The organism is Mycobacterium sp. NGS35 (genome assembly GCF_059812855.1).
This window is the reverse complement of sequence record NZ_JCALDL010000002.1, coordinates 111,502-503,804: the sequence shown is the minus strand read 5'-3', so window position 1 is coordinate 503,804 and position 392,303 is coordinate 111,502. Positions and strand designations below refer to the sequence as shown.

368 protein-coding genes, 4 tRNA genes and 5 pseudogenes (1 of these 377 running past the window's edge) are annotated in these 392,303 nt (G+C 67.4%); 117 read left to right on the top strand and 260 right to left on the bottom strand.

The features are described from left to right. The 7 genes from AC5Y4C_RS07350 to AC5Y4C_RS07320 all read right to left on the bottom strand — a co-directional run. Positions 1 to 7,725: amino acid adenylation domain-containing protein (locus tag AC5Y4C_RS07350; RefSeq protein ID WP_500008151.1), on the bottom strand; the 7,725-nt coding region annotated here is incomplete at its 3' end. Between the two features lie 23 nt (positions 7,726 to 7,748). Beyond that, positions 7,749 to 27,524 carry a non-ribosomal peptide synthase/polyketide synthase gene (locus AC5Y4C_RS07345; protein WP_499964621.1) on the bottom strand — a complete coding sequence of 6,592 codons (19,776 nt, stop codon included), beginning with the start codon at positions 27,522 to 27,524 and terminating at the stop codon, positions 7,749 to 7,751. 27 nt (positions 27,525 to 27,551) lie between these two features. Further along, complete coding sequence (locus AC5Y4C_RS07340) at positions 27,552 to 27,776, bottom strand: MbtH family protein (RefSeq protein ID WP_499909885.1); 225 nt, start codon at positions 27,774 to 27,776, stop codon at positions 27,552 to 27,554. 1,129 nt (positions 27,777 to 28,905) lie between these two features. Beyond that, positions 28,906 to 29,229: a hemophore-related protein gene (locus AC5Y4C_RS07335; RefSeq protein ID WP_499909884.1), complete on the bottom strand. Its 324-nt coding sequence runs from the start codon at positions 29,227 to 29,229 to the stop codon at positions 28,906 to 28,908. Positions 29,230 to 29,465: 236 nt separating this feature from the next. Further along, positions 29,466 to 32,411 carry an MMPL/RND family transporter gene (locus AC5Y4C_RS07330; protein ID WP_499909882.1) on the bottom strand — a complete coding sequence of 982 codons (2,946 nt, stop codon included), beginning with the start codon at positions 32,409 to 32,411 and terminating at the stop codon, positions 29,466 to 29,468. Between the two features lie 10 nt (positions 32,412 to 32,421). Further along, positions 32,422 to 35,298 (bottom strand): MMPL/RND family transporter, encoded by a 2,877-nt coding sequence (locus AC5Y4C_RS07325; RefSeq protein WP_499964620.1) that lies wholly within the window; start codon positions 35,296 to 35,298, stop codon positions 32,422 to 32,424. Next, positions 35,295 to 35,714, bottom strand: a complete 420-nt coding sequence (locus AC5Y4C_RS07320; RefSeq protein WP_499910101.1) for an MmpS family transport accessory protein — start codon at positions 35,712 to 35,714, stop codon at positions 35,295 to 35,297. Before AC5Y4C_RS07320 ends, AC5Y4C_RS07325 begins: the two co-directional genes overlap by 4 nt. A gap of 712 nt (positions 35,715 to 36,426) precedes the next feature. Between AC5Y4C_RS07320 and AC5Y4C_RS07315 the strand changes: the two genes are divergently transcribed. Next, on the top strand, positions 36,427 to 36,765 hold the full coding sequence (locus AC5Y4C_RS07315) for a hemophore-related protein (protein WP_499909878.1): 339 nt from the start codon (positions 36,427 to 36,429) through the stop codon (positions 36,763 to 36,765). Positions 36,766 to 36,838: 73 nt separating this feature from the next. On the opposite strand, the gene lipL is transcribed toward AC5Y4C_RS07315, so the two are convergent. From lipL to mutA, 4 genes are read right to left on the bottom strand one after another with little or no spacing between them, the layout of a single operon-like run. Then, positions 36,839 to 38,107, bottom strand: coding sequence for an esterase/beta-lactamase LipL (lipL, locus tag AC5Y4C_RS07310; RefSeq protein WP_499964618.1), 1,269 nt, complete (start codon positions 38,105 to 38,107; stop codon positions 36,839 to 36,841). A gap of 57 nt (positions 38,108 to 38,164) precedes the next feature. After that, the gene (gene meaB, locus AC5Y4C_RS07305) at positions 38,165 to 39,145 is read right to left on the bottom strand and encodes a methylmalonyl Co-A mutase-associated GTPase MeaB (protein ID WP_499964617.1); all 981 of its coding nucleotides are present in this window, start codon (positions 39,143 to 39,145) and stop codon (positions 38,165 to 38,167) included. Further along, on the bottom strand, positions 39,145 to 41,376 hold the full coding sequence (gene scpA, locus AC5Y4C_RS07300) for a methylmalonyl-CoA mutase (RefSeq protein ID WP_499964615.1): 2,232 nt from the start codon (positions 41,374 to 41,376) through the stop codon (positions 39,145 to 39,147). The genes meaB and scpA overlap by 1 nt, the downstream gene beginning before the upstream one ends. 6 nt (positions 41,377 to 41,382) lie before the next feature. Then, positions 41,383 to 43,239 carry a methylmalonyl-CoA mutase small subunit gene (mutA, locus tag AC5Y4C_RS07295; RefSeq protein WP_499964613.1) on the bottom strand — a complete coding sequence of 619 codons (1,857 nt, stop codon included), beginning with the start codon at positions 43,237 to 43,239 and terminating at the stop codon, positions 41,383 to 41,385. A 60-nt stretch (positions 43,240 to 43,299) separates the two neighbouring features. On the opposite strand from mutA, the gene AC5Y4C_RS07290 reads away from it, so the two are divergent. Further along, positions 43,300 to 44,016, top strand: a complete 717-nt coding sequence (locus tag AC5Y4C_RS07290; RefSeq protein WP_499964611.1) for a TVP38/TMEM64 family protein — start codon at positions 43,300 to 43,302, stop codon at positions 44,014 to 44,016. Here the strand turns inward: AC5Y4C_RS07290 and AC5Y4C_RS07285 are convergent. Genes AC5Y4C_RS07285 through AC5Y4C_RS07275 form a run of 3 tightly spaced genes read right to left on the bottom strand, consistent with a single transcriptional unit; the run spans position 44,013 to position 45,972 of the window. Beyond that, positions 44,013 to 44,369 (bottom strand): DoxX family protein, encoded by a 357-nt coding sequence (locus AC5Y4C_RS07285; RefSeq protein ID WP_499913869.1) that lies wholly within the window; start codon positions 44,367 to 44,369, stop codon positions 44,013 to 44,015. The two genes, AC5Y4C_RS07290 and AC5Y4C_RS07285, sit on opposite strands and share 4 nt — an antisense overlap. Further along, entirely contained in the window at positions 44,369 to 45,511 is a 1,143-nt protein-coding gene (locus AC5Y4C_RS07280) for an SPFH domain-containing protein (protein ID WP_499964609.1), read from the bottom strand. Before AC5Y4C_RS07280 ends, AC5Y4C_RS07285 begins: the two co-directional genes overlap by 1 nt. 26 nt (positions 45,512 to 45,537) lie before the next feature. Beyond that, complete coding sequence (locus AC5Y4C_RS07275) at positions 45,538 to 45,972, bottom strand: NfeD family protein (protein ID WP_499911978.1); 435 nt, start codon at positions 45,970 to 45,972, stop codon at positions 45,538 to 45,540. Between the two features lie 58 nt (positions 45,973 to 46,030). Here AC5Y4C_RS07275 and AC5Y4C_RS07270 point away from each other — a divergent pair, with 58 nt between their 5' ends. After that, complete coding sequence (locus AC5Y4C_RS07270) at positions 46,031 to 46,840, top strand: Rv1486c family protein (protein WP_499964607.1); 810 nt, start codon at positions 46,031 to 46,033, stop codon at positions 46,838 to 46,840. A 120-nt stretch (positions 46,841 to 46,960) separates the two neighbouring features. On the opposite strand, the gene AC5Y4C_RS07265 is transcribed toward AC5Y4C_RS07270, so the two are convergent. From AC5Y4C_RS07265 to AC5Y4C_RS07225, 9 genes are all read right to left on the bottom strand, one after another. Further along, a complete protein-coding gene (locus tag AC5Y4C_RS07265; protein ID WP_499964605.1) occupies positions 46,961 to 47,977 on the bottom strand; it encodes a ferrochelatase in 1,017 nt (338 codons plus the stop codon). A gap of 1 nt (position 47,978) precedes the next feature. After that, positions 47,979 to 48,785 carry an NADH-dependent enoyl-ACP reductase InhA gene (inhA, locus tag AC5Y4C_RS07260; RefSeq protein ID WP_499911969.1) on the bottom strand — a complete coding sequence of 269 codons (807 nt, stop codon included), beginning with the start codon at positions 48,783 to 48,785 and terminating at the stop codon, positions 47,979 to 47,981. Positions 48,786 to 48,795: 10 nt separating this feature from the next. Continuing rightward, positions 48,796 to 49,563: a 3-oxoacyl-ACP reductase FabG1 gene (gene fabG1, locus AC5Y4C_RS07255; RefSeq protein ID WP_499964603.1), complete on the bottom strand. Its 768-nt coding sequence runs from the start codon at positions 49,561 to 49,563 to the stop codon at positions 48,796 to 48,798. 160 nt (positions 49,564 to 49,723) lie between these two features. Further along, positions 49,724 to 50,731 (bottom strand): VWA domain-containing protein, encoded by a 1,008-nt coding sequence (locus AC5Y4C_RS07250; protein WP_499911965.1) that lies wholly within the window; start codon positions 50,729 to 50,731, stop codon positions 49,724 to 49,726. 113 nt (positions 50,732 to 50,844) lie between these two features. Next, the gene (locus AC5Y4C_RS07245) at positions 50,845 to 51,795 is read right to left on the bottom strand and encodes a DUF58 domain-containing protein (RefSeq protein WP_499911963.1); all 951 of its coding nucleotides are present in this window, start codon (positions 51,793 to 51,795) and stop codon (positions 50,845 to 50,847) included. After that, a complete protein-coding gene (gene moxR1 / locus AC5Y4C_RS07240) occupies positions 51,792 to 52,949 on the bottom strand; it encodes a chaperone MoxR1 (RefSeq protein ID WP_499964602.1) in 1,158 nt (385 codons plus the stop codon). The genes AC5Y4C_RS07245 and moxR1 overlap by 4 nt, the downstream gene beginning before the upstream one ends. Before the next feature lie 105 nt (positions 52,950 to 53,054). Further along, positions 53,055 to 53,726: an NlpC/P60 family peptidoglycan endopeptidase RipB gene (ripB, locus tag AC5Y4C_RS07235; RefSeq protein ID WP_499912010.1), complete on the bottom strand. Its 672-nt coding sequence runs from the start codon at positions 53,724 to 53,726 to the stop codon at positions 53,055 to 53,057. 35 nt (positions 53,727 to 53,761) lie between these two features. Beyond that, the gene (gene ripA, locus AC5Y4C_RS07230) at positions 53,762 to 55,192 is read right to left on the bottom strand and encodes an NlpC/P60 family peptidoglycan endopeptidase RipA (protein ID WP_499964600.1); all 1,431 of its coding nucleotides are present in this window, start codon (positions 55,190 to 55,192) and stop codon (positions 53,762 to 53,764) included. A 223-nt stretch (positions 55,193 to 55,415) separates the two neighbouring features. Next, complete coding sequence (locus AC5Y4C_RS07225; RefSeq protein WP_499964630.1) at positions 55,416 to 55,979, bottom strand: Rv1476 family membrane protein; 564 nt, start codon at positions 55,977 to 55,979, stop codon at positions 55,416 to 55,418. A gap of 238 nt (positions 55,980 to 56,217) precedes the next feature. Between AC5Y4C_RS07225 and AC5Y4C_RS07220 the strand changes: the two genes are divergently transcribed. After that, entirely contained in the window at positions 56,218 to 59,028 is a 2,811-nt protein-coding gene (locus AC5Y4C_RS07220) for an aconitate hydratase (protein ID WP_499911956.1), read from the top strand. 11 nt (positions 59,029 to 59,039) lie between these two features. Then, positions 59,040 to 59,603 carry a TetR/AcrR family transcriptional regulator gene (locus AC5Y4C_RS07215; protein ID WP_499911954.1) on the top strand — a complete coding sequence of 188 codons (564 nt, stop codon included), beginning with the start codon at positions 59,040 to 59,042 and terminating at the stop codon, positions 59,601 to 59,603. Here AC5Y4C_RS07215 and AC5Y4C_RS07210 read toward each other — a convergent pair. From AC5Y4C_RS07210 to AC5Y4C_RS07150, 13 genes and pseudogenes are all read right to left on the bottom strand, one after another. Further along, a complete protein-coding gene (locus AC5Y4C_RS07210) occupies positions 59,600 to 59,794 on the bottom strand; it encodes a helix-turn-helix domain-containing protein (RefSeq protein WP_499964599.1) in 195 nt (64 codons plus the stop codon). The genes AC5Y4C_RS07215 and AC5Y4C_RS07210 overlap by 4 nt on opposite strands. 91 nt (positions 59,795 to 59,885) lie before the next feature. Further along, entirely contained in the window at positions 59,886 to 61,514 is a 1,629-nt protein-coding gene (locus AC5Y4C_RS07205) for an ABC-F family ATP-binding cassette domain-containing protein (RefSeq protein WP_499964597.1), read from the bottom strand. Between the two features lie 12 nt (positions 61,515 to 61,526). Further along, entirely contained in the window at positions 61,527 to 62,351 is an 825-nt protein-coding gene (locus AC5Y4C_RS07200) for an enoyl-CoA hydratase (RefSeq protein ID WP_499964596.1), read from the bottom strand. Between the two features lie 18 nt (positions 62,352 to 62,369). Continuing rightward, positions 62,370 to 62,744 (bottom strand): thioredoxin, encoded by a 375-nt coding sequence (gene trxA, locus AC5Y4C_RS07195; RefSeq protein ID WP_499964595.1) that lies wholly within the window; start codon positions 62,742 to 62,744, stop codon positions 62,370 to 62,372. A gap of 39 nt (positions 62,745 to 62,783) precedes the next feature. Next, the gene (locus AC5Y4C_RS07190; protein WP_499911938.1) at positions 62,784 to 62,915 is read right to left on the bottom strand and encodes a hypothetical protein; all 132 of its coding nucleotides are present in this window, start codon (positions 62,913 to 62,915) and stop codon (positions 62,784 to 62,786) included. 129 nt (positions 62,916 to 63,044) lie between these two features. Next, a pseudogene (locus AC5Y4C_RS07185) lies at positions 63,045 to 63,185 on the bottom strand (PIN domain-containing protein); the annotation flags it as partial. A gap of 467 nt (positions 63,186 to 63,652) precedes the next feature. After that, on the bottom strand, positions 63,653 to 64,006 hold the full coding sequence (locus AC5Y4C_RS07180) for a metal-sulfur cluster assembly factor (protein ID WP_499911935.1): 354 nt from the start codon (positions 64,004 to 64,006) through the stop codon (positions 63,653 to 63,655). Next, positions 63,975 to 64,514, bottom strand: a complete 540-nt coding sequence (sufU, locus tag AC5Y4C_RS07175) for a Fe-S cluster assembly sulfur transfer protein SufU (RefSeq protein WP_499964593.1) — start codon at positions 64,512 to 64,514, stop codon at positions 63,975 to 63,977. Before sufU ends, AC5Y4C_RS07180 begins: the two co-directional genes overlap by 32 nt. A gap of 1 nt (position 64,515) precedes the next feature. Beyond that, complete coding sequence (locus AC5Y4C_RS07170) at positions 64,516 to 65,760, bottom strand: cysteine desulfurase (protein ID WP_499964591.1); 1,245 nt, start codon at positions 65,758 to 65,760, stop codon at positions 64,516 to 64,518. Positions 65,761 to 65,762: 2 nt separating this feature from the next. Next, positions 65,763 to 66,533 carry a Fe-S cluster assembly ATPase SufC gene (sufC, locus tag AC5Y4C_RS07165; RefSeq protein WP_499964589.1) on the bottom strand — a complete coding sequence of 257 codons (771 nt, stop codon included), beginning with the start codon at positions 66,531 to 66,533 and terminating at the stop codon, positions 65,763 to 65,765. Continuing rightward, positions 66,530 to 67,717, bottom strand: coding sequence for a Fe-S cluster assembly protein SufD (gene sufD / locus AC5Y4C_RS07160; RefSeq protein WP_499964588.1), 1,188 nt, complete (start codon positions 67,715 to 67,717; stop codon positions 66,530 to 66,532). Before sufD ends, sufC begins: the two co-directional genes overlap by 4 nt. Then, the gene (gene sufB, locus AC5Y4C_RS07155) at positions 67,718 to 71,380 is read right to left on the bottom strand and encodes a Fe-S cluster assembly protein SufB (RefSeq protein ID WP_499964586.1); all 3,663 of its coding nucleotides are present in this window, start codon (positions 71,378 to 71,380) and stop codon (positions 67,718 to 67,720) included. Then, positions 71,377 to 72,081 carry a helix-turn-helix transcriptional regulator gene (locus tag AC5Y4C_RS07150; RefSeq protein WP_499911921.1) on the bottom strand — a complete coding sequence of 235 codons (705 nt, stop codon included), beginning with the start codon at positions 72,079 to 72,081 and terminating at the stop codon, positions 71,377 to 71,379. Before AC5Y4C_RS07150 ends, sufB begins: the two co-directional genes overlap by 4 nt. A gap of 97 nt (positions 72,082 to 72,178) precedes the next feature. Between AC5Y4C_RS07150 and mptB the strand changes: the two genes are divergently transcribed. The 4 genes from mptB to AC5Y4C_RS07130 all read left to right on the top strand — a co-directional run bounded on the left by mptB (position 72,179) and on the right by AC5Y4C_RS07130 (position 76,621). Beyond that, positions 72,179 to 73,897: a polyprenol phosphomannose-dependent alpha 1,6 mannosyltransferase MptB gene (gene mptB, locus AC5Y4C_RS07145; protein ID WP_499911919.1), complete on the top strand. Its 1,719-nt coding sequence runs from the start codon at positions 72,179 to 72,181 to the stop codon at positions 73,895 to 73,897. 26 nt (positions 73,898 to 73,923) lie between these two features. Beyond that, positions 73,924 to 74,826, top strand: coding sequence for an ABC transporter ATP-binding protein (locus AC5Y4C_RS07140; RefSeq protein WP_499912006.1), 903 nt, complete (start codon positions 73,924 to 73,926; stop codon positions 74,824 to 74,826). After that, positions 74,823 to 75,599 carry an ABC transporter permease gene (locus AC5Y4C_RS07135; protein ID WP_499964584.1) on the top strand — a complete coding sequence of 259 codons (777 nt, stop codon included), beginning with the start codon at positions 74,823 to 74,825 and terminating at the stop codon, positions 75,597 to 75,599. Before AC5Y4C_RS07140 ends, AC5Y4C_RS07135 begins: the two co-directional genes overlap by 4 nt. Before the next feature lie 110 nt (positions 75,600 to 75,709). Continuing rightward, positions 75,710 to 76,621 (top strand): COX15/CtaA family protein, encoded by a 912-nt coding sequence (locus AC5Y4C_RS07130; protein ID WP_499912004.1) that lies wholly within the window; start codon positions 75,710 to 75,712, stop codon positions 76,619 to 76,621. On the opposite strand, the gene AC5Y4C_RS07125 is transcribed toward AC5Y4C_RS07130, so the two are convergent. Further along, complete coding sequence (locus AC5Y4C_RS07125) at positions 76,571 to 77,515, bottom strand: ATP-grasp domain-containing protein (protein ID WP_499911915.1); 945 nt, start codon at positions 77,513 to 77,515, stop codon at positions 76,571 to 76,573. The genes AC5Y4C_RS07130 and AC5Y4C_RS07125 overlap by 51 nt on opposite strands. 19 nt (positions 77,516 to 77,534) lie before the next feature. Between AC5Y4C_RS07125 and AC5Y4C_RS07120 the strand changes: the two genes are divergently transcribed. Continuing rightward, entirely contained in the window at positions 77,535 to 78,509 is a 975-nt protein-coding gene (locus AC5Y4C_RS07120) for a quinone oxidoreductase family protein (RefSeq protein ID WP_499964582.1), read from the top strand. Between the two features lie 10 nt (positions 78,510 to 78,519). On the opposite strand, the gene AC5Y4C_RS07115 is transcribed toward AC5Y4C_RS07120, so the two are convergent. Then, positions 78,520 to 79,443, bottom strand: a complete 924-nt coding sequence (locus AC5Y4C_RS07115) for a heme o synthase (protein WP_499964580.1) — start codon at positions 79,441 to 79,443, stop codon at positions 78,520 to 78,522. Between the two features lie 173 nt (positions 79,444 to 79,616). Between AC5Y4C_RS07115 and tkt the strand changes: the two genes are divergently transcribed. Genes tkt through AC5Y4C_RS07085 form a run of 6 tightly spaced genes read left to right on the top strand, consistent with a single transcriptional unit; the run spans position 79,617 to position 86,408 of the window. Then, positions 79,617 to 81,710: a transketolase gene (tkt, locus tag AC5Y4C_RS07110; RefSeq protein ID WP_499964578.1), complete on the top strand. Its 2,094-nt coding sequence runs from the start codon at positions 79,617 to 79,619 to the stop codon at positions 81,708 to 81,710. 16 nt (positions 81,711 to 81,726) lie between these two features. Then, positions 81,727 to 82,845, top strand: coding sequence for a transaldolase (gene tal / locus AC5Y4C_RS07105; protein ID WP_499964577.1), 1,119 nt, complete (start codon positions 81,727 to 81,729; stop codon positions 82,843 to 82,845). Then, positions 82,842 to 84,401 (top strand): glucose-6-phosphate dehydrogenase, encoded by a 1,560-nt coding sequence (gene zwf / locus AC5Y4C_RS07100; protein ID WP_499911908.1) that lies wholly within the window; start codon positions 82,842 to 82,844, stop codon positions 84,399 to 84,401. The genes tal and zwf overlap by 4 nt, the downstream gene beginning before the upstream one ends. Continuing rightward, positions 84,398 to 85,309: a glucose-6-phosphate dehydrogenase assembly protein OpcA gene (gene opcA / locus AC5Y4C_RS07095; protein ID WP_499912002.1), complete on the top strand. Its 912-nt coding sequence runs from the start codon at positions 84,398 to 84,400 to the stop codon at positions 85,307 to 85,309. The genes zwf and opcA overlap by 4 nt, the downstream gene beginning before the upstream one ends. Next, the gene (gene pgl / locus AC5Y4C_RS07090) at positions 85,306 to 86,055 is read left to right on the top strand and encodes a 6-phosphogluconolactonase (RefSeq protein WP_499911906.1); all 750 of its coding nucleotides are present in this window, start codon (positions 85,306 to 85,308) and stop codon (positions 86,053 to 86,055) included. Before opcA ends, pgl begins: the two co-directional genes overlap by 4 nt. Before the next feature lie 8 nt (positions 86,056 to 86,063). Further along, entirely contained in the window at positions 86,064 to 86,408 is a 345-nt protein-coding gene (locus AC5Y4C_RS07085) for an ATPase (RefSeq protein WP_499964575.1), read from the top strand. Between the two features lie 4 nt (positions 86,409 to 86,412). Here AC5Y4C_RS07085 and AC5Y4C_RS07080 read toward each other — a convergent pair whose 3' ends face one another. Genes AC5Y4C_RS07080 through gap form a run of 7 tightly spaced genes read right to left on the bottom strand, consistent with a single transcriptional unit; the run spans position 86,413 to position 93,862 of the window. Beyond that, positions 86,413 to 87,369 carry a hypothetical protein gene (locus tag AC5Y4C_RS07080; RefSeq protein ID WP_499964573.1) on the bottom strand — a complete coding sequence of 319 codons (957 nt, stop codon included), beginning with the start codon at positions 87,367 to 87,369 and terminating at the stop codon, positions 86,413 to 86,415. Continuing rightward, entirely contained in the window at positions 87,360 to 87,677 is a 318-nt protein-coding gene (locus tag AC5Y4C_RS07075) for a hypothetical protein (RefSeq protein ID WP_499964572.1), read from the bottom strand. Before AC5Y4C_RS07075 ends, AC5Y4C_RS07080 begins: the two co-directional genes overlap by 10 nt. Positions 87,678 to 87,713: 36 nt before the next feature. Further along, positions 87,714 to 90,506 (bottom strand): phosphoenolpyruvate carboxylase, encoded by a 2,793-nt coding sequence (gene ppc, locus AC5Y4C_RS07070; protein ID WP_499911899.1) that lies wholly within the window; start codon positions 90,504 to 90,506, stop codon positions 87,714 to 87,716. 48 nt (positions 90,507 to 90,554) lie between these two features. After that, the gene (gene secG / locus AC5Y4C_RS07065) at positions 90,555 to 90,788 is read right to left on the bottom strand and encodes a preprotein translocase subunit SecG (RefSeq protein ID WP_499911897.1); all 234 of its coding nucleotides are present in this window, start codon (positions 90,786 to 90,788) and stop codon (positions 90,555 to 90,557) included. A gap of 19 nt (positions 90,789 to 90,807) precedes the next feature. Further along, positions 90,808 to 91,605: a triose-phosphate isomerase gene (gene tpiA / locus AC5Y4C_RS07060; RefSeq protein ID WP_499964570.1), complete on the bottom strand. Its 798-nt coding sequence runs from the start codon at positions 91,603 to 91,605 to the stop codon at positions 90,808 to 90,810. A 14-nt stretch (positions 91,606 to 91,619) separates the two neighbouring features. Next, positions 91,620 to 92,837, bottom strand: a complete 1,218-nt coding sequence (locus AC5Y4C_RS07055; RefSeq protein WP_499948849.1) for a phosphoglycerate kinase — start codon at positions 92,835 to 92,837, stop codon at positions 91,620 to 91,622. Between the two features lie 2 nt (positions 92,838 to 92,839). Beyond that, positions 92,840 to 93,862, bottom strand: coding sequence for a type I glyceraldehyde-3-phosphate dehydrogenase (gene gap, locus AC5Y4C_RS07050; RefSeq protein ID WP_499911886.1), 1,023 nt, complete (start codon positions 93,860 to 93,862; stop codon positions 92,840 to 92,842). A 103-nt stretch (positions 93,863 to 93,965) separates the two neighbouring features. On the opposite strand from gap, the gene AC5Y4C_RS07045 reads away from it, so the two are divergent. Beyond that, positions 93,966 to 94,319 carry a thioesterase family protein gene (locus AC5Y4C_RS07045; RefSeq protein ID WP_499911883.1) on the top strand — a complete coding sequence of 118 codons (354 nt, stop codon included), beginning with the start codon at positions 93,966 to 93,968 and terminating at the stop codon, positions 94,317 to 94,319. Between the two features lie 19 nt (positions 94,320 to 94,338). Here AC5Y4C_RS07045 and AC5Y4C_RS07040 read toward each other — a convergent pair whose 3' ends face one another. The 9 genes from AC5Y4C_RS07040 to AC5Y4C_RS07000 all read right to left on the bottom strand — a co-directional run bounded on the left by AC5Y4C_RS07040 (position 94,339) and on the right by AC5Y4C_RS07000 (position 103,053). Then, positions 94,339 to 95,184 (bottom strand): alpha/beta fold hydrolase, encoded by an 846-nt coding sequence (locus tag AC5Y4C_RS07040; RefSeq protein ID WP_499911879.1) that lies wholly within the window; start codon positions 95,182 to 95,184, stop codon positions 94,339 to 94,341. Then, positions 95,184 to 96,161, bottom strand: coding sequence for a DNA-binding protein WhiA (gene whiA / locus AC5Y4C_RS07035; protein WP_499912000.1), 978 nt, complete (start codon positions 96,159 to 96,161; stop codon positions 95,184 to 95,186). Before whiA ends, AC5Y4C_RS07040 begins: the two co-directional genes overlap by 1 nt. After that, a complete protein-coding gene (locus AC5Y4C_RS07030) occupies positions 96,158 to 97,183 on the bottom strand; it encodes a gluconeogenesis factor YvcK family protein (protein ID WP_499911876.1) in 1,026 nt (341 codons plus the stop codon). Before AC5Y4C_RS07030 ends, whiA begins: the two co-directional genes overlap by 4 nt. Next, complete coding sequence (rapZ, locus tag AC5Y4C_RS07025; protein ID WP_499964569.1) at positions 97,180 to 98,106, bottom strand: RNase adapter RapZ; 927 nt, start codon at positions 98,104 to 98,106, stop codon at positions 97,180 to 97,182. Before rapZ ends, AC5Y4C_RS07030 begins: the two co-directional genes overlap by 4 nt. Beyond that, positions 98,103 to 100,100, bottom strand: coding sequence for an excinuclease ABC subunit UvrC (gene uvrC, locus AC5Y4C_RS07020; protein ID WP_499964567.1), 1,998 nt, complete (start codon positions 100,098 to 100,100; stop codon positions 98,103 to 98,105). Before uvrC ends, rapZ begins: the two co-directional genes overlap by 4 nt. Positions 100,101 to 100,183: 83 nt before the next feature. Continuing rightward, positions 100,184 to 100,630, bottom strand: a complete 447-nt coding sequence (locus AC5Y4C_RS07015) for a PH domain-containing protein (RefSeq protein WP_499911870.1) — start codon at positions 100,628 to 100,630, stop codon at positions 100,184 to 100,186. A 13-nt stretch (positions 100,631 to 100,643) separates the two neighbouring features. Then, entirely contained in the window at positions 100,644 to 101,093 is a 450-nt protein-coding gene (ribH, locus tag AC5Y4C_RS07010; RefSeq protein ID WP_500008148.1) for a 6,7-dimethyl-8-ribityllumazine synthase, read from the bottom strand. 34 nt (positions 101,094 to 101,127) lie between these two features. Further along, positions 101,128 to 102,384, bottom strand: coding sequence for a bifunctional 3,4-dihydroxy-2-butanone-4-phosphate synthase/GTP cyclohydrolase II (locus AC5Y4C_RS07005; RefSeq protein WP_499911868.1), 1,257 nt, complete (start codon positions 102,382 to 102,384; stop codon positions 101,128 to 101,130). Positions 102,385 to 102,444: 60 nt separating this feature from the next. After that, positions 102,445 to 103,053: a riboflavin synthase gene (locus tag AC5Y4C_RS07000; RefSeq protein WP_499964565.1), complete on the bottom strand. Its 609-nt coding sequence runs from the start codon at positions 103,051 to 103,053 to the stop codon at positions 102,445 to 102,447. Between the two features lie 48 nt (positions 103,054 to 103,101). Here AC5Y4C_RS07000 and AC5Y4C_RS06995 point away from each other — a divergent pair, with 48 nt between their 5' ends. From AC5Y4C_RS06995 to AC5Y4C_RS06970, 6 genes are all read left to right on the top strand, one after another. Next, a complete protein-coding gene (locus tag AC5Y4C_RS06995) occupies positions 103,102 to 103,815 on the top strand; it encodes an LppX_LprAFG lipoprotein (protein WP_499911863.1) in 714 nt (237 codons plus the stop codon). After that, positions 103,815 to 105,422, top strand: a complete 1,608-nt coding sequence (locus AC5Y4C_RS06990) for an MFS transporter (RefSeq protein ID WP_499964627.1) — start codon at positions 103,815 to 103,817, stop codon at positions 105,420 to 105,422. Before AC5Y4C_RS06995 ends, AC5Y4C_RS06990 begins: the two co-directional genes overlap by 1 nt. Before the next feature lie 87 nt (positions 105,423 to 105,509). Further along, positions 105,510 to 106,286: a methanethiol S-methyltransferase gene (gene mddA / locus AC5Y4C_RS06985; protein ID WP_499964563.1), complete on the top strand. Its 777-nt coding sequence runs from the start codon at positions 105,510 to 105,512 to the stop codon at positions 106,284 to 106,286. Between the two features lie 81 nt (positions 106,287 to 106,367). Continuing rightward, on the top strand, positions 106,368 to 106,916 hold the full coding sequence (locus AC5Y4C_RS06980) for a type 1 glutamine amidotransferase domain-containing protein (protein WP_499964561.1): 549 nt from the start codon (positions 106,368 to 106,370) through the stop codon (positions 106,914 to 106,916). 52 nt (positions 106,917 to 106,968) lie between these two features. Next, positions 106,969 to 108,018, top strand: coding sequence for an ABC transporter permease (locus AC5Y4C_RS06975; protein ID WP_499964560.1), 1,050 nt, complete (start codon positions 106,969 to 106,971; stop codon positions 108,016 to 108,018). A 3-nt stretch (positions 108,019 to 108,021) separates the two neighbouring features. After that, positions 108,022 to 109,011: an ABC transporter ATP-binding protein gene (locus AC5Y4C_RS06970; protein ID WP_499964558.1), complete on the top strand. Its 990-nt coding sequence runs from the start codon at positions 108,022 to 108,024 to the stop codon at positions 109,009 to 109,011. A 6-nt stretch (positions 109,012 to 109,017) separates the two neighbouring features. On the opposite strand, the gene ribD is transcribed toward AC5Y4C_RS06970, so the two are convergent. From ribD to AC5Y4C_RS06930, 8 genes are all read right to left on the bottom strand, one after another. Continuing rightward, positions 109,018 to 110,001: a bifunctional diaminohydroxyphosphoribosylaminopyrimidine deaminase/5-amino-6-(5-phosphoribosylamino)uracil reductase RibD gene (gene ribD, locus AC5Y4C_RS06965; RefSeq protein ID WP_499964625.1), complete on the bottom strand. Its 984-nt coding sequence runs from the start codon at positions 109,999 to 110,001 to the stop codon at positions 109,018 to 109,020. A gap of 17 nt (positions 110,002 to 110,018) precedes the next feature. Beyond that, positions 110,019 to 110,696, bottom strand: coding sequence for a ribulose-phosphate 3-epimerase (gene rpe, locus AC5Y4C_RS06960; RefSeq protein ID WP_499964556.1), 678 nt, complete (start codon positions 110,694 to 110,696; stop codon positions 110,019 to 110,021). Positions 110,697 to 110,700: 4 nt separating this feature from the next. Continuing rightward, positions 110,701 to 112,104, bottom strand: coding sequence for an RsmB/NOP family class I SAM-dependent RNA methyltransferase (locus tag AC5Y4C_RS06955; RefSeq protein ID WP_499964555.1), 1,404 nt, complete (start codon positions 112,102 to 112,104; stop codon positions 110,701 to 110,703). Continuing rightward, positions 112,101 to 113,030: a methionyl-tRNA formyltransferase gene (gene fmt / locus AC5Y4C_RS06950; RefSeq protein WP_499964553.1), complete on the bottom strand. Its 930-nt coding sequence runs from the start codon at positions 113,028 to 113,030 to the stop codon at positions 112,101 to 112,103. The genes AC5Y4C_RS06955 and fmt overlap by 4 nt, the downstream gene beginning before the upstream one ends. 31 nt (positions 113,031 to 113,061) lie before the next feature. Then, complete coding sequence (locus AC5Y4C_RS06945; RefSeq protein WP_499964623.1) at positions 113,062 to 113,598, bottom strand: LemA family protein; 537 nt, start codon at positions 113,596 to 113,598, stop codon at positions 113,062 to 113,064. Beyond that, the gene (locus AC5Y4C_RS06940) at positions 113,592 to 115,415 is read right to left on the bottom strand and encodes a DUF2207 domain-containing protein (RefSeq protein ID WP_499964552.1); all 1,824 of its coding nucleotides are present in this window, start codon (positions 115,413 to 115,415) and stop codon (positions 113,592 to 113,594) included. The genes AC5Y4C_RS06945 and AC5Y4C_RS06940 overlap by 7 nt, the downstream gene beginning before the upstream one ends. A gap of 38 nt (positions 115,416 to 115,453) precedes the next feature. Continuing rightward, positions 115,454 to 117,400 (bottom strand): primosomal protein N', encoded by a 1,947-nt coding sequence (locus AC5Y4C_RS06935; protein WP_499911992.1) that lies wholly within the window; start codon positions 117,398 to 117,400, stop codon positions 115,454 to 115,456. A gap of 136 nt (positions 117,401 to 117,536) precedes the next feature. Beyond that, positions 117,537 to 118,301 (bottom strand): lysoplasmalogenase, encoded by a 765-nt coding sequence (locus AC5Y4C_RS06930; protein WP_499948837.1) that lies wholly within the window; start codon positions 118,299 to 118,301, stop codon positions 117,537 to 117,539. Positions 118,302 to 118,349: 48 nt separating this feature from the next. On the opposite strand from AC5Y4C_RS06930, the gene AC5Y4C_RS06925 reads away from it, so the two are divergent. After that, on the top strand, positions 118,350 to 119,837 hold the full coding sequence (locus AC5Y4C_RS06925; RefSeq protein WP_499964401.1) for a flavin-containing monooxygenase: 1,488 nt from the start codon (positions 118,350 to 118,352) through the stop codon (positions 119,835 to 119,837). Between the two features lie 102 nt (positions 119,838 to 119,939). Here AC5Y4C_RS06925 and metK read toward each other — a convergent pair whose 3' ends face one another. From metK to AC5Y4C_RS06860, 13 genes are all read right to left on the bottom strand, one after another. After that, positions 119,940 to 121,151 (bottom strand): methionine adenosyltransferase, encoded by a 1,212-nt coding sequence (metK, locus tag AC5Y4C_RS06920; protein WP_499964399.1) that lies wholly within the window; start codon positions 121,149 to 121,151, stop codon positions 119,940 to 119,942. 114 nt (positions 121,152 to 121,265) lie between these two features. Beyond that, positions 121,266 to 122,516, bottom strand: a complete 1,251-nt coding sequence (gene coaBC, locus AC5Y4C_RS06915; RefSeq protein WP_499911833.1) for a bifunctional phosphopantothenoylcysteine decarboxylase/phosphopantothenate--cysteine ligase CoaBC — start codon at positions 122,514 to 122,516, stop codon at positions 121,266 to 121,268. 11 nt (positions 122,517 to 122,527) lie between these two features. After that, positions 122,528 to 122,839 carry a DNA-directed RNA polymerase subunit omega gene (gene rpoZ / locus AC5Y4C_RS06910; protein WP_499911831.1) on the bottom strand — a complete coding sequence of 104 codons (312 nt, stop codon included), beginning with the start codon at positions 122,837 to 122,839 and terminating at the stop codon, positions 122,528 to 122,530. A 46-nt stretch (positions 122,840 to 122,885) separates the two neighbouring features. Then, the gene (gene gmk / locus AC5Y4C_RS06905) at positions 122,886 to 123,440 is read right to left on the bottom strand and encodes a guanylate kinase (protein WP_499964419.1); all 555 of its coding nucleotides are present in this window, start codon (positions 123,438 to 123,440) and stop codon (positions 122,886 to 122,888) included. A gap of 71 nt (positions 123,441 to 123,511) precedes the next feature. Further along, positions 123,512 to 123,829, bottom strand: a complete 318-nt coding sequence (mihF, locus tag AC5Y4C_RS06900; protein ID WP_324936028.1) for an integration host factor, actinobacterial type — start codon at positions 123,827 to 123,829, stop codon at positions 123,512 to 123,514. 364 nt (positions 123,830 to 124,193) lie between these two features. Then, positions 124,194 to 125,012, bottom strand: coding sequence for an orotidine-5'-phosphate decarboxylase (gene pyrF / locus AC5Y4C_RS06895; RefSeq protein ID WP_499964397.1), 819 nt, complete (start codon positions 125,010 to 125,012; stop codon positions 124,194 to 124,196). Position 125,013: 1 nt separating this feature from the next. Next, positions 125,014 to 128,358: a carbamoyl-phosphate synthase large subunit gene (carB, locus tag AC5Y4C_RS06890; RefSeq protein WP_499911823.1), complete on the bottom strand. Its 3,345-nt coding sequence runs from the start codon at positions 128,356 to 128,358 to the stop codon at positions 125,014 to 125,016. Between the two features lie 96 nt (positions 128,359 to 128,454). After that, on the bottom strand, positions 128,455 to 129,576 hold the full coding sequence (gene carA / locus AC5Y4C_RS06885; RefSeq protein WP_499911820.1) for a glutamine-hydrolyzing carbamoyl-phosphate synthase small subunit: 1,122 nt from the start codon (positions 129,574 to 129,576) through the stop codon (positions 128,455 to 128,457). Continuing rightward, entirely contained in the window at positions 129,573 to 130,073 is a 501-nt protein-coding gene (locus tag AC5Y4C_RS06880; RefSeq protein WP_499911817.1) for a PH-like domain-containing protein, read from the bottom strand. The genes carA and AC5Y4C_RS06880 overlap by 4 nt, the downstream gene beginning before the upstream one ends. Next, the gene (locus AC5Y4C_RS06875) at positions 130,070 to 131,362 is read right to left on the bottom strand and encodes a dihydroorotase (protein WP_499964395.1); all 1,293 of its coding nucleotides are present in this window, start codon (positions 131,360 to 131,362) and stop codon (positions 130,070 to 130,072) included. Before AC5Y4C_RS06875 ends, AC5Y4C_RS06880 begins: the two co-directional genes overlap by 4 nt. Beyond that, positions 131,359 to 132,312, bottom strand: coding sequence for an aspartate carbamoyltransferase catalytic subunit (locus tag AC5Y4C_RS06870; protein ID WP_499911814.1), 954 nt, complete (start codon positions 132,310 to 132,312; stop codon positions 131,359 to 131,361). The genes AC5Y4C_RS06875 and AC5Y4C_RS06870 overlap by 4 nt, the downstream gene beginning before the upstream one ends. Beyond that, on the bottom strand, positions 132,309 to 132,872 hold the full coding sequence (pyrR, locus tag AC5Y4C_RS06865; protein WP_499964394.1) for a bifunctional pyr operon transcriptional regulator/uracil phosphoribosyltransferase PyrR: 564 nt from the start codon (positions 132,870 to 132,872) through the stop codon (positions 132,309 to 132,311). The genes AC5Y4C_RS06870 and pyrR overlap by 4 nt, the downstream gene beginning before the upstream one ends. Before the next feature lie 67 nt (positions 132,873 to 132,939). After that, on the bottom strand, positions 132,940 to 133,101 hold the full coding sequence (locus AC5Y4C_RS06860; protein ID WP_499964393.1) for a hypothetical protein: 162 nt from the start codon (positions 133,099 to 133,101) through the stop codon (positions 132,940 to 132,942). A 46-nt stretch (positions 133,102 to 133,147) separates the two neighbouring features. Between AC5Y4C_RS06860 and AC5Y4C_RS06855 the strand changes: the two genes are divergently transcribed. After that, on the top strand, positions 133,148 to 134,347 hold the full coding sequence (locus AC5Y4C_RS06855) for a serine hydrolase domain-containing protein (protein WP_499964391.1): 1,200 nt from the start codon (positions 133,148 to 133,150) through the stop codon (positions 134,345 to 134,347). 40 nt (positions 134,348 to 134,387) lie between these two features. On the opposite strand, the gene AC5Y4C_RS06850 is transcribed toward AC5Y4C_RS06855, so the two are convergent. The 9 genes from AC5Y4C_RS06850 to AC5Y4C_RS06810 form a co-directional block, all read right to left on the bottom strand. Further along, positions 134,388 to 135,731: an HNH endonuclease signature motif containing protein gene (locus AC5Y4C_RS06850; RefSeq protein WP_499964390.1), complete on the bottom strand. Its 1,344-nt coding sequence runs from the start codon at positions 135,729 to 135,731 to the stop codon at positions 134,388 to 134,390. 104 nt (positions 135,732 to 135,835) lie between these two features. After that, on the bottom strand, positions 135,836 to 138,511 hold the full coding sequence (locus AC5Y4C_RS06845; protein WP_499964389.1) for a fumarate reductase/succinate dehydrogenase flavoprotein subunit: 2,676 nt from the start codon (positions 138,509 to 138,511) through the stop codon (positions 135,836 to 135,838). Further along, positions 138,511 to 139,257, bottom strand: coding sequence for an ABC transporter ATP-binding protein (locus tag AC5Y4C_RS06840; RefSeq protein ID WP_499964387.1), 747 nt, complete (start codon positions 139,255 to 139,257; stop codon positions 138,511 to 138,513). Before AC5Y4C_RS06840 ends, AC5Y4C_RS06845 begins: the two co-directional genes overlap by 1 nt. Next, positions 139,254 to 140,114, bottom strand: coding sequence for an ABC transporter permease (locus tag AC5Y4C_RS06835; protein ID WP_499964385.1), 861 nt, complete (start codon positions 140,112 to 140,114; stop codon positions 139,254 to 139,256). The genes AC5Y4C_RS06840 and AC5Y4C_RS06835 overlap by 4 nt, the downstream gene beginning before the upstream one ends. Continuing rightward, positions 140,111 to 141,541, bottom strand: coding sequence for an ABC transporter substrate-binding protein (locus AC5Y4C_RS06830; RefSeq protein WP_499964384.1), 1,431 nt, complete (start codon positions 141,539 to 141,541; stop codon positions 140,111 to 140,113). Before AC5Y4C_RS06830 ends, AC5Y4C_RS06835 begins: the two co-directional genes overlap by 4 nt. Positions 141,542 to 141,568: 27 nt before the next feature. Next, a complete protein-coding gene (locus tag AC5Y4C_RS06825; RefSeq protein WP_499911797.1) occupies positions 141,569 to 141,796 on the bottom strand; it encodes a 4Fe-4S dicluster domain-containing protein in 228 nt (75 codons plus the stop codon). Between the two features lie 8 nt (positions 141,797 to 141,804). Further along, on the bottom strand, positions 141,805 to 142,551 hold the full coding sequence (locus AC5Y4C_RS06820) for a GntR family transcriptional regulator (RefSeq protein ID WP_499964382.1): 747 nt from the start codon (positions 142,549 to 142,551) through the stop codon (positions 141,805 to 141,807). Positions 142,552 to 142,796: 245 nt separating this feature from the next. After that, a complete protein-coding gene (locus AC5Y4C_RS06815; protein WP_499964380.1) occupies positions 142,797 to 143,504 on the bottom strand; it encodes an acetoacetate decarboxylase family protein in 708 nt (235 codons plus the stop codon). A gap of 1 nt (position 143,505) precedes the next feature. Then, positions 143,506 to 143,799 (bottom strand): hypothetical protein, encoded by a 294-nt coding sequence (locus tag AC5Y4C_RS06810; protein WP_499964379.1) that lies wholly within the window; start codon positions 143,797 to 143,799, stop codon positions 143,506 to 143,508. Positions 143,800 to 143,833: 34 nt separating this feature from the next. Between AC5Y4C_RS06810 and AC5Y4C_RS06805 the strand changes: the two are divergent. Continuing rightward, positions 143,834 to 144,631 (top strand): annotated as a pseudogene (locus AC5Y4C_RS06805) (ERCC4 domain-containing protein); the annotation flags it as partial. A gap of 23 nt (positions 144,632 to 144,654) precedes the next feature. Here AC5Y4C_RS06805 and nusB read toward each other — a convergent pair. From nusB to AC5Y4C_RS06790, 3 genes are all read right to left on the bottom strand, one after another. After that, positions 144,655 to 145,128, bottom strand: a complete 474-nt coding sequence (nusB, locus tag AC5Y4C_RS06800; RefSeq protein WP_499948822.1) for a transcription antitermination factor NusB — start codon at positions 145,126 to 145,128, stop codon at positions 144,655 to 144,657. After that, entirely contained in the window at positions 145,121 to 145,684 is a 564-nt protein-coding gene (gene efp, locus AC5Y4C_RS06795; protein WP_499911787.1) for an elongation factor P, read from the bottom strand. Before efp ends, nusB begins: the two co-directional genes overlap by 8 nt. Before the next feature lie 164 nt (positions 145,685 to 145,848). Continuing rightward, the gene (locus AC5Y4C_RS06790; RefSeq protein ID WP_499911785.1) at positions 145,849 to 146,934 is read right to left on the bottom strand and encodes a M24 family metallopeptidase; all 1,086 of its coding nucleotides are present in this window, start codon (positions 146,932 to 146,934) and stop codon (positions 145,849 to 145,851) included. A 33-nt stretch (positions 146,935 to 146,967) separates the two neighbouring features. Here AC5Y4C_RS06790 and AC5Y4C_RS06785 point away from each other — a divergent pair, with 33 nt between their 5' ends. Further along, complete coding sequence (locus AC5Y4C_RS06785) at positions 146,968 to 147,615, top strand: B-4DMT family transporter (RefSeq protein ID WP_499964377.1); 648 nt, start codon at positions 146,968 to 146,970, stop codon at positions 147,613 to 147,615. A gap of 24 nt (positions 147,616 to 147,639) precedes the next feature. On the opposite strand, the gene aroQ is transcribed toward AC5Y4C_RS06785, so the two are convergent. The 10 genes and pseudogenes from aroQ to AC5Y4C_RS06735 all read right to left on the bottom strand — a co-directional run bounded on the left by aroQ (position 147,640) and on the right by AC5Y4C_RS06735 (position 157,203). Then, positions 147,640 to 148,077: a type II 3-dehydroquinate dehydratase gene (gene aroQ, locus AC5Y4C_RS06780; protein ID WP_499911781.1), complete on the bottom strand. Its 438-nt coding sequence runs from the start codon at positions 148,075 to 148,077 to the stop codon at positions 147,640 to 147,642. Continuing rightward, positions 148,074 to 149,150 (bottom strand): 3-dehydroquinate synthase, encoded by a 1,077-nt coding sequence (gene aroB, locus AC5Y4C_RS06775; protein WP_499964375.1) that lies wholly within the window; start codon positions 149,148 to 149,150, stop codon positions 148,074 to 148,076. Before aroB ends, aroQ begins: the two co-directional genes overlap by 4 nt. A 118-nt stretch (positions 149,151 to 149,268) precedes the next feature. Next, a pseudogene (locus AC5Y4C_RS06770) lies at positions 149,269 to 149,784 on the bottom strand (shikimate kinase); the annotation flags it as partial. 5 nt (positions 149,785 to 149,789) lie between these two features. After that, the gene (aroC, locus tag AC5Y4C_RS06765; RefSeq protein WP_499964417.1) at positions 149,790 to 150,992 is read right to left on the bottom strand and encodes a chorismate synthase; all 1,203 of its coding nucleotides are present in this window, start codon (positions 150,990 to 150,992) and stop codon (positions 149,790 to 149,792) included. 51 nt (positions 150,993 to 151,043) lie between these two features. Continuing rightward, on the bottom strand, positions 151,044 to 151,472 hold the full coding sequence (locus AC5Y4C_RS06760) for a prepilin peptidase (protein WP_499964373.1): 429 nt from the start codon (positions 151,470 to 151,472) through the stop codon (positions 151,044 to 151,046). 9 nt (positions 151,473 to 151,481) lie between these two features. Further along, positions 151,482 to 152,273 (bottom strand): shikimate dehydrogenase, encoded by a 792-nt coding sequence (locus AC5Y4C_RS06755; protein WP_499964372.1) that lies wholly within the window; start codon positions 152,271 to 152,273, stop codon positions 151,482 to 151,484. Beyond that, positions 152,270 to 153,502, bottom strand: a complete 1,233-nt coding sequence (locus AC5Y4C_RS06750; protein ID WP_499911774.1) for an endolytic transglycosylase MltG — start codon at positions 153,500 to 153,502, stop codon at positions 152,270 to 152,272. Before AC5Y4C_RS06750 ends, AC5Y4C_RS06755 begins: the two co-directional genes overlap by 4 nt. Continuing rightward, the gene (gene ruvX / locus AC5Y4C_RS06745; RefSeq protein ID WP_499948814.1) at positions 153,495 to 153,980 is read right to left on the bottom strand and encodes a Holliday junction resolvase RuvX; all 486 of its coding nucleotides are present in this window, start codon (positions 153,978 to 153,980) and stop codon (positions 153,495 to 153,497) included. The genes AC5Y4C_RS06750 and ruvX overlap by 8 nt, the downstream gene beginning before the upstream one ends. Positions 153,981 to 153,997: 17 nt before the next feature. Continuing rightward, entirely contained in the window at positions 153,998 to 156,691 is a 2,694-nt protein-coding gene (gene alaS / locus AC5Y4C_RS06740) for an alanine--tRNA ligase (protein WP_499964370.1), read from the bottom strand. 110 nt (positions 156,692 to 156,801) lie between these two features. Further along, on the bottom strand, positions 156,802 to 157,203 hold the full coding sequence (locus AC5Y4C_RS06735; protein ID WP_499911769.1) for a secondary thiamine-phosphate synthase enzyme YjbQ: 402 nt from the start codon (positions 157,201 to 157,203) through the stop codon (positions 156,802 to 156,804). Positions 157,204 to 157,325: 122 nt separating this feature from the next. Between AC5Y4C_RS06735 and AC5Y4C_RS06730 the strand changes: the two genes are divergently transcribed. Further along, positions 157,326 to 157,961 (top strand): antibiotic biosynthesis monooxygenase, encoded by a 636-nt coding sequence (locus tag AC5Y4C_RS06730; RefSeq protein WP_499964368.1) that lies wholly within the window; start codon positions 157,326 to 157,328, stop codon positions 157,959 to 157,961. 65 nt (positions 157,962 to 158,026) lie between these two features. Here AC5Y4C_RS06730 and AC5Y4C_RS06725 read toward each other — a convergent pair whose 3' ends face one another. Beyond that, positions 158,027 to 158,974, bottom strand: coding sequence for a mechanosensitive ion channel family protein (locus AC5Y4C_RS06725; protein WP_499911765.1), 948 nt, complete (start codon positions 158,972 to 158,974; stop codon positions 158,027 to 158,029). 301 nt (positions 158,975 to 159,275) lie between these two features. Here AC5Y4C_RS06725 and AC5Y4C_RS06720 point away from each other — a divergent pair, with 301 nt between their 5' ends. Next, positions 159,276 to 159,596: a GlsB/YeaQ/YmgE family stress response membrane protein gene (locus AC5Y4C_RS06720; protein ID WP_499911763.1), complete on the top strand. Its 321-nt coding sequence runs from the start codon at positions 159,276 to 159,278 to the stop codon at positions 159,594 to 159,596. A 3-nt stretch (positions 159,597 to 159,599) separates the two neighbouring features. Here AC5Y4C_RS06720 and AC5Y4C_RS06715 read toward each other — a convergent pair whose 3' ends face one another. Genes AC5Y4C_RS06715 through aspS form a run of 9 tightly spaced genes read right to left on the bottom strand, consistent with a single transcriptional unit; the run spans position 159,600 to position 169,332 of the window. Continuing rightward, positions 159,600 to 160,949 (bottom strand): replication-associated recombination protein A, encoded by a 1,350-nt coding sequence (locus tag AC5Y4C_RS06715; RefSeq protein WP_499964366.1) that lies wholly within the window; start codon positions 160,947 to 160,949, stop codon positions 159,600 to 159,602. Positions 160,950 to 160,955: 6 nt separating this feature from the next. After that, positions 160,956 to 161,264: a DUF4333 domain-containing protein gene (locus AC5Y4C_RS06710; RefSeq protein WP_499964364.1), complete on the bottom strand. Its 309-nt coding sequence runs from the start codon at positions 161,262 to 161,264 to the stop codon at positions 160,956 to 160,958. Between the two features lie 40 nt (positions 161,265 to 161,304). Then, complete coding sequence (locus tag AC5Y4C_RS06705) at positions 161,305 to 162,336, bottom strand: zinc-binding metallopeptidase family protein (protein WP_499964362.1); 1,032 nt, start codon at positions 162,334 to 162,336, stop codon at positions 161,305 to 161,307. Continuing rightward, positions 162,329 to 163,225 carry a transglutaminase family protein gene (locus tag AC5Y4C_RS06700; RefSeq protein WP_499964360.1) on the bottom strand — a complete coding sequence of 299 codons (897 nt, stop codon included), beginning with the start codon at positions 163,223 to 163,225 and terminating at the stop codon, positions 162,329 to 162,331. The genes AC5Y4C_RS06705 and AC5Y4C_RS06700 overlap by 8 nt, the downstream gene beginning before the upstream one ends. After that, a complete protein-coding gene (locus tag AC5Y4C_RS06695; RefSeq protein WP_499964359.1) occupies positions 163,222 to 165,828 on the bottom strand; it encodes a circularly permuted type 2 ATP-grasp protein in 2,607 nt (868 codons plus the stop codon). Before AC5Y4C_RS06695 ends, AC5Y4C_RS06700 begins: the two co-directional genes overlap by 4 nt. Beyond that, positions 165,825 to 166,757: a DUF389 domain-containing protein gene (locus AC5Y4C_RS06690; protein ID WP_499911746.1), complete on the bottom strand. Its 933-nt coding sequence runs from the start codon at positions 166,755 to 166,757 to the stop codon at positions 165,825 to 165,827. The genes AC5Y4C_RS06695 and AC5Y4C_RS06690 overlap by 4 nt, the downstream gene beginning before the upstream one ends. A gap of 25 nt (positions 166,758 to 166,782) precedes the next feature. Further along, entirely contained in the window at positions 166,783 to 167,046 is a 264-nt protein-coding gene (locus tag AC5Y4C_RS06685; protein ID WP_499948800.1) for a hypothetical protein, read from the bottom strand. 58 nt (positions 167,047 to 167,104) lie between these two features. Further along, positions 167,105 to 167,536 carry a nitroreductase family deazaflavin-dependent oxidoreductase gene (locus tag AC5Y4C_RS06680; protein WP_499964357.1) on the bottom strand — a complete coding sequence of 144 codons (432 nt, stop codon included), beginning with the start codon at positions 167,534 to 167,536 and terminating at the stop codon, positions 167,105 to 167,107. Then, entirely contained in the window at positions 167,533 to 169,332 is a 1,800-nt protein-coding gene (gene aspS, locus AC5Y4C_RS06675; RefSeq protein WP_499964415.1) for an aspartate--tRNA ligase, read from the bottom strand. The genes AC5Y4C_RS06680 and aspS overlap by 4 nt, the downstream gene beginning before the upstream one ends. Between aspS and AC5Y4C_RS06670 the strand changes: the two genes are divergently transcribed. After that, positions 169,331 to 170,260, top strand: coding sequence for an oxidoreductase (locus AC5Y4C_RS06670; RefSeq protein WP_499964356.1), 930 nt, complete (start codon positions 169,331 to 169,333; stop codon positions 170,258 to 170,260). The two genes, aspS and AC5Y4C_RS06670, sit on opposite strands and share 2 nt — an antisense overlap. A gap of 21 nt (positions 170,261 to 170,281) precedes the next feature. On the opposite strand, the gene AC5Y4C_RS06665 is transcribed toward AC5Y4C_RS06670, so the two are convergent. After that, entirely contained in the window at positions 170,282 to 171,733 is a 1,452-nt protein-coding gene (locus AC5Y4C_RS06665; protein WP_499964413.1) for a carboxylesterase/lipase family protein, read from the bottom strand. Positions 171,734 to 171,769: 36 nt separating this feature from the next. Between AC5Y4C_RS06665 and ypfJ the strand changes: the two genes are divergently transcribed. The 6 genes from ypfJ to AC5Y4C_RS06635 are packed head-to-tail and all read left to right on the top strand — an operon-like array spanning position 171,770 to position 177,876. Then, positions 171,770 to 172,654, top strand: a complete 885-nt coding sequence (gene ypfJ, locus AC5Y4C_RS06660) for a KPN_02809 family neutral zinc metallopeptidase (RefSeq protein WP_499948794.1) — start codon at positions 171,770 to 171,772, stop codon at positions 172,652 to 172,654. A gap of 51 nt (positions 172,655 to 172,705) precedes the next feature. Further along, positions 172,706 to 173,701: an alpha/beta hydrolase gene (locus AC5Y4C_RS06655; protein WP_499964354.1), complete on the top strand. Its 996-nt coding sequence runs from the start codon at positions 172,706 to 172,708 to the stop codon at positions 173,699 to 173,701. Positions 173,702 to 173,703: 2 nt separating this feature from the next. Then, a complete protein-coding gene (locus AC5Y4C_RS06650) occupies positions 173,704 to 174,537 on the top strand; it encodes an SDR family NAD(P)-dependent oxidoreductase (RefSeq protein WP_499948990.1) in 834 nt (277 codons plus the stop codon). 9 nt (positions 174,538 to 174,546) lie between these two features. Further along, complete coding sequence (locus AC5Y4C_RS06645; RefSeq protein ID WP_499912355.1) at positions 174,547 to 175,467, top strand: ferritin-like domain-containing protein; 921 nt, start codon at positions 174,547 to 174,549, stop codon at positions 175,465 to 175,467. A gap of 2 nt (positions 175,468 to 175,469) precedes the next feature. Further along, positions 175,470 to 176,969 carry a flavin-containing monooxygenase gene (locus AC5Y4C_RS06640; RefSeq protein ID WP_499964353.1) on the top strand — a complete coding sequence of 500 codons (1,500 nt, stop codon included), beginning with the start codon at positions 175,470 to 175,472 and terminating at the stop codon, positions 176,967 to 176,969. Between the two features lies 1 nt (position 176,970). Then, a complete protein-coding gene (locus AC5Y4C_RS06635) occupies positions 176,971 to 177,876 on the top strand; it encodes a MerR family transcriptional regulator (RefSeq protein WP_499912359.1) in 906 nt (301 codons plus the stop codon). Between the two features lie 76 nt (positions 177,877 to 177,952). Here AC5Y4C_RS06635 and AC5Y4C_RS06630 read toward each other — a convergent pair whose 3' ends face one another. Beyond that, on the bottom strand, positions 177,953 to 178,963 hold the full coding sequence (locus AC5Y4C_RS06630) for an Rv2578c family radical SAM protein (protein WP_499964351.1): 1,011 nt from the start codon (positions 178,961 to 178,963) through the stop codon (positions 177,953 to 177,955). A 63-nt stretch (positions 178,964 to 179,026) separates the two neighbouring features. Here AC5Y4C_RS06630 and AC5Y4C_RS06625 point away from each other — a divergent pair, with 63 nt between their 5' ends. After that, positions 179,027 to 179,365: a gamma-glutamylcyclotransferase family protein gene (locus AC5Y4C_RS06625; protein ID WP_499912363.1), complete on the top strand. Its 339-nt coding sequence runs from the start codon at positions 179,027 to 179,029 to the stop codon at positions 179,363 to 179,365. Here the strand turns inward: AC5Y4C_RS06625 and AC5Y4C_RS06620 are convergent, their stop codons facing one another. The 3 genes from AC5Y4C_RS06620 to AC5Y4C_RS06610 are packed head-to-tail and all read right to left on the bottom strand — an operon-like array spanning position 179,366 to position 181,726. After that, a complete protein-coding gene (locus tag AC5Y4C_RS06620; protein ID WP_499912365.1) occupies positions 179,366 to 179,779 on the bottom strand; it encodes an Rv2576c family protein in 414 nt (137 codons plus the stop codon). A 31-nt stretch (positions 179,780 to 179,810) separates the two neighbouring features. After that, positions 179,811 to 181,064 (bottom strand): histidine--tRNA ligase, encoded by a 1,254-nt coding sequence (hisS, locus tag AC5Y4C_RS06615; protein WP_499964350.1) that lies wholly within the window; start codon positions 181,062 to 181,064, stop codon positions 179,811 to 179,813. Then, entirely contained in the window at positions 181,061 to 181,726 is a 666-nt protein-coding gene (locus tag AC5Y4C_RS06610) for an MBL fold metallo-hydrolase (RefSeq protein WP_499948783.1), read from the bottom strand. The genes hisS and AC5Y4C_RS06610 overlap by 4 nt, the downstream gene beginning before the upstream one ends. A gap of 114 nt (positions 181,727 to 181,840) precedes the next feature. Here AC5Y4C_RS06610 and AC5Y4C_RS06605 point away from each other — a divergent pair, with 114 nt between their 5' ends. After that, positions 181,841 to 182,722, top strand: coding sequence for a peptidylprolyl isomerase (locus AC5Y4C_RS06605; RefSeq protein ID WP_499964348.1), 882 nt, complete (start codon positions 181,841 to 181,843; stop codon positions 182,720 to 182,722). A gap of 13 nt (positions 182,723 to 182,735) precedes the next feature. Here AC5Y4C_RS06605 and AC5Y4C_RS06600 read toward each other — a convergent pair whose 3' ends face one another. From AC5Y4C_RS06600 to AC5Y4C_RS06470, 27 genes are all read right to left on the bottom strand, one after another. Further along, complete coding sequence (locus tag AC5Y4C_RS06600; RefSeq protein ID WP_499912372.1) at positions 182,736 to 184,115, bottom strand: acyl-CoA dehydrogenase family protein; 1,380 nt, start codon at positions 184,113 to 184,115, stop codon at positions 182,736 to 182,738. A gap of 300 nt (positions 184,116 to 184,415) precedes the next feature. Next, entirely contained in the window at positions 184,416 to 186,779 is a 2,364-nt protein-coding gene (locus tag AC5Y4C_RS06595; RefSeq protein ID WP_499912374.1) for a RelA/SpoT family protein, read from the bottom strand. A 31-nt stretch (positions 186,780 to 186,810) separates the two neighbouring features. Beyond that, on the bottom strand, positions 186,811 to 187,338 hold the full coding sequence (locus AC5Y4C_RS06590) for an adenine phosphoribosyltransferase (RefSeq protein WP_499912376.1): 528 nt from the start codon (positions 187,336 to 187,338) through the stop codon (positions 186,811 to 186,813). Beyond that, entirely contained in the window at positions 187,335 to 188,921 is a 1,587-nt protein-coding gene (locus AC5Y4C_RS06585) for an ABC transporter substrate-binding protein (RefSeq protein WP_499964412.1), read from the bottom strand. Before AC5Y4C_RS06585 ends, AC5Y4C_RS06590 begins: the two co-directional genes overlap by 4 nt. A 50-nt stretch (positions 188,922 to 188,971) precedes the next feature. Continuing rightward, positions 188,972 to 190,249 (bottom strand): protein translocase subunit SecF, encoded by a 1,278-nt coding sequence (secF, locus tag AC5Y4C_RS06580; protein WP_499964346.1) that lies wholly within the window; start codon positions 190,247 to 190,249, stop codon positions 188,972 to 188,974. A 2-nt stretch (positions 190,250 to 190,251) separates the two neighbouring features. Next, positions 190,252 to 192,015, bottom strand: coding sequence for a protein translocase subunit SecD (gene secD, locus AC5Y4C_RS06575; protein WP_499912380.1), 1,764 nt, complete (start codon positions 192,013 to 192,015; stop codon positions 190,252 to 190,254). Positions 192,016 to 192,091: 76 nt separating this feature from the next. Then, positions 192,092 to 192,424 (bottom strand): preprotein translocase subunit YajC, encoded by a 333-nt coding sequence (gene yajC / locus AC5Y4C_RS06570; protein ID WP_499912383.1) that lies wholly within the window; start codon positions 192,422 to 192,424, stop codon positions 192,092 to 192,094. 152 nt (positions 192,425 to 192,576) lie between these two features. Further along, on the bottom strand, positions 192,577 to 193,254 hold the full coding sequence (locus AC5Y4C_RS06565; RefSeq protein ID WP_499912385.1) for a hypothetical protein: 678 nt from the start codon (positions 193,252 to 193,254) through the stop codon (positions 192,577 to 192,579). Positions 193,255 to 193,323: 69 nt separating this feature from the next. Further along, the gene (locus AC5Y4C_RS06560) at positions 193,324 to 193,959 is read right to left on the bottom strand and encodes a hypothetical protein (protein ID WP_499912387.1); all 636 of its coding nucleotides are present in this window, start codon (positions 193,957 to 193,959) and stop codon (positions 193,324 to 193,326) included. A gap of 24 nt (positions 193,960 to 193,983) precedes the next feature. After that, positions 193,984 to 195,048: a Holliday junction branch migration DNA helicase RuvB gene (gene ruvB, locus AC5Y4C_RS06555; protein ID WP_499964344.1), complete on the bottom strand. Its 1,065-nt coding sequence runs from the start codon at positions 195,046 to 195,048 to the stop codon at positions 193,984 to 193,986. Next, a complete protein-coding gene (ruvA, locus tag AC5Y4C_RS06550) occupies positions 195,045 to 195,635 on the bottom strand; it encodes a Holliday junction branch migration protein RuvA (RefSeq protein ID WP_499964342.1) in 591 nt (196 codons plus the stop codon). Before ruvA ends, ruvB begins: the two co-directional genes overlap by 4 nt. Continuing rightward, positions 195,632 to 196,186 (bottom strand): crossover junction endodeoxyribonuclease RuvC, encoded by a 555-nt coding sequence (gene ruvC / locus AC5Y4C_RS06545; RefSeq protein WP_499912393.1) that lies wholly within the window; start codon positions 196,184 to 196,186, stop codon positions 195,632 to 195,634. Before ruvC ends, ruvA begins: the two co-directional genes overlap by 4 nt. A 95-nt stretch (positions 196,187 to 196,281) precedes the next feature. Continuing rightward, positions 196,282 to 197,883, bottom strand: a complete 1,602-nt coding sequence (locus AC5Y4C_RS06540; RefSeq protein ID WP_499964410.1) for a GAF domain-containing sensor histidine kinase — start codon at positions 197,881 to 197,883, stop codon at positions 196,282 to 196,284. A gap of 202 nt (positions 197,884 to 198,085) precedes the next feature. Then, the gene (locus tag AC5Y4C_RS06535) at positions 198,086 to 198,841 is read right to left on the bottom strand and encodes a YebC/PmpR family DNA-binding transcriptional regulator (protein ID WP_499912395.1); all 756 of its coding nucleotides are present in this window, start codon (positions 198,839 to 198,841) and stop codon (positions 198,086 to 198,088) included. 149 nt (positions 198,842 to 198,990) lie between these two features. Beyond that, positions 198,991 to 199,587, bottom strand: a complete 597-nt coding sequence (gene pdxT, locus AC5Y4C_RS06530) for a pyridoxal 5'-phosphate synthase glutaminase subunit PdxT (RefSeq protein WP_499964340.1) — start codon at positions 199,585 to 199,587, stop codon at positions 198,991 to 198,993. Beyond that, positions 199,584 to 200,420, bottom strand: coding sequence for an acyl-CoA thioesterase II (gene tesB, locus AC5Y4C_RS06525; RefSeq protein ID WP_499912397.1), 837 nt, complete (start codon positions 200,418 to 200,420; stop codon positions 199,584 to 199,586). Before tesB ends, pdxT begins: the two co-directional genes overlap by 4 nt. 9 nt (positions 200,421 to 200,429) lie before the next feature. Beyond that, positions 200,430 to 201,320, bottom strand: coding sequence for a pyridoxal 5'-phosphate synthase lyase subunit PdxS (gene pdxS / locus AC5Y4C_RS06520; protein ID WP_499912399.1), 891 nt, complete (start codon positions 201,318 to 201,320; stop codon positions 200,430 to 200,432). Positions 201,321 to 201,456: 136 nt separating this feature from the next. Beyond that, positions 201,457 to 202,485, bottom strand: coding sequence for an NUDIX hydrolase (locus AC5Y4C_RS06515; protein WP_499964338.1), 1,029 nt, complete (start codon positions 202,483 to 202,485; stop codon positions 201,457 to 201,459). Beyond that, entirely contained in the window at positions 202,482 to 203,606 is a 1,125-nt protein-coding gene (locus tag AC5Y4C_RS06510) for a glycosyltransferase family 4 protein (RefSeq protein ID WP_499948775.1), read from the bottom strand. The genes AC5Y4C_RS06515 and AC5Y4C_RS06510 overlap by 4 nt, the downstream gene beginning before the upstream one ends. Next, positions 203,606 to 204,562, bottom strand: a complete 957-nt coding sequence (locus AC5Y4C_RS06505; RefSeq protein ID WP_499948774.1) for a phosphatidylinositol mannoside acyltransferase — start codon at positions 204,560 to 204,562, stop codon at positions 203,606 to 203,608. Before AC5Y4C_RS06505 ends, AC5Y4C_RS06510 begins: the two co-directional genes overlap by 1 nt. Continuing rightward, complete coding sequence (gene pgsA, locus AC5Y4C_RS06500) at positions 204,559 to 205,212, bottom strand: phosphatidylinositol phosphate synthase (RefSeq protein WP_499964335.1); 654 nt, start codon at positions 205,210 to 205,212, stop codon at positions 204,559 to 204,561. The genes AC5Y4C_RS06505 and pgsA (AC5Y4C_RS06500) overlap by 4 nt, the downstream gene beginning before the upstream one ends. 17 nt (positions 205,213 to 205,229) lie before the next feature. After that, positions 205,230 to 205,799, bottom strand: coding sequence for an ATP adenylyltransferase (locus AC5Y4C_RS06495; RefSeq protein WP_499912408.1), 570 nt, complete (start codon positions 205,797 to 205,799; stop codon positions 205,230 to 205,232). Further along, complete coding sequence (gene thrS / locus AC5Y4C_RS06490; protein ID WP_499964333.1) at positions 205,796 to 207,838, bottom strand: threonine--tRNA ligase; 2,043 nt, start codon at positions 207,836 to 207,838, stop codon at positions 205,796 to 205,798. The genes AC5Y4C_RS06495 and thrS overlap by 4 nt, the downstream gene beginning before the upstream one ends. A 58-nt stretch (positions 207,839 to 207,896) precedes the next feature. Beyond that, positions 207,897 to 208,301, bottom strand: coding sequence for a TIGR02611 family protein (locus AC5Y4C_RS06485; RefSeq protein WP_499912412.1), 405 nt, complete (start codon positions 208,299 to 208,301; stop codon positions 207,897 to 207,899). After that, positions 208,298 to 208,921, bottom strand: a complete 624-nt coding sequence (locus tag AC5Y4C_RS06480; protein WP_499964331.1) for a PaaI family thioesterase — start codon at positions 208,919 to 208,921, stop codon at positions 208,298 to 208,300. Before AC5Y4C_RS06480 ends, AC5Y4C_RS06485 begins: the two co-directional genes overlap by 4 nt. 12 nt (positions 208,922 to 208,933) lie before the next feature. After that, positions 208,934 to 209,509, bottom strand: coding sequence for a carboxymuconolactone decarboxylase family protein (locus tag AC5Y4C_RS06475; protein WP_499912416.1), 576 nt, complete (start codon positions 209,507 to 209,509; stop codon positions 208,934 to 208,936). A 13-nt stretch (positions 209,510 to 209,522) separates the two neighbouring features. After that, the gene (locus AC5Y4C_RS06470) at positions 209,523 to 210,389 is read right to left on the bottom strand and encodes an aldo/keto reductase (RefSeq protein WP_499964330.1); all 867 of its coding nucleotides are present in this window, start codon (positions 210,387 to 210,389) and stop codon (positions 209,523 to 209,525) included. Positions 210,390 to 210,442: 53 nt separating this feature from the next. Here AC5Y4C_RS06470 and AC5Y4C_RS06465 point away from each other — a divergent pair, with 53 nt between their 5' ends. Genes AC5Y4C_RS06465 through AC5Y4C_RS06445 form a run of 5 tightly spaced genes read left to right on the top strand, consistent with a single transcriptional unit; the run spans position 210,443 to position 215,409 of the window. Further along, the gene (locus AC5Y4C_RS06465) at positions 210,443 to 211,363 is read left to right on the top strand and encodes a TIGR03619 family F420-dependent LLM class oxidoreductase (RefSeq protein WP_499912420.1); all 921 of its coding nucleotides are present in this window, start codon (positions 210,443 to 210,445) and stop codon (positions 211,361 to 211,363) included. Further along, positions 211,364 to 211,861, top strand: coding sequence for a DUF1990 domain-containing protein (locus tag AC5Y4C_RS06460; RefSeq protein WP_499964328.1), 498 nt, complete (start codon positions 211,364 to 211,366; stop codon positions 211,859 to 211,861). Positions 211,862 to 211,906: 45 nt separating this feature from the next. Further along, a complete protein-coding gene (locus AC5Y4C_RS06455; RefSeq protein ID WP_499948767.1) occupies positions 211,907 to 212,614 on the top strand; it encodes a GAF and ANTAR domain-containing protein in 708 nt (235 codons plus the stop codon). A 39-nt stretch (positions 212,615 to 212,653) separates the two neighbouring features. After that, positions 212,654 to 213,571 carry a DMT family transporter gene (locus tag AC5Y4C_RS06450; RefSeq protein ID WP_499964327.1) on the top strand — a complete coding sequence of 306 codons (918 nt, stop codon included), beginning with the start codon at positions 212,654 to 212,656 and terminating at the stop codon, positions 213,569 to 213,571. A 20-nt stretch (positions 213,572 to 213,591) separates the two neighbouring features. Beyond that, positions 213,592 to 215,409, top strand: a complete 1,818-nt coding sequence (locus AC5Y4C_RS06445; protein ID WP_499964325.1) for a serine/threonine protein kinase PknE — start codon at positions 213,592 to 213,594, stop codon at positions 215,407 to 215,409. A gap of 4 nt (positions 215,410 to 215,413) precedes the next feature. On the opposite strand, the gene AC5Y4C_RS06440 is transcribed toward AC5Y4C_RS06445, so the two are convergent. The 3 genes from AC5Y4C_RS06440 to AC5Y4C_RS06430 all read right to left on the bottom strand — a co-directional run bounded on the left by AC5Y4C_RS06440 (position 215,414) and on the right by AC5Y4C_RS06430 (position 220,960). Next, positions 215,414 to 218,116, bottom strand: coding sequence for a hypothetical protein (locus tag AC5Y4C_RS06440; protein ID WP_499964323.1), 2,703 nt, complete (start codon positions 218,114 to 218,116; stop codon positions 215,414 to 215,416). Between the two features lie 344 nt (positions 218,117 to 218,460). After that, positions 218,461 to 219,651, bottom strand: coding sequence for an acyl-CoA dehydrogenase family protein (locus AC5Y4C_RS06435; protein WP_499964321.1), 1,191 nt, complete (start codon positions 219,649 to 219,651; stop codon positions 218,461 to 218,463). Positions 219,652 to 219,655: 4 nt separating this feature from the next. Next, a complete protein-coding gene (locus AC5Y4C_RS06430; protein WP_499964319.1) occupies positions 219,656 to 220,960 on the bottom strand; it encodes a lipase family protein in 1,305 nt (434 codons plus the stop codon). Between the two features lie 93 nt (positions 220,961 to 221,053). Between AC5Y4C_RS06430 and AC5Y4C_RS06425 the strand changes: the two genes are divergently transcribed. From AC5Y4C_RS06425 to AC5Y4C_RS06410, 4 genes and pseudogenes are all read left to right on the top strand, one after another. Continuing rightward, entirely contained in the window at positions 221,054 to 221,266 is a 213-nt protein-coding gene (locus AC5Y4C_RS06425; RefSeq protein WP_499964317.1) for a hypothetical protein, read from the top strand. Beyond that, complete coding sequence (locus tag AC5Y4C_RS06420; RefSeq protein WP_499964316.1) at positions 221,263 to 221,439, top strand: hypothetical protein; 177 nt, start codon at positions 221,263 to 221,265, stop codon at positions 221,437 to 221,439. The genes AC5Y4C_RS06425 and AC5Y4C_RS06420 overlap by 4 nt, the downstream gene beginning before the upstream one ends. A gap of 209 nt (positions 221,440 to 221,648) precedes the next feature. Further along, positions 221,649 to 221,936: pseudogene (locus tag AC5Y4C_RS06415) on the top strand (tyrosine-type recombinase/integrase); the annotation flags it as partial. Further along, complete coding sequence (locus AC5Y4C_RS06410) at positions 221,933 to 222,595, top strand: 8-oxoguanine DNA glycosylase OGG fold protein (protein ID WP_499964315.1); 663 nt, start codon at positions 221,933 to 221,935, stop codon at positions 222,593 to 222,595. The pseudogene AC5Y4C_RS06415 and the gene AC5Y4C_RS06410, both read left to right, overlap by 4 nt. A 21-nt stretch (positions 222,596 to 222,616) precedes the next feature. On the opposite strand, the gene AC5Y4C_RS06405 is transcribed toward AC5Y4C_RS06410, so the two are convergent. After that, positions 222,617 to 223,789, bottom strand: a complete 1,173-nt coding sequence (locus AC5Y4C_RS06405; protein ID WP_499964314.1) for a hypothetical protein — start codon at positions 223,787 to 223,789, stop codon at positions 222,617 to 222,619. Between the two features lie 149 nt (positions 223,790 to 223,938). Then, positions 223,939 to 224,013 (bottom strand) — tRNA-Val (locus AC5Y4C_RS06400). Positions 224,014 to 224,187: 174 nt separating this feature from the next. Between AC5Y4C_RS06400 and AC5Y4C_RS06395 the strand changes: the two genes are divergently transcribed. From AC5Y4C_RS06395 to AC5Y4C_RS06370, 6 genes are all read left to right on the top strand, one after another. Then, positions 224,188 to 224,260, top strand: a tRNA-Gly gene (locus tag AC5Y4C_RS06395). 27 nt (positions 224,261 to 224,287) lie between these two features. Beyond that, positions 224,288 to 224,358 (top strand) — tRNA-Cys (locus AC5Y4C_RS06390). Positions 224,359 to 224,366: 8 nt separating this feature from the next. Then, positions 224,367 to 224,441 (top strand) — tRNA-Val (locus AC5Y4C_RS06385). A 213-nt stretch (positions 224,442 to 224,654) separates the two neighbouring features. After that, positions 224,655 to 225,191 (top strand): DUF6636 domain-containing protein, encoded by a 537-nt coding sequence (locus AC5Y4C_RS06380; RefSeq protein WP_499964312.1) that lies wholly within the window; start codon positions 224,655 to 224,657, stop codon positions 225,189 to 225,191. A gap of 298 nt (positions 225,192 to 225,489) precedes the next feature. Then, positions 225,490 to 226,161, top strand: coding sequence for a cutinase family protein (locus AC5Y4C_RS06375; RefSeq protein WP_499964409.1), 672 nt, complete (start codon positions 225,490 to 225,492; stop codon positions 226,159 to 226,161). A 102-nt stretch (positions 226,162 to 226,263) separates the two neighbouring features. Next, entirely contained in the window at positions 226,264 to 226,647 is a 384-nt protein-coding gene (locus AC5Y4C_RS06370; protein WP_499964311.1) for a hypothetical protein, read from the top strand. 26 nt (positions 226,648 to 226,673) lie between these two features. Here the strand turns inward: AC5Y4C_RS06370 and AC5Y4C_RS06365 are convergent, their stop codons facing one another. From AC5Y4C_RS06365 to AC5Y4C_RS06355, 3 genes are all read right to left on the bottom strand, one after another. Then, positions 226,674 to 227,120 (bottom strand): SRPBCC family protein, encoded by a 447-nt coding sequence (locus AC5Y4C_RS06365; RefSeq protein ID WP_499964309.1) that lies wholly within the window; start codon positions 227,118 to 227,120, stop codon positions 226,674 to 226,676. 92 nt (positions 227,121 to 227,212) lie between these two features. Then, positions 227,213 to 227,473, bottom strand: a complete 261-nt coding sequence (locus AC5Y4C_RS06360; protein WP_499910576.1) for a hypothetical protein — start codon at positions 227,471 to 227,473, stop codon at positions 227,213 to 227,215. A gap of 260 nt (positions 227,474 to 227,733) precedes the next feature. Next, positions 227,734 to 228,696, bottom strand: a complete 963-nt coding sequence (locus AC5Y4C_RS06355) for an esterase family protein (RefSeq protein ID WP_499964307.1) — start codon at positions 228,694 to 228,696, stop codon at positions 227,734 to 227,736. Positions 228,697 to 228,838: 142 nt separating this feature from the next. Between AC5Y4C_RS06355 and AC5Y4C_RS06350 the strand changes: the two genes are divergently transcribed. Genes AC5Y4C_RS06350 through msrB form a run of 8 tightly spaced genes read left to right on the top strand, consistent with a single transcriptional unit; the run spans position 228,839 to position 235,186 of the window. Next, positions 228,839 to 229,576, top strand: a complete 738-nt coding sequence (locus tag AC5Y4C_RS06350) for a Clp protease N-terminal domain-containing protein (protein ID WP_499964304.1) — start codon at positions 228,839 to 228,841, stop codon at positions 229,574 to 229,576. Between the two features lie 10 nt (positions 229,577 to 229,586). After that, positions 229,587 to 230,015, top strand: coding sequence for a TIGR03618 family F420-dependent PPOX class oxidoreductase (locus AC5Y4C_RS06345; RefSeq protein WP_499910570.1), 429 nt, complete (start codon positions 229,587 to 229,589; stop codon positions 230,013 to 230,015). A gap of 56 nt (positions 230,016 to 230,071) precedes the next feature. Continuing rightward, on the top strand, positions 230,072 to 230,563 hold the full coding sequence (locus tag AC5Y4C_RS06340) for a DUF1942 domain-containing protein (protein WP_499964302.1): 492 nt from the start codon (positions 230,072 to 230,074) through the stop codon (positions 230,561 to 230,563). Next, complete coding sequence (locus AC5Y4C_RS06335) at positions 230,551 to 231,117, top strand: GNAT family N-acetyltransferase (protein WP_499964300.1); 567 nt, start codon at positions 230,551 to 230,553, stop codon at positions 231,115 to 231,117. The genes AC5Y4C_RS06340 and AC5Y4C_RS06335 overlap by 13 nt, the downstream gene beginning before the upstream one ends. After that, entirely contained in the window at positions 231,114 to 231,887 is a 774-nt protein-coding gene (locus tag AC5Y4C_RS06330) for a pyrimidine reductase family protein (protein ID WP_499964298.1), read from the top strand. Before AC5Y4C_RS06335 ends, AC5Y4C_RS06330 begins: the two co-directional genes overlap by 4 nt. Before the next feature lie 23 nt (positions 231,888 to 231,910). Then, positions 231,911 to 233,473, top strand: a complete 1,563-nt coding sequence (locus tag AC5Y4C_RS06325) for an alpha/beta fold hydrolase (protein ID WP_499964297.1) — start codon at positions 231,911 to 231,913, stop codon at positions 233,471 to 233,473. A gap of 31 nt (positions 233,474 to 233,504) precedes the next feature. Beyond that, complete coding sequence (gene aftC, locus AC5Y4C_RS06320) at positions 233,505 to 234,779, top strand: arabinofuranan 3-O-arabinosyltransferase (RefSeq protein WP_499964295.1); 1,275 nt, start codon at positions 233,505 to 233,507, stop codon at positions 234,777 to 234,779. Further along, complete coding sequence (gene msrB, locus AC5Y4C_RS06315; protein WP_499910560.1) at positions 234,776 to 235,186, top strand: peptide-methionine (R)-S-oxide reductase MsrB; 411 nt, start codon at positions 234,776 to 234,778, stop codon at positions 235,184 to 235,186. The genes aftC and msrB overlap by 4 nt, the downstream gene beginning before the upstream one ends. Positions 235,187 to 235,235: 49 nt before the next feature. Here the strand turns inward: msrB and hemQ are convergent, their stop codons facing one another. Genes hemQ through hemE form a run of 3 tightly spaced genes read right to left on the bottom strand, consistent with a single transcriptional unit; the run spans position 235,236 to position 238,322 of the window. Then, positions 235,236 to 235,931, bottom strand: a complete 696-nt coding sequence (gene hemQ, locus AC5Y4C_RS06310) for a hydrogen peroxide-dependent heme synthase (RefSeq protein WP_499964293.1) — start codon at positions 235,929 to 235,931, stop codon at positions 235,236 to 235,238. Positions 235,932 to 235,935: 4 nt separating this feature from the next. Further along, a complete protein-coding gene (locus AC5Y4C_RS06305; protein ID WP_499964291.1) occupies positions 235,936 to 237,276 on the bottom strand; it encodes a protoporphyrinogen oxidase in 1,341 nt (446 codons plus the stop codon). Continuing rightward, the gene (hemE, locus tag AC5Y4C_RS06300) at positions 237,273 to 238,322 is read right to left on the bottom strand and encodes a uroporphyrinogen decarboxylase (RefSeq protein ID WP_499964289.1); all 1,050 of its coding nucleotides are present in this window, start codon (positions 238,320 to 238,322) and stop codon (positions 237,273 to 237,275) included. The genes AC5Y4C_RS06305 and hemE overlap by 4 nt, the downstream gene beginning before the upstream one ends. Before the next feature lie 74 nt (positions 238,323 to 238,396). On the opposite strand from hemE, the gene AC5Y4C_RS06295 reads away from it, so the two are divergent. Further along, positions 238,397 to 238,978 (top strand): DUF3000 domain-containing protein, encoded by a 582-nt coding sequence (locus AC5Y4C_RS06295; protein ID WP_499910552.1) that lies wholly within the window; start codon positions 238,397 to 238,399, stop codon positions 238,976 to 238,978. 50 nt (positions 238,979 to 239,028) lie between these two features. Beyond that, complete coding sequence (locus AC5Y4C_RS06290; protein ID WP_499964407.1) at positions 239,029 to 240,216, top strand: HRDC domain-containing protein; 1,188 nt, start codon at positions 239,029 to 239,031, stop codon at positions 240,214 to 240,216. A 203-nt stretch (positions 240,217 to 240,419) separates the two neighbouring features. On the opposite strand, the gene dxs is transcribed toward AC5Y4C_RS06290, so the two are convergent. From dxs to AC5Y4C_RS06275, 3 genes are read right to left on the bottom strand one after another with little or no spacing between them, the layout of a single operon-like run. Next, positions 240,420 to 242,345 carry a 1-deoxy-D-xylulose-5-phosphate synthase gene (dxs, locus tag AC5Y4C_RS06285; RefSeq protein ID WP_499964287.1) on the bottom strand — a complete coding sequence of 642 codons (1,926 nt, stop codon included), beginning with the start codon at positions 242,343 to 242,345 and terminating at the stop codon, positions 240,420 to 240,422. A gap of 37 nt (positions 242,346 to 242,382) precedes the next feature. Then, a complete protein-coding gene (locus tag AC5Y4C_RS06280; protein WP_499964285.1) occupies positions 242,383 to 243,624 on the bottom strand; it encodes a class I SAM-dependent RNA methyltransferase in 1,242 nt (413 codons plus the stop codon). Beyond that, positions 243,621 to 245,615 carry an APC family permease gene (locus tag AC5Y4C_RS06275; protein WP_499910543.1) on the bottom strand — a complete coding sequence of 665 codons (1,995 nt, stop codon included), beginning with the start codon at positions 245,613 to 245,615 and terminating at the stop codon, positions 243,621 to 243,623. The genes AC5Y4C_RS06280 and AC5Y4C_RS06275 overlap by 4 nt, the downstream gene beginning before the upstream one ends. A 99-nt stretch (positions 245,616 to 245,714) precedes the next feature. Between AC5Y4C_RS06275 and AC5Y4C_RS06270 the strand changes: the two genes are divergently transcribed. Then, positions 245,715 to 246,386 (top strand): potassium channel family protein, encoded by a 672-nt coding sequence (locus AC5Y4C_RS06270; protein WP_499910541.1) that lies wholly within the window; start codon positions 245,715 to 245,717, stop codon positions 246,384 to 246,386. Continuing rightward, positions 246,383 to 247,045 carry a potassium channel family protein gene (locus tag AC5Y4C_RS06265; protein ID WP_499910538.1) on the top strand — a complete coding sequence of 221 codons (663 nt, stop codon included), beginning with the start codon at positions 246,383 to 246,385 and terminating at the stop codon, positions 247,043 to 247,045. The genes AC5Y4C_RS06270 and AC5Y4C_RS06265 overlap by 4 nt, the downstream gene beginning before the upstream one ends. A 27-nt stretch (positions 247,046 to 247,072) precedes the next feature. Here AC5Y4C_RS06265 and AC5Y4C_RS06260 read toward each other — a convergent pair whose 3' ends face one another. Together AC5Y4C_RS06260 and AC5Y4C_RS06255 are read right to left on the bottom strand one after the other, a co-directional pair. Beyond that, positions 247,073 to 247,684, bottom strand: a complete 612-nt coding sequence (locus AC5Y4C_RS06260) for a DUF3159 domain-containing protein (protein ID WP_499964405.1) — start codon at positions 247,682 to 247,684, stop codon at positions 247,073 to 247,075. A 65-nt stretch (positions 247,685 to 247,749) separates the two neighbouring features. Then, positions 247,750 to 248,133 carry an OB-fold nucleic acid binding domain-containing protein gene (locus AC5Y4C_RS06255; RefSeq protein ID WP_499910535.1) on the bottom strand — a complete coding sequence of 128 codons (384 nt, stop codon included), beginning with the start codon at positions 248,131 to 248,133 and terminating at the stop codon, positions 247,750 to 247,752. A gap of 127 nt (positions 248,134 to 248,260) precedes the next feature. On the opposite strand from AC5Y4C_RS06255, the gene AC5Y4C_RS06250 reads away from it, so the two are divergent. Further along, positions 248,261 to 248,959, top strand: coding sequence for a serine aminopeptidase domain-containing protein (locus tag AC5Y4C_RS06250; protein WP_500008099.1), 699 nt, complete (start codon positions 248,261 to 248,263; stop codon positions 248,957 to 248,959). 5 nt (positions 248,960 to 248,964) lie between these two features. On the opposite strand, the gene AC5Y4C_RS06245 is transcribed toward AC5Y4C_RS06250, so the two are convergent. Next, positions 248,965 to 249,660 carry a DUF3710 domain-containing protein gene (locus tag AC5Y4C_RS06245; protein ID WP_499910531.1) on the bottom strand — a complete coding sequence of 232 codons (696 nt, stop codon included), beginning with the start codon at positions 249,658 to 249,660 and terminating at the stop codon, positions 248,965 to 248,967. Next, the gene (dut, locus tag AC5Y4C_RS06240; RefSeq protein ID WP_499910529.1) at positions 249,660 to 250,124 is read right to left on the bottom strand and encodes a dUTP diphosphatase; all 465 of its coding nucleotides are present in this window, start codon (positions 250,122 to 250,124) and stop codon (positions 249,660 to 249,662) included. The genes AC5Y4C_RS06245 and dut overlap by 1 nt, the downstream gene beginning before the upstream one ends. A gap of 25 nt (positions 250,125 to 250,149) precedes the next feature. On the opposite strand from dut, the gene AC5Y4C_RS06235 reads away from it, so the two are divergent. Next, complete coding sequence (locus tag AC5Y4C_RS06235; protein WP_499964281.1) at positions 250,150 to 250,638, top strand: DUF3093 domain-containing protein; 489 nt, start codon at positions 250,150 to 250,152, stop codon at positions 250,636 to 250,638. A gap of 6 nt (positions 250,639 to 250,644) precedes the next feature. On the opposite strand, the gene AC5Y4C_RS06230 is transcribed toward AC5Y4C_RS06235, so the two are convergent. After that, a complete protein-coding gene (locus AC5Y4C_RS06230; protein WP_499910525.1) occupies positions 250,645 to 250,947 on the bottom strand; it encodes a DUF4193 domain-containing protein in 303 nt (100 codons plus the stop codon). Positions 250,948 to 251,112: 165 nt separating this feature from the next. On the opposite strand from AC5Y4C_RS06230, the gene cei reads away from it, so the two are divergent. Further along, entirely contained in the window at positions 251,113 to 251,763 is a 651-nt protein-coding gene (gene cei / locus AC5Y4C_RS06225; RefSeq protein ID WP_499910523.1) for an envelope integrity protein Cei, read from the top strand. Here the strand turns inward: cei and AC5Y4C_RS06220 are convergent. After that, on the bottom strand, positions 251,760 to 252,620 hold the full coding sequence (locus AC5Y4C_RS06220) for an inositol monophosphatase family protein (RefSeq protein ID WP_499964279.1): 861 nt from the start codon (positions 252,618 to 252,620) through the stop codon (positions 251,760 to 251,762). The genes cei and AC5Y4C_RS06220 overlap by 4 nt on opposite strands. Positions 252,621 to 252,714: 94 nt before the next feature. Here AC5Y4C_RS06220 and ppgK point away from each other — a divergent pair, with 94 nt between their 5' ends. Beyond that, positions 252,715 to 253,539, top strand: a complete 825-nt coding sequence (gene ppgK / locus AC5Y4C_RS06215; RefSeq protein WP_499964277.1) for a polyphosphate--glucose phosphotransferase — start codon at positions 252,715 to 252,717, stop codon at positions 253,537 to 253,539. A gap of 175 nt (positions 253,540 to 253,714) precedes the next feature. Beyond that, positions 253,715 to 255,244 (top strand): RNA polymerase sigma factor, encoded by a 1,530-nt coding sequence (locus tag AC5Y4C_RS06210; RefSeq protein ID WP_499910517.1) that lies wholly within the window; start codon positions 253,715 to 253,717, stop codon positions 255,242 to 255,244. 9 nt (positions 255,245 to 255,253) lie between these two features. Here the strand turns inward: AC5Y4C_RS06210 and AC5Y4C_RS06205 are convergent, their stop codons facing one another. The 4 genes from AC5Y4C_RS06205 to AC5Y4C_RS06190 all read right to left on the bottom strand — a co-directional run bounded on the left by AC5Y4C_RS06205 (position 255,254) and on the right by AC5Y4C_RS06190 (position 257,997). Continuing rightward, a complete protein-coding gene (locus tag AC5Y4C_RS06205; RefSeq protein ID WP_499910515.1) occupies positions 255,254 to 255,607 on the bottom strand; it encodes a hypothetical protein in 354 nt (117 codons plus the stop codon). A gap of 251 nt (positions 255,608 to 255,858) precedes the next feature. Next, on the bottom strand, positions 255,859 to 256,533 hold the full coding sequence (locus AC5Y4C_RS06200; RefSeq protein ID WP_499963022.1) for a cutinase family protein: 675 nt from the start codon (positions 256,531 to 256,533) through the stop codon (positions 255,859 to 255,861). Between the two features lie 83 nt (positions 256,534 to 256,616). Next, a complete protein-coding gene (locus AC5Y4C_RS06195) occupies positions 256,617 to 257,063 on the bottom strand; it encodes a DUF4189 domain-containing protein (RefSeq protein ID WP_499963024.1) in 447 nt (148 codons plus the stop codon). Between the two features lie 154 nt (positions 257,064 to 257,217). Next, positions 257,218 to 257,997 carry a hypothetical protein gene (locus AC5Y4C_RS06190; protein WP_499963026.1) on the bottom strand — a complete coding sequence of 260 codons (780 nt, stop codon included), beginning with the start codon at positions 257,995 to 257,997 and terminating at the stop codon, positions 257,218 to 257,220. A gap of 41 nt (positions 257,998 to 258,038) precedes the next feature. On the opposite strand from AC5Y4C_RS06190, the gene AC5Y4C_RS06185 reads away from it, so the two are divergent. After that, positions 258,039 to 258,401 (top strand): RidA family protein, encoded by a 363-nt coding sequence (locus tag AC5Y4C_RS06185; RefSeq protein ID WP_499963028.1) that lies wholly within the window; start codon positions 258,039 to 258,041, stop codon positions 258,399 to 258,401. Here AC5Y4C_RS06185 and AC5Y4C_RS06180 read toward each other — a convergent pair. Continuing rightward, the gene (locus tag AC5Y4C_RS06180) at positions 258,386 to 258,739 is read right to left on the bottom strand and encodes a DUF952 domain-containing protein (RefSeq protein WP_499963030.1); all 354 of its coding nucleotides are present in this window, start codon (positions 258,737 to 258,739) and stop codon (positions 258,386 to 258,388) included. The genes AC5Y4C_RS06185 and AC5Y4C_RS06180 overlap by 16 nt on opposite strands. Before the next feature lie 150 nt (positions 258,740 to 258,889). On the opposite strand from AC5Y4C_RS06180, the gene AC5Y4C_RS06175 reads away from it, so the two are divergent. Both AC5Y4C_RS06175 and AC5Y4C_RS06170 read left to right on the top strand, forming a co-directional pair. Continuing rightward, positions 258,890 to 259,081 (top strand): DUF7455 domain-containing protein, encoded by a 192-nt coding sequence (locus tag AC5Y4C_RS06175; RefSeq protein WP_499910502.1) that lies wholly within the window; start codon positions 258,890 to 258,892, stop codon positions 259,079 to 259,081. Between the two features lie 51 nt (positions 259,082 to 259,132). After that, positions 259,133 to 260,113 (top strand): YihY/virulence factor BrkB family protein, encoded by a 981-nt coding sequence (locus AC5Y4C_RS06170; protein ID WP_499963032.1) that lies wholly within the window; start codon positions 259,133 to 259,135, stop codon positions 260,111 to 260,113. Here AC5Y4C_RS06170 and AC5Y4C_RS06165 read toward each other — a convergent pair. Beyond that, positions 260,100 to 260,339 (bottom strand): DUF3039 domain-containing protein, encoded by a 240-nt coding sequence (locus tag AC5Y4C_RS06165; protein ID WP_499910498.1) that lies wholly within the window; start codon positions 260,337 to 260,339, stop codon positions 260,100 to 260,102. The two genes, AC5Y4C_RS06170 and AC5Y4C_RS06165, sit on opposite strands and share 14 nt — an antisense overlap. A gap of 77 nt (positions 260,340 to 260,416) precedes the next feature. Here AC5Y4C_RS06165 and AC5Y4C_RS06160 point away from each other — a divergent pair, with 77 nt between their 5' ends. From AC5Y4C_RS06160 to AC5Y4C_RS06150, 3 genes are all read left to right on the top strand, one after another. Beyond that, the gene (locus tag AC5Y4C_RS06160) at positions 260,417 to 260,821 is read left to right on the top strand and encodes a DUF3099 domain-containing protein (RefSeq protein ID WP_499910496.1); all 405 of its coding nucleotides are present in this window, start codon (positions 260,417 to 260,419) and stop codon (positions 260,819 to 260,821) included. Between the two features lie 147 nt (positions 260,822 to 260,968). After that, on the top strand, positions 260,969 to 261,928 hold the full coding sequence (gene sigB, locus AC5Y4C_RS06155; RefSeq protein WP_499910494.1) for a sigma-70 family RNA polymerase sigma factor SigB: 960 nt from the start codon (positions 260,969 to 260,971) through the stop codon (positions 261,926 to 261,928). Between the two features lie 160 nt (positions 261,929 to 262,088). Further along, positions 262,089 to 262,781, top strand: a complete 693-nt coding sequence (locus AC5Y4C_RS06150; protein ID WP_499910490.1) for an iron-dependent transcriptional repressor DtxR — start codon at positions 262,089 to 262,091, stop codon at positions 262,779 to 262,781. Here AC5Y4C_RS06150 and AC5Y4C_RS06145 read toward each other — a convergent pair. Continuing rightward, the gene (locus AC5Y4C_RS06145) at positions 262,778 to 263,824 is read right to left on the bottom strand and encodes a DUF4192 domain-containing protein (protein WP_499963034.1); all 1,047 of its coding nucleotides are present in this window, start codon (positions 263,822 to 263,824) and stop codon (positions 262,778 to 262,780) included. The two genes, AC5Y4C_RS06150 and AC5Y4C_RS06145, sit on opposite strands and share 4 nt — an antisense overlap. Positions 263,825 to 264,009: 185 nt before the next feature. On the opposite strand from AC5Y4C_RS06145, the gene sthA reads away from it, so the two are divergent. Continuing rightward, positions 264,010 to 265,413: a Si-specific NAD(P)(+) transhydrogenase gene (sthA, locus tag AC5Y4C_RS06140; protein WP_499963236.1), complete on the top strand. Its 1,404-nt coding sequence runs from the start codon at positions 264,010 to 264,012 to the stop codon at positions 265,411 to 265,413. On the opposite strand, the gene AC5Y4C_RS06135 is transcribed toward sthA, so the two are convergent. Further along, complete coding sequence (locus AC5Y4C_RS06135; protein WP_499963238.1) at positions 265,414 to 266,187, bottom strand: trypsin-like serine peptidase; 774 nt, start codon at positions 266,185 to 266,187, stop codon at positions 265,414 to 265,416. A gap of 146 nt (positions 266,188 to 266,333) precedes the next feature. Between AC5Y4C_RS06135 and AC5Y4C_RS06130 the strand changes: the two genes are divergently transcribed. Genes AC5Y4C_RS06130 through AC5Y4C_RS06120 form a run of 3 tightly spaced genes read left to right on the top strand, consistent with a single transcriptional unit; the run spans position 266,334 to position 269,117 of the window. Continuing rightward, complete coding sequence (locus AC5Y4C_RS06130) at positions 266,334 to 267,308, top strand: proteasome assembly chaperone family protein (protein ID WP_499910483.1); 975 nt, start codon at positions 266,334 to 266,336, stop codon at positions 267,306 to 267,308. A 38-nt stretch (positions 267,309 to 267,346) separates the two neighbouring features. Further along, positions 267,347 to 268,399 (top strand): alpha/beta fold hydrolase, encoded by a 1,053-nt coding sequence (locus AC5Y4C_RS06125; RefSeq protein WP_499910479.1) that lies wholly within the window; start codon positions 267,347 to 267,349, stop codon positions 268,397 to 268,399. 31 nt (positions 268,400 to 268,430) lie between these two features. After that, complete coding sequence (locus tag AC5Y4C_RS06120; RefSeq protein WP_499963036.1) at positions 268,431 to 269,117, top strand: PhzF family phenazine biosynthesis protein; 687 nt, start codon at positions 268,431 to 268,433, stop codon at positions 269,115 to 269,117. A gap of 5 nt (positions 269,118 to 269,122) precedes the next feature. Here AC5Y4C_RS06120 and nrdR read toward each other — a convergent pair whose 3' ends face one another. Then, positions 269,123 to 269,587: a transcriptional regulator NrdR gene (gene nrdR / locus AC5Y4C_RS06115; protein ID WP_499910473.1), complete on the bottom strand. Its 465-nt coding sequence runs from the start codon at positions 269,585 to 269,587 to the stop codon at positions 269,123 to 269,125. A 92-nt stretch (positions 269,588 to 269,679) separates the two neighbouring features. Next, positions 269,680 to 270,120 (bottom strand): LysM peptidoglycan-binding domain-containing protein, encoded by a 441-nt coding sequence (locus AC5Y4C_RS06110; protein ID WP_499910470.1) that lies wholly within the window; start codon positions 270,118 to 270,120, stop codon positions 269,680 to 269,682. Between the two features lie 183 nt (positions 270,121 to 270,303). Between AC5Y4C_RS06110 and lexA the strand changes: the two genes are divergently transcribed. Beyond that, complete coding sequence (gene lexA / locus AC5Y4C_RS06105) at positions 270,304 to 270,954, top strand: transcriptional repressor LexA (RefSeq protein ID WP_499910468.1); 651 nt, start codon at positions 270,304 to 270,306, stop codon at positions 270,952 to 270,954. A gap of 34 nt (positions 270,955 to 270,988) precedes the next feature. After that, positions 270,989 to 271,249: a hypothetical protein gene (locus tag AC5Y4C_RS06100; RefSeq protein WP_499910466.1), complete on the top strand. Its 261-nt coding sequence runs from the start codon at positions 270,989 to 270,991 to the stop codon at positions 271,247 to 271,249. Between the two features lie 67 nt (positions 271,250 to 271,316). Here AC5Y4C_RS06100 and AC5Y4C_RS06095 read toward each other — a convergent pair whose 3' ends face one another. Continuing rightward, positions 271,317 to 272,477 (bottom strand): acyl-CoA dehydrogenase family protein, encoded by a 1,161-nt coding sequence (locus AC5Y4C_RS06095; protein ID WP_499910464.1) that lies wholly within the window; start codon positions 272,475 to 272,477, stop codon positions 271,317 to 271,319. A 90-nt stretch (positions 272,478 to 272,567) separates the two neighbouring features. Here AC5Y4C_RS06095 and AC5Y4C_RS06090 point away from each other — a divergent pair, with 90 nt between their 5' ends. Further along, complete coding sequence (locus tag AC5Y4C_RS06090; RefSeq protein ID WP_499948415.1) at positions 272,568 to 273,071, top strand: hypothetical protein; 504 nt, start codon at positions 272,568 to 272,570, stop codon at positions 273,069 to 273,071. Positions 273,072 to 273,080: 9 nt separating this feature from the next. On the opposite strand, the gene hflX is transcribed toward AC5Y4C_RS06090, so the two are convergent. The 5 genes from hflX to AC5Y4C_RS06065 all read right to left on the bottom strand — a co-directional run bounded on the left by hflX (position 273,081) and on the right by AC5Y4C_RS06065 (position 277,986). Continuing rightward, a complete protein-coding gene (hflX, locus tag AC5Y4C_RS06085) occupies positions 273,081 to 274,496 on the bottom strand; it encodes a GTPase HflX (protein WP_499963038.1) in 1,416 nt (471 codons plus the stop codon). A gap of 46 nt (positions 274,497 to 274,542) precedes the next feature. Continuing rightward, positions 274,543 to 275,415, bottom strand: coding sequence for a diaminopimelate epimerase (gene dapF / locus AC5Y4C_RS06080; RefSeq protein WP_499963040.1), 873 nt, complete (start codon positions 275,413 to 275,415; stop codon positions 274,543 to 274,545). 84 nt (positions 275,416 to 275,499) lie between these two features. After that, positions 275,500 to 276,408: a tRNA (adenosine(37)-N6)-dimethylallyltransferase MiaA gene (gene miaA / locus AC5Y4C_RS06075; protein WP_499963042.1), complete on the bottom strand. Its 909-nt coding sequence runs from the start codon at positions 276,406 to 276,408 to the stop codon at positions 275,500 to 275,502. Further along, positions 276,405 to 277,088, bottom strand: coding sequence for a class III extradiol ring-cleavage dioxygenase family protein (locus AC5Y4C_RS06070; RefSeq protein ID WP_499963044.1), 684 nt, complete (start codon positions 277,086 to 277,088; stop codon positions 276,405 to 276,407). Before AC5Y4C_RS06070 ends, miaA begins: the two co-directional genes overlap by 4 nt. Positions 277,089 to 277,092: 4 nt before the next feature. After that, positions 277,093 to 277,986, bottom strand: coding sequence for a DMT family transporter (locus AC5Y4C_RS06065; RefSeq protein ID WP_499963046.1), 894 nt, complete (start codon positions 277,984 to 277,986; stop codon positions 277,093 to 277,095). Positions 277,987 to 278,140: 154 nt separating this feature from the next. Between AC5Y4C_RS06065 and AC5Y4C_RS06060 the strand changes: the two genes are divergently transcribed. Further along, complete coding sequence (locus tag AC5Y4C_RS06060) at positions 278,141 to 279,472, top strand: DUF349 domain-containing protein (RefSeq protein WP_499963048.1); 1,332 nt, start codon at positions 278,141 to 278,143, stop codon at positions 279,470 to 279,472. 6 nt (positions 279,473 to 279,478) lie between these two features. Here the strand turns inward: AC5Y4C_RS06060 and AC5Y4C_RS06055 are convergent, their stop codons facing one another. Together AC5Y4C_RS06055 and miaB are read right to left on the bottom strand one after the other, a co-directional pair. Beyond that, positions 279,479 to 280,057: an Rv2732c family membrane protein gene (locus tag AC5Y4C_RS06055; protein ID WP_499910444.1), complete on the bottom strand. Its 579-nt coding sequence runs from the start codon at positions 280,055 to 280,057 to the stop codon at positions 279,479 to 279,481. Further along, positions 280,054 to 281,535, bottom strand: a complete 1,482-nt coding sequence (miaB, locus tag AC5Y4C_RS06050) for a tRNA (N6-isopentenyl adenosine(37)-C2)-methylthiotransferase MiaB (RefSeq protein ID WP_499963240.1) — start codon at positions 281,533 to 281,535, stop codon at positions 280,054 to 280,056. Before miaB ends, AC5Y4C_RS06055 begins: the two co-directional genes overlap by 4 nt. Positions 281,536 to 281,628: 93 nt before the next feature. Between miaB and AC5Y4C_RS06045 the strand changes: the two genes are divergently transcribed. From AC5Y4C_RS06045 to AC5Y4C_RS06025, 5 genes and pseudogenes are all read left to right on the top strand, one after another. Continuing rightward, complete coding sequence (locus tag AC5Y4C_RS06045) at positions 281,629 to 282,357, top strand: amino acid ABC transporter ATP-binding protein (protein ID WP_499910637.1); 729 nt, start codon at positions 281,629 to 281,631, stop codon at positions 282,355 to 282,357. 53 nt (positions 282,358 to 282,410) lie between these two features. After that, a pseudogene (locus tag AC5Y4C_RS06040) lies at positions 282,411 to 283,169 on the top strand (glutamate ABC transporter substrate-binding protein); the annotation flags it as partial. A gap of 39 nt (positions 283,170 to 283,208) precedes the next feature. After that, on the top strand, positions 283,209 to 283,880 hold the full coding sequence (locus AC5Y4C_RS06035) for an amino acid ABC transporter permease (protein ID WP_499963242.1): 672 nt from the start codon (positions 283,209 to 283,211) through the stop codon (positions 283,878 to 283,880). Continuing rightward, positions 283,877 to 284,752, top strand: a complete 876-nt coding sequence (locus AC5Y4C_RS06030; protein WP_499963050.1) for an amino acid ABC transporter permease — start codon at positions 283,877 to 283,879, stop codon at positions 284,750 to 284,752. The genes AC5Y4C_RS06035 and AC5Y4C_RS06030 overlap by 4 nt, the downstream gene beginning before the upstream one ends. A gap of 70 nt (positions 284,753 to 284,822) precedes the next feature. After that, entirely contained in the window at positions 284,823 to 285,596 is a 774-nt protein-coding gene (locus AC5Y4C_RS06025; protein WP_499910633.1) for a glutamate ABC transporter substrate-binding protein, read from the top strand. Between the two features lie 57 nt (positions 285,597 to 285,653). Here AC5Y4C_RS06025 and AC5Y4C_RS06020 read toward each other — a convergent pair whose 3' ends face one another. The 7 genes from AC5Y4C_RS06020 to AC5Y4C_RS05990 all read right to left on the bottom strand — a co-directional run bounded on the left by AC5Y4C_RS06020 (position 285,654) and on the right by AC5Y4C_RS05990 (position 292,695). After that, the gene (locus tag AC5Y4C_RS06020) at positions 285,654 to 287,246 is read right to left on the bottom strand and encodes a phytoene desaturase family protein (RefSeq protein ID WP_499963052.1); all 1,593 of its coding nucleotides are present in this window, start codon (positions 287,244 to 287,246) and stop codon (positions 285,654 to 285,656) included. Then, positions 287,243 to 287,713, bottom strand: coding sequence for an SRPBCC family protein (locus AC5Y4C_RS06015; protein WP_499948402.1), 471 nt, complete (start codon positions 287,711 to 287,713; stop codon positions 287,243 to 287,245). Before AC5Y4C_RS06015 ends, AC5Y4C_RS06020 begins: the two co-directional genes overlap by 4 nt. Positions 287,714 to 287,724: 11 nt before the next feature. Continuing rightward, a complete protein-coding gene (locus tag AC5Y4C_RS06010) occupies positions 287,725 to 288,510 on the bottom strand; it encodes an SDR family NAD(P)-dependent oxidoreductase (RefSeq protein ID WP_499963054.1) in 786 nt (261 codons plus the stop codon). 48 nt (positions 288,511 to 288,558) lie between these two features. Continuing rightward, positions 288,559 to 289,074 (bottom strand): recombination regulator RecX, encoded by a 516-nt coding sequence (gene recX / locus AC5Y4C_RS06005; RefSeq protein WP_499963056.1) that lies wholly within the window; start codon positions 289,072 to 289,074, stop codon positions 288,559 to 288,561. After that, complete coding sequence (gene recA, locus AC5Y4C_RS06000) at positions 289,043 to 291,172, bottom strand: intein-containing recombinase RecA (protein WP_499963058.1); 2,130 nt, start codon at positions 291,170 to 291,172, stop codon at positions 289,043 to 289,045. The genes recX and recA overlap by 32 nt, the downstream gene beginning before the upstream one ends. A 153-nt stretch (positions 291,173 to 291,325) precedes the next feature. Further along, positions 291,326 to 291,520 (bottom strand): DUF3046 domain-containing protein, encoded by a 195-nt coding sequence (locus AC5Y4C_RS05995; RefSeq protein WP_499910425.1) that lies wholly within the window; start codon positions 291,518 to 291,520, stop codon positions 291,326 to 291,328. 11 nt (positions 291,521 to 291,531) lie between these two features. Beyond that, positions 291,532 to 292,695 (bottom strand): glycosyltransferase, encoded by a 1,164-nt coding sequence (locus tag AC5Y4C_RS05990; RefSeq protein ID WP_499963060.1) that lies wholly within the window; start codon positions 292,693 to 292,695, stop codon positions 291,532 to 291,534. 32 nt (positions 292,696 to 292,727) lie between these two features. Between AC5Y4C_RS05990 and AC5Y4C_RS05985 the strand changes: the two genes are divergently transcribed. Continuing rightward, a complete protein-coding gene (locus tag AC5Y4C_RS05985) occupies positions 292,728 to 293,180 on the top strand; it encodes a limonene-1,2-epoxide hydrolase family protein (RefSeq protein ID WP_499910630.1) in 453 nt (150 codons plus the stop codon). Here AC5Y4C_RS05985 and pspM read toward each other — a convergent pair whose 3' ends face one another. The 4 genes from pspM to pgsA (AC5Y4C_RS05965) all read right to left on the bottom strand — a co-directional run bounded on the left by pspM (position 293,181) and on the right by pgsA (AC5Y4C_RS05965) (position 295,958). After that, on the bottom strand, positions 293,181 to 293,981 hold the full coding sequence (gene pspM, locus AC5Y4C_RS05980; protein WP_499963061.1) for a phage shock envelope stress response protein PspM: 801 nt from the start codon (positions 293,979 to 293,981) through the stop codon (positions 293,181 to 293,183). An 11-nt stretch (positions 293,982 to 293,992) separates the two neighbouring features. Continuing rightward, complete coding sequence (gene pspA, locus AC5Y4C_RS05975) at positions 293,993 to 294,805, bottom strand: phage shock protein PspA (RefSeq protein WP_499910419.1); 813 nt, start codon at positions 294,803 to 294,805, stop codon at positions 293,993 to 293,995. Positions 294,806 to 294,907: 102 nt separating this feature from the next. Next, complete coding sequence (gene clgR, locus AC5Y4C_RS05970; protein WP_499948398.1) at positions 294,908 to 295,273, bottom strand: transcriptional regulator ClgR; 366 nt, start codon at positions 295,271 to 295,273, stop codon at positions 294,908 to 294,910. Between the two features lie 52 nt (positions 295,274 to 295,325). After that, the gene (pgsA, locus tag AC5Y4C_RS05965) at positions 295,326 to 295,958 is read right to left on the bottom strand and encodes a CDP-diacylglycerol--glycerol-3-phosphate 3-phosphatidyltransferase (protein ID WP_499948396.1); all 633 of its coding nucleotides are present in this window, start codon (positions 295,956 to 295,958) and stop codon (positions 295,326 to 295,328) included. A gap of 42 nt (positions 295,959 to 296,000) precedes the next feature. Between pgsA (AC5Y4C_RS05965) and AC5Y4C_RS05960 the strand changes: the two genes are divergently transcribed. Beyond that, positions 296,001 to 296,513 (top strand): amino-acid N-acetyltransferase, encoded by a 513-nt coding sequence (locus tag AC5Y4C_RS05960; RefSeq protein ID WP_499948394.1) that lies wholly within the window; start codon positions 296,001 to 296,003, stop codon positions 296,511 to 296,513. 52 nt (positions 296,514 to 296,565) lie between these two features. Here AC5Y4C_RS05960 and AC5Y4C_RS05955 read toward each other — a convergent pair whose 3' ends face one another. Next, positions 296,566 to 299,079, bottom strand: coding sequence for an FtsK/SpoIIIE family DNA translocase (locus AC5Y4C_RS05955; protein ID WP_499963064.1), 2,514 nt, complete (start codon positions 299,077 to 299,079; stop codon positions 296,566 to 296,568). 66 nt (positions 299,080 to 299,145) lie between these two features. Next, positions 299,146 to 299,511 carry a group I truncated hemoglobin gene (locus AC5Y4C_RS05950; protein ID WP_499963066.1) on the bottom strand — a complete coding sequence of 122 codons (366 nt, stop codon included), beginning with the start codon at positions 299,509 to 299,511 and terminating at the stop codon, positions 299,146 to 299,148. Between the two features lie 117 nt (positions 299,512 to 299,628). Between AC5Y4C_RS05950 and AC5Y4C_RS05945 the strand changes: the two genes are divergently transcribed. Beyond that, complete coding sequence (locus AC5Y4C_RS05945; RefSeq protein WP_499910403.1) at positions 299,629 to 299,943, top strand: putative quinol monooxygenase; 315 nt, start codon at positions 299,629 to 299,631, stop codon at positions 299,941 to 299,943. Between the two features lie 3 nt (positions 299,944 to 299,946). Next, on the top strand, positions 299,947 to 300,759 hold the full coding sequence (locus AC5Y4C_RS05940) for a mycofactocin-coupled SDR family oxidoreductase (RefSeq protein ID WP_499963068.1): 813 nt from the start codon (positions 299,947 to 299,949) through the stop codon (positions 300,757 to 300,759). A 20-nt stretch (positions 300,760 to 300,779) separates the two neighbouring features. Here AC5Y4C_RS05940 and AC5Y4C_RS05935 read toward each other — a convergent pair whose 3' ends face one another. Genes AC5Y4C_RS05935 through AC5Y4C_RS05910 form a run of 6 tightly spaced genes read right to left on the bottom strand, consistent with a single transcriptional unit; the run spans position 300,780 to position 306,660 of the window. Beyond that, positions 300,780 to 302,453 (bottom strand): ribonuclease J, encoded by a 1,674-nt coding sequence (locus AC5Y4C_RS05935; protein WP_499910399.1) that lies wholly within the window; start codon positions 302,451 to 302,453, stop codon positions 300,780 to 300,782. Further along, the gene (gene dapA, locus AC5Y4C_RS05930) at positions 302,453 to 303,355 is read right to left on the bottom strand and encodes a 4-hydroxy-tetrahydrodipicolinate synthase (protein ID WP_499910397.1); all 903 of its coding nucleotides are present in this window, start codon (positions 303,353 to 303,355) and stop codon (positions 302,453 to 302,455) included. Before dapA ends, AC5Y4C_RS05935 begins: the two co-directional genes overlap by 1 nt. 18 nt (positions 303,356 to 303,373) lie before the next feature. Next, positions 303,374 to 304,126, bottom strand: coding sequence for an FAD-dependent thymidylate synthase (gene thyX, locus AC5Y4C_RS05925; RefSeq protein ID WP_499963070.1), 753 nt, complete (start codon positions 304,124 to 304,126; stop codon positions 303,374 to 303,376). 43 nt (positions 304,127 to 304,169) lie between these two features. Next, positions 304,170 to 305,381 (bottom strand): winged helix-turn-helix domain-containing protein, encoded by a 1,212-nt coding sequence (locus AC5Y4C_RS05920; protein WP_499963244.1) that lies wholly within the window; start codon positions 305,379 to 305,381, stop codon positions 304,170 to 304,172. Beyond that, positions 305,378 to 305,863 carry a dihydrofolate reductase gene (locus AC5Y4C_RS05915; RefSeq protein ID WP_499910393.1) on the bottom strand — a complete coding sequence of 162 codons (486 nt, stop codon included), beginning with the start codon at positions 305,861 to 305,863 and terminating at the stop codon, positions 305,378 to 305,380. The genes AC5Y4C_RS05920 and AC5Y4C_RS05915 overlap by 4 nt, the downstream gene beginning before the upstream one ends. Further along, the gene (locus tag AC5Y4C_RS05910; RefSeq protein WP_499963072.1) at positions 305,860 to 306,660 is read right to left on the bottom strand and encodes a thymidylate synthase; all 801 of its coding nucleotides are present in this window, start codon (positions 306,658 to 306,660) and stop codon (positions 305,860 to 305,862) included. Before AC5Y4C_RS05910 ends, AC5Y4C_RS05915 begins: the two co-directional genes overlap by 4 nt. A 42-nt stretch (positions 306,661 to 306,702) precedes the next feature. On the opposite strand from AC5Y4C_RS05910, the gene AC5Y4C_RS05905 reads away from it, so the two are divergent. Next, complete coding sequence (locus AC5Y4C_RS05905; RefSeq protein WP_499963073.1) at positions 306,703 to 307,443, top strand: dienelactone hydrolase family protein; 741 nt, start codon at positions 306,703 to 306,705, stop codon at positions 307,441 to 307,443. On the opposite strand, the gene AC5Y4C_RS05900 is transcribed toward AC5Y4C_RS05905, so the two are convergent. The 5 genes from AC5Y4C_RS05900 to aldR form a co-directional block, all read right to left on the bottom strand. Beyond that, positions 307,440 to 307,892: a hypothetical protein gene (locus tag AC5Y4C_RS05900; RefSeq protein ID WP_499910386.1), complete on the bottom strand. Its 453-nt coding sequence runs from the start codon at positions 307,890 to 307,892 to the stop codon at positions 307,440 to 307,442. The genes AC5Y4C_RS05905 and AC5Y4C_RS05900 overlap by 4 nt on opposite strands. Positions 307,893 to 307,907: 15 nt before the next feature. Beyond that, positions 307,908 to 308,363: a flavodoxin family protein gene (locus AC5Y4C_RS05895; protein ID WP_499963075.1), complete on the bottom strand. Its 456-nt coding sequence runs from the start codon at positions 308,361 to 308,363 to the stop codon at positions 307,908 to 307,910. Further along, positions 308,360 to 308,824 carry a hypothetical protein gene (locus tag AC5Y4C_RS05890; RefSeq protein WP_499910378.1) on the bottom strand — a complete coding sequence of 155 codons (465 nt, stop codon included), beginning with the start codon at positions 308,822 to 308,824 and terminating at the stop codon, positions 308,360 to 308,362. The genes AC5Y4C_RS05895 and AC5Y4C_RS05890 overlap by 4 nt, the downstream gene beginning before the upstream one ends. After that, positions 308,821 to 309,555, bottom strand: a complete 735-nt coding sequence (dapB, locus tag AC5Y4C_RS05885) for a 4-hydroxy-tetrahydrodipicolinate reductase (protein ID WP_499963077.1) — start codon at positions 309,553 to 309,555, stop codon at positions 308,821 to 308,823. The genes AC5Y4C_RS05890 and dapB overlap by 4 nt, the downstream gene beginning before the upstream one ends. A gap of 94 nt (positions 309,556 to 309,649) precedes the next feature. Then, positions 309,650 to 310,162, bottom strand: a complete 513-nt coding sequence (gene aldR / locus AC5Y4C_RS05880; RefSeq protein ID WP_499910374.1) for an HTH-type transcriptional regulator AldR — start codon at positions 310,160 to 310,162, stop codon at positions 309,650 to 309,652. 88 nt (positions 310,163 to 310,250) lie between these two features. Between aldR and ald the strand changes: the two genes are divergently transcribed. After that, complete coding sequence (ald, locus tag AC5Y4C_RS05875) at positions 310,251 to 311,366, top strand: alanine dehydrogenase (protein ID WP_499963079.1); 1,116 nt, start codon at positions 310,251 to 310,253, stop codon at positions 311,364 to 311,366. A 6-nt stretch (positions 311,367 to 311,372) separates the two neighbouring features. On the opposite strand, the gene bla is transcribed toward ald, so the two are convergent. From bla to AC5Y4C_RS05855, 4 genes are read right to left on the bottom strand one after another with little or no spacing between them, the layout of a single operon-like run. After that, positions 311,373 to 312,263 (bottom strand): class A beta-lactamase, encoded by an 891-nt coding sequence (gene bla, locus AC5Y4C_RS05870; protein WP_499963080.1) that lies wholly within the window; start codon positions 312,261 to 312,263, stop codon positions 311,373 to 311,375. Next, positions 312,256 to 313,062 carry an SDR family oxidoreductase gene (locus AC5Y4C_RS05865; RefSeq protein ID WP_499963082.1) on the bottom strand — a complete coding sequence of 269 codons (807 nt, stop codon included), beginning with the start codon at positions 313,060 to 313,062 and terminating at the stop codon, positions 312,256 to 312,258. The genes bla and AC5Y4C_RS05865 overlap by 8 nt, the downstream gene beginning before the upstream one ends. Before the next feature lie 3 nt (positions 313,063 to 313,065). Next, on the bottom strand, positions 313,066 to 314,382 hold the full coding sequence (locus tag AC5Y4C_RS05860; RefSeq protein ID WP_499963245.1) for a M16 family metallopeptidase: 1,317 nt from the start codon (positions 314,380 to 314,382) through the stop codon (positions 313,066 to 313,068). Beyond that, positions 314,348 to 316,597: a polyribonucleotide nucleotidyltransferase gene (locus AC5Y4C_RS05855; protein ID WP_499963084.1), complete on the bottom strand. Its 2,250-nt coding sequence runs from the start codon at positions 316,595 to 316,597 to the stop codon at positions 314,348 to 314,350. Before AC5Y4C_RS05855 ends, AC5Y4C_RS05860 begins: the two co-directional genes overlap by 35 nt. A gap of 311 nt (positions 316,598 to 316,908) precedes the next feature. Between AC5Y4C_RS05855 and AC5Y4C_RS05850 the strand changes: the two genes are divergently transcribed. Both AC5Y4C_RS05850 and AC5Y4C_RS05845 read left to right on the top strand, forming a co-directional pair. Then, on the top strand, positions 316,909 to 317,136 hold the full coding sequence (locus AC5Y4C_RS05850) for a type II toxin-antitoxin system Phd/YefM family antitoxin (RefSeq protein WP_499963086.1): 228 nt from the start codon (positions 316,909 to 316,911) through the stop codon (positions 317,134 to 317,136). Further along, positions 317,133 to 317,528 (top strand): type II toxin-antitoxin system VapC family toxin, encoded by a 396-nt coding sequence (locus AC5Y4C_RS05845; protein WP_499963088.1) that lies wholly within the window; start codon positions 317,133 to 317,135, stop codon positions 317,526 to 317,528. Before AC5Y4C_RS05850 ends, AC5Y4C_RS05845 begins: the two co-directional genes overlap by 4 nt. A gap of 12 nt (positions 317,529 to 317,540) precedes the next feature. On the opposite strand, the gene rpsO is transcribed toward AC5Y4C_RS05845, so the two are convergent. Then, positions 317,541 to 317,810, bottom strand: a complete 270-nt coding sequence (gene rpsO, locus AC5Y4C_RS05840; RefSeq protein WP_499910357.1) for a 30S ribosomal protein S15 — start codon at positions 317,808 to 317,810, stop codon at positions 317,541 to 317,543. 97 nt (positions 317,811 to 317,907) lie between these two features. Beyond that, positions 317,908 to 318,882, bottom strand: coding sequence for a bifunctional riboflavin kinase/FAD synthetase (locus AC5Y4C_RS05835; RefSeq protein WP_499910355.1), 975 nt, complete (start codon positions 318,880 to 318,882; stop codon positions 317,908 to 317,910). 134 nt (positions 318,883 to 319,016) lie between these two features. On the opposite strand from AC5Y4C_RS05835, the gene AC5Y4C_RS05830 reads away from it, so the two are divergent. Then, positions 319,017 to 319,721, top strand: a complete 705-nt coding sequence (locus tag AC5Y4C_RS05830; RefSeq protein ID WP_499910353.1) for a metal-dependent transcriptional regulator — start codon at positions 319,017 to 319,019, stop codon at positions 319,719 to 319,721. Here the strand turns inward: AC5Y4C_RS05830 and truB are convergent. Genes truB through pptH form a run of 3 tightly spaced genes read right to left on the bottom strand, consistent with a single transcriptional unit; the run spans position 319,718 to position 322,214 of the window. Then, entirely contained in the window at positions 319,718 to 320,596 is an 879-nt protein-coding gene (truB, locus tag AC5Y4C_RS05825; RefSeq protein ID WP_499963090.1) for a tRNA pseudouridine(55) synthase TruB, read from the bottom strand. The two genes, AC5Y4C_RS05830 and truB, sit on opposite strands and share 4 nt — an antisense overlap. Further along, positions 320,593 to 321,285, bottom strand: coding sequence for a 4'-phosphopantetheinyl transferase PptT (gene pptT, locus AC5Y4C_RS05820; protein ID WP_499963092.1), 693 nt, complete (start codon positions 321,283 to 321,285; stop codon positions 320,593 to 320,595). The genes truB and pptT overlap by 4 nt, the downstream gene beginning before the upstream one ends. Then, positions 321,282 to 322,214: an ACP phosphodiesterase PptH gene (gene pptH, locus AC5Y4C_RS05815; protein WP_499910346.1), complete on the bottom strand. Its 933-nt coding sequence runs from the start codon at positions 322,212 to 322,214 to the stop codon at positions 321,282 to 321,284. Before pptH ends, pptT begins: the two co-directional genes overlap by 4 nt. A gap of 104 nt (positions 322,215 to 322,318) precedes the next feature. Here pptH and AC5Y4C_RS05810 point away from each other — a divergent pair, with 104 nt between their 5' ends. Beyond that, the gene (locus tag AC5Y4C_RS05810) at positions 322,319 to 322,903 is read left to right on the top strand and encodes a DUF3558 domain-containing protein (protein ID WP_499910343.1); all 585 of its coding nucleotides are present in this window, start codon (positions 322,319 to 322,321) and stop codon (positions 322,901 to 322,903) included. A gap of 22 nt (positions 322,904 to 322,925) precedes the next feature. Here the strand turns inward: AC5Y4C_RS05810 and AC5Y4C_RS05805 are convergent, their stop codons facing one another. Both AC5Y4C_RS05805 and AC5Y4C_RS05800 read right to left on the bottom strand, forming a co-directional pair. Then, positions 322,926 to 323,480: a DUF1802 family protein gene (locus AC5Y4C_RS05805; RefSeq protein WP_499914201.1), complete on the bottom strand. Its 555-nt coding sequence runs from the start codon at positions 323,478 to 323,480 to the stop codon at positions 322,926 to 322,928. Beyond that, positions 323,477 to 323,740: a DUF2277 domain-containing protein gene (locus tag AC5Y4C_RS05800; protein ID WP_499910338.1), complete on the bottom strand. Its 264-nt coding sequence runs from the start codon at positions 323,738 to 323,740 to the stop codon at positions 323,477 to 323,479. Before AC5Y4C_RS05800 ends, AC5Y4C_RS05805 begins: the two co-directional genes overlap by 4 nt. A gap of 23 nt (positions 323,741 to 323,763) precedes the next feature. Here AC5Y4C_RS05800 and AC5Y4C_RS05795 point away from each other — a divergent pair, with 23 nt between their 5' ends. From AC5Y4C_RS05795 to AC5Y4C_RS05780, 4 genes are all read left to right on the top strand, one after another. Continuing rightward, the gene (locus AC5Y4C_RS05795; protein WP_499963094.1) at positions 323,764 to 324,534 is read left to right on the top strand and encodes an enoyl-CoA hydratase; all 771 of its coding nucleotides are present in this window, start codon (positions 323,764 to 323,766) and stop codon (positions 324,532 to 324,534) included. Positions 324,535 to 324,675: 141 nt separating this feature from the next. Further along, positions 324,676 to 325,464, top strand: coding sequence for an ANTAR domain-containing protein (locus AC5Y4C_RS05790; protein WP_499910334.1), 789 nt, complete (start codon positions 324,676 to 324,678; stop codon positions 325,462 to 325,464). Positions 325,465 to 325,557: 93 nt separating this feature from the next. Continuing rightward, positions 325,558 to 325,992, top strand: a complete 435-nt coding sequence (locus tag AC5Y4C_RS05785) for an Hsp20/alpha crystallin family protein (protein ID WP_499910332.1) — start codon at positions 325,558 to 325,560, stop codon at positions 325,990 to 325,992. Positions 325,993 to 326,363: 371 nt separating this feature from the next. Then, positions 326,364 to 327,257: a M48 family metalloprotease gene (locus tag AC5Y4C_RS05780; protein WP_499963096.1), complete on the top strand. Its 894-nt coding sequence runs from the start codon at positions 326,364 to 326,366 to the stop codon at positions 327,255 to 327,257. 17 nt (positions 327,258 to 327,274) lie between these two features. On the opposite strand, the gene AC5Y4C_RS05775 is transcribed toward AC5Y4C_RS05780, so the two are convergent. Then, on the bottom strand, positions 327,275 to 328,597 hold the full coding sequence (locus AC5Y4C_RS05775; protein ID WP_499963098.1) for an MATE family efflux transporter: 1,323 nt from the start codon (positions 328,595 to 328,597) through the stop codon (positions 327,275 to 327,277). 161 nt (positions 328,598 to 328,758) lie between these two features. On the opposite strand from AC5Y4C_RS05775, the gene AC5Y4C_RS05770 reads away from it, so the two are divergent. Next, positions 328,759 to 331,953, top strand: a complete 3,195-nt coding sequence (locus AC5Y4C_RS05770; protein ID WP_499963099.1) for an ATP-binding protein — start codon at positions 328,759 to 328,761, stop codon at positions 331,951 to 331,953. A 42-nt stretch (positions 331,954 to 331,995) separates the two neighbouring features. On the opposite strand, the gene AC5Y4C_RS05765 is transcribed toward AC5Y4C_RS05770, so the two are convergent. The 6 genes from AC5Y4C_RS05765 to rimP form a co-directional block, all read right to left on the bottom strand. After that, entirely contained in the window at positions 331,996 to 332,985 is a 990-nt protein-coding gene (locus AC5Y4C_RS05765; protein ID WP_499963101.1) for a DHH family phosphoesterase, read from the bottom strand. Next, positions 332,963 to 333,457 (bottom strand): 30S ribosome-binding factor RbfA, encoded by a 495-nt coding sequence (gene rbfA / locus AC5Y4C_RS05760; protein WP_499910320.1) that lies wholly within the window; start codon positions 333,455 to 333,457, stop codon positions 332,963 to 332,965. The genes AC5Y4C_RS05765 and rbfA overlap by 23 nt, the downstream gene beginning before the upstream one ends. Positions 333,458 to 333,559: 102 nt before the next feature. Continuing rightward, positions 333,560 to 336,238 carry a translation initiation factor IF-2 gene (gene infB, locus AC5Y4C_RS05755; protein ID WP_499910314.1) on the bottom strand — a complete coding sequence of 893 codons (2,679 nt, stop codon included), beginning with the start codon at positions 336,236 to 336,238 and terminating at the stop codon, positions 333,560 to 333,562. A gap of 101 nt (positions 336,239 to 336,339) precedes the next feature. Continuing rightward, complete coding sequence (locus tag AC5Y4C_RS05750; protein ID WP_499910312.1) at positions 336,340 to 336,552, bottom strand: YlxR family protein; 213 nt, start codon at positions 336,550 to 336,552, stop codon at positions 336,340 to 336,342. Positions 336,553 to 336,700: 148 nt separating this feature from the next. Then, entirely contained in the window at positions 336,701 to 337,711 is a 1,011-nt protein-coding gene (gene nusA / locus AC5Y4C_RS05745) for a transcription termination factor NusA (RefSeq protein WP_499910311.1), read from the bottom strand. Then, entirely contained in the window at positions 337,708 to 338,226 is a 519-nt protein-coding gene (gene rimP, locus AC5Y4C_RS05740; RefSeq protein WP_499948333.1) for a ribosome maturation factor RimP, read from the bottom strand. The genes nusA and rimP overlap by 4 nt, the downstream gene beginning before the upstream one ends. Positions 338,227 to 338,406: 180 nt before the next feature. Between rimP and AC5Y4C_RS05735 the strand changes: the two genes are divergently transcribed. After that, entirely contained in the window at positions 338,407 to 338,913 is a 507-nt protein-coding gene (locus tag AC5Y4C_RS05735) for a hypothetical protein (RefSeq protein ID WP_499963103.1), read from the top strand. Then, positions 338,910 to 339,380: a ferritin-like domain-containing protein gene (locus AC5Y4C_RS05730; RefSeq protein WP_499963105.1), complete on the top strand. Its 471-nt coding sequence runs from the start codon at positions 338,910 to 338,912 to the stop codon at positions 339,378 to 339,380. Before AC5Y4C_RS05735 ends, AC5Y4C_RS05730 begins: the two co-directional genes overlap by 4 nt. 3 nt (positions 339,381 to 339,383) lie before the next feature. On the opposite strand, the gene AC5Y4C_RS05725 is transcribed toward AC5Y4C_RS05730, so the two are convergent. The 9 genes from AC5Y4C_RS05725 to mqo form a co-directional block, all read right to left on the bottom strand. Further along, positions 339,384 to 341,126, bottom strand: a complete 1,743-nt coding sequence (locus AC5Y4C_RS05725) for a proline--tRNA ligase (protein WP_499914228.1) — start codon at positions 341,124 to 341,126, stop codon at positions 339,384 to 339,386. Between the two features lie 11 nt (positions 341,127 to 341,137). Then, entirely contained in the window at positions 341,138 to 342,628 is a 1,491-nt protein-coding gene (locus AC5Y4C_RS05720) for an MFS transporter (protein ID WP_499914230.1), read from the bottom strand. Positions 342,629 to 342,775: 147 nt separating this feature from the next. After that, positions 342,776 to 344,329: an MFS transporter gene (locus AC5Y4C_RS05715; protein WP_499914233.1), complete on the bottom strand. Its 1,554-nt coding sequence runs from the start codon at positions 344,327 to 344,329 to the stop codon at positions 342,776 to 342,778. A 22-nt stretch (positions 344,330 to 344,351) separates the two neighbouring features. Continuing rightward, the gene (cobA, locus tag AC5Y4C_RS05710; protein WP_499910293.1) at positions 344,352 to 345,560 is read right to left on the bottom strand and encodes a uroporphyrinogen-III C-methyltransferase; all 1,209 of its coding nucleotides are present in this window, start codon (positions 345,558 to 345,560) and stop codon (positions 344,352 to 344,354) included. Then, the gene (locus AC5Y4C_RS05705; RefSeq protein WP_499963107.1) at positions 345,560 to 346,909 is read right to left on the bottom strand and encodes a cobyrinic acid a,c-diamide synthase CobB; all 1,350 of its coding nucleotides are present in this window, start codon (positions 346,907 to 346,909) and stop codon (positions 345,560 to 345,562) included. The genes cobA and AC5Y4C_RS05705 overlap by 1 nt, the downstream gene beginning before the upstream one ends. Positions 346,910 to 347,002: 93 nt before the next feature. Then, positions 347,003 to 347,617, bottom strand: a complete 615-nt coding sequence (cobO, locus tag AC5Y4C_RS05700; protein WP_499963109.1) for a cob(I)yrinic acid a,c-diamide adenosyltransferase — start codon at positions 347,615 to 347,617, stop codon at positions 347,003 to 347,005. A 13-nt stretch (positions 347,618 to 347,630) separates the two neighbouring features. Beyond that, complete coding sequence (locus AC5Y4C_RS05695) at positions 347,631 to 349,430, bottom strand: magnesium chelatase subunit D family protein (RefSeq protein ID WP_499963111.1); 1,800 nt, start codon at positions 349,428 to 349,430, stop codon at positions 347,631 to 347,633. Then, positions 349,427 to 349,894: a GNAT family N-acetyltransferase gene (locus AC5Y4C_RS05690; protein ID WP_499910282.1), complete on the bottom strand. Its 468-nt coding sequence runs from the start codon at positions 349,892 to 349,894 to the stop codon at positions 349,427 to 349,429. The genes AC5Y4C_RS05695 and AC5Y4C_RS05690 overlap by 4 nt, the downstream gene beginning before the upstream one ends. Then, complete coding sequence (gene mqo, locus AC5Y4C_RS05685) at positions 349,891 to 351,369, bottom strand: malate dehydrogenase (quinone) (RefSeq protein WP_499963113.1); 1,479 nt, start codon at positions 351,367 to 351,369, stop codon at positions 349,891 to 349,893. The genes AC5Y4C_RS05690 and mqo overlap by 4 nt, the downstream gene beginning before the upstream one ends. Positions 351,370 to 351,433: 64 nt before the next feature. Between mqo and AC5Y4C_RS05680 the strand changes: the two genes are divergently transcribed. Then, positions 351,434 to 352,459, top strand: a complete 1,026-nt coding sequence (locus AC5Y4C_RS05680; RefSeq protein WP_499963115.1) for an alpha/beta hydrolase — start codon at positions 351,434 to 351,436, stop codon at positions 352,457 to 352,459. Beyond that, positions 352,456 to 353,868 carry a mycothione reductase gene (gene mtr / locus AC5Y4C_RS05675; RefSeq protein WP_499910276.1) on the top strand — a complete coding sequence of 471 codons (1,413 nt, stop codon included), beginning with the start codon at positions 352,456 to 352,458 and terminating at the stop codon, positions 353,866 to 353,868. The genes AC5Y4C_RS05680 and mtr overlap by 4 nt, the downstream gene beginning before the upstream one ends. An 18-nt stretch (positions 353,869 to 353,886) precedes the next feature. On the opposite strand, the gene AC5Y4C_RS05670 is transcribed toward mtr, so the two are convergent. Genes AC5Y4C_RS05670 through AC5Y4C_RS05650 form a run of 5 tightly spaced genes read right to left on the bottom strand, consistent with a single transcriptional unit; the run spans position 353,887 to position 358,550 of the window. Then, positions 353,887 to 354,663 carry a 3-oxoacyl-ACP reductase gene (locus AC5Y4C_RS05670; RefSeq protein ID WP_499914245.1) on the bottom strand — a complete coding sequence of 259 codons (777 nt, stop codon included), beginning with the start codon at positions 354,661 to 354,663 and terminating at the stop codon, positions 353,887 to 353,889. Further along, positions 354,663 to 356,033: an aldehyde dehydrogenase family protein gene (locus AC5Y4C_RS05665; protein ID WP_499963117.1), complete on the bottom strand. Its 1,371-nt coding sequence runs from the start codon at positions 356,031 to 356,033 to the stop codon at positions 354,663 to 354,665. The genes AC5Y4C_RS05670 and AC5Y4C_RS05665 overlap by 1 nt, the downstream gene beginning before the upstream one ends. Continuing rightward, positions 356,030 to 356,761: a gamma-glutamyl-gamma-aminobutyrate hydrolase family protein gene (locus AC5Y4C_RS05660; RefSeq protein ID WP_499951474.1), complete on the bottom strand. Its 732-nt coding sequence runs from the start codon at positions 356,759 to 356,761 to the stop codon at positions 356,030 to 356,032. Before AC5Y4C_RS05660 ends, AC5Y4C_RS05665 begins: the two co-directional genes overlap by 4 nt. Continuing rightward, on the bottom strand, positions 356,748 to 358,109 hold the full coding sequence (locus tag AC5Y4C_RS05655) for a glutamine synthetase family protein (protein ID WP_499963119.1): 1,362 nt from the start codon (positions 358,107 to 358,109) through the stop codon (positions 356,748 to 356,750). The genes AC5Y4C_RS05660 and AC5Y4C_RS05655 overlap by 14 nt, the downstream gene beginning before the upstream one ends. 18 nt (positions 358,110 to 358,127) lie before the next feature. After that, positions 358,128 to 358,550, bottom strand: a complete 423-nt coding sequence (locus AC5Y4C_RS05650) for a Fur family transcriptional regulator (protein WP_499910266.1) — start codon at positions 358,548 to 358,550, stop codon at positions 358,128 to 358,130. A gap of 85 nt (positions 358,551 to 358,635) precedes the next feature. Between AC5Y4C_RS05650 and nicT the strand changes: the two genes are divergently transcribed. Together nicT and ngg are read left to right on the top strand one after the other, a co-directional pair. After that, positions 358,636 to 359,745 (top strand): Nickel transporter NicT, encoded by a 1,110-nt coding sequence (gene nicT / locus AC5Y4C_RS05645; protein WP_499951477.1) that lies wholly within the window; start codon positions 358,636 to 358,638, stop codon positions 359,743 to 359,745. 16 nt (positions 359,746 to 359,761) lie between these two features. After that, positions 359,762 to 361,522 (top strand): N-acetylglutaminylglutamine synthetase, encoded by a 1,761-nt coding sequence (gene ngg / locus AC5Y4C_RS05640; protein WP_499910262.1) that lies wholly within the window; start codon positions 359,762 to 359,764, stop codon positions 361,520 to 361,522. Between the two features lie 3 nt (positions 361,523 to 361,525). Here ngg and AC5Y4C_RS05635 read toward each other — a convergent pair whose 3' ends face one another. The 10 genes from AC5Y4C_RS05635 to dxr form a co-directional block, all read right to left on the bottom strand. Further along, positions 361,526 to 362,077: an alpha/beta fold hydrolase gene (locus tag AC5Y4C_RS05635; protein ID WP_499910622.1), complete on the bottom strand. Its 552-nt coding sequence runs from the start codon at positions 362,075 to 362,077 to the stop codon at positions 361,526 to 361,528. Between the two features lie 84 nt (positions 362,078 to 362,161). Beyond that, entirely contained in the window at positions 362,162 to 362,839 is a 678-nt protein-coding gene (locus AC5Y4C_RS05630; RefSeq protein ID WP_499963121.1) for a hypothetical protein, read from the bottom strand. Next, positions 362,818 to 364,323 (bottom strand): cobyric acid synthase, encoded by a 1,506-nt coding sequence (locus AC5Y4C_RS05625; protein WP_499963123.1) that lies wholly within the window; start codon positions 364,321 to 364,323, stop codon positions 362,818 to 362,820. The genes AC5Y4C_RS05630 and AC5Y4C_RS05625 overlap by 22 nt, the downstream gene beginning before the upstream one ends. A gap of 10 nt (positions 364,324 to 364,333) precedes the next feature. Continuing rightward, positions 364,334 to 365,194: a type I methionyl aminopeptidase gene (gene map / locus AC5Y4C_RS05620; RefSeq protein ID WP_499910256.1), complete on the bottom strand. Its 861-nt coding sequence runs from the start codon at positions 365,192 to 365,194 to the stop codon at positions 364,334 to 364,336. A 10-nt stretch (positions 365,195 to 365,204) separates the two neighbouring features. Beyond that, a complete protein-coding gene (locus AC5Y4C_RS05615; protein WP_499910255.1) occupies positions 365,205 to 365,801 on the bottom strand; it encodes a DUF1707 SHOCT-like domain-containing protein in 597 nt (198 codons plus the stop codon). A 48-nt stretch (positions 365,802 to 365,849) separates the two neighbouring features. Beyond that, entirely contained in the window at positions 365,850 to 367,649 is a 1,800-nt protein-coding gene (locus AC5Y4C_RS05610; RefSeq protein WP_499963125.1) for a penicillin-binding transpeptidase domain-containing protein, read from the bottom strand. 112 nt (positions 367,650 to 367,761) lie between these two features. Further along, positions 367,762 to 368,616, bottom strand: a complete 855-nt coding sequence (locus AC5Y4C_RS05605) for a GNAT family N-acetyltransferase (protein ID WP_499914265.1) — start codon at positions 368,614 to 368,616, stop codon at positions 367,762 to 367,764. Between the two features lie 42 nt (positions 368,617 to 368,658). Continuing rightward, on the bottom strand, positions 368,659 to 369,816 hold the full coding sequence (ispG, locus tag AC5Y4C_RS05600; RefSeq protein WP_499910248.1) for a flavodoxin-dependent (E)-4-hydroxy-3-methylbut-2-enyl-diphosphate synthase: 1,158 nt from the start codon (positions 369,814 to 369,816) through the stop codon (positions 368,659 to 368,661). 17 nt (positions 369,817 to 369,833) lie between these two features. Then, positions 369,834 to 371,045 (bottom strand): M50 family metallopeptidase, encoded by a 1,212-nt coding sequence (locus tag AC5Y4C_RS05595; RefSeq protein ID WP_499963127.1) that lies wholly within the window; start codon positions 371,043 to 371,045, stop codon positions 369,834 to 369,836. Next, positions 371,042 to 372,202: a 1-deoxy-D-xylulose-5-phosphate reductoisomerase gene (gene dxr / locus AC5Y4C_RS05590; protein ID WP_499963128.1), complete on the bottom strand. Its 1,161-nt coding sequence runs from the start codon at positions 372,200 to 372,202 to the stop codon at positions 371,042 to 371,044. The genes AC5Y4C_RS05595 and dxr overlap by 4 nt, the downstream gene beginning before the upstream one ends. Before the next feature lie 129 nt (positions 372,203 to 372,331). Here dxr and AC5Y4C_RS05585 point away from each other — a divergent pair, with 129 nt between their 5' ends. Continuing rightward, the gene (locus AC5Y4C_RS05585) at positions 372,332 to 373,627 is read left to right on the top strand and encodes a cryptochrome/photolyase family protein (RefSeq protein ID WP_499963130.1); all 1,296 of its coding nucleotides are present in this window, start codon (positions 372,332 to 372,334) and stop codon (positions 373,625 to 373,627) included. Here the strand turns inward: AC5Y4C_RS05585 and AC5Y4C_RS05580 are convergent. Then, on the bottom strand, positions 373,620 to 374,453 hold the full coding sequence (locus AC5Y4C_RS05580; RefSeq protein ID WP_499914269.1) for a mycofactocin-coupled SDR family oxidoreductase: 834 nt from the start codon (positions 374,451 to 374,453) through the stop codon (positions 373,620 to 373,622). The two genes, AC5Y4C_RS05585 and AC5Y4C_RS05580, sit on opposite strands and share 8 nt — an antisense overlap. Before the next feature lie 62 nt (positions 374,454 to 374,515). On the opposite strand from AC5Y4C_RS05580, the gene AC5Y4C_RS05575 reads away from it, so the two are divergent. Then, complete coding sequence (locus AC5Y4C_RS05575; protein ID WP_499910237.1) at positions 374,516 to 374,770, top strand: DUF2631 domain-containing protein; 255 nt, start codon at positions 374,516 to 374,518, stop codon at positions 374,768 to 374,770. A 7-nt stretch (positions 374,771 to 374,777) separates the two neighbouring features. Here AC5Y4C_RS05575 and rlmN read toward each other — a convergent pair whose 3' ends face one another. Beyond that, positions 374,778 to 375,839 carry a dual-specificity RNA methyltransferase RlmN gene (gene rlmN, locus AC5Y4C_RS05570; protein ID WP_499963132.1) on the bottom strand — a complete coding sequence of 354 codons (1,062 nt, stop codon included), beginning with the start codon at positions 375,837 to 375,839 and terminating at the stop codon, positions 374,778 to 374,780. A gap of 86 nt (positions 375,840 to 375,925) precedes the next feature. Between rlmN and AC5Y4C_RS05565 the strand changes: the two genes are divergently transcribed. Continuing rightward, positions 375,926 to 376,855, top strand: a complete 930-nt coding sequence (locus AC5Y4C_RS05565; protein WP_499963134.1) for a DMT family transporter — start codon at positions 375,926 to 375,928, stop codon at positions 376,853 to 376,855. Here AC5Y4C_RS05565 and AC5Y4C_RS05560 read toward each other — a convergent pair. From AC5Y4C_RS05560 to pyrH, 3 genes are read right to left on the bottom strand one after another with little or no spacing between them, the layout of a single operon-like run. Beyond that, positions 376,766 to 377,635, bottom strand: coding sequence for a phosphatidate cytidylyltransferase (locus tag AC5Y4C_RS05560; RefSeq protein WP_499910233.1), 870 nt, complete (start codon positions 377,633 to 377,635; stop codon positions 376,766 to 376,768). The two genes, AC5Y4C_RS05565 and AC5Y4C_RS05560, sit on opposite strands and share 90 nt — an antisense overlap. 23 nt (positions 377,636 to 377,658) lie before the next feature. Next, positions 377,659 to 378,216 (bottom strand): ribosome recycling factor, encoded by a 558-nt coding sequence (gene frr / locus AC5Y4C_RS05555; protein ID WP_499910230.1) that lies wholly within the window; start codon positions 378,214 to 378,216, stop codon positions 377,659 to 377,661. Between the two features lie 37 nt (positions 378,217 to 378,253). After that, positions 378,254 to 378,994, bottom strand: coding sequence for a UMP kinase (pyrH, locus tag AC5Y4C_RS05550; protein ID WP_499914273.1), 741 nt, complete (start codon positions 378,992 to 378,994; stop codon positions 378,254 to 378,256). A gap of 601 nt (positions 378,995 to 379,595) precedes the next feature. On the opposite strand from pyrH, the gene AC5Y4C_RS05545 reads away from it, so the two are divergent. Beyond that, the gene (locus tag AC5Y4C_RS05545; protein WP_499910224.1) at positions 379,596 to 379,952 is read left to right on the top strand and encodes a hypothetical protein; all 357 of its coding nucleotides are present in this window, start codon (positions 379,596 to 379,598) and stop codon (positions 379,950 to 379,952) included. A gap of 5 nt (positions 379,953 to 379,957) precedes the next feature. Here AC5Y4C_RS05545 and AC5Y4C_RS05540 read toward each other — a convergent pair whose 3' ends face one another. Genes AC5Y4C_RS05540 through rpsB form a run of 3 tightly spaced genes read right to left on the bottom strand, consistent with a single transcriptional unit; the run spans position 379,958 to position 383,056 of the window. After that, entirely contained in the window at positions 379,958 to 381,373 is a 1,416-nt protein-coding gene (locus AC5Y4C_RS05540; protein WP_499963136.1) for an amidase, read from the bottom strand. A 4-nt stretch (positions 381,374 to 381,377) separates the two neighbouring features. After that, positions 381,378 to 382,193 carry a translation elongation factor Ts gene (gene tsf, locus AC5Y4C_RS05535; RefSeq protein WP_499963137.1) on the bottom strand — a complete coding sequence of 272 codons (816 nt, stop codon included), beginning with the start codon at positions 382,191 to 382,193 and terminating at the stop codon, positions 381,378 to 381,380. Between the two features lie 11 nt (positions 382,194 to 382,204). Continuing rightward, positions 382,205 to 383,056: a 30S ribosomal protein S2 gene (gene rpsB / locus AC5Y4C_RS05530; protein WP_499910618.1), complete on the bottom strand. Its 852-nt coding sequence runs from the start codon at positions 383,054 to 383,056 to the stop codon at positions 382,205 to 382,207. A 242-nt stretch (positions 383,057 to 383,298) separates the two neighbouring features. On the opposite strand from rpsB, the gene AC5Y4C_RS05525 reads away from it, so the two are divergent. After that, the gene (locus AC5Y4C_RS05525) at positions 383,299 to 383,790 is read left to right on the top strand and encodes a M23 family metallopeptidase (protein ID WP_499910218.1); all 492 of its coding nucleotides are present in this window, start codon (positions 383,299 to 383,301) and stop codon (positions 383,788 to 383,790) included. Positions 383,791 to 383,843: 53 nt separating this feature from the next. Here AC5Y4C_RS05525 and AC5Y4C_RS05520 read toward each other — a convergent pair whose 3' ends face one another. From AC5Y4C_RS05520 to AC5Y4C_RS05480, 9 genes are all read right to left on the bottom strand, one after another. Next, on the bottom strand, positions 383,844 to 384,764 hold the full coding sequence (locus AC5Y4C_RS05520) for a tyrosine recombinase XerC (RefSeq protein ID WP_499963139.1): 921 nt from the start codon (positions 384,762 to 384,764) through the stop codon (positions 383,844 to 383,846). Between the two features lie 53 nt (positions 384,765 to 384,817). Beyond that, positions 384,818 to 385,666 carry a siderophore-interacting protein gene (locus AC5Y4C_RS05515; protein ID WP_499910214.1) on the bottom strand — a complete coding sequence of 283 codons (849 nt, stop codon included), beginning with the start codon at positions 385,664 to 385,666 and terminating at the stop codon, positions 384,818 to 384,820. Positions 385,667 to 385,720: 54 nt separating this feature from the next. Continuing rightward, the gene (locus tag AC5Y4C_RS05510) at positions 385,721 to 386,026 is read right to left on the bottom strand and encodes a hypothetical protein (protein WP_499910210.1); all 306 of its coding nucleotides are present in this window, start codon (positions 386,024 to 386,026) and stop codon (positions 385,721 to 385,723) included. A 28-nt stretch (positions 386,027 to 386,054) separates the two neighbouring features. Further along, complete coding sequence (dprA, locus tag AC5Y4C_RS05505; protein WP_499948306.1) at positions 386,055 to 387,182, bottom strand: DNA-processing protein DprA; 1,128 nt, start codon at positions 387,180 to 387,182, stop codon at positions 386,055 to 386,057. After that, positions 387,179 to 388,690 carry a YifB family Mg chelatase-like AAA ATPase gene (locus AC5Y4C_RS05500; RefSeq protein ID WP_499963140.1) on the bottom strand — a complete coding sequence of 504 codons (1,512 nt, stop codon included), beginning with the start codon at positions 388,688 to 388,690 and terminating at the stop codon, positions 387,179 to 387,181. Before AC5Y4C_RS05500 ends, dprA begins: the two co-directional genes overlap by 4 nt. After that, positions 388,690 to 389,058 (bottom strand): YraN family protein, encoded by a 369-nt coding sequence (locus AC5Y4C_RS05495; RefSeq protein WP_499914283.1) that lies wholly within the window; start codon positions 389,056 to 389,058, stop codon positions 388,690 to 388,692. Before AC5Y4C_RS05495 ends, AC5Y4C_RS05500 begins: the two co-directional genes overlap by 1 nt. A gap of 131 nt (positions 389,059 to 389,189) precedes the next feature. Beyond that, positions 389,190 to 389,594, bottom strand: coding sequence for a heme-binding protein (locus AC5Y4C_RS05490; RefSeq protein ID WP_499948301.1), 405 nt, complete (start codon positions 389,592 to 389,594; stop codon positions 389,190 to 389,192). Between the two features lie 88 nt (positions 389,595 to 389,682). Beyond that, the gene (locus AC5Y4C_RS05485; protein ID WP_499910199.1) at positions 389,683 to 390,630 is read right to left on the bottom strand and encodes a phosphotriesterase family protein; all 948 of its coding nucleotides are present in this window, start codon (positions 390,628 to 390,630) and stop codon (positions 389,683 to 389,685) included. A gap of 26 nt (positions 390,631 to 390,656) precedes the next feature. Continuing rightward, complete coding sequence (locus AC5Y4C_RS05480) at positions 390,657 to 391,256, bottom strand: TetR/AcrR family transcriptional regulator (protein ID WP_499914286.1); 600 nt, start codon at positions 391,254 to 391,256, stop codon at positions 390,657 to 390,659. A 91-nt stretch (positions 391,257 to 391,347) separates the two neighbouring features. On the opposite strand from AC5Y4C_RS05480, the gene AC5Y4C_RS05475 reads away from it, so the two are divergent. Continuing rightward, complete coding sequence (locus AC5Y4C_RS05475; RefSeq protein WP_499914288.1) at positions 391,348 to 391,887, top strand: DUF4242 domain-containing protein; 540 nt, start codon at positions 391,348 to 391,350, stop codon at positions 391,885 to 391,887. After that, a protein-coding gene (locus tag AC5Y4C_RS05470) for an acyl-CoA dehydrogenase family protein (protein ID WP_499963142.1) crosses the window boundary here: on the top strand, positions 391,868 to 392,303 show its 5' end (the start). Its footprint extends 614 nt past the window's final position; only the first 436 of its 1,050 coding nucleotides appear in the window; it begins with the start codon at positions 391,868 to 391,870; its stop codon lies off the right edge, out of view. The genes AC5Y4C_RS05475 and AC5Y4C_RS05470 overlap by 20 nt, the downstream gene beginning before the upstream one ends.

Here is a 392,303-nt window from a genome sequence, read left to right as displayed (position 1 = left end):
CGTCAGCACCGCCCGGTTACCTAACTCATCCAGCCGGGCATATTCCTGCTCATCGAGCACATCGATCGTCGACAACCGCCGCGCCGGATCAGCGGTGATCGCCGCCAACACCCGCCGCAGTCGCTCGATCAACACCTCGATGCTGGCCGCGTCGAACACGTCGGTGCGGAACTCCACCGACCCACCGATGCCCGCGGGCTCACCCGTAGCTCTCCAGCGCTCACCGAGGGAGAACCCCAAATCCATTCTCGCGGCACGGGTTTGCACCGGCAGCTGGCTTACCTGCACATCGCCCAATGCCAAGTCAGGCACCGCCGCGTTGCCCTGACCGGTGAAGTTCTGCCAGGCCAACAACACCTGGATCAGTGGGTGATGACTCAGGGATCGTGTCGGGTTGAGCCGCTCGACGAGTACTTCGAACGGCACGTCCTGGTGCTCGTAGGCGGCCAGGCTGCGCTGGCGTACCTGCTCGAGCACCTGCGCGACGGTGGGGTCACCGTCGACCTCGACGCGCAGCACGAGGGTGTTGACGAAGAAGCCGACCAGATCGTCCAGCGCGGGATCGCGGCGCCCGGCAATCGAAAAGCCAACGGCTACATCGGAAGTGGCGCAGATCTTGGACAGCAGGACCACCAACGCCGCCTGCACCACCATGAAGGTGGTGGCATTGTGTTCGCGGGCCACCTCGGCGACCTGCTGCTGCAATTCGGCCGGCCAGTCCACCGCCACGCTGGCCCCGCGGTAATCGGCGACCGCCGGATACGGCCGGTCGGTAGGCAGTGCCAGCCGTTCCGGCAAGTTGACCAACGCGTCCTGCCAGAAGGCCAACTGCGCGTTGATGCGGCTGTCGGGATCGTCGAGATCGCCGAGCTGGGCCCGCTGCCACAACGTGAAATCGATGTACTGCACCGGCAACGGCGTCCACTGCGGTGCCCTTCCTTCGTGGCGGGCCAGGTATGCCTGTCCCAAGTCGTTGACCAGCGGGGTGATCGACCAGCCGTCGGCGGCGATGTGGTGCACCACCGCCACCAGCACATAGTCTTCGTCGGCAAGACGGAAAAGCGTTGCCCGCAAAGGGGTTTCGGTTCCGAGGTCGAACGTGTAGCGGACCTGCTGGCCGATGGCGTCCTCGAGCTGCTGGGCCGGCCAACCGACCGCATCGATGATCCGCCAACCGAAATCGGCCTGCTCGGCCGGTAGTACCACCTGCTGGGGCACACCGTCGGAGGCGACGAACACGGTGCGCAGCGTCTCGTGGCGGGCCACCACATCGGCCAGCGCCGCACCCAACGCCTCGACATCGAGCGCGCCGCGCAGCTGCAGCGCGACCGCCATGTTGTAGACCGGCGATGGGCCCTGCAACTGATCGAGAAACCACAACCGGTTCTGTGCGAATGACAACGGCACCACCGCCGGGCGCTGCACCGCCGTCAACGGCGCGAGCCCACCGGCGGATTGCGTGATACGCGGGGCCAACTCGGCGATGGTGGGCGCCTCGAACAATGCTCGCACCGACACGTCGGCGTCGAATGCGTTGTTGATCGCGGCGACCACCCGCATGGCCAGCAGCGAGTTGCCACCCAACTCGAAGAAGGAGTCGTCAACCCCGACCCGTTCGACACCGAGCACCTGGGCGTAGATGCCGGCCAGCATCTCCTCGGTGAGATTGCTCGGTGCACGGTAGAGGCCGCTCTGATACTCCGGTGCCGGCAACGCCCGCTTGTCGAGTTTGCCGTTGACGGTCAACGGCAGCGCCTCGAGCACCACGATCGCCGCGGGCACCATGTAGGCCGGCAGCCGCTCGCCCAGCTGGGCGCGCACCGCGGCGGGATCTGCGGTGCCGGTGATGTAGCCGACGAGGCGCTTGTCGCCGGGGCGGTCCTCGCGGGCGACGACCGCGGCCTGCTCCACCCCGTCGAGGCTTGCCAGCACGGCTTGCACATCGCCCAGTTCGATGCGATAGCCGCGGATCTTGACCTGCTCGTCAGCGCGGCCCAGATACTGCAACTGCCCGTCGGCACCCCAGCGCACCAAATCCCCGGTCCGATACATCCGCTGCCCGGACCCACCGAACGGGCACGCCACAAACCGCGATGCGGTCAACCCGGCACGGCGCACATAGCCGCTGGCCACGCCGTGGCCGGCCACATACAGCTCGCCGACCGTGCCGGTCGGTACCGGGCGCAACCAGCTGTCGAGCACAAAGAAGGCCGCTCCGGGTGCCGGCGTGCCGATCGGCACCACCGCGGTTCCCGGGCTCAGCGGCGCGCTGAACGACGTGTACCACGTCTCGGTGGGACCGTAGGCGTTGAGCATCAACCGCCCGGGCGCCCAGCGATCCACCAGCTCGGGCGGGCACGCCTCCCCGGCCACCACCAACGCCACCGACTCCAACCCCTGCGGCGACAGCGCCGCCGCAGCCGACGGTGTTTGGTTGAGCACCGTGACCTGCTCGCTCACCAACAGCGCGTGGAAGTCCTCGGGTGAGGCGGCCACTGCTTCGGGCACCACCACCAGCCGCCCACCGCCGAGCAGCGCGTTGAAGATCTCCCACACCGACACGTCGAACGCCAAGGAATGCCACTGCGACCACACCCCATCACGCGGCAGCCCGACGTCCACCGACTCCAGCAGATGCGTCACGTTGCGGTGGGTCAGCGCCACACCCTTGGGTGTGCCGGTGGTGCCCGAGGTGTAGATCAGGTAGGCCAGATCATCGGCGGCCGGGGCCGGCAACGCGGTGCTCGGCTGAGTCTGGATGGCTGGATCCTCGACATCGACGATCGCCACGTCACCGCGGAGGCCGTCGAGCCCCGCCGCTACAGCGGCGGTGCTCACCACCGCGACCGGCTTGGCGTCGCCGAGGATCACCGCGATGCGCGCCTCGGGCACTGCCGGGTCGATCGGCAGATAGGCAGCCCCGGTTTTGAGCACCGCCAGAATTGACACGATGGCCTGCGCGGAGCGCGGCATCAGCAGCGCCACGCCCTGGCCCGGGCGGGCGCCGTAGCTGATGAGCTTGTGCGCCAACCGGTTCGAGGCTTCGTCGAGTTGGGCGTAGGTGAGTGATTGGCCTTGGTCGGTGACGGCGGTGGCGTGCGGGGCGCGGGTCACCTGCGCTGCGAAAAGCGTTGGGATGGAAGGGGTTTGGGGTGCGGGCCGGGTCAGTACCGCCCGGTTGCCGAGCTCGTGGAGGCGGGCCTGGTCGGCGGGGTCGAGCATATCGATGGTCGACAGCGGCTGGCCCGGGTCGGCGGTCATCGCCGCCAGCAGGTGCTGCAGGCGTGTCATCAGCGCCGCGACGGCGGGCTCATCGAAGACGTCTTTGTCGTATTCGAGGCGCAGCCCCAACTCGCGGCCGGGCACCGCGACCACCGACAGCGGGTAGTGGGTGGATTCATGGTTGCTGATGTCGGTGACGGTCAGCCCGGCCGCCCCCGACAGCGCTTCGGTGTCGATCGGGTAGTTCTCGTAGACGAACAGCGTGTCGAACAGCTGCTCGACTCCGGTGAGGCGGTGGATGTCGTGCAGCGCCAGATGCTGATGTTCCAGCGTCTGGTGGTGCGCGGTCTTGAGCTGGTCGAGCAGATCGACGGTGCTGGTGTGCACACCGATGAGGGCGCGCACCGGCACGGTGTTGATCAACAACCCCACCATGGAGTCCGCGCCGGCCAACTCCGGTGGGCGCCCCGACACCGTGAGCCCGAACGCGATGTCGTGCTGGCCGGTCAGCGACGACAGCAGCAGCGCCCACGCGGCCTGCAGCACGGTGTTCGCGGTGGTGTGCTGGCTGCGCGCCAACTCTCCGACCGCAGCGGTGATGTCCTCGGGGATGGCGAACGTTTGTACGCCCCGCTCACCCACGGCCAACCGATCCCCGGGGGTCACCAGGGTCGGGGTGTCGAACCCGGCCAGCACCTGCGCCCATGCCGCACGCGCGGCATCCAGGTCACGCTCGGCCAGCCAGGTGACGAACCGCCGATACGGCACCGGCGCACCCAGCGGTTGCTCGTAGTAACTGGCGAAGATCTCCGCCAGCAGGATCGGCATCGACCAGCCGTCCATCACGATGTGGTGCACGGTCAGCACGAACCGGTGCCGATCGGCGCCGGTGCGCACCAAGGCGGCACGAAACGCCGGCGGATGGGCCAGATCGCACACCGCGACCCGCTCGGCGGCCACCAGCTGGCTGGTCTGCTGCTCGACATCGGGCGCCTCGGCCACATCGACGTAGCGCCATGCCGGCACCGGATCAGCGGGGATGATCTGCACCGGCTGCTCGAAGCGCTCGCAGAACCGCGCCGCCAGGTTCGGATGGCGCCCCACCACGACCTGCACTGCTTGGCGCAGCCGATCGGCATCCAACGGACCGGCCACCATGAAATCGAGCTGCAACGTGTACAGGTCGGCCACCTCACCACCGGCCGCGGCGGTGCTGGCGTGAAACAGCAACCCCTGCTGCAGCGGGGTCAACGGCAAAATGTCGGCGATGCGGTACTGCTCGGCCAGCTCGTCGATCTGCCGCTGAGAAAGCCGAGCCGGCGCAATATCGGAAGGGGTCAACCCGCCGCCGCCGTGGCGCACGTGCGCGCAGATCCCGCGCAGCGCCTCAAACCACAACTCGCTCAACCGGCTGACCTGCGCCTCGCTGAGCACCGCAGGCGCCCACGTCCAAGTCGCGTTGAGGGTGGGGCCCGCTTCGGTGTCCACCGTGGCCGCATTGAGCTCCAGGGTGTGCGCCAACGGCATCGGCACCGCGGCCACCGCACCCGTCGCCGCCAACGCGTCCTGGCTGATCAACCACAAGTCCCCGGACAATTCCGCACCGGCGGCGCCCATCCGGCCCAGATAGTTGAACCCGACCGTCGGATCGGCCCCACCCAACTCGACCTCGCGGTTGAGGTAACGCAACAGCCCGTAGGTCAGCCCGTCGGGCAACCCACGCAGCTGCTCCTTGGCGTCTTTGACCACCGCACCCAACGCGGCGTCCCCGCCCACCACATGACTCCACGACACCCCGCCCGCACGCAGCGCCACCGGATACTTCGTGGTGAACCAACCCACCGTGCGCGACAGGTCCACGTCGTCGAACAATTCCTCGGCGCGGCCGTGGCCCTCCACGTCGATACCCACCGCCGCGCTGCCGGTGCCGAAGAACTCCGCCAACGCCAACCCGAACGCGATCAACAACACATCGTTGACCCCGGCGTGAAACGCCGCCGGCACCTCACCCAGCACCATCCGCGTCGTCTCAGCGTCCAGCGACACCGCCAACGACCCCGCGCTGGCATAGGTGTCGCGGTCGGCCACCACGGGCGCCACCACCGGCGCGGTGGCCGCCACCTGCCGCCACGCCTCGGCCTGCGCCACCACCTTCGGGTCATCGGCATACTCGGCCAAAAGCCTCGACCAGCGGGCAAACGAGGTACCCACCGCCGGCAACGCGATCGGCTGGCCACTGTGGTGCTGCGCCCACGCAATGTTCAAGTCTTCCAACAGGATTCGCCACGACACCCCGTCGACCGCCAGGTGATGAACCATCACCACCAACTGACGCACCGAAGCCACCCACAACGCGCTGAGCATCACCCCCGCTGCCGGGTTCAACCGCTGTCGCGTCGCCACCAACGCCTCATCTGAGATCACGTCCACGGTCTGCACGCACCCAGCCGCATCCACCGATCCCACCGGCGGCACCGACAGCGCCCACCCGCCGGCACCGTCGTCATCGACCCGCAGCCGCAGCGTGGCATGCCGATCCACCAACGCCTGCAACACCACCACCACGTCGGCTTCACCGACCCCGGCCGGGGCCTGCAGCACCACCGTCTGATTGAACTGATCGACCGGACCCTGCACCGTCTGCAACCAGCGAATGATCGGCGTCGCCAGCACCGCGCCGGTGCCCTCATCGGCCACCCCCGCCGCATCCGCGGTGCGCACCACCCGCGCCAGCTTGGCCACCGTCTGCTCGACGAACACATCCCGCGGCTTGCACACCACACCGGCCGCCCGCGCCCGCGACACCACCTGCATCGACAAGATGCTGTCGCCGCCCAACTCGAAAAACGAGTCGTCCACCCCGACCCGCTCCAACCCCAACACCTCGGCGAAGATGCGGGCCAACAACTCCTCGGTGGGCGTGCCCGGTGCCCGATACGCCCCACCGCCATCCACATACTCCGGCGCCGGCAACGCCCGCGTGTCGAGCTTGTTGTTGGCCGTCAACGGCAGCGACTCCAACACCACCACCGCCGCCGGCACCATATAGGTGGGCAGCCGCTCCGCCAGCTGCGCGCGCAGCGCCACCGCATCGACCGCCCCGCTGACCGTCTCGGTGACATAACCCACCAGACGCTTATCGCCCGGGCGGTCCTCCCGGGCGATCACCACTGCCTGCTTGACCCCGTCCAACGCCCCCAGCGCCGACTGCACCTCGCCCAGCTCGATGCGATACCCGCGGATCTTGACCTGCTCATCGGTGCGGCCCAGATACTGCAACTGCCCGTCACTACCCCACCGCACCCGATCCCCGGTGCGATACATCCGCGCCCCCGCACCGCCGAACGGGCACGCCACAAACCGCGACGCCGTCAACCCGGAGCGGCCCACATAACCGTTGGCCACCCCCGCACCGGCCACATACAACTCGCCGGCCACCCCCGCCGGCGCCGGCCGCAGCCACTTGTCCAGCACGAACAACGCCGCCTGCGGCACCGGCGAACCAATCGGCGGCGCGCCCGAACCCGGCCTCAGCGGCGCACTGATCGACACACACATCGTCGTCTCGGTCGGGCCGTAGGCGTTGACCATCACCCGGCCAGCCGCCCACGCATCCACCACCTCCGGCGGACAGGCCTCACCAGCCATCACCAACGCCACCGACTCCAAACCCTGCGGGTCCAAAGCTGAGACCGCCGACGGCGTCTGCGTCAACACGCTGACCTGCTCGGCCACCAGCACATCGTGGAAATCCTCCGGCGAGGCGGCCACCACCTCGGACACCACCACCAGCCGCCCACCACGCAGCAACGCCCCGAAGATCTCCCACACCGACACGTCGAAGGCCAACGAATGACACAACGCCCACACACCCGGCCTGGGCAGACCCGCGTCCAGCGACGCCAACAACTGCGTGACGTTGTGATGCGTCACCGCCACACCCTTGGGCACACCCGTCGTGCCCGACGTATAGATCAGATACGCCACATCATCAGGCGCCGCCAACGCCAACCCCGACACCGGCTCGGCATCGATGCGCGGGTCCTGCGCATCGATCACCGCAACTCCGAACCCATCCAGGCGCTGCGCCAACTCCGCGGTGCTGATCACCGCCACCGGAGCGGCATCACCCAACATGAACTCGATACGCGCATCCGGCACCACCGGATCGATCGGCACATACGCCGCCCCGGTCTTGAGCACCGCCAAAATCGACACCACCGCCCGCGCCGACCGCGACATCAACAACGCCACAGACCGACCAGGCCCAGCACCGCGACTGGCCAATAGATGCGCCAACCGGTTCGACGCCTCATCCAACTCGCGATACGTCAACGACACACCCCCGCCGCTGACCGCCACCGCCTCCGGGGCACGCGCCACCCACTCGGCGAACACCTCCGGAATCGACCGCGCCGGCGGCCCCGGACGAGTCAACACCGCACGATTAGCCCACTCATCCAGGCTCGCGTGCTCACCCTCATCCAGCAGATCAATCGACAACAAACGCCGCGAGGCGCCAGAAGTCATGAATTTCCCCCCAAGTCGGCGGTCATCGCCACCAGTACTCGTCGCAGCCGCTCGATCAGCGCTTCGACGGTTTCCTCTTCGAACACGTCAGTATCGAATTCGACCCGCAAGGTCAATTCGCGGCCCGGGACGGCTTGCACCGTCAACGGGTAGTGGTTGTACTCCTGCGGCGTGATCTCGGTGACCGCCAGGTCCTCGGCACTCAACTGGGCACCGCTGTCGATCGGGTAGTTCTCGTACACGAAGGCGGTGTCGAAAAGTTGGTCGTGGCCGGCGATGCGATGGATTTCATGCAGCGCCAGATGCTGGTGCTCCAGCGTCTCCAGGTGGGCGGTCTGCAGCTGTTGGAGGAGGTCGCCGATGGTGGTGGACGCGGTGATCGTTGCGCGCACCGGAACGGTGTTGATCAGCAGCCCCACCATGGATTCGGAGCCTGGCAATTCCGGCGGCCGGCCCGACACTGTGGTGCCGAACACCACGTCGTTGTTTCCGGTCAGCCACATCAGCAGCTGGGCCCATGCGCCGTGCAGCACAGTGCTGACGGTGGTGTGTTCCGAGCGCGCCAGCTCGCCGATGGCGCGCGTGGTCTCCTCCGGCATCTGCAGAGACTTCACGCCGCGCCGCCCGAGGCCCATGCGGTTGGGCGGCGCCACAAGAGTGGGCGTGTCGAAGCCGGCAAGCACCTTGCGCCAGGCGGCGCGGGCGGCGTCGAGATCGCGTTCGGCCAGCCAGGTGACGAAGCTGCGGTACGACGGCGGCGCGGCTAGCCGCTGGCCCCAATAGCTGGCGAAGATCTCCTGCAGCAGGATCGGCATCGACCAGCCGTCCATGACGATGTGGTGGTTCGTCAGCACCAGGCGGTGGCGGTCGGGCGCGGTGCGGATCAAAGCGGCGCGGAAGGCCGGCGGGTCGGCGAGGTCGCAGACTGCGGCGCGTTCGTCGGCGCACAGCTGCTGCACCTGCCTGTCGACGCCGGTGCCGTCGAGCTGCACGTACTTCCACGGCACGACGGTTTCGGCGGGCAGGACCTGCACCGGCTCGTCGAACTGGTCGCAGAACCGGGCCGCCAGGTTCGGGTGGCGGTTCACCACGGTGTTCACGGCCTCGCGCAACCGGTCGGCGTCGATCGGACCGGTCACGGTGATGCTCAGCTGCACCGCGTAGAGGTCGTCATCGCTGCCGTGTGCGGTGCTGGCGTGGAAGAGCAGGCCCTGCTGCAGCGGGGTCAGCGGAAGGATGTCGGCGACGCGCTCCTGCGCCTGCAACTCGTCGATCTGCTGCTGGGTCAGGCGAGCCGGCGCGATGTCGGACGGCGTGAGGCCGCCGCCGCCTTGTTGGACGTGCGCGCAGATGCCGGTCAGCGCGTCGAGCCACAACTGGCTGAGCCGGTCGACCTGGGTCTGATCCAGCGCCGACGGTGCCCACGTCCATGCGGCGCGCAGGCTGGGGCCGGCGTCGGTGTCGACCGTTCCGGCGTTGAGTTCGACGGTGTGCGCCAAGGGCATCGGCAGCGCCGACGCAGCTGCGGTTTCCGACATTCCGTCCTGGCTCATCAGCCAGAGCTCACCGGACATCTCGGCGCCGCCGGCGCCCAGCCGGCCCAGATAGTTGAACCCGATAGCCGGATCGGAGCCGGGCAGGTCGACGTCGGCGTTGAGGTAGCGCAGCAGGCCGTAGGTGAGCCCATCCGGCAGCGCACGCAGCTGCTCTTTGGCGTTCTTGATCGCTGCACCCAGCGCCGCGTCGCCGGCGAGCACCTGCTCCCAGGACACGCCCCCGACCGTCAGCGCCACCGGGTACTTGGTGGTGAACCAGCCCACGGTGCGCGACAGGTCGACGTCGCCGAACAGTTCCTCGACGCGGCCGTGGCCTTCGACATCGATGGCGATCGGGGCGGCGCCGGTGTCCAGGAACTCCGACAGCGCCAACCCGAAGGCGATCAACAGGATGTCGTTGACCCCGGCGTGGAACGCGGCCGGCACTTCACCGAGCAGGCGCCGCGTCGTCTCGGGGTCCACCGACACCGACATCGAACCCGCGGTGGCGTAGGTGTCCTTGTCCGGCTGTACGGCCGGCAACACCGCCGGCGTAGCCGTCACCTGCCGCCAGGCGTCGGCCTGCGCCGCCACCTTCCCGGCTTGCGCATATTCGGCCAGCAGCGCCGACCAGCGGGCGAACGACGTGCCCGGCGCGGGCAGCTCGATCGGTCGACCGCTGTGGTGCTGAGCCCACGCAATGTTCAAGTCTTCCAAAAGAATTCGCCACGACACTCCGTCCACGGCAAGGTGATGGACGATCAGCACCAGCTGGCTGGTGTCCGTCACCCACAAGGCGCTGACCATCGCGCCCGCGGCCAGGCTCAGCCGCTCACGGGCCGCCACCAGCGCCTCGTCCGACAGCGTGTCGACGACCTGCACACAACCATGCGCGTCGACGGATCCGGCGTCGGGCACGGTCAGTGACCAACCGCCGGCGCCGTCGTCGTCCACGCGCAGCCGCAGCATCGCGTGCCGGTCCAGCAGAGCCTGCAACAGCACCACCGCATCGTCCGCGGTCGCTCCAGCCGGGGCCTGCACCACGACGGTCTGGTTGAACTGGTCGACGGGACCGCCGACGCTGTGCAGCCAGCGCATGATCGGGGTGGCAACCACCCGGCCGGTGCCCTCGTCGACCACACCGGGACCGTCGGCCACCCCGACGACGCGGGCCAGCTTCGCCACGGTCTGTTCGACGAACACGTCGCGCGGACGGCAGGTCAGACCGGCGGCCCGGGCCCGGGCCGCAACCTGCATGGACAGGATGCTGTCGCCGCCGAGTTCGAAGAACGAGTCGTCGACGCCGACGCGCTCGAGGCCGAGGACTTCGGCGTAGATGCCGGCCAGGATCTCTTCGACCGCGCTCGCCGGCGCCCGATAGCCGTCGACGTCCTGGTATTCCGGTGGCGGCAGCGCGCGGGTGTCGAGTTTGCCGTTGACGGTCAGCGGCAGCGCCTCGAGCACTACCACCGCGGCGGGCACCATGTATTCGGGCAGCCGCCCGCCCAGCTCGGCGCGCACCTTGACCGGGTCAGCGCTGCCGGTGATGTAGCCGACCAGGCGCTTGTCACCGGGGCGGTCCTCACGCGCGATCACCACCGCCTGATCCACGCCGTCCACACCGGCCAGCGCCGCCTGGATCTCACCGAGCTCGATGCGATAGCCGCGGATCTTGACCTGCTCATCGGCGCGACCCAGATACTGCAACTGCCCGTCAGCACCCCAGCGCACCAAATCCCCGGTGCGATACATCCGCTGGCCGGGCGCCCCGAACGGGCACGCCACAAACCGCGCCGCACTGAGCCCCGGCCGGCCCACATAGCCGTACGCCAACGCCGCCCCGGCCACATACAACTCACCGACCACACCAGCCGGCACCGCACGCAACCACCCATCAAGGACGAAAAACCCCAGATGCGCCAGCGGCACCCCGATCGGGCTGACGCTCACCTCGACGTCAGCCTCGACGATCTCGCGCAACGACGCATGCACCGTCGTCTCAGTGATGCCGTACATGTTGATCATCCGCGGCAACCCCGGATGACGCTCCAGCCACGACCGCATCCGCGCCGGCTCCAACGCCTCACCGCCAAACACCACCGTCTGCAACTTGAGCTGCTGGCCCACCTCGGGCTGCAACCCATCAGCGCTTTGCAACGCATAAAACGCCGACGGCGTCTGACTGAGCACACTGACCTGCTCAGCCACCAACAACGCGTGGAACTCCTCCGGTGAACGCGCCACCGAATCGGGCACCATCACCAGCCGCCCGCCACCCAGCAGCGCCCCCCAGATCTCCCACACCGAAAAATCGAACGCCAGCGAATGGAACTGGGTGAACACCTGCCCGTCGAGTTCAAGGCTTTCGTCCAACGTCTCCAACAACACCGCCACATTGCGATGCGCAATCGCCACACCCTTCGGGGTCCCCGTCGTACCCGAGGTGTAGATGATGTAGGCGATGTCATCAGCGGCCGGCACCGCCAACGCAGTGGCCGGCTGAGCGTGAATGGCTGGATCGTCGATGTCGATCACCGCCACACCCGCACCCTCGAACCGCTCCGCCAACCCCGCCGTCGTCACCGCCGCCACCGGCGCCGCATCACCCAACATGAACTGCATCCGCGCCACCGGATGCGCCGGATCCATCGGCAAATACGCCGCCCCGGTCTTGAGCACCGCCAAAATCGACACGATCGCCTCAATCGAGCGCGGGAACAACACCGCCACCCGCTGCCCCGGTCCGGCACCATAACCAATCAGCAAGTGCGCCAACCGATTCGACGCCTCATCCAATTCGCCATAGGTCAACGACCGACCCTCACACGTCACCGCCACGGCCTCGGGTGCTCGCGCGGCTTGCACGGCGAACAGCGCCGGAATCGACGCGAACGCAGCCTCAGGCTCACTCAGCACCGCCCGGTTGCCGGCCTCGTCGAGGCGGGCGTGTTCACGCTCGTCGAGCACATCGACCGACGAGAGCCGTCGCGACGGATCGGTCGTCATCGCCACCAACACCCGCCGCAGCCGCTCGACCAGCGACTCGACGCTGGCGGCGTCGAACACCTCGGTGTCGAACTCCACGCGCAACGTCAGTTCCCGGCCCGGCACCGCTTGCACGGTCAGCGGGTAGTGGTTGTATTCGCGGCTGGCGAACTCCGCGATCGCCAACCCGTCGACGCCCAGCGGCACACCGGTGTCGATGGGATAGTTCTCGACCACGAACAGCGTGTCGAACAACTGGTCGTGTCCAGTGATGCGATGGATTTCGTGCAGCGCCAGATGCTCGTGTTCCAGTGTGTGATTGTGGGCGCGCTGAAGCTGGTCGAGCAGCTGGGCGCTGGTGGTGGTGGCGCTGAGCGTCGCCCGCACCGGCACGGTGTTGATCAGCAGACCGACCATGGAGTCCGCGCCGGGCAGCTCGACCGGCCGTCCTGACACCACGGCGCCGAAGGCCACGTCGTGCTGGCCGGTCAGCCACATCAGCAGCTGCGCCCACGCCGCTTGCAGCACCGTGTTGACGGTGGTGTGCTGCGAGCGCGCCAGCTCGCCGAGGGCCTGCGTGGTCGCTTCGGACACCTGGAGCGATTCGACGCCGCGTTTGCCCAGCCCGAGCCGATCCGCGGGACCCACCAGCGTGGGGGTGTCGAACCCGGCGAGCACGTCGGCCCAGGCGGCGCGGGCGGCATCCAGGTCACGATCGGCCAGCCAGCTCACATAGCTGCGGTACGACGCCGCGGCGGGCAGCCGCTGCCCGTAGTAGCCGGCGAAGATCTCCCTCAGCAGGATGGGCAGCGACCAGCCGTCGAGCACGATGTGGTGGCTGGTCAGCACGAACCGGTGCCGATCGTCGGCGGTGCGGATCAGCGCCGTCCGGAAGACCGGCGGGTCCCCCAGGTTGCAGACCGCGGCGCGTTCGGCTGCGCACAGTTGCTCGATCTGCCCGTCGAGGTCTGCCGAATCGCCGTCGAGCTCGACATACCGGAACGCCGGCACGGGAGCGGCCGGGATGACCTGAACCGGCTGGTCGAACTGATCGCAGAACTGCGCCGCGAGGTTCGGGTGACGGTTGACCACCAGGTCCACTGCTTCGCGGAGTCGGTCGGCATCGAGGGGGCCGGTGACCGTGATGCTCAGCTGCAGGGCATACACGTCGTCGTCGTTGCCTTCGGCAGCGCTGGCGTGGAAGAGCAGGCCCTGCTGCATCGGGGTCAGCGGCAAGATGTCGGCGACGCGGTGCCGGCTCTGCAGCTCGTCGATCTCCTGCTGGGTCAGCCGAGCCGGGAGGATGTCGGACGGGGTGAGGCCGCCTCCACCGCGTTCGACGTGCGCGCAGATGCCGGCCAGGGCGTCGAACCACAACTGGCTGAGACGCCGGACCTGCGCGTCGTCGACAGCTGACGGCGCCCACGTCCAGTTCGCCTCGAGATGCGGGCCGGTGTCGGTGTCGACGGTGCCCGCGTTGAGTTCCAGGGTGTGCGCCAGCGGCATCGGCACCGCGGCCGCTGCGGCGGTCAGCGATCCGGCGTCCTGGCTGGGCCGCCACAGGTTCTCGGAGGTTTGCGACGCGGCCGCACCCAGCCGCCCGAGGTAGTTGAACCCGATGGTCGGATCCGGTTGGCCCAGCTCGACGTCGGCGTTGAGGTAGCGCAGCAGCCCGTAGGTCAATCCGTCGGGCAGCGCGCGCAGTTGCTCCTTGGCGTTCTTGACCGCGGCACCCAGCGCCGCGTCCCCGGCCACCACGTGACTCCACGACAGGCCACCAGGCGCCAGCGCGACCGGATATTTGGTGGTGAACCACCCGACGGTGCGGGACAGGTCGACGTCGCCGAACAGCTCCTCGGCGCGGCCGTGGCCCTCGACATCGATGCGGATCGGCGCGGCGCCACTGCCCAGGAATTCCGACAATGCCAGCCCGAACGCGATCAGCAGGATGTCGTTGACCCCGGCGTGGAACGCGGCCGGCACCTCACCGAGCAGCCGTCGCGTGGTGTCGGCGCCGAGCCTCACCGACAGTGACCCGGCGGCGGCGTAGGTGTCGACTTGGGGCTGCACCGTCGGCAACACGGCCGGCGTCGCGGCGACCTGGCGCCAGGCGTCAGCCTGCGCCACCACGTCGGCGGCATGAGCGCGCTCGGCCAGCAGCGCCGACCAGCGGGCGAACGACGTTCCGGGCGCGGGCAGTGCGATCGGCTGGCCGCTGTGGTGCTGAGCCCACGCAATGTTCAAGTCTTCCAACAGAATTCGCCATGAAACGCCGTCGACGGCCAGGTGGTGCACGATCAGAGCCAGCTGGCCGGAGTCGGTAGCCCACAGCGCGCTGAGCATGGTCCCGGCGGACGGGTTCAGCCTTGCGCGGGCCGCTGTCACGGCGTCCTCGGACAGCACGTCGACGACCTGTAGGCATTCGCGTGCGTCGACACTGCCGGGTTCGGGCACGATCGGCGCCCAGCCGCCCGCGCCGTCGTCGTCGACCCGCAGTCGCAGTGCGGCGTGCCGGTCGAGCAGCGCCTGCAACAGCACCACGACGTCGTCCTCGGTCGCCCCGGTCGGCGCCTGCACCACGACGGTCTGGTTGAACTGGTCGACCGCGCCGTCGACGCTGTGCAGCCAGCGCATGATCGGGGTGGCCACCACCGGGCCGGTGCCCTCGTCCACCACATTGGACGCGCCGTCGGCCACGCCGACCACCTGGGCCAGCCGCGCCACGGTCTGCTCGACGAAAATGTCGCGCGGGCGGCAGGTCAGGCCGGCTGCCCGCGCCCGGGCCACCACCTGCATCGACAAGATGCTGTCGCCGCCCAGCTCGAAGAACGAGTCGTCGACGCCCACCCGCTCCAGGCCCAGCACCTGCGCGTAGATCCCGGCAAGGACCTCTTCGACGGCGCTGGACGGGGCGCGATACTCGCCTCCGGCGTCTTGGTATTCCGGTGCCGGCAGAGCGCGCGTGTCGAGTTTGTTGTTGGGCGTCAGCGGCAGCGCGTCGAGCACCACCACCGCCGCGGGGACCATGTAGACCGGGAGGCGCTCGCTGAGTTCGCGCCGTACCGCGACCGGGTCCGCGGTTCCGGTGATGTAGCCGACGAGGCGCTTGTCGCCGGGGCGGTCTTCGCGGGCGATGACCGCCGCGTGCTCCACGCCGTCCAGCGCGGCCAGGGCCGCCTGCACCTCGCCGAGCTCGATGCGGTAGCCGCGGATCTTGACCTGCTCGTCGGCGCGGCCCAGGTACTGCAGCTGCCCGTCGGCACCCCAGCGGACCAGGTCACCGGTGCGGTACATCCGTGCCCCGGGTCCGCCGAACGGGCAGGCCACGAACCGCGCCGCGGTCAACCCGGCTCGGCGCACATAGCCGACGCCCACGCCGCGCCCGGCGACGTACAACTCGCCGACCACGCCGGCCGGCACCGGCCGCAGCCACTGGTCCAGCACAAACAGCGCAGCGCCGGTGACCGGCGAGCCGATCGGCACGGCCGAGCCGGGGCTCAGCGGCGCGCTGATGGCCACGCACATCGTGGTCTCGGTGGGGCCGTAGGCGTTGATCATCACCCGGCCGGGCGCCCAGCGGTCCACCACCTCGGCGGGGCACGCCTCACCGACCACCACCAAGGCCGCCGACTCCAACCCTTCGGGCTCCAACATCCCGACCGCAGAGGGGGTTTGGGTCAGCACGCTCACCTGCTCGGTGACCAGCACGTCGTGGAAGTCCTCGGGCGAGCCGGCGACGACTTCGGGGACGACGACCAGCCGACCGCCGCGCAGCAGCGCGCCGAAGATCTCCCACACCGACACGTCGAAGGCCAGCGAATGGCACAGCGGCCACACGCCGTCACGCGGCAGACCCGCGTCCAGCGATTCGAGCAGCTGCGTGGCGTTGTGGTGGGTGATCGCCACGCCTTTGGGCACACCGGTGGTGCCCGAGGTGTAGATCAGGTAGGCGATGTCGTCGGGCGCCGGCGCCGGCAGCGCGGTGCTGGGTTGCGCGGCGATCCGCGGGTCGTCGAAATCGATGACGAGCAGTCCGGAGCCGTCGAGGCGCTCCGCCAGCGAAGCAGTGGTAACGGCGGCGACGGGCGCCGCGTCGGCCAGCATGAACTCGACGCGGGCATCGGGATGGGCGGGATCGATCGGCAGGTAGGCCGCGCCGGCCTTGAGCACCGCGAGGATCGACACGACGGCCTGCGCCGATCGCGGCATGAGAAGCGCCACGCACTGGCCCGGGCCGGCACCGTGCTCGACCAGCAGATGCGCCAGCCGGTTGGCGGCTTCGTCGAGCTCGCGGTAGGTGGTCGAGCGGCCCTCGAAGCTGATCGCGACAGCCTCTGGGTGGCGTGCCACATGTTCGGCAAACAGCTCGGGAATGGACACCGGCGTCGCGGGCTGGGTCAGCACAGCGCGGTTGCCCATCTCGTCGAGGCCGGCGTGTTCGCCCGCGTCGAGGAGGTCGATCGACGACAGCCGCTGCGTCGGGTCGGCGGTCATGGCCGTCAGCACCCGCTGAAGCCGGTCGACCAACGACTCGATGCTGGCGGCGTCGAACACGTCGGTGCGGAACTCGACCGCGCCGCCGATGCCTGCCGGCTCCCCGGCCTCGGTCCAGCGCTCGCCGAGTGAGAACGCCAGGTCCATGCGGGCGGTGTGAGTGTCCACCGGCAGCTGGCTGACGTCGACGTCGCCCAGCGAAAGGCCGGAGATCAGGTCATTGCCCTGTCCGGCGAAGTTCTGCCACGCCAACAACACCTGCACCAGCGGGTGATGGCTCAGGGATCGTGTCGGGTTGAGCCGCTCGACGAGCACCTCGAACGGCACGTCTTGATGCTCGAAGGCGGCCAGGCTGCGCTGGCGCACGTGTTCCAGCAGCTCGGCGACGGTTGGGTCGCCGGCGACCTCGACGCGCAGGACCAGGGTGTTGACGAAGAACCCGATCAGGTCGTCCAGCGCCGGATCGCGGCGCCCGGCGATCGGGAAGCCCATGGCCACATCGGAGCTCGCGCTGATCTTCGAGAGCAGCACGGCCAACGCGGCTTGCATCACCATGAAGCTGGTGGCGTTGTGCTGACGGGCCACCTCGGTGACGCGGTGCTGCAGTTGCGCCGGCCAATCCACCGCCACACTGGCTCCGCGATAGTCGGCCACGGCCGGATACGGCCGATCCGTGGGCAGCTGCAGCCGTTCCGGCAGTCCGGCGAGGGTCTGTTGCCAGTAGGCCAACTGTGCGGCGATGCGGCTGTCGCCGTCGTCGAGGTCGCCGAGTTGGGCACGCTGCCACAGCGTGTAGTCCACGTACTGCACCGGCAACGGCGCCCAGTCCGGGGCCCGGCCGTGCTGACGCGCTTGGTAAGCCCGCGCCAGGTCAGCGACCAGCGGGGTGATCGACCAGCCGTCGGCGGCGATGTGGTGAACCACACCCACCAGCACGTGCTCGTCGGCGCTGGTCTTGAAAAGTGTTGTGCGCAAGGGGATTTCGCGGGTGAGCTCGAACGTGTAGCCGGCGGCCTGCTCGATGGCCTGCTCCAGCTGTGCTGCCGACCAACCGGTGGCGTCGACGACGTCCCATCCGAACACGGCTTGCTCAGCGGGCACCACGTGCTGATGCGGGATCCCGTCAGACGCCGGAAACACGGTCCGCAGGCTCTCGTGACGGGCCACCACGTCGGCCAGCGCTGCGTGCAGCGCATCGGCATCCAGCGTGCCGCGCAACTGCAGTGCGACCGCCATGTTGTAGATCGGCGACGGTCCCTGCAGCTGATCGACGAACCACAACCGGTTCTGCGCGAACGACAACGGCACCACCGCCGGCCGCTCGACGGCCACCAGCGGCTCGAGCCCGTCGGCTTCCTCGCCGATCCGCGGCGCCAACTGCGCCACGGTGGGCGCCTCGAACAGGGCGCGCACCGCGACGTGGGCGTCGAGCGCTTTGTTGACCGCCGCCACCAGGCGCATCGCCGAAATGCTGTCGCCGCCGAGGTCGAAGAACGAGTCGTCGACGCCGACCCGCTCCAGGCCGAGCACCTGTGCGTAGATGCCGGCCAGGATTTCCTCGGTCGGCGTGCTCGGCGCGCGGTACGAATCGCCGTCGCGGTATTCCGGCGCGGGCAGCGCGCGCTTGTCGAGCTTGCCGTTGGCGGTCAGGGGCAGCGTGTCCAGCACCACTACCGCAGCGGGCACCATGTAGGCCGGCAGCCGCTCCGCCAGCGCCGCACGGGCAGCGGACGGGTCCACCGCGCCCGGCACCGACTCGGTGACATAGCCCACCAGTCGCTTGTCGCCCGGGCGGTCCTCGCGCGCGATGACCGCCGCCTGCTGCACGCCGTCGAGTGCCACCAGCGCGGCCTGGATCTCGCCGAGTTCCACGCGGTAGCCGCGGATCTTCACCTGCTCGTCGGCGCGGCCGAGGTACTGCAGCTGGCCGTCGGGGCCCCACCGCACCAGGTCGCCGGTGCGGTACATCCGCTCGCCGGGCTCGCCGAAGGGGCAGGCCATGAAGCGCGAGGCGGTCAGTCCGGGCCGCCGGATGTAGCCGCACGTCACGCCACGTCCGGCCACGTACAGTTCACCGACCACGCGGGGCGGGACCGGCCGCAGCCATTCGTCGAGCACGAACAACGCGGCGCCGGACACCGGCGAGCCGATCGGGACGGCCGACCCGGGTGACAGCGGCGCGCTGATCGCGACGCACACCGTGGTCTCCGTCGGGCCGTAGCCGTTGATCATCAGACGGCCGGGCGCCCATCGGTCCACCACCTCGGCGGGGCACGCCTCACCGGCCACCACCAGCGCCACGGATTCCAGCCCTTCCGGTGACAGCGCCCCGACCGCGGACGGGGTCTGCGTCAGCACGGTGACGTGCTCATTGATCAGCACGTCGTGGAAGTCTTGAGGTGAGCGCGCCACCGGTTCGGGGACCACCACCAGACGGCCACCGCCGATCAGCGCACCCCAGATCTCCCACACCGAGAAGTCGAACGCCAGCGAGTGGTACTGCGTCCACACCTGTCCCGGCGTCAAGCCCATGTCCGCGTGCAGCGACTTGAACAGTTCGGCCGCGTTGCGGTGGGCGACCGCCACGCCCTTGGGCACACCGGTGGTGCCGGACGTGTAGATGATGTAGGCGATGTTCTCGGGCGCCGGGGCAGGCAGGCCGGTAGCGGGGTAAGCCCCGATGCTCGGATCGTCGACGTCGACGACGAACAGGTTGCGGCCCTGCAGTCGCTCGGCGAAATTCGCGGTGGTGACGGCAGCGACGGGCGCGGCGTCCGCAAGCACGAACTCCATCCGCGCGGCCGGCAGCGCGGGATCGATGGGCAGATATGCCGCTCCGGTCTTGAGCACCGCGAGGATCGAGACGATCGCGGCAGCAGACCGTGGGAAGAGAACCGCCACGGAATCGCCCGGCCCGACGCCCCGGTCGACCAGCAGATGCGCCAGCCGATTGGCGGCCTCGTCGAGCTCACGGTAGGTCATCGAGTGACCTTGGAAGGTGATCGCCGTCGCCTCCGGCGAGCGCGCCACGTGCTCGGCGAACAACTCGGGTATCGACACCGGCGTAACTGGCTGGCCCAGCACCGCCCGGTTGCCCATCTGGTCGAGGGCAGCTAGCTCGTCGGCGTCGACGAGATCGATCGACGAGAGCCGCTGCGCCGGGTCGGCGGTCATGGCCGCCAGCACCCGCTGCAACCGCTCGATCAGCGCTTGGATGGTTCCGGTGTCGAAGACGTCGGTGCGGAACTCCACCGATCCGCCGATTCCAGCGGGCTCTCCCGCCTCGGTCCAGCGCTCCCCGAGCGAGAACGCCAGATCCATGCGGGCGGTGTGGGTTTCCACCGGCATCTGTGCGATCTCGACATCACCCAAGGACAAGCCGGAGACCAGGTCGCTGCCCTGCCCCGCGAAGTTCTGCCACGCCAACAGCACCTGCACCAGGGGGTGGTGGCTGCGGGACCGAACGGGATTGAGTCGCTCGACCAGCACCTCGAACGGCACGTCCTGATGCTCGAAGGCGGCCAGGCTGCGCTGGCGCACCTGCTCCAGCAACTCGGCGACCGTGAGATTCCCGGTGAGGTCGACGCGCAGGACCAGGGTGTTGACGAAGAACCCGATCAGATCGTCAAGCGCAGGATCGCGGCGCCCGGCGATCGGGAAGCCGACCGCCACATCCCTGCTGGCGCTGATCTTGGCCAGCAGCACCGCCAACGCGGCCTGCAGCACCATGAAGGCGGTCGCGTTGTGCTGACGAGCCACCTCGTTGACCCGCTGCTGCAGCTGCGCCGGCCACTCCACCGCCACGCTGGCGCCGCGGTAGTCGGCCACGGCGGGGTACGGCCGGTCAGTGGGCAATTCGAGCCGCTCAGGCAGTCCGGCCAGAGCCTGTTCCCAGTACGCCAGCTGCGAAGCGATACGGCTCTCGCTGTCGTCCAGGTCACCGAACTGCTCGCGTTGCCACAGCGTGTAGTCGACATACTGCACCGGCAACGGCGCCCACGCAGGCGCTTTGCCCTGCTGGCGGGCCTGGTACGCCTGGGCCAGATCAGCGACGAGCGGAGTGATCGACCAGCCGTCGGCGGCGATGTGGTGCACTACCCCCACCAGCACGTATTCGTCCGCCGTCCGCTTGAAAAGCGTTGCGCGCAAAGGAATTTCGTTCGCAAGCGCGAAGGTGTAGCTGCCTGCCTCCTGAATGGCCTCTTCGAGTCGGCTTGCCGACCACTCGGTGGCATCCACCACCTGCCAGCCGAATTCGGCTTGCTCAGCCGGCACGATCACCTGCTGGGGCACCCCGTCGGACGCCACGAACAGGGTGCGCAGGCTTTCGTGACGGGCCACCACGTCGGCCAGCGCGGCTTTCAGCGCGTCGACGTCGAGCGTGCCGCGCAGTTGCAGCGCGACACCCATGTTGTAGATCGGCGACGGCCCTTGCAGTTGGTCGAGGAACCACAACCGGTTCTGCGCGAACGACAGCGGCACCACCGCCGGCCGCTCGACGGGTCTCAGCGGGTCGAGCCCGTCGGCATCTTCGCCGATCCGCGGCGCCAACTGCGCCACCGTCGGCGCCTCGAACAGGGTGCGGACTGCGAGCGAGGTATTCAGGGCTTTATTGACGGCTGCGACCACTCGCATCGCCGAGATGCTGTCGCCGCCGAGGTCGAAGAAGGAGTCGTCGACGCCGACGCGCTCGAGGCCCAGGACGTTGGCGTAGATGGCGGCCAGGATTTCTTCGGTGGGGGTGGACGGGGCGCGGTAGCGCTGGGCGTCGTGGTAGTCCGGTGCCGGCAGCGCGCGGGTGTCGAGTTTGCCGTTGACGGTCAACGGCAGCTTGTCCAACACCACCACGGCGGCGGGCACTTCGTAGGCCGGCAACCGCTCGGCCAACTGGGCGCGGATGTGGGCGGGGTCGGCGCTGCCGGTGATGTAGCCGACCAGCCGCTTGTCACCGGGGCGGTCCTCACGCGCGATCACCGCCGCCTGAGCCACCCCCTCCAAGCCGGCCAACACGGCCTGGATCTCGCCGAGCTCGATGCGATGCCCGCGAATCTTGACCTGCTCATCCGCGCGCCCCAGGTAACGCAACTGCCCATCGGCACCCCAGCGCACCAAATCCCCGGTGCGATACATCCGCTGCCCGGGCGCCCCGAACGGGCACGCCACAAACCGCGACGCCGAGAGCCCCGGCCGGCCCACATAGCCGTAGGTCACCCCATGCCCGGCCACATACAACTCACCGACCACACCCGGGGCCACCGGCGCCAACCACTGATCCAGCACGAACAACGCCGCCGAGGCCACCGGCGACCCGATCGGCGGCTCCCCCGACCCCGCCTTCAGCGCAGCGCTGAGCATCACCACCATCGTCGTCTCAGTCGGCCCGTAGGCGTTGATCATCACCCGCCCCGGCGCCCACCGATCCACCACATCCGGCGGGCACGCCTCCCCGGCCACCACCAACGCCGCCCCGTCCAAACCCTGCTCAGACAGCGCCCCCACCGCCGAGGGCGTCTGAGTCAACATCCCCACACCCTCGGCCACCAACACCGCATGCAACTCCTGCGGCGAGCGCACCACCTCATCGGGCACCACCACCAGCCGCCCGCCATGCACCAGCGCCCCGAAGGTCTCCCACACCGAGGTGTCAAACCCATACGAATGACACTGCGACCACACCGCGGTCACCGGCACATACCGTCGAAGTTGCTCCAACAACTGCACAACATGGCGATGCGCCACCGCCACCCCCTTGGGCGTACCGGTGGTGCCCGACGTGTAGATCACATACGCCACATCATCGCCACCCGGCACCGCCAACGCGGTACCCGGATAACCGTCGATGCGCGGATCCTCGACATCGACCACCACCCCAACCCCCCGCAGCCGCCCCGCCAGCTGCGCAGTACTCACCGCAACCACCGGCGCCGCATCGGCAACCATGAACCCGATACGCGCATCCGGATGCGCCGGATCAATCGGCAAATACGCGGCACCCGTCTTGAGCACCGCCAACACCGACACCACCATCTCGATCGAGCGCGGCACCAACAACGCCACACACCGACCCGGGCCCGCACCCAGCTCAACCAGCAAATGCGCCAACCGGTTCGACGCCTCATCGAGCTCGCGATACGTCAACGACCGGCCGCCACACCTGACCGCGGTCGCCTCACCAACACGGGCGACCTGCGCGGCGAACATCTCCGGAATCGACACCCAGCCACGCTGCGGGGCACTCAACGCCGCCGCGTTGCCCCACTGCTCCAGCACCACCCGCTCACCAGTGTCAAGCACATCAACCCGCGACACCCGCCGCGCCGGGTCTGCGGTGATCGCCGCCAACACCCGCCGCAACCGGCCCACCAACGCCTCGATGCTGGCCGCATCAAACACATCGGTGCGAAACTCCACCACCCCACCGATGCCGACGAGCTCACCCGCGGCATCCCAGCGCTCACCCAACGAGAACGCCAAATCCATTCGCGCGGTGCGGGTTTGCACCGGCATTTCGCTGACTTGAACCTCCCCGAGGGTCAGCCCGGCAGCCGGATCGCCGTTGTCGTGCCCGGCGAAGTTCTGCCACGCCAACAGCACCTGCACCAGCGGGTGATGGGTTTGCGAGCGCACCGGGTTGAGCCGCTCGACGAGCACCTCGAACGGCACGTCCTGGTGCTCGAACGCCGCTAGGCTGCGCTGGCGGACCTGATCGACCAACTCGCCCACCGTGGGATCGCCGGCCACATTCACCCGTAACACCAATGTGTTGACGAAAAACCCGACCAAATCATCGAGTGCGGGGTCACGCCGACCGGCGATCGGAAACCCAAGGGCCACATCAGAACTCGCAGCGATCTTGGCCAACAACAACGCCAACGCCGCCTGCACGACCATAAAGCTGGTCGCGTTGTGCGCGTGGGCCACCTCACGCACCCGCTGCGCCAACTCTGCCGGCCAGTCCACCACCACGCTGGCCCCGCAATAATCGGCGACCGCCGGATACGGGCGATCGGTGGGCAACGCCAACCAGTCGGGCAGTCCGGCCAACGCCTGCTGCCAATAGGCCAGCTGCGCGTTGATGCGGCTGTCCGGATCGTTTAGATCACCCAACTGCGCCCGCTGCCACAACGTGAAATCCACGTACTGCACCGGCAACGGCGCCCACCCCGGCGCGCGGCCCTCACGGCGCGCCAGATAAGCCTCACCCAAATCCCTGACCAACGGAGTGATCGACCAGCCGTCGGCGGCGATGTGGTGCACCACCCCCACCAACACGTGCTCGTCATCGCCGAGCTGGAAAAGCGTTGCCCGCAAAGGAATTTCGGCAGCAAGATCGAACGTGTAACCGCTCGCCTGCCCGACGGCATCCTCGAGCTGGTCCGCCGACCACGCCGTCGCATCGACCAACTCCCAGCCGAACTCGGCCTGTTCGGCCGGCACCACCACCTGCTGGGGCACCCCGTCGGACGCGACGAACACTGTGCGCAAACTCTCGTGGCGCGCCACCACATCACCCAGCGCGGCCTTCAGGGCTGCAGCATCAAGCGGGCCCCGCAGCTGCAACGCGACGGCCATGTTGTAGATCGCTGACGGTCCCTGCAGTTGATCGAGGAACCACAACCGGTTCTGCGCAAACGACAACGGAATCACGGCCGGCCGCTCGACGGCGACCAACGGCTCCAGTCCGCCGTCGTCCTCACCCACACGCAATGCGAGCTGCGCGACCGTGGGCGACTCGAACAACGCACGCACGGAGACGTGGGTGTCGAGCGCCTTGTTGATGGCGGCGACCAGACGCATGGCCAAAAGCGAATCGCCGCCGAGGTCGAAGAAGGAGTCGTCAGCCCCGACCCGCTCCACACCGAGCACTTGGGCATAGAGGCCGGCCAGGATTTCTTCGGTAGCGGTCGCCGGGGCGCGGTAGGAATCGACGTCGAGGTATTCCGGTGCGGGCAACGCCCGCTTGTCGAGTTTGCCGTTCGGCGTCAGCGGCAGCCTGTCCACCACGACCACTGCAGAGGGCACTTCATAGGCCGGCAGCCGCTCGGCCAGCGCGGTGCGCGCCTTGACCGGATCAGCGGTGCCGGTGATGTAGCCGACCAGCCGCTTGTCACCGGGACGGTCCTCCCGGGCGATGACCGCGGCCTGCTCCACCCCGTCCACAGCGGCCAACGCCGCCTGAATCTCACCCAACTCGATACGGTGCCCGCGGATCTTGACCTGCTCGTCGACCCGGCCCAAATACTGCAACTGCCCGTCGGCACCCCAGCGCACCAAATCCCCGGTGCGATACATCCGTTGGCCTGGCCCACCGAACGGACACGCCACAAACCGCGACGCCGAGAGCCCCGACCGGCCCACATAGCCCACACCGACGCCGTAACCGGCCACATACAACTCGCCGACCACACCCGCCGGCACCGCACGCAACCACGAATCCAGCACGAACAACGCCGACCCCGGCAACGGCACCCCAATCGGCACCACCCTCGAACCGGGCGACAGCGGCGCACTGACCGCCACCCACATCGTGGTCTCCGTCGGGCCGTACTCGTTGATCATCACCCGACCCGGCGCCCACCGATCCACCAAATCCGGCGGGCAGGCCTCACCACCGACCAGCAACGCGTGCACCGACTCCAACCCCTGCGGCGACAGCATTCCCGCCGCCGACGGCGTCTGGCTGAGCACGCTGACCTTCTCCCGGATCAGCAACGCCCGCAGATCCTCCGGTGAGCGCGCCACCGACTCGGGCACCACCGCCAACTGCCCGCCACGCAGCAGCGCACCGAAGATCTCCCAGCCCGAAATGTCAAAGCTGTAGGAATGCCACTGCGACCACACCTGCCCCGCACCCGCCGGGAGACCCGCCGCATCCATCGACCCCACCAGCTGGGTCACGTTGTCATGAGTGATCGCCACGCCCTTCGGCGTGCCGGTGGTCCCCGAGGTGTAAATCACATACGCCAGGTCATCAGCAGCCGGCACCTGCAGCGCCGTGCTCGGATAGCCCTCGATGCGCGCATCGGCCACATCGATCACCAACAGATCCCGGCCCTGCAACCGCCCCGCCAGCCCCGCAGTGCTCACCGCCGCGATCGGCGCCGCATCAGCGAGCATGAACTCGATGCGCGCATCCGGATGCGTCGGATCAATCGGCAGATACGCCGCACCGCTCTTGAGCACCGCCAACATCGACACGATCGCCTCAGCCGACCGGTTGAACAACAACGCCACCGTCCGACCCGGCCCGGCACCGAGCTCAACGAGCATGTGCGCCAATCGATTCGACGCCTCATCCAACTCCCGATAGGACAACGCCCGACCCTCGAACGTCACCGCCACCGCATCCGGCGCAGCGGCCACCCGAGCCGCGAACACCTCCGGAATCGACACCATCGCCGGCGCAGGCCCCGACAACACCGCCCGATTACCCAACTCATCAAGCCGCGCGCACTCGGCCTCATCGAGCACAGCCACCGTCGACAACCGCCGCGACGGATCAGCCGCCATCGCCACCAGCAGCTGTTCCAACCGTCGGGCGAGTTCGGCGGGCTCGAAGTTCGCGAAGGGCTGGGCGGCGCCCTCTGTGCTGAGGAACAGGTCGTCGCCCGAGTTGGCGAAGATGAATCCGAAGGCGCCGACCGGCCCGGGATTGGTGTAGGACGCGGTCGCCGTCGCGCCACCGAACGGGAATGTGAGGGCCGGCGGGAGGAAGTTGACGCTTACCCTGTCGGCCCGCTGCCGCGACCCGGACCTGCGCTCGAGAGCGTGTACCGGAAATCGCTGGTGCTGAACCGCTTCGCGGATCCGGGCGTCGACGTGCTTGCAGAAGTCTGCGACCGCGGACTCGGGTGAGGCGTTGAGCACCAATGGCACTACGCCGGCGACCATCCCGGGAAGCGTCCGCACCTCCGGACGCACACGCCTGTTCACCGGGAAGTCGAGCACGACCTCCGAACCTTCAACGCTCCAGCCGTGTACCAGCAGTGCGCACGCTGCGGTGATAACGGACGAGCGCGGCACGTTCCACGCTCGAGACAGATCGTCGACTCGGCGCAGCACCGCGGGGTCCAGGCGCACCGGCGGAGAAAGCCACGACGGATCTCGGTCGTCCTCTGCCGGAGGTAACTGGTAGTCCGAACCCGTTCCCGACGGAAGGTTCTGGCTCCAGTACGCCTGGTCGTCGAGATAGTCCTTGGACGCTTCGTACTCTGCTTCGAGATCGACCAATTCCTGCAGTGAGCCGAAAATAGACGGCGGAATGGCGGCGCCGGAAACAACTGCTGAATAAACCGATGCAATTCGCTGGCCCACCAGGCCGAGACCGAACCCATCAATGATGATGTGGTGGCAGCAGGCGAACAGATAAAATTCGTCGACCCGGGTCTGGAACAACGCGAATTTGAAGAGTGGCCCACTGAATGGCAGCGGTGTGCGTTGAATCGCCTCGGCGATTTGGTGAGCTTCTCCCACTGGATCGGTCGAATCGCGCAGATCGTGATACGCGAGTTCGACGTCCGGGTTGTCGATGACCTTTTGGACGACCTGGCCATCCTGTTCGAAGAAGGCGGCTCTGCCGGGTTCCACCTCTCGAACGACGCGGCGGATCGCCCACTCGAGGGAGTCACGCTGCACCAGCCCCTCAATCCGCACGAACAGGCCGAGCTGCCACTCCGTGCCGGAATCACCGGTTTCCTGCGCCAGCCAAATGTCGAGCTGGCCGCGCGTCAGTGGCAGCGCGCGGTCATCATGTTCCATGCGGCCCCCCAAACCACGGGACAAAAATCAAGAACCCGAACCCTTGGCGAGCCTGTCGCGAAGGCTCTTCGGGCGGATATCCGGCCAGTTCTGTTCGATGTACTCCAGGCAGGCGGCGCGGTCAGCCTCCCCATAGACCACCCGCCAGCCGGCTGGAACGTCGGCGAACGTCGGCCAGAGACTGTGTTGCTCTTCGTCGTTGACCAAGACGTAGAAAGTGCCGTTGTCGTCGTCAAACGGATTGATGCTCATCGTTCTCCAGACCGTCTAGTCGACATAGGTGGAATCCCCCAAACAATACTGAAGCCAAACAGGGTCAGCACCCTGTTTCGGCAAACTTCTTGAACTTGCACATGTCATCCCAGGTCGACACACGGGCGACGCTGGGGTTCCCCCTCAACGTGATCGAAAGTACGGCATCTAGCTGCACGAGCGTTCGGCGCCGCGGACTTCCGCCGGCTTTCGCCGGCTACCGCTGTTTAGCGCCAAACGCTCGTCAAATCATAGTGCTCAGCACATCATAGCGGTATCCGCGTCGCGCCCACCCGACCCGCAGTGGGTCGCGGCCGTGTCGCTCGTCGAGGGTCCGCAGCGGCTGCGGTTCGCCGATGTCACGGTGTGCGGAGGCGCCACAGCTCCGCGACCTACGGCTCTACGTAGGCGCTTCAGCAAAGCGACATTTACGCTCAGCGTGGTTCGAAGCGGCCAAGTCCGGGCCAGCACAGTTGAATTCGCCAGCTGGCGGCGCACAATCAGTCCCCGGCGGACGCGACAACCCTCAAAACCTGGCACTGGCTAGTTCGCTGGGACGCTTGCGGCGGGCTGCGAACCTGGTCGGTCACCCACTGCTCTGCGTAGAGCGTACCGGCAGCGGCACGTTGAAAATGGGGTTTCCCCACCGACGCTCCCACTCCAACGCCCCACAACCTCGCGCCGGCGTCGGATCTCGCTGCGGCAAGACCGGCTCTGAGAAGCAATCGGCTCGGTATTCAAGCCGGCGTTGCCGGTGGTGCGCAGAAGCTCGCACAGATAACGCGTAGAATTCGGCACTCTTTTGAGCCAAGTAAAGCGTCCTGAGAAATGCTCCGATTGTGCGTCCGTATTCGATGAGAATGTCAGGCTGACGAGGGCGCCTGGTATGGCGTGCCGGGTGTGGCGTAGCGCGCCACCGCAATGTTCTCGAAAAATAGAACCGCCCCGCAGTCGGCCAGAGAATATGGCTAATTCACCGTTGCTGAGGGCGACCTGCGCGCACGACGCGTCGCATGTTGATGACGGCCGCCGAAAGCGTGACGGCCCCAGCAAAAACCCCACACGTACCCCGTGCAGTCGCCCGAGGCCATGTGGGGTTCTAGCCGAGAGTGCCCTGCCGGGCGCCCGCTCAGTAGTTGTTGCAGGTGTTGAAGACCTGCTGAAGCATCGGAATGATCGGTCGATTAGCCGGTGCGTTCATCATGTTCTCGGCCATCTTCTGCCGCTCATCCGGCGGTGCGGCCAGGAACTGGCGCAATCCCGACTGCAGCCGCGGCGACGAATTGAAGTACGCGGCAGCCGACTTGTCCTGAGCGTTGAGCGCAGCCACCCACTGACCGTAGGTGCATGTCGTGTTCACGACGGGGCCCAGGTCGGGGTCTGCTGACGCCACACCCGCACCAGCGGTGAACGCCAACGCCAGACCACTGACTCCGATAGCAAGTTTGCTCAAAGAACGTTTGATCATAGGTGATCCCTCCCTCTAGCTGATGACATTGACTCTAGTCGCTGTCTCTAAACCTCACGCCCCGATAGCCCACACCAGCCAGAACGCAACCGGTGCCGTGGATTGCGGCGCCAATGAGTCCATCGCCGCGCGGTGCTCAGGCGTTACACCGACCAGCGAACGGGTCTGCGCTGGGCCGACTTTCGCGTCTCCCACGCGATTTGCCGCTGCGCCTACCGATGTCAGACCGACGGCCTCGGAATCCGGTCGGTGACTGCGTCGTCGTCGTCGCGGCCTTCGTTCTTCAGCAGCAAAGACCGCACCAGCGGACGGGGTCCTTCCGACCTGAGCAGTGCACTGGCGGGACGTTGACGCACTCGCTGCGGCCACCAGAACCAGCGACCCAGCATGGCAGCAATGGACGGCGTCATGAACGAGCGCACGATCAACGTGTCGAACAACAGGCCCAATCCGATCGTGGTGCCGATCTGACCGATGATCCGCAAGTCGCTGACGGCCATCGAAGCCATGGTCGCGGCGAACACCAGGCCTGCCGAAGTGACGACCTTGCCGGTGCCTCCCATAGCGCGGATGATGCCGGTGTTGATGCCGGCGCCTATCTCCTCTTTCATGCGCGACACCAACAGCAGGTTGTAGTCGGAGCCGACCGCCAACAGGATGATCACCGACATCGCGAGGACCATCCAGTGCAGGTTGACACCTAAGATGTACTGCCACAGCAGCACTGAGAGGCCGAACGACGCACCCAGCGACAGCGCTACCGTTCCCACGATCACCAGCGCCGCGATGAAGCCTCGCGTGATGATCAACATGATGATGAAGACGAGGCAGAGCGCGGCAATAGCGGCGATCAACAGGTCGTAGGTAGAACCGTCTTGCCAGTCTTTCGCGGTGGCGGTAGTGCCGGCCAAGAAGACCTTGGCGTCGACGAGAGGTGTGCCCTTGAGTGCTTCCTCGGCCGCCGTTTGCAGCTGGTTGATGCGCTTGATGCCCTCAGGAGTCGCGGGGTCGCCGCTGTGAGAAATGATGAAGCGCGCTGATTTGCCATCCGGCGACAAAAACGACTTCATCGCGCGCTGGAAGTCGGGATTCTGGAAGACCTCCGGCGGCAGATAGAACGAGTCGTCGTTCTTCGAAGCGTCGAACGCCTGCCCCATGGCGGCGGTGTCTTTGCTTGTTTCGTCCATTTCGGCAAACGTGCTCGACATCGTGCTGTGCATGGTCAGTACCGACATCCGCATGGATTCCAAAGTCGGGATCATCTCCGCGATGACCGGAAGCACCTGGGGCATCAGTGTGTCGAGGTCGTCCATGCTCTTGACAAGGTCTTGCAGCTTGTCGGTCAGGATGTCGATGCCGTCGATCGAATCGAAAATCGCTCTCAGCGACCAACAGATCGGGATGTCGTAGCAGTGCTGTTCCCAGTAGAAGTAATTGCGAATGGGCCGCCAGAAGTCGTCGAAATCGGCGATGTGATCGCGTAGTTCTACCGTCACATCTTGCAGATCATGAGTGGTTTCGACCATTCGATGAGTAGTACTGACCAACTGTTGAAGGATGGCGTATTGCTCGCGCATGATCTTGATCTGCTTGGCCAGATCGTCGGCCTGCTTGGTCATATCCTCGATACGTTTTCGCTGGAACTGCATGGCCTGTTGCTGGCCGGCGTTCTGCACGCTCAGCAAGAACGGGATCGAGGTGTGCTCGATAGGCGTGCCTTCCGGCCTTGTGATGCCCTGGACGCGAGAAATACCGTGCACCCGGAAAAGAGCCTTCGCCACCTTGTTCAGCACCAAGAAATCCGAGGGATTTCGTAGGTCGTGGTTGGCCTCGATCATCACAATGTCCGGCATCATGCGGGCCTGCGAGAAGTGCCGTTCCGCGGCGGCATACCCGAGATTCGCGGGGATATCGGCGGGTATGTAGAGCCGGTCGTTGTAGCTGGTCTTGTAGCCGGGCAAGGCAATGAGGCCGATCAAGGCGACTGCCAACGAAGCGGCCAGAATGGGCGCCGGCCAGCGAACGATGGCCGTGCCGACGCCACGCCAGCGGCGAACCCGCATCTTGCGCTTCGGATCCAGTAGTCCTGCAGCGCTGCCCAGCGCAATGCCTGCGGGCACGAGCGTTACCGCCACCGCGACGGCAACAAGCATTCCGATTGCGCACGGGACACCCATGGTCTGGAAGTAGGACAGCCGGGTGAAGCTCAGGCAGAAGATCGCCCCCGCGATGGTCAAGCCGGAAGCCAGCACGACGGGCGCGACGCCGCGATACGTGCTGTAGTACGCCGTTTCCCGGTCTTCGCCGGCTTGGCGTGCCTCTTGATAACGACCGAAGAAGAAGATTCCGTAGTCCGTCCCCGCCGCGATCGCGAGGAAGACCAGCATATTGACGGCAAAAGTGGACAGCACGAAAACGTCGTTATGCCCGAGAAATGCCACCACACCTCTGGCCGCCGCCAATTCGACGCCGACCATGACGAGCAGCAGGACAACGGTGAGGACGGAGCGGTACACAAGAAGCAGCATCGTGAAGATGATCACGACGGTCACCAGCGTGATTTTCAGAATGGATCTGTTGCCGCTGTGCTGCATATCGGAGACCAGCGGTGACGGGCCGGTGACAAACACGTTGATGCCGGGCGGCGGCGGCGTGCGGTTGACGATATTGCGGATACCGGCCACTGATTCTTCACCCGACGGCGTGCCTTGGTTGCCGACCAGATTCAGCTGCACATAGGCAGCCTTGCCGTCGGGACTTTGCACACTGGACGAGGTGAGCCGGTCGCCCCACAAATCCTGCACGTGTTGTACATGCTTGGTGTCGGCTCTGAGCTGCTGGACCAATCCGTCGTAATAGTGGTGGGCATCGTCGCCGAGTGGCTGCTGGCCCTCCAGCACGATCATCGCGAAGCTATCCGAGTCGGATTCTTTGAAATCTTGGCCGATTCGTGTCATGGCCCGAACCGAGGGCGCATCCGCAGGCATCAGCGACACCGAATGCTGTTCGCCGACCCGCTCGAGCGCCGGAATCGCGGATTTCCAATGCCAGCCGACCGAAGCCAATGTGGTGAACAACGTCACCGCTATCCAGAACAGGACAATGGGTAGCGAGAATCGCCGAATTATCCGCGCGACGAGGGGCGGCCGATTGCGTGGGGTGCTCATGCGGCCTTCGCTAGTCCCTCAGCAACAGGGCACGCACCAAAGGACGAGGACCGACCGGCCGAAGCATTGTGCTTGCGGGACGAGGCCGCACCCGCTGCGGCCACCAGAACCAGCGCCCCAGCAGTGCAGCGATCGACGGCGTCATGAATGCACGCACGATCAGGGTGTCGAACAACAATCCCATACCGATGGTGGTGCCCACTTGACTGATGCTGAGGAGGTCGCTGACCACCATGGACCCCATGGTGAACGCGAACACCAGACCCGCGGCCGTCACCACCTTGCCGGTACCTGCCATCGCCCGGACGATGCCGGTATTCAGGCCGGCGTGTAACTCCTCTTTCATTCGGGACACGAGCAGCAGGTTGTAGTCCGATCCCACCGCCAACAGCAGGATCACCGACATCGCGAGCACGACCCAGTGGATTTGAATTCCCAGAAGGTACTGCCAGACGAGCACAGACAACCCGAACGACGCGCCCAGCGATAGCGCCACAGTTCCCACGATGATCAGCGCGGCGACAAAGCTGCGGGTCACGATCATCATGATGATGAAGATGAGGCACAGAGCAGCGATGCCGGCGATCATCAAGTCGTAGCGGGAGCCGTCCACCAAGTCCTTGACCATCGCCGACGTGCCGGCGAGGTAGATCTTGGAGTCCTCCAGCGGAGTGCCCTTCAGCGCCTCTTCGGCGGCGGTCTTGATCGGGTCGACCCTCGAAATGCCCTCAGGGGTCGCCGGATCGCCCCGCTGCGTGATGAGCATGCGCGCTGCCTTGCCGTCCGGCGACAAAAAGACTTTGAGGATGCGCTGAAAGTCCTTGTTGTTCAATACATCCGGCGGCAGATAGAACGAGTCGTCGTTGTTGGCGGCGTCGAAGGCCTTGCCCATCGCCGTCGCGTCCTTCGTCGACTCGTCCATCTGGTCGAAGATCCCGGACATGGTGCTGTGCATCGTCAGGATCATGGTCCGCGAGCTCTGCATGATGTCGATCATCGGCGGGAACTGGGCGAGCATCTGAGGCAGCAGCCTGTCGAGTTCATCCAGGTTCTTGACGAGATCCTGCATTTTGTCGTTGATCTCGTCGACACCGTCGATCGAGTCGAAGATTGCCTTCAGCGACCAGCAGATGGGGATGTCGTAGCAGTGCTGTTCCCAATAGAAGTAATTGCGGATCGGCCGCCAGAAGTCGTCGAAGTCGGCAATGTGGTCGCGCAATTCCCCGGTGATTTCCTGCAGCTCGTGGGTCTGGCCCACCATCCGGTGCGTCGTGTCGTTCATCTGCTGCATCAAGGAATACATGCGCTGCATGACGCTGATGGTCGTCGACATCTCGTCGGCCTGCTTGAGCAGATCCTTCATGCGGCTCTTCTGGAACGGCAGATTCAACCGCTGGCTGGCCTGAGAAATGCTGAGCATGAACGGAATCGACGTGTGCGCGATCGGTGTGCCCTCCGGGCGGGTGATCGCCTGCACACTCGAAATACCCGGGACCGCGAAGACCGCCTTGGCTAATTTGTTCAGCACCAAGAAGTCGGTCGGATTGCGCATGTCGTGATCGCTCTCGATCAGCAAGATGTCCGGCGTCGACATCCGCGACTGCGGGAAATGACGCGCGGCTGCGGCAAGCCCGAGGTTGGCCGGGATGTCTTTCGGGATGAACTTCTGATCGCTGTAGCTCGGGTTGTATCCCGGCAGCGTCAACAGACCGATCAGCGCGACTGCCATCGTCGCTGCGAAAATCGGTCCCGGCCAGCGGACGATCGCCGTGCCGATGCGCCGCCATCCCCTGGTTTTGATCAGCCGCTTGGGGTCGAAGAGCCCGAAGCGGCTGCCCGCAGCCATGACTGCCGGAATCAACGTCAGAGCCACCGCAACCGCGACGAGCATGCCCACAGCGCCCGGCACACCCAGCGGCTGGAAATAAGGCAGGCGAGTGAAGCTGAGGCAGAAGATGGCTCCAGCGATGGTTAAACCAGAAGCGAGAACAACTTTCGCGACGCCACTGTAGGCGGTGTAGTAGGCGGTCTCCCGATCCTCACCGGCTTGCCGAGCCTCCTGATAGCGGCCGGCGAAGAAGATCCCGTAGTCGGTTCCGGCCGCGATCCCGATGGACACCAAGAGATTGACGACGTATGTGGTGAGACCGACGATCTCGTGGTCGCCGAGGAAGGCGACTATTCCTCGGGCTACTTGAAGCTGAATGCCCACCATCAGCAGGAGCACGATCACCGAAAGGAATGACCGGAAGACGATGAGCAGCATGATGAAGATGACCGCGAACGTGACGGCCGTGATGAGAACGACAGTCCTGTTGCCGCTCTTGCCCATATCGGCCACCACGGGGGCGGGGCCGGTGACATAGGCCTTGAGGCCGGCCGGCGGCGGCGTGCTGTCGACGACGTGGCGGACGAATTCGACGGAATCGTTGCCCAGTGCCGAGCCCAAATTGCCGGCGAGGTTCAACTGGACGTAGGCCGCTTTACCGTCGGCACTTTGTGCCGCGCCTGCGGTGAGCGGATCCCCCCAGAAATCCTGGATGTGCTGCACGTGTTTCGGGTCGTCGCGCAGCTGACGAATCAAGTCGTTGTAGTACTGATGTGCTTCGTCGCCCAGCGGTTGGTCGCTTTCGAGAACCAGCACCGCGACGCTCTGCGAATTCGACTCCTGGAAGTCCTCGCCCATGCGCTTCATCGCCTTGTACGACGGCGCGTCTGAAGGACTCAGCGATACCGAATGCTCGCGTTCGACCTGCTCCAGAGGCGGGACGCCGACCGTCACGACGACGGCCACGCCCAGCCAGGCCAAGATGATCAGCAGCGAAAGCCGGTGGATGTTGCGCGCGAAGAACGGCCGCCGGATGGGCTCCGTGTTTCGATCTCTCATGCGGACTTCAACAGGCAGAAGGTGAGGGCGTTCACGTCGTTTGAGATCCTCTCGGCTTTCACCTCGCCGTCGACGACGATGCGGCAGCCGATGCTGTCGCTGTCGCCCTGGGCCACGAGACTTCCAGCCGCTGACGCTTTAGTGATCTCGAACTGCAACGACCATGGCAGAGGCACTCCCTGGATGTGTTGGGGTTCAGCCTCGGCGTCGAAGTAGCTGATGTCGGCCACCGTTCCGGGGGCGCCGAAAACCTCATACGTCAGCTTTTTGGGGTTGAAAGGTTTGGTGTCGTTGATCTTGGTGTCTGCGTACGACGGGCGCTTCTCAGAGCCGAAGATTCCGTGCAGCCGGGACACCGTAAATCCGCCGGCGGCGATCACCACCAGCGCCAGCAGCGGAATCCACAGCCGCCTCAGTACCCGGAAAATCGTGACTCCCCTCCGCCCGTTCCAGCCACCCGGTGCAAAATCAGCCGCTCAACCATTTGTCACTCGCGTCGGCCGCGACAGCCGACGGCCGCACATGGTATGCGCTGGGCGTCGCCGGCTAGCCGTGCGGCGGCACCTCAGACCTGCGGCGCCTCGGGAGCGCAACCCGATCTTGAACAGTAAACCATGCCGCTTACCTCCATATTGGGCCGTTCCCAACGTGATATGGGATCGCAATACGCACCGCGTGCGTACAGGCACGGTACGGATCGGCGGCATCACCCGCAAATCACACGATGCTGTGGCTCGAGTGGCGGAAAAGTGTACAGTCCGGCCCCCCAGCCGGAACGAGATGACGCGGCAACTAATTCATGACAAACATGAACAAGCAGGTGAGAGGACGCGATGACGGCAGGGGCGGGGTTGCCGTGCGCAGCGCGCCACCATCACCGGTCACCGTGGAGGTGGTGGTCGGTTCGGGCGTGGACGAGCGCATCCAGCGAACAGCTCCCGGCACACCCTCAGTGACGACGGCGTGGAACCGGCCGAATCCTGTTGCGACACCTGCCGATCACCTCTCGAAGGCCCCCTGAAACCCGACCACGGCACTGGTTGGTTAACCGGCGTTTGCCGATCTTGATGCACCGCTTAGCTTCGATGGCTAGAGTCGATGCGGTCAGCTAGAGGGAGGGAGTTCCGAATGATCAAGCGTTCGCTGACTGGACTGGCTATCGGGGTGGGCAGTCTGGCAATCGCGCTCACCGGCGCGGCAGGGACCGCGTCCGCGGACCCGGATTTGGGTCCGGTGGTCAACACGACGTGCACGTATCCGCAATGGGTAGCGGCACTCAACGCGCAGGATGCCACTGCGGCCGCGTACTTCAACTCGTCGCGCAAGCTGCAGTCGGGTCTGCGGCAATTCCTGGCCGCGCCGCCGGATCAACGCCAAAAGATGGCTGAGAACATGATGAACGCGCCGGCGAACCGGCCGTACATCGGCATGCTGCAGCAGGTCTTCAATACCTGCAACAACTACTGAGCGACTCGCGCGAAGGCCTGGACCGACTGGCCACGAGAAAATCGGTCCAGGCCTTCAGCCGTTGATAAGGCGTCTAGCCCGCGACCGATTCCGACGGCTCGGTGTACGGCGCACCAAAATGTGGCACGGAGTGCGCACCGTGGCGGCGCGCAGCTTCTGCACCACGGCGCAGCAGATTTCCCAGCGCCGCGAACGTCGCCTGGTCGAAGACCATGGGGGTAAGCAGCCGGTTGTGCACGAAACCAAACGACATCCCCGTGCTGGGATCTGCCCAGCCGATCGACCCACCGAGCCCGGCATGCCCGAAGCCCGGCAGCACACCGGGGATCGGCACGGAGTGGTAGCCCAGGTGCCAAGCGAGCGGCACAACGATGTTGAGATCGGGCCGCAGGCTCGGCCGGCCAGCCAGGCCGCGCACCACATCTGCTGACAGATAACGCATTCCGTCGATCCGTCCGCAGTTGGCGATCGCGCCGTACATCTTCGCCAGCCCCCGCGCGGTCGCTACCCCGTTGACAGAAGGGATTTCGCCGTCGAGGAATGGAATATCGCCCTGCACAAAGGATTTCGCGCCGGGGAAGTACATCGCCCCAAAGCCGCCGGAGAACCACAATGCGGCGTACTTGGGTGCGATCAGATTGAACAGTGGGTTGGCGCGCGTGCTCTGTGGCGCGAGGATCTGCGCAGTCCGGGTCGGCGAATGTGCGGGCGGCCGACCCAAATGCAACCCGTCGATGTTGAGGGGGCGGGCTACTTCGGACCGAATGAGTTCGCGCATGCCGACGCCGGTGACCGCGCGCGCCAGCCCGGAAACCAGCCAGCCGTAAGTGATTGCGTGATAGGCAGGATGGCCCAGGAGACGCGTCACATGCGCGGCCGCCATCCGTGCTTCCATCGCGACGTGGTCCAGCAGTTCGGTCTTGCTGACTCCGTTGAGGTGCGACAGACCGGCGCGGTGACCCATCAGGTCACGGACCGTGATCGCGTGCTTGCCGTTCACCCCGAATTCGGGCCAGTACGCAGCCACCGGCACGTCGTAGCTGAGCAGTCCCCTGTCGACGAGCCGGTGGATCACGGTCGCGGCCACGCCTTTGGTGGCCGAAAACACCATCGCACCGGTGTCGGCGGTCCACCGCTGCTTTCCGCGCCGGTCGGAGTACCCCGTCCATACGTCGACCACCGGTCGGCCGTCGAGATACACCGCCAGCGCGCCGCCACCGAACCGGCGGCCCGGAAACAGCTTCGAGAACAACCGGATCGCACACGCGAAGTGGGGATCGGCGGCGCCCTGCACCCCGTGGGGCAAGCCACTGTCGATCAGATGCAGCTGAGGGCGCGTCACAGGCTAATAATGACCCTTTAGCTGCCCAAACAAACCCATTGTTATGGTTCCGTTAACCTACGGCTGCGAGGCGGTGTCCAGGATGCGCTGCGCACCCAGCGCGGCCGTCAACTCGCCGTCGCGGACCTGCCGCTCGACGTCGCCGCGAATGTCTTTCACCGCCGGGTTCGACAGCACTCTGTCCAGCACCGCGTCGCGCACCATTGACCACATCCAATCCACTTGCTGCTGGCGGCGTTTCGCCTCGAACTCGCCGGCCTCGGTCAGCACGTCGCGGTGTCGCAGCACCGTGTCCCACAGCTCGTGAAGACCGGTACCCTCCAGCGCGCTCATGGTCAGCACCGGTGGCCGCCACAGGGTGTCGCGCGGGTAGATCAACCGGATCGCCATCGTCAGTTCGCGAGCGGCCGACTTCGCTTCGGTGGCATGCTCACCGTCGGCCTTGTTCACCACCACGATGTCGGCGAGTTCCAGCACGCCTTTCTTGATGCCCTGCAACTGATCTCCGGTGCGCGCCAGCGTCAGGAACACGAAGCAGTCCACCATGTTGGCCACCGCGACTTCGGACTGCCCGACGCCGACGGTTTCCACCAGGATCACGTCGAAACCGGCGGCCTCCAACAGCACGATGGTTTCGCGGGTGGCTTTCGCGACGCCGCCCAGCGTTCCCGACGTCGGCGACGGACGCACGTAAGCATCGGGATGCACTGCGAGGCGGGCCATCCGGGTCTTGTCGCCGAGGATCGAGCCTCCGGTGCGCGTCGACGACGGGTCGACCGCGAGCACGGCGACGCGGTGGCCTTGCTCGATCAGCATCATGCCGAGCGCTTCGATCGCCGTCGACTTGCCCACGCCCGGTACCCCGGTGATGCCGACGTGTAGCGCGCTTCCGGCGTGCGGTAGCAGCGTCAGCAGCAATTGCTGGGCTTGCTCGCGGTGGTCGGGCCGCGTCGACTCGACAAGCGTGATCGCCCGGGACAGCTCGGTGCGGTCGCCGGCGCGGATCGCCTCGGCGAGCCGATCGGTCGTTTCGGCCATCAGTCCAGGCTGTAGCCGAGCCGCTCGGCGAGCTTGCGCAGCAGCCCGATCGCGGCGTCGGAGATCACGGTTCCCGGCGGGAATATCGCCGTCGCCCCGGCGGCATAGAGTGCGTCGAAATCGTCGGGCGGAATCACTCCGCCCACCACGATCATGATGTCGGGCCGGCCGACGTCGGCGAGCGCGTCGCGCAGCGCCGGAACCAATGTCAGGTGTCCGGCGGCCAGCGACGACACACCGATCACATGGACGTCGTTGTCGGCGGCCTGGCGCGCCACCTCCTCGGGCGTGGAGAACAACGAGCCGACATCCACGTCGAACCCGATGTCCGCGAACGCCGTTGCGATCACCTTCTGCCCGCGGTCGTGGCCGTCCTGGCCCATCTTGGCGACCAGGATGCGCGGTCGGCGGCCGTCGGCTTCGGCGAATTTCTCGACGAGCTCGGTGGCGGACGAAATAGCGGTCCCCTTTCCGATCTCGTCGCGGTAGACGCCCGAAATCGTACGAATCTCGGCCTGGTGGCGGCCATACACCTTCTCGAGCGCGTCGGAGATCTCGCCGACGGTGGCCTTGGCCCGGGCGGCGTTGATGGACAACTCCAGCAGATTGCCATCGTTTTCGGCGGCGGCCCGCGTCAACTCCGCGAGTGCGGCCTCGACGCGATCCTGGTCCCGCTCGGCGCGCAGCTGTTGCAGCTTGGCCAACTGCTCGGCGCGCACCTTGGTGTTGTCCACCTTGAGCACCTCGATCGCCGGATCTTCGTCGACCCGATACTTGTTCACGCCGATCACCGGCTGCTGCCCGGAGTCGATGCGGGCCTGCGTGCGGGCAGCGGCCTCCTCGATCCGCAGCTTGGGAATGCCGTCGCTGATCGCTTGGGCCATGCCGCCGTGCTCAGCCACCTCGCGCAGGTGCGCACGCGCCTGCTGCGCCAGTTGATGGGTGAGCCACTCCACGAAATACGAACCGCCCCAAGGGTCTATCGGCCGCGTCGTCCCGGATTCCTGCTGCAGCAGCAGCTGAGTATTGCGTGCGATACGAGCGGAGAAATCGGTGGGCAGGGCCAGCGCTTCGTCGAGGGCGTTGGTGTGCAAGGACTGCGTGTGCCCCTGCGTGGCGGCCATCGCCTCGACGCAGGTGCGCGCGACGTTGTTGAACGGATCCTGCGCGGTCAACGACCAGCCGGAGGTTTGCGAATGTGTGCGCAGCGAAAGCGATTTCGGGTTCTTGGGATTGAACTCGGAGACCAGCTCGCTCCAGAGCAGCCGGCCGGCGCGCAGCTTGGCCACTTCCATGAAGAAGTTCATGCCGATGCCCCAGAAGAACGACAGCCGCGGCGCGAACTGGTCGATGTGGAGTCCGGCGTCCAGCCCTGCCTTGATGTACTCGACCCCGTCGGCCAGTGTGTACGCGAGCTCGAGATCGGCGGTGGCTCCGGCTTCTTGGATGTGGTAACCCGAAATCGAGATCGAGTTGAACTTCGGCATCTTCGCGCTGGTGTAGGCGAAGATGTCGGAGATGATCCGCATCGACGGCTTCGGCGGGTAGATGTAGGTGTTGCGGACCATGAACTCTTTGAGGATGTCGTTCTGGATGGTCCCGGCCAGCTTCTCCGGCGGCACCCCCTGCTCCTCGGCGGCCACCACGTAGAGCGCGAGAATCGGCAGCACGGCACCGTTCATGGTCATCGACACCGACACCGAAGCCAAGTCGATCCCGTCGAACAGCTGCCGCATGTCGAGGATGGAATCGATTGCGACACCGGCCATCCCGACATCGCCCTGCACCCGGGGGTGGTCGGAGTCGTAGCCGCGGTGGGTGGCCAGGTCGAAGGCGACCGACAGACCTTTCTGCCCGGCAGCCAGGTTGCGCCGGTAGAACGCGTTCGATTCCGCTGCGGTGGAGAACCCCGCATACTGGCGGATAGTCCACGGCTGGTTGACGTACATGGTCGGATACGGCCCCCGCAGGTACGGCGCTTCACCGGGAAAGCTGTTGAGCGGATAGCCTTCCGCGGATGCGGCGGCCCGGTCGGCGGCGGTGTAGACCGGTTTGACGACGATGCCTTCCGGTGTGTGCCAATGCAATTGGTCCGGGCTGTACCCGTGTGCGCTGGCCGCGGCGGCGACGTGTGCGGCCACGTCGGCTGCGGTCGGCGGAGTCGCCACCTCGTCGCCGTGCAGCGGGATGTCGGCGAAGCTGGCGATTACGGAGACGTCTGAAGTAGTCATCGGTCCTCACGCCCCCAATCGGCTGAGCAGGTTCGACAGGGCATCGACCGCATCGATCGTCGCGGTCAGATATGCGTCGGGCTGATGGGCCTGGTCCACATCCGCGACGGCCTTTTGCGGACCGGCCAGATAAACGGTCGTGATCCCGGCCGCGTGCGCCGCCTCCACCGCGCCGGCCACCTCGGAGCCGTACCGCTTGTCGGTGCCGCAGATGATCGCGATGTCAGGGCGGCCAGCCTGCTCGACGGCCGAGGGAATCGTGGCAGCATCCAGCGGGCCGGGGTTGACGGCCTCGATTCCGCCGGACGCCAACAGGTTGGTGGCGAAGGTGGCGCGGACGTTGTGTTCGGCCAGCGGTCCGAGCGGCAGCAACAGCACGCGCGGCCGGTGTCCCGTGCGCTGGAGATAGGCATCCGATCGGTCCCGCAACGCCTCGAAATAGGCGGCGTACCGGTGTAGTCCGGTGTCGGCGATTTCCCCGGCCTGCGGCAGCGGCGCCTCGGCAAGGTTGGGGTACTCGTTGACCCCGGTGATTTTGGCGCGTCGGTGCGCGACGTCGTCGGTGCGCTTTTTACGCAGCCGGTCGAGCTCGTCTGCGACGAAGTCGCGAGCTTCGGTGAAGCCGCCGCGCGCCTCGATCGCCTGGAAGTGGTCCCACGCCTGTTGCGCCAGTGCTTCAGTGAGGTCTTCGACGTACCACGAGCCGCCCGCCGGATCGAGCACGTGTCCGATGTTGGATTCTTCGAGCAGCAACAGCTGGGTGTTGCGTGCGATGCGCCGCGAGAAGCCGGGACTCATGCCCGGCGCGCCGCCCGGGATCGCGACGTCGAATGGATGCACCAAAACCGTGTCGGCGCCGCCGATTCCGGCCGCGAACGCCGCAACGGTGGTGCGGAGCATGTTCACCCAGGGGTCGCGCTGAGTCATCATCGGCAGCGAAGTGACGGCGTGCATGGTCGCCGCGCCGGCGCCCGGGGCGCCGACGACTTCGGCCACGCGAGCCCAAAGTTGGCGTGCTGCACGGAATTTCGCGATCGTCATGAACTGGTCGTCGTCCGCGGCGAACCGGAAGCTGATTTGGCGTAGAGCATGTGCGGCGGTGACCGACGACAGTGACCTCAGGTACGCCACGCCGGCGGCGATGCCGGCGCCCAGCTCCCACGACGCGCCGGCGCCGAGGTTGTGAAACGCAGGACCGTCGACCGTGACCGTCCGCACCGCTCCCCGATAGCCGCCCGCTCGAGAGGCGACCGCAACCACGTCGTCGAGGCTCGGCGCCGCGCGCCCGCTCAGCGGCGCGGTCAGCGGGTCGGCACCCAGGTCGACCGACAGCATCGCGTACTTGTCCTCGTCCAGTTGCTCAGCCATCGCGAGCACCGCCTCGGCGGCACTCACAAAGTCGGCACCGGCGTCGAGCACGATTGGCACCAACTCGAGGAACACACCCTCCAGAGCGTCGCCGAGCGAGCCCGGTGCGATGGCGCCGTCACCGACGCGCAGCACCAGCGCGCTGACCCCTTCGGTCAGCGACAGCAGCACCGCACCGTTGAGGTCGCTGACGCCGGTCTCCCCCGGCGGCGGGAAGGTCTCGGCGACCTTCCAGCCGGTGTTGACGTCACGCAGCGCGTCGGCGCCGCGAACGAACGGCCAGCGCCCCGGCAACGGATGCTCGGAGCGGGCGTCGAGCGCGGTGTAGAGCGCCCGGATGGAAAAGCCTTCGTACGTGGGTGTGTCGAGCAGGCGTTCCGGCTCGGGGGGCAGACCGGACTTGTGGGTTTTCGCCAGCACGCCGGCCACTGCCGAGCGCCAACGCTGACGAGCCTGCTCTACTTCGGAGGGGTCGACGCTGGCTTCGATAGACACGTGTTCAGGCTAAGCCAGCATCAACGACGTGTTCACCAAGGGGCCGTACTCTCGGTAGCCATGAAGATCGGCGGAGCGCTGCGTGACCTGCGCAGACTCAACTCCGCTATGGTCGCCGCGGCTCAGCAGGTGCCCCGCCGGCGCATCGTCGCGATGGCGGCCGCCGTTGTGATCTTGGTCGCACTGTGGTTCTTCACCCCGATGCCGACGGCCGTGCAGGTGCGCGACTGGGCGACATCGGCCGGTGCCTGGGTTCCACTGGTGTTCTTCGCCACCCACGTGCTCGTCACGGTCTTGCCGTTTCCCCGAACCGCTTTCACGCTCGCAGCGGGTCTGCTGTTCGGCACCGCGCTGGGAGTCACCTTGGCGGTGCTGGCCAGCACCGCCAGCGCGGTGATCGCGTTGATTGTGGTGCGGGCGACGGGCTGGCGACTGGACCGCTTGGTCAGCCATCCGGCGATAGAGACTGTCGACGCGCGGCTGCGCGGCCGAGGCTGGCCGGTGGTGTTCTCGCTGCGGTTGATTCCCGCCGTTCCGTTCTCGGTGATCAACTACGCCGCGGGCATGTCGGCGGTGCGACTGCTGCCGTACACGCTGGCGACGCTGATCGGACTGATGCCCGGGACGCTCGCGATCGTCGTGCTGGGCGATGCCGTCACCGGGCGGGTCAACCCGGTGCTCGTCGTCGTGTCGGTGGTGACCGCGTGCGTCGGCATCGCCGGGCTGGCATACGAGGTGCGGGCACATCGGCGCAGAGCCGTCGACTCGGCCGCCTAGGGTCGGTCGGGACCTTTCACCGTCATCGCCGCGAACGTCACCAGGAACGTGGCCGCCGGAATCGCGTTGTAGAAGCGGTCGCGGGCGCGCACATGCGCGCCGACGGCGAGGACGAAGTACAGCGTCAGCATCGCGGTGGTGAGCCTGGCCAGCCACGGAAACCGCAACACCGATGCCAGCCCAATCGCCGACGCAGCCTTCGCGACAGGCAGGACCCAGCGGATGCCTTCCGGAACGCCGAGCTGATCGAGGAGCTTCGCAATCGGCGGCAGCGGGATTGCGCACGCTACGGCGTCGCCGGCCTGGAACGCGGCGAGTGCGACGTAGGTCTTGGTCGAGGTGAGCGTGCTCATCAGCTGGTCAGCGACGGTGGAGTAGTGGGTCCGGCCACCGGTTTGCGCGCGTCGGCCTCGGCTGCGGCCACCGCCTGCGCGATCGCCGGGTCGGTTTCGGTGTTGAACCAGTCGGCGACTTCGCCCGAATCGTCATCGGGCGCGGCATGTTTGGCGTCGTCGTCCGGCGAGGGCTGATACCGGAACACCCCATCCTCGCCCGGCGCTCCCAGCAGTTTGGTGAATCCCTGTAGCGCAGATCCGAAGTCGCTGGGCACAATCCACACCTTGTTCGCCTCGCCCTTCGCCATCTGCGGCAGCGTCTGCAGGTACTGGTAGGCCAGCAGCTCGGGAGTGGGCCGGCCGGACTTGATCGCTGCGAACACCTTCTCGATCGCCTTGGCCTGGCCCTGAGCTTGCAGGTACTGTGCCGCGCGCTCGCCTTGCGCCCGCAACATCCGGGACTGCCGGTCAGCCTCGGCCGCGAGGATCGCCGCCTGCTTGGCCCCTTCGGCTGCCAGGATCTGCGCCTGCTTCTGTCCCTCCGCCTGCTTGATCGACGACTCGCGCACACCTTCGGCGTTGAGGATCATCGCGCGCTTCTCGCGGTCGGCGCGCATCTGCTTTTCCATCGAGTCCTGGATCGACGGCGGCGGGTCGATGCTGCGCAACTCGACGCGTGCGACTCGCAGTCCCCACCGGCCGGTGGCCTCGTCGAGCACCCCACGCAGCTGCGCGTTGATCTGGTCGCGCGACGTCAGCGTCTGCTCCAGCGTCATGCCGCCGACCACGTTGCGCAACGTGGTGGTGGTGAGCTGCTCGACGCCGACGATGTAGTTGCTGATCTGGTACACCGCAGCCTGCGGATTGGTCACCTGGAAGTAGACGACAGTGTCGATGTTGACGGTCAAGTTGTCTTCGGTGATCACCGGCTGCGGCGGAAAAGAGACCACGCGCTCGCGCAGGTCCACTCGCGCGCGGATCCGGTCGATGAACGGCAGCAGCAGCGTCAGCTGACCGGACACGGTCTTGCTGTAACGGCCCAGCCGTTCGATCACCGCGGCCTCGGCCTGCGGTATCAGCGCAACGGATTTCGCGACGATGATGATCGCCAGGATCACCAGCACGCCCAGCAGCACCAGCCCGGCGACGGCACCTTCCATGAGGGTTCCTTCCTGCTTTTCCAGGTCTAGTCGATCTTGGAGACGACCGCGGTGGCTCCGTCGATGTGTACGACGGTCACGTGGTCACCCGGTTCGTAGACGTCGCTCTCGTTGAGCGGCCGGGCGGTCCACACCTGGCCGTCGAGCTTGACCTGACCCTCGTGCCGCGCCACGCGGTCGAGGACGAGCGCGCTTTTGCCCTCCAGCTCCTTCATGGGCTCCGGCAGCCCCTTGCCGGTGCTGAGGTGTCGGCGCAATGCGGGCCGGACACCGACGAGCAGCAGAACCGACACCACAAGGAACACGACGCCGTCGGCCCAGACCGGCCAGTCGAACACCGCACTGGCTCCTGCCGCCGCAAGCGCACCGCCGCCGAGCATCAACAAGAACAGATCGCCGGTCAAAGCCTCCGCGCCCGCCAGCGCCAGCGCGACGATCAGCCAGATCAGCGCCACAGGCATGACGCCAGCCTAACGCGAAACCAGCCCGCTCCGCGGCGAACTATTACACTCGGCGGTCATGTGGTGCCCGAGTGTCTCGCTGTCGGTGTGGGCCAATGCCTGGCTCGCCGGCTCGGCTGCGCCAGACGACGTTCTGGATGCGCTAAGCCTTTGGGCGCCAAGGCATTTGGTCGCTGCGTACGATTCGGTCACCGCCGGGCACACCGGGTTGCCGTGGCCGGATGTGGACGATGCCAGCGTGGTCACGTTGTTGCAGACGCTGCGCACGACCGCGCGTCGGACCGGCCCCTCCGACGGGTCCATCCGCGTCGTGCTTCCCGTACCCGGAGACGTGCGCGGGCTGACCGCCGGAACACAATTCCAGCGCGACGCGCTGGCCGCCGGGGAGGCCATCGTGGTGGCGGGCGAACCTGGCAGCGCCATCGGGCTCGTCCCGGAATTCGACTACGGCGACGACGGTTACGAGGCCGGTGACGACTGCCCGCGGGCTGTGCTGTGGACGGTCTACTGCCTGTCGGAGGTGCCGCCGGCGGAGCATCCAGATCTCGGCGAAGCCGAATACGCATTGCGTAACGCGGTGCGCTCGGCTGCCGAAGCGTTCGGCGCGATCCGGCCGGGTTACGCGGTCGCCGACCCCCGCGGCATGGTCGAGCAGCTGCTGGAATCCGCGCATGCGCACCGCGTGCCCGACGGCGCGCCCTCGCGTGCGCTGCGTGTGCTGGAGAACGCCGCACGTGTCGATGCAATCCTTGCGGTGAGCTCCGAGGCGCAGATCGTCAGCGACGTGTTCACGCCGCTGTCTGCGGTGGTGCGGTCCGCGCGGTTGGCTGCGGTCAACGCGATCCTGCACTCGGCCTGGCGCCGCTGACTTCCCCTGCCTTCTTTCCGCGAGGGTGCGTGTCTGCGCACCGACACGCGGGGGGAACGCGGACAACTGCGCACGCTCGCCGAGCCGGAGGTCCGGGTCACGACGCTCACCCTTCACCGGTCAGGTGCACGCAGCGGTACAAGGAGCGCCGTTCACCGAAAATCCTTGCACCGCAGGCATATCGACGGCCGGCACGCGAGCTGGCTCTCGGCCACGGCGTAGCTCGTCGATCAAATCCACGGCGAGGCGGGCGAATCGGCGATCCGCATTCGGCGTGGTCGCGCGGGCGAATGCGATACCCAATGACTGGGCCTGCTCGCGTAATTCGTGGTCTAGGTCCCACACCACTTCGATGTGGTCGGCGACGAAACCGATCGGGCACACGATCACCGCCGCGGTGCCACGGGCAGCCAGTGCGCTCACATGGTCGGCAATATCGGGTTCCAGCCACGGCACCTGCGGCGGCCCGGAGCGTGATTGCCACACCTGGTCGTAGTCGTCGTATCCGGCGGCGGCTGCTACCAGTGCAGACGCATGTGCGACTTGACGTGCATACAGGTTCTCTCCGCATTTGTCTTGCGCCGCAGAGGGAATCGAATGCGCAGTGAACACCAGCCGCGCGCCGGCCGGCACAGTCTGCGCAGCGGCAGCGATTCCGTCGGCGAACATCTCCACCAGAAGCGGGTGGTCGTAGTAGTGGCGCAGCTTCACCAGTTCCGGGGCGTCGGCGCCGACGACGGCGCGTGCCCGCGCAATATCCTCGAGATACTGCCGGCAGCTGGAGTACCCGCCCCAGGCAGACGTCGCGAACACCGCAGCGCGCCGCACGCCGTCGTCGCGCATCCTGGCGACGGTGTCCTCCACGAACGGCTGCCAGTTTCGGTTACCGAAATACACCGGCAGCCGCTCGCCGCGGTCGGCGAGCTCTGCGCGGATCTGCTCGATCAGCGCACGGTTGATCCCGTTGATCGGCGACACTCCACCGAAATGCAGGTAGTGCTGGGCGACGGCGTCGAGCCGCTCGGGCGGCACACCACGGCCGCGGGTGACGTTCTCCAAGAACGGGCGCACCTGCTCCGGCCCTTCCGGGCCGCCGAACGACAGCAGAAGCAGAGCGTCGAAGTCGTTGCGGCTCAACTCAAAGCAACTGCGTGCTGGCGCCGCCGTCGGCGTAGATGACCGTCCCGGTGGTGGCGGGCAGCCAGTCGGACAGCACCGCGCACACCGTCTTGGCCACGGGCGTCGGGTCTTTCATGTCCCAGCCGATCGGGGCACGCTGGTCCCAGCCTTCTTCGAGCAGCTGCATCTGGGCACCGGCCTCTTCGCCGAGTGCACCACCGACGATCGCACTCATCGCCAACGTCCGAATTGGCCCTGCCGCAACGAGATTGGACCGTACGCCGTGCGGGCCGGCTTCGCGTGCGACGAAGCGGTTGACCGACTCAAGCGCGCTCTTGGCGACGGTCATCCAGTTGTAGGCGGGCATCGCCCGGCTGGGGTCGAAGTCCATGCCGACGATCGACCCGCCGTGATTCATGATCGGCAGCAGTGCTTTGGCAAGCGAGGCATACGAATACGCCGAGATGTGAATGCCTTTGGCGACGTCTTCGAACGGCGCGTCGAAGAACGGGTTGATGCCCATCCCGGATTGCGGCATGAAACCGATCGAGTGGACCACCCCGTCGAGCTTGTTGCCCGCGCCGATCACCTCGGTGACTCGGTCGGCGAGCGTGTCGAGGTGCTCGTTGTTCTGCACGTCGAGCTCCAGCAGCGGCGGCTTCTGAGGCAGCCGATCGAGGATGCGCTCGATGAGCCGCAACCGATCGAAGCCGGTGCACACCAGCTCGGCGCCGGCTTCCTGCGCCACCTTCGCAATGTGGAAGGCGATCGACGAGTCAGTGATGATCCCGGTGACCAGGATCCGTTTGCCTTCGAGCAGCGTCATATCCGTCCTCTCAGTGGCCCATGCCCATGCCGCCGTCGACCGGGATCACCGCGCCGGCGATGTAGCTGGCATCTTCGGACGCCAGGAAGCTGACCACGCCCGCCACCTCCTCGGCCGTGCCGACACGCTTGGCCGGGATGAAATCGAGCGCGCCCTGCTGAATCCGCTCATCGAGCGCTCGGGTCATCTCGGTGTCGATGTATCCCGGGGCGACGACATTCGCGGTGACGTTGGCTTTCGACAGCTCACGGGAGATCGACCGGGCCATCCCGATCAGGCCGGCCTTGGACGCCGCATAGTTGGCCTGGTTGCCGATGCCCCAAGTGCCCGAGACCGAGCCCATGAAGATCATCCGCCCGAACCGCTTGCGCTGCATGCTGCGCGAGGCCCGCTGGGCCACCCGAAACGCCCCGGTCAGGTTGGCGTCGATCACCTTCTGGAACTTCTCGACCGTCATCCGCATGAGAAATGCATCCGCGGCGATGCCGGCGTTCGCGACGAGCACCTCGACGGCGCCCTGATGCTCTTCGACCTCTTTGAAGGCGCGGTCGACGGCGTCGTTGTCGGTGACGTCACATTCGACGGCGAACAGGTCCTCGTCGGGCACACCAGAGCCGCGGTGGGTGACGGCGACCTTGTGCCCGTCGGCGGCGAGCCGCCGCGCGACAGCCAACCCGATACCCCGGTTTCCGCCGGTCACCAGCACCGAGCGGGACATGAACGGCGGGCGCCCGCCGGTAGCAGCGGCCGCGTTGTCGGCAACAGCAGTGTCCGTCATGCCCGTCAACTTAACGTGTCGGCCGCTTCAGCCCGAAATCGCCGGTGCAAAGACGCCGAGACGGTAACTGCCGCGCGAAAGTTCGAGTGCGGGCCTCGCGGAATACCGTTTCGGCGCGCAGCGCGGGCGCATGGCGAACGCACGTGGCGAGCGGGGCCGCTCAGGTGGGCAGCCGACGATTGATCAGCAGAGCCGCGACCGCAGCACAGGCCAGAACCAGCGAGCCGAGCCGCAGCCACCCGGTGCTGGCGTCACCCTTGATGGTTTCGTAGCCGATCTGCTGCTGCAGCGTCGAGTACACGTTCTTCAGCTCCGACAGGCTGCCCGCGTTGTACGACTCGCCGCCGGACAATTCGGCGATCTTGCGCAGCGTCTCGTCGTCGACGGGCACGGGCTGGCGCTGGTCGTTGATCTCGACGTAGCCGTACGGGGTGCCGAACGAAATCGTGGAGATCGGCACACCCTGGTCCTTGGCTGTGCGGGCCGCGGTGTAGGCGCCTTTCGGGTTGTCCGGGTTGGACGGCACCGTTTCCTTGCCGTCGGACAGCAGCACGATCCGCGCCGGCGGTGGCGTGTCCCCGCCACCGATCACCGCGCCGACGGTGGCGATCGCTTGCAGCGCGGTGAAGATGCCTTCACCCGTGGCGGTGCGGTCGGCGAGCTGCAGCTTGTCGATCGCGCGTTTGGTGGAGTCGCGGTTGGTTGTCGGTGACACCAGCACCGTCGCGGTGCCGGCATAGGCGATCAGCCCGAGGTTGATGCCGGGGGTCAGCTCGTCGGCGAACTGCTTGGCGGCGTCCTGTGCGGCGGCCAGTCGACTGGGCGGAACGTCGGTGGCCCGCATGGACTGTGACACGTCGATCACCAGCATCACCACTGCGCGGTTGCGGGGGATGCGCACATCCTGGGTGGGTCCGGCCATCGCGATCGTGAACAGCAGCAGCGACGTGACCAACAGGATCGCCGGTAGGTGCCGCCACCGGTTAGGACGTTGGGGCGCAACACTTTCCAGGAGCTCCATGTTCGCGAAACGCAACACCCGGCGTTTGCGGGCCAACTGCGCCACGACGTAGAGCGCCACCAGCGCAACGACGACGAGCAGGAACAGAAACCACCACTTGTGCTCGAATCCGCTCAGCGTCATCGGACCTAGCAGCGGAACGTTCATGCGGATCCGCTTCTGGTCAATGCGCAGCGTGTCATTACACCGATGTCAGTACGCAGTGTCATTTCAGGTCTGTCATTTCAGCTGTGTCATTTCAGTCGTGTGGTTCGGTCGCGCTACGACCGTCCCGCCAGGGCACCCTTGCGCCGATTGGTGACGAACCGCACCACGTCGGCAATCCAGTCGCGGTCCGTGCGCAGCGACAGCAACGGCGCGCCGCAGCGGCGCAGCGTGCGGGCCACTTCGGCGCGGTGCGCCGCTGCGGCTTTCTCGAAGTCCTCACGCAACTTGGCGTCGATGGTGAATTCCCGTACCACGCCGGTTTCGGCATCCTGCAAGACCACGTCGCCGACGTCGGGCAGTTCGACGTCGCGGGGGTCGAGCACCTCGATGCCCAGCACTTCGTGGCGGCCGGCGATTGCGCGCAGCGGCCGCATCCAGTTGATCGGTCCGAGGAAGTCGCTGATGATCACCGCCATCCCCCGGCGCCGCTCGGGGCGGCGCAGGTCGTCGATGGCGCCGGCGAGGTCGCCGCGCACCCCGACCGGGGCCTGCGGTGAGGTGGCGATCGCGCGCAGCAGTGTCTGCTCGTGCATCCGGCCAGAAAGCGCTGGCACCCGAATGATGTTCTGCCCGTTGGCAATCAGCGCGCCGAGCCGGTTACCGCCCCCGCTGTTGAGGAATGCGATCGCCGCAGCGGCGGCCACGGCCAGGTCACGCTTCTCGCATCCGGTGGTGCCGAAGTCCAGGCTGGCCGACATGTCGACGACCAGCCAGGTTTCCAGCTCGCGGTCGGCGATCATCTCGCGCACATGGGGCTGGGTGGTGCGCGCGGTCACCGACCAATCCATCCGGCGTACGTCGTCACCGGGCTGGTAGAGCCGCGACTCGCCCGGCTCGCTGCCCGGTCCCGGAATCAGGCCGAGGTGATCTCCGTGCAGTACACCGTCGAGCTTTCGCCTGACCGTGAGCTCGAGCTTGCGCAGCGCCGCCGACAGCTCGGGATCACGAATCTGCCCGCGCTGCAAGGACGGCAGGTCGACGGTCCGACCGGCGGACGGACTCACCGACCGCTAGCCGCTGCCGCCGCGGCCGGCACCACCGGGTGCACTGAATGTCCTTGCTGCGGAACAGCATTCACCTGCGGCAGAGCGACCGTTTGCAGGATCCGGGTGATCACCGTCTCCGGGGAGATCTCGTCGGCAAGGGCGTCGTAGGTGAGCACCAGCCGGTGACGCAGCACGTCGGGAATGATCTCGATGACGTCTTGCGGGATCACGTAGTCGCGGCCACGCACCAACGCCAGCGCGCGGGCGCCGGCGATGATCCCCAGCGACGCGCGCGGCGAGGCACCATAGGCGATCCAGGCCTTGGCGTCGGGCATGCCGAACTGATCCGGGCGCCGGGTGGCGGTGACGACGCGCACGACGTAGTCGACGAGCGCGTGATGGACGAACGTGTTCGCCGCGACGTCCTGCAACCGCAGCAGATCACCAGGCGCCAGGATCTGCTTGGGCTCGGGCGGCTTGACGCCCATCCGGTAAATGATCTCGCGCTCTTCCTCGGGCGACGGGTAGTCGATGTTGATCTTGAACAGGAAGCGGTCCCGCTGCGCCTCGGGCAGCGCGTACACGCCTTCCTGCTCGATCGGGTTCTGGGTAGCCATGACCAGAAACGGGTTGGGCATGGGGAACGTTCTGCCGCCGATCGAGATCTTCCGCTCGGCCATCACCTCCAGCAGCGCGGACTGAACCTTGGCCGGGGCGCGGTTGATCTCGTCGGCCAGCAGGAAGTTCGCGACCACTGGGCCGAGCTCGATGTCGAACTCCTCCTTGCCCTGCCGGTAGATGCGGGTGCCGACGATGTCCGTGGGCACCAGGTCGGGAGTGAACTGAATACGGGCGAAGGTGCCGCCGACCACCCGGGCGAACGTCTCCACGGCCAGCGTCTTGGCGACGCCCGGCACACCTTCGAGCAACACGTGGCCTTTGGCCAGCAGGCCCACCAGCATCCGCTCGACGAGCTGGTCTTGGCCGACGATGATTCGCTTGACTTCGTAGACGGCCCGCTCCAGGGTGTGCACCTCCGAGGACAGCCCGCCGTTGCGCTCGGGCGGCGGTCCGCCGGCGGGAGGGGTCTGCGCACCCGGGTAGCCCGGTCCCGACGCACCCGGCCCGGAAAGGCTTCCGGCGCCCTGCGGCGGCCCACCTGGTGACGTCATCAAGATCCTCCCGAGCTGTCGATAGACCGATGTCCTCGTCAACTATTCCAGGCGTGCCGACATCCGTCGACGTAGGTTGCCTGCCAACCGGCTGGGTGTGTCAGCTCAGCTCTCGATGATTCGGGTGACAAACGGCGTCATGCCCGCTGTGCGCACCGGGCTGATCGTCACCTTGCCAGCCACCGATGACGCTTCGAGCATCTGGCCGTTGCCGAGGTACATCGTCACGTGCTGCGCACCGCCGGGCCCGTAGAAGATCAAATCACCACGCTTGGCCTGTGACGGCGGAATGTGCCGCCCGGCGTTGTACTGGTCCCCGGAGAATCGTGGAATCAACACGCCCACTCCCGCGAACGCGTAGCGCATCAGCCCGGAGCAGTCGAACCCGACGGTGCCCGCGCCGTCGTCGACCCCGGCGCTGGGTCCGGTGAGGCTGCCGCCACCCCACGAGTACGGCACTCCTATTTGCGAGCCGGCGCGCCTGATCACGTACTCGACAGCCTGCGGCCCGTACACGCGCCCGGATGGCGAGGTGGCGGCGGTCGGGTTGTTGGGCAGCAGTCCCAGGCTGCCGAGGAATTTCCGGCCGAGGTCCATGGTCGTCTGCGCGGCCTGGGCGCTGGCCTGCAGTGACGCGTTGGCGATCGCGACCGGGTCACCGGGCGCTCCGGCGCTGATGGCCTGCGGCAGCGTCGGATCCCAGGCGTCAGGTTCGGCGGCCGCCGGTGCTGCGAACGCGATCAGCAAGGGCGCCAGGATGACGCCGACGATCCGCAGCCGTCGTGTTGGACGCAAGAACTCTTCCCTCCTGGTCAGTATTCGATGTAGCGGACCACGTACGGCGTCATGCCGCTGGTGCGCACGGGCGAGACCTTGACCGGCACGCCGCTTTGCTGGGCTTCGAGCATCTGGCCGTTGCCCAGGTAGATGGTCACGTGCTGGCTGCCGCCCGGGCCGTAGAAGATGACGTCGCCGCGGCGCATCTGAGCCGCGGGGATCTTGCGGCCCATGTCGTATTGGGCGCCGGAGTAATGCGGCAATTTGATACCGACGCCGGCGAACGAGTACAAGACCAGTCCCGAGCAGTCGAAGCCTGTGATGTTCTCGTCGCCGTCGATGCCGGGGCTGGGTCCGGCCGCATTGCCTCCGCCCCACGAGTACGGCACCCCGATCTGCGACATGCCGCGGCGGATCACGTACTCGGAGGCCTGCTGGCCGTAGACCCGCGGAATTCGCCCGTTGGTGATGCCGGGATCGGGCTGATTGGGCTTGATGATGCCCATCTTGATCAGGAAGTTCCGCCCTAGATTCGCCGTGACCTGCGACGACGTAGCCGAGATGCCGAGCACCGCGTTGATGATCGCGATCGGATCACCGCTGACGAACGCGCTCGGGATTGCAGGCAGCGTCGGATCCCACGCCGTTGCGTCCCAGTTACGCGTATTCGCTTGCGGCGCAGGGGTATTCGAGCCCGGCGCGTCCCAGCGATCCCTTGGGCCGGTTGGCGGCGCCGGGCCGAGAGCGGCCTGCGGAGGTTGCGGGGTCCGGCCGGCCGACGTTGACCACACGGCCCGGGCCGCGTCGAGCTTGGCCTGGGCGGCGTTGCGCTCGGCGGCCAGCTTGTCGACTTCGGCCTTCTGGGCGCCGAACTGCTTCTGCGCGTCGGTCAGCGCGGCCACTGCGTCGTCCTGGGCGCGCTTCGCGTCAGCAGCAGCCTGATCCGCCTTCTGCTGGGCCGCCCTTGCCGCCGATTCCTTGTTCACCTGCTCAGTGCGGGCACGCTGCAAATCGGTGAGGGTCTGCTTGGCGCTGATCGCGAGCGCCTCCCCCGCCGACGCGGTCGCGATGAAGTCCTCGGGATTGGTCGCCGAGAAATACGACGACGACGGGCCGTTGACGTAAGCCGCGGCGGCGAACGTGTCGAAGCGCTGTTGGGCGGCCGCGATCGCGGTGTTCGCGTCCTCTATTGCGCGCTGGCTGCCCGCCACCTCGGCCTTCGCTGCGTCAGCCCGCTCGCGGGCGGTCTGCACGTCGACGATCGCCTTGTTCACCGCCTCTTGGCGGCTCTGCACTGCCGCGCCGATGTCCTGAAGCTTCTGATTTGCGTCGGCCACCGCTGCGATCAGCGATGCCATTTCGTTGGGCGCAGCCGGGGCGGGATCCGCGGCCGCCAGCCCCGGAGTGGACACCAACAGCCCGACGACCACTGCTGTCGCGCATACCGAGTGGCGGATGCATGTCATGCGACTTCGGTCTCCTATGTCCGTGCCTCTTCGCGCAAGCGCTCGTCAGTGCCGAGTCGACACTCGAATCACTTCAATAACAGAAGTGGACATACGAACCGTACGTCACATTTGACACTGAAGAAACTTTGGTCACAAACTACAAACTTGTAATTGAGAATGCTGTGACCAATTGGTTATCCGGGCAGCGGCCACTGCGGCCGACGTTCGTCGAAAGCGCAGGTCAGCCGGTGGGCTCCGACGGCACCTCGGCACGCTGCGCTGCGCGCTTGCTACGCACCTGCAGTACCCGGGTGAGCACGGTCGCAACCGTCACCACGACCATCAGAACAATGGTCAGCGCAGTCCAGGAAAAGGTCGGCGTCTGCAGCTGGCTGACGAAATTCTTTGCGGCCTGTACCGGGTTTCCGGCCGTTTTGGCGACGTCTTGACCGGCTTCCAACGTCACCCGGTCATAGGTGGTGCTATACGTGCCGGCCCACCCCGGACTGATGACGAGGACCGTCGATCCGGGATAGGCATGGCCGACTTCGGTGGCAATGTCGCGAAGCGGAGTGTCGATCGGCGGGTTTTTCGGCACCCAGACGACTTTGAGGTCGATGCCCTTTTGCTTGGCATCGGTGACCACCTGGCGCAGGCCGGCGACGTCGACGTCCTTGGGCGCACTGACACCGTCGTCGCGGACATCGACCAGGACCTGGCTCAGGCACTCGCCGGGGGGTGTCGCCGGGGACGCTCCGACGGTCGCGCACACCTCTACCGGGATATAGAGAGGAATCTGCGGCATCGTCACGGTGATGACCGTACCGCGGGCGCTCGAGCGCTTGCGCGAAGAGCGGCCGACACCGATGAGCGCTTGCGCGAAGAGCGACTTCCAAAGTGGGTACACCCTGCGGGTGCGGATTCGCCCGGGCGCACGGAAAATCGGCCCGCCGCCCCGGTGAAACAGGACAAGCGTACTGCTAGGATCGCAGGTGCCGGCGACAACAGCCCGCCGCCGGCCGACAACTTAACTGGGAGTGAATGTGAGCAGCGCAGAATCGGCCAACTCGTTTGATGCCCGCGACACCCTGAAGGTCGGCGACAAGAGTTACGACATCTATCGTCTTGACGCCGTCAAAGGAACCGAGAAACTCCCCTACAGCTTGAAGGTGTTGGCCGAGAACCTGCTTCGCAACGAAGACGGGTCGAACATCACCAAGGAGCACATCGAGGCCATCGCGAATTGGGATCCCAAGGCCGAGCCCAGCGTCGAGATCCAGTACACCCCCGCCCGGGTGATCATGCAGGACTTCACCGGCGTCCCGTGCATCGTCGACCTGGCAACCATGCGTGAGGCCATCGGCGAGTTGGGCGGTGATCCCGACAAGGTCAATCCGCTCGCGCCGGCCGATCTGGTCATCGACCACTCCGTGATCGCCGACCTCTTCGGGCGCGAAGACGCGTTCGAGCGCAACGTCGAGCTGGAATACGAGCGCAACGGCGAGCGCTACCAGTTCTTGCGTTGGGGCCAGGGCGCTTTCAGCGACTTCAAGGTGGTGCCGCCGGGCACCGGCATCGTGCACCAGGTCAACATCGAGTACCTGGCCCGGGTGGTGATGGAACGCGACGGCGTCGCCTATCCCGATACCTGCGTGGGCACCGACTCGCACACCACCATGGTCAACGGACTCGGCGTGCTGGGCTGGGGCGTCGGCGGCATCGAGGCCGAGGCCGCAATGCTGGGCCAGCCCGTGTCGATGCTGATTCCGCGGGTGGTTGGTTTCAAGCTGACCGGCGAAATCAAGCCCGGGGTCACCGCCACCGACGTCGTGCTCACCGTCACCCAGATGCTGCGCGAGCACGGCGTCGTGGGCAAGTTCGTCGAGTTCTACGGCGAGGGCGTGGCGGAAGTGCCGCTGGCCAACCGCGCCACCCTGGGCAACATGAGCCCCGAATTCGGTTCCACCGCAGCCATTTTCCCGGTCGACCAGGTGACCATCGACTACCTGAAGTTCACCGGGCGCAGCGACGAGCAGTGCGAGCTGGTCGAGGCGTACATGAAGGAACAGGGCATGTGGCACGAGCCCGACAAGGAGCCGGAGTTCTCCGAATACCTGGAGCTCGACCTCGCGTCGGTGGAGCCGTCGATCGCCGGGCCGAAGCGCCCCCAGGACCGGATCCCGCTGTCCAACGCAAAAGCCGCCTTCCGGCGCGACATCAAGAACTACGTCGGCGACGACCCCGAAAAGAAGGAGTACAGCAAGGTCGACGAGGCCGTCGACGAGACGTTCCCGGCCAGCGATCCGGCCGCGATCTGCTACTCGGACGACGGCGAGGCAGACCTTCGCTCGGCGGCCAACAAGTCGGAGGGTCGACCGTCCAACCCGGTCAAGGTGAACTCCGAGGACCGCGGCGAATTCATCCTCGACCACGGCGCGGTGGTGATCGCAGCGATCACCTCCTGCACAAACACCTCCAACCCCGAGGTGATGCTGGGCGCCGCCTTGCTGGCCAAGAACGCAGTGGACAAGGGCCTGACCTCCAAGCCGTGGGTGAAGACGTCACTGGCCCCCGGCTCGCAGGTGGTCACCGACTACTACGAAAAGGCCGGGCTGACACCGTATTTGGAGAAGTTGGGCTTCTACCTGGTGGGCTACGGCTGTACCACGTGCATCGGCAACTCGGGGCCGCTGCCCGACGAGGTCTCGCAGGCCGTCAACGACAACGACCTGGCGGTCACCGCGGTGCTGTCCGGCAACCGCAACTTCGAGGGCCGTATCAATCCCGACGTCAAGATGAATTACCTGGCGTCTCCCCCGCTGGTCATCGCCTACGCGCTCGCCGGCACCATGGATTTCGACTTCGAGAACGACTCGCTGGGCCTGGACAAGGACGGCAACGACGTGTTCTTGCGCGACATCTGGCCGGCGCGCGAGGACATCTACGCCGCCATCAACGATTCCATCAATCAGGAGATGTTCACCAAGAACTACGCGGACGTGTTCAAGGGCGACGAGCGGTGGCGCAACCTGCCGACGCCCGAAGGAAAGACGTTCGAGTGGGACCCGGAGTCGACGTATGTGCGCAAGCCGCCGTACTTCGACGGTATGCCGGCCGATCCGGAACCGGTCAGCGACATCAAGGGTGCGCGGGTGCTCGCGCTTCTCGGAGATTCGGTGACGACCGATCACATCTCGCCGGCCGGCAGCATCAAACCCGGCACCCCGGCGGCTCAGTACCTCGACGAGCACGGCGTGGAGAAGAAGGACTACAACTCCTACGGTTCGCGGCGCGGCAACCACGAGGTGATGATTCGCGGGACGTTCGCCAATATCCGGCTGCGCAATCTTCTGCTCGACGACGTGTCGGGCGGCTACACGCGCGACTTCACCAAGGGTGGCGAGCAGGCGTTCATCTACGATGCGGCGCAACACTATGCGGAGCAAGGCATTCCGCTGGTGGTGCTCGGCGGTAAGGAGTATGGGTCGGGGTCGTCGCGCGACTGGGCGGCCAAGGGCACGCGGCTGCTGGGTGTGCGCGCGGTGATCGCCGAGTCCTTCGAACGCATCCACCGCTCGAACTTGATCGGCATGGGCGTGATCCCGTTGCAGTTCCCCGAGGGCAAGTCGGCGAAGGATCTGGGTCTTGACGGCACCGAGACCTACGACATCACCGGGATCGAGGAACTCAACGACGGCAAGACGCCGAAGACCGTGCATGTCAAGGCATCCAAGGAAGGCGGCGACGACGTAGAATTCGACGCGGTGGTGCGCATCGACACGCCTGGTGAGGCCGACTACTACCGCAACGGCGGCATCCTGCAGTACGTCCTGCGCAGCATGCTGAGGTCCTGACCGGCCGCCACATGCCCCGAGTCAGCGAGGAGCACTTGGCGGCTCGTCGACGTCAGATTCTTGACGGTGCTCGACGTTGCTTCGCCCAATACGGCTATGACCGGGCGACCGTGCGTCGGCTCGAAGAGACGATCGGGATGTCGCGGGGGGCGATCTTCCATCACTTCAGGGACAAGGACGCGTTGTTCTTCGAACTGGCCCGCGAGGACGCCGAGCGGATGGCCGACGTCGCCTCACGCGAGGGCCTGATCCAGGTGATGCGCGACATGCTGGCCGCACCGGAGCAATTCGATTGGCTGGCAACGCGTTTGGAGATCGCCCGCAAGCTGCGCAACGATCCTGCGTTTCACCGCGGCTGGATGCAGCGGTCCGCGGAACTGTCGGCGGCGACGTCGGCGCGGCTACGTCGGCAGCGCAAAGCGGGGCGCCTGCGCGACGACGTACCCGGCGATGTGCTGCAGTGCTATCTGGATCTGGTGCTCGACGGACTTGTGGCGCGGCTGGCGTCAGGCGAGGATCCCAAACGGCTCTCCGCGGTCCTCGATCTCGTCGAGGAGTCAGTGCGCAGCCGCTAGCTGACGCGTCTGCGGGTGTGGTTTGGGCCGCCGCGCCCGCGCATCGTGGTGCCCGATTCACGCAACATGCTGTGAATGGAACCGTATGAGCGGCCAGTCGATGCGACCAGCTTCCTGATGCTCGCCCCGTGTTCGTATTCGTTGCGAAGCTCGTGTAGCAACTCCGTGCGTTGCTTGTCCGGCTTTCTCATCGCCATCTCCCCGCTGTGAAAGCATCCGCAGTTTGCAGAGTAGGGGCAACGACGCGGCGATGGAGGCGATTGACCGAAATCGGTTGGTGTTTCAGGCCAGCTCGATGAGATCGCGGTAGTCCTCCGACCAGAAGTCTTCAGTGCCGTCAGGCAGCAGCACCACCCGCTGCGGGTCGAGTGCCTCCGCGGCGCCGGGATCGTGGGTGACCAGAACCACCGCGCCGACGTAGCTGCGCAGCGCGTCGAGCACTTGCTCGCGCGAGGCAGGGTCCAGGTTGTTGGTGGGCTCGTCGAGCAAGAGCACGTTCGCGGTCGAGGCCACCAGCCCGGCCAGCGCAAGCCGCGTCTTCTCGCCACCGGACAGCGTGCCCGCGAGTTGTTCCAGCTGCGGGCCGCTGAACATGAACGCGCCCAACAGACCTCGCAGCTCCTGGTCGCCGGAGTCAGGTGCTGCGTGCCGGATGTTCTCCCACACCGTCGCTCCGTTGTCGAGCGTGTCGTGCTCTTGCGCGAAATATCCGATCTTGCAGCCGTGTCCGGGTTCGACGACGCCGGTGTCGGGGGTTTCGACGCCGGCCAGAAGCCGCAGCAGTGTGGTCTTGCCAGCGCCGTTGAGCCCGAGCACGACGACGCGCGAGCCGCGGTCGATCGCCAGGTCGACGCCGCTGAACACCTCCAGCGAGCCGTACGTCTTGGTCAGGCCCGTGGCTGTCAGCGGTGTCCGGCCGCACGGTGCGGGCGTCGGGAACTTGATGCGCGCCACCTTGTCGGCGATGCGTTCCTCGTCCAGGCCGGCCATCATCCGGTCGGCGCGACGCAGCATGTTCTGTGCGGCAACAGCTTTCGTGGCTTTGGCGCCGAGCTTCGCGGCTTGTGCCCGCAGGGCTGTCGCCTTGCGTTCGGCGTTGGCGCGTTCCCGGCGGCGGCGTTGCTCGTCGGTGGCCCGGGCGTCGAGGTACTTCTGCCAGCCCATGTTGTACACGTCGACCTCGCCGCGGACCGCGTCGAGGAACCAGACTTTGTTGACGACGTCGGCGAGCAGCTCGACGTTGTGGCTGATCACCACCAGACCGCCGCTGTGGTTCTGCAGGAAATCGCGCAGCCAGCCAACCGAGTCGGCGTCGAGGTGGTTGGTGGGCTCGTCGAGCAGCAGCGTGGTGTCCGAGCCGGCACCGGTGTCGGAGGCGGCGAACAGAATCCGGGCGAGCTCGACGCGGCGACGCTGTCCGCCGGACAGGGTGTGAAGTGGCTGCATCAGAACGCGATCGGGCAGGCCGAGGCTGGCGCAGATCCGCGCAGCCTCGCTTTCGGCGACGTATCCGCCGAGCGCGGCGAACCGCTCCTCGAGTTGCCCGTAGCGGCGGATGGCTTTGTCGCGTTCGGTTTCGTCGACAACCTCCGCCATGACGGCCTGCTGCTTTTCGAGCTCGGTCATGAGCGTGTCGAGGCCGCGGGCCGACAACACCCGGTCGCGGGCGATGACGTTGAGGTTGCCTTCCTTCGGATCCTGTGGCAGATAGCCGATCTCGCCTCTGCGTTGGATGGTGCCGGCGTAGGGCTCCGCCTCTCCGGCGAGGATCCGCATGGTGGTGGTCTTGCCGGCACCGTTGCGGCCGACCAGGCCGATGCGGTCGCCGGGCTGCACCCGCAGCGCCGAACCCGCCGCGGACAACAAGATCCGCGCGCCGGCGCGGACCTCAAGGTCCGTTGCGGTGATCATGGCCGATGTCCCTTACTTGTCGTCGGTGAAGACCGGTGCGCGTTTTTCGGCACGCGCGGCGACGGCCTCTTCGAAGTTGGAAGTGAGCAGACGCACGAACAGCTGCCCGAGGCCTTCGGCCTGCATGTGTCCCTCCAGGGTACTGGCGTCCAGTCCAGTCCACAGCGTGCGCTTGGTCAACTCGATTCCCGGCCGGGAGAATGCGGCGATCCGATCGGCGATCTGATAGCACGTTTCGAGCAGTTCGTCGCCGGGCACGGTACGCGACACCAGACCGATGCGTTCGGCTTCGTCGGCGTGGATATCGCGGCCCGTCAGCATGACCTCGAAGGCGCGCGACGATCCGATCGCACGTGGCAGCAGGTAGCTCAAGCCCAGTTCGCTGGCGGTCAGGCCGTTGTTGATGCCGGCGGCCCTGAAATAGGCGGTTGTCGAGGCGATGCGGATGTCGGCGGCCAGGGCAAGGCACAGTCCCCCGCCGATCGCGGCACCGTTGACCGCGGCGATGACGGGTTGGTGCATGCGCCGCAGGCCGAGGATGACGTCGTCGAGAATCTCCATCGAGCGAAGCGCATAGGTGGGCCGGGTGAGGCCGGCGACGTTGGGCACGGATCCGGCGGACTTGTGGTCGGCGCCCGAGGAGAAGCCGCGGCCGGCGCCGGTGAGCACGACCACACGCACGTCGTTGTCGTAGGTAATGTCTTCGATCACCGCCTTGAGCGGAACCATCACGTCGAACGCCATGGAATTCATGCGCTCGGGCCGGTTCAGTGTGACGAGCGCGACGTGCGGGCGCGGACGGTCGACCAGGACGAAGTCGTTGTTCACGGATTGCACGCTATCGCGTGCGGGCGGTCAGACCTGTTCGCCGTCGTCTTGTGCGTGCTGTGCGGCGAGCGCGGCCTCCACGTCGAGCGCCTCAACCTTCTGGACCAGTTCCTCGAGCATGGCGGGGCTCAGCGCACCGGCCTGGTTGAACACCAGCGTGCCTTTCTTGAAGGCCATGAGCGTGGGAATGGCGCGGATTTGCGCCTGCGTTGCGAGTTCTTGTTCGGCTTCCGTGTCGACTTTCGCGTACACGATGTTCGGGTGCTTTTCGGACGACGCCTCGAACGTGGGCGCGAATTGCTTGCACGGGCCACACCACGACGCCCAAAAGTCGAGCAGCACGATCTCGTTGCTGTTGATCGTTTCGTTGAATTCTGCGGCGGTGAGGTTTCTGGTTGCCATGGTCAGCCCAACGTCTTCGGTTCGAGATATGTTCCGAAGTCACGCGACGCCGCTGACCAGCAAGCCGCAGAGCAAGACGACCACCCATGCCGCGAGGATCACCGGAATCACCCATTGTGAGGCGTCGCGGCTTTTCGGTTGCAGTTGCTGGGCTATCGCCGGCACAGCCATGATTTGCGCTCCTTCATTTCGTGGCTAACGGTTCGGGTAGCCACGTCGGGAATTCGGCAAACGTCGGTACCACAGGTAGAGGTCAGGACAGCGGCTCCGTCTGCAAGGCCGCAGTGCTTTCGGATCACCTCGACGCAGCGCGGCCGTTGCCTCGTCGGTGGTGCCGATCATCAGCTCCATCAGCACCACATCGGGAACGATAATTCGCTCGTCCGCACGTATTCGGTCCGCCAGCCAGCAGCTGGCGCGCGAGTTCGTGGTGTTGAGGTAATCGTCTTAGACGGAAGTGTCGACGATCACCTACCGGTCAGCACCGGGATAGTTTCCTTCGGACGAGAACGACTCGATCTCATCGTTCGTGTAGTCAAACGCGCTCCCCCGTCGCGCAAGAGCCTCGTCCAGACCCAATGGCCCACCCACGAGCCTGCGCAACACGAGATCGACTGCGCTCTTCTTGGAATCAAGCCGGTATATCCGCTGCGCGAGGTGTACACCACATGGACACGGCAGTAACCGGTTTCCGCCGTAGAGGACGTTGGCGCGCGACTAGTTCGAGTGCGTGGAATTGACGTGCGATACGCGCTTCGCACTGCATTGAGTCGAGGAGGGCATGCCTGCATCGAGTGGCCTCGCTTGGCTCCCTGCGCCGCGATGGCGTCGCAGACGTCCTCGGGTAGGTCGCGGATCTGCAGGGCAACGGTCATCGGGCCGCGCCGCCGGGGTAATCGATGTGCGCCTTAGACAGTGAAGCCCAAGGCGCGCAATTGTTCTCGGCCCTCGTCGGTGATCTTGTCCGGGCCCCAGGGCGGGTTCCACACCCAGTTGATCTTGATCTCGTTGACCAGCCCTGCGCCGACGAGCGCTGTGCGCGACTGATCCTCGATGACATCGGTCAGCGGACACGCCGCGGAGGTCAGCGTCATGTCGATCAGCGCCACGGTGCCCTGTTCGCCGCGCTCGACGTTCAACCCGTAGACCAGCCCCAAGTCGACGACGTTGATGCCCAGCTCAGGGTCGACGACGTCGTGCATCGCCTCTTCCACGTCGGCCAGCAGTTCGTCATCCGGCAATTGAGCGGCCGTTTCGCTCATCGTCCACCTCCACACGTTCGCTGGCCTGCGCCAGCGCTGCATCTGCCGCGCTCGGCTGTGCGAGCGCGTCGTTTTCCGCGCTGGCTTGGGCCAGCGCATCTTTGAACGCCATCCACCCGAGCAGCGCGCACTTCACGCGTGCCGGATACTTCGCCACTCCGGCGAAGGCGATGCCGTCTCCGATCACGTCTTCGTCGCCCTCAACAGTCCCCCGCGACGACACCATCTCAGTGAACGCACCCACGATGTCGAGTGCCCGGTCGACGCTTCGGCCAATCACCTGGTCGGTGAGCACCGACGTCGCCGCCTGGCTGATCGAGCAGCCCAGCGCCTCATACGAAACATCCGCGACCCGGTCGCCCTCCAGCGCCACTCGCAGCGTGACCTCGTCCCCGCACGTCGGGTTCACGTGGTACACCTCGGCGTCGAACGGCTCCCGCAGCCCCCGATTATGCGGGTGCTTGTAGTGATCGAGGATCACTTCCTGGTAAATCTGCTCCAGCCGCACCTCACGCCCCGCCGAAGAAGTCCACCGCCCGACGGACGCCGGCCACGAGCCGGTCCACCTCGTCGAGCGTGTTGTACACCGCGAACGACGCACGCGCCGTCGCCGCGATCCCGAACCGGCGATGCAGCGGCCAGGCGCAGTGATGCCCGACCCGCACAGCCACGCCGTCGTCGTCGAGCACCTGCCCGACATCGTGGGCGTGCACGCCGTCGACGACGAACGACACAGGCGAGCCGCGATTCTCGAGCGACGTCGGACCGATGATCCGGACTCCGTCGATAGCCGACAGCCCCTTCAGCGCGGCGGCGACGAGTTCGCGTTCGTGCGCCTCCACGTTGTCCATGCCGATGGCCCGCAAATATCTTGCAGCCGCGGCCAATCCGACCACTTGCGAGGTCATCGGCGTGCCAGCCTCGAAACGCTGCGGGGCCGGCGCGTAGGTGGTGGCCTCCATCGTCACGGTTTCGATCATCGACCCGCCGGTGATGAACGGCGGCATCGCGTTCAGCAGCTCACGGCGGCCGTACAACACGCCGAGCCCGTTGGGGCCCAACATTTTGTGGCCGGAGAACGCCGCATAATCGACGCCGAGCTCATGGAAGTCGACCGGCTGGTGCGGTACCGACTGGCAGGCGTCCAGCACCGTCAACGCCCCGACATCCCGAGCCCGTGAGACCAACTCGGCAACAGGCGCCAACGCACCGGTCACGTTCGAATGATGGCTGAAGGTGACCACCTTCACGCGTTCGTCGAGTGCGAACGAATCGAGGTCGATCCGGCCGTCGTCCGTGACGCCGTACCAACGCAGCGTCGCACCTGTGCGAAGCACCAGCTCCTGCCACGGGACCAAATTCGCGTGGTGCTCGAGCTCCGTGGTGACGATCACGTCGCCAGGTCCGACCGCATTGTCGAATCGCTTGTCGCCCAACACGTATGCGACGAGGTTCAGCGCTTCGGTGGCGTTCTTGGTGAACACCATCTCGTCGGCATCGGCGCCGACGAACGCCGCGATGTCTGCGCGGCCCTGTTCGTAGGCGTCGGTGGCCTCTTCCATCAACTGATGAGCACCGCGGTGTACGGCCCCATTCGACGTCGTCAGAAAGTCGCGTTCGGCGTCGAGCACCTGCACCGGCCGCTGCGACGTCGCGCCGGAATCGAGGTACGCCAACTGCTTTCCGCCGCGCATCACCCGCTTGAGGATGGGGAAATCGGCCCTGATCGCGTCGACATCCAACGACGTCGCCATGGTTATGCCCCCGTGGCGGCTTTCTCGGTGAACCGGATGTAGCCGTTGGCGTCCAGCTCGTCGGCCAGTTCCGGGCCGCCGGACTCGATGATGCGCCCGCCGACGAACACGTGCACGAACTGCGGCTGGATGTACCGCAAGATTCGGGTGTAGTGGGTGATCAGCAGGATCCCGCCGTGGGTTTTCTCCGCGTAGCGGTTGACGCCTTCGCTGACCACCCGCAGCGCGTCGACGTCCAAACCGGAATCGGTCTCGTCGAGGATCGCAATCTTCGGTTTGAGCAGGTCGAGCTGCAGGATCTCGTGACGCTTCTTCTCGCCGCCCGAAAAGCCTTCGTTGACACTGCGTTCGGAGAACGACGGGTCGATGTCGAGGTCGGCCATCGCGGCCTTGACCTCTTTGACCCAGTGCCGCAGCTTCGGCGCCTCACCCCTGACAGCGGTCGCGGCGGTGCGCAGGAAGTTCGACATCGACACGCCCGGCACCTCGACGGGGTACTGCATCGCCAGGAAGAGCCCTGCGCGAGCGCGCTCGTCGACGGTCATCGCCAGTACGTCCTCGCCGTCGAGCGTGATCGACCCGGACGTCACCTTGTACTTGGGGTGGCCGGCGATCGCATACGACAGCGTCGATTTTCCGGACCCGTTGGGGCCCATCAGCGCATGCGTTTCGCCCGACTTCACGGTCAGGTCGACGCCTTTGAGGATGGGGATATCCTCGTTCTCATTGGGAGTGACGCTGACGTGCAGATCCTTGATCTCGAGTGTGGTCATTGCGATGCTCTCGATTCCGTGATCGCTAGTTCTTTTTCGATGGCTTCCGTGAGTCGCTCACGCACTGCACGCACGGCGATCTTGTTGATGATCTCGTTGAAGAAACCGCGGACGATGAGCCGGCGCGCTTGGTCCTCCGGGATGCCGCGCGCCTGCAGGTAGAACATCTGCTCGTCGTCGAATCGTCCTGTGGCACTTGCGTGCCCGGCACCGAGAATCTCGCCGGTCTCGATCTCGAGGTTGGGGACCGAGTCGGCGCGAGCACCGTCGGTCAGAATCAGATTGCGGTTGGTCTCGAACGTGTCAGTGCCTGTGGCGTTGGCGCGGATCAATACGTCGCCCACCCAGACGGTGTGGGCGTCCGGCTTGTGCGAGTGCGGATCGCCTTGGAGCGCACCCTTGTACAGCACATCGGAGCGGCAGTTCGGCTGAGCGTGGTCGACGAGCAGTCGCGACTCGAAATGCTGGCCGTCGTCGGCGAAATACGTGCCGAGCAATTGCGCGTTGCCGCCGGGTGCGCCGAAACGCACGTTCACTGTGGTGCGCACGACGTCGCCGCCGAGTGTCACATTGACGTGCCCGAGCACGGCGTCTTTGCCCAGCCGTGCGTGATGGGCGCTGACATGCACCATGTCGTCGGCCCAGTCGGCGATCCAGATCACGCCGAGCGCGGCCGAGTCGCCGACGATGATCTCGACGTTGTCGGCGTAGGTTCCGCTGCCCCGCAGGTCGACGACGACGATGGCGCGGGCGAGTTCCTCGACGCGGATCTGCAAGTGCCCGTAGGCCACCGCGTCTTCGCCTGGTCCCGTGATGACGACCTCGATCGGCGTGGCCACCTCGGTGTCGCGCGCGACGGTGAGGATGGTTGCCTCGTCGAATGACGAGAATGCTTGCGCGGCAACCCGATCTGCGGGCACACCGCCCTGTCCGAGGCGTTCGTCGCCGCGCCTGACGCGCTCGACGGTCACACCTGGCTGCTCGCTGACATCGACGGTGGCGGCGCCGGTGGCGGGTGCCGATCCGTCGTGCAGGCCCCTGAGCCGCTTCAGCGGTGTGAACCGCCAGATCTCGTCGCGGCCGCTGGGCACCTCGAACAAGTCGACGTCGAAGGAGGTGAAGACCTCGCCTTTGTTGGCGGCAGTGAGGGCCGAACCCTCTACCGCCTCTGTCAGGTTCGTCATCTAGCCGACCGCACCTTCCATCTGCAGCTCGATCAGCCGGTTGAGCTCCAGCGCGTACTCCATGGGCAACTCCTTGGCGATCGGCTCGACGAAGCCGCGCACCACCATCGCCATCGCCTCGTCCTCGGTGAGGCCGCGGCTCATCAGATAGAACAGCTGATCTTCGCTGACCTTCGAGACGGTGGCCTCATGACCCATCGTGACGTCGTCCTCGCGGATGTCGACGTACGGGTAGGTGTCGCTGCGGCTGACCGTATCGACAAGCAACGCATCGCATTTCACGCTTGACTTGCTGCCGTGCGCGCCCTTGTTGACCTGAACCAGGCCACGGTAGGACGCGCGGCCGCCGCCGCGAGCCACCGACTTGGACACGATGTTGCTCGACGTGTTCGGCGCCAGGTGAAGCATTTTCGCGCCGGTGTCCTGGTGCTGGCCTTCGCCGGCGAAAGCCACTGACAGCACTTCGCCCTTGGCATGCTCGCCGGTCATCCAGACCGCCGGGTACTTCATCGTCACCTTGGAGCCGATGTTGCCGTCGATCCACTCCATCGTCGCACCCGCTTCAGCGCGGGCACGCTTGGTGACCAGGTTGTAGACATTATTCGACCAGTTTTGAATGGTCGTATAACGAACGCGCGCATGCGGTTTGACGATGATCTCGACAACAGCGGAGTGAAGCGAATCCGACTTGTAGATCGGTGCCGTGCAGTTATGCACTGCGAACCCGTAAGCGAGGTAGCTGTCCGGTGCCGCGACATCGAGATTAAACACCGGCTCATGGGCCTCACGGACGGACCGCTTCTTGATCGGAACGAGGAAGTAATCACCGCAGTCCCGCGCCTGTTTCGGGCCGTGGCCACCTTCGGTCCACTGGACCTGATAAATGTCCTTGCGCATGATGTTCCGACCTTGAATGACGCCTGGCCCACCCGGTCGACGCAACTCCACAGTGGCGTAGTGGCCGAGACGAGCAAGGATCGACTGCAGTTGGAACGCCCAAATCCGGGACGTTGTGTGTACGCGCTTCCATTCCGCGCCACCACGCTTGGTGATGTTGCCGTCGCCGCTGACATAGGCGTCGACGAGCTCGCGCAGGAAGATCTCGTCCTGACGCATCAGCAGATCCGACAGTTTCTTGTTCGCAGATCCGACGCCGACGTTGTCCCGCATCGCCGCGTAGCCGGCCTTCGTGTAGACGGTGACGCGCGCGGAGTGCTTGTGTTCCTCAACCAGAACGGAGCCAGCCGTCTCGTAGAGCGACTTGCATGCCTGCCGCACTTCCTCGACGTAGTCGAACTCGTCGCTGTGGAACGAGAAGATCAGCGACTCGCAGCCGTTGGTGAGAGTGGCGTGTCCCTCCGCCAGGTAGTAACCGGCCAGCCGTGCGAACTCCAGAGGCAGCACCGTCTTGTGCGGCACAGGCTTCGGCTTCGCATAGACCAAGAAGTCACCTTCTGCCACGTCCTTGGCCGCGATCCACCGCGGCTCGGCGCACGCCGACTTCTTCGAGTCGACTTCCGGCTTCCAACCGTTACGCGGCTGACGTTTGACCAGAACCTCACTGCGCGGGACAGCAAGCACCGGATGCTCGGCCGTCACCTCGAAAGCATTCGCAGGCGACATGGGGGTGAACTTGAACAGCTCGCCGTTGAGATCGCGCATCTGCACCGCGGTCACACGATGAGCCCGACCGTCGTGGCCGAGAACGTAATCGCCGACCTTGATCTCTTCGATCTTCCGAAGATCACCGTCGGCCGTCGTGATGAGTTCGCCAGCCGGCAGGCATCCCTCCACATAGTGCACATAGGCACCCTCGTCGGCGATGATCAACGTCCGCTCGAATTGGCCCATATTTTCGGTATTGATGCGAAAGTAGGCCTGCAACGGGATATCAACGTGCACGCCTGGCGGCACGTAGATGAACGACCCGCCGGACCACACTGCGGTGTTCAGAGCGGAAAACTTGTTGTCCCCGGCCGGAATCACCGTGCCGAAGTACTGCTTGAAGATGTCTTCGTGTTCCTTGAGACCCGTGTCGGTGTCGAGGAAGATAACGCCTTGCGCCTCGAGGTCTTCGCGGATCTGGTGGTAAACCACCTCCGAGTTGTGCACCACGAGGCCTTCGGCGACGAAGTTGTGCGGACCGTCGACCTCGATGTCGTACACCGGCTCAACCGCGTAGGGCTCGATCGACGTGACCCGCTCGAAACCGAGCCAGTCGTTGCAGTGCGCGCGGATCGTGGTGCCGTGCGCGCCGTTCGAGGAGTGGAAGTAGGCGCGTCGCCCGAAGCGGTCGGTTCGCTTGATGTTTCGGCACCCGAGGCGTTCGAAGTCGCCGGAAATGCCAAGCCGCCAGGCAGTCTGCATGCGCTCCGGAGCATGGCGGTATGGCTGCGTGAACGACCACGGCCCGCTTGCCCTCAACCCGGAGAGTTCGGCCAACTCCCGCGCTTGACGGATCAACGGCTCGTTGGCACACGTCAGTGAGATCGAACCGCTCTTATCGGGGCCCACGTACCCGTCGGCGTCGACCCAGCCACCAAGGAATGCGAGTCGCTGATCGACCGGCAGCCCGTACACCCAATCCGGAACGTGCTTGGTCAACGACAGGCCGGCAAAACCGATCTCAGTGATCCACTCCGTCAGCGCCTTCGAGTTCACGACAACGCGATATTCGTCGGCCTCGATGCACCGCAGGCCAAACTGATCCTTGATCACGCGAGCCAGTTCAGCGCGCAACTCGACATCCGTAGCGGGAACCGCGAACTGGACCCGGTACGTCTTCGACGAAAGATGCAGGTTGCCGTCGCCGATGTAGAGGCCGAGCAGCCACATGAGATCGACATTGCTGGCGGCCGGAGTTGTGAGTCCCGCAACGGTGGGAAGCGCCGCCTCGATGCCGAATTCCGGAAGCTGCCGCGGCACCGCAATGAAGTCGCCCGGCTTCAACTCGCCCACCGTGACCCAACGCCGGTGATACCGAGCTCGCTGACGCCCCGGCTTACGCTCGTCGCGCAGCACCAGGATCGGGTGGTTGTCCGTGGCACGGACGCTGCGACGGGTGGTCTTGACTTCGTACGTCTGACGGGTGTCTGTCTGCGCTGCCGCTTTGACCGGCGCGACCACGAAGCGCTCAGCCGCTTCGTCGTAGGCGAAAACCCGGTCGCCGTAAGCGATCTCCTTGATCGGAACCTCGCCGCGGTTGGCTGTCCACACCAGCGTCTCGCCTGCCAAGCATTCGTACTGAGCCGCTACACCGGCGATCAGTCGCTGCTTTTCCGCCTCCGGAATGCCCAGCCTGTCGTAGGTGTTGCGGATGTCCTCTGGCAGATCGTCCCAAGAGGCCGCTTGCTTTTCGGTGGAGCGCACGAAGTACTTGATGTTGTCGAAGTCGATGCCCTCGAGGTTGGACCCCCACGTCGGCATCGGCTTGCGCTGGAAGATCCGCAGGGCCTTCAGACGCTGCTGCAGCATCCATTCCGGCTCGTTCTTCTTGGCCGAGATGTCGCGCACCACGTCTTCGTCCAGCCCACGCCTGGCGCTGGCACCTGCGACGTCGGTGTCCACCCAGCCGTAGCCGTACCGGCTCAGCGAGGCGATGGCCTCCTCCTGGCTGAGCGGTTCGCCCACCTTGTGGGACGAGGTGTCCGGCGTCGCGGTCATATCGAAGCTCCTTCGAGGGTTGTGCGGCTTCGGCGCGGGCTGGCTCCCGCAGCGTCATTCAGTGGTACGTGGGTGGTGCAGGCGCAGTCGCCGTTGACGATCGTGGCGAGCCTTTGGACGTGCCTGCCGAGGATCTCCGCGAACGCGTCGCGCTCGGCCTGGCACAGCTCCGGAAACTCTTCGGCGACATGGGAGACGGGGCAGTGGTGCTGACAGATCTGGATGCCTTCGACCGCGCCGCGCACCCGCGTCGTGGTGGTCGCGTACCCGGCCTCGGTCAACGCCGCGGCGACGCGCTCCGCAGTGGCCTCCACGTCGTCGGGACCGTCGCTCACTCCAGCCAAGATCGTGTCGATGCGGCGCCGCGCAAACGTCTGCACCGCCTCTTCCCCGCCGATTTCACGCAGCTGGCGCATGGCCGCCGCGGCAAGATCGTCGTAGGTGTGGCCCAGCTTGGCCCTGCCGGCCGCGGTCAGCCGGTATCGCTTTGCGGGGCGCCCGCGGCCGTGCTGCTGCCACGACGCCGCCGGGCTGGCTTGCGCCTCCCCCGCTTCCAGCAACGCATCCAAGTGCCTGCGTACGCCCGCGGCGGAAATGCCGAGGCGCTCCCCGATCTCACCCGCGGTGATGGGTCCGGACTCCAGCAGCAGCTGGACGATCTCGCCACGCGTGTGACGGTCGATTGCCGGACGGATTTTCACAACACCATTGTGACGGAATTGCCCGACACATTCTACGAAGGGCACCCTAACCGCCACGGTGAGATGAGCCACTAGCCCAACTCGTTACGCTGCACAGATGGCAGTTCGCCGCCATGGCTCCCTGAGCTCGTCGATTGCCCGCTGGCACGGCGATGAGCGAACTGTCGGCTCGCCGCTCAACGATGCCGAAGTCGTAGCGCTACGGCGCACCCGGCTCTTCGGCGCCACCGGGACCGTCCTGATGGCCATCGGGTCGCTTGGGGCGGGCGCGCGGCCCGTCGTCCAGGATCCGACATTCGGCGTCCGGCTGCTCAACCTGCCGTCACGCATCCAGACCGTCTCGTTGACGATGACCACCACCGGTGCCGTGATGATGGCGCTGGCCTGGCTCATGCTGGGCCGCTTCGCGCTCGGCGACCGCCGGATGTCACGAAGCCAGCTCGACCACACCCTGATGCTGTGGATGCTGCCGTTGCTCATCGCGCCGCCGATGTACAGCAAGGACGTCTACTCCTACCTGGCGCAGAGCCAGATCTCCGCGCTGGGCCTGGACCCCTACAAGGTCGGCCCGGCGCCGGCGCTCGGCCTCGACCACGTTTTCACGCTGTCGGTGCCGAGCCTCTGGCGGGACACGCCAGCGCCCTATGGGCCGCTCTTTCTGTGGATCGGTCGGGGCATCTCGACGCTCACGGGCGAGAACATCGTCGCGGCGGTGCTGTGCCACCGGCTGGTCGTGCTGATCGGCGTCGGGATGATCGTCTGGGCGACGCCGCGGCTGGCCCGGCGCTGCGGCGTGGCAGAAGTCAGCGCGCTGTGGCTGGGGGCAGCCAACCCGCTGCTGCTCATGCACCTGGTCGCAGGCATCCACAACGAGGCTCTGATGCTCGGCTTGATGCTGACCGGCACCGAGTTCGCGTTGCGCGGCGTCGAGTCCGCTGAGCCGCTGACACCGCGGCCGCTGCGCTGGCCCCGCGAGCGCAGCGAATGGGCGCACTTCTCGCCGCTGGCCATGCTCGTGCTGGGCGCGGTGTTGATCACGCTGTCGTCGCAAGTGAAGCTTCCCTCCCTGCTTGCACTGGGTTTCGTGACGATGGCGCTGGCCCGCCGCTGGGGCGCCAACGTTCGCGCAGTGGTCGGCGCGGGTGGACTGCTCGGCATGCTGTCGCTGGCCGTGATGGCGGCGATCGGCTCGGCCAGCGGACTCGGCTTCGGCTGGGTGAACACGCTGGGAACAGCGAACGTGGTGCGCAGCTGGATGTCACCGCCGACGCTGCTGGCGCTGGGCACCGGTCAGGTGGGAATTCTGTTGGGCCTGGGCGACCACACCACCGCAGTGCTGTCGTTGACGCGCGGCATCGGCGTGTTGATCATCGCGGTCATCGTCTCCTGGCTGCTGATCGCCGTGCTGCGCGGACGTTTGCATCCGGTCGGCGGCCTCGGCGTGGCGTTGGGCGCGACGGTGCTGCTCTTCCCCGTCGTGCAGCCCTGGTATCTGCTGTGGGCGATCATCCCGTTGGCTGCCTGGGCCACCCGGCCGCGATTCCGGATCGCGACGATCCTGGTCACGCTCGTGGTCGGCATCTTCGGCCCGACGGCCAACGGTGACCGGTTCGCGTTGTTCCAGATCGTCGACGCGACCGTCGCCAGCACCGTGATCGTACTGATTCTCATCGCGGCGACCTACTCGATGCTGCCCTGGCGCAGCGTGCCGCACCCCGTAGCCAGCAGCGAAGAAGCCAGCGAGCCGGCGCCAGCGCCACTCACCCCGGCGCCCGAACCGACCCCCGTGCCCGGCGCATACGCTGAGTCTCCGTGAGCCCGACGCCACCGATCCCCGTGCGGATGCGCGGGGTGCGCAAACGGTACGGGTCCCTGACCGCCGTGTCGGACCTCGACCTGGACGTCCAACGCGCCGAAGTGTTCGCGCTGCTCGGCCCCAACGGCGCCGGCAAGACCACCACCGTCGAGATGTGCGAAGGGTTCGTGCGGCCCGACGCCGGCACCATCGAAGTGCTGGGCATGAATCCGGTCACCGACAACGCGCGCGTCCGGGAACGGATCGGGGTGATGCTGCAGGGCGGCGGCGGCTATCCCGCCGCTCGCGCCGCCGAGATGCTCAACCTTGTTGCGGCATACGCGGCGAACCCGCTCGACCCGAAATGGTTGATGGACACTCTCGGCCTGACCGACGTGGCACGCACGACGTACCGCCGGCTCTCCGGTGGGCAGCAACAACGGCTCGCACTGGCGTGCGCGCTCGTCGGGCGCCCGGAGTTGGTGTTCCTCGACGAACCGACCGCCGGCCTGGACGCCCACGCCCGGCTGGTGGTGTGGGAATTGATCGACGCGCTGCGCCGCGACGGCGTGACCGTGGTGTTGACGACGCATCAGCTCGCGGAGGCCGAGCAGTTGGCCGATCGCCTGGTGATCATCGACCACGGCAAGGCCGTCGCGGCCGGCACGCCGGCCGAGGTGATGCGCAGTGGCGCCCAGAACCAGTTGCGCTTCACCGCACCACCGATGCTCGATCTGTCGCTGCTGTCGGCGGCGCTGCCGCAGGGATACAGGGCGACCGAAGTGTCGGCGGGCCAGTATCTGGTCGAAGGAACGATCAACCCGCAGGTGGTCGCCACAGTGACGGCGTGGTGCGCGCGCCTGGACGTGCTGGCCACCGACATGCGCGTCGAGCAGCGCAGCCTCGAGGACGTGTTTTTGGAGCTCACCGGCAAGGAGGTGCGGCGATGAGCGAATCCCGTTTTGCGCCAGGCACTTTCGCACCCGATCCGCGCCCCAGCGGCATCCAGCGGATGCTCGCCGCGCAATACGGTTTGGAGCTCCGGCTGCTGCTCCGCAACGGCGAGCAACTGCTGCTGACGTTGTTCATTCCGGTGACTCTGCTGGTCGGGCTGACGCTGCTGCCGCTGGGTTCGTTCGGCGACAACCGCGCGGCCACCTTCGTGCCGGCGATCATGGCGCTCGCCGTGATCTCGACCGCGTTCACCGGCCAGGCCATCGCCGTGGCGTTCGACCGCCGCTACGGCGCCCTGAAACGACTCGGCGCCACACCGCTTCCGGTCTGGGGCATCATCGCAGGCAAGTCTCTGGCTGTGGTCACCGTGGTGATCTTGCAGTCGATCCTCTTGGGCGCCATAGGTTTCGGGCTCGGCTGGCGACCGTCGCCTACCGGCCTCGTGCTGGGCGCGGCGGTGATCGCATTGGGCACCGCCGCGTTCGCCGCACTCGGACTGCTGCTGGGCGGCACGCTGAAGGCCGAGGTCGTGCTGGCGCTGGCCAACCTGATGTGGTTCGCGTTCGCGGGGTTCGGCGCGCTGACGCTGGGCGGCGGACTGGTGCCGCACGGCGTCGAGTGGGTGGCGCGGCTGACCCCGTCGGGAGCGCTCACTGAGGCGTTGACGCAGGCGATGACGATGTCGGTGGACTGGTTTGGAGTATGTGTGCTTGCGGTGTGGGGCACGTTGTCCGGGCTGGCGGCGCTGCGGCTGTTTCGGTTCACGTGACGGCAGCCGTTCACCGTCAGGCCGCGTGGGCGGTGCCTACTACAGGCTGTAGTTAAGATTCGGCTATGGGTGTCGGACGGTTCTTGCTGCGACTGGTCGACCTGTTGCCGATGCCCAGCCTGCGCGTCCAACGCCTGATCGCCGCGGCAGTGGTGCTGACTCAGGGCGGTATCGCGGTGACCGGTGCGATCGTGCGGGTTACCGCATCCGGACTGGGCTGCCCCACCTGGCCGCAGTGTTTCCCGGGCAGCTTCACGCCGATCGCCGTGTCGGAAGTGCCCCGCGTGCACCAGGCGGTGGAGTTCGGCAACCGGATGGTGACGTTCCTCGTGGTGCTGACGGCCGCGCTGGCCGTGCTTGCCGTCACCCGCGCGCGCCGTCGTGCAGAGGTGCAGGTGTACGCGTGGCTGATGCCGGCGTCGACCGTCGCGCAAGCCGTCATCGGCGGCATCACCGTGCTGACCGGGCTCCTGTGGTGGACGGTCGCGCTGCACCTGCTCGCGTCGATGACCATGGTGTGGCTGGCGGTCCTTCTCTTCATGAAAGTCAGCGAGCCCGACGACGGGGTGCCGCAGCGGACGGTGCCAAAACCGTTGCGGGGCTTGGTGTTTCTGAGCGCGGTCGTACTCGCCGCCGTGCTCGTCACGGGCACTCTGGTGACTGCCGCCGGACCGCACGCCGGCGACACCAGCCCAACTCGCACGGTGCCGCGGCTCCAGATCGAGATCACCACACTCGTGCACGTCCATTCGACGCTGCTGATCGGCTACCTCGCATTGCTGGTGGGGCTGGGCTTCGGTCTGCTTGCCGTCGCTGCCCCGCGGGCCGTGCTTGTCCGGCTCGGCGTGCTGACCGCGCTGGTGGTAGCTCAGGGCGTGGTCGGAACGGTGCAGTACTTCACCGGTGTGCCCGCCGCGTTGGTGGCCGTTCACGTGGCGGGGGCTGCCGCCGTGACGGGCGGCACCGCGGCGCTATGGGCGGCGATGCGACAGCGGACCAAGGCCGAGCCGCTCCAAGGCTGAACCGACGCATCGCGCGAACTCGCGCTGTTGCAGATCGCGAGTCTGGTCGTCGAGCTGCATCCAACCCAGCGACGGCTCGATGAGCTCCAGTTCGAGTAGCCGCGGATCGTCGATTCCTCCGATGACGTCAACACGCGCGTAGAGGAAGTCCCGGATCGACGTGTTGAGCCGGCCTGCGGCGGCGTCGAGCGCCGCGAAGCCCAGGTCCCAGATCTCGAAGTCGGGGTCAGCCGACGTCAACGTCTCCACCGCGTACGTCCCGGTGGCATCCAGCGAGATGCGCTGACCTTGGGGCGGCAGCATCGCGGCCTTGCTGAACGCGTGCGACTGCTTGCCGCCGAGAAACACCAACGCGGTCTCCCCCGCGTGCTCCACCCGACGGTCATACGGCTGCACCACCACACTGCGACCGTGCGCTTGCAAGTCGGCGGCATGCGTCAGTGCCGCGGCAGGGTCTGTAAATCGTTGCGCGGCAAGCGATCCGGCGCCAGTCGACGGCTTGACCACGATTTCGTCGGCGCTGGGGAGTCGCACGTCGTCGGCGGCGCCGAAAACCTCCGTCGGCACAATCGGCACTCCTCTTGCCGCGAGGTCGAGCAGATAGCGCTTGTCGGCGTTCCAGGCAACCACCTCGGGTGCGTTGAGTAGATGCGGCACCGATGTCGTCCACTGCAGGAATTCGTCGAGCCGCTCGGCATAGTCCCACGTCGCCCGCAGGATGACGACGTCGGCACGCAGCGTGTCGCGGTCGTCCCACGGGCGCCATTTCGCGTGCAGGCCGCGGCGGCGCAGCGCTTCCACCAGGCCGGCGTCGTCGCCGTCACCGTCTGGCAGCGCCTGGCATCCGGCCAGCACGATCCGCGGATGGAACACGTTCGGCCGAGCAAGCTTCATTGCCGGGGATGATAGTGGGATGCACGCAATCGAAGTCGCCGAACACGGCGGTCCAGAGGTCCTGCGTTACGTCGAAAAACCACGGCCTACTCCTGGCCCTGGTCAGGTGCTGATCGAGGCCGAGGCGATTGGCGTCAACTACATCGATACCTACTTCCGCTCGGGCTCCTATCCCCGCGAGCTGCCGTTCATCGTGGGCCAGGAGGTCTGCGGCAGGATCGCAGCGCTGGGCGACGGCGTGGCGGCGCTGCGCGAGGGCGACCGCGTTGTCACGGTCGCAGCCAGCGGCGCGTACGCCGAATACAGCGTCGCCCCAGCCGATTTCGTCGCGTACGTGCCCGACGGGGTGGCACCGGAGGTGGCTGCCTCAGCGCTGCTGAAAGGCATGACGGCCCACTACCTGATCAAGTCGGTCTATCCCGTGCAACAGGGCGACACCGTACTGGTGCACGCGGGGGCCGGCGGTGTGGGGCTGCTGCTGACACAGTGGTTGACCAGCCTGCCCGCGAAGGTGATCACCACCGTGTCGACGCCCGAGAAGGCAGAGCTGTCCCGGCAAGCCGGCGCTGTGGAGGTGCTCGACTACCCCTCGGACCCCGGCGAGTTCGGCGCGCGTATTCGTGACCTGACCGACGGCAACGGAGTGGCCGCGGTTTACGACGGCGTGGGCAAAACCACGTTCGACGCGAGCCTGGCCAGCCTGGCCGTCCGCGGCACGCTGGCGTTGTTCGGCGCCGCGAGCGGTCCGGTGCCGCCGGTGGACCCGCAACGGCTGAATGCGGCCGGGTCGGTGTATTTGACCCGGCCGTCGCTGGTGCACTTCACCCGCACGCCTGACGAATTTTCTTGGCGAGCAGGCGAAGTGCTCGATGCGATCGCCGCCGGGTCGATCACCGTGACGGTCAGTGAGCACTATCCGCTGGCCGAGGCCGCTCGTGCGCACGCCGACCTGCAGGGCCGCAAGACGACAGGCTCGGTGGTTCTGGTGCCGTGAGCACGTCGCCCTACAGCAGCGTCGGCAGCGCCAGCACGGAGTCGACGGCCAGCGCACAGAACACGACGGCCAGATAGTTGTTGGACTGCAGGAAAAGCCGCAGCGGCTTGACCGGCTCGCCGCGGCGCACTCCGGCGTACAGCTGATGTGCCATGGTCAAGAACCACGCCCCGGCCAACACCGCGACCACGGCGTACAACCAGCCCGCAGCCAGCGCAAGCACCAGCGTCGCAGCCACCGTCAGCCAGGTGTACACCAGGATCTGCTTGGTCACGTGGCGTTCACTTGCCACCGCGGGCAGCATCGGCACGCCGGCCGCCCGGTAGTCGTCCTTGTAGCGCATCGCCAAGGCCCAGGTGTGCGGCGGTGTCCAGAAGAAAATGATCGCGAACATCGCCAACGCCGGCCAGCTGATGGTGCCGGTGATCGCGGACCACCCGATCATCACCGGCATACATCCGGCCGCACCGCCCCACACCACGTTCTGCGACGTCCGCCGCTTGAGCAGCAACGTGTAGACGAACACGTAGAACCCGATGGTCGCGCCGGCAAGATGCGCCGACAGCAGGTTCGTCGTCCACCACAGCCAGAAGAACGACGCCACCGACAGGGCGACCCCGAATACCAGCGCATGGCTGGTGGGCACCGCCGCGCGGGCAAGCGGCCGCCGCGAAGTGCGTTTCATCACTTTGTCGATATCGGCGTCGGCGACGCAGTTCAGCGTGTTGGCCCCAGCGGCCGCCAGCATGCCGCCGATCAAGGTGTTGAGCATCAGCAGTGGCGCCACGGTTCCCCGATCCGCCAGCAGCATGGCGGGAATCGCGGTGACCACCAGCAATTCGATGACACGGGGCTTGGTGAGAGCGAGATAACCGAGCAGCGTGGTGCGGATGCGGTGGGACCACGACACGTGGACCCGCTCGCGAATGCTCACGCAAGACTCCTCGGCGGGTGGGCTTCTACTACAGGCGATGGTAGACCGCAGGCCCACATGACCCATAGCGCAGGGTCGAACTGCCGGAGCAATCGACCATCCCGGCCCGGCCGCACTAGGGTTGACCTTGTACTTGACCGGCCGGGCTGCCTACCGACCCGAGGAGCGCGTTTGTGACCACGCTTGAGGAGCTCTCCGCCCTTACCCGCCCAAACCACCCCGACGACTGGACCGAGCTCGACTCGCAAGCCGTCGACACGATCCGGGTGCTCGCGGCGGATGCGGTCCAGAAGGCAGGCAACGGCCATCCCGGCACTGCGATGAGCCTGGCGCCGCTGGCCTACACGCTGTTTCAGCGCACCATGCGCCACGATCCCAGCGACACCCACTGGCTCGGCCGCGATCGGTTCATCCTGTCGGCCGGCCACAGCAGCCTGACCCTGTATCTGCAGCTGTTTCTCGGCGGCTTCGGCCTGGAGCTGTCGGACATCGAGTCGTTGCGCACCTGGGGCTCCAAGACTCCCGGCCACCCCGAGTTCCGCCACACCGAAGGCGTGGAGATCACCACCGGCCCGCTGGGTCAGGGACTCGCCTCCGCGGTCGGTATGGCCATGGCCGCACGCTACGAGCGAGGCCTGTTCGACCCCGACGCCGCGCCCGGCGCCAGCCCGTTCGACCACTACATCTACGTGATCGCCTCCGACGGCGACATCGAAGAAGGTGTGACGTCTGAGGCGTCCTCGCTCGCCGGCACCCAGCAGTTGGGCAACCTGATCGTCTTCTACGACAACAACCAGATCTCCATCGAGGACGACACGAAGATCGCGTTGTCCGAGGACACCCCGGCGCGTTATGCGGCCTACGGCTGGCACGTGCAGATCGTGGAGGGCGGCGAGAACGTCGTCGGCATCGAACAGGCGATTGCCGCGGCCAAGGCCGTCACCGACAAGCCGTCGTTCATCGCACTGCGGACCGTAATCGGTTATCCCGCACCGAATTTGATGAACACCGGGAAGGCGCACGGCGCCGCGCTGGGCGAGGAGGAAGTCGCAGAGGTCAAAAAGATCCTCGGCTTCGACCCAGACAAGAAGTTCGAGGTCCGCGACGAGGTGCTGGCACACACCCGCAAGCTGGTGGACCGCGGCCGCGAGGCGCACGAGAAGTGGCAGGCCGACTTCGACGCGTGGGCCGAACGCGAACCGGAGCGCAAGGCGCTGCTGGACCGGCTGATCGCCCAGGAGATGCCCGACGGGTGGGACGACGACCTGCCCTACTGGGAGCCGGGCTCCAAGGCGGTGGCCACCCGGGCGGCCTCCGGCGAGGTGCTCTCGGCGGTGGGGCCGAAGCTGCCTGAGCTTTGGGGCGGATCGGCCGACTTGGCCGGCAGCAACAACACCACGATCAAGGGCGCGGATTCGTTTGGGCCGCCGTCGATTTCGACCAAGGAGTACACCGCGCACTGGTACGGGCGCACGTTGCACTTCGGCGTCCGCGAGCACGCGATGGGCGCGATCCTGTCCGGCATCGTGCTGCACGGCCCCACCCGCGCGTACGGCGGAACGTTCCTGCAGTTCTCCGACTACATGCGCCCGGCCGTCCGGCTGGCCTCACTGATGGACATCGACACCATCTACGTCTGGACGCACGACTCGATCGGGCTGGGCGAGGACGGGCCGACCCACCAGCCGATCGAGCACCTCGCCGCACTGCGTGCGATCCCGCAGCTGTCGGTGGTGCGGCCCGCCGATCCCAACGAAACGGCTTACGCCTGGCACACCATCCTGTGTCGCGGCGCCGGCAGCGGTCCCGTCGGGTTGATCCTGACCCGCCAGGGTGTGCCGGTCTTGGAGGGCACCAGCCGCGACGGTGTCGCGCGCGGCGGTTACGTGCTCGGCGGAGGCAACCCGTCCGACGACGCCGACGTGATCATCATCGCCACCGGTTCGGAAGTACAGCTTGCGGTGGAGGCCAGAAAGCTGTTGGCGGAGCGCGACATCAACGCCTACGTCGTCTCGATGCCGTGCGTGGAATGGTTCGAGTCGCAGCCGCAGGAGTACCGCGACAGCGTGCTGCCGCCGGACGTGCCGGCACGCGTCGCAGTCGAAGCGGGGGTCGCCCAGAGCTGGTACAAGTTCGTCGGCGACACCGGGGAGATCGTGTCGATCGAGCACTACGGCGAGTCGGCCGACTACAAGACGTTGTTCCGCGAGTTCGGTTTCACCGCAGAAGCCGTCGTCGCCGCCGCGGAACGAGCAATCGACAACTAAAGCGAAAGGCTCTGCGATGACCCAGAATCCGAATCTCGCCGCGCTGTCGGCGGCCGGTGTATCGGTGTGGCTGGACGACCTGTCCCGGGACCGGCTGCGGACCGGCAATCTGCAGAACCTCATCGACACCCGATCCGTGGTGGGCGTCACCACCAACCCGACGATCTTCCAGACCGCGCTGTCCAAGGGGCAGGCCTACGACGAGCAGATCGCCGAACTGGCCGAGCGCGGCGCCGACGTAGACGCGGCGATCCGCACCGTCACCACCGACGACGTCCGGGAAGCCTGCGACGTGTTACGCCCGCAGTGGGAGGGCTCCGACGGCGTCGACGGCCGGGTGTCCATCGAGGTGGACCCGCGGCTCGCCCATGACACCGACAAGACGGTCCAGCAGGCGATCGAACTGTGGAAGATCGTCGACCGGCCGAACTTGCTGATCAAGATTCCCGCCACCGAAGCCGGCCTGCCGGCCATCACATCCACTTTGGCCGAAGGCATTTCAGTCAACGTGACGCTGATCTTCTCGGTCGAACGCCACCGCGCCGTGATGGACGCCTACCTCGCCGGACTGGAGGCCGCCAAGAAGGCCGGCCACGACATGTCCAAAATCCATTCCGTTGCATCGTTTTTCGTGTCCCGCGTCGACACGGAGATCGACAAGCGGCTGGAGAAGATCGGCAGCGACGAGGCGCTCGCGCTGCGCGGGCAGGCCGGTGTGGCCAACGCGCGCCTGGCCTACGCCGCGTACGAGGAAGTGTTCGTCGGCGGTGACCGCTACGAAGCGATGAAGGCCGACGGCGCCCGCGTGCAGCGGCCACTGTGGGCGTCGACGGGCGTGAAGAACCCGGAGTACTCCGACACCCTCTACGTCACCGAGCTCGTCGCCCCCAACACCGTCAACACCATGCCCGAAAAGACCATCGAGGCCGTCGCCGACCACGGTGTCATCACGGGCGACACCGTCACCGGCCGCGCCGGCGAGGCGCAGGAGGTGTTCGACAAACTCGACGCGTTGGGCGTCGACCTGCGCGACGTGTTCCTCGTGCTCGAAAACGAAGGTGTCGAGAAGTTCGAAAAATCCTGGCACGAGCTTCGGGACGCCACGCAGGAACAGCTCGACGCCGCCAAGAAATGACAGGGGCGGAGACCGGATCCGCGGCGGCTGCAGCGGAGTGGCGTAACCCGTTGCGCGACAAGCGCGACAAGCGCATGCCGCGCATCGCGGGGCCGTGCGGTGTGGTGATTTTCGGTGTCACCGGCGACCTTGCCCGCAAGAAGCTGATGCCCGCGATCTACGACCTGGCCAACCGCGGGCTGCTGCCACCGACGTTCGCGCTCGTCGGATTCGCCCGCCGCGACTGGGCCGACGAGGACTTCGGCAAGGTCGTCTACGACGCGGTCAAGCAGCACGCCCGCACTCCGTTCCGCAAGGAGGTATGGGACCGGCTCGCCGAGGGGTTCCGGTTCGTGCAGGGCACATTCGACGACGACGCCGCGTTCGCGCGGCTGGCCGAAACGCTGGACAAGCTCGACGCTGAGCGCGGCACCGGCGGCAATCACGCGTTCTACCTTGCGATCCCGCCCAAGGCGTTCCCGCTTGTCTGCGAGCAGCTGTCCAAATCGGGGCTGGCACGGCAGCAAGAGGGCAAGTGGAGCCGGGTGGTGATCGAGAAGCCGTTCGGCCATGACCTGCAGAGCGCACGCGAACTGAACGCCGTGGTGAACAGCGTTTTCCCGGAAGACACCGTGTTCCGGATCGACCACTACCTGGGTAAGGAGACGGTGCAGAACATCCTGGCACTGCGCTTCGCCAACGAACTGTTCGAACCGATCTGGAACAGCCACTACGTCGACAGCGTGCAGATCACGATGGCCGAGGACATCGGGCTGGGCGGGCGAGCCGGCTACTACGACGGGATCGGCGCCGCCCGTGACGTGATCCAGAACCACCTGCTGCAACTGCTCGCGCTGACCGCGATGGAAGAGCCCATCAACTTCCACCCGCGCGAACTGAAAGAGGAGAAGGTCAAGGTCCTTTCGGCGGTACGGCTGGCCGAGCCGTTGTCGGAGACGACCTCGCGGGGACAGTACACAGCCGGCTGGCAGGGCAGCTCGAAGGTGGTCGGGCTGCTCGACGAAGAGGGCTTCTCCAAGGATTCCAAGACCGAAACGTTCGCGGCGATCACACTCGACATCGACACCCGCCGCTGGGCCGGCGTGCCGTTCTACCTGCGGACCGGAAAGCGGTTGGGCCGCAGGGTGACCGAGATCGCGATGATCTTCAAGCGGGCTCCCCATCTGCCGTTCGACCAGACGATGACCGAGGAGCTCGGCCAGAACGCGCTCGTCATCCGGGTGCAGCCGGACGAGGGCATCACCATGCGGTTCGGCTCCAAAGTCCCGGGCAGCGCCATGGAAGTTCGCGACGTCAACATGGACTTCTCGTACGGCGCAGCGTTCGCCGAGGATTCACCAGAGGCCTACGAGCGGCTGATCCTCGACGTGCTGCTGGGCGAGCCGTCGCTGTTTCCCGTCAACCAGGAAGTCGAACTCTCCTGGGAGATCCTCGATCCCGTCTTGGATTATTGGGCGACGCACGGCCGACCCGACCCGTACGAGGCCGGCACGTGGGGTCCTGAGTCGTCGTTCGAGATGCTGCGGCGCACCGGCCGGGAATGGCGGCGGCCGTGATCGTCGAGATGCCCGACACCACCACCAACGACATCGCCAAGCGGATCACGGCACTGCGCGAAGAGGGCGGTGCGATCACGCTGGGCCGCGTGCTGACACTTGTGATCGCGTTGGACATCGGCAATCTGAACGAAGACGCCATCGAGGCGGCCACGTCGGCCAGCCGTGAGCATCCTTGCCGGATCATCGCGGTGGTGCCCGACGAACCGTTCGCGGAGACACCGCGGTTGGACGCTCAGCTGCGCGTCGGCGGTGACGCCGGGGCCGGAGAAGTCGTGGTGCTGCGCATCTCCGGTCCGCTGGCCGCGCACGCCCACAGCGTGGTGCTGCCGTTCCTACTGCCGGACACCCCGGTGGTGGCGTGGTGGCCAGGTGTCGCACCAGCCGTTCCCGCCCAGGATCAGTTGGGCCGGTTGGCGATTCGGCGGATCACTGATGCGACCGGCGCCGAGGATCCGCTCGAGGCGATCAAGAGCCGGCTGCCCGGCTATACGCCAGGCGACACCGATTTGGCGTGGAGCCGCATCACGTACTGGCGCGCGCTTCTGGCGTCGGCGCTCGATCAGCCGCCGTTCGAGCCGGTGAGCTCCGTGCTGGTGTCCGGGCTGAAGAACGAACCAGCGCTCGATATCTTGGCCGGCTGGCTGGCGTCGCGGATCGACGGTCCGGTGCGGCGCGCAGTCGGCGACCTCAAGGTCGAGCTGACCCGACCGACGGAAACGGTCACACTCAGTCGTCCACAAACCGGGTCGACGGCCACGCTCAGCCGCACAGCCCGGCCCGACGCTTTACTTCCCTTGGCGCGCAGGACGACTCGCGAATGCCTTGCCGAGGATTTGCGCCGACTCGACCCCGACCAGATCTACGAAGAAGCGCTCCGCGGAATCGACAAGGTGCAGTACGTATGAGTACATCGGTCCACACATACCCCGACAGCGCGACATTGGTGGCCGGCGTAGGCGAGCGGCTTGCCGAGGAGATCGCGTCGGTGGTGCGGTTTCGTGGCCGGGCGATGGTCGTGCTGACCGGCGGCGGCACCGGCATCGGAGTGTTGCAGCATCTCGGCGAGCACGGCGGTGGCATCGACTGGTCGCGGGTGCATCTGTTCTGGGGTGACGATCGGTTCGTGCCGGAGGACGACGACGAGCGCAACTTCCGCCAGGCCCGCGCCGCGCTGCTCGACAAGATCGACATCCCCGCCGAGAACGTGCATCCCATGGCCGCAAGTGACGGCGAATTCGGCGACGACATCGAGGCCGCGGCCCAGGCCTACGAACGCGAACTCGCCGCTCAGGCCGACCCCGGTCAGTCGGCTCCGCAATTCGACGTGCACCTGCTGGGCATGGGTCCGGAAGGCCATGTGAACTCGCTGTTTCCGCACTCCGCGGCGGTGCGAGAGAAGCAGCGCTTGGTAGTCAGCGTCGAGGATTCGCCCAAGCCGCCGCCGCGGCGAATCACGTTGACACTGCCGGCAATTCAACGATCGCGCGAGGTCTGGCTGATCGTCTCGGGTGCGGGCAAAGCGGATGCGGTGGCTGCGGCGGTAGACGGCGCAGACCCCGTGTCGGTGCCCGCGGCCGGCGCCGTCGGGCGAGACGCCACCGTCTGGTTCCTCGACAAGGCGGCAGCGGGAAAGCTCGGCGACGGGTCATAATGACCGGCATGGCAGACAAGGGTGGCGCGCGCACCGGCCGGGAACGGATCAAGACCTTGGCTCAGGCAGCGCTCAATGCCGACCTCACCGTCGAGCAGGTCGACACAGTCCTGAACAACCTCATGAAATCCTTGTCGGCGCTCGACAAGTCGATCGAAGGCCTGGACGGGTCGCTGGTCACCTTCAACAGCAGCTTGGACTACCTCAACGACACGCTCAACCGTCTGGAGGGAATCGTCGACCGCGTCGAACGCATCGTCGGCATCGGTGAGGCCGCGGTCGCTCCGTTGGCAGCGACCGAAACCGCAGTCCGCCAGGTGGTGAAGAAGATTCGCGACCGCACGCACCTGTAGGCAATTATTCGCCGATCACCGGGGGTGCGACCAGCGGCAGTTCACCAACCAGTTCGTTGGTGTTGCCGGCCGACACCAGATATCGCGGCGAACGATGCTGCTGGGTGTCGTCGCGCCACAGCCCGCCGGGATAGGCCGTCCCGACCAACGGTGTGACCGACGACGTCGACCGGACCGGGTTCGGTGGGGTGCTCTGCCCGGCCGTGGGCACACCGGTCGGTGGCGGCGTCGCCGTGGCTGCCGGTTCGAAGTGAGCCGACGGTGCGCCGCTGAGCACTGGCGCCACCGCAGCGCTGCTTGGCGGCGAGTGCCACGCCGGCAGCGGATCAGTGACGCCAGCCGGATGCGTAACACCTTTCACGGGGTCGACGGGCAGCGCGGGAGGCGGGGCAGGCCCGACATGAAACGGCGTCGCCCCGGGAACCGGACCGGTGGGCGACGTTCCCGACGCCGGTATGGCCGGCAGCGGAATCGTGTCTTCGGTGCTGCCCAGCGGGAACGGCTCGGGTGGCGATGGAAGATCGGCGACCGCGTTGCCCGCCGCCACGGCGGGTCCGCTGTAGAGCTGGCGGACTTGCGACAGCGCCTCGTCGAGACGCTGTGCCGCCGAATCCCCTTCGTCCGGCGCGGTGATGCACGCCCGCAGATCACCGGCGGCGCGAGACAACTCCCCCAGGTGCACAGCCAGCGATCGGCACGAGGTCAAGCCGTCGAGCGAGCCGGTGATGTAGCGCCGCAACGCCTCTGCAGCCGCCTCGGCTCCTTGGCCTCGCCATCCCTGCTCGAGTTGCCCGCAGACTCCGCGCAACAGAGCGGTCAGTACGTCACGAATATCGTCGATCGCGGCGTGCCAGTCGTCGACGCGGCGCGAGATCCGAACCGGATCGAGTCTGGCCTGCATGTCCATCACCGCGGCGTGCGACCACACGCCGGGAGTCCAGTCGTCCGGCGTTAGAGCCACGACTTCCCTATCGCAGCGCGGTCGGCGTCACCATAACCGCTTGTGCTGCTGCGGAATTGGATAGCAATGGCGGCGAGGTTCGCGGCGTGGGTGTCGAGCAGCCACCGCAGCGAGTTCGCGCCCACCGCTTTGTCCTGCAGCAGCTGCGCCCATCCTCGGCCCTCTTCGCAGTCGCCGAGCCAGCCGTCGCAAACGCCGTCGGCGAATCGTTGAACCGAGCGGGCTTTCGCGGTGAGCTCTGCGGCGGCCGCGTCACACAGCGCTGCCGCGTCGGGTCCGCCTTGCGGGGTGAGGTACACGTCGGCCATGTTCCTACGACGCATCCGCGGCCGCGAACGGTTCCGTCACCCGCTGTTGCGCAGGGCCGACGCGAGGCCGTTCATGGTGAGAAGGATGCCGCGCTGCACGAGTTCGTCGTCGTCGCCGCCGCGGTACCGGCGAAGCAACTCCACCTGCAGGTGGTTCAGCGGCTCCAGATACGGGAAGCGGTTGAACACCGATCGGGCCAGCGCGGGATTGTCGGCCAGGAGGTCGTCTTGACCCGTGATCAGCTGGTGCATTCTGATGGTGCGCTGGTGTTCGGTGACGATCTTGTCGAACACGCGCCGCCGCAACGCCTCGTCGGGCACCAGTTCCGCATATCGGGCGGCTAGCCCCATGTCCGACTTCGCCAGCACCTGAGCCATGTTCGACAGCACGGTGGAGAAGAACGGCCAGCGGTGGTAGAGGTCCTGCAGCACCTCGAGGCCACCGTCGCGGTCGGCGAGCCATTGCTCGATGGCGCTGCCCGTCCCGTACCAGCCGGGCAGCATCACGCGCGACTGGCTCCACGCCAGCACCCACGGGATCGCCCGCAGATCAGAGATCGACGTGGTCTGCTTGCGCGAGGTCGGGCGGCTGCCGATATTGAGTGCGCCGATCTCACTGACCGGGGTGGAGGCGGTGAAGTAGTCGACGAAACCCGTTGTGCGGTGGACTAATTCGGCATATGCGCGGTGGGCAAGTTCGGCGAGTTCGTCGAGCACCCGATACGCCTGTTCGGCGTCGTCGCCGAGGCCTTCCGTGTCCAGCAGTGTGGCTTCCAGCGTGGCGGCAACCAACGTTTCGAGGTTGCGCCGGGCGACGCGCGGTTCGGCGTACTTGGCGGCGATCACCTCGCCCTGTTCGGTGAGACGCAGCGACCCGGACACCGCGCCGGGTGGTTGCGCGAGTATCGCGTCGTAGCTCGGACCGCCGCCGCGACCGACGGTGCCGCCGCGACCATGGAACAGCCGCAACCGAATACCGGCCTTGCGCGCGGTCTCGACCAGATCGAGTTCGGCGCGGTACAGCGCCCAGTTCGCGGCCAGGTAACCGCCGTCTTTGTTGGAGTCGGAATACCCGAGCATCACCTCTTGACTGTCGCCACGCGCGCGAACCAGTGTCCGGTACACCGGAAGGTCAAGTGCCGCTTGCAGAATCGAGGCGCCGCGCTGCAGGTCGTCGATCGTCTCGAACAGCGGGACGATGCCCACGGGCGAGCACGGTTCGTCGCCGGCGGCATCCAGCAGCCCGCCCTCGCGCAGCAGGATCGCCGCCTCGAGCATGTCCGACACCGAGCGGCACATCGACACGATGTAGGTAGGCACCGCTTCCGGACCCAACACCCGCACGGCCCGGGCCGCGGCAATCACGATGTCGACTTCCTTGCGCGCCAGCTCGGACAGTTGAGCGTTCTCGCGAGTCAGCGGCCGGCGAGTGGCCAGCTCTGAAGCCAGCAGCTCGACGCGTTCCGGCTCCGGCAGGGACCGGTAGTCGGAATGCACGCCGGCCCAGTCCAGCAGCTCGGCCACCACTTCCTCGTGCACGTCGGAGTTCTGCCGCATGTCGAGGCTGGAGAGGTGAAAACCGAAGACCCGCACAGATTCTCGTAAGTGGGCCAGCCGGTCGTCGGCCAGAAGATCGCTGCGGTGACCGCGCAGCGACGTGTCCACGACGTCGAGGTCGGCGAGCAGCTCGTCGGGCGACTGGTAGGGCGCCATGCCCAAGTCGAGTTGCGGGCCGGGCTGGCGGTCCAGCTTTTGCTGCGCGGTAGCGGTCAGCCGCGCCCGAATCACGCGCAGTGCCCGCCGATACGGCTCGTCGAGCCTGGCCTGTTCGTCGTTGCGGTCGGCCAGCGCCGCCAGCTCGTCGGTGACCTTCACCAGCCGCGCCGACATCGAAAGCTGTTCTTCCAGCGCGGCGAGCGCGGAAAGGTAGTGCTGGAACGCGGTGTGGGCAGCGCTGTCGGTCGCGTGCCGCACGACGTCGGCTGTCACGTTGGGATTGCCGTCGCGGTCACCGCCGATCCACGACCCCGGCCGCAGAATCGGCTCTTCGAGCAAGTGGGCACCGGGCCAGCGCGCGTGCAGCGCCTCGCGAACCTCCGCGTTGACCTCAGGGATCACCTGCAGAAACGAGGCTTGGAAATAACGCAGGCCGACTTGAATTTCGTCTTGAATCCTCAAGCGCTGCAATCTGATCAGCGCTGTCTGCCAGAGCCGCAGCACTTGACGGCGCAGCTCCGTTTCGATGTCGCGCCCGTCGGGCGTCTCGCGGTGGCCGTGTAGCCGCAACCTCATCAGTTCGGTGATGCGGTGCTGCGTCTCGAACACCGTGCGGCGTCGCGTCTCGGTCGGGTGGGCGGTGATCACCGGCGACACCAGCGCATCGCGGAGTGCTTCGGCGATCGTCGGCGAATCCAATTGAGCCGCATCAAGTTTGCGGTACGTGGCGGCCAGGCTGCTGTCTTGTGGCGGCTCACCCGCCGCGACGTGGATGGCGCGGCGCCGTTCCCGGTGGATGTCCTCGGCGACGTTTGCCAGCAGCGCGAAATGGCTGAAGGCGCGGATCACCGGGATCGCCTCGCGGACGTCGATGCCGTCGAACATCCGCGCCAGCTCCGTGCGGTCGATCTCCGAACGGCGGACCCGAAAGGACTCGACGCGGGCGCGTTCGACGAGGTCGAACACTTCCTCGCCGTTCTGCTCGCGGACGGTGTCGCCGAGGATTCCGCCAAGCAGCCGGATGTCTTCGCGCATCGGCTCGGTCGCCTCGCGCCCCAGCTGCGTGCGGTGCACCGCCCCGATGGGCGCCAATGCGTCGGGAACCTCAGCCATGAGCCAAGTATCGGTGGGCTTCAGGCGCCCCGCACGCCGTGGCTGTTGTCAGCTGTATTTGATCATCAGGCCGACGCCGATGATCGAGACCAGCCAGATCCCGACCACGAACAGCGTCACCCGGTCGAGGTTCTTCTCCACCACCGTCGAGCCGGACAGACTCGACTGGACGCCGCCGCCGAACAGCGTCGACAGGCCGCCGCCCTTGGCGCGGTGCAGCAGCACGAGCAACACCACCAAGATGCTGGTGATCACCAGCAGGATCTGCAGGGCCATCTCCATGGCCGCTACCCTACCGTCTTCAACCGGGCAGGTCGGGCAGCGGGCCGCCGGCGGCGATGGCCGACATGATCGCGAACTGCTCGCCGTCCAGGGATGCACCGCCCACCAGCGCGCCGTCCACATCCGCCTGCGCAACGATGTCGCCGATGTTCTTGGCGTTCACCGACCCGCCATACAGCACCCGGATCGCGTCGGCGACCTGTGGCGACGTGAGCTTGGCCAGCTCGTCGCGGATCGCCTTACAGACCTCTTGGGCGTCGGCCGCGCTGGCCACCCGACCCGTGCCGATGGCCCACACCGGTTCGTAGGCGATCACCACCTGAGCGATCTGGTCCGCAGACAGCCCGGCGAGCGATCCGCGCAGCTGATCGACGTTGTGCTCGACGTGGTTGCCGGCCTCGCGGACCTCGAGGTGCTCGCCGATGCAGACGATCGGGATCAGCTCGTGGCGGAACGCGGCGGCCGCCTTCCCCGCGACGAGCTCGTCGTCCTCGTTGTGGTAGGTGCGGCGCTCGGAGTGCCCGACCACAACGTAGGTGCAGCCCAGCTTGTTGAGGAACGCGCCGCTGATCTCTCCGGTGTAGGCGCCCTGGTCGTGCTGCGAAATGTCCTGGCCGCCGTACGTCAGCTTGAGCTTGTCACCGTCGACCAGCGTCTGCACCGAGCGCAAGTCGGTGAACGGCGGCAGCACGGCGACGTCGACCTTGTCGAAGTACTTCTCCGGCAGCGAGAACGCGATCTTCTGCACCAGCGCGATCGCTTCGAAGTGGTTGAGGTTCATTTTCCAATTGCCGGCGATCAGCGGCTTACGGCTCACGATTGCAGTACCTCTCACTCTTCTAGGACAGCGAGGCCCGGCAGTGTCTTGCCCTCAAGGTATTCCAGCGAGGCACCGCCGCCGGTGGAAATGTGCGAGAAGCCGTCTTCGGGCAATCCCAGCGCCCGCACGGCCGCGGCCGAGTCGCCACCGCCGACCACGCTGAAGGCGCCCTTGCGGGTGGCGCCGATGATCGCTTCAGCTACGCCCTTGGTGCCGGCGGCGAACGCCGGGAACTCGAAAACGCCCATCGGACCATTCCAGAACACGGTCTTGGCGTTCGAGAGCAGGGCCGTGAACCGCTTCACCGATTCCGGCCCGATGTCCAATCCCATCTTGTCGTCCGGGATCTGGCCTGCGCTGACAGTTCGTGAAGGCGAGTCAGCCTTGAATTCGTCGGCGACGACGATGTCGACCGGCAGGTGGATGACATCGGCATGGGTCTCGAGAAGTTCCTTGCAGGTGTCGATCATCTCGGGCTGTACCAGCGACTTGCCCACCGAAACCCCATGGGCGGCAAGGAAAGTGAAGCACATGCCGCCGCCGATCACCAGGCTGTCGGCCTTGGTGGCCAACTGCTCGATGACCGCGAGCTTGTCGGACACCTTGGACCCGCCCAGCACCACCGCATAGGGCCGCTCGGTGGAACTGGTGAGCTGGTGCAGCACATTGACTTCCGCCTCGACGAGCCTGCCGGCATAGTGCGGCAACAGCGTGGCGACGTCGTACACCGACGCCTGCTTGCGGTGCACCACCCCGAAGCCGTCGGACACGAAAGCACCGTCGGGCTCGACGAGTTCGGCGAGCTGACGAGCCAGCGCCATCCGTTCGGTGTCGTCCTTGCTGGTTTCCCGCGGGTCGAACCGGACGTTCTCGAGCAGCAGTACGTCGCCGTCCGTCAGGCCCTCGGCACGGGCGAGAGCGTCCGCGCCGACGACGTCCCCGGCCAGTTGGACATGCCGGCCCAGCGCGTCACTGAGAGCCGCGGCAACCGGTTTCAGCGAGAACTTCGGGTCCGGACCGCTTTTGGGACGACCGAGGTGCGCGGTGATGACGACCTTCGCGCCGGCCTCGGCCAACGCCTTCAGCGTGGGCGCCGACGCGGTGATCCGGCCCGGATCGGTGATGCGGCCGTCGTCGTCGAGCGGGACGTTGAGGTCGGAGCGCACCAGCACTCCCCGTCCCGAAACTCCTTGTGCCAGAAGATCTTCGAGAGTAGGCAAGCCGGCCATGTCTACAGGGACTTGCCCACCAGCGCGACGAGGTCGACGAGCCGGTTGCTGTAGCCCCACTCGTTGTCGTACCAGGACACCACCTTGGCCTGGTTCTCGATGACCTTGGTCAGCCCGGAGTCGAAGATCGACGAGTGCGGGTCGGTGACGATGTCGCTGGACACGATCGGAGCGTCGTAGTACTTGAGGATGCCCTTGAGTTTGCCCTCGGCGGCGGCCTTGAACGCGGCGTTGATGTCCTCGACGCTGGCCGACTTGGAGATCTCGGCAGTCAGGTCGGTGACCGAGCCGGTAGGAATCGGCACGCGCAGCGCGTAGCCGTCGAGCTTGCCGTTCAGCTCGGGAAGCACCAGGCCGATGGCCTTGGCGGCACCGGTGGACGTCGGCACGATGTTCAGCGCGGCGGCCCGAGCGCGGCGCAGGTCCTTGTGCGGGCCGTCTTGCAGATTCTGGTCTTGCGTGTACGCGTGGATGGTGGTCATCAGACCGCGGACGATGCCGAACTCGTCGTGCAGCACTTTGGCAAGTGGCCCAAGGCAATTCGTGGTGCACGACGCGTTGCTGATGATGTTCTGGCTGCCGTCGTACTTGTCGTCGTTGACGCCGAGCACGACGGTGAGGTCTTCGCCCTTGGCGGGCGCGGAGATGATGACCTTCTTCGCGCCTGCTTCGAGGTGACCCTTGGCCTTGGCGGCGTCGGTGAACAAGCCGGTGGATTCGACGACGACGTCGACGCCGAGGTCACCCCACGGCAGCGCGGAGGGGCCTTCCTTGAGCTCGAGGGCCTTGATCTTGTTGGAGCCGACGACGATCGTGTCGTCGCCTTCGAGGCTGACGTCCTGCGGGAACCGGCCGAGAATCGAGTCGAATTTCAGCAGATGCGCCAAGGTGGCGTTGTCGGTGAGGTCGTTGACCGCCACGACCTCGAGGTCGGTGCTCTTGCCTTCGGCCTTCTGCGCTTCGAGGGCCCGGTAGAAGTTGCGTCCGATGCGACCGAAGCCGTTGATACCTATCCGGACCGTCACGTCTGTCTCCTTGGTCTGATGATTTCTCCCGGCCAGCCTAGTGGGAGGGCCTTTTCGCCGTGCGGCCGGTGGTGACGGCAGTGATCTGGTTAACGTGGTCGAGGTGCGCTACGAAGTGACCGACGACGACACCGCCGAGCGGGTCGGCAGCGGCGACGTTCCGGTGCTCGCGACGCCGCGGTTGATCGCATGGCTGGAAGCGGCGACGGTCCTGGCGGCCGCGCCGTTCACGGCGGCGGGCCAGACGACGGTCGGGACCGCGGTACGCGTCGAACATCGCCGGGCGACGAAGGTGGGCGGGATCGTCGAAGTCTCCGCCGAGCCGCCTGCGGCGCCTGACGGCCGGAGTCTGACATTCCGGGTTCGGGCCGTCGACGATTCGGGTCAGGTGGTTGCTGCCGGCGAAATCGACCGCGCGATCGTCGACCGGGAGAAGTTCTTGGCGCGCTTCGGCTGAGCCGTCGCCTGACGAGCCTCTAGATCGGGTGCGCCTCGAACCACTCCAGCAAGAGGTCGGCCGCTTTGTCGGGTTCTTGGTCGGGGATCCAATGCGAAACACCACGCAGCACTTCGAAGCGGTATTCGGCGCTGACGTATCGGGCCGTGTCACGGGCAGGCTTTTCCGTGAGCGCGATGTCGTCGTCGCTCCAGACGTACAGGGAGGGCACCGAGATCTTCTGGTTGGTCGTCCGGAAATCGTTCAGCGGAATCGCCCGGTACCAATTGAGCGCCGCCGTGAGCACACCAGGTTCGGCCATTCCCTTGGCATCTCGCTCGGCCGCCTGCGGGCTCTGGCCTGCCCTGCGCAGGAACCGGGCCATCAGTGCGGCTTTGCCCTTTCGTCCCAACAGCATCCGTTCGGGCAACCAGGGCAGCTGGAAGAAGAACATGTACCAGGATGCGAGACCCTGCCGGCTCGTGACGAAAGACTTGAGGAACGCCGCCGGGTGCGGGACCGAGAAGATCGACAGCGAGGCAAGACGTTCCGGGTACTCAGCGGCTGTCGCCCACGCCGCGAGAGCACCCCAGTCGTGCCCGACGAGGTGAACCCGGCTAGCGCCTACGGTGTCGATCAACGCGCGAACGTCCTCGACCAATTCCGGTGTGCGGTAGTCCCGCCGCCGCGGCGGCCGAGCGCCGGGCGAATAGCCACGCTGGTTCGGCGCGATGCACCGGTAGCCGCGCGGTGTCAGCCGCTCGATCACCCCGTTCCAGCTGCTGTTGAACTGCGGAAAGCCGTGCAGCAACACCACCACCGGACCGTCCGCCGGCCCTTCGTCGAGGTAGTCGAACGTCAGCTCGCCGCGGCGGTATTGCTTCACTATGCGTCCTCGAGAAGATCCGGGGTCACCGCCGACTCGGTGTCGGGGATGCCGTCCTGTTTGGCTTTTCTGTCGGCCATCGACAACAACCGCCGAATACGGCCTGCCACAGCGTCTTTCGTCATCGGCGGATCGGCGAGCCGGCCGAGTTCTTCCAACGACGCCTGTCGATGCTCCACTCGCAGCTTGCCCGCCGCAGCCAGATGGTCCGGCACCGTGTCGCCCAGAATCTCCAACGCCCGTTCCACCCGCGCCGCCGCCGCCACCGCCGCGCGTGCCGACCGCCGCAGGTTCGCATCGTCGAAATTGGCCAGCCGATTGGCGGTCGCCCGGACTTCGCGGCGCATGCGCCGCTCCTCCCATGTCAGCCTGCTGTCCTGCGCACCCATCCGCGTCAACAACGCCCCGATCGCCTCGCCGTCGCGCACCACGACGCGGTCACTGCCCCGCACCTCGCGCGCCTTGGCGCTGATTCCCAGCCGCCGCGCCGCACCGACGAGCGCCAGCGCCGCCTCCGGGCCGGGGCAGCTCACCTCCAGGGCCGACGAGCGTCCCGGCTCGGTCAACGAGCCGTGCGCCAAGAAGGCGCCGCGCCACGCGGCCTCCGCGTCGGCAACGCTGCCACCGACCACATGCGCCGGCAGCCCCCGCACCGGCCGGCCGCGCAGATCCAGCAGTCCGGTCTGGCGCGCCAGCGCCTCACCGTCTTTGGCCACTCGCACCACGTAACGGGTGTTCTTGCGAATTCCGCTGGCCGACAACACATGTACGACGGCGTTGTAGCCGTACAGGTCGAAGATGTCCTTCCGGAGCCGCCGCGCGATGATTCCGAGATCGACCTCGGCCTCGACGATCACTCGGCCGCCCACGATGTGCAGGCCGCCGGCGAAGCGCAGCAGCGCCGCAACTTCCGCCTTTCGCGCGCTCACCGAATTGACGACCAACCTGCTCAACTCGTCTTTGACCTCGGCGGTCATCGCCACGCGTCGTCACCTCCCGGTCCCTCTAACCGGCCGGCCGCAGGGGTCGGCACCGTGGGTGCCATCGGCATCGCTGATGCGCGGACCCGCACGCTGTCCAACACCGCAGCCAACTTCGCCGGATCGTGCAGGGACGTACCCGGCCGCGCCACGTCAGCAAACTTTACTTCCGCGTTGAGCAGCGTGGCCGTGCGCCGCAATTGGTCCCGCTCGCGGTCGCTGGGAACGCGTTCTGCGTCGACGATGATCTCGTCGACGCGGAAGCCGGGCGCGTGCTGTGACAGCACGTGAAGATGCCGTTCCGCAGAAAACCCGGCCGTCTCGCCCGGCTCGGCGGCCAGATTCAGCACCAGCGCCCGACGAGCCGACGTGGCTTGCAACGCCGCCGCGAGACCGGGGACCAGCACATGCGGAATCACGCTGGTGAACCACGAACCTGGGCCCAGCACAACGAGATCCGCAGCGAGGATCGCATCCACCGCCTGGCGGGTGGCCGGTGGATCGCCGGGCAGCAGCCGAACGCGTCGGACTTTTCCCGGCGTCGTCGCCACCGCGACCTGGCCGCGGATCACCCGGCTCATCCTCGGATCGGACTCGAGCCCGGCGACGTCGGCCTCGATCTGCAGGGCGATCGGGCACATCGGCAGCACCCGGCCCTTGACACCCAAGATCCGCCCGAGTTCGTCGAGCGCGGCCACCGGGTCGGCCAGCACCTCGTTGAGCCCAGCAAGCAACAGATTGCCGATCGGATGACCGGCCAGCGCGCCGCTGCCGCCGAACCGGTGCTGCAGAATCGTGGCCCACAGCCGCCCGTACCGGCTGTCGGAAGCCAGAGCCGCCAACGCCATTCGAAGGTCACCTGGAGGTACGACGTCCAGCTCACTGCGCAGCCGGCCCGACGAACCGCCGTCGTCGGCGACGGTGACCACAGCGGTGACATGCGGGGTCAGCCGACGCGCGGCGGACAGCGTCGCATACAACCCGTGCCCGCCGCCGAGCGCGACGATGCGGTGACTCATTCGCGGCCCAGATCCCGGTGCAGCACGCGCACCGACAGTTCGTCGTGCGGTTGCAACCGTTCGGCCAGCGCCTCAGCCATCGCGACACTCCGGTGTTTGCCGCCGGTGCAGCCGATGGCGACGGTCATGTAACGCTTCCCCTCCCGTCGGTATCCCTCGACGACGAGGGATAGCAGTCGATCGTAGGTGTCGAGGAACTCTTCGGCACCGGGTTGAGCCAACACGTATTCGCGCACCGCCGGGGCTTGCCCGGTTTGGGGGCGCAGTTCGTCGACCCAGTGCGGATTCGGCAGGAAACGGACATCCATCACCATGTCGGCGTCCATCGGCAACCCGTACTTGAATCCGAACGACTCAACCGTGACGCTGGTGTGCGCGACGGCCTCCCCACCGAACGCCCGCTCGATGCTCTCACGCAGCCCGCGCACCGACAGCGTGGAGGTGTCGATGATCAGGTCGGCTCCCTCCCGCAGCGGGGCCAGCATCCTGCGTTCGGCGGCGATGCCTTCAGCCAGCGTCTGGTCGCCCTGCAGCGGGTGGCTACGTCGCACCTGCTCGTAGCGGCGGACCAGGATGTCGTCGGACGCCTCCAAGAACAACACCTGGGGCCAGATGCCTCGGGCCGCCAAATCCTTACGCACCCATTCCAAATCGCCGGTGAATCCGCGTGAGCGCACGTCGAGCACCACCGCCAGCTGGGTGATCCGCGACCCGGCTGCCAGCCCGAGATCAACCATCTGCGCTATCAGCTCCGGCGGCAGATTGTCGGCGACGTACCACCCGAGGTCCTCGAGCACCTTGGCGGCGGTGCCACGTCCCGCACCCGACAGACCGGTCACCAGGACGACGTCGATCCCTGACTTCGCCGCAGCCCCGTCGCCGGATGTGTCTCGCAGCTCTTCGCCTGTGCCCTGGTCTGTCATCCGGATGCCCTGCTTCGATCATCGCCCATTGCGGCGGGTTCCGCGCCGATTCCCGGCGAATCTGCGATTGCCGTCTCGTTGCTCGCGTCGTCGGCTCCGAGCGCATCGCGGACGGCACGCGCCGTCGCTAGCCCGATGCCGGGCACCGCGGTGATCTCCTCGACCGACGCCTGTTTGAGCCGGGCCACCGAACCGAAGTGCGCCACCAGCGCCTTGCGCCGCGCCTCCCCCAGCCCCCGCACCGAGTCCAGCGCCGACTCCGTCATCCGCTTCGACCGCTTGCTGCGGTGGTATGCGATTGCGAACCGGTGCGCCTCGTCGCGGACCCGCTGCAGCAGGAAAAGCCCCTCGCTGTTACGGGGCATGATCACCGGATCGGGTTCCGACGGCACCCACACCTCTTCGAGGCGCTTGGCCAGGCCGATCACGGCAACGTCGGTGATGCCCAGTTCGTCGAGCACCGCCTGGGCAGCGTTGACCTGGGGAGCGCCCCCGTCGACGACGAAAAGGTTTGGTGGATAGGCGAACCGGCGCGATGTGTCCGGGACGCGTGCCTCTGACAGATGGCGCCAGAACCGGCGCCGGGTCACCTCGGCGATCGACGCGACGTCGTCGGAGCGCCCGTCGCCGGCCGCCTCCCGGATCGCGAAGTGGCGGTAGTCCGATTTCTTCGGCAGCCCGTCCTCGAACACAACCAGCGAGGCAACCACGTCGGTGCCCTGCACATGGCTGACGTCTACGCACTCGATGCGCAACGGCGCCTCGGCCAGCCCGAGCGCATCCTGGATGCTCTGCAGCGCTTCGGATCTCGCGTTGAAGTCGCCGGCCCGCTTCAGCTTGTGCTGGGCCAGCGCCTCCTGCGCATTGCGCGCGACGGTTTCGGCCAGCGCGCGCTTGTCACCGCGCTGCGGCACCCGCAGCGACACCCGCGAACCGCGCAACGCCGACAACCACTCCGCCAGCTCGTCGGCATTGTCCGGCAGCACCGGCACCAGCACCTGGCGCGGCACGGGATTGGTGTATTCGTCTGCGGCGCCGTCTAATTCGGCCTGCTCTCCATAGAATTGCGTGAGGAATTGCTCTACCAGCACCTTGTGTGCCGATTCCTCTGGACCCGATGCCTTCTCGACGATCCAGCCGCGCTGCCCGCGCACCCGGCCACCGCGAACGTGGAACACCTGAACGGCTGCTTGGAGTTCGTCGTCGGCGAACGCGACCACGTCGGCGTCGGTGCCGTCACCAAACACCACCGCCTGTTTCTCCAGCGCCCGTTTGAGCGCGGAGACGTCGTCACGCAGCCGCGCGGCCCTTTCGAAGTCGAGCGCGGCCGCAGCCTCGTTCATCCGCTGCTCCATGTCGCGGATCATCCGGTCGGTCTTGCCCGACAAGAAGTCGCAGAAGTCCAGCACGATCTTGCGGTGCTCCTCGGCGCTGACCCGATACACGCACGGCGCCGAGCACTTGTCGATGTATCCGAGCAGGCACGGACGGTCAATCTGCCTGTGCCGCTTGAAAACTCCGGCCGAGCAGGTACGGGCCGGGAACACGCGAGTGAGCAGATCGAGCGTCTCGCGGATCGCCCAGGCGTGCGAGTACGGGCCGAAGTAACGAACGCCTTTGCGGCGAGGCCCGCGGTACACCATCAGCCGGGGGTACTCCTCGTTGAGCGTGACCGCGAGCACCGGATACGACTTGTCGTCGCGGTAGCGGACGTTGAACCGAGGGTCGAACTCCTTGATCCAGTTGTACTCGAGCTGAAGCGCCTCCACCTCGGTGGTGACGACGGTCCACTCGACGCTGGCCGCGGTGGTGACCATCTGCCGGGTCCGAGGCGGCAGGCTGGTGATGTCGGCGAAGTAGGAGGTCAGCCTGCTGCGCAGGCTTTTCGCCTTGCCGACGTAGATCACCCGGCCCTGGGTGTCCCGAAAGCGATAGACCCCGGGTTCGACGGGGATCGACCCGGGAGCGGGCCGGTACGTCGAGGGATCAGGCACCTGACCAGGTTAGTACCGGCGCCGAGACTTCCGTGAGCGCGGGAAAATGCGGGTGAGGACCGCGTGGAATACCGTTTCGGCGACTACTGCGTGGACCGATACTTGGCAACGATCTCGCGCACCGCGTCCATCGCCGCGACCGCGCGCTCCTTGTCGACAGCCTGAATCGCCATCAGCGGTATGTACTCGTCGTCGGGCAGGTCGACGCGCGCCCAGCGCGCCCCGGGGGGAAACGACACGTCGACGACGTCGGCCCAGCCAATCAGCTTCTCGCCGAGCAGATTCCGCACGGCCAGTCCCGCCTCCCCCGCGCGCAGCCGCGGCCGCGCGAACAACAGCACGACCGCGGCGATCACCACGCCGAGCCCCGCGATCGCGACCTGGTCGGCGGTCTGGAACACCACCCCGGTCGAGCCGATCTTCAACAGCACGCCCACCGCGATGTGTGCCGCCAAGATCACGACCGCCCCGACGTAGGCGAACAACGGGGTCAGGTGCGGTCGCACCTGCAGGTCCCACTTCGCCGTCATGGCCTCAGCGCCGTCACGACCTCAGCTGCCGCAGCGTCAGCGCCGTCGACAGCGCCGCCGCTGTGGCCTGCGCTCCCTTGTCTTCGGCCGAGGACGGCAACCCGGCCCGATCCAGCGCCTGCTCCTCGGTGTCACAGGTCAACACGCCGTTGGCCACCGGCGTGCCCGCGTCCAGTGAAACCCGCGTCAAGCCCTGGGTGACCGCGTCACATACGTAGTCGAAATGCGGTGTCTGCCCCCGGATCACCACCCCGAGCGCGACGACGGCGTCGTGGTTGCGCGCCAACTCCTGTGCGACAACCGGGATTTCGATAGCGCCCAGCACCCTGACCACCGTCGGCTTGCGGACGCCGGCGCCCGCCGCCATGCGGCGTGCGCTCTCCAGCAACGCATCACAGATCTTCTGATGCCAGGTGCTCGCGACGATGGCCAGCCGCATACCCGACGCATCGAGCGCCGGCATGTCCGGCACGCCGTGCGCTGGACTCACGCGGCGCTCACAGGGCTCCGCCGAATTCGCCTGGCAGCGCGTCGAAGTCGTCCAGCCCGGACAGGTCGTGGCCCATCCGGTCGCGCTTGGTGATCAGGTACCGGATGTTCTCCGCGTTGGCCCGCACCGGCAGTGGCACCCGCTCGATGATGTGCAGCCCGTACCCGTCGAGCCCCACCCGCTTGGCGGGGTTGTTGGTGAGCAGCCGCATCGAGCGCACACCGAGGTCGTAGAGGATCTGCGCACCCAGGCCGTAGTCGCGGGCGTCGGCGGGCAGGCCCAACTCGAGGTTCGCGTCCACGGTGTCGGCACCGGCGTCCTGTAACTGGTAGGCCTGCAGCTTGTGCATCAGCCCGATGCCGCGGCCCTCATGGCCACGCATGTACAACACCACGCCGCGGCCTTCTCGTGCGACCATCGCCATCGCCGCATCCAGTTGCGGGCCGCAGTCGCAGCGGCGCGAGCCGAACACGTCGCCGGTCAGGCACTCGGAGTGCACCCGCACCAGCACGTCCTCGCCGTCACCGATGTCGCCGCGCACCAGCGCGACGTGCTCGACGTCGTCGTAGATGCTCGTGTAGCCGACCGCCCGGAATTCGCCGTGTCGGGTGGGAATGCGTGCCTCGGCGATCAGCTCGACGTGCTTCTCGTGCTTACGCCGCCACTCGATCAGGTCGGCGATCGAAATGAGCGCCAAACCGTGGTCGTCGGCGAACACCCGCAGCTCCTCGGTCTGCGCCATCGCCCCTTCGTCCTTCTGGCTGACGATCTCGCAGATCGCGCCCGCGGGCTGCAGCCCGGCCAGCTTGGCCAGGTCGACTGCGGCCTCTGTGTGCCCGGGCCGCCGCAGCACCCCACCGTCCTTGGCGCGCAACGGCACCACATGCCCGGGGCGGGTGAAATCGCTTGCCACGCTTGACGGATCGGCCAGCAGGCGCATCGTGGTGGCCCGGTCGGACGCCGAAATACCCGTTCCGACACCGTTTTTGGCGTCGACTGTCACAGTGTAGGCGGTGCCATGCTTGTCTTGGTTGACTGCGTACATCGGTAGCAAGCCGAGGCGGTCGCAGATTTCACCGGCCAGCGGCACGCATAGGTAACCGGACGTGTAGCGCACCATGAACGCGACCAGCTCCGGGGTGGCTTTCTCCGCCGCGAAGATCAGATCGCCTTCGTTCTCGCGGTCCTCGTCGTCGACGACGATCACCGCCTTGCCCGCTGCAATGTCCGCGACCGCGCGCTCGATGCTGTCCAACCTGGTCATGGTCGGTAACTCCTTCGGGCGGCGGCGCAGTGCCCCGCGCAGGCGCTGCTGCAGTCGAGTTTAGTGATTGGCGCCGGTCAGTTTCTCGACGTACTTCGCAATGACGTCGACTTCCAGGTTGACCTCGCCGCCGACCGCGACGCCTCCGAGCGTGGTCTGCGACAGCGTCGTCGGAATCAGCGACACTTCGAACCAGTCCTGACCTGCATCGTTACCCAACCCAGAGACCGTGAGGCTGACGCCGTCGACGGCGATCGACCCCTTCTCTACGACATAGCGGGCAAGCCCGGCGGGCAGCGCGATCCGTAGTACCTCCCAGTGCTGGGAAGGAGTGCGCGAAATCACACGCCCGGTGCCGTCGACGTGGCCCTGGACGATGTGACCGCCCAGCCGCTTGTCCACGGTGACCGCCCGCTCGAGGTTCACCTCGGGGCGTTCGCCCACGTGCCGCAAAGTCGATCGGTTCAAAGTCTCGGCCATCACGTCGGTGGTGAACTCGCCGCCGGGCAACACCTGCACGACCGTCAGGCACACCCCGTTGACCGCAATCGAGTCGCCCGGCGAGGCGTCGCTGGTGACGACGGGACCGTGGATTCTGAGCCGGACGGCGTCCGAGAGGTCCGACTTCTCGACGACGCGCCCGACCTCTTCGACGATGCCGGTGAACACCAGCACAGGCTAGTGCGCAAACCCGAGTTGTCTGCGCGACCCTCTACGATGCAAGTCATGCCGTTCGGACGTCGAAGTATCGCAGCCCTGCTCGCCACCGTCGCCGTCACAACCTCACTTGTGGCGGGGTGCTCGAAGGACAAGGACGAAAACTCCGGCGCCCCGTTGCCAGACGCCACCACGCTGCTCAAGCAGTCCGCGCAGACCACCCGCGATCTGAAGAGCGCCCACCTGGAGATCGCGGTCAGCGGCAAGATCAAGGGATTGCCCATCAAGTCGCTCAGTGGTGACCTGACCAACTCGCCGGCCGTCGCAGCAAAGGGCAAGACCCGTCTCGTGGTGGCCGACAGCGAGGCCGAGGCCGACTTCGTGGTGTTCGACGGCACGCTCTACGCCGCCCTGGACCCCGGCCAGTGGAACGATTTCGGCGCCGCCGCGAACACCTACGACGTGTCGCTGATCCTCAATCCGGACACCGGGCTGGCGAACATCCTGTCGAACTTCAGCGACGCGAAGTCCGAGGGCCGGGAGACGATCAACGGGCTCCAGACCGTCAAGGTGACCGGCAAGGTCAGCCCGGACGCCGTCGACAAGCTCGCGCCGAAGGTCTCGTCGGAGCCGGTGCCGGGCACCGCGTGGATCCGCGAAGACGGCAACCATGACCTGGTCCAGGCGAAGCTGGAGCCGAGCCCGGGCAACAGCATCCAGATGACACTGTCCAAGTGGAACGAGCCGGTCACGGTCGAGAAGCCGCCGGTGTGATGAGCGCCGAAGCCCCGAACGCAAAAGTCCCAGAGCTGACCACGAAGACCTCCGCCGCTGCGCCACGGACCGGGCCGCACCGCGCGGTCGCAATCAGTGCTGGCAGCCTCGCGGTGCTGCTCGGCGCGCTCGACACCTACGTCGTCGTCACGATCATGCGCGACATCATGGGCGACGTCGGCATCGGCGTGAACGAGGTGCAGCGCGTCACCCCGATCATCACCTGGTACCTGCTCGGCTACATCGCAGCCATGCCGCTGCTCGGCCGGGCGTCCGACCGGTTCGGGCGCAAGCTGCTGCTGCAGCTGAGCCTGGTTGCCTTCGCGGCCGGCTCCGTGGTCACCGCCTTGTCCAGCGACCTGACGATGTTGGTGATCGGCCGGGTCATCCAGGGCACGGCCAGTGGTGCGCTGCTGCCGGTCACTTTCGCGCTCGCCGCCGACCTGTGGGCCCAGCGCAGCCGCGCGGCGGTGCTGGGCGGGATCGGCGCCGCTCAGGAACTGGGCAGCGTGCTCGGGCCGCTCTACGGCATCTTCATCGTCTGGCTGCTGAACAGCTGGCGCGACGTGTTCTGGATCAATGTGCCGCTCGTCGTGATCGCGATGGTGCTGATCCACTTCAACTTGCCTGCGCACGAACGTTCCGAAGGGCCGCCCGAACGTGTCGACGTGGTCGGCGGCGTGCTGCTGGCCATCGCGCTGGGTCTGGCTGTTCTAGGTCTGTACAACCCGCGACCCGACGGCAAGCAGGTGCTGCCCGACTGGGGTCTTCCCGTGCTGTGCGCGGCGCTGCTGGCGGCTCTGGCGTTCGCGGTTTGGGAGCGGTTCGCCCGCACCAGGTTGATCGAGCCCGCCGGCGTGCAGTTCCGGCCGTTCTTGTTCGCGCTCGGCGCGTCGGCATGCGCAGGGGCAGCGTTGATGGTGACGCTGGTGGACGTCGAGCTGTTCGGCCAGGGCGTGCTGTTCATGAGCCAGAACGAGGCCGCCATGCTGCTGCTGCGGTTCTTGATCGCGCTGCCCATCGGCGCGCTGCTGGGCGGGTGGTTGGCCACCCGCATAGGCGACCGGGTGATCGCGTTCGCCGGCCTGATGATCGCTGCGGGGGCGTACTGGCTGATCTCGTTCTGGAACGTCGACGTGTTGACCAAGCGCCACGACCTCGGACTGTTCACCCTGCCGACGTTCGACACCGACTTGGCGCTGGCTGGTTTGGGCCTTGGCTTGGTGATCGGACCGCTCACCTCGGCGGCGCTGCGCGTGGTGCCGCCGGCCCAGCACGGCATCGCGTCGTCCGCGGTGGTGGTGACCCGGATGATCGGCATGCTGGTGGGTGTCGCAGCGCTGTCGGCGTGGGGGCTGTACCGGTTCCAGCAGATCCTGCAGACCAAGCCGCGGTCGCACAGCAGGAACGCGCTGGACGTCGCCAACCAGATCGCCACCAACTACAGGGAGTCCTACGCCCAGGAGTACGGCGAAATCTTCACGGTCACCGCGATCGTCTGTGTGGTCGGCGCGGTGCTCGGGTTGTTCATCGCGGGCCGGGCCGCCCGCCCCGACGACGGCACAGCACCCGCGGCGCATGCCGAACCGCTCGCTTCCCGGCACTGAGCCGCGAGTTGAGGCATTTGCCTCATGTTTTTGCCGGTGAACCGGAGGAACCTTCCTGACGTGTACTAAGCGACCCAGGAGGCTCACGTGACCAACTCTGCGACAAAATCACACTCCCGGACCGCGGGAATCGTTGCTCTGGCCTACGGCGTCGCGGCATACGTTTTGTTCGTTGTCGTGTTCGTCTACGCGATCGCGTTCGTCGCCGACGCGGGATTTGTGCCCAAGACCATCAACCGTGGAGGACTCGGCGACGGCAGCCTCACCGCGACGGCGGTGCTCGTCGACGCCGGACTGCTGATGCTGTTCGCGGTTCAGCACAGCGGGATGGCGCGCGCCGGTTTCAAGCGGTGGATCACCCGCTTCGTGCCGCCCTCACTCGAGCGGTCGACATATGTATGGATGTCCAGCGTGTGCCTTGCGGCGCTGATCGTGTTCTGGTGGCCGATGACCCCGACGCTGTGGGACGTCACCACGCAGCCGTGGCGGGGCATCTTGATCGCAGCGGGTTTGTCGGGCTGGCTGATCGCCTTCACCAGCACCTTCTTGATCAACCACTTCGACCTGTTCGGTCTGCGGCAGGTGTTCATGCGGCTGAAGAACCGGCAACCGCAGCCGTATTCCTTTGTGACACCGGCCTTTTACCGCGTGATCCGCCACCCGCTGTACCTTGGGTTCCTGATCGCATTCTGGGTGACTCCGACGATGACGCTGGGCCACCTGATCTTCGCGGTCGCCACCACCGGCTACATCCTGGTGGCCATCCAGTTCGAGGAGCGCGACCTGGTCCGCACGTTCGGCGAGCAGTACGCCGACTACCGCACCCGCGTGCCGATGCTCATTCCCGGCCTGCGGCACGGGTGATTGCTTCGATCTGCCGCTGATTGCCGCGACCCGTCATGGGTATCCGACGGTGGAAAAATCTTTCGACGACGGAGGCAGATCATGAGTCTTGACGGTAAGAAGGTCGCGTTTCTGGTGGCGCCCGAAGGCGTCGAGCAAGTGGAGCTCACGGAGCCGTGGAAGGCAGTCAAAGAAGCCGGCGGCACCCCGGAGCTGGTGTCCACCGAAGTCGGCAAAGTGCAGGCGTTCAATCACCTCGACAAAGCCGACACGTTCGACGCCGACAAGGCCGCCGCTGACGTCAGCGTCGACGACTACTCCGGCCTGGTGCTACCGGGCGGAGTGGCCAATCCGGACTTCCTGCGTATGCATTCCGCCGCGGTCGAGTTCGTCAAAGGCTTCTTCGACGCGGGCAAGCCGGTGGCCGTCATCTGCCACGGCCCGTGGACGTTGGTCGAGGCGGACGTCGTGCGGGGCCGAACCATCACGTCGTGGCCGAGCCTGCAGACCGACATCCGCAACGCCGGCGGCAACTGGGTGGACGAGGAAGTGGTGGTGGACGACCGCCGCGGCAACACACTGATCTCCAGCCGCAAACCCGATGACCTGCCTGCGTTCTGCTCGAAATTGGTGGAGGCGTTTTCCCAATAGCACCGGCGGTGGGTAACGTCGCCACCATGCCGGGGATGGGCGGTGCGACGCCGTGTTGACGGCGGCGCTGCGCGACCTGCAATGGCGCAAGCGACGATTCGTCATCGCGATCGTGGGAACCGGATTGGTGTTCGCGATGACACTCGTTCTCACCGGACTTGCCAACGGATTTCGGGTCGAGGCATCCCGCACCGTCGACTCCCTGGGGCTCGACGGCTACCTGATCAAGTCGGGCGCGGCGGGGCCGTTCATCGGTTCGTCGCCGTTTCCGCCGGCGGAATTGCAGCGTGCGGCACGACTTCCGGGCGTCACGCTGGCGGTGCCGATGGTGTATGGCAGCACGACCGTCGCGGACGAGCGCAGCCCGCGCAACGTCAACGTGTTCGGCGCGCCCCAGGGCGGCCCCGGGATGCCGGCGGTCTCGGCCGGCCGGGTGCCCACGACGGCCGAAGAGATCGCGGTGTCGTCCACCATGGGTCGAGGTGTGGGCCAGGATCTCGAAATCGGCTCGCGCACAATGAGAATCGTGGGACTGGTCGACGACTCGACGGTGCTGGCGGGCCAGGCCAACGTGTTCTTGACAATGCAGGGCGCCCAACAGTTGCTGTTCTCCGGACAGCCGCTGATCTCGTCGATCGGCATTTGCGGCAACGGGATACGGCCGCCGGACGGCTACCGCTTCGTCGACCGTGCCGGAGCCATCGACGATCTGGTACGGCCGCTAAGCGGTGCGCGGCGGGCGATGACGCTGATGGCCGGGTTGCTGTGGGTGGTGGCGGCCATGATCGTCGGCTCGATGATCTACGTGTCGGTGCTCGAGCGGATCCGCGACTTCGCGGTGTTCAAGGCCGTCGGAGTGGCCACGCGGTCGATCATCGCGGGGCTGGCACTGCAGGCGGTGGTGGTCGCGGTGCTCGCGGCGCTGCTCGGTGGGGTGCTGTCCGTGCTGCTCGGGCCATTGTTTCCGATGCGAGTGGACATCCCGATCGCGGCGTTCGTGCTACTTCCGGCGATCGCGGTGGTGATCGGCCTGCTGGCGAGCGTTGCGGGACTGCGGCGCGCCGTGACCGTCGACCCTGCGCTGGCGTTCGGGGGGCCCTGAGCCGTGGCAGATCTGCGGATCAAGGACCTGGTTGTCGAGTACGCCAGCGGCGAATATGCGGTGCGCCCGATCGACGGGCTGAACCTCGAGGTGAGCGCCGGCTCGTTGGCGATTCTGCTGGGGCCCAGCGGCTGCGGGAAGACGACGCTGCTGTCATGCCTCGGCGGCATCCTGAAACCGGCCGCGGGCCGGATCGAGTTCGGCGACATCGACTTGACCAAGATCGACCGGCGAAGGCTAGCCGAGTACCGGCGTAACACCGTGGGCATCGTGTTCCAGGCGTTCAATCTGGTGCCGAGCCTGACCGCGCTGGAGAACGTGATGGTCCCGATGCGCGCGGCCGGCATGTCCCGGCACGCCGCCCGCCAGCGGGCCGGGGAACTGCTGACCCGCGTCGGGCTCTCCGAGCGGATGCGACACCGGCCCGGCGACATGTCCGGCGGCCAGCAGCAGCGGGTCGCGGTGGCGCGGGCCATCGCGTTGGACCCACCGCTGCTGCTGGCCGACGAGCCGACCGCCCATCTGGACTTCATCCAGGTAGAGGAGGTACTGCGGCTACTGCGGGAATTGGCGTCCGGCGATCGCGTCGTCGTGGTGGCCACCCATGACACCCGCATCCTGCCGCTGGCGGACCAAGTGGTGGAGCTGGTTCCGCACATGCCCCATTCGGACCATGCGCCGCAGACGGTGCGGCTGGAGCCGGGCGACGTGCTGTTCGAGCAGGGCACGATGGGCGACTGCATCTACGTGGTGTCCGAGGGCGAGGTCGAGATCCTCCGCGAATTGGCCAGCGGCGGTGAGGAAGTGCTGAAGGTCGCCGGGCCGGGCGACTACTTCGGCGAGATGGGCCCGCTGTTCGGGCTGCCCCGCTCGGCGACGGTCCGCGCCCGCAGTGACGCCGCGGTCATCGGCTACACGGTGCAGCAGTTCCGGGAACGCCTGGGCTCCACCGGTTTTCGCGACATCATCGAGCACAAGGAGCTCGGCGATTAGCTGGCGTTACCCGGGCACCAGACTCAGCAGCAGATCAGGGCCGATGCGTTCGACGCCGTCGTACTTCCACCGCAGCGCCTTGCCGATGGTCGCCACTCCCACGTCGTCGACCACGGTGACCGGCCCGCCCAGCAGGATGGGCGCTACGTAGGCAAGGATTCGGTCGACCAGTCCGGCCCGCAGGAACGCCCCGGCCAGCGTCGGACCGCCTTCCAGGATCACGTCGGTGCGGTCCGCCAGCGCCTTGATCACTTCACCAGGGTCACGCGTGCGGATCAGCATCGTCCGCGAGTCGTCATTGAGAACCCTTGCCTCGGGGGATATTTCGCGTTCACCTACCACGACGCGCAGCGGCTGGCGGGATGCCAGGCTGCCATCGGGCAGCCTGGCCGTGAGCGCCGGGTCGTCGGCGATCACCGTGCCGGTCCCCACCACGATCGCGTCGGCCACCGCGCGACGGCGATGCACGTCGGCTCGCGCCGCCTCACTGGTGATCCACTGGCTGGTTCCGTCGGCGGCCGCACTGCGCCCGTCGACACTGCCCGCGAATTTCCATGTGACATGCGGTGATCCACAGCGCTGCTTGTGCAGCCACTCCCGCAGCGTGCCGCGCGCGACGTCGTCGGCGAGAACCCCGCCGACCACTTCGACACCGCTGTCGCGCAGCCGCGCCCCTCCCCCGGCCGCCTGCGGGTTCGGGTCGGCCACCGCATACACCACCGTCGAAATGCCCGCGGTCACAAGCGCATCCACACACGGCGGCGTGCGACCGTGGTGATTGCACGGCTCGAGCGTCACCACGGCGGTGCCACCCTTCGCGAGCTGGCCGGCCCTGCGCAGCGCCACCACCTCAGCGTGCGGGCCGCCGGTGGGCTCGGTTCCGCCGACGCCGACGACCTCGCCGCCGGCGTCCAGGACCACCGCCCCGACAGGCGGATTCGGGTACGTCGCACCCTTCACCGACGCGGCGTGCTCGATCGCCAACCGCATCGCGTCGTCGTAAGCGGTCACAGTTTCAGGTGCTGTGACGCGTTGGCAGCCTGGCGGCGTAACGCTTCCACAGCGGCGGCGGGATCGTCGGCGCCGTACACCGCCGAGCCCGCGACAAAGCAGTCGACTCCGGCCAGCGCCGCCTCCTCGATCGTGTCCTCGTTGATGCCGCCGTCGATTTCGACCAGGATGGTCAGCTCTCCGGAGTCGACGAGCCGGCGTGCGGTGCCCACCTTGGCCAGCACCTCGGGAATGAACTGCTGGCCACCGAATCCCGGCTCCACGGACATGATCAGCAGCGTGTCGAACTCGCGAAGGATTTCCAGGTACGGCTCCAGCGGGGTGCCGGGCTTGACTGACAGTCCGGCCTTCGCCCCGCCGGCGCGGATGTCGCGCGCCACGGCGACGGGAGTGTCGGTGGCCTCCGCATGGAAGGTGACGTTGTAGGCGCCGGCCTCGGCGTACGGCGGAGCCCAGCGTTCGGGGTTCTCGATCATCAGGTGGCAGTCCATCGGGATGTCGGTGACCGCCAGCAGGCTTTCGACGACGGGCAGACCGATGGTGAGGTTGGGCACGAAGTGGTTGTCCATCACGTCCACGTGCAGCCAGTCGGCGCCGGCGACAGCCGCGGCCTCGTCGGCGAGGCGGGCAAAGTCGGCGGCGAGGATCGACGGCGCGATCAGCGGTGCGGCCATGGCCTCAGCCTAATTTGCGCAGTGCAGCGGCGAACATCGCGTCGGTGCCGTGCCGGTGTGGCCACAGCTGTACATGTGGCCCGTCGCCCAGCCGGTCGGCCGGCGCGAACAACGGTCGGCTGTCCAGCGCCGTCACCGGGTGGCGGCGGAGCGCGTGGGCGACGACGCCGACGGTCTCGGCCAGGTGCGGCGAGCAGGTGGCGTAGACCACCACGCCGCCGGGGCGGGTCAGCTCGATCGCCGAGGCCAACAGTTCGCGCTGCAGCTTGGCCAGCTGCGGCACGTCTCCGGGGCCTCGTCGCCACCGGGCTTCCGGCCGCCGGCGCAATGCTCCCAGCCCGGTGCACGGCGCGTCGACGAGCACGCGGTCGAAACCCGTTGCCAATCCAGGGTTTCGGCCGTCGACACGTAGAACTTCGACGTCGAGGCCGCGAGTGTTCTGTTCGACCAGATCGGCCCGGCGCGGCGCGGGTTCCACCGCAGTGACCCGGGCACCGGATGACGCGCCCAGAGCCGCCAGCAGCGCGGTCTTGCCGCCGGGTCCCGCGCACAAATCCAGCCAGCGCCCGCCGTCGTCGCCGTCGAGCTCCGCGAGCGCAAGTGCCCGGGCCACCAGCTGGCTGCCTTCGTCCTGCACCAGCGCCTGGCCGTCGCGCACCGGCCTCAGCCGACCGGGATCCCCGCCGCTCAGGTACACCGCGTACGGCGAGTAGCGGCCGACCGTGCCGCCTACCGCGTCCGCGAGCCCGGCGGCAGTGATGACACCGGGGCGGGCTGCCAGGTGCACCGCCGGTCGGGCGTTGTCGCTGGCCAGCAGTGCGCCGAGTTCGGCGGCGTCGCGGCCCAACGCGTCGGCGAAGGCCTGAGCGATCCAGCGCGGGTGAGCGTGCACGAACGCAATGTGCCCGACCGGGTCGGTGGTGGCGTCCGGGGCCAGTTCGGCCACCCATGTCTGCTCGTCCTTGGCGGCGATGGCGCGGAGCACCGCGTTGACGAAACCCGCTCTGGCAGAATCGAACTCGATGCCGGCCTGCTCGACGGTGGTGGACACCGCGGCGTGGGTGTCGACGCGCGTGTGCAGTAGTTGGTACACGCCCAGCCGCAGCAGGTCGAGCAGGACGGGGTCGATGCGCTCGGGCGGCCGGTCGGCGGCCGTGGCGATGACCGCGTCCAGCAGACCCCGCATGCGGCACGCGCCGTAGGCCAGCTCGGTGGCGAAAGCGGCGTCGCGGCCGGTGATGCCGCGTTCGTCCAGAAGCGCCGGCAGCGCGAGGTTCGCGTACGCGTCCCGCTCGGACACTGCTCGCAGCACGTCGAATGCGGCGCGGCGAGCCGGATCCAGCGGTTTGCGGCGCGGCGTCGACGTGCGGCCCCGGCGCGGCGGCGGTTTACGGCGCGGCCCGGTCACGATGCGCGCGCCGAGTCGGGCAGACGTGCGCCGCGGGCCCAGTCGGCCGCGGGCATCGGCTTCTTGCCGGGCGGCTGCACCTGGCCGAGCAGGACCGGCACTGAGCCGGTGCCGACGCGCACACCATGGCGGCTCACCTGCAGCTGTCCCGGTGGCAGCGGATCGGCCTGCTCGTCCACGGTCACCGGGCCGATCTTCAGCCGGATATCCGCGACGACGGTCCACGCGCCCGGATTCGGCGTGACCGCGCGGATTCTGCGCTCGACGGCCGGTGCGGGCAGCTCCCAACGAATGCGTGCGTCCTCGACGGTCACCTTGGGGGCGATGCTGACCCCGTCCGAAGGTTGCGGCACGGCGACCAGCGTGCCGTCGGCGATGCCGTCCAGCGTCGACTCCAGCAGCGCCGCTCCGGATACCGAAAGGCGTTGCAGCAGTTCGCCTGCGGTGTCATGAGGCTTGATGGCTTCGGTGACCACGCCGTACACCGGCCCGCTGTCCAGCTCGCGCACGATGCGGAACGTCGTCGCACCGGTCACGCTGTCGCCGGCGGCGATCGCGGCCTGCACGGGCGCTGCGCCCCGCCACGCCGGCAGCAGCGAGAAATGCAGATTCACCCAGCCGTGCGGGGGGATCGCCAGCAGCGCGTCGCCGAGCAGCGCACCGTACGCCACCACCGGGCAGCAGTCGGGCGCCAATGCGGCCAGCTCTTCGACGAATTCGTCGGAGTTCGGGCGCCGCGGCGTGAGCACCGGGATGCCCTGTTCGCGGGCCAGCCGGGCCACCGGCGATGGGGTGGGCTTGCCGCGCCGGCCGGAGACCGCGTCGGGCCGGGTCAGCACCGCGACCACGTCGTGGCGCGGCGACGCGATCAGCCGCCGCAGCGAGGGCAAGGCGGCTTCCGGGGTGCCGGCGAAGACCAGTCGCACTACCGTGAACCCCTCTCTTCGCGCAAGCGGCTCATCGCGGCACCTGGTAGTACTCGCGTTCGCGCACCCCGGCCGCGCCCGCGACGAACATCCACGGGATCGTGGTCACCAGCCTGTTGTTGGTGGCGACCGCGTCGTTGTAGTACTGACGGGCGAAGGCCAGCTTGTCTTCTGTGTCGGCCAGATTCCGTTGCAACTCAAGGAAGTTCGCCGACGAGCTGAGGTTCGGGTACAGCTGACCCAGCGCGAGCACCTGGCCGACCGCGGAATCCAGCTGCTGCTCGGCTGCGCTGCGCTGTGCCACCGACTTGCCGGTGGTGGCGCTGGTCAGCGCCGCCTGTGCGGCGGTCACGTTGTCCAGGATCGCGCGCTCGTGGGCCGCGAACGATTGCACGGTGTGCACCAGGCTCGGTATCAGCGACGCCCGGCGGGTCAATTGAACGTCGATGCCACCGAGGGCCTCCTCGACCCGGACGTCGGCGCCGCGAACCTTGTTGTAGCCGACCACGAACACGATCAGCACCGCGACGGCGAGCACCACCAGCAGGATCAGCAACCAGGTCACCAGGAACCGCCTCCTCCTCCACCACCGCCGAAGCCGCCGCCGCCACTGAAACCGCCACTGCTGCTCGACGAAGACGACGACGACTGCGACGCGGAGTACGCGCCGATCGACGACGACAATGTCGACTCGAAGCTGTCGAAATCCGGGCCGCTGGAGCTACCGACCGCGCCGTACACCCACGGCGTGCTGCTGTGATACCAATCCGGTTGCGGCGCAGGCGATCCCGTGGCCGCTTCATACTTCTTCGCCCACAGCGCCGCCGCGCCGGCCGCCACCGCGAACGGGACATAGGCGCTGTACAGGTCTCGGCGCGCGCCGAAGTCGAAGCGCGCCTCCGCAGAGTCGGTGGTCAGCACCCGGTGGAATCCGCCGACCCGAGACCACAATTCGCGGCCGGCGGCGGTGCGTCGAGTGCCGACGCCGTCGGCCCAGGACCGGGCGGTGGCCAGAAAGAACACCGCGAACGGCAGCCCCCACAGCGTGATGGTGAAGCCCCAGGTGATGAACCCGCACGCCGCGAAGACTGCGGAGAGCAGGTTGGCGAAGCGCACCCACTGCTCCGATTTCTTGGCGACGATCAGATTTTCGCTCTTGGCCCACTTCTTGACGGCTTTGGTCATGTCAGTCTTGGCCGCCGACAACCGCTTTCCGGACGTCACGGTCTTCTTGGCTTCGAACTCCTCGCCCACGTCGTCGATCTTCAGCGCTTGCCCGACCGCGCGGCTGACCGGATCGATCGACGCCCATGCGCTTTTTGCGGCGAGGCCGCGGACCGTCCAGTGCCTGTCGCCGCGCTGGGTCAGTGACACCAGACCACGCTCGGCCAGATAGAACAGCGTGGCGGTCAGCCCATTGCGCGGCACCGCTTCGGTGCGGATGTATTCACACTGCACCGGCCCGAGGCCGGGCGGGGGTGCGTACTGCAGTGGAAAGCCGGGCTTGCGCTCGACCGTGGTGCGCCACCAGGCATACCCGAGCGCCCCGGCGGCAACCGAGAGCCCGAGGATCACCAGCACCTTGGTGACCGACCGCCCCAGCATCCGGTCGAAGCGCCACGACCACGGCAGTTCGTCACGCGGCGGGGTGGCGATGTCGACGCCGGCGCGCACGGTGACCGGCGTGTGCGGCGCCATGTTGTACATCGTCATGTCGATGCGGTTCCCCCCGAGAACCGGGGCGGGGCAAGGATCGCCCCTGCCGAAGCCCACCGAGCACTGGACGCCTGTCACCGCGGACGGCAGCGTCACCGACACATCGGCACGGCGGATCGAATTGTTCCAGCTCTTCACCAGGAACCAATAGAAAACCGAAGGCGCATCGGAAGTTTCGCTAGTTGCACGCGTCGATGACGCGAATTCGAGGTGGTCTCCGACACGGGACGGCGCGAGACCGTTCGGGACGACGGAGCGGATGACGAACTCGTGGGCGCCCGTGGACAGGTACCGGCTGGGGTCGCCGATCTTCGCGGTGAGGAACCGGCGGCTGCTGTCCCACAGCAGCTCGTACGGCGCTGGCTGGCCGTCGACGGTCACCTCCGTCACGGTCGGGATCATCCGCACGTGCGGATCATGCGGGGCGGCGACGTCCCAGAACTCGAAGAAGCCGTGCTTGCCGCCCGGGAACTGGGCGTTGATGGTCTCGGCGACCTCGACACGACCGTCGGCCGTGACGACGTAGCGGGCCTGGTAATGGGAAAACCAGACCGGATCGAGTGTATTCGCGCCTTGCGACAGTCCCGTGAACACCACTGGCCAGAACAATCCGATGGCAATGAGCACCAACGAAATTCCCAGCGCAGCGACGCGGCGGCCCCAGCCCATCGGCGCCCCTTCCGTCGCTTGCAGCCTGCGTCCGGACCTCACCCTATGTGTAGCGGATCGATCTGGACGCGAACCGGCTCGTGGTCATGGCGGGCCGAGGTCACCGCGACCGCGCGGCGAAGCGCCGCGGCCAGCGCCAAGCCGTCGTCACGGCTCACCCGGACCAGCATCCGCGTGACGGTGTCGCCGTCCGTCACGCTCGCGGGCCGGCGTGCGCCCACCGGTAGCTCGACCGGCCCGAGCAACTCTGCGCCCGACGGCAATTGGGCTTGGTCGAGCAGCGCGGCGACGCCCTGCGGCGACCCGTCGAGTGCCGCGATGTGCACACTCGGGGGCAAACCCACTTCGGAGCGGGCCCGCAACTCGGCGTCTGCGTGGCCGACCGGGTCCCACCTGACGAGCGCCTGCACGGTCGGGATCGCCGAATCGGCCACCACCGCGACCACCCCGCCGTCGCCGCGGCTGCGGACCAGAGCCGCCGCCGCCAGCCAGCGTCGCAAAGCGTCCTCGGCGGCCCGCAGATCTTGCCGGCCCAGCAGCGCCCAGCTGTCCAGCAACAGCGCCGCGCCATATCCGCCGCGGGCCAGGGGCTCGGCACCCGGAGTCGCGACGACGAGTGCGGGGCGTCCGTCGACCTCCCGGACCATGCTGTCGCCGCCCGAAGTGACCACCGGCGTGCCCGGAAACGCGCGCCCCAGCTCTTCGGCGGTGCGCCGAGCGCCCACGACCACCGCGCGCACCGCGCCGGCGCCGCAGCGCACGCATTTGAGCGTCGTGTCGATCCGGCCGCACCAGCGGCACACCGCGCCCGCGGCGTCGGCGCCCGGAAGCGACAGCGGGCCGGTGCAGTGCCGGCAGCGGGCGATGGTCCGGCACCGCGAGCAGGCCAGCGCAGGCACGTACCCGCGCCGCGGCACCTGAACCAGCACCGGCGCGCCGGCTTCCAGCGCCGTGCGCGCAGCCCGCAGGGCGATCGACGGCAGCCGCGCGGTGCGCGCGGCCGGGTCGCGGGCGTCCGCGTAACCGCTGTCGTCGAGCGCGACCACCCTCGGTGCCTGGGAGCGCACGACCGGCCGGGCGGCCACCAGATCGTGCGCCCAGCCGCTGCAGACCAGGGCCTGGGCCTCGGCCGTGCGGGCGTAGCCGCCGATCAGCGCTGCGCAGCGCAGCTGATGTGCGCGCAGCATCGCGACTTCCCGGGCATGCGGATACGGTGCCCGCGGTTCGGCCAGCGTGTCGTCGCCGTCGTCCCAGACGACCACCAAACCGAGGTCGGTCACCGGGGCGAACACGGCGCTTCGGGTGCCGATCACCACGCGGGCGGCACCGCGCAGAACAGCCAGCCAGCGGCGGTACCGCTCGGCGGGGCCCAGTCCCGCCGACAACGCGACCACCGAGCCGGCGTCGAGCAGCCGGACCGTGTGCGCCCACACGACGTCCACGTCGCGCTGGTCGGGCAGCACGACCAGCACGCCGCGCCCGACGGCGGCCACCACGGCCGCGGCCTCCGCCAGCCGCGCGGCCCACTGTTCGCCGGGCAGCGCCTGCCACACCGCACGGGCGGCGCGACCCTCCTCCAACGCTGCGAGAAACCGCTCGCCGCGCTGGTAGGCGGCCCAGCTCGCGACGTCGACCGGCTCGCGCGGGACCGGGATGCGCGGCTGCCGCGCTTCCCGCTCGACGCGCGCATGCCGCGGCGGCACCGCCAGCCGCAGCACGTCGGCGCGAGTGCCGGCATAGCGGGCCGCGACCGCGTCGGCGAGCCGGCGCACCTCCGGCGTCAGCACCGGCTCGGGCGACACGACCGAGTCCAGCCAGCCGAGCTCGCCGACATGGTCGGTGTCGGACCGCCGTTCCAGCACGAACGCGTCGACCAGCCTGCCGTGGAAGCGCACCCTGGCCCGTACCCCGGGCTGAGCGTCGTCGGACTGCTCGGCGGCCACCAGGTAGTCGAATTCGCGATCCAGATGCGGCACCGACAGCATCGGCAGCACCCGCGCGATCGGTTCGTGAACGGCGGCCCGGCGATCGCCGGCCACTTTTCGGCTCGCTATGCGCAGCCCTTGGCCCGGCGCGGGTCGGCGTGATCGCAACGGTGGGTCAGCGACGTGTCCATGCTCGTCATGAGGTCTCCTCGACGTGTTGGTCGGATTCGTCCGGTTGAGCCTCACGGTAAGGGGACGCACCGACAGATCGGCCGAAGAACAAGCCCGCGGTGATCAGCAGCTGCGACATCGCGTACGCCCACCAGATCGGCACCGCCAGCACGTCGGACTGCAAGACGAACCGGTCGATGCCGATCATCGCGTCGGACAGCGCGAAACAGACCGCGCCCAGCGCCGTCCACGGCGTCGGCAGCCGGGCCAGCAGCGCAGCGCACACCATTGCACAGAGCACCGCGATGTAGACGGTCACCGGCAACGTCAGCCGCTGCTGACCCAGCATCGGCCAGAACCACACCAGCAGCGCTGTGCACAACCCGATCATGACGACGACTGCGAGCAGCCGCCTGCGGGTGATCACTGCCAGCGGCGCCAGCGCGCCCAGGTAGCACAGATGCGCCAGCAGGAACGCCGCGAGGCCGCCGACGAACGACGGCGCCCACTCGGGCATCGCGAGCAAGAAGTCACCGACCGCCGACAACACCAGTGCCGGCATCAACCAGCGCCGCTCCCGCACGATCGGATGCGCGACCGCGGCCAGCGCCAGCAGCACCGCCATCAAAGCCTTGGCCACGGGCTGTCCGGCGAAAATGCCCGTGAGCGGCTCGCCAGGCGCCGAGCGCAATGCGATCAGCGTCAGGAACACCCCGTAGGCCACGCCGGCCCAGCCGGCGGCCACCCATGCTCCGGCCAGCATGCGCGGCGGTGTGACGTCGTCGGCCATCCTGCAGAAGCTACTCGACCGCTCAGTCAAGTCTGCTTAAGTGGAGCCATGCCCACTGCAGCGGCACCGGACTATCACACCGCGATCGTCGGCGCAGGTTTCTCCGGCATCGGCGCCGCCGTCAAACTCGACGCGGCGGGGCTGGGTGACTATGTGATCGTCGAAGCCGGCGACGCACCGGGCGGGACATGGTATTGGAACACGTATCCCGGTGTGGCCGTTGACATCCCGTCGTTCTCCTACCAGTTCTCGTTCGAGCAGACACCGGATTGGAGCCGCACCTACGCGCACGGGCACGAGCTACAGGCCTACGCCGAACGCTGCGCGGACAAGTACGGCATCCGCCCCAAGATCCGGTTCAACACCAAGGTGGTGCGCGCTGCGTTCGACGACGCGTGCAACCTATGGCGGCTGGATCTGGGCTCAGGAGAACAGCTCACCGCACGTTTTCTGGTCAACGCCGCGGGCGTGCTGACCACGCCGAAGCTCCCCGACATCGCGGGAGTGGACAGCTTCGACGGCATCACGATCCACACCGCGCGCTGGGACCACAGCCAGGACTTGACCGGTAAGCGCGTCGCGATCATCGGCACGGGCGCGTCAGCAGTGCAGGTCATTCCGGAGATCGCGCCGGTCGTCGAGCATCTGACCGTGTACCAGCGCACCCCGATCTGGTGTTTCCCGAAGCTCGACGTGCCGCTGCCCAAGGCAGCCCGCGCCGCGATGCACCTGCCCGGCGGCATGGCCGTGCAGCGACTGCTGAGCCAGGTCTACGTGGAGTTGACTTTTCCGTTGTCGGCGCAGTACTTCACGGTGTTCCCGCTCGCCAAGCGAGCGGAGGCAGCTGGAAAAGCCTTCTTACGCAAGGAAGTTCGTGACCCCGTGGTGCGGGACAAGCTGACACCGCGGTACGCGGTCGGCTGTAAGCGGCCCGGCTTCCACAACACCTACCTGTCGACGTACAACCGCGACAACGTGGAGTTGGTCACCGATCCGATCGACAAGATCACGCCGACGGGCGTGGCCACGGTCGAAGGCGACCTGCGGGAAGCCGACGTGCTGATCCTGGCGACCGGGTTCAAGGTGATGGACGTCGACAGCCTCACCTACGACATCGTCGGGCGCAACGGGTTGTCGATGAGCCAGTTCTGGACGGAGAACCGGCTCCAGGCCTATGAAGGCGTCAGCCTGCCGGGCTTCCCCAATTTCTTCACGGTCGCCGGACCGTACGGCTTCAACGGAGCGTCGTTCTTCGCTTACATCGAGACGCAGACCCATCACATCGTGCGGTGTCTGAAACACGCTGGGCGACAGGGTGCCTCGCGAGTGGAAGTGACCGAAGAAGCCAATGCGCGGTACTTCGCGGAGTGCATGCGCAAACGCCACACGCAGATCTTCTGGCAGGACAGCTGCACGCTGGCCAACAGCTACTACTTCGACAGCCACGGTGACGTGCCGCTGCGCCGGGCCACCACGCTCGGCACCATCTGGCGTAGCCGCCGCTTCCCGCTGTCGGACTACGCGTTCACCCCTTAGCGTTTCAGCCGGGTGCCCGACGTCACCACCTAGCGCGAGCAGACGCGTAATCGCACTACCAGATGCCGCTTTGTGCGATTTGGCGTCTGCTCGGCGGAAGAGTTAGACCGCGCTCTTGAGGTCGTCGACCTTGTTCAGCTGCTCCCAGGGCAGCTCGATGTCGGTCCGGCCGAAGTGGCCGTAGGCCGCGGTCTGCGCGTAGATCGGCCGCAGCAGATCCAGGTCGCGGATGATGGCGCCCGGCCGCAGGTCGAACACCTCGAGAATGGCCTTCTCGATTTTGGCGGTGTCGACGGTTTCGGTGTTGAAGGTCTCGACGAACAGCCCGACCGGTGCGGCCTTGCCGATCGCGTAGGCAACCTGCACCTCGACCCTGTCCGCCAGACCGGCTGCGACCACGTTCTTTGCTACCCAGCGCATCGCGTACGCGGCTGACCGGTCCACTTTGGACGGATCCTTGCCCGAGAACGCGCCGCCGCCGTGGCGGGCCCATCCGCCGTAGGTGTCGACGATGATCTTGCGGCCGGTCAGCCCCGCGTCACCCATCGGGCCGCCGAGCACGAACTTGCCGGTCGGGTTCACCAGCAGCCGCACCGACGAGGTGTCCAGCGTCTCTTGGCCGAGGTCGTCGAGCACGGTGTTGAGCACCTTCTCGCGGATCTCCGGGGCCAGCGTGCTGTCGAGGTCGATGTCCGGGGCGTGCTGGGTGGAGATCACCACGGTGTCCAGGCGCACCGCCCGGTTGCCCTCGTACTCGATGGTGACCTGGGTCTTGCCGTCCGGGCGCAGGTAGGGCAGCACGCCGCCCTTGCGCACCTCGGTGAGCCGGCGGGCCAGCCGGTGGGCAAGTGCGATCGGCAGCGGCATCAACTCCGGCGTGTGGTTGATCGCGTACCCGAACATCAGGCCCTGGTCGCCGGCGCCCTGCGCGTCCAGCGGGTCTCCCGCGCCCTCGACGCGCGCCTCATGCGCGGTGTCCACGCCCTGCGCGATGTCCGGGGACTGCTTGCCGATCCCGATGTTGACGCCGCATGAGGCGCCGTCGAAGCCCTTGTCCGACGAGTCGTAGCCGATCTCCAGAATGCGGTTGCGAACCGTGTCGGTGATGTCTGCGAACGCCTCCTTGGCCGCCGTCGTGACCTCGCCGACGACGTGCACCTGGCCCGTCGTCACCAGAGTTTCCACCGCCACCCGCGAGCGCGGGTCCTGCTCCAGCAGCGCGTCGAGCACCGAGTCGCTGATCGCGTCGCAGATCTTGTCGGGATGACCTTCGGTCACCGACTCACTGGTGAACAGCCGGCCTGATTGGCTCACGGTGATGTCCTTTCCGACGCTTGAAACTTAGTTCATCAATATATCTGGGCGACGCTGCCGAGCCATGTGCACCTAAGCGTGCAGCGGCGGGGCCGCGCAAGTCCGGAGACGCGCCTAACAGGAGCGGCCGTGCAGGAACGTCACGATCGCGTCCACGATACGGCTGGCCATCAACGTCTTGCTGCCGTGCTCGAGTGCGGATTCGGTGCCGTCGGCGGCCAGCAGCCAGCCGTCGTTGCTGTCCACCTCGAACGCCCGGCCTTCGCCGACGGCGTTGACCACCAGCAGGTCACAGCCCTTGCGGCGCAGCTTGGCCCGCGCATGGTCGAGGACCGTGCCGTTGGCGTCGCCGGTTTCGGCGGCGAAGCCGACGATCGCGCGCATGTTCGGCAAAAGACCGTCGGCGCGGGCGCGGACCGCTCCCGCGAGCACGTCGTCATTGCGGACCAGATCGATCGTCGGGGCGTCGGCGCTGGCGTCCGGGCCCTTTTTGATCTTGCTGGTTGCAGGGCTGGCGGGACGGAAGTCGGCGACGGCCGCGGCCATCGCCAGCACGTGTGCGTCCGGGGCGTGTTTGGACACCGCGTCGGCCAGTTGCTGGGCGGAGCTGACGTGCACGACATGCACCCCGGCCGGATCGGCCAGCCCTGCGGTGTGCGCGGCGATCAGCGTGACGTCGGCGCCTCGTTGGGCCGCGACGCGGGCCAGCGCATAGCCCTGCTTGCCGGAACTGCGGTTGCCGATGAACCGCACGGGGTCGATCGGCTCGCGGGTGCCGCCGGCCGTCACCAGGACCTTGCAGCCGGCCATGTCGTAGGGCATCGCATCGCCGCGGGCCAGCAGTAGCTCGGCGAACGTGGTGATCTCCTCCGGCTCGGGAAGCCGGCCTGCGCCGGTGTCGGCGCCAGTGAGCCGGCCGGACGCCGGTTCGAGCACGACGGCCCCGCGCCGCCGAAGCGTGGCGACGTTCTCGACGGTGGCCGGATGCTGCCACATCTCGGTGTGCATCGCAGGCGCGAACAGCACCGGACACCGGGCTGTCAGCAGCGTCGCGGTCAGCAGGTCGTCAGCACGCCCGTGCACCGCGCGAGCGAGCAGGTCGGCGGTGGCCGGCGCGACCACCACGAGGTCGGCCTGCTTGCCGATCTGGACGTGCGGAACCTCGGGGACGGCGTGCCAGACGTCGGTGTGCACTGGTTCACCGGAGAGCGCCTCGAACGTGGCGGCTCCGACGAACCGCAACGCGGACTCGGTGGGGATGACGCGTACGCGGTGACCGGCTTCGGCGAGTTGGCGGACCACCGAACAGGCCTTGTAGGCGGCGATCCCTCCGGAGACGCCGACGATGATCCGCTTGCGGTCCACTAGCTGTTCCGCTACTCGCCCTCGGTGTGCTCGAGCAAGTCGGCGTGGATCTCGCGCAGCGCGATCGACAGCGGCTTTTCGTGTAGGCCGGGCTCGACGAGCGGCCCGACATACTCGAGGATGCCTTCGCCGAGCTGGTTGTAGTAGTCGTTGATCTGGCGGGCGCGCTTGGCGGCGTAGATCACCAGCGCGTACTTGCTCGACACTCGCTCCAGCAACTCGTCGATGGGCGGGTTGGTGAGGCCCTCCGGCGGGTCGTAGGCGCTGGTCTCCACCACGCGGTCAGGCACCCCGGCCAGCGTCGAGTTGTGCGAAATGGTCACGAAAGACTGTCTCCTGAAAGTGAGAAAACTAGGTTCTGCAGGTCGATCACGCCGTGTCCGGCGCGGTTATCCCAAGTAAGGCTACCAATTCTGCGCACGCCGACTCCAATTCGCTGTTGACTACCACCGCGTCGAAGTCGCTTTGAGCTGCCAATTCCTCCCGGGCCGTGGCCAGCCGGCGAGCCATCACCTCGGGGGTTTCGGTGCCCCGGCCAGTGAGCCGGGCCTCTAGAGCCGCCCAGCTCGGCGGTGCGAGGAACACCGTGAACGCGTCGGGCATCGCCTTTTTGATCGCCCGGGCGCCGGCGAGGTCCACCTCGATCAGCACCGGCCGGCCGGCGCGGGCGGCGTCACGGACCGGCTGGGCCGGCGTGCCCGACCGGTGCAGGCCGCCGTGGATCTCAGCCCACTCGAGCAGCGCCCCGTCGTCGATCAGGCGCTGGAACTCCTCAGGGCTCACGAAGTGGTAGTCGACGCCATCGACCTCGCCCGGCCGCGGCGCCCGCGTCGTCGCCGACACGCTGAAGTACAGGTCAGGCACCTGCTCGCGGAGACAGCGAACGACCGTCGATTTGCCGACGGCCGAGGGACCGGACAACACAAGGACCCGCGCCGGGCGATGTTCTTTTCGCCCGAGAGGGTCGTCGCGCGTGCCCGGCCCCCCGCCGGACGTCACGCCGAGTTGAACTTTTCCAGCAGGGCCTTGCGCTGGCGATCGCCCAGGCCGCGCAGCCGGCGGGTGGGTGCGATCTCCAGCTCGGTCATGATCTCCTGCGCCTTGACCTTGCCGACCTTGGGCAGCGCCTCGAGCAGCGCCGAAACCTTCATCTTGCCGAGGACCTCATCGGTCTCGGCGTCTTTGAGCACCTGCTTAAGGTTGGTGCCGCCTCGCTTGAGCCGATCTTTGAGCTCGGCCCGTGCCCGGCGAGCGGCAGCAGCCTTCTCCAACGCCGCCGCGCGCTGCTCGTCAGTCAACTGGGGAAGGGCCACGATTCCTCCGTCTCATCACCATCGATATTCCTCGCCGCCGGAGTTATCCAGCCAGCGACGACGACCGTACCCACGACATCCGACGATTGCGAACCCCACCCCCCGGTTTTCGACGCAAAATGCCAGCGTGTCGCGTCGCTGGCGCTGATTGTGAGATCTCCGCATGCCGGGGGCCCGGGGCCGGCGGCGGCCATGCCCGCAACCCAAGCGGATGCTCGGACGGGCAGGTCACGACAGCTTTCGTCGTACTACAGCGACGGCCGGTCGGCCGCTGCCCCCGCGATCGACGGCGTTGATACTTGTTGCAGCCACAAAAGTGCAGGAAATTGCCAGTTTGTGGCGCAGCTGGGCGTGTCGCGACGGACTAGCGCAGGTAAGCCACCGCGTCGCGTATGCGGTCCGCGGCCGCCCGCAGTGCCCCGACGTCCGGCCCGGCGCGCAGCACCTCACGCGACACGGCCGGCAGCAGCTGGTCCCGCTGCGCGCCGCCCAAGTTCAGCAGCTGCTCCGCGCGGCCACCCTGGGCCCCGATGCCGGGCACCAGCACAGGGCCGCCCAGCCCGCTCAGATCCGGCAGAAAGGCAGCGGTTGCGCCGGCCACCACCCCGACGGACCCGGGTTCGGGCAGCGCCGCGCGGTTGGCCGCCGCGGCGGCGTCGACAATCGACTGCGCCACCGTGCGGCCGTTCGTCTGGGCGGTCTGCACGTCGGCACCCTCAGGGTTCGACGTCGCCGCAAGCACGAACACTCCGCGCCCACGCTCTTGGGCGGCCTCCAGCAGCGGGCACAGTGATCCGAAACCGAGGTACGGCGATGCGGTGACGGCATCGGCGGCCAGTGGCGAATCACCGACCCAGGCCGTGGCGTAGGCGGCCATTGTCGAGCCGATGTCGCCGCGCTTGGCGTCAGCCAGCACCAGCACCCCGGCTCCACGCAAGGCAGCGATGGTGCGCTCCAGCGCGGCGTAGCCGGCCGACCCGTACGCCTCGAAGAACGCCACCTGCGGCTTGACCACGGCGAAGTCCCCGAACGCGGCCACGCAGGCGTCGCTGAAGCGCGCCAGCCCCTGCGAGTTGCGTGGCAGGCCCCACGCGTCGAGCAACTCCGGATGCGGATCGATACCCAGGCACAGCGGCCCGCGCTGCCGAGTGGCGTCGGCCAACCTGGCGCCGAACCCCGCCACGCTATCCGCCGTTGCTCAGCGTCTGGTGCAGTTCCTGCAGCGACACCACGTCGATGTCGCCGCGGATCCGGGCTTCGATGCCCTGCACGGCTGCCGACGCTCCCTGCACCGTGGTGACGCATGGGATGTTCTTCCCCACTGCGGCCGAGCGGATCTCGTAGCCGTCGATGCGTGGACCGTAGTTGCCGTAGGGAGTGTTGATCACCATGTCGACCTCCCCGGCCTTGATGGCGTCCACCGCCGACAACGCGGGCCGGCCTTCACTGGGCGGCTCGAAATGCTTACGCACCTCGTCGCACGGAATTCCGTTGCGGCGCAACATCTCTGCGGTTCCTTCGGTCGCCAGCACACGGAAGCCCAGATCGGCGAGCCGCTTGACAGGGAACACCAGCGAGCGTTTGTCGCGGTTGGCCACCGACACGAAGACCGTGCCCTCGGCCGGCAGCGAGCCGTACGCGGCGGTCTGACTCTTGGCGAACGCGCTGCCGAAATCGCGGTCGATGCCCATCACCTCGCCGGTCGACTTCATCTCCGGTCCCAACAGCGAGTCGATCTGGGCGCCGTCGGCTTTGCGGAACCGGTGGAAAGGCAACACCGCTTCCTTGACCGCGATCGGGGCGGAAGGGGCGACGGTCGCACCATCGCCGGTGCGCGGCAGCATCCCCTCGTCGCGAAGCTCAGAGATACTGGCGCCGAGCATGATTCGCGCGCACGCCTTGGCCAGCGGAACCGCGGTGGCCTTGGACACGAACGGCACGGTGCGGCTGGCGCGCGGATTGGCCTCCAGCACGTAGAGGACGTCGTCTTTCAGCGCGTACTGGACGTTGAGCAGGCCGACCACGCCGATGCCGTGCGCGATCGCCTCGGTGGCGTGGCGGACCTTGTCGACGTCGCTGCGTCCCAACGTCACCGGCGGCAGCGCGCACGCCGAGTCACCGGAGTGAATGCCGGCTTCCTCGATGTGTTCCATGATCCCGCCGATGTAGACCTCTGTGCCGTCGCAGAGCGCGTCGACGTCGATCTCGATGGCGTCCTCGAGGAAGCGGTCCACCAGCACCGGGTGCTCGGGTGAGAGCTCGGTGGCACGCGTGATGTAGCCGTGCAGTGTCTCTTCGTCGTAGACGATCTCCATGCCGCGGCCACCGAGCACATACGAGGGACGCACCAGCACCGGATAGCCGATCTCCGCAGCGATCTTGCGGGCATGCTCGAAGCTCGTCGCGGTGCCGAACCGCGGCGCGGGCAGCCCGGCGTCGCTGAGCACTTCGCCGAACACGCCGCGGTCTTCGGCCGAATTGATCGCCCGCGGGCTGGTGCCGACGATCGGCACGCCGGCGTCCTCCAGGCGCTGAGCCAGGCCGAGCGGGGTCTGGCCGCCCAGCTGGACGATCACGCCGGTCACGCCCGGACCCCCTGCGCCGGAAAGTGATTCGGCGTAGAACACCTCGAGCACGTCTTCGAATGTCAGCGGCTCGAAGTAGAGCCGGTCGGCGGTGTCGTAGTCGGTGGAGACGGTTTCCGGGTTGCAGTTGACCATCACGGTCTCGAAACCCGCCTGGCTCAACGTGGTGGCCGCGTGCACACAGCTGTAGTCGAATTCGATGCCCTGCCCGATCCGATTCGGCCCGGACCCCAAGATCAGCACCTTGGGCTTGTCGGTCTGCGGCGCGACTTCGGTTTCGGCGGCCGGGTCGAGTTCATAGCTGCTGTAGTGGTACGGGGTCTTGGCCTCGAACTCCGCGGCGCAGGTGTCGACGGTCTTGAACACCGGGTGAATGCCGAGGCGCTGGCGCAATGCGCGCACACCGACTTCACCGGCCAATTCCGGTCGCAGCGCGGCGATTTGGCGGTCCGACAAACCGCTGTGCTTGGCCCGGCGCAGCAGCTCGGCGTCGAGCACCGGCGCGTCGATCAGCTCGGCGCGCAGCTCGACCAGGCCCGCGATCTGCTCGACGAACCACGGGTCGACGCCGGAGACCTCCGACACCTTCTCCACCGGCGCGCCCAGCCGCAGCGCGAGTTCGATGTCGTAGAGCCGGCCCTCGCTGGGCGTCTTGAGCCGCTCGAGTGCGCCGTCGACGCCGCCGTCGGGATCTGGTCCCGTCCAGAAGCCTGCGCGCGTCGTCTCCAGCGAGCGCATCACCTTGCCGAGCGCTTCGATGAAGTTGCGCCCCAACGACATCGCTTCGCCCACCGACTTCATCGTGGTGGTCAACGTCGGGTCGGCACCCGGGAACTTCTCGAACGCGAACCGCGGCGCCTTGACCACCACGTAGTCCAGCGTGGGCTCGAAGCAGGCCGGGGTTTCCCTGGTGATGTCGTTGAGGATCTCGTCGAGGGTGTAGCCGATGGCGAGCTTCGCGGCGATCTTGGCGATCGGGAAGCCAGTGGCCTTGGACGCCAACGCGCTGGACCGGCTGACCCGGGGGTTCATCTCGATCACGATCAGCCGGCCGTCCTGCGGATTGACGGCGAACTGGATGTTGCAACCGCCGGTGTCGACGCCGACTTCGCGCAGGATCGCGATGCCGAGGTCGCGCATCCGTTGGTATTCGCGGTCGGTGAGGGTCATCGCGGGGGCGACGGTCACCGAGTCGCCGGTGTGCACGCCCATAGGGTCGACGTTCTCGATCGAGCAGACCACGACGACGTTGTCGTTGCCGTCGCGCATCAGCTCCAGCTCGAATTCCTTCCAGCCGTAGATGCTTTCTTCGATCAGCACGTTGGCGCTCGGTGACGCGGCGAGCCCGTCGCCGGCCATCCGGCGCACCTCCTCGACGCTGTGCGCCAGCCCGGATCCGAGGCCGCCCATGGTGAAGCTCGGCCGCACGACCACCGGCAGGCCCAGTTCCTCGACGGTTTCAGTGACCTCGTCCATCGTGAAACAGACTCTGCTGCGGGCAGATTCGCCGCCGACCTTGGCGACGATGTCCTTGAACCGTTGGCGGTCTTCACCGCGCTGGATGGCGTCGAAGTCCGCGCCGATCAGCTCGACGCCGTACTTCTCCAGCACGCCGTTCTCCGACAGCGCGACCGCGGTGTTCAATGCGGTCTGACCGCCGAGCGTGGCCAGCAGTCCGTCGATCTTGTTGCCGCGCCTGGCCTGTTGGGCGATCACCTTCTCGACGAACGTCGGGGTGATGGGTTCGACGTACGTGTGATCGGCGAACTCGGGGTCGGTCATGATCGTCGCCGGGTTCGAGTTGATCAAGGTCACCTGCAGACCCTCGGCCTTGAGCACTCGGCAGGCCTGTGTGCCGGAGTAGTCGAACTCGGCGGCTTGGCCGATGACGATCGGCCCCGAGCCGATGACCAGCACGTGGTTGAGGTCAGTGCGCCGCGGCATAGCTCTCCCGCCCCCACGCCCCGCGAGCGTGCACGGTTGTACGCCACGACCGGCGTGTCGACGTACAGACACGCACGCTCGCGAGACGACGAAGGGTCACTGCGCCTCCCCTGCCATCAGGTCGATGAATTGGTCGAACAGGTAGTTCGCGTCGTGCGGACCGGCCGCGGCCTCCGGGTGGTACTGAACCGAGAATGCCCGCCGGTCAACGAGTCTGATGCCTTCGACGACGCCGTCGTTGGCGCAGGTGTGGCTTATCTCGGCCTTGCCGAACGGGGTGTCGAACCGCTCCCCCGCCTCGCCCTCCAGCGCGAAGCCGTGGTTCTGCGCGGTCACCGCGACGCGTCCGGTGGCGTGGTCGATCACCGGGACGTTGATGCCGCGGTGCCCGAACGTCATCTTGTACGTGGAGCGTCCCAGCGCCCGGCCGAGGATCTGGTTGCCGAAACAGATGCCGAACAACGGGATTCCCGCGCCGATCACCTGCTGAGTGACGGCGACGACGTGGTCAGCCGTGGCGGGATCTCCGGGCCCGTTGGACAGGAATACCCCGTCAGGTTTGATGTCGGCGATCTGCTCGAACGTCGCCGACGACGGCAACACATGGCTGCGGATGCCCCGGCGGGCGAAGTTGCGCGGAGTGTTGGTCTTGATGCCGAGGTCAAGCGCCACCACGGTAAAACGTTGCGGCCCTTCGGGTTCCACGACATAACCGCTGGGAGTGGTGACTTCGCCGGCGAGGTCGGCGCCGAGCATCGCCGGCTGCTCGCGCACGCGCTGCAGCAGAGTATCGATGTCGGCCAGCGCGTCACCCGAGAAGATGCCCGCCTTCATCGACCCTCGGGTGCGCAGATGGCGCACCACTGCCCGAGTGTCGATGCCGGCGATCCCGACGATGCCCTGGCGCACCAACTCCTCTTCGAGGGTGCGGGTGGCACGCCAGTTCGACGCCCGCGGCGACGGGTCGCGCACCGCGTACCCGGCGACCCAGATCTTGTCGCCGCGGCTTTCGGCGTCCTCGTCGTTCCAGCCGGTGTTGCCGATCTGCGGCGCGGTGGCGACGACGATCTGACGGTGGTAGCTCGGGTCGGTGAGCGTCTCCTGGTACCCGGACATGCCCGTCGAGAAGACGGCCTCGCCGAGCGTCTGGCCGACGGCGCCGAACGACGTGCCGGTGAACACACGGCCGTCTTCCAGCACCAAGACCGCTTTACTCACGTCGTTCTCCCGGGTTCTCGTAACCAGTCCGCATAGTTCCTGTGGTCGTCACCGCGAAACGCGGTGTCGAGTTGCGCTCCCGACGGTAGCCGCCACCGGATCGCCAGGATGTCGTCCGCCGCGGCGGCGTTGCCATGCAGCCGCTGGGTGCGAATCTCGTCGACCGACTCGTCGGGGATCCAGATGGGCCGCTCACCGCTGCGCTTGAGCATGATGCCCTCGGGATAGCGGGTCAGCACCGCCTTGGCATGCTCGCCCATGACCCCCGCACGCTCTCTGCGACCCGGCATCAGCGTGGTTCCGACGTACACGCCGGTCAACTCAGGACCGAGCGGCGCTCCGACCGTATCTGGCAACGGCGGCAGGCCGCCCATGACCGGCAGCTGGCCCTGTGCCCGTCGGAGCCAGTTGCGCATCCTGACCCAGAACGCCACGAACGCGGCCACTGCCAAGACCGCGGCGCTCAGCAGCAGAATGGTCGACAACTGGTGGCTCACGCGGGGCACTTCCCGTCGCGCGCAGTCACCCGGCCGCGCAACAGCGTTGCGGTCACGGCAGCGGGCAGGGTCATCGACTCGTACGGCGTGTTGTCGGACCGGCTGGCCAGGTCGGCGCCGCGCACCGTCCACGTGGCGTCCGGGTCGACGACAGTGAGGTTGGCCGGCTCGCCGACGTCGATCGGGCGGCCCTGGTCGGGCAACCCGACGATGCGCGCCGGGTTCTCGCTCATCACGCGAGCCACCTCACGCCAGCTCAGCAGCCCCGGCTGCACCATCGTCTGCACGAGCACCGACAGCGCGGTCTGCAGGCCGAGCATCCCGGGGCGCGCATGGGCGAACTCGCAGACCTTCTCGTGCTCGGCGTGCGGCGCGTGGTCGGTGGCAACGCAGTCGATCACTCCGTCGGCCAGCGCCTGCCGCAGCGCTTGGGCGTCGGACGCCTCCCGCAGCGGTGGGTTGACTCGGTTGCGGCCGTCGTACGTCGCCAACCGGGAGTCGTCCAACGCCAGGTGATGCGGGGTCACCTCCGCGGTGATCGAAATGCCTTGTGCCTTAGCCCATTTCAGGATCTCGACAGTGCCTGCGGTGGAAGCGTGGCAGATGTGCACGCGGGCGCCGGCGTCACGGGCCAGCAACGCGTCACGCGCGACGATCGACTCCTCGGCGGCGCGTGGCCATCCCGACAGCCCGAGCAGCGCCGCATTCGGCCCTTCGTGCGCCACCGCGCCGGCCGTCAGGCGCGGCTCTTCGGCATGCTGGGCGATCAGCACGCCCAGGCCGGTCGCATACTCGAGGGCGCGGCGCATCACCAGCGGGTCGTGCACGCAGACGCCGTCGTCGGAGAACATCCGCACCTGAGCCGTTCCGGCGGCCATCAGGCCCATCTCCGTGAGCTGCGCGCCGGCCAGTCCGACGGTCACCGCGCCGACCGGATGTACGTCGACGAGTCCCACCTGCTGGCCGCGCGCCCAGACGTGGTCGGTGACGACGGGGCTGTCGGCGACCGGGTTGGTGTTGGCCATCGCGAACACCGCCGTGTAACCGCCCAAAGCCGCTGCCGCAGAGCCGGTTTCGATGTCCTCGGCGTACTCGCGGCCCGGCTCGCGCAGATGAGTGTGCAGGTCGACAAAGCCCGGCAGCAGAATCTGGCCGGTCGCGTCGATCACGTCGGCATCGGTAGGGATGTCCAGAGACGGGCCGATCGCCATGATCTGACCGTCGTCGACGAGCACGTCCACGGGATCGCCTTCCCCGTACGGCTGCACGCCGCGAATCAGCACGCTCATACGCCCACCGCCTGCTGCTGCTCAGCGCCGACCAGTAGGTGGAACAGCACCGCCATCCGAACGTGCACACCGTTCGAAACTTGCTGCAGCACGGCCGATTGCGTCGAGTCGGCAACCGAGAACGAGATCTCCATGCCGCGCAGCATCGGGCCGGGGTGCAGCACGACAGCGTGACCCGGCAGCATCGCTTGGCGCCGCTCCGACAGCCCGTAGAGCACCGAGTACTCCCGCGACGAGGGGAAGAAGCCGCCGGTCATCCGCTCGGCCTGCACGCGCAGCATCAGCACTGCGTCGGCCGCCGGCAGCTCGGCGTCGAGGTCGTGGGAGACGGTCACCGGCCAGCCATGGACGCCGACCGGCAGCAGCGTCGGCGGCGCGACGAGCACCACTTCGGCGCCAAGCGTGTGCAGGAGAAGCACATTCGACCGCGCGACCCTGCTGTGGAGGATGTCGCCGACGATCACCACGCGCTTGCCCTCGATACCACCGAGCCGCTGCCGAATGGTCAGCGCGTCGAGCAGTGCCTGAGTGGGGTGCTCATGGGTCCCGTCGCCCGCGTTGATCACCGACGGCCCGTGGTGCTCGGTGGCTGTCCACTCGGCGAGCTGCCGGGCCGCCCCCGACGCCGAATGCCGGATGATCAGCGCGTCGGCGCCGGCCGCCCGCAGCGTCAGCGCGGTGTCTCGTAGCGACTCGCCCTTGCCCACCGACGACCCGCTGGCGCTGACGTTGATCACGTCGGCGCTCATCCACTTGCCGGCCACCTCGAACGACACCCGGGTGCGGGTCGAGTTCTCGTAGAACATCGTGATTATGGTCCGCCCGCGCAGCGTCGGCAGCTTCTTCACATCCCGGCCGATCAGCGCCTGCGCGAAGTGGTCGGCGTCGTCGAGGATCGCGGTCGCCTCGTCACGGGTCAGGTCGGCCGCGGACAACAGATGTCTGGTCACTTGCTGATCACCACCCCGTCGCGGCCGTCGTGCTCGGTCAACAGCACGTGCACGCTCTCGCTGCGCGAGGTGGGGACGTTCTTGCCGACGTAGTCGGCGCGCAGCGGCAGCTCGCGGTGCCCCCGGTCGACCAGCACCGCCAGCTGCACCGCCCGCGGGCGGCCGAGGTCACGCAGCGCGTCGAGAGCCGACCGCACCGACCGCCCGGAATACAGCACGTCGTCGACGAGAATCACCAGGGCCTCGTCGACACCGCCTTCTGGAATCGACGTATCTTCAAGCGGCCGTGGAGGTTTCATCATCAAGTCGTCGCGATAGAGCGTGATGTCGAGTGCCCCGTGCGGAACCGCGATGCCGGCGAACTCACTGATCTTCGCCGCCAGCCGCGACGCGAGAATCACCCCGCGCGTAGGAATGCCGAGCAGTACGACGCGCGGCGCGTCCGGGCCGTCCAATGCGGTCTTTTCGATGATCTGATGGGCGATGCGCGAAATGGTGCGGCCGACGTCCGCGGCGGACATCAATTCCCGGTCGGTGGCTTTGTCGCTAGCCGAGCCCACGTGTGACCTGGACCTCCTTCTCCGCCTCGCTGGACGGATCGTTAAAGGACGTCAAACTGCGGCGAGCCTACCACCGCGCTTTTCGCCCCAGCGACATCAGCTCGCGCATAGTGTCCGCGGCGTGGTCCTTCGGCGGCACAGCCCGCTGCGCGGCCGACGGCTGCGGCTCGACGAGGCGCTGCTCGAGCGCCTTGCAATGAGCCCCGCCGGCTACCGGTTCGTGCTGCATGTCGGCCCCCGCCGCCGGCTGACAGCGCGCCGGTACGCTCGGGCGGGTGCTGGACCGCAACGCAGAACCGCTCCGCGAAGTCGTCGACGCCGGACTGCTCTCAGGCGCGGTCACACTCGTGTGGCAACGCGGAAAAGTGTTGCAAGTCAACGAAGTGGGCTATCGCGACGTCGAAGCCGGTCTGCCGATGCAGCGCGACACGATCTTCCGGATCGCGTCGATGACCAAGCCGATCACCAGCGCGGCCGCGATGATCCTCGTCGACGAAGGCAAGCTGGCGCTCGACGACCCGATCACCCGGTGGCTGCCCGAGTTCGCCTCGATGCGAGTGCTCGACGATCCCACCGGCCCCCTGGAAAACGCCGGCCCGGCGCGCCGGCCGATCACCGTGGACGACTTGCTGACCCACCGAAGCGGGCTGGCCTACGAGTTCTCGGTGACAGGGCCGCTGGCCCGCGCCTATCGGCGGTTGCGGGGAATCCACAATCCCGACGCATGGCTGGCGGAATTGGCCGCGCTGCCGCTGGCGCACCAGCCGGGCGAGCGGATGACGTACAGCCACGCGACCGATGTGCTGGGCATCATCGTGTCGCGCATCGAGGGCAAGACGTTGCAACAGGTCTGCGCTGAGCGGATTTTCGAGCCGTTGGGCATGCGTGACACCGGGTTCTTCGTCACCTCCGAGAGCCGGTCGAGGGCGGCGACGATGTACAAGCTCGACGAGCACGACCGGCTGCGCCACGACGTGATGGGGCCGCCGGCGATCGAGCCGCCGGCCTTCTGTATGGGTGGTGTGGGACTTTGGTCGACCGCCGACGACTATCTCGCGTTCGCCCGGATGCTGCTCGGCGGCGGCGAGCTGGACGGGACACGGGTGATGTCTGTAGAGGCGGTGCGGCTGATGCGCACGAACCGGTTGACCGACGAGCAACGCCGACAGCCGTTCCTGGGTGCGCCGTACTGGGTGGGCCGCGGGTTCGGGCTGGGCCTGTCGGTGGTGACGGACCCGCAGCAGGCGAGACCGCTGTTCGGGCCGGGCGGCGCCGGCACGTTCGGGTGGCCGGGCGCGTACGGCACCTGGTGGCAGGCCGACCCGACGCTCGAGTTGATCCTGATCTATCTGGTGCAGAACCATCCGACGCTGTCAGCGGATGCGGCAGCAGCGGTGGGCGGCAACGCGTCACAGGTCAAGCTGATGGCCGCACGGCCGCGGTTCGTGTCGCGCACGTACAAGGCGCTGACCTGAAGCTGGCGCGGCGCAAGCGTTTCGGCCGGACGGCCCCTGGCTACGGGTCGTCCTCGTCCTCAGGCAAATAGCGCTCGGGGTGAAAGAAGTTGTTGATGCCGGGTTTTCGATTCAGATGCGGAGGCGCCAGCCATTCGACAACGCCGTTCTCGTTGAGACGGGCGCTCCAGCCTTCGTCGTCAAGCTTGTGATCGGTGTGGCAGCCGAAGCCTAGATTGTCGGGTTCGGTCAGGCCGCCGCGCGCCCATGCTGTCAAGTGCATGACTTCACACTCATAGCCGGGCTTGTCGCAACCGGGCGCCGTGCATCCGCCGTCGCGGGCGTGCAGCACAATGCGCTGGTCCGCGCTGGCGATACGGGTGCGACCTAGATACAAGGGCCGGTTCGAGTGCTTGTCGAACACGGCGAGATAGTGGTAGGCAGCACTGGCCATCTTGATGACGTCGCGCATGGGCAGCCAGCTGCCTCCGCCGGTGTCGGCTCTGCCCACGCCGGATTCCAGCTGCTCCAACGTGGTACGGACGATGATCGTTGCGGGCAGCCCGCGGTGCTGACCCAGCGTGCCGGACGCCACCACTGCGCGGCCCATCGCGGTCAGCGCATCGTGGGCACGCTGCGCTCGGGTGCGGGTATCACGGCGCACCGCGTCGTCGGGTGGTTCACCGTCCACGGTGGGCGTCGGGTCCTCCGGATTGCACATGCCGGGCGCGCCCAGCTTCGCGAACACCGCATCCATCGTCGCGCGCAGCTGCGGATCCGCGATGAGCGTGCCCTTGCTCATCCCGTCGGGTGGACCCCAGCGGAATCCGCGCTTGCGTGCCCGGTCCGCATCCGAGAACTGACCGTCGGGGTTGATCAGCGCCGCCATCCGCTCGGCGGCCTTCTCCAACTGATCCGGTCGCAAGCCGGCGGCCATCGCGCCCAACATCGCCTCATCACGGTCACGTGCCTCGGCCGGATACCCGGCCGGCAAGTGGTGGAAGAACTTCCGGACGACCGCCACGTGCTCGTGACCGATCTCCCCGCTACGCAATTGGGTTGCGACAGTGGGCAAGAGCGGGTCCAGCCGCTCGCCGGTGATCGAGCGGCGGTGCCCCACCTGTCCGGCTTCGGCAATCATCTGCTGGGCAGCGGTTGGTCGGATCTTGAGCCGGTCAGCCAGCACACGCGGAAGCGGGCCGCCGATGTCGGACGGTACGGCGCGCTCCACGAGCTGATTCACCAACTCATACTGGGACGCCGCGCACTTGCGGGCGATGGTCGTCAGCCGCTCCACCACCGCGACGCAATCGAGCTCCGACAACGCATCGAACGACAGCGCTGCGAACGCCTCGGCTCCCGCCTCCAGGCGTTCCAGCGTGGTCCACACGCTGCCCGAACACATGAGCGAATACTATCGCCTACCGCCGACAAGCAGTTCATTCGTCCACAGCCCAAAATGCTTGTGGATAACTGGGATTGGCGAACGGTAACTGTCAGTCCCCTGCGCTAAGCCGCCAACGCGCGACGAGCGTACGCACGCACGTCGGCGTCGCTGTCGTCGAGTGCCGCACCCAATGCCTCCCGTGCGGCGTGTTCGGTTGGAGCCCAACGGGTCAGACTCAGCACGGCAGCCTTACGGACGTCGAGATGCGGGTCCTTCAAGGCACGAGACAATGCAGCCACCGAGACACCGGCAGGCCCGGCCGCCAACGCCTTGGCCGCGGCCTCACGGATCTGCCACACCGACGAGTCCAGCGCCCGCTCGACCGTCGGGACGTCCTCGTCGTCGCAGCCGATCACGCCCAACGCGGTCAGCGCCGCCGCCTGCACCAGTGGATCGTGGTCGCGCATAAGGCGACGCACGGTGTCAGCGCCGGCACGCAGCGTCGCCAAGCCGTTGGCCACGGCGATCCGCACCTCCCGGTTCTCGTCCCCGGCGGCAGCTGCGACACCGTCAACATCGTCGATCGACACCAGCGCGCGAACGGCTTCGATCCGTACCCGATAATCGTTGTCCGACAGCGCGTTTCGGTACCCCTGCCGGTCGCCGACCCGCCGCGCACTCAACACGTACAGCGCGGTCGCTCGCACGACTCCGTCCCCGGACACTAAAAGCGGTTCGATATCGGCGGGGCGGGACAACACTTCGACCACCTCGCGGAAGCCGTCAGACGCGCACCGACGCACTTCGGCGTCACGATCTGCCAGCGCGCGCAGCAGCGCATCCTCGTATCCGTCCGGCAGGTTCTCGACCAGTGTGGCGACAGCCGTGCGCCGCACCCCGCTGTCGTCATCGGCGAGGTAGCCTGCCAGCTCGGAGAGGCTGGGCGACTCCAACGCGAGCACCGCGGCGATTCGCGGCGACGGCGGTTGGACCGCGGCTTTCGCCGGCAGACGGCCTTCTTCACTGCGCGGCGCCCGTCCTCCGGCGAGCGGCGGTTGCTCGACGAGCACCACCCGGTCGCTTGACGGCACGTGCTCGAGGCCGGGCACCGGCACGAGGTACGGCGCGACAGGGCGCTTGAGGAATTCCATCGATCCGTCACTGCGCTTGCGCAGATTCAGGTGATACCGCCACTGCTCGTCGTCACGGTTGGGAAGGTCGCTGCGTTCGTGGTACAAGCCCCAGCGTGATTCGGTGCGGGTCAGCGACGCACGTGCCGCCATCTCGGCGCAGTCGAGGATGAAGCTCACCTCTGCCGCGCGCATCAATTCATGCGGTGTGCGGGCGCCGATTTCAGCCACCTCGGCCTTCATCCGCTCGAACGTGCGCACTGCGATCGACAGCTTGGTGGCCGTCTTCGGCGGCGCCACATAGTCGTTGACGAATCTGCGCAGCTTGTACTCGACCTGTTGCTGCGGCGGCCCGTCCGGGTGGCGCAGCGGCCGGTAGATCAACTCGTGCGCCTGCGCCAGCTGGTCTTCGGGCAGCGCGTCGGGCAGCGTCACCTGACCAAGGGTCGAGGTCGCGTGCTCGCCGGCGAGATCGCCGTAGACGAATGCACCGATCATGTAGTTGTGCGGCACGCAGGCCATGTCACCCGCGGCATACAGCCCGGGCACGGTGGTGCGAGCATGCTCGTCGACCCACACTCCTGACGCGGAATGCCCACTGCACAAACCGATTTCGGAGATTTGCATTTCGATGTCGTGGGTGCGGTAGTCGTGCCCACGGTTGGCGTGGAACGTGCCGCGGGTGGGCCGCTCGGTGGTGTGCAGGATATTCTCCAGCGCGGTCAGCGTCTCGTCAGGCAGGTGCGAAACTTTCAAGTAGATCGGCCCGCGCGCCGATTCGATCTCCCGCTTCACTTCGGCCATCATCTGACCCGACCAGTAGTCGGAGTCGACGAACCGCTCCCCCAGCGCGTTGACCTGGTAGCCACCGAACGGGTTGGCGACGTACGCGCACGCGGGGCCGTTGTAGTCCTTGATGAGCGGGTTCACCTGGAAGCATTCGATACCTGACAACTCCGCCCCGGCGTGGTAGGCCATCGCATAGCCGTCGCCGGCGTTCGTCGGGTTTTCGTAGGTACCGTAGAGGTAGCCGGAGGCGGGGAGACCGAGCCGACCGCACGCCCCGGTAGCGAGGATCACCGCTTTGGCCCAGACGGCGACGAATTCGCCTGTGCGGGTGTTGAATCCGGCAGCACCGACCGCTCGGCCGCCCACCGTCAGCACCCGCACCGGCATCACGCGGTTCTCGATGCGGATTTTCTCGCGCATCGCGCGCCGCCGCAGCACCCGGTAGAGCGCCTTCTTGACGTCTTTGCCCTCGGGCATCGGCAGCACGTAGGAGCCGGATCGATGCACCTGTCGCACCGCGTACTCGCCGTGCTCGTCCTTCTCGAATTTCACGCCGTAGCGTTCTAGCCGCTGCACCATCGCGAACCCGCGCGTCGCGGTCTGATAGACGGTGCGCTGGTTCACGATCCCGTCGTTGGCTCGCGTGATCTCCGCGACGTAGTCCTCAGGTTTGGCCTTGCCCGGGATCACCGCATTGTTGACGCCGTCCATACCCATCGCCAGCGCACCCGAGTGGCGCACGTGGGCCTTCTCCAGCAGCAGCACCTGCGCCCCACGCTCAGCGGCCGTCAGCGCCGCCATGGTGCCTGCGGTGCCGCCCCCGATCACCAGGACGTCGCAGTCGAGAGTGGTCCTGTCGGACAGGTGAGGTATCTGCATCACGAGTATCCAAGGGCTGCAAGGGTTGCCGACTTCACGACCTCACGGTCTGTGCTCAGGTCGCTTCTGGGCTGGGGCACGTCGATCACCGCGGCAAGGCCACCGCTTCTGTCCATCACTGCAATCCGATCGCCCAGCACCAACGCCTCGTCCACGTCATGGGTGACGAACACGATCGTCGTCGGATGCGCCCGCCACGTGTCGATGAGCAACCGCTGCATCGCCGTTCGGGTCTGGGCGTCCAACGCCCCGAACGGCTCGTCCATCAGCACCGCCCGGGGCGCGCCGGCGAGCCCGCGTGCCAGCTGCACCCGCTGGCGCATCCCACCCGAGAGGCTCTTCGGCAGGTAGTCCCCGAACCCGGCCAATCCGACCTCGGCGATCCAGCGGTCCGCGCGCTCCCGCCGGCCCGCCCGGGGTTCGCCGCGCAGTTTCAACGCCAACTCGATGTTGGACCGGACGCTGCGCCACGGCAACAGGGCGCTGTCCTGGAATACCATTCCGCGGTCGCGCGACGTCGTGACCACCTCCACATCGTCGGCGAGCACCCGCCCTGCGCTCGGCCGCAGCAGCCCCGCGAACGCGCGCAGGACCGTCGACTTGCCGCATCCGGACGGCCCGGTGAGCACCAGGATTTCTCCCGGCTCCACCACGAGATCCAGTCCGTCGACCACCGGAATTCCGTTGTAGCTCAACCGAACCCGGTCGAGCTGCAGACGCATCCCGCGCGTGAGCGTCGTGGTCATCGGGCGTTCTCCTGAGCGCGCGGGAGCCACCGGGTGGCGCGCCGCCCGATCAGCTCAACGGCCGCCGCGGTGGCGAAGCCGAGCACGCCGATTGTGATGATCCCGACGAACACCTCGGGGTAGGCCAGCACCGTGTAGGACTGCCAAGTCCGGTAACCGACGCCGAGCCGGCCGGAGATCATCTCCGCGGACACCACGCAGATCCACGCCACACCCATGCCCACCGACAGGCCGCCGAACAGCCCGGGAAGGATTCCGGGCAATACGACGTGGCGCAGGACGTCGAGCCGGCCGCCCCCGAGCGTGCGTACAGAGTCCTCCCAAAGCGTCGGCAGCGCGCGCACCGCGTGGCGGGTGCTCACCATGATCGGGAAGTACGCGGCCAAGAACGTGATGAATACGATGCCTGCTTCGTCGCTGGGAAACAGCAGGATGGCGACCGGCACGAGAGCGATTGCCGGGATCGGGCGAGCCAGCTCGGTGAGCGGTCCGAACGTGTCGGCGAAAAGCGTTGAGCGGCCGAGCATGACGCCGGTGACAAGACCGACGACCGCTGCCAGCACGAACCCGGTGAGGATCCTGATCAGCGACTGCCCCAGGTCCAGCCAGTACGCGTCAGTGCCCAGCCGCTTGACGAACACCCGGGCGATTTCGGTGACCGTGGGCAGTGTGTCGAAGCGAATCCACAACCGGGCGTGGCTGGCCGTCAGCACTTGCCATAGCCCGATGGCGGCGGCAACCGAGGCGACCCGCAGCAGTCGGCGCCGCCATGGTGAGGCGGCCCGGTCCCGGACCGCAACCGGTTCGGCTACCGGCGCCGGCAGCAGACCGGCGATGCTTGCGTCGACGGCGGTCATACCGCACCTGCCAGTGCCTGCTGATAGTCGACGGTCGCAGTGCCGGGATGCGTTGCGACGTAACGCTTGGCCCCGGCCGTCGTCGAAAACGGCAGATAGTTCTGTCCGTCGCGGACCCATGTGACGCGATCGGCGAACCACCGCGTGCCCAGCTCGGTGTCGGGCACATATGCCGCCCGCACGGTCGCGCCTTTGCTCGTCGCCTCGCGGACGGCACGCAGCAGGCACGTCGGATTGGCCGCCGGCTGGGTGGTGTCCGAACCGGTCAACCACAACTCACTGGCCTGCGAGGGATTGTTGACCGGCTGATTGCACACCGGGTCGGTGCCGCCGATCGCCGACGGATTGGCGGTGGCGGCGCGCGCGCTGTCGTAGTCGAGGTTGCGTGCCTTGAACGCCGCGCGCAGCGGGCCGTCCTGGACGAACTCGTCGATGTTGAAATCGGCGAAGTCGCCGATCGACTTCAGGTACGACACATCGCCTTTGAACGCATCGACCAGCTGTGGCTTGATCGTGGTATCGAACGACGACGTGCCACCCGGACCGTTGTAGAGGTAGACCACCTCCTGCGGCAGCCCGCTGCCCTGCGCGACGATCTCAGCGGCTTTCAGCGGCTGTTGGTGCACGAAGTCGGTCGCATCGAGCTGCGCCTGCAGGAACGCGTCGAGGACCTCCGGGTGCTGCTGGGCGTACACGCGCCGGACCACGACGCCGTGAAACGTCGGCACGCCGAGTTCGGCGCCGTCGTAGAGCAGCCGCGCCTTGTTCTGGAACACCAGCAGGCCGGGCCACGCGACGAACTGCGAAAGGCCCTGCACCTGACCTGATTCCAGCGCAGATCCGCCGACTTGCGGCTGCTGGTTGAGCACCTCTACGCCGGTCGTGGGATCCACCCCGGCCCGCTGCAGGGCTTGCACCAGCATGCCGTGTCCGGCCGAACCGACGCTGGCCGAAACCTTCTGACCGGCAAGGTCACTCAGCGTGGCTGCTGACGAATCGGATTTGACGACCACGCCGTTCAGGCCACCCTTCAGGTTGTAGCCGGTGATGGAGACCAGCTCTGTCCGAGCCCGCTCGTTCGCCTGAGTTTTGGAACCGTTGATGAGTAACGGGTAATCGCCCATCGAGCCGATGTCGATCTTTTCGGCGACCATCTGCGCGGTGATCGGCGCGCCGGTGTCATAGTCCTGCCACTGGACGTTGTACTTCTTGCCGGTGCGCGCGGTCACGTCGGACAGTCGCCGTTCCAGATAGCCTTGCGCGCGCAGCAGCGCACCGGCGGTGGCGGTGTTGATGGTCTTGGACTGGTAGCCGACGACGACGTTGACGACGTCCGGCGAACTCTGTTGCGAGTCAAGGGAGCATCCTGCAGCGGTGACGACGACCGCGGCGGTGCCGGCGATGAGCCGGATCACGGAGACTTTCATCGAAGGTCCTTCGGGTACTGCGGTCCGTTAGCGGATCAGGTAGGGCATGTTGACGGTGACGGCTCCGGTGGGGCACCGGGCCGCGCACGGTCCGCAGTACCAACACTCGTCGACGTGCATGAACGCCTTACCGGTGTCGGGGTTGATGGCCAGTGCATCGAGTGGGCACACTTCGACACACAATGTGCAGCCGTCGACACACAGCGACTCGTCGATGGTCACGGGAACGTCGACACGTTGATTCACCAGCGTCATGTCTTGTCTTACTCCTGACGTCCACGGGACAGGTTGCCGCGTAGCGTTATTCGGTCGCCGCGCATGCGGATGTACTCGAGGTCGACGGGACGGCCGTCGTCGAGGTGGGTGAGCCGCTCGAGCATCAACAAGGCTGCCCCGTCGGGAAGTTGAAGCGTGGCGGCCGAATGAGCGTCTGCGGCAACGGCTTCCACGGCGAGCGCGGCAGAGCCGAGCTTCTGCCCTGTCACTTCCTCGATCAGCGTGAAGATGTCGTTGGTCTCCAGCGGATGGCGCAGGACGTCGGCGCCCACGTCCGGCACAAGATAGGTCAAGTCCAGGCTCAGCGGCAGGTCGCCGAGATAGCGCAACCGTTCGACGAATACCACCCGCTCACCGGGTGCCAGCGCCAGCCGGCGCGCGACCGACGGTGGTGCGGCGATCTCCAACGCGGCCCGCACCTCGTTGCGGACCTCGCCGTAGCCCTTGAACGTTTCCTTGAGTCCCAGCAACGCGTCGAGGCCGTGGTCGTATTTCCGGTGTGCGACCCGGGTGCCCACTTTGGGGCTGCGGTCGATCAGCCCCTCGGCCTTGAGTGCGGCGAGAGCGTCGCGAATCGTGTTGCGCGACACGAAGAACTCCGCTGCCAGCTGCTCGTCGGACGGCAACCCGTCTTCGTAGGCGCCGGCATAAATCTGGTGGCGCAGCACGTCGGCGACCTGCCTCGCGCGGTCGGCACGCGGCCGGCGAAGCGGAGTCGGATCGACAACTGGCATGCTGAAAACGTTAAGACGGCAGCGCTGGGCGGCCCGTGTCGCCGAGCACGGCCGGAAGTGGCCCAGCCCCATTGCGCCGGTAATTGGACGTCGCGACCAGCGCAAAGCGATCGGTCACGGGTTATTGCGCCACTTCACAAGCCAATTCGACATTGCAATCGCGTTGATCGAAATGCCCGGCCCCTGGCCGGGGCCGCGGCTGCAACCGCGTCAGTGACCGGCACCCGGACCGCCGCGTCGAGCCGCTAGCGGAAGCGGGGCTCGCCGAGTGTGAATGTGGCCTCGTCGATGACCGCACCGATGTGACGGCCCGGTCGTAACCAGGTGGCGAGCGTGCCCGCGGAGCGGACGTCGACGGTCACGATCGCCGGCCGCACCTGACCGGTGAACGTCAGCAGCGAGTCGCCGATCCGGCCGTCGCTGAATTGCTGACGCGCCGTACCCCGGTACTTCAGCGGGATCGCCGGGCCGACGACTCGCGGCGTCGCGCTCACCGACCATGCGGCTCCGTCGCGGCCGGTGCCGGTGACGGTCCGGCCGGCGCCCGGTTCGCCGTCGAACTCGGCGAGGGTCTTCGGCATGGCCCAATTCGTCCGTCCGCCAAGCAGACTGGACGGCGAATCCACCGACATGAACGCCACGTTGGCCCAGGGGCGCAAGCCAGTGCGGGACGCGATCATGCCCAGCACCTCGTCGTACGGGCCGACCGGCGTGTCGGTGTAGTGGACGAAGCCGCCGACCGTCGCCAGCGCCGGGCTGCCGGCCAGACGCGGCGGGAGCGCAGCGGCCGCCGCACGACCACCTCGGCCCAGCCACAGCAGCGCCGAGCATCGGCAGTCCCACGGCGCGGGCGCCGCGTTGGCCGGCAAACTGGCGATCAGCTCTTCACTGAGGGCAGTTTCGGGAACCCCCGGCAGACCGGACAATTCGGTGTGCACGTTGGCGTCGCCCATGTCACTCACTTCCTTCCATTCGCGCCTGATAGCCGGCCCGCTTCTCCGCATCCCGCCCGGCGGGGTCGACCACCAAGAACCGCTCGAGTGTTCTCGGCGATGACATCCGGGCGACCAGTTCGGTGCGCACGAATCCTGGGCCGAACGCCGAGATCTCGACACCGCGGCCGGTGACGGCGCCGATGAAGTTCAGCTCGACCGTACGACGGGTGAGCTTCGCGTCCTCGTCGAGAAATCGCCCGATCCCCTGCGCGCCGCCGGTGACCGCGACGCGCAAACCCGCGACTTGGACCACCCGGCAAGGATGTCACACCGTACTCTGAGGAGTCGTGGAGCTGCTGGTCGCGGTGAACCCGGACCCTCAGTCGCGGCTGCCTTTCCTCATCCGGGTTCCGGTGGGCGACGGTCTGGTATTCGCTACGTCGGGAACCTGGCCGCGCGCACAGGCGGTGTACTGCCATCCGTTGCCCGCCGAGAGCTGGCCCGCCGAGCCCGAGCTCGTCGAAACCGTCGAACTGCGCTCGTGCACCCGTCGAGGCGCTGCCATCGACGTCGTCGCCGCCCGGTCCAGAGAGAACCGCTCTCAGCTCGTCCAGACCATCGCACGCGGCCGCGACGTCGTGTTCTGGCAGAGCCCGCTCACCCGTAAGCAATCACGGCCTCGGGTGCGCACCCCAACCGCGCGGGCCGCCGGCATACCCGAGTTGTCCATTGCCGTCGACTCCCATGAGCGCTACGCGTACAGCTTCAGCGACAAGCCCGTCGTCACCATCCGCCAGCCGCTCGCCTGTGGGGACTACGGACTGCACATCGATGGCCGGCTCGTCGCTGCCGTCGAACGGAAGTCGTTGTCGGACTTCAGCTCCGGCCTGCTCAACGGCAAGCTCAAATACCAGCTCATCGATTTGGCGGCGCTGCCGCGGGCGGCAGTGGTGGTGGAAGACCGGTACTCGGAGATCTTCGCGTCGACGTTCATCAGGCCGGCCACTGTCGCCGATGCGCTCGCAGAACTACAAGTCGGCTTTCCGACGGTGCCGATCGTGTTTTGCCAGAACCGCAAGCTCGCTCAGGAGTACACCTACCGCTATTTGGCGGCGGCGCAGCGGTGGTTCACCGAACAAGGCGACTGACCGGCCGGGCCACCAGGGCATCAGTCCGGCGTTCCCCGCACGGCGGCTGCCGCTGCCCGGATCTGCGGAGTGACGAGCATGATCTGGCCCAGCACGCCGTTGACGAAGCCTGGCGAATCGTCCGTCGACAACTTCTTCGCCAGCTCCACCGCCTCGTCGACTGCGACCGGCTCCGGAACATCGCTGGCGTGCAACAACTCCCACACCGCGACCCGCAGCACCGCGCGATCGACGGCCGGCAGCCGCTCCAACGTCCAGCCTTGTAGGTGAGCCGAGATCAGGTCGTCGATGTGCTCGCGGTGCGCAGTGACTCCGCGGGCGATCGTGACCGTGTACGGGTTCAGCGCAGACACGTCGGGCTGCTGCTGGGCCAGCGCCGTACGCGCCTCGGCCACCTCCGCGGGGGTCAGCCCACGTGCCTCGGCCTCGAATAGCACGTCCACCGCGCGCTTTCGTGCTTGATGGCGACCCCGGTCGGCTTTGCGCTCAGGCATTCACCCTTCCTAGGTAGCTGCCGTCGCGGCTGTCGACTTTGAGCTTGTCGCCGGTGTTGATGAACAGCGGCACGTTGATCTGCGCGCCGGTCTCCAGTGTTGCGGGCTTGGTGCCGGCATTGGAGCGGTCACCCTGCAGGCCGGGCTCGGTATGGGTGACTTCCAGCTCGACGGTCACCGGTAATTCGATGTAGAGCGGGTTGCCGTTGTGGAACGCCACCTGCACTGGCATGCCCTCGAGCAGGAACCGGGCCGCGTCGCCAACCAGCGACTCGGGCAGGTGGTGCTGCTCGTAGTCCTCGCTGTCCATGAACACGTACTCGGTGCCGTCGCGGTACAGATAAGTGGTGTCGCGGCGGTCGACGGTCGCGGTCTCCACCTTCACACCGGCGTTATAAGTCTTGTCGACGACCTTGCCCGACAGCACGTTCTTGAGCTTGGTCCGCACGAAAGCGGGCCCTTTGCCGGGCTTGACGTGCTGGAACTCGATGATTTGCCAGAGCTGGCCGTCGATCTGAAGGACGAGCCCGTTCTTGAAGTCGGCAGTCGTTGCCACGGTCGGTTGTTCTCCTCGTTGTCAGTCACAGTCCATGGGGCCGTTCGGCGCTCGCCGGATCGGCCTGATCGGCGGCCGGGCCGAAGTTCGGGCCCCATTCTCTCATCCGCCGCCCAGCCGGTGACACGATCACCGCATCGGGCAGACGCCGTTGCGCGGCGTCGTCAGAGGACCGCGAGCTCTTTGGGGAATCGGGTGAGCAGTTCCGGCGCTTCGTCGCCGACGATCAGCGTGTCCTCGATGCGCACCCCGCCTCGGTCCGGCAGGTAGACGCCGGGCTCCACGGTCACCGCCGCGTCCGCATGCAGCGTCGCGGCCGAGGCGCCGCTGATCCCGGGTGCCTCGTGGATCTGCAGTCCGACGCCGTGGCCCAGTCCGTGGCTGAAGTTCTCGGCGTAACCGGCGTCGGCGATCACCTGGCGCGCCGCCGCGTCGACCTCGCTGCACGGCTTCCCGGGCGCCAGCGCCTCCCGACCGGCTTTCTGCGCGGTGGCCACCACCTGGTAGATCTCGTGCTGCCAATGGGCCGCTTGGCCCAGCACGAACGTCCGGGTCATGTCGGAGTGGTAGCCCGCGACGAGCGCGCCGAAGTCGATCTTGACGAAGTCGCCGAAGGTCAGCTCGGCGTCGGTCGGCCGGTGATGCGGGATCGCAGAATGCGCACCGGTCGCGACGATCGTCTCGAACGACACCCCGTCGGCACCGTGGTCGAGCATCAGAGCCTCGAGGTCGCGGGCCACCTGCCGCTCGGTGCGCCCAGGTCGCAGGCCTCCTCGCTGAATCAGGTCGGTCAACGCAGCGTCGGCCGCCTCGCACGCCAACCGCAGCAGCGCTTTCTCGCCGTCGTCTTTGACCTCCCGCAACGCCTCGACGTTGCCGGACGCCCGCACCAGCTCGATGTCGCCGGCCGCCCGCGCCAACTGGTCGTAGCCGTCCACCGTGACGACGTGGCTCTCGAAGCCGAGCCGCCCCACGCCATGTTCGGCGGCCAGCCGCGCCAGGTGCGGCCCGCAGGAGCGCTCGATCTCCAGCCGCACGTCGGGCGACTGGCGCGCGGCCTGCGTACGGTAGCGGCCGTCGGTCGCCAGCACCGCGGGAACGTCGTCGTCGGCAAACACCAGCAGGGCCGCGTTCGAGCCGGTGAACCCGGCCAGATAACGGACATTCACCAGGTCCGACACCAACATCGCGTCTACTCCGGCGGCGGATAGCCGGCGACACAAGTTGCGGCGGCGCTGGGAATATGTCACAGGTCTTGACGCTACCCGCTAGGCTCAGCGCCCATGAGGTCATGGTTGCTGCGCGGACTGGTCTTCGCGTTCCTGCAGACGGTGCTTCGCATCATTCAGACCGCGATGATCAACACGTGGGAGACGCAGGCCCCGATCATCAGCGTGTCGCTGCAGGTGATCTTGGCCGTGATCGCGCTGGCCTGGGGCTTCGTCGACGGCCGCCGTGACGCCAATGCGCAACCGGACCCCGACCGCCGCGCCGACCTCGCGATGACATGGCTGCTGGCGGGTCTTGTCGCCGGTGTGCTGTCCGGTCTGGTGTCGTGGATCGTGTCGCTGTTCTACAAGGAAATGTATGTGATGGGCCTGCTGAACGAACTCACCGTGTTCGCGGCCTACACCGCTTTGCTGACATTCGTGATGGCGATGATCGGGGTCGCGGTGGGCCGCTTCCTGGTGGACCGCCGCTATGCCAAAGAGGGCTATCCGTCGTCCCGCCGCGGCGACGGCGCGGAAGGTGACCAAGGGCCCGACACCGATGTGTTCGCCGCGGTCGGCGGAGGCCGCCAGCGCGACGAAGGGCGTGACGAGGCGCCGACGCAAGAGGCGCGCCTGCACGAGCAGCGCACCCAGGAGGGGCCGACGCACCCGGAGGGCAGCGAGCGCACCGAGCGCACCGAGCGCACCGAGCTCAGCTAGTCCAGCCGCGCGTTCAGTCGAGGGTCAGCGCGCGAGCGTTTCCGCCAGATAACGCAGGGCGAGTAGATATCCCTGCACACCGAGGCCCGCGATCACGCCGGTGGCGACCGGGCTGATGTATGAGTGGTGCCGAAACTCCTCGCGCGCGTACACATTCGAGATGTGCACTTCCACGAGCGGTGACCGTAGTTCCGCGCAGGCGTCGCGCAATGCGACCGACGTGTGAGTCAGCCCGCCGGCGTTGAGGATGACCGGCTCGTCCGCATCGGCAGCCCGGTGAATCAGATCGATCAGCTCGGCCTCGCTGTTGCTCTGCCGCACAAGGACTTTCAAACCGAGCTCAGCAGCGGTCTTCTCGATCAGTGCGACCACTTCCTGATATGTGGTGGTGCCGTAGACCTGTGGCTCGCGCAGCCCCAACCGATCCAGATTCGGGCCGTTGAGCACGTTGACCGTTGTCACGCCGCCACCTCCGCGTATGCCGCCGCCAGCAGCGCCGGATCGGGCCCTTCCAGCCGGCCGGGTTTGGCCAGGCCATCCAGCACCACGAACCGCAGCACCCCGGCTCGCGTTTTCTTGTCACCGGCCATGATCTCGAGCAGCTGCGGCAGCGCGTCGGCGTCGTAGGTGACCGGCAGACCGAGTGACGTCAGGATGTCCCGATGGCGCCGGGCCGTCGCGTCGTCGAGCCGGCCCGCCAGCCGGGAGAGCTCCGCGGCGAAAACCAGGCCCACCGACACCGCGGCACCGTGCCGCCACCGGTAGTTCTCCCGGCGCTCGATCGCGTGTCCCAACGTGTGCCCGTAGTTGAGAATCTCGCGCAGCTGCGATTCCTTCTCGTCGGCGGCCACCACCTCGGCCTTGACCGCCACTGCGCGGCGGATCAGTTCGGGCAGCACGTCTGCCCCCGGGTCCAGCGCGGCCTGGGCATCGTTCTCGATCAGCTCCAGGATCGCGGGGTCCGCGATGAACCCGGCCTTCACCACCTCCGCCATTCCTGCCGCGAGCTCGTCGTGCGGCAGTGTCTTCAGTGTGTCCAGGTCGACCAGCACGGCGCGCGGCTGGTGGAACGCGCCGACCAGGTTCTTGCCGGCGTCGGTGTTGATGCCGGTCTTGCCGCCGACCGCCGCGTCCACCATCCCGAGCAATGTGGTGGGCACATGGACGACGGCCACGCCGCGCAGCCAGGTGGCAGCGGCGAATCCCGCGACGTCGGTGGCGGCACCGCCGCCGAGGCTGACGATCGCATCTTTGCGCCCAACACCGATGCGCCCCAACACTTCCCAAATGAAGCCGAGGACCCGCAGCTCCTTGCCGGCCTCCGCGTCCGGGATCTCGACGCGGTGTGCATCGATTCCGTTGTCGCACAACGACGTTCGAGTCAGCTCAGCGGTCTCGGCCATGACCGGCTGGTGCAGGATCGCCACTTTGTGCGTGCCCTCGAGCAGTCGCGGCAGCTCGGCGCGGACACCGCTGCCGATGATCACCGGATACGGCGGGTCGACATGGACGTCGACGGTCACGGGCTCAGTCACGGTCCGTCCGTTCGGCTTTGCGGGCGGCCAGCGCGGCGGGGCTGGGCGGCGCGTGCGAGGCTTCGCTGGGGGTCAGCGAGATCGGCGAGCGCCGCCATACATGGCGGCGCTTACGCCTGGACGGCTGCGGGTTCTCCAACCGGGTCACGATATGGCGGACGACGGCCCCCGGGTTGCGGCGATTGGTGTTGACCCGCATGGTTGCCGCGCGGCGGTACAGCGGCACCCGGTCAGCCATCAGCGCGCGGTACCTCGCGGCGGCGTCGGGGCCGGCCAGCAGCGGGCGCGCGGTGCTGCCGCTGGTGCGGCGCACGCCTTCGGCCGCGTTGATTTCCAGGTAGACGACGGTGTGGCCGGCCAACGCATCGCGCACCCCCGGTGTGGTGATCGCGCCGCCGCCCAACGCCAGGACGCCGTCGTGTTCGGCAAGCGCATCGCAGATCACCTCTTCCTCGATGCGCCGGAACTCCTGCTCGCCGTCGGCGGCGAAGATGTCGGCGATGGTGCGGCCGGTCTTGGCTTCGATCGCCGCGTCGGTGTCCAGGAATGCCACGTCGAGCGCCCGGGCCAGGCGCCGCCCGATTGTCGACTTGCCGGACCCGGGCAGACCGATCAGAACGGCCTTGGGCGCCATCACGATCACCCCGACGCCCGAAGGTCGCGGCTGCGGGCGGCGATGCCCTCGAGATACGAGGCGATGTTGTTCTTGGTCTCGTTGATGGAGTCGCCGCCGAACTTCTCCAGCGCCGCGCGGGCCAACACCAGCGCGACCATCGCCTCGGCCACGACCCCGGCGGCTGGCACCGCGCACACGTCGGAACGCTGATGGATTGCCACGGCCTCCGCGCCGGTGGCCATGTCGACCGTGGCCAGCGCGCGCGGCACCGTTGAGATCGGCTTCATGGCCGCGCGCACCCGCAGCGGCTGACCGTTCGTCATGCCGCCCTCCAGGCCACCGGCGCGGTTGGTCGACCGCAGCACTCCAGCCGGTGCGGGATACATTTCGTCGTGGGCCACACTGCCGCGGCGGCGGGCCGTCTGGAAGCCGTCGCCGATCTCGACACCCTTGATGGCCTGGATGCCCATGATCGCGGCGGCCAGCTGGCTGTCGAGGCGGTTGTCGCCGCTGGTGAACGACCCCAAACCGACAGGCAGGTTCAGCGCGACGACCTCGACGACACCGCCGAGCGTGTCCCCGTCTTTCTTGGCCGCCTCGATCTCGTCGATCATCGACTGCTCGGCGGTCTTGTCGAAAGCGCGCACCGGGCTGGCGTCGATCGCGTCGAGGTCGGCCGGCTGCGGGGGCGGCCCGTCGTAGGGCCCCGACGCGCCGATCGAGATGACGTGGCTCAGCACGTCGACGCCCATGGCCTGCTTGAGGAACTGCTTCGCGACGGTTCCCGCGGCGACGCGGGCCGCGGTCTCCCGGGCGCTGGCCCGCTCCAGCACAGGACGGGCGTCGTCGAAGCCGTACTTGAGCATTCCCGCGTAGTCGGCGTGACCGGGCCGGGGTCTGGTGAGCGGCGCGTTGCGCGCGATGTCGGCGAGCTCCGCGGGGTCGACCGGGTCGGTGGCCATCACGGTCTCCCATTTCGGCCACTCGCTGTTGCCGATCTCGATCGCGATGGGGCCACCGAGGGTCACCCCGTGGCGCACCCCTGCCAGCACCGTGACTTCATCGGCTTCGAACTTCATCCGCGCGCCGCGGCCGTAGCCGAGGCGTCGCCTGGCCAACTGGGTGCGGATGTCGGCGGACGTGACGTGCACGCCGGCGACCATGCCTTCGAGCATGCTCACCAGCGCTCGGCCGTGCGACTCGCCGGCTGTCGTCCATCGCAACACGCGTCCCATCTTCCCATGCGACCGCCCGCTGGGCTTAATCGCGATTGGGCGTCAGAGGAGCGCCAGCGTGGCGGCGGCGGCCGTGGCGAAGCACATCGCCGGACCGTGCGGCACCGTGCGCGCGCCGCGGCGCACCAGCTCCACCGCCGCCCACATCGCGGTCAGCAACGGCGCGGCCAGCGCGGCGAGCAGCCACACGTCCGCTCCGAAGTAGCCGCTGAGCGCGCCGACCCCGAGCGCCAGCTTCACGTCGCCCGCGCCCATCGCCGCCGGCGCGACAGCGTGCACCAGGAGGTAGAGCAGGCCCAGGCCGGCGGCGCCGGCCAAGGCGGGCACACCACGTCCGCAGGCCGTCGCCAATACCAGCACCACGACGGCGCCCGGCAGTGTCAACCAGTTCGGCAATCGGCGCTGCCGCAGGTCGTAGCCGCTCAACAACGCCAGCCACAGCAGCGCCGCCAAAAACTCCCCCAGCCCCACGGATGGAGGCTAACCCCGCTGGAGCGCAGCTCTCATCACTTCTTTTGGCGCCGGCCGTCCGGTGAACTGCTCGACCTGGGCGAACGCCTGGTGCAGCAGCATCTGCAGCCCGTCGATCACCGCGCCGCCCGCCTCGGAAACCGCCGCCGCCAGCGGCGTGGGCCATGGATCGTAGACGGCGTCCAGCAGCACGGGCGCGCGCCGCAGCACCGCCAGATGCGCCGCGGCGGCGTCGGCCGGGATCGTGTTGACGACGGCACCGGCGCTCGCGACGTCGTCGGCCAGAGCAGGGTCGCTGAATGCGCGCCACGACGCCGCAAGACCGCAGTCACCGGCCAGCGCTAGCAGAGGCTGCGCCTTGGCAGCATCGCGGGCGACCACGATCACCCGGCGGGCATCAAGGTCGGCGGCCGCGACCACCACGGCGCGGGCAGTGCCCCCCGCGCCGAGCACGACCAGCACACCGTCGACGCTGCCGAGCGCGCCGACCACGCCGTCGACGTCGGTGTTGTCGGCGCGCCAGCCGCGTCCGGTGCGCACGAGGGTGTTCGCGGATCCCACCTGCTGCGCGCGTTCGGTGCGCTCGTCGGCGAAGGCCAGCGCGGCGAACTTGTTCGGCATCGTCACCGACAGCCCCACCCAGTCCGGGCCCAATCCGCTGACCAGCCTGGGCAATTGCTCGGCCGTGCACTCGATGCGCTCATAGGTCCAGTCGGCCAGTCCCAGCGCCCGGTAGGCGGCGAGATGCAGCTGCGGCGACTTCGAATGGGCGACCGGCGAACCCAGCACGCCCGCTCTCATCGTGCGCTGTCGAGGACACCGTTGCGCTTGGCCAGCTCGATGTTGGCCAGATGCTGCTGATAGTCGCGGGTGAACAGCGTGGTGCCCTGCATGTCCACCGTGACGAAGTACAGCCAATCCCCCGGTTCGGGTCGTTCCGCGGCGGCCAGCGCTTGATCCCCCGGCGAGCAGATCGGCGTCTTGGGCAGCCCCTCGCTCACATAGGTGTTCCACGGGGTTTCGCGGCCGCGGTCGGCGTCGGTGGTGGCCACCTCCTGGCGGTCCAGCGGGTAGTTGACGGTGGAGTCGAACTCCAGTCGCTGGTGCACCTGCAGCCGGTTGTAGATGACGCGGGCGACCTTCGCGAAGTCCGCCGGCTTGGATTCCCGCTGCACCAGCGACGCCACGATCAGCGTCTGATAGGTGGACAGCGACTGCCCGTCGGGCGAGGTGCCCAGCCCGCGCTGCGAGTACAGGCCTGCGCTGTCACCGATCAGCTTCGCCAGGATCTCGTGCGCCGTCCATGCCGGGTTGATGTCCCACGTGCCGGGAGCGATCAGCCCCTCCAGCCGCCGGTGGTCGCCGCCCATCGCAGCCACCTGCTGAACCGCCCAGGACGGCACGTTCAACGCCGCCGGCGCGTCGCTGCCGGCCACCTCACGCAGCTCGGTGACCGGTACGCAGCGCCGATTACCGTCGAGCTGAACGCACGACGCGCGGGAGATCAGCGTCAGAATGCCCTCGGTGACCGCGTTGGTCTTGACGTCAGCCACGTCGTCGAGCTGTCGGCCCTCCGGGATCACCAGCTTGCCGACCCGGTTGTGCGGGTCGGTCAACCGGCGCACCGCGTCGGCGGACGAGATCTCGGTGCGCATCTGGTAGTAGCCCGGCTGGATCGACGACATCTGCGAGTTGCCGTGCGCCGCGTCGACGAAGCCGCGCACCGAGGCGACCACTTTGTTGTCGACGAGCGTCTGTGCGATGGCCGTGGTGGAGTCGCCGTTGTGCACCTGAATCACGACGTCGTTCTTGCCGCCGCCGGAGTAGTCGCTGAACCAGGAGTGCCACAGCCGGGATCCCAGGAAAACCGCCGCGATCACCACCACGACCAGCAGGGCCACAATCGCCATCCGGATGTTGTTGCGGCGCCGACGGATTCGCTCCCGCCGAATCCGCTCGGCACGTGAACTGCGCCGCGGCGAGTTGACCGCCACGGGCTCCGCCCGGCCCGACGCACGCCCGTCAGCCACCGCCGCCCTTTCCGGCGTGCGCGCGGCGCTGATCCAGCCATCCCTGGAGGATGGCGACCGCGGCGGCCTGATCGATCTTGGACCGCTGGTCTTTCGCCGAGATTCCGGCCTCGCGCAGCGACCGCTGAGCGCTGACCGTGGTCAGCCGCTCGTCGGCCAGCCGCACCGGGACACCTGAGATCCGCTGGGCCAGCGCGTCGGCCACGCTGATCGCGTCCTCCGCAGCGGAGCCGGCGCGGTCGGCGAGAGTACGCGGCAAGCCGACCACCACCTCGACCACGTCGAGCTCGGTGACCAGTGCCGCCAGTCGCTTGAGGTGGCTGCCCGACCTGTTGCGCCGCACGGTTTCCACCGGTGTGGCCAGGATGCCGTCGGGGTCGCTGACGGCCACGCCGATACGGACGCTTCCCACGTCGACACCGAGCCGTCGGCCACGTCCGGGGTCGTCGAGGCCGGGCCGGTCCGGCACACGGTCCATACCGACAGCCAAGGTCACTAGCTCCGGGCGATCTCGGCTCGTAGCGCGGCGAGCGCCGCGTCGATCCCGGCCGCGTTCTTCCCCGAGCCCTGAGCCAGCTCCGGCTTTCCTCCGCCGCGGCCGTCGACCGCCTCGTTGAACCGCTTCACCAGCTCATTGGCCCGCAGGCCGAGGTCCACGGCCGCGGGATTGGCCGCCACCACGTATGGCACCGCACCGCCCTCGCCCTCGGCGATCAGTGCCACCACCGCCGGGTCGCTACCCAGCCGGCCACGGATGTCGCCAACGAGGTTCCGCAGATCCCCCGCCGTCTCCGCCGCCATTCGCTGAGCCACCACCCGGACCCTACCGATCTGCTCGGCTCCAGCGGCCGCATTCGCGGCGGCCGCGCGGGCAGAGGCCTGGCGCATCCGCTCGAGTTCCTTCTCCGCCGCTTTGAGCCGGTCGACCAGGGTGGCCACCCGGGCGGGCACTTCCTCAGACGGCACCTTCAGCGACGACGCCAGCCCGGCGAGCAGCGCGCGTTCCTTGGCCAGGTGCCGGAACGCGTCGAGTCCCACGTAAGCCTCGACCCGACGCACACCCGAGGCGATCGACGATTCACCCAGGATGGTCACCGGGCCGACTTGCGCGGAGTTGTGCACATGCGTGCCGCCGCACAGCTCCAGCGAGAACGGGCCGCCGATCTCCACCACCCGGACCTGCTCCGGGTAGGTTTCGCCGAACAGCGCGATCGCGCCCATCGCCTTGGCTTTGTCGAGTTCGGTGGTGAACGTGTGCACCTCGAAGTCGGCCTCGACGGCCTCGTTGGTGACTTCTTCGATCTGCGTGCGCTGGTGTTCGGAAAGCGGTCCCTGCCAATTGAAGTCGAATCGCAGGTAACCGGGACGGTTCAACGAACCCGCCTGAACTGCGTTGGGGCCCAACACTTGTCGCAGTGCAGCATGCACCAAGTGGGTGCCCGAGTGCCCTTGGGTGGCGCCGTGGCGCCAGCGCGGATCCACAGCGGCCACCACGGTGTCACCCTCGACGAACTCGCCGGACTCCACGTTGACCCGGTGCGTCCACAGCGTTTTCGCGATCTTCTGCACGTCGGTGACGGCGGCCTTGGCGGTGGCGCCGGCGCCGGTGCCGGTGATGGTGCCTTCGTCGGCGATCTGGCCGCCCGACTCGGCGTAGAGGGGGGTGCGGTCGAGGATCAGCTCGACGCGCTGCGCGGCCTGCGTTTCGGGGGTGTGCGCGACCACCGGTACCCGCTTGCCGTCGACGAAAATGCCGAGAATCTTTGCCTCTGAGGTCAATTCGTCGAAGCCGGTGAACTCGGTCGGCCCGGCGTCCAGAAGTTCCCGGTACGCCGACAGGTCGGCGTGGGCATGCTTGCGCGCGGCGGCGTCGGCCTTGGCACGGTCGCGCTGCTCGGCCATCAGCCGCCGGAATCCGGCTTCGTCGACCGTGAGCCCAGCCTCGGCAGCCATCTCCAGGGTCAGATCGATGGGAAATCCGTACGTGTCGTGCAGCGTGAACGCATCGTCGCCGGACAGCACTGTCCTGCCCGCCGCCTTGGTAGCGCCGGCGGCCTGCTCGAACAGCCGCGACCCCGAGGCCAGCGTCCGGTTGAATGCCGCCTCCTCGGCTTCGGCGATGCGGCTGATCCGCGCGAAGTCGGTGACCAGTTCGGGATACGACGGGCCCATCGCGTCGCGCACCGTGGCCATGAGTTCACCGACGATGGGCCTGTCGATGTCCAGCAGCTTCGCCGCCCGCACGATGCGGCGCAGCAAGCGGCGCAACACATATCCGCGGCCGTCGTTGCCGGGGCTGACCCCGTCGCCGATGAGAATCGCGGCGGTGCGGCTGTGGTCGGCAATGATCCGGTAACGCACGTCGTCGTCATGATTGCCTGCGCCGTAGCCGCGCGGTGCGATCTCGGCGACCTTGTCGATCACCGGCCGCAGCAGGTCGGTCTCGTAGACGTTGTCGACACCCTGCAGCACACACGCGATTCGCTCGACGCCCATGCCGGTGTCAATGTTCTTGCGCGGCAACGGCCCCAGGATCTCGAAGTCGGTTTTCGAGGTACCCTCGCCGCGCAGGTTCTCCATGAACACGAGGTTCCAGATCTCGATGTAGCGGTCCTCGCTGGCGACCGGACCGCCCTCGGGGCCGTAGTGGGGGCCGCGGTCGTAATAGATCTCCGACGACGGGCCGCACGGCCCGGGAATTCCCATGGACCAGTAGTTGTCGGCCATGCCGCGGCGCTGAATCCGTTCTGGCGGCAGACCCGCCACTTGCTGCCACAGCTGCGCAGCCTCGTCGTCGTCCAAATAGACTGTCGCCCAGAGCCTTTCAGGATCCAGCCCGTAACCGCCGTCCTCGACCGGGTTGGTCAGCAAGGTCCACGCCAGCTCGATCGCGCGGCGCTTGAAGTAGTCGCCGAAGCTGAAGTTGCCGGCCATTTGGAAGAACGTGTTGTGGCGGGTGGTGACACCCACCTCATCGATGTCAGGGGTGCGGATGCACTTCTGGATGCTGGTGGCCGTGCGGTACGGCGGGGTGCGCTGACCGAGGAAGTACGGCACGAACTGCACCATGCCGGCGTTGACGAACAGCAAATTGGGGTCGTCGAGGATCACCGACGCGCTAGGCACCTCGGTGTGACCCGCTTTCACGAAGTGGTCGGTGAACCGCTTCCTGATGTCGTGAGTTCGCACTTTGCTGTCTGTCTTCTCTGTGAGCCGACGGTCTCGGCGCTCGGACCCGATTACCTTACCGGTCTGCCCTTCGTCAACGATTCGGGCGACGCGCTGGTGCCCGGCGCCGATCAGCCGTCGACGAAGCTCAATCGCACCGACCGCCGAGGGTTGTCGCGGTTGAGATCTACCAGCACGACGCTCTGCCAGGTGCCCAACAGCGGCTTGCCGTTCTCGACCGGCAACGTCACCGACGGCGCCACGAGCGCCGGCAACACGTGGTCGGCGCCGTGCCCGGGCGAACCGTGGGCGTGGCGGTAGCGGTCGTCGCGCGGCAGCAGGCGTTCCAGCGTGTCGACGAGGTCGTCGTCGCTGCCCGCACCGGTCTCGATCACCGCCACTCCGGCGGTCGCGTGCGGCACGAACACGTTGCACAGACCGTCGCCGTGTGACGCACAGAACGCACGGACCTCGTCAGTGAGATCGACGATGCGCCGGCGCGCGGTGTCGACGTCGAGAACGGCGCTATCCACATCTTCAGGGTACGGACGAAACCGCTGCCGCCCATTGCCAGGCCGCGGTCGAAGGAGCAAGGTAATCAGCGGACCGGTGGCGCCGCCGGGGCGCCGCCCCGACCCCAAGAGGGGGTGCGCCCATGCTGACCAGTCACCCAGTCGCACGATCTACCACCATCGACGCGCGTCCAGACGCCATCGACGCCGGAATCGCGCTCGTCCGCGACGAGGTCATGCCGGCACTGGAAGCCATGGACGGCTGCGTCGGCGTGTCGCTGCTGGTCGACCGGGAAACCGGCCGGTGCATCGCGACCAGCGCGTGGGAGTCCGACGAGGCGATGCGCGCAAGCGCGGGAAGGACCGCGCCGCTTCGCGAGCGGGTTGCGGCGACGCTCGGCGGCACCCCTGCGGTGCAGGAGTGGGAGATCGCCGCACTGCACCGCGATCACCGCTCCGGGGCGGGCGCCTGCGTGCGGGCCACGTGGTTCAAGGTGGCGCGAGGCAGGCTCGACGCGGCGATCGAGTTCTACCGGGATTCGGTGCTGCCGGCCCTGGAAGCCCTCGAAGGGTTCTGCAGCGCGAGCCTGTTGGTGGATCGAGCGTCGGGCCGGGCCGTGTCGTCGGTCAGCTTCGACAGCCGCGACGCTATGGACCACAACCGGGAGCAGGCCAGGTCGTTGCGCACCGAGCGGCTGCGCGACCTGGGTGCAGACCAACTCGACGTCGGCGAGTTCGATCTCGCTGTCGCCCATCTCCGCGTCCCCGAGCTGGCTTAGCAGTTCGGCCGGCCCCGATCGGCCCGTGCGCCGACGGGATGTTGCACTTCGAAAGACGCTGACCGTCAGCCGGTTCGGCTCGGCTCGCGCCCGTCGACCTGCTCGGCAGACTGCCCGATCGCTTCATAGGTGGGCGCGCTGTCGCCAGGGGTCGCGATCCCGGCGTGGCTCAGCGCCTCGGCAACCAGGAGCCTCAACCGCCGGCCGACCTCGAACTGCTTGCCCGGCAGCGTCCGCGCCACCATGCGCACATTGACCGTGTCGACCTCGATGCTTTCCACGCCCATCATCGACGGCTCGTCGAGCAGCAGCTCCTTGAGCGTGTCGTCGCGCATGGCCTCCCCGGATACCCGGTGCAGCACATCGTTGACGCGGTTCAGGTCGGCGCTGGCGGGCACCGGGATGTCGAGCACGGCCCGTGCCCAGTCCTTGGACAGGTTGACCGCCTTGACGATTTGACCGTTCGGGATGGTGACCATTTCGCCGTCGCTGTTGCGCAGCTTGGTGACGCGCAACGTCACGTCTTCGACGGTGCCGGCCGCGTCCTTACTAGAGCCCGATGCGGTGAGTTGCACCAGATCGCCGAAGCCGTACTGCTTTTCGGTGATGATGAAGAACCCGCTGAGCAGGTCCTGGACCAGTCGCTGCGCCCCGAAGCCCAGTGCGGCGCCGAGCACCGCGGCGGGGGCCACCAGCGAGCCGACCGGCAGGTCGAGAATGCTGACGACCTCGAACGCGACCACCACGTAGAGGATCACGATCGCCACCCAGGAGATCACTCCCGCGACGGCCTTGCGGTGCTTGGTGGCTTCCGACCGGACCAGCGCGTCGCCTTCCCGGCGGTCGAGGCGGCGGGTGATCCGGTGCGCCGTCCAGCGGATCAGCCGGGCGGCGACCACTGAGGCGATCAGCAGCAGGACGATGTGCACCCCTTTGGTGACAAGCCATTCGGCGACGTCGTGCCACATCCCGCGCCAGTCGGTGATCGACGCCGCGAGGTAGTCGGTTGTCATCGCTGTCTTCACCTGCCTTTCGGCGGGCACCCTCGGCAGCCCACTGTGGTTGTCAACGCTTATGTCACGGAGCAGCCCGTTGACCTTGTGGCCGCATGACACGTGCTGCACCCACCAATTACGGTGGCATGTACGGATTTACATAGATCGGCGCACAGTTCCGCGTGACGTGATCTTCCGCGAGACTGGTACCCGCTCGCTTGTGGCTGAAACAGCTCCGATCGGTCGCCGACCCCTTTCCCCCGCGTTTATCGGCCTCTGGCGCGGGTATGCCGCCTGCATCTTCATCGTTGGAGGCCACATGACAATTCACAGTGTGCTGGGCGCAATCGTCATCGGTCTGGTGATCGGCGCATTGGCGCGATTCGTGCTCCCGGGCAAGCAGGCGATTCCGATCTGGCTGACCATCCTCGTAGGCATCGTGTCGGCGTTCATCGGCACCGCGCTGGCCCGGGCGATGGGCATTCCGATCGACACACCCGGGATCGACTGGGGTGAGTTGCTGGTCCAGGTGATCGTGGCGGTGCTCGGCGTCGCCCTGGTGTCCGCAGGCTTGGGCCGCTCGTCGTTCGGGCGCAGCAGGTTCGGGCGTCCGCGCTCCGGCCTGACGCGGCGGTGGTAGCGGTCAGCTCCTGCGACGGATGATCGCCCGCAGCCGGTCGAGCCGCTTGGCGATCTCCCGCTCATGGCCGTGGTCGGTGGGGCGATAGTAGTCCACGCCAACCAGCTCGTCGGGCGGATACTGTTGCGGCACAACGCCGTCCGGGTCGTCATGCGAATACTTGTAGCCGATCGCATTGCCGAGTGCGGCCGCCCCGGAGTAGTGGCCGTCGCGTAGATGCGCAGGCACCAGGCCGGCTTTGCCGGCTTTGATGTCGCTGGTCGCCGCTCCGATGGCGGCCACCACCGCGTTGGACTTCGGTGCGGTGGCCAGGTGGATGGTGGCGTGCGCGAGCGTCAGCTGAGCTTCCGGCATGCCGATCAGCTGGACGGTCTGGGCGGCCGCGACCGCAATCGGCAGCGCAGTGGGATCGGCCATGCCGATGTCCTCGCTGGCCAAGATCATCAGCCGGCGCGCCACGAACCGCGGATCCTCCCCCGCCACCAGCATGCGGGCCAGATAGTGCAGCGCCGCGTCGACATCCGAGCCGCGCACCGACTTGATGAACGCGCTGATCACGTCGTAGTGCTGATCGCCGTCGCGGTCGTAGCGCACGGCCGCTTTGTCCAGTGACTCCTCGATGGCCGCTACCGTCACCGGGCCGCCCTGGTCGGCGACCGTTTCGGCGGCGACCTCCAAGGCTGTCAGCGCCCGGCGCGCGTCGCCGGCGGACAACCGAACCAGCAGCTCGACGGCATCGGGTTCGACGGCCAGTCGCCCACCGAGCCCGCGGGGATCGTCGATCGCCCGTTGGATCAGCGTGCGGATGTCGTCGGCGCTCAGCGGCTTCAGCTGCAGAATCAGCGATCGCGACAGCAGAGGCGCCACCACGGAGAATGACGGGTTCTCGGTGGTGGCGGCCACCAGCAGCACGACCCGGTTCTCGACCGCGGCCAGCAGTGCGTCCTGCTGCGTCTTGGAGAACCGGTGCACCTCGTCGATGAACAGCACGGTCTGCTCGCCGTGCGCGGCGGCGCGGCGCGCAGTGTCGATGACGGCGCGCACCTCCTTCACGCCGGCCGACACGGCCGACAGCGCCTCGAACCGGCGGCCCGTGGCGTGCGAGATCAGCGACGCCAGCGTGGTCTTGCCCGTGCCGGGCGGCCCGTACAGGATCACCGACGCCGCGCCGGAGCCTTCGATCAGCCGGCGCAGCGGCGAGCGCGCAGAGAGCAGGTGCGACTGCCCGACGACCTCGTCGAGGGTGACCGGGCGCATCCGCACTGCCAGCGGCGCGGGCACGGCCTCGCCGCGGCCCTGCCAGTCGGCGGAGTCGCCGGCGCCCGCGAGATCGAAGAGGCCGTCTGAAGCCATGGTCCGCTAACTCGGGTGGGTCTTGATGTTGAAGACGACGTCGGAGCCGTCGACCTTCGTGACCGTCATCTCGGCGGTATAGGGCTTGCCCTCCGGGCCGGTGAAGTGGCACTGGAACTGCTCGCCCGCCTTGGCGGGCACTCCGTCCGGGCAGCTGACGTCGGTCGGTTTGAAGTGGGCCTTCTGGGACACCAGATCAGCCACCTGTTTCGCAGCGCCTTCGGGTTTGATGGTTTTGCCGCAGGCGGTCAGCTGCAGCATAAGCGCCCCGGTGAGGAGCGTCGCGCCGACGACAGTGGCACAACGTTGGGTCATGCCGCGCGATGGTGCTCGGAAATGGCCAGCCCGTCAAGCGTCATGGCGAGCTGGTCACCTCGTCGACGACCGTGTGGATGAACCGCATCTTGTCGAGCACGGGCACCGGCAGCACGAACGGATACAGGTCGTCGCGGCCCATGGACCGGTTCACCATGTTCAGCCCCCACGACAACGGCAGCCACATGTCGATGATCGTGTCAAAGCCGCTGGGCCCCAAGACTCTTCGCCCATAAGTGGCGTTAGCCGGGGCGAAGCCGAATGCGGCTGCGGTGTCCAGCGTGTCGCGGATGTGAAGATAGTGGGCGAACGTCTCCGCCCAGTCTTCGGCGGCGTGCATGGTCGCGTAGGACGAAACGTAGTCCTCTTCCCAGCCGGCAGGCGGCCCGTCGCTGTAGTGCCGATCCAGCGCCTCTTGATAATCGGCGTCCGGGTCGCCGAACAGTTCGCGGAACCGCTTGGAGTACTCCGCCGATGGCGCGACGAGGCGGTAGAAGTAGTAGTGACCGATCTCGTGGCGGAAGTGGCCCAGCAGCGTGCGGTACGGCTCGTCCATCTCGATGCGCAACTGCTCTCGGTGGACGTCGTCGCCTTCGGCCAGATCCAGGGTGATCACACCATTGTGGTGGCCCGTGAACACCTTCTCCTGCGCGCTGGACAGTAGATCGAACGCCAGCCCGAAGTCGGGGTCTTCGTCACGGCCGACGATCGGCAGGTTGAGCTCGTGGAGTTCGGCGATCAGCCGCCGTTTGGCCTTCTCGGCGTCGGCGAACGCCGCAAGCGCGGAGGTGTCCGCGTCGTTGGGCCGCGTCCGGGTAAGCCGGCACGACACGCACAGCCGCCGCACCGGGTCCTTGCGCACCAGCCAATTGCATTGGGCCAGGTGAAGATTCGCACACAACTCGTATTCGTCGGAGTCGACGAAACCCGGCTTGGCACTGTCGGGACTCGGTGCGATCACCAGCAGTGCCATGTCGTCGAGCGAGAACCCGAGGTGGCTCTCGCAGGACAGGCACACCGAATTCTCGAACGTCAGATGTTGTCCGCAGTTGGGGCAAACGAAATCACGCACGAACCACATCCCCTTCGAAAGGCGCCACGTCCACGGACACGTCGATCTCGCTGTGTTCGGAATAGGTGTAGATGATTCCGCGCAGCGGCGGGATGTCCGCGTAGTCGCGGCCCCACCCGACCAGAATGTATCGCTCGTCGATCATCTGGTCGTTGGTCGGGTCGAAACCCAGCCACTGGCCGCCGGGTGTCCACACCGCCGCCCACGCGTGGGTGGCGTCGATGCCGATCATGCGATCCTTGCCCGGCGGCGGATCGGTGGCCAGATATCCCGAGACATAGCTTGCGGCAAGGCCGTTGGCGCGCAGGCAGGCGACGGCCAGGCGCGCGAAGTCCTGACACACTCCTGCTCTTGCCGCCACCACGTCGGCGACTGACGTCGACACTGTGGTGAACCCGGAGCGGTACGTGAAGTCCGCATGCATCCTCGAGGAGAGATCGCGCACCGCATCGACCAGCGGACGACCCGGGGGGAAGCTGGGCGCCGCGTACTCGCGGACGGCGTCGGTGATCTCCGGCGGGCTCAGATCGAGGGCGAATTCGACGGCCAACGCACCTTCCGCGCCGGCCGGCCGAGCGTGCTCCCACGCGGCGGTGGCCGGTGAGACCGAATAGCGCTGCGAGGCAACGGCATTAACCTCGACGACGGACGCGCTGGTGACCGACAGCTCGCGGTGCGGCGTCGTGACGTGAAAGTACGTGCTGATGTTGCCGTAGCCGTCGCGGCTGGTGGAGCGGTCTGCCGGTTCGGGATCGACGCGCAACTCGTGGTGCAGGCAGCGCTGGTGCGCCAAGTCTCGCGGAGTGAGAAACCCGCGGCCGTAGGAACTGGTGACCACGTCGGAATAGCGGTACTTGGTGCGGTGCAGGATTCGGTAGCGGCGGGTCATGGCATCGTCCGCCGCTGGTCTGGTCCCCACAGCGGCTGCATGCCGCCGGGCAAGGCGAGTTGGGTGCGGGTGATCACGTCGGACAGCTCCCGAAGCGAAGCGTGGATGCCGGCGAGCAGCTCGGACAATTCGACGCGCTTGCCGTTGTCGTCGACGATCTCGAGGTCGTCGGGGTCCAGCCGGCGCAGTCTGGTGCTCATCTCGTCGACCAACCGCTCCGGCCGCGACGACCCCGATGCGCCCGGTAGCGTCCTGAGGTTGGTGCGGATGCGCTCCAGCTGGAACACCAGAGAACGCGGGTTGGCGGCATCGAAGAGAAGCAGCTGCGCCACGGCAGCCACGCTGACCTTGCCTGGGTTGCGGCGCCGATAGATCACCGACGACTCGCACGCCACCAGCGTCGACTCGATGACCGTCTGTTCGGCGCCGGGGCTGCGGGTCTGCGTGATCGTGGCACTCAGCAGTGCGGTCAGCCCGAGCCCACGCTCGATCCGCTTGCCGATGTCGGCCATCGTCCAACCGACGTCGTGCACCATCGACTCCGCGGCCACGCCTGACAGAGCGAGCATTCCGGCGAGCGTCTGTTGCTGTGCCGCGGCCAGCAGCGCGTCGCCTTCGGCCAGGGACTCAGGCGGTGAGTTCGATCGCCGCGCTACCGCGCGCTCGACCCCGGCCAGCACACCCCAGGTGTCGGCGGACAACTGGTCGCGCACCGCACGTGCGGCCAGCCCAAGGCCCTCCACCGAATGAGCCAGGGATCCGTGGCGCGCACGATCCACGGTCAGCGACCACAACGTGGACGGCGCGACCGCGATGATTTCGTGGTCGTCGGCGTCAGCGCCGCTTTCGGCTCCGGTGATCTGCTCTAGTGCCGCGAAAAGTATTGGAACGCATTGGCTTTCATCAGCGCCTTGGCGGCGGCGGAATTCGTGATAACGCTCACGGGTGACGACGAGCAGCCGGGCCAAGGTTTCCGCGCGCTCCGCGTAGCGTCCCATCCAGAACAGATCGGACAGCACGCGCGGCGAGCTGACGCCCTGGGCTCCGGCGCCGGTGATCGTCGGCAGGTCCATCGACGGGATCGTCACGGTATGGGCTCGGCCCCGCTCGGTGGGCCGGACCCAAACATCTTTGGCGGCAACGGTATCCATCCGGTAGGCCGCAATCCCGGGTGCCATCACGTATCCCAGTCCGCCGATCATCGGGGCGTATCCGCCACGTTGCGACACCGAGAACAACCGTATGCCGACACTGCCGGAGCTCAGCCCACTTCCGCGCAGTGCGATAGGCGCGGACGAGAATTGAGGCAGTTCCTGGCCCACCCACTGCCACGGCGCCGCTCTGATCCGGTCGGCCAGCCGGTCGCGTTCCCGCGCCGACAACACCGGCCCGACGATCGTGTCGCCGCCGACCGTGGATCTGATCACGAGCGACGGCAGGCGCGCGACGAGGTGGCTGCATTCCGCGTCGATACCTCCCCAGAACACCGGCGCGCTGGCGAGCAGTAGCTCCTCGCCGAGCAATCGGCGGGCAAGATCGGGCAGAAATCGATGCAGCCCAGGGTTTTCCAGCACTCCGCTGCCCAGCGTGTTGACCACGGTGACGTTGCCGCGCCGCTGCACCTCCGCGAGACCGACGACGCCGAGGCGCGAATCCGAGCGCAGGTCAAGCGGATCCGCGTAGTCGGCGTCCACGCGGCGCAGCACCACGTCGACGCGTTTGAGCGTGCCCAGTGACCGCATCCACAACTTGCCGTCGCGTACTACGAGGTCGGCGCTCTCGACGAGCGGAAAGCCGCGCACGGTCGCCAGGTAAGCCTGGTCGAAGGCGGTCTCGGAGTGGCTGCCGGGGCTCAGCACCACCACCACCGGGTCGTCCGCCGCGTCGGGGGCGGCGTCGATCAGCGCCAGCCGTAGCGCTTGGGCGAACGGCGACGTGGGCCGCGGCCCGATCTGCTCGTACAGGTCGGGCACAGCGTGCGCGACCACCCGACGGTCGGCCAGCGCGTAGCCGGCACCCGACGGCGCCTGCGTCCAGTCGGCATTGACCCGAAACGTTGCATCGGCGGCACGGCTTACGTCGCAGCCGTGCAGGAACAGCTGATGGCGGCCGGGGATGTCGATGCCGCGCACCGCGCGGATGTAGCCGCGATGGGCGAACACCAGCTGAGGCGGCACCAGACCGCCGGTGATCAAGCGCTGGGGTCCATAGAGATCGGTGAGGACTAAGTCCAGCAGGCGTGATCGCTGCAGCAGACCGGCCTCCAGCGTCTCCCAGTCGGCGGTCGAGACCAGCAGCGGCAGACCGTCGAGCTGCCACGGCACGGGCGCCGTCCCATAGGTGATGCCGTCATGGTCGACAAGTTCGCCGACGACGGACCGCAGCCGATCGAGTCCCGCTCGACCGCGCTCGCTGACCGCATCGGCCAGCTCCTTCCACGCCGGCCGGACGTTGCCTGCTGCGTCGACGAATTCGTCGTAACCAGCGTCAGGTCCGCCGCGCAGTTCGAACAACGCCTGCTGCGTGCGCGCGCTGCGATAGCCGGCGAGCAGCCGATCTGAGTCGCGCGCCGGCGCCGTCGAGGCGCCGCCGGTGAGCGTCATCGCCGCCGCGCCGACCGGTGATTCGAGCTGACCCGCAGATACACCCAGAGCACCAGCACGGCCGCCACCACGATGCCCGCGAGGTTGACCCCGAGTTGCGCCGCAGACTTGGCGGCTATTGCCCAGTCGCCGACCGTGGCCGCTACTACCGCGAACCCAGCGGCTGGCACGGTGGTCACCGAGATGAACACGCCCACCAGCGCCGACGACTTCGCCGACACAAGCGACAGCATTCCTGCAGCGCCGGCGAACAGCGCGACGACGAATGACATTGGCCCGACCTGGAAGATGAAGTCGACCTCACTGAGCTGGGCAGTCGTCGCGAGCTTGACCCACCCCGTGGCCTCCCACACCAGCACACCGATCGCCGTCACCACCATTGCCAGCGGGAAGCCGACCAGCAGTGCAAGTGCCGCACGCCGCGCGAGATAGCTCCGTCGACGCACTACAGCTACCGCCAGCGCGGCGAGCGGGCCGAACTCGGGGCCGACGACCATCGCGCCGACGACGGTGACCGGCGAATCGGTCACCACGCCGACCGCGGCGATCAGGCAGGCCAGCGACAAGAACGTCAGGTAGGTGACGTTGAGTGTCGACTCTTCCCGGGTTCGCGCGGCCAACTCGTCCCAGATGACGGCGTCGGCGGGATCTCCTTCGGCCTCCTTTTCGGCACGGTAGGCGGCCGTGGAGACCACAGTGTCCACCAGATCGAGCGTGATCGCACCGCGCCGTTTCAGGCCGAGGCCCTTCAGGTCGTCGATGACGTCGTTGGCGACCTCGCGGGCGATGTCGGCGGTGATTTCGTCACCGGGCGGGTCGAGTGCGGCGTTCGAGTGGACGACAAGGTGCGTCACACCCTTTTCCCGGTGCAGGATGTCGATCACTGAATCGCGCAGCTCCGTCGGCGCAATCACCCGCAAGTGCAACACTCACCGCACACTAGCGGGCGGACCGTCAGTGGTGGCCGCTGTGCTCCGGTGATTCGGCAGACGCGATGCCGGGGTTGGCGTCGTTGACTTCCATCTCGCTGGGCGCACCCATGTTCGGGATGACGGCGGGGGCGCAATTCAACGACGCGTTGCCCGGCTCGGTACTGGCGGTGCACTCGTCGGGCTCGGCGAGGACCTGAGATGCAGCCGCCAGCGGTGCAACGCCGACGGCGGCGGCCACGCCGAGCGTGACGGCAGCGCGGCGTGCTGTGGAACGAAGTGATGCCATTGAGCAACTGTACTGCCGTAAGACTGCCGCGAGCCCCGATTCGACGTTCCGGCTACGGTCAGCAGCGAGTGAGCTCGAAGAGCGGAATCACCCGCTCGGTGTTGGCCTGATAGTCACCGAATCCCGGTGCGACAGCGACGATCTTCTCCCATGCGGCGTCGCGCTCGTCGCGTGGTAGCTCGCGGGCGACGACGTCATAGCAGTCGGTGCCCACCTCGATGTGCGCTTGCGGGTGGGCGCGCAGGTTGTGCACCCAGGCGGGGTCGACGTCGGCGCCGCGGTACGAGCCGATGATCAGCATCTTGCCGTCGATGATCAGATATGCCAGCGGATTGGTGCGCGGCTGGCCCGACTTGGCGCCCGTCGTGGTCAGCAACAGCAGGTCGGCATTCTCGAACGGGCCGCCCACCTTTCCACCGTTGGCGCGAAACTCCTCGATGATCCTGGCGTTGAAGCCTTTCAGCTCTGAGGTGTCCGGCGTCTGGCTCACGTGTCGTCCTTCCTCGAAACCACCGCGATATGAGCCTCTTTCAGTTGCTGCGCGGTGATGGGCGCAGGTGCGTCGGTCAACGGGTCAATGCCGCCGCCGGTCTTCGGGAACGCGATCACCTCGCGGATCGAATCCATGCCGGCCAGCAGCGCCGTGATGCGATCCCAGCCGAATGCGATGCCGCCATGCGGCGGGGCACCGAAGGTGAACGCGTTCAGCAAGAATCCGAACTTCTCGTCGGCTTCGGCCTTATCGATGCCCATCACCGCGAAGACCCGTTCCTGAATATCGCGACGGTGGATACGGATTGAGCCGCCGCCGATCTCGTGGCCGTTGCAGACGATGTCGTATGCGTCGGCCAGCACACCGCCCGGGTCGTCGTCGAGGGCATCCACACACTCCGGCTTGGGTGCGGTGAAAGCGTGGTGCACGGCGGTCCACGCGCCCGAGCCGACGGCGACGTCGCCGTGGGCTGCGGCTTCGTCGGCCGGCTCGAACAACGGCGGGTCCACCACCCAGACGAATGCCCACGCATCGGGGTCGATCAGGTTCAGCCGGCGGGCGATCTCGATGCGCGCCGCGCCCAACAGCGCGCGCGACGACTTGGGCGGTCCGGCCGAAAAGAACACGCAGTCACCGGGATTCGCGCCGACGTGTGAGGCGAGGCCCTCCCGTTCGGCGTCGGAAAGGTTCTTGGCCACCGGCCCGCTCAGCGTCCCGTCGTCGCCGACGAGCACATAAGCCAGCCCGCGGTGGCCACGTTGCTTGGCCCACTCCTGCCAGCCGTCGAGCGTGCGGCGCGGCTGCGACGCACCGCCCGGCATCACGACTGCACCGACGTACGGCGCCTGAAAGACACGAAAAGGCGTATCGCGGAAAAACTCTGTGCACTCCACCAGCTCCAGCCCGAACCGCATGTCGGGTTTGTCGGAGCCGAATCGCCGCATCGCCTCGGCGTAGGTGATGCGCGGCAGCGGCCGGGGCAGTTGGTAGCCGACCAGCGCCCACAGCGCCGCCAGAATTTCTTCGGAGATCGCGATGACGTCCTCGGCGTCGACGAAGCTCATCTCCATGTCGAGCTGCGTGAATTCCGGTTGGCGGTCGGCGCGGAAGTCCTCGTCGCGGTAGCAGCGGGCGATCTGGTAGTAGCGTTCCATGCCGGCGACCATGAGCAGCTGCTTGAACAGCTGGGGGCTCTGCGGCAGCGCGTAGAAGGTGCCGGGCTGCAAACGCGCCGGCACCACGAAGTCACGGGCACCCTCAGGCGTGGACCGGGTCAGCGTCGGGGTCTCGATCTCGACGAAGTCATGGCGGGCCAGCACGTCACGGGCAGCGGCATTCACCTTGGAGCGCAATCGAATTGCGCCACCGGGGCCGTCCCTGCGCAGGTCGAGGTAGCGGTATTTCAGCCGCGCCTCCTCCCCCGCGGGCTCGTCGAGCTGAAACGGCAGGGGCGCACTTTCGCCCAGCACGGTCAGCATCGTGGCGTTGAGTTCGACGTCGCCAGTGGGAATGTCGGGGTTCGCGTTGCCTTCCGGGCGGATTTCGACGATGCCCTGCACGGCGACGCAGAATTCCGCGCGCAGCCGGTGCGCCTGGCCGAGCACCGGTCCCTCACGGAACACCACCTGCGTCACGCCCGACGCGTCGCGAAGGTCGATGAAGATCACGCCGCCGTGGTCGCGCCGGCGCGCCACCCAACCCGCCAAGGTCACCTTCTGCCCGGCGTCGTTGGCCCGCAGGGAACCCGCGGCGTGAGTGCGCAGCACAAAAGACTCCTGACGTGATCTCGGGATGACAGCCCAGTCTAAAGGCGGGCGCTGCGCCGGTAGCGTGGCGCAGGTGCTCGCGCGCATCGCGGTGGTAGGGCCCGGGGCGATCGGGGCGACAGTGGCGGCGCATCTGCACAACGCCGGATTCGCCGTCACGCTGTGCGGGAGGACGCCGCGCGACAGCCTCGAGGTCCGTCCCGACGGCGAGCCGGCCCTGGTGGTGCCGGGCCCGGTGCATACCGACCCAGGTTCGCTGACAGGGCCGGTCGACCTCGTTCTGCTGGCCGTCAAGGCCACTCAGTTGGAGGCGGCCGCGAACTGGCTTGCGGCGCTGTGCGACTCGCAGACCACAGTTTGCGTGATGCAGAACGGCGTCGAGCAGGTCGAGTCGGTGCAGCCGCTGTGCCCACAGTCCACGGTCGTGCCGGCGATTGTGTGGTTCGGCGCCGAAGTGCAACCCGAGGGATGGGTGCGGCTGCGTGGCGAACCGCGGCTGACCCTTCCAGCGTCCGCCACGCCGGTGATCGACGTGCTGCGTGCTGGCGGTTGCGTGGTGACCGCGGCCGCCGACTTCGCCACCGAGGCGTGGCGCAAGCTGCTGGTCAACGCGCTCGCCGGATTGATGGTGCTCACCGGCCGGCGGTCGGGAATGTTCCGGCGCGACGATGTCGCGGTGCTGGCTCGTGCCTATCTGGGTGAGTGCCTGGCGGTTGCCCGCGCCGAGGGAGCGCGACTGGCTGACGACGTGGTCGACGACATGATTGCGTTGTTCAGCGAGGCGCCGGAGGACCTCGGCACGTCGATGCTGTTCGACCGCGAGGCACGCCGGCCACTGGAGTGGAACGTGCGAAACGGCGTGGTGTTGCGCCGGGCCCGGGCGCATGGCCTGCCGGCCCCGATCAGCGAGGTGGTTGTGCCGCTGTTGGCGGCGGCCAGTGACGGGCCGGGCTGATGGCCGTGTCCGCCTCGCAAGTCAGTACACCGTCGCCCAGGCTTCGCGGCGCTGCCGATCCGGATCGTCGACCACGACATCCCGTGTGGTCTTGATCAGCCAGGTCGAACGCCTTGGCACTTCGTAGCACGGCCAGTCGTCGTCCGGCGGATTGCCCGAAGCGAAGGCGGCCCACGCGCGCTGCATCCGCCGGCCCACCGACGGCATGACCCGCCGGCCGATCGGATGGATCAGCCGCCCCATGGGCGAGCCGTAAGTGTGGTGAACGTGCACGATCTCGCTGCCGTGGGTGGCGCCCAAGCCCACTGCCCGCAGGCCGGCACTGACGTGGTCGAAGCGGTACAGGTACGTCGGGGCGATGGCGCTGTAAGCGTCGGCGAACGTCCAGACCGGTCCGCCGAACATGACGTCGGAGGCGACCGCGATCGCCGCCCGCCGGCGCGGATAGCCGGGGTATGCGGCCAGTACGCGCTCTTTGGCGTCCGGGCCGAGCCGCCGGAAGTAGTCGTCGATCAGCGCCGGCGTGGTGGGCAGCATCGGCTGCTTGTCCCACGCGAACATCGTGGCCTCGTGGCTGTTGGTGCCGACGATCAGCGGCACGCGGGCGATCTCGCCGCGACGGGCCGCCTCGATCGGATGCCGCGGCAGCAGCTCGACGCCGTGGGTGAGTCCGTGGGCGAGCGTGGGCGTGGTCGCCGCGCTGCGCTGCTGCAGCACACTCGCCGCGCGGCGCAGCTGCCGCTGCGGCAGGCCCTTGATCTCAGCGACGTCCACGCCCAGTTCGCGGACGAACGCCCGGGCAAGACGGGCGCGATGTTGTTTGTCGGCGATCAGTGGCAACGCTGGACTTTGCGCGATCGCCCGGCCGAACAACCCGCTCGCGGCCGGACTAGCCAGCAACGCCAATACCGATGTGGCGCCAGCGGATTCACCGAACACCGTGACTCGATGCGAGTCGCCGCCGAACGCGGCGACGTTGTCGCGTATCCACTGCAGCGCGGCAATCTGATCGCGCAGCGCGAGGTTGTCGTCGAACGCTTCCCCGAGACTCGACAGATCCAGCCCGCCGAACACCCCGACGCGGTAGGTGACGTTGACGACGACGTTGCCGCTGCGGGCCAGCCGCGCGCCGTTGTAGAGGTCGAACTGCCCGGCGCCCGTCATGAACCCACCCCCGGGCAGCCACACCATCACCGGCAACGCCTCGGCATTGTCCGGCGACCACACCGTCAGCGTGAGGCAGGCTTCGTCACGCATCAGCGGAACCGCACCACGGCCAGCAGATGACTTGGGCTGCAACGGTATTGGACCGTGCTCGACGGCGTCACGCACGCCTGCCCACGGCACCACTGGCTGCGGTGCCCGGAATCGGCGCTCACCGACCGGCTGCTCGGCGTAGGGCACCCCGCGCCAAACGCGCACGCCGGACTCGGTCGTGCCTCGTATAGCCCCGCACGGCGCATGGACGAGCATCGACACGTCCGCATCGTAGTTGTGGGAAGCTGAGCTATGACCTTCAACGAGGGCATGCAAATCGACACGAGCACCGCGTCGAGCAGCGGCGGCGGTCCGGGACGCGGATTGGCCATCGGCGGCGGGGTCGGCGGACTGGTGATCGTGGTGATCGCGCTGTTGCTCGGCGTGGACCCGGGCTCCGTCACATCGTCGCCGCAGCCCGGCCAGCAACAGCGACAGGTCGGCGGCTTCGACGTCAGCCAGTGCAAGACCGGCGCGGACGCCAACAGGATTCTGGGCTGCCGGATCATCGCAACGGGCAATTCGGTGGACGCAGTGTGGAGTGAGCAGCTGCGCGGATACACGCGGCCGAAGGTGCACCTGTTCTCCGGCTCTGTGCAGACCGGCTGCGGCGGCGCCACCACCGAAGTGGGTCCGTTCTACTGCCCGGTCGACCGGACCGCATACTTCGACACTGACTTCTTCAAGGTGCTGGAGGACCAATTCGGTTCCAGCGGAGGACCTTTCGCGCAGGAATATGTGGTCGCCCACGAGTACGGTCACCACGTGCAGAACCTGCTCGGCGACCTGGGCCGCGCACAGCAGTCCGGCGCCACCCAGGGCGCAGAAGGTGAAGGTGTGCGCACCGAGTTGCAGGCCGACTGCTACGCCGGCGTCTGGGCCCACTACGCGTCGACCGTGAAGCAGAAGAACGGCACGCCCTACTTGAACCCGTTGACCGACAAGGACATCAGCGACGCGCTGTCCGCGGCGCGGTCCGTCGGCGACGACTGGATCCAGAAGCGGTCCACCGGCAGGGTCAATCCGGAGTCGTTCACCCACGGCACCTCAGAACAGCGGCAACACTGGTTCACCGTCGGTTACCAGTTGGGCGATCCGAAGAAGTGTGACACGTTCGACGCGCCAGACCTCGGCTAGCCCGCGAAATGTGCCATTGACAAATGGCGACATTAGCCGTTGTATTCATCCGTGGCCAACGACGACGTACTGCCCAGTCGAGGTTCGCTGCGTTCTCGTGGCGCCGCGGTCGTCAGCGCGCTGACGTTGCGCCAGGTCAGTCTCTTCCTTCCGCCCGAGCGCGCGTGGGCGCTGTGGGTTTCGAGGCGCATCGTCGCGACGATCATGAAAGTGTTCGGGCCGTCACTGGCGGGCACCACCGTCGAGCAGGTCCGCACAGCCACTGCTGACTCGCGTCCGGTCGCCGGTGAATGGGTGCGGGGCCGCGGTGTGCGGCGCACCGACGCGGCGATCTACTTCATCCACGGCAGCGGCTTCGCGCTGTGCTCGCCCCGCACGCACCGGCGCTTGGTGGCGTGGCTGTCGCGGCTGACCGGACTGCCGGTGTTCTCGGTGGACTACCGCCTGGCTCCGCGGCACCGGTTCCCCGGTGCCGCCGAGGACGTCCACGCCGGCTGGGACTGGCTGCTGTCGACCACGGGGTTACCACCGAATCGTGTTGTGGTAGCGGGCGATTCGGCCGGCGGGCACTTGGCTGTCGATCTGATGCTGCACGGCGATCCCACGCCGCGGCAGGCGGCCGCGCTCGTGCTGTTCTCTCCGTTGGTCGATCTGACACTGGCCCTCGCAGCGGCGCAGGAGGCGCGTCGTCGCGATCCTGCGATCAGGTCCGCCGACGCGGCCCGGCTGGTCCAGTTGTATTGCCAGGGCATCGATCCGGCCCATCCGCGGCTGGCTCTGGACGTCACCCGCGGCCCCGTCCTACCGCCTACCTTGATCCAGGCCGGTGGCGCCGAAATGCTGTCGGCGGACGCCAGCCATCTCGCGCGCGACATCCGCGCCGCGGGCGGCTGCTGTCAACTGCAGATCTGGCCGGACCAAGTGCACGTGTTCCAGGCCTTGCCGCGGCTGACGCCCGAAGCAGCCAAAGCGATGCGCCACGTCGCGTCGTTCGTCGCCGACGCGTTGGGCAGCAGCGCTCAGGCCACCATCGAGCGGACGGGATGACGATGTTCGGAAGTTCACGCAAACGCAGCCGCAATGCGCGTGCTGTGGTCACCGGCGCCGGCAGCGGCATCGGTGCCGCGTTCGCGGTCGAGCTGGGCCGCCGCGGTGGCCGGGTGGTGTGCAGCGACATCGACGAGCTGGCCGCGCAGCGCACCGCTGTCGCCGTAACCGAGAAGGGTGGAGCGGCGATCGCGTTGGGTTGCGACGTGTCCCGCTGCGACGACGTGTCGCGGCTGGCCTCCGACGCGCAGGACTGGTTCGGCAGCGCACCGACACTCGTGGTGAACAACGCAGGGGTGGGCTGCGGCGGTCAGAGCGTGGGCGAGATGTCGCTCGACGACTGGTCATGGGTGCTCGGCATCAACCTGTGGGGCGCCATTCACGGCTGCCATGTGTTCACGCCGGTCCTGCGGGAAGCCGGCTACGGCGGCATCATCAACGTTGCCTCCGCCGCCGCGTTCGGCGCCGCACCGAACATGGCCGCCTACAACGTCAGCAAGGCCGGCGTGCTGTCACTGTCGGAGACGCTGGCTGCCGAGTTGTCCGGCACCGGCGTGACCGTCACGGTGTTATGTCCCACGTTCGTCAAGACCAACATCGTCGAATCCGGCCGCATCACACCGCAATCCAGCAATCTGGCCAACAACCTGATGAGGTGGACGGGGTTCTCGGCGGACCGGGTCGCGAAGACGTGCCTGGACACCCACGACCGCGGCGGCCTGTACTGCATGCCTCAACCCGACGCCCGAATCGGGTGGGGCATCAAGCGCTTTGCACCGGGCACCTACACGCGAGCGGCCGGATTGATCGCTCGTCTTCCAACCGTCACACCCTAGGAGGCAGTCATGGCCATCGACATGGACAAGATGCTCGACAAGATCAAGGACCGGCAATGGGCGCTGGCCGACATCGACTGGGATGCGCCGGGAGCCGAGACCATCAGCGACGAGTTCCGGCCGAAGCTCAAGGCATTCATGGCCGATCTCTGCTGGATCGAGAACATCGGCGCGCGCGGATTCGCCGCACTGGCCAAAAAGGCGCCGACGCCGACGATCGCCGAGATCTACCGGTACTTCCACGCCGAGGAGCAGCGCCACGCCAATGCCGAACTGGCGCTGATGAAACGGTGGGGCATGCTCGACGAGGGCGAGATGCCTGAACCGAACGTCAACATCAGGCTGGCCATCGATTGGCTGGACCGCTATGCCGACGACATGCCGTTGTCCGTGCTGGGCACCGTGATTCCGATGCTCGAGGTCGCGCTCGACGGGGCACTGCTGAAATTCTTGCTGGAAGAGGTGCACGATCCCGTGTGCCACCAGGTGTTCGAGAAGATCAACAACGACGAATCACGGCATCTGGTCGTCGATTTCGAAGTCCTCGACATGATCGGTCACGCCACCGCCCGTCGGCTGGCGATCCAGCTCGTCGGCAACGTCGCCACTCCTGGCCTGATCATCGGCCTGCTGATGTACGTCCCACTGCTCAACCGGGTGCGCAACGAAATCGTCGGCATGGGAATGGATCCAGAGCGGCTGTACAACGCGATGCTGCGGTTCAAGCAGCTCGGCGAGCGCAGCGAGCACACCTGGCGCGTGCCGACCTATCAGCTCCTCAAGCGACACGCGGCGATGGTCGTCAACCCCCGTCATCCGTATCACCTGCTGGCCAACTCGATGGTGTGGCTGTCCGACCGCTACCCCAGGGCGCTGTTGCGGCCGATTCCAAGCTGGTTCAAAGAACTCACCTACGAGCCGGCGGCCTGACCATGACAGACCACGTCTGCTCCACGCTGATCGTCGGCGCCGGCTTCAGCGGCCTGGGCGCGGCGATCAAGCTCACCGAAGCCGGCATCGACGATGTCGTCATCCTCGAACGTGCCGACCGTGTCGGCGGAACTTGGCGCGACAACACATATCCCGGCATTGCCTGCGACATCCCGTCACTGCTGTACTCGTTCTCGTTCGCCAAGAACCCGAACTGGTCCAGCGCGTATCCGTCCGGCGCTGAAATCTGCCAGCACATCGAGGAGCTGACCGACGATTTCGACTTGCGCCGGCGCATCCGGTTCAACACCGAGGTCACCGGCTTGTCGTTCGACGAAGACGCCGGGCTCTGGGTGGTAACCACCAAGCAGCGCAAGCGCTTTCGCGCGCGCACCGTGGTGCTGGCGTCCGGTCCGCTCGCCGACGCGAGCCTGCCGGACATTCGCGGTATCGACAGCTACCGAGGCCACAAGATCCACAGCGCCCGTTGGGATCACGGCTACGACTTCACCGGCAAGCGCGTCGGCGTCATCGGCACCGGGGCGAGTGCCATCCAGATCGTGCCGGAACTGGTCAAACGCGCCGAATTCGTCAAGGTGTTCCAGCGCACGCCCGGGTGGGTGCTCCCCCGTCTGAATCCCCCAATCCCCCCGGCGGTGCAGGCGCTGTTCGAAAAGCTGCCTGCCGCACAGCAACTGGCGCGCGAAGCGCTTTACTGGGGACACGAGGCGAGCGCACTTGCGCTGGTGTGGAATTCGCCGTTGACGTCCGTGGTGACCCAGTTGGGCAAGCTTCACCTCAGGGCCGCGGTGAAGGATCCGTGGCTGCGCCGTCAGCTCACACCCGGCTTCACGCCCGGCTGTAAGCGGATGCTGATCTCCAGCGACTACTATCCGGCGCTGCAGCGCGACAACTGCAAGCTGATCGACTGGCCGATCGCCACACTGAGCCCCGTCGGAGTGCGCACCAGCGACGGTGTCGAGCACCGTTTGGACTGCATCGTGTTCGCCACTGGTTACGACGTCCACCTGACGGGGCCGCCGTTCCCCGTGACCGGGCTCGGCGGCCGCTCGCTGGCCGCGGAATGGGCCGGCGGCGCGCAGGCGTACAAGAGCATCAACGCTCACGGCTACCCCAACCTGTTCTTCATGACAGGCCCGAACTCCGGCCCGGGCCACAACTCGCTGCTGACGTACGTCGAGGGTCAGCTGGACTACGCGGTGGCCGCGATCACCACGATTTTGCGCAAGGACCTGCGCTACCTCGACGTGCGAGAGGACGTCCAGCGCCGCCACAACGCCGACATTCAGCGACGGCTGAAGGCCACCACCTGGATGTCGGGTTGCCGCAGCTGGTACCTCACCGAGGACGGGTTCAACGCCGCGATGTATCCAGGCTTCGCGACGCAGTATCTTCGGCAGATGCGCACTTTCCGGCTCGACCACTATCACGTCGTGGGCCGCGAGCTCGCAGCCTGCGCCGACGCCCGGTCACCGGCCTGACATGGCCACCGACCGCCCGGCTCCCAGTGGCATCACCGCGGTGCTGGCCAACCTGCGCCGCGCGCCGGCGCGGGTGCGGCGGCACTCCCGTGATCTCGTGGAAACCGTGGTGGCACAGCTTTTCGACGCCGCCACGCGGCAGCCCTACGGCAGCAGCCTGTCCGGGGAATACCGCATCGAGGATCTGGCCCGCATGGCGGGAACCACCACCCGCAACATCCGGGTGTATCGCGACCGCGGACTGCTGCCCCCGCCGCTGCGAGTGGGGCGGATCGCGTTGTACAACGACACGCACCTGACGAGGCTTCGGCTGATCACGTCGATGCTGGATCGCGGGTACACGCTGGCCCACGTTCACGAGATGCTCAGCGCGTGGGAGCAGGGCAAGGACCTGGGCGACGTGCTGGGGTTGGAGACCGCGCTGGTGGGTACCTGGGCGGCGGAGAAGCCGCAGACCCGCCGGCTCGCCGACGTGAAGCGGCTGATCGGCGACGACGATGCATTCGCCCGGCTGGTCGAGCTGAACCTCATCAAGGTCGACGGTGACAACGCAACTGTGTTGCGTCCCAAGCTAATTGAGGCTTTCAACGAGATTCGCGGCTATGGAATCGGCGTGGACAAGCTGATCGACCTGCACGAGAGGATCGCGCCGCTTGTCGACGAGATCAGCGGCATCCTGGTGCAGACCGGGGCCGAACACGTCGTCGGGTTGATCAAACCCGGCGAGGCGCTGCCGGAAGACACCGAGGTGGCCGAGCTGATCACGATGCTGGTCCGGTTCCGCACCCAGGCGGTGGCGTCGGTCGCCGGCACGTTGGCGTCCTCGATCGAGGCGCGGATCGAGACGCTGGCCGCGCAGCTGCTCGAGGACTACATTCAGGACAACCTCGGGCGCCAGGCCATCTGAGCGCCGCGAGCAGACACCAGATCGCATGAATCCCGGTGAAATGATGCGATTTGGTGTCTGCTCGCGGGTCCAGAGTCTAGAACAGCGTCGGCTGGATGACCGCAGCCACCGGTGCGGGCGGCGGCTGACGGAATTCTCTTGCGTCTCTTGCCAATCCGTGCTTGGCCACTAGCGGCGCAGCCCTGCGCTGCAGCATCTCACGGTAGTCGGCCGGCAAGTATGCGCCGCGGCGGTACAGCTCGCGGTATCGGCTGACCAGCTCAGGATGCGAGCGGGCCAGCCACGCCATGAACCAGCCGCGCGTCGAGCTTCGCAGGTGCAGGCCGAACACGGTGACCGACGTGGCACCCGCGTCGGCGATCTGGCCGAGCAGCGTGTCGAGATGCTCGGCCGAGTCGGTGAGATACGGCAGTACCGGCGCAACCATCACATGGCAGTCGAAACCGGCGTCGCGGATCGCGGAGATCAGCCCGAGCCGCGCGTGCGGTGACGGCGTCCCAGGCTCGACGTCGCGGTGCACATCCGGATCCGCGACCGCCAGTGAGATCGCAAGACTCACGGGCACCTGCTCGGCCGCCGCGGCGAGCAACCCCAGATCGCGGCGCAACAGCGTGCCCTTGGTCAATATCGAAAACGGCGTAGCCGAATCTGCCAGTGCGCGAATGATTCCCGGCATCAACGCATAGCGGCCCTCGGCACGCTGGTACGGGTCGGTGTTGGTGCCCAGCGCGATCGTCTCGCGCTGCCACGACGGCCGGTGTAGCTCGCGGTGCAGCACCTCGGCGATATTGGTCTTGACGACGATCTGGGTGTCGAAGTCCTGGCCGGGGTCGAACTCCAGATACTCGTGGGTGGGCCGGGCGAAGCAGTAGCGGCAGGCATGCGAGCAGCCGCGGTAGCCGTTGACGGTGTACCTGAACGGCAGCATCGCCGAATCGGGGATCTTGTTGACCGCCGACTTGCACAGCACCTCGTGAAACGTGATGCCCTCGAACTGTGGCGTCCGCACGCTGCGCACGAATCCGATACGCGCAAGGCCGGGCAGTGCCCCGTCGTCCACCCGAACGCCTTGTCCATCCCATCGCACCCCCGTATTCGAACGCTCGTTCGATGCGCTGTCAAGCGGGCTCGCTGATGTAAGACTTCCGGCGTGACCGAATTGCTGTTCTCCTATGGCACACTGCGGCTGCGCGAGGTGCAGCTGGCAACGTTCGGCCGCGAGCTCGCCGGCCGCGACGACGCAATCGTCGGTTTCGAGCTCGACCACGTCACCATCACCGACCCGCACGTCATCGCTACCAGCGGCAGCGACCGGCACCCGATCTTGCGGCCGTCGTCGCATCCCGGTGCGGAAGTGCAGGGCACGGTGTTCTCGATCAGCGAAGAGGAGCTGGCCGCCGCCGACGAGTACGAGGTCGACGACTACAAGCGGATTCGAGTGCCCCTGCGCTCCGGCGACGAAGCGTGGGTGTACGTATTCGCCGGCTAGCTACCAGGCCTTGAGCGCGCAGGTGGCGGCGGTCTCACCGCTGTTCTGCGCCACCACGTTGCCGTCGACCGAAATCTCGCAGTGCGGATTCGGTGTTCCGTTGTAGCGCGCCGCGCCACCAGCCATGACGTAGGCCCAACTCTGGTCGGTCAACGTGGTTGAAAACGTCCAGGGCGCCCCCGGTGCAACAGTGACGCGCTCGTTGCGCAAATAGGCGCCGGAGTTGGCGTCCAACGCCGCCTTGCTCGGGGGGTCTGACACCAGGTAGTTGAGGCTGACAGTCGCCTCCTGGTCCGTGGTGATCGTATAGACCACCTGATGGCCGCCCGGATCGGCGGTGGCGCTGGCAGGAATTGACAGGAGACCGGCGCCGGCGAGCGTCGCTGCGGCGAAACGGATGGCAGCTTTCTGCATGTACATCACATCGCCGGAGGCTACCGGATTGTTACGTGCGACCGAGTCGGGCGAGAACCTCGCCGACGACTGCATCGGCAGGGACGGCGACCTGCTCCCCCGTGGCGAGGTCCTTCACCTTGACGTCGGGATCGTGGTCTTTGATCACCGCCAACGACGCCCCGGAACGGTCGGCGGCACGCATCGCGCCCTTGAGCCCGCGGTCGCCGTAGGAGACGTCCACCCGCAGGCCGGCCCGGCGCAGCGCCGCAGCGGTGACGGCGACGTCGAGCTTGGCGTCCTCGCCGATCGGAATGCAGAACACGTCGGCGCGCTTCGCGTCACCGACACTCTTGCCCTCGGCACGAAGCGCCAGGACCGTGCGGTCGACACCTAGCCCAAAGCCGATGCCGGACAAGTCTTTTCCGCCGAGCTGGTGCATCAGTCCGTCGTAGCGGCCGCCTCCGCCGATTCCCGACTGCGCGCCGAGTCCGTCGTGCACGAACTCGAAGGTGGTCTTCGTGTAGTAATCCAGCCCGCGCACCAACTTCGGATTGATCGTGTAGGGCACGCCGAGCCGGTCCAGGTGTGCCAGCACGGTTTCGAAGTGCTGCTTGGCGCCGTCGGAAAGGTGGTCCAGCATCACCGGGGCCTCGGCCAGTTGCGCACGGACATAGTCCCGTTTGTCGTCGAGGACGCGCAGCGGGTTGAGCTGGGCGCGTCGGCGGGTGTCCTCGTCGAGGTCGAGGCCGAGGAGGAACTGCTGAAGCAACTCGCGGTACTGCGGCCGGCAGCTGTCGTCGCCCAGGGAGGTGATCTCCAAGCGGAACCCGTCGAGCCCCAGCGAGCGGAAGCCTTCGTCGGCGATCGCGATCACTTCGGCGTCCAGTGCGGGATCGTCGACGCCGATCGCCTCGATGCCCACCTGCTGCAGCTGACGGTAGCGGCCGGCTTGAGGGCGCTCGTACCGGAAGAACGGCCCGGCGTAGCACAGCTTGACCGGCAGCGGGCCGCGGTCTAGCCCGTGCTGGATCACCGCGCGGATCACCCCTGCGGTGCCTTCCGGGCGCAGTGTGACCGATCGGTCCCCGCGGTCGGTGAACGTGTACATCTCCTTGCTGACGACGTCAGTCGACTCGCCGACGCCGCGGGCGAACAACGCGGTGTCCTCGAAGATCGGCAGTTCGATGTCGCCGTAGCCGGCTCGGCGGGCGGCGTCGAGCAACCCGTCGCGCACGGCGACGAACTGCGCCGACTCCGGCGGCAGATAGTCGGGGACGCCCTTGGGCGCCTGGAATTCGGTCACGAGCTCAGGCCTTTGAGGAACGGATTGTGGCGGCGTTCGGCTCCGATCGTGGTGGCTTCACCGTGTCCCGGCAGCACCACGGTGTCGTCGTCGAGCACCAGCAGTTTTGTCACGATCGAGCCCAACAGATCCCGGCCGCTCCCGCCGGGCAGGTCTGTGCGGCCGACGGACTGCTTGAACAGCGTGTCGCCGGAGAACACGATCTCATCCGGGCCGTCTGCGACCCGGAAGCAGACCGAGCCTCTCGTGTGTCCCGGGGTGTGGTCGACGGTCACAGTGATGCCGCCGAGGTCGATCTTGTCGCCATCGCGGTCGAGGTCGACCACCTGCCTGGGCTCGTGGAACAGCGCGCCGAACAGCAGCTGGGCGATTCGGGGCCCGAAATCCTTGATCGGATCGGTCAGCATGAATCGGTCTTCGGGGTGGATGTAGGCGGGGCAGCCGTATGTGTCGGCCACCTTTTGCGCTGACCAGATGTGGTCGATGTGGCCGTGGGTGAGGAGCACCGCCGCAGGCGTGAGCCGGTGATCGTCGAGGATCCGGCGCAGCGGCGCCATCGCCCGCTGCCCAGGGTCGACGACGATGGCGTCGGACCCCGGTCGTGGGGCCAGCACGTAGCAGTTGCACTGCAGCATGCCGGCGGGGAATCCAGTCAGCAACACCCGTTTAGTTTCCCACGCAGCGAGCGTTGGTCTGGCACTGCCAGGCCGGCCGCCCAGCGTTGCATGGCACACTCGATGGCCAGAACCACGACCCCGTAACAGGAGGACTGCGGCGTGCCGACCGAAAAGCAGCGGCGTGCGACGGCCAAGCGCAAATTGGAGCGCCAGCTCGAGCGGCGCGCTCAGCAGGCGCGGCGTCGACGGATCCTGACCATCGCCGGGCTTGCGGCGGTGGTCGTCGTGGTAGCGGGCCTCGCGGTATGGGGCGTGTTCTTCCGCATGGGATCGAACGAGACGCCGACCGCGTCGAGCACGACGACGTCGGTGGCACCGACGCAGGACACCGCCGCGCCGCAGGCTGGGGTGCTGCCGCCGTTCAAGCCGCCGGCTGATCTGGGAGCGAACTGCCAGTACCCGGCCAGTCCGGAGCCGGCGGCCAAGAAGGTGGACCCGCCCAAATCGGGCAAGGTGCCGACCGATCCCGCCCAGATCAGCATGAGCATCGCGACCAACCAGGGGCCGATCGGCGTGCAACTGGACAACGCGAAGGCCCCCTGCACGGTCAACAGCTTCGCCAGCCTGGCCCAGAAGGGCTATTTCAACGACACGCATTGTCACCGGCTGACCACCGGCCCTGTCCTTTTCGTGCTGCAATGCGGCGACCCCAAGGGGAACGGCTCTGGCGGTCCCGGCTACCAGTTCGCCGACGAGTATCCGTCGAACCAATATCTGCCCGACGATCCCGCCCGAAACCAGGCGATCGTCTATCCACGCGGCACGTTGGCGATGGCCAACGCGGGACCGAACACCAACGGCAGCCAGTTCTTCATCGTCTACAAGGATTCGCACCTGCCGCCTAACTACACGGTGTTCGGCAAGGTCGACGAGAAGGACATGGCGGTCTTGGACAAGATCGCCGCGGCGGGCACGGCCGACGGTTCGCCGGACGGCAAGCCCAAGACCGACGTGGTGATCACGTCGGCGCGGCTGGACTAGGTGTCTGGTCCGGTCAGCGCGGCGGGCGCAGGAACCGCATCGCGGCCCTCATAACGGGTTGCGGCACACGGTCTTTCATCGCGAGAGCGGTATCCGCGGCACGGCCGCGTAGCCGAGTGCCCCGGCCGAACACCTTGTTCAGCGGTCCGCCCGAGGGTTCGAGCTCGAAGTGCAGCGGGGGCTTGTCGCCCGCGGCGCCCAGAGCGTTGGAGATCACGATCCGCTGGATCTCGCTGGTGCCCTCGAAGATCGTGTACAGCTTGGCGTCGCGGTACCACTTCTCGACGGGGTGGTCGGTGATGTAGCCCCAGCCGCCCATCGTCTGAATTGCACGTTCGGTGGCCCGGACCGCGACCTCGCTGGCGGCCATCTTGGACATCGAGCCCTCACCGCGGTCGAATGCTATGCCGTTGGCGGCCATCCACGACGCGCGCCAGGTTAGTAACCGTGCCGCGTCGATCTGTGTGGCGATCTCGGCGATCGGGAAGGCGATGCCTTGATTGTCGATGATCGGGGCGCCGAACGCCTCCCGCTCCTTCGCGTAGGCCGTCATGTATTCCAGTGCGGCTCTTGCGATTCCGAGAGCCTGGGCAGCGACCATCGGGCGGGTCTGCTCGAAGGTGCCCAGCGTCGCGGAACCCGAGCGGCGACCGCCCTCGACCGCCTCGCGCGCCTTGGCGAGCTTGTGCTCGAGTTTGTCCTGGCCGCCCAGCAGGTGGTCCCCCGGCACGCGGACGCTGTTGAACTTCAATTCCGCGGTGTGTGACGCCCGGCAGCCGAGCTTGTCGAGCTTGCGCACCAACTCCAGTCCCGGTGTGCCGCCGGGCACCACGAACAGGCCCTGACCGCGGTGGCCGAGCTCCTGGTCCACCACCGCGTTGACCACGTGCACGTTGGCGATGCCGCCGTTGCCGATCCACATCTTGTGCCCGTCGATGATCCAGTCGTCGCCGTCACGAGTCGCGGTGGTGCGCAGGTTGCGTACGTCGCTGCCGCCCTCGGGTTCGGAGATCGCGAGCGCGGCGAGCTTGAGGTCTCCGGGTGTGCCGAAACATTCAGGCGCCCACTGAAGCATCTGCTCGGGCGTGGCGGCCTGACCGATGGCCGACAATGCGAGGGCCGGCATCACAATCGCCAGGCCGATGCCCGCGCAGCCCCAGAAGATCTCCTCCATGAACATCGGCAGCGACAGGCCGGTCGGGTCGCCGATGAGGTCGCGGTAGAAAAGGGGACTGTAGAAGCCTTGTTCGGCGGCTTCTTCCAGAATCGGCCACGGGAATTCCTGGCGCTTGTCGTATTCGGCGGCCACCGGGCGGATGCAGTCCTCGGCGAATTTGTGCGCACGTTGTGCCAGGTCGTGTTGCGCCTCGGTGGGCGTGAGGTCGAACGTCACGCTGTTCCGTTACCCGCGGTACCGCAAGCGAAACATCTGTTCACCATCGCCTGTTGACGACGGGCAGAGGGCGTCGACTTGTCGCTAAGAGGCGGGCACATCGGTAGTCGGCTGGCTGGGCGGTTTCTGGGGCGGACGTGGCCCATGTGGCCAGACGGTCACGCCGGGAGCTCTGCGACCAACACGTGCCCGTGCCCGCCTCTTAGCGACAGGCCGACGGTGGCGGCCGCCACGCTGTACGGGAGGCGCCGCTGATCGCCGAATCCGTAGTCAGTCAGAGGGGTGACGAATCGCCGGCTCTCAGGCCGCTGACGTCACGCGATAGACGTCGTACACGCCCTCCACATTGCGCACCACGTTGAGCACATGCCCTAGATGCTTGGGGTCACCCATCTCGAAGGTGAACCGGCTGATCGCCACCCGATCACCAGACGTCGTCACCGATGCGGACAGAATGTTGACCTTTTCATCGGCCAGCACGCGTGTCACGTCCGACAGCAGCCGATGCCGGTCGAGCGCCTCCACTTGGATGGCCACCAAAAACACCGACGACGGCGACGGCGCCCACTCGACGTCGATGATCCGCTCCGACTGCTGTTGCAGCGACGCGGCGTTGGTGCAGTCGGTGCGGTGCACGCTCACCCCTCCACCACGGGTGACGAAGCCCATGATGTTGTCCCCAGGCACCGGCGTGCAGCACTTGGCCAGCTTCGTCAACACTCCCGGCGCCCCCGGCACGGCCACCCCGGTATCCTCCGGATTGCGTTGGCGCACAGGCATTGTCGCTGGGGTCGACCGCTCCGCGAGCTCGTCTTCAGCGGCCTCGTCCCCGCCGAGCTGCGCCAGTAGCCGCTGGACCACGTGGCGCGCCGAGATGTGCCCCTCGCCCACCGCGGTGTAGAGCGCCGACACGTCCGCGTAACGCAACTCCCGAGCCAGTGAACTCATGGACTCGGCATTCATCAAGCGCTGCAACGGAAGTCCGCCGCGCCGCACCTCGCGCGCGATCGCGTCCTTGCCGGCCTCCAGCGCCTCCTCGCGACGCTCCTTGGCGAACCACTGCCGGATCTTGGCCTTCGCCCGCGGCGACACCACGAACTGCTGCCAGTCGCGTGACGGCCCGGCATTGGGCGCCTTCGAAGTGAAAATCTCCACCACTTCGCCGTTTTCGAGCTTGCGCTCCAGCGCCACCAGCCGGCCATTCACCCGGGCGCCGATACATCGGTGGCCGACCTCGGTGTGCACCGCGTAGGCGAAGTCCACCGGCGTGGATCCCGCCGGCAGGGTGATCACATCGCCCTTTGGGGTGAACACGAAAATCTCTTGTGCGGCAAGGTCGTAACGCAGCGACTCCAGGAACTCGCCGGGATCCGCTGCCTCCCGCTGCCAGTCGAGCAGCTGACGCATCCACGCCATGTCGTCGATCTCTGCGGCCGCATGCGGATGCGGAAGGTTGCGCCCCTTGGCCTCCTTGTAGCGCCAGTGCGCGGCGATCCCGTACTCGGCGGTTCGGTGCATGTCGCGGGTGCGGATCTGCACCTCCAGTGGCTTGCCCTCCGGCCCCACCACCGTGGTGTGCAGCGACTGGTACACGCCGAATCGTGGCTGGGCAATGTAGTCCTTGAACCGCCCCGCCATCGGCTGCCACAGTGAATGCACCACGCCCACAGCGGCATAGCAGTCGCGGATCTCGTCGCACAGGATGCGTACACCGACGAGGTCGTGGATGTCGTCGAAGTCGCGGCCCTTCACGATCATCTTCTGGTAGATCGACCAGTAATGCTTGGGCCGGCCCTCGACCACCGCGTTGATCTTCGCCGAGTCGAGCGCCGCGATGATCTCGCTGCGCACCTTGGCCAGATACGTGTCGCGCGACGGCGCCCGGTCAGCCACCAACCGCACGATCTCCTCGTAGCGCTTGGGGTGCAGGATCGCAAACGACAGGTCTTCGAGCTCCCACTTGACGGTTGCCATCCCGAGCCGATGGGCAAGCGGCGCAATGACTTCCAGCGTTTCACGGGCTTTGCGGGCCTGCTTCTCCGGCGGCAAGAACCGCATGGTGCGCATGTTGTGCAGCCGGTCGGCGACCTTGATCACCAGCACGCGCGGATCGCGGGCCATCGCGATCACCATCTTGCGGATCGTCTCGCCCTCCGCGGCGGTACCCAGCGCCACCTGGTCCAACTTGGTGACGCCATCCACCAAGTGGGCCACCTCTTCGCCGAAGTCGGCGGTGAGCGCCTCCATCGTGTAGCCGGTGTCTTCGACGGTGTCGTGCAGCAGCGCCGCAACCAGGGTCGTGGTGTCCATGCCGAGCTCGGCCAATATGTTGGCCACAGCCAGCGGATGGGTGATGTACGGGTCGCCCGAGCGGCGGAACTGCTCGGCATGCCGCTGCTCGGCCACCTCGTAGGCTCGCTGCAGCATGGTCAGGTCGGCCTTGGGATAGATCTCCTTGTGCACCGCGACCAGCGGTTCGAGCACCGGATTGACGGCACTGCGCTGCGCGGTCATCCGCCGCGCCAGCCGCGCCCGGACCCGCCGCGACGCACTGGAGGACTTCGGCGCCGCCGAAGCCGGCGTGGGAGCCGCTGCGGTAGCAGGCGTTTCCGGCGCAGGCGGTGTCTGCACGGCCTGGCCTACACCTGGGTCGTCAGCCGCCATCTGTGCACCTCCCGTACCGAGGATAAACGCTTCAGACCTGGTACAGGCTGGTGACAGGCAGTGGCGCCACCGCCTCACGACCGCCGAGCGCGGCGAGCTCCAACACCACCACCGCCCCGGTGACCGCCGCGCCGGCGTCGTCGAGCAACCGGGCCGCGGCCGCCAGCGTGCCGCCGGTGGCCAGCACGTCGTCGACGATCGCCACGCTGCGGCCGGTCAGCTCGACGCCCTCGGCTGGTATCTCCAGCGTGGCCGTCCCGTACTCAAGGGTGTAGGTCTCGCTGTGCACCGGCGGGGGCAGCTTGCCGCCCTTGCGGACGGCCAGCACCCCGGTGCCCAGCCGGGTCGCCACTGCCGCGCCGAGCAGAAAGCCGCGGGCGTCGATCCCGGCGATCAACTCCGCACCGGAGGCCGATTCAGCCAGCGCATCGGTGACTGCGGCAAGCCCGTCCGGATCGGCCAGCAGCGGCGTCAAGTCCTTGAACTGAATACCGGGCGACGGGAAGTCCGGGACATTGCGCATCAGCGAGACGATGACGTCGCGAACGTCACGACTCATTCCTTCAGCACCCAGCGGTCCATGTTCCAGCCGGCGCCCCAGCGGGTCGGGTTGGCCACCACCGACGACATCTTCTTCGACCAGATCAGCGTGCGCTGCTGGCGATACAGCGGCAGCGTCGGCATGTCGTTCCACAGCACCCCGGCCCCGTCGGACAGCAGACCGGCCACCTCTTTCGGATCGGTGGTGGCGGCGAGCTTGTCGATGATGCCGTCCACCTGGGGGTTCGAGTAGCCCGACAGATTATTGCCGTTGCCGGTGTGCAACTGGTACGCGTCGATCGCCGACGATCCGCTCGAGCCGCTGCCCGTCGCTGCGCCGGTGCAGACCACCAGCACGTCGAGCTGGTTCGCCTTCATGGTCTGCGGGCCGGTGTTCTCCGACGACACGTCTTGCACGGTGATGCCAGCCGGCGCGCATGCCTTGGTGATCGCGCCGACCGCCGCGTTGAGCCGGGCGTTGGGTGCCTGATAGCCAATCCGCACAGTCAGCGGGGTGGCGTTGACGGCGGCCTTGGCAGCGTCGGCGTTCGCCGCCACGTAGCGATTGTTGGCCGCGGCGCTTTCCGCGGCGCTGAACGCGTCGTCGCTGGCCGGGTTCAGCCGCGCGTTGGCGATCGGCACCTTCGCCTCGCCGGCGATCGTGTCGCGGGGCGTGCACAGTGCCAGTGCTCGGCGCGCAGCCGGCGCGGCCAGCGGACCCTGGCTGGAGAAGATCAGCTGTTCGATACCGGCCGACGCGCTGTCGGTGCGCTGATAGCCGTCGGGCACGGTCAAGCCGCCGATCGACCCGGTCGCCACGTCGACGACGTCGACGGAGTTGTTCTTCAGGCGCGCCTGCACGTCGGCGCCACGAGGCCACACCGTCACCCGCTGCGTGACAGGTTTGTTGGCCCACCACTTGTCGTTGGCGACGAGCACCACCGAGCCGTCTGATTTCACCGAGTCGAGCTTGTAGGGTCCCGACGACGGGAACCACCGCACGTTGACGCCCGGTTTGAGGTCCCAGATCGTGTTCCACGCGTCGGCAATCCGGGCCACCACCGGCGCGTCGTTGTTCTTCAGCGCGGCGGTGACGTCCACGCCGAGCAGATCGGCCAGGACGTGCGACGGCATCATCGACGTCGCCGTGAACAGCTGCGCGTAGTCGGTGAACGACCGGCCGCCGACGAACGTGACCCGGGCCTTCTTCTGTCCCGGCGTGCAATCGATGGACTCGACGTCGGCGTAGCCGGCGTGGCTGGCGGCGTCGAAACCTGCGAGCCGCCCCGACTGGGCGGCCCAGGCCAGCACCATGTCGTCGCACGTCACCGGCTTGCCGTCGGAGTACACCGCGGAGTCGGCGATCTGGTAGTCCAGCACCAGCGGCTCGCGGCCGACGACCGACACGGTCCCGAAGTCGTGGTCGGCGATGATCTGGCCGTCCGGGCCGTGGTAGCCGAACCCGGTCAGCACGCGGGCGAATGCCTGAGGCGCGGCCGATGCGGCTCCGGCGACGGTGTTCGGGTTGTAGGTGGGCAGCGGCCCGTCGACGGAGTAGTCGAGCTGCTCGGCGGGGGTGTTCGAGCACGACGTCAACGCCATGGGCGCGACCAGCAGCGCGGCCGCGGCCAGCACAGCCGTCCAGTGCCGCACTAGCGCCGCCGTTTGCCCGACGGCCGACCGCTGCGGGCGGTCGGTCGGATCGGCCGGGCACCTGGAGCGGGCTTCGCGGCGAGCGCGACGGGTTCCCTCTCCTGCTCCGCGGGCACTTCTCGCGTGTCGGCCTCCGCAGTGGTTGCCGACGGCTCGGCACCCTCCGCTGCCTTGCGCCGACGCAGCACCCGGCGAGTGTGGGCGCGCACGAGTTCCGTGCGCTCGCGCAATGTCACCAGAAGCGGGGTGGCGAAGAAGATCGACGAGTAGGTCCCGACGATGACGCCGACCAGCTGCACCAGCGCCAGGTCCTTCAGCGTGCCCACGCCCAGGAGCCACACCGCCACCACCATCAGCGACGCGATGGGAAGCACCGAGATCAGGCTGGTGTTGATCGACCGCATGAAGGTCTGGTTGACCGCGAGGTTGGCCTGCTCGGCGAACGTGCGACGGGTGGTGTGCTGGAAGCCGTGGGTGTTCTCCTCGACCTTGTCGAACACGATCACGGTGTCGTAGATCGAAAAGCCCAGAATGGTCAGCAGCCCGATGACCGTGGCGGGAGTGACCTCGAACCCGACGAGCGAGTACACGCCCGCGGTGGTGATGATGTCGAAGAACATGGTGGCCAGCGCCGAGACGGCCATGTAGCGCTCGTAGCGGATCGTGATGTAGAGGCTGACCAGCACCAGGAACACACCGAGTGCGATCAGCGCCTTCTTGGTGATCTGCCCGCCCCACGTCGACGACACCGCTGAGTCGCTGATCGCGTCCTTGGACGGCTTGCCGTCGACGCCTACCGGGTGGAACTTGTCGAACAGCGCGTCTTTGAGCTTGCCGGCCTGCTCGTTGGACAGCGTCTCAGAGCGGATCTGCACCGTGGCCGACGCGCCGTTGCCGACGACGACCACCTGCTCCGGGTCGGTGCCCAGCGTGGTCCGGAACACATCTTCGACCTGTTCGACGGTGGCGTCGCCACGCGGGAACGACACCTTCGTGCCGCCCTCGAAGTCGATACCGAAGTTGAACCAGCGGATAGCGATGCTGGCGACCGCGATCGCGACGATCAGCCCGCTGACCGCGAACCACAGCTTGCGGCGGCCGACGACCTCGAACGCGCCGGTGCCGGTGTAGAGCCGGACAAAGAACCCATGCCGCTGTGCCGTCGAGGTGTCGACCTTGTCTTCGATCGCGCCCGACTCGAGGGTTTCGGCGGTCGCGTCGTCGAGCTCGACGGCCGAGGTCGTCTCGTCCGAACCTCTCCCAGGAACTTCAGCCATACCTACCTCTGCCCCGCATGCGCTGCCGCGCGGCGTTCACGGGCGATCTGCTGCACGGCGCCCAGCCCGTTGAACGACGGCTTGGCCATCATCGTCGACTTGGACGCCAGGTACACCAGCGGCCAGGTCACCAGGAACACCACCACGACGTCGAGGATCGTCGTCAATCCGAGCGTGAACGCGAAGCCCTTGACCTGCCCGATGGCCAGGAAGTACAGCACCGCCGCGGCCAGGAAGGTGACCGCGTTACCCGACACGATGGTCTTGCGGGCCCGCACCCAACCGCGAGGCACCGCGGAGCGGAACGAACGGCCTTCTCGTATCTCGTCTTTGATGCGTTCGAAGAACACGACGAACGAGTCGGCCGTGGTTCCGATGCCGATGATCAGACCCGCGATGCCGGCGAGGTCGAGCGTGTAGTTGATGTAACGGCCCAGCAGGATCAGGATCGCGTACACCATCGCGCCGGAGGCCACCAGCGACAGGGCGGTGAGCAGGCCCAGCACCCGGTAGTACAGCAGCGAGTACAGCAGCACCAGCGCGAAGCCGATCGCACCAGCGATCAAGCCTGCCTTCAGAGACGTCAAACCCAATGTGGCAGAGACTGTTTCGGCTTCAGAGGACTCGAAGGACAGCGGCAGCGATCCGTACTTGAGCACGGCGGCCAGGTCACGCGCTTTGCCCGCAGTGAAGTCGCCGGTGATCTGCGTGTTGCCGCCGGGAATCGCCTCGCGGATCGCCGGCGCGCTGACCACCTGCGAGTCGAGCACGAACGCGGTCTGCGTGCCGACGTGCGCGGCGGTGTAGTCAGCCCAGGTGTTGGCGGCCGCGGACTTGAACTTCAGGTTGACCACCCATTGAGGCGGCTGCTGATTGAACGACGCCGACGCGTTGTCGATCTGGTCGCCGCTGATGATCGACTTGTCCAGCAAGTAGATCTGCGTGCGGTCCTGCGAGCAGGTGACCAGGATCTGGTTGGGATCGTCGTTACCGGCGAGCGGATCGGGGCCCTGGCAGCGGCGCTGCAACAGCACGCCGAGCGCCACCTGTGACAGCGCCGGGTTCTGGCGCAGCTGCTTCTCGAAATTAATGCTGTCGGCCAGGTCTTTGCGCGGATCCGGTTGCGGCGGAACAGGATTGGGCGCTGCCGGCGCGGGGGCGGGCGTGGGCGGCGGGCTGGGTGGGGGCGGATCCTGCGGGTATGGCCGGGGCTGAGGAGCGGGCTGCCCGGAGGTCGGCTCCGCCGGCGGCGCCGGCTCTGGCCCAGGCGCCGGTTCGGCTCCCGGCCCCGGCGCCTCGGCAGGAAGCGGGCCGGGCACTGCGCCCGGAGGCGGCTGTGTTCCCGGGGAACCCGGTGTCGCGCCAGGCTGCTGGTTCTCCGGCGGAATTTGGATCGAGTCGATCACCGGTCGGATGAACAGCCGCGCGGTCTGGCCGAGGTTGCGGGCCTGGTTGCCGTCGCTGCCCGGCACCGTGATCACCAGTTGTTCGCCGTCGACGACGACCTCGGAACCGGACACGCCCAGTCCGTTGACGCGGGCACTGATGATCTGCTGGGCCTGGTCGAGCGCCTCGCGGGTGGGCCGCGACCCGTCCGGGGTGCGCGCCGTCAGCGTCACCCGGGTGCCGCCCTGCAGGTCGATGCCGAGTTTCGGCTTGGCCTGCTTGTCGCCGGTCAGGAACACCAGCAGGTACACGCCGACCAGAAGGATGAAGAACAGCGACAAGTACCGGAAAGGACGCACCGGCGACGACGGCGATGCCACGGTCCGTTGGTCTCCTCAGGTTCGGTTCGTCTGCAGGCCAAAGCGTACGTGCCGCCGACGCGCTTTCGGTCTCTGGTCAGTCTTTGGTGAGTCGGTCCGGCTCGTCAGCGACGTCGGTGTCGGTGATGTCGACGCTGTCGTCGTCCTCGTCGGGCTCGATGCGGTCGCGGATCGCCAGCTTCATCCAGGTGGTGACCACGCCCGGGGCGATCTCCAGGTCGACGGTGTCGTCGGTGATGCCGGCGATGGTGGCCTGCAGGCCAGACGTGGTGTGCACGCGGTCGCCGACGCGCAGCGAGTCATGCAGGTCGATCGTGGCCTGCAAGGCCTTCCTCTGGCGGCGTGAGGCCATGACCATGAATGCGCCCAAGATGATGAGCAGCGGTAAGAAGACGATCAGCTGTTCCATGAGGGCACGTTCTTTCGTTGAGTGCAGGTCGTTAGGCCCGGACAGGCAGTGGACAGGGCCTCGCAACAGACCAGTGTGCCATCTGCGACGGTCGCGCCCGTCGGCCCGTCGGTCCGTCGCGGTTTACAGCCGTGGTTTCGCGCTCGGGGCGGTCAGCCGGCGGTAGTGGTGGTTTCCCGGCGTCGGTTGAACAGCCCGCCGAAGCGACGACGCCGGGGCTGGTCTGCGGGAACCGGCGCGGTGACACGCTCGCCCTCTGGCGCGGTTGTCGCTGTCGTCTGGTCTGCGGGCCCCTCGGCCACGACGGGCGTCGGCTGAGTGATCGGCCGCTGCGCGTACTGGACGTCGCGCACCGAGCGAATAGACAAGCGGCCCAGCGCGAGCGCGCCGAGGAACACGATCAGCGCCCCCAGCCCGGTGAAGTACGTGAGGTCCAGCGCCGCGTACTTCGCGTTGGTCGTCGCCAAAGGGCGGCCCACATCGCCGATCCTGAACACGTCGGACAGCGGACGCCCGACGACGAACCAGGCACCGGCCAGCACGGTGATCCAGCCGCCCAGCATTGCGGTGGCGCGGTTGCGCGAACTCAGCAGCAGTAGGCCACCGAGCACCGTCGCGGCGCCGGGCAGCACTTCGAGCCAGCCGCGAGGCGACGTCCACGTCCACTCCTGGTTCGTGCCCCACGCGAAGTCGAAATACGGCCCGATGAACGGAATCAGCGCGCCCCACGCGCCCAACAGAATCAGCAGAAATCCGCTTGCCGCGCCGCGGCTGCGCGGGATTCGCATCCTCGCTCCTCGCACCGGAGCGCCGGTGTCCGATTCGTTCATGACGTCTCCTTTGTCGTGATCCGCCATGAGTACCCCGATCCGGGCGGGGTGTAACCGTAACTTCGCAGGTCAGGCGACAGGTGAGGGCCGCTCGGGCGCCGGCGCGAAGAGCATCACGAGGCCGATCGCGAAAATCCACACGAGACTGGACAACGCCGCCAGCACCGGGATCCACAGATGCACCAGCGGCAGAATGCCCAACACCCCCAGCCAGGCCGCCCACTTCGGCAGCACAGCCGTCTGCCAGATCACCACCGAAGTCGCCACAATCATTGCGACAGCACCGATTTGGCAGTAGTGGTAAAGCCACGTCGACAACGTCAGAAGCGGCTCGTTGAATTCCGTGATCGTGGCATCCCCGAACCGCACCACCGCCGCCGGGTAAGCCACCTCAGCCGCGAACCCGCCCGCGGTGAGCGCGAAGAAGAACGCGCCGCCGGCCAGCGCGGTGTACGACGCGGCGCTGGGCCCTGATGCCTGGCGCAGCATCGCCACGAGCACACCCAGGAACGCCAGCCCGAACAAGATGTGCAGCAGCGGCACCACGCCGTTGGCGGCGACAAAGGTCGAACCGCTGTCGTAATAGTCGCGTGCCGCCTGCGGGGTGCGCGGACCGTCGGGCGATCCGACGATGTACGCCGGGACCATCGCCAGCGCGCAGATGACGCCGAACGCTCCACCGATCCTCACTGTCGTGCCGTCCACCGTCGCCTCCTCCCGTCAGGCCGGCTAGAGCGTGTCGAACAGCCCGGCCTGGCCCAAGCCGTGCACACCGCTGGGCGGGGTCATACCCAGATGCGTCCACGCCAACGCCGTCGCGACGCGTCCCCGCGGCGTGCGCGCGATCATCCCGGCCCGCACCAGAAACGGCTCGCACACCTCCTCGACCGTCGCCGCTTCCTCACCGACCGCCACGGCCAACGTGGACACCCCGACCGGGCCGCCGCCGAAGCTGCGGATGAGCGCCGTGAGCACCGCGCGGTCGAGCCGGTCCAGCCCGAGTTCGTCGACGTCGTAGACCTCTAGCGCCGCCTTGGCGACGTCGCGGGTCACCACCCCGTCGGCACGCACCTCGGCGTAGTCACGGACCCGGCGCAGCAGCCGGTTGGCGATGCGAGGCGTGCCCCGAGATCGCCGGGCGATCTCCGCGCCCGCGTCCACGTCGAGGCTGATCGCGAGAATGCCCGCCGACCGCGCCAGCACCGCCTCCAGCTCGGGCGGCTCGTAGAAGTCCATGTGCGCGGTGAACCCGAACCGGTCGCGCAGCGGGCCGGTGAGCGCGCCCGAGCGGGTAGTGGCACCGACGAGCGTGAACGGCGCGACTTCGAGAGGGATCGACGTGGCGCCGGGACCCTTGCCGACGACGACGTCGACACGGAAGTCCTCCATCGCGAGGTACAGCATCTCCTCGGCCGGCCGCGCGATGCGATGGATCTCGTCGATGAACAACACGTCGTGCTCGAGCAGGTTCGACAGCATCGCGGCAAGATCGCCGGCCCGTTCCAGCGCGGGCCCGGACGTCACCCGCAGCGAAGAGCCCAGCTCGGCGGCGATGATCATGGCCAGTGACGTCTTGCCGAGCCCGGGCGGTCCGGACAGCAGAATGTGATCCGGTGTGCCGCCGCGGTTCTTGGCGCCTTGGATGACCAGCTGAAGCTGCTCGCGCACCCGCGGCTGGCCGATGAACTCGTCGAGTGAGCGGGGGCGCAGGCTGGCGTCGATGTCGCCTTCACCGACGGTCAGCGCCGCCGAGACCTCACGCTCCTCGTCGTCGCCCGGCTCGAAGCGGCTCACTTACTTCTTCCTAACAAAGACAGTGCCGCCCGCAATGCGCTGGACGTGGTGGCGCCATCGCCACCGGCCAGCACCGCATCGGTGGCCTCCTCCGCCTGTTTTGCTGCAAAGCCAAGGCCCACAAGGGCTTCCACCACTGGTGCGCGCACCGCATGACCGTTGGTGGCGGGGGCCCCTGCCGTCGCGACGGCACCGACCTTGTCACGCAGTTCGAGCACCATGCGTTCGGCGCTGCGCTTGCCGATGCCGGGCACGCGGGTGAGCGCGGTGACGTCGCCGTCGGCGAGCGCCTGCCGCAGCGCGGGTGCCTCGTGCACCGCCAGCGTCGCCATGGCCAGCCGGGGCCCGACGCCCGACACCGAGAGCAGGGTCTGGAACAGGTCGCGTGAATCGGTGTCGGCGAACCCGTAGAGCGTCATCGAGTCCTCGCGCACGATCATCGCCGTGGCGAGCCGGGCCTCGGTGCCGCGCCGCAACGTGGCCAAGGTCGACGGTGTGGCGTTCACCCGGTAGCCCACCCCGCACGCCTCGATCACCGCGTGGTCGAGGGCCACCTCGAGGACTTCCCCGCGGATCGATGCGATCATCTGGCCGCCTTCAGCTTGGCTTCGAACTTCTTGCGCTGCTCGGCTGCCCGTGCCTGCACCTCGGCCATCCGGGCCAGCATCGGTGCGCGCCAGCAGTGACAGATCGCCAGTGCGAGCGCGTCGGCGGCGTCAGCGGGTGTCGGCTTGGCTTGCAGCGCAAGGATTTTGGTGACCATCGCGGTAACCTGCGCCTTGCCCGCACCGCCGCTGCCGGTGACCGCCGCCTTGACCTCACTAGGCGTGTGGAAGTGCACGTCGATACCGCGGCGGGCGGCGGCCAGGGCGATCACTCCTCCGGCCTGCGCGGTGCCCATGACCGTCGCCACGTTCTGCTGGGAGAACACCCGCTCGACCGCCAGCACGTCGGGGTGGTGAGTGTCCATCCAATATTCCGCGGCGTCGCTGATCGCCAGCAGCCGCTGCGGCAGGGGCATGTCGGTGGGCGTGCGCACCACGTCGACATCGAGCGCGATCACCTGCTTGCCACCCGCGCTTTCGATCAGTGACAGCCCGCAGCGCGTCAGCCCCGGATCCACTCCCATGACGCGCACGCGCCGCCCTCCGTCGATGCCGAACAACTGTTCGACGAAACCTTAGCGGGTTGACCCGACAAGACCGGGCAACGACACGTGTCCGTTCGCGCGGTTCAGATCAGCGGCGCGCTCCAGCGAACCTTGGTTCCGCCGTTCGGGCATGCGCTGATGTGGCAGCTGCCGGAGACTTGTTCGGCGCGCCGCTGCATGTTGTTCAGCCCACTGCGCCGGTCGATTTGGGCGGGTATGCCGTGCCCGTCGTCGGTGATTTCCAGGACGAGTTCGTCGGCCACCGTGATTTCGACCGTGACGCTGGCTGCCCCTGCGTGCCTGACGGTGTTGCTGACCGCCTCGGTGACCACCGCTTCGGCGTGGGCGGCCAGCTGCGGACCGATCGCAATCAACGGACCCACCACCCGCAGCGTGGTCGCCAGGTCGGTGTTCTCCGTCATCTTGGTGAGCGCCGACTGGATGCGCTGGCGCAGATCGCCGCTGATGTCTGCAGACACCTGGAGGTTGAAGATCGCGGTGCGAATCTCGTCGATCACCGACTGCAGGGTGTCCACCGTGCGGTTGAGCCGGGCTGCGATCTCCGGTGATCGCGAAATCGCAAGTGTTCCTTGCAAATCCATACCGGCAGCGAAGAGTCGCTGGATGACGTGATCGTGTAGGTCGTGTGCGATGCGTTCGCGATCCGCCAAGATCGTGAGCTCGCGGCTGCGCTCATGGGCCTCGGCCAACGTCAACGCCATCGCAGCGTGGTCTGCGAAGTCGGCCATGAGACCCATGTGAACGGCGTCGAAGGCCGGCTGATGAGCGTTGCGGGCCACTGCGATGACGCCGGTCACGGTGTTCTGCACACGCAGCGGCATCACGATCGCCGGTCGCTGGCCCACGTCGGTGAACCCCGGAATGGGGTGGCGCAGCGAGTCGGTGATCACTGGAGCACCCGAGCGATATACCGCGCCCGTGGTCGATTCGCTCACCGGGACGCGCTGGCCGATCACCTCAGACGAGTGCACGCCGACGGCCGTCGAGACCACGAGAGTGTCCACTTCGGCGGCAGGCTGATCGGGCGTTTCGGGAACCAGCACAATCGCCTGCTCGGAGTCGGTCAGTTCCCGGGCGTGCTCGGCGACGAGCCGGAGTGCGCGGACATGAGGGTCGGCTCCCGACAACAGCGCTGTCGTGATCTCGCGGCTGGCCCGCGTCCACTTCGCCGCCGCCCGTAAGCGTTCGAACAGCCGTGAGTTGTCGATCGCCACCCCGGCTGCCGACGCGAGCGCGCGGGCAGCGATCTCGTCCGATTCTTTGAACACATGGTCCGGCCGGTCGTCAGCCAGGTAAATGCTGCCAAAGATCTTGCCGCGGATGGTGATTGGTACTCCCATGAATGCCCGCATGTGCGGATGATGCTCAGGGAAGCCGACCGCGGCACCGTGGTGCGCCACCTCGTCGATACGCACGGTGTCGTTGCGGTACATCGGCAGCCCCAGCAACCCTTTGCCCACAGGGGCGTGGCCGATTCGCTTCACCAGCTCGTCGTCGATTCCGGCATGCAGGAACTCCGCTATCTTGCCGTCGGCGCTTCGGATCCCCAGACCGGCGTAGCGCGCGCCCGTCAGTCGCTGCGCTGCGGTCATCACCCGGCGCAAAGTGGAATGCAGGTTCAGGTCCGACCCGATTTCGACGACAGCCTCGAGCAGCATGTCCATCTGGTCACGGGCGTTCTGAAGCTCGTCGAGCTGCTGGCGGATACGGTCGAAGAGGCGATCGCGCGGCCGATCAGAGTCTGACGAAGTCCGCTTGCTCGTCACGACCCCACCTCTCAGGCGCGTCGTCGATCACGCTTACCTTAACTCACCTCGAATTCACACAGCAGGCCTTCGACGCCATCGCAGGTTTGCGGCCGGGCCGCTACGCCTCGTCGAGTTCGGCCATCACCTCGTCCGGGATGTCAGCGTTGGTGTAGACGTCTTGGACGTCGTCGCTGTCTTCGAGCGCGTCGACCAGCTTGAGCAGCTTGCGCGCGCCTTCGGTGTCCAGCGGCACCGTGACCGACGGCTGGAATCCGGCTTCGGCGGACTCGTAGTCGATGCCGGCCTCCTGCAGCGCAGTGCGCACGGCGACCAAATCGGACGGCTCGGTGATGATCTCGAAGCTGTCGCCGAGGTCGTTGACGTCCTCTGCGCCGGCGTCCAGGACGGCGGCCAGCACGTCGTCTTCGGTCAATCCGTCCTTGGGCAGCGTCACCACGCCCTTGCGGGAGAACAGGTAGGCCACCGATCCGGGGTCGGCCATGTTGCCGCCGTTGCGGGTCATCGCGACCCGCACCTCGCTGGCGGCGCGGTTGCGGTTGTCCGTCAGGCATTCGATCAGCACGGCGACGCCGTTGGGTCCGTAGCCCTCGTAGGTGATGGTCTGCCAGTCGGCGCCGCCGGCTTCCTCGCCGGCGCCGCGTTTGCGGGCCCGCTCGATGTTCTCGTTGGGCACCGAGCTCTTCTTGGCCTTCTGGATCGCGTCGTAGAGCGTCGGGTTGCCGGCCGGGTCACCGCCGCCGACGCGCGCGGCCACCTCGATGTTCTTGATCAGCCGGGCGAACATCTTGCCGCGGCGTGCGTCGACGACTGCCTTCTTGTGCTTGGTCGTGGCCCACTTCGAATGGCCGCTCATGTACTACCTCTCCAACTGCGGAAGCTCGGATTGCGAGTTTACGTGGGCGCGATTCCGGCGCCGCCCCGCTGCCGGTGCCCGCAGCGACTGTGCGTTGTCGTAGGGCCTGACCGGTGTGTCGCATGCGAAACCGCACGCTCGGCGCGGCGCTATGCCCGGCCGGTGACGATGTCGACGAACAGCCGGTGCACCCGCCGGTCCCCGGTGATCTCCGGATGGAACGCGGTGGCCAGCGTCCGGCCCTGCCGTACAGCGACTGGATGCCCCGCAGCCGAAGCCAGCACCTGCACGTCCGGCCCGACGCGTTCCACCCACGGCGCCCGGATGAACACCGCGTGCACCGGCCCGTCGAGCCCGTCGAACGGAATGTCCTCCTCGAAGGAGTCGACCTGACGCCCGAAAGCATTGCGCCGCACTGTCATATCGATGCCCGACAGTGGCAGAGCACGGCGGCCGTCGGCGCCCGCGTCCACGATGTCGTTGGCAAGCAGGATCATTCCGGCGCATGACCCGTACACCGGCAGGCCATCAGACACTCGCTGACGCAGCGGCTCCAGCAGCTCGAACTCCGCCAGTAGGTGACTCATCGTGGTGGACTCCCCGCCCGGGATCACCAGCGCGTCGACCGCGTCCAGTTCAGCCCGGCGGCGCACCGTCGTCGCCTCCGCCCCCGCTTCCCGCAATGCCGCCAGGTGCTCACGCGTATCACCTTGCAGCGCAAGCACTCCGACGCGTGGATCGCTCACGGTTGGTAGTTGCGCGGGTAGCGGGTCAGCCCTTCCTGCATCACGGCCGCCACCATCTCGCCGTACTGGTTGAAGATCTTGCCCTGAGTCAGCGACCGCCCGCCGCACGCCGACGGCGACGACTGGTCGTAGAGCAGCCATTCGTCGGCGCGGAAGGTACGCATGAACCACATCGCGTGATCCAGCGACGCAACCTGCAGATGCTTGCGCTCGGCGCGGTGGTTGACCTGTGCCGACCCGAGCAGCGTGAGGTCGCTCATGTAGGCCAGAGCACAGATGTGCAGCACCGGGTCGTCCGGAAGCGGATCACGGTGCCGGAACCACACCTGCTGCTGAGATGCCTTGCCCGGCAACGTCTTTAGCTTGGCGCGCGGCACGATCCGCAGATCCCATTCACGGAACTGAGTCCAGCCGTCCGCGTCGATGTAGTCGGTTTCGTGCACCTCGTCGAGCTCGTCGGGTGCCGGCGCCACGGGCATGGCGTCCTGGTGCTCGATGCCGCTCTGGTCGGTCTGGAACGAGGCCGACATCGAAAAGATGGTCTCGCCGTGCTGGATCGCGTTGACCCGCCGGGTGCAGAACGAGCCGCCATCGCGCAGCCGCTCGACCAGAAACACGGTGGGCGCCTTGGGGTCTCCGGGCCGAAGAAAGTAGCCGTGCAGGGAGTGCACCAGGAAATGCGGGTCGACGGTGCGCACCGCCGACACCAGCGATTGCCCGGCGACATGGCCGCCGAACGTGCGCGTGGGCACACCGGGGCCGACACCGGCCATGCGGCCGCGATAGATGTTGACCTCGAGCTGCTCCAGATCGAGGATCTCTTCGATTGCCATACCGCTGGGTTACCAGCCCCGCTGGGCGAGTCGGTGCGGCTGCGCGATCTCCTCGACGTTGATGCCGACCATCGGCTCTCCGAGCCCGCGCGACACCCGGGCCAATACGTCCGGGTCGTCGTAGAACGTGGTCGCTTTCACGATCGCGGCCGCCCGCTGGGCGGGGTCCCCAGACTTGAAGATGCCGGAGCCGACGAACACGCCCTCGGCGCCGAGCTGCATCATCATCGCCGCGTCGGCCGGGGTGGCGATGCCGCCGGCGGTAAACAGCGTGACCGGTAGCTTGCCCGCGCGGGCCACCTCGACCACCAGCTCGTAGGGGGCCTGCAGCTCTTTGGCGGCGACGTACAGTTCGTCGTCGGAAAGCGATGCGAGACGGCGGATTTCACCGCTGATCGCCCGCATGTGGGTGGTGGCGTTCGAGACGTCACCGGTGCCGGCTTCACCTTTGGACCGGATCATCGCGGCGCCCTCGTTGATCCGGCGCAGCGCCTCGCCGAGGTTGGTCGCGCCGCAGACGAACGGCACCGTGAACTTCCACTTGTCGATGTGGTGGGTGTAGTCGGCGGGGGTGAGCACCTCTGACTCGTCGATGTAGTCGACGCCGAGGCTCTGCAGGATCTGCGCCTCGACGAAGTGGCCGATGCGGACCTTGGCCATCACCGGGATGGTGACCGCGGCCATGATGCCTTCGATCATGTCCGGATCGCTCATCCGGGACACACCGCCCTGCGCGCGGATGTCGGCGGGCACGCGTTCCAGCGCCATCACCGCGACGGCGCCGGCGCCCTCGGCGATGCGGGCCTGCTCAGGCGTGACGACGTCCATGATCACGCCGCCCTTGAGCATCTCAGCCATGCCGCGCTTGACCCGCGCGGTCCCGGTCTGCCCGTGCTCCACTGCTGCTCTCCCGTCGGTAACCCGTGGTACCGCATCAGTCTAGTGGGTGGGCACCAGCGCTTTTCTCGCCGAGCAGACACGCAATCGCATCATCAAGGGCCACGGGATGCGATTGAGCGCCTGCTCGCGGAAGGACTCAGCGGATCGGCTGCGGCTCCCGCGCTTGCGTACCTGTGTCGGCGACGGCGTTGGCCTCGGCCAGCAGTTCGGCGAGCTGCTCCGGGTAGACCGCCTGTCCCGCGGCCACCAAAGCGGCGATGTCAGAAGCGTCACACCACCGATACCCGTGGATGTAGCGGCGCTCGAGCGCAGTGCGGCCGGTGGTCGACGGGTCGAACCGCTTGGTGCGGTACACAAAGAACAACTCGTGGCTGCGCACGACGGCATTGTTGAAATCCAGGATCGCGTCGCGCCGCCACACCGGGCCGATCATGTCCGCGGGGTCGGCCCGCAGCCCGGTCTCCTCGAACACCTCGCGTGCCGCCGCAGCGCGCAAGTCCTCCCCGGGGCGAATCTGACCTCCGACCGTGAACCACCAGGTGGGTGCGTCGCCGTCGCCGCGCGCCGGATCCGACCCGCAGAACAGCAGCACGCGTCCGTCCTCGTCGAGCAGCACCACTCGCGCGGACGTGCGCACGGTCACCGCACCGTCGTCGCCGTCGGCAACCTGCGCGCGCTCCGCGATCTCGAAATACGTTGGCAGCGGCGCCCTTCCGCCAAGCCGCAGCCACCGCACCGCACGCCGCTCGCGTAGCGCCAAGGTGTCGCGGACTGCGTCGTTGTGGAATCGGCGGGCCAGCAGCACACGCGCCTCAGCATCGGCGAGCTCCGCGATCAAGGCCGGCCGCAGTACCGCGGTGTCGACCATCGCGAGCTCGGCGGACAGCTCGTTCTCGGCGGTCTCCCGCGCAGCCCGTGGCGCGCGTTCGGCGGCGGCGGCCAGTGCGGTCAGCCGCCGCCCCCGCTCGCTGTTGCCGTATGCGTCCGCGGCCACCGCCCGGGCGACCACCGCACGGCGCGCCAGTGCGGCGTCCAGCGCCTGCCAGGACAGGTCGTAGCGCACGTGCAGGCGGTCCAGCCGGTTGGCGGTCTGGTACGCCCACACCGCGACGACGACGACCACCGCCAGCAAAAGCGCCGCGGCCGCGACGAGCCAGACGGTCAACTGGCCACCTCGACTTTGGCGCCCGTCGCGGCGACGGTCTCGTACACGCGCATGATCTGTTGGGCCACCACAGACCAGTCGTAGCGGCGCACCGCGACCCGGCCAGCCGCGACGTAGCGCTCCCGCAGTGCGTCGTCGCTGAGCACCTCGATCAAGCCGGCGGCCAGCGCGTCGGCGTCATCCACCGCCACCAGCCGACCTGCCTCGCCGTCGCGCAGCACCCGGCGGAACGCGTCGAGGTCGCTGGCCACCACCGCGGTGCCCGCGGCCATCGCCTCGACCAGCACGATCCCGAAGCTCTCGCCGCCGGTGTTGGGGGCGCAGTACACGTCGGCGCTGCGCAGCGCGGAGGCCTTCTCCGCATCGTCGACCTGGCCGAGGAACCGCAGATGGCCGGCCAGCGGACCGGCCTCCTCGCAGAGTTCGTCGGCGTCGCCGCGGCCGACGACCAACACCTGCACGTCCGGGAACTTGTCCACCAGCGCTGGCAGTGCACGCAGCAGCACGTCCATGCCTTTGCGGCGCTCGTCGAACCGGCCGAGGAACAGCACAGTCTTGCCCGGGCGTGGATAGCCTTGTAGCAGAGGGGCATTCGCGAACGACGCGACGTCGACGCCATTGGGGATCTCCACCGCATCGGAGCCCAGCGCCTCCATCTGCCACCGCCGCGCCAGGTCCGACACCGCGATGCGGCCCACGATCTTCTCGTGATACGGCCGCAGAATCCCTTGGAACACCGACAACGTCAGCGACTTAGTGGTGGACGTGTGGAAGGTGGCGACGATCGGGCCTTCGGCGGCCTGCAGCGCGAGCATCGACAGGCTGGGCGCGTTGGGCTCGTGCAGATGAAGCACGTCGAAGTTGCCCTCGGCCAGCCAGCGCTTGACCTTGCGGTGGGTGGCCGGGCCGAACCGTAGCCGCGCGACGGAGCCGTTGTACGGGATCGGCACGGCGCGGCCACCGGAGACGACGTAGTCGGGCAACTTGACGTGTGACGACGACGGCGCCAGCACGCTCACCTCGTGGCCGCGCGCGCGCATCACCTCGGCCAGCTGCAGGACGTGCGATTGCACGCCGCCCGGAACGTCGAACGAGTACGGGCACACCATCCCGATGCGCATCAGGAAGTGTCTCCCGGGGCAGCAAGCCGCGCCCGTCGCTCGTCGGACAGATCCGCGAGCCACAGCGGCTGCAGCATGTGCCAGTCCTCGGGGTGCGCAGCGATGTCGACGGCGAACTGGTCGGCCAGCGCCTGCGTGATTGCGCGGACGTCACCAGAGCTCACGTCGAGTTCCGGGTTCACGCGGATTCCCCAGCCGTCGCCCTCGAACCAGCAGTGCGCGGGAAACAGTGCGGCGCCCGTTTCGATGGCCAGCCGCGCGGGCCCGGCGGGCATGCGAGTGGGCTCACCGAAGAACTCCACCGGCACGCCGCTGCGGGTGAGGTCCCGGTCGGCCATCAGGCATACCACGCCGTTGGCGCGCAGTCGGTCGACCAGCACTTCGTAGGGCGGCCGCTGACCACCCGACAGCGGAAGGACTTCGAAGCCCAGCGTTTCCCGGTAGGCGATGAACCGGCGATACAGCGATTCGGGTTGGAGGCGTTCGGCGACCGTGGTGAAGGTGCCGCGGTTCTGGACCAGCCACACGCCGGCCATGTCCCAATTGCCGCTGTGTGGCAGCGCTGCCACCGCGCCGCGACCGGCGTCCAGCGCCGAGAACAGGTTTTCGATCCCCGGCACGGACAATTCCCGGCCGATTTTGGCGTGGTCCATCGACGGCAGCCGGAACACCTCACGCCAGTAACGTGCATACGACGCGAGCGAGGCCCGCATCAGCGCGTCAGGCACCTCGGGCGGCGGCACACCGATCACCCTGGCCAGGTTCTTGCGCAGCTGTTCGGGACCGCCGCCCAGGGAGGCGTAGAACGCACCGGCGTCAAATGTGCTGCGGGCCAAGGCATCCGGCATCGCGCGGACCACCCGCCAGCCGGCGGCGAAGCCCCAGTCGGTGACCTGCTGGCTCAGCTTGAAGCGCCGGTTGGGGATGAGCCGAGGTCTGGCCGGCGTCGGAATCACGGCTCGCTTTTCTCCCGGTTCTCGATGGTGTCGGTCGCCCCCGCAGACGACCGCACGGTGTGCAGCCGCTGGGCCACGGTGATCAGGCTCGCCGCCGCCAGCACCCACATCGCGATCGGCAGCGCCCACGGCAGCGGGAAGAACGGCAAGTCCGACAGCCCGGCACCCGTCAGCACGATGATCAGCCGCTCCGGCCGTTCGATGAGCCCGCCGTCGCCGCGCAGTCCGGTGGCTTCGGCGCGGGCCTTGATGTAGGAGATCACCTGCGAGGTGACCAGGCAGATCAGCGTGGCGACTACCAGCGACGGGCTCTCCAGGCCGAACGCCGCCCACCAGAGCAGGCCGCAGAACACCGCGCCGTCGGCGATCCGGTCGCAGGTCGCGTCGAGGACCGCCCCGAATCGGGTTCCGCCGCCGCGTACCCGCGCCATTGCGCCGTCGAGCATGTCAGCGAGCACGAACAGCCAGACGGCGACGGCCCCCCACCACAGCTCGCCGATCGGGAAGAGGGTCAATGCGCCGATCACCGAGGCGGCGGTGCCGATGATCGTCACACTGTCGGGGGTCAGCCCAATCCGCAGCGCGGCCTTGGCCACCGGCGTCGAGAGCTTGACGTACGCCGCGCGTGTCATCAGGTAGAAATTGCTCACCGGTCCACCCCCCGTCGCTACGCCTTCTCGGACTGTTTCGCCCATTCGGTGGCCAGCAGCTTGCGGGTGTCGCGCAGCAGCTGCGGAATGGTCTTGGTGCCGCCGATGATCGTGATGAAGTTCGCGTCACCCACCCAGCGCGGTACCACGTGCATGTGCAGATGCTCGGCCAGCGAGCCGCCCGACACCTTGCCCAGGTTCAGCCCGACGTTGAAACCCATTGGCCGAGACACCGCCTTGATCACCCGAATAGCCTTCTGCGTGAACGCCATCAGCTCCGCGCTCTCGGCCTCCGTGAGGTCTTCGAGCTCGGAGACCATCCGGTATGGCACCACCATCAGATGGCCCGGGTTGTACGGGTAGAGGTTGAGCACCGCGTACACATGCTCGCCGCGGGCCACCACCAGGCCCTCTTCGTCGGACAGCGTCGGGATGTCGGTGAACGGTCGCTCGGCCGCGTTGTCCCGCTTGACCGGCGCCTCGGCAATGTAGTTCATCCGGTACGGGGTCCACAGCCGCTGCAGGTGGTCCGGCTCTCCGGCACCGCGGTCGACGATAGTCTTGTCGCCTTCGGCCGCTTCGCTCACGGCTTCACCAGATCTGCTGTGGGAGAGGCATTTTCGCGCCGCTTCACCCAGTCGGCGATCGCGTCGACCGCTTCGGCTGCCGGCACGCCGTTGAGCTGGCTGCGATCGCCGAACCGGAAACTCACTGCGCCGGCCTCCACGTCGCGATCGCCGGCCAGCAACATGAACGGCACCTTCTGGTTGGTGTGGTGCACGATCTTCTTGGCCATCCGGTCGTCGCTGGTATCCACCTCGGCCCGAATGCCGCGCGATTTCAGCTGCGCCACAACATCTTCCAGGTATTTCGCATGTTCGTCGGCAATCGGGATACCGACCACTTGCACCGGTGACAGCCACGCGGGGAACGCCCCGGCGTAATGCTCGGTGAGGATGGCGAAGAACCGCTCGATCGAGCCGAACAGCGCACGGTGAATCATCACCGGCCGCTGGCGCGTGCCGTCGGCGGCGGTGTATTCCAGCTCGAAGCGCTCGGGAAAGTTGAAGTCCAGCTGGATCGTCGACATCTGCCAGGACCGGCCCAATGCGTCGCGGGCCTGCACCGAAATCTTGGGCCCGTAGAACGCCGCGCCGCCCGGGTCGGGCACAAGCTCCAGGCCGGACGCGGTCGCGACGTCGGCCAGCGTCGACGTCGCTTCCTCCCATGCCTCGTCGGAGCCGACGAACTTGTCCGGATCCTTGGTGGAGAGCTCCAGGTAGAAGTCGGTGAGCCCGTAGTCGCCGAGCAGTTCCAGCACGAACCGCAGCAGTGAGGCCAGCTCGTCGCGCATCTGCTCACGCGTGGTGAAGATGTGCGCGTCGTCCATCGTGAACCCGCGCGCCCGGGTCAGGCCGTGCACTACGCCGGATTTTTCGTAGCGGTAGACCGTGCCGAACTCGAAGAGCCGCAACGGAAGTTCCCGATATGAGCGTCCGCGCGCCCGATAAATCAGGCAGTGCATGGGGCAGTTCATGGGCTTGAGGTAGTAGTCCTGGCCCGGTTTGCGCACAGTGCCGTCGTCGTTGAGTTCGGCGTCGAGGTGCATCGGAGGGAACATGCCGTCGGCGTACCAGTCGAGGTGGCCGGACGTATGAAACAGCTGCGCTTTGGTGATGTGCGGGGTGTTGACGAAGTCGTAGCCCGCCTCGATGTGTTTGCGCCGCGAGTACTCCTCGAGTTCGCGGCGCACGATGCCGCCCTTGGGGTGGAAAACCACCAAGCCCGAACCGATTTCGTCGGGAAAACTGAACAGGTCCAACTCGGTGCCGAGCTTGCGGTGGTCACGCCGCTGTGCCTCTTCGATCAGCTGCAGGTGCCGCTCGAGCGCTTCCTGCGATTCCCACGCCGTGCCGTAGATGCGTTGCAGGCTGGCGTTGTTCTGGTCGCCGCGCCAGTACGCCGCGGAGCTGCGGGTGAGCTTGAACGCCGGGATGTAGCGCGTGGTCGGGATGTGCGGGCCGCGGCAGAGATCGCTCCAAACCGCTTCGCGCGTACGGGGATTGAGGTTGTCGTAGGCGGTCAATTCGTCGCCTCCGACTTCCATCACCTCGGGGTCGCCGGACTTGTCGTCGACGAGCTCGAGCTTGTACGGCTCGTCGGCGAGTTCTTGGCGCGCCTGCTCTTTCGACTCGTACACGCGGCGGGAAAACAGCTGCCCCTCTTTGACGATCTGGCGCATGCGCTTTTCCAGCGCTTCCAGATCCTCGGGGGTGAACGGCTCGGCGACGTCGAAGTCGTAGTAGAAGCCGTCGGTGATCGGCGGCCCGATTCCGAGCTTGGCATCAGGGAACATGTCCTGCACCGCTTGGGCCAGCACGTGCGCCGCGGAGTGGCGGATGACGCTGCGACCCTCTTCGGTGTCGGCGGCGACGGGCACCACCTCGACGTCGGTGTCGGGTGTCCAGCTCAGATCGCGCAACCGGCCCTCGGCGTCGCGCACCACCACGATCGCGTTCGGCTCGCCCCGGCCGGGCAGCCCCGCGTCGCGCACCGCCGCCCCCGCGCTGGTCCCGGCAGGCACCCGAACCGGGGCTGCAGGGCTGACACGTGCGGCGGCAGTCATCGCGAAATCTCCAGTCTCGACAGTGTTCGATCGCGCACCATGCTATCCGTGGGCGCAGTTACGCCCCCACGCCGATCGGGCTGCGCAACAGCTCCGATTCGATGCCCAGCAGCGCCGCCGCCCAGCCGATTGCGCCGACAAGCCACAGCGTCGCCAGCACCACCGCGGTGGTGACGGCCACGCCGACGGCCCGCACCCACAGTCCTTGCCGGCGGAACCACTCCATCACGGTGTTGTAGCGGTCCCGCGCGAACGTCAGGACCCGCCGCGCCCACACGAATTCGGTGGCCAACACACCGAGACCCAGGAACACGATCGCCCAGCCCGGGCCGGGATAGGGAATCGCAAGCACCCCGACCGCGAGCACTGCCACGCCGACGACGGCGACGCCGCTCCGGTAGAGGAAGTCCGCGGCCGGGCGTTGCCGCAGTCTCTCGCGGCCGCGCGCGAGCTTGTGCTTCATGGCTGCCCCGGTCGCAGCCGAACGAACAGCGCCTCGCCGTCGGCGAGCACCGTGTCACCGTCGGTCAGCTGCCCTTCGACGAAAATCTTCCGTCCGTCGACCCGTTCGATTCCGGCGTCGACGTGCAGTTGCTTCTCCACGGGGACGATTTGGCGGTAGTTGACGTGCAAGAACGCGGTGCGCTGGTACGGGCTGCGGGTGAGCTTGGCGGCGGTGTAGCCCAGCAGCGAGTCGAACAGCATCGCGATCGCCCCACCGTGGGCGGCGCCGTTGCGGCCCAGATGGAACCGGCGGAACCGTGCGGTGCCGCGCACGCGTCCGTCGTCGGTCTTCTCGAGTTCTGCCGGTATCTGCAGGACGTTGCCGCGGCTCGGCAGGTCGAGCCGACGGCCCGACGGCGACGACCATTCGTCGGCCCAGTACGGGGCCAGCAGTGCGTTGACGTTTTCGATCAGTTCGGCCGCGCGGGTGATGACGTCGTCGGGCGCGTCGGCCGCCTTCGCGTGGTCCTGGAGATCGCGGACGGCGTCGATGAACCGGCCGTAGTCCGGGCCGCCTTTGGTGGTGGGAACCGGCGGGTTGAACCCGCCGCCGGGGTGCTCGTCGACTCCAGTGGCCACGCGGTCACGCTACTATCCGAGCGTTGCAGGGCCCTGTCCGTCCGGGGGCCAGCTGCCCACGTCGTCTTCCAGCGGAACAGCGAGGCTCTGCAGGATCGAGGCGACCATGCGCCATGCCGCGATGGCCGTGACCAGTTCGACGAGCACCGCGGGATCACCGCCGAGCTCGCGTTCGCAGCCCGACCAGCTGTCCGCGCTGACCGCACCGTCGCGTACCACGTCGTCGACGGCTGCGAGCACCGCCCGCTCCACAGGCCCAAACCCCTTGTGCGACGCCCAGTTTCGTACACCGACGAGGTCGTCGGCCGAGACGCCGAGCCGCGAGGCGACGCGCCAGTGCTGCGTCCACTCGTAGTCGGACGCGGTGAGCCAGCCGATACGCATGATCGCCAGTTCGCGCAGCCGCGTGTCGAGGCAGCCGTGCCAGAGCATGGTGGCCAGCAGGTCGTTGAGGGTGCGGGCCAGCCGGGGATGGTTCAGCAGCACCTGGAAGATCGACAGCTCGGCCATGTAGTCCGGCACGCCGGCCTCATCGGCGGCGGCCTTGGCCTCCTCGACCGACAGGCGTGGTACTCGCGATTCGGTCACCGCGTCACACCCGTCAGTCAGCGATGCTGCTGAGCGCGTCGAATTCCTCGTCGCTCAACGTGATTCGGGCGGCGGCGACGTTCTCCTCGAGATGCGCGACCTTCGACGTGCCGGGGATGGGCAGCATCACCGGCGATCGTTTCAAAAGCCATGCCAGCGCCAGCTGTGAGGGGGTGGCGTGATGGTCGGCGGCGATGCGCTGCAGCGGCCCGTCGGTGGCGGCCAGCGGACCAGCGGCCAGCGGAAACCACGGGATGAAGCCCATGCCCTCGGCCTCGCAGACCTCCAGCACGGGTTCGGCGGTACGGGCGGTCAGGTTGTACATGTTCTGCACCGACACCACCGTCGCCACTCGCCGCGCCGCGTTGAGCTGCTCGACATCGACCTCGGAAAGGCCGATGTGGCGGACTTTCCCTTCCTGCTGCAGGGCGGCCAGTTCGCCGAGTTGCTCTTCGAGCGGGAACTTCGGGTCGATGCGATGCAGCTGGAACAGGTCGATGGTCTCCACGGCCAGCCGGCGCAGACTCGTCTCGCACTCCTGGCGCAGATATGCGGGGAAGCCGAGCGGACGCCAGTCGTCAGGCCCGGGGCGTACCAGACCCGCTTTGGTGGCGATGACCAGACCGTCGGGATACGGGTGCAAGGCCTCGCGGATCAGCTCCTCGGAGACGTGCGGACCGTACGAGTCGGCCGTATCGATGAAGTTGACGCCCAGGTCGACCGCCCGGCGCAGTACCCTGATGCATTCGTCGCGGTCATCGGGCGGCCCCCATACGCCTTTGCCCGTCAGGCGCATGGCGCCGAAGCCGAGGCGGTTGACGGTCAGGTCGCCGCCGAGAGTGAACGTTCCAGATGCTTGAGCGACAGTGTCTGTGGTCACTTTCTCGACCGTACGCCCCTCGCGAAACGCCAGCGAAACCGATGATGGTAACCATGAAATTCGCGCTGCCGCTGCCCCACACGATCGAGCTCAAAGCGCTGACACAGCCGTGGGAGTACAGCGTCACGGGCGCGGATCAGGCCGCCGTGGCCCGGCGAGCCGAAGAACTCGGCTACGAGATGATCGTGGTCCCAGAGCATTTCGTGGTACCGCAGGCCCACGTCGAACTGTCGGGGCCGCACTACTTCCACTCGACGGTCGCTCAGGCATTCTTCGCCGGTGTCACGCGCCGCATCCAGATCGGTTCGGCCGTCACGCTGCTGCCACTGCAACATCCGATCGTCATGGCCAAAGCGCTGGCGACTGCCGACTGGCTCAGCGGCGGCCGGATCAGCGTCGCGTTCGGTGTGGGCTGGGACGCCGAGGAGTTCCGGATGCTCGGGGTGACGTTCCACGAACGCGGACGCATGGCAGACGAGTACCTCGCCGCGATCATCGAGTTGTGGACCAGCGATTCGCCGAGCTTCGAGGGCGAGTACGTCTCATTCAAAGAGGTCGCGTTCGCACCAAAGCCGTTGCAGCAGCCGCATATTCCGGTCTGGATCGGCGGTGACGCACCGGCCGCACTGCGCCGGGCAGCCCGTTTCGCCACCGGCTGGTTTCCCTTTCTGACCCCACCGGCGCAGATCCCCGCGAAGCTGCACTACCTCAAGTCGCAGCCGACCTTTTCCGGCGGACCGTTCGAGGTGGTGTACGGGCTGGGGACGTCTCTGGTCGGCGAGGGCCACGTCGTCGTCGACGACCCGACCCAGCAACCCGGCATGACCGCACCGGAGATCATCGACCGGCTCGGCTGGTTCGCGAGTCTGGGCGTCACGATGACGAGCGTGCCTATCCCACCAGTGCGCGACGTCGACGCCTACCTCGACTACGCGCAATGGGTGATCGAGGAGATCAAGCCTAAAGTTCCGTGAATGGACCTGGCCCGGCTGCGCGCGCTGCCCTTCACCTACCCCGATGTAGGCGCCACCCGCGGCCGACTGCCCGAGGGCTATCGGCACGTCAGCGAGTCCGCGCGGATCGGCACCGGCCGGCAGCGGTTCGAGGAGGCGGCGGCCAAGGTGATGCGGTGGGGGATGCTGCGCGGCGCCGGGGCGCGCGTGACGCCCAGCACCGAGATCGCTGACGTCGGTTCGGTGGTGGCGGTCCGGCTCGGACCCGTGCGAGCACCGTGCCGGGTGGTGTACGTGCTTGACGACGAGAACCGCCGCGGGTTCGCGTACGGGACGCTGGCCGGGCACCCCGAGTCAGGCGAGGAGCTGTTCGCGGTGCGATTCGATCCGACCGACGGTGCCGTGTACGCCGAGGTGGTGGCGTTCTCCCGGCACGCGACGTGGTGGAGCAAGGCAGCCGGACCGGTCACGTCACTTGTGCAGCGCATCGTCACCAAGCGCTACCTCGCGGCAGTGTGACGCAATGGCCTCCGGTGTTGCATCCCGCCGCGTACGGTTGACGCCGTGAGCGAGCCGCTCGAGGCCCACAGCGCGTACCGCCGCATCGCGGAAATCGTCCGCGCGCTCCACGACCGGCCCGAAGCCGACTCCGACACCGTGATCGCCGAGCTGGCCGAGCACGCGGCGGCAGAGATTCCCGGCGCAAAGTACGCCGGCGTCACCGTCACCACCAACCGCAAGCGGGTGGACACCCCGGCGGCCACCCACCGCTATGCCGTTGTGCTCGACCAGATCCAGCAGCGTCACCAGGAGGGGCCGTGTCTGGCCTCGGCCTGGGAGAAGCAGACGTTCCACATCGCCGATCTGCAGGAGGACTTCCGCTGGCCGCGCTACCGCAGGGACGCGCTGGCCGAGACTCCGATCCGGTCGATCATGGCGTTTCAGCTGTTCATCGCCGACCAGTCGATGGGCGCCCTGAACGTCTACGCGGAGGAACCTCACGCATTCAACGACGAAAGTGAAGAGGTGGGCCTGATCTTCGCCACGCACTCGGCCGTGGCGTGGAACTCGGCCCGCCGCGACGAGCAATTCCGCCAAGCCTTGGCCAGCCGGGACGTCATCGGGCAGGCCAAGGGCATGATCATGGAGCGCTACGGGATCGGACCGGTCCAGGCGTTCGAGATGTTGCGCAAGCTGTCGCAGGACTCCAATGTGCCGTTGGCCCGCATCGCCGTCGAACTCGTCGAGAAGTCACGCCCGACGGCAAGTTAGCGTGGATACCCTCGGGCGGTTTCACACGGGGGAAAGGCTTTGATGGCTCAGGGGCTGGTGGTGCTGTTCGCGCTCCTGGCCGCTATCTGCATGGCGATCGGAATCGTGGTCCGGCAGCGCGCCACGTTGGAGGTGCCTGACGACCAGGGCATCAGCACCACCATGGTCAAGACGCTGCTGCGCAAGCGGTTGTGGTGGATTGGCACCGCGGTGGCGGTGGCCGGCTATCTGTGCCAGGCGGCGGCACTGGCTCACGGTTCGCTTCTGGTGGTTCAGCCGCTGCTGGTGTCGTCGCTGTTGTTCGCGCTGCCGCTATCGGCACGGCTGGCCAGCCGCCGCGTCACACCCACCGAATGGGCGTGGGCCGTGGTACTGACGGTGGCGCTGGCGCTGTTCGTGGTGATGGCCCGTCCGCGACCGGGTCTTTACCGCGGCCAGGAATTGGCGTGGTCGGTGGCCACCGCGGTGATCGCACCGATCGTCGTGCTGTGTGTGGTGGTGGGAGCGCGCTCGGCCGGGCGACGACGCGCCGTGCTGCTAGGGGTCGCGGTAGGTGCGCTGTTCGGCGTGATCGCGGTGCTGACCAAGCTGGTGATGTTCGAGCTGGCCGAAGACGGCCCACAGGCCCTGCTGAGGTTGCCGCCGTTGTATTTGCTTGTGACCCTTGGTGTTACGGCCATGCTGCTGCAGCAGTCGGCGTTTCACGCCGGCGCGCTGCAGCTGTCGGTGCCGACGATGCTGGTGCTGGAGCCGGTGGTCGCCGTGCTGCTGGGCGCGCTGGTGCTCAACGAGCACCTGAGCGTCTCGGGGTATGAAACCGTGGCGCTGCCGATCGCGGTCGGCGCGATGGCGGCGGCGACGATCGCGCTGGGCCGCGACGAAGGCGCTTATGAAGAGCAGCTGGAGGCCGAGCTGACGCATCGGGTGGGCTCGTCGTCGCGCCCCGCGTCGCGGTAACAATCTGCCATGATTTGCAGGTGAGCGGCACCGAGGAGTCGCGCGCAGGCACGCAATTCGGCCCGTACCGGCTGATCAGGCTGTTGGGCCGCGGCGGCATGGGTGAGGTGTACGAGGCCGAGGACACCGTTCGCGAACGCCGGGTGGCGTTGAAGCTGATGTCGAGGGCGTTCTCCGCTGATCCGGTGTTCCGCAAGCGGATGCAGCGCGAAGCCCGCATCGCGGGCCGGCTGCAGGAGCCGCATGTGGTGCCGATCCACGACTTCGGCGAAATCGACGGGCAGCTGTTCGTGGACATGCGTCTGATCGAAGGCACCGATCTGGGCTCGCTGCTGAGCCGGTTCGGCCCGCTGGCGCCGCCGCGTGCGGTGGCGATCATCCGCCAGATCGCCTCAGCGCTGGACGCAGCACACTCCGCCGGGGTGATGCATCGTGACGTCAAGCCCGCCAACATCCTGTTGACCGGCGACGACTTCGCGTACCTGGTCGACTTCGGCATTGCCAGTGCCACCACGGACGAGAAGCTCACCCAGCTGGGCGCCACGATCGGGACGTGGCTGTACATGGCACCCGAAAGGTTCACCGCGGCCGACGTGACGCCGCGCGCCGACATCTACGCCCTGGCTTGCCTGCTGTACGAGTCGCTGGTCGGGTCGCCGCCGTATCCCGGCACGGGTCCTGCGCTGATGTCCGCACATCTCACCGCGCCCATCCCCCGGCCCAGCGCGGTACGGCCCGGGATTCCGTCGGGCCTGGACGACGTGATCGCTCGCGGCATGGCAAAAAATCCTGCCGATCGCTACTCCACAGCGAGCGACCTTGCGTTGGCCGCGCATCACGCTCTGAGTGCACCCGATCAAGACCGCGCGTCCGACATCTTGCAGCGCAGCCAGGTGACGACGCTGCCGCAGATCCCGCAAGCCACCGACAGGCTGACACCTCCGTCGAGCGCGTCCACGCCTCCCCCACAGGTCGCCACCCCTCCCCCACAGGTCGCCACCCCGCCACCGCACTTCGCCACACCTCCCCCGCACTTCGCCGCGCCGCCACCGCCGTATCCGGGCGTGCCGCAGTGGCCGGCCCAGCCGCCTACGATGTGGACCGGGCCGCAACCGGCTGTGCCGCAACAGTTTTGGGGGCAGCCGGCGGCCCCGCCACCGAGGCGCAGCCACACCAAGTGGGTGCTGGCGGCCGCGGCGGCAGTGATCGGTGTCGTGATACTGGTCGCGGGCCTGGTGCTGTGGCTGACGCGATCGCCCAACCTGCCCGCCAATGCCGTCGAGCTGCAAGTGCTCGACGACAGTGTGTCCGTCGGCGCGCCCAACACGCCGAAGACGCTCGACGTCTTCAACGAACCGATCTGTCCCGCGTGCGGCGAGTTCGTCAGGTCATATGCGGACGACCTGCGGACCGCGATCGACGACAAGAAGGTCACCGTCCACTATCACCTGCTGAACTTCCTCGACGACGCGTCGCCGAGTCGTGACTACTCCACCCGGGCGTTGGCAGCGTCGCTGTGCGTCGCATCGGCGAACGACCCGAAGCTCTACACCGACTTCTACGCCCGGTTGTTCGCCAGCGACTTCCAGCCGAAGGAGAACGGATCCACCGATCCGTCCGACTCGAAGCTCGCGCAGCTGGCCCAATCACTGGGCGCGTCCGGAGATGTCAGCGATTGCATCACCTCCGGCCAGAACCTCGGTGCGGCAAAAGCCAAGGCCGACAATGCTTACGACACGCTTCAGAGGCTGATGTCAGAGCCGGGTACGCCGCAGGTCTTCGACGGTACGACCCGCCTGGACACCTCCGATTCGTCGTGGCTGGACAGTCTGGGTTAGCCGCTCAGTGCGCCGGGCGTCCTGGCGTGAGCAGCGGCAGGCCCGCCCCGATGGGCAGCGCCGAGTTGACGGTTGCCGGCCAGGCGGTGCCTTCACAGACGAGGTCGTGCGGCATCGCCAACTGCTGAGGCAACAGCTGCGGGAACGTCGGCAGGTTCGACAACGTCGACCAGTTCAGCTGTGGCGACGGCATGGCACCGGTCGTGCCCGGGATGGCGGAGGGTGTGGTGGCTGCCGTGGGCAGCAGCAGCCCTGCCACGCCGTTGGCCGGCGGCGCTGCCGCCGCGCCCGGGAACAACGGAGCAGCGGCCGGGAACAACGGGGCAGCGGCCGCCGCGGGCGGAGCCGCCTCCACCACACCAGCTTCCGGGGTGATCGCAGCCGCGGGGGCGCCGGGCCCGAGCTCCTGCGCGGCGGTCGCGACGGAGCTGACGGCGGTCCCCGGGATGCTGGCGAGTTGAGGCCCCGAGTCGTGCAGCGTCTGGAGAAGGGTCTCCGCCACGCTGGCCGGCGGCGCCACCGGCACCGCGTTGACCTGCGGCGGAAGCGCTTCCATGACGCTCGGGATCGGTGCCGCCGGAATTCCTGCGACCGCTGGCGGAACGTTCACCGCAGCCGGCGCGGGCGGGACCGCTGCGGCGGCGGGAACCGGCGGAGTGCCGGCAGCCGCGGGCACGGGCGGGACAGCCGCTGCGCCAGGCGGCGTGGCGGCGACCGCGCTGGCTGGCGGCACCGCCGCCGCGGCCGGGACCATCGGGGCGGCGACGGCCGCGGGAGCCCCTGGTGCGGCGGCCGGCACAGGCGGCGTCCCGGCGACGATCGGGACGGGCGGAGCGCCGGCCACGATCGGGATCGGCGGGGTGGTCACCGACGCGGGCAGGCCCGGTGCGGCGGCGGCCGCAGGAGGAGCGGGTGCGACGACGGCTGCTGGCGGAGTGGCGGCGGCCGCCGGGACAGGGGGTGTCGCGGCCGCGGCCGGTGCGCCCGGGACCGCAGCGGTCGCCGGTGGCGCTGGAACAGCCGCGGCGGCCGGAGGTGCGGGAACCGCAGCCTCGGCGGGAGGAACAGGTACCGCTGCCGCCGCGGGCGGAGCGGCCACCGGGACCGGCGGCGCCGGAACTGCAGCAGCGCCCGGCGGGGCGGGCAATGCAGCAGCGCCCGGAGGCGCGGGCAATGCCGCAGCTCCTGGCGGCGCCGGCAACCCCACTGGAGCCGGTGGAAGGGCCGCGGCGGCAGGGGTCAGCGGAGCGGCGGCCGGCGCGGGCGGACCGGCGTCGACGATTCCCGCGGGCGGGGCCGCAGCGGCCCCCTCCACGGGCGGAGTCGCGGCAGCTGCCGCTCGTGACGCCTCCTCGCCCGCTGCTGACGCACCTTGACCAGCAGCACCCGGCGCCGCGCCGACACCCGGGCCACCTGCCGACGGCCCTTCGGTCGGCGCAGAAACGACGTCAGACTGCGGTGACACCGCGGCGGCATCGGCAGGAGGTGTCGCTGCGGCGGCTTCGGCAGGCGGAGCCGCCGCCGCGGCGGGTGCTAGTGGCGCGGCTTCTGCGGCCGGCGGCGCGGGCACCGCGGCCGCAGCTGGTGGAGCCGGGACAGCGGCCTCGGCCGGTGGTGCCGGCACAGCTGCAGCGGCGGGCGGAGTAGCCGCGACGGCTCCTCCCGGTGGAACCGCAGCGGCGGCGGGAGGAGCCGGGACCGCGGCAGCAGCCGGCGGTGCGCTCTCGACGCCGGCCGCTGGTGGCGTGGCAGTAGCGGCCTCACCGGGCGGAACTGCCGCAGCGGCCGGCGTGACGGGCGCGGCAGCAGCAGCCGGCGGCGCCGGCACGGCCGCCGCTGCCGGAGGTACGGCGGCGGCGGCCTCGGCGGGCGGAACCGCCGCAGCGGCTGGAGTTACCGGCGCGGCGGCGGCCGCAGGAGCGCCCGGGATAGGAATTTCCATCGGCGGAATGGCACCGACGACACCTGCGGGCGGGACGGCCCCGACGGCCGGGACGCCGGGAGCAGCGGCTGCTGCCGGCGCTCCCGGAACGGCCGCAGCGGCCGGTGGTGCGGCCTCGAGCGCTGCCGCGGGCGGTGCGGTGACCGCAACTTCGGCGGGTGGGGCCGCCGCTGCGGCGGGCGCACCCGGCACGGCAGCGGCAGCCGGGGGTGCACTGTCGACGACGGCCGCGGGCGGGGTGCTGACTGCGGCCTCGGCCGGCGGAGTCGCGGCAGCTGCCGGCGGCGCCGGGACGCTGGCCGCCGCGGGCGGTGCCGGAGCGGTGGCGGCCGCCGGTGGGACGTTGTTGACCACCGCGGCCGGCGGTGTCGCGGCGGCGGCTTCGGCCGGCGCACCGGGCACCGCCGCTGCGGCGGGGGGCGTGGCAGCGGCGGCTGGTGGCGTCGCCACCGCGGCTTGGCCCGGTGGCAAGCCTTCGACGAGGCCCGCTGGGGGCACGGCAGCCGCAGCCGGGGACAGCGGCGCGGCCGCCGGCACCGGCGGCAAGGGTGCCGCGGCCGGCGGCAGGACGTCCGCGGCGCTCGCCGCGAGAGGCGCGGTCGCAGGCGCGGCCGGGAGCCCCGCAGCTCCCGGCGCGGGTGCAGGGCTGAACACCCCCGGTATGGCCGGCGGCCCATTCTTGACCGCCTGCGGCAGGTTGGCCGGCGAGGCAGCAAGGTCTTGCAGCAATGCGACGCACGGCACGCCCGGAGTCGTAAACGTCATCGGGCTCGCCGTCGACTGAGGGCACAGGGCCAGAATCGCCCAATAAGCTCCCGTCGTCGCACAGGCGATCATCGCCATGCGATTTGTGGTCCGTGACATGTCTCCCCAGATTCCCTTGTCGCCGTCTTTGCTCGCGGCCGAACGTAACGCGGCGCTGCCCAATTAGCCGGAGCGACAATTGGTTTTATGGAAACGATGCAAAGGAGAGGCGCAACGGTGACCGCACGTGTCGGTCGCGCGGCAACCGGCTAGCGTCGGGCCGTCAGCGTCAGCGCCTCCGGCGACGTGCTACCTGTCGAAAGTGCCTGAGGCACAACGCGTTTCGTGCGCGACAACAGTTCCGGTCACAACCCGTACTGGTCTTCGTTGATCCCTAGCCAGATCTGCGCGGCGTCGATTGCGACCTTTTCGCTGATGAACGCATGTTGAGTGCCGGTGTACATGTCGCGGAAGGCGCGCTCGAGGCGGCTGCCCTCGCGGATCGCTGTGGTGCCCGCGGCCAGATGAGCCCATTCCACACAGGCCCGCGCGGTGTCCGTCGCGTAAACGGCGGCGACCCGCATGTCGGCCCGCATCCGAGACGTCAGCTCGCTACCGGCGGCAACCGCCGCCTCGGCTGCAGTGAACGCGTCGAGAACCAGCAGACGCGCGGCGCGCCACGCCGCAACGTGGTGCGCGAGCCCCTTCTGGAACGTCGGGCGACTAGCCAAGGTGGCCATGTCGCTCATCCGCACCTTGGTGGCGGCGAGTTCCTCGACGTCGTCGAGCATGCTCTTGGCCACGCCCAGCGCCCACGACGCGTGACCGGCGGCGGTGACCGACATCAGCCCCATCCGGCTGGCCGGGGCTGAGCCTCGGCACGGCTCGCGCGTGAACAACGGCATCGTCCTGTGCTCCGGCACGAAGACGTCCTGCGCGTTGTAGTCGTAGGAGCCGGTGCCTTTGAGGCCTTGCACGTGCCACCCGTCGGTGAAGGTGATCTCGTCGCGAGGCACATAGGCCACCAGAAGCTCGGGAACACCCTCGCTCGCCCATCGCGGCTGGCCGTCATCCATCGGAATGAAACCGGCGGCGATGTATGCCGAATGTCCGGTGCCGGATCCGAAGTTCCATGCGCCGCTGATGCGGTAGCCGCCGTCGACGACGATCCCCTGTCCGTTGGGAAAGAACTGGCCGCCAAGGGCGACGCGGTTTCCGTTGGCGGTGAACACCTCCGCGAAGCCGTCATCGGGGAGATAGGTCGCGGCGGCGAACGCAGACGGCAGGTTCGCTATGCCGATCCAGCCGAAAGACCCGTCCTGCCAAGCCATTTCGATCCACGTCTCGATCATCTCGGCGAAGGAAGGCTCGACACCGCCGGCCGGCGCGGGGTTGAAGGCAGTCAGCAGCCCACTGGACCACATCGCGTCGACGATCGCCGGGGACAGTGTGCGCAATCGCTCGGATTCGGCAGCCTCAGACCGCACCAGCTCGCGCATCCCGCGGACACGATCGACCACGCGAATGTCGGCCACGACGTCGTTCCTTTCGTTCATCCGTCTACGGCATCGGAATCGGGTCGAGCGGGTTTCCGGGCGCTATCGACGAACAGTTCTCCGGTGCCGGCAGCCCCGCGAAGCGGTCCTTCAGCCAGGCGATCGCGTTGTGCAGCCAGACCGGGACGCTCCAGATGTGGCTGAGAGCGTCGTACTGCTCGTAATAGACCTTGGTGTGCGCCGCGCAGTAATTGCGCGCTAGCGTGCGCACGTCGCCGGCGATCATCACGCCGTCACCCTCACCGATGCCGGGTTTGTCACCCGGGGTGTGTTCCAGCGCTCCATTGGCGCCCTGGCCGATGAACCGCGGGATCGTCGGCGTGCCACCGGTGCCCATGATCAGCTTGTTCGCGTGTTCGACGTACAGCGGCATGCTCTCTGGAGTCGGGTACTCGTGGCTGACCAAGTCCGCCCACTTCAGGCCTGGGTAATGACGCAACACGTTGACGATCGACGCGGACGTCATCTCCTGAAAGACCTTGATGCCCAACGGTGTTAGATACGGACCGAAGTCGATACCGAAGGCACGGGCGATGCCGACAAGCGCCATTGGCATGACGCCGGCCCAGAAGCTGGTGCCTTCCACGTAGTGCAGGTTGTGCGCGGGGTGGACGAGCACGCCGCCGATGGCAGCGCCGATCAGACGGGCGTTGGCGTCAGGCGCGTAGGTGGGTGCCAGCTCGGCGGCCCATTCGGTGGCGATCGCCCCGCCCGAGTAGCCGAGCATCCCGACGCGCGCGTTTGTGGGCAATCCGACGGCTGGCGACTTGAACGTGGCACGAATGGAGTCCAGCGTGTTCATCCCGTACTCGGGGCCCGCCGCGAAGTCGGCTCGTTGTCCCTCGGTGTCGGGGATGACGACGGTGTAGCCCTGCGCGAGCAGGGGTCCGAAGACAGTGGCTTCGACGCTGGGCACCAGGCCGCCGAGGGTGAAGCCACCGGAGATCGCATAGGACGGCTCGTCGTTCTGGTTCAGCGAGTCGTAAGCGGATTGATAGGAGACCACTCTTGTCTCGCCGAACTCGATCAGCGGCCGGATCACTGAGGTGACATTCACCGTCGGCGTGCGGGTCTGGCTGGTCGACCGGTAGAGCAGCTGGGTGGTTTGCAGCAGGGTCGGTAAGCCCAGGACGTGATACGGAAAGGTGCGGGTTTTCAGCACGGTTCCCGGTGCGATGTCGGGCAGCGGTACGTCACCGGTGTAGGAGTAGAACGGATCGTCTTTGGGTTGCGGCACCGCGATGACGGGACGGGACGTGCCGATCGGCTGGACATATCCCGCTGGGGCTTGCCGCGGCGATGCAGTCATCGTGCCTATGTTGCCTCAGGCGCTGGATAGGGCCGGTGGAACTGGCCGAACTGGTTGACTCTCAACGAGATTCGGGTCTGCTCAGGTTGGCTAGTGCTGCGATCACCACATCTTGCCGGGCCTGGGCGATCTGGCCTGACCGAGATCACGCCGGAAGACATCAGGCGGTGGTTCGCGGACCTGGGCACCGAGCGCGAGACCTCCAACGCGCGCGCCTATGGCGTGGTGACGGCCATGCTGAACACCGCCGTCGATGACGGCCTGATCGACCGCTCCCCCGCCCGCATCAAGGGGCTTCCACAGTGAAGCAGACGAAGCGGGCGGTGGTGCTGCTGGAGCCGGGCGAGCTGACGGCGCTGGCCGACGCCATGCCCGACCCGCTGGGCCTGGTGGTGTTGCTGGCCGGGTGGTGCGGGCTGCGGCGCGGTGAGGTTTCGCGCTGCCCCGGGGCAACGTTGCCGCCGTCGGCTCCACGGTGACCGTGAACAAGGGCGTGGTTCGTACCGGGCGCGCGTTCGCCTCAGGCCCGCTCAAGACGCGCGAGAGCGGCCGCACGGTGGACCGTGGCGACCCACCTGCGTCCGTTACTGCTCGGGCATCTCAGCGCCAATGTCGGGCCGCCGAAGTCGGCGTTGCTGTTCCCTGATCCGGTGACTGGGGGCCTCTACACGGGGGCCGGTTCCGCACGCCGTTCTTCGCCGCCCGGGAGGCCATCGGGCGCGACGACTTGCACTTCCACGATCTGCGGCACTTCGGCGGCGTGATGGCGGCGCTGGCCGGTGCCACGACCCGCGAGGTGATGGACCGGCTGGGCCACACCACCAGCGCGACCGCGATGCGCTACCAGCATGTGGCAGCGGGCAGGGCTGATGCCCTGGCTGAGCGGCTGTCGGCGCTTGCGGCCGTGTCGTCTCCGCTGGAGGGCGCGCCGACGTCGGCGTGGTGTCGGCGTGGTGATGCATACTGCCGTCCATGACGAACGCGGGGGACGGTCAGCCATACGACAATTGGGCGAAGTATCGGTCGGCGTGGTGGACACGCTATTTCACGGGCGACCTGGCGCACTTCTGGCCGTCGCAGCTTGACCAAGCCGAACCCGACGCTGGCGGTTACCGCTGGATATCGCGCAGCGGCGTGTTCGACATCGCGGCCACCGAATCCGAGCACCGCGAGCTGCACACCGCCGTCGCCGCCTACGTGTGGGGCGTCGGCTTCACAGCTCGCATGTCCATCGGACGACTGGTCCGCGCCTTCACGGCGAACGCCGACACCGTGGAGGACAACCTGCGCCGCGCAGCGTTGATCCTCGCCCACGACGGTCCGGTCGCGGCCTATGAGTCGATGCTGGCGGGTGGCCCCAATCAAACGAAGTACATGGGTCCGGCGTACTTCACCAAGTACCTCTTCTTCACCGGCTACCACGCCCCGAGTGCGGAGCTTCGTCCGCTCATTCTCGACAGGCGGGTTGCCACGGCGCTACGCAATCGCGGAGTGTTCGGCCCTCGGGCTGGCAACGCCGATTGGCCTAGCGCCCTTTACCGCCGGTATCTGACCTATTGCCACGAAAAGAACCCCGCCGACCCGGCGGCGGTGGAGGCGGAACTCTTCAACGAGGAAGGTGGTGCGGCGGACTAACCGAAGCGTCCGGGCCGGTAGTTACCCCCGTTGAGATCCGCGTGGCGTGATTGGCAAGTAGGCCCGCTGGCTGGTCGAGTACAACTGCCGATCCCGTTGGCGGACAGGGAGACTGACCTGACGAATCGTCACGGCGGTAGCTGCTCCCTCCATCGACCACGACGGGGGAATTTGGTAGCCAGAGACGTGGTGGTCGGTGCCGTCAACGGTGCCGTCCGGTTTGAGTTTGATCAGTTCATGGGTGGCGCGCTTAAGCAAGTTCATCGCCTCCATCGTGGTGGCGTAGACCGCCATCTCGACCGCCGCCTTGCTGATGTAGTTGATGGTTCCGCTCTCGCCTAGATACCGACGACGCGCGACGTCCCACAGCGAGTCGAGCGCCTTAGTGATGAGCACCGACACGGACAGCTCCCGCCCCGGGTTGGAATCCTCTATCGTCAGCCACCAGTGCGCTTCTGTCTTAGCCGCGTCGGGGGACGCCTTCTTGTGCAGATAGACGTGGACAGGCCCTTCGTGCAAGATGACCGGCTCGCCGTCCATCGGCTGCCAGGCGAGCTTTGCCTCGTCGTCGTGGATGGCGACCGCGCTCAGCCCGTGCTTGACCGCGTTGTACACGAAAGCGTCGTCGAGGACCCTGTTCGCGCAGTCAGCCAACAGCATCGCCAAGGCGTCAATGGCGTCGTCGAACTCGGCGTCGGTGAGCTTGATACAGGCATCAACGCGGTTGACGCCGCCCAGAAACACGGTAGCGATCTGCTTACGGTCGAATCCCTGATCCAGCGCGGCGGCCACCTTGGCCTTGTACTCAGTGAAGTCATTTGAGGCCGACATTCCCAACCAAGGACATTCAGGATGCTCCACGTGGGCGAAGAACAAACGCAGCAGCGCTTCGGAGGCGTGGTTTGCAATCATCACCGCCTCCATGCGGACATAGCGCTGCCTGGCATCTGTCGTCGGCGGCGTCGTCGGATCGAACCGCGCCGCCCCGATCGTCCGGCTAGACGCGTACGGCGGTGTAAGCAGGTCGTCGCTGCACGCCATCAGCGAAAGCAGCTCAATGCGCATCTTGACGAACTCCGCCGGGTTGGCCGTATAGAACACGGCGTTCAGTTCCGGGTATTGGGCGGGGTCCAGCCGCCGCCCTTTCGGGTCGTTTTTCTCCCACGGCTTCGGTCCGCCTCGGTATTTGCCCATGAGCCGGAGTCTAGGAATGGCGGCCGACAAGACCGGGCTTGCTCGCGACCGGCACAAGCGTGAAAGCGACGAAGTGCCTTTGATATACCGGCATACAGGGCCCGTTGTGGCCCGATTATAGCCCGGGCCGGGCAAAAACAAACTCTGACTGGTGGTCCCGACTGGGATCGAACCAGTGACCTTCCGCGTGTGAGGCGGACGCTCTCCCGCTGAGCTACGAGACCGCGCACCCGGACCATGACCCGGCGAACGACGTCGAACACTAGCACGGGCGACAGTTTCGGCCAGAATACGCCGAGCAGAGGGCTGGTCTGAGGTGCGGCCGAGGAATTTGTGCGGCCATACTGGGGTGGACTATCGTTTCGGTTCGCACGTGGCGACGTTCTCGTCCGTGGCGCGCGGATGTAGCGCAGTTGGTAGCGCATCACCTTGCCAAGGTGAGGGTCGCGGGTTCGAATCCCGTCATCCGCTCGAAGGTGCAGTCGCATCAAACCCAGCGGTGGAGTGGCCGAGTGGTGAGGCAACGGCCTGCAAAGCCGTGCACACGGGTTCGATTCCCGTCTCCACCTCTACCCCGGCGCGGTTAGCTCAGCGGGAGAGCGCTTCCCTGACACGGAAGAGGTCGCTGGTTCAATCCCAGTACCGCGCACCAGGATTGTTGCAGGCCCGAATACGCAATTCTCCGCGCTTCATCAGAGCCTCAATAGCACCTGACGACTCGGCATACGCGCGTTCGCTGACGGTCGGCCCAGTCGTCTGGGCCTCTGCCTCACCCATTGCTGCTCAGAACCAGGACGCACGGCCGATTGACGCGGTACAACTTCGGTAGATCTGCGGCAGCATGGTCCATCGAAAGGACGCCGACATGAAGAAGCGGCTCGCGCACCAGCGGATCTCCCTGAAGCAAAGAAACAAGCTCGCCCTGGCCTTGCTCGCCTCCGGGACGCTCGCTGCCACCACCTTGTCTGCAACCGCCGGCGCCGACGACGACTTCTCGAACGACCTCAAGTTCCAGTCGCCGTCGGGCGACGTCTGGTGCGTCATGCAACGCAACCACAGCAACTTCGATCCGGCCGACTACGGCAAGGGAGAAGCCACGTGCCAGGTTCAAGATCCCACCTACGCCATGCCGCCGCGCCAATATGTCGGGCCTGACGGACGGCCGAGCACCTGCTTCCTAGGCGGCTGGGGCAGTCAGATCTCGATGTATGAGGGCAGGCCGCCGCACCTCGACTGTGTCGGCGGTGTGCTCGTCGACCCGCCGTTGCCGCCACTGAACTACGGCGAAACCATGTCACTCGGCGCCATCACCTGTGCCAGCGAGCCGTCGGCCATGAGATGCACCGACACCAGTACAGGGCGCTTTTTCCGGATCTCCCGCGACAACTACGACCTCGGGTGAGCAGCGCGCCCGACCGTGAAGTTGGAATCTAGTCGGTCCCGGCCGCAGGTGGATGATCCGAGTCGAGCGCGCCGACCGCGCATAGATGCCGTTCCCGGCAGTAGCGGCGGCGCTGAGGCGCTGAAAACCGGCAGGTTTTGGAATCGCAGACCAACGGGAACTGCTCACTCACTTCGAACGAGCGACGAAGCGGTGAAGCCGCGCGGTTGCTCGCCACGGTGAGAGGGGATCAACAATGGCGCAGGTGAACGGGCGCAGGCACACAACAATCAAGAGCTGGCCGCGTCTTCTCGCGGTGATGGTGCTGTCCTTCGCAGCTCTCGTCACGGCGCCCCTCCCCCTCGCCTCCGCCCAGCCCTGTCCCGACGTCGAGGTCGTGTTCGCCCGCGGCACCGGCGAGCCTCCCGGCGTCGGCGGCGTCGGCCAAGCGTTCGTCAACGCTGTGACCGAGCAAGCCGGCGGTCGGTCCGTGGCCGTGTATCCGGTCAACTACGAAGCCAGCGGCGACTTCGGCGCGGGCATCCAGTTCGCCAGAACCGTCGTCGACGGCATCCGCGACGCCGGCTCGCACATCGAAGCCACGGCCGCCAACTGCCCCAACACCAGGATCGTGCTCGGTGGCTACTCGCAAGGTGCAGCGGTCGCGGGCTTCGTCACTTCAGCCTCCGTCCCGGCGAGCATCCCCCCGGAGTTCTTGTCGTACATCCCCCAGCCGATGCCGCCGCAGGTCGCTGACCACGTCGCCGCTGTCGTGCTCTTCGGCAAGCCGTCGGACGCATGGTTGCAGCAGTACGGCGCGCCGCCGATCGTGATCGGCCCCTTGTACAAGCCCAAGACCCTCGAACTCTGCAATCCCGACGACACGATCTGCAACGGCACTCCGGGTGGTCAACCCTCCGTCGCGCATGCCCTTTACGCGGTGAACGGGATGGTGAACGAAGGCGCAGCGTTCGCCGTGGGGCGGCTCTGACCGCCTCGCAACCGTCAAGACCGCTAACGCCTGTACGCGGACACGCCGCGGAATCTAGGCTGAGCGCAAAGCGAGCAATCAGATTCACGCGAAGGGGCGGGCATGAGATTCACGACGGTACTTGCGCTTGCTGTGGGCTTCGTCGCGGCGCCGTTGGTGAGTGCGGGCGCCGCGTCCGCCTGGCCGTCGTATTGCGACGGCGTGGATTGCGTTCCAGGCGTGGCCCACAACGCCGTCGAGGGCCAGCACTGCATCGCCTCTGACCGCTACGCCTTCGGCCTCGGCTCGTCGCCTACCGGCACCCTGATCTGCTCCGCCACCAACCGCTGGGTGTCGACAGAGCCTCTCATCGGCGTACGTCCACTGGGTGCGCCCTGCCAAGGCGAGAAGGGCACAGCCCAAAGCCCCGACGGCCTACCGCTGAGCTGCAACGGCCACGGCTGGGTGCAGGACTTCAACAAAATCTATTACGGCCCTTCGGTTTGACTCGACGCGCCGCGCACTCAACGGGCCTACGTCAGTTCGCTTGGGTCGCGGTGCTTGGCCAAGTTCTCGAGCCGCAACAGGCACTCCCGGTTCCGGACGTCCATCGCAATCTGCGCCAGTTGATCTGGCACCACATTCAAAGCGCCTCGCGCGGGGGTTTCTGACATCTCCACCCGACACCCGTTCGGGATGTCCGAAAGCCGCAGCGTCACCTTCGCCGCACCGAGCGGTCCCATCTTGGCCAGCAACACGAGTTCGCGTTCGGGCTCGCACTTTTCGGCGATGGTCTCGTCGTCGATCACCAGAGGCCACACACCGATCGAGTGCTGGATCGTGGAACCCGGCGCCGGCCAGTTCTTGTCGACGGCGCGCATGCGACTGTTGCCGACCACCCACTGCGAGTAAGTCCACCCGTCGGCCAGCACGTCCCAAACCCGGTGGCGCGGCGCTTCGATGTCACGCGTGACGGTCATGCACGAATCCTTCCGTCGCAGACGCTGACTTCCGGCCGACTGGTACCCGGCCCACGCGCAGCCGACGCGTGAACCTCATTACAACGGCGGGCTCAGCCTCCGACGGGGAAGCACCAACTCATCGGAACGAACGGCACGGGCGCACCGATGCACATGGTCACCGGAACCGGCGGCGGCGCAGGTGGCGGCGGCGCCGGTGCCACGCATGCGTTGGCTCCGGGATCCCAAACCGTCCCGCCGTCGCAGGCCCAGCTGACTGCCGGACTGATGACCGTCGTGGCGGCGAGAGGTCCCAACGTCAACGCGGCCAGCGATACTATCCACACCGCGATGCGGCGCAACTTTGTATTCATCCGAAGCCTCCTCGACATCCCCGACCTCGGTCACTCAAATTTACGCTTTCTCGCATTTTGCGATCGCGAAATTCTGCTGTGGGCTTAGAGACATTAGTCCCTTCGCCCGGTGACCAATCGCACTTGGTGCAGCGCGAGCTTCGCGCCGTAGGGTCGATGTGACGTCGGACAAGGTTGGTTGCGTCTGGTCCCTCGTCAGGCGACCTGGATGCAACCGCGGATGTTAAGAAGCCAGCACCGCTCCTCCGTCGCCGCTCCGGCTACCCCAGCGTGGCCTTGATATCGGGGATCATCGCCTGCAACTGCGCTCCCCAGTAAGCCCAGTTGTGCGTCCCGTTCGGCGGGAAGTTGAACGTCGCATTGTGCCCACCGGCGGCGGTGTACTTGTCCTGGAACTTGATATTGCTGTCCCGGATGATGCTCTCGAGCACCTTGGCCGGTACGTCTGCGCCGCCGAGTTCGTTCGGCGTGCCGTTCCCGGCGTACACCCACAGCCGCGTGTTGTTGTCGACCAGCCGCGGGATCTGAAGCGTCGGGTCGTTGCGGGCCCAGGCCGGATCGCTGGACGGACCCCACATCGCGTCCGCACTGAAGCCACCGGAGTCGCGCATCGAGATGCCGATCAAAAACGGCCCCATGGCCTGCGACGGGTCCAGCAGAGCCGACAGCGATCCGGCATAGATGAACCTGTCCGGGTGGTACGCCGCGAGGATCAGTGCCGACGAACCGGACATCGAAATACCCACCACCGCATTGCCGGTGGGGCTGATGTTCTTGTTGGCGGCCAGCCACGACGGCAGCTCGGACGTCAGGAACGTCTCCCACTTGTAAGTCCACGTCCCGCCGTTGCCCACCGCCGGCTGGTACCAGTCGGTGTAGAAGCTCGACATGCCGCCGACCGGCATCACGGTGGCCAAGCCCGAATTCAGCGTCCACTCGAACGAGGGAAGCTCGATGTCCCAGCCGTTCCAATCGTCGCGGGCTCGCAAGCCGTCGAGCAGATAGATCGCGTGTGAGCCACCGGGCTGAAACTCGACCTTGATGTCACGGCCCATCGACGGCGACGGGACCTGAAGATATTCGACTGGAAGGCCTGGCCGGGAGAATGCTTTGGCGTCCGGTGCGCTCAACACGCTTGCCAAGCCGGGCAGTAAGACTGCGACCACCGCAGCGATCAACAGTCGACGCGCCCGGCGAACCGGCCGCAGCTCGCCTTCACCCATACCAAACCTCCAATGCCGAGTGCCACTCTCGCCGGAACTTACTACCCGCCCGGCGTGACCTCAATCACCATTCCTTTTTTGCGCGGCGCCGACGGTCAACTAAAAGTTGACGCTGTGGCATGGTCAACCTAAGGTTGACGCCATGCCTGCTACGCCGCTCGTCAAAGTCCGTCTCGACGATCTCATCGACGCCATCAGGAAAGTTCACGCCGACGCCCTCGACCAGCTGACCGACGCGGTGCTGGTCGCCGAGCATCTCGGCGAGCTCGCCGACCATCTGATCGGCCACTTCGTCGACCAAGCGCGCAGGTCCGGCGCGTCATGGACCGAGATCGGCAAGAGCATGGGCGTGTCCAAGCAGGCCGCGCAGAAAAGGTTTGTGCCCAAACTCGAGACGACGCTGGACCCGGCGCAGGGCTTCAGTCGGTTCACCCCGCGCGCCCGGGCGGTGGTCGTGGCGGCGCAAAACCAGGCGCGCGAAGCAAGCAACGCCGAGATCACTCCGGCGCACCTCATCCATGCACTGGCCGCCGACGAGAACTCGCTGGCGATGCGCGTCCTCGCTCAGCGTGGTGTCGACGCCGCAGCGCTTCATAGCGCGGCACCGCTGCCGCCGCGACAAGACGACATCCCGGCCCTCGTGCCCTTCAGCAGCGCATCACGCAAGGCTCTCGAGCTCACATTCCGGGAGGCGCTGCGGCTCGGCCACAACTACATCGGCACCGAACACATCCTGCTGGCACTGCTGGAGACAGAGGATGGCGACGGGCCATTGCACCGCCTCGGCGTAGCCAAAGCCGACGTGGAGGCCGACGTGGTCGCCGCATTGCAGGCGTTCGTCGGCGCCGAGGGAGCCGCAGCGTCTGACGATCCCGCGTAATGTCCGGGTCATGAAGCTCGACGAGCACGCGCGGGCGCTGATCGGATACGGCGCCGACGCCACCCTGGTCACCCTCAACCCCGACGGCAGCCCGCACGTCAGCGTGGTCTGGGTTGCGTTGCGCACCACACCCGAGGACGACGACGAGTTGGTGACCGCCCATCTGGGCGAGCACCGCAAGGTGCGAAACATCAAGCGCGACAACCGGGTTGCGCTTACCGTCCTCTCCGAGGACCGCAGTGGGCCCATGACGCCCTACCTTTCGATCACGGGCACGGCACGCGTGGAGGAGGGTGGGGCGCCCGAACTGTTGCGAGAGCTCGCCAAGACCATGATCGGCCCGGACGCGAAGTTCCCTCCGATGGACGACCCGCCGCCCGGCTTCGTCACCCACATCACGATCGCCAAGACCGGTGGCGTCGGCCCCTGGGCTGAGTAACCCATGTTTTCCGGCGCTTTCGTGTGACATCATGCGAGGCAGCTAAGGAGGACATGATGCGCCGCTGGTTGCTCGGACTGTTCGCTGGGATGCTGATCGCCGGCGTGTCCGTCGCACCTGACGCCTCTGCGGGCGTGGGCCCGATCGGTCGCCTCGGCGATACCCTGCGCGTCACGGACGGCACCGTCACCGCCGACGTCACGGTGAGCAGTGTGCTGCCGTCCGACATTCCGCCCGGATGGGGCTATCCGCCGCGGTGGCCCCGCTCGGAGGTCTGGCGCGCGCAGGTCGCGGTCACCGCGGTCGAGGTGCCCTCGAAGTCCGCGATGGCGCCAAAGTTTTCGTTTCAGGGCGTCACCCCCACCGGCGACGCCTACCTCCCCCGCAGCACCGACGCGCCCGACGCGCTGCAATACGCACTGCTCAACGCACCGCAAGGCTCGACCGTCAGCGGCGGTGTGTACTGGGACTGTTACCGCGACCTGGTGACCAATGTGGTGCTGATCGACCCGAAGACCGGTGTTCACCTGGCGCAGTGGAACATCTAGAGATCACCACCGCCTGCCGCGCTGACATCGACGAACTGGCCGCCGTCGCCTCCCGCACATTCCCGTTGGCGTGCCCGCCCGGCGCGACGGCTCAGAACATCGCGGCTTTCATCGAGAACCAGTTGTCCGCCGAGCGATTCACGGAGTACCTCACCGACCCCGATCGGGCCGTTCTCGTCGCCCGCGCCGGCAGCCGAATTCTGGGCTACTGCATGTTGATTCGCGGCGTGCCGGACGACCCGGAGGTGCAGCGCTCGGTGACCGCGCGGCCCGCGGTCGAGCTGTCGAAGATGTATGTGCTGCCTGACAGCCACGGCGTCGGCGTCTCGGCCGCATTGATGACCGCAGCCCTTAAGACAGCCACGGCGATGGGCGCCGAAAGCGTCTGGCTGGGCGTCAACCAGGAAAACCAACGGGCACAACGCTTTTACGCAAAACACGGCTTTGAAGTGAACGGCACCAAGACATTCCAGCTGGGCAGTGCTGTCGAACACGACTACGTGATGGTGCGACGGGTCCACCCCGCGCCAGATGTGCTGCAATCGGTCCAATGACCGACGACGACGCCGCCGCACAGTTCACCCGGCTGGACTCACTGACATCCGTCGACGCAGCCGAGCTGCCCGCCCTCTATGCCTACCCCGACGAGCTGAGCTCGTGTTGGGTGCGGGCCAACATGATCGCCAGCGTGGACGGCGGCGCCACCGTCGACGGGCGCGCCGGTGGGCTTGCCGCTGCGGGTGACCGGGTGCTGTTCAAGATCATGCGCGAGCTCGCCGACGTGATCCTCGTGGGAGCCGGCACCGTCCGCGCCGAGAACTACTCGGGCGCCCAGTTGAGCGTGGCCTCCCGTCAGGCCCGCCAAGCGCGCGGCCAGTCCGAGATCCCACCGATCGCCGTGGTCACCGCGTCGGGCGCCCTCGATCCGGCCAGCCGCCTGTTCACACTCACCGAGACCCCGCCGCTGATCTTCACCACCGCCGCATCTCTCGAGGCCACACGCAACCGCCTGCAGGGAAACGCCGAGGTGCTCGACGCGTCGACCGGGGACCCGATCACCGTCGACCCGGCCGCGGTTCTGAGCATGCTCGCCGAGCGGGGGCTTCGTCGCGTGCTGTGTGAGGGCGGCCCGATGCTGCTGGGCGACATCGTGGCGCTGGGCCTGCTCGACGAGCTGGCGCTGACCATCGCGCCAATGCTGGTGGGCGGCGGCGCACCACGCGTGCTGACCGCACCGGGTTCCGTCGACATCCGGCTGCGCACCGCGCAGATCCTCAGCGACGCCGACGGCTACCTGTACTTGCGCTACAGCCGGGCCCTTTAGGTCTGCTCGCTAGTCTGGTCGGCATGCCGTTTTCCGGGCCGGGGCGCGCTATGGCAATCGTCGCGACCGTCGGCGTGCTCGCCGGATGCGCCCCTGGCTTGGCTGCCAACCCGCGGTACGCCACCGACTCGGGTCACGGGTCGCACGCCGGCCCGACATCCGCGCCCGCCCCGCACGGCCCGCCGCAGGTCGAGGCACCGAAGAACGACCTCGCGTGGAAAGACTGCAGCTCGCGGCTGTTCTCCGAGCTGGCCGTGGCCCCGCCGGTCGGGGTGACGTTGGACTGCGCCACATTCGACGCCGACCTCGACCCCATCAACAACGCCAGCGGAACCGTGACCATCGGCGTGGTCCGCGCCCGCTCGGCGCAGACTCCGCCCGACGCCGGGCCGCTGGTGATCACCACCGGATCGGATCTGCCGTCGTCGGTCCAGTTGCCGACGTGGCTGACGCGCGCCGGAACAGACATGCTCAAGAGCCGGCCGGTCGTCGCGATCGACCGTCGCGGGATCGGCCTATCCGGTGCGCTGGACTGCCGCGACTCGTTCGACCGGCAGGAGATGCACGACCAAGCTCAGTTCGAATCCGGCGACGATCCCGTCGCCAAGCTCGGCGAGATCGTCGTGACCGCCACCACCAACTGCACCGACACCATCTCCCCCGGCGACAACGCCTACGACAACTCCCACGCCGCCGAAGACATCGAGCGACTGCGGACAACGTGGGACGTGCCGACGCTGGCACTGCTGGGCATCGGGAACGGCGCGCAGGTGGCGCTGGCCTACGCCGGCCGGCATCCCGACAAGGTGGCCCGGCTGGTCCTGGACTCGCCGATTCCCCCCGCGATCAACGCCGAAGGCGCCGAGGAGCAGCAGATCAAAGGCGAGCAGGCCGCGCTTGACGCGTTCGCCGCCCAGTGTGCGGCCGCGAACTGCCCGCTCGGGCCGGATCCCAAGGGCGCGGTCGACGCGCTGATCGCGGCGGCCCGCGCCGGCCGTGGGCCGGGAGGCGCCTCGACGGCAGCGGTCACGTCGGCGATCAGCACCGCGTTGGCGTTCCCGCGCGCAGACCGGGCGTCGTCGACGAACGCGCTGGCGACCGCGCTGGCGTCGGCACGCTCCGGCGACGTCAACCAGCTCAACAACCTCATCAATCAGGCGCAGTCGACGCGGCAGACCGACGGGCAGTTCGTCAACCAGTGCAGCGACTCCCTGAACCGGCCCACGCCCGACCGGGTCCGCGAACTTGTCGTCGAGTGGGGTAAGGAGTACCCGCAGTTCGGCGCCGTCGGGGCGCTCGATCTGGTCAAGTGCCTCAACTGGCCCAGCGGCACGGCGCCGCCGGATCCGAAGAACCTCAAGGTGAACGTCCTGCTGATGGGCGGGCTCAACGACGCGGTCGCGGGCAGTGACGGAGTGGCGTCGGTGTCGGCGACCGTGCTCAACGCCGGGGTGGCCAGCAAGCGGGTGATGTGGCAGGGCATCGGCCACGGCGTCAGCATCTATTCGCCGTGCGCGGTGCCCCCGCTGGTCGGCTACCTCGACAGCGGAAACCTTCCCGCGACCGACACGTATTGCCCCGCCTGATCTCGACATCGGCGTCGGGTACGGTGCGCTCGTGGCGCTTACAGACTCGGTACTAGCTGTCTTCCGGCCCCGCACCACCCCGCCTACTGCCTCTGCGGTGTTGCGAACGATCTTGTGGCCGCTGGCAATTCTGTTCGTGATCCACCGCAGCTACGTGCTGGCCACCAACGGCTACATCACCGACGACTACGGGCCGGTTTATCGCGCCGTGTCGAACTTCCGCCGCGGACTCGACATCTACAACGAGCACTTCGACTACGTCGACCCGCACTACCTGTATCCGCCCGGCGGCACACTGCTGATGGCGCCGTTCGGTTATCTGCCGGTGGACGCCTCGCGCTACTGGTTCATCTTCTTCAACACCGTCGCGATGGTGCTGGCGGCATACCTCCTGGTACGGCTGTTCAAGTTTTCCGTCACCTCGGTCGCGTTCCCCGCGTTGCTGGCCGCGATGTTCTGCAGCGAAGCCGTCATCAACACACTGGTTTTCGCGAACATCAACGGAATCATCCTGCTGCTCGAGGTGCTGTTCTTCCGCTGGCTGCTGGACGGAAAAGAGAGCCACCAGTGGTGGGCCGGTGTGGCGGTCGGGCTGTCGCTGGTGGTCAAACCGCTGCTGGCGCCGCTGCTGCTGTTGCCACTGCTCAACCGCCAATGGCGCGCGTTGGTGACCGCGATCGCCGTGCCGCTGGTGTTCAACATCGCGGCCTTCCCGTTGGTCGCCGACCCGATGAACTTCTACCGGCGGACCTTGCCGTACATCCTGTTCACCACTCGGGACTACTTCAACAGCTCGATCGCGGGCAACGGCATCTACTACGGCTTGCCGTCATGGCTGATTCTGTTGCTGCGGTTGATCTTCGGCGTCTTGGTGGTTGACTCGCTGTGGCTGCTGTACAAGTACTACCGCACCCGCGATCCGTTGTTCTGGTACTGCACTTCGTCGGGTGTGCTGCTGATCGCGTCATGGCTGCTCGGTTCGCTCGGTCAGGCCTACTACTCGATGACGCTGTTTCCGTTCTTGATGACGGTGGTATTGCGCAACTCGGTGATCCGCAATTGGCCGGCATGGCTTGCTGTCTACGGCTTCTTGTCCGCCGACAGGTGGTTGCTTCAGTACTGGCCCAGCACCGGCAGGGCGCTGGAATATCTGCGTGTCACCTGGGGCTGGTCGCTGATGCTGGTGGTGGTGTTCAGCGTGCTCTACTTCCGCTATCTAGACGCCAAGGCCGAAAACCGGCTGCAGTTCGGAATCGACCCGCCTTGGATGACGGCCGACGAGCGGCGCGCTAGCGTGAACGCATGACGTCTCGCCCGAAACTCGAACTGTCAGACGCGGAATGGCGTGAGCGGCTCACGCCCGAGGAGTTCGAGGTGCTGCGGCGAGCAGGCACCGAGCGGCCGTTCACCGGCGAGTACACCGACACCAAAACCGAAGGTGTCTACGAATGCCGGGCCTGCGGTGCCGAGTTGTTCCGCAGCACCGAGAAGTTCGAATCCCATTGCGGCTGGCCGTCGTTCTTCGACCCAGCCCGATCCGACGCCGTGATCCTGCGGCCGGACACCTCACTGGGCATGACGCGCACCGAGGTGCTGTGCGCCAACTGCCACAGCCATCTGGGTCACGTGTTCGCCGGTGAGGGCTACCCCACCCCGACCGATCAGCGCTACTGCATCAACTCGATCGCGTTGCGCCTCAAGCCCGCTTCGTGATTTCGGTGCGCTAACCGGCGGTCAGCGCCGGTTAGCGCACCGAAATCGCTTAAGGCAGGCGCTCGACGAGCTGTTCCACCGAGACCCGCGGGCCGGTGAAGAACGGCGTCTCCAGACGCGTATGCCGACGCGCATCGGTAGCCCGCAGTTCGCGCATCAGGTCGACGATGCGGTGCAGCTCCGGCGCCTCGAACGCAAGAATCCACTCGTAGTCGCCCAGCGCGAACGCCGGCACGGTGTTGGCGCGCACGTCTTTGTAGGCCCGCGCCGCCATGCCGTGCTCAGCGAGCATGCGGCGGCGTTCCTCGTCGGGCAGCAGATACCACTCGAGCGAGCGCACGAACGGGTACACGCACACGTACGCCCCGGGTTCCTCACCGGCCAGAAAAGCCGGGATGTGGCTCTTGTTGAACTCGGCGGGCCGGTGCAGCGCCACGCTGCTCCATACCGGTGCGCTGGCCCGGCCCAGGGCCGTGGTGCGCCGGAAATCGGAATAGGTGGCCTGCAACGCCTCGACCCGGTCGGCGTGCGTCCAAAACATGAAGTCCGCATCGGCCCGCATGCCCGCGACGTCGTAGACGCCGCGCACCACGACGCCGTTGTCCTCCTGCTGCTTGAGGAACGTGGCGGTTTCGTCGACGACGGACGTGCGGTCGTCGCCCAAGGCGCCCGGACGTACCGCGAACACGGAGAACATCAGGTAGCGGATCGTGCTGTTGAGTTCGTCGTAGTCGAGCCGGGCCATGCCTCTATCGTGCCACGGACGCCCTGACGAGCCGGTTGGCCGCCGCAGCGCCCGAGGCGATGCACGCGGGCACCCCGATGCCGTCGAGGTAGTTGCCCGCCACCGCCAACGTGTCGGGCAAGCCGGCCCGGATCCGCTCGACCAGACCGCGGTGGCCGGGCCCATACTGCGGCATCGCGTCCAGCCACCGCGCCACGTGCACGTCGACGGGGTCGACCGCGATCCCGAACAACGCCGCCAGGTCGTCGAGCGCCCACGACACCAGTTGATCGTCGCTGGCCGTGTGGGCGACGTCGTCGCCGAAGCGCCCGAAGCTCAGCCGCAGCAGCTCGACGTCGCCGGGTCTCCCCCACTTCCGGCTCGACAGCGTTATCGCCTTAGCGCGCAACGGTTCTCCGCTGGCCACCAGCACCCCGGAGCGCTGCGGCAGCTCAGTGCCGGCGGGCAGGGCCAACGCGAGCACGACCGACGACGCGACCGGGATGCAGGCAGCGGCCGACGCGGAGTCGGGGGCGACGTCGGCGAGCAGAGCCGCCGCCTGCTGCGCGGGCACCGCCAGTACCACCGCGTCCGCATGCTCGTCACCGACCTGCCAGCCGTCGGCGTCCCAGCGCAGCGACGTCACGGCGCTCTGCACTATCCGCGCGCCGCTTCGGCGGCGAAGCTCGTCGACGAGCCGCCGGTATCCCCCCTCGACGGCGCGGAAGACCGGGCCGCCCGACGGCGGCGGCAGCGCCGCGCGTGCCGCTGAAGTGAGGCTGGCTGCGCCGTTGTCCAGCGCCGACGCCACTCCGGGCGCGGCCGACCGCAGACCGATGCTGGCCGCCGAGCCGGCATAGACGCCGGCGAGCAGCGGGTCGACGGACCTGGCCACCACCTGCGAGCCGAACCGATCGGCCACCACGTCGGCGACGGAGACGTCGGCGCCGGTTGTCCACCGCCATGGTCGCGACGCCTCGGCGGCGATCTGCGCGACGGTGGCGTCATCGACGAGGCCGGCCATGGACTCCGCCGAGGTGGGGATGCCGTTGACGGTGCGTTCCGGTAGCGGGTGCAGGCCGCCGCCGGCGTAGATCAGCGGGCGAACCCCGGTGGTGTCGACCTGTGCGTCGGCCATCCCGAGCTCGGCCAGCAGCGCAGGCACTTCCGGACGCCGCGCGACGAACGCCTCGGCTCCCACGTCGACCGCGTGTCCCGCGAACGGAATGGTGCGCAGCGTTCCGCCCAGCGTGTCGGCGGGCTCGAAAAGCGTGATCTCGGCGTCCTCACCCAGCAGCCGCCGCAGCGTCCACGCCGCGGACAGGCCCGAAATACCGCCTCCCACAACGCAATACAGGACGGTCACAGAGAGTGCACCAGCGTGACCAGTTCGGTGACGACACCCGGGTCGGTATCTGGTAGCACCCCGTGGCCGAGGTTGAAGATGTGCCCCGCCGCCCCGGCGTCCACCGCGCGGCGCCCGTCGTCGACCACGCGGCGAGCCTGCGCCTCGACCACCGGCCAGCCGGCCAGCAGCACCACCGGGTCGAGGTTGCCCTGCAACGCGGTCCCGGGACGCACACGGGACGCGGCGTCGGTGAGCGACGTGCGCCAGTCCACCCCGACCACCGAGGCGCCCGCCGCCGACATCGCGCCGAGCAACTCGGCGGTGCCCACGCCGAAGTGCGTCATCGGAATCATCGCCGCGGCCAGTGCGTCGAAAACCCTTGTGCTGTGCGGCAATACGTACTCGGTGTAGTCGACCAGCGACAGCGCGCCGGCCCAGGAGTCGAACACCTGAATCGCGTCGACGCCCGCGTCGACCTGGACGCCCAGGAACGCGATGGTCAGGTCGGTCAAGGACGCCATCAGCGCATGCCAGCTCTGCGGATCACCGAGCATCATCGCCTTGGTGCGCTCGTGGTGCCGGCTCGGGCCGCCCTCCACGAGGTAGGACGCCAGCGTGAACGGGGCGCCGGCGAAGCCGATCAGCGGGACGTCACCCAGCGCATCGACCAACAGCCCCACCGCCCGCGAGACAGATGAAACACGTTCCGGCTCAAGCGGTTTCAGTGCCTTGATATCAGCAAGGGTCCGGACGGGGTGTTCGATCACCGGCCCGACGTCGGGCACGATGTCCAATGCGATACCCGCCGCACGCAGTGGCACCACGATGTCGGAGAACAGGATCGCGGCATCCACCCCGTGCCGGCGCACCGGCTGCAGGGTGATCTCGCAGACCAGTTCGGCGTCGAAGCAGGCCTCCAGCATGCTGCGCTGGGCCCGCACTGCGCGGTACTCCGGTAGCGACCGGCCCGCCTGGCGCATGAACCACACCGGGATACGGCTCGGCTTGCGGCCGGTCGCGGCCGCCAGGTACGGCGCCTTGGGCAGGTCACGGCGGGTACTCATCACCACCCATGCTGCCATGGGCAATCCGGCGCGCCTGCCACCCCGCGGCCTGCGATGGACTAGCGTCGAGGGTCATGAGCTCTGCCGAACCGGCTCCGTTCCAGGCGGCGGTCGCGGCGATGAATGCCGCCGAGGTGCGCCGGGAGATCGAGCTCGGCCCCATCCGGCCGCCGCAGCGGCTCGCACCGTTCAGCTACGCCCTGGGCGCGGAGGTGCGGCATCCGGACACCGACATCGTGCCGGAGCGGTCCGAAGGTGACGCGTTCGGACGGCTGATCCTGCTCTACGACCCCGAGGGCGCGGAGGCGTGGGACGGCACCATGCGCCTGGTGGCCTACATTCAGGCCGACCTGGACTCCAGCGAAGCCGTCGACCCCCTGTTGCCAGAGGTCGCCTGGAGCTGGCTGGTGGATGCGCTGGAGGCGCGGGCTGGAGCCGCCACCGCGCTGGGCGGCACGGTCACCGCCACGACGTCGGTGCGATACGGCGACATCTCGGGTCCGCCGCGGGCACACCAGCTGGAGCTGCGAGCCTCGTGGACGGCCATCACGCCGGAGCTCAACGTGCATGTGCAGGCGTTCTGCGAGGTGCTCGAGCATGCGGCGGGGCTGCCGCCGGTGGGGGTCACCGACCTGGGGTCACGTTCGCGGGCGTGAGTGTCGCGGAACCCGAGCGGGTGGGCTCGGACATCGAAGAGCCCGAACCGATGCCATTGCTTCACCCATCGGACGGCGTGCCGAAGCTGTCCGCGTCTGCCGACGAAATCGCATCTGCCGCTGAGCTTTTGGCGTCCGGGCACGGCCCATTCGCCGTCGACGCAGAACGTGCGTCGGGATTCCGCTACAGCAACCGGGCCTATCTGATCCAGATTCGGCGCGCTGGTGCAGGCACGGTGTTGGTGGATCCGGTCGCAGGCGACGGTGACCCCACCGAAAATCTGCGCCCGGTCGCGGAGGTGCTGAGCACCGACACCTGGGTCCTGCACGCCGCAGATCAGGACCTGCCCTGTCTGGCCGAGCTGGGCATGCGGCCACCCGCCCTCTACGACACCGAGCTGGCGGGCCGGCTCGCCGGATACGACAGGGTGAACCTTGCCGCCATGGTGAGCCGACTGCTGGGGCTCGGGCTGGCGAAAGGTCACGGCGCCGCCGATTGGTCGAAACGGCCGCTCCCGCCGGCGCTGCTGAACTACGCGGCCCTGGACGTCGAGGTGTTGCTGGACCTGAAGAACGCCGTCGAGCAGGTGCTGGCGGAGCAAGGCAAGACGCAGTGGGCGCAGCAGGAATTCGACTACCTGCTGACGATGGAGCCTGCCCCGCCGCGGCGGGACCGGTGGCGCCGGACATCGGGCATCCACAAGGTGCGGGATGCGAGGGCGCTGACCGCGGTTCGAGAGCTGTGGACCGTGCGCGACGAGATTGCCCGTCGCCGAGACATCGCCCCCGGCCGGATCCTGCCCGACTCGGCGATCATCGAGGCCGCGGTCGCCGACCCGAAGACCGTCGCGGAGCTGACCGCCCTGCCGGTCTTCCGCGGCCCGCGTCAGCGGCGCAACGCATCGGTGTGGCTGGCGGCGCTCGCCCGGGCCCGGGAAAACCCTGAGCAGCTGACGAATTCCGAACCGCCGAACGGACCTCCCCCGGTGTCTCGCTGGCATCGGCGCAAGCCGGAAGCGGCGGCCCGATTGCAGGCGGCGCGCGAAGGCTTGGGCGCCCTGTCCGAGCGGGTCGGTGTGCCGACCGAGAACCTGCTGTCGCCGGATCTGTTGAAGCGGCTGTGCTGGGACTGGCCCGGCGGGACCGCGGCCGACATCGACACGTTTCTGCGCGACGGCGGTGCGCGGCCATGGCAGCGAGAGCTCGTCGGCCCGGCGCTCGCGGCGGCGTTGACCTGAACTCAGCCAAACAAATACCTACCTTGTGCCAACCGCGGTAGCTGGTCATCACCCAGCGCGGTCAGGCAGAAGCCCCAAAGTTGTTCAACCACATCGCCTTCCATGTTGCCGACGTATGCGTAGGGGTAGAACACCGATCCGATCAGTGAGGCAGGCCCTGTTGCCCCACTGACCGCGGACATCACCTGACCGTGGCGAGGTCCCTACTCGAACTTGTCTGCGCCGCTTGGGTTTTCGGCGCGCTCGACGTCGGTCGCCCCCAGCGCGGCCACCCAGCCGGTGATCTGCCGGGCGATGTCCTGATCGGTGAGCCCCACCTCAGCGAGCACCTCCTTGCGCGATGCGTGCGCCAGGAACTGTTGCGGCACACCGACATCGCGGCACGGCACGTCGACCTCGGCGCGCCGCAGCGCCGCCGACACCGCGGAGCCGACACCACCGGACACGCCGTGGTCTTCGATCGTGACGACGAGCTTGTGACCGACCGCCAGCTCGCGGATCGCGTCGGGTACCGGCAGCACCCATCGCGGGTCCACCACCGTGACGCCGATGCCCTGGTTGCGCAGCCGCTCGGCCACCGACAGCGCCGTCGGGGCGAACGCGCCGACCGCCACCAGCAGCACGTCCGCGGACAACCCAGCCGCGGGCTCGGCGAGCACATCGACACCGCCGACTCGACGGAGCGCTGAAATGTCCTCTCCCACATCGCCTTTGGGGAAGCGCAGCGCGGTGGGACCGTCGTCGACGTCCAACGCCTCGCCGAGCTCCTCGCGCAGCCGGGCGGCGTCACGGGGCGCGGCCACCCGCATGCCGGGGACAATGCCCAGAATCGACAGATCCCAGGTGCCGTTGTGGCTGGCGCCGTCGTTGCCGGTGATGCCGGCCCGGTCGAGCACCATGGTCACCGGCAGCTTGTGCAGCGCGACGTCCATCATGATCTGGTCGAACGCCCGGTTCAGGAATGTGGAGTAAACGGCCACCACGGGATGCAGGCCGCCCATCGCCAGCCCCGCGGCGGAGGTCAGCGCGTGTTGCTCGGCGATCCCGACGTCGAACAGCCGGTCCGGGAAGCGCTCGCCGAACTTGGACAATCCGGTGGGTCCGGGCATCGCAGCGGTGATCGCCACGATGTCGCGGCGCTGGGCGCCGTAGGCCACCAGTGCGTCGGCGAACGTCGACGTCCAGCCCGGCGCGGCCACCGCGGTGGACAGTCCGGTGTGCACGTCGATGACCCCGCAGGAGTGCATCTGCTCGGCTTCGTCGTTCTCGGCCGGCGCGTATCCCATGCCCTTGCGGGTGACCACGTGCACGATCACCGGCCCGCCATAGCCGCGGGCGCTGCGCAACGCGGTCTCGACGGCGTGTTCGTCGTGTCCGTCGACCGGCCCGACGTACTTCAGCCCGAGGTCGGTGAACATCACTTGCGGAGCCAGCGCGTCCTTGATGCCCACCTTCATGCTGTGCAGCGCCTGGTAGCACAACTCGCCGATCACCGGCATGCCGCGCACAGCGCGCCGGCCGCCTTCGAGCATCCGCTCGTAGCCGGGTTGCAGCCGCAGCCGAGCCAGGTGCTCGGCGAACCCGCCGATCGTCGGGGCGTAGCTGCGCCCGTTGTCGTTGACCACGATCACGATCGGGCGCCCGCCCGCCGCAATGTTGTTCAACGCCTCCCAACACATCCCGCCGGTCAGGGCGCCGTCCCCGACCACGGCGACCACATGGCGGTTGCGGTGGCCAGTCAGCTCAAAGGCCTTCGCCAGCCCGTCGGCGTACGACAGCGCCGACGACGCGTGGCTGGACTCCACCCAGTCGTGGTCGCTTTCGGCCCGACTCGGATAGCCCGACAGGCCGTCCTTCTTGCGCAGGGTGTCGAACCGGTGCGCGCGACCGGTCAGCATCTTGTGCACGTACGCCTGATGGCCGGTGTCGAAGATAAGCGGGTCGTGCGGCGAATCGAAGACGCGGTGCAGGGCCAGCGTCAGCTCCACCACCCCGAGGTTCGGCCCCAGATGCCCGCCGGTGGCAGCGACCTTGTGGATCAGAAACTGCCGGATCTCGTCGGCAAGGTCGGTGAGCTGCTTTTGCGAGAGACGTTGCAGATCTGCAGGACCGCGGATCTGTTCCAGCATTCCGCCAGTGTACGCACGGACGCCGGCCGCAAGTCTGCTATGACGAGGCGGCCGTAAGGATTGCGACGCATTCCACATGGTGGGTCAGCGGGAACGCGTCGAACACCCGCAGCTGCTCCACAGCAAACCCATGCTGACGGTAAAGCGCGACGTCGCGGGCGAACGAGGCAACTTCACAGCCGAAGTGGATCACCCGCGCCACCCCGCTGTCGGCCAGCAGCTTGATCACCTCCTTGGCGGCGCCGGCGCGCGGCGGGTCGAGCACTGCGACGTCGGGCCGCTCACGCAGGCCGGTCAGCACTTTGCGCACCGATCCGTTGACCACCTGCACCTGCGGCAGGTCGGCCAGCGCCCGGGCAGCCGCCGACGACGCCGAGCGCGACATGTCGACGGACAGCACCTGGCCGATCTCGCCGACACCGTCGGCCAGCACCGCCGCGAACAGCCCGACGCCGCCGTACAGATCCCAGGCCGTCATCCCCCGAGCCAGGTCGGCCCAGTCGGCGAGCAGTTCGCTGTACACCCGGGCCGCGTCGCGGTGGGCCTGCCAAAAACCGGTCACCGGAACAAGCCAGGTCCGCTCGCCCACCCGCTGCACCGATTCGCGGCTGCCCTGCACCACGCGGAAGTTGGGTCGCGGAAACCCCCGGCCGCGCGGCCCCCGGCCTACCCACGGACCTGCGCTGACCACGTGCCGCTGCCCGTCGTCGTCGAGCACCACATGCACCTCGGCGCGCGACTCGAACGTGCGGTCGACGACGCCGTCGAGCATGCGCGGCGGCAACTGTCCGCAGTCGGGCGCGGTCACCAGATCGTTGGAGTGATAGCGGTGATAGCCGACCCGGCCGTGCATGTCGACGGCCAGCCGAGCTCGGGTGCGCCAGCCCGTCGCCTCGCCGATCCCCACGCGCTCGGCGACGAGCTGCCCAGGGTTCAAGCCGGCGAGATGCTCGAGCTGGTTCGCCACCACCTGACCCTTGAGGACGCGGGCAGCGTCGGGATCGGCGAACGCCAGGTCGCAGCACCCGGCACCCTGCGGCCCGGCGACCGGGCACAGCGACTCGATCCGGTGCGGCGACGGGTCGACGACCTCGACGGCCTCGGCGTGCCAGTACGCGTGCTTGTCGGCGGTGATCCGCACCCGCACGGTTTCGCCCGGCAGCGCGTAGCGGACGAACACCACGCGGCCCTCGTGGCGCGCCACGCAGCTGCCGCCGTTGGCGGGCGCGCCGACAGTGAGCGTGAGTTCTCGGTGAGCGGCGGGTGCCTCTACGGTCAATCGAGGATTCCGCGGCGGGCGTCACCGGGCGCGCTGTGCGGCTGCAGCGTCTTGAGGCGCTCGGAGGAGCTGAGCTGCCACGGCACCGATGTCACCATGACGCCCGGTTCGAACAGCAACCGGCCTTTCAGCCGCAGCGCGCTCTGGTTGTGCAGCACGTGTTCCCACCAGTGGCCCACGACGTACTCGGGAATGAACACGGTGACCACGGTGCGCGGCGACTCCTGCCTGAGCCGCTTGACGTAGTCGATCACCGGCCGGGTGATCTCGCGGTACGGCGACGCAATCACCTTGAGCGGCACCGTGATATCGCTTTCTTCCCACTTGTGCACCAGGTCGCGGGTCTCGTCGTCGTCGACGTTGACCGTGATCGCCTCCAGCGTGTCGGGCCGGGTGGCCCGCGCGTAGGCCAGCGCACGCAGCGTCGGCAAGTGCAGATTCGACACCAGCACCACCGCATGGTTGCGGCTGGGCAGCACCACGTCGCCCTGCTGCTCCAACTGATCGGCCAGTTCGCGACTCACCGTGTCGTAATGGCGGTGAATCATCTTCATCAGTACGAAGAGTCCCGACATCGCAAGGATCGCGATCCACGCGCCCGCCACGAACTTCGTCAGCACCACGATGATCAGAACCGTGCCAGTGCACAGAAACCCGACGGTGTTGATCACCCGGGAGCGCTGCATCCGCCGGCGCTCCGCGGCGTCCTCCTCAGCGCGCAACAAACGGGTCCAATGCAGCACCATCCCGATCTGGCTCAGCGTGAACGAAACGAACACCCCGACGATGTAGAGCTGGATCAAGGCAGTCACCTCGGCGCGGAACGCGACGACGAACGCGATCGCGGCGAACGCCAGGAACAGGATGCCGTTGGAGAACGCCAGGCGGTCGCCGCGGGTGTGCAGCTGGCGCGGAAGGTAGCGGTCCTGCGCGAGAATCGAACCCAGCACCGGGAAACCGTTGAACGCGGTGTTGGCGGCCAGGACCAAGATCAGCGCGGTGACGCCGGCGATCAAGAACAGCCCCGGCGGGAAGTCGTGGAACACCGATTCCGCGAGCTGGGCGATCAGCGTCTTTTGGTGGTAGTCGGCCGGTGCGCCGATCAGCTGTTCGTGCGGCCGCTCGGCGATTTTGGCGCCGGTGGCCTTGGCCAGCAGGATGATCCCCAAGAACAACGTGACGGCGATGAGGCCGAGCATCAGTAGCGTGGTTGCGGCATTGCGCGACTTCGGTTTTCGGAACGCCGGCACGCCGTTGCTGATCGCCTCCACACCGGTCAGCGCGGCGCAGCCGGACGAAAACGCCCGTGCTACAAGGAACGTCAATGCAAAGCCCATGATGTCGGTGTGTTCGGCGTGCAGCTCGAAGCCGGCCGACTCGGCGCGCAGCGGCGTCTGCAAGACGTACAGCTGGAAGAAGCCCCAGCCGAGCATCAGGTACATGCCGATCATGAACGCGTAGGTGGGGATCGCGAACGCTGTGCCGGATTCCCGTATCCCGCGAAGGTTCGCCGACGCCAGGATCAGGATCGCGGCCACGGCGAACCCGGTTTTGTGCTGCGCGACGAACGGCAGCGCCGAGCCGATGTTGCTCATCGCCGACGACATCGACACCGCGACGGTCAGCACATAGTCGACCAGCAGTGCACTGGCGACGGTCAAGCCCGCGGTGCGCCCGAGGTTGGTGGTCACCACCTCGTAGTCACCGCCGCCGGACGGGTAGGCGTGCACGTTCTGGCGGTAGCTGGCGATCACCACGAGCATTACTGCGGCGACGGCCACACCGATCCACGGAGCCATCGAGTAGGCGGCCAGCCCGGCCACCGACAGCACCAGAAAGATCTCCTCCGGCGCGTACGCCACCGACGACAACGCATCGGAAGCGAACACCGGCAGCGCGATCCGCTTGGGCAGCAGCGTGTGCGCCAGTTTGTCACTGCGGAACGGCCGTCCCAGAAACAGCCGCCGGGCCGCGGTCGAAAGCTTGGACACGAGGACCAACACTATTCGCACCGGGCAGGTGGCTGTAGCGTTGTGCCCACAGTTGTGCGCGCCGCGGGAGGGGCTCCCAGCCACCGGAAAGGACGGAAGTTGCGCGTCGTGGTGATGGGATGCGGCCGCGTCGGCGCCTCGCTGGCCGACGGACTGGCCCGGATCGGCCACGACGTCGCGATCATCGACCGCGACAGCACGGCGTTCCACCGGCTGTCGCCGGAGTTCCCCGGCGAGCGGGTACTGGGCATGGGGTTCGACCGCGATGTGTTGCTGCGGTCCGGCATCGAAGAGGCCGGCGCGTTTGCGGCGGTGTCCTCCGGCGACAACTCGAACATCATCTCGGCGCGGGTGGCGCGCGAAACATTCGGCGTGCAGCGGGTGGTCGCCCGCATCTACGACGCCAAGCGCGCCGCGGTGTACGAGCGGCTGGGCATTCCCACGGTGGCCACCGTGCCGTGGACCACCGACCGGCTGCTGAACGTGCTGACCCGCGAGACCGAAACCACCAAGTGGCGCGACCCGTCGGGCAACGTCGGCGTGGCCGAGGTTGCGCTGCACGAGGACTGGGTGGGCCACCGCGTCACCGACCTGGAAGCGGCGACGGGCGCGCGGGTGGCGTTCATGATCCGGTTCGGCGGCGGTCTGCTGCCCGAGCCGAAAACCGTGATCCAGGCCGGCGATCAGGTGTACATCGCGGCGATCGCAGGACGCATCGCGGAGGCGATGGCCATTGCGGCACTTCCCCCCAGTGAGGACTTGGGTCCATGAAAGTCGCCATCGCCGGGGCCGGCGCCGTCGGGCGCTCGATCGCTCGCGAGCTCATCGAGAACGACCACGAGATCATGCTGCTGGAGCGCAATCCCGAGCACATCGACGTCGACGCAATCCCGGCGGCCCGCTGGCATCTCGGCGACGCCTGCGAATTGTCGCTGCTGGAATCGGTGCACTTGGAGGAGTACGACGTCGTCGTCGCTGCGACCGGTGACGACAAGGCCAACGTGGTGGTGAGCCTGCTGGCCAAGACCGAGTTCGCGGTGCCGCGAGTAGTCGCGCGGGTCAACGACCCCCGCAATGAGTGGCTGTTCGACGACGCGTGGGGCGTCGACGTCGCCGTGTCCACGCCGCGAATGCTGGCCTCACTCGTCGAGGAAGCGGTTGCGGTCGGAGATCTGGTGCGGCTCATGGAATTTCGGCAGGGCCAAGCCAACCTGGTGGAGATCACCCTGCCCGACAACACCCCGTGGGGCGGCAGGCCGGTACGCAAGCTGGAGCTGCCCCGCGACGCTGCGCTGGTGACCATCCTGCGCGGTCCGCGGGTGATCGTGCCCGAGGCCGACGAGCCGCTGGAAGGCGGTGACGAGCTGCTGTTCGTGGCGACCACAGAGGTCGAAGACGAACTGCGCAAGCTGCTGCTGCCAGAGGTGTAGTCGTCGAGAGCGACGTTGTGTCGGTTGCTACTCGACCTTTTCCTGCAGAACGTCACTTTCGCGCTGTTCGGCGTCGTGCACCGCGCGCTGGGCGATCCGGATCGGGAAATACATCGACAGCGCGGCGAGGATCGTCAGCGGCCATCCCATCGCGATCCGCGCCACGCCGAGCCAGTTGGTCTGGCCCAAGTCGTACAGGTAATGCTGCACGAGGAATCGCGACAAGAACACGCCCACCCAGATCAGTGTCGCAATGTCGTAGGCCCACACCGCTTTTCGCACCTTGCGCCAGCTGGAGTCGTGCTCCTTGATGACGCTCCAGATGTAACCCACGATCGGCCGGCGCACCACGACCGAAATCGCGAACACCGCGGCCCAGAACAACGAGCTCCAAATGCCCAACAGGAAATAGCTTTTGCTCTCCCCCATCACATATGCGATCACCGCGCAGATGGCTACGCCGAGGAACCCTTGCACCGCAGGCTGCACGCTTTCCCGCCGGAACAGCCTCCAGACAAGGATCAACGCTGCGACCGCAAGCGCGGAAATGATCGCCGGCATCAGGCCGAACGCCGTTGACACCGGGACGAAAACCACCACCGGCAGTGAGGAGTAGACCAGCCCGCTGACCCCGCCCATCTGGGCCAGCAGCTGCCGCGGAACGTCGCGCTTTTCTTTCACACGGCTTTCGCGGTCGAGGTCGCTCAACGCTGGATTTCGTAGTGGGGGTTGTAAATGGCCTTGGATCCGTTTTCGAGCTTGCCCAGCCGACCGTGCACTCGCAGGGTGCGTCCGGGTTCGATGCCCGCGATCCGCCGCTGGCCCAGCCACACCAGCGTCACCACGTCGGTGCCGTCGAACAGCTCGGCTTTGACCCCGCCGGCGCAGCCCTTCGCATTGGTTTCCACACTGCGCAGCGTGCCGACCATGGTGACTTCCTGACCGCGCTGACAGTCGATCGCCCGCTGGGCGCCGGTACTCGCCGCTTCGTCGGTGAGCTCTTCGGCGTCGAGTTGCTCGGGGTCTTCGGTCAGCCGACGAGTGAGCCGTTTCAGTATTCCGTCGGCCCTGCCATCGGCCACAGCCATGACCCGCTCCTGACACGTCTGTGTGTTTGCATCCTGCCCCCGCAACGGTAGACCTCTTGAAGTCGATCTGCCATGTGACCTAGGAGTTGCTGTGCGTGTCGCGCAGCGAGGCAGGCAGGATCGAACAGTGGCGGTCGACCTGCGCGGAGTGTGGACGGTGCTGCTGCCCGGCACCGGTTCCGACGACGACTACGTCTACCGGGCCTTTTCCCCGTCGTTGCACCGGGCCGGCGCACGGGTCGTCCCGGTGGCACCGCGGCCGGGCGGCCTGGTCGCCGGCTTCCTCGCCGCGCTGGACGACGCGGCGGCCGACGGTCCGATAGCCGTCGGCGGCGTGTCGATCGGCGCAGCGGTCGCGGTGGCGTGGGCGCTTGCTCACCCGCGCCGCGCGGTGGCGGTGATGGCGGCGTTGCCGGCGTGGACCGGCTCGCCGGCGACCGCGCCCGCCGCCCTGGCCGCCCGTCAGTCGGCGCTCGTGCTGCGACGTGACGGCCTGGCCGCAGCGACGGCTCAGATGCGTGCGTCGAGCCCGCCATGGCTTGCCGACGAACTCGCCCGCTCCTGGGCGGCGCAATGGCCGGCACTGCCCGACGCCATGGAAGAGGCGGCCGGCTACGTCGCACCCACCTGCGCGCAGCTCGAACGGCTGACTGTCCCGTTGGGTGTCGTGGGTGCCGTGGATGACCCGGTGCATCCGGTGGACGTGGCTGTCGAGTGGGCTTCCGCGGCGCCGAGGGCAGCCTTGCGCACGGTGACCCTGGACCAATTCGGTGCCGACCCCTCAGCGCTCGGAGCGGCGTGCCTGGCCGCACTCAACGAAGCCTGAGCGCGCTAAGCGCCGCCCATCGAGGTACGCAGCTGCTGCATCGCCGAGCCGGGCGCGGTGCGGCGCGCCGTGGGCTGCGGCGGTTCGTCCTGCTGCTGAGGTTGCTGCTGAGCTTGCTGGGCGGCGGCCTGCTGCTCGGCCGCGGCCCGCAATTGGGCGGCCATCACCTCGGGCAGCTGCACCGGCAGCGGCGTGCGCACCGGCAGCGGCGTGTCGCCTCGGCGAACCACCGTGTCGGCCAACGCATTGCGGGCCTCGGCCGCAAGCGCGTCGATGGTCTGGTCCGGTCCGTTGACCACGCAGCGGACCATCCACCGGTAGCCGTCCACTCCGATGAACCGCACGGTGCCGTTTCCGACGCCCACCACTTCGCGGCCCCACGGGCCGGACTCGATCGACACTTTCGCGCCGTCTTTGCGCAGCGCCTCGGCCAGCTCCGTGGCGACCTCGCGCCACAACCCGGTGCTCTTCGGCGCGGCGTAGGCCGCGATCGTGAACCGCCCGTTGGGCGTGACAACCCAGACCGCGCTCGGCACGCCCATTTCGGTGACGTCGACTTGAAGCTGGCCGGTTTCAGGCACCGGTATCAGAACCGAGCCCAGGTCGAGTCGGGCGACTTCGGCCTGCGCCGGGTCGTCGAAGTCTTCGATGTCGAACGGCCCGTCGACGTCCGGGTCGATGGATTGATTGCCTTCTGCCATCACAAACTCGCATGTCCTCCGGAGGAGCCGTGCCCGCCCTCACCGCGCGTCGTCTGCGCCAGGCCGGCTTCGTCGAACGACGACACCTCGATCAGTTCCGGCAATTCGACCCGCTGCACCAGCAGCTGGGCGATTCGGTCACCGCGGTGCACGACGATCGGCGTGCGGGGATCGAGGTTGATCAGCGCCACCTTGATCTCGCCGCGATAGCCGGCGTCGATGGTGCCGGGACTGTTGACAATCGAAAGTCCAACGCGCGCAGCCAATCCCGAGCGCGGATGCACCAGTCCCACCATCCCGTACGGGATGGCCACCGCGATGCCGGTGGATACCAGCGCCCGCTCGCCGGGACCGAGCTCGACGTCTTGTGCGCTATAGAGGTCGACACCGGCGTCGCCGTCGTGGGCTCGGCTGGGCATCGGCAAGTCGCGGTCCAAGCGCACGACCGCCAGACGGGTGGACACGACCCCAAAGACTACCCTTGGCCGGGTGTCGGCAAGCCCCGCAACGTCGCAATCGGTGCGCTATCGCGAGCGGTTGACGGTGCCGTGGTGGTGGTGGCCGCCGGCGTTCGGGCTGGCCGCGCTGGTGGCGCTGGAGGTCAACCAGGCGGCGCGCCAGCTTCCCGGCTGGGTGTCGTTCGCATTGCTTGGCGCCGTCGCCGCGGGCGTTTTGATCTGGTTCGGCCGCGTGGAAATTCGCGTGGTCGACGGCGCGGAGGGCCCCGAGCTGTGGGCCGGTCCGGCACACCTGCCGGCCGCGGTGGTCAGCCGCTTCGCAGAGATTCCGACATCGGCGAAATCGGCGGCGCTGGGTCGCCAACTCGATCCTGCGGCCTACGTTCTGCATCGACCGTGGGTCGGACCCATGGTGTTGCTCGTTCTCGACGACCCCGATGACCCGACGCCTTATTGGCTGGTGAGCAGTCGCCGCCCGGAGCGCGTGCTAACGGCGCTACAGCAGTCGCCTGCGCCCTGAGCGCCCTTAGGCCGCGCAGTCGGTACAGATCATCCGGCCGTCCTTTTCACTGGCCAGCCGGCTGCGATGGTGAACCAAAAAACAACTGGAACACGTGAACTCGTCGGCTTGCTTCGGAATGACGCGCACCGACAGCTCTTCCCCCGACAGATCCGCACCGGGCAGCTCGAAGGACTCGGCCGACTCCGACTCGTCGACGTCAACCACCGCCGACTGCGCCTCGTTGCGGCGCGCCTTGAGCTCCTCGAGTGAGTCCTCGGACACGTCGTCGGTCTCGGTACGCCGCGGGGCGTCGTAGTCCGTAGCCATCCCCTTGCCCCCTTATCTACTTATTGCAGCAGAGCTTTGTACCAGCCTCGAACGCATCCGCCAAACGATTCGTGCCCGGATTCCGAACTGTTCAACTGTGATTTACATCACACTCCTCACGGGAGTGTTGCGGATCACGTCGGCGCCTGCCTCTACAGTGCAGGGGTGGTCGCGCTCATCACCGAAGGCACCGCCTATGACCGGCACGGACGGCCGTTTCGGCGACGAAACTACACGCCGGCCATCATCGTCGGGGTGGTGCTGCTGCTCGCCACCACCGTCATCTGGGTAATCGCCCTGACCCGTCCTTCCGATGTGCATCAAGCCACCGCCTGCAATCCACCACCCGGGCCGAGCGACCCGTCGCAGCCGACGCTGGGCGAAGAAGTCTCGCGCGCCAATATGACCGACGTGGCGCCGGCCAAGCTGGCCGACGTGAAGGTCAGGGTGCTCAACGCCAGCGGGCAGGGCGGACAGGCCGCCACGGTGGCCGACGGCCTTCGCGATTTGGGCTTCGGTCAGCCCAGTGCCGACAACGACGCCGTCTACGCCAACACCAGGCTGGTGTGTCAAGGGCAGATCAGATTCGGTAAGGCCGGTCAGGCGGCCGCGGCGGCGGTCTGGCTGGTCGCGCCGTGCGTCGAGCTGTATCAGGACCAACGTCCCGACGACACGGTTGACTTGGCGCTGGGCACGGAGTTCAAGGCGCTGAGCCACAGCGACGACATCGACGCGATGCTGGCCAGCCTGCGACCTGAGGCGGCCGCACCGCCGGATCTTTCGCTGCTGCCGAAGATCCACGACAACTCGTGCTAGCCGTCGGGCAGCCGATCGTGGGCCCCTAGGCGCTCGAGCAGTTCGTGAAGTTCGGCAGCGATACCCGGTGCCGCCACCAACGTCAGGTCGGGCCCGTCGGCTTGCGGTAGCTGAACATGGGCGCCGGCTTCGGCGGCGATCAGCGCAGCGGCCGCCCAGTCCCAGCGGTTGAGCCCATGCTCGTAGTGGGCGTCCAGCAGGCCGCTGGCCACCATGCAGAGATCCAGCGCGGCCGAGCCTGCCCGGCGAATGTCGCGTACGCGGGGCAGCACGCCGGTCAGCACCTGGGCCTGAGCGGCGCGCCGCTGCGGTGAATACCCGAAGCCGGTGCCGACCAGTGCCATCGACAATTCGTGAAGCTCATTGCACTGCAAGGTTTTTGACAGTCCGTGTCCGTCGACCATGCGCGCCCCCAGCCCCCTGGCCGCGGAATACACCTGGTAGCGCGTCACGTCAGCAACCGCGCCTGCCACCGACACGCCGCCGCGCTGGGCGGCCACAGACACCGCATAGGCGGGTATTCCGTACACGAAGTTGACCGTGCCGTCGATCGGGTCGAGCACCCAGGTGACCGCGTCAGCGTCGGCGTCGACGCCCGATCCGCCGCCCTCTTCCCCCAGCACCGGTTCGCCGGGACGCAGCCGGGCCAACCGGTCGCGCAGCCGCCGCTCAGTCTCGGTGTCCACCACGGTCACCGGATCGGTGCGCGTGCTCTTCGACTGCACCACGTCGTCGGAATCTTGCCGGCCGCCGCCGAAGACGTCGGCGCGACGAGCGCGCACGAACTCGGCCGCCTCCGCCGCCAGTTTCTCAGCCACCGAGCGCAGTTCGGCCGCGTCGTCGTCGCGTACGGTCACCGCAACATCGCAGCACGCGAATCCCGACTCGCGCCAGCGGCAGCCAGTAGGGTTGGGGTCGCGTCGACTGCCGCCGCCTCGCCCAGGAGTGCCCATGACCGCCACCGACACCCCGATCACCGACAGCGCAAGGCCCGCCGGCGCGCGTCGTCGCGGGTTCGGCGTGGACGTCGGCGGAAGCGGCGTCAAAGGCGGAATCGTGGACCTGCAGACCGGCCAGTTGATCGGCGACCGGTTCAAGCTGCCGACGCCGCAGCCGGCCACTCCCGAGGCCGTGGCCAAGACGATCACGGCCGTGGTCAGGGAGTTCGGCTGGACCGAGCCGCTGGGCGTGACGTATCCCGGCGTGGTCACCAACGGCGTGATCCGCACGGCTGCCAATGTCGACAAGGCGTGGATCGGCCTCGAGGCCACCAAAGTGATCGGCGCGGCACTCGACGGGCAGCCGGTGACCGTGCTCAACGACGCCGACGCGGCGGGCCTGGCCGAAGAAAGGTTCGGGGCGGGCAAAGACCAGACCGGCGTCATCGTGCTGCTGACGTTCGGCACCGGTATCGGCTCGGCGGTGATCCACAACGGCGTGCTGCTGCCCAACACCGAATTCGGCCACATCGAAGTGGGCGGAATGGAGGCCGAGCACCGGGCTGCGTCGTCGGTGAAGGAAAAGCACGGCTGGAGCTACAAGCGCTGGGCGCCCGAAGTGACCAAAGTGCTGGTGGCGATCGAGAACGCGATCTGGCCGGATTTGTTCATCGCCGGCGGCGGCATCAGCCGCAAAGCCGACAAATGGATCCCACTGCTCAAGTGCCGCACCCCGGTGGTTGCAGCAGCGCTGCAGAACACAGCCGGAATCGTCGGCGCGGCAATGGCCGCAGAGGTCGATGTGACCAGCACGATCAGCCCGCTCAGCGGGGTTTGAGCGGGCACTGTCGTTACAATGGTCGTCGGCGGCCGCAAATCGAAGACAGCGGCGAGAATCAAAGACTGAAACAACACGCCGACATTCGACACAGCGCAAGGCAGCCGCAACTGGGCCGCTCCAGGTGAGGCCCCTGCGCAACGCTGGCGATGTCGGCAGACGCGAAAGGGTGTACGTGGCAGCGACGAAGGCAAGCCAGGCGACCGAAGAGCCGGCGAAGCGCACCGCTACCAAGACCCCCGCCAAGCGGACAGCGGCCAAGGCGTCCGCGCCGGCCAAGCGCGCGACGAAGGCGACGAAGACAGCTCATTCGAAGTCGACGGCGGCTAAGGCGCCCGATAAGGCAGCCGCGAAGGCAACCACCAAGCCCCGGACTGCCCGCGACGAGGCGGTTGAGGCCGAACCGGCCAAGGCGCCCTCGCGCAGCCGGTCGAAGAAGGCGACGTCGCCAGAGTCCGTCGACACCAAGGGCGCCGGCGTCGAAGACGCCGCCGAAGAACTCGACACCGATCTCGAACTCGAGGAGCCGGTCGACGACATCGTCGTCGACGATGCGGATCTGGAACTCGAGGACCTCGAAGAGGAAGTGGACGAGGACGCCGCCGAGGAGGCCGAGGAGGCCGAAGGCGAGAGCGAGACCGCCGAAGCGAGCGAGGAGTTGCCGGCCGCCGAGGACGACGAGATCGCCGAACCGAGCGAGAAGGACAAGGCGTCGGGCGACTTCGTCTGGGACGAAGAGGAATCCGAAGCGCTGCGCCAGGCCCGCAAGGATGCCGAACTGACCGCATCAGCCGACTCGGTGCGCGCCTACCTCAAGCAGATCGGCAAGGTGGCGCTGCTCAACGCCGAGGAGGAAGTGGAGCTGGCCAAGCGGATCGAAGCCGGCCTGTACGCCACGCAGCTGATGGCCGAGATGGCCGAGCGCGGCGAGAAGCTGCCCCCCGCTCAGCGTCGCGACATGATGTGGATCTGCCGTGACGGCGATCGTGCGAAAAACCATCTCCTCGAAGCGAACCTGCGACTCGTGGTGTCGCTGGCCAAGCGTTACACCGGCCGCGGCATGGCGTTCTTGGACCTCATCCAAGAGGGCAACCTCGGTTTGATCCGCGCGGTCGAAAAGTTCGACTACACAAAGGGTTACAAGTTCTCGACCTACGCCACCTGGTGGATCAGGCAGGCAATCACCCGCGCGATGGCAGATCAGGCGCGCACCATCCGTATTCCGGTGCACATGGTCGAGGTGATCAACAAGCTCGGCCGCATTCAGCGGGAACTGTTGCAGGACTTGGGCCGCGAGCCGACGCCCGAAGAGCTGGCCAAGGAAATGGACATCACGCCCGAGAAGGTGCTGGAGATTCAGCAGTACGCGCGTGAACCGATCAGCCTGGACCAGACCATCGGCGACGAAGGCGACTCGCAGCTGGGCGATTTCATCGAAGACTCCGAGGCCGTGGTGGCCGTCGACGCGGTGAGCTTCACGCTGTTGCAGGATCAGCTCCAGTCGGTGCTGGAGACGCTGTCGGAGCGCGAGGCCGGCGTGGTGCGGCTGCGGTTCGGGCTCACCGACGGACAGCCGCGCACGCTCGACGAGATCGGTCAGGTGTACGGCGTCACGCGCGAACGCATCCGCCAGATCGAGAGCAAGACGATGTCAAAGTTGCGCCACCCCAGCCGTTCTCAGGTATTGCGCGACTACCTGGACTGAGCGCGCTGCTCAGCCGTTTCTGGTCAGGCCGATCACGACATCGGGTTGCTGCGGATTCGCGTAGTGAATGGTCAGAATCAACGAGCTGTTGTCGACTGACACCTGCGCGCCGTTCGAGTCGTTGCCCGTCCACGTATTGCCCTGCCGGCGCAGGTCCCACGCGTTGATATGTAGGCAATCGGGTCCGCATTCGGTTACGGGCCAGTTGACTGTGCCACCAACCTTTTTCCCCGACGCTCCTGGGTCGAGCATGGTCGCGGTGTAATTGCCGGGGGTCAGATCAGCCCATGCCGGGCTCGCCAGGCCAACCGCAGCACCGGCAAGCAAGGCCCCGATCGCTAGTCCTCGAGTAATCGTCGTCATTTCGCCGCCTCCTTCGCCCGAGACGTCTTTGTCAGGGGATGCGAAGCAGTATCACAAGCGATCGACAGCATTGTCTCAGCAATCAGCAAACCGTCCCGACAATTGTGTGGCGGCTTCTGCGTCGGCTATCAGCATTGCTGTTACACGACAGCAAACTATCGGCATTGCCCGTGCCGCCTGATGCACTGCTGACGAGCGGAAAACGTTGTCCCACAACGCTTTCCGCGAACCCTTCGGAATGCCCGGCTCCGCTACAACCGACCAGCCGCAAACGACCCCGCCTGCGCCGCCAGCCCAGACGTCACATACGACAGGTGCGCGGCGGAAAACATCTCGTCGCGACTCGGTACCGACACGATCCCCGGCGAGCAGATCGGGTCTCCCGGCGCGCACAAGTCGATGGCCTTCGCTCCATACAGCGGGCTGATCACGTTCAGTGGCGCACCCACATACCTGTCCGCCGGGTTTCCCAAAACAGCAACGGCGGCAACATGATCCGCGACGTCCGGCGGCATCGGCGCCGGCTCGAAACCCCCGATCGGAACCGGTACCGCGGTGATCAAATCGATCACGATCGCGCCCTGCGAGTATCCGCCGAGCACCAACTTGGTGTTGGGACAGCTCGCCGCCGTCGCCTGCACATGAGCGCTGGCATCCGCAGCACCGGTCGACGCCGACGGGGCGAAGTCCTCACTGGCCGGATAGTTCACCGCATACACCCCGACCGACCTCCCGCCGGCTCGGGAACGGAGAGCATCGACGAACGCCTGACCAACTCCCCCGATGCCGGGCGGCTCCGTCGTCGCCCGAGCGAAGACCACCTCCACGTCGGGACACGGCGCTGCGCCGGCCGGCGGCGATCCAGTCACCAGCGCGCAGGTTGTCAACGCCGCGGCGCACAACGCCGGCAGAGGATGCAATTTCATGCGTTCGATATCCCCACATCTGGCGCTGCCAAACGCCGGCCCGCCATCCAGGACGGATGGCGGGCCGACCGCAGGTGCTGCTGTTAGCCCACGCCCTGGTTTCCGGTCGCGCAACGCGACACCAGGATGCGGCCTCCGCCGTTCTTGGCCAGCGCTTGCTGCTCGGCATCGGCGAGGGTCGGGCCGTACCAGCCGTAGTAGTTGTCGTACTGCCCGTACACGCCGCGGTCGCCGACCGCCAGCGCCGCGCACCAGTTCTGAGCCCATGCGATGAACACGCAGTGTGAGCCGCCGTGGTTCTGGCACTCGACGAGCGAGCGGATCCGCGCGCCGTCCAGGTCGTTGTAGTTGTTGCCCCAGCCGTAGACACCGGTCTCCGGTGAGAACGAGATCGCGACGTACTTGTCTTGTGCATTGGCCGGTGCGGCGGTGCTCACAGCCCCGGCGACCACTGCACCGGCGGCCAACAGCATCGCGGCGGCAGCCGCCTTCGTCCGCCGGTTCTGGGACTTGGTTTGGATGGTGGACATGGTGTCTCCTTCGGGTGGCGCAACCTCCGGTGGGCTGCGTTCACCTGCTAGGAGCGACCACTCGCCCCGGCGGGGACACTTTTTCCGGAATCTTTATGACGAAGTCGATGGGCCTCCCCAGAGCCGCCATTGCGGCCTGGCCGGCTCGGCAACCTCAGCTGCGCGCGCGCACCTTGTACGTCGACGGCCACGACTGTCGCGACTCGTCGCCCACCAGCGGAGTGCCCTTGCCCCCGACCTTGACGTCGTAGGGCTCCTTGCCCGGTCCCACTTCGCGTTTGGCGTGCTCCTGCGCCAGGTAGTACAGCTCGTCGATCGTGGCTTCGGAGTACGCCACGAACGTGGTCTGACGGACCACATCCTCGGGCGCGGGCGCCATCCGCTCCGGCAGCAACCGCGACGCCAACGCCGCCAGCCCCAGCAGCGCGAACGGAATCACCCAGTAACAGACGAACGACAGCGGGGTCGTCGTGTCGAGAATCGTCGCATCGCCTTGAATGATCGGCGGAATCGCCGACGACACTGTCATCCCGGCGAATGCGGCGACCCATATCCACGTCAGCAGCGTGGTGATGTGGCCGAAAAGCTCACTTTCGATCACCTCGGGCGGCTGACCCACTTCGGCGAATTCACGCACGAACGGCCTTCCGATCAGTACACCGATGAGCGCAACGAGGAAGATGCCGGCGTTGCTCAACGGCTGCATCCAGCGTTCCAGGAACGACTGGCTCACCGTGAACGTCAGCACCCCGAGCACCACAAATGTTGCGACAGCACCGATTTCGAGCGTCCGCGCGGGCGCACTCTTAACGCGTGCAATGACGAACGACAGCACGGCAATGCCGAGCGCCACCAGCACCGCAGCGGTGAAGGGGACATTGCCGACCAGCACCCAGTAGACGACCCACGGCGCGAAACCCAAGAGAATTCCCACGGACGGTCAGTGTAGGGAGGCACTTGGATACGCTCCGCAGGGTGCGGCGCAACGTGTCTTCCGGCTCGCCTTTTGAATCGGCAGTGGGTTATGCGCGCGCGGTCCGGGTCGGGCCACACATCGCGGTCTCCGGCACCACCGGCAGCGGCACCGATGTCGCCGCTCAGACCCGCGACGCGCTGCACCGGATCGATGCCGCACTGCGTGAAGTGGGCGGCTCACTGGCCGACGTGATCCGCACTCGCATCTATGTCACCGACATCAGCCAGTGGCGTCGCGTCGGCGCGGCGCACGCCGAGGTGTTCGGCGACATCCGGCCCGCGGCCACCATGGTCGAGGTCTCCGCGCTCATCGACCCGGCGCTGCTAGTCGAGATCGAGGCCGACGCCTACGTCGCCGACTGAAGCGGCGGAAACCGGCCGTCCGGCCCGGGCCGATATTCGCTCACCGCGAAAACCGCCCGCACCGGCAGCGGACCGTACAGGTGCGGGAACATCATCGAGGCGGGATCCGTTGCTACTCCGGGCTCCCAGCGCACCGGCCCTTCAAGCCGTGAGGGATCGATGTGCAGGAGCACGAGGTCGGTTCGCCCGGCGTAGAGCCGGTTGGCCGGAAGGTGCACTTGTTCGGGTGTGGACAGATGCACGAAGCCGGCCTCCCGTAGCGACGGCGGGCGGTATTCGCCGACTCGTCGCGCGTCCGCCCAATCTGTTGCTGAACAGAGATGTAACAGGACAGACATCTGGGTAACCATGCGCCTACTACGGGCGATGTGAAACGTGAGACACGACACACCCGCAGCGGGCTTCGGAACAAAGCCGAACGGGAAAGTGTCTGTCACAGTTAGAGACGCGAGAGGGGCCCACAGCCACAACGCGAGAAGGGAACACCGATGACCGCAACGCTTACCAGTCCGGAACTCACCAGGGCTGACCGCTGCGATCGCTGCGGTGCTGCGGCTCGCGTTCGGGCCAAGTTGCCCTCCGGAGGCGAACTGCTCTTCTGCCAGCACCACGCCAACAAGCACGAGGCCAAGCTGGTCGAGCTGGCGGCGGTGCTCGAGGTGAGCGCCGTCGAGGCGTAACCGCCGGGGTGCTGGGCAGGCGCACCGTCGTTCAGCAATGCTGGACGGGTCATGACTGACCAAGCGCCGGCGCGAGTGTCCAAACACCAGGTTCGCCACGTCGTCATCCGGACGCTAGGCAAGGCTTGGGACGACTCAATATTTTCCGAGTCGGCGCAAGCTGCGTTCTGGCAAGTGCTGTCGCTTCCCCCGCTGTTGCTGGGGCTTCTCGGCAGCCTCGCCTACATCGCGCCGTTCTTCGGTCCGGACACACTGCCCACGATCGAGCACCGGCTCGTCAGCGCCGCGAACAGTTTCTTCTCCCCCAGCGTGGTCAACGAGATCATCGCGCCGACGATCACCGACATCGTGCAAGGGGCTCGCGGTGAAGTGGTGTCACTTGGCTTCGTGATCTCGCTATGGGCGGGATCGTCGGCGATTTCGGCGTTCGTCGATTCGGTCGTGGAAGCGCACGGCCAGACACCGCTGCGCCATCCGGTGCGGCAGCGGTTCTTCGCGCTGGGCATCTACGTGGCGATGTTGGTCGTCGCGATCGTGGTGATGCCGTTGATCGCGCTGGGCCCGCAAAAGATCGCGCAGTGGATTCCCGACAGTTGGAACACGGTATTGCAGTACTGCTACTACCCGGTGCTCGGACTGGGCCTGGTGCTCATCGTGACTGTGCTCTACCGGGTGTCGTTGCCGAACCCGCTGCCCACCCATCGCCTCGTCCTCGGGGCGGTGCTGGCCACGTTGGTGTTCCTGCTGGCCAGCTACGTGCTGCGGCTGTATCTGCAGTGGATCACCAGCACCGGCTACACCTACGGCGCGCTGGCCACCCCGATCGCCTTCTTGCTGTTCGCGTTCTTCCTCGGGTTCGCGGTTGTGATCGGCGCCGAACTCAACAACGCGATCCAGGAGCAGTGGCCAGCACCGGACACCCATGCCCGGCGGTTGCGGTGGTGGCTCAAGGCACGGGCCGAAGAGATCGTCGCCGACGAACCGCAACCCGAACCGCAACCGGCGACGGCCGAGCGGATCAGCCCCTCTTGAGCGTTTCGTAGATCCGCTTGCAATCCGGGCACACGGGCGATCCCGGCTTGGGAGAGCGGGTCACCGGGAACACTTCGCCGCACAGCGCCACCACGTGGGTGCCCATCACGGCGCTCTCGGCGATCTTGTCCTTCTTCACGTAATGGAAGTACTTCGGGGTGTCGCTGTCGGTCCCGTCGTCGACGCGTTCGTCGGGCTTGGTGCGCTCGATCGTGTCGGTCTGCATGCTCGCCATTGTGCCCGGTCCGGGAACCGTAATAAACCGCCTCCGCAGGCCGCGCCATGTTGTGAAACAGTGGAGGGATGAAACACGGCCACGAGCTGAGTTTCGACGACGACGGTCGGCCCGTCCTGATCACCGCCGCCGCGCTCCCCTACGAAGAAGAACACCGCAGGCGGGTGCGCAAGTACCTGACGTTGATGACGTGGCGCATCCCCGCGCTGATTCTGGCTGCGATCGCGTACGGCATTTGGCACAACGGATTGATCTCGCTGCTGATCGTCGCGGCGTCGGTGCCGCTGCCGTGGATGGCGGTGCTGATCGCCAACGACCGCCCGCCGCGCCGCGCGGAGGAACCTCGGCGGTTCGACAAGCAGTCCCACCGCACGCCGTTGTTCCCGACAGCGCATCGCCAAGAACTTGACCTAGGGCACGCTGCCGCGCCGCAATTCGACCGGCCGAATCCGACCGAGCCCAAGCCGGATTAGGGCACTCTGGCTTCATTTCTCAGCCTATTCTCAGGCCGCCACTGAATAACCGCAGTTCAGAGGGGCTACCCGACTGATTGCACGGGAACTTCGACCGCGCTTCGAGCGTTGCACTCCATGACAGTTCGAGGCGATCAGGAGGCCGCAATGGCAAATGCCACCACCAGCCGGGTTGACAACGATCTGGACGCCCAGAGTCCAGCTGCCGACCTCGTGCGGGTGTATCTGAACGGCATCGGCAAGACGGCGCTGCTCAACGCGGCCGACGAGGTCGAGCTGGCCAAGCGGATCGAGGCCGGCCTGTACGCCCAGCACCTGCTCGACACGCGCAAGCGCCTCGGCGAGAACCGCAAGCGCGAGCTGCAGATGGTCGTGCGCGACGGCGAGGCAGCGCGGCGCCATCTGCTCGAAGCAAATCTGCGGCTCGTGGTGTCGCTGGCCAAGCGCTACACCGGGCGGGGCATGCCGCTGCTGGACCTGATCCAGGAAGGCAACCTCGGCCTGATCCGCGCGATGGAGAAGTTCGACTACACCAAGGGCTTCAAGTTTTCGACGTACGCCACCTGGTGGATCCGTCAGGCGATCACGCGCGGCATGGCCGACCAGAGCCGCACGATCCGACTGCCGGTGCACCTCGTCGAGCAGGTCAACAAGCTGGCGCGGATCAAGCGCGAGATGCATCAGAACCTCGGCCGTGAAGCAACCGACGAGGAACTGGCTGCCGAGTCCGGAATTCCCGTCGAGAAGATCAACGACCTGCTGGAGCACAGCCGTGATCCGGTGAGCCTTGACATGCCGGTCGGCAGTGACGAGGAAGCCCCGCTCGGCGACTTCATCGAAGACGCCGAGGCGATGTCGGCTGAGAACGCCGTCATCTCCGAGTTGCTGCACACCGATATTCGGCACGTGCTGGCCACACTCGACGAGCGCGAGCAGCAGGTGATCCGCCTGCGGTTCGGCCTCGACGACGGCCAGCCCCGCACGCTCGACCAGATCGGCAAGCTGTTCGGGCTCTCCCGGGAACGGGTGCGTCAGATCGAGCGCGAGGTCATGGCGAAGCTGCGCCACGGCGAACGCGCCGATCGGCTTCGCTCCTACGCAAGCTGACTCCCCCCACGGTGTGCCCACCGGAACTTCCGGTGGGCACACTGGCGTGACGGGACGGGTGATGCGTGTTGTTGCCGGTGCGGCGCGGGATGCCCCGACGGCGCGAGGCCGCCTTTTTGCCAGCTAGACCGGTAGACTGCAGCCGACGGAGGGTGGGTGAATGAACGATCTTGTCGACACGACCGAGATGTATCTGCGGACCATCTACGACCTCGAGGAAGAGGGCGTGGTGCCGCTGCGTGCCCGCATCGCCGAACGGCTCGAGCAGAGCGGTCCGACCGTCAGCCAAACCGTGTCGAGGATGGAGCGCGACGGCCTGCTGCATGTCGCCGGCGACCGTCACCTGGAGCTGACCCCCAAGGGGCGCACACTGGCCGTCGCCGTGATGCGCAAGCACCGCCTGGCCGAACGCCTGCTGGTCGACATCATCGGGCTGCCGTGGGAAGACGTACACGCCGAGGCCTGTCGCTGGGAGCACGTGATGAGCGAGGAGGTCGAGCGGCGCTTGGTGCAGGTGCTCGACAACCCGACCATCTCTCCGTTCGGCAACCCCATCCCCGGCCTTGCCGAGCTGGGCGTCGACCCGACCTCGCAGCCCGAGCGCGGCAGCTTGGTCCGGTTGACCGAGCTGCCCGCCGGTGCTCCCGTGGCCGTGGTGGTCCGGCAGCTCACCGAACACGTGCAGGGCGACGTCGAGTTGATCACCCGGCTCAAGGACGCCGGCGTGGTGCCCAACGCCAGGGTGACTGTGCAGACCAATCCGTCCGGCAGCGTCACGATCGTGATTCCCGGGCACGAGGACGTCGAACTGCCCCATCACATGGCGCACGCGGTGAAGGTCGAGAAGGTCTAGCTCGCCCGTCGACCGAATCTTCGCCGCGGCGGCAGGCCGACCCCGAGCCGATCCGCCACGCGGTAACCGCTGATCGCCAGTTCGCGAATCGCGTCCGGACGCAATCCCGATTGAAGCGCGGTGTCGAGCATCGAGGCCATCCGGTGCTCGTCGTCACAGCGCAGCGCCGCATCAAGTGCCACCCCGGCGAGCGGACCGTCGCCGCGGGCATAGGCCGAAAAGGCAAGCAACACAAGGGCTTCCACTCTCCACGGCGTCGGGAGCACACGTGACAACATCGCCCACAGCTCCTCGGCCTCAGCCGCCTTGTCGCCAACCGCCAACGCGAACAGCGTGTCTCGCACGTCCACATTGGCCAGGGCGCAAGCCATTTCGGCGACCTGAGCATCCGAGGGCTCCGTTCCGCCAGCCATCTTCGCCGCGAGTGCGACCGCAAAGTTGACGTCACCTCGCGGGGAGTGTTCGTCGCTTTCTGCCCGTGCCTTGAGTCGCCGCCGAATCCGCCGCGCCAACCGCTCGACGCGCGCGGCATCGGTCACCTCGACCACCTTCTGCAGGTCTTCGCGGCGCGCATAGAGCCGCCGACCGTCCAGCACGGCGGCCATGGCCAGCGGCGACGATGCCGGATCGTCGACGGTGCCGCCCGCTCCGCACATGTCGGCACAATGCCACCGACCACCCGCGGCGACACGATTCACCACGTGAGTGGCCAACAACGTAATGTCTTGTAGTGCAAGCACATCCGACAACGTCGACGCGAGGTCGCGAAAGTCGTCGGCGCACGCAGGACACAACGCCCCTTCAGCGTCGACGATCACCGCGATCGCCGCGTCCGGCCCGGCCGCCGCGGCCACCTCGGCGACATGCTCGACGGTGTCGGCCAGCTGTGGCGACAGATCCACCCGCATCACCGCCCCCATCTCGCCGCGGTCGACGGTGACGAGCACCAATGATTTCTCGGGAACAAAGCCAAGCACCGCGGGCAGCGCCGCGATCAGCGCGCCGGGCCTGTTGAGAATGAAGTCAGGCTGTGAAGTGGTCATGTTCTGACCCTTGCGGGCGGCACCGTCGACAACGGGGCGCTGACGAACCGATGGCGCCTCGCTGTGGACGAACGCAAGACTGTGGATGAACCGCCCCAGCCGCGGACGTAGGGCACCGGGGCACAGCTCTTGGTTCGGTCCGGGTGCAAGATCACGCCAAACGGCGTAGATGTCTACACATGGCAATGGAGTACGACCTCGTCGTCATCGGTTCCGGCCCCGGGGGGCAGAAGGCCGCAATCGCCGCGGCGAAGCTCGGCAAGTCCGTCGCCATCGTCGAGCGCGGCCGGATGCTCGGCGGCGTCTGCGTGAACACCGGAACCATTCCGTCGAAGACACTGCGCGAGGCCGTGCTCTACCTCACCGGCATGAGCCAGCGCGAACTGTACGGCGCGAGCTACCGGGTCAAGGACAAGATCACGCCGGCTGATCTGCTGGCTCGCACCACGCACGTCGTCAACAAAGAGCAGGACGTGGTCCGCTCGCAGCTGATGCGCAACAACATCGAGGTCTACATCGGGCATGGCCGGTTCGTCGACGAGCACACCGTCCTCATCGAGAACCCGAACCGGGGCGACCGGATCACGATCACGGGTCGCTACATCGTGATCGCCACGGGCACCAAGCCGGCGCGTCCGGCCGGTGTCGAGTTCGACGAATGCCGGGTGCTGGACTCGGACGGCATCTTGGACCTCAAGGCGCTGCCGTCGTCGATGGTCGTAGTAGGTGCAGGCGTGATCGGCATCGAGTACGCGTCGATGTTCGCCGCGCTGGGCACCAAGGTGACCGTCGTCGAGAAGCGCGACACGATGCTGGACTTCTGCGACCCCGAGGTGGTCGAGGCCCTGCGATTTCACCTGCGCGATCTGGCGGTCACATTCCGGTTCGGCGAGGAGGTGACAGCGGTGGACGTCGGCTCAGCCGGCACTGTCACGACCTTGGCCAGCGGCAAGCAGATCCCTGCCGAGACCGTGATGTACTCCGCCGGCCGCCAGGGCCAAACCGATCATCTCGACCTGGCCAACGCCGGGCTCGAGGCGGACAGTCGCGGTCGCATCTTCGTCGACGACAGGTTCCAGACCAAGGTCGACCACATCTTCGCCGTCGGCGACGTCATCGGATTTCCTGCGCTGGCCGCAACCTCGATGGAGCAGGGTCGGCTGGCGGCCTACCACGCATTCGGCGAACCCACCGCCGGCATGACGGACCTGCAGCCGATCGGCATCTACTCGATCCCGGAGATTTCCTACGTCGGCGCCACCGAGGTGGAGCTGACCAAGAACTCGATCCCGTACGAGGTCGGGGTGTCGCGGTACCGGGAACTCGCGCGCGGCCAGATCGCCGGCGACTCGTACGGCATGCTCAAGCTGCTGGTGTCCACCGACGACCTGAAGCTGCTCGGCGTGCACATCTTCGGCACCAGCGCCACCGAGCTCGTGCACATCGGCCAGGCGGTGATGGGCTGTGGCGGCACCATCGAGTACCTCGTCGACGCAGTGTTCAACTATCCGACGTTCTCGGAGGCATACAAGGTCGCCGCGCTGGACGTGATGAACAAGATGCGCGCGCTGAACCAGTACCGCTCGTAGCTAGCAGTCGTCCTCGAACACCTCGGGCGCGGTGTCACCGGCCCCGCCGGCTTCTGCCCGATGCAGCAGATCGGCCACGCGGCCGTCGAACGGAGAAGAGTACGAGACGCTGTCGTCGCAACCGCCGCCGTGCGGGCCGCCCACCAGTCCGACCACCGTGCCGTCGATGCGCCACGGCGCGCCGCTGGTACCGGCCATCAGGCCCGCGCATGTCAGCGACGGGAACCCGCCGGGCGCCGTCGCAGTGGCGGCGCGGCAGCCGATGGGAGCACCACCGGTGCCCATCGGGTAGGCGGTCACGGTGACGACGGCCGCGGGCGGCGGCGCTGCACCCAGGCGCAGCCCTGCACCGACCACCGATTCGAGGGAGCGACCGTCGTCACGGCTGACCCGTGCCACGGCGAAGTCGGCGACGGGATCCCTGCTGGCCAGCCATCGCGGGTCGAGGTAGATCGCTCCGACGGTCCAGGTGCCGGCGGCGCCGGCCCGGCCGCCGAATCCGGGCGCGAATGTCGTCGGATAGCCCGAGGCCACGCAGTGTGCGGCGGTGAGGATCAGGTCGCCGGTGGCCGAATGCAGCACCGATCCGGTACAGGTGTGCATGTCTGAGGCCCCAAGGAACAACGCCCCCACCAGCGGATCGGGAGCGACGGGCGCGGCGGTCGCCGACGTCGGTGGCGGCGGCGCATCCGCGACGCCGGGCTGATGTCGCGGCGTACAGCTCAGCAGGCAGACGGCCAGAAGCAGCAGGGGAGCCAGCCGCACACGCATCATGTCGATCATCCTGGAACGCAACGATGCCAGTGTCGCGTTGAGCAAACAGGGGTACCCGCGTTCGCGATATTGCGGCCTGCGGTGGCGGCTCAGCCGATCGGCAGCGACACTAGACGTCACCGGGTCCGCGGAAGGAGGCGAGAAGAATGGCTGAGCACCGCGATGAATACCGGCCGGACCAGAGTGGAATGTACGAGCTCGAGTTTCCGGCTCCGCAATTGTCGTCGCCCGACGGCCGCGGTCCGGTGTTGATTCACGCACTGGAAGGTTTCTCGGACGCAGGCCATGCGATCCGGCTGTCGTCGCGCTACCTGCGCCAGGCACTCGACACCGAGCTGGTGGCATCGTTCGCGATCGACGAGCTGCTGGACTACCGCTCGCGCCGACCGCTGATGACGTTCAAGACCGACCACTTCACCGCATACGACGATCCGGAACTGAGCCTCTACGCGCTGCACGACACCGTCGGGACACCGTTTCTGCTGCTGGCCGGCATGGAACCCGACCTGAAGTGGGAGCGGTTCGTCACCGCGGTGCGACTGCTGGCCGAGCGGCTGGGCGTGCGGCAGACGATCGGTCTGGGCACCATCCCGATGGCTGTGCCGCACACCAGGCCGGTGACCATGACGGCACACTCCAACAACAAGGAGCTAATCGCCCATCATCAGCCCTGGGTCGGCGAGGTGCAGGTGCCGGGCAGCGCGTCGAATCTGCTGGAATACCGGATGGCCCAGCACGGCCACGACGTCGTCGGCTTCACCGTGCACGTCCCGCACTACTTGGCGCAGACCGATTACCCCGCCGCGGCAGAGGCGCTGCTGGCCGAAGTCAGCAAAGTCGCATCGCTGCAGATCCCGTTGGCGGCGCTCACCGAGGCCGCTGCCGAGATCCGCGCGAAGGTCGACGAGCAGGTGAACTCCAGCCCCGAAGTTGCGCAGGTGGTGTCCGCGCTGGAGCGTCAGTACGACGCGTTCGTCGCGGCCCAGGAGAACCGGTCGCTGCTGGCGCGCGACGAAGAGCTGCCCAGCGGCGAAGAACTGGCCGGGGAGTTCGAACGCTTCCTGGCGCAGCAGACAGGTGACTTCTCGGACGGTTTCCGAGACGGCGACGACAAGAAGTGAGCTGACCCGGGCCGCCGGCCCGAAGCGGAGGTGGCCCTATGACTGCGCGGACGACGAATCTGCGGCCGGTACGCGACGTGCGAACGACGCTGGAGTTCCGCACGATTCACGGCTACCGCCGCGCGTTTCGCGTCGCCGGTGACGGGCCCGCGATCCTGCTGATCCACGGCATCGGGGACAACTCGTCGACCTGGGAGGCCGTGCAGACAAAACTCGCGCAACGGTTCACGGTGATCGCCCCGGACCTGCTCGGTCACGGCAAGTCGGACAAACCGCGGGCCGACTACTCGGTTGCCGCGTACGCCAACGGCATGCGCGACCTGCTGGCCGTGCTCGACATCGACCGGGTGACCGTGATCGGGCACTCGCTCGGCGGCGGCGTCACGATGCAATTCGCTTACCAGTACCCGCAATTGGTGGAACGCATCGTGCTCGTCGGGACGGGCGGGGTGACCAAGGACGTCCACTTCGCGCTGCGCCTCGCGTCGCTGCCGATGGGCACCGAGGCGCTGGCGCTGTTGCGGCTTCCGGGAGCGTTGCCTGCGTTGCAGACCGTCGGGCGCATGTTGGGCGCCATGCTCAATGCCGCTGCCACCGCGGCACCGGGCCTGGCCCCGACGCGGTTCGGCCATGACCTGCCCGACGTGCTGCGGGTGCTCGCGGAATTGCCGGAGCCGACGGCGTCGTCGGCGTTTTCGCGGACGCTGCGCGCGGTGGTGGACTGGCGCGGCCAGGTGGTGACCATGCTGGACCGATGTTATTTGACGCAATCTGTTCCGGTGCAGTTGATTTGGGGAGAGCACGATTCGGTGATCCCGGTGGCTCATGCGCAGATGGCGCACGCCGCGATGCCGGGTTCACGGCTGGAGGTCTTCGAGAACTCCGGCCATTTTCCGTTCCACGACGACCCGGACCGCTTCGTCGAGGTCGTCGAGCAGTTCATCGATTCCACGGAACCCGCGGAATACGACCAGGATCGGCTGCGGTCGCTGTTACGCGCCGGCGTCAGCGATCAGACGATTTCGGGTCCGATGGACACCCGCGTCGCGGTGCTCGACGCGATGAGTTCCGACGAGCGCAGCGCAACCTGATCCGGCGCTCCCGCTGAGTAGAGTCGGGCGCATGGGTACCGACGTGTTCGTGGTGCGGGTATTCACCGACGCGGAAGGAAACTTCGGCAATCCGCTCGGCATCGTCGACGCGAGCACCGTCGCGCCGCGCGACCGGCAAGGGCTCGCGGCTCAATTGGGCTACAGCGAAACAATTTTCGTCGACATGCCCGATCCGGGCGCAACCACCGCCCACGCTCGCATCTTCACTCCTGCGACGGAGTTGCCGTTCGCCGGGCACCCGACGGTGGGGTTGTCGTGGTGGCTCAAACAACAGGGGCTTGCGATCCGCACGTTGCAAGTGCCGGCGGGTGTGGTCGCCGTCGGCTACGAGGACGAGTTGACGACGGTACGCGCACGCGCCGACTGGGCGCCCGAGTTTGTCTTCCACGAACTGCCCTCGCCGGATGACGTCGTCAACGCGGATCCCGACGACTACCCCGACGACGACCCGCACTACATCTGGGCCTGGCTCGACAAGTCGCGCGGACACCTGCGGTCGCGGATGTTCGCGGCCGATCTCGGCGTCGCCGAAGACGAGGCGACCGGCGCCGCGGCCGTACGCATCACCGACATTCTCAGCCGAGATCTCACGATCACCCAGGGCAAGGGGTCCGTCATCTACACCCGGTGGAGCCCTGAGGGGTGGGTGACAGTGGGCGGCCGCGTCGTCGACGACGGCACCGTGCGCGTCGGCTGAAGGGGTTACTTCGACGCGCTGACCTTGCGATGCGCCCGCAGCGCCTCGATCTCCCGCTCGAAGTCGTCGGCGGAGGTGAACGACCGGTACACCGAGGCGAACCGCAAGTAGGCCACCTCGTCCAGATCGCGCAGGGGACCCAGGATGGCCAGGCCGACCTCGTGGCTGGGCACCTCGGGTGAACCGGTGGCCCGCACGGTGTCTTCCACTTGCTGCGCCAGCAGGTTGAGCGCGTCGTCGTCGACCTGGCGGCCCTGACATGCCCGTCGCACACCGCGGATCACCTTTTCGCGGCTGAACGGTTCGGTGACCCCACTGCGCTTGACCACCGCCAGCACGGCCGTCTCGACGGTGGTGAACCTTCGCCCGCATTCTGGGCATGAGCGTCTGCGTCGGATCGCTTGGCCCTCATCGGTTTCCCGTGAGTCGACCACCCGGGAATCGGGATGGCGGCAGAACGGACAGTGCATGACTGCTCCTTCGCCGCGAAGACATTCGGTCGAGTCGAACGCCTCCGAGACTACCCGCGGGCGGCGGACGCGGGCCAACGTCGCCGGGGACATCATCCGAGCGGGGCGATCAGCGTCTGCCCGGCATCCAGCGCTGCAGAGTCAAGGTGATTGAGCTCCCGGATCCGCTCGATCACCCCGGCCACCGGCGCGTCCGGCGCCACTCTGGCCGCAAGCCGCTGCAGATTCTCGCCGGGCTGCACCTGTACGACCGCCAACTGCTGCGGCGCGGCGGTGCCCGTCGTGTCGGCGCTGCGGGCTTGGGCGATCGCGATGAGCCACACCGTGATCAACGCCGCGACCGCCGCCAGCATGACGGTCACGGTCGCGCTGACGCGTCGCGGCCGGTGCGGTGCATACGACATCGCCACGCCTGTGCGCCGATATGTGAGGGCGGCACCGCCCGGCCGCTTCGGTGCGGGACGGCGAGCCCTAAGCGTCGGCGCCGGTACGTCCCAGTCGATCACGGTCATGAGCGCCCCTTCTGTCGCCACCGTTCGCTCCTTTGTTCGAATATAGTCGATCATGCGTTCGAATCCGAACGTTTGATCGATGTGTACCAGAGGCATACGACAGCCCGCTCGCCACGACATGGCGCTCGTGACCACGCATCACGAACGCGACACGCCTCGAACACATGTTTGAAGATGTCGGTGACGACCGTTAGATTTGCACTTATGAGTGACAGCAGCGGTCTCACCCAACGTCAGCGGACCATCCTGGAGGTGATCCGCGCGTCGGTCACCACCAGGGGATATCCGCCGAGCATCCGGGAGATCGGCGACGCCGTCGGCCTCACCTCCACGTCGTCGGTGGCACATCAGCTGCGCACGCTGGAACGCAAGGGCTATCTGCGCCGCGACCCGAATCGTCCCCGCGCCGTCGATGTCCGCGGGGCCGACGACGCGGCGACGGCCGTCACGACCGACGTCGCCGGTTCGGACGCGCTGCCGGAGCCGACGTTCGTGCCCGTGCTCGGACGCATTGCCGCAGGCGGCCCCATCCTCGCCGAGGAAGCGGTCGAAGACGTGTTCCCGCTGCCGCGAGAATTGGTGGGCGAGGGATCGTTGTTCCTGCTCAAGGTCGTGGGCGAGTCGATGGTCGACGCCGCGATCTGTGACGGTGACTGGGTGGTGGTGCGACAGCAGAACACCGCCGACAACGGCGACATCGTCGCGGCGATGATCGACGGGGAAGCCACCGTGAAGACGTTCAAGCGGACCGGCAACCAGGTCTGGCTGATGCCGCACAACCCGGCGTTCGATCCGATTCCCGGCAACGATGCCGCGATTCTCGGCCGTGTGGTCACGGTGATCCGCAAAATCTGACCCGCACACCGCGCCTCGGGTGCATGGTGGACTCATGCGAGCGTCCCGGGCGGTGCAGGCGATAGGAGCAGCGGTGATGGGAGCAGCGGCGCTCGTCGTCCCCGCGGTCGGCTCGCCCAGCGCCGAAAGCCATGTCGCGATGTGCCCGCGGGGCATGGTGCCCAATCCCAACGGCTACGGCTGCATTCCGCAGCTGGGACCGGGCGGCGCGTTCGTCGGCGCCCCGAGTCAGGAAGTGCTCACCCGCTGCGACGGCAACATCTACATCTGCGTGTGGCCGTACCCGGTTCCCTGATCCGCACCACGGAGCAGCCCGCGGGGCTCACCGCCGAACGGACTGCGCCAGTTGACGTTTCGCCGGCTCAGACGCCCAGCGAGCGTCCGATGATCTCCTTCATGATCTCGGTCGTACCGCCGTAGATCGTTTGCACCCGGGCATCCAGATACGCGCGCGCAATCGGGTACTCGCGCATGTAGCCATAGCCGCCGTGCAGCTGCAGGCACCGGTCGATCAGATGGACCTGCTTCTCGGTGGAGTACCACTTGGCCATCGCGGCCTGGTCGGCGGTCAGCTTCTCGTCGAGGTGCAGCCGGATGAACTCGTCGACCATGATCCGCACGACGGTTGCTTCGGTGGCCAGCTCGGCGAGCAGAAAGCGGCTGTTCTGGAAACTGCCGATCGGCTTGCCGAAAGCCTTGCGCTCCTTGGTGTATTGCAGAGTCGACTCGAGCACGGCTTCCATCGCCGCGGCCGCCATGATCGCGATCGAGATCCGCTCCTGGGGCAGGTTCTGCATCAAGTAGATGAAGCCCTTGCCTTCCTCACCGAGCAGGTTCTCGGCGGGCACCTTGACGTCGGTGAACGACAACTCGGCGGTGTCCTGGGCATCCAACCCGATCTTGTCCAGATGACGGCCGCGCTCGAAGCCTTCCATCCCGCGCTCGACGACCAGCAGCGAGAAACCCTGCGCACCCTTCTCCGGATCGGTCTGCGCGACGACGATCACCAGGTCGGAGTTGATGCCGTTGGTGATGAAGGTCTTTGCCCCGTTGAGGATGTAGTGGTCACCTTCTTTGACCGCGCGGGTCTTGATGCCCTGCAGGTCGCTGCCGGTGCCCGGCTCGGTCATCGCGATCGCGGTGATCAGCTCGCCGGTACAGAACTTCGGCAGCCAGCGTTGCTTCTGTTCTTCGTTGGCCAGCCTCAGCAGATACGGGGCCACCACGTCGTTGTGCAGCCCGAAGCCGATTCCGCTGTAGCGGCCCTTGGTCGTCTCCTCGGTGATGACCGTGTTGTACCGGAAGTCGGCGTTGCCGCCGCCGCCGTATTCCTCGGGCACCGCCATTCCCAGAAAGCCCTGCTTGCCGGCCTCCAGCCAGACGCCGCGGTCGACGATCTTGTCCTTCTCCCACTGCTCGTGGTACGGCGCGACGTGGCGTTCCAAGAAGGAGCGATAGGACTCGCGGAACAGCTCGTGCTCGGGCTCGAAAAGGGTGCGCTGGTATCTGACGACATTGCCCACGGGGTGACCTCCGGTATCGGGAACCTGCGCCCAAAGATATACCAACCGGATGGTTGGTTTGGCCCCGGCCACGCGGCCTACAGTGAGGCCGTGGCCGAGATCATCCGCGTCCAGGAGCGTGGGCGGATCCTCGAGTTCGCGTTCGACGACCTGATGCGCTACCACGGCCCCGGCTCCCCCGGCGGTGTGGCCAACGCATTCAAAGTTCTGCAGCGCGCGTTCGAGGTGCTCTCGCCCGACGCGCCGCCGCCGCGCCGCCAGGTGGTGGTGCGCACCGCGTTCCGCGGGCCGGGGGCACGCGATGGGATCGAGGCGGTGACGCGGGCAGTCAGCGACGGTCGCTACGTCGTGGATCCCGCGTTGTCACGTCGCGACCTCGGACGGCTGCGGGAGAGTTTCGTCTTCGAAGTCCGCATCGGCGACCGTTCAGTGACGCTGGTGCTGCGCGACGGCTTCGTCACTGAAGAATTCATCGATCTGGCCCAGAACGACGCTCGCACAGAGGCGCAGGAGGCACGGCTGGACGTGTTGAAAGCCGAACTGGCGCAACGCATTATGGCCGCAGGCGCAGCCGACGTGTACGAAATCGCATAGGCGCCGACGCTAGCTCGACACGAATTCGCGCAGGCTCGCCGCCAAGGCCACCGGAACCCGCGCTTTGATCCGGGTGCCGTCGGCGTTGTGTTCGGATTCCTGCACCCGGCCGTCGGCATGGACGCGGGCCACCAAATCGCCGCGGTGATAAGGAATCACGACGTCGATCGCGGTGTCGGTGGGTACGGCGAGCTCGGCCATCCGGGCCCGCAGGTGGTCCAGCCCCTCGCCGGTTCGAGCGGAGACGAACACCGCTCCGGGCAGCGCGCGTCGCAACTTGGCGAGCATGAGATCACCGGCGGCATCAATCTTGTTCACTACCAACAGTTCCGGTGCGGCATGGGCGTCGTGTTCGATCATCACCTCGCGGATCACCGCGCGCACCGCGTTGATCTGTGCCAGCGGATTGGCGTCCGACCCGTCGACCACATGCACCAACAGGTCCGCGTCGACGACCTCTTCCAGAGTCGAGCGGAACGCCTCGACCAGCTGCGTGGGCAGATGCCTGACGAACCCGACGGTGTCTGTCATGACGAACGGCCGCCCGTCGTCGAATTCTCCTCGGCGCGTGGTCGGTTCGAGGGTGGCGAACAAGGCGTCCTGGACCAGCACGCCGGCGCCGGTGAGTGCGTTGAGCACACTCGACTTGCCCGCGTTGGTGTACCCGACGATCGCGATCGACGGCACGTCGCTGCGCAACCGTCGGCCGCGCTGGGTGTCACGGGCCTGCTTCATGCCTTTGATCTCGCGGCGCAGCTTGGCCATTCGCTCACGGATCCGGCGGCGGTCTGTTTCGATCTTCGTTTCACCGGGGCCACGCAGACCCACACCGCCGGTACTGCCGCCAGCGCGGCCGCCGGCCTGACGTGACATCGACTCGCCCCAGCCGCGCAGACGCGGCAGCATGTATTCCATCTGCGCCAGCGACACCTGCGCCTTACCCTCCCGGCTGGTGGCGTGCTGCGCGAAGATGTCGAGGATCAGCGCGGTGCGGTCGATCACCTTCACCTTCACGGCTTTCTCCAGCGCCGTCAGCTGTGCCGGACTCAGCTCGCCATCGCAAATCACGGTGTCGGCGCCGGTGGCGAGCACGATCTCGCGCAGCTCGTTGGCCTTGCCGGAGCCGATGTAGGTCGACGCGTCGGGCTTGTCGCGGCGCTGGATCACGCCCTCGAGCACCTGCGAGCCCGCCGTTTCCGCCAGCGCCGCCAACTCGGCCAGGCTGGCCTGGGCGTCGGCCGCACTGCCTTCGGTCCACACGCCGACCAGCACCACGCGTTCAAGCCGCAGCTGGCGGTACTCGACCTCGGAGACGTCGGCAAGTTCGGTCGACAGCCCGGACACGCGGCGCAGGGCGGACCGGTCTTCGAGGGCCAGTTCGCCGATGCTGGGTGTGTCGTCTACAGGAAATTCTGGATCAGTCATAAGCAATAAGACATGGTGCCCGCCGGATCTGCGGCGCGCACCTGATTTAACACCGCTGCGCCTGCCACCATTCCTCCGAGATTTCCCCGCCGGCGACCAGTACCGACGGACCGCGCAGGTAGCTGGTCGCCGCGGTCACGGTGACGAGCACCTCGCCGCCCGGGACACGAACCGTCAGTGAGCCCGTGGACGCGCCGTCGTGCGCCAGTGCCGCCACCGCGGCGGCGACGGTTCCGGTTCCGCACGAACGGGTCTCGCCGACTCCCCGTTCATGCACCCGCATCGACACCGCACCGCCGACCGGCGCCGTCAGCACCTCGACGTTCACGCCGTCGGGAAATTGATTGCGGTCGAACGCCACCGGCGCCGCAACGTCCAAGGCGCGTAGCTCGTCGTCGGTCAGCTCCGCATCGACGCACGCCAGATGCGGATTGCCGACGTCGACGGCCAGCCCGCTGAGGCGACGGCCGCCGATGACCGCCTCGCCGGTGCCAAGCTGGTTGGCTTTGCCCATTTCGACGGTGACGTCGGCGAAGGTGTGGTCGACGCGGTGTACCTGCACTGGCCGCGGACCGGCCAGCGAGCCGACGACGAACTCGTCGCGCGCCTCCAGCCCGCTGGCGCGCAGGTAATGGGCGAACACGCGCACGCCGTTGCCGCACATTTCGGCAACCGACCCGTCCGCATTGCGGTAGTCCATGAACCAGTCCTGCGGCTGCACGCCTTCGGGCACCCGCGGAATTGCTCCGCAAGCCGCCGCGGCGCCGGCGGTGGTCACCCGCAGCACCCCGTCGGCACCGAGCCCGCGGCGACGGTCGCATAAGGCGACCACCAGATCAGGAGTCAGTGGCAGCTTTGCCTCGATGTCGGGCAGAAGCACGAAGTCGTTCTGGGTGCCGTGGCCCTTGGCGAAGATCATGTGCGCCGCTCTCCCCCGTACGCGGGTGGTAGCCCCACGATCCCGGCTGCGCCGGCATCACAGTCGTCGGGACGCATCACCTGCTCAGGATACGTGCCGCCATGCCCGCACCACGGCCTCTGCATTGCCCGGATCGGCGCCGTCGAGCCACTGGATGCGGTGGTCGCGGCGGAACCACGAGCGCTGGCGGCGCACATAGCGACGGGTGGCGACGAACGTCGGTTCACGCGCGGCGCTGCCGTCGCCCCCGCGGCCGAGCTCGGCGATCACCTGCGCATAGCCGAGCGCCCGTGACGCCGTCACGCCGTCCCGCAGACCCCTGCCCAGCAGCGTGACGACCTCGTCGACCAGCCCGTCGGCGAACATCTGCTCGGTGCGCTTGGCTAGACGCTCATCGAGTTCGGCTGTGTCCCAATCCAACCCGATGATCACGGTGTTCCAGCGCGGAGTTCCGATGGTCGGCGCCGACGCCGCGAACGGCCGCCCGGTCAGTTCCACCACTTCCAGCGCCCGCACGATCCGCCGCCCGTCGGACGGCAGGATCGACGCCGCTGCGGCCGGGTCGACCTGCGCCAGTTCGCGATGCAGCCGCTCGACGCCAATCTCCGCCAGCCGCTGCTCCCAGCGACCGCGGACCACAGGGTCGGTGGCGGGGAAGGCCCAGTCGTCCAGCAGCGACTGCACGTAGAGCATCGATCCGCCGACGATCACGGGCACCCCGCCGCGGGCCAGGATCGCCTCGACGTCGGCGGCTGCGCCGCGCTGGTAGTTGGCGACGGTCGCGGTTTGGGTGACGTCGAGGACGTCGAGCTGGTGGTGCGGGATGCCGCGGCGCTGCTGAGGCGCCAGCTTCGCGGTGCCGATGTCCATGCCGCGGTAGAGCTGCATCGCGTCGGCATTGACGATCTCGCCACCCACAGCCTCTGCGACGTCGAGCGCCAGCTGCGACTTGCCGGTGCCAGTCGGGCCGATGATCGCGATCGGCCGGCTCATGGCACCCACACGCCTACGAAGTAGCCCACTCCGAACGGCGCGCCCCGGTACAGCTCCTTGGCCGATCGCGGGCGGTCGCCGGCCAAACCGGCCAGCACCTGCCAGGCCACCCGGCCGGGAATCGACGGCGGCACCTGGGCCAGCGCCCCGACGTCGCCAGCCGCGAGGGCGTCGTCGAGCGCCCTTTGCACCTCGACAGAGGCGGGGTCGTAGCCGCCGGGGGCTCGTTCGGTCAGGGTGTTGGCGCCGTCGGCGACGACGAGCACGCCCACCGGCTCGGCGCCCCGGTCGACGACGTCGCGCAGTTCCCGCCCGCGGCGCAGGGCGTCGTCGGCGGTGTGGCCCGCGTTGAACACCCGCACCTCGGCGTGCGCGTCGGGGCTCGACTCGCCGCGCGCCCAGGCCGTCATCAACGCGGCCAACGGCAGCTGCCCGACGTCGGCGGCAGTGGGCGACAGCCGGACACGCACGTCGACGCCGTACCCGGCGAAGGTGCCGGCTTCATGCGGTCCGATCACTTGATCGGCCGGACCCACGCCGACGGCCAGCCAGCGCGGTGGCAGCGCGCCGGCCGCTGCGAACACCGCACGGCGCAGGTCGACGAGCTCGGCGGCCGCCGCACCGGCTAGCTGCGGCACCAGCACAGGTGCCGACGGGACGATCGCGACGGCGCTCAGCACGGCTTCACGGTATGCGGTGCGCGACGGCGGCGTGGTCCGCCGAATCAGAGGCCAGCGCTTCGCCGCGAGCGAGCGCGACGATCGCAGCGACCATCGCCACGACGGCCACCGCCAGAGCGAACCACCCGATGTCGTTGGTCTCGAGCGTTTCGCCGAGCACGACGATGCCGAGCACGGAGGCGACGACGGGCTCTGCCACGGTCATCGCGGGCAGCGACGCGGTCATGGTTCCCGCCCGGAAGGCCGACTGCTGCCACGCTGTTCCGGCGAGGGCGACCACCACCCATGCGTAGAGCTCGGGACTGCGCAGCAGCGGCAGAATGCCGTCGTCGAGTTGGTCGACGACGCCCTTGGTCAGCACGGCGAACACACCCCACAGCGATCCGGACACCAGCGCCAGCAGCACCGCGGCCACTGAACCGGACCAGATCCGTGCGCCGATCACACACAGCAGCAGCGCAGGCCCGAGGACCGCCGCGACCACCGACCAGGTTTCCAGCGATGCCCGCGACTGCCCGGCCTGCGGATTGCCGACGGTGACGATCACTGCGACGCTGCCCGCGAGGACCACCGCCCAGAGCCATTCCCAGCGGGTGACCTGGTGACTGGCGAGTTTGGCGCTCATCGGCAGAGCGAACAGCAGCGAGCTCACGATCAGCGCCTGCACCAGCAGCACCGAGCCGAAAGCCAGTGCGGCGGCTTGAAACCCGAAGCCTGCGGCGGCCACCAGACTGCCGGCCCACCACTGCCGGTCGCGCAGCAGGCGGGCGAACAGCTCGACGTGGCCGACCGGCTCGTCGGTGATTTGGTGAGCCGAGCGCTGGTGGATGACGTCGCCGATCGCGATGAACAGGGCCGCGCCCAGCGCGAGCAGGGCGGCGATGTCGGCCTTGGCCATCAGCGCTCCTTTGCAGGTAGCGGAACGTGGGGGCGCACACCACATCGACCTGCTTGAATAGCGGAGGTCGAGGCGTTCGCGGTTTCGACGATAGCTACCAGGCGCCGCGCTGCGCGGCAGGTGTGCGGGCTGCGACCCGCGAGAGGTGTACGAGATGACGGAAAGCGATGCCGCCCACCCGGAGGCGCAGGACTCCCGGCCTTCCGCTGTACCGAGGCCGGTTCCACGACCGGGGCCGGTCCGTCCGGCCGCTCGGCCGGGTGCGTCGGCCGGCAGCGATCCGCATCGGTTCGGGCGGGTGGATCCCGACGGCACCGTCTGGCTGATCACCTCCGCGGGTGAGCGGGTGATCGGGGCTTGGCAGGCCGGTGATCCGGAGGCGGCCTACGCCCATTTCGGGCGCCGCTACGACGACCTCAAGACGGAGATCCAACTACTGGAGCGGCGGCTGGCCTCAGGCACCAGCGACGCCCGCAAGATCCGGTCGTCGGCGGCCAGCCTCGAAGAAGGGCTGGCGACGGCGGCGGTGTTGGGTGACGTCGACGCGCTGGCCGCGCGGCTGCGGACGATCCGCGAGCGCGCCGACGAAGCTGCGCAGGCCGAGAAAGCGCGGCGCGACGAGCACCGCGCCGAGCAGATCGCCCGCAAAGAGGCGCTGGTCGCGGAGGCGGAAGAACTGGCGGCGAATTCGGTGCAGTGGAAGGCGGCCGGTGATCGGCTGCGGGCCATCCTCGAGGAGTGGCGGACCATCACCGGCGTCGACCGCAAGACCGACGACGCGCTGTGGAAGCGCTATTCGGCGGCGCGGGAGACGTTCAACCGCAGGCGCGGCTCGCATTTCGCCGAGCTGGACCGGGAGCGCGCCAGTGCGCGGCAAGCCAAGGAGCGGCTGTGTGAGCGCGCCGAGGAACTGGCCGATTCCACCGACTGGAATGCGACGGCCGCGGCGTTCCGTCAGCTGCTCGCCGAGTGGAAGGCCGCGGGCCGGGCGGCCAAAGAGGTCGACGACGCGCTGTGGAAGCGGTTCAAAGCGGCGCAGGACAAGTTCTTCACCGCCCGCAACGCCGTGAGCGCCGAACGTGACGCCGAGTTGCGGGCGAATGCCGCCGCGAAGGAGCAACTGTTGGCGCGGGCCGAGAAACTCGACACCACCGATATCGCTGCCGCCCGGGCCGAGTTGCGCTCGATCGCCGAGAAATGGGACGCGATCGGCAAGGTGCCCCGCGATCGCGCGGCCGAACTCGAACGCCGGCTGCGCGCGGTGGAGAAGCGGGTTCGCGAGGCCTCGGCGCCGGACTCCATCGATCCGCAGGCGCAGGCTCGCGCGGAGCAATTCCGTGCTCGCGCAGAGCAATTCGAACAGCAAGCGCAGAAGGCGGAGGCGGCCGGCCGCACCGCCGAGGCCGAGGAGGCACGCGCGAACGCGCGGCAGTGGCGTGAGTGGGCGGAGACCGCCGAGGGGGCGCTGGGCAGACGCAGCCGCTAGGCGCCGCTACTTCTCGGAGTCGTCCTCGTCGTCGTCGAGGGTTTGCAGAAGGTCCTTGGACTGGCGTTCGGCGGCCGCCCGGCGGCGTGCCTCCTCGGCCGCGATGTGTACCGCGGTGCGGGTCCACACCACCCGTGCCCAGTGGAACGTCAGCAGGATCACCGCGATCCAGGCGATGATCAGCCCCACGCCCGGACCTGGATGGCCCGCGCCGGCCGTCTGCCGCGACCACACCGCCAGCATGCCGGCCGCGCTGGCCACCGCTGAGCCGGCGAGCGCAAGCCAGGCCAGCGCCCAGCGGCGGGTCAGCAGCGCGAGCATCGAGAACCCGACAGAGAACACCAACGCCAGCCAGCTGAACACCCGCTGCGGCAGCGCGATTGCGGCCTCCGCCGCGCGGGGACCACCGAGCAGCGCGTCGAAGCCGCGAGCGTGGCCGGTATGCGGCAGCACGAACGACAACAGCAAGACGAAGACCAGGATCGCGACCACCAAAGCCCGTGCGCCGGGCTCGATTTCGCCGGCCACCCGTCGCTCTGCGGCGTCGATGTCCTTCTTGAACGCCTCGAAGTCGTTGTTGCTCACCGCGACACCCCGATGCGCGGCAGCCCCAACCCGACGGTGCGCGGGCGCCGCCCGGCCTCGTGCGCGTCGCCGGCGCGGGTGCGGCGGTGGGTGAGGACGGGCCCGTCGGCGATGAGGTGGTGCGGCGCCGCACCGGTGACGACGGTGGTGACGACGTCGCCTGGGCGGATGTCCCCGTCGGGCGCGAAGTGCACCAACCGGCCGTCGCGAGCCCGGCCACTCATCCGCAACGTGCGGTCGTCTTTGCGGCCCTCCCCCGCAGCCACCAGAAGTTCCACCGTCGCGCCGACCTGGGCGCGGTTCTCCTCCAGCGAGATCCGTTCCTGCAGCGCTATCAGCCGCTGATACCGTTCTGCCACAACATCTTTGGGCATTTGCCCGGGCATCTCCGCAGCCGGAGTGCCCGGCCGCTTGGAGTACTGGAAGGTGAACGCGCTGGCGAACCTGGCGCGCTCGACCACCTCGAGCGTGGCTGCGAAGTCATCTTCGGTTTCACCGGGAAACCCGACGATCAGGTCCGTGGTGATCGCGGCGTGCGGCATTGCGGCGCGCACACGGTCGATGATCCCGAGGTAACGCTCGGCGCGGTAGGACCTGCGCATCGCCTTCAGTACGCGGTCGGAGCCGGACTGCAGCGGCATGTGCAGGGCGGGGCAGACGTTCGGCGTCTCGGCCATCGCCTCGATCACGTCGTCGGTGAATTCGGCCGGATGCGGTGACGTGAAGCGGACCCGCTCGAGCCCGTCGACGTCGCCGCAGGCGCGCAGCAGCGACGCGAACGCGCCGCGGTCGCGCGCCAGCCGTGGGTTCGCGAACGACACGCCGTAGGCGTTGACATTCTGGCCCAGCAGCGTGATTTCGAGCACGCCTTGGTCCACCAGCGAGCGAACCTCGGCGAGGATGTCGTCGGGACTGCGGTCGACTTCCTTGCCGCGCAGCGCCGGCACGATGCAGAACGTGCAGGTGTTGTTGCAGCCTACCGAGATGGAAACCCAAGCGGCATAGGCGGATTCGCGCGCCGCAGGCAGGTTCGACGGAAATTCCTGGAGCGCCTCGGCGATCTCCACCTGCGCGGTGCTGTTGTGCCGGGCGCGTTCCAGCAGCACTGGCAGTGAACCGATGTTGTGGGTGCCGAAGACCACGTCCACCCACGGGGCCCGGCTCAGCACCGCGTCGCGATCCTTCTGCGCCAGGCAGCCGCCCACCGCGATCTGCATTCCGGGGTCGCGGTGCTTGCGCGGGGCCAGGTGGCTGAGGTTTCCGTACAGCTTGTTGTCGGCGTTCTCGCGCACCGCGCACGTGTTGAACACCACCACGTCGGCGTCGGCGCCGTCGTCGGCTTTGACATATCCGGCCGACTCCAGCAGCCCGGCCAGGCGCTCGGAGTCGTGTACGTTCATCTGGCAGCCATAGGTGCGGACCTGGTAGGTCCGGGCCGCCTGCGATGACGTCGCCACCGTCTGAGTCACGTGCCCAATGGTACGGAGGGCCTCAAATCGCAATTCTGGTCACCGGGTCAAGCTGAGCATCCGCTGGGTATGGTCAGCCCCATGGCTGAGGGCGCGACACCGATGGTTTCGCTGCGCGGCGTCAACAAGCATTTCGGCGACCTGCACGTGCTCAAAGACATCGACCTCGACGTGCAGCGGGGCGAGGTGGTGGTGATCCTGGGCCCGTCGGGATCGGGCAAGTCGACGCTGTGCCGCACCATCAACCGGCTGGAACCCATCGACTCCGGCACGATCACCGTGGACGGCGTCCCGGTGCCTGCTGAGGGCCGGGCGCTGGCGCGGCTGCGGTCCGATGTCGGCATGGTGTTCCAGTCCTTCAACTTGTTCGCCCACAAGACGATCATCGACAACGTCATGCTCGCCCCGGTCAAGGTCCGCAAGGTCAAACGCGACCAGGCCCGCAAGGAGGCGTTGGAGCTGCTGGATCGTGTCGGCATAGCCAACCAGGCCGACAAGTACCCGGCGCAGCTGTCCGGCGGCCAGCAGCAGCGGGCGGCGATCGCCCGATCATTGGCCATGCATCCGAAGGTGATGCTGTTCGACGAACCGACGAGCGCGCTCGACCCCGAGATGATCGCCGAAGTGCTGGGCGTCATGACCGATCTGGCCTCTGACGGCATGACGATGGTGGTGGTGACCCACGAGATGGGATTCGCGAGGCGTGCTGCCAACCGGGTCGTGTTCATGGCCGACGGTGCGATCGTGGAAGCGGCAGAACCGGCGCAGTTCTTCGAATCCCCCGAGAGCGACCGTGCCAAGGACTTCCTCGGCAAGATCCTCGAGCACTGACATTGGAACGCCGCATGCGTCTACGACCGCTTCAGCTGGCCGCGCTTGTTGCGATGCTGATGTCGACCCTCATGATGTCCGGTTGCGGCACCGGTGGCCACAAGGTGACCGTCGGTGTGAAGTTCGACCAGCCGGGTCTGAGTCTGCGCAAACCCGACGGTTCGCTGAGCGGATTCGACATCGACGTAGCCACGTACGTCGCAGAACACTTGGGCTACAAGCCGAATGAGATCGAATGGAAAGAAGCGCCGTCGGGCCAGCGGGAGACCTTGATCCAGAACGGCCAAGTCGACTACATCGTCGGCACCTATTCGATCACCGATGCGCGCAAGAAGAAGGTCGCGTTCGCGGGGCCGTACTTCCAGACCGGTCAAAGCCTGCTGGTGCGGTCGGACGAGACGAACATCGTCGGCCCGGAGTCGCTCCAGAACAACAAGAGGCTGTGTTCGGTAGCCGGTTCGACACCGGCGCAACGGATCAAGGACAAGTATCCGGGCGTGCAGCTGCAGCGCTATGACACCTACTCGCTGTGCGTGGAGGCGCTCAAGAACCGGGCCGTCGACGCCGTCACCACCGACGGGGTCATCCTCGCCGGCTACGTGCAGCAGAATCCCGGCGTGCTCAAGCTGACCGGGAAACCGTTCTCGACGGAGCTCTACGGCATCGGGGTGGCCAAGGACAACGACGAACTGCGTACGCAGATCAATGATGCGCTGCAGAAGATGATCGACACCGGGCAGTGGCAGAAGTTCTTCGAGGAGAATCTCGGCGCGTCGGGCTATACGCCTCCTCCGCCGCCGAAGATCGACCGATATGTGGCGCGCCCGGCGGCCGAGGCCGGCTCGCAGGTCTTGTCGCAGTATCGCAGCCAGATCATCGACGCCTTCTGGACCACGATCAAACTCGCTCTCTACTCGGCGATTGGTGCGCTGGTGCTCGGCACAATGCTTGCCGCGATGCGCCTTTCGCCGGTGCCGATACTGCGGTGGCTGGGCGCGGCGTACGTCACCATCCTGCGCAACACGCCGCTGACGTTGATTCTGTTGTTCTGCTCGTTCGGTTTGGCACAAACCCTCGGAATCACACTCGCCTCGGGGAAGTCGCCAACCTTTATCGAAGACAGTAACTTTCGGCTGGCCGTGCTGGGGTTGGCGATCTACACCGCCGCCTTCGTGTGCGAGTCGGTCCGCGCCGGGGTGAACACCGTACCGCTCGGACAGGCCGAGGCGGCGCGTTCGCTGGGGCTGACGTTCAGTCAGAACTTGCGTATAGTCCTGCTGCCGCAGGCCTTTCGGGCGGTGATCGCGCCGCTGGGGTCGGTCCTCATCGCGCTCATCAAGAACACCACGATCGCCTCGGCGATCGGTGTAGCCGAGGCGGCGCTGCTGATGAAAGACATGATCGAGAACACCGCCGCACTGCTTGCCGTCGGCGCGATCTTCGCAGCCGGCTTCGTGGTGTTGACATTGCCGCTGGGTGTGCTCTTCACGTATCTCGGACGACGGTTGGCGGTAGCGAGGTGAGCGAATCGACAGTGCTCTACGACGTGCCAGGGCCTCGCGCGGTGGCACGCAACCGGATCGTCTCCGTCGTCATCGTGGTGGCGCTGGCCGCAGCGATGTGGGTGGTGATAGCCCGGCTCGACGCGAAAGATCAACTGAGCGCCCAGAAGTGGCGACCTTTCACGACGGCGAATCTGTGGCAGACCTACATCCTGCCCGGCGTCCAAGGCACGTTGACAGCGGCGGCGATATCCATCGTGCTCGCGTTTGCGTTGGGCGTGGTGCTGGGAGTGGGCCGGTTGTCGACATCGCGGGTGATCCGGTGGATGTCCGGCACGGTCGTCGAGTTCTTCCGCGCGGTGCCGGTACTGATCATGATGATCTTCGCGTATTTCCTGTATGCGCTGTACGACGTATTCCCGTCCAAGCAGTTGGCGTTGGCCGGTGTGGTGACAGGGTTGACGTTGTACAACGGCGCGGTGATCGCCGAGATCGTGCGCGCCGGGGTCAATGCGCTGCCCCGGGGCCAGTCCGAGGCCGCGTTGGCGCTCGGTCTACGTCCCAGCCAGACGATGCGGTTGATCCTGCTGCCGCAGGCGATCACGGCGATGCTGCCCGCGCTGGTTTCGCAATTGGTGGTGGTGCTCAAGGACACGGCCATCGGCTACCAGATCACATTTCTGGAGATGGTCCGCCAGGGCACCTTGATCGGTGCGCAGTACAGCAACTATGTGCCCGCTCTGGTGGTGATCGCTGTCCTGATGATCATGGCGAACGTGACGTTGTCATGGCTTGCCGGCCGGCTGGAGGCTAGGCTGCGTCGTCGTAGCCGTACCGCTGCGGCGACGGCGCCAGTCACACGAACGGCCGAAATGGACACGGCTGGAGCGTAGAGCTGCAGGGGGAAAGTTCTTGGGAGACAAGCTGCTCAGCCGCCGCCGCCTGCTGATACTTGGCGCCCTCGTGCTCGCGGTCATCGCCACCGTGGTGATCCTCGTGGTGAGGCAGCCGAGTGCAGACAAGATCACCATCGGCGTGAAGTACGACCAACCGGGTTTGTCGCTGAGAAAGCCGGACGGCTCGATGAGCGGTTTCGACGTGGATGTGGCGAGATATGTGGCCGGGCAGCTCGGATACCAGGATGACCGGATCGAGTGGAAGGAGGCGCGGCCGGCAGACCGCGAACAGCTGATCGAGCAGGGCGAGGTCGACTACGTCGTGGGCACGTATTCGATCACGCCAGAGCGTAAGCAGAAGATCGGCTTCGCCGGACCCTATTTCCAGTCGGGGCAAAGCCTGTTGGTGCGTGCGGACAACAACTACATCGTCGGCCCAGAGTCGTTGACTGGCAACCGGATCGTGTGCTCGGTGCCGGATTCCACATCGGCGCAGCGGATCAAGCAGAAGTATCCGGATGTGCAGTTGCGGTTGTATGACACGTACTCGGCGTGCGTGCAGGCGTTGAAGGACGGCATGGTAGAGGCGGTGACCACGGACGCGGTGATCCTGGCCGGCTACGCCGCACAGGATCCCGGCACGATGAAGCTTGTGGGGCAGCCGTTTTCGCTGGAACTGTACGGAATCGGACTGGCGAAGGACAACAATGATCTTCGGGTGAAGATCAATGGTGCGCTGCAGAAGATGATCGACAGCGGCGCATGGCAGGCGGCGTTCGACAAGAACCTGGGGCCGTCCGGCTACAAGGCGCCGCCGCCGCCGCGAATCGACCGGTATTGAGATTTGCCCCTGCGCCGAGTGTGAGGTTGTTCCACCCTTTTCATGATGAGGCGTGGCTCAACCCGACACTCGGCGCAGCAGCGCCCGGCTCAGCCGTCGTCGCGGCCAACCGCGCGCACCGTCGGACATCAGCGCCGCACGAGCGGCATTGCGACCGCACACACCGTGCACTCCCCCGCCCGGGGTGGCGCCCGCACTGCCGAGAAAGACGTTTTCGACCGGTGTCTCGGCTCGGCCGAATCCAGGGGCAGGCCGAAAAATCAACTGCTGGTACAGCTGAGACGTTCCACCGTTGACCGCTCCGCCGTGCAAGTTGGCGTCGCTGGCCTCGAGGTCGGAAGGCCGCTGAGTGACTTTGCCGACGACGTGCTCGCTGAACCCGGGCGCGTGTTCTTCGAGCACTTCGTCGACAGCCTGCGACAATCGGTCGGCGGACGCGTCGTCGAATACGCCGCGAGGCAAATGCGTGTAAGCCCAAGCACTTTCAGTGCCTGCTGGTGAGCGGGTGTGATCGGCGGTGGTCATCTGCCCGAACAACATGAACGGGCGCTGTGGAACGGTGGCGGTGTTCAAGTCGGCCATCCACCGCACCAGCCCGTCATGGTTGGCACCGAGGTGTACCGTGCCCGCTTCGGTCAAGGCCTTGGACCGCCATGGGATCGCAGAGTCCAAGGCATAGTTGATCTTCAAAACCGGTGTGTCCCAAACGAATCGGCTCATACCGCGAGACACCACGTCGGGGATCACATCGGCAGGGAGCAGTTCGCACAAGAGCCGCGGCGCAGACGTGTCAGCGATCACGGCCCGGCGCACCTGCACGGTCGTGCCGTCGGCGACGCGCACTCCGACGGCGCGGCCGCCGCGCACGTCGATCCCGACGACCTCGCGGCCGCACTGGATCTGCGCGCCGGCGGAGGTAGCCCTGTTGACCAGCGCCGCCGCCAGCTGACCGGCACCGCCGACGGGTACCGGCCAGCCACCGTCTTGGGCCATCATGATCAGCAGGTACCCCATCACCCCGCTACCGGGAGCGTCGATCGGCACATCGGCGTGCATTGCGTTTCCCAACAGCAAAAGCCGGGCCGCCTCGCCGCCGAAGAGCTGCTCAGCCATCACACCGGCGGGCAGCATGAGCATGTGGGCCAAATCGAGAGCGCCGGATGCGCCGAGCTTGCGTAAGAGCGCAGTTGCACCGCGAATCGGGGGGAACGGCGCAAACAGAGTTGCCAGCAGGCCGTCCTTGATGTCTTGCCACTGCTCGAACAACTCGGCCCACCGCTGCCCGTCGCCAGGATGGCGTCGGTCGAGTTCGGCCACGGTGCGGTGCAGGTCTCGGTAGATCAGCGGCGCATCCTCGTCATCAGCCGAGCTTGGATGTCCGACGACGGCTGGGGCATGAGTCCAGCGCAGCCCATGCTCTTCGAGGTTCAGCGCCTGCAGCGCCGGCGACACCACCGACAGCGGGTAGAACGCGCTGTACAAGTCGCTAATGTATCCCGGGAACAGTTCGGCGCTTTTGACCGCGCCGCCCGGTGCGGGTTGTGCTTCGAGCACGAGCACATCCCAGCCGGCATCGGCAAGCATCGCGGCAGCCACCAGCCCGTTGTGGCCGGCGCCGATGACGACCGCGTCAGCCGTTCGGCTGCTCACTGAGGCTCACTGCGGCGTTCGGCCAGAGCAGCCAGCCTGCGCAGGCATTCCTTGTTTCTGGGCCATGCCGCAGCCAGCGCCAGTCGGCGCGGCACCCAACTGAGCGGACCGCCGACAGGGACCTCAGCCATGTCGATCCGACATCCGTCTTCAGTATCGAAGAGCCGCAACGTTATTCGCGCCCCGCCGAACGGCCTGCCCTTTGCGAGGAGAACGATCTCTTCCTCCGGTTTGCACGACTCGACCTCGGTCTCATCGTTCAGCACCACCGGCCAAATGCCGATCGTATGGTGAATCTTGCTGCCCGGGGCGGGCCAGCGAGGATCGACTGCCCGCATCCTGGTGTTGCCGACCACCCATTGCGAATACGTCCAGCCGTCCGCGATCACCTCCCAGACCCGCTGACGCGTTGCCGTCGTGTCCCGCGTCGCGGTCAGTGGGCTGTCGGCTTCTTTCGGCGATGTCATTCCGCGTCCTTTCAGTGGCTTCCTGTTCGGGTGAGGATCAACCGGTTCGCAGCCGACTTCACCGAGTCGGGCAAGAACCAGTTAGTGACGCCTACAGCTTTCGAAATACATGACCCGCCAATGACCTTCCGATCGCCGCGCATCATCGCGGCATAGCCCTGCTCGGCCACTCGGCGTGGGTCTTCTTTGGGCATACGGCCGAGCAAGGTGTCGGCCATACCAGCGCGCGCGAAGAAGCGGGTCGCGGTAGGGCCAGGCATCAACGCGGTGACGCTGACTCCGGTGCCGCGCAACTCGTCGTGAAGAGCCAGGGCAAACGACTGGACGAACGATTTCGACGCGTTGTAGATCGACTGATCCCATCCGGGCATTCCCGCCACGATCGACGAGGTGAACAACGCCCTGCCGGCTCGGCGAGCAGCCATGTCTTTGATCACCAGCTTGGCCAGATGGACCGTGGAGCGCACGTTCAGCGCGACGATCGCGAGGTCGTCCTCCAGACTCCCCTCGAGAAAAGGCCCGGCCCGGCCGATACCGGCGTTGAGCACCGCCGCGTCAAGCGGGCGCCCGTCTTCGGTGACCGCGCGGTAGAGACGTTCGACTCCCTCGGGATGGCGAAGATCCACCTGAACCGGCCGGGCACGCACGCCAGCGTCGGCAAGCTCGTCGGCTCGTGAGACCACGGCTGGCTCGTCAGCGGCCAGGACCAGGTCGTATCGATCTCTGGCGAAGCATCGGGCCAGTTCGTATCCGATCCCGCTCGAGGCGCCCGTCACCAATGCGAGGCGGTTTTCCATCTCGGCTGGCTACCCTGAGCCAGCCACGCCAAACGCCCCACCCAGCGTCTACGTCCGCCGCCGCTCCAGCTCCAGCGCCAGCTCGGTCTTGACGACGTCGAAGCACAGGGCTTCGCTGTAGCCGCGCCGCGCCAGCATTCCGACCAGCCGCCGCATGACCTTGGCTTGGTCGCCGTCGAGGTTCTCCCGGCGCAGCTTCGTGCGGACCAGCGTGACGGCCCTGTCATGCTCACTAGCCGCATCGAGCCGACCCAGCGCCGCCTCGATGACGTCATTGTCGAGACCCTTGGTCCGCAACTCGGCGGCCAACGCGCGCTTGCCTTTTGAAGCGCTGGCTCCGCGTGACTGCACCCACTGCTCGGCAAACCCGACGTCGTCGACCAGACCGACATCAGTCAACCGATCCAGCACCTTGGCGCTGACGTCGTCGGGATAGCCACGCTTCTTCAGCTGTGCGGCCAGCTCTGCCCTGGTGCGGGCCCGCGCGGTGAGCAGGCGCAGACACAGTGCCCGCGCCTGCTCCTCGCGCTTCTCAGAAGTCGACGGGGGCTGGCAGTACGTCATCGGTGATCACGGCGCCAATGCCCAGCTTCTCCTTGATCTTCTTCTCGATCTCGTTGGCCACGTCGACGTTTTGGAGCAAGAAGTTGCGGGCGTTCTCCTTGCCCTGGCCCAGCTGCTCGCCTTCGTAGGTGAACCACGAACCGGACTTGCGGATGAAGCCCTGCTCCACCCCCATGTCGATCAGCGAGCCTTCGCGGCTGATGCCCTTGCCATACAGGATGTCGAACTCGGCCTGTTTGAACGGCGGGCTGACTTTGTTCTTGACGACCTTGACGCGGGTGCGGTTGCCCACCGCGTCGGTGCCGTCTTTCAGTGTCTCAATTCGCCTGACATCCAAGCGAACTGAGGCGTAGAACTTCAATGCCTTTCCGCCCGTGGTTGTTTCGGGGCTGTTGTGCACCATCACCCCGTCGGCGAAGTAGTTGTGCGAGCCTTCGACCTCGATGTCGAAGCGGTTCATCGACCGAGTGCGCGGCTTGACGTGGACGTCGAGGACGCGCGCGGGTACCAGCCGCTCCGAGGGTTCGACGAACTGCGGCGTCACCGTGCCCTGTCCGCGGAAACGAGGCAGCAACTTGTACTCCATCGACGGCGCGATGTAAGGCGCCACCAACTCTTGGAATTTCGCTGTGGCCTCCGTGGAGAACACCAACACTGCCCTACCAGCCCTGCCCAGCTGACGGAGTCTGACATCGAGGCCATGGGTGTCACGAAGATAGTCCCGCAATCTCATTCGGGTACCTTCGCTCATCGCCTCAACGCAGATCTCGATGCGGCCACTGCCCCCAGCGGTGCGCTGCTGCACTCCTTTCGACCGCACGGTGAAAGAGCCGTCGTCCATGTACCAGATCGCCAACGCCAGCGGGGTGAGCGCCTTGAGGTACTCCTCGGAGAAGAACTTCTTGCCGTCGCCGAGATAGACCGCACGCTGCAATTCAGCTAGTTCCGGCAACGGAGTGAAGTCCACGAAGCGAGCGCCTTTGTCGTTCACTCTCATCGTGTGCTTGATATTGCCCAGTAGGGCGGTCTTCCACTGCAGGTAGTCCACTTGCTTGGCGCCATGTCCCAACCGGAACCGCACACCGTTGCGGTTGCGCAGGTTCGGTGAAAGGTTGCCGTCTCCCATGAGCGAACCGAGCACCACCTGGAACTGTTGCTCGCTGAGCAGATGCGGCTCGCTCGCCATCACACGATCGCCCGCGATGATGTCACCAGCCTCCGTCCAACCAGCCGGCGTGCGGATGAGGTGGTTAGGCGTCATGGCGAACTGCGACTTGCCGTTTCCGCCGGACTTCTCGACGGTGAACTGCAAGAACCGCTCGGCGGGACCATTGTTGAACCAGTTCACGATCTTGCGGGGCACGATCCGGTCGGTGTCCGGGTCATAGGACAACACCTCGACGTCCATCTTCTGGTTGACGATCTTGCCGATCTTCTCGGTGGTGCCGTCGGCCAACTGGACGCGGGTGTCATAGGAACCGCACCCGAACATCACACCGATCTTTTCCCGCAGCTGGTTGATGAAGATCGCCGTCGTCCCCGAATTGCTCAGCGCGCCCGTGATCTTCCGCAGCGCCTGGCTCATCAACCGGGCCTGCAGACCGACGTGGCTGTCGCCCATTTCGCCTTCGATCTCCGCGCGCGGCACAAGCGCCGCCACCGAGTCGATCACGATGATGTCCAGCGCGCCGGAGCGGATCAGCATGTCGGCGATCTCCAGCGCCTGCTCGCCGGTGTCGGGCTGGCTCACCAACAGCGACTCGGTGTCCACACCGAGCTTCTTGGCGTATTCGGGGTCCAGCGCGTGCTCGGCGTCGATGAACGCCGCGATGCCGCCCTCCGCCTGGGCGTTGGCCACCGCGTGCAGAGCGACGGTGGTTTTACCCGAGGACTCGGGGCCGTAGATCTCGATGACCCGGCCTTTGGGCAGGCCTCCGATACCCAGCGCCACGTCGAGCGCGATCGAGCCTGTGGGGATCACCGAGATGGGTTGACGCACCTCGTCCCCCAGGCGCATCACCGAGCCTTTGCCATGGGCCTTCTCGATCTGGGCCAGCGCCAGTTCCAGCGCCTTGTCGCGGTCAGGAGCCTGAGTCATGAGTGATGCCTCTCTCACGTAGTGATGTTCGGTTGATCGAGGTCTCGATCAGTTGGTCGCGACGCTAGAGCAGACCACCGACAAGTCCCGTCCGCCGCACATCGACCACTGTAGACGAACATCTGTTCGACTCAAGATGACACGCCGAGCCACTCACCATTGGTCGCGAGGCACGTCGAAGTCGGCGCACAGCGCCCGCCAGACGTCACGAGGATCGACACCGTCCTCGATCGCCTGCGCCGCTGTGCGTCCTCCCAGACTGGTCAGCACATGGTCGACAAGCACCGACGCCCCATACGCGGCACCGAACTGTTTAGTGACCAGTTCGTGGAATTCCGTCAGCCGCATCGCAGCCCAAATTACGCCACCGCGTCGCGGCACACCCGTACCGGATCTGCCACGTCGCCGACGCTCGCGGCCGCCTGCCGCGCGGCCGCACGGTAACCGGGTGACGCCAGCACCTCCCCGACCGACGATGCCAGCGCCTCGGCGGTCAGCGGCCGAACCAGCCGCGCACTTCCTTGCCGCACAACGCGATTCGCGATCTCCCACTGGTCTCCGCCCCCGGGCACCACCACCAGCGGCACGCCGGCCAGCAGGGTCTTGCTCACCATCCCGTGCCCGCCGCCGCACACGACGACGTCGGCACGCGACAGCAGCCGGTCCTGACGCCCCAACCCGACGACCGCCCACGGCGGCGCCGGCAGATCCTCACCGGCGAGCCGCGACACCACCACCCGCGCCCCGTCCGGCAGCGTCGTGCCCGGAATCAAGCAGTCCAGCGCTACCTGCGCCAAGCCCAGCGCACCGGTCTGCGCCGTCGACGGCGCCACCACGACGACGGGCCCGTCGCCGGGCGGCAGCGACAACTCGGCGTCGGTGGGCTCGAAGTGCAGCGGCCCCACCACCACGGCCTCGGCCGGCCAATCCGGCCGAGGCACCTCCAACGCCGGCAAGGTCGCGATCAGCCGCCGCAGCGGATCGACACCCTTCGCCGGCAGCCCCACGGCCACCCGCGCCGCCGCGCGTTGCCGCTGCCCCTCCCGCAGCGAGCGCGCCGTCAGGCGGCGCATCACGGCGTCTCGCACGCGGCCGCGGATTCCGACACCGGGCGCGAGCCCACTTCCGATGGGCGGCAAGCCTTTTGACGGCAGATACAACGGATGGGGAGACAACTCGATCCACGGCACGCCGACCATCTCGGCGGCCAGCGCTCCGCAGGCGGTGATCACGTCGGACACGATCACGTCGAGCTCCAAGGCCGCCAGCGCAGGCGCATTGAGCACCGCCATCCGCGCCGCCCGCTGGTGGATCTTCGCGCCGGCGTCACGGTCGTCGTCGAGCTCGGTGGGGTCTAGGCCCAAAAGCTCGATCGCGTCGACACCCGCGGCGCGCGCGGTGTCCAGCCACTGCACGCCGGTCAGCAACGTCGGCTGATCACCGGCGGCCAGGAACTTCAGGCACAACGCGATGGCCGGGAACGAGTGCCCCGGATCAGGCCCGGCGACCACGGCCACACGCACCGGCCTACCCTGCCACACGCAATGCTCCTAGGCTGGCGGGCATGACCGATCAGCTGCCCGCCCGTCCAGTGACCACCGACCCGGCGGCCGTCGTCGAGCGCTTTCTCTACGCCCTGCGCGACAAGGATTTCGACGCCGCCGACGCCGCGCTCGCCGAGGACGTCGTCTACGAGAACGTCGGCTACTCGAGGGTTCGCGGCCGCCGGCGCACGATGAAACTCATGCGGGGGCTGAGCCGGCCCAGCGCGGGTTTCGACGTCAAGTTCCACCGGATTGCCACCGAAGGCTCGTCGGTGCTCACCGAACGCACTGACGTGCTGGCGTTCGGCCCGTTCCAGGCGCAGTTCTGGGTGTGCGGCGTGTTCGAGGTCCGCGACGGCCGAATCACGTTGTGGCGCGACTACTTCGACGCGGTGGACTTCCTCAAGGCGGTGGTGCGCGGGCTGCTCGCTATCGCGATCCCGCCGCTGCGGCGGTCGCTGTAGCTAGCCGATCAGCCGTCGAGGGCCGTTGAGTTCGTCGAACGCCTGCGCCCAGCCGAGCAGACGGTCGGTGGCGCCGACGAGCTCGTTGCGGTACTGCTGACGCGACATCGGCGAGCTCGACGTGGACACCAGCTGCGCGGCGGCGTTGACCATGTCGTGGTACTGGCGCACGCCGTGGTCGAGCTGCTGGGCGAAAGCGTGGATCGTCGGGCTCAGCGACACGCGTGACGACGGGGTGGCGCGCATGGTCTTCTCCATCGAGACGATGTCGCGGGCTGTGGCCGCCATCGTTGCGGCTGCCTCGTCGGCGGTTCGGGTCACTTCCTGAATTTCATTGGGCGGCAACAGCTCTGCGCGCTCGATGACCCCGAGCAACGAGAACATCCCGCGTTCTGCCGCGGCGAGCGCGGCCATGGGCTCCCGCGCCGCCGACCCGAACGGAGGCAGCCGGCGCACCACGCCCGGGCGGGGTGCGGGCAGTGGTTCCTTATGCAGCCAGCGCCACCGCAAGCCCAGCAGCGTCGCCAGCCAGGCCGATCCCACCGCGAACGCGCCGGGGATGGGCAGCGCCCACGCCGGCGTGCTCCACGACGCCAGTAACGCCGTCACCATCGCCCAGAACAAGAACGTGCCGGTAAACAACAGCGTCAGCCGCGCCGCCCAGCGGCGCTTGCGCAGTAGCCGCGCCCGCGGATCGGCGGCACGCTTGATCGTGTGCGCCAGCAGGTCGGCGTACTCACTGACGGTGTCGACACCCCGCTGCCGCAGCGAGCGGTAGGCGCTTCGAGGTTTCACCGCCATCGACACGGGCCTTACTGCTGGCTGAGGGGGTTCTGCTGCGCCGGCTCAGTAGCCGGGGTGGCCGGCGTGGGCGACGCTGTCGTGCCGCCGGCGGGCAGAGCCTCCCCACGCATCGACGCCCGGATCTGCTCGAGCCGCGAATGCCCGGCCATCTGCACGCTGGCCTGCTGTACCTCGAGCATCCGGCCCTGCACCGAGTTCTGCGCCAGCTCGGCGGCACCCAGCGCGTTGGCGTAGCGGCGTTCGATCTTCTCGCGGACCTCGTCGAGGCTGGGCGTGTTGCCCGGTGCGGCCAGCTCGCTCATCGACCGCAGCGACGCGCTGACCTGCTCCTGCATCTTGGCCTGCTCCAGCTGCGAGAGCAGCTTGGTGCGCTCAGCGATCTTCTGCTGCAGCACCATCGCGTTCTGCTCGACCGCCTTCTTGGCCTGCGCGGCAGCGTTGAGCGCCTGGTCATGCAGGGCTTTGAGGTCCTCGACGCTCTGCTCGGCCGTGACCAGCTGTGCCGCGAACGCCTCGGCAGCGTTGTTGTACTCGGCGGCCTTGGCTGCATCCCCTGCCGCAGTGGCCTGGTCGGCCAAGGTCAGCGCCTGGCGCACGTTGACCTGCAGCTTCTCCACGTCGGCGAGCTGACGGTTGAGCCGCATCTCCAGCTGACGCTGGTTGCCGATCACCTGGGCGGCCTGCTGGGTGAGCGCCTGGTGCTGGCGCTGTGCCTCCTCGATGGCCTGCTGGATCTGGACCTTCGGGTCGGCGTATTCGTCGACCTTGGACGAGAACAGCGCCATCATGTACTTCCACGCCTTGACGAACGGGTTGGCCATGAGTCGGTTCCACCTTCGTTTCTGGAGTTGGTGTCGTGCTGTCGGGCCTAGACAACGGGCGTGTGGCCAATTTATCCGTTTCCCGCCGTCAACCGCAGGGGGTCACGCGAGCGCCATCTGCTCTTCGGGCACGCCCTCGTCGGCCGCCAGGGAGACGACCGGCGGGATGACCACCTTGGTTGCCTCGTCGATGTTGGCCGCCGTGGTGACAACGTCGGCCACCTCGGCGCGCTCCTGACGCTGCAATTGGCGGCCGGCATCCGTGAGCACCTCGGACAGCGGGATGTCCAGCGCCCCGCAGATCGCAGTCAGTAGTTCGCTCGACGCTTCTTTGCGTCCCCGCTCCACCTCCGACAGATAGCCCAGGCTCACTCTCGCCGAGTCGGAAACCTCACGCAGGGTCCGCCCCTGCGACATGCGGGCGCGGCGAAGCACGTCGCCGATCACCTCGCGCAGCAACGCTGCCATGGTGCACTCCTTCAGTGGCGGATCTCTACGGACGACCTCTCCATTGGCAACGTCAGCCGCCCGCCGGATGGTTCCCGGCGGCCCGGTCCTCAGCCCGGCGTGCGCCCTTGACCGCCTGCGTGACGTAGTCGATTCCGGTGACCACCGTGAGCAGGATCGCGCCGGCCATGATCACCACCGCGGCGGTGTGCCACATCCCGGCCAGCGGCAGGATGAACAGCCCGATCGCGACCGTCTGCACCAGCGTCTTAAGCTTGCCGCCGCGGCTTGCCGGGATCACGCCGCGGTGCAGCACGGCGAACCGCAGCACGGTCACCCCGATCTCGCGGACGAGGATGACCACCGTCACCCACCAGGGCAATTCGTGCAGCAGGGAGAGCCCGACGAGCGCCGCGCCCAACAGCGCCTTGTCGGCTATCGGATCGGCCAGCTTGCCGAACTCGGTGATCATCCCGTAGCTGCGGGCCAACGCGCCGTCGAACCGGTCGGTGATCATGGCCACCGCGAAAATCACGAATGCCGCGATCCGCCAACGGCTTTCATCGCCACCGTCGGCGAACAGCGCGAACAGGAACACCGGCACGAGCACAAGCCGGACAGCGGTCAGCACGTTGGCGATATTGACCAGCCGCGCCGTCGGTGACGTGGTCGCCGCCGCCGGGTCACGTGAGGTGGGCGCTGGCACCGCATCAGAATATCCGTTGCACGCAGCCGATATGTTCGGTGTGTGAGCGACGCGCGTCCCGACGGCCTGGTGATTCGGCGGGCGAGAACATCCGACGTGCCGGCCATCAAGGACCTGGTCGACATCTACGCCGGCAGGATTCTGCTGGAGAAGAACCTCGTCACCCTGTACGAGGCAGTCCAGGAATTCTGGGTCGCCGAACTCGACGGCGAAGTGATCGGCTGCGGGGCTTTGCATGTGATGTGGTCGGACCTCGGCGAGGTACGCACGGTCGCCGTGCACCCGAAGGTCAAGGGCCAGGGCATCGGCCACGCGATCGTCGACCAGTTGCTCCGCGTCGCGCGCGAACTGGAGCTGCAGCGCGTGTTCGTGCTCACCTTCGAGACCGAATTCTTCAGCAAGCACGGCTTCGTCGAGATCGAAGGCACCCCCGTCACCGCGGAGGTCTACGAGGAGATGTGCCGCTCCTACGACACCGGTGTGGCGGAGTTTCTCGACCTGTCCTACGTCAAGCCCAACATTCTCGGAAACTCGCGAATGCTATTGATGCTCTAGGCGATTTCGGGGCGCTAACCGGCGCTCAGCGCCGGGAAACGCACCGAAATCGCTACTCGCCGTCGTCGGCGGCGTCGACGCCGCGGATCGACGCGAGCGTCGCGGCGAGTTCGTCGGGCTTGACCAGCACTTCGCGGGCCTTCGACCCCTCACTGGGGCCGACGATGCCGCGGGTTTCCATCAAATCCATGAGCCGTCCGGCCTTGGCGAACCCCACCCGCAGCTTGCGCTGCAGCATCGACGTCGATCCGAACTGCGACGACACCACCAGTTCCACGGCCTGCAGGAAGACGTCCATGTCGTCACCGATGTCAGGGTCGACCTCTTTGCGCTCGCCGCTGGTCTTGGTGGCGGTGACGCCCTCGGTGTACTGCGGCTCGGCCTGGGCTTTGCACGCGGCGACGACAGCGTGGATCTCTTCGTCGGTGATGTAGGCGCCCTGCAGCCGGATCGGCTTGTTGGCGCCCATCGGCAGAAACAGCCCGTCGCCCATCCCGATCAATTTCTCGGCGCCCTGCTGGTCGAGGATCACCCGGCTGTCGGTCAGCGACGACGTCGCGAAGGCCAACCGGGACGGCACGTTGGTCTTGATCAGCCCGGTCACGACGTCGACGGACGGGCGCTGCGTGGCCAGCACAAGATGGATGCCGGCGGCGCGGGCCTTCTGCGTGATCCGCACCACTGCGTCTTCGACGTCGCGCGGCGCCGTCATCATCAGGTCGGCGAGCTCGTCGACGATCGCCACCACATAGGGGTACGGCTGGTACTCGCGCTTGCTGCCCAGCGGCGTTGTGATCTGGCCCGCCTTGAGCTTGGCGTTGAAGTCGTCGATGTGACGCACCCGCGAGGCCTGCATGTCCTGGTAGCGCTGCTCCATCTCCTCGACCAGCCATGCCAGCGCGGCCGCCGCTTTCTTCGGCTGCGTGACGATCGGGGTGATCAGGTGCGGAATGCCTTCGTACGGCGTCAGTTCCACCATCTTGGGGTCGATCAGGATCATCCTGACCTCCTCCGGTGTGGCACGGGCCAGCAGCGACACCAGCATCGAGTTGATGAAGCTCGACTTGCCCGAACCGGTGGAACCGGCCACCAGCAGATGCGGCATCTTGGCGAGGTTCCACGAAACGTATTCGCCCTCAATGTCTTTCCCGAGCCCGATCACCAGCGGATGGTGGTCGCGACGGGTGGACGGGTCGGTGAGCACATCGGCCAGCCGCACCATCTCGCGGTCGACGTTGGGCACCTCGATGCCGACGGCGGATTTGCCGGGGATCGGCGCGAGCATCCGGACGCTCTCGGTGGCGACGGCGTAGGCGATGTTCTTCTGCAGCTGCGTGATCTTCTCGACCTTCACGCCGGGCCCGAGCTCTACCTCGTAGCGGGTGACGGTCGGGCCGCGAGTGCAGCCCGTGACGGCGGCGTCGACCTTGAACTGCTGCAGGACCGACGAGATCGCCTCGACCATGTGGTCGTTGCTTGCGCTGCGCCGCTTCGGCGGATCGCCGGGGATCAGCAGGTCCAGCGACGGCAGGACATAGGGACCTTCGACGACCCGGTCGAGCACGGCGAAATCCGCGGCGGCGGGCTTCTTCGCGCGGCGGCGCGGTTTGGTCTCGACGGGCGGCTCCGCCGCGACGGGAGGTTCGGGGATGGTCGGCGCGTCCTCGTCGAGCGGGTAGGCGTCGGCGTTCGGGTATCCGCCGTAAGCCGGTTTCGACGCCTGCGCCTCGTCGTAGTCGTCGTATTCGGACGAGTCGTCGTCCTTGTCGTCGTAGTCGTTGTCGTCGTAGTCGTTGTCGTCGTAGTCGTTGTCGTCGTCGTCGTACTCGTGCCGGGCGGGCAGGCCTCGGACGGCGAACATCGCGCGCAGCGTCGCCGGCACCTCGCGGACGGTGGTGCCTGAGAGCAGCAGCACGCCGAACAGCACCCCGATGAACAGCAGCGGCGCGGCGATCCACGCAGTCACGCCGTCCGCCAGCGGTCCGCCGATCGCGAACCCGACAAAACCGGCGGCGTGCTGGCGACCGGTAGGTGTCGACGGCGAACCGGACCACAAGTGCCAGAGTCCGAGAGCGGGCAGCGCGATCATGGTCGAGCCGAGCACCAGCCGGGGCCGCGCCTCCGGTTCGGGTTCGGTGCGGGTCAACGTCACCGCGACGGCGAGCGCGATGATCGGCAGGAGCACCACGGCCGAGCCGATCAGCGTGCGCAGCGCAGTATCCACCCACAGGCCGACAGGTCGGGCTGCGTCGAACCAGCTGCTGGCGGCGATCAGCACCGCAACGGCGATCAGTGCCAGCGCGATGCCGTCGCGGCGATGACCCGGCTCGATGTCGTGAGCCCGGCCCACCGACCGTGCCGCTGTGCCGGTAGCCCGGGCGACCAGCAGCCAGGTAGCCCGTGCGCCGCGGCCGACCGCAAACGCTCCGGCGGCGACGGATCCGCGGCCGGCCGGCTTGCGCCGATTGACCGGTTTCTTACGTGGTGCCGGCCGCGAGCCGCTCCGCGAACTGGCCTTTGACCTGGTCGTTCGACTCCCCGAGCGGGCTGCGGTCTTGCTGGGCATGCCGGCAAGCCTAGTCCCATGAGCCTCAATCGCACCATTCGCCACACTAGTTACAAAAGCGTCTCGTTATGCCGACTTGGCGGTCACGATGTCGTCGGCAAGCGGCGCTATCACCGCGATGATCTGGGTGACCGTCTCGCCCGGCACACCGGCTGCCTCCAGGCTTGCAGTCAGGTGGCCGGCGACCCGATCGAAGTGCCGCATCGTGATGCCGCGGCCTTGGTGTACCTGGCGCATCGACGCCCCGGTGTACGGCTCGGGTCCTCCGAGCGCGGCTGCGAAGAATTCGACTTGCCGGCCCTTGAGGCGCGACATGTTGACGCCGCTGAAGAAGCCGGCGAGTTCGGGATCGTCGAGCACACGGCCGTAGAAGTCGTCGACCACGGCGTCCAGGGCCACGGCTCCGCCGATTTGTGCGTAGATGGTGGACATGCCGACCAGCGAACGGCACCGACGTTGCGGAGTCATTGTCGCGGAGTGGCACGGTCGCTACGAAGTGCTCACGGTTACGGTGAAGCGGATCTCATCCGCATTGAACCGAGGAGTCACATGGCCGTTGTCGTCGTCGCCACCATGACCGCCAAGCCCGAGTCCGTCGACACTGTGCGCGACGCCTGTAAGCGGGCGATCGAAGCGGTGCACCAGGAGCCCGGCTGTGAGCTGTACGCGCTGCACGAGAGCAATGGCACGTTCGTGTTCGTCGAGCAGTGGGCCGACGAGGAGGCGCTCAAGACGCACAGCACCGCACCCGCGATCGCGACGTTGTTCGGTGAGGTCGGCGAGCACCTGGACGGCGCGCCCGACATCAAGATGCTGCAACCCGTGCCTGCGGGCGATCCGGCCAAGGGCACGCTGCGGGGCTAGCAGATGGGTTCGCTAGACGGAAAGGTCGCGTTTGTCACCGGCGCGGGCCGCGGGCAGGGTCGCGCCCACGCAGTGAAGCTGGCCTCCGAAGGCGCCGACGTCATCGCCGTCGATCTGTGCGACCAGATCGCCTCGGTCCCTTACCCTTTGGCTACTGCCGACGACCTGGCTGCGACGGTGAAGCTGGTGGAGGAGACCGGGGCACGCATTGTCGCCACAGAGGCCGACGTGCGTCACGCGGCCGGGTTGGCCAGCGCGTTGCAGCCGGGGGTCGACGAGCTCGGCGGGCTGGACATCGTCGTTGCCAATGCCGGAATCGCCCCGATGCAAGCCGGTGTGGACGGCTGGCGAGACGTGATCGACGTCAACCTCACCGGCGCGTTCCACACCGTGGAGGCCGCGAAGCCCATCATGGTCGAGCAGGGCCGCGGCGGGTCGATCATACTGATCAGCTCGGTGATGGGACTGGTCGGCGGTGGCAGCGAGGATCCCGGGTCCATCGGCTACGCGGCCGCCAAGCACGGGATGGTCGGGCTGATGCGGGTGTACGCGAATCACCTTGCGCCGCATAAGATCCGGGTGAATTCCATACACCCGGCCGGTGTCGACACCCCGATGATCAACAACGAGTTCATCCGCGGATGGCTCGAGGAGGTGGTCGGCACGGCCGACGTCGACATGGGCAATGCGTTGCCTGTCGACGTGCTGGCGCCAGAGGACATCGCCAACGCGGTGGCGTTTCTGGTGTCCGACGCTGCCCGCTACATCACCGGCGTGACACTGCCCGTCGACGCCGGATACGTCAACAAGCGCTGACGCCGTCGAAACCCCGGGCGTCAGACCTCGATGACTGTCGGCACAATCATCGGCTGACGACGGTATGTCTCGCCCACCCATTTGCCGACGGTGCGCCGCACCGCCTGGGCGATCCGCGTGGGCTCGGTAACCCGTTCCTGCGCAAGCAGTTCCAGCTCTGCTTCGACCTTGCGCATGGCCGGCTCCAGCGCCTTAGGGTCTTCCGAGAAACCCCGCGACATCAGATGCACGGGCGCGGCCGGGCGACCAGTCCCCCGACGCACCACCACCGTCACCGCCACGAAGCCCGACGACAGGATCAACCGCTCGCCCAGCGTCGCATCGCCGACGTCGCCCAGCACCAGCCCGTCGACGAACATCTTGCCGACGTGGACCGCTCCGGAGATGCGCGCCCTGCCTGCGACCAAGTCGACGCTGACACCGTTCTCCGCCAAAAGAATCGACTCTTCGGGCACACCGGTCTTGGCAGCCAGCGCGGCGTTGGCCCGCAGATGCCGCCAGGTGCCGTGCACAGGCATCACGTTGCGCGGCCGGACCCCGTTGTACAGGAACAGCAACTCCCCGGCGTGAGCGTGACCCGAAACATGCACGCGCACTTGGTTATTGGTGACCACGCGAGCGCCGATCTTCGACAATGCGTCGATGACGCCGTACACCGCCTCTTCGTTGCCGGGAATCAGCGACGACGACAGCACGATGAGATCGCCTGCGGTCAGCGTGATGCTGCGGTGCTCGCCACGGCTCATCCGCGACAGCGCCGACATCGGCTCGCCCTGCGTGCCGGTGGTGATCAGCACCACCCGCTCGGGCGGCATCTCCTCCGCGGCGCCGATATCCACCACGTCGTCGTCGGCGACCTGCAGGAACCCCAGTTCTCGTGCGATGCCCATGTTGCGCACCATCGACCGGCCGACGAATGACACCTTGCGGCCCAACGACACCGACGCGTCGATGATCTGTTGCACCCGAGCCACATTGGATGCGAAGCATGCGACGATCACCCGACCGTCGGCCGAGCGGATCAGCCGGTGCAGCGCGGGTCCGATCTCGCTTTCCGACGGGCCGACACCCGGCATTTCGGCGTTGGTGGAGTCGACGAGCAGCAGATCCACGCCGCTGTCGCCGAGCCGCGACATGCCGGGCAGGTCGGTCGGGCGACCATCCAACGGCAACTGGTCGAACTTGATGTCGCCGGTATGCAGAACGGTGCCGGCGCCGGTGTCGATCGCAATGGCCAGCGCGTCGGGAATCGAATGGTTGACCGCGAAATAGCGGCACTCGAACACGCCGTAGCGCTGCTTTTGCCCTTCGGAGACCTCGATCAACGTCGGCTTGAGGCGGTGTTCGCGGCACTTCTCGGCGACCAGAGCCAGCGTGAACTTCGAACCGACGACGGGGATGTCGCCGCGCAGTTTCAACAGGTACGGGATGGCCCCAATGTGGTCTTCGTGCGCGTGGGTGAGCAGCAGCGCCTCGACGTCGTCGAGCCGGTTTTCGATGTGGCGCAGGTCGGGCAGGATCAAGTCGACCGCAGGTTCGTCGTGACCGGGAAACAGCACCCCGCAGTCGACGATCAACAACCGGCCGAGATGCTCGAAAACGGTCATGTTGCGGCCGATTTCGCCGATCCCGCCCAGTGCCGTCACGCGAAGCGCGCCGGGCGCCAACGGCCCCGGCGGCGTGAGCTCGGCCATCAGCGCAGGACCGCAGCGGCGCGCATGTCGGCGGCCAGTGCGTCGACTTCTGCTGGGGTGGCGGCGACTTGGGGCAACCGCGGATCACCGACGTCGATGCCCTGCAGACGCAGGCCGGCCTTGACCATGGTGACACCGCCGAGCCGCTTCATCGCGTCGCACAGTGGGCTCAGCGACACGTTGATCTTGCGGGCGGTCGCGACGTCTCCGGATTCGAACGCGGACAACAGCTCTCGCAGCTGGCCGGCGGCCAGGTGGGAGATCACGCTGATGAAGCCGATGGCGCCCATGGCCAGCCACGGCAGGTTCAGCGGGTCGTCACCGGAGTAGTACGCGAGCTTGGTCGACGCGATGATCTCGGCGGCCCCGTGCAGATCGCCTTTGGCGTCCTTGACAGCGACGATGTTGGGATGGTCGGCCAGTGCGCGGATGGTGTCGAAGTCGATGGGTATCACCGACCGCGGCGGGATGTCGTAGAGCACCACCGGCACGTTCACCGCGTCGGCAACGGCGGTGAAGTGAGCGACCAGTCCGGACTGCGGCGGCCTCGAGTAGTAGGGGGTGACGACGAGAAGGCCGTGCGCCCCTTCGGCTTCGCATGCCTTGGCCAGCTTGATGCTGTGCGCTGTGTCGTAGGTGCCGGCACCGGCGGTCACCTTGGCGCGGTCGCCGACGGCTTCCAGGACCGCGCGCAGCAGGGCGATCTTCTCGTCATCGGAGGTAGTGGGGGCCTCGCCGGTGGTGCCCGACACCACCAGCCCGTCGCATCCCGACTCGACGAGGTGGGTGGCCAGCCGCGCAGCGGCGGACAGGTCCAGCGAGCCGTCTGGTGCAAACGGCGTCACCATCGCGGTCAGCACGGTGCCCAGTCGCGCGCCGACGTCGATTCCGCTGGTGCTCACAGGCACTTAGGCTACCCGTCAAGCCTCGGTTGCCAGAGGAGACGTCGCGACCTCCGTCCCGTCGGCAAGCGTGGTGATCGCGAAGTCGGCGAACACCGCGGGCGCGACATCGGCGAGCTGGCGCAGGCAGGCGATTGCCAGCCGGCGGATCTCGACGTCGGCGTGTTCACTGGCCCGCGTCGCGATGAAGTGCCGCCACGCCCGGAAGTTGCCCGTGACCACGATGCGGGTCTCGGTGGCGTTGGGCAGCACCGCCCGCGCCGCCTGGCGGGCCTGCTTGCGTCGCAGGACCGCGTTCGGCTGGTCGGCGAACTTGGCTTCGAGCCTGTCCAGGAGCGTGGTGTACGCGTGACGGCTGGCGTCGGCCGCGTCGAGGAACAGCTGCTGTAACTCCGGATCGTCTTCGATGCCCGGCGGCAGCACCACCTGGGATTCGCGCTCGTGGACGAAGCGCTGCGACAGCTGCGAGTAGGAGAAGTGCCGGTGGCGGATCAGCTCGTGGGTGCAAGAGCGGGAGATCCCGGTGATGTAGAACGACACCGACGCATGCTCGAGCACCGAGAAGTGCCCGACGTCGATGATGTGCCGCAGGTATGCGGCGTTGGTCGCCGTCCGCGGATTCGGCTTCGACCAGCTCTGGTAGCAGGCGCGGCCGGCGAACTCGAGCAGCGCCTGCCCGCCGTCCGCGTCCGTGTTCCACGGGACGTCGGGCGGCGGGACGAACTCGGTCTTCGCGATCAGCTGCACCTTGAGCGGCGCGGTCTGGGCCACGGTGCGCAAGCCTAACCGGCGATTTCGGTGCGTAAACAGGCGCTCAGCGCCGTTTTGCGCACCGAAGTCGCAACTCGTCGACCAAGTTGCCACGCTCGCCGACGGCCACTTCGCTCAGCCCGAGCCACGTCGCCATGTTCTGCAATTGCTCGGCCAACGCGGTCGCAACTCCCGACGGCGACTCCCCCGGCTCGACGAAGGCACCGACGACGTGCAGCGCGTCGTCGGTGCGCTTGAGGTCGACGCGGCCGACCAGCCGGCCGTCGAGCAAGAACGGCCAGACGTAATAGCCGTAGCGACGCTGAGCCGCGGGCGTGTAGATCTCGATGCGGTAGTGGAAACCGAACACCCGCTGAACACGGGGCCGGAAGAAGATCAGCGGGTCGAACGGGCACAGCAGCGCCGTGCCGCGGTCGCGGCGCGGCACCATCTGCCCGGTACGCAGATACGCAGGCGCGGTCCAGTCCTCGACGTCGACGCGTTGCAACTCACCGGCTGCCAACAGCGCGGCGATCGCGGGCTTGACCTGACGGGCCGACAGCCGGAAGTAGTCGCGGATGTCAGCCTCAGTACCCACACCCAGTGCCGTCGCCGCCCGCAGCGTCAGCTGCCGGATGGCCTCGTCGTCGTCGAGGCGGCGCGCCAGCACCTCCGGCGGCAGCACCCGCTCGGTCAGGTCGTAGTGACGTGCGAAACCGACGCGCGTGGCCGTCGTCAGTACTCCCGACGCGAACAAGGCCTCAGCCACCCATTTGGTGTCGCTGCGGTTCCACCATGCCCCTTTGGCGCGCCGCGGCTCGGACTCGAGATACTCCTCGATCTGGCCGGCCGTGGACGGGCCCAGTTCGGCGACCGCAGCGATGATGTCCTCGGCGAGTTGTGGATTGGCCTTGACGATGTGCTTGCCCCACCGGCCGTACCGGTACTCGCGCATCCGCCAGCGCATCAGCGGCCAGTCGTCGACCGACATCAGCGCGGCTTCGTGCGCCCAGTACTCGACGAGCAACCGCGGTGAGCGCGCGCTGTGACTCCACGCCGCCCTGTCCAGCAGTGCGCGGTCGTAGGGTCCCAGCCGGCTGAACACCGGCGCGTAATGAGCGCGGACCGCTACCGATACCGAATCAAGCTGAAGTACTTGGATTCTCGCTATCAAGCGACGCAGATGCGCACGGGTGACGCGTGCGGGCACCGGCTCGGCGAATCCTTGGGCGGCGACCGCGATCCGACGAGCCTGATCGCGGGTGAGGACCGTCATCGCCGACGGTAGGTGCTGAACCGGTAGCGCAGGCCACTGCGGCTCGACTGCCACTCCGAGTCCTCGGCAACCCAGCTCTCGTCGAGAACCGGAGCCACTGCGTCGTCGTCCTGCCGCGGGATGTCCAGATCGATCTCCGTGACCTCGCACACCGACGCGTGGGGCAGCGCCAGCGGATAGATCTCCCCTCCCCCGATCACCCACACCTGTTGATCTGTGAGCGCATCGTGCAGTGACGTCACCACGTCGGCTCCGTCGGCGCCGTAGTCGGATTGTCGGGTGACGACGACGTTGCGGCGCCCCGGCAGCGGACGAACCTTGGGCGGCAACGACTCCCAGGTGCGCCGGCCCATCACGACGGTGTGGCCCATCGTGAGTTCTTTGAAGCGGGCCATGTCTTCGGGCAGGCGCCACGGGATACCGCCGGCGCGACCGATCACCCCCGAAGTCGTTTGGGCCCAGATCAGCCCAACGTGCGTCATACCGCCACGGGCGCCTTGATCGCCGGATGCGGGTTGTAGTTGACGATCGCGATGTCGTCGTAGGTGTAGTCGAACAGCGAATCCCGGTGCGCGAGAACAAGTTGCGGGTACGGGCGAGGCTCACGGCTCAGCTGCTCGGCGACCTGCTCGACGTGGTTGTCGTAGATGTGGCAGTCGCCGCCGGTCCAGACGAACTCGCCTACGCGCAGCCCGGCCTGAGCGGCCATCATGTGGGTGAGCAACGCATAGCTGGCGATGTTGAACGGCACGCCGAGGAACAGGTCGGCACTGCGCTGGTACAGCTGACAACTGAGCCGGCCGTCGGCGACGTAGAACTGGAACAGCGCATGGCACGGGGCCAGCGCCATCTTGGGGATGTCGGCCACATTCCACGCCGATACGATGATCCGTCGGGAATTCGGGTCGGTGCGCAGCAACTCGAGCGCGGCGCTGATCTGGTCGATGTGCTCACCCGACGGTGTAGGCCAAGACCGCCACTGCACGCCGTAGACCGGCCCCAAATCCCCTGTCTCCGAAGCCCATTCGTCCCATATCGTGACGCCGTGCTCGCGCAGCCAGCCGACGTTGGAGTCGCCACGCAGAAACCACAGCAGCTCGTAGATGACCGACTTGACGTGAACCTTCTTGGTGGTGATCAGCGGAAATCCGGCGGACAGGTCGTAGCGCAGCTGATGACCGAACAGGCTTCTTGTGCCAGTGCCGGTGCGGTCCGATTTCGGCGTTCCCCGCTCCATCACCAGGCGCAGCAGATCCTCGTAAGGCGTGGCGATCGGCACGTCGGTCAGCTTACTTGTCGGGACGGCAGGTAGAACGGAACCATGCCGAGCGTCGCAACCACCGTCAGCACCCCGGACGGGTCCTGCCCCGTCACCCTGCACACGCCTCACGGCAGCGGCCCGTGGCCGGCCGTCGTCATGTACCCGGATGCCGGCGGCGTGCGCGACACGTTCCACGAGATGGCCGACACGCTGGCCGGGTTCGGTTACGCGGTGCTGCTGCCCGACGTTTACTACCGCCACCCCGGCTGGCGGCCGTTCGACATGAAGACCGCGTTCAGCGACGCGGTCGAGCGCAAGCGGTTGTTCGGGATGATCGGCAGCATCAGCCAGGACATGATGGCCTCCGATGCGGCCGCCTTCTTCGACTTTCTCGAGCAGCGGCCCGAGGTGCGCGGGGACCGGTTCGGCGTGTGCGGCTATTGCATGGGCGGGCGGATCTCGGTGATCGTCGCGGGCCGGGTGCCCCATCGGGTGGCGGCGGCCGGGTCGATTCACGGCGGTGGACTGGTCACCGACGGCGAAGACAGTCCGCATCTGCTTGCCGATCGGATGACCGCGACCGTGTACGTGGCCGCAGCCGAGAACGACGGGTCGTTCACTGCAGAGCAGGCGGAGATTCTGGACAAGGCACTCGAGGCCGCCGGGGTGCCGCACACGATCGAGACCTACCCTGCCGCACACGGATTCGCGGTGCCGGACAACGTACCGTACAACCCGCAAGCCGCCGAGCGGCATTGGCTTGCGCTGCAGCGCTTGTTCGAGGCGGCGCTGCCGGGCTAGCGCTTCGGACGGCGCAGCAGCGCCGCCAGGCTGCGGCGAATGCCACGGAACGCGTAGAACGCGGAAACGATGCAGATGGCGATCAGCACCACCAGCATGGGCAGCCAGTTGTTGCCGTGCTTGTCCTTGGTCCACCAGATGATGGTGAACAAGACCGCGGAGATGAACAGGATGATGTCGCGCCAGTTGCCCTGGTAGCCGGCAGCGGCCACTCTGAGTCGGCGGGTGCGTTCGTTGGCCTCGACGAGATCGTCGATGCGCTGGTCGATCGTGCGCTGCAGGGCGGCACGGCGAGCCGCTTGCTCCGGCGGCAGGGCCTGCAACAACTCCATGTCTTGTTTGATCGTGCCCCGGAAGTCAGGGCCCTTCAGCTGGCCGGCCGCCAAACCCAGCATGGCTCCCCCGGCCAGGGGCGCGGCGCCGATGGCGAGTTCGGCAAGACCGGGCATGTGGCAGTCCTCTCGTCACTCCATCAACAGTGCGGCCAGCGTGCCACCGAGTTCATAGCCCTGTTCGCGCTTTGCCGAAGTCACTGCGCCGGTGACTTCAAGCGTCCCGGCAGCTTTGGTCAGTTCCAGTCCGGTGGCGAGCTTCTCGACGGCCGCCGCCGCGCCGACCGTGTCGTTGTTGCCGTGCACCCACAGCCCATACGGCCGCCCCGCGACGTGATCAAGGCTTGGGTAATAGACGGTGTCGAAGAAATGCTTGAGAGCACCGGACATGTACCCGAAGTTGGCCGTCGTACCGAATAGGTAGCCGTCGGCGTGCAGCATGTCGGGCAAGGTGGCCGCCAGTGCCGGCCGCACCACCACGTCGACGCCGTGAATGTCCGGGTCGTTGGCTCCGGCAAGAACAGCTTCCAGGAGCTCGCGGGTGGACGGGGACGGGGTGTGATGCACGACCAGCAGCGTCTTGGTCATCGCCTGGCCTCGCGGGCTTGCATGTCGACGGCCTTGCTCATCGCCTTGCGGGCCCGAGCCCGGTCACCGGCATAGTCGTAGGCGCGAGCGAGCCGATACCACCGGCGCCAGTCGTCGGGATCGCGGTCGAGTTCTTCACGCACAGCGTCGAACAGCGCATCAGCCGCATCGCGCCGGATCCGACCGGACGGCAGCCGCGCAACCGCGCTGACATCGAGCTCCATGCCGTCGTCGTGGATGAGGTGGGCCAGGCGCTGGTGAGCCAGGCCCGCACGAAGCGTACTGACCATCACCCAGAGACCGATGAGCGGAAGGACCATCAGGGCCAGGCCGAGCCCGATCGCTGCGGCTTGACCCGAGACCACGAGCGCGGTGGCGATGCGGCCCAGCATCACGAAGTAGACGATCAGCGCGACGCAGAAGAAACCGATCAGCAGCTGGATGCGGCGCGCGTCGTTCACAGGTCGAGCAGCGGTTCGATGCCGACGGTCAAACCCGGCCTCTCTCGGATGCGCCGCACCGCGAGCAGCACGCCGGGGACGAACGACGTGCGGTCGATGCTGTCGTGACGAATAGTCAGCGTCTCCCCTTCGGTGCCGAACAGCACCTCCTGATGCGCGACGAGCCCGGCCAGCCGCACGGAGTGCACCGGGATGCCGTCGACATCGGCGCCCCGTGCGCCCGGCAACGCACTCGAGGTGGCATCGGGGTTGGGCGGCAGACCTTTTCGCGCCTCGGCGATCAGCTTTGCGGTGCGCGCCGCGGTGCCCGACGGCGCGTCGGCCTTATTGGGGTGGTGCAGTTCGACGACCTCGACGGATTCGAAGAACCGGGCCGCCTCTTGGGCGAAGCGCATCGACAGGACGGCGCCGATCGCGAAGTTCGGCGCAATCAGAACCGCCGCCTGAGGCTTGTCTTCAAGCCATTCTTCGACTTGCCGCAATCGGTCGTCGGTGAATCCGGTCGTGCCGACGACCGCGTGAATTCCGTTGTCTATCAGAAACTTCAGGTTGTCCATCACGACGTCGGGATGGGTGAAGTCGATGACGACTTCGGTGTCGGTGTCGACGAACAGCGACAGCGGATCACCGGCGTCGACCTCCGCGGAAAGCGTCAGATCGTCAGCCTTCTCGACGGCCGCGACCATCGTCGCACCGACCTTGCCTTTGGCACCCAGTACTCCGACTCGCATGCCGTGCAGCCTACTGCGGCGGCCTGCCCCCGCGAGCGCGCGCGTCTGTACGGCGACACGCCGTCGCACCTGCCATTTCACGCACGTTCGCGCTTTACAAGGGTGCGCCGCCGCGCAGATGCTCGAAGATCAGCGACGTCTGCGTGCCGGCGACATCGGGGTCAGCGTTGAGGTTCTCGACGACGAACGCCCGCAGGTCCTCGGTGTCGCACGCGGCGACGTGCAGCATGAAGTCGTCGGCGCCGGCCAGGAAGTACACATCGATCACCTGCGGCAGTTTGCGGATCTCGGCGATGAAGTGGCGGATGCGTCCGCGAGCGCTCGACTGCAGGCTCACGGCGATCATCGCCTGCAGTGGCCGGCCGATCGCCGCCGGATCGACGTCGGTATAGAAGCCGCGGATCACGCCGATGTCCTGCAGGCGACGCAGGCGGCCGTGGCACGTGGACGCCGCGATGCCCACCAGCTCTGCCAGCGCGCTATTGGATATCCGCGCGTCGTCGTGGAGAGCGGTGAGAATTCGCCGGTCGACGTCGTCGAGTTGCGGCTGAACATTCTTCGGGCGCTCCCCGCGGTCCACCCCGATCTTCGTCGATCGTTCTGTCACACTGCGACTCTACAGAATTTTGTACCAGTGAATTGCATAGACAACGAAGCTTCTTCAGAATTGGTTCACCGGCCATCAAGGAGCCAGCATGCGCGTCGGCGTCCCCACCGAACTCAAGAACAACGAATACCGGGTCGCGATCACGCCGGCTGGAGTAGCCGAGTTCACTCGGCGCGGGCACGACGTCGTCATCCAGGCGGGCGCCGGCCGTGGCTCGTCGATCTCGGACACCGACTTCAAGTCCGCCGGCGCCCAGATCATCGCCGACCCCGAACGCGTCTGGGAGCACGCGGATCTGCTGCTGAAGGTCAAGGAGCCGATCGAAGCCGAATACGCGTTGATGCGCCGCGGCCAAACGCTGTTCGCCTACCTGCACCTCGCGGCGTCGCCGCCGTGCACCGAAGCACTGCTGCGCTCGGGCGTCACCGCGATCGCATACGAAACGGTGCAGACTCCCGACGGCGCACTGCCTCTCCTGGCACCGATGAGCGAGGTCGCCGGACGACTGGCCGCCCAGGTGGGCGCATACCACCTGATGAAACCGACCGGCGGCCGCGGCGTACTCATGGGCGGCGTGCCCGGCGTCGGGGCCGCCGACGTCGTGGTGATCGGCGCCGGCACTGCCGGCTACAACGCCGCGCGCATCGCCTGCGGCATGGGAGCACACGTCACTGTTTTCGACGTCGACGTCGCCAAGCTGCGCGCCTTGGACGCGGAGTTCGGCGGACGCATCAGCACCCGCTATTCGTCAACCCTCGAGCTGGAGAGCGCGGTCAAGCGCGCCGACCTGGTGATCGGCGCAGTGCTCGTCCCCGGCGCGAAAACACCCAGGTTGATCTCCAATACCCTTGTGGCGCAGATCAAATCCGGCGCGGTGCTGGTGGACGTCGCCATCGACCAAGGCGGCTGCTTCGAGGACTCCCGACCCACCACCCACGACGAGCCGACCTTCATCGTGCACGACACCGTCTTCTACTGCGTCGCCAATATGCCCGGTGCTGTGCCCCGCACGTCAACATTCGCGCTCACCAACGCCACGATGCCCTACGTAATCACACTCGCGGACTGCGGCTGGCGCGATGCATGCCGAGCGAATCCTGCAGTGGCGAAGGGACTTTCGACGCACGAGGGCGCATTGCTCAACAAGCAGGTGGCGCATGACCTCGGCCTGCCCTTCACCGAACCGACGGCCGTGTTGGGTTAGCCGACGTCAGTCGAGAGCGGAGAAGGTCAGCGAAGTCAGCTCGCCGATCAGCGCCCGGTCGTTGTCCGCCTTCGGATCGTCACCGGCCGTCCGGGTCATGATCGCCAGTAGAACCTTCCGCCCATCCGGCCCGTACGCGATGCCGACGTCATTGGTGCTGCCGTAGTCGCCGCTGCCGGTCTTGTCGGCGCTGGTCCATCCCTGCGGCAATCCCGCGCGCATACTCGACGTCACATTGGCCCTCATCCAATCGTCGAGCTGCTGGCGACTGGACACCGTCAACGCCGTACCGGTCAATAAATCGCGGTAACCATTGCCCAGCGCCCGTGGGGTCGACGTGTCGCGCGGATCCCCCGGCAGCGCGGTGTTCAGTTCGGTCTCCCAGCGATCGAGGCGCGTCCTGTCGTCGCCGATGCTGCGCGCGAACGCGGTGATCTGCCCCGGCCCACCGATCGTGGTCAGCAGCAGGTTCCCTGCGGTGTTGTCGCTGCGCTGCAGCGCTGCCGCACACAGTTGCCCGAGTGTCATCGCATGCCCGGCCTGTGGTTCCGTGACGGGCGAATTCGGCACGACCGCTTGGGGATCGACGAACACCTCGTCGCTCAGATGCAGTTCTGTGCGGTCGCAGCGTTGCAGTACGCTCGCCGCGGCGTAGCCCTTGAACGTCGAACACATCGCGAACGTGTCGTCGGCGTGGTACTCCGCTGAGCGCCCCGACCCGAGGTCCGACGCGAACAGCCCCACTCGGGCGTTGTGCCGACGTTCCAGAGCCGCGATCTGTTCGTCGAGCGCAGGCAGCGGCTCGGCTGGGTCGGCCAGTGTCGACTTCACGCTGCACCCGGCGGCACTTATCAGCAGCGCACCGAGGAGCAGCCCGCGCCGCGACAGCTCAGCCATCGGCGGTCAGACTCCGGCGATACCGACGCATGCCGGCGATCCACCCCTCGTAGTCAGAGCCCTTCATCCGGTACATGTCGAGCACTTCCGGGTGCGGCAACACCAGAAACCTGTTCTGCTGCACCGCATCCAACGTAGCCCTAGCCACCGTCTCAGGCGTCAGCACCTCACCCGCACTGGTGACCGAACGGCCCGCCAATCGTCCATCGGCATCAGGGGATTCACGCAGCTCGGCCAGCAGCGCGGTCTCCACCCCCATCGGGCAGACGCAGCTGACGCCCACGCCGTCGTCGCCGTAGGTGATCGCCAACCACTCCGCGAAGGCGAGCGCCGCATGTTTGGACACCGCATATCCGGCAGCGCCGAGTTGAGTCAGCAGCCCGGCGGCGGACGCCACCGACACGAAGTAGCCGGAGCCGCGCGACACCCAGGTGGGGATCAGCTGCCTGACTGCGCGGATGTGCGCGCGCAGGTTCACGTCCAGCACCCGGTCCCAGTCCGCGTCGCCGGTGCCCAGCCCGGGCGCTCCCCCGATGCCGGCGTTCGCGACGTAGATGTCCACCTCACCGAAATTCGTTGTGGCCGAGCGGATCAGCTCGGCGATATCACCCTCGACGCTCGCGTCGCCCTGGCATGCCACCGCATCCCCCGCGATTGACTCGGCGGTCCGCTGCGCCGCCCCCCCGTCGACGTCACCGACCACCACACGCGCGCCCGACTCTGCGAGCGCGAGGGCCAGCGCTCGCCCGATACCCGAGCCCCCGCCGGTGACGACCGCCACCCTGCCTTCGACGTCCATTCGTCAGACCTTCCGAAGCCGCTGTGGGAGTTCGCGTTTCGATTTGTACGGACCGAGCACCGCCGCCCCGTACGGTCCGGCCAGCACCCGCCGCGCCACGGCGTTGACCTGGTCGAGAGTGACGGCGTCGATCTGGCCGAGCGTGTGCTCGATGCTGCGGTGTTCGCCGTAGTTCAGTTCACTGCGGCCGATCCGGTTCATCCGCGACGCCGAATCCTCCAGCCCCAGAACCAAATTGCCGCGAAGCGAGCCCTTCGCGATGCGGCATTCCTCGGCGGTGATCCCGTTCCGAGCGACATCGTCGAGTACTGACATGGTGACGTCGACGACGTCGCCGAACCGGTCCGGCAGGCATGCCGCGTAGACGGACAGGGCACCGCTCTCGGCGAACGTGTCGACCGTCGAGTACACGCTGTACGCGAGCCCGCGCTCCTCCCGAATCTGTTGGAACAGCCGTGAACTGAGCCCACCACCGATCGCCGTGTTGAGCACCGCCAGCGCCCAGCGATGCTTCCAGTGCCGACCGGGACAGCGGACCCCGAGCATCATGTGCGTCTGATCCGCGTCGCGTGGGCACAGTCGCAGCGTCGGACGCCCCGGCACCCGCCCGGCGCCTTTGCGCGGCGGTACCGGGATGCGGCCCCGCTGCAGCCGGGCACCGAAGTACTGGCGTACCAGCGACACGACGTGGTCATGCTCGACGTTGCCGGCGACCGCGATCACCATCCGCTCCGGGGTGTAGCGCCGCACGTGGAACGAATGCAGCTGCGCACGCGTCATCGCCGACACCGATTCGACAGTGCCGATCACCGGCCGGCCCACCGGGTGCGAGCCGAACAGCGCACCCAGGAACACGTCGGCGATCGCGTCCTCGGGATCGTCGTCGCGCATCGCGAGTTCCTCGAGTACGACGTCGCGTTCGAGTTCGACGTCGTCGGGCGAGCAGATCCCGTTGAGCACCACGTCGGCCACCAGATCGACCGCCAACTCGAGATCGGCGTCGAGCACGTGGGCGTAGTAGCAGGTGTGCTCTTTGGCCGTGAACGCGTTCAGCTCACCGCCGACCGCGTCGACAGCCTGCGCGATCTGCACCGCGGTGCGGGTGGGGGTCGCCTTGAACAACAAGTGCTCGAGAAAATGCGCCGCCCCCGCCACGCTGGGTCCTTCGTCGCGGGAACCGACACCCACCCAGACGCCCACCGACGCCGAGCGGACGCCGGGCAGGCATTCGGTGACGACGCGCAGACCGCCGGGAAGTGTGGTGCGCCGGAGGTCGGCGCCGGCGTTACGGGCCGGTGTGCGCGGCATCCGCTGGGGCAGGTGAGGCCTCGGCTGAATCGTCCTCGGAAACCAGGATCAGCGAGATCTTGCCGCGGTTGTCGATGTCGGCGATCTCCACGCGCAGCTTGTCGCCGACGTTCACCACGTCCTCGACCTTGGCGATCCGCTTGCCCTTGCCGAGCTTGGAGATGTGCACCAGCCCATCGCGCCCGGGCAGCAGCGACACGAACGCGCCGAAGTCGGTGGTCTTGACCACCGTCCCCAGGAACCGCTCGCCCACCTTGGGCAGCTGCGGGTTGGCGATCGCGTTGATCCGGTCGATCGCGGCCTGCGCCGACGGGCCGTCGGTGGCGCCGACGAACACGGTGCCGTCGTCCTCGATCGAGATCTGGGCGCCGGTCTCCTCGGTGATCGAGTTGATCATCTTGCCCTTCGGCCCGATGATCTCGCCGATCTTGTCCACCGGAACCTTGATCGTGGTGACGCGCGGCGCATACGGGCTCATCTCGTCAGGCCGGTCGATGGCCTCGGCCATCACGTCCAGGATGGTCAGCCGCGCATCCTTGGCCTGCGACAACGCATTGGCCAGCACCTTCGACGGAATGCCGTCGAGCTTGGTGTCCAGCTGCAGTGCGGTGACGAAGTCCTTGGTGCCGGCGACCTTGAAATCCATGTCGCCGAACGCATCCTCGGCGCCCAGGATGTCGGTCAGCGCGACGAACCGCCGCTCGGTGCTGCCGTCGTCCAGCTCGACGTCGTCGGACACCAGACCCATGGCGATGCCGGCCACCGGCGCCTTCAGCGGCACACCCGCGTTGAGCAGCGCGAGCGTGGACGCACACACCGAGCCCATCGAGGTGGAGCCGTTGGAGCCGAGCGCCTCGGACACCTGCCGGATCGCATACGGGAATTCCTCGACCGACGGCAGCACCGGCACGAGCGCCCGCTCCGCCAATGCGCCGTGACCGATCTCGCGCCGCTTCGGCGAGCCGACGCGGCCGGTCTCGCCGGTGGAGTACGGCGGGAAGTTGTAGTGGTGCATGTAGCGCTTGGTGGTTTCCGGGCCCAGCGAGTCGATCTGCTGGGCCATCTTCATCATGTCCAGCGTGGTGATGCCGAGAATCTGGGTCTCACCGCGCTCGAACAATGCGCTGCCGTGCGCCCGGGGCACCACGGACACCTCGGCGCTCAGCGCCCGGATATCGGTGATGCCACGGCCGTCGATGCGGAAGTGATCAGTCAGAATACGTTGGCGCACAAGCTTTTTGGTGAGCGACCGGAACGCCGCGGAGATTTCCTTCTCACGGCCTTCGTATGTGTCGGCGAGTCGGGTGAGCACCTCGGCGCGGATTTCTTCGGTGCGCTGGTTGCGCTCGACCTTGCCCGGGATCGTCAGCGCCTGCGTCAGGTCGTCAGTGGCCACCGACGACACGGCGTAGTAGACGTCGTCGCTGTACTCGGGGAACACCGGGTAATCTGCAGTCTCCTTGGCGGCCCGATCGGCCAGCTCCTGCTGAGCCACGCACAGCGCCTTGATGAACGGCTTGGCCGCTTCCAGGCCTTCGGCCACCACCGACTCGGTGGGTGCCTGCGCACCGCCGTCGATGAGCTCGATGACGTGCTCCGTGGCCTCCGCCTCGACCATCATGATCGCGACGTCGTCACCCACGACGCGGCCGGCGACCACCATGTCGAACACTGCCCGCTCGAGCTGCGCGACTGTGGGGAATGCGACCCAGGTGCCGTCGATCAGCGCCACCCGAGCACCGCCGACCGGGCCGGAGAACGGCAGGCCGGCCAGCTGCGTGGAGGCCGACGCGGCGTTGATGGCGAGCACGTCGTAGAGCTCGTCGGGGTCCAGCGACAGGATGGTCACCACCACCTGCACCTCGTTGCGCAAGCCGTCGACGAACGACGGGCGCAGCGGGCGGTCGATGAGCCGACACGTCAGGATCGCGTCGGTGGACGGCCGCCCCTCGCGGCGGAAGAACGAGCCGGGGATGCGGCCGGCGGCGTACATGCGCTCTTCCACGTCGACGGTGAGAGGGAAGAAGTCGAAGTGCTCCTTGGGTTGCTTGCTCGCGGTGGTCGCCGAGAGCAGCATGGTCTCCTCGTCGAGATAGGCGACCACGGCGCCGGCGGCCTGCTGGGCCAGCCGGCCGGTTTCAAAGCGGATGGTGCGGGTGCCGAAGCTCCCGTTATCGATGGTGGCGGTTGACTCGTAAACGCCCTCGTCGATTTCGGCTACAGACATGACAGTCCGGGGGCCTTCCTTCGTTCGGTTGTCGTCGCACGGAGGCAGTGGCGGGCAACCTGAACGGCATCGGCCTGATGCGGCTACGGCCGTCGATCGAAGCGGCCGGACTCTGTATGCGGAGCCCGACAGCCACTACCGAAGACCGCCCGATGCAGGCTGGCCACTGTCTGACATGCGAGTCCGAGCCGGATGGCTCGGAACGTCCTTACTTTACACCGGTGCTGGTGGCAACCCTATTTCGCAGCCGAGCTTGCTCCGGCCCAGGTGGTTGCGACGACTTAGTCCACGACTTAGTCTACGCTGGCGCTATGGAGGTCGGCGTCCACGATGCGAAGACTCACTTCTCGAAACTGCTGCGGCGGGTAGAAGCCGGCGAGGAAATCACCATCGTCCGCGGCGGTGAACCGGTTGCGGTACTGGTGCCTAGTCCCGCTCGACGGAAGCGCGAATTCGGGGTCGACGTCGGCAGGTTCGTCGTCCCCGATGACTTCGACGCCCCTCTGCCCGATGACGTGGTGCAGACGTTCGAAGCATGAGATTGCTGCTCGACACCCACGTGTGGTTGTGGCTGCAAACCGACCCCACGCGCATCAGCCGACAGGTGCTGGCGATGCTTGAAGACCTCGGTAACGAGCTCGTGTTGTCGTCGGCCAGTTCCTGGGAGATCGCGATCAAATACGAGCTCGGCAAGCTACCGCTTCCCGAGCCGCCCGCCGATTACGTGCCCGATCGAATGCGGCGGTCCGGTGTCGTACCCCTTGCTGCCACTCACAGCCATGCGCTGCGAGTAGCGCAACTGCCGCCGATACACCGAGATCCGTTCGATCGCATGCTGGTGGCACAGGCCGCGCTGGAGGACCTCGAGATCGTGACGGCCGATCCCGTGTTCAGTCGCTACGGCACGCCGGTGCGCCTAGCCCGAGATTGATCGCAGGCAGCGTCAGCGGCGCATGCCGAGGCGGTCGATCAGCGACCGGTACCGCTCGACGTCGATCTCGGCGAGGTACTTGCCCAGCCGGCGCCGCCGGCCGACCAGCAGCAGCAGGCCCCGCCGCGAATGGTGGTCGTGCTTGTGCACTTTGAGGTGCTCGGTGAGGTCGTTGATCCGCCGAGTCAACAGCGCGATCTGGGCCTCCGGCGAGCCGGTGTCGGTCTCGTGCAGGCCGTATTCCCTCAGGATTTCTTTCTTCTGTTCGGCAGTGAGCGCCACGAATTCAACTCCATACGTCGGTCCACGATCTTCGAAATGGGCGCGGCCGCCGCGGACTGCAGCACGTCGCCATGTCGGCGGCGAGTTTAGCAGGATGTCACTGGGCCGACAGAATCGTGCGGGCCCGCTCGGTGTCCTTCTCCATCTCGCTGATCAACTCCCCGACCTCGGCGAACTTGCGCTGCCCGCGGATGCGGGCGACGAAATCGACGGCGACGTGCTGGCCGTAGAGGTCGGCGGAGGTGTCCAGTACGTACGCCTCGACGGTGCGGGTCCGGCCGGAGAACGTCGGGTTGGTGCCGACGGACACGGCGGCCTGATAGCGCTCGCCCGGCACGACCGAGCCGACGACGGGCCCGTGCCCGAGCACGGTGAACCAGGCCGCATACACGCCGTCCGCCGGAATCGCCGCATACATCGGCGGCGCCACGTTGGCGGTCGGAAAGCCCAGCACCCGGCCGCGGCCGTCGCCACGCACCACCACGCCCTCGACGCGATGCGGGCGGCCCAGCGCCTCGGCCGCGGCCACGACGTCACCGGCGTCGACGCAGGACCGGATGTAGGTGGACGAGAACGTCACTGTCTGGTCGTCGTGGTGCTCGGCGACCAGCGACATCGCCCGCACCGCGAACCCGAACCGCTCCCCCGCCTGCCGCAGCGTTTCCACATTTCCTGCCGCCTTCTTGCCGAACGTGAAGTTCTCCCCGACCACGACCTCCACCACGTGCAGCCGCTCCACCAGCAGCTCGTGGATGTAGCGCTCCGGCGTCAGCTTCATGAACTCGGCGGTGAACGGCACCACCAGGAACACGTCGATGCCGAGTTCTTCCACGAGCTCGGCGCGGCGGGTCAGCGTGGTCAGCTGGGCCGGATGGCTGCCCGGGAACACGACTTCCATGGGGTGCGGATCGAAGGTCATCAGCACCGTCGGCACGCCTCGCGACCGTCCTTCTTTGACCGCGGTCGCGATCAGCTCCTGATGGCCGCGATGTACGCCGTCGAACACCCCGATCGTCAGGACACATCTGCCCCAGTCAGTGGGGATCTCCTCCTGACCGCGCCAGCGCTGCACAGCGGCAAGCCTACGACCCACGCGATGAGCGCTTGCGCGAAGAGCCAACTCGCGCGATGAGCGCTTGCGCGAAGAGCCAACTCGCGCGCGCGTGACATCCCCGCTATCGCCCGCCGGTGCCTACACTTTCACCCGTGACTGCTGCCGACGACGCCCGTGGGCTGACGTCGGTCGCCCAGGACTACCTGCGGGTGATCTGGAAGGTCCAGGAGTGGTCCGGCGACAAGATCAGCACCAAGATGCTCGCCGAGCGGCTCGGGGTGTCGGCCAGTACCGCCTCCGAGACCATCCGCAAGCTCGCCGACCAGGGATTGGTGGAGCACGAGAAGTACGGGGCGGTGACGCTGACCGAGCGTGGCCGGCGCGCCGCGGTGTCGGTGGTGCGCCGGCACCGGCTGCTGGAGACGTTCTTGGTGCAGGTGCTCGGCTACAGCTGGGACGAAGTGGACGACGAAGCCGAGGTACTCGAGCACGCGGTCAGCGACCTGATGATGTCGCGGATCGACGCGAAGCTCGGCCATCCACAACGGGACCCGCACGGCGACCCGATTCCGACGCTCGACGGCCGGGTGCCGACGCCGCCCGCGCGGCAGCTGTCCGAATGCGCAGACGGCGACCACGGCTCGGTGGCGCGGATCTCCGACGCGGACCCCGAGATGCTGCGCTACTTCGATTCCGTCGGGATCGCGCTGGACTCGCACCTGACGGTGCTGGCCCGGCGAGACTTCGCCGGAACACTGTCGGTGGCGATCGACGACGGCCACGACGGCGACCCCGGTAATCGCACAGTGGAGTTGGGACACCCTGCGGCAGAATCGATTTGGGTGGTGCCCTGCTAGAGGGTGGCCGGCCGCAGCACCACCACGGATTTCGTCCGGCCGGCTTCGTCACGCAGCAGCGCGATCACCCTGCCGTCAGGAGCCGTCGCCGCGTAGACCCCGTCGATGCCGGCCGACGCCAAAGCCCTTCCGTGCCGGGCAGATTCGGCCTCTTCGGCACTGAGATCCCTGCGTGGGAAGCAGAGCAGGCACGCCTCGTCGAGCGAATACGACAGCCGTGGTTGAGCCGCAAGCTCGTCGAGCGCGTGAGCATCCTCGACACCGAAGGGGCCCACCCTGGTGCGCCGCAGCGCAATCAGATGCCCGCCGACGCCCAGCGCCGCGCCGACATCGCGGGCCAGCGCGCGGACGTAAGTGCCTGACGAACAGTCCACCGCGACGTCGACGTCCACGAAGCCGTCGGCGCGTCGAATCTGCAACACGTCGAAGCGGTCGATCCGCACCCTGCGCGCGGCCAGATCGACGGCCTGGCCTTCGCGAGCCAACCGATACGCCCGCTTGCCGCCCACTTTGACCGCGCTCACCGCCGCCGGCACCTGTTCGACTTCGCCCCGCAACGACGCAACCGCGGTCCGGATCGCATCGTCCGTCACTGCGTCGGCGGGCGTCGTCGCCACTACGTCACCGTCGGCGTCGTCGGTGGTGGTGGTCTGCCCCAGCCGCATCGTCGCGGCATACGACTTGGTTTCGGTAGTCAGCAGGCCAAGAATCTTGGTCGCGCGCTCGACGCCCACCACCAGCACACCGGTGGCCATCGGGTCCAGCGTGCCGGCATGCCCGACCTTGCGCGTGGAAAAGATCCGCCGGCAGCGGGCGACGACGTCGTGGCTGGTCATGCCGGCGGGTTTGTCGACGACGACCAGGCCTGCACTCACAGCACGATCGCCGTCAGCGCCAAGCCCTGCCGCACCGACCACCGACCGTGCAACGCTTTCAGCGGCGGCCCCGACAACGTCGTCGGGTCGATCAAGATCTGCGATACGAACTCGCCGCCGGCGCCGTCGGAGTCCACGTCGAAGACGATGTGGGCGTCCTCGAAACCCAGCCACCGGCGAGTCAGCGGAAACCACGCCTTATACGTTGCCTCCTTGGCGCAGAACAGGATTCGATCCCAATGCAGATCGGGAGGCAGGGCAGCCAGCTGCCGCCGCTCGGCGGGAATGCTGACCGCGTCGAGCACGCCGTCGGGAAGGACGTCGTGCGGCTCGGCGTCGATGCCTATCGACCGAACATCAGTGATCCGGCCCACAACCGCACCGCGGAAACCTTCACAGTGCGTCAGGCTGCCCACCACGCCGTCGGGCCAGCACGGTTCTCCCTTGTCGCCCTTGAGGATCGGCACGGGCGGGATGCCGAGCTTGCCCAGCGCCACCCGGGCGCAGTGGCGTGCAGTGACGAACTCGTTGCGCCGCTTGGCAACCGACCGCGCGATCAGCGGCTCCTCGTCTGGCAGCGGCGCCAGATCCGGTGGGTCGGTGTACAACTCGGCTGCGGCCACCGTCTCGGGCACCACGGTGGAGATCAAGCTCGAGGCCGGCTCATTGCTCTTCGGGCAAGCGTTCATCGCCTGCGGGCCTCGATCCGCTCGCGCACCCGCTGCGCATTGGCGCGCATCTCCGGCGTGATCACGAAGTGGCCGCCGAACTCGTTGAGGTAGCCCGGTGCGTACTGCGGGTCGGGCAATACCTGCCGCAGCCACCGATATGGCTTGCGGCGCCGCCACTCTCGCGGATAACCCACCGACACCTCTTCGAACCGCACGCCGTCATACCACGTGGTCCGCGGAATGTGGAGGTGCCCGTAGACCGAGCAGATCGCGTTGTAGCGGGTGTGCCAATCGGCGGTGGCGGTGGTGCCGCACCACAGCGAGAATTCGGGATAGAACAGCGCCTCGCACGGCTCGCGCACCAGCGGGAAATGGTTCACCAGCACCGTCGGTGTCATCCAGTCGAGCTGCTCGAGTCGTTTCCGCGTGACGGCCACCCGGTCACGGCACCAGGCGTCGCGGGTGGCGTACGGCTCCGAGGACAGCACGAACTCGTCTGTGGCCACCACGTTGGCCTCGCGCGCGATGGCCAGACCTTCGGCCTTCGACGACGCGCCCGCCGGCAGGAACGTGTAGTCGTAGAGCAGAAACATCGGCACGATCGTCGCGGGACCACCCTCACCGGTCCACACCGCATACGGGTGCTCGGGGGTGAGGATGCCCATCTGGTCGCACATCTCGACCAGGTAGTCGTAGCGGGCGCGGCCGAACAGCTGCACCGGGTCCTTACTCGTCGTCCACAGCTCGTGGTTGCCCGGTACCCAGATCACCTTGGCGAACCGGTGACGCAACAGGTCCAGCGACCAGCGGATGTCGTCGGTGCGCTCGGCGACGTCGCCTGCGACGATCAGCCAGTCGTCCGGCGACGACGGATACAGCGACTCCGTGACCGGCTTGTTCCCCACGTGACCGGTGTGCAGGTCACTGACAGCCCAAAGTGTCGCCACAACCGACCAGGGTAGCCAACTAGAACAGGTTCTCTTTTACCGTCGTGCCGGCGTTGTCGCGCTTGTACACTCCCCCTGCGGGGATGCCGAACGGAGGGGCTGCGATGGCGACCAGGCTGCGGCTGTTCGCGGTGATGTGTGCGGTGGTCGCGGCGGTGGTGGTGGCGTGGCAAGCTGCCCCGGGCGGCTTGACCTCTCCACCGGACGTGCAGCTGCGGTCCACGGCCGTGCCGTTGGATACGCCGAGCACCACGATCAAGTCGCCGGTGATCGATTTCAACAATCCCCGCCCGTTCGACCCGTGTCAGGACATCCCGATGGACGTGATCCAGCGGCTCGGTCTGGCTTTCACTCCGCCCGAACCGGAAGACGGGTTGCGCTGTCACTTCGACGCCGCCAACTACCAGATGGCGATCGAGCCGATCGTCTGGCGCAGCTACGAACAGAGCCTGTCGTCCGATGCGGTCGAGACCACGATCGCAGGGCATCGCGCAGCATGGTTCTGGGTGATGAAGCCCACCGACTGGAACAACCGCTGGTGGTTTTCCTGCATGGTGATGTTCGAGACCAGCTACGGAGTGATCCAGCAGTCGCTGTTTTTCTCGCCCATCTACTCCAACCCCGACGTGGACTGCCCGACCGAGAACATGACCCGGGCCCAGCAGCTGGCGCCGTACTACAAGTTCTGAGCCGAAGCTCTGAGCCGAAGTTCTAGGCCAGGGCGCAGCGGACTTCTTCGGCGATGCGCTGAAGCGTTGCATCGTCGTGTACCGGCGGGCCCCACGTCGGCTGCACCGGTAGCTCCACCCAACTGGTGCAGCCCGCATAATCGGCCGTGCGAACGAGCCGCATCGGGCTTGTCAGCGGGCAGGCCTGCACCACCAGCACAGTCAGCCGGTGCTTTGGGCGGAAGTCGAGCCGGTCCTCGCGCACAGACTGCTCGGTCCAGATGTGCAAGGGTTCGATCTTCCGCAACCCGTCGGTATGCGAAACCTGAACTGCTGCAACCACTTTCGCTCCGGCCCGCACTACCACGTGATCCTGTCCGCTGTCTGCCGCCGCCGGGGCCAGCAAGTCTTGGTGTTCGGGCCGCACGCGTTCGGCATGGCTGTGCGCGACCGTCGGGAACAGCAGAAACCGGTCCGCCGCCACGTCGAAGCGCTTCTCGCCGATCCCGCCCTTGCGCAACAGCACGGTTTGGCGGCCGTCGAGCAGCGCATGCACCGCCGCGCTCCACTCCTTGAGCGCGGGCGTCGTCGGGGTCATACCCGCAGCCGGGCGCGCACTTCCGGGCGACGCAACGGCGGCACAGTCTTCGGCGGCTGTTTGCGCGGCGGCAACAGTGACAGCAGCCGCGACGTCGATGCGGCGACTTCGGCGACCGCGGTCTCGAACGCGTCGGCGTTTGCGGCCGACGGGCGGGTGATTCCGCTGACCTTGCGCACGTACTGGCGGGCGGCGGCCTGGATCTCCTCGTCGGTGGCAGCGGGTTGCAACCCGCGCAGCTCGGTGATGTTTCGGCACATGCCCACGACGATAGGCTCAGCAGATGTCTGATGACGTGCTGCTGATCGAAACCTCCGACCGGATCCGCACGCTCACGCTCAACCGCCCGCGGGTGCGCAATGCGCTGAGCAAGGAGCTGCAGGACAAGCTGTTCGCGGCGCTGGCCCAGGCGGAAACCGACGACGACGTCGACGTGGTGATCCTGACCGGCACCGATCCGGCGTTCTCGGCCGGCGTGGACCTCAAGGAGATCAGCACCAGCCTCGGCGATTCCCGCGACAGCCTGTCGAAGGTGCGGTGGCCGGCGCTGTCCAAGCCCGTGATCGGTGCGATCAACGGCGTGTGCGTCACCGGCGGCTTCGAGCTGGCGCTGAGCTGCGACATCCTGATCGCCTCGGAGAACGCCCGGTTCGCCGACACCCACGCGCGGGTGGGCCTGCTTCCCGGCTGGGGCATGTCGGTGCGGCTGCCGCAGCTGGTCGGCCGTGGCATGGCCTATCGGATGAGCCTCACCGGCGACTATGTGAACGCCTATGACGCACTGCGTATCGGGCTGGTCACTGAGGTGGTGCTGCACGACGAACTGATGAGCACCGCACGGGCGGTCGCCACGTCGATCGTCAACAACAACGGCGCCGCGGTGCGCGCGTATCTGGCGTCGTATCACCGCATCGACGAAGCGCAGACCCGCGAGGCGTTCGCGATCGAGCAGGAGTCCGCACAGCAGTGGCTGCGCACGAACGCCAGCAGCGACGACATCGCGGCCAACCGCGAAGCCGTCATCAAGAGAGGCCGCGCGCAGATTCACGACTGAAAACCCGCGACCAGTAGGATTCTGTCGGTTGAGCTGGCAGCCGAAGGCATCGCCAATGGCGTGCAGACTCGCTCCGGCTCGCCGGAATCCGATTCCCTCCTCGGCGTGCTTTTCCCGAACACGTCGAGAGAAGAATGACAGGTGAGTGACAATTCCGGCGACCGCGAAGGCGGCCGCCCCGATCCGCTGATCCGGTTGGATGCGACGTCGGACGCCATCGGCGCACTGCGCGACATCTTCGCCGCCGAAGAAGACTTGGACAGCGTCTTGGCGCGAGTGGCATCGACAGCGGCACAAGCCGTTCCCGACGCCGACGCCGTCACCATCACCGTGCTCGACGGAGACGAGTTCCGCACCGCTGCCGCCACCGACGAGCGAGTGGTCGACCTCGAGCGTGTGCAGCACGAGTCCGGCAGCGGACCGAGCGTCGAATGCGCCGAACAGCGTCGCCCAGTGCGCGACCGCATCACCGAGCACTCGGGGCGCTGGCCGCAGTTCTGCGAAGCCGCCCAGCGTCAGGGGCTGCGGGCGTGCCTGTCGGTTCCGCTGCTCGTCGGTGATCCCGATCATCAGGAACTGGTCGGCTCGCTGAACGTATACAGCTACACCGCAACGGCTTTCGACCCGTTCGACGAAGGATTCATGCGCCTGTTCACCGAGGCGGCCGGCGCGGCGATCACCAACGCCCGGCGCTGGCAGCAGTCCCGGGAGACGGTCACCCAGCTCGAGCGGGCGCTGACGTCGCGCGCCGACATCGACCAGGCGAAGGGCGTGCTGATGGCGCTGCATGGATGCAGTGCCGACGAAGCATTCCAACTGCTGGTCAAGCAATCGCAGGACCACAACGTCAAACTCCACGACGTCGCCCAGCGTCTGCTCGCCTCGGTGCAGACGAACGGCGACGGGCGCGGCAACCGCAGGGGGCGGTAGCCTGCCCCCGCCGGTGGGAAATACGGCCGGCGTTGAATCGGTTTTCTAGGACGAAAACGAGAGACCAGCAAATAGTCCGAGGAGGTGATGACCATGCTGAAGTTGGACCCGTTCTTCCGTGACGTCGACCGTCTGACCCAGCAGCTACTCGGCGGCGCGGTAGGCACACCGGCTCGTCCCGCGGTCATGCCGATGGACATTTGGCGCGACAACGAGCAGTTCGTCGTGGAACTCGATCTGCCTGGCGCACACGCCGATTCAATCGACATCAATGTCGAGAACGACGTGCTGACGGTGCGCGCGCAACGGCCCGCCGCGCAGGACAACCGACAGTGGCTGGCCTCCGAACGCCCGCACGGCGTATTCAGCCGACAGATCTATCTCGGCAGCGGTCTCGATGTCGACAACATCAAGGCCGACTACACCGAGGGCGTGCTGCGGCTGACGATCCCGGTGGCCGAACAAGCCAAGCCGCGCAAGATCGAGGTGGCTACCGGCCTGAAGGAGAAGCAAGCCATCAGCGCCTGATCTCTACGGGTGCCAGTGTGCGGGTGACCGCCCACAGCCGCCCGCTGGAGCGGTCACCGCCGATAGTCCGTGCTGAGACGCTGCGGGAGGTTGGGGACGGCGATCAAATGCAATGGCAACCGGACGCGGCCAGACCGTTGACGGCGCCATCCGCGAGGACGCGCCTCGCGTGCGCATCCGCCCGCCCGGCGACACGGTGACAAAGTCCGCGGCCGAGTCGATCAGCGCCTCAGTGTGTTCACACGGGGCCGGCAGCAGCCGGCCCCTTTTCTTATCCGAATGAGACTGCGCGACAACCGCTTCCGAAGGAAATGCGGCATCGGGCGACTGGCGTTGATGTCTGCGAGAAGACCATGAAGGAGGTATCGCACGTGCACCGTTACACCAACGGAGTGAAGACGGCCGCCTTGCTGGGTTTGCTCACCGGGCTGATCCTGCTGGTCGGGCATTGGCTGGGTGGTGGCACGGGGCTCGTGATCGCCGCCGCGATCTCCATCGCCATCAACCTGGTCCTCTACTTCCGCGGCGACACCGTTGCCCTGCGGGCGATGCGGGCCCGGCCGTTGAGCCGTGCCGAGGCTCCCCAGCTTCACGCCATGGTGGCTGAATTGTCCACGCAGGCAGGCCAACCCATGCCGAAGCTGTACATCAGCCCGATCCGGCAGCCCAACGCTTTCGCCACCGGGCGAAACCCCAGGCATGCGGCAGTGTGCGTCACCGAGGGCATCCTCGAGCTGCTGAGCGCCCGCGAGCTTCGGGCGGTGCTGGGCCACGAGCTGGCGCACGTGTACAACCGCGACATCCTGACGTCGACCGTTGCGGCAGCCCTTGCCGGCATGGTAACGATGCTGGCCGATCTGGCGTGGTTCACGCCGATCGAGGCCAGCGACGACGACGACGGGCCGGGCTTGCTCGGAAGCGTGCTGACGCTGATCTTGGCGCCCGTGGCGGCCACCCTGATCCAATTGGCCGTGAGCAGGAGCCGTGAACTCGCCGCGGACGCCGACGGCGCGATGCTGAGCCACGATCCGGGCGCGCTGGCCAGCGCGCTGAAGAAGATCCACGCCGGAACTCGACTGATGCCGTTGCCGGCAGAAGGGCAGTTGGCCAGCACCGCACATCTGATGATCGCGAACCCACTGCGCGGCGAGGGATTGGAAGCGTTGTTTTCGACGCATCCGCCGATGCGCGAGCGCATCGCCCGCCTCGAGCGGCTGGCGGACCAGATGGCCGCCGCCGCTCCGGCGTACGCCATGAGGTGGTGACCGGCGGCGTCGCCGTGTCAACCAGTGCCGGGGACGGCCCAGCGGCCGGACAGCGCGCGCCAACCCACGAACATCAACCGCAGCAGGATGAACGCCGACAACCCGGCCCAGATACCAGCCAAGCCCCAGCCGAAGACCAGCGACAGCCAGATCAGCGGCAGGAAGCCGAGCAGCGCGCTGAGCACTGTGGCGTTGCGCATGAATTTCGCATCGCCGGCGCCCAGCAGCACACCGTCGAGGCCGAACACCACTCCGGCGACCGGTAGTTGAGCCACGAGGAACCACCACGGCACACCGACGGCGTCGAGCACGGCCCGATCGTTGGTGAACATCTTCGGCACCACTGCAACGCCCGCCGCCAACACCACCGCAAGCACTGTGGCTGCAACCGCAGAGAACGTCGTCACCCGCCACGCCACCGACTTGGCGTGCTGTGCCCGTCCCGCCCCCAGGGCGGCGCCAACCAGTGACTGCGCCGCGATGGCGAGTGAATCCAGCACGAGCGCAAGGAAATTCCACAGCTGCAGCGCCACCTGGTGCGCGGCCACCGACACCGCTCCGAATCGCGCCGCCACCGCAGCGGCCGACACGAAGCACACCTGGAATGCCACCGTGCGCACCAACAGGTCGCGACCCATGACCACCTGGGCCCGCAATACCCGCCAGTCGACACCGAGCGGTACCCGTTCGACCAGCAACGCCCGAGCGAACAAGAGCGCAGCAAGCCACTGCCCGACCACGTTCGCGACGGCCGAGCCGGGTAGCTCCAAGCGCGGCAGGCCAATCCAGCCGAACACCAGCAGCGGGCACAGCAGCGCCGACACTGCGAATCCGATGACGACGTACCGCAGCGGCCGCACAGTGTCCTGCACGCCCCGCATCCAGCCGTTGCCGGCCAGCGACATCAGCATCGCCGGGGCGGCCAGTACGGCGATCCGCAGCCACGACAGCGCTTCGTCGGCGATGGGCGGCTTCGACGCGATCGCGGACACGACCGGCACCGCGGCCGCCTGCACCACGGCTACGAACAACACGCCCAGAGCCAAAGCCAGCCAGCTGGCCTGTACGCCTTCGCGGACCGCCGCCACCCGGTCTGCGGCACCGAAATAGCGGGCTGACCTTGCCGTGGTGCCGTAGGACAGAAAGACCAGACCCGAACCCACCATGTTGACGATCAGGCCACCGATCGCCAGACCCGCCAGCGCCAACGCCCCGAGACGGCCGACCACCGCGGTGTCGAAGAGCAGATACAGCGGCTCGGCTGCCAGCACGCCGAGTGCCGGCACAGCCAGCGCCGCGATCCGGCCCGCGCTCGCGGTCGAGTCCTCCGACGCCGTCATGCTCTCCCTCACTGAACCGCGACTCCGCAACCGCGCTGGCTGACATTCTGTGCGCGTGGCAGGGGCTGCCCCGTCTGGGGTGGTGACGTTTCTGTTCAGTTCCGCGCCGATTTTCACCGGATCTGACAGACACCGGTTGACCAGCGATGCACGATATTGACGTGGGCGCCAGCTGGGACGGCGACAGTCGTCTCGCACCGGCAGGGCTGATCTGCAGTTCCTGCACCGCGCACTGCAGTTCAACGGCCAAGTTCTGCAGCGAGTGCGGTGCTCGGCTGACCACGGCCACCCACGCGGCCGAGTACAAGCAAGTCACCGTGTTGTTCGCCGACGTCGTCCATTCAATGGATATCGCAGCTGCGGTGGGGCCGGAGCGACTGCGCGAGATCATGAGCGAGCTCGCCAGCCGTTGTGCCGCGGTCGTGCAGCGCTACGGCGGCACCGTGAGCAGTTTCACCGGCGACGGGATCATGGCCGTGTTCGGGGCACCGGCCGCGCTGGAGGATCATGCGGTGCGCGCGTGCGTGGCCGCTCTGGCGATCCAGGACGAAGCCAAAAAGCTGGCCGTCGACGTGCGAAGGCGCGATGGCGTGGAATTGTTGCTGCGGGTCGGACTGAACTCCGGTCAGGTGATCGCCGGTGAAATGGGGTCCGGACCGTTCGGCTACACCACCGTCGGCGAGCAGGTGGGGATGGCCCAGCGGATGGAATCGGTGGCGCCCGCGGGCGGCGTCATGCTCAGCGCATCAACCGCACGACTAGTCGAGCACATCGCAACCCTCGGTCCGCGAGAGTTGGTTCGCATCAAGGGTGCTGACGAGTCAGTACCCGCGCACCGGCTCGTCGGCATGCGCCGGGCTCGCGCCACCAGACGCACTGAGGCGAACTTTGTGGGTCGCCGACGGGAGATGTCCGTCATCAAGGACCTGTTGGATCGCGCCGTCGGCGGCCATGGCGAGGTCGTCGATGTGGTGGGACCCGCCGGTATCGGCAAAAGCCGTCTGCTGCGCGAGGTTTCGGCCCAGGCCGCGCAGCGTGGTGTCGCGGTCTTCACGACTTTCTGCGAGTCGCACACCAGCCAGATCCCCTTTCAAGCCGTCGCAGGATTGCTGCGTGCAATAACCGCAGTGGAGGGATTGGACGCGCACGCTGCCCGAAATCATCTCCGCCGGCTGTTTTCTGACGCGGACAAAGACGATCTGTTGCTGTTCGAAGACCTCTTGGGGATTGCCGGCGCTGAAGAGCCCCGTCATCGGATCGATCCGGATGCACGTCGACGGCGGTTGACGGCTCTGGTGAGAGCCACCTTGTCGGCGCGGAAAAGTCCGGCGGTGTACGTGGTGGAAGACGCCCATTGGATTGACGCAGTCAGTGAGTCGATGATTGCCGATGTCCTCGAGGTTTTACCGCGGACGCCTTCGCTGACGATCGTCACCTACCGTCCCGAGTACCGTGGGGCGCTGGCGCAACCGCCTGGCGCTACAGCGATAACGCTGGCGCCACTGAGTGACCAGGACTCGGCTCAGTTGATCATCGAGTTGCTTGGACGGGATACATCCACGGCGCCGCTGGGCCAGCTGATCGCCGAAAGATCTGCCGGGACACCACTTTTCACCGAAGAGATCGTGCGCGAATTGGCGGAGCGAGGTGTGCTTTATGGCAAGCCGGGCGCGTACAGGTCGACAGCACAGGTAGCCGAAGTCGTTGTGCCGCCGACGTTGCAGGCCACCATTGCCGCTCGCATCGACCGTCTCGAACGGGGGGCCAAACGCACGTTGAGCGCGGCTTCGGTGATCGGTGCCAGATTCAGCTTGGGACTGGTGAAAGCATTGGGTGTCGAGCCGGCCGTCGACGACCTGGTGGTGGGCCAGCTGATCGATCAAGTCGGGTTCACCGATGATCCCGAGTACCTCTTTCACCATCCGCTGATCCGGGCGGTGGCGTATGAATCACAGCTCAGATCCGATCGCGCCGAGTTGCACCAGCGGGTCGCAGCCGCTCTACAAGCTCGCAGACCGGAATCGGCTGACGAGCACGCGGCGTTGATCGCCGAGCACCTTGAAGCTGCAGGCGATTTGCACGCAGCCTTCGACTGGCACATGCGGGCCGGACACGTCCTCACCCATCGCGACATCCTAGGTGCGCGGATGAGCTGGGAGCGCGCTCGTCAGGTGGCCGACCGGTTGCCCCCCGAGGATGTACGTCGCATGAGCATGCGTATCGCCCCGCGTACGTTGCTGTGCGCGACGGTCTGGCGGGTCAGCGGCAGCCTCGACGACACTGGCTTCGACCAATTGAGCGAATTGGCAACCGCTGCAGGGGATAAACGGTCCTTGGCCATCGGCATGACCGGACTCGTCACCTTGATGCAGTTCTACGGCGAGTACGAAGAGGCTTCGCGATTGGCGTCCTATCATGTCGAATTGCTTGATTCCATCGGTGATTCCGAGTTGACCGTCGGTCTGTTGATGACACCGATGATCATCAAATGGGCCGTCGGTGAAGTGAGCGAGGCTTTGAAACTGAGCCAGCGTGCAATAGACGAGTCCCGCGGCGACCCCACGATGGGCGACTTGATCGTGGGATCGCCACTGGCGTTCGCACTGGTGATGCGTGCGTCAGCGCGGTGTGCGCTGGGCATCGCAGGCTGGCGCGAGGACTTCGACAACGCCGTCGCGCTTGCCCGCAGAACCGATAAGTTCACGTTCTGCGCCGTTGTCATGTTCAAATACATTGCCGCGCAGAGCGGAGCGCTGCTCGCCGATGACCAAGCGCTGCATGACACCGCTGAGGCCTTGGAGATTGCGAAGCAGTTCGGCGACGATTTCACGCTGACCAACGCAGAGTTCAGCCACGGGCTCATCTTGGTGCGCCACGAGGACGCCGACCGCAACCTGGGCTTCGAGCTGTTGCAGAGGGCTCGGCGAGCAGCGCTCGAACATCGGAACCTCGTCGTTGCCGCATGGTGCGTCGACATCGATTTCGCAGTGGAGAAGATTCGTACCGGCGACTACGACAATGCCGTCGGCTTGTGTCGCGCCGTGCTGCAGAATGAAATTCGATCTGGCGAACTGACCAACCGCGGTTGGTGCACCAGCGTTCTCGTCGAAGCCTTGCTCAATCGGGGTCGCGACGGCGACCTCGACGAAGCGCAAAAAGCGATCGACGACCTGGCGGCGACGCCGACGGAACCCGGGTTCGTCTACCACGAGCTGCCGTTACTGCGGTTGAACGCAATGCTTGCCAAAGCTCGTGGCGAGCAGAATCGCTATCGCGATTTCCGTGACCGATATCGCCTGCGCGCCGAATCCTGCGGGTTCGCGGGCCACATCGCACTGGCTCGCGCCATGGACTAGTCGAGCGGGCCAGATGGCATCGTCGAAGATGCGCGTGACGTGTCAGCCGACAGCGTGCAGCAACGCGGCGACGACGTCGTCGATCGAGCCGTCGATCGAGTACCCGGCCGCCAACTGATGCCCTCCGCCGCCGAACTGCGCCGCCACCGGCGTCAGATCGAATGACTTGGCTCGCATCGACACCGACCAGTGCTGCGGCTCGATCTCCTTGAACACCACGGCGACCTCGGCCTGCTGGGTGGTCCGGACGATGTCGACGATGCTCTCCACCTCTTCGGACCGGCTCGCCTTCCACTCGTCGTGGTCGACCACCACATACACCAGGCCGCGCCCGGCGACGGCGTCCGGCAGTAGCTGCGCCGTCGACAACACGCGCGACAGCATCGGCAGCCAGGCAAAGGGGTGCGTGTCGAGAAGCGCCCGCGATATCGCGGCGTTGTCCGCGCCGGCTTCGACGAGCCTGGCGGCCAGCCGCAATGCGCGCGGACTGGCCCACCGGAACGATCCGGTGTCTGTCGTCAGCCCGGCATACAGGCACGTGGCCACATCGCGGTCGATCGGCCTGCCCCACGCGTCCAGCAGTTCGGCGACCAGCAGGGTGGTCGAATCCGCTTGCGGATCGACGAAATTCAAGTCTCCGAACATCGCGTTCGACTTGTGGTGATCGATCACCAGCACCGCGTTGCCGGAAGCGGTCAGCTCGGCCAGCGTGCCCAACCGGTGCAGGCTGGGCGCGTCGACCGTCACCACCAGATCCGCGTCGCGGCGCATGTCCGCCGGCGGCACCAGGAACTCGCACCCGGGCAGCGTTCGCAGTGATTCGGGAAGGACCGGAGGCGTCGCGAAGCTGACCTCCACGTCGACGCCTTCCCGGTCGAGCACCAGCGCCAGCGCCAAGCCGGCACCGACGCTGTCCGCATCGGGGTGCACGTGGCACACGATGTTGACGGTGCGAACCCCGGCCAGCGCGTCGGCCGCGCCATGCGCATCGACGCGAGTACTCGATACTTCAGTCGTCTCGATCGCGGTCACCGTCGTCTCGCTCGTCCGTGTCGGTTGTGGCGCCCCCGTTATCTCCTACCACACGGTACGGCTGCGCGTCGCCCGCCGGCTTCGCACCCTGCCTCACCCTCGCCAGATCGGCGTCGGCCTGACGAGCCCGTTCGAGTAGCTCCTCCATCCGAACGGCCGCGTCAGGCACGGTGTCGCGCACGAAGGTCAGCGTCGGAGTGAACCGAACCCCGGTTCCTGCACCGACTTTCGTGCGCAGTACGCCTTTGGCCCGCTCCAGCGCGGCCGCCGCACCGGCGTAGTCGGGATCGTCCTCGAGGGTGCGCCCCATGACCGTGTAGTACAGCGTCGCGTCGTGCAGGTCGTTGGTCACCTTCGCGTCGGTGATCGTCACGCCGGCCAGCCGCGGGTCTTTGATCTCGTATTCGATTGCCGATGCGACGATCATCGAGATCCGCTTGGCCAGCCGACGCGCGCGCGCCGGATCAGCCATGGCCGATCCGCGCCTGTTGGTCTTCGCGCAAGCGGCTCATCCGCGCCTTTTGGTCTTCGCGCAAGCGGCTCATCCGCGCCTGTTGGTCTTCGCGCAAGCGGCTCATCCGCGCTGCTTCTCGACCAGCTCGTACGTCTCGATCACGTCGCCCTCCTTGAGGTCGGAGTAGCCGATCGTCAGACCGCACTCGTAGCCGTCGCGGACTTCGGTGACGTCGTCTTTCTCCCGGCGCAGCGACTGCACCGTGAGATTCTCGGTCACCACGACGTTGTCGCGCAGCAGCCGGGCCTTGGCGTTGCGCCGGATGATGCCTGAAGTGACCAGGCAACCGGCGATCACGCCGACCTTGCTGCTGCGGAACAGCGCCCGCACCTCGGCGCGGCCCAGCTCGCGCTCCTCGTACACCGGCTTGAGCAGCCCGCGCAGCGCCTTCTCGATGTCGTCGATGGCCTGGTAGATCACCGAGTAGTAGCGGATCTCCACACCCTCGCGGTTGGCCAGCTCCGTGGCCTTGCCTTCGGCGCGCACGTTGAAGCCGATGATGATTGCGTCCGACGCCGACGCCAGGTTGACGTTGGTCTCGGTGACACCGCCGACGCCGCGGTCGATGACGCGCAGCTCCACTTCGTCGTCGACCTGGATGCCGAGCAACGCCTCTTCCAGCGCTTCGACGGTGCCTGCGTTGTCGCCCTTGAGGATCAGGTTCAGCTGGCTGGTTTCCTTCAGCGCCGAATCCAGGTCCTCGAGGCTGATCCGCTTGCGGGCACGGGCAGCCATCGCGTTGCGCTTGCGGGCACTGCGGCGCTCGGCGATCTGGCGGGCGATGCGGTCCTCCTCGACGACGAGGAAGTTGTCACCGGCGCCAGGCACCGACGTGAAGCCGATGACCTGAACCGGCCGCGACGGCAGCGCCTGATCGACGTCCTCGCCGTGCTCGTCGACCATGCGCCGCACGCGGCCGTACGCGTCGCCCGCCACCACCGAGTCGCCGATGTGCAGCGTGCCGCGCTGCACCAGCACGGTGGCCACCGGACCGCGCCCGCGGTCCAGGTGCGCCTCGATGACCACGCCCTGGGCTTCCATGTCGGGGTTCGCCCGCAGGTCCAGCGCGGCGTCGGCGGTCAGCAGCACCGCTTCGAGCAGCTGCTCGATGTTGGTGCCCTGCTTCGCCGAGATGTCGACGAACATGGTGTCGCCGCCGAACTCCTCGGGAATGAGCCCGTATTCGGTGAGTTGACCGCGGATCTTTTGGGGGTCGGCGCCTTCCTTGTCGATCTTGTTGACCGCTACGACGATCGGCACGTCGGCGGCCTGCGCGTGGTTGATGGCTTCTACCGTTTGGGGCATCACGCCGTCGTCGGCGGCGACCACCAGCACCGCGATGTCGGTGGCCTTCGCGCCGCGGGCACGCATCGCGGTGAACGCTTCGTGACCGGGGGTGTCGATGAACGTGATCAGCCGTTCGTTGCCGTCGAGGTTGACCGACACCTGATATGCGCCGATGTGCTGGGTGATGCCACCCGCCTCGCCTTCGCGGACGTTGGCCTGGCGGATCGTGTCCAGCAGTCGGGTCTTGCCGTGGTCGACGTGGCCCATGACCGTGACCACCGGAGGCCGGGTCTGCAGGTCCTCTTCGCCGCCCTCGTCTTCGCCGTAGGTGAGGTCGAACGACTCGAGCAGTTCGCGGTCCTCGTCCTCTGGACTGACCACCTGGACGTTGTAGTTCATCTCGCTGCCCAGCAGCTCGAGCGTCTCGTCGCCCACCGACTGGGTTGCGGTGACCATCTCACCGAGGTTGAACAGCGCCTGAACCAGCGCCGCCGGGTTGGCGTCGATCTTCTCGGCGAAGTCACTCAGCGACGCGCCGCGGGCCAGCCGGATGGTTTCGCCGTTGCCCTTGGGCAACCGCACGCCACCGACAACCGGGGCCTGCATGTTTTCGTATTCCGCGCGTTTCGCCCGCTTGCTCTTGCGACCGCGCTTGGGCGCGCCGCCGGGACGGCCGAACGCGCCGGCTGCTCCGCCGCGTTGACCAGGCCGACCGCCGCCACCGGGACGGCCGCGGAAGCCACCGCCCGCGGGTGCGCCGCCGGGCGCACCGCCGCGGTAGTTACCACCACCGGGCCGCCCGCCGCTCGGCGCGCCGGGGCGTCCGCCGGTGCCGGGCCGGGGCGCGCCGGGTCGCGGCGCGCGGCCGGGAACGCCGCCGCCGGGACGCGGAGGCATGTTGCCCGGCGATGCGCCCGGACGCGGGCCGGGCCGCGGCATGCCGGGGCGAGGTGCTTGCGGTCGAGGGATCGGCCGATCGACCGGCTGCGCGGTCGAGAACGGGTTGTTGCCGACGCGCGGGGTGCGCGGGGCCGGCTTGGGGGTAGGCCCGGGCCGCGGTGCGCCGGGAGTGGGCGCCGGACGAGGCGGGCTGGCCGGCGGTGCGCTGGCCGCGGGTGCCGACGGTTGCGCGGGCGGCTTCGGGGTGGGAGGTGCCGGGACGGCAGGCGGAGCTGGCGCGGCTGGGGTGGGCGCGGCCGGCGCGGGCGCCGCTTTGACTGCGGTACCGCCGTCGGCGACCGCCTTGGCTGCGGCGCCGTTGCCGTCCTTGGCGGCAGCTTGAGCTGCTTTGCCGCCGCCGAACGACTCCCGCAACCGCCGGGCGACCGGCGCTTCCACGGTGGAGGATGCCGACTTGACGAATTCGCCTTGTTCGCTCAGCCGGGCGAGAACTTCTTTACTGGTGACACCGAGTTCCTTCGCCAACTCGTGTACGCGGGCCTTACCTGCCACTACCTCTCCATCTCTCGAGGCGACGGCTGTGAAAGGCCAGCGCCTCGGGTTTAGCTACGACACATGGTCATCGGGACTTCACGGTGTGCTCATGTTCTTCGCTACCTGTTCTGTTGCCGGGTCTCGAGCGTGGTGATGTGCTCGACGGCCGCGGATATGTCCGGTGGACCGGTGATGCGCAGCGCTCGGCCGAAGGCTCGCCGTCGGACCGCTGCGCGAAGGCACTGCTGGTCGGGATGCAGCCAGGCACCCCGCCCCGGCAGATTACCTGCGGTGTCAACGGTCACGACGAACTCGCCATTCCCCATCGACACAGCAACCACGCGAAGCAGTTCGGCGGCCAGCTCTCGTCTTCGGCACCCGATGCAGGTCCGTACCGGCCCCGGTCGGGAAGCCGAAGTCTCGCGCTGGATCACGGCCTAGTTTAGCGGCACCCGGGCCGGAGTTTCACCACAGTGTTGACTACGCCGTGGGTTGACCCTGCGTGGCCTCGTTGTCGCTGCGGATGTCGATCCGCCAGCCGGTGAGCCGGGCCGCCAGCCTGGCGTTTTGCCCTTCCTTGCCGATGGCCAGCGACAGCTGGAAGTCCGGCACGACAACACGCGCGGCGCGCGCGTTGGGGTCGACGACGGACACGGACACCACTTTGGCGGGCGACAGGGCGTTGGCGACGAACCGCGCCGGATCCTCGTCGTAGTCGATGATGTCGATCTTCTCGCCGGACAGCTCGCTCATCACGTTGCGCACCCGCTGGCCCATCGGACCGATGCAGGCACCCTTCGCGTTGAGCCCGGGCACCTTCGACCGCACGGCGATCTTCGAGCGGTGGCCGGCCTCGCGCGCGACGGCGACGATCTCCACCGAGCCGTCGGCGATTTCGGGGACCTCCAGGCTGAAGAGTTTGCGCACGAGGTTCGGGTGCGTGCGCGACAGCGTGATCACCGGCTCGCGGGCGCCGCGACTGACCCCGACGACGTAGCAGCGCAGCCGGTCGCCGTGTTCGTAGCGCTCGCCGGGCACCTGCTCGGCGGCCGGAATCACGCCCTCGGAGCCCTTGGTCTCACTGCCCATGCGCACCACCACCAGCCCGCGCGCGTTGGCGCGGGCGTCGCGCTGGATGACGCCGGCGACGACGTCGCCCTCCCGGGCAGAGAACTCGCCGTAGGTTTTCTCGTTTTCGGCGTCACGAAGCCGTTGCAGCATCACCTGGCGAGCGGTGGTGGCGGCGACCCGGCCGAATCCCTCGGGGGTGTCGTCCCATTCTGTGATGACGTTGCCATCGGCGTCGGCTTCCCAGGCGATCACCTTCACCTCGCCGGTCTTGCGGTCGATGTCGATCCGCGCGTCCGGGTGATGACCGGGAGTGTGCCGGTATGCGGTCAGCAGCGCCGACTTGATGGTCTCGAGCAGCTCGCCAACCGACATGCCCCTGTCGACTTCGATCGCATGCAGCGCCGCCATGTCGATGTTCATGAGGCCACCCCGGCCAAAGCCAGCTCGCGTGGGTCCGGCGTCGAAAACTCCACCTCCACAACGGCATTCGCGATGTCGGCAAGCGGGATGTCGTGCACAGCCCAGTCTGCCTTCTCGCGCACGACGAGCCGCAGGACGGCGCCGTCGGTCTCACCGATGCGGCCGGTGACCGACGATCCGTCGGCCAGCGTGAGTCTGGCCTTGCGTCCGCGGGCGCGGCGGAAGTGCTTGTGCGTGGTCAGCGGGCGGTCGACGCCCGGCGAGCTGACCTCGAGGACGTAACTGGTCGCGGCGTCGTCCACGTCATCGAGCAGAGTCGAGGCGCGGCGGGAAAGATCGGCAATGGTGTCGAGGTCCAGTGGTTCGTCGCCGTCGGCGATCACGGTGATGCGCGGCGGACGGGTTCTGGTGTCGACGACCACGTCTTCGATCTCGTAGCCGGCGCGCGCGAACTCGTTATCGAGTAGCTCGATCACCTGTTCCTGCGACGGCAACCCGGTGGATCGCTCAGTCACGGCGAGCTCCTCATCTTGAGTTGTCCGGCTCAGGCTCCGAACAGATGGAGCCAGCCATCAACGATACGCCAGAACCGCGGCTCGAAACGGCGATCGAGGTTCGACGATCGCGGTCGGTCCCGACGCGCCTGCCTGCATGCGCTCGCCGGTGCCGGCAAGCCGAAATGGCAATATGTCGCCATGCCCGGCGCCGCACCGCACCTGAGTCGGCGACGCGTGCTGATCGGCGCGGCCGCTTTGGCGGCGCTGGGGGCGACAGCATCCGCCTGCAGCGGCGCGCCTGAGCCGCCCCAGCCTGACCCGCTGGAATCGCAACTCGAGCTTGCCCAGCGCGACAGCCAGATGGCCCGCGCAGCCGCCGCCGCAGCCGGACCGCTCTACGCCCCGGTGCTCACGGTCGTGGCCGACGAACGCGCCGCGCACGCCAAGGCGCTGAGCCAAGAGATCGCCCGCGTGGCCAAAGAGACGTCGACGACGTCGCCGCCACCGAATCCCCCTCCAGCCGCACCTGCCGGGCCGCCGCCGTCGCGCGACGACGTGATCGGAGCTCTGCGCGAATCCGCCGACCGCGCAACCAAACTCGCCGCTGATCTGTCCGGCTACCGGTCCGGCCTGGTGGGCTCGGTCGCAGCCGCGTGCGCCGCATCACTGGCCGTGCCGCTGGCAATGAAGGAGCCGGCGCAATGACCACGCCTCACCCCACCCCGACCAACAAGCCGGACTCCCCCGACGACAAAGCCATCGCCGACGCGATCGCGGCCGAGCACGCGACGATCTACGGCTACGGCTTCGTGTCGGCCCACTCGATGCCGGACATGAACGAGCTGGTGTCGGATTCCCTGGCCGAACACCGCGCCCGGCGGGAAGCGGCCATCGGAATGCTCGCGTCGCGATCCGTGGCCGCACCGGTGGCCGCCGTCGGCTATCAACTGCCGATTGCAGTCAAGAACTGGAAGGACGCAGCGAACCTGGCCCTTCGGATGGAATCCGACGACGCGGTGGCATGGCGAGCGGTGCTCGAACACGCGAAATCGTCCGAGGACCGCGCTTTCGCGATGACGGCACTGACCCAGTGCGCTGTGCGCGCCGCACAGTGGCGACAGGTGGAGGGCGCGTGGCCGCTCACCGTGCCGTTCCCCGGCGGCACCGAATGAGACTCAGCCCGAGATCGCGTCGACGATCTCAGTCGCCGCAGCGTCGACTGGCACCTCGCGTGTTTCGCCGCTGAACCGGTTGCGCAGCTCGACCACGCCACCGGCCCATCCCCGGCCGACCACCACAATCCATGGCACCCCCAGCAGCTCGGCGTCTTTGAACTTGACGCCCGGTGACGCGCCGCGGTCGTCGAGCAACACGTCGACGCCCAACCGGTCCAATTCGCGGGCCAGCTCGATTGCGCCGTCGCGGGCCGCCGCGTCCTTGTTCGCGATCACCAGGTGCACGTCGAACGGCGACACCGAGGACGGCCACCGCAGCCCGAGCTCGTCGTGGTGCTGCTCGGCGATCACGGCGACCAGCCGCGACACCCCGATCCCGTAGGAGCCCATGGTCAGCCGCACCGGTTTGCCGTCCTCGCCGAGCACATCGGCCGAGAACGCGTCGGTGTATTTGCGGCCCAGTTGGAAGATGTGGCCGATCTCGATGCCGCGCGCCGACACCAAGGGGCCCGCGCCGTCCGGCGACATGTCGCCGTCGCGTACCTCGGCGGCCTCGATGGTGCCGTCGGGTACGAAATCTCGTCCGGCCACCAGCCCGACGACGTGCTGGCCGGGTGCGTCGGCTCCGGTGATCCAGCTGGTGCCGTCGACGACGCGGGGGTCGACGAGATACCGAACACCGTTCTGCTGCAAGCCTTTCGGACCGATATAGCCCTTCACCAGAAATGGGTACTTGGCGAAGTCCGCGTCGTCGAGCATCGCGTACTCGGCCGGCTCCAAAGCCGCCCCCAACCGTTTCTCGTCGATCTCGCGGTCACCGGGAATACCGATTCCCAACAGCTCCCAGTCGCCGCCAGGCTGACGGACCTTGAGCAGCACGTTCTTCAGCGTGTCCGCGGCGCTCACCGCACGGTCCAACGCCGAGTTGGCCCAGTCGACCAGCGTGGCGATGGTCGGCGTGTCACCGGTGTCGTGCACCACCGGCTCGGGCAGGTGCTCGTACGGCAGTGGATCCGGTGCCGGTGTGGTGACCGCCTCGACGTTGGCCGCATAGCCCGACTCCACGCAGCGCACGAAAGTGTCTTCGCCGACCGGACTTTCGGCCAGGAACTCCTCAGACGCGCTGCCGCCCATCGCCCCGGACACCGCCGAGACGATCACGTAGCGCACACCCAATCGGTCGAAGATCCGTTGGTACGCTTCGCGATGCGCATGGTACTGGGCCTTGAGCCCCGCCTCGTCGACGTCGAACGAGTACGAGTCCTTCATCACGAACTCGCGCACCCGCAGGATCCCCGCCCGGGGCCGCGCCTCGTCGCGGTATTTCGTCTGGATCTGGTAGAGCAGTAGTGGAAAGTCCTTGTAAGAGCTGTACTCCCCTTTCACGGTGAGCGTGAACAACTCCTCGTGCGTGGGGCCCAGCAAGTAGTCGTTGCCGCGGCGGTCCTTCAGCCGAAACACGCTGTCGCCGTACTCCGTCCAGCGATTCGTCGTCTCGTACGGCGCACGCGGCAGCAGCGCGGGGAACAGGATCTCTTGTCCCCCAATGGCATTCATCTCTTCGCGGACTATGCGCTCGATCTTGCGCAGCACCCGCAATCCGACCGGCAGCCAGGTGTAGAGGCCAGGCCCGGCGGGCCGGACGTAGCCCGCGCGGATCAGCAGCTTGTGGCTGGGCACCTCGGCATCGGCGGGGTTCTCGCGCAGTGTGCGCAAGAACAACTCGGACATGCGGGTGATCACAGCCGACAACCTTAGAGCTCGCCGGCCTCTACTGCTTCACGGGTATGCTGCGCGGCCGCGATCTGCCTGGCGGAGAACCCGATGAAGAACGCGGTGACGCCCACCAACACCGCGACCGCCGCGACCCACAGCAGCGAGTACGTGTAGCCGCGGTCGAGCGCGTCGAGCTGCGCCGGCGTCATGTTGCGCACGGCCCCGGTGGTGCCGCCGAGATACAACGTGCGCGACGTCTGCACGGCCTGGATGACAACCAGCACCAGCGGGCCGCCGAGGTTTTGCACCATCAGCGTGAGCGCCGACACCGGGCCGATCTCTCGCGGGCCCACGTCGGCCAGCGCGCACAGCGGCAGCACCACCGAGATCACGCCGATGCCGAAGCCGCCGACGATGATCGGTACGAAGAGGTCCGGGAAGTACGGGATGGCGCGGTTCAGCGTCGAGCCGTACAGCATGGCGCCGAGGACAAACGAGCCGCCACCAATGATCAGCCAGCGCGGGGCGATCAGCGGCGCCACCCGAGCCGCTGCCACGTTGCCAAGCCCGAGCGCAACGGCGAACGGGATGAACGACGTTCCCGCACGCAATGCCGAGTAGCCCATCACGTCCTGGACGTACAGCCCGATCATCACTGTCAGCGTCAACAGGACGCCGCCGGCCAGAAATAGCGACAAGAACGTCATCACCCGGTTGCGGTCGGCGAACAACGACAGCGGCACGATCGGGTGCTCGGCGGTGCGTTCGACCACCAGGAAGCCGCCGAACAACAGCACGGTGGCGATCGCTGCGCCGAAGATCCACGGGTTGATCCAGCCCAGCGGCGGCCCCTGGGTGAAGATCAGCACCGCCGTCGTGCACGCCAGCGTGGCCAGCGCCGCCCCGGCCACGTCGAGGCGGAGACGTTCGCGATGTGTCTCACGCAGCCGGGTGAGCGCAATCGCAATGATCACCATGCCGATCGGCAGATTGATCAGGAAAGCCAGCCGCCACGAGATCACCGTGAACGCGCCGCCGAGGACGAGGCCGAGCACCGAGCCGAGGCCCATCATCGCCGCCGACACCGCCATCGCCTGATTGCGCGCCTGACCGACGGCGTACGTCGACGCGATCAGCGCCAGCCCGGTGGGTGCGGCGACGGCTGCCCCCATGCCCTGCACGGCACGGGCGACGATCAACATCGCCGGGTCGAACGCCAGCCCGCAGATCAGCGACGCCACGGTGAACACCGCGACTCCGCCGACGAATGCGCGCTTGTGACCGATCGCGTCGCCGACGCGCCCGCCCAACAACAGCAGGCCGCCGAACGTCAGCACGTACGCGGTGATGACCCAGCTCTTAGCGGCGTCGGATAACGCAAGGTCGGCCTGCATGCGGGGCAGCGCCACCACGACGATGGTGCCGTCGAGTGTCGACATCAGTTGCATGCCGGTGATCGCGACGATCGCGATCCCGATGACACTGGCGGCGAGCGGCGACGAACGCTGGGTCCGCCGCGCCGCAAACATGGCTGCCTACCCTACCGAGGGCCCTGTCCGTGGCTTAGACGCGCTACAGCTCTCCGGTTACAGCTCTCCGGCGTCCAATGTCGAGCTCTACAGCTCTCCGGCGTCCAATGTCGAGCTCTACAGCTCTCCGGCGTCCAATGTCGAGCTCTACAGCTCTCCGGCGTCCAGCGCGTCCTTGACTTCCTGCGCATGCGCCACCTCTTCGGAGGTGTAGCCGATCAGCAGCGCGGCGCCGCCGACGATCACGGCCACCCCCGCGACCCACAGCAGCCCGTAGGTGTAGCCGTGGTCGAGCGCGTGCAACTGCGCGGCGTTCATGTTCTTCACCGGGCCGGTCGTGCCGCCCAGGTACAGCGTGCGCGAGGTGATCACGGCCTGGACGATCGCCAGGATCACCGGACCGCCGAGGTTCTGCAGCATCAGCGCGATCGCCGACACGGGCCCGATGCGGTCGAAGCCGACGCCCGCGATCGCCGACACTGTCAGCGGCACCACGATCATCCCGATGCCCACGCCCCCGACGGCGATCGGCACGACGAGGTTGGGGAAGTACGGGATGCCGCGGTTGAGCGTCGACCCGTAGAGCATGGCGCCGAGCACCAGCACGCCGCCGGCGATCACCAGCACCCGTGGCGGAAACTGCGATACCAGCTGCGACGACAGGCCCAGACCGATGCCGAGGGCGATGACGAACGGGATGAAGCCGACGCCGGCGCGCAGCGCGCTGTAGCCCATGATGTCTTGCACGTACAGGCCGATCAGCACGGTCAGCGTGAACATCACGCCACCGGCCAGGAAGACCGCCGCGAACGTCGCCACGCGGTTGCGATCGCGGAACAGGTCGAACGGCACCAGCGGGTTGTCAGCGGTGCGTTCCACCAGCGCAAACGCGCCGAGGAACACCACCGCCGCGATGCCGGAGCCGACGGTCAGCGGCGACAGCCACCCGGCCTCCGGGCCCATCGAGAAGCCGAACACCGCGGCCGTGCAGCCCAGCGTGGCCAGCAGCGCGCCGGTGGCGTCGAGCTTCATCGGCTCGCGGTGCGTCTCGGTCAGCGTCGTATAAGCCAGGTACAGCATCAGCAGCCCGATCGGCACGTTCACCAAAAAGGCCAGCCGCCACGACACTTCGGTGAGCGCTCCGCCGACGATCAGGCCCATCACCGAGCCGATGCCGGTCATCGCGGCGAAGATCGCGGTCGCGGCGTTACGGGCCGGGCCCTTCGGGAACGTGGTGGCGATCAGCGCGAGCGCGGTGGGCGACGCGATCGCCGCACCTACTCCCTGCGCCAGCCGCGCGACCACCATGGTCGCCTCATTCCAGGCGAGTCCGCACAGGATCGAAGCGATGGTGAACATCGCGACGCCGGCGATGAATGTGCGCTTGCGCCCAATCGTGTCGCCGAGGCGGCCGCCCAGCAGCATCAGACCGCCGAACGTCAGCACATAAGCGGTGATCACCCAGCTGCGGCCGGCGTCGGACAGATTCAGCTCGTCCTGGATCCTGGGCAGCGCGACGATCGCGACCGTGCTGTCCATCGTGGCCAGCAGCTGCATGCCGCCGATCGCGACCACCGCGGCGATGAACCGGCGCGACGGCAGCCACGCTGGGCGCGACCAGCTCGTCTGCCGGGCGACCTCGAGGGCGGCCTGATTGGCGCGATCCAGAGACATCCGCTCCGCGTCATTGAGAGCCGTCATGGAGAGTTACCTTACAGTACTCTTAGCTTTTCTTTAATTCCGCGAATCCCGCGACGGCCCCGATGACGATGATCGCGGGAGGTCGAATGCCTTCTTCGCGAATCTTTTTCGGCGCGTCAGCAAGCGTCGCGCGGACGGTCCGCTGCGCCGCAGTGGTGCCCTGCTGCACCACGAGCACCGGGGTTTGCGCAGGTCGGCCGCCCTTGAGCAGCGCGTCGGCGAAGAGCTCGATGCGCTCGACCGCCATCATCAGCACGATCGTGCCCGACATCGCGGCCAGCGCATTCCAATTGACTAACGAATCCGGGTCGTCCGGTGCGACGTGACCGCTGACGACCACGAACTCGTGCGTCACGGAGCGGTGCGTGACCGGCACACCGGCCATGGCGGGAACCGCGATTGCGCTGGTGACGCCGGGCACCACAGTGACCGGCACGCCCGCGTCGACGCAGGCCAGCAGCTCTTCGTAGCCGCGGGCGAAGACGAACGGGTCGCCACCTTTGAGGCGCACGACGAACTGACCCGCCTTGGCCCGCTCGATCATCACGTCGTTGATCGCGTCCTGAGCCATCGCGCGGCCGTACGGAATCTTCGCGGCGTCGATCACTTCGACGTGCGGCGGCAGCTCTGCCAGCAACTCGGCCGGCGCCAGCCTGTCGGCGACCACCACGTCCGCGTGCGCCAGCAAGCGCCGGCCCCGCACGGTGATCAGCTCGGGATCACCGGGACCGCCGCCTACGAGCGCGACGCCGGTGTGCACCACGTCAGGGGTCTCCGTGGCGATGACACCGCGCTGCAGGGCTTCGCGGATCGCCGACCGGATCGCCGCGGAGCGCCGGTGCTCACCGCCGGCCAGCACCCCGACCTCCAAGCCTTCGTACTCGAACGAGGCGGGTGTGACGGCGGTGCCCTCGCGGGCGATGTCGGCGCGGACGCAGAAGATGTGGCGCGATTCGGCTTCGGCGACGACGGCCGCGTTGACGTCCGGGTCGTCGGTGGCGGCGATCGCGTACCAGGCGCCGGCGAGGTCGCCCTCGCGATACTTCCTGAGCTGCAATGTGATCCCGGTCATGGCTTCGACCGCCGGGGTGGCGGACCGGGTGACGACGTGCACGTCGGCCCCGCTGGCGATCAGCAGAGGCAGGCGCCGTTGCGCGACGCTGCCGCCGCCGACGACCACGACCTTCCTGCCGGCCAGCCGCAGCCCGACCAGGTACGGGTTCTCGGTCACTAGTTGACCCTAGGGCTCGCGGCGTGAGCGACGAAGCGCGCCACCGACCGTGGTGCGGCCGCCGGGTGGGTGTGCAAATAGGAGGCGTGGACGCCGCGGTGCACTGCGCCGTCGCGGACCGGGGTGTTGCGGTCCCGGTATACCCATGCCGGCTGGTATGCGTCGGTGAATTCGACTGTGGTGCGGTGGAATTCGTGGCCTGTGACACGGTCCCCGGCGGCGTGCAGCGACGACTCCGCGACGGCGACGGCGTCTCGGTAACCCAGGGTCAGATGGTCGGTGAAGCGCGCGGAGCCGGACAGCACGCCGCACATCGGATGCCCGTCGAGTTCCGCCACCAGGTAAGTCAGTCCGGCGCACTCGGCGTGGACTGGGGCGCCGCGAGCAGCCAGAGCGTTGACTTGTTGGCGCGCAACGTCATTGGCGGCGAGCTCAGCGCCGAACTGCTCCGGGAACCCGCCCGGGATGACGAGCGCGTCCGCGTCGGCCGGTAGCGCGTCGCTGAGCGGGTCGAAGCCCACGACGTCCGCTCCGGCGGCTCGCAGGAGTTCGACGTGTTCGGCATAGCCGAACGTGAACGCCTTGCCGGCAGCGATCGCGACGGTGACCCGCTCAGCGACGCACTCGACGGCCGGCTCCCAGGCGGCGGCGGTGACGGTGCTGCCGGCCAGCCCGACTACCGCATCAAGGCTCACGTGTGCGCCGACGAGTTCGGTCATCGCGTCGACCGCGTGCTCGGCGAGCGCGCCGTGTTCTGCGGCGGTGACCAAGCCGAGATGCCTTGCGGGAACGGCCAAGTCGACGTGGCGGGGAATCGCGCCCAGAACCGCGACACCGGCGTGACCGCAGGCTTGGCGCAGCACCTCTTCGTGGCGGGTCGAGCCGACGCGGTTGAGGATCACGCCGGCGATCCGGACGGCCGGGTCGAACGTCGAAAACCCATGCAGCAGCGCGGCGATGCTGTGGCTCTGGCCGCGGGCGTCGACAACCAACACCACCGGCGCGCCCAGCAGTTTCGCCACATGGGCAGTGGATCCTGTGGCGACGAGCGCGCCGTCGAGGCGTCCGTCGAACAGCCCCATCACACCCTCCACCACCGCGATGTCGGCACCCGCGGTGCCGTGCCGGTACAGCGGCCCGATGAGCCGCTCGCCGACCAGCACGGGGTCGAGGTTGCGGCCGGGTCGACCGGCGGCCAGCGTGTGGTAGCCGGGGTCGATGTAGTCGGGGCCGACTTTGAACGGAGCGACGGCGTGGCCGGCGCGCCGGAGCGCGCCGATCAAACCCGTTGCGACAGTGGTCTTTCCGCTTCCCGATGCAGGCGCGGCAATGACGACGGCTGGGGTCATCGGGTCACTCACCGTCCTGCGCGAGCGTGCGCCCAGGTACAGGACACGCCGTCAGAACATGAGCAGACACGCACGCTCGCGGGAAGGGTGCCGTCACCACTCGATGCCCTTCTGGCCTTTGCGGCCGGCATCCATGGGGTGCTTCACCTTGGTCATCTCGGTCACCAGGTCGGCGGCGTCGAGCAACGCTGCGGGCGCGCCACGGCCGGTGATCACTACATGCTGCGTGCCGGGGCGGCCGGCGAGGGTCGCGACCACCTCGTCGACGTCGACCCACCCCCACTTCAGCGGATAGGTGAATTCGTCGAGCAGGTAGAAGTCGTGGCGCTGTTCGGACAGCCGCCGGGCGATCTCGGCCCAACCGTCCGCGGCAGCGGCCGCGTGGTCGTCGGCGCTGCCGTGTTTGCGGGCCCAGGACCAGCCGGCACCCATCTTGTGCCACTCGACCGGCGCGCCGACCCCGCGCTCGTCGTGGAGCCGGCCCAACTCGCCGAACACGTTCTCCTCCCCGACTTTCCACTTCGCGCTCTTGACGAACTGGAACACCGCCACCGACAGCCCCGCGTTCCAGGCGCGCAGCGCCATTCCGAAGGCCGCCGTCGACTTGCCCTTCCCGTCGCCGGTGTGCACCGCAAGCAGCGGGGCCTGGCGGCGAGCCCGGGTGGTCAGCCCGTCGTCGGGCACCGCGATCGGACGGCCCTGCGGCATGGTGACCTCCTTCTCAGGCAGCGCCGCGGACGACGTGGGTGAGTGCCTCGGCGCGCAAGTGTGCCAACCGCACGGTCGGCGCACCGAGCCGCGCTGCGAGCTGTTCGGCCAAACCGAGGCGCACCCACGATGTTTCGCAGTCGACGACGACCGCTGACGCGCCTTCGGCCACGAGCAGGTCCGCGGCCGCCCCGGCCCTGCCGACCGGGTCGGGGCCGCCGGTCGCACGCCCGTCGGTGAGCACGACGACCAGGCTGCGCCGCGCCGGGTCGCGCACACGCTCTCTGGCGACCATCGCACGCGCGGCCAGAAGCCCTTGCGCCAGCGGCGTTCTCCCGCCGGTGGCGAATCGGGTGAGCCGTCGCGACGCGATGTGCACCGACGACGTCGGTGGCAGCAGCACGTCTGCGCCGTTGCCGCGGAACGTGATCACCGCGACCTTGTCGCGGCGCTGGTAGGCGTCACGCAGCAGCGACAGCGTGGCGCCGCTGACCGCGGACATCCGGTCGCGCGCGGCCATCGAACCGGACGCGTCGACGAGAAAAATCACCAGGTTGGCCTCGCGCCCTTCGCGGATCGCGCGGAGCAGGTCGTCCGGACGCACCCGTGGCGGCCCGGGCCGGTGCGTGCGGCGTGCGGCCGACAGCACTGTGCCGAACAGGTGGATGCCGGAACCGTCACGCGGATGAGCGGACATCACGGCGCCGGAACTATTGCGGGCCCGCGATCGGCGCCCGGGCGCACCGTCGCCGAGGCCGGGCACCGTCAGTAGCCGGGTGCGAAACGGCGGCATCGGCGGGGCGCTGGGCCGCGGTGGCGATGGAGCAGTATGCGAATCAGCTTGCTGCTCTCCATTATTCGTTACTCCACCGCCAGGCGGGTCTGGTTCAGGTTCGGGTTCGTCGTCCGCCTGAGCCAGCGCCTCGTCGAGCGCCTGCGGGTCCAGATCCGGCTCGTCGAACGGGTCGCGGCGCCGTCGGTGCGGCAGCGCCAGCTGCGCGGCCACCCGGATGTCCTGCTCCTCCACCGCGCCGGCGCCGCGCCAGGCGGCGTGCGCCACCGCGGTGCGCGCCACCACCAGGTCTGCGCGCATCCCGTCAACACCGAACGCCGCGCACAGCGCCGCAATCCGCCGCAGTTCGCGTTCCGGCAGCACGACCTCGCCAACCACCCTGCGCGCTTTGGCAATGTGGCGTGCCAACGCGGCGTCCCGCTCGGCGTAGCGACGACCGAAGCCAGCCGGGTCCGCCTCGAACGCCATGCGCTGGCGGATCACTTCGGCGCGCTCGTCGACGTCGCGGGAAGCGCGCACATCGACGGTCAGGCCGAACCGGTCCAGCAGCTGTGGACGCAGCTCACCCTCCTCCGGGTTCATGGTGCCGACGAGCATGAACTTCGCCTCGTGGGTGTACGACACGCCGTCGCGCTCGACGTGCACGCGGCCCATCGCGGCAGCGTCCAGCAGCACGTCCACGAGGTGGTCCGGCAGCAGGTTCACCTCGTCGACGTACAACACACCGCCGTGCGCCTGGGCCAAGAGCCCCGGCGTGAAGGCGTGCTCGCCGTCGCGCAGGACCCGCTGCAGATCCAGTGACCCGATCACCCGATCTTCGGTGGCGCCGATCGGCAGCTCGACGAGACACCCGAAGCCTGCCTCAGCGAGCACCGCCGAAAGCCCGCGCACCGCAGTCGATTTCGCGGTACCCTTCTCGCCGCGGATCAGCACCCCGCCGATCTCGGGGCGCACCGCGCACAGCACCAGCGCCAACCGCAACAGATCCTGGCCGACGATTGCGCTGAACGGGTAGATCACGACGCGACACCACGCGCGCCTGGCCGAACCATCGGCACGTGTGGGATGCCGTCCTCGACGAATTCGTCTCCCTCCCGGACGAATCCGTGCTGGGCGTACATCTCTTCGAGGTAGGTCTGCGCATCGATGCGGCACGGAAAGTCGCCGACATCGGCCAGCGCGGCCTGCAGTACGCGGGTGGTGTGGCCGTGGCCGCGCGCTTCCTTGCGGGTACACAGCCGGCCGATCCGGAAGGCCTTGTGGCCTCCGGTGTGTTCCTCCAGCAGCCGCAGCGTGCAGATCACCTCACCGCGTGGCCCTTCGAGCCAGAAGTGGCGGGTTTCGGGGAGAAGGTCGCGGCCGTCGAGCTCCGGGTAGGCGCAGGCCTGCTCGACGACGAACACCTCGATCCGCAGCTTCAACAGCTCGTACAGCGTCGCGGTGTCCAGGTCCTTGGCCCAGGTGCGGTGCAGCGTGACCGTCATGCACCTAACGCCTTTCGGGTCCACTCCCATACTTCGGCCCGCAGCCGCGGCTCGTCGGACAGCTTGGTGCCCAGCGACGGCACCATCTCCTTGAGCTTGGGCAACCACGACTGGTACCGGTCCTCGAAGCACTGCTCGAGCACCTCGAGCATGTCGTGCACGGCCGTCGACGCGCCCGGCGAAGCACCGAGCAGACCGGCGATGCTGCCGTCCGCCGACGCGATCACGGTGGTGTCGAACCCCAGCACGCCGCGTGTGCCACCCTTCGGTTTGATCACCTGCACGCGCTGCCCGGCGACGATGGTCTCCCAGTCCGACGACTTCGCCGACGGCACGAAGTCGCGCAGCGCCTCGATGCGGTCCTCGTCCGACAGCAGCAGCTGGCCGACGAGGTACCGCACCAGACTCAGCTCGCTCACACCGACGCTGAGCAGCTGCGTCAGGTTGCCCGGCTTGATCGAGAACGGCAGGTCGGTGACGTGGCCACGCTTGAGAAACTTCGGTGACCACCCCGCGAACGGCCCGAACAGCAGCCACGACTTGCCGCTGATGATCCGGGCGTCCAGGTGCGGCGCCGACATCGGCGGCGCACCGACCGCCGGGAAGCCGTACACCTTGGCGCGGTGTCGCTCAGTGAGCTCGGGGTTGTCGGTGCGCAGGAACTTGCCGCTCACCGGAAAACCGCCGTAGCCCTTGATCTCCGGGATGTTCGACTTCTGCATCAGCCGCAGCGCGTCACCGCCGGCGCCGACGAACACGAACTTGGCGTTGATCTTGCGTTTGGCTCCGGTGCGGTTGTTGCGCACGGCCACGGTCCAGGTGCCGTCGGACTCACGGGACAGGTCGCGAACCTCGTGGCCGAACAGCGCTTCGGTGCCGTGCTGGACGCTGTAGGCGATCAGCTTTCTGGTCAGGCTGCCGAAGTCGACGTCGGTGCCGTTGCGCGCCCAGTTCAGCGCGATCGGTTCGCGAAACGTGCGGCCGGCGGCCATCAGCGGCAGCCGGCGAGCGAACTCGTCGGGATCTTCGATGAGTTCGATTCCCTCGAACAGCGGGTTGTGCACCAGCGCGTCGCGGCGGCGGCGCATGAACTCCACCTGGTCGGCGCCCATCACCCAGCTCGCATGCGGAGTCGGGTTCAAGAAACTGCGCACGTCGCTCAGCACACCGTTTTCCACCGCGTAGGCCCAGAACTGCCGCGACAGCTGGAATTGCTCGTTGACGTTGACGGCCTTGGTGATGTCGATCGACCCGTCGGCCTGCTGCGGCGTGTAGTTCAATTCGCACAGCGCCGAGTGGCCGGTGCCGGCGTTGTTCCACGGGTCGCTGCTCTCGGCGGCCGCTCCGTCGAGGCGTTCCACCAAGGTGATCGACCAGTCCGGTTCGACCAGCCGCAGCAGCGTGCCCAGCGTGGCGCTCATGATCCCGGCCCCCACCAGCACGACGTCTGTCCTGGCCCTAGCGTCTGACGGCATCGTCCAAGGTTATCGACTCGGTGCCGTGGCGTCGTACCAGGCAGCAGGGTGCGCGGCGATTAAGGTGAGCAGCGTGGCGGCTGTGTGGGAGCCCGACGTCCTGAATGGATGCTGGCAGAGCACGTTGCCACTGGGCGCCGACCCCGACGGCGAGGGCGAGATCGTGGCCACGCTGATCCGCCGCGGCGCCCCGGCGCCGGCGAAGCACGCAGTGCTCGCGGTGCACGGCTACACCGACTATTTCTTCCACACCGAGCTGGCTGACCGGTTCGCCGCCGCGGGCTTCGCGTTCTATGCCATCGACTTGCGCAAGTGCGGGCGGTCCTGGCGCGCCGGGCAGACTCCGCACTTCACCACCGACCTGTCGCGGTACGACGTGGAACTCGAGCGCGCTGCGGCGGTGATCGCACGCGAGACGGCCGGTGCCCGCATCCTGGTCTACGGCCACTCGGCCGGCGGGCTGATCGTCACGCTGTGGCTGGACCGGCTGCGTCAGCGCGCCGGGATCGCAAGGCTGGGCGTCAGCGGCCTGGTGCTCAACAGCCCGTTCTTCGACCTGCCCGGCCCGGTGATACTGCGGGCCGGAATCACCTCGGCGGCGATCCGGGCCGCGGCGCGGTTCGGCAGCAAGCGGGTGCTGCGGGCTGCCGGCGAGGGCGGCTACGGCACCAGCCTGCACCGCGACTACGGCGGTGAGTTCGACTACAACCTGGCCTGGAAACCGTTGGGCGGCTTTCCCGTCACCGCCGGGTGGATCAACGCGGTGCGTCGCGGGCAGATGCAGCTGCACCGCGGCCTCGACGTGGGGGTGCCCAACCTGATCCTGCGGTCGGACCGCAGCATCCCGGAGACCAAGGACCCGCAGTCCATGCAGCGCGGTGACGCGGTGCTGGACGTGTCGCAGATCGCGCGCTGGGCAGGGTGTGTGGGCAACCGGACCAATGTGGTGCCGGTCGCCGACGCGAAACACGACGTGTTCTTGTCGCTGCCCCACGCGCGCGAGCAGGCCTACGGCGAGCTCGCGGCCTGGCTGGACTGGTACACGGCGGCGGTGTCGCCCGAACGAAGCGATGCGAGGCAGAGCTCATGACGCATTTCGACCTGGCCATCATCGGAACCGGCTCGGGCAACACGATTCTCGACGAACGCTACGACGACTTCAGCGTCGCCATCTGCGAGCAGAACATCTTCGGCGGCACGTGCCTCAACGTGGGCTGCATTCCGACCAAGATGTTCGTCTACACCGCCGAAATCGCCGAAACCGCCCGCGAATCGACACGTTTCGGTGTCGACGCACGTGTCGACGCGGTGCGCTGGCCCGACATCGTGTCCCGGATCTTCGGCCGCATCGACCCGCTGTCCGTGGGCGGCGAGAACTATCGGCGAGCGTCGCCCAACGTCACCGTCTTCGACCGGCACACCCGGTTCGGCCCCAGCCGCAACGGCCGGCACACGCTGCGCGTCGACGGCGGTGAGGAGTTCACCGCTGACAAGGTGGTGATCGCCGCCGGCTCACGCGTCGTGGTTCCCAAGGCGGTCGCCGACTGTGGCGTGACGTACTACACCAGCGACACGATCATGCGGATCCCCGAGCTTCCGCGGCATTTGGTGATCGTCGGCGGGGGATACGTCGCCACCGAGTTCGCGCACATCTTCTCGTCGCTGGGCACCCACGTGTCGCTGGTGATCCGCGGCAGCACTCTGCTGCGCGGGCATGACGACACGATCATGATGCGGTTCACCGACATCGCCGCCAAGAAGTGGGAGATCCACGCGCACCGCGAGATCATCGACGCCCGCCAAGACGGCGACGAGGTGGTGCTGACGTGCGACGAGGGGTCGACCATCCGCGCGGACGCGCTGCTGGTGGCTACCGGCCGCGTACCCAACGGCGACCTGCTGGACGCCGAGCAGGCCGGCGTCGAGGTGCAGCCGAGCGGGCGCGTGGTGGTCGACGAATACCAACGCACTACGGCCCGCGGCATTTTCGCCCTCGGCGACGTCAGCTCCGCGTATCAGCTCAAGCACGTCGCGAACCACGAAGCCCGGGTGGTGCGGCACAACCTGCTGCAGGACTGGGACGACACCGATGCGATGGTGGCCTCCGACCACCGCTACGTGCCGTCCGCGGTGTTCACCGACCCGCAGATCGCCAGCGTCGGGCTCACCGAAAACCAGGCCAGGGCAGCCGGTTACAGCATCAAGGTCAAGGTGCAGGACTACAGCGACGTCGCCTACGGCTGGGCGATGGAGGACACCACCGGGTTCGCGAAGCTGGTCGTCGACGACGACACCGGTCTGATTCTCGGCGCGCACATCATGGGTTACCAGGCGTCGTCATTGATCCAGCCCGTGGTGCAGGCGATGAGTTTCGGCTTGCCCGCACAAGACATGGCGCGCGGCCAGTACTGGATTCACCCGGCGTTGCCCGAGGTGATCGAGAACGCACTGCTGGCGCTGTGCGGTGAGCCGCCGTGGCCGCCGTCGCGCAGGCACTAGCGCCGCGGCGCGGTGGTGCTACAGCGGCGTGACATAGGCGGCGCTGATCCCGCCGTCGACCAGAAACGTCGACGCGGTGATGAACGACGCGTCGTCGCTGGCCAAGAACGCGACCGCGGCGGCGATCTCCTCCGGTTCGGCGAACCGGCCCACCGGCACGTGGACCAGCCGGCGGGCCGCCCGCTCGGGGTCTTTGGCGAACAGCTCTTTGAGCAGCGGGGTGTTGACCGGACCCGGGCACAGTGCGTTCACGCGAATTCCGCTGCGCGCGTACTGAACTCCGAGCTCACGCGACATTGCCAGGACGCCGCCTTTCGACGCGGTGTAGGAGATCTGCGACGTGGCCGAGCCCATCACCGCGACGAACGACGCCACGTTGACGATCGAACCTCTTCCGGCGGCGCTCATGTGGCGCAGCGCCGCGCGGCAGCACAGGTACACCGACGTCAGGTTGACGTCTTGCACGCGCTGCCATGCGGCCAGCCCGGTGTTTTCGATCAGGTCGTCGTCGGGCGGCGAGATGCCGGCGTTGTTGAACGCGATGTCGACTGAGCCGAACGTGCTTGCGGCGGTGTCGAACAGCGCGTTGACGCCGGATTCCTCGGTGACGTCGACCGGCACGAACAACCCGCCGAGGTGGTCGGCGGCTTCCTGGCCGCCGACGCGGTCGATGTCGGCCACGACGATGGTCGCGCCCTCGTCACGCAGCCGCCGCCCGGTGGCCAACCCGATTCCGCTTGCGCCGCCGGTGATCACGGCGACCTTGCCGGCCAGCCGCTGCGTCAGGTCGATCATCAGGCCTCCCCCGGCGCCTCTGCTACAGCGATGAACACGTTCTTGGTCTCGGTGAACGACAGCGGTGCGTCCGGCCCCAGCTCGCGGCCCAGACCCGACTGCTTGAAGCCGCCGAACGGCGTGCTGTACCGCACCGACGAATGCGAGTTCACCGACAGGTTGCCCGATTCCACCGCCCGCGCCACGCGCAGCGCCCGAGACAGGTTGTCGGTCCAAATCGATCCCGACAACCCATAGGGCGTGTCGTTGGCCAGCGTGATCGCGTCGGCCTCGTCGTCGAACGGCAACACCGCGACCACCGGACCGAAGATCTCCTCGCGCACGGTGGGATCCGACCGCCGCGGCGTCAGCACCGTCGGGGGAAACCAGAAGCCCGGCCCGGACGGGACACTACCGCGAAACGCCACCGGCGCGTCGTCGGGGACATAGGAGGCCACCCTGTCCCGGTGCGCCCGAGACACCAGCGGTCCCATCTCGGTGGCCCGCGACGTCGGGTCACCGACGACGACGCCCTTGACAGCCGGCTCCAGCAACTGCGTGAAACGATCGAAGACGTTGCGCTGCACCAGTATTCGGCTTCGCGCGCAGCAATCCTGCCCGGCGTTGTCGAACACGCCGTAGGGAGCCGTCGCGGCGGCTCGTTCCAGGTCGCAGTCGTCGAACACGATGTTGGCACTCTTGCCGCCGAGCTCGAGTGTGACTCGCTTGACCTGTGCGGCAGCCCCGGCCATGACCCGGGTGCCGATTTCGGTGGAGCCGGTGAACACGATCTTGCGGACGTCGGGATGGGTGACGAACCGCTCGCCCACCACGGCGCCCGCCCCGGGCAACACCTGCAGAAGACCCTCCGGTAACCCGGCCTCGACCGCAAGCTCGCCCAGCCGGATCGTGGTCAGCGGCGTCCATTCGGCCGGCTTCACCAGAACTGCGTTCCCGGCGGCCAGCGCGGGAGCGAACCCCCACGACGCGATCGTCATCGGGAAGTTCCACGGCGTGATCACCCCCACTACCCCGAGCGGTTCGTGGAACGTGACGTCAAGACCGCCGGCGACGGGAATCTGCCTGCCCGTCAACCGTTCCGGGCTCGCGGCGTAATACTGCAGCACGTCGCGGACATGGCGGGCTTCCCACTCGGCCGACGTGATCGGATGCCCGGAGTTGGCGACCTCGAGCGCTGCGAGTTCGTCGACGTGTGCGTCCACGGTTGCCGCGAACGCACGCAACGATGCCGCCCGGTCCGCGGGAGGTGTTGCAGCCCAGCGCCTTTGGACATCCAGCGCCCTGGCCACCGCGTCGTCGACGCCGGCGACATCGGTCGGCTCGACCGTGCACAGCACTTCCTCGGTGGCCGGGTTGATCACCTCCGTCACGAGGGCACTCCCGCGTACGTCCTCGCCGCGTCCACGACGGCCGCGAACAGCCGCAGATCGTTGAGCCGCTCTTCGGGATGCCACTGCACCGCGAGAACGAAAGCGTCGCCGGGCATTTCGACCGCTTCGACCACACCGTCGTCGTCGCGCGCGCCGACCACCAATCCGTCGCCCAATTCGGCGATGGCCTGGTGGTGATAGCACTGCTCCTGTGACTGCTCGCCGATCAGCGCGGCCAGCCGGGTTCCGGGCACGGTGCGGATTCTGGACGTGGAGAACACCGCGTTGCCTTGCTGATGGCGCGAGTGCCCCAGGACGTCGGGCAGATGTTGATGCAGCGTGCCACCCAAAGCCACGTTGAGCACCTGTGCGCCGCGGCAAATGCCCAGCACCGGCATCCGCCGGCACAGCGCGCCGTGGAGCAGCGCGAATTCCCATGCGTCGCGGTCGGGCCGTGGCTCGTCGGTCTGCGGGTGGCGCGGCTGTCCGTACCGGGCTGGGTCGACGTCCTTGCCGCCGGTGATCACCAGCCCGTCGAGGCGGTCGAGCACGCGGTCGGTGATCTGGGCGCTGACCGGCTGAGGCGGCAGCAGCAGCGCTATTCCCCCGGCCTGCGTCACGCCCTCCAAGTAGATGTGCGGCAGGAAGCTGGCCCGCACATCCCAGACGCCGGTCTGCGCCTGCTCGAGATAGGTCGTCAGCCCCAACACGGGCCTAGAGCCGCTCAAAGCCCCGCACCCTCTCCCAGTCCGTCACCGCGGCGTTGAACGCGGCGAGTTCGACGCGCGCGTTGTTGAGGTAGTGCTCGACGACGTCATCGCCGAACGCCGCCCGCGCGACCGCGGAGTCCGCGAACAGCTCCGCGGCCTCGCCCAGCGTGGTCGGCAGCCGTTGCGTGTCGCTGTGATAGGCGTTGCCCCGCAACGGGTCTGGCAATGCCAGCTCATGCTCGATGCCGTGCAGGCCACCTGCGATCAGCGCCGCCACCGCCAGGTACTGGTTCACGTCGCCGCCCGGCACCCGGCACTCCACCCGCATCGCAGCGCCGCGGCCCACCACCCGCAGTGCGCACGTCCGGTTGTCGATGCCCCACGCGATCGCGGTCGGGGCAAAGCTGCCGTCGGCAAAGCGCTTGTAGGAGTTGATGTTCGGCGCGTAGCACAGGGTCAGCTCGCGCAGCGTCGCCAGCTGCCCGGCGACGAAACTGCGGAACAGCGCTGACATGCCATGCTCGTCGTCGGAGTCGGCGAACGCTGCGGACCCGTCGTCGCCGCGCAGCGAGATGTGGATGTGGCAGCTGTTTCCTTCGCGTTCGTCGAACTTGGCCATGAACGTCAGGCTCATGCCGTGCTGGTCGGCGATCTCCTTGGCGCCGTTCTTGTAGACGGTGTGGTTGTCGCAGGTGACCATAGCGTGGTCGAAGCGGAACGCGATCTCCTGCTGGCCGCGGTTGCATTCACCTTTGACGCCTTCGCAATACATGCCCGCGCCCACCATGCCGCGGCGAATGTCGCGCAGCAGCGGCTCGATCCGTGACGACGCCAGCATGGCGTAGTCGACGTTGTAGTCCGAGGCCGGTGTCAGACCGCGGTAGCCGCGCGCCCACGCGTCGCGATAGCTGTTGTCGAACACCATGAATTCCAGTTCGGTGCCCACGTAAGGCACCAGATCACGCTCAGCTAGCCGGCCGATCTGGCGGGCGAGGATGCTGCGCGGCGCCGCGGTGACCGGACGACCGTCGTGCCACGACAGGTCCGTCAGCACCAGCGCCGTGCCGGGCAGCCACGGGATCAGGCGCAACGTGGCGAAGTCGGGGGTCATCACCATGTCGCCGTAACCGGTCTCCCAGCTGCTCATCGCATAGCCGTCGACGGTGTTCATGTCGACGTCGACGGCCAGCAGATAGTTACAGCACTCGGCGCCGTGGCGGGCCACCTCTTCGGTGAACAGCCGCGCCGAAACCCGCTTGCCGGTCAGCCGGCCTTGCATGTCGGCGAACGCGACGATCACCGTGTCGATCGCGTCCTCTTCGATCAGCTCTTCGAGCTCGCGCGGGCTCAAGGGCGCTCTCACCATGTCGAGAAGTCAATCATTTCAGCGCCGTTGGCACTCGGGGCACAAGCCGTGCAGTGTCAGGCCGGCCCGCTCGGACAGCGTGAACGAGCTGCCCTCGATCGCGTGCTCCAGCGCCGATGTCAGCCGCTGCGCCGGCACCTCGATGATCGTGCCGCAGCGCGTGCAGACAGCGTGATGGTGCGGACTCTCCGCGATCCCGTACGTGGTGACGCCGCCCTCGACGGTCAGCGCGTGCAGCACGCCGGCGTCGACCAGTGTGGTCACCGTCCGGTACACCGTCGCGAGGTCCGGCACATCGGGTTGGCCCGAATCACCAAGGCGCGCATGGATTTCGGCGACTGACAGGTGCCCGTGAACCGGCTGCAGGGTGGCCAGCACCGCGATCCGCGGCGCGGTCCGGCGCAGCCCGTGCGCCCGCAGCACCTCGCCGATCCCGTTCACCAGATCAGTGTCTCACCACCGACAAGCCAGGCACCGACACCCGCTCTTGCAAATCGCTTGCAAGACGACATACCGTCGGACAGTGGTGACCGATGCACCGCCGCAGCCCACTTCTTGGCTGGCACGCGCGCGCGCCGCACTGACCCGCCGCGAATGGTTGGCACTGTCGTCGATGTTCGGCGTCATCGCGCTGCTGCACCTGGTCGGCTGGATCACGCTCGTCGGGTTCGTGGCCCCGGAGCACTACAGCGTCGGCGACAAAGCGCTGGGCATCGGCGTCGGGCTGACCGCATACACGCTGGGCCTTCGGCACGCGTTCGACGCCGACCACATCGCCGCCATCGACAACACCACCCGCAAGCTGATGAGCGACGGCCAACGCCCGCTGGGTGTCGGGTTTTTCTTCTCGCTCGGTCATTCGACGGTGGTCTTCGGCCTGGCCGTGCTGCTGTCGCTGGGCGTCAAGGCGATCGTCGGTCCGGTGGAAGACGACTCGTCGGCGCTGCACCACTACACCGGGCTGATCGGCACCAGCGTGTCCGGGCTGTTCCTGTACCTGATCGCGGCGATCAACCTCGTCATCCTGGTCGGCATCGTGCGGGTCTTCGTGCGGATGCGCGGCGGCACCTGCGACGACGCGGCGCTCGAAGCGCAACTCAACGGTCGCGGCCTGCTGAACAGACTGTTCGGCCGTTTCACCCGGTCGATCACCAAGTCGTGGCACATGTATCCGCTCGGGCTGCTGTTCGGGCTGGGCTTCGACACCGCCACCGAGATCGCGCTGCTGGTGCTTGCCGGCACCAGCGCTGTCGCCGGGGTGCCCTGGTACGCGATCATGTGCCTGCCCGTGCTGTTCGCCGCGGGCATGAGCCTGCTGGACACCGTCGACGGCACGTTCATGAACTTCGCCTACGGCTGGGCGTTCTCCAAACCGCTGCGCAAGGTGTACTACAACCTCACGGTCACCGGGCTGTCGGTGGCGGTGGCGTTCGTGATCGGCAGCGTGGAACTGCTGGGCCTGCTGGCTGACCAGCTGGGGCTGTCCGGCGGGGTCTGGGACTGGGTCGCCGGTGTCGACCTCAACATCGTGGGCTTCGTCATCGTCGGGCTGTTCCTGTTGACATGGGCGGTGGCCGTGTCGGTCTGGCGCTTCGGCCGCATCGAGGAACGTTGGGCGGTGGCGACCGACAACTGACGGTAGGGTCAGTCAGGTGGCCGCAGGTGACGAGTACCCCGAGGCCATCACGCTCGGGTTGCACGACGTGCCGCCAGCACACCTGGTGGACGCGATGCCCAACAACGTGGTGCTGGATCTGGGCTGGGGCCGGCTGGTCTTCGGCCAGACGTTCTCCGACCCCGACGAACTCGCCGAGGTGCTGCGCCGCGAAGGCCCCGGTCGCCGTGACATCTGCATGTACGCCCGCGAAGCGCACGTCGTCGTCGCCCGCAGCCCGCACGAGCTGTTCATCGACCCCAGCCACACCTACCGGTTGCGATTCACCGACGAGTCGCTCGACTGGACGCCCACCGGAATCACGGTGCGGCCCTTGGAGTCTCGCGACGACGCCGACGAGATGAACCGGGTGTACGTCCGCTGCGGAATGGTGCCCGCCCGGGTGGACGTCATCTGGGACAACCACCTCAACTGCGAGGCGGTCACCTATCTGGTCGCGGTGCGCGACACCGACGGTGCGATCGTCGGCACCGTCACCGGCGTGGACCATTGGGTGCTCTTCGACGATCCGGAGCACGGCACCAGCCTGTGGACACTTGCCGTCGACCCGGCCGCCGGGCTGCCCGGCGTCGGCGAGGCGCTCACCCGCGCGCTCGCCGAGCACTACCGCCGGCTGGGCCGCTCTTACATGGACCTGTCGGTGGTGCACGACAACCACGCCGCGATCGCGCTCTACGAGAAGCTCGGCTTCAACCGTGTGCCGGTCCTGTGCATCAAGCGCAAGAACGCGATCAACGAGCCGCTGTTCACCGCGATCACGCCCGAGACCGTCGACGACCTGAACCCGTACGCCCGCATCATCGCCGACGAAGCCTTGCGGCGGGGCATCCAGGTGGAAGTGCTCGATGCCGAGACCGGCGAGCTGCGCCTCACCCACGGCGGCCGCAGCGTCGTCACCCGCGAATCGCTGTCGGAGTTCACCTCCGCGGTCGCGATGAGCCGCTGCGACGACAAGCGCCGCACCCGCCGCATCGCCGTGGAGGCCGGCATCACCGTGTCGCGCGGGCGTCTGGCCACATTCGACGAACAGGACCACAAGTTCTACGACGAGGTCGGCGACGTCGTCGTCAAACCCACGCGCGGCGAGCAGGGCAAGGGCATCACGGTCGGTGTCGACGGGCACGACGAACTCGACGCGGCACTGGCACGAGCGCACGAGCACTGTCCTGAGGTGCTGATCGAGCAGCGCGCCCGCGGCGAAGACCTGCGCCTCGTCGTGATCGACGGCAAGGTCGTCGCCGCGGCGATCCGCAAGCCTGCGGAGGTCATCGGCACCGGGCGGCACAGCGTGCGTGACCTCATCGAGGCGGAGAGCCGGCGCCGGTCCGCCGCGACTGGCGGAGAGTCGCGCATCCCGCTCGACGCGGTGACTGAAGGCACGGTCCGCGAAGCCGGCTGGTCCTTCGACGACGTGCTGCCGGAAGGCACCCGGCTGCGGGTGCGCCGGACCGCCAACCTGCACCAGGGCGGCACGATCCACGACGTCACCGCCAAGGTCAGCCCCGAGTTGTGCCGCGTGGCGGTAAAGATGGCCGAGGCCATCGGCATCCCGGTGACCGGCATCGACCTGCTGGTGCCCGACGTGAGCGGCGAGGAGTACGTGTTCATCGAGGCCAACGAGCGCCCGGGGCTGGCCAACCACGAGCCGCAGCCAACCGCCGCGGCATTCATCGACTTCCTGTTCCCCGGGCACCCCCGGCTGCCGCAGGCCTGGACTCCGGAAGCGCCGCAGCCCTGACAGTCACCAGGTGCTGGTGCGCAACACGATCTCGGCCGCCAACTGCGCCGTCGACTGCTGCGCGTGGCGCCGGCCCAGCATCTCGACGATCCGGTAGTCGCCGTAGACGTAGCGCTGGCTGGCCACCGCGACCGCCCGCGCGGCCGCCGTGCTGACCATCGCCGTGGTGTTGACCTCGACGGGCGGGCAGTGCTCGTCGCGCACCACGCCGGTCAAGTCGGGGACGCGCGGATGCCCCCGGTCGATCACCACCAGACCGGTGAACCGGTCGAGCCGGCTCGCAGCCAGCTCCCATGCGAGTTCGCCGCCGACGCGATCGCCGACCAGCACCGCCCACTTCACGTCCAGCGAGTCGAGGATCCCCACCACCGATTTCGGCGTCAGCCGACGATCCGGCGCGATGACGACTGTGCGCAGCGACGCAGTGTGCAGCCGGTGGCACAGCGGGTCGTACGCCGCGGGCGCTTGCTGCGTTCCCCCGAGCAGCGTCACGACAGGTCCTTTCTCAGGACCGGTCACGCCGACCGTTATCGGGAATCCGTCGACGGTGAGCATCGTCGAAGGCACTTGTTGGACGCTACAGGTGTGCACTGCGGCGGCGGGCCGTTTTCGCGTGTCTGCCAGCAGATGCTCAGCTGCTCAGGCGTCTTGCATTCGCTGGGCTTGCCGGTCGGCGATCTCGAGGAACGTTTGCGGCAGAGAGGCTTTCGGCGCTGACGACTGGCCGGCGCCGAGAGTGGTTGTGGGAAACGCCATTCCGAACACCGCCATCGAGCCGACGTTCTCGAACGACTCGTAGACGCTGCTGTCGACACCGTGCAGGGTCATTGTCTGCTGGTACACCAGCTGATTCGGCCGCGACGACGCCAGCTTGGTGGTGGTGATCGGAATGGGCGGCGAGCCGCGGTCGAAATAGGTGTCGAACCGTTGGCAGCGGTCGGCCTCCGCCGCGATTGCGTCGAGGTTCATCGGCGAGGTGAGCACCGTGATCACGATGCGGGCGCCGTCGTAGATCACGTTGTACTTCGCCGCGCTGCCGGGACCGCGTTCGGCGTGCGACGTGATCACGTCGGTGAGGCCGTTAGAGCAACCTTGGGGCCGCGACGGCATCGGCGGCGGAGCCCCGGCTTTGCCGGACTCGCCGGGCTGCTCGACGATGCGTCCGTAGCCGACACCCGGCGGGAAGTCGGCCGCAGTCAGCAAAACCTTGGCGAGCTTGGCCCCCGGCCACGTCGGGGTGCCGCTGACCGTGGTGGCGCATCCGGCAACCGACACCGCCGAAGCGACGGCCGCGATCAGGGCGAGGGGCTTGGGCACGCTGTCAGGGTACTGGTGACGACGGGCCGGGCCGGTGGTCCGCTGGCGACGAGTTCCCATACCGCATCGACGTCGACGTGTGCGCCGAGCAGGTCGGCGAGGATATCGAGTTGCGCGTCGCGCCGGGCGGCCACGTCGACGTCGTCAGCCACGACGAACCCGTCGCGGCCCGCGGCGGCCGCCGCCTGGGTGAGCCAGTCGCGCCGGAATACGTCGTTGTCGAACAGCCCGTGCCAATGCGTCCCGTACACGTTGTCGCGCCGGATCCCCACGTCCGACCAGTTCTCTTCGGTGCACCTGCGCAGCTGCCCGTGGTGGATCTCGTAGCCGGCGAGCGGCGCGTGGTGGCGCAGCAGGGTCTTGTCGGGGCAGAACTGCACGTCGGCGTCCAACAGGCCGAGTCCGGCGACGCTGCCCGCGCGGGACTCGACGCGGTCGTCGATTGTGCTGCACAGCATTTGCAGACCGCCGCAGATGCCGAGCACCGGCTTGCCGGCGTCGGCGTGGCGTTGCACGGCTTCGGCCAGACCATGCGACCGCAGCCAATCCAGGTCTGCCACCGTGGCTTTGGTGCCGGGGATCACCACGACGTCGGCGCCGGCGACCGTGGCCGGGTCGGTGCTCCACTGCACCCGCACGCCGGGTTCGCAGGCCAGCGCCTCGACGTCGGTGGAGTTGGAGACGCGAGGCAGGCGGATCGCGACGACCGTCAGCCACTGGGTACCGCACGGTGGCTGAGGCTTGCCGACGATCCGGTCCGCCAGCACCGAAAGCGAATCCTCGGTGTCCAGCCACAGCTCGTCGACGTAGGGCAGCACGCCGTATGTGGGCCGGCCCGTGAGCTTTTCGAGCTGCCGCAGTCCCGGCTCGAGCAGAGCCGGGTCGCCGCGGAACTTGTTGACCACGAAGCCGGTGATCAGCTTCTGGTCGTCCGGATCCAGCACGGCGAGCGTGCCGAACAAGTGCGCGAGCAGCCCGCCGCGGTCGATGTCGCCAACCAGCAGCACAGGCAGCTTCGCGGCTCTGGCCAGCCCCATGTTTGCGAGATCCGTTGCCCGCAGGTTGATTTCGGCAGGCGAGCCGGCCCCTTCGCAGATCACCGCGTCGAACTCGTCGCGCAGCGCCTGCAGCTCCTCGGCCACCACGGCAGCAAGCCGCTCGCGGTGCTCGATGTAGTCGCCGGCGCTGACCGTGCCCGTCACCCGGCCGCGCACCACCAGCTGCGACGACCGGTCGCCGCCCGGCTTCAACAGGATCGGGTTGAAGCGGACACTCGGCTCCAGCCCGCACGCCCGGGCTTGCACGGCCTGCGCGCGGCCGATCTCGCCGCCGTCGAGGGTCACCGCCGAGTTGTTGGACATGTTCTGCGCTTTGAACGGGGCGACCTTCACGCCGTTGCGGGCCAGCAGCCGGCACAGCCCGGCGACGACCATCGACTTGCCGGCATCAGAGCTGGTGCCCGCGATCAGCAGCGCCCCGGTCACCGCGGCTGCATCATTCGGCGAGCGTCAGGATCTCGGCGCCGTCGTCGGTGACCACCAGTGTGTGCTCGAACTGCGCGCTCCACTTGCGGTCCTTGGTGGCCACGGTCCAGCCGTCGTCCCAGATCTCGTAATCCAATGAGCCGAGATTGATCATCGGCTCGATGGTGAACGTCATGCCGGGCTCGATGATCGTGGTGACCGACGGCTGGTCGTAGTGCAGCACCACCAGGCCGTTGTGGAAGGTGGTGCCGATGCCGTGCCCGGTGAAGTCACGAACCACGTTGTAGCCGAAGCGGTTTGCGTACGACTCGATGACCCGTCCGACCACCGACAGCGACCGGCCCGGCTTGACCGCCTTGATCGCGCGCATCATCGCCTCGTGAGTGCGCTCGACCAGCAGCCGGTGCTCATCGGAGACGTCGCCGGCCAGGAAGGTGGCGTTGGTGTCACCGTGCACGCCGTTGATGTAGGCGGTCACGTCGATGTTCACGATGTCGCCGTCTTCGATCACCGTGGAATCGGGGATGCCGTGGCAGATGATCTCGTTCAGGGAGGTGCAGCAGGATTTCGGAAAACCCTTGTAGCCCAAGGTCGATGGATAAGCGCCGTGGTCGACCATGTACTCGTGGGCGATGCGGTCCAGGTCGTCGGTGGTGACGCCGGGCGCGACGGCCTTGCCCGCCTCGGCGAGTGCGCCCGCGGCGATGCGGCCCGCGATGCGCATGTTCTCGATCACCTCAGGGGTCTGCACCCACGGTTCGCTGCCTTCGTTCACGGTTGGTTTCCAGGCGTACTCGGGCCGCGGAATCGACGGCGGCACCGGGCGGGTGGGTGAGAGCACGCCGGAGCGCAGGGCAGCACGAACAGGCATGTCCACCAGCCTAACGATTACCGAGCCCGCGCAGCGTCGGCAGCTTCGGACCCCGCTGCCGCGGCCCACGGATGGTCAACGAGCCGAGGATCAGGCGGCCGGTGAACACGACATGTGGCGTGCCTTCAGCCGGCGGTTCTTTGCGACGGTCGCGTGCGCTGCCGCCGTAGACCGTCACGTCGTCGATGGACGCACTCGCGCCGTCGGGTAGCCGGATGTCGACCGAGCCGCGGACCATGTCGAGTTCGATGACGACGACCGGCCCGGCGAAGCGGGCCTTGGTCAAGTCGAGTTCGATCGAGCCGAAGCGGCGGACCAGGGCGAGCCGGGTGGGCACCACCCATTCCCCGTGGCGCCGCAGCGAGCCGGCCCAACCGCGCAGCTCCACCCGATCCGCGGCCGACGTGACGATCGCGCCGGGCGCGGGCAGGTCGCCCACCACGCCGTCGAGCTCGCCGCGGGTGCGTGCCCGCGAGACCTGTGACGAGCGCTCGTCGAACTCGTCGATGTCGATCAGCCCGAGCGCCAGCGCATTGGCCAGCCGCCGCAGCGTGCCGTTGCGGTCGGCGTCGCTGATGCGCAGTTCCAGGGGCTGTTCACTGGTCATGACCCCTCCAAGTTACCGCGCGCTGGCCCAGCTCTCGCGGGCGAAAGATCAGGCCAGATAGTCCGGCGGCAGCTGCGAGAGCATGTACTTGACCATCCGCACCGCATACTCGGAGCTGCCGCCCCCGACGATCAGCGCCGCGAACGCCATGTCGCCGCGGTAACCGGAGAACCACGAGTGCGAGCCACCCTGGAACTCCGCCTCCCCGGTCTTGCCGTAGACCTCCCCCGCGTCGGCGATGTCTTTGGCCGTGCCGTTGGTGACCACCAGCCGCATCATCGGCCGCAGGCCGTCCAGCATCTGCGGTGTCACGTCGGTGCGCTTGCCGGTGATTCCGGTGGGCCGGCCCGTGATCAGTTGCGGCACAGGCGTTTTGCCGGCGGCCACCGTGGCCGCGGCCAGTGCCATCCCGAACGGGCTGACCAGGACCTTGCCCTGCCCGAAGCCGTCCTCGGTGCGTTCGGCGAGGTTCACCGTCGGCGGCACCGAGCCCGTCACGGTCGGGATACCGGCCACGTCGTAATCGAGCCCGATGCCGTACTGCGCGGCTGCGTCGCTCAATGCCCGCGGCGGCATCCGGCTGGCCAACTCGGCGAACGTGGTGTTGCACGAACTCGCGAACGCCCGCGACATCGGCACCACACCGAGATCGAACTTCCCGTAGTTCGGCACCGTGCGGTGCCCGATGTCCAGCGTGCCGGGGCAGCCCAGCAGCGTGTTGGGCGTGGCCATGTCCCGTTCAATCGCCGCACCCGCGGTGATCATCTTGAACGTCGAGCCGGGCGGGAACAGGCCCGTCGTGGCCAGCGGACCTTGAGCGTCGGCCGCGGCGTTTTGCGCGACCGCCAAGATCGCGCCCGTCGACGGCCTGATCACGACGATCATCGCCTGCTTGCCGACGTTTCCGACCGCGCGCTGAGCCGCGTTCTGAATCGAGCGGTCCAGCGTGATCGACACCGACGGGGCGGGCTTGCCGGGCACCTCGCTGAGCACGCCCACGTCGACGCCGTTCTGGTTGACGCTGACCACCCGCCACCCGGCTTCGCCGTCGAGCTGGGCTGTCACCGCCTTCTTCACCTGCGCGACCAATGCCGGTGCGAACCCGTCGTCGGTGGGCAACATCTCCGGTTGCGGCGTCACCACCACCCCGGGCAGCTGCCCGATCGCCGGCGACACGCGGTTGTTGTCGTCGGGCCGCAGCGTGACCAGGTCCACCCGCTCGCTGGTCGAGCTGGCCTGCTCGGCCAGCCGCTGCGGGTCCAGCGTGTTGTCGAATGGCCGCAACGCCTCGACGACCGCCCGCGCCGTCGGCATCAGTTGCAGCCCAGCCTGCTTGGCGTCGAGCTCGTAGTGGTAGAGGTAGCCGGGCTTGAGCACGTCCGAGCCGCCGACCTCGTTGACGGACGCGCGGGTCGGCGGGTCGGCGCGCAGGGCAAGTGTCTGGTGCTCGCCGAGTTTGGGGTGCAAACCGGCAGGTGTCCAGCGCACCTGCCAGCGGCCTTCCTCGCGGATCATCGAGAGCCGGCCGTCGTACGTCCATGTCCGGTTCTTCGGCAGATGCCAGGTGTAGCGGTAGTCGACGGCGCCGGTGTCCTCGTAGAAGCTCGCGGCCACCACCTGTGCGTCCAGGCTGGTGGCCTGCAGACCCGCCCACGCGGCATTGAGCGCGGCGCGGGCGTCGTCGGGGCGGTCGGACAGCGCGGCGGCTGCGCTGGTGTTGCCGGTGGCCAGCGCGGCGAAGAACTGCTGGGCGGCCGGGGCCGGTCCGTCAGGCCGAGGTGTGCAGCCGACGAGTGCGCCCGCCACCAGGACGGCGACAGCCAGGAAGGTTGTTACTCGTGTTGCCATTGAGGCTGATGTTACGAAGTGGTCACGCGCCCTCGGCGGAGGCGCACCGACCGAAAGCGATTTCGGCGCGCAAACCGAAGCTCAGCGCACGTGCGCGCGCCGAAGTCGCGGCTCAGTCCAGCAGCACGGTCGCGAACGTGCCGACCTCGGCGAAGCCGACGTGCGCGTACGCCGCGCGGGCGACGGTGTTGAAGTCGTTGACGTACAGGCTGGCGATCCGGCCGCTGTCGACGACAGCCGCGACCACCGCTGCCGTCCCCGCGATGCCCAGGCCGCGGCCGCGGTACTCCGGGTGCACCCAGACACCCTGGATCTGCCCCACGGCCGGGGACTGCGAGCCCACCTCGGCCTTGAAGATCACTTGGCCGTGCTCGAAGCGAGCCCAGGCCCGGCCCGCCGCGATCAGGCCCGCGACGCGCCTCCGGTAGCCGCGGCCGCCGTCGCCGAGCCGCGGGTCGATGCCGACCTCGCCGATGAACATGTCGATCGCCGCCACCAGGTACGGCTCGAGCTCGTCGACGCGCACCCGCCGCACCCCGGCGTCGATCACACACGACGGCCGCGTCGCCATCGCCATCAGCGGCTGATGGGCACGCACGTCGCGCGCCGGCCCCCAGGCGTGCTCCAGCCGACCCCACATCGGCAGCACCAACTCCGCTCGGCCCACCACTGACGAGCACCGCCGCGCCACGCCCATCGCCTTGTCGGCAAACGCGTGCAGGTCGGCCGTCGTGCCGCGCAGCGGGATCAGGTTTGCGCCTGCGTAACAAAGGGATTCGTCGGGTCCGCGGCGGGTCCACAGCTCGCCGCCGATCGCCACCGGATCGACGCCGTACTCGGCGACCCGCGCCGCCACCATGCAGCTGCCGACCGGGTCGGCGTCGAGCACTCGCTGCACCGCTGCCCCGTCGCGCGCCACCGAGACACGCCGTTCGTCGACCAGACGAAGGATCGGTGGAGCCGACATGGGGATTCTTTCTGCCGCTCTTTCCGGCCGGAAGCTACGCCATCAGCTTACGGTCACCACCGGTGAACCGCTGGCATCTGAGCCACGCTCTTCTGCGATTCGCATGGCCTCCTCGATCAGCGTCTCGACGATCTGCGATTCCGGCACGGTTTTGATCACCTCGCCCTTGACGAAGATCTGGCCCTTGCCGTTTCCCGAAGCCACGCCGAGGTCGGCTTCACGGGCCTCCCCCGGCCCGTTGACCACACAGCCCATCACCGCGACCCGCAGCGGCACGTCGAGACCCTCGAGCCCGGCGGTGACCTCGTTGGCCAGCGTGTAGACGTCGACTTGCGCGCGGCCACATGACGGGCACGAGACGATCTCCAGCGAGCGCGGCCGCAGGTTCAGTGACTCGAGGATCTGGTTGCCGACCTTGACCTCTTCGACCGGCGGCGCGGATAGCGAAACCCGGATCGTGTCGCCGATGCCGCGCGACAGCAGCGCCCCGAATGCGACCGCGGATTTGATCGTGCCCTGGAATGCCGGACCGGCTTCGGTCACCCCGAGGTGCAGCGGGTAGTCGCACTGCGACGCCAGCAGTTCGTAGGCGGCCACCATGATGACCGGGTCGTTGTGCTTGACGCTGATCTTGATGTCGCCGAACCCGTGTTCTTCGAACAGCGACGCCTCCCACAGCGCCGACTCGACCAGCGCCTCTGGAGTGGCCTTGCCGTATTTGGCCAAGAATCGCTTGTCCAGCGAGCCGGCGTTGACGCCGATGCGGATCGGGATACCGGCGTCACCGGCCGCCTTGGCGACCTCTTTGACCCTGCCGTCGAATTCCTTGATGTTGCCGGGGTTCACCCGCACCGCCGCGCAGCCGGCGTCGATCGCGGCGAAGATGTACTTCGGCTGGAAGTGGATGTCGGCGATCACCGGGATCTGGCTGTGCCGGGCGATTTCGGCCAGCGCGTCGGCGTCTTCCTGCCGCGGGCACGCCACCCGCACGATGTCGCAACCGGACGCCGTCAGCTCCGCGATCTGCTGCAGGGTGGCGTTGACGTCATGGGTCTTCGTCGTGGTCATGGACTGCACGGCGATCGGGTAGTCGCTGCCGATGCCGACATTGCCCACCATCAGCTGACGGGTTTTGCGCCGGGGCGCCAGCGTGGGAGCGGGCAGGTTCGGCATGCCGAGGCCAACGCTGCCGACGGTCATCTGTATCTCCTAGAGAGCTATTGGAACAGCCGGATCGGGTTGACCACGTCAGCGGTCACGGTCAGCAGCATGTAGCCGACCACCACGATCAGGACCACGTACGTCGCGGGCATCAACTTCAGGTAGTTGACCGGCGCCGCGGCGGCTTTGCCGCGCACCGAACGGATCATGTTGCGCACCTTCTCGAACACCGCGATCGCGATGTGGCCGCCGTCGAACGGCAACAGCGGGATCAGGTTCACCGCGCCCAGCACGAAGTTCAGCTGGGCCAGCAAGAACCAGAACATCACCCACAGGCCGTGGTCGACGGTGTCGCCGCCGATGATCGAGGCACCGACCACGCTGATCGGCGTGTCCATGTCGCGCTCGCCGCCGCCGATCGCGTGCAGCAGCGCACCGACCTTGGTGGGGATCGCCAGCAGCGCCTGACCGAGCCGCACCCCGAGATCGCCCGTGAACGCGAACGTCGCGGGCACCGCGGTCAGTGCGTTGTACTGCGTCGGGCCGGGTTGAGGCGCAGCCTTGATGCCGATGGCCCCGACCTGCGACGCCGTGTCGCCGACGAACCGCTGCGTGCGGGTGACGTTCACGACGGTGTCGATGCGCTGGCCGCCACGTTCGACGACCACCGGCGTCGGCCCCGTCAGCGGCTGGACCGCGGCGACGACGTCTTCGAAGCTGTGCACGTCCTTGTCGCCGATCTTGACGATCACGTCGCCGGCGCGGATGTTCGCGGCGGCGGCGGGACCGGCGCCGGCGCATTGTCCGAGCTTGCCCTTCGCGATTTCGGGCTGCACACATGTGGTTTCGCCGACGACCGCGCGGGTGTCGGGGTTCAGGTTCGGCAGTCCCCACACCACTGCGATCCCGTAGACCACCACGAGCCCGACGAGGAAGTTCATCGCGGGGCCGGCGAACAACACCGCCACCCGCTTCCACGCCTTCTGCTTGTACATCGCGTAAGGCTCTTCGTGGGGCTTGAGCTCCTCGACCGACGTCATGCCCGCGATGTCGCAGAAACCGCCGAGCGGAATGGCCTTCACGCCGTACTCCGTCGAACCCAGCTTGTTGGCTCGCCGCGTCGACCACAGCGTCGGACCGAACCCGACGAAGTACCGCCGCACCTTCATTCCCGTCGCACGCGCGGCCCACATGTGGCCGCACTCGTGCAGCGCGACGGACACCAGGATGAAGGCTGCGAACAGCACGATGCCGATCACGAAAATCATCGGGCGGGTATGACCTCCTGCGCGAAGACGCGACATGCCTGGGCCCGCGCCCAGTGCTGCGCGTCGAGTACGTCCTCCACGGTAGCGGGTTCGGCGGCCCACTGGTCGGCACTGGCGAGCACGTCGGCGATGGTCCGCACGATCGCCGGGAAGCGGATCCGCCCGGCCAGGAACGCGGCGGCGGCCTCTTCGTTGGCCGCGTTGTAGACCGCGGTCAGGCAGCCACCCCGCTTGCCCGCCTCGCGGGCCAGGTCGACGGCCGGAAAGACGCTGCCGTCCAGCGGCTCGAACTCCCAGCTGCTCGCGGCCGAGAAATCGCAGGCCGCCGCCGCCCCCGGCACGCGATCGGGCCAGCCCAGCGCCAGCGAGATCGGCAGCTTCATGTCGGGCGGGCTGGCCTGGGCGATCGTCGAACCGTCGGTGAACGTGACCATCGAGTGCACGATCGACTGGGGGTGCACCACGACGTCGATGTCCTCGTAGCGCACGCCGAACAGCAGGTGCGTCTCGATGAGCTCGAGTCCCTTGTTCACCAGCGACGCCGAATTCAGCGTGTTCATCGGCCCCATCGACCAGGTGGGGTGCGCCCCGGCCTGCTCGGGCGTCACGTTCTCGAGGTCGGCCGCCGACCAGCCGCGGAACGGTCCGCCCGAGGCGGTCAGCACCAGCCTCGCCACCTCGCGCGGCTGCCCCGCCCGCAGGCATTGAGCCAACGCGGAGTGCTCGGAGTCGACGGGCACGATCTGGCCCGGCCGGGCCGCCTTCAGCACCAGCGGGCCGCCGGCGACCAGCGACTCCTTATTGGCCAGCGCCAGCCGTGCGCCGGATTCCAGCGCGGCCAGGGTGGGCTTCAAGCCGAGCGCACCCACCAAAGCGTTGAGAACCACGTCGGCCTCGGTATTGCGGACCAGTTCGGTCGCGGCGTCGGGCCCGCTGTAGGTGACGTCGCCGATGACCTCGGCGGCGGCCGGGTCTGCGACGGCGACGTTGGTGACGCCGGTGGTGTGGCGCTGCTCGGCCAGCAGCTGGGCGTTGGCCCCGCCGGCCGCCAGACCGACCACCTGGAACCGGTCGGGATTGGCTGCGATCACCTCTAACGCCTGGGTGCCGATTGAGCCGGTGCTGCCCAGGATGAGCACTCGCGTCGGCTTGCTCACCTGCCTATTGTGCCCGAGCCGACGGCCCGGCGGGCCACACCCACGCGGCGGCTCCGGCCACAACGCGTCCCGAACTCGTAACACACATCGCCGCCCCATGAGGCTCGGGCGGCGGGCAGCATGGGTCTGGTGCCGACGCTGTTGTGGTTTCGCCGCGACCTGCGGCTCCAAGACTTGCCGTGCCTGCTCGCCGCCGCGGGCGACGGTGACGACGTGCTCGCCTGCTTCGTGCTCGACCCGCGACTGGAGGACTCGTCGGGCCCACGTCGATTGCAGTTCCTGTGCGACTCGCTGCGCGAACTGCGCGAGGGGCTCGACGGTCGGCTCTACGTCACGCGCGGCCGTCCCGAGGAGCGAATCCCCACCGTTGTCAACGAGATTGGCGCCTCGGCGGTGCACGTCTCGGACGACTTCGCGCCGTTCGGGCGCCGGCGTGACGCACAAGTGCGCGACGCGCTCGGCAACGTCCCGTTGCAGGCGACGGGCTCGCCGTATCTGGTGTCACCGGGCCGGGTGACCAAGGACGACGGAAGTCCGTACAAGGTCTTCACCTCGTACTTCGACCGGTGGCGGGATATCGGCTGGCGTGCACCGGCCGGCTCCGGTGCGAATTCGGCGCGCTGGCTCGATCCCGCCGGGCTGACCGGTGCGGTGCAGATCCCTGACCCGGGCGTCGAGATCGACGTGGCGGCCGGCGAGAGCGCCGCCCTGCGGCAGTGGGAGCGGTTCCGCGACGGCGCACTCGACGGCTACGCCGAGAACCGCAGCCGGCCCGACCGCGACGGCACGAGCCGCATGTCGGCGCACCTGAAGTTCGGCACGATTCATCCGCGCACTATGGCCGCGGATCTGGACGCGCGCCGCAAGGGACATGCTGCGTTTTTGCGGGAGTTGGCTTTTCGTGATTTCTACGCCGCGGTGCTTTTCCACTGGCCGCACAGCGCGTGGTGGAACTGGAACCGCGACTTCGACGCGATCGAGGTCGACACCGGCCCGGACGCGCAGCGCAAGTTCGAGGCGTGGAAGGCCGGGCAGACCGGGTTCCCGATCGTCGACGCCGGCATGCGGCAACTGAGTCGAACCGGTTTCATGCCCAATCGACTCCGGATGATCACCGCGTCGTTTCTGGTCAAGGACCTCCACCTGCCATGGCAGTGGGGGGCGCGGTGGTTCCTGGAGCAACTGGTGGACGGCGACATGGCCAACAACCAGCACGGCTGGCAGTGGTCTGCCGGCTGCGGCACCGACGCGGCGCCGTACTTCCGCGTGTTCAATCCGGCCACCCAGGCCGAAAAGTTCGACCCCGCGGGTGCTTACATCGCCCGGTGGGTGCCCGAGCTGGGCAGCGCCGACTACCCCGACCCGATCGTCGACCACGCCCGCGAACGCAAGGAGGCGCTGCGTCGCTACGGGCAGATCACTTGAGCACGAGCCCGGCGTCCACCGGCAACGTGACGCCGGTGACGCATCGTCCCGAGCGACCGCACAGGTACACCACCGCCTCGGTGATCTCGGCCGGATCCATGAACGCAACCGGCAGCAACGGACGTTGTGCCGCACCGAATTCGCGATGTTCGTCGGCGTGCCCGCGCATGTTCTCGTTGTTCACCATCGGCGTGTTGACCCCGCCGGGGTGCACAGTGTTGACGCGAACGTTCTTCTCTGCCAACGAGGTTGCGTAATAGCGCATCAGGCCGACGACGCCGTGCTTGGCCGCGTTGTAGCCGGCCGCCCCATGATTCATCGATGCGAACGAGTAGTTGACCGACTTCAGCCCCGCCGCTGAACTCGTGATCACGATTGCCCCGCCGTCGTCGTGCGCCAGCATCGCAGGCAGCGCGGCTTCGATCGTGAAGTAGACGCCGTTGAGCATCACGTTCACGGCGTCCAGATACGCCGAGATGTCACGCGACTGCTCACCGCCCAGCGGCGCGATCCCCGCGTTGGCGATCACGAAGTCCAACCGTCCCAGCTCGGCGACGGCCCGGGAGACCGCGGACGTCAAGGCGTCGAAATCGCGTACGTCGGCGCGCTCAGCCACGATGCGACGACCAGTCTTCTCGACCAGGTTGACGGTTTCGTCGAGGTCCTCGGGCCGGGCCATCGGATAGAAGACGCTGTCGATCTGCTCGCACAGGTCGACGGCGATGACGTCGGCACCCTCCTCGGCGAACCGGACGGCATGCGAACGGCCCTGCCCGCGCGCGGCTCCCGTGATGAACGCGACTTTGCCGTCGAACAGCCCCGCCATGGTCGTCTCCTTCCCGGTGAGCAGACATTACGCCCGCGTGGCGCTGTGCCAGAATGTCGGCCATGGCCAGCACCGAGGTTGAACGACGCACCAAAGTCGACGTCGCGGAAGTGCCCTCCGCCGAATGGGGTTGGAGCGGCGACGCCCCCAGGCTGTGGCACTGGGTCGGCATCTTCATTGCGGGCTTTTTGCTGCTGATGATGCGCGGCAACCACGTCGGCTGGGTCGAGAACTGGTATCTGATCGTGTTCGCTGCCCTGATCCTGGTGGTGGTCGGGCGCGATTGGTATCTGCGCCGGCGCGGCTTGACGCGTTAGGTCCGCGTCAGGTCTCGGCCGCCAGCTGGCCGCACGCCGCCGCGATGTCGCGGCCGCGGGTGTTCCTGACGGTGCACGACACTCCCTGGGCGCGGACACGCCGGACGAATTCCCGCTCGACGGGCTTGGGGCTGGCGTCCCAGCGGCTGCCCGGAGTCGGGTTCAGCGGAATCAGGTTCACATGCACCAACGCGCCGAGCGCCGCGTGCAGCCGCTTGCCCAGCAGGTCTGCGCGCCACGGCTGGTCGTTGACGTCGCGGATCAGCGCATACTCCACCGAGACGCGCCGGCCCGTCGTATCGGCGTAGTACCGGGCCGCGTCCAGCGCCTCGTCGATCTTCCAGCGGGTGTTCACCGGAACCAGGGTGTCGCGCAGCTCGTCGTCGGGTGCGTGCAGTGACAGCGCGAGCGTCACGCCCAGCTGTTCGTCGGCAAGTCTGCGGATCGCGGGCACCAGTCCGACGGTGGACACCGTGACCGACCGTTGCGAGATGCCGAACCCGTCCGGCGGCGGATCGACGATGCGCCGCACCGCGGCCAGCACGCGGTTGTAGTTGGCCAGCGGCTCGCCCATGCCCATGAACACGATGTTGGACAGCCGGTCACCCTGCTCGCGCAGGTGCGCCGCGGCGGCCCGCACTTGTTCGACGATTTCGGCGGTCGACAGGTTGCGCGTCAACCCGCCCTGCCCGGTGGCGCAGAAGGGGCACGCCATGCCGCAACCCGACTGCGACGAGATGCACACGGTGTTGCGCTGCGGGTAGCGCATCAGCACTGATTCGAAGGTTGTGCCATCCGGCGTGCGCCACACCGTCTTTCGTGTCTGACCGTGGTCGCATTCGACCTCGCGCACCGCGGCGAGCAGCGGCGGGAACATCGCATCGGCCACTGTGTCGCGCACCGCGGCGGGCAGATCGGTCATCTGGTGCGGGTCGGCGATCAGCCGGCCGTAGTACTGGCGCGCCAGTTGCTTGGCGCGAAACGCCGGCAGCCCGAGGTCGGTGACAGCCTCCACGCGGCCGGCGTCGTCGAGGTCGGCCAAGTGCCGCGGTGGTGAGGATTTGGGCATGACAATTGTCAGTATCTCATCGCACGATGGCCGAAATTCGGTGGACGAGCCAGGTTGCCAACGCCAGCATGGCGAACGTGCTTGCCATGCCGCTGCGTTCGGCCGCCGCGCTGACGTTGGTCTATGCCCTGGGCTATCCCATTGGGGCGCTTGCCGTTTGCGCTGTGTCACCAATGGTGGTGTTGGTGTTCCGGTTCGGGTTGGCCGCGGCGATTCTGGGCGCGTGGGCACTGGTGGCGCGTGTGACATGGCCCACGGGCGTGGCGCTGGTTCACGTCGTGGTCAGCGGCTTGCTGGGCCAAGGAGTCCTGTTCGTCGGCCTGTACCTCGCGCTGCAGCACGGAGCTCCCGCTGTGCTGGGAGCCGTCGTGGTGTCGATGAACCCCGTTGTCACGGCGCTGCTGGCGGCGATGTTTCTCGGCGAGGCGCTGACGGTGACGCGGATGGTGGCGCTGCTGCTCGGCGTCGCGGCGGTGCTGGCCGCTTGCGCGGGCCGGCTGGAGGCCACCGGTGTGGATGCGGCGGTCGGCCTGCTGCTGGCCGCCTTGGTGGGCATCGCTGCCGGCGGTGTGTACCAGCAGCGGTTCTGCGCCGGCGTTGATTTCCGGGCGACGGCGACGCTGCAGAACGCGGCGTGCGTGGGCCCGGTGCTGGTGCTCGCGTCGGTGTCGCCGGTGGTGGTCCACGACCTTTGGCACGCGGCGTTTGCGGTGGCCGCGGTGGTGCTGCTCAACGCGACGCTGTGCATGACGATGTACGTGCGCGCCATCACTTTCTACGGTGCGGCGACGGTGTCGATGCTGTTCTGTGTGATCCCGGCCGTCGCGGGCCTGCTGTCGTGGCTGATGCTGGGCCAGCGACCGGACGTCGGCGTGGGTGTCGGCTTAGTGCTCGGAGCGGTGGCGTGCTGGCTGAACGCCCGCGGATCACGCCAGCAGCGTCAGCACGATCCAGCCGGCGACGGCCGAGGGCAACATCGCGTCGATGCGGTCCATCAAACCGCCGTGACCAGGTAGCAGCGCGCCCATGTCCTTGATCCCGAGGTCACGTTTGACCTGGGACTCGACCAGGTCGCCGAGCACGCCGGTGATCACCAGCAGCAGCCCCAGCGGCAACCCGACCCACCACGGCCGGTCGAGCAGGAACGTCACCGACAGCACCGAGGCGGTGACACCGAACAGCAGTGAGCCGCCGAGTCCCTCCCAGGACTTCTTCGGGCTGATCGCGGGCACCATCAGGTGCCTGCCGAAGAGGACGCCGGCGACGTAGCCGCCGATGTCGGCGAACACGACGGTCGCGATCACCGTGAACACCCGTTCGCCGCCGTGATCCTGCGGGATCAGCAGCGCGCTGCAGCTGGCGAACACCGGCACCCATGTCGCGAGCAATACCGTCGCCGAGATGTCACGCAGATAGTTCACCGGCTGCTGGGACAGGCCCTGGCCGACCAGCCGCCACACCATGCAGACGACCACGGTGGCGCCGTAGCCGACGAGCAGGCCCTCGGGACCGAGGGGCCACGTGAGCCACAGGATGGCCTGGCCGCCGAGTAGCAGCGGCACCATCGGGATGACGTAGCCGGCCTCGCGCAGCCGGCGGATCACCTCGTGCGTGGCGATCGGGATCGCGACCGCCAGCATCACCAGCCAGCCCGTCGGCGCGAACAGCAGCACCCCGATGGCCAGAGCGCCGAGGGTGGCGCCGACCGCGATCGCCGCCGGGAGGTTGCGCCCGGTGCGCGATTTCTTTTGCTTCGTCTGCGCGTCGGCGCCTGTCGACGGATCGGTTTCTGCCACGGATCTCGGTCGCTGCTGGTCGGTCAGACCTCGAGCAGCTCGCCCTCTTTGTGTTTCACGAGATCATCGATCTGCGCGACGTACTGATGGGTGGTCTTCTCGAGTTCCTTCTCGGCGTGCTTGACCTCGTCTTCACCGGCCTCGCCGTCTTTGCGGATGCGGTGTAGTTCCTCCATCGCCTTGCGACGGATGTTGCGGACGGAGACCCGGGCGTCCTCGCCCTTCGCCTTGGCTTGCTTGACGAGCTCGCGGCGGCGCTCCTCGGTGAGTTGCGGAATCGCCACGCGAATCACGTTGCCGTCGTTGCTGGGGTTGACGCCGAGGTCGGAGTCGCGGATCGCCTTCTCGATCGCGCCGAGTTGTGACTGCTCGTAGGGCTTGATGACGACGAGCCGCGCCTCGGGGACGTTGATGCTTGCCAGCTGGGTGATCGGCGTCATCGCGCCGTAGTAGTCGATCGCGATGCGGGCGAACATGCCGGGGTTGGCGCGGCCGGTGCGAATCGACGCCAAGTCGTCGCGCGCCACGGCGACGGCCTTCTCCATCTTCTCTTCGGCATCGAAGAGGGTTTCGTCGATCACGGTGCCATCCTTCGTCTCGCTCCTCGGGTCCGCGGCCTCACGTGGTGACCAGTGTTCCGATCTTCTCACCTGCGACCGCGCGGGCGATATTTCCGTCGATGAGCAGGTTGAACACCAGGATCGGCATCCCGTTGTCCATACAGAGGCTGAACGCGGTGGCGTCGGCCACGCGCAACCCGCGGTCGATGACTTCGCGGTGGGTGATGGTGGTGAGCAATTCGGCCTCTGGATTGTCGCGCGGGTCGTCGGTGAAAACGCCGTCGACGGCCTTGGCCATCAACACCACGTCCGCGCCGATCTCCAGCGCCCGTTGCGCGGCGGTGGTGTCGGTGGAGAAGTACGGCAGGCCCATGCCGGCGCCGAAAATCACGACGCGGCCCTTCTCGAGGTGACGACGGGCGCGCAGCGGAATGTACGGCTCGGCCACCTGACCCATGGTGATCGCCGTCTGCACCCGCGTGGCGATGCCCTCCTTCTCCAAAAAGTCTTGCAGCGCAAGGCTGTTCATCACCGTACCGAGCATGCCCATATAGTCGCTGCGGGTGCGTTCCATGCCGCGTTGCTGAAGCTGGGCGCCGCGGAAGAAATTGCCGCCGCCGATCACGACGGCCACCTGCACGCCACTGCGAACAACCTCGGCGATCTGGCGGGCCACAAGGTGCACCACGTCGGGGTCCAGGCCCACCTGGCCGCCGCCGAACATTTCGCCACCCAGCTTGAGGAGCACCCGGCGATACGGCGGGCGCTGCGGGGATGAGGTGCCGTCGAACTCCGTCATCACCCCTCCTTCACGCACCCCGCATGAGAGCGCCACCGGAAGCTCCCGCCGGGCTGGGTCGTTCCGATGGCACCCTTATCCTGCCTCATCGGCGCGGGCCGGTGGGCCCGGGTGCGCCGATTCCCGACTTCCGGACTCACGGATTCTCGATCCGGCGACGACCGCTCAAGATGCCCCGATTAGGGCATGCTAACTTCCACTACGGCGCGTAGTTCACAGCTGGCTGTCAGATGGTGCTCAGGAATCGAGCGTCGGATCGGTGTGGAGGAGGTCGAAGGCCCGGCATGAAGGTACTGAACTGTCGCACCAAGGCGCTTGTCGCGCTGAGCAGCGTGTTGACCGCTGGGTCTTTACTGCTGGGCGGCCCGGGAGCAGGAACCGCGATCGCTCATCCAGGCCACGACCACGGTTCTGATTCAGGTAGCGGCGACAGCAGCGGACCGTCCGGGTCCAAGCAGAGCAACGACGCCGCCACCCCCTGCGTGGGAAGCGCCGGGGCGTGCACGGTCCGCCCCACGTCGAAGGTGGGATCTCAGCCGCTGCAGCAATCCCCTAGCCAGTAGCCAAACCAATTCTTGACGCCACCGACCAGGAGAGAGCCATGATCCGTGCGTTCGTCGTCGCGGCAGCCCTCGGGGCCGCCGGTATCGTTCTGGCCGCGCCGGCCGGGGCGCACCCATCGTGCGACGAGGGTGGTCACGAACCCTGCTACCAGACCGAGGGCCCGTTCTGGCTCGACACTCCCGCGAACTACGCGAAGTTCGTGCCGAAGACGCTCAACAACTACGCCAACTTGCCGGGCGACACTATTCACGGCTACCAGGAAGCGATCGCTGAGACGATCCGCCAGTACACCGGGCTAGGCAGCTCAGATTCGGATTCTGACGCCGGGCACGACGAGTCCGAAGGCCACGACTCCGACGCTCAGGCAGGGTCGTCTCGTTCAGCGACGCGGTAGACGCATCAGGTGGGCGAGCAATCCTGTATGCGCCGCCACGGCCGCGCCTCTTCGAGCTCGTAAGCCAACTCCAGCAGCCGGCGTTCGCGACCGCGAGCCGCGCTGAACATCATCCCGACGGGGAGCCCGCCGGAGGATTCCGCGAGCGGCAGTGAGATCGCTGGGTCGCCGGTGGCATTCTGCAGCGGGGTGAACGCAACCCAGTCGACCAGCCGGGTGATGATCTGCTCGTAGTCGGCGCGGGGGTCGAAATGCCCGACGGGTGGCGGTGGATCGGCGACAGTGGGCGTCAGCACCGCATCGAAGGTGCGAAACAGCCTGGCGGTTCGTCGTCGCATCGCCGACAACCGGGCAATGGCCAGCGGCAGTTTGTGCAGGTTTCGAGCGGCGTGGCGCTCGAAACCCAGCGTCAGGTTGTCCAGCTTGGTGCGATCGAAGCTCGACCCGAACATCCGACGCCCGTTGCGCACCAGTGCGAAACTCAAAAAGCCGTAGTACAGGAGGAAATCGTCAGCGAAAAACGGTGGCACCGGCGGACTTTCGAGGTGATGGATGCGATGCCCCAACTCCTCCAGCAGATTTGCGGTCTTCAACGTCAGCTCCCGCACCTCCGGCGAGGACTCCCGGAACAGCGAGCGCGTGACCACCGCAATGGTCAGCCGCTCGTCGCCGGATCGCGTCACGTCGCCTACCGGCGGCAGCCTCCGGTTACGCCAGATCCGTTCTGCTTCACGGTAGAACGCCGCGGTGTCGCGCACCGAGCGGGTCAGCACCCCGTTGTGCACCACGCGCAGCGGCATCTGGCGGGTGTGCCTGTCCAGCGGTAGCCGTCCACGAGTGGGCTTGAGACCCACCAAACCGTTGCACGAGGCTGGAATTCGGATCGAGCCGCCGCCATCGTTGGCGTGGGCGATAGGCACCACACCCGCGGCGACGAACGCACCCGACCCTGAGGACGACGCACCCGCGGTGTGCTCGGTGTTCCACGGGTTGCGGACCGGCCCGATCCGCGGATGCTCTGCGGCGGCGCTGAATCCGAACTCCGAGAGCTGTGTCTTGCCCAGCGGGATCAGACCCGTCGCCAAGAACATCCGCGCGAAATCGCCGTGCGATGGTGCGGGCGTGGGTTCCCATGCATCCGTGCCCTGCATGGTCGGCCATCCGGCAACGTCGACGTTGTCCTTCACGAACGTGGGGACGCCCGCGAAAAAGCCCGACAGCGACGCAGCCGCCGCCTGCCGGCGTGCTTGCGAAAACGCTTCGTGCGCAAGGCCGTTGAGCGCCGGATTGACGGCCTCGGCGCGGGCGATGGCCGCGTCCACCAACTCCACCGCGGACACGTCACCGGCCCGCAGCCGGGAGACGAGCCCGAGGGCGTCGTCGTCGCCTAACGCGTCGTCGCGGAAGGCATGGACACGCACCCGCCTAAGCCTGTCCCACCTCGAATCGGGCGAATCGCGTCACGGTGATGCCGGCCTCGTCGAGCAGTGCCTTGACCGTCTTCTTGTTGTCGGACACCGACGGTTGGTCAAGCAGCACAACGTCTTTGAAGAACCCGTTGAGTCGGCCCTCGACGATCTTCGGCAGCGCCTGCTCCGGCTTGCCCTCGTTGCGGGCGGTCTCCTCGGCGATCCGGCGCTCGTCGGCTACCACGTCCTCGGGCACGTCGTCACGCGTCAGGTACTTGGCCTTCAGAGCGGCGATCTGCAGCGCCACCGCATGCGCTGCGTTCGAATCGCTGCCCTCGTATTCGACGAGCACGCCCACAGCCGGTGGCAGGTCCGCCGACCGCCGGTGCAGGTAGGTCTCGACCTTGCCGTCGAACGCAGCGACCCGGCGCAATTCGAGCTTCTCGCCGATCTTCGCCGACAGGTCCGCGATCGCCTGCTCGACGGTCTTGTCGCCCACCGACGCGGCCTTCAATGCGTCAACGTCGGCAGCACCGGAAGACACCGCCGCAGAGACGATGTCGTTCGCCAGCTTCTGAAACTCGTCATTCTTGGCGACGAAGTCGGTCTCGCAGTTGAGTTCGATCATCGCGCCTTCTTTGGCGGCGACGAGCCCTTCGGCAGTGGACCGCTCGGCACGCTTACCGACGTCCTTGGCGCCCTTGATGCGCAGCAGTTCCACGGCCTTGTCGAAATCGCCGTCGCTTTCGGTCAGCGCGTTCTTGCACGCAAGCATGCCGGCGCCGGTCAGCTCCCGCAGTCGCTTGACGTCGGCAGCGGAGAAGTTCGCCATGTGAGCCTTCCCTAGGAGGTTTCAGTCTTGGTTTCGGTGGCAGTCGGCCCCGGATTGGTCGGAGCGTCTTGCGGTGCGTTTTCGGCCGCGGCGGCAGTGGCGCTGGCAAGCAGTTCCTGCTCCCATTCGGCCAGGGGCTCAGCTTGGACCTCCGCCTTGTCGCCGTTACCCAAGCCGGCGCGTGCCTGCAAGCCCTCGGCGACCGCCGCGGCGATCACCTTGGTCAGCAGCGCCGCAGAGCGGATCGCATCGTCGTTGCCCGGGATCGGGTAGTCCACGAGGTCCGGATCGCAGTTCGTGTCCAGGATCGCGATCACCGGGATGCCCAGCTTCCGGGCCTCGCCGACGGCGATGTGCTCCTTGTTGGTGTCGACGACCCAGATCGCCGACGGCACCTTGTTCATGTCGCGGATACCGCCGAGGCTGCGCTCGAGCTTGTTCTTCTCGCGGGTCAGCATCAGGATTTCCTTTTTGGTGCGACCCTCGAAGCCGCCCGTCTGCTCCATCGCCTCGAGCTCCTTGAGCCGCTGCAGCCGCTTGTGCACGGTCGAGAAGTTGGTGAGCATGCCGCCCAGCCAGCGCTGGTTCACGTAGGGCATGCCGACGCGCGTGGCCTCGGCCGCGATCGATTCCTGCGCCTGCTTCTTGGTGCCGACGAACAGGATCGTGCCGCCGTGCGCGACCGTCTCCTTGACGAATTCGTACGCCTTGTCGATGTAGGTCAGCGTCTGCTGCAGGTCGATGATGTAGATGCCGTTGCGGTCGGTGAAGATGAACCGCTTCATCTTGGGATTCCAGCGACGGGTCTGGTGCCCGAAGTGGGTGCCGCTGTCGAGCAGCTGCTTCATGGTCACTACGGCCATGCTCATGCCTCACATGTGTCGGTTGTCGCCCGGCGCCGGGTGACGACGGGCCCTGGCGTCTGCGGGATGCCGCACCCGTCCGGGGACGGGACCGCACGGCATTCGGTTGGCTGCAGACGCGCGAAGTCAGCCCGCTTGCACAGGCTGCGGGTAGGAGTTTACACGCCGCCAGCAGGCGGTTTGTCCACAGCCGAGCCGGGCCGGCGCTGGCGCGGGCGCAGCGGCTGGGCTGCACTGAACTGATGAAGCGGTTCGCGGTGCTGGTGGCCGCACTCGTCGTCGCAGCGCCCGCATCCGCTGACGGCTACCGGTTCGACTGGCCGCTGCGCCCACAACCGGCCGTGGTGCGCACGTTCGACGCGCCGACGCCGAACTGGAACCGCGGTCATCGCGGCGTCGATCTGGCCGGCACTGCCGGCCAACCTGTGTTCGCCGCCGGCGCTGGCACGGTGGTGTTCGCCGGCCAGCTCGCGGGCCGGCCGGTGGTGTCGATCGCCCATCCCAGCGGTTTGCGGACGTCCTACGAACCGGTGCAGCCGTCGGTGCGTCCCGGGCAGCAGGTCGCGACGGGCACGGTGATCGGTGAGCTACTAGCCGGGCATCCCGACTGCGCGGCAGCGGCCTGCCTGCATTGGGGCGCGATGTGGGGTCCGGCGTCCGCGGCCGACTACGTCGACCCGCTGGGCCTGCTGGCGGCGACCCCGATCCGGCTCAAGCCCGTCGCCGCCGGGTGATGCCGGCGCGCTTTCCGAAGCTTTGCGCCGTTTTGCACGCCGGAATCGCACGGCTAGGCGCGGGGGTGCGCCTGGTCGTGCACGGCTCGCAGCCGCGCGACCGAGACATGGGTGTACAACTGCGTCGTGGCCAGCGTCGAATGGCCCAGCAGTTCCTGGACGACCCGCAGGTCGGCCCCGCCTTCCAGCAAATGCGTCGCAGCGCTGTGGCGTAAGCCGTGCGGACCCATGTCGGGGGCATCGGCGACGGTGCCGACGGTCTGGTGGACGACGGTGCGGGCCTGGCGGGGATCCAGACGTCGGCCGCGTGCCCCCAGCAGTAGGGCACGACCCGACGCGGCAGTGGCCAGCGCAGGCCGGCCCTCGGCCAGCCATCGGGTCAGCGCGGCATGTGCCGGTGCGCCGAACGGCACGGTGCGCTGCTTGTCGCCCTTGCCCAGGACGCGCAGCAGCCGGCGGTCGGTGTCGACGTCATCGATGTCCAGCCCGCACAGCTCGCTGACGCGGATCCCGGTCGCGTACAGCAGCTCGACGATGAGCAGGTCGCGCAACGCCATCGGGTGTCCTTCGGCCGCACCGGTTTTCGCAGCCGTAATCGCCTCCAGCGCCTGGTCCTGACGCAATACCGCCGGCAGCGTGCGGCGCGCCTTGGGCACCTGCAGCCGCGCCGCCGGATCGGTGTCCAGCAAGCCACGCCGCACCGCCCACGCAGTAAAGGTCTTCGCCGCGGAGGTGCGGCGGGCGAGCGTCGTGCGGGCGGCACCGCCCGAGGCTTGAGCGGCCAGCCAGGCCCGCAACAGCGGCAGCGTGAGATCGCTGAGCGCAGGCTCGCTACGACGCGCGGCGACGAAGTCCAGCAACGAGCCGACGTCGCCGAGATAGGCGCGGCGCGTGTGCTCGGAGCGTCCCCGCTCCAGCGTCAGGAACTCGGCGAAGTCGTCGAGAATTGCGGCGAAGGCGGCCGGTCGGGACACGAAGACCACGGTCGCAGATGCCGGCCGTGGAATCCGTCAACCGCGCCGCGTGTCTAGCTCTCCCCCGCTTCGGCGGCGGCCAGCTCCTTTTTCCACTGCCGGAACGTCTCCTCGGTGCGGCCGCGACGCCAATAGCCCGAGATCGATGCCCATTTGGCCTCGACGCCCCGTTCCTTGCGGATGTAGGGCCGCAGATTGTGCATCACGGCCTGCGCTTCGCCATGGATGAACACCTGGACCTGGCCCGGCAGCCAACGGGCCTCCTTCACGGCGGAGATCAACGGCGCATTGTCGCCTGCCCGGTCTTCGGGCACCAGGTCGGCGCGACCGCCGCGGTAGATCCAGTATGTCTGGATGTCGGCGCCCGAACGCAGTTCGATCTCGTCGTCGGGGCCGGCTACCTCGATGAACACCCGTGCGACGGCGTCGGCGGGAAGCGCTTCGAGTGAGGCGGCGATCGCGGGCAGCGCCGATTCGTCACCGGCCAGCAGGTGCCAGTCGGCGCTCGGATCGGGTGCATACGCCCCGCCGGGACCCATCAGATACGCCGGCTGCCCGGGCTGCGCCGCCAGTGCCCAGGGTCCGGCGACCCCATGCTCGCCATGGACCACGAAATCAATGGCGATTTCGCGCTTCTCGGGATCGGCCCACCGCACGGTGAGCGTGCGGACGACCGGACGGCGGTCTTGCGGCAAGACCTGGAAGCTGTCGAGCGTGAGCGGCGCGGGCAGCGCGGCGACGTCGACGTCCTCGCGAACGAACAGCAGCTTGCAGTAGGCGTCCGTGAACTCGTTGGGGGTGAAGGTGTCAAAGCCCTTGCCGCCCAGGACAACTCGCACCATGTGCGGCGACAGCTGCTCGGTCCGCACGACCTCGAAGCTGTGCACCGGCCGTCCTGCCACATCGCCTCCCCGCTGGTTATCGGCTCGTCTCGACCATACCGACACAGCCAGCGGCTACAGCAACGCGGTGATCGCGGAGACGATCGCGAGGCACAGCACGACGATGCCGACGAGCGCGACGAAAGCACCGGCGGCCCTCAGCCTGTCGCGGCGGCCGGCGTCGGCGTCGGTGACAACTCTGACCGAGCGCGGCATCAGTCCGAACATCTCCCGGTAGGGCACTCGGGCGAAGCCTTGGCGCACCCGCTCGCTTTCCGTGCGCCCCTCGGCGTCGACGCCGACACCGTTGGCGAACAGCACAACTCCCGCCACGAACACGAGCGCGCCCACAATCGCGAGCACCACCGCCACAATCGCCATGGGACTTCCATACCCACTGCGCGCAGAACTAAGTCCTGGATCTGGGCAATCGCCAGCGGCCCTGGTCTTGAACCGCCAGCCCGGCCAGTTCCAGTAGCGCGAGTTGTCCCTGCAGCTGGGCGATCGGAAGGCCCGACTCGATCGACAACTCGTCGGCCGAGCGGACGCCGCGGGCGGGCAGCGCTTCGTACACGCGCTTTCCGATCTCGCTGAGATCGTCCAACGGCGACGACGGGCGGTCCGGCTCTTCGGCGAACTCGCCTACGCGGCCGATGAGTTCGACGATCTCGTCGGCGCGGGTCACCAACTCCGCACCGCCGCGGATCAGCACATGGCACCCGGCCGACGCCGCGGACGTCACGGGGCCCGGCACCGCGCACACCACCCGGCCCAGCGCCCGCGCCCACGCCGCGGTGTTGGCCGCTCCACTGCGCAGACCTGCCTCTACGACCACGGTGGCGCCTGACAGCGCGGCCACCAGGCGGTTGCGGACCAGGAAGCGGTATCGGGCCGGCCGCACGCCGGGCGGATATTCACTGATCAACAATCCCGTGCGTTGGATCCGATGCAAAAGCGCCGAATGGCCAGCGGGATACGGCACGTCCACCCCGCCTGCGAGCACCGCGACAGTGCACCCGTCTTCCGACAGCACCGACCGATGGGCGGCGCCGTCGATTCCGAACGCCCCGCCGGACACCACCGCGACACCGCGTTCGCAGAGCCCGGCCGCCAGATCACTCGCGACGTGCTCGCCGTACACCGTGGCCGCGCGCGTGCCGACAATCGCCGCCGCACGCATCGCCACCTCGTCGACCGCCGCACACCCGAGCGCCCACAGCGCCAACGGCGCGATGCCGTCGGGATGCCGACGCCGGTCCACACCGTTGAACGACGTGAACGCCAGCACCGGCCACTCGTCGTCGTCAGGCGTGATCAGCCGCCCGCCCAAGCGGGCCACGCGGTCCAGATCATCAGCGGCGCAATCGAATTCGCGGCGCGCTTCGGTGTTTCGAGCGAGTCGCTCGGAAACCGCCCCACGCCGCACCCGCTCGGCTGCCTCTACTGCACCGACCTCAGCCGTGAGCGCGGAAAGCTCCGCGCACGGCGGCTCGACCACCCGCGACAGGTACGCCCAGGCCCGCTGTTCTTTGGTCATCGGTCCACGCCGATCTGACGGAATCCCATCGCGACGGATACGTCCTCGAGACTGGGTCGCTCACGGCCGCCGAGATCGGCAAGCGTCCACGCGACCCGCATGGTCCGGTCCACTCCCCGTACGCTCATCAGGCCTTTGTCGAGGGCCTTGCGCAGCGGCTCCATGGTGCTGGGGTTCAGCCGAAAGCGTTGCCGCAGAAGCGGACCCGGTACTTCGGCGTTGGTCCGCACGCCGTATGGCCGCCACCGCTGCTCGGCGGCCGCGCGCGCCTGCGCCACCCGCTCCCGCACCACACTGGTGGGCTCACCCACGTCGGCACTGAGCACACCGGTGCGGGCCCGGTGCATGGTGATGCGCAGATCGACGCGGTCGAGCAACGGACCGGAAAGCCGGCCCAGATAGCGCCGCTTGACCGCCGCCGCGCAGATGCAATCTCGCGGATCCGCCGGAGCGCACGGACACGGGTTGGCGGCCAGCACCAGCTGGAAACGGGCCGGGTACACAGCCACCCCGTCCCGGCGGGCCAGCCGAACTTCGCCTTCCTCCAGCGGAGTCCGCAGCGCCTCGAGTGCGTGTGTCGCGATTTCTGCGCATTCGTCCAGGAACAGGACGCCGCGGTGAGCCCGGCTGACCGCGCCCGGCCGCGCCATGCCGCTGCCACCGCCGATCAGTGCCGCGACGCTGGAGGTGGGATGCGGCGCGACGAGCGGCGGCCGCGATATCAGCGGCGTGGTAGGCGACAGCAGACCGGCGACGGAGTGGATGGCCGTGACCTCCAGCGACTCCTCCTCCGTCAGCGGGGGCAACAGCCCCGGGAGCCGTTGTGCCAGCATCGTTTTGCCGATGCCTGGGGGGCCCACCAGCATGAGGTGGTGAGCGCCCGCGGCGGCCACCTCGACTGCATAGCGGGCTTGCGGCTGGCCGACGACGTCGGCGAGGTCGGGACCGTCGTCGGGTTCGGCGGCTGGGCTTTTCCGGGCGCGCTCGAGAGCATCTGCGCCGTTGAGCCAGGACCGGACCTGCCCCAGCGTGCGCGCGCCGTGCACCTCGATACCGTCGACCAAAGCCGCTTCCGCGAGATTCTCGACCGGAACCACCACGGCCGGCCAGCCGTCGCGTTTGGCGGCGATCACCGCAGGCAGCACTCCGCGGACCGGCCGGACCCGGCCGTCGAGAGCGAGCTCCCCGAGCAGCACTGTCTTCTCCAACCGCGCGTTGGCCACCCTGCGGTCGGCCGACAACACCGCGGCGGCGAGCGCCACGTCGTACACCGAGCCCACTTTCGGCAACGTCGCCGGCGACAACGCCAGTGTGAGCCGCGACATCGGCCAGCTGTTGCCGCAGTTGATGATTGCGGCGCGCACCCGATCCCGGGACTCCGACAGCGCCGCGTCAGGCAATCCCACCAGGTGCACGCCCGGCAGACCCGACGTGATGTCTGCCTCGATCTCGACGATTTCTCCTGCCACGCCGCGCACCGCGACGGAGAACGCCCGGCCCAGTGCCATCAGCCGACACCTTCTAAGTGGCTGAGCTCGGGAGTGCGCCGACGGCCGATCCGCACGCCGATCACGTCGATGCGCACCGCCGCCCAGCGGGCGTCTTGTTGAGCCAGCCACAACGCGGCCAGCCGGCGCAGACGCCGCACCTTGGTGGGGGTGACGGCCTGCGCCAAGCCGCCGAACTGATCGGAGGTGCGGGTCTTCACCTCGACGAAAACCACAGTGCGAGAAGCGAGATCGGCGGCTATCACGTCGAGCTCGCCGTACCGGCAACGCCAGTTGCGGTCCAGCACAACAAGCCCGAGGCGCTGTAGATGGTCGACGGCCAATTGCTCGCCGAGTGCGCCGAGTTCTGCGCGGGTCAACGTTGTCATGCACCCAGCTTCGGGTGGGCCTCTGACAAGGCTCTGACAAGAAGTGGCGGAGCGCGCGGAAAGCTCAGAGACCGGCCCGAGTTATCCCCAACTCACGTTTCGTCCACAGCGAGGCGGCACTGGTCGCAGAACTATGACGGGTTGGCGAAGGCCTGCAGGAGGGCTGCGATTTGTGCACCTGACACATTCTGGTTGCACGACAACCGAAGATCGGTCAACGGCTGAGCGATGGCCCGCAGGTCGTTGTACTGCTGCGGGTGGGACGCGAAGTATGCCCGGAGATTGGACTGTGCCTGCTCAGGTGTCTCCGAGCCCGCGCCGGTGATCGCGTCGTTGGCGTCGGGATGGGCGTCGAGATATTGGCCGGCTTGCGCAGTCACGCCGCTGATGGTGTGAGCCAACCCCGCAGCGGTGCACGACGCAGGCTGTGCCGCCGCGCTCGGCACGGTCACGGTCACGACGGCCGCCGCGCCGAGTGCCGTCGCGGCGAAGAGCCCGACCAATTCACGTCGCACAGTTTCGCGTGTGGATTTCATCGCTTTATGTCCTTCTGTTCTGCAATTGGGCGCAATCTGTTCTGAAGCCAACGTACCGCGGCTGGCAAGACCGAAAAATGCGCCGAATCTAGGACTCTGCGCTGAGCACCCGACGGGGATTGGCGACGAGCATCTGCTGCAGTTGTTCATCGGTGACGCCGCGCGCTCGCAACGCCGGAACGACATCGCGGGTGATGTGCAGGTAATGCCAGTTTGGCAATGACGCCGGCGGGCGGCCGCCGGCGAAGAAGTCGATATAGCAGGACGCGTCGTGACTCAGCACGAGCTGGTTCGCGCGGCCCATCGCACACAATCGCGCCACGGTTGCCACGCGCTCGTCGAAACCGAGGATCGTGTCGATGCCGAAGCGGTCCATGCCCAGGTAAGCGCCCGAATCCGCGACCTGCAGCAGGTAATCGATGTCCGTGGTGTCACCGCTGTGCCCGATCACCACTCGCGTCAGGTCGACACCCTCTTCGGCGAACACCTTGAGCTGATCAAGGCCCCGCCGGGTCGTGGCGTGGGTGTGGGTGGAAATCGGCGCGCCGGTAGCCACGTGCGCACGCGCCACCGCGCGAAGGATCTTTTCGCCGCCCGCAGTGACGCCCGCCTCGTCGGTGGCGCATTTGAGGATGCCCGCACGCACCCCGGTTTCGCCGATGCCGTGCTCGATTTCGTTTACGAGGTAGTCGACCAACACCCCGGATTTTCGGAATTTGAAATACGCCGGGATGTCGTAGAAGTCGTAAATCCCTGTCGCCACGACGATATTCAGCGGACTGGTGATCGGCACACGCTTGAGCCTGCCGATCGACCGGCCGATTCCGATCACCGTGAGGTCGACGATCGTGCGGATCCCCGCCGCGTAAAGCTCGTCGAGCCGACGGGCCGCGTCGTCGAGCGCGCTGCCTTCGTCCCAGTCGGTCGGGACGTTCTCGACGATGTCCGGATCGAGGACGAAGACGTGCTCGTGCATCAGTGTGGGGCCGAGCTGCTCGGCGCCGACTGCGCCGCGCAGGGTCTGCACCTGACTCACGCCCGCAGACTAGACGCGACGATCGGTCAGCGGCGCGATTTTCCTGCCAATTCCGCCGCGAGCCGCCTTGCCAGCGTGATCGGTTGGGTGGACCTCTGCATCTTCGATCCGATCAGAGCGCCGTCGTACAGCAATTGGATCCGGCGCGCCGTCGCACGGGGCTGCGCGGCGCCAGCGCTTTTCAGAAGCGCGGCAACGGTGTCGAGGAACCACTCGCGATGGGCGCGAACCGGTTCGAGTTCGGTTCGGGGGTACTCGGTGGCCGCGTTCGCATACAGACATCCGCTGAAGTTGCGTTGAGTGGCCGCAGTCGCCGCCAAGTCGAAGAACACCAAGACCTTGTCGACGGGATCACGGTGCGGGGCGGCCGCCGCGGCCCAGCGGTTGCGATCAGCCTGATCCAAATTGCTGAGGTAGGCCCGCACCAATGCGTCCTTGGAGCCGTAGCTGGTGTAGAGGCTGGCCTTGTGGACCCTGGACTCACGCAGGATCTGGTCGATGCCGACCGCTCTTATCCCTTGTGTGGCAAACAATTTCGCGGCGGTGGTCAACAACCGCTCGGCGGGCTTGGGCGTCACCTTGCGTTCACGAGACGATGCGGCCAGCTCTTGCGTGGTCGAGTGCATAAGCAAAGCGTAGTCCCACCACTCGACTAGACCGACCAGTCTGTCTATGACAGTGTCCCCATGCAGATCCACCGACGAAACGAGCGCAACAGTGACCCTGTACCTCTACGAGATCAATTCCCGCGCCACCCAGCTCGACACCGACCAACTGCTCAAGGGCATCGACGTCCGCATCCGCGAAGGCGGAGGTGAGCTGATCGAGGTACAGGTGACCGAAGACGCCCGCCGCATCTTTGCGATCGCCGAATCCGCCGGTGCCGCTCCTTCACTCGATGCAGGCGACATCGACGCCGACGAGATCAGCGGTCCCCATCAGGTTCGGCTGGTCGGCGCCGATCTGAGTGAACTCAAAGCCGCCCGACCCGCCGCCGGCTATCTCGTGGAATGGGATCTGCCCGCCGATCTGGACATGGAGTCCTATCTGGCTCGCAAGAAGGCCAACTCGCCCAACTACGCCGACGTGCCCGAAGTGAGTTTCCTGCGCACGTATGTCCGCGAAGACATGGACAAGTGCCTGTGCTTCTACCAGGCGCCCGACGAGCACGCGGTACGCCGCGCGCGTCAGGCCGTCAGCGCCCCGGTCGACCGTCTGCACCGGCTGCAAGGCACCGATGGTCACCACGATCAGTGACGATCTGGGTACCGCCCTGCACACAGCGGTGCTTTCGGTGGCCGGCCGCGCCGCCGCCCTGGACGCCCAATTGACCGACGTCCGCACCGATCTCGCCGCGCTCGGCGCGGCAGGGCTCTTCGACCCAGCACTCACCGAAACCGGACTCGCCGACTGCGTGCGCATTCTCGACGAACTCGCCGCCCACAGCTTGGCGGTCGCGTTTTCGGCCTGGGCGCACGTCATGACGCTGCGCTACCTGCGCCACGCACCGACGGCGCTGTGTGAGCAGCACCTCGACGCGTTGCGCACCGGGCGACGGGTCGGTGTCACCGCAATGGCTGCGGGCCTCAAGCACGTCGTGGGACTCGAGCAGCTGCCCCTGATCGCCGAGCGAAGAGACGACGGACTGAGCGTCACCGGCCCAATCCGCTGGG

Coding starts and splice junctions, on each gene's coding strand:
- AC5Y4C_RS07345 (WP_499964621.1), bottom strand. CDS start 27,524: ATGGAACATGATGACCGCGCGCTGCCACTGACGCGCGGCCAGCTCGAC.
- AC5Y4C_RS07340 (WP_499909885.1), bottom strand. CDS start 27,776: ATGAGCATCAATCCGTTTGACGACGACAACGGCACTTTCTACGTCTTG.
- AC5Y4C_RS07330 (WP_499909882.1), bottom strand. CDS start 32,411: ATGAGCACCCCACGCAATCGGCCGCCCCTCGTCGCGCGGATAATTCGG.
- AC5Y4C_RS07325 (WP_499964620.1), bottom strand. CDS start 35,298: ATGAGAGATCGAAACACGGAGCCCATCCGGCGGCCGTTCTTCGCGCGC.
- AC5Y4C_RS07315 (WP_499909878.1), top strand. CDS start 36,427: ATGATCAAGCGTTCGCTGACTGGACTGGCTATCGGGGTGGGCAGTCTG.
- meaB (WP_499964617.1), bottom strand. CDS start 39,145: ATGGCCGAAACGACCGATCGGCTCGCCGAGGCGATCCGCGCCGGCGAC.
- scpA (WP_499964615.1), bottom strand. CDS start 41,376: ATGACTACTTCAGACGTCTCCGTAATCGCCAGCTTCGCCGACATCCCG.
- AC5Y4C_RS07290 (WP_499964611.1), top strand. CDS start 43,300: ATGAAGATCGGCGGAGCGCTGCGTGACCTGCGCAGACTCAACTCCGCT.
- AC5Y4C_RS07285 (WP_499913869.1), bottom strand. CDS start 44,369: ATGAGCACGCTCACCTCGACCAAGACCTACGTCGCACTCGCCGCGTTC.
- AC5Y4C_RS07280 (WP_499964609.1), bottom strand. CDS start 45,511: ATGGAAGGTGCCGTCGCCGGGCTGGTGCTGCTGGGCGTGCTGGTGATC.
- AC5Y4C_RS07275 (WP_499911978.1), bottom strand. CDS start 45,972: ATGCCTGTGGCGCTGATCTGGCTGATCGTCGCGCTGGCGCTGGCGGGC.
- AC5Y4C_RS07270 (WP_499964607.1), top strand. CDS start 46,031: ATGTGGTGCCCGAGTGTCTCGCTGTCGGTGTGGGCCAATGCCTGGCTC.
- inhA (WP_499911969.1), bottom strand. CDS start 48,785: ATGACGCTGCTCGAAGGCAAACGGATCCTGGTCACCGGGATCATCACT.
- fabG1 (WP_499964603.1), bottom strand. CDS start 49,563: ATGACGGACACTGCTGTTGCCGACAACGCGGCCGCTGCTACCGGCGGG.
- AC5Y4C_RS07250 (WP_499911965.1), bottom strand. CDS start 50,731: ATGAACGTTCCGCTGCTAGGTCCGATGACGCTGAGCGGATTCGAGCAC.
- moxR1 (WP_499964602.1), bottom strand. CDS start 52,949: ATGACGTCACCAGGTGGGCCGCCGCAGGGCGCCGGAAGCCTTTCCGGG.
- ripA (WP_499964600.1), bottom strand. CDS start 55,192: ATGACATGCATCCGCCACTCGGTATGCGCGACAGCAGTGGTCGTCGGG.
- AC5Y4C_RS07225 (WP_499964630.1), bottom strand. CDS start 55,979: ATGCCGCAGATTCCTCTCTATATCCCGGTAGAGGTGTGCGCGACCGTC.
- AC5Y4C_RS07215 (WP_499911954.1), top strand. CDS start 59,040: ATGCCCCGAGTCAGCGAGGAGCACTTGGCGGCTCGTCGACGTCAGATT.
- AC5Y4C_RS07210 (WP_499964599.1), bottom strand. CDS start 59,794: ATGAGAAAGCCGGACAAGCAACGCACGGAGTTGCTACACGAGCTTCGC.
- AC5Y4C_RS07205 (WP_499964597.1), bottom strand. CDS start 61,514: ATGATCACCGCAACGGACCTTGAGGTCCGCGCCGGCGCGCGGATCTTG.
- trxA (WP_499964595.1), bottom strand. CDS start 62,744: ATGGCAACCAGAAACCTCACCGCCGCAGAATTCAACGAAACGATCAAC.
- AC5Y4C_RS07190 (WP_499911938.1), bottom strand. CDS start 62,915: ATGGCTGTGCCGGCGATAGCCCAGCAACTGCAACCGAAAAGCCGCGAC.
- AC5Y4C_RS07180 (WP_499911935.1), bottom strand. CDS start 64,006: ATGAGCGAAACGGCCGCTCAATTGCCGGATGACGAACTGCTGGCCGAC.
- AC5Y4C_RS07170 (WP_499964591.1), bottom strand. CDS start 65,760: ATGGCGACGTCGTTGGATGTCGACGCGATCAGGGCCGATTTCCCCATC.
- sufC (WP_499964589.1), bottom strand. CDS start 66,533: ATGACCACACTCGAGATCAAGGATCTGCACGTCAGCGTCACTCCCAAT.
- sufD (WP_499964588.1), bottom strand. CDS start 67,717: ATGACGAACCTGACAGAGGCGGTAGAGGGTTCGGCCCTCACTGCCGCC.
- sufB (WP_499964586.1), bottom strand. CDS start 71,380: ATGACCGCGACGCCGGACACCTCGTCCCACAAGGTGGGCGAACCGCTC.
- mptB (WP_499911919.1), top strand. CDS start 72,179: ATGGCAGTTCGCCGCCATGGCTCCCTGAGCTCGTCGATTGCCCGCTGG.
- AC5Y4C_RS07140 (WP_499912006.1), top strand. CDS start 73,924: ATGCGCGGGGTGCGCAAACGGTACGGGTCCCTGACCGCCGTGTCGGAC.
- AC5Y4C_RS07135 (WP_499964584.1), top strand. CDS start 74,823: ATGAGCGAATCCCGTTTTGCGCCAGGCACTTTCGCACCCGATCCGCGC.
- AC5Y4C_RS07130 (WP_499912004.1), top strand. CDS start 75,710: ATGCCCAGCCTGCGCGTCCAACGCCTGATCGCCGCGGCAGTGGTGCTG.
- AC5Y4C_RS07125 (WP_499911915.1), bottom strand. CDS start 77,515: ATGAAGCTTGCTCGGCCGAACGTGTTCCATCCGCGGATCGTGCTGGCC.
- AC5Y4C_RS07120 (WP_499964582.1), top strand. CDS start 77,535: ATGCACGCAATCGAAGTCGCCGAACACGGCGGTCCAGAGGTCCTGCGT.
- tal (WP_499964577.1), top strand. CDS start 81,727: ATGACCCAGAATCCGAATCTCGCCGCGCTGTCGGCGGCCGGTGTATCG.
- zwf (WP_499911908.1), top strand. CDS start 82,842: ATGACAGGGGCGGAGACCGGATCCGCGGCGGCTGCAGCGGAGTGGCGT.
- pgl (WP_499911906.1), top strand. CDS start 85,306: ATGAGTACATCGGTCCACACATACCCCGACAGCGCGACATTGGTGGCC.
- AC5Y4C_RS07085 (WP_499964575.1), top strand. CDS start 86,064: ATGGCAGACAAGGGTGGCGCGCGCACCGGCCGGGAACGGATCAAGACC.
- AC5Y4C_RS07075 (WP_499964572.1), bottom strand. CDS start 87,677: ATGGCCGACGTGTACCTCACCCCGCAAGGCGGACCCGACGCGGCAGCG.
- ppc (WP_499911899.1), bottom strand. CDS start 90,506: ATGGCTGAGGTTCCCGACGCATTGGCGCCCATCGGGGCGGTGCACCGC.
- secG (WP_499911897.1), bottom strand. CDS start 90,788: ATGGAGATGGCCCTGCAGATCCTGCTGGTGATCACCAGCATCTTGGTG.
- AC5Y4C_RS07055 (WP_499948849.1), bottom strand. CDS start 92,837: ATGGCCGGCTTGCCTACTCTCGAAGATCTTCTGGCACAAGGAGTTTCG.
- whiA (WP_499912000.1), bottom strand. CDS start 96,161: ATGACCGCCGAGGTCAAAGACGAGTTGAGCAGGTTGGTCGTCAATTCG.
- AC5Y4C_RS07030 (WP_499911876.1), bottom strand. CDS start 97,183: ATGAGTCACCGCATCGTCGCGCTCGGCGGCGGGCACGGGTTGTATGCG.
- rapZ (WP_499964569.1), bottom strand. CDS start 98,106: ATGACAGACCAGGGCACAGGCGAAGAGCTGCGAGACACATCCGGCGAC.
- AC5Y4C_RS07015 (WP_499911870.1), bottom strand. CDS start 100,630: ATGACGGCGAAGTGGGACCTGCAGGTGCGACCGCACCTGACCCCGTTG.
- ribH (WP_500008148.1), bottom strand. CDS start 101,093: ATGCCGGCGCTCGATGCGTCGGGTATGCGGCTGGCCATCGTCGCGAGC.
- AC5Y4C_RS07005 (WP_499911868.1), bottom strand. CDS start 102,384: ATGACCAGGTTGGACAGCATCGAGCGCGCGGTCGCGGACATTGCAGCG.
- AC5Y4C_RS06995 (WP_499911863.1), top strand. CDS start 103,102: ATGCAAGTCATGCCGTTCGGACGTCGAAGTATCGCAGCCCTGCTCGCC.
- AC5Y4C_RS06990 (WP_499964627.1), top strand. CDS start 103,815: ATGAGCGCCGAAGCCCCGAACGCAAAAGTCCCAGAGCTGACCACGAAG.
- AC5Y4C_RS06980 (WP_499964561.1), top strand. CDS start 106,368: ATGAGTCTTGACGGTAAGAAGGTCGCGTTTCTGGTGGCGCCCGAAGGC.
- ribD (WP_499964625.1), bottom strand. CDS start 110,001: ATGCGGTTGGCGATCGAGCACGCCGCGTCGGTGAAGGGTGCGACGTAC.
- rpe (WP_499964556.1), bottom strand. CDS start 110,696: ATGGCCGCACCGCTGATCGCGCCGTCGATCCTCGCCGCCGACTTTGCC.
- AC5Y4C_RS06940 (WP_499964552.1), bottom strand. CDS start 115,415: ATGGGCTGGGGCCGCCGCGTCGCTGCGCTGGGAATTTCGTTGGTGCTC.
- AC5Y4C_RS06935 (WP_499911992.1), bottom strand. CDS start 117,400: ATGCTGTCGGTGCCGCATCTGGATCGCGAATTCGACTACCTGGTGGCC.
- AC5Y4C_RS06930 (WP_499948837.1), bottom strand. CDS start 118,301: ATGGCCGACGACGTCACACCGCCGCGCATGCTGGCCGGAGCATGGGTG.
- AC5Y4C_RS06925 (WP_499964401.1), top strand. CDS start 118,350: ATGCCCACTGCAGCGGCACCGGACTATCACACCGCGATCGTCGGCGCA.
- carB (WP_499911823.1), bottom strand. CDS start 128,358: ATGCCGCGGCGCACTGACCTCAACCACGTGCTGGTCATCGGCTCGGGG.
- AC5Y4C_RS06875 (WP_499964395.1), bottom strand. CDS start 131,362: ATGAGCGTGCTGATTCGCGGCGTGCAGCCGTACGGGGAAGGCGATCCC.
- AC5Y4C_RS06860 (WP_499964393.1), bottom strand. CDS start 133,101: ATGCAGCACGAACCGGTAGCCGGCGGGGCTCATTGCAAGGCGCTCGAG.
- AC5Y4C_RS06850 (WP_499964390.1), bottom strand. CDS start 135,731: ATGTGTTCGGGCAGCGTGTGGACCACGCTGGAACGCCTGGAGGCGGGA.
- AC5Y4C_RS06845 (WP_499964389.1), bottom strand. CDS start 138,511: ATGCAGATACCTCACCTGTCCGACAGGACCACTCTCGACTGCGACGTC.
- AC5Y4C_RS06840 (WP_499964387.1), bottom strand. CDS start 139,257: ATGACCACGACGCTCACGCGCGGGATGCGTCTGCAGCTCGACCGGGTT.
- AC5Y4C_RS06835 (WP_499964385.1), bottom strand. CDS start 140,114: ATGACCGCCGTCGACGCAAGCATCGCCGGTCTGCTGCCGGCGCCGGTA.
- AC5Y4C_RS06830 (WP_499964384.1), bottom strand. CDS start 141,541: ATGAAAGTCTCCGTGATCCGGCTCATCGCCGGCACCGCCGCGGTCGTC.
- AC5Y4C_RS06825 (WP_499911797.1), bottom strand. CDS start 141,796: ATGACGCTGGTGAATCAACGTGTCGACGTTCCCGTGACCATCGACGAG.
- AC5Y4C_RS06820 (WP_499964382.1), bottom strand. CDS start 142,551: ATGCCAGTTGTCGATCCGACTCCGCTTCGCCGGCCGCGTGCCGACCGC.
- AC5Y4C_RS06815 (WP_499964380.1), bottom strand. CDS start 143,504: ATGGGCGACGCCAACGTGCACACCGAATTGTCCGGTCTGCCGGGGGTT.
- nusB (WP_499948822.1), bottom strand. CDS start 145,128: ATGCCTGAGCGCAAAGCCGACCGGGGTCGCCATCAAGCACGAAAGCGC.
- AC5Y4C_RS06785 (WP_499964377.1), top strand. CDS start 146,968: ATGAGGTCATGGTTGCTGCGCGGACTGGTCTTCGCGTTCCTGCAGACG.
- AC5Y4C_RS06755 (WP_499964372.1), bottom strand. CDS start 152,273: ATGAGAGCGGGCGTGCTGGGTTCGCCGGTCGCCCATTCGAAGTCGCCG.
- ruvX (WP_499948814.1), bottom strand. CDS start 153,980: ATGGACCGTGTGCCGGACCGGCCCGGCCTCGACGACCCCGGACGTGGC.
- AC5Y4C_RS06730 (WP_499964368.1), top strand. CDS start 157,326: ATGCTGACCAGTCACCCAGTCGCACGATCTACCACCATCGACGCGCGT.
- AC5Y4C_RS06725 (WP_499911765.1), bottom strand. CDS start 158,974: ATGACAACCGACTACCTCGCGGCGTCGATCACCGACTGGCGCGGGATG.
- AC5Y4C_RS06720 (WP_499911763.1), top strand. CDS start 159,276: ATGACAATTCACAGTGTGCTGGGCGCAATCGTCATCGGTCTGGTGATC.
- AC5Y4C_RS06715 (WP_499964366.1), bottom strand. CDS start 160,949: ATGGCTTCAGACGGCCTCTTCGATCTCGCGGGCGCCGGCGACTCCGCC.
- AC5Y4C_RS06710 (WP_499964364.1), bottom strand. CDS start 161,264: ATGACCCAACGTTGTGCCACTGTCGTCGGCGCGACGCTCCTCACCGGG.
- AC5Y4C_RS06700 (WP_499964360.1), bottom strand. CDS start 163,225: ATGACCCGCCGCTACCGAATCCTGCACCGCACCAAGTACCGCTATTCC.
- AC5Y4C_RS06695 (WP_499964359.1), bottom strand. CDS start 165,828: ATGACGCTCACCGGCGGCGCCTCGACGGCGCCGGCGCGCGACTCAGAT.
- AC5Y4C_RS06685 (WP_499948800.1), bottom strand. CDS start 167,046: ATGGCATCACTTCGTTCCACAGCACGCCGCGCTGCCGTCACGCTCGGC.
- AC5Y4C_RS06670 (WP_499964356.1), top strand. CDS start 169,331: ATGACAGCCCAGTCTAAAGGCGGGCGCTGCGCCGGTAGCGTGGCGCAG.
- AC5Y4C_RS06665 (WP_499964413.1), bottom strand. CDS start 171,733: ATGCTCGTCCATGCGCCGTGCGGGGCTATACGAGGCACGACCGAGTCC.
- ypfJ (WP_499948794.1), top strand. CDS start 171,770: ATGACCTTCAACGAGGGCATGCAAATCGACACGAGCACCGCGTCGAGC.
- AC5Y4C_RS06650 (WP_499948990.1), top strand. CDS start 173,704: ATGTTCGGAAGTTCACGCAAACGCAGCCGCAATGCGCGTGCTGTGGTC.
- AC5Y4C_RS06645 (WP_499912355.1), top strand. CDS start 174,547: ATGGCCATCGACATGGACAAGATGCTCGACAAGATCAAGGACCGGCAA.
- AC5Y4C_RS06640 (WP_499964353.1), top strand. CDS start 175,470: ATGACAGACCACGTCTGCTCCACGCTGATCGTCGGCGCCGGCTTCAGC.
- AC5Y4C_RS06635 (WP_499912359.1), top strand. CDS start 176,971: ATGGCCACCGACCGCCCGGCTCCCAGTGGCATCACCGCGGTGCTGGCC.
- AC5Y4C_RS06620 (WP_499912365.1), bottom strand. CDS start 179,779: ATGCAGAAAGCTGCCATCCGTTTCGCCGCAGCGACGCTCGCCGGCGCC.
- AC5Y4C_RS06595 (WP_499912374.1), bottom strand. CDS start 186,779: ATGGCGGCTGACGACCCAGGTGTAGGCCAGGCCGTGCAGACACCGCCT.
- AC5Y4C_RS06590 (WP_499912376.1), bottom strand. CDS start 187,338: ATGAGTCGTGACGTTCGCGACGTCATCGTCTCGCTGATGCGCAATGTC.
- AC5Y4C_RS06585 (WP_499964412.1), bottom strand. CDS start 188,921: ATGGCGTTGACGTCGTGCTCGAACACCCCCGCCGAGCAGCTCGACTAC.
- secF (WP_499964346.1), bottom strand. CDS start 190,249: ATGGCTGAAGTTCCTGGGAGAGGTTCGGACGAGACGACCTCGGCCGTC.
- yajC (WP_499912383.1), bottom strand. CDS start 192,424: ATGGAACAGCTGATCGTCTTCTTACCGCTGCTCATCATCTTGGGCGCA.
- AC5Y4C_RS06565 (WP_499912385.1), bottom strand. CDS start 193,254: ATGAACGAATCGGACACCGGCGCTCCGGTGCGAGGAGCGAGGATGCGA.
- ruvA (WP_499964342.1), bottom strand. CDS start 195,635: ATGATCGCATCGATCCGCGGGGAAGTCCTCGAGGTGGCCCTCGACCAC.
- AC5Y4C_RS06540 (WP_499964410.1), bottom strand. CDS start 197,883: ATGGACATGCTGCTCGAGGCTGTCGTCGAAATCGGGTCGGACCTGAAC.
- AC5Y4C_RS06535 (WP_499912395.1), bottom strand. CDS start 198,841: ATGAGCGGCCATTCGAAGTGGGCCACGACCAAGCACAAGAAGGCAGTC.
- tesB (WP_499912397.1), bottom strand. CDS start 200,420: ATGGCAATCGAAGAGATCCTCGATCTGGAGCAGCTCGAGGTCAACATC.
- AC5Y4C_RS06510 (WP_499948775.1), bottom strand. CDS start 203,606: ATGCGCATCGGGATGGTGTGCCCGTACTCGTTCGACGTTCCGGGCGGC.
- thrS (WP_499964333.1), bottom strand. CDS start 207,838: ATGACTGCCGCCGCACGTGTCAGCCCTGCAGCCCCGGTTCGGGTGCCT.
- AC5Y4C_RS06485 (WP_499912412.1), bottom strand. CDS start 208,301: ATGAAGCACAAGCTCGCGCGCGGCCGCGAGAGACTGCGGCAACGCCCG.
- AC5Y4C_RS06465 (WP_499912420.1), top strand. CDS start 210,443: ATGAAATTCGCGCTGCCGCTGCCCCACACGATCGAGCTCAAAGCGCTG.
- AC5Y4C_RS06460 (WP_499964328.1), top strand. CDS start 211,364: ATGGACCTGGCCCGGCTGCGCGCGCTGCCCTTCACCTACCCCGATGTA.
- AC5Y4C_RS06440 (WP_499964323.1), bottom strand. CDS start 218,116: ATGACGTTTACGACTCCGGGCGTGCCGTGCGTCGCATTGCTGCAAGAC.
- AC5Y4C_RS06435 (WP_499964321.1), bottom strand. CDS start 219,651: ATGAACGAAAGGAACGACGTCGTGGCCGACATTCGCGTGGTCGATCGT.
- AC5Y4C_RS06430 (WP_499964319.1), bottom strand. CDS start 220,960: ATGACTGCATCGCCGCGGCAAGCCCCAGCGGGATATGTCCAGCCGATC.
- AC5Y4C_RS06410 (WP_499964315.1), top strand. CDS start 221,933: ATGACGAACGCGGGGGACGGTCAGCCATACGACAATTGGGCGAAGTAT.
- AC5Y4C_RS06405 (WP_499964314.1), bottom strand. CDS start 223,789: ATGGGCAAATACCGAGGCGGACCGAAGCCGTGGGAGAAAAACGACCCG.
- AC5Y4C_RS06380 (WP_499964312.1), top strand. CDS start 224,655: ATGAAGAAGCGGCTCGCGCACCAGCGGATCTCCCTGAAGCAAAGAAAC.
- AC5Y4C_RS06375 (WP_499964409.1), top strand. CDS start 225,490: ATGGTGCTGTCCTTCGCAGCTCTCGTCACGGCGCCCCTCCCCCTCGCC.
- AC5Y4C_RS06370 (WP_499964311.1), top strand. CDS start 226,264: ATGAGATTCACGACGGTACTTGCGCTTGCTGTGGGCTTCGTCGCGGCG.
- AC5Y4C_RS06365 (WP_499964309.1), bottom strand. CDS start 227,120: ATGACCGTCACGCGTGACATCGAAGCGCCGCGCCACCGGGTTTGGGAC.
- AC5Y4C_RS06360 (WP_499910576.1), bottom strand. CDS start 227,473: ATGAATACAAAGTTGCGCCGCATCGCGGTGTGGATAGTATCGCTGGCC.
- AC5Y4C_RS06355 (WP_499964307.1), bottom strand. CDS start 228,696: ATGGGTGAAGGCGAGCTGCGGCCGGTTCGCCGGGCGCGTCGACTGTTG.
- AC5Y4C_RS06350 (WP_499964304.1), top strand. CDS start 228,839: ATGCCTGCTACGCCGCTCGTCAAAGTCCGTCTCGACGATCTCATCGAC.
- AC5Y4C_RS06345 (WP_499910570.1), top strand. CDS start 229,587: ATGAAGCTCGACGAGCACGCGCGGGCGCTGATCGGATACGGCGCCGAC.
- AC5Y4C_RS06340 (WP_499964302.1), top strand. CDS start 230,072: ATGCGCCGCTGGTTGCTCGGACTGTTCGCTGGGATGCTGATCGCCGGC.
- AC5Y4C_RS06330 (WP_499964298.1), top strand. CDS start 231,114: ATGACCGACGACGACGCCGCCGCACAGTTCACCCGGCTGGACTCACTG.
- AC5Y4C_RS06325 (WP_499964297.1), top strand. CDS start 231,911: ATGCCGTTTTCCGGGCCGGGGCGCGCTATGGCAATCGTCGCGACCGTC.
- msrB (WP_499910560.1), top strand. CDS start 234,776: ATGACGTCTCGCCCGAAACTCGAACTGTCAGACGCGGAATGGCGTGAG.
- hemQ (WP_499964293.1), bottom strand. CDS start 235,931: ATGGCCCGGCTCGACTACGACGAACTCAACAGCACGATCCGCTACCTG.
- hemE (WP_499964289.1), bottom strand. CDS start 238,322: ATGAGTACCCGCCGTGACCTGCCCAAGGCGCCGTACCTGGCGGCCGCG.
- AC5Y4C_RS06295 (WP_499910552.1), top strand. CDS start 238,397: ATGAGCTCTGCCGAACCGGCTCCGTTCCAGGCGGCGGTCGCGGCGATG.
- AC5Y4C_RS06290 (WP_499964407.1), top strand. CDS start 239,029: ATGCCATTGCTTCACCCATCGGACGGCGTGCCGAAGCTGTCCGCGTCT.
- dxs (WP_499964287.1), bottom strand. CDS start 242,345: ATGCTGGAACAGATCCGCGGTCCTGCAGATCTGCAACGTCTCTCGCAA.
- AC5Y4C_RS06265 (WP_499910538.1), top strand. CDS start 246,383: ATGAAAGTCGCCATCGCCGGGGCCGGCGCCGTCGGGCGCTCGATCGCT.
- AC5Y4C_RS06260 (WP_499964405.1), bottom strand. CDS start 247,684: ATGGGCGGGGTCAGCGGGCTGGTCTACTCCTCACTGCCGGTGGTGGTT.
- AC5Y4C_RS06255 (WP_499910535.1), bottom strand. CDS start 248,133: ATGGCTGTGGCCGATGGCAGGGCCGACGGAATACTGAAACGGCTCACT.
- AC5Y4C_RS06245 (WP_499910531.1), bottom strand. CDS start 249,660: ATGGCAGAAGGCAATCAATCCATCGACCCGGACGTCGACGGGCCGTTC.
- AC5Y4C_RS06230 (WP_499910525.1), bottom strand. CDS start 250,947: ATGGCTACGGACTACGACGCCCCGCGGCGTACCGAGACCGACGACGTG.
- ppgK (WP_499964277.1), top strand. CDS start 252,715: ATGACCGCCACCGACACCCCGATCACCGACAGCGCAAGGCCCGCCGGC.
- AC5Y4C_RS06205 (WP_499910515.1), bottom strand. CDS start 255,607: ATGACGACGATTACTCGAGGACTAGCGATCGGGGCCTTGCTTGCCGGT.
- AC5Y4C_RS06200 (WP_499963022.1), bottom strand. CDS start 256,533: ATGAAATTGCATCCTCTGCCGGCGTTGTGCGCCGCGGCGTTGACAACC.
- AC5Y4C_RS06195 (WP_499963024.1), bottom strand. CDS start 257,063: ATGTCCACCATCCAAACCAAGTCCCAGAACCGGCGGACGAAGGCGGCT.
- AC5Y4C_RS06180 (WP_499963030.1), bottom strand. CDS start 258,739: ATGTCTGTCCTGTTACATCTCTGTTCAGCAACAGATTGGGCGGACGCG.
- AC5Y4C_RS06175 (WP_499910502.1), top strand. CDS start 258,890: ATGACCGCAACGCTTACCAGTCCGGAACTCACCAGGGCTGACCGCTGC.
- AC5Y4C_RS06170 (WP_499963032.1), top strand. CDS start 259,133: ATGACTGACCAAGCGCCGGCGCGAGTGTCCAAACACCAGGTTCGCCAC.
- AC5Y4C_RS06165 (WP_499910498.1), bottom strand. CDS start 260,339: ATGCAGACCGACACGATCGAGCGCACCAAGCCCGACGAACGCGTCGAC.
- AC5Y4C_RS06160 (WP_499910496.1), top strand. CDS start 260,417: ATGAAACACGGCCACGAGCTGAGTTTCGACGACGACGGTCGGCCCGTC.
- sigB (WP_499910494.1), top strand. CDS start 260,969: ATGGCAAATGCCACCACCAGCCGGGTTGACAACGATCTGGACGCCCAG.
- AC5Y4C_RS06150 (WP_499910490.1), top strand. CDS start 262,089: ATGAACGATCTTGTCGACACGACCGAGATGTATCTGCGGACCATCTAC.
- AC5Y4C_RS06145 (WP_499963034.1), bottom strand. CDS start 263,824: ATGACCACTTCACAGCCTGACTTCATTCTCAACAGGCCCGGCGCGCTG.
- sthA (WP_499963236.1), top strand. CDS start 264,010: ATGGAGTACGACCTCGTCGTCATCGGTTCCGGCCCCGGGGGGCAGAAG.
- AC5Y4C_RS06135 (WP_499963238.1), bottom strand. CDS start 266,187: ATGATGCGTGTGCGGCTGGCTCCCCTGCTGCTTCTGGCCGTCTGCCTG.
- AC5Y4C_RS06130 (WP_499910483.1), top strand. CDS start 266,334: ATGGCTGAGCACCGCGATGAATACCGGCCGGACCAGAGTGGAATGTAC.
- AC5Y4C_RS06125 (WP_499910479.1), top strand. CDS start 267,347: ATGACTGCGCGGACGACGAATCTGCGGCCGGTACGCGACGTGCGAACG.
- AC5Y4C_RS06120 (WP_499963036.1), top strand. CDS start 268,431: ATGGGTACCGACGTGTTCGTGGTGCGGGTATTCACCGACGCGGAAGGA.
- nrdR (WP_499910473.1), bottom strand. CDS start 269,587: ATGCACTGTCCGTTCTGCCGCCATCCCGATTCCCGGGTGGTCGACTCA.
- lexA (WP_499910468.1), top strand. CDS start 270,304: ATGAGTGACAGCAGCGGTCTCACCCAACGTCAGCGGACCATCCTGGAG.
- AC5Y4C_RS06100 (WP_499910466.1), top strand. CDS start 270,989: ATGCGAGCGTCCCGGGCGGTGCAGGCGATAGGAGCAGCGGTGATGGGA.
- hflX (WP_499963038.1), bottom strand. CDS start 274,496: ATGACTGATCCAGAATTTCCTGTAGACGACACACCCAGCATCGGCGAA.
- dapF (WP_499963040.1), bottom strand. CDS start 275,415: ATGATCTTCGCCAAGGGCCACGGCACCCAGAACGACTTCGTGCTTCTG.
- miaA (WP_499963042.1), bottom strand. CDS start 276,408: ATGAGCCGGCCGATCGCGATCATCGGCCCGACTGGCACCGGCAAGTCG.
- AC5Y4C_RS06065 (WP_499963046.1), bottom strand. CDS start 277,986: ATGGCCAAGGCCGACATCGCCGCCCTGCTCGCGCTGGGCGCGGCCCTG.
- AC5Y4C_RS06060 (WP_499963048.1), top strand. CDS start 278,141: ATGACGGAAAGCGATGCCGCCCACCCGGAGGCGCAGGACTCCCGGCCT.
- AC5Y4C_RS06045 (WP_499910637.1), top strand. CDS start 281,629: ATGGTTTCGCTGCGCGGCGTCAACAAGCATTTCGGCGACCTGCACGTG.
- AC5Y4C_RS06015 (WP_499948402.1), bottom strand. CDS start 287,713: ATGACATCGCCGAAAGAAGCCGACAGCCCACTGACCGCGACGCGGGAC.
- AC5Y4C_RS06010 (WP_499963054.1), bottom strand. CDS start 288,510: ATGGAAAACCGCCTCGCATTGGTGACGGGCGCCTCGAGCGGGATCGGA.
- recX (WP_499963056.1), bottom strand. CDS start 289,074: ATGACGTACTGCCAGCCCCCGTCGACTTCTGAGAAGCGCGAGGAGCAG.
- recA (WP_499963058.1), bottom strand. CDS start 291,172: ATGACTCAGGCTCCTGACCGCGACAAGGCGCTGGAACTGGCGCTGGCC.
- AC5Y4C_RS05995 (WP_499910425.1), bottom strand. CDS start 291,520: ATGCGGCTGACGGAATTCCACGAACTGGTCACTAAACAGTTCGGTGCC.
- pspM (WP_499963061.1), bottom strand. CDS start 293,981: ATGGCGGTGAAACCTCGAAGCGCCTACCGCTCGCTGCGGCAGCGGGGT.
- pspA (WP_499910419.1), bottom strand. CDS start 294,805: ATGGCCAACCCGTTCGTCAAGGCGTGGAAGTACATGATGGCGCTGTTC.
- clgR (WP_499948398.1), bottom strand. CDS start 295,273: ATGGCAGCGTTGCTGCGCGAGGTGATCGGCGACGTGCTTCGCCGCGCC.
- AC5Y4C_RS05955 (WP_499963064.1), bottom strand. CDS start 299,079: ATGCCCAGCAAGACCGCAGCCCGCTCGGGGAGTCGAACGACCAGGTCA.
- AC5Y4C_RS05950 (WP_499963066.1), bottom strand. CDS start 299,511: ATGTCCACCATCTACGCACAAATCGGCGGAGCCGTGGCCCTGGACGCC.
- AC5Y4C_RS05945 (WP_499910403.1), top strand. CDS start 299,629: ATGGCCGTTGTCGTCGTCGCCACCATGACCGCCAAGCCCGAGTCCGTC.
- AC5Y4C_RS05940 (WP_499963068.1), top strand. CDS start 299,947: ATGGGTTCGCTAGACGGAAAGGTCGCGTTTGTCACCGGCGCGGGCCGC.
- AC5Y4C_RS05935 (WP_499910399.1), bottom strand. CDS start 302,453: ATGGCCGAGCTCACGCCGCCGGGGCCGTTGGCGCCCGGCGCGCTTCGC.
- AC5Y4C_RS05920 (WP_499963244.1), bottom strand. CDS start 305,381: ATGACGGTCCTCACCCGCGATCAGGCTCGTCGGATCGCGGTCGCCGCC.
- AC5Y4C_RS05915 (WP_499910393.1), bottom strand. CDS start 305,863: ATGACGCACGTTGGGCTGATCTGGGCCCAAACGACTTCGGGGGTGATC.
- AC5Y4C_RS05905 (WP_499963073.1), top strand. CDS start 306,703: ATGCCGAGCGTCGCAACCACCGTCAGCACCCCGGACGGGTCCTGCCCC.
- AC5Y4C_RS05900 (WP_499910386.1), bottom strand. CDS start 307,892: ATGCCCGGTCTTGCCGAACTCGCCATCGGCGCCGCGCCCCTGGCCGGG.
- AC5Y4C_RS05895 (WP_499963075.1), bottom strand. CDS start 308,363: ATGACCAAGACGCTGCTGGTCGTGCATCACACCCCGTCCCCGTCCACC.
- dapB (WP_499963077.1), bottom strand. CDS start 309,555: ATGCGAGTCGGAGTACTGGGTGCCAAAGGCAAGGTCGGTGCGACGATG.
- ald (WP_499963079.1), top strand. CDS start 310,251: ATGCGCGTCGGCGTCCCCACCGAACTCAAGAACAACGAATACCGGGTC.
- bla (WP_499963080.1), bottom strand. CDS start 312,263: ATGGCTGAGCTGTCGCGGCGCGGGCTGCTCCTCGGTGCGCTGCTGATA.
- AC5Y4C_RS05865 (WP_499963082.1), bottom strand. CDS start 313,062: ATGGACGTCGAAGGCAGGGTGGCGGTCGTCACCGGCGGGGGCTCGGGT.
- AC5Y4C_RS05855 (WP_499963084.1), bottom strand. CDS start 316,597: ATGTCTGTAGCCGAAATCGACGAGGGCGTTTACGAGTCAACCGCCACC.
- AC5Y4C_RS05850 (WP_499963086.1), top strand. CDS start 316,909: ATGGAGGTCGGCGTCCACGATGCGAAGACTCACTTCTCGAAACTGCTG.
- AC5Y4C_RS05845 (WP_499963088.1), top strand. CDS start 317,133: ATGAGATTGCTGCTCGACACCCACGTGTGGTTGTGGCTGCAAACCGAC.
- pptT (WP_499963092.1), bottom strand. CDS start 321,285: ATGAACGCTTGCCCGAAGAGCAATGAGCCGGCCTCGAGCTTGATCTCC.
- AC5Y4C_RS05810 (WP_499910343.1), top strand. CDS start 322,319: ATGGCGACCAGGCTGCGGCTGTTCGCGGTGATGTGTGCGGTGGTCGCG.
- AC5Y4C_RS05805 (WP_499914201.1), bottom strand. CDS start 323,480: ATGACCCCGACGACGCCCGCGCTCAAGGAGTGGAGCGCGGCGGTGCAT.
- AC5Y4C_RS05800 (WP_499910338.1), bottom strand. CDS start 323,740: ATGTGCCGAAACATCACCGAGCTGCGCGGGTTGCAACCCGCTGCCACC.
- AC5Y4C_RS05795 (WP_499963094.1), top strand. CDS start 323,764: ATGTCTGATGACGTGCTGCTGATCGAAACCTCCGACCGGATCCGCACG.
- AC5Y4C_RS05785 (WP_499910332.1), top strand. CDS start 325,558: ATGCTGAAGTTGGACCCGTTCTTCCGTGACGTCGACCGTCTGACCCAG.
- AC5Y4C_RS05775 (WP_499963098.1), bottom strand. CDS start 328,597: ATGACGGCGTCGGAGGACTCGACCGCGAGCGCGGGCCGGATCGCGGCG.
- rbfA (WP_499910320.1), bottom strand. CDS start 333,457: ATGGCTGATCCGGCGCGCGCGCGTCGGCTGGCCAAGCGGATCTCGATG.
- nusA (WP_499910311.1), bottom strand. CDS start 337,711: ATGAACATCGACATGGCGGCGCTGCATGCGATCGAAGTCGACAGGGGC.
- AC5Y4C_RS05735 (WP_499963103.1), top strand. CDS start 338,407: ATGCCCGGCGCCGCACCGCACCTGAGTCGGCGACGCGTGCTGATCGGC.
- AC5Y4C_RS05730 (WP_499963105.1), top strand. CDS start 338,910: ATGACCACGCCTCACCCCACCCCGACCAACAAGCCGGACTCCCCCGAC.
- AC5Y4C_RS05720 (WP_499914230.1), bottom strand. CDS start 342,628: ATGTTTGCGGCGCGGCGGACCCAGCGTTCGTCGCCGCTCGCCGCCAGT.
- AC5Y4C_RS05715 (WP_499914233.1), bottom strand. CDS start 344,329: ATGACGGCTCTCAATGACGCGGAGCGGATGTCTCTGGATCGCGCCAAT.
- AC5Y4C_RS05705 (WP_499963107.1), bottom strand. CDS start 346,909: ATGACCCCAGCCGTCGTCATTGCCGCGCCTGCATCGGGAAGCGGAAAG.
- cobO (WP_499963109.1), bottom strand. CDS start 347,617: ATGCCGCAGGGCCGTCCGATCGCGGTGCCCGACGACGGGCTGACCACC.
- AC5Y4C_RS05690 (WP_499910282.1), bottom strand. CDS start 349,894: ATGACGGTCACGCTGCACCGCACCTGGGCCAAGGACCTGGACACCGCG.
- mqo (WP_499963113.1), bottom strand. CDS start 351,369: ATGCCGTCAGACGCTAGGGCCAGGACAGACGTCGTGCTGGTGGGGGCC.
- mtr (WP_499910276.1), top strand. CDS start 352,456: ATGACGCATTTCGACCTGGCCATCATCGGAACCGGCTCGGGCAACACG.
- AC5Y4C_RS05670 (WP_499914245.1), bottom strand. CDS start 354,663: ATGATCGACCTGACGCAGCGGCTGGCCGGCAAGGTCGCCGTGATCACC.
- AC5Y4C_RS05655 (WP_499963119.1), bottom strand. CDS start 358,109: ATGGTGAGAGCGCCCTTGAGCCCGCGCGAGCTCGAAGAGCTGATCGAA.
- AC5Y4C_RS05635 (WP_499910622.1), bottom strand. CDS start 362,077: ATGCTCACCGTCGACGGATTCCCGATAACGGTCGGCGTGACCGGTCCT.
- map (WP_499910256.1), bottom strand. CDS start 365,194: ATGCCTGTTCGTGCTGCCCTGCGCTCCGGCGTGCTCTCACCCACCCGC.
- AC5Y4C_RS05615 (WP_499910255.1), bottom strand. CDS start 365,801: ATGACCAGTGAACAGCCCCTGGAACTGCGCATCAGCGACGCCGACCGC.
- AC5Y4C_RS05610 (WP_499963125.1), bottom strand. CDS start 367,649: ATGGCAACACGAGTAACAACCTTCCTGGCTGTCGCCGTCCTGGTGGCG.
- AC5Y4C_RS05605 (WP_499914265.1), bottom strand. CDS start 368,616: ATGTCGGCTCCACCGATCCTTCGTCTGGTCGACGAACGGCGTGTCTCG.
- ispG (WP_499910248.1), bottom strand. CDS start 369,816: ATGACCGTCGGCAGCGTTGGCCTCGGCATGCCGAACCTGCCCGCTCCC.
- AC5Y4C_RS05595 (WP_499963127.1), bottom strand. CDS start 371,045: ATGATTTTCGTGATCGGCATCGTGCTGTTCGCAGCCTTCATCCTGGTG.
- AC5Y4C_RS05580 (WP_499914269.1), bottom strand. CDS start 374,453: ATGGCGGGGCTGTTCGACGGCAAAGTCGCGTTCATCACGGGAGCCGCG.
- AC5Y4C_RS05575 (WP_499910237.1), top strand. CDS start 374,516: ATGGCCAGCACCGAGGTTGAACGACGCACCAAAGTCGACGTCGCGGAA.
- rlmN (WP_499963132.1), bottom strand. CDS start 375,839: ATGCCCAAATCCTCACCACCGCGGCACTTGGCCGACCTCGACGACGCC.
- AC5Y4C_RS05565 (WP_499963134.1), top strand. CDS start 375,926: ATGCCGCTGCGTTCGGCCGCCGCGCTGACGTTGGTCTATGCCCTGGGC.
- pyrH (WP_499914273.1), bottom strand. CDS start 378,994: ATGACGGAGTTCGACGGCACCTCATCCCCGCAGCGCCCGCCGTATCGC.
- AC5Y4C_RS05545 (WP_499910224.1), top strand. CDS start 379,596: ATGATCCGTGCGTTCGTCGTCGCGGCAGCCCTCGGGGCCGCCGGTATC.
- tsf (WP_499963137.1), bottom strand. CDS start 382,193: ATGGCGAACTTCTCCGCTGCCGACGTCAAGCGACTGCGGGAGCTGACC.
- rpsB (WP_499910618.1), bottom strand. CDS start 383,056: ATGGCCGTAGTGACCATGAAGCAGCTGCTCGACAGCGGCACCCACTTC.
- AC5Y4C_RS05525 (WP_499910218.1), top strand. CDS start 383,299: ATGAAGCGGTTCGCGGTGCTGGTGGCCGCACTCGTCGTCGCAGCGCCC.
- AC5Y4C_RS05510 (WP_499910210.1), bottom strand. CDS start 386,026: ATGGCGATTGTGGCGGTGGTGCTCGCGATTGTGGGCGCGCTCGTGTTC.
- dprA (WP_499948306.1), bottom strand. CDS start 387,182: ATGACCAAAGAACAGCGGGCCTGGGCGTACCTGTCGCGGGTGGTCGAG.
- AC5Y4C_RS05500 (WP_499963140.1), bottom strand. CDS start 388,690: ATGGCACTGGGCCGGGCGTTCTCCGTCGCGGTGCGCGGCGTGGCAGGA.
- AC5Y4C_RS05495 (WP_499914283.1), bottom strand. CDS start 389,058: ATGACAACGTTGACCCGCGCAGAACTCGGCGCACTCGGCGAGCAATTG.
- AC5Y4C_RS05490 (WP_499948301.1), bottom strand. CDS start 389,594: ATGAAATCCACACGCGAAACTGTGCGACGTGAATTGGTCGGGCTCTTC.
- AC5Y4C_RS05480 (WP_499914286.1), bottom strand. CDS start 391,256: ATGCACTCGACCACGCAAGAGCTGGCCGCATCGTCTCGTGAACGCAAG.